The 461373-nt window shown below is 41.2% G+C and carries 411 protein-coding genes, 3 tRNA genes and 2 rRNA genes (2 of these 416 cut by a window edge); 225 read left to right on the top strand and 191 right to left on the bottom strand.

What is annotated here, in order from left to right:
- From GZH31_RS06645 to ihfA, 7 genes are all read left to right on the top strand, one after another.
- A 23S ribosomal RNA gene (locus tag GZH31_RS06645) occupies positions 1-2526 on the top strand; it begins 360 nt to the left of the window's first position.
- A 188-nt stretch (positions 2527-2714) separates the two neighbouring features.
- Positions 2715-2829: ribosomal RNA gene (rrf, locus tag GZH31_RS06650) — 5S ribosomal RNA — on the top strand.
- A 702-nt stretch (positions 2830-3531) separates the two neighbouring features.
- Positions 3532-4587 (top strand): DUF2066 domain-containing protein, encoded by a 1056-nt coding sequence (locus GZH31_RS06655; protein ID WP_036969039.1) that lies wholly within the window; start codon positions 3532-3534, stop codon positions 4585-4587.
- Positions 4572-5297, top strand: coding sequence for a DnaA regulatory inactivator Hda (gene hda, locus GZH31_RS06660; RefSeq protein WP_213019300.1), 726 nt, complete (start codon positions 4572-4574; stop codon positions 5295-5297). Before GZH31_RS06655 ends, hda begins: the two co-directional genes overlap by 16 nt.
- A 75-nt stretch (positions 5298-5372) precedes the next feature.
- Complete coding sequence (pheS, locus tag GZH31_RS06665) at positions 5373-6353, top strand: phenylalanine--tRNA ligase subunit alpha (protein ID WP_180311505.1); 981 nt, start codon at positions 5373-5375, stop codon at positions 6351-6353.
- 15 nt (positions 6354-6368) lie between these two features.
- Positions 6369-8756: a phenylalanine--tRNA ligase subunit beta gene (gene pheT / locus GZH31_RS06670; protein ID WP_180311506.1), complete on the top strand. Its 2388-nt coding sequence runs from the start codon at positions 6369-6371 to the stop codon at positions 8754-8756.
- A 2-nt stretch (positions 8757-8758) separates the two neighbouring features.
- Positions 8759-9058 carry an integration host factor subunit alpha gene (gene ihfA / locus GZH31_RS06675; RefSeq protein WP_036969033.1) on the top strand — a complete coding sequence of 100 codons (300 nt, stop codon included), beginning with the start codon at positions 8759-8761 and terminating at the stop codon, positions 9056-9058.
- Positions 9059-9089: 31 nt separating this feature from the next.
- Here the strand turns inward: ihfA and GZH31_RS06680 are convergent, their stop codons facing one another.
- Positions 9090-9896 (bottom strand): DUF2989 domain-containing protein, encoded by an 807-nt coding sequence (locus GZH31_RS06680; protein ID WP_036969031.1) that lies wholly within the window; start codon positions 9894-9896, stop codon positions 9090-9092.
- A gap of 173 nt (positions 9897-10069) precedes the next feature.
- On the opposite strand from GZH31_RS06680, the gene GZH31_RS06685 reads away from it, so the two are divergent.
- The 9 genes from GZH31_RS06685 (at position 10070) to ccoG (ending at position 22127) form a co-directional block, all read left to right on the top strand.
- A complete protein-coding gene (locus GZH31_RS06685; protein WP_036969029.1) occupies positions 10070-11512 on the top strand; it encodes a glyceraldehyde-3-phosphate dehydrogenase in 1443 nt (480 codons plus the stop codon).
- Positions 11513-11710: 198 nt separating this feature from the next.
- On the top strand, positions 11711-12838 hold the full coding sequence (locus tag GZH31_RS06690; RefSeq protein ID WP_075593672.1) for a M14-type cytosolic carboxypeptidase: 1128 nt from the start codon (positions 11711-11713) through the stop codon (positions 12836-12838).
- A gap of 260 nt (positions 12839-13098) precedes the next feature.
- A complete protein-coding gene (locus GZH31_RS06695; RefSeq protein ID WP_036969026.1) occupies positions 13099-14601 on the top strand; it encodes a sodium:alanine symporter family protein in 1503 nt (500 codons plus the stop codon).
- 163 nt (positions 14602-14764) lie between these two features.
- Positions 14765-15091 (top strand): hypothetical protein, encoded by a 327-nt coding sequence (locus GZH31_RS06700; protein WP_036969280.1) that lies wholly within the window; start codon positions 14765-14767, stop codon positions 15089-15091.
- Between the two features lies 1 nt (position 15092).
- Complete coding sequence (locus GZH31_RS06705) at positions 15093-15374, top strand: YeaC family protein (RefSeq protein WP_036969024.1); 282 nt, start codon at positions 15093-15095, stop codon at positions 15372-15374.
- Positions 15364-18045: a DUF349 domain-containing protein gene (locus tag GZH31_RS06710; RefSeq protein ID WP_075593671.1), complete on the top strand. Its 2682-nt coding sequence runs from the start codon at positions 15364-15366 to the stop codon at positions 18043-18045. The genes GZH31_RS06705 and GZH31_RS06710 overlap by 11 nt, the downstream gene beginning before the upstream one ends.
- 145 nt (positions 18046-18190) lie before the next feature.
- Positions 18191-18748, top strand: coding sequence for a DUF1439 domain-containing protein (locus GZH31_RS06715; protein WP_036969019.1), 558 nt, complete (start codon positions 18191-18193; stop codon positions 18746-18748).
- Positions 18749-19181: 433 nt separating this feature from the next.
- Complete coding sequence (locus tag GZH31_RS06720) at positions 19182-20591, top strand: sigma-54-dependent Fis family transcriptional regulator (RefSeq protein WP_036969017.1); 1410 nt, start codon at positions 19182-19184, stop codon at positions 20589-20591.
- 153 nt (positions 20592-20744) lie between these two features.
- Positions 20745-22127, top strand: coding sequence for a cytochrome c oxidase accessory protein CcoG (gene ccoG, locus GZH31_RS06725; RefSeq protein ID WP_180311507.1), 1383 nt, complete (start codon positions 20745-20747; stop codon positions 22125-22127).
- Positions 22128-22363: 236 nt separating this feature from the next.
- On the opposite strand, the gene GZH31_RS06730 is transcribed toward ccoG, so the two are convergent.
- The 3 genes from GZH31_RS06730 to GZH31_RS06740 all read right to left on the bottom strand — a co-directional run bounded on the left by GZH31_RS06730 (position 22364) and on the right by GZH31_RS06740 (position 24527).
- A complete protein-coding gene (locus GZH31_RS06730; RefSeq protein WP_036969014.1) occupies positions 22364-22780 on the bottom strand; it encodes a hypothetical protein in 417 nt (138 codons plus the stop codon).
- A 183-nt stretch (positions 22781-22963) separates the two neighbouring features.
- Positions 22964-23869, bottom strand: a complete 906-nt coding sequence (locus GZH31_RS06735) for a M14 family metallocarboxypeptidase (RefSeq protein WP_036969012.1) — start codon at positions 23867-23869, stop codon at positions 22964-22966.
- 64 nt (positions 23870-23933) lie between these two features.
- Positions 23934-24527: a hypothetical protein gene (locus GZH31_RS06740; protein WP_036969010.1), complete on the bottom strand. Its 594-nt coding sequence runs from the start codon at positions 24525-24527 to the stop codon at positions 23934-23936.
- A gap of 160 nt (positions 24528-24687) precedes the next feature.
- On the opposite strand from GZH31_RS06740, the gene GZH31_RS06745 reads away from it, so the two are divergent.
- Positions 24688-25725, top strand: a complete 1038-nt coding sequence (locus GZH31_RS06745; RefSeq protein ID WP_036969008.1) for an AI-2E family transporter — start codon at positions 24688-24690, stop codon at positions 25723-25725.
- Positions 25726-25747: 22 nt separating this feature from the next.
- Here GZH31_RS06745 and GZH31_RS06750 read toward each other — a convergent pair whose 3' ends face one another.
- From GZH31_RS06750 to GZH31_RS06770, 5 genes are all read right to left on the bottom strand, one after another.
- Positions 25748-26164 (bottom strand): hypothetical protein, encoded by a 417-nt coding sequence (locus GZH31_RS06750; RefSeq protein ID WP_118844199.1) that lies wholly within the window; start codon positions 26162-26164, stop codon positions 25748-25750.
- Positions 26151-27488 carry an ATP-binding protein gene (locus GZH31_RS06755; RefSeq protein ID WP_074988346.1) on the bottom strand — a complete coding sequence of 446 codons (1338 nt, stop codon included), beginning with the start codon at positions 27486-27488 and terminating at the stop codon, positions 26151-26153. Before GZH31_RS06755 ends, GZH31_RS06750 begins: the two co-directional genes overlap by 14 nt.
- Positions 27482-28156, bottom strand: a complete 675-nt coding sequence (locus tag GZH31_RS06760) for a response regulator transcription factor (RefSeq protein WP_036969002.1) — start codon at positions 28154-28156, stop codon at positions 27482-27484. Before GZH31_RS06760 ends, GZH31_RS06755 begins: the two co-directional genes overlap by 7 nt.
- Positions 28157-28158: 2 nt before the next feature.
- On the bottom strand, positions 28159-28410 hold the full coding sequence (locus GZH31_RS06765; protein ID WP_074988345.1) for a PepSY domain-containing protein: 252 nt from the start codon (positions 28408-28410) through the stop codon (positions 28159-28161).
- Between the two features lie 160 nt (positions 28411-28570).
- Entirely contained in the window at positions 28571-28870 is a 300-nt protein-coding gene (locus tag GZH31_RS06770) for a YciI family protein (protein WP_036968998.1), read from the bottom strand.
- 175 nt (positions 28871-29045) lie between these two features.
- Between GZH31_RS06770 and GZH31_RS06775 the strand changes: the two genes are divergently transcribed.
- Entirely contained in the window at positions 29046-30470 is a 1425-nt protein-coding gene (locus GZH31_RS06775) for a sodium-dependent transporter (RefSeq protein WP_036968996.1), read from the top strand.
- Positions 30471-30520: 50 nt separating this feature from the next.
- On the opposite strand, the gene GZH31_RS06780 is transcribed toward GZH31_RS06775, so the two are convergent.
- Both GZH31_RS06780 and GZH31_RS06785 read right to left on the bottom strand, forming a co-directional pair.
- Complete coding sequence (locus tag GZH31_RS06780; RefSeq protein WP_036968994.1) at positions 30521-31159, bottom strand: CPBP family intramembrane glutamic endopeptidase; 639 nt, start codon at positions 31157-31159, stop codon at positions 30521-30523.
- 58 nt (positions 31160-31217) lie between these two features.
- Positions 31218-31805 carry an inner membrane-spanning protein YciB gene (locus GZH31_RS06785; RefSeq protein WP_180311508.1) on the bottom strand — a complete coding sequence of 196 codons (588 nt, stop codon included), beginning with the start codon at positions 31803-31805 and terminating at the stop codon, positions 31218-31220.
- 192 nt (positions 31806-31997) lie between these two features.
- Between GZH31_RS06785 and GZH31_RS06790 the strand changes: the two genes are divergently transcribed.
- Both GZH31_RS06790 and GZH31_RS06795 read left to right on the top strand, forming a co-directional pair.
- Complete coding sequence (locus GZH31_RS06790; RefSeq protein ID WP_065979805.1) at positions 31998-32267, top strand: HU family DNA-binding protein; 270 nt, start codon at positions 31998-32000, stop codon at positions 32265-32267.
- A gap of 137 nt (positions 32268-32404) precedes the next feature.
- Positions 32405-32977 (top strand): type 1 glutamine amidotransferase domain-containing protein, encoded by a 573-nt coding sequence (locus GZH31_RS06795; protein ID WP_036968990.1) that lies wholly within the window; start codon positions 32405-32407, stop codon positions 32975-32977.
- A 215-nt stretch (positions 32978-33192) separates the two neighbouring features.
- On the opposite strand, the gene trpA is transcribed toward GZH31_RS06795, so the two are convergent.
- Genes trpA through GZH31_RS06825 form a run of 6 tightly spaced genes read right to left on the bottom strand, consistent with a single transcriptional unit; the run spans position 33193 to position 39753 of the window.
- On the bottom strand, positions 33193-34005 hold the full coding sequence (trpA, locus tag GZH31_RS06800) for a tryptophan synthase subunit alpha (RefSeq protein ID WP_036968988.1): 813 nt from the start codon (positions 34003-34005) through the stop codon (positions 33193-33195).
- Entirely contained in the window at positions 34002-35186 is a 1185-nt protein-coding gene (gene trpB, locus GZH31_RS06805; protein ID WP_036969276.1) for a tryptophan synthase subunit beta, read from the bottom strand. Before trpB ends, trpA begins: the two co-directional genes overlap by 4 nt.
- A 7-nt stretch (positions 35187-35193) precedes the next feature.
- Positions 35194-36558 (bottom strand): bifunctional indole-3-glycerol-phosphate synthase TrpC/phosphoribosylanthranilate isomerase TrpF, encoded by a 1365-nt coding sequence (trpCF, locus tag GZH31_RS06810; protein ID WP_118844200.1) that lies wholly within the window; start codon positions 36556-36558, stop codon positions 35194-35196.
- Positions 36551-37570: an anthranilate phosphoribosyltransferase gene (trpD, locus tag GZH31_RS06815; RefSeq protein ID WP_118844201.1), complete on the bottom strand. Its 1020-nt coding sequence runs from the start codon at positions 37568-37570 to the stop codon at positions 36551-36553. Before trpD ends, trpCF begins: the two co-directional genes overlap by 8 nt.
- A gap of 9 nt (positions 37571-37579) precedes the next feature.
- On the bottom strand, positions 37580-38185 hold the full coding sequence (locus tag GZH31_RS06820; RefSeq protein WP_065979808.1) for an aminodeoxychorismate/anthranilate synthase component II: 606 nt from the start codon (positions 38183-38185) through the stop codon (positions 37580-37582).
- Positions 38185-39753 carry an anthranilate synthase component 1 gene (locus GZH31_RS06825; protein WP_118844202.1) on the bottom strand — a complete coding sequence of 523 codons (1569 nt, stop codon included), beginning with the start codon at positions 39751-39753 and terminating at the stop codon, positions 38185-38187. The genes GZH31_RS06820 and GZH31_RS06825 overlap by 1 nt, the downstream gene beginning before the upstream one ends.
- Before the next feature lie 437 nt (positions 39754-40190).
- Between GZH31_RS06825 and GZH31_RS06830 the strand changes: the two genes are divergently transcribed.
- From GZH31_RS06830 to GZH31_RS06850, 5 genes are all read left to right on the top strand, one after another.
- A complete protein-coding gene (locus tag GZH31_RS06830) occupies positions 40191-41030 on the top strand; it encodes a PHP domain-containing protein (protein WP_075593665.1) in 840 nt (279 codons plus the stop codon).
- 9 nt (positions 41031-41039) lie between these two features.
- Positions 41040-41663: an L-threonylcarbamoyladenylate synthase gene (locus GZH31_RS06835; protein ID WP_036968977.1), complete on the top strand. Its 624-nt coding sequence runs from the start codon at positions 41040-41042 to the stop codon at positions 41661-41663.
- An 8-nt stretch (positions 41664-41671) separates the two neighbouring features.
- On the top strand, positions 41672-42505 hold the full coding sequence (locus GZH31_RS06840; protein ID WP_374027193.1) for a ScpA family protein: 834 nt from the start codon (positions 41672-41674) through the stop codon (positions 42503-42505).
- A gap of 183 nt (positions 42506-42688) precedes the next feature.
- Positions 42689-43243: a cytochrome b gene (locus GZH31_RS06845; RefSeq protein WP_036968975.1), complete on the top strand. Its 555-nt coding sequence runs from the start codon at positions 42689-42691 to the stop codon at positions 43241-43243.
- Between the two features lies 1 nt (position 43244).
- Entirely contained in the window at positions 43245-43823 is a 579-nt protein-coding gene (locus GZH31_RS06850; protein WP_036968973.1) for a YceI family protein, read from the top strand.
- A 21-nt stretch (positions 43824-43844) separates the two neighbouring features.
- On the opposite strand, the gene GZH31_RS06855 is transcribed toward GZH31_RS06850, so the two are convergent.
- A complete protein-coding gene (locus GZH31_RS06855) occupies positions 43845-44708 on the bottom strand; it encodes a transporter substrate-binding domain-containing protein (RefSeq protein WP_180311509.1) in 864 nt (287 codons plus the stop codon).
- Between the two features lie 629 nt (positions 44709-45337).
- Between GZH31_RS06855 and GZH31_RS06860 the strand changes: the two genes are divergently transcribed.
- The 6 genes from GZH31_RS06860 to icd all read left to right on the top strand — a co-directional run bounded on the left by GZH31_RS06860 (position 45338) and on the right by icd (position 55634).
- On the top strand, positions 45338-45910 hold the full coding sequence (locus GZH31_RS06860; RefSeq protein WP_118844204.1) for a dienelactone hydrolase family protein: 573 nt from the start codon (positions 45338-45340) through the stop codon (positions 45908-45910).
- A gap of 47 nt (positions 45911-45957) precedes the next feature.
- Positions 45958-46899 carry an acetoacetate decarboxylase gene (locus GZH31_RS06865; protein WP_143474478.1) on the top strand — a complete coding sequence of 314 codons (942 nt, stop codon included), beginning with the start codon at positions 45958-45960 and terminating at the stop codon, positions 46897-46899.
- Between the two features lie 9 nt (positions 46900-46908).
- Complete coding sequence (locus GZH31_RS06870) at positions 46909-49137, top strand: NAD(P)-binding protein (RefSeq protein WP_180311510.1); 2229 nt, start codon at positions 46909-46911, stop codon at positions 49135-49137.
- Between the two features lie 143 nt (positions 49138-49280).
- Positions 49281-51545 carry a TonB-dependent receptor gene (locus GZH31_RS06875; RefSeq protein WP_180311511.1) on the top strand — a complete coding sequence of 755 codons (2265 nt, stop codon included), beginning with the start codon at positions 49281-49283 and terminating at the stop codon, positions 51543-51545.
- A gap of 35 nt (positions 51546-51580) precedes the next feature.
- On the top strand, positions 51581-54262 hold the full coding sequence (locus GZH31_RS06880; RefSeq protein WP_180311512.1) for a 7TM diverse intracellular signaling domain-containing protein: 2682 nt from the start codon (positions 51581-51583) through the stop codon (positions 54260-54262).
- Between the two features lie 109 nt (positions 54263-54371).
- Positions 54372-55634: an NADP-dependent isocitrate dehydrogenase gene (icd, locus tag GZH31_RS06885; RefSeq protein ID WP_180311628.1), complete on the top strand. Its 1263-nt coding sequence runs from the start codon at positions 54372-54374 to the stop codon at positions 55632-55634.
- Between the two features lie 8 nt (positions 55635-55642).
- Here icd and GZH31_RS06890 read toward each other — a convergent pair whose 3' ends face one another.
- Together GZH31_RS06890 and GZH31_RS06895 are read right to left on the bottom strand one after the other, a co-directional pair.
- Positions 55643-56086, bottom strand: coding sequence for a hypothetical protein (locus GZH31_RS06890; protein ID WP_118844209.1), 444 nt, complete (start codon positions 56084-56086; stop codon positions 55643-55645).
- 110 nt (positions 56087-56196) lie between these two features.
- Positions 56197-57144, bottom strand: a complete 948-nt coding sequence (locus GZH31_RS06895) for a LysR family transcriptional regulator (RefSeq protein WP_180311513.1) — start codon at positions 57142-57144, stop codon at positions 56197-56199.
- Positions 57145-57249: 105 nt separating this feature from the next.
- On the opposite strand from GZH31_RS06895, the gene aceK reads away from it, so the two are divergent.
- The 4 genes from aceK (at position 57250) to GZH31_RS06915 (ending at position 60814) form a co-directional block, all read left to right on the top strand.
- Positions 57250-59058 carry a bifunctional isocitrate dehydrogenase kinase/phosphatase gene (aceK, locus tag GZH31_RS06900; RefSeq protein ID WP_074988324.1) on the top strand — a complete coding sequence of 603 codons (1809 nt, stop codon included), beginning with the start codon at positions 57250-57252 and terminating at the stop codon, positions 59056-59058.
- 77 nt (positions 59059-59135) lie between these two features.
- On the top strand, positions 59136-59528 hold the full coding sequence (locus GZH31_RS06905) for a hypothetical protein (protein ID WP_036968957.1): 393 nt from the start codon (positions 59136-59138) through the stop codon (positions 59526-59528).
- An 8-nt stretch (positions 59529-59536) separates the two neighbouring features.
- Positions 59537-60499: a zinc-binding dehydrogenase gene (locus GZH31_RS06910; RefSeq protein ID WP_036968955.1), complete on the top strand. Its 963-nt coding sequence runs from the start codon at positions 59537-59539 to the stop codon at positions 60497-60499.
- Positions 60500-60553: 54 nt separating this feature from the next.
- Positions 60554-60814 (top strand): DUF2999 family protein, encoded by a 261-nt coding sequence (locus tag GZH31_RS06915; protein WP_036968953.1) that lies wholly within the window; start codon positions 60554-60556, stop codon positions 60812-60814.
- A gap of 50 nt (positions 60815-60864) precedes the next feature.
- On the opposite strand, the gene GZH31_RS06920 is transcribed toward GZH31_RS06915, so the two are convergent.
- Positions 60865-61071 (bottom strand): helix-turn-helix transcriptional regulator, encoded by a 207-nt coding sequence (locus GZH31_RS06920; protein WP_036968951.1) that lies wholly within the window; start codon positions 61069-61071, stop codon positions 60865-60867.
- Positions 61071-61529, bottom strand: coding sequence for a hypothetical protein (locus GZH31_RS06925; protein ID WP_118844211.1), 459 nt, complete (start codon positions 61527-61529; stop codon positions 61071-61073). The genes GZH31_RS06920 and GZH31_RS06925 overlap by 1 nt, the downstream gene beginning before the upstream one ends.
- 184 nt (positions 61530-61713) lie before the next feature.
- Here GZH31_RS06925 and lepB point away from each other — a divergent pair, with 184 nt between their 5' ends.
- Both lepB and GZH31_RS06935 read left to right on the top strand, forming a co-directional pair.
- Positions 61714-62373 carry a signal peptidase I gene (gene lepB, locus GZH31_RS06930; RefSeq protein WP_118844212.1) on the top strand — a complete coding sequence of 220 codons (660 nt, stop codon included), beginning with the start codon at positions 61714-61716 and terminating at the stop codon, positions 62371-62373.
- Between the two features lie 110 nt (positions 62374-62483).
- Positions 62484-63299: a hypothetical protein gene (locus GZH31_RS06935; protein ID WP_257473692.1), complete on the top strand. Its 816-nt coding sequence runs from the start codon at positions 62484-62486 to the stop codon at positions 63297-63299.
- 64 nt (positions 63300-63363) lie between these two features.
- On the opposite strand, the gene metG is transcribed toward GZH31_RS06935, so the two are convergent.
- Complete coding sequence (gene metG / locus GZH31_RS06940) at positions 63364-65388, bottom strand: methionine--tRNA ligase (RefSeq protein ID WP_180311514.1); 2025 nt, start codon at positions 65386-65388, stop codon at positions 63364-63366.
- Between the two features lie 178 nt (positions 65389-65566).
- Here metG and apbC point away from each other — a divergent pair, with 178 nt between their 5' ends.
- The 5 genes from apbC (at position 65567) to GZH31_RS06965 (ending at position 76243) form a co-directional block, all read left to right on the top strand.
- Positions 65567-66646 carry an iron-sulfur cluster carrier protein ApbC gene (apbC, locus tag GZH31_RS06945; protein ID WP_180311515.1) on the top strand — a complete coding sequence of 360 codons (1080 nt, stop codon included), beginning with the start codon at positions 65567-65569 and terminating at the stop codon, positions 66644-66646.
- 311 nt (positions 66647-66957) lie between these two features.
- Positions 66958-69600, top strand: a complete 2643-nt coding sequence (locus GZH31_RS06950) for a family 16 glycosylhydrolase (RefSeq protein ID WP_180311516.1) — start codon at positions 66958-66960, stop codon at positions 69598-69600.
- Positions 69601-69726: 126 nt separating this feature from the next.
- Positions 69727-72633, top strand: coding sequence for a TonB-dependent receptor (locus tag GZH31_RS06955; protein WP_374027198.1), 2907 nt, complete (start codon positions 69727-69729; stop codon positions 72631-72633).
- A gap of 408 nt (positions 72634-73041) precedes the next feature.
- On the top strand, positions 73042-73629 hold the full coding sequence (gene dcd / locus GZH31_RS06960) for a dCTP deaminase (RefSeq protein ID WP_036968938.1): 588 nt from the start codon (positions 73042-73044) through the stop codon (positions 73627-73629).
- 187 nt (positions 73630-73816) lie between these two features.
- Complete coding sequence (locus GZH31_RS06965; protein ID WP_176714570.1) at positions 73817-76243, top strand: EAL domain-containing protein; 2427 nt, start codon at positions 73817-73819, stop codon at positions 76241-76243.
- On the opposite strand, the gene GZH31_RS06970 is transcribed toward GZH31_RS06965, so the two are convergent.
- Complete coding sequence (locus tag GZH31_RS06970) at positions 76209-76988, bottom strand: CLCA_X family protein (protein ID WP_371915637.1); 780 nt, start codon at positions 76986-76988, stop codon at positions 76209-76211. The genes GZH31_RS06965 and GZH31_RS06970 overlap by 35 nt on opposite strands.
- Positions 76985-77584 carry a tRNA-uridine aminocarboxypropyltransferase gene (locus GZH31_RS06975; RefSeq protein ID WP_065979822.1) on the bottom strand — a complete coding sequence of 200 codons (600 nt, stop codon included), beginning with the start codon at positions 77582-77584 and terminating at the stop codon, positions 76985-76987. The genes GZH31_RS06970 and GZH31_RS06975 overlap by 4 nt, the downstream gene beginning before the upstream one ends.
- A gap of 126 nt (positions 77585-77710) precedes the next feature.
- Between GZH31_RS06975 and GZH31_RS06980 the strand changes: the two genes are divergently transcribed.
- Together GZH31_RS06980 and GZH31_RS06985 are read left to right on the top strand one after the other, a co-directional pair.
- Positions 77711-78055 carry an Hpt domain-containing protein gene (locus GZH31_RS06980; RefSeq protein WP_065979823.1) on the top strand — a complete coding sequence of 115 codons (345 nt, stop codon included), beginning with the start codon at positions 77711-77713 and terminating at the stop codon, positions 78053-78055.
- Positions 78056-78148: 93 nt separating this feature from the next.
- Positions 78149-79366 (top strand): pyridoxal phosphate-dependent aminotransferase, encoded by a 1218-nt coding sequence (locus GZH31_RS06985; RefSeq protein ID WP_036968919.1) that lies wholly within the window; start codon positions 78149-78151, stop codon positions 79364-79366.
- A 281-nt stretch (positions 79367-79647) separates the two neighbouring features.
- Here GZH31_RS06985 and GZH31_RS06990 read toward each other — a convergent pair whose 3' ends face one another.
- Genes GZH31_RS06990 through GZH31_RS07005 form a run of 4 tightly spaced genes read right to left on the bottom strand, consistent with a single transcriptional unit; the run spans position 79648 to position 82548 of the window.
- Entirely contained in the window at positions 79648-80115 is a 468-nt protein-coding gene (locus GZH31_RS06990) for a glycine zipper 2TM domain-containing protein (RefSeq protein WP_180311518.1), read from the bottom strand.
- Between the two features lie 12 nt (positions 80116-80127).
- On the bottom strand, positions 80128-80739 hold the full coding sequence (gene lpoB, locus GZH31_RS06995) for a penicillin-binding protein activator LpoB (protein ID WP_036968915.1): 612 nt from the start codon (positions 80737-80739) through the stop codon (positions 80128-80130).
- Positions 80740-80749: 10 nt separating this feature from the next.
- Complete coding sequence (locus GZH31_RS07000; RefSeq protein WP_036968913.1) at positions 80750-81175, bottom strand: YcfL family protein; 426 nt, start codon at positions 81173-81175, stop codon at positions 80750-80752.
- A gap of 8 nt (positions 81176-81183) precedes the next feature.
- Positions 81184-82548: a COG3014 family protein gene (locus GZH31_RS07005; RefSeq protein ID WP_065979824.1), complete on the bottom strand. Its 1365-nt coding sequence runs from the start codon at positions 82546-82548 to the stop codon at positions 81184-81186.
- A gap of 161 nt (positions 82549-82709) precedes the next feature.
- On the opposite strand from GZH31_RS07005, the gene GZH31_RS07010 reads away from it, so the two are divergent.
- The gene (locus tag GZH31_RS07010) at positions 82710-83543 is read left to right on the top strand and encodes a DMT family transporter (protein WP_180311630.1); all 834 of its coding nucleotides are present in this window, start codon (positions 82710-82712) and stop codon (positions 83541-83543) included.
- Between the two features lies 1 nt (position 83544).
- Here the strand turns inward: GZH31_RS07010 and GZH31_RS07015 are convergent, their stop codons facing one another.
- The 7 genes from GZH31_RS07015 to GZH31_RS07045 form a co-directional block, all read right to left on the bottom strand.
- Entirely contained in the window at positions 83545-84228 is a 684-nt protein-coding gene (locus GZH31_RS07015) for a M15 family metallopeptidase (protein WP_180311519.1), read from the bottom strand.
- A complete protein-coding gene (gene dapE / locus GZH31_RS07020; protein WP_036968908.1) occupies positions 84225-85355 on the bottom strand; it encodes a succinyl-diaminopimelate desuccinylase in 1131 nt (376 codons plus the stop codon). The genes GZH31_RS07015 and dapE overlap by 4 nt, the downstream gene beginning before the upstream one ends.
- Complete coding sequence (locus GZH31_RS07025) at positions 85355-85699, bottom strand: ArsC family reductase (RefSeq protein ID WP_036968906.1); 345 nt, start codon at positions 85697-85699, stop codon at positions 85355-85357. The genes dapE and GZH31_RS07025 overlap by 1 nt, the downstream gene beginning before the upstream one ends.
- Before the next feature lie 5 nt (positions 85700-85704).
- Positions 85705-86202, bottom strand: coding sequence for a PTS glucose transporter subunit IIA (locus GZH31_RS07030; RefSeq protein ID WP_180311520.1), 498 nt, complete (start codon positions 86200-86202; stop codon positions 85705-85707).
- A 4-nt stretch (positions 86203-86206) separates the two neighbouring features.
- Positions 86207-86599, bottom strand: a complete 393-nt coding sequence (locus GZH31_RS07035; RefSeq protein ID WP_036968903.1) for an ACT domain-containing protein — start codon at positions 86597-86599, stop codon at positions 86207-86209.
- Positions 86600-86809: 210 nt separating this feature from the next.
- Positions 86810-88966 (bottom strand): phosphate acetyltransferase, encoded by a 2157-nt coding sequence (gene pta, locus GZH31_RS07040; RefSeq protein ID WP_036968900.1) that lies wholly within the window; start codon positions 88964-88966, stop codon positions 86810-86812.
- Between the two features lie 2 nt (positions 88967-88968).
- Entirely contained in the window at positions 88969-90183 is a 1215-nt protein-coding gene (locus GZH31_RS07045; RefSeq protein ID WP_118844213.1) for an acetate kinase, read from the bottom strand.
- A gap of 272 nt (positions 90184-90455) precedes the next feature.
- Between GZH31_RS07045 and yfbV the strand changes: the two genes are divergently transcribed.
- Positions 90456-90902 (top strand): terminus macrodomain insulation protein YfbV, encoded by a 447-nt coding sequence (yfbV, locus tag GZH31_RS07050; protein ID WP_036968894.1) that lies wholly within the window; start codon positions 90456-90458, stop codon positions 90900-90902.
- On the opposite strand, the gene GZH31_RS07055 is transcribed toward yfbV, so the two are convergent.
- Genes GZH31_RS07055 through xthA form a run of 3 tightly spaced genes read right to left on the bottom strand, consistent with a single transcriptional unit; the run spans position 90899 to position 93149 of the window.
- Complete coding sequence (locus GZH31_RS07055) at positions 90899-91696, bottom strand: putative RNA methyltransferase (protein WP_118844214.1); 798 nt, start codon at positions 91694-91696, stop codon at positions 90899-90901. The two genes, yfbV and GZH31_RS07055, sit on opposite strands and share 4 nt — an antisense overlap.
- Entirely contained in the window at positions 91693-92343 is a 651-nt protein-coding gene (locus GZH31_RS07060; protein ID WP_118844215.1) for an energy-coupling factor ABC transporter permease, read from the bottom strand. The genes GZH31_RS07055 and GZH31_RS07060 overlap by 4 nt, the downstream gene beginning before the upstream one ends.
- On the bottom strand, positions 92340-93149 hold the full coding sequence (gene xthA / locus GZH31_RS07065) for an exodeoxyribonuclease III (RefSeq protein ID WP_065979830.1): 810 nt from the start codon (positions 93147-93149) through the stop codon (positions 92340-92342). Before xthA ends, GZH31_RS07060 begins: the two co-directional genes overlap by 4 nt.
- Before the next feature lie 247 nt (positions 93150-93396).
- On the opposite strand from xthA, the gene GZH31_RS07070 reads away from it, so the two are divergent.
- From GZH31_RS07070 to rluB, 3 genes are all read left to right on the top strand, one after another.
- Positions 93397-93831 carry a hypothetical protein gene (locus tag GZH31_RS07070; protein ID WP_036968882.1) on the top strand — a complete coding sequence of 145 codons (435 nt, stop codon included), beginning with the start codon at positions 93397-93399 and terminating at the stop codon, positions 93829-93831.
- Positions 93832-94071: 240 nt separating this feature from the next.
- A complete protein-coding gene (gene scpB / locus GZH31_RS07075) occupies positions 94072-94662 on the top strand; it encodes an SMC-Scp complex subunit ScpB (RefSeq protein WP_180311521.1) in 591 nt (196 codons plus the stop codon).
- Positions 94659-95531 carry a 23S rRNA pseudouridine(2605) synthase RluB gene (gene rluB, locus GZH31_RS07080; protein WP_036968876.1) on the top strand — a complete coding sequence of 291 codons (873 nt, stop codon included), beginning with the start codon at positions 94659-94661 and terminating at the stop codon, positions 95529-95531. Before scpB ends, rluB begins: the two co-directional genes overlap by 4 nt.
- Before the next feature lie 35 nt (positions 95532-95566).
- Here the strand turns inward: rluB and GZH31_RS07085 are convergent, their stop codons facing one another.
- Positions 95567-96310 (bottom strand): YciK family oxidoreductase, encoded by a 744-nt coding sequence (locus GZH31_RS07085; protein ID WP_036968874.1) that lies wholly within the window; start codon positions 96308-96310, stop codon positions 95567-95569.
- A 227-nt stretch (positions 96311-96537) separates the two neighbouring features.
- Here GZH31_RS07085 and GZH31_RS07090 point away from each other — a divergent pair, with 227 nt between their 5' ends.
- Positions 96538-98970 carry a VolA/Pla-1 family phospholipase gene (locus GZH31_RS07090; RefSeq protein ID WP_065979831.1) on the top strand — a complete coding sequence of 811 codons (2433 nt, stop codon included), beginning with the start codon at positions 96538-96540 and terminating at the stop codon, positions 98968-98970.
- A gap of 99 nt (positions 98971-99069) precedes the next feature.
- Positions 99070-100086, top strand: coding sequence for a protease SohB (gene sohB / locus GZH31_RS07095; RefSeq protein WP_065979832.1), 1017 nt, complete (start codon positions 99070-99072; stop codon positions 100084-100086).
- Between the two features lie 62 nt (positions 100087-100148).
- On the opposite strand, the gene GZH31_RS07100 is transcribed toward sohB, so the two are convergent.
- Complete coding sequence (locus tag GZH31_RS07100; RefSeq protein WP_036968865.1) at positions 100149-101480, bottom strand: dicarboxylate/amino acid:cation symporter; 1332 nt, start codon at positions 101478-101480, stop codon at positions 100149-100151.
- A gap of 193 nt (positions 101481-101673) precedes the next feature.
- On the opposite strand from GZH31_RS07100, the gene GZH31_RS07105 reads away from it, so the two are divergent.
- Both GZH31_RS07105 and topA read left to right on the top strand, forming a co-directional pair.
- On the top strand, positions 101674-105438 hold the full coding sequence (locus GZH31_RS07105; protein WP_075593647.1) for a hypothetical protein: 3765 nt from the start codon (positions 101674-101676) through the stop codon (positions 105436-105438).
- Between the two features lie 308 nt (positions 105439-105746).
- On the top strand, positions 105747-108413 hold the full coding sequence (gene topA / locus GZH31_RS07110) for a type I DNA topoisomerase (protein ID WP_180311522.1): 2667 nt from the start codon (positions 105747-105749) through the stop codon (positions 108411-108413).
- Positions 108414-108507: 94 nt separating this feature from the next.
- On the opposite strand, the gene GZH31_RS07115 is transcribed toward topA, so the two are convergent.
- The gene (locus tag GZH31_RS07115) at positions 108508-108750 is read right to left on the bottom strand and encodes a hypothetical protein (RefSeq protein WP_036968859.1); all 243 of its coding nucleotides are present in this window, start codon (positions 108748-108750) and stop codon (positions 108508-108510) included.
- A 243-nt stretch (positions 108751-108993) separates the two neighbouring features.
- On the opposite strand from GZH31_RS07115, the gene GZH31_RS07120 reads away from it, so the two are divergent.
- Positions 108994-109542, top strand: coding sequence for a TIGR00645 family protein (locus tag GZH31_RS07120; RefSeq protein ID WP_036968856.1), 549 nt, complete (start codon positions 108994-108996; stop codon positions 109540-109542).
- A gap of 49 nt (positions 109543-109591) precedes the next feature.
- Here the strand turns inward: GZH31_RS07120 and GZH31_RS07125 are convergent, their stop codons facing one another.
- Positions 109592-111217, bottom strand: coding sequence for an alpha-glucosidase family protein (locus tag GZH31_RS07125; RefSeq protein ID WP_036968853.1), 1626 nt, complete (start codon positions 111215-111217; stop codon positions 109592-109594).
- A 678-nt stretch (positions 111218-111895) separates the two neighbouring features.
- Between GZH31_RS07125 and GZH31_RS07130 the strand changes: the two genes are divergently transcribed.
- From GZH31_RS07130 to GZH31_RS07155, 6 genes are all read left to right on the top strand, one after another.
- Positions 111896-114685 (top strand): TonB-dependent receptor, encoded by a 2790-nt coding sequence (locus GZH31_RS07130; RefSeq protein ID WP_075593643.1) that lies wholly within the window; start codon positions 111896-111898, stop codon positions 114683-114685.
- Between the two features lie 105 nt (positions 114686-114790).
- On the top strand, positions 114791-116287 hold the full coding sequence (locus GZH31_RS07135; protein ID WP_075593642.1) for a tryptophan halogenase family protein: 1497 nt from the start codon (positions 114791-114793) through the stop codon (positions 116285-116287).
- Between the two features lie 2 nt (positions 116288-116289).
- Positions 116290-118140 (top strand): alpha-amylase family glycosyl hydrolase, encoded by a 1851-nt coding sequence (locus tag GZH31_RS07140; RefSeq protein WP_118844216.1) that lies wholly within the window; start codon positions 116290-116292, stop codon positions 118138-118140.
- Positions 118141-118234: 94 nt separating this feature from the next.
- Positions 118235-120100, top strand: coding sequence for an alpha-amylase family glycosyl hydrolase (locus GZH31_RS07145; RefSeq protein WP_075593640.1), 1866 nt, complete (start codon positions 118235-118237; stop codon positions 120098-120100).
- On the top strand, positions 120093-121577 hold the full coding sequence (locus tag GZH31_RS07150) for an MFS transporter (RefSeq protein WP_180311523.1): 1485 nt from the start codon (positions 120093-120095) through the stop codon (positions 121575-121577). The genes GZH31_RS07145 and GZH31_RS07150 overlap by 8 nt, the downstream gene beginning before the upstream one ends.
- Before the next feature lie 12 nt (positions 121578-121589).
- On the top strand, positions 121590-123992 hold the full coding sequence (locus GZH31_RS07155; RefSeq protein ID WP_180311524.1) for a glucan 1,4-alpha-glucosidase: 2403 nt from the start codon (positions 121590-121592) through the stop codon (positions 123990-123992).
- Positions 123993-124089: 97 nt separating this feature from the next.
- Here the strand turns inward: GZH31_RS07155 and GZH31_RS07160 are convergent, their stop codons facing one another.
- Complete coding sequence (locus tag GZH31_RS07160) at positions 124090-126276, bottom strand: OsmC domain/YcaO domain-containing protein (protein ID WP_180311525.1); 2187 nt, start codon at positions 126274-126276, stop codon at positions 124090-124092.
- 205 nt (positions 126277-126481) lie between these two features.
- Complete coding sequence (locus GZH31_RS07165; RefSeq protein WP_036968830.1) at positions 126482-127501, bottom strand: LacI family DNA-binding transcriptional regulator; 1020 nt, start codon at positions 127499-127501, stop codon at positions 126482-126484.
- Positions 127502-127907: 406 nt separating this feature from the next.
- Here GZH31_RS07165 and glk point away from each other — a divergent pair, with 406 nt between their 5' ends.
- From glk to GZH31_RS07210, 9 genes are all read left to right on the top strand, one after another.
- Complete coding sequence (glk, locus tag GZH31_RS07170) at positions 127908-128906, top strand: glucokinase (RefSeq protein ID WP_065979840.1); 999 nt, start codon at positions 127908-127910, stop codon at positions 128904-128906.
- A 28-nt stretch (positions 128907-128934) separates the two neighbouring features.
- Entirely contained in the window at positions 128935-129948 is a 1014-nt protein-coding gene (locus GZH31_RS07175) for a LacI family DNA-binding transcriptional regulator (RefSeq protein ID WP_036968823.1), read from the top strand.
- Between the two features lie 430 nt (positions 129949-130378).
- Complete coding sequence (edd, locus tag GZH31_RS07180; protein ID WP_065979841.1) at positions 130379-132229, top strand: phosphogluconate dehydratase; 1851 nt, start codon at positions 130379-130381, stop codon at positions 132227-132229.
- A 34-nt stretch (positions 132230-132263) separates the two neighbouring features.
- On the top strand, positions 132264-132884 hold the full coding sequence (locus GZH31_RS07185) for a bifunctional 4-hydroxy-2-oxoglutarate aldolase/2-dehydro-3-deoxy-phosphogluconate aldolase (RefSeq protein WP_036968816.1): 621 nt from the start codon (positions 132264-132266) through the stop codon (positions 132882-132884).
- Between the two features lie 18 nt (positions 132885-132902).
- Positions 132903-133907 (top strand): type I glyceraldehyde-3-phosphate dehydrogenase, encoded by a 1005-nt coding sequence (gap, locus tag GZH31_RS07190; RefSeq protein ID WP_036968813.1) that lies wholly within the window; start codon positions 132903-132905, stop codon positions 133905-133907.
- Positions 133908-134031: 124 nt separating this feature from the next.
- Positions 134032-134376 carry a hypothetical protein gene (locus tag GZH31_RS07195; protein ID WP_036968811.1) on the top strand — a complete coding sequence of 115 codons (345 nt, stop codon included), beginning with the start codon at positions 134032-134034 and terminating at the stop codon, positions 134374-134376.
- 19 nt (positions 134377-134395) lie between these two features.
- Positions 134396-134839, top strand: coding sequence for a hypothetical protein (locus GZH31_RS07200; RefSeq protein WP_118844217.1), 444 nt, complete (start codon positions 134396-134398; stop codon positions 134837-134839).
- A gap of 38 nt (positions 134840-134877) precedes the next feature.
- A complete protein-coding gene (locus GZH31_RS07205; RefSeq protein WP_180311526.1) occupies positions 134878-135228 on the top strand; it encodes a hypothetical protein in 351 nt (116 codons plus the stop codon).
- 82 nt (positions 135229-135310) lie between these two features.
- Positions 135311-136435, top strand: a complete 1125-nt coding sequence (locus tag GZH31_RS07210; protein WP_074988280.1) for a sterol desaturase family protein — start codon at positions 135311-135313, stop codon at positions 136433-136435.
- 21 nt (positions 136436-136456) lie between these two features.
- Here the strand turns inward: GZH31_RS07210 and GZH31_RS07215 are convergent, their stop codons facing one another.
- The 3 genes from GZH31_RS07215 to GZH31_RS07225 form a co-directional block, all read right to left on the bottom strand.
- On the bottom strand, positions 136457-137743 hold the full coding sequence (locus GZH31_RS07215; RefSeq protein WP_257473694.1) for a leucine-rich repeat-containing protein kinase family protein: 1287 nt from the start codon (positions 137741-137743) through the stop codon (positions 136457-136459).
- A gap of 31 nt (positions 137744-137774) precedes the next feature.
- Positions 137775-138488, bottom strand: a complete 714-nt coding sequence (locus GZH31_RS07220) for a YebC/PmpR family DNA-binding transcriptional regulator (RefSeq protein ID WP_036968801.1) — start codon at positions 138486-138488, stop codon at positions 137775-137777.
- A gap of 74 nt (positions 138489-138562) precedes the next feature.
- Entirely contained in the window at positions 138563-140305 is a 1743-nt protein-coding gene (locus GZH31_RS07225; protein ID WP_075593684.1) for an ABC transporter ATP-binding protein/permease, read from the bottom strand.
- A gap of 207 nt (positions 140306-140512) precedes the next feature.
- Between GZH31_RS07225 and GZH31_RS07230 the strand changes: the two genes are divergently transcribed.
- The 10 genes from GZH31_RS07230 to GZH31_RS07275 all read left to right on the top strand — a co-directional run bounded on the left by GZH31_RS07230 (position 140513) and on the right by GZH31_RS07275 (position 150724).
- Complete coding sequence (locus GZH31_RS07230; RefSeq protein ID WP_036968798.1) at positions 140513-141559, top strand: NAD(P)-dependent alcohol dehydrogenase; 1047 nt, start codon at positions 140513-140515, stop codon at positions 141557-141559.
- A gap of 128 nt (positions 141560-141687) precedes the next feature.
- Complete coding sequence (locus GZH31_RS07235; RefSeq protein WP_036968795.1) at positions 141688-142125, top strand: hypothetical protein; 438 nt, start codon at positions 141688-141690, stop codon at positions 142123-142125.
- 73 nt (positions 142126-142198) lie between these two features.
- Positions 142199-144010, top strand: coding sequence for a protein translocase subunit SecD (secD, locus tag GZH31_RS07240; protein ID WP_065979847.1), 1812 nt, complete (start codon positions 142199-142201; stop codon positions 144008-144010).
- On the top strand, positions 144007-144927 hold the full coding sequence (secF, locus tag GZH31_RS07245) for a protein translocase subunit SecF (protein WP_075593635.1): 921 nt from the start codon (positions 144007-144009) through the stop codon (positions 144925-144927). The genes secD and secF overlap by 4 nt, the downstream gene beginning before the upstream one ends.
- Before the next feature lie 181 nt (positions 144928-145108).
- A complete protein-coding gene (locus GZH31_RS07250) occupies positions 145109-145585 on the top strand; it encodes a GreA/GreB family elongation factor (RefSeq protein WP_036969237.1) in 477 nt (158 codons plus the stop codon).
- A 251-nt stretch (positions 145586-145836) separates the two neighbouring features.
- A complete protein-coding gene (locus GZH31_RS07255; protein ID WP_075593634.1) occupies positions 145837-147231 on the top strand; it encodes a RimK family protein in 1395 nt (464 codons plus the stop codon).
- Complete coding sequence (locus GZH31_RS07260; RefSeq protein ID WP_075593633.1) at positions 147232-148335, top strand: GNAT family N-acetyltransferase/peptidase C39 family protein; 1104 nt, start codon at positions 147232-147234, stop codon at positions 148333-148335.
- Positions 148336-148362: 27 nt separating this feature from the next.
- Entirely contained in the window at positions 148363-148857 is a 495-nt protein-coding gene (locus GZH31_RS07265) for an MgtC/SapB family protein (RefSeq protein WP_036968779.1), read from the top strand.
- Between the two features lie 109 nt (positions 148858-148966).
- On the top strand, positions 148967-149416 hold the full coding sequence (locus GZH31_RS07270; RefSeq protein ID WP_075593632.1) for a GNAT family N-acetyltransferase: 450 nt from the start codon (positions 148967-148969) through the stop codon (positions 149414-149416).
- Between the two features lie 287 nt (positions 149417-149703).
- A protein-coding gene (locus GZH31_RS07275; protein ID WP_374027195.1) for an IS630 family transposase occupies positions 149704-150724 on the top strand; the annotation gives its coding sequence in 2 pieces (ribosomal slippage) (positions 149704-150156 and positions 150158-150724; 1020 coding nt in all).
- Between the two features lie 102 nt (positions 150725-150826).
- On the opposite strand, the gene GZH31_RS07280 is transcribed toward GZH31_RS07275, so the two are convergent.
- Complete coding sequence (locus GZH31_RS07280; RefSeq protein ID WP_036968773.1) at positions 150827-151837, bottom strand: GlxA family transcriptional regulator; 1011 nt, start codon at positions 151835-151837, stop codon at positions 150827-150829.
- A 125-nt stretch (positions 151838-151962) separates the two neighbouring features.
- Between GZH31_RS07280 and GZH31_RS07285 the strand changes: the two genes are divergently transcribed.
- Together GZH31_RS07285 and GZH31_RS07290 are read left to right on the top strand one after the other, a co-directional pair.
- Positions 151963-153861, top strand: a complete 1899-nt coding sequence (locus tag GZH31_RS07285; protein WP_036968770.1) for a beta-ketoacyl synthase — start codon at positions 151963-151965, stop codon at positions 153859-153861.
- 301 nt (positions 153862-154162) lie between these two features.
- Entirely contained in the window at positions 154163-155656 is a 1494-nt protein-coding gene (locus GZH31_RS07290; RefSeq protein ID WP_227006820.1) for a BCCT family transporter, read from the top strand.
- A gap of 182 nt (positions 155657-155838) precedes the next feature.
- On the opposite strand, the gene GZH31_RS07295 is transcribed toward GZH31_RS07290, so the two are convergent.
- The 3 genes from GZH31_RS07295 to GZH31_RS07305 all read right to left on the bottom strand — a co-directional run bounded on the left by GZH31_RS07295 (position 155839) and on the right by GZH31_RS07305 (position 159060).
- On the bottom strand, positions 155839-156390 hold the full coding sequence (locus tag GZH31_RS07295) for a sigma-70 family RNA polymerase sigma factor (RefSeq protein ID WP_074988272.1): 552 nt from the start codon (positions 156388-156390) through the stop codon (positions 155839-155841).
- 658 nt (positions 156391-157048) lie between these two features.
- Entirely contained in the window at positions 157049-157885 is an 837-nt protein-coding gene (fghA, locus tag GZH31_RS07300) for an S-formylglutathione hydrolase (protein WP_074988271.1), read from the bottom strand.
- Between the two features lie 53 nt (positions 157886-157938).
- The gene (locus GZH31_RS07305; protein WP_036968764.1) at positions 157939-159060 is read right to left on the bottom strand and encodes an S-(hydroxymethyl)glutathione dehydrogenase/class III alcohol dehydrogenase; all 1122 of its coding nucleotides are present in this window, start codon (positions 159058-159060) and stop codon (positions 157939-157941) included.
- 108 nt (positions 159061-159168) lie between these two features.
- Between GZH31_RS07305 and GZH31_RS07310 the strand changes: the two genes are divergently transcribed.
- The 6 genes from GZH31_RS07310 to GZH31_RS07335 all read left to right on the top strand — a co-directional run bounded on the left by GZH31_RS07310 (position 159169) and on the right by GZH31_RS07335 (position 164380).
- Positions 159169-160050, top strand: a complete 882-nt coding sequence (locus GZH31_RS07310) for a LysR family transcriptional regulator (protein WP_083422847.1) — start codon at positions 159169-159171, stop codon at positions 160048-160050.
- An 89-nt stretch (positions 160051-160139) separates the two neighbouring features.
- On the top strand, positions 160140-161357 hold the full coding sequence (locus GZH31_RS07315; RefSeq protein ID WP_074988269.1) for a lipoprotein-releasing ABC transporter permease subunit: 1218 nt from the start codon (positions 160140-160142) through the stop codon (positions 161355-161357).
- A complete protein-coding gene (lolD, locus tag GZH31_RS07320) occupies positions 161350-162048 on the top strand; it encodes a lipoprotein-releasing ABC transporter ATP-binding protein LolD (RefSeq protein WP_036968755.1) in 699 nt (232 codons plus the stop codon). Before GZH31_RS07315 ends, lolD begins: the two co-directional genes overlap by 8 nt.
- Complete coding sequence (locus GZH31_RS07325; RefSeq protein ID WP_074988268.1) at positions 162038-163282, top strand: lipoprotein-releasing ABC transporter permease subunit; 1245 nt, start codon at positions 162038-162040, stop codon at positions 163280-163282. Before lolD ends, GZH31_RS07325 begins: the two co-directional genes overlap by 11 nt.
- A 17-nt stretch (positions 163283-163299) precedes the next feature.
- On the top strand, positions 163300-163830 hold the full coding sequence (locus GZH31_RS07330) for a DUF924 family protein (protein ID WP_074988267.1): 531 nt from the start codon (positions 163300-163302) through the stop codon (positions 163828-163830).
- Positions 163831-163933: 103 nt separating this feature from the next.
- Entirely contained in the window at positions 163934-164380 is a 447-nt protein-coding gene (locus GZH31_RS07335) for a DUF4826 family protein (protein WP_065979860.1), read from the top strand.
- A gap of 68 nt (positions 164381-164448) precedes the next feature.
- On the opposite strand, the gene GZH31_RS07340 is transcribed toward GZH31_RS07335, so the two are convergent.
- From GZH31_RS07340 to GZH31_RS07395, 12 genes are all read right to left on the bottom strand, one after another.
- Complete coding sequence (locus GZH31_RS07340) at positions 164449-164907, bottom strand: GNAT family N-acetyltransferase (protein ID WP_036968745.1); 459 nt, start codon at positions 164905-164907, stop codon at positions 164449-164451.
- A gap of 12 nt (positions 164908-164919) precedes the next feature.
- Positions 164920-166065 (bottom strand): cupin domain-containing protein, encoded by a 1146-nt coding sequence (locus GZH31_RS07345; RefSeq protein ID WP_074988266.1) that lies wholly within the window; start codon positions 166063-166065, stop codon positions 164920-164922.
- A 269-nt stretch (positions 166066-166334) separates the two neighbouring features.
- Positions 166335-167705, bottom strand: coding sequence for an adenylosuccinate lyase (gene purB / locus GZH31_RS07350; protein ID WP_036968740.1), 1371 nt, complete (start codon positions 167703-167705; stop codon positions 166335-166337).
- A 33-nt stretch (positions 167706-167738) separates the two neighbouring features.
- Positions 167739-168341: a high frequency lysogenization protein HflD gene (gene hflD, locus GZH31_RS07355; protein ID WP_036968737.1), complete on the bottom strand. Its 603-nt coding sequence runs from the start codon at positions 168339-168341 to the stop codon at positions 167739-167741.
- Positions 168341-169441, bottom strand: a complete 1101-nt coding sequence (gene mnmA, locus GZH31_RS07360; protein ID WP_036969226.1) for a tRNA 2-thiouridine(34) synthase MnmA — start codon at positions 169439-169441, stop codon at positions 168341-168343. Before mnmA ends, hflD begins: the two co-directional genes overlap by 1 nt.
- A gap of 209 nt (positions 169442-169650) precedes the next feature.
- Entirely contained in the window at positions 169651-170085 is a 435-nt protein-coding gene (locus GZH31_RS07365) for an NUDIX hydrolase (RefSeq protein ID WP_036968734.1), read from the bottom strand.
- The gene (locus GZH31_RS07370) at positions 170078-170725 is read right to left on the bottom strand and encodes an rRNA large subunit pseudouridine synthase E (protein WP_074988265.1); all 648 of its coding nucleotides are present in this window, start codon (positions 170723-170725) and stop codon (positions 170078-170080) included. The genes GZH31_RS07365 and GZH31_RS07370 overlap by 8 nt, the downstream gene beginning before the upstream one ends.
- Entirely contained in the window at positions 170725-171054 is a 330-nt protein-coding gene (gene tusE, locus GZH31_RS07375) for a sulfurtransferase TusE (protein ID WP_036968729.1), read from the bottom strand. Before tusE ends, GZH31_RS07370 begins: the two co-directional genes overlap by 1 nt.
- A gap of 3 nt (positions 171055-171057) precedes the next feature.
- The gene (gene tusB, locus GZH31_RS07380) at positions 171058-171324 is read right to left on the bottom strand and encodes a sulfurtransferase complex subunit TusB (RefSeq protein ID WP_065979864.1); all 267 of its coding nucleotides are present in this window, start codon (positions 171322-171324) and stop codon (positions 171058-171060) included.
- Positions 171321-171677 (bottom strand): sulfurtransferase complex subunit TusC, encoded by a 357-nt coding sequence (gene tusC, locus GZH31_RS07385; protein ID WP_074988264.1) that lies wholly within the window; start codon positions 171675-171677, stop codon positions 171321-171323. Before tusC ends, tusB begins: the two co-directional genes overlap by 4 nt.
- Entirely contained in the window at positions 171674-172027 is a 354-nt protein-coding gene (gene tusD, locus GZH31_RS07390) for a sulfurtransferase complex subunit TusD (protein WP_036968721.1), read from the bottom strand. Before tusD ends, tusC begins: the two co-directional genes overlap by 4 nt.
- 55 nt (positions 172028-172082) lie before the next feature.
- Positions 172083-172748 (bottom strand): Bax inhibitor-1/YccA family protein, encoded by a 666-nt coding sequence (locus tag GZH31_RS07395; protein WP_036968718.1) that lies wholly within the window; start codon positions 172746-172748, stop codon positions 172083-172085.
- A 257-nt stretch (positions 172749-173005) separates the two neighbouring features.
- On the opposite strand from GZH31_RS07395, the gene GZH31_RS07400 reads away from it, so the two are divergent.
- The 21 genes from GZH31_RS07400 to GZH31_RS07500 all read left to right on the top strand — a co-directional run bounded on the left by GZH31_RS07400 (position 173006) and on the right by GZH31_RS07500 (position 202040).
- Positions 173006-173096: transfer RNA gene (locus GZH31_RS07400), tRNA-Ser, on the top strand.
- Positions 173097-173138: 42 nt separating this feature from the next.
- Positions 173139-173229: transfer RNA gene (locus tag GZH31_RS07405), tRNA-Ser, on the top strand.
- Between the two features lie 141 nt (positions 173230-173370).
- Positions 173371-173766 carry a hypothetical protein gene (locus GZH31_RS07410; protein WP_036968716.1) on the top strand — a complete coding sequence of 132 codons (396 nt, stop codon included), beginning with the start codon at positions 173371-173373 and terminating at the stop codon, positions 173764-173766.
- Positions 173767-173891: 125 nt separating this feature from the next.
- A complete protein-coding gene (locus tag GZH31_RS07415; protein WP_036968713.1) occupies positions 173892-174353 on the top strand; it encodes a GAF domain-containing protein in 462 nt (153 codons plus the stop codon).
- Positions 174350-174628, top strand: coding sequence for a hypothetical protein (locus tag GZH31_RS07420; protein WP_036968711.1), 279 nt, complete (start codon positions 174350-174352; stop codon positions 174626-174628). Before GZH31_RS07415 ends, GZH31_RS07420 begins: the two co-directional genes overlap by 4 nt.
- A gap of 14 nt (positions 174629-174642) precedes the next feature.
- Positions 174643-175296, top strand: a complete 654-nt coding sequence (proQ, locus tag GZH31_RS07425) for an RNA chaperone ProQ (RefSeq protein ID WP_036968708.1) — start codon at positions 174643-174645, stop codon at positions 175294-175296.
- A 27-nt stretch (positions 175297-175323) separates the two neighbouring features.
- Complete coding sequence (gene prc / locus GZH31_RS07430) at positions 175324-177348, top strand: carboxy terminal-processing peptidase (protein ID WP_036968705.1); 2025 nt, start codon at positions 175324-175326, stop codon at positions 177346-177348.
- A gap of 196 nt (positions 177349-177544) precedes the next feature.
- Positions 177545-179023 carry a Na+/H+ antiporter NhaC gene (gene nhaC / locus GZH31_RS07435; RefSeq protein WP_065979868.1) on the top strand — a complete coding sequence of 493 codons (1479 nt, stop codon included), beginning with the start codon at positions 177545-177547 and terminating at the stop codon, positions 179021-179023.
- Between the two features lie 42 nt (positions 179024-179065).
- Entirely contained in the window at positions 179066-181660 is a 2595-nt protein-coding gene (gene pepN / locus GZH31_RS07440) for an aminopeptidase N (protein WP_118844220.1), read from the top strand.
- A complete protein-coding gene (locus tag GZH31_RS07445; RefSeq protein WP_118844221.1) occupies positions 181660-181881 on the top strand; it encodes a DUF2835 family protein in 222 nt (73 codons plus the stop codon). The genes pepN and GZH31_RS07445 overlap by 1 nt, the downstream gene beginning before the upstream one ends.
- Before the next feature lie 311 nt (positions 181882-182192).
- Complete coding sequence (locus tag GZH31_RS07450) at positions 182193-184277, top strand: DUF1302 domain-containing protein (protein WP_118844222.1); 2085 nt, start codon at positions 182193-182195, stop codon at positions 184275-184277.
- A 12-nt stretch (positions 184278-184289) separates the two neighbouring features.
- Entirely contained in the window at positions 184290-185654 is a 1365-nt protein-coding gene (locus GZH31_RS07455; protein ID WP_065979990.1) for a DUF1329 domain-containing protein, read from the top strand.
- A gap of 123 nt (positions 185655-185777) precedes the next feature.
- A complete protein-coding gene (locus GZH31_RS07460) occupies positions 185778-186782 on the top strand; it encodes a YCF48-related protein (protein ID WP_118844223.1) in 1005 nt (334 codons plus the stop codon).
- A complete protein-coding gene (locus tag GZH31_RS07465) occupies positions 186782-189106 on the top strand; it encodes an RND family transporter (protein ID WP_180311527.1) in 2325 nt (774 codons plus the stop codon). The genes GZH31_RS07460 and GZH31_RS07465 overlap by 1 nt, the downstream gene beginning before the upstream one ends.
- 212 nt (positions 189107-189318) lie before the next feature.
- Positions 189319-194157 carry an NAD-glutamate dehydrogenase gene (locus tag GZH31_RS07470; protein ID WP_036968686.1) on the top strand — a complete coding sequence of 1613 codons (4839 nt, stop codon included), beginning with the start codon at positions 189319-189321 and terminating at the stop codon, positions 194155-194157.
- Positions 194158-194270: 113 nt separating this feature from the next.
- Entirely contained in the window at positions 194271-195281 is a 1011-nt protein-coding gene (gene pyrD, locus GZH31_RS07475) for a quinone-dependent dihydroorotate dehydrogenase (protein ID WP_036968683.1), read from the top strand.
- Positions 195282-195408: 127 nt separating this feature from the next.
- Positions 195409-195939, top strand: a complete 531-nt coding sequence (locus GZH31_RS07480; RefSeq protein ID WP_036968679.1) for a cell division protein ZapC domain-containing protein — start codon at positions 195409-195411, stop codon at positions 195937-195939.
- Between the two features lie 78 nt (positions 195940-196017).
- Positions 196018-198135, top strand: a complete 2118-nt coding sequence (gene rlmKL, locus GZH31_RS07485) for a bifunctional 23S rRNA (guanine(2069)-N(7))-methyltransferase RlmK/23S rRNA (guanine(2445)-N(2))-methyltransferase RlmL (RefSeq protein ID WP_180311528.1) — start codon at positions 196018-196020, stop codon at positions 198133-198135.
- Complete coding sequence (locus GZH31_RS07490) at positions 198128-198355, top strand: glutaredoxin family protein (RefSeq protein ID WP_036968675.1); 228 nt, start codon at positions 198128-198130, stop codon at positions 198353-198355. Before rlmKL ends, GZH31_RS07490 begins: the two co-directional genes overlap by 8 nt.
- Positions 198356-198375: 20 nt before the next feature.
- Positions 198376-200286, top strand: coding sequence for an ABC transporter ATP-binding protein (locus GZH31_RS07495; protein ID WP_180311529.1), 1911 nt, complete (start codon positions 198376-198378; stop codon positions 200284-200286).
- Positions 200287-200297: 11 nt separating this feature from the next.
- Complete coding sequence (locus tag GZH31_RS07500) at positions 200298-202040, top strand: DUF3466 family protein (protein ID WP_180311530.1); 1743 nt, start codon at positions 200298-200300, stop codon at positions 202038-202040.
- A 93-nt stretch (positions 202041-202133) separates the two neighbouring features.
- Here GZH31_RS07500 and GZH31_RS07505 read toward each other — a convergent pair whose 3' ends face one another.
- On the bottom strand, positions 202134-202640 hold the full coding sequence (locus GZH31_RS07505; RefSeq protein ID WP_065979876.1) for a DUF2062 domain-containing protein: 507 nt from the start codon (positions 202638-202640) through the stop codon (positions 202134-202136).
- Between the two features lie 96 nt (positions 202641-202736).
- Here GZH31_RS07505 and GZH31_RS07510 point away from each other — a divergent pair, with 96 nt between their 5' ends.
- From GZH31_RS07510 to tcdA, 7 genes are all read left to right on the top strand, one after another.
- On the top strand, positions 202737-204884 hold the full coding sequence (locus GZH31_RS07510; protein ID WP_180311531.1) for a DNA internalization-related competence protein ComEC/Rec2: 2148 nt from the start codon (positions 202737-202739) through the stop codon (positions 204882-204884).
- Positions 204885-204949: 65 nt separating this feature from the next.
- Entirely contained in the window at positions 204950-206692 is a 1743-nt protein-coding gene (gene msbA, locus GZH31_RS07515; protein WP_065979878.1) for a lipid A export permease/ATP-binding protein MsbA, read from the top strand.
- Complete coding sequence (gene lpxK / locus GZH31_RS07520; RefSeq protein WP_074988257.1) at positions 206692-207672, top strand: tetraacyldisaccharide 4'-kinase; 981 nt, start codon at positions 206692-206694, stop codon at positions 207670-207672. Before msbA ends, lpxK begins: the two co-directional genes overlap by 1 nt.
- On the top strand, positions 207662-207859 hold the full coding sequence (locus GZH31_RS07525) for a Trm112 family protein (RefSeq protein ID WP_036968654.1): 198 nt from the start codon (positions 207662-207664) through the stop codon (positions 207857-207859). Before lpxK ends, GZH31_RS07525 begins: the two co-directional genes overlap by 11 nt.
- Positions 207847-208614: a 3-deoxy-manno-octulosonate cytidylyltransferase gene (kdsB, locus tag GZH31_RS07530; protein WP_036968651.1), complete on the top strand. Its 768-nt coding sequence runs from the start codon at positions 207847-207849 to the stop codon at positions 208612-208614. Before GZH31_RS07525 ends, kdsB begins: the two co-directional genes overlap by 13 nt.
- Positions 208607-209281: a TIGR01621 family pseudouridine synthase gene (locus GZH31_RS07535; RefSeq protein WP_065979880.1), complete on the top strand. Its 675-nt coding sequence runs from the start codon at positions 208607-208609 to the stop codon at positions 209279-209281. The genes kdsB and GZH31_RS07535 overlap by 8 nt, the downstream gene beginning before the upstream one ends.
- Positions 209282-210079 carry a tRNA cyclic N6-threonylcarbamoyladenosine(37) synthase TcdA gene (gene tcdA / locus GZH31_RS07540; protein WP_036968641.1) on the top strand — a complete coding sequence of 266 codons (798 nt, stop codon included), beginning with the start codon at positions 209282-209284 and terminating at the stop codon, positions 210077-210079.
- Between the two features lie 6 nt (positions 210080-210085).
- Here the strand turns inward: tcdA and GZH31_RS07545 are convergent, their stop codons facing one another.
- From GZH31_RS07545 to GZH31_RS07555, 3 genes are all read right to left on the bottom strand, one after another.
- Positions 210086-210499, bottom strand: coding sequence for a SufE family protein (locus GZH31_RS07545; RefSeq protein WP_065979881.1), 414 nt, complete (start codon positions 210497-210499; stop codon positions 210086-210088).
- 13 nt (positions 210500-210512) lie between these two features.
- Positions 210513-211727, bottom strand: a complete 1215-nt coding sequence (locus tag GZH31_RS07550; protein ID WP_180311532.1) for an aminotransferase class V-fold PLP-dependent enzyme — start codon at positions 211725-211727, stop codon at positions 210513-210515.
- A gap of 111 nt (positions 211728-211838) precedes the next feature.
- A complete protein-coding gene (locus GZH31_RS07555; protein ID WP_036968634.1) occupies positions 211839-213125 on the bottom strand; it encodes a citrate synthase in 1287 nt (428 codons plus the stop codon).
- A 409-nt stretch (positions 213126-213534) separates the two neighbouring features.
- Here GZH31_RS07555 and sdhC point away from each other — a divergent pair, with 409 nt between their 5' ends.
- The 9 genes from sdhC (at position 213535) to argA (ending at position 224913) form a co-directional block, all read left to right on the top strand.
- Complete coding sequence (gene sdhC / locus GZH31_RS07560) at positions 213535-213912, top strand: succinate dehydrogenase, cytochrome b556 subunit (RefSeq protein ID WP_065979883.1); 378 nt, start codon at positions 213535-213537, stop codon at positions 213910-213912.
- On the top strand, positions 213903-214250 hold the full coding sequence (sdhD, locus tag GZH31_RS07565) for a succinate dehydrogenase, hydrophobic membrane anchor protein (protein ID WP_036968629.1): 348 nt from the start codon (positions 213903-213905) through the stop codon (positions 214248-214250). Before sdhC ends, sdhD begins: the two co-directional genes overlap by 10 nt.
- Positions 214251-216023, top strand: a complete 1773-nt coding sequence (sdhA, locus tag GZH31_RS07570) for a succinate dehydrogenase flavoprotein subunit (RefSeq protein ID WP_065979884.1) — start codon at positions 214251-214253, stop codon at positions 216021-216023.
- A 10-nt stretch (positions 216024-216033) separates the two neighbouring features.
- Complete coding sequence (locus tag GZH31_RS07575) at positions 216034-216750, top strand: succinate dehydrogenase iron-sulfur subunit (RefSeq protein ID WP_065979885.1); 717 nt, start codon at positions 216034-216036, stop codon at positions 216748-216750.
- Between the two features lie 85 nt (positions 216751-216835).
- Entirely contained in the window at positions 216836-219655 is a 2820-nt protein-coding gene (locus GZH31_RS07580) for a 2-oxoglutarate dehydrogenase E1 component (RefSeq protein WP_065979886.1), read from the top strand.
- 3 nt (positions 219656-219658) lie between these two features.
- Positions 219659-221173: a 2-oxoglutarate dehydrogenase complex dihydrolipoyllysine-residue succinyltransferase gene (gene odhB, locus GZH31_RS07585; RefSeq protein WP_036968619.1), complete on the top strand. Its 1515-nt coding sequence runs from the start codon at positions 219659-219661 to the stop codon at positions 221171-221173.
- Between the two features lie 177 nt (positions 221174-221350).
- On the top strand, positions 221351-222517 hold the full coding sequence (sucC, locus tag GZH31_RS07590) for an ADP-forming succinate--CoA ligase subunit beta (protein WP_036968617.1): 1167 nt from the start codon (positions 221351-221353) through the stop codon (positions 222515-222517).
- On the top strand, positions 222517-223389 hold the full coding sequence (gene sucD, locus GZH31_RS07595) for a succinate--CoA ligase subunit alpha (protein ID WP_036968616.1): 873 nt from the start codon (positions 222517-222519) through the stop codon (positions 223387-223389). Before sucC ends, sucD begins: the two co-directional genes overlap by 1 nt.
- Before the next feature lie 183 nt (positions 223390-223572).
- A complete protein-coding gene (gene argA, locus GZH31_RS07600) occupies positions 223573-224913 on the top strand; it encodes an amino-acid N-acetyltransferase (protein ID WP_036968615.1) in 1341 nt (446 codons plus the stop codon).
- A gap of 43 nt (positions 224914-224956) precedes the next feature.
- On the opposite strand, the gene GZH31_RS07605 is transcribed toward argA, so the two are convergent.
- Positions 224957-226027, bottom strand: coding sequence for a DUF3083 family protein (locus GZH31_RS07605; RefSeq protein ID WP_180311533.1), 1071 nt, complete (start codon positions 226025-226027; stop codon positions 224957-224959).
- 218 nt (positions 226028-226245) lie between these two features.
- On the opposite strand from GZH31_RS07605, the gene glnS reads away from it, so the two are divergent.
- Positions 226246-227913: a glutamine--tRNA ligase gene (gene glnS / locus GZH31_RS07610; RefSeq protein ID WP_180311534.1), complete on the top strand. Its 1668-nt coding sequence runs from the start codon at positions 226246-226248 to the stop codon at positions 227911-227913.
- An 83-nt stretch (positions 227914-227996) separates the two neighbouring features.
- Here the strand turns inward: glnS and GZH31_RS07615 are convergent, their stop codons facing one another.
- Complete coding sequence (locus GZH31_RS07615) at positions 227997-230402, bottom strand: TonB-dependent receptor (protein ID WP_180311535.1); 2406 nt, start codon at positions 230400-230402, stop codon at positions 227997-227999.
- Between the two features lie 154 nt (positions 230403-230556).
- Here GZH31_RS07615 and GZH31_RS07620 point away from each other — a divergent pair, with 154 nt between their 5' ends.
- The gene (locus GZH31_RS07620) at positions 230557-231084 is read left to right on the top strand and encodes a YaeQ family protein (RefSeq protein ID WP_065979888.1); all 528 of its coding nucleotides are present in this window, start codon (positions 230557-230559) and stop codon (positions 231082-231084) included.
- Here the strand turns inward: GZH31_RS07620 and yfaE are convergent.
- The 5 genes from yfaE to ubiG all read right to left on the bottom strand — a co-directional run bounded on the left by yfaE (position 231081) and on the right by ubiG (position 236609).
- Positions 231081-231353: a class I ribonucleotide reductase maintenance protein YfaE gene (yfaE, locus tag GZH31_RS07625; protein ID WP_036968605.1), complete on the bottom strand. Its 273-nt coding sequence runs from the start codon at positions 231351-231353 to the stop codon at positions 231081-231083. The two genes, GZH31_RS07620 and yfaE, sit on opposite strands and share 4 nt — an antisense overlap.
- Entirely contained in the window at positions 231353-232483 is a 1131-nt protein-coding gene (gene nrdB / locus GZH31_RS07630) for a class Ia ribonucleoside-diphosphate reductase subunit beta (protein WP_036968602.1), read from the bottom strand. Before nrdB ends, yfaE begins: the two co-directional genes overlap by 1 nt.
- Before the next feature lie 69 nt (positions 232484-232552).
- Positions 232553-234838, bottom strand: coding sequence for a class 1a ribonucleoside-diphosphate reductase subunit alpha (nrdA, locus tag GZH31_RS07635; protein WP_036968599.1), 2286 nt, complete (start codon positions 234836-234838; stop codon positions 232553-232555).
- 389 nt (positions 234839-235227) lie between these two features.
- Positions 235228-235899, bottom strand: a complete 672-nt coding sequence (locus tag GZH31_RS07640; RefSeq protein WP_036968596.1) for an HAD family hydrolase — start codon at positions 235897-235899, stop codon at positions 235228-235230.
- Entirely contained in the window at positions 235899-236609 is a 711-nt protein-coding gene (ubiG, locus tag GZH31_RS07645) for a bifunctional 2-polyprenyl-6-hydroxyphenol methylase/3-demethylubiquinol 3-O-methyltransferase UbiG (protein WP_036968593.1), read from the bottom strand. The genes GZH31_RS07640 and ubiG overlap by 1 nt, the downstream gene beginning before the upstream one ends.
- 176 nt (positions 236610-236785) lie before the next feature.
- Here ubiG and gyrA point away from each other — a divergent pair, with 176 nt between their 5' ends.
- From gyrA to pyrF, 9 genes are all read left to right on the top strand, one after another.
- Positions 236786-239482, top strand: coding sequence for a DNA topoisomerase (ATP-hydrolyzing) subunit A (gene gyrA / locus GZH31_RS07650; RefSeq protein WP_036968590.1), 2697 nt, complete (start codon positions 236786-236788; stop codon positions 239480-239482).
- 69 nt (positions 239483-239551) lie between these two features.
- Positions 239552-240640, top strand: coding sequence for a 3-phosphoserine/phosphohydroxythreonine transaminase (gene serC / locus GZH31_RS07655; RefSeq protein WP_036968587.1), 1089 nt, complete (start codon positions 239552-239554; stop codon positions 240638-240640).
- A 1-nt stretch (position 240641) separates the two neighbouring features.
- Positions 240642-241922, top strand: a complete 1281-nt coding sequence (aroA, locus tag GZH31_RS07660) for a 3-phosphoshikimate 1-carboxyvinyltransferase (RefSeq protein ID WP_118844233.1) — start codon at positions 240642-240644, stop codon at positions 241920-241922.
- 104 nt (positions 241923-242026) lie between these two features.
- Positions 242027-242740 carry a (d)CMP kinase gene (cmk, locus tag GZH31_RS07665; protein ID WP_118844234.1) on the top strand — a complete coding sequence of 238 codons (714 nt, stop codon included), beginning with the start codon at positions 242027-242029 and terminating at the stop codon, positions 242738-242740.
- 93 nt (positions 242741-242833) lie between these two features.
- The gene (gene rpsA, locus GZH31_RS07670) at positions 242834-244501 is read left to right on the top strand and encodes a 30S ribosomal protein S1 (protein WP_036968578.1); all 1668 of its coding nucleotides are present in this window, start codon (positions 242834-242836) and stop codon (positions 244499-244501) included.
- Positions 244502-244563: 62 nt separating this feature from the next.
- The gene (gene ihfB, locus GZH31_RS07675; RefSeq protein WP_036968575.1) at positions 244564-244851 is read left to right on the top strand and encodes an integration host factor subunit beta; all 288 of its coding nucleotides are present in this window, start codon (positions 244564-244566) and stop codon (positions 244849-244851) included.
- Between the two features lie 20 nt (positions 244852-244871).
- On the top strand, positions 244872-245153 hold the full coding sequence (locus tag GZH31_RS07680) for a lipopolysaccharide assembly protein LapA domain-containing protein (RefSeq protein WP_054551349.1): 282 nt from the start codon (positions 244872-244874) through the stop codon (positions 245151-245153).
- Between the two features lie 2 nt (positions 245154-245155).
- Complete coding sequence (gene lapB / locus GZH31_RS07685; RefSeq protein WP_065979890.1) at positions 245156-246292, top strand: lipopolysaccharide assembly protein LapB; 1137 nt, start codon at positions 245156-245158, stop codon at positions 246290-246292.
- A 33-nt stretch (positions 246293-246325) separates the two neighbouring features.
- The gene (gene pyrF, locus GZH31_RS07690; RefSeq protein ID WP_036968566.1) at positions 246326-247030 is read left to right on the top strand and encodes an orotidine-5'-phosphate decarboxylase; all 705 of its coding nucleotides are present in this window, start codon (positions 246326-246328) and stop codon (positions 247028-247030) included.
- Between the two features lie 421 nt (positions 247031-247451).
- Here the strand turns inward: pyrF and GZH31_RS07695 are convergent, their stop codons facing one another.
- Entirely contained in the window at positions 247452-247943 is a 492-nt protein-coding gene (locus GZH31_RS07695; RefSeq protein WP_118844235.1) for a VOC family protein, read from the bottom strand.
- A 125-nt stretch (positions 247944-248068) separates the two neighbouring features.
- On the opposite strand from GZH31_RS07695, the gene GZH31_RS07700 reads away from it, so the two are divergent.
- On the top strand, positions 248069-248956 hold the full coding sequence (locus tag GZH31_RS07700; RefSeq protein WP_118844236.1) for a LysR family transcriptional regulator: 888 nt from the start codon (positions 248069-248071) through the stop codon (positions 248954-248956).
- Positions 248957-249149: 193 nt separating this feature from the next.
- Here the strand turns inward: GZH31_RS07700 and GZH31_RS07705 are convergent, their stop codons facing one another.
- A complete protein-coding gene (locus GZH31_RS07705) occupies positions 249150-250055 on the bottom strand; it encodes a LysR family transcriptional regulator (protein WP_065979893.1) in 906 nt (301 codons plus the stop codon).
- A 107-nt stretch (positions 250056-250162) separates the two neighbouring features.
- Between GZH31_RS07705 and dkgB the strand changes: the two genes are divergently transcribed.
- Both dkgB and GZH31_RS07715 read left to right on the top strand, forming a co-directional pair.
- Complete coding sequence (dkgB, locus tag GZH31_RS07710) at positions 250163-250963, top strand: 2,5-didehydrogluconate reductase DkgB (RefSeq protein WP_118844237.1); 801 nt, start codon at positions 250163-250165, stop codon at positions 250961-250963.
- A 1-nt stretch (position 250964) separates the two neighbouring features.
- Entirely contained in the window at positions 250965-251549 is a 585-nt protein-coding gene (locus tag GZH31_RS07715; protein WP_065979895.1) for an NAD(P)H-dependent oxidoreductase, read from the top strand.
- Between the two features lie 339 nt (positions 251550-251888).
- On the opposite strand, the gene GZH31_RS07720 is transcribed toward GZH31_RS07715, so the two are convergent.
- Complete coding sequence (locus GZH31_RS07720; protein WP_036968547.1) at positions 251889-252719, bottom strand: S1 RNA-binding domain-containing protein; 831 nt, start codon at positions 252717-252719, stop codon at positions 251889-251891.
- A gap of 2 nt (positions 252720-252721) precedes the next feature.
- Complete coding sequence (locus tag GZH31_RS07725) at positions 252722-254047, bottom strand: DEAD/DEAH box helicase (RefSeq protein ID WP_065979896.1); 1326 nt, start codon at positions 254045-254047, stop codon at positions 252722-252724.
- A 197-nt stretch (positions 254048-254244) separates the two neighbouring features.
- Between GZH31_RS07725 and GZH31_RS07730 the strand changes: the two genes are divergently transcribed.
- The 5 genes from GZH31_RS07730 (at position 254245) to GZH31_RS07750 (ending at position 262368) form a co-directional block, all read left to right on the top strand.
- Positions 254245-255252 (top strand): rhodanese-related sulfurtransferase, encoded by a 1008-nt coding sequence (locus tag GZH31_RS07730; protein WP_118844238.1) that lies wholly within the window; start codon positions 254245-254247, stop codon positions 255250-255252.
- Positions 255253-255583: 331 nt separating this feature from the next.
- Positions 255584-256600 (top strand): efflux RND transporter periplasmic adaptor subunit, encoded by a 1017-nt coding sequence (locus GZH31_RS07735; protein WP_036968538.1) that lies wholly within the window; start codon positions 255584-255586, stop codon positions 256598-256600.
- 2 nt (positions 256601-256602) lie between these two features.
- Complete coding sequence (locus GZH31_RS07740; RefSeq protein ID WP_081759716.1) at positions 256603-259680, top strand: efflux RND transporter permease subunit; 3078 nt, start codon at positions 256603-256605, stop codon at positions 259678-259680.
- Positions 259681-259762: 82 nt separating this feature from the next.
- Positions 259763-261661 carry a DUF294 nucleotidyltransferase-like domain-containing protein gene (locus GZH31_RS07745; protein WP_118844240.1) on the top strand — a complete coding sequence of 633 codons (1899 nt, stop codon included), beginning with the start codon at positions 259763-259765 and terminating at the stop codon, positions 261659-261661.
- Positions 261661-262368 carry a 3'-5' exonuclease gene (locus GZH31_RS07750; protein WP_180311536.1) on the top strand — a complete coding sequence of 236 codons (708 nt, stop codon included), beginning with the start codon at positions 261661-261663 and terminating at the stop codon, positions 262366-262368. The genes GZH31_RS07745 and GZH31_RS07750 overlap by 1 nt, the downstream gene beginning before the upstream one ends.
- A 64-nt stretch (positions 262369-262432) precedes the next feature.
- On the opposite strand, the gene GZH31_RS07755 is transcribed toward GZH31_RS07750, so the two are convergent.
- The 5 genes from GZH31_RS07755 to GZH31_RS07775 form a co-directional block, all read right to left on the bottom strand.
- Positions 262433-264010, bottom strand: a complete 1578-nt coding sequence (locus tag GZH31_RS07755) for a BCCT family transporter (RefSeq protein WP_065979899.1) — start codon at positions 264008-264010, stop codon at positions 262433-262435.
- 329 nt (positions 264011-264339) lie between these two features.
- Complete coding sequence (gene asnB, locus GZH31_RS07760) at positions 264340-266007, bottom strand: asparagine synthase B (protein WP_036968523.1); 1668 nt, start codon at positions 266005-266007, stop codon at positions 264340-264342.
- 390 nt (positions 266008-266397) lie between these two features.
- Entirely contained in the window at positions 266398-267339 is a 942-nt protein-coding gene (locus tag GZH31_RS07765) for a biotin-dependent carboxyltransferase family protein (RefSeq protein ID WP_180311537.1), read from the bottom strand.
- A complete protein-coding gene (gene pxpB, locus GZH31_RS07770) occupies positions 267336-268001 on the bottom strand; it encodes a 5-oxoprolinase subunit PxpB (RefSeq protein WP_118844243.1) in 666 nt (221 codons plus the stop codon). Before pxpB ends, GZH31_RS07765 begins: the two co-directional genes overlap by 4 nt.
- Before the next feature lie 153 nt (positions 268002-268154).
- Complete coding sequence (locus tag GZH31_RS07775) at positions 268155-269678, bottom strand: leucyl aminopeptidase (protein ID WP_180311538.1); 1524 nt, start codon at positions 269676-269678, stop codon at positions 268155-268157.
- Positions 269679-269877: 199 nt separating this feature from the next.
- Here GZH31_RS07775 and msrA point away from each other — a divergent pair, with 199 nt between their 5' ends.
- Together msrA and GZH31_RS07785 are read left to right on the top strand one after the other, a co-directional pair.
- Complete coding sequence (gene msrA / locus GZH31_RS07780) at positions 269878-271104, top strand: peptide-methionine (S)-S-oxide reductase MsrA (protein WP_257473703.1); 1227 nt, start codon at positions 269878-269880, stop codon at positions 271102-271104.
- A 77-nt stretch (positions 271105-271181) separates the two neighbouring features.
- A complete protein-coding gene (locus GZH31_RS07785) occupies positions 271182-271952 on the top strand; it encodes an ABC transporter substrate-binding protein (protein ID WP_180311540.1) in 771 nt (256 codons plus the stop codon).
- A gap of 96 nt (positions 271953-272048) precedes the next feature.
- Here the strand turns inward: GZH31_RS07785 and GZH31_RS07790 are convergent, their stop codons facing one another.
- On the bottom strand, positions 272049-272468 hold the full coding sequence (locus GZH31_RS07790) for a hypothetical protein (protein WP_036968511.1): 420 nt from the start codon (positions 272466-272468) through the stop codon (positions 272049-272051).
- A 396-nt stretch (positions 272469-272864) separates the two neighbouring features.
- Between GZH31_RS07790 and GZH31_RS07795 the strand changes: the two genes are divergently transcribed.
- The 5 genes from GZH31_RS07795 to GZH31_RS07815 all read left to right on the top strand — a co-directional run bounded on the left by GZH31_RS07795 (position 272865) and on the right by GZH31_RS07815 (position 276234).
- A complete protein-coding gene (locus GZH31_RS07795; RefSeq protein ID WP_257473695.1) occupies positions 272865-273251 on the top strand; it encodes a hypothetical protein in 387 nt (128 codons plus the stop codon).
- A 108-nt stretch (positions 273252-273359) separates the two neighbouring features.
- Positions 273360-273656, top strand: coding sequence for a hypothetical protein (locus GZH31_RS07800; protein WP_180311541.1), 297 nt, complete (start codon positions 273360-273362; stop codon positions 273654-273656).
- Positions 273657-273718: 62 nt separating this feature from the next.
- Positions 273719-274108 (top strand): hypothetical protein, encoded by a 390-nt coding sequence (locus GZH31_RS07805; protein ID WP_180311542.1) that lies wholly within the window; start codon positions 273719-273721, stop codon positions 274106-274108.
- A 204-nt stretch (positions 274109-274312) separates the two neighbouring features.
- Positions 274313-274744, top strand: a complete 432-nt coding sequence (locus GZH31_RS07810; RefSeq protein ID WP_180311543.1) for a GNAT family N-acetyltransferase — start codon at positions 274313-274315, stop codon at positions 274742-274744.
- Positions 274745-275136: 392 nt separating this feature from the next.
- Positions 275137-276234 carry an NADH:flavin oxidoreductase/NADH oxidase gene (locus tag GZH31_RS07815; RefSeq protein WP_180311544.1) on the top strand — a complete coding sequence of 366 codons (1098 nt, stop codon included), beginning with the start codon at positions 275137-275139 and terminating at the stop codon, positions 276232-276234.
- A gap of 542 nt (positions 276235-276776) precedes the next feature.
- Here GZH31_RS07815 and GZH31_RS07820 read toward each other — a convergent pair.
- On the bottom strand, positions 276777-277196 hold the full coding sequence (locus tag GZH31_RS07820; RefSeq protein ID WP_180311545.1) for a hypothetical protein: 420 nt from the start codon (positions 277194-277196) through the stop codon (positions 276777-276779).
- An 868-nt stretch (positions 277197-278064) separates the two neighbouring features.
- Between GZH31_RS07820 and GZH31_RS07825 the strand changes: the two genes are divergently transcribed.
- From GZH31_RS07825 to GZH31_RS07840, 4 genes are all read left to right on the top strand, one after another.
- Positions 278065-278988 carry a diguanylate cyclase gene (locus tag GZH31_RS07825; RefSeq protein WP_180311546.1) on the top strand — a complete coding sequence of 308 codons (924 nt, stop codon included), beginning with the start codon at positions 278065-278067 and terminating at the stop codon, positions 278986-278988.
- 71 nt (positions 278989-279059) lie between these two features.
- Complete coding sequence (locus GZH31_RS07830; protein WP_180311547.1) at positions 279060-280328, top strand: PotD/PotF family extracellular solute-binding protein; 1269 nt, start codon at positions 279060-279062, stop codon at positions 280326-280328.
- 9 nt (positions 280329-280337) lie between these two features.
- Positions 280338-282620 carry an ATP-binding protein gene (locus GZH31_RS07835; protein WP_180311548.1) on the top strand — a complete coding sequence of 761 codons (2283 nt, stop codon included), beginning with the start codon at positions 280338-280340 and terminating at the stop codon, positions 282618-282620.
- 10 nt (positions 282621-282630) lie between these two features.
- Positions 282631-286098 carry an ATP-binding protein gene (locus GZH31_RS07840; protein WP_180311549.1) on the top strand — a complete coding sequence of 1156 codons (3468 nt, stop codon included), beginning with the start codon at positions 282631-282633 and terminating at the stop codon, positions 286096-286098.
- 64 nt (positions 286099-286162) lie between these two features.
- Here GZH31_RS07840 and GZH31_RS07845 read toward each other — a convergent pair whose 3' ends face one another.
- From GZH31_RS07845 to GZH31_RS07885, 9 genes are all read right to left on the bottom strand, one after another.
- Positions 286163-287041, bottom strand: coding sequence for a LysR family transcriptional regulator (locus tag GZH31_RS07845; RefSeq protein WP_036968484.1), 879 nt, complete (start codon positions 287039-287041; stop codon positions 286163-286165).
- 388 nt (positions 287042-287429) lie between these two features.
- A complete protein-coding gene (locus GZH31_RS07850; protein ID WP_065979908.1) occupies positions 287430-288086 on the bottom strand; it encodes a 3-oxoacid CoA-transferase subunit B in 657 nt (218 codons plus the stop codon).
- 11 nt (positions 288087-288097) lie between these two features.
- Complete coding sequence (locus GZH31_RS07855) at positions 288098-288796, bottom strand: CoA transferase subunit A (protein WP_036968475.1); 699 nt, start codon at positions 288794-288796, stop codon at positions 288098-288100.
- Positions 288797-288807: 11 nt separating this feature from the next.
- Positions 288808-289713, bottom strand: coding sequence for a hydroxymethylglutaryl-CoA lyase (locus GZH31_RS07860; RefSeq protein WP_036968472.1), 906 nt, complete (start codon positions 289711-289713; stop codon positions 288808-288810).
- On the bottom strand, positions 289710-291677 hold the full coding sequence (locus GZH31_RS07865; protein WP_180311550.1) for an acetyl/propionyl/methylcrotonyl-CoA carboxylase subunit alpha: 1968 nt from the start codon (positions 291675-291677) through the stop codon (positions 289710-289712). Before GZH31_RS07865 ends, GZH31_RS07860 begins: the two co-directional genes overlap by 4 nt.
- Positions 291678-291685: 8 nt before the next feature.
- Positions 291686-292456 carry an enoyl-CoA hydratase/isomerase family protein gene (locus GZH31_RS07870; RefSeq protein WP_036968466.1) on the bottom strand — a complete coding sequence of 257 codons (771 nt, stop codon included), beginning with the start codon at positions 292454-292456 and terminating at the stop codon, positions 291686-291688.
- Between the two features lie 10 nt (positions 292457-292466).
- Positions 292467-294074 (bottom strand): carboxyl transferase domain-containing protein, encoded by a 1608-nt coding sequence (locus tag GZH31_RS07875; RefSeq protein ID WP_036968463.1) that lies wholly within the window; start codon positions 294072-294074, stop codon positions 292467-292469.
- Positions 294075-294085: 11 nt separating this feature from the next.
- A complete protein-coding gene (locus GZH31_RS07880; RefSeq protein ID WP_036968459.1) occupies positions 294086-295261 on the bottom strand; it encodes an isovaleryl-CoA dehydrogenase in 1176 nt (391 codons plus the stop codon).
- 50 nt (positions 295262-295311) lie between these two features.
- Complete coding sequence (locus GZH31_RS07885; protein WP_036968456.1) at positions 295312-295746, bottom strand: MerR family DNA-binding transcriptional regulator; 435 nt, start codon at positions 295744-295746, stop codon at positions 295312-295314.
- A 341-nt stretch (positions 295747-296087) separates the two neighbouring features.
- Between GZH31_RS07885 and GZH31_RS07890 the strand changes: the two genes are divergently transcribed.
- The 14 genes from GZH31_RS07890 (at position 296088) to GZH31_RS07955 (ending at position 309968) form a co-directional block, all read left to right on the top strand.
- Entirely contained in the window at positions 296088-297269 is a 1182-nt protein-coding gene (locus GZH31_RS07890; RefSeq protein ID WP_036968453.1) for an acetyl-CoA C-acyltransferase, read from the top strand.
- A gap of 85 nt (positions 297270-297354) precedes the next feature.
- Positions 297355-298845 (top strand): CoA-acylating methylmalonate-semialdehyde dehydrogenase, encoded by a 1491-nt coding sequence (locus tag GZH31_RS07895; RefSeq protein WP_065979912.1) that lies wholly within the window; start codon positions 297355-297357, stop codon positions 298843-298845.
- A gap of 99 nt (positions 298846-298944) precedes the next feature.
- Positions 298945-300102, top strand: a complete 1158-nt coding sequence (locus tag GZH31_RS07900; protein WP_065979913.1) for an acyl-CoA dehydrogenase family protein — start codon at positions 298945-298947, stop codon at positions 300100-300102.
- 10 nt (positions 300103-300112) lie between these two features.
- Positions 300113-300892 (top strand): enoyl-CoA hydratase, encoded by a 780-nt coding sequence (locus GZH31_RS07905; RefSeq protein ID WP_065979914.1) that lies wholly within the window; start codon positions 300113-300115, stop codon positions 300890-300892.
- Positions 300892-302034, top strand: a complete 1143-nt coding sequence (locus GZH31_RS07910) for an enoyl-CoA hydratase/isomerase family protein (protein WP_065979915.1) — start codon at positions 300892-300894, stop codon at positions 302032-302034. Before GZH31_RS07905 ends, GZH31_RS07910 begins: the two co-directional genes overlap by 1 nt.
- Before the next feature lie 5 nt (positions 302035-302039).
- Positions 302040-302930, top strand: coding sequence for a 3-hydroxyisobutyrate dehydrogenase (mmsB, locus tag GZH31_RS07915; protein WP_075593580.1), 891 nt, complete (start codon positions 302040-302042; stop codon positions 302928-302930).
- A 9-nt stretch (positions 302931-302939) separates the two neighbouring features.
- Positions 302940-303701 carry an SDR family oxidoreductase gene (locus GZH31_RS07920; RefSeq protein ID WP_075593579.1) on the top strand — a complete coding sequence of 254 codons (762 nt, stop codon included), beginning with the start codon at positions 302940-302942 and terminating at the stop codon, positions 303699-303701.
- Between the two features lie 95 nt (positions 303702-303796).
- On the top strand, positions 303797-304285 hold the full coding sequence (locus GZH31_RS07925; RefSeq protein WP_180311551.1) for a hypothetical protein: 489 nt from the start codon (positions 303797-303799) through the stop codon (positions 304283-304285).
- 58 nt (positions 304286-304343) lie between these two features.
- Positions 304344-306164: a serine/threonine protein kinase gene (locus tag GZH31_RS07930; protein ID WP_036968435.1), complete on the top strand. Its 1821-nt coding sequence runs from the start codon at positions 304344-304346 to the stop codon at positions 306162-306164.
- 513 nt (positions 306165-306677) lie between these two features.
- Positions 306678-307223, top strand: a complete 546-nt coding sequence (locus tag GZH31_RS07935; protein WP_180311552.1) for a hypothetical protein — start codon at positions 306678-306680, stop codon at positions 307221-307223.
- A 185-nt stretch (positions 307224-307408) separates the two neighbouring features.
- Positions 307409-308005: a DUF6624 domain-containing protein gene (locus GZH31_RS07940; protein ID WP_180311553.1), complete on the top strand. Its 597-nt coding sequence runs from the start codon at positions 307409-307411 to the stop codon at positions 308003-308005.
- A 56-nt stretch (positions 308006-308061) separates the two neighbouring features.
- Positions 308062-308406 (top strand): lipoprotein, encoded by a 345-nt coding sequence (locus GZH31_RS07945; protein WP_227006818.1) that lies wholly within the window; start codon positions 308062-308064, stop codon positions 308404-308406.
- Positions 308407-308527: 121 nt separating this feature from the next.
- Positions 308528-309634, top strand: coding sequence for a serine hydrolase (locus GZH31_RS07950; RefSeq protein WP_180311554.1), 1107 nt, complete (start codon positions 308528-308530; stop codon positions 309632-309634).
- 121 nt (positions 309635-309755) lie between these two features.
- Complete coding sequence (locus tag GZH31_RS07955) at positions 309756-309968, top strand: CPXCG motif-containing cysteine-rich protein (RefSeq protein ID WP_180311555.1); 213 nt, start codon at positions 309756-309758, stop codon at positions 309966-309968.
- 82 nt (positions 309969-310050) lie between these two features.
- On the opposite strand, the gene gloA is transcribed toward GZH31_RS07955, so the two are convergent.
- The 4 genes from gloA to GZH31_RS07975 all read right to left on the bottom strand — a co-directional run bounded on the left by gloA (position 310051) and on the right by GZH31_RS07975 (position 313181).
- Positions 310051-310584 (bottom strand): lactoylglutathione lyase, encoded by a 534-nt coding sequence (gloA, locus tag GZH31_RS07960; protein WP_036968417.1) that lies wholly within the window; start codon positions 310582-310584, stop codon positions 310051-310053.
- Positions 310585-310976: 392 nt separating this feature from the next.
- The gene (locus GZH31_RS07965) at positions 310977-311393 is read right to left on the bottom strand and encodes a VF530 family DNA-binding protein (protein ID WP_036968414.1); all 417 of its coding nucleotides are present in this window, start codon (positions 311391-311393) and stop codon (positions 310977-310979) included.
- Positions 311394-311486: 93 nt separating this feature from the next.
- Positions 311487-312479 (bottom strand): MDR family oxidoreductase, encoded by a 993-nt coding sequence (locus GZH31_RS07970; protein WP_180311556.1) that lies wholly within the window; start codon positions 312477-312479, stop codon positions 311487-311489.
- 69 nt (positions 312480-312548) lie between these two features.
- Positions 312549-313181 (bottom strand): TetR/AcrR family transcriptional regulator, encoded by a 633-nt coding sequence (locus tag GZH31_RS07975; protein ID WP_180311557.1) that lies wholly within the window; start codon positions 313179-313181, stop codon positions 312549-312551.
- Positions 313182-313541: 360 nt separating this feature from the next.
- Between GZH31_RS07975 and rmf the strand changes: the two genes are divergently transcribed.
- A complete protein-coding gene (gene rmf, locus GZH31_RS07980; protein WP_036968408.1) occupies positions 313542-313712 on the top strand; it encodes a ribosome modulation factor in 171 nt (56 codons plus the stop codon).
- Between the two features lie 66 nt (positions 313713-313778).
- Here the strand turns inward: rmf and fabA are convergent, their stop codons facing one another.
- Positions 313779-314294, bottom strand: coding sequence for a bifunctional 3-hydroxydecanoyl-ACP dehydratase/trans-2-decenoyl-ACP isomerase (gene fabA, locus GZH31_RS07985; RefSeq protein WP_036968405.1), 516 nt, complete (start codon positions 314292-314294; stop codon positions 313779-313781).
- A gap of 207 nt (positions 314295-314501) precedes the next feature.
- On the opposite strand from fabA, the gene GZH31_RS07990 reads away from it, so the two are divergent.
- Genes GZH31_RS07990 through GZH31_RS08000 form a run of 3 tightly spaced genes read left to right on the top strand, consistent with a single transcriptional unit; the run spans position 314502 to position 316613 of the window.
- Entirely contained in the window at positions 314502-315359 is an 858-nt protein-coding gene (locus tag GZH31_RS07990; RefSeq protein ID WP_180311558.1) for a 6-carboxytetrahydropterin synthase, read from the top strand.
- On the top strand, positions 315352-316170 hold the full coding sequence (locus tag GZH31_RS07995; RefSeq protein WP_180311559.1) for a M23 family metallopeptidase: 819 nt from the start codon (positions 315352-315354) through the stop codon (positions 316168-316170). Before GZH31_RS07990 ends, GZH31_RS07995 begins: the two co-directional genes overlap by 8 nt.
- Before the next feature lie 5 nt (positions 316171-316175).
- Complete coding sequence (locus GZH31_RS08000) at positions 316176-316613, top strand: acyl-CoA thioesterase (RefSeq protein ID WP_036968399.1); 438 nt, start codon at positions 316176-316178, stop codon at positions 316611-316613.
- Between the two features lie 278 nt (positions 316614-316891).
- Here the strand turns inward: GZH31_RS08000 and GZH31_RS08005 are convergent, their stop codons facing one another.
- From GZH31_RS08005 to GZH31_RS08130, 26 genes are all read right to left on the bottom strand, one after another.
- Positions 316892-318214: a Na+/H+ antiporter family protein gene (locus GZH31_RS08005; protein ID WP_180311560.1), complete on the bottom strand. Its 1323-nt coding sequence runs from the start codon at positions 318212-318214 to the stop codon at positions 316892-316894.
- An 8-nt stretch (positions 318215-318222) separates the two neighbouring features.
- Positions 318223-320178: a transglutaminaseTgpA domain-containing protein gene (locus GZH31_RS08010; protein WP_180311561.1), complete on the bottom strand. Its 1956-nt coding sequence runs from the start codon at positions 320176-320178 to the stop codon at positions 318223-318225.
- A gap of 2 nt (positions 320179-320180) precedes the next feature.
- On the bottom strand, positions 320181-320993 hold the full coding sequence (locus GZH31_RS08015) for a DUF58 domain-containing protein (protein WP_180311562.1): 813 nt from the start codon (positions 320991-320993) through the stop codon (positions 320181-320183).
- A gap of 150 nt (positions 320994-321143) precedes the next feature.
- Positions 321144-322037 (bottom strand): MoxR family ATPase, encoded by an 894-nt coding sequence (locus tag GZH31_RS08020; protein ID WP_180311563.1) that lies wholly within the window; start codon positions 322035-322037, stop codon positions 321144-321146.
- Positions 322038-322059: 22 nt separating this feature from the next.
- Positions 322060-322440, bottom strand: coding sequence for a response regulator (locus GZH31_RS08025; RefSeq protein ID WP_036968390.1), 381 nt, complete (start codon positions 322438-322440; stop codon positions 322060-322062).
- Positions 322441-322970: 530 nt separating this feature from the next.
- Entirely contained in the window at positions 322971-324113 is a 1143-nt protein-coding gene (locus GZH31_RS08030; RefSeq protein WP_180311564.1) for a phage minor head protein, read from the bottom strand.
- 1 nt (position 324114) lies between these two features.
- Positions 324115-324657, bottom strand: coding sequence for a hypothetical protein (locus tag GZH31_RS08035; RefSeq protein ID WP_180311565.1), 543 nt, complete (start codon positions 324655-324657; stop codon positions 324115-324117).
- On the bottom strand, positions 324658-325098 hold the full coding sequence (locus GZH31_RS08040; RefSeq protein ID WP_180311566.1) for a hypothetical protein: 441 nt from the start codon (positions 325096-325098) through the stop codon (positions 324658-324660). It lies immediately after the preceding gene.
- 10 nt (positions 325099-325108) lie between these two features.
- Complete coding sequence (locus tag GZH31_RS08045) at positions 325109-325723, bottom strand: DUF3164 family protein (protein WP_138617678.1); 615 nt, start codon at positions 325721-325723, stop codon at positions 325109-325111.
- Positions 325716-327221, bottom strand: a complete 1506-nt coding sequence (locus GZH31_RS08050) for a DUF935 family protein (protein WP_180311567.1) — start codon at positions 327219-327221, stop codon at positions 325716-325718. The genes GZH31_RS08045 and GZH31_RS08050 overlap by 8 nt, the downstream gene beginning before the upstream one ends.
- Positions 327214-328953, bottom strand: coding sequence for a hypothetical protein (locus tag GZH31_RS08055; RefSeq protein ID WP_180311568.1), 1740 nt, complete (start codon positions 328951-328953; stop codon positions 327214-327216). The genes GZH31_RS08050 and GZH31_RS08055 overlap by 8 nt, the downstream gene beginning before the upstream one ends.
- On the bottom strand, positions 328953-329459 hold the full coding sequence (locus GZH31_RS08060) for a DUF1804 family protein (protein WP_063530259.1): 507 nt from the start codon (positions 329457-329459) through the stop codon (positions 328953-328955). Before GZH31_RS08060 ends, GZH31_RS08055 begins: the two co-directional genes overlap by 1 nt.
- Complete coding sequence (locus GZH31_RS08065; RefSeq protein ID WP_180311569.1) at positions 329459-329797, bottom strand: hypothetical protein; 339 nt, start codon at positions 329795-329797, stop codon at positions 329459-329461. The genes GZH31_RS08060 and GZH31_RS08065 overlap by 1 nt, the downstream gene beginning before the upstream one ends.
- Before the next feature lie 9 nt (positions 329798-329806).
- Entirely contained in the window at positions 329807-330250 is a 444-nt protein-coding gene (locus GZH31_RS08070) for a hypothetical protein (RefSeq protein ID WP_180311570.1), read from the bottom strand.
- A 397-nt stretch (positions 330251-330647) separates the two neighbouring features.
- A complete protein-coding gene (locus tag GZH31_RS08075; protein ID WP_180311571.1) occupies positions 330648-330866 on the bottom strand; it encodes a hypothetical protein in 219 nt (72 codons plus the stop codon).
- Positions 330863-331057, bottom strand: coding sequence for a hypothetical protein (locus GZH31_RS08080; protein WP_180311572.1), 195 nt, complete (start codon positions 331055-331057; stop codon positions 330863-330865). Before GZH31_RS08080 ends, GZH31_RS08075 begins: the two co-directional genes overlap by 4 nt.
- Entirely contained in the window at positions 331044-331295 is a 252-nt protein-coding gene (locus tag GZH31_RS08085) for a hypothetical protein (protein ID WP_180311573.1), read from the bottom strand. The genes GZH31_RS08080 and GZH31_RS08085 overlap by 14 nt, the downstream gene beginning before the upstream one ends.
- Positions 331296-331304: 9 nt before the next feature.
- Positions 331305-331712, bottom strand: coding sequence for a Mor transcription activator family protein (locus GZH31_RS08090; protein ID WP_063705226.1), 408 nt, complete (start codon positions 331710-331712; stop codon positions 331305-331307).
- Complete coding sequence (locus GZH31_RS08095) at positions 331709-331906, bottom strand: hypothetical protein (protein ID WP_180311574.1); 198 nt, start codon at positions 331904-331906, stop codon at positions 331709-331711. Before GZH31_RS08095 ends, GZH31_RS08090 begins: the two co-directional genes overlap by 4 nt.
- Positions 331907-332305 carry a phage protein GemA/Gp16 family protein gene (locus GZH31_RS08100; protein WP_180311575.1) on the bottom strand — a complete coding sequence of 133 codons (399 nt, stop codon included), beginning with the start codon at positions 332303-332305 and terminating at the stop codon, positions 331907-331909.
- Entirely contained in the window at positions 332302-332661 is a 360-nt protein-coding gene (locus GZH31_RS08105) for a hypothetical protein (protein WP_063705220.1), read from the bottom strand. The genes GZH31_RS08100 and GZH31_RS08105 overlap by 4 nt, the downstream gene beginning before the upstream one ends.
- 36 nt (positions 332662-332697) lie before the next feature.
- Positions 332698-333957, bottom strand: coding sequence for an AAA family ATPase (locus GZH31_RS08110; protein ID WP_180311576.1), 1260 nt, complete (start codon positions 333955-333957; stop codon positions 332698-332700).
- 4 nt (positions 333958-333961) lie between these two features.
- Complete coding sequence (locus GZH31_RS08115) at positions 333962-335617, bottom strand: Mu transposase C-terminal domain-containing protein (RefSeq protein WP_180311577.1); 1656 nt, start codon at positions 335615-335617, stop codon at positions 333962-333964.
- A complete protein-coding gene (locus GZH31_RS08120; protein ID WP_180311578.1) occupies positions 335617-336546 on the bottom strand; it encodes a hypothetical protein in 930 nt (309 codons plus the stop codon). The genes GZH31_RS08115 and GZH31_RS08120 overlap by 1 nt, the downstream gene beginning before the upstream one ends.
- A gap of 21 nt (positions 336547-336567) precedes the next feature.
- Positions 336568-336996, bottom strand: a complete 429-nt coding sequence (locus GZH31_RS08125) for a hypothetical protein (protein ID WP_180311579.1) — start codon at positions 336994-336996, stop codon at positions 336568-336570.
- A gap of 41 nt (positions 336997-337037) precedes the next feature.
- A complete protein-coding gene (locus tag GZH31_RS08130) occupies positions 337038-337349 on the bottom strand; it encodes a helix-turn-helix transcriptional regulator (RefSeq protein WP_063705210.1) in 312 nt (103 codons plus the stop codon).
- A gap of 145 nt (positions 337350-337494) precedes the next feature.
- On the opposite strand from GZH31_RS08130, the gene GZH31_RS08135 reads away from it, so the two are divergent.
- Genes GZH31_RS08135 through GZH31_RS08145 form a run of 3 tightly spaced genes read left to right on the top strand, consistent with a single transcriptional unit; the run spans position 337495 to position 341195 of the window.
- The gene (locus tag GZH31_RS08135; protein WP_063705208.1) at positions 337495-337977 is read left to right on the top strand and encodes a hypothetical protein; all 483 of its coding nucleotides are present in this window, start codon (positions 337495-337497) and stop codon (positions 337975-337977) included.
- Between the two features lie 17 nt (positions 337978-337994).
- On the top strand, positions 337995-338483 hold the full coding sequence (locus GZH31_RS08140; RefSeq protein ID WP_180311580.1) for a hypothetical protein: 489 nt from the start codon (positions 337995-337997) through the stop codon (positions 338481-338483).
- A 42-nt stretch (positions 338484-338525) separates the two neighbouring features.
- Positions 338526-341195, top strand: coding sequence for an ATP-binding protein (locus tag GZH31_RS08145; protein WP_180311581.1), 2670 nt, complete (start codon positions 338526-338528; stop codon positions 341193-341195).
- An 11-nt stretch (positions 341196-341206) separates the two neighbouring features.
- Here GZH31_RS08145 and GZH31_RS08150 read toward each other — a convergent pair whose 3' ends face one another.
- Complete coding sequence (locus GZH31_RS08150) at positions 341207-341974, bottom strand: hypothetical protein (protein WP_180311582.1); 768 nt, start codon at positions 341972-341974, stop codon at positions 341207-341209.
- 154 nt (positions 341975-342128) lie between these two features.
- Here GZH31_RS08150 and GZH31_RS08155 point away from each other — a divergent pair, with 154 nt between their 5' ends.
- The 21 genes from GZH31_RS08155 (at position 342129) to GZH31_RS08255 (ending at position 366580) form a co-directional block, all read left to right on the top strand.
- Positions 342129-342590 (top strand): hypothetical protein, encoded by a 462-nt coding sequence (locus GZH31_RS08155; RefSeq protein ID WP_180311583.1) that lies wholly within the window; start codon positions 342129-342131, stop codon positions 342588-342590.
- A 629-nt stretch (positions 342591-343219) separates the two neighbouring features.
- Positions 343220-344356 carry a hypothetical protein gene (locus GZH31_RS08160; protein WP_180311584.1) on the top strand — a complete coding sequence of 379 codons (1137 nt, stop codon included), beginning with the start codon at positions 343220-343222 and terminating at the stop codon, positions 344354-344356.
- Between the two features lie 4 nt (positions 344357-344360).
- Positions 344361-344756: a hypothetical protein gene (locus tag GZH31_RS08165; protein WP_180311585.1), complete on the top strand. Its 396-nt coding sequence runs from the start codon at positions 344361-344363 to the stop codon at positions 344754-344756.
- A gap of 40 nt (positions 344757-344796) precedes the next feature.
- The gene (locus GZH31_RS08170) at positions 344797-345735 is read left to right on the top strand and encodes a capsid protein (protein WP_180311586.1); all 939 of its coding nucleotides are present in this window, start codon (positions 344797-344799) and stop codon (positions 345733-345735) included.
- Positions 345736-345810: 75 nt separating this feature from the next.
- On the top strand, positions 345811-346278 hold the full coding sequence (locus GZH31_RS08175) for a phage protein Gp36 family protein (protein ID WP_063530167.1): 468 nt from the start codon (positions 345811-345813) through the stop codon (positions 346276-346278).
- 2 nt (positions 346279-346280) lie between these two features.
- Positions 346281-346703 carry a phage virion morphogenesis protein gene (locus GZH31_RS08180; protein ID WP_180311587.1) on the top strand — a complete coding sequence of 141 codons (423 nt, stop codon included), beginning with the start codon at positions 346281-346283 and terminating at the stop codon, positions 346701-346703.
- A gap of 22 nt (positions 346704-346725) precedes the next feature.
- Complete coding sequence (locus GZH31_RS08185; protein WP_180311588.1) at positions 346726-347169, top strand: hypothetical protein; 444 nt, start codon at positions 346726-346728, stop codon at positions 347167-347169.
- The gene (locus tag GZH31_RS08190; protein WP_180311589.1) at positions 347166-347369 is read left to right on the top strand and encodes a hypothetical protein; all 204 of its coding nucleotides are present in this window, start codon (positions 347166-347168) and stop codon (positions 347367-347369) included. The genes GZH31_RS08185 and GZH31_RS08190 overlap by 4 nt, the downstream gene beginning before the upstream one ends.
- Positions 347366-348262 carry a hypothetical protein gene (locus GZH31_RS08195; RefSeq protein ID WP_180311590.1) on the top strand — a complete coding sequence of 299 codons (897 nt, stop codon included), beginning with the start codon at positions 347366-347368 and terminating at the stop codon, positions 348260-348262. The genes GZH31_RS08190 and GZH31_RS08195 overlap by 4 nt, the downstream gene beginning before the upstream one ends.
- 4 nt (positions 348263-348266) lie before the next feature.
- Positions 348267-348449, top strand: a complete 183-nt coding sequence (locus tag GZH31_RS08200; RefSeq protein WP_180311591.1) for a hypothetical protein — start codon at positions 348267-348269, stop codon at positions 348447-348449.
- Positions 348450-348457: 8 nt separating this feature from the next.
- Positions 348458-348784: a hypothetical protein gene (locus tag GZH31_RS08205; RefSeq protein WP_180311592.1), complete on the top strand. Its 327-nt coding sequence runs from the start codon at positions 348458-348460 to the stop codon at positions 348782-348784.
- Between the two features lie 20 nt (positions 348785-348804).
- Complete coding sequence (locus GZH31_RS08210; RefSeq protein WP_180311593.1) at positions 348805-349155, top strand: hypothetical protein; 351 nt, start codon at positions 348805-348807, stop codon at positions 349153-349155.
- Positions 349115-352513, top strand: a complete 3399-nt coding sequence (locus tag GZH31_RS08215; protein ID WP_257473697.1) for a tape measure protein — start codon at positions 349115-349117, stop codon at positions 352511-352513. The genes GZH31_RS08210 and GZH31_RS08215 overlap by 41 nt, the downstream gene beginning before the upstream one ends.
- 54 nt (positions 352514-352567) lie before the next feature.
- A complete protein-coding gene (locus GZH31_RS08220) occupies positions 352568-353500 on the top strand; it encodes a hypothetical protein (RefSeq protein WP_180311594.1) in 933 nt (310 codons plus the stop codon).
- Positions 353501-353584: 84 nt separating this feature from the next.
- The gene (locus tag GZH31_RS08225; RefSeq protein ID WP_257473698.1) at positions 353585-354193 is read left to right on the top strand and encodes a hypothetical protein; all 609 of its coding nucleotides are present in this window, start codon (positions 353585-353587) and stop codon (positions 354191-354193) included.
- Positions 354193-354783 (top strand): hypothetical protein, encoded by a 591-nt coding sequence (locus GZH31_RS08230; RefSeq protein WP_063705176.1) that lies wholly within the window; start codon positions 354193-354195, stop codon positions 354781-354783. The genes GZH31_RS08225 and GZH31_RS08230 overlap by 1 nt, the downstream gene beginning before the upstream one ends.
- Positions 354767-355177, top strand: a complete 411-nt coding sequence (locus tag GZH31_RS08235) for a hypothetical protein (protein WP_180311595.1) — start codon at positions 354767-354769, stop codon at positions 355175-355177. The genes GZH31_RS08230 and GZH31_RS08235 overlap by 17 nt, the downstream gene beginning before the upstream one ends.
- The gene (locus GZH31_RS08240; RefSeq protein WP_180311596.1) at positions 355170-362354 is read left to right on the top strand and encodes a hypothetical protein; all 7185 of its coding nucleotides are present in this window, start codon (positions 355170-355172) and stop codon (positions 362352-362354) included. Before GZH31_RS08235 ends, GZH31_RS08240 begins: the two co-directional genes overlap by 8 nt.
- Before the next feature lie 16 nt (positions 362355-362370).
- Positions 362371-365343, top strand: a complete 2973-nt coding sequence (locus tag GZH31_RS08245) for a hypothetical protein (protein ID WP_180311597.1) — start codon at positions 362371-362373, stop codon at positions 365341-365343.
- Entirely contained in the window at positions 365333-365986 is a 654-nt protein-coding gene (locus GZH31_RS08250; protein WP_180311598.1) for a hypothetical protein, read from the top strand. Before GZH31_RS08245 ends, GZH31_RS08250 begins: the two co-directional genes overlap by 11 nt.
- A gap of 417 nt (positions 365987-366403) precedes the next feature.
- Positions 366404-366580, top strand: coding sequence for a hypothetical protein (locus tag GZH31_RS08255; RefSeq protein WP_180311599.1), 177 nt, complete (start codon positions 366404-366406; stop codon positions 366578-366580).
- Between the two features lie 11 nt (positions 366581-366591).
- Here the strand turns inward: GZH31_RS08255 and GZH31_RS08260 are convergent, their stop codons facing one another.
- From GZH31_RS08260 to GZH31_RS08275, 4 genes are all read right to left on the bottom strand, one after another.
- Positions 366592-367527, bottom strand: a complete 936-nt coding sequence (locus GZH31_RS08260; protein ID WP_180311600.1) for a hypothetical protein — start codon at positions 367525-367527, stop codon at positions 366592-366594.
- A gap of 45 nt (positions 367528-367572) precedes the next feature.
- On the bottom strand, positions 367573-367728 hold the full coding sequence (locus tag GZH31_RS08265) for a hypothetical protein (RefSeq protein ID WP_180311601.1): 156 nt from the start codon (positions 367726-367728) through the stop codon (positions 367573-367575).
- Positions 367725-367886 (bottom strand): hypothetical protein, encoded by a 162-nt coding sequence (locus tag GZH31_RS08270; RefSeq protein ID WP_180310834.1) that lies wholly within the window; start codon positions 367884-367886, stop codon positions 367725-367727. Before GZH31_RS08270 ends, GZH31_RS08265 begins: the two co-directional genes overlap by 4 nt.
- A gap of 64 nt (positions 367887-367950) precedes the next feature.
- Complete coding sequence (locus GZH31_RS08275; RefSeq protein WP_180311602.1) at positions 367951-369522, bottom strand: ABC-F family ATP-binding cassette domain-containing protein; 1572 nt, start codon at positions 369520-369522, stop codon at positions 367951-367953.
- Between the two features lie 245 nt (positions 369523-369767).
- Here GZH31_RS08275 and GZH31_RS08280 point away from each other — a divergent pair, with 245 nt between their 5' ends.
- Positions 369768-370487 carry a metallophosphoesterase gene (locus GZH31_RS08280; protein WP_230235618.1) on the top strand — a complete coding sequence of 240 codons (720 nt, stop codon included), beginning with the start codon at positions 369768-369770 and terminating at the stop codon, positions 370485-370487.
- Here GZH31_RS08280 and GZH31_RS08285 read toward each other — a convergent pair.
- From GZH31_RS08285 to GZH31_RS08300, 4 genes are all read right to left on the bottom strand, one after another.
- A complete protein-coding gene (locus GZH31_RS08285; protein WP_036968379.1) occupies positions 370476-370847 on the bottom strand; it encodes a hypothetical protein in 372 nt (123 codons plus the stop codon). The two genes, GZH31_RS08280 and GZH31_RS08285, sit on opposite strands and share 12 nt — an antisense overlap.
- A gap of 168 nt (positions 370848-371015) precedes the next feature.
- A complete protein-coding gene (locus tag GZH31_RS08290) occupies positions 371016-371588 on the bottom strand; it encodes a tRNA-(ms[2]io[6]A)-hydroxylase (protein WP_074988208.1) in 573 nt (190 codons plus the stop codon).
- A gap of 49 nt (positions 371589-371637) precedes the next feature.
- Positions 371638-372276, bottom strand: a complete 639-nt coding sequence (locus tag GZH31_RS08295) for a sulfotransferase (protein WP_180311603.1) — start codon at positions 372274-372276, stop codon at positions 371638-371640.
- A gap of 112 nt (positions 372277-372388) precedes the next feature.
- Positions 372389-372763: an MAPEG family protein gene (locus GZH31_RS08300; protein WP_036968374.1), complete on the bottom strand. Its 375-nt coding sequence runs from the start codon at positions 372761-372763 to the stop codon at positions 372389-372391.
- Between the two features lie 131 nt (positions 372764-372894).
- Between GZH31_RS08300 and GZH31_RS08305 the strand changes: the two genes are divergently transcribed.
- The gene (locus GZH31_RS08305; protein ID WP_180311604.1) at positions 372895-374244 is read left to right on the top strand and encodes a DUF2254 domain-containing protein; all 1350 of its coding nucleotides are present in this window, start codon (positions 372895-372897) and stop codon (positions 374242-374244) included.
- Between the two features lie 4 nt (positions 374245-374248).
- Here GZH31_RS08305 and GZH31_RS08310 read toward each other — a convergent pair whose 3' ends face one another.
- The 5 genes from GZH31_RS08310 to ggt form a co-directional block, all read right to left on the bottom strand.
- Positions 374249-374965, bottom strand: a complete 717-nt coding sequence (locus GZH31_RS08310) for an SIMPL domain-containing protein (protein WP_036968370.1) — start codon at positions 374963-374965, stop codon at positions 374249-374251.
- Between the two features lie 251 nt (positions 374966-375216).
- Positions 375217-375711, bottom strand: a complete 495-nt coding sequence (locus GZH31_RS08315) for a nuclear transport factor 2 family protein (protein ID WP_180311605.1) — start codon at positions 375709-375711, stop codon at positions 375217-375219.
- Between the two features lie 149 nt (positions 375712-375860).
- Positions 375861-376004: a hypothetical protein gene (locus GZH31_RS08320; protein ID WP_180311606.1), complete on the bottom strand. Its 144-nt coding sequence runs from the start codon at positions 376002-376004 to the stop codon at positions 375861-375863.
- A gap of 945 nt (positions 376005-376949) precedes the next feature.
- Positions 376950-378644, bottom strand: coding sequence for an NAD-dependent malic enzyme (locus GZH31_RS08325; protein WP_036968366.1), 1695 nt, complete (start codon positions 378642-378644; stop codon positions 376950-376952).
- A gap of 175 nt (positions 378645-378819) precedes the next feature.
- The gene (gene ggt / locus GZH31_RS08330; protein WP_180311607.1) at positions 378820-380577 is read right to left on the bottom strand and encodes a gamma-glutamyltransferase; all 1758 of its coding nucleotides are present in this window, start codon (positions 380575-380577) and stop codon (positions 378820-378822) included.
- Positions 380578-380631: 54 nt separating this feature from the next.
- On the opposite strand from ggt, the gene rrtA reads away from it, so the two are divergent.
- Together rrtA and GZH31_RS08340 are read left to right on the top strand one after the other, a co-directional pair.
- Entirely contained in the window at positions 380632-381246 is a 615-nt protein-coding gene (rrtA, locus tag GZH31_RS08335) for a rhombosortase (RefSeq protein ID WP_374027194.1), read from the top strand.
- A gap of 78 nt (positions 381247-381324) precedes the next feature.
- Positions 381325-381918 (top strand): hypothetical protein, encoded by a 594-nt coding sequence (locus GZH31_RS08340; protein WP_118844321.1) that lies wholly within the window; start codon positions 381325-381327, stop codon positions 381916-381918.
- Between the two features lie 72 nt (positions 381919-381990).
- Here GZH31_RS08340 and GZH31_RS08345 read toward each other — a convergent pair whose 3' ends face one another.
- The 7 genes from GZH31_RS08345 to GZH31_RS08375 form a co-directional block, all read right to left on the bottom strand.
- Positions 381991-384483 (bottom strand): prolyl oligopeptidase family serine peptidase, encoded by a 2493-nt coding sequence (locus tag GZH31_RS08345; protein WP_180311608.1) that lies wholly within the window; start codon positions 384481-384483, stop codon positions 381991-381993.
- Between the two features lie 105 nt (positions 384484-384588).
- A complete protein-coding gene (locus tag GZH31_RS08350; RefSeq protein WP_180311609.1) occupies positions 384589-385752 on the bottom strand; it encodes an endonuclease/exonuclease/phosphatase family protein in 1164 nt (387 codons plus the stop codon).
- Positions 385749-386681 carry a YeiH family protein gene (locus tag GZH31_RS08355; RefSeq protein WP_036968358.1) on the bottom strand — a complete coding sequence of 311 codons (933 nt, stop codon included), beginning with the start codon at positions 386679-386681 and terminating at the stop codon, positions 385749-385751. The genes GZH31_RS08350 and GZH31_RS08355 overlap by 4 nt, the downstream gene beginning before the upstream one ends.
- A complete protein-coding gene (locus GZH31_RS08360) occupies positions 386678-386908 on the bottom strand; it encodes a DUF2798 domain-containing protein (protein ID WP_036968356.1) in 231 nt (76 codons plus the stop codon). Before GZH31_RS08360 ends, GZH31_RS08355 begins: the two co-directional genes overlap by 4 nt.
- A gap of 137 nt (positions 386909-387045) precedes the next feature.
- Positions 387046-388194: a 5-(carboxyamino)imidazole ribonucleotide synthase gene (locus tag GZH31_RS08365; protein ID WP_036968354.1), complete on the bottom strand. Its 1149-nt coding sequence runs from the start codon at positions 388192-388194 to the stop codon at positions 387046-387048.
- A 1-nt stretch (position 388195) separates the two neighbouring features.
- Positions 388196-388678, bottom strand: coding sequence for a 5-(carboxyamino)imidazole ribonucleotide mutase (purE, locus tag GZH31_RS08370; RefSeq protein ID WP_065979940.1), 483 nt, complete (start codon positions 388676-388678; stop codon positions 388196-388198).
- 195 nt (positions 388679-388873) lie between these two features.
- Positions 388874-390460, bottom strand: coding sequence for an ABC-F family ATPase (locus tag GZH31_RS08375; protein ID WP_074988205.1), 1587 nt, complete (start codon positions 390458-390460; stop codon positions 388874-388876).
- 205 nt (positions 390461-390665) lie between these two features.
- Between GZH31_RS08375 and GZH31_RS08380 the strand changes: the two genes are divergently transcribed.
- Both GZH31_RS08380 and GZH31_RS08385 read left to right on the top strand, forming a co-directional pair.
- Positions 390666-391187, top strand: coding sequence for a TetR/AcrR family transcriptional regulator (locus GZH31_RS08380; RefSeq protein WP_075593555.1), 522 nt, complete (start codon positions 390666-390668; stop codon positions 391185-391187).
- 171 nt (positions 391188-391358) lie between these two features.
- Entirely contained in the window at positions 391359-392567 is a 1209-nt protein-coding gene (locus GZH31_RS08385; protein WP_180310835.1) for a porin, read from the top strand.
- Between the two features lie 545 nt (positions 392568-393112).
- Here the strand turns inward: GZH31_RS08385 and GZH31_RS08390 are convergent.
- From GZH31_RS08390 to GZH31_RS08405, 4 genes are all read right to left on the bottom strand, one after another.
- Positions 393113-393424, bottom strand: a complete 312-nt coding sequence (locus GZH31_RS08390) for an antibiotic biosynthesis monooxygenase (protein WP_065979943.1) — start codon at positions 393422-393424, stop codon at positions 393113-393115.
- Between the two features lie 5 nt (positions 393425-393429).
- The gene (locus GZH31_RS08395; protein ID WP_180310836.1) at positions 393430-393840 is read right to left on the bottom strand and encodes a GFA family protein; all 411 of its coding nucleotides are present in this window, start codon (positions 393838-393840) and stop codon (positions 393430-393432) included.
- Between the two features lie 17 nt (positions 393841-393857).
- A complete protein-coding gene (locus tag GZH31_RS08400) occupies positions 393858-394289 on the bottom strand; it encodes a DUF3859 domain-containing protein (RefSeq protein ID WP_036968338.1) in 432 nt (143 codons plus the stop codon).
- 84 nt (positions 394290-394373) lie between these two features.
- On the bottom strand, positions 394374-394853 hold the full coding sequence (locus GZH31_RS08405) for a GNAT family N-acetyltransferase (protein WP_180310837.1): 480 nt from the start codon (positions 394851-394853) through the stop codon (positions 394374-394376).
- 80 nt (positions 394854-394933) lie between these two features.
- On the opposite strand from GZH31_RS08405, the gene GZH31_RS08410 reads away from it, so the two are divergent.
- The gene (locus tag GZH31_RS08410; protein WP_036968335.1) at positions 394934-395140 is read left to right on the top strand and encodes a hypothetical protein; all 207 of its coding nucleotides are present in this window, start codon (positions 394934-394936) and stop codon (positions 395138-395140) included.
- 66 nt (positions 395141-395206) lie between these two features.
- Here GZH31_RS08410 and htpX read toward each other — a convergent pair whose 3' ends face one another.
- The 5 genes from htpX to bioB form a co-directional block, all read right to left on the bottom strand.
- Positions 395207-396067 carry a protease HtpX gene (gene htpX / locus GZH31_RS08415; RefSeq protein WP_036968332.1) on the bottom strand — a complete coding sequence of 287 codons (861 nt, stop codon included), beginning with the start codon at positions 396065-396067 and terminating at the stop codon, positions 395207-395209.
- A gap of 175 nt (positions 396068-396242) precedes the next feature.
- Positions 396243-396926, bottom strand: a complete 684-nt coding sequence (gene bioD, locus GZH31_RS08420; RefSeq protein WP_180310838.1) for a dethiobiotin synthase — start codon at positions 396924-396926, stop codon at positions 396243-396245.
- Positions 396923-397717: a methyltransferase domain-containing protein gene (locus tag GZH31_RS08425; RefSeq protein WP_075593551.1), complete on the bottom strand. Its 795-nt coding sequence runs from the start codon at positions 397715-397717 to the stop codon at positions 396923-396925. Before GZH31_RS08425 ends, bioD begins: the two co-directional genes overlap by 4 nt.
- Complete coding sequence (locus GZH31_RS08430; RefSeq protein ID WP_180310839.1) at positions 397714-398847, bottom strand: 8-amino-7-oxononanoate synthase; 1134 nt, start codon at positions 398845-398847, stop codon at positions 397714-397716. The genes GZH31_RS08425 and GZH31_RS08430 overlap by 4 nt, the downstream gene beginning before the upstream one ends.
- A gap of 7 nt (positions 398848-398854) precedes the next feature.
- Complete coding sequence (bioB, locus tag GZH31_RS08435) at positions 398855-399895, bottom strand: biotin synthase BioB (protein ID WP_036968319.1); 1041 nt, start codon at positions 399893-399895, stop codon at positions 398855-398857.
- A 97-nt stretch (positions 399896-399992) separates the two neighbouring features.
- Here bioB and bioA point away from each other — a divergent pair, with 97 nt between their 5' ends.
- On the top strand, positions 399993-401285 hold the full coding sequence (gene bioA, locus GZH31_RS08440; RefSeq protein ID WP_180310840.1) for an adenosylmethionine--8-amino-7-oxononanoate transaminase: 1293 nt from the start codon (positions 399993-399995) through the stop codon (positions 401283-401285).
- A 29-nt stretch (positions 401286-401314) separates the two neighbouring features.
- On the opposite strand, the gene GZH31_RS08445 is transcribed toward bioA, so the two are convergent.
- Positions 401315-401749, bottom strand: a complete 435-nt coding sequence (locus GZH31_RS08445; protein ID WP_036968312.1) for an ATP-binding protein — start codon at positions 401747-401749, stop codon at positions 401315-401317.
- A gap of 272 nt (positions 401750-402021) precedes the next feature.
- Here GZH31_RS08445 and asnS point away from each other — a divergent pair, with 272 nt between their 5' ends.
- Positions 402022-403419, top strand: a complete 1398-nt coding sequence (gene asnS / locus GZH31_RS08450; protein WP_180310841.1) for an asparagine--tRNA ligase — start codon at positions 402022-402024, stop codon at positions 403417-403419.
- A gap of 159 nt (positions 403420-403578) precedes the next feature.
- Complete coding sequence (locus GZH31_RS08455) at positions 403579-404508, top strand: PstS family phosphate ABC transporter substrate-binding protein (protein WP_180310842.1); 930 nt, start codon at positions 403579-403581, stop codon at positions 404506-404508.
- A gap of 317 nt (positions 404509-404825) precedes the next feature.
- Here GZH31_RS08455 and GZH31_RS08460 read toward each other — a convergent pair whose 3' ends face one another.
- Both GZH31_RS08460 and GZH31_RS08465 read right to left on the bottom strand, forming a co-directional pair.
- On the bottom strand, positions 404826-405752 hold the full coding sequence (locus tag GZH31_RS08460) for an electron transfer flavoprotein subunit alpha/FixB family protein (protein ID WP_180310843.1): 927 nt from the start codon (positions 405750-405752) through the stop codon (positions 404826-404828).
- Entirely contained in the window at positions 405753-406502 is a 750-nt protein-coding gene (locus GZH31_RS08465) for an electron transfer flavoprotein subunit beta/FixA family protein (RefSeq protein WP_036968304.1), read from the bottom strand.
- A gap of 194 nt (positions 406503-406696) precedes the next feature.
- On the opposite strand from GZH31_RS08465, the gene GZH31_RS08470 reads away from it, so the two are divergent.
- From GZH31_RS08470 to GZH31_RS08495, 6 genes are all read left to right on the top strand, one after another.
- Positions 406697-408343, top strand: coding sequence for an electron transfer flavoprotein-ubiquinone oxidoreductase (locus GZH31_RS08470; RefSeq protein ID WP_180310844.1), 1647 nt, complete (start codon positions 406697-406699; stop codon positions 408341-408343).
- A gap of 367 nt (positions 408344-408710) precedes the next feature.
- Positions 408711-409175: an acyl-CoA thioesterase gene (locus tag GZH31_RS08475; protein WP_036968300.1), complete on the top strand. Its 465-nt coding sequence runs from the start codon at positions 408711-408713 to the stop codon at positions 409173-409175.
- Between the two features lie 207 nt (positions 409176-409382).
- Positions 409383-409955: an outer membrane beta-barrel protein gene (locus GZH31_RS08480; protein WP_036968298.1), complete on the top strand. Its 573-nt coding sequence runs from the start codon at positions 409383-409385 to the stop codon at positions 409953-409955.
- A gap of 98 nt (positions 409956-410053) precedes the next feature.
- A complete protein-coding gene (gene tsaA, locus GZH31_RS08485) occupies positions 410054-410758 on the top strand; it encodes a tRNA (N6-threonylcarbamoyladenosine(37)-N6)-methyltransferase TrmO (protein ID WP_036968295.1) in 705 nt (234 codons plus the stop codon).
- Between the two features lie 113 nt (positions 410759-410871).
- Positions 410872-412596, top strand: coding sequence for a proline--tRNA ligase (locus tag GZH31_RS08490; RefSeq protein ID WP_180310845.1), 1725 nt, complete (start codon positions 410872-410874; stop codon positions 412594-412596).
- Positions 412597-412740: 144 nt separating this feature from the next.
- On the top strand, positions 412741-413574 hold the full coding sequence (locus GZH31_RS08495; RefSeq protein ID WP_180310846.1) for a UDP-2,3-diacylglucosamine diphosphatase: 834 nt from the start codon (positions 412741-412743) through the stop codon (positions 413572-413574).
- Positions 413575-413579: 5 nt separating this feature from the next.
- Here GZH31_RS08495 and GZH31_RS08500 read toward each other — a convergent pair whose 3' ends face one another.
- The 4 genes from GZH31_RS08500 to GZH31_RS08515 all read right to left on the bottom strand — a co-directional run bounded on the left by GZH31_RS08500 (position 413580) and on the right by GZH31_RS08515 (position 419589).
- Positions 413580-416618, bottom strand: a complete 3039-nt coding sequence (locus GZH31_RS08500; RefSeq protein ID WP_180310847.1) for an ATP-binding protein — start codon at positions 416616-416618, stop codon at positions 413580-413582.
- A gap of 172 nt (positions 416619-416790) precedes the next feature.
- Complete coding sequence (locus tag GZH31_RS08505; RefSeq protein ID WP_065979954.1) at positions 416791-417999, bottom strand: ABC transporter permease; 1209 nt, start codon at positions 417997-417999, stop codon at positions 416791-416793.
- Positions 417992-418780, bottom strand: a complete 789-nt coding sequence (locus GZH31_RS08510) for an ABC transporter ATP-binding protein (RefSeq protein WP_180310848.1) — start codon at positions 418778-418780, stop codon at positions 417992-417994. The genes GZH31_RS08505 and GZH31_RS08510 overlap by 8 nt, the downstream gene beginning before the upstream one ends.
- On the bottom strand, positions 418777-419589 hold the full coding sequence (locus GZH31_RS08515; protein WP_036968279.1) for a DUF3025 domain-containing protein: 813 nt from the start codon (positions 419587-419589) through the stop codon (positions 418777-418779). The genes GZH31_RS08510 and GZH31_RS08515 overlap by 4 nt, the downstream gene beginning before the upstream one ends.
- 111 nt (positions 419590-419700) lie before the next feature.
- On the opposite strand from GZH31_RS08515, the gene GZH31_RS08520 reads away from it, so the two are divergent.
- The gene (locus GZH31_RS08520; RefSeq protein ID WP_065979956.1) at positions 419701-421326 is read left to right on the top strand and encodes a M28 family metallopeptidase; all 1626 of its coding nucleotides are present in this window, start codon (positions 419701-419703) and stop codon (positions 421324-421326) included.
- Positions 421327-421397: 71 nt separating this feature from the next.
- Positions 421398-422570 carry a putative manganese transporter gene (locus GZH31_RS08525; RefSeq protein WP_180310849.1) on the top strand — a complete coding sequence of 391 codons (1173 nt, stop codon included), beginning with the start codon at positions 421398-421400 and terminating at the stop codon, positions 422568-422570.
- A gap of 54 nt (positions 422571-422624) precedes the next feature.
- Here GZH31_RS08525 and GZH31_RS08530 read toward each other — a convergent pair whose 3' ends face one another.
- From GZH31_RS08530 to seqA, 7 genes are all read right to left on the bottom strand, one after another.
- Positions 422625-422963 (bottom strand): DUF805 domain-containing protein, encoded by a 339-nt coding sequence (locus GZH31_RS08530; RefSeq protein WP_065979958.1) that lies wholly within the window; start codon positions 422961-422963, stop codon positions 422625-422627.
- A 94-nt stretch (positions 422964-423057) separates the two neighbouring features.
- Positions 423058-424629: a dihydrolipoyllysine-residue acetyltransferase gene (locus GZH31_RS08535; protein ID WP_180310850.1), complete on the bottom strand. Its 1572-nt coding sequence runs from the start codon at positions 424627-424629 to the stop codon at positions 423058-423060.
- 8 nt (positions 424630-424637) lie between these two features.
- Positions 424638-425615, bottom strand: coding sequence for an alpha-ketoacid dehydrogenase subunit beta (locus GZH31_RS08540; protein ID WP_036968262.1), 978 nt, complete (start codon positions 425613-425615; stop codon positions 424638-424640).
- On the bottom strand, positions 425615-426829 hold the full coding sequence (locus GZH31_RS08545) for a thiamine pyrophosphate-dependent dehydrogenase E1 component subunit alpha (protein WP_036968259.1): 1215 nt from the start codon (positions 426827-426829) through the stop codon (positions 425615-425617). The genes GZH31_RS08540 and GZH31_RS08545 overlap by 1 nt, the downstream gene beginning before the upstream one ends.
- Before the next feature lie 269 nt (positions 426830-427098).
- Positions 427099-428154, bottom strand: coding sequence for a succinylglutamate desuccinylase (gene astE, locus GZH31_RS08550; RefSeq protein ID WP_180310851.1), 1056 nt, complete (start codon positions 428152-428154; stop codon positions 427099-427101).
- Positions 428155-428235: 81 nt separating this feature from the next.
- On the bottom strand, positions 428236-429873 hold the full coding sequence (gene pgm, locus GZH31_RS08555) for a phosphoglucomutase (alpha-D-glucose-1,6-bisphosphate-dependent) (RefSeq protein WP_075593545.1): 1638 nt from the start codon (positions 429871-429873) through the stop codon (positions 428236-428238).
- Positions 429874-429889: 16 nt separating this feature from the next.
- Positions 429890-430486: a replication initiation negative regulator SeqA gene (gene seqA / locus GZH31_RS08560; protein WP_036968250.1), complete on the bottom strand. Its 597-nt coding sequence runs from the start codon at positions 430484-430486 to the stop codon at positions 429890-429892.
- A gap of 131 nt (positions 430487-430617) precedes the next feature.
- Between seqA and GZH31_RS08565 the strand changes: the two genes are divergently transcribed.
- The 5 genes from GZH31_RS08565 to fur all read left to right on the top strand — a co-directional run bounded on the left by GZH31_RS08565 (position 430618) and on the right by fur (position 433160).
- Entirely contained in the window at positions 430618-431385 is a 768-nt protein-coding gene (locus tag GZH31_RS08565) for an alpha/beta fold hydrolase (protein ID WP_036968246.1), read from the top strand.
- Positions 431386-431481: 96 nt separating this feature from the next.
- On the top strand, positions 431482-431703 hold the full coding sequence (locus GZH31_RS08570) for a DUF2788 domain-containing protein (protein ID WP_036968243.1): 222 nt from the start codon (positions 431482-431484) through the stop codon (positions 431701-431703).
- Between the two features lie 2 nt (positions 431704-431705).
- Positions 431706-431984 (top strand): LexA regulated protein, encoded by a 279-nt coding sequence (ybfE, locus tag GZH31_RS08575; RefSeq protein ID WP_004586673.1) that lies wholly within the window; start codon positions 431706-431708, stop codon positions 431982-431984.
- A 14-nt stretch (positions 431985-431998) separates the two neighbouring features.
- Positions 431999-432526 (top strand): flavodoxin FldA, encoded by a 528-nt coding sequence (gene fldA / locus GZH31_RS08580; RefSeq protein WP_036968238.1) that lies wholly within the window; start codon positions 431999-432001, stop codon positions 432524-432526.
- Between the two features lie 190 nt (positions 432527-432716).
- Positions 432717-433160 carry a ferric iron uptake transcriptional regulator gene (gene fur / locus GZH31_RS08585; RefSeq protein WP_036968236.1) on the top strand — a complete coding sequence of 148 codons (444 nt, stop codon included), beginning with the start codon at positions 432717-432719 and terminating at the stop codon, positions 433158-433160.
- A gap of 62 nt (positions 433161-433222) precedes the next feature.
- Here fur and GZH31_RS08590 read toward each other — a convergent pair whose 3' ends face one another.
- From GZH31_RS08590 to GZH31_RS08620, 7 genes are all read right to left on the bottom strand, one after another.
- Positions 433223-433840, bottom strand: a complete 618-nt coding sequence (locus GZH31_RS08590; protein ID WP_180310852.1) for an FKBP-type peptidyl-prolyl cis-trans isomerase — start codon at positions 433838-433840, stop codon at positions 433223-433225.
- 71 nt (positions 433841-433911) lie between these two features.
- A complete protein-coding gene (locus tag GZH31_RS08595) occupies positions 433912-434313 on the bottom strand; it encodes a hypothetical protein (protein WP_051501762.1) in 402 nt (133 codons plus the stop codon).
- Positions 434314-434366: 53 nt separating this feature from the next.
- Positions 434367-434457, bottom strand: a tRNA-Ser gene (locus GZH31_RS08600).
- Positions 434458-434530: 73 nt separating this feature from the next.
- Positions 434531-434908, bottom strand: a complete 378-nt coding sequence (locus GZH31_RS08605; protein WP_036968230.1) for a hypothetical protein — start codon at positions 434906-434908, stop codon at positions 434531-434533.
- Between the two features lie 200 nt (positions 434909-435108).
- A complete protein-coding gene (locus GZH31_RS08610; RefSeq protein WP_074989591.1) occupies positions 435109-435657 on the bottom strand; it encodes an NAD(P)H nitroreductase in 549 nt (182 codons plus the stop codon).
- A 61-nt stretch (positions 435658-435718) separates the two neighbouring features.
- Complete coding sequence (locus tag GZH31_RS08615) at positions 435719-436420, bottom strand: DoxX family protein (protein ID WP_180310853.1); 702 nt, start codon at positions 436418-436420, stop codon at positions 435719-435721.
- Positions 436421-436482: 62 nt separating this feature from the next.
- Positions 436483-438444, bottom strand: coding sequence for an FAD-dependent oxidoreductase (locus tag GZH31_RS08620; RefSeq protein ID WP_036968222.1), 1962 nt, complete (start codon positions 438442-438444; stop codon positions 436483-436485).
- 198 nt (positions 438445-438642) lie between these two features.
- Here GZH31_RS08620 and sppA point away from each other — a divergent pair, with 198 nt between their 5' ends.
- Both sppA and ansA read left to right on the top strand, forming a co-directional pair.
- On the top strand, positions 438643-440508 hold the full coding sequence (sppA, locus tag GZH31_RS08625; protein ID WP_180310854.1) for a signal peptide peptidase SppA: 1866 nt from the start codon (positions 438643-438645) through the stop codon (positions 440506-440508).
- Between the two features lie 58 nt (positions 440509-440566).
- Positions 440567-441577 (top strand): asparaginase, encoded by a 1011-nt coding sequence (gene ansA, locus GZH31_RS08630; RefSeq protein WP_036968216.1) that lies wholly within the window; start codon positions 440567-440569, stop codon positions 441575-441577.
- Positions 441578-441647: 70 nt separating this feature from the next.
- Here ansA and gndA read toward each other — a convergent pair whose 3' ends face one another.
- Positions 441648-443021, bottom strand: a complete 1374-nt coding sequence (gndA, locus tag GZH31_RS08635) for an NADP-dependent phosphogluconate dehydrogenase (RefSeq protein ID WP_065979966.1) — start codon at positions 443019-443021, stop codon at positions 441648-441650.
- 422 nt (positions 443022-443443) lie between these two features.
- On the opposite strand from gndA, the gene pyk reads away from it, so the two are divergent.
- Positions 443444-444877 carry a pyruvate kinase gene (gene pyk, locus GZH31_RS08640; protein WP_036968210.1) on the top strand — a complete coding sequence of 478 codons (1434 nt, stop codon included), beginning with the start codon at positions 443444-443446 and terminating at the stop codon, positions 444875-444877.
- A 63-nt stretch (positions 444878-444940) separates the two neighbouring features.
- Here the strand turns inward: pyk and GZH31_RS08645 are convergent, their stop codons facing one another.
- From GZH31_RS08645 to thrS, 10 genes are all read right to left on the bottom strand, one after another.
- The gene (locus tag GZH31_RS08645) at positions 444941-445765 is read right to left on the bottom strand and encodes a LytTR family DNA-binding domain-containing protein (RefSeq protein WP_036968204.1); all 825 of its coding nucleotides are present in this window, start codon (positions 445763-445765) and stop codon (positions 444941-444943) included.
- Positions 445762-446835 (bottom strand): sensor histidine kinase, encoded by a 1074-nt coding sequence (locus GZH31_RS08650; protein WP_036968201.1) that lies wholly within the window; start codon positions 446833-446835, stop codon positions 445762-445764. Before GZH31_RS08650 ends, GZH31_RS08645 begins: the two co-directional genes overlap by 4 nt.
- A gap of 155 nt (positions 446836-446990) precedes the next feature.
- Positions 446991-448547, bottom strand: a complete 1557-nt coding sequence (locus tag GZH31_RS08655; RefSeq protein WP_180310855.1) for a SulP family inorganic anion transporter — start codon at positions 448545-448547, stop codon at positions 446991-446993.
- Positions 448548-448711: 164 nt separating this feature from the next.
- Complete coding sequence (locus GZH31_RS08660; RefSeq protein ID WP_036968198.1) at positions 448712-449170, bottom strand: Lrp/AsnC family transcriptional regulator; 459 nt, start codon at positions 449168-449170, stop codon at positions 448712-448714.
- Positions 449171-449267: 97 nt separating this feature from the next.
- Positions 449268-449909 (bottom strand): MBL fold metallo-hydrolase, encoded by a 642-nt coding sequence (locus GZH31_RS08665; RefSeq protein WP_036968195.1) that lies wholly within the window; start codon positions 449907-449909, stop codon positions 449268-449270.
- A 5-nt stretch (positions 449910-449914) separates the two neighbouring features.
- Positions 449915-451705, bottom strand: a complete 1791-nt coding sequence (locus GZH31_RS08670; protein ID WP_118844334.1) for a M14 family metallopeptidase — start codon at positions 451703-451705, stop codon at positions 449915-449917.
- Positions 451706-451904: 199 nt separating this feature from the next.
- Positions 451905-452264 carry a 50S ribosomal protein L20 gene (rplT, locus tag GZH31_RS08675; RefSeq protein ID WP_036968189.1) on the bottom strand — a complete coding sequence of 120 codons (360 nt, stop codon included), beginning with the start codon at positions 452262-452264 and terminating at the stop codon, positions 451905-451907.
- Between the two features lie 15 nt (positions 452265-452279).
- Complete coding sequence (gene rpmI, locus GZH31_RS08680) at positions 452280-452480, bottom strand: 50S ribosomal protein L35 (RefSeq protein ID WP_004587840.1); 201 nt, start codon at positions 452478-452480, stop codon at positions 452280-452282.
- A gap of 206 nt (positions 452481-452686) precedes the next feature.
- Complete coding sequence (gene infC, locus GZH31_RS08685; protein WP_074989585.1) at positions 452687-453250, bottom strand: translation initiation factor IF-3; 564 nt, start codon at positions 453248-453250, stop codon at positions 452687-452689.
- A gap of 57 nt (positions 453251-453307) precedes the next feature.
- The gene (thrS, locus tag GZH31_RS08690; protein WP_036968184.1) at positions 453308-455218 is read right to left on the bottom strand and encodes a threonine--tRNA ligase; all 1911 of its coding nucleotides are present in this window, start codon (positions 455216-455218) and stop codon (positions 453308-453310) included.
- Positions 455219-455475: 257 nt separating this feature from the next.
- Here thrS and GZH31_RS08695 point away from each other — a divergent pair, with 257 nt between their 5' ends.
- From GZH31_RS08695 to GZH31_RS08705, 3 genes are all read left to right on the top strand, one after another.
- Positions 455476-456486 carry an endonuclease/exonuclease/phosphatase family protein gene (locus GZH31_RS08695; protein WP_118844335.1) on the top strand — a complete coding sequence of 337 codons (1011 nt, stop codon included), beginning with the start codon at positions 455476-455478 and terminating at the stop codon, positions 456484-456486.
- A gap of 64 nt (positions 456487-456550) precedes the next feature.
- Positions 456551-456997 carry a DUF3010 family protein gene (locus GZH31_RS08700; RefSeq protein ID WP_036968178.1) on the top strand — a complete coding sequence of 149 codons (447 nt, stop codon included), beginning with the start codon at positions 456551-456553 and terminating at the stop codon, positions 456995-456997.
- A gap of 236 nt (positions 456998-457233) precedes the next feature.
- Complete coding sequence (locus GZH31_RS08705; protein ID WP_118844336.1) at positions 457234-458949, top strand: AMP-binding protein; 1716 nt, start codon at positions 457234-457236, stop codon at positions 458947-458949.
- Positions 458950-459046: 97 nt separating this feature from the next.
- On the opposite strand, the gene GZH31_RS08710 is transcribed toward GZH31_RS08705, so the two are convergent.
- The 3 genes from GZH31_RS08710 to GZH31_RS08720 form a co-directional block, all read right to left on the bottom strand.
- Entirely contained in the window at positions 459047-459400 is a 354-nt protein-coding gene (locus GZH31_RS08710; protein WP_118844337.1) for a DUF1428 domain-containing protein, read from the bottom strand.
- Positions 459401-459506: 106 nt separating this feature from the next.
- Positions 459507-460859, bottom strand: a complete 1353-nt coding sequence (gene gdhA / locus GZH31_RS08715; protein WP_180310856.1) for an NADP-specific glutamate dehydrogenase — start codon at positions 460857-460859, stop codon at positions 459507-459509.
- Positions 460860-460956: 97 nt separating this feature from the next.
- A protein-coding gene (locus GZH31_RS08720; RefSeq protein WP_180310857.1) for a M28 family metallopeptidase crosses the window boundary here: on the bottom strand, positions 460957-461373 show its final stretch. Its footprint extends 978 nt past the window's final position; only the last 417 of its 1395 coding nucleotides appear in the window; its start codon lies beyond the right edge, outside the window; it ends in the stop codon at positions 460957-460959.

The following is a 461373-nucleotide window of genomic DNA, read 5'->3' on the forward strand; positions in this document are numbered from 1 at the left end:
AGGTCGGAGCACGTGAAACTTTGACTGAATATAGGTGGACCATCATCTAAGGCTAAATACTCCCAACTGACCGATAGTGAACCAGTACCGTGAGGGAAAGGCGAAAAGAACCCCTGTGAGGGGAGTGAAATAGAACCTGAAACCGTGTACGTACAAGCAGTAGGAGCCCACTTGTTGGGTGACTGCGTACCTTTTGTATAATGGGTCAGCGACTTATATTTTGTAGCGAGGTTAACCGATTAGGGTAGCCGTAGGGAAACCGAGTCTTAACTGGGCGTTGAGTTGCAAGGTATAGACCCGAAACCCGGTGATCTAGCCATGGGCAGGTTGAAGGTTGAGTAACATCAACTGGAGGACCGAACCCACTAACGTTGAAAAGTTAGGGGATGACCTGTGGCTAGGAGTGAAAGGCTAATCAAACCGGGAGATAGCTGGTTCTCCCCGAAATCTATTTAGGTAGAGCCTCGGACGAATACTTACGGGGGTAGAGCACTGTTAAGGCTAGGGGGTCATCCCGACTTACCAACCCTTTGCAAACTCCGAATACCGTAAAGTACTATCCGGGAGACACACGGCGGGTGCTAACGTCCGTCGTGAAGAGGGAAACAACCCAGACCGCCAGCTAAGGTCCCAAAGTCATAGTTAAGTGGGAAACGATGTGGAAAGGCCCAGACAGCCAGGAGGTTGGCTTAGAAGCAGCCACCCTTTAAAGAAAGCGTAATAGCTCACTGGTCGAGTCGGTCTGCGCGGAAGATGTAACGGGGCTAAACTATGCACCGAAGCTGCGGATTCAAAATTTATTTTGAGTGGTAGGGGAGCGTTCTGTAAGCCGTTGAAGGTGACCCGGGAGGGTTGCTGGAGGTATCAGAAGTGCGAATGCTGACATGAGTAACGATAATGCGGGTGAAAAACCCGCACGCCGGAAGACCAAGGGTTCCTATCCCATGTTAATCAGGGTAGGGTAAGTCGACCCCTAAGGCGAGGCCGAAAGGCGTAGTCGATGGGAAACGGGTTAATATTCCCGTACTTGGTATAATTGCGATGGGGGGACGGAGCAGGCTAAGCAAGCATGGCGTTGGTTGTCCATGTGAAAGTGAGTAGGTTGAGAGTTTAGGAAAATCCGGACTCTTAAGACTGAGACACGAGACGAGCCACTAAGGTGGTGAAGTTGTTGATGCCATACTTCCAGGAAAAGCCTCTAAGCTTCAGATTATACCGAATCGTACCCCAAACCGACACAGGTGGTCAGGTAGAGAATACTAAGGCGCTTGAGAGAACTCGGGTGAAGGAACTAGGCAAAATCGTACCGTAACTTCGGGAGAAGGTACGCTCCGATTGGTGATGAGACTTGCTCTTTAAGCTGATTGGAGCCGCAGTGACCAGGTGGCTGGGACTGTTTATTAAAAACACAGCACTGTGCAAAATCGCAAGATGACGTATACGGTGTGACACCTGCCCGGTGCCGGAAGGTTAATTGATGGGGTTAGTTTTCGGACGAAGCTCTTGATCGAAGCCCCGGTAAACGGCGGCCGTAACTATAACGGTCCTAAGGTAGCGAAATTCCTTGTCGGGTAAGTTCCGACCTGCACGAATGGTGTAACCATGGCCACGCTGTCTCCACCCGAGACTCAGTGAAATTGAAATCGCAGTGAAGATGCTGTGTACCCGCGGCTAGACGGAAAGACCCCGTGAACCTTTACTACAGCTTGGCACTGAACATTGAACCTACATGTGTAGGATAGGTGGGAGGCTTTGAAGCAGAGACGCTAGTCTTTGTGGAGCCGTCCTTGAAATACCACCCTTGTAGTTTTGATGTTCTAACGTTGGCCCCTGATCGGGGTTACGGACAGTGCCTGGTGGGTAGTTTGACTGGGGCGGTCTCCTCCCAAAGAGTAACGGAGGAGTACGAAGGTTGGCTAAGTACGGTCGGACATCGTACGGTTAGTGTAATGGTAGAAGCCAGCTTAACTGCGAGACAGACACGTCGAGCAGGTACGAAAGTAGGTCATAGTGATCCGGTGGTTCTGAATGGAAGGGCCATCGCTCAACGGATAAAAGGTACTCCGGGGATAACAGGCTGATACCGCCCAAGAGTTCATATCGACGGCGGTGTTTGGCACCTCGATGTCGGCTCATCACATCCTGGGGCTGAAGTCGGTCCCAAGGGTATGGCTGTTCGCCATTTAAAGTGGTACGCGAGCTGGGTTTAGAACGTCGTGAGACAGTTCGGTCCCTATCTGCCGTGGGCGTTTGAGAATTGAGAGGGGTTGCTCCTAGTACGAGAGGACCGGAGTGAACGAACCGCTGGTGTTCGGGTTGTCATGCCAATGGCATTGCCCGGTAGCTACGTTCGGAACTGATAAGCGCTGAAAGCATCTAAGCGCGAAGCAGGCCTCGAGATGAGTTCTCACTAGACTTTTAAAGTCTCTGAAGGGCCGTTGAAGACTACAACGTTGATAGGCAGGATGTGGAAGTGGTGTGAGCCATTAAGCTAACCTGTACTAATTACCCGTGAGGCTTAACCATACAACGCCAAACGCGTTTTATGACAGCGTAACAGACAGAAGTTAGTATACTAAAGTAGATTTTACGATTATCAGATTTCCAGATTTTATGTAGGGTGAACCTCAGCGCTTAATGCGAAATCAGTTCACCTTGCGCAAAGGACTCGTAAGCGCGATGCGCTTTGTCGAGAATCCTTTCCACGCATTTTGCTTGGTGACAATAGCGTTTTGGACCCACCTGACTCCATGCCGAACTCAGTAGTGAAACGAAACAGCGCCGATGATAGTGTGGCATTTGCCATGTGAAAGTAGGACATCGCCAGGCTCCTAATTAAAGAAACCCGTTGCAGCAATGCAGCGGGTTTTTTGCGTTCAGGGCTAAATCGTCCAGCACTATGCCGAGATTGCATACAGAGATAAAAGGCGCATAAGCGCAAGGTGAAGAGACGTAGGAGGCACTTTAGTGCCGAAAGTGTCTGATATGCCCTTCATACAACACCCCTGACATTCACGGCTAAAGCCGTTCCCACGCTTTGTAATCAGATGTTTAATAACGATTCCCATGTTGTTTAATCATGATGACAAAAATGAAGGGGTTTATTGAATCACTCACTTTACGCTAAACTAATACCATTCCGCTTAAATATCTGATCTAATATAGGCTATATAAAATCACCGGTTAATAACATTGAACCAAAACATAGCTGAACAGCTTTTAGCGCTTTCGCGAAAAGAACCAAACGCACGAAAACGCATACGATTACTCGCAGTGTCATTATTTTATGGGAGTCCATAAATCTCCTACGGTGTTTAATCACGATGTATCGATCAAAGGGGAAGAGTGGGCTGAAATCTTTAAAGCTGTCTACTTCGCCTAGCGCTGATTCGTCCTTTATTAATGAGTCTTCTAACAGCGTTGTGCACGATGAATCACCTTATGATCAGCGACCGTTCAGTAAATTAACTTTGCTTTGTTTATGGCTTTGATTTAGGATCAAATGAGTTTAAAAGCAAGAACTAATAGCCAGTGTCTAGATTACTTATTTGTTTATTATTATTTTTTTCGAGTGCGTCAGTATTTGCAGTTGAAGTAACCAACTTATACCAAGATACCCTTAAAGTGGCTGATAAATCACGCGATGCTCGCCTAGCAGCAAGCCGTGAAGCGCTTCTGAATGTATTGGTTAAAGTGAGTGGCGACACGAGTGCGGATCAAAATCCAACCGCGAAAGAGCGCACGAAAGACATTTCAGATTACATGCTTAAATTCGAATACGACGAAAAAGCAGATGGCACTTTAAATCTCGTCGTAAAATTTGAAGCGAATAAAATCAATGCGTTAATTAAAGATTTAAATCTCCCACTTTGGGGGACTCGTCGTCCATTGGTGGCAATTTGGCTTGCAATTGAAGATAACTGGCGTCGCGAACTTGTGACACAAGAAAGTTACCCTCAGCTTGAACAGCTTATATATGATAAAGCAGGTCGCCGCGGTTTACCCGTTGTTGTGCCATTGCTTGATTTAGAAGATCGAGCCATTGTCGGTATACCAGAAGTATGGGGGAACTTTTCAGACCCTGTAGAGCGAGCTTCAAGTCGTTACAGTGCTGAAAGAAGTATTACTGCGCGCATGTATAAACAGCAGGATTCTGAAACGTGGGTGCTTGATTGGCGGTTTACCAATGATGAATTGTTTGAATCGAATCGCTTGGTGGGTGATAAGCAACAAATTGTGGCTGATATGGTAGATAGCCTAGCAGGCGGCTTAGCGCTTGAGTACGCCATTGATCCTACCATGATTGGGCAACTCGCAACCGCAACCTTTCATTTAAAAGGAATTACGAACTTTGTTGATATTGAGTTTGCAAAACGTCGCTTAGAAAGTTTAAGTGTTGTTACACAAGCACAAATTGCTGTTCGTACTCCTGACTCCGTACAATTTGTTGTGAACCACACTGGCAGTATGAATGATTTTAGAAAAGCACTAGAACTTGATAGTGCTTTTAAAGCCTACCAAAACCCAAGAGATTTTTATCAAGTCGTCAACAACGATGAACTAGAGTATCAATGGCAGGGGCTTTAACACTCGTGCAAGAACCTATGCAAATGGCATTGCCAGTAACGTTGCCTGATGATGAAACATTTACATCGTATTTTGGTGGTGAAAATTCGCTTGAAGTCAGCCACTTGAAAGATGCTTTTACTAAGTTAAATAGCAAGTTTCAATACACATATTTGTGCGGTTTAGGTGACTCAGGCAAGTCACACTTACTTTATGCAACCTGTATACACGCGCAAGAACTGGGTCTATCAACGATGTTGTTATCGATGCGAGAGGTCATTGATTTTGGTCCAGTTGTGCTCGAAGGATTAGAAACGCTCGATGTTCTATGTATTGATGACTTGCACCTTATTGCAGGGAATGATGCGTGGGAAAAAGGCCTTTTTAACTTTTTTAATCGCTTTAACGAGCCGAGCAAGTTTTTAGTGGTAACGGCTGATTTGCTACCAGACATGTTGCATATTAATTTGCCCGACTTGGAGTCGCGTTTAAAGTGGGGCACAACGTTGCAAATTCGTTCTATGAGCGATGATGATAAAGCAGAAGCGCTAGTACGTCGTGCTCATATGCGTGGCCTTGAATTAACCGATGAGTGTGCCCGCTTTTTATTAACCCGATTAAGTCGTGATATGCGAGCATTATTGGATGTATTGGACAAACTTGACCATGCATCGATGGCTGCACAAAGAAAATTAACTATTCCTTTCATAAAATCAACGTTAAAGCTTTAGTAGGGCTAGAATCTAGTCCTTGCTTTCAGTTATCATTAGCTATTACAAAATCCTCTGTGAAAAACCAGGTACTCAATGAACTTAGAAAATATTTTAGCGCAAGCACTTGAGGCTGTAGCCAGTGCGAGTGAAATCGCGCAATTAGAAGATATCAGGGTTAATTACCTTGGTAAAAAGGGTGAAATCACCAACTTACTTAAAACGCTTGGCAAGATTGCCCCTGAAGAGCGTAAAGAAGCGGGTCAAGTGATTAACCAAGCAAAACAAGAAGTACAAACAGCAATCAATGAAAAGCGTGAGTTACTAGCAAGTAAGGCTCTTGAAGAAAAGCTAGCCGCAGAAACGATCGACGTAACATTACCCGGTCGTGTCATGCCAACAGGTGGCTTACACCCAGTAACTCGTACAATTGAGCGAATTGAGAGCTTTTTCGGCGAATTAGGTTTTGCGGTTAAATCAGGCCCTGAAGTTGAAGACGATTTTCATAACTTCGACGCATTAAATATTCCTGAGCATCATCCAGCGCGTGCGGATCACGATACTTTCTATTTTAATCCTAAGCTTGTGCTACGTACGCAAACAAGTGGTGTGCAAATTCGTACTATGGAAACGGAACAGCCGCCATTGCGTATTATCTCTCCTGGTCGTGTATACCGTAACGATTATGACCAAACGCACACGCCGATGTTCCACCAAGTGGAAGGCTTGATGGTTGATACAGATGTTAGTTTCACAGAGTTAAAAGGTATTCTTCACGATTTTCTACGTAACTTCTTTGAAGAAGATATGGAAATTCGTTTCCGTCCATCTTACTTCCCATTTACTGAGCCATCAGCAGAGGTTGACGTAATGGGTAAAAACGGTAAATGGTTAGAAGTACTAGGTTGTGGCATTGTACACCCTAACGTTCTTAAATCAGTAGGTATCGATCCTGAAAAATACACCGGCTTTGCATTCGGTATGGGTGTAGAGCGCTTAACAATGTTACGTTATGGCGTAAATGACTTACGTGCATTTTTCGAAAACGATTTAAAATTCCTAAACCAGTTCCGTTAAGAGTGAAGAAATAAAATGAAATTTAGTGAAAAGTGGTTAAGAGAGTGGGTTAACCCAGCAATCGACACGCAGGCTCTTTCGGAACAGTTATCAATGGCTGGTCTTGAAGTGGATGGCGTGGAGCCCGCAGCGGCAGAATTTACCGGTGTTGTCGTTGGTGAAGTTGTTGAATGTGGTCAGCACCCAGATGCAGACAAACTACGTGTGACTAAAGTAAATGTTGGCGGTGATGAGCTTCTTGATATCGTGTGTGGTGCACCAAACTGCCGTCAAGGACTAAAAGTAGCTGTCGCCACGGTTGGTGCAGTTTTACCTGGCGACTTTAAAATTAAAAAAGCCAAGCTTCGTGGTCAACCCTCACATGGTATGCTGTGCGCATTCGTTGAATTAGGGATCAGCGAAGAAGGCGACGGCATCATGGAATTGCCAGCTGATGCACCAATCGGTAAAGATTTACGCGAGTATTTAAACCTAGATGACAACATCATTGATGTTGACCTCACACCAAACCGTGGTGACTGTTTAGGCATAAAAGGTCTTGCCCGTGAAGTGGGTGTTCTAAACAGTATTGATGTTAATACACTTGATATTGCGCCAGTTGCTGCAACGATCGACGACAAAGTTTCAATTGAACTTGTTAACGATGATGCCTGTCCTCGTTATTTAGGTCGTGTAATCAAGGGAATTAACTTAGATGCACAGACACCACTTTGGATGGTAGAAAAGCTGCGCCGCAGTGGTATTCGTTCAATCGACCCAGTGGTTGATGTAACAAACTACGTGTTATTAGAGCTTGGCCACCCAATGCACGCATTTGACTTAAATGCGATTGAAGGCGGCATTAAAGTTCGCAGCGCTCATGCGGGCGAAGAGTTAGTCCTTCTTGATGGCAACACAGCTAAACTGAATGAGTCTACGCTTGTTATTGCGGATCACAACAAAGCGCTTGCTATTGCAGGTATTTTTGGTGGCGAAAAGTCAGGTGTGACAGAATCAACCTCTGATATTTTATTAGAAAGTGCGTTTTTCAACCCAGTTGCTATTGCGGGCCAAGCACGTAGTTACGGTCTTCACACAGATGCATCACATCGCTATGAGCGCGGTGTTGACTTTGCCTTGCAAAAAGATGCAATGGAGCGTGCAACAGCACTGTTACTTGATATTGTAGGTGGCGAAGCAGGTCCAGTCGTTGAAGCGGTTGCAAATGATAAATTGCCAAAAGTAACTGAAGTGCGTTTACGCCGTGAGCGTTTAGACCGTGTCATTGGTTATCACATTGATGATGCAAAAGTTACTGATATCCTAACGCGTTTAGGCTTAGACGTGAAAATTGTCGATGGTGTATGGAGCGCTGATGTACCTAGTTACCGCTTTGATATCCGTATCGAAGAAGACTTAATTGAAGAAGTGGCGCGTGTGTTTGGTTATAACAGCATTCCAAATGTAGCGCCGACAGCTAAGCTAAAAATGACTAACCACAATGAATCACATGTTGCGGTTACTAAATTCCGTAATACTTTAGTGACACGTGGTTATCAAGAAGCGATAACATACAGCTTCGTAGACCCTAAAGCACAAGCAATTCTGCATCCGCAAAGTGATTCATTGATATTACCTCACCCAATTTCAGTTGAAATGTCAGCGATGCGTGTAAGCTTAATGCCTGGCTTGTTGGCATCATTGGTGTATAACCAAAATCGTCAGCAACCGCGTGTTCGTTTGTTTGAACATGGCTTAAAATTCTTACGTGACGAACAGGCCGAAAACGGGGTAAACCAAGTTGCGGTAATCGGTGGTGTGATTTCGGGTCTTGCTCACGGTGAACATTGGGTTCAAGAAAAGCGTCCTGTTGATTTTTATGACTTAAAGGGCGATGTTGAGGCACTTTTAGCTATTAGCAACGATATGTCACGTTTTGAGATAAAAGCAGAACAGTCAGATGGCTTACACCCTGGTCAATCTGCCGTTATTTATGCTGATGGTAAAAAGGTTGGTTTCTTTGGTGCGGTTCATCCACAAGTACAAAAGTCGCTAGATATCAATAACACAGCATTCGTGTTTGAAATTGAAATGTCGGCTCTTGAAAAAAGAAAATTACCTGAAGCAGTTGCAGTGTCGAAATTCCCGTCAAACCGCCGTGATATCGCGATTTTAGTGGAAGATCACGTGAAATCGGGTGATATTTTTAAGGTCATAGAAAAAGTTGGCGGAAATCAATTGGTTGACCTAAACTTATTCGATGTGTATAAGGGCAAAGGTATTGAGCCAAATTATAAGAGTTTGGCGATTGCTCTAACACTGCAAGCGGTTGATAGAACGCTCGAAGAGAAAGATATCAATCAAGTAGTTGATAATGTGGTGGCCGCATTGGCCGAACAATTTAACGCATCGTTGAGGGACTAGATATGGCGCTTACTAAAGCCGACATAGCTGAACACCTATTTGAAAAACTCGGGATCAATAAAAAAGATGCCAAAGATTTAGTTGAAGCGTTTTTTGAAGAAATCCGCTCAGCGCTAGAAAAAGGCGAGCAGGTTAAGCTCTCTGGATTTGGTAACTTTGATCTTCGAGATAAAAAAGAACGTCCAGGCCGTAATCCGAAAACAGGCGAAGACATCCCTATTTCGGCACGCCGAGTTGTGACCTTTAGACCAGGTCAGAAGCTTAAAACTCGTGTGGAAGTTGGTACAAGCAAATCAAAATAAGAAAAGGCAGCATTCGCTGCCTTTTTTATTTTTAAAAGCCTCGGGGCGAGACAAATTCGCCAGCTTGAATGCTGTCGTAAGTTTTTTGTGCGAGCTCATTGAGGCTGTCGAGACTTTTACCAGAAACGGTGAGCTTGTGCTCAATCGGCAAGATATCAACATTTTCAAACCCTGATAATTGTGCAACACGTGCAAATGTGTAAGCGTGCTTATATTTTTCGTGTTTGTAAAATAAGCTTACAAGTGTTGGATAAATTTCTGGGTTAGGTGTTTGACCCGCCTTATTTAGCTCTAATGTTTTGTAGAGCAGATCAATGGTTTTTTCATCGTCAAACTTGACATAGTAACTGGCTAAGAAAAATTGTATTTCTGCATTTTCTGTTACGCGTTTATCTTGTTTGTTCTCTAAAGCAAGTAATTTTGATAACGCTGATTGGTCGTTATTGCGTGACCAATGGTAATAGAGTAGCCCTGGATGATTGGTATCTTTAGTGTCTTGGAAGATACGTGTCATTTCTTTAATACTGGTTAAATGACCTTCCACACGAGATGTGGTTTTTTCTTTTAACTTAATATGCTCAATTTTTGCTGCCAAAGACACACATTGATTATATTTTTCAAAGTCTTTCAATAATTGATATTTGTTTTCGTCAGTGGGTGACTTATATTCAACATAACGTTGAATTATCACATCGGCACGTTGTTCTTTGCAGTGGCTATCTTTGTTTAGATCACTACAAAAACCCGGTGTTTCATCGCACACTTTAGCCAGTGTAAGCGGATCTTCACACCCTGTTAATGCCAATAAACCAAGCAAAACGCTTGCTCTTAGTAACATTCCTTAACCTCGAGTTAATAAATACGACTTTATTCTAGCGCAATGAATTGTTCTGTAACAGTGGAGAATCATTTGAGTTTAAATTAGAATACCCCTGCCTGAGATGTGTTGCTCTCAAATCACAGCATATTTTTAAGGCTATCCGTTCAAAATTGTTTAATTAGGTAAAAAAAATGACCTCATCTCACGAGTTAGAATACACAAACAGCTGGCAAGAACGCCAAGATTACGCAGAAAGCATGCAACCAATTATTGGTCGCCTATACCGTAACCGCGGTATCGAAATTGCTGTTTATGGCCGCCCGCTTGTTAATGCTAGCCCTATCGATATCATCAAAGCCCACAAAACTGTTGCTCAGTTTGAAGGCACTAAATTACGTTTGCGCGAGAGCTTCCCATTTTTAGAAGCCATCAGCAAAATGGATTTAAACTCAGCACGCATCGATATTGGTAAATTAGCATACGGTTATTTATATAACGATGCCGCTAAAGGCCGTTCTGTTGAAGAGTATTTAACTGAAGAGCTTGCTGAAATTGCGAATGCAGAGCGTAAAGAGCCACGTGACGTTGTTTTATATGGTTTTGGCCGAATTGGTCGTTTGTTAGCTCGTTTATTAATTGAAAAATCAGGTCCTTATGCAGACTTACGCTTACGCGCGATAGTTGTACGTGGCGGTAAAGACGGTGACCTTGAAAAGCGTGCAAGTTTATTGCGTCGTGACTCAATCCATGGTCCTTTCAATGGTTCTATTACGATTGATAAAGAGCGCAATGCAATTAAAGCGAACGGTAGCTACATCCAAGTTATCTATGCTAACTCACCTAACGAAATTGATTACACTGCATACGGTATCGACAACGCGCTTATCGTTGATAATACTGGTATCTGGAAAGACGAAGCAGGTCTTGGACTTCACCTAGAATCAAAAGGCGCTTCAAAAGTACTTTTAACTGCGCCTGCGAAAGGTAATATTAAAAATATCGTTTACGGTGTAAATAACAAAGATATCAAACCTGAAGATAAAATTGTCTGTGCAGCAAGCTGTACAACAAATGCAATCACACCAACGCTTAAAGCATTAAACGATAAGTTTGGTATTAAGAATGGCCACGTTGAAACGGTTCACTCTTATACAAATGACCAAAACTTAATCGACAACTACCACAGTGCTGAGCGTCGTGGTCGTGCTGCGGCACTTAACATGGTTATCACTTCGACAGGTGCAGCTAAAGCTGTATCAAAAGCATTACCTGAACTTGAAGGTAAACTGACGGGTAACGCTATCCGTGTACCTACACCTAACGTATCAATGGCTATCTTAAACCTTAACCTTGAAAAAGGCACAACCGTTGAAGAGTTAAATGCTTTCTTACGTGATACTGCGCTGCATTCAGATTTACGTGACCAAATCGATTACACTGCATCAACAGAAATCGTATCTACAGACTTAGTGGGCAGCCGCTATGCAGGTGTTGTAGATTCACAAGCGACGATTGTTGATGACAACCGTGTTGTACTTTACGTTTGGTACGATAACGAGTTTGGTTATAGCTGCCAAGTAGTACGTTGTATGCGTGATATGGCTGAAGTAACGTTCCCAAGCTTACCTCGCTAATACCTAACGTGATAAATTTAAAAGCCAGCATATTGCTGGCTTTTTTAGTCGTGAAAGTTTTTGCAAATTTTCTGCATGTGGTAGGCTGTATTTAGTCTGCTACATATTACTAACAAAACGTCCTAATCGGTGCGTTGACTTAATTCTTATCGAATGACTACGCCGTTAAGAATTATTTTTAAGCAATAGGTTTATAGAATGAAAATTACCAGCAATTTTGACAGTGGTAACATCAAGGTTATTGAAGCCGTTGACCCGCTGAATATTCAATTAGAAATCAATAAAGATAATCAGTCTGATTTTTTCCAGTGGTTTCACTTTCGTCTAGAAACAACCCCATTTCAAAACCACAAGTTACATATCAACAACTTAGAAAATTCAGCCTACCCAGATGGTTGGGAAGGTTACCATGCTGTTGCGTCTTACGACCGTCAAACGTGGTTCCGTGTCCCTTCAGAGTACGCAAATGGCACACTATCATTTGAAATGGAACCAGAGTGTGGCTGCGTGTATTTCGCGTATTTTGCGCCATACAGCTATGACCGTCATTTAGATTTATTAGCATGGGCACAAAGCCAGCACGCTTGTGAGCTTGAAACACTCGGCGAAACGTTAGATGGTCGTGACATGAGTGTGCTACGTGTTGGTATTCCAAGCAGTGATAAGAAAACAATTTGGATTACTGCACGCCAACACCCAGGCGAAACGATGGCTGAGTGGTACGTTGAAGGTTTACTACATAAATTACTTGATGATGAAGACCCACATGCCGCTGCACTTTTATCAAAAGCGGTGTTCTACATTGTGCCAAACATGAACCCAGATGGCAGCGTTCGTGGTCATCTGCGTACCAATGCTAAAGGCGTGAACTTAAATCGTGAATGGCAAACGCCAAGCCTGGAAAATAGCCCTGAAGTATTCTTAGTGCTAAATAAAATGCGTGAAACAGGCCTTGATATGCACCTAGATATTCATGGTGACGAAGCTATTCCATATAACTTTGTTGCGGGCAGCGAAGGCATTCCGGGATACGATGACCGCTTAAAAGAGCTTGAAGACAGCTTCAAAGCAGCGCTATTAACAGTGACACCTGAATTTCAAGATGAGCACGGTTATCCGAAAGATGAACCAGGCCAAGCGAACTTAACGGTTGGTTCTTCTGCAGTTGCTCATGAGTTTAATGCTTTGGCGTACACTGTTGAAATGCCATTTAAAGATAATAACGATTTACCAGATCCTGACTATGGCTGGTCAGATCGTCGCTCGTATCAATTTGGTCAAGATACACTAGCGGCCATTGTTAACGTTGTCGATAAATTACGATAACGAGTCTAATCCAAGGACGGGCATCAGCGAATACTGATGCCCGTCCTTGTTTCTGCTACATATCACGTAATTAGATTTGTTATATTGAAAATTAACTGTTAACAAGGTTGGTTGATTTAAGTTAATATTCAATACGTTTAGCTGAGAAGTAAATTAATCTTAGTATTTATTTCTCGCATCTATATGTATGTCGCGCATTCTCACAAGCTAACGCCGAGTATCGTAACTAACAATAAAAAATATAATCATAGAGGATATCCATGGAAGCTTTTGTAAGCGCCGTTAATGACGTAGTCTGGAGTAGTGCACTCATCTATTTATGTCTTGGCGCAGGTCTGTTTTATTCCGTTTTAACCCGTTTTGCTCAAGTTAGACATTTCAAAGAAATGTGTAAGTTGCTACTAAGCTCAAACAGTTCTAATACCGGTATTTCATCATTTCAAGCTTTGGCAGTTTCGTTATCAGGCCGTGTTGGTGTTGGTAACATCGCAGGTGTAGCTGCAGCAATTGGTTTTGGTGGCCCCGGTGCTATTTTTTGGATGTGGGTCGTGGCATTTTTAGGAGCCAGTACCGCGTATGCAGAATCAACACTAGGTCAAATTTATAAATCAGAAGAAGATGGCCAGTATCGCGGTGGCCCTGCTTATTACTTTGATCGTTGCTTACAACAAAAGTGGTTAGCAGTGCTATTTGCTGTGTCGGCAATTATCGCATGCGGTGTATTTTTACCAGGTGTACAAGCGAATGCGGTAGGTAACGCATTTACCCAAGTGTTTGGCGAAGGTACATTAGTGAGCACAAGTTTTGGTGATGTTGGTAGCTTTAAACTGGTTGCACTTGCGATCATTTTGATTGTGTTAGCGTTCATTATTTTTGGTGGCATTAAACGTATTGCCAACTTTACTCAAATCGTTGTGCCATTTATGGCTCTTGGTTACATTGTTCTTGCTTTAATCGTGGTATTTATAAACCTTGATAAAGTACCGGGTATTTTTTCACTTATTATTACTGATGCATTTACGGCTCAAGCGGGCTTTGGTGCAGCGATAGGTTGGGGTGTAAAACGCGGTATATACTCAAATGAAGCGGGTCAGGGTACGGGGCCGCATGCTGCTTCAGCCGCTGAGGTTGATCACCCAGCACAACAAGGATTAGTGCAAGCTTTTTCAGTCTATGTTGATACTATCTTTGTATGTACAGCAACGGCATTAATGATTTTAATTACTCAACAATATAATATCGTAGGTGAATTACCTGAAGGGCAATTCATTGTTCAAAACGTTGATGCAGCAACTGAAATTGGCTCAGCAGCCTTTACGCAAATGGCATTATTTAGTGTGTTTGGTGGTTTTGGCCAGGCGTTTGTTGGTATTGCGTTGTTTTTCTTTGCATTTACGACAATTCTTGCTTATTACTATATCGCAGAGACAAACGTTGCTTACTTAAATCGTTATTTCAAGGGGAGCATTCCACTTGTTCTTGTAAAGCTCGTTATTATGTTTATGGTGGCATACGGTATGGTTAATAGCTCTGGGTATATCTGGGCTATTGGTGATATCGGTGTTGGCTTAATGGCGTGGATTAATATTGTGGGCATTTTAGCTATCTTTTTCGTGGCTAAGCCTGCGCTTAATTGTTTACGCGATTATGAAGAGCAAAAGAAAGCCGGTGGCGAAATTACATTCGACCCTATTAAGTTAGGGATTAAAAATGCCACATTCTGGGAAAAACGCCTTGAACAAAAGGCAAAAGATAAATCATAAGTTGCTAAAGCAATAAACTTAAAGTGTGGGTTAGAGCGTCTTAGTTATTACTATTTTCGAATCTTCACGATTGAATGCAATTCGAAAAAGACATCGACTCATAAAACAAGTACAATAAAGGGCGCCTAAAGGCGCCTTTTTTATGCGTAGTATGGAGAAAGATATGGCGATTATTAGTTGCCCGCAATGTGCAAAATCAATATCTGACAAACATAAACAATGTCCTCATTGTGAGTGCCAAGTCACTGAGCTGAGCAATGAGCAGTTGCAGCAAATGCAAAAAGAAACGCGCATTCGTAAACAGCAAAAGTTTATGAATCATTCTTTCCTCGCACTGATTTTATTTTTAGGGGGCTTTTTCTGTTATTACTTTATTCACCCTGAAGCAGAATCTTTAGAGTGGTATGCCTATTCGGCAGCCATGGCAGTAGGCTTTGTATGGTATATTGTAAGCCGTATCTATTTAGTTGTTTTAAAAAAGAAAAAGTAACATGAATATTGATCACATCGTTAAGAATATCACCCCAGAAGTATTTGAACGTCTTCAGTATGGCGCATCAACAGGCAAATGGCCTGATGGCACGGTATTGACTGAAGAGCAAAAACAACAAACCGTTCAACTCGTGATGCTTTATCAAGCTAAAGTTTCGCAGACCAATGAGCAGTTTACCATTGGTGCCAATGGTGAAATGGTGCAAAAGAGCAAAGCTCAATTGCAAAAAGAATTCGCATCTGAAAATGAAATAGCTAGGTTTAGTGAAAATGATCTTTAAACACCTATTTACACCGAAATGGAAACACCCTAAGAGCCAAGTTCGTTTGGCTGCTGTTGAACGCCTTGACTCAGAACGTGATGTCAACATTTTGAATAGCATCGCGCTTGAAGACAGTTCAGCAGAAATCCGTAAAAAAGCATTGAATAAAGTAAATGATATTGTTTTATGGTGGCAAGTATATAAACAAGATCAGGCATTAAAAGAGATTGCCGAACAGCATATAAATCAAGCGGTGTTAAACACCGACAGTCAGCTTGATGAGAGCATAAAAAACGAATTCATTGAACGTTTTGCACCCGTTAAAACACTTGAAAAACTCGCGTTTGCAGAAAAAGAAATTCAAGTGCGTGTTAAGTTACTAAAACGCTTAGCTAACCCAAACCTAGTTGATAAAGCTTTCAAAGAAGGAAGCGAAGAGTTACAGCTCAAATTAGTTGAACTTGTAATTCAACACCAACTGTCTAAAACACTTTTGAAACATGCTAAAGGTGAAGCGCATACGCAACTTGCTGCCCATTTAGAAAATGAGCGTTTAGCCGCTGAAATGCCGGCTAAAGTTGAAGCTGATACCCGAATTGTACTTGCTAAACTTAATGCACTGCGTGAAAAAAGTGATTTCAACCTAGTATCTCAGCAACATGCTGATTTACTACAGCAATGGCAGGCCATCGAGTTAAAGTGGCTAACGGATGAACAAGTCAACTTATTAGATAAAAAATACTCAGCCATTATCGCAAAGTTAGATACACATCTTGCGATACTTAGCAAAGAGCATGAGGCGCAGCAGCAAAAGCTTGCAGAGCAACAGCGTCAAGTGTTGGCACTGGCTACTTTAGAAGCGCTAGGCGAAGAAATTGAAAATGCATTACAGCTCGGTCTAGAGACCCCAGAACAAATACAGCAAGATTGGCTTGAAGCGAAAGTAAGTCAAGCAAAAGAGGCACTTGCTGAGACTGAGCTTGCTGACAATCAAAATGTACGTGATGTGAAACAGCATTTAGCGAATTTGTTTAAACAAGTGGAGCAGTTACCACAGTTAGTTGCTGCGATTGCTGACTATAAAGCGGCATTCGATGCTTTATCTGCGGTTACGACAAGCGACGATGAAACACAGTTTGATACGCTAAATAAAGAGTTTGAGCAGAAAAGCAAATTCGCGCGAAAAAAACTCTCGCATATCCCGTCTCGCCTACAAGGGCGCTTTAAAGCTAACTTAACGGAATGTGTGAAAGCGTGGCAACATGCTATGTTGCCATTAACGAGTAAGTTTGACAAAAACCAACAAGCCGCGAAGCGCAAAGCACGTGATGTTAAACGTTTGATTGATCAAGGTCGTTTTAATGTTGCCTTTGGTGTTTTTAAAGGATTTGAAGAGTTATATGAGACATTAACCGAGTCTTATAAGCAGCCATTAAATACATTAAAAGCAGATCTTGAGGCACAGCTAGCAGAAGCGAAAGACTGGCAAAAATATGCATCGGCGCCGAAGCGCGACGCTATTTTACAAGAGGTCAGTGAGCTTGTTGCAACGCCATGTACCGATCCTAAACAGCGTGCTGAGCAAGTTAAACAATTACGCCGTCGTTGGAATGAATTAGGTCGCTTAGATACTGATGCTGAAAAACAGCAGGGTGAACTTTTTGATCAACACATTGAAGTTTTGTTCACGCCTTGTCGTGAGTATTTTGCAGAGCAAGAGCAGTTGCGCGAGCACGCAAAAACACAGCGTTTAGATATTATTGCACAAATGCAGCAATTAGCTGAGCTTGATGCACAGACCGATGATTTTGACTGGAAACAGTTTGAAAGTAAGTATAACCGCATCAGTAAATCATGGCGTTCTGCGGGTAATGTAGACCCTAAAACGTATCGTGAATTACACAGCGAGTTCAAAACGGTTCAGTCGCAAGTGAATGCGAAGTTAGCTGCATTTCACAAAGCCAATGCGGAACAGAAAAGTGCCCTCGTTGAGCAGGCAACACTACTTTCTCAATCTGACGACCTTGCAACCGCATGTCAGCAATTAAAGGCATTGCAACAAACATGGCAAACAATTGGTTTTGCTGGCATGAAAGCAGAAAACACGTTATGGCAGCAATTTAGACGTGTCAACGATGAGACATTTGCAAAGCGTAGCGCAGAGTTTGAAATACAAAAGCAAGCTCAACAGCAGAATGATGAAGTCGCTGCAGTGGAATTAACCGAGCTTGAGTCTGCGTTAGGCAGTGTGGTTCACTTAGCACAACTTAAAGACTTAGCGGCTAAATTATCGGCATTAGACTACTCTAAATCACTTAGTGGTCGAGTTGCGCAATTAGAAAGTGCCATTGCGGCGAAAACAGAGGTGCTTGGTAAACAAGCTGAACAATCAAAGCTAGCTGCTTTGTTTAGTGCCCTAGAAGAGGGCAGTACTATACCGGCTCAATTTCAGGCTTCGTTAACAACAGCATTAACTGCGCAGCAGTTGTTGACACGTATTGAAATTTTAGCAGGGGTTGAATCAGCCGATAGCCAATTACGTATGACAGAGCAAGTTGCAATGCTTGATGATAAGCATCGTGGCGAACAGGCTGATGTTTACTACTATCTAAAACAACTTTTAGCGGTCAGTGAAGGTTCAGTTTCACCTGACACACTAGCTAGGCTTAAAGTTATATTCGCAATTTAACGATTAATAGCAATCGATTAAGGTATTTAGTTTTCTCTCAAGATAAGTGGGGTGTCATATCCTACTTATCTTGATTATTGAAAGATTAAATAAGTTAACATGGTTGATTTAAGCCGCTTTTAAAGCGGCTTTTTTGAGGAAAAAAATGAGAATTTTAATATTACTTACGTGTTTATTTTTAGGGGCGTGTAAGAGCACAGATCAAGGTGTCTCTGTTTATTCATTTACAAATTCAGAAATAGAAACTGCACTTGCAAATCAGTTACCAAAACTCAGTGAACAAATTAAGTTGATGGGTTTGCCAGTTGATTTTTCAGTAAATGACTTAAGTGTTAACGTTGGTCCAGATAAACGCGACGTAGTCGTTTTAGGCGCAGACTCAAGTGCAGTGATTAAAGCGTTTGCACTTAAATACCCAGTAAGATTAAAACTAAAAATCGAAGGCAGTCCTTTCTATGACAGTGAGAAAAAAGCGGTGTTTCTTCGTAATGTGAAATTAATAGACACCACGGTCGATACTGCTGGGTTTAAAGGTAATTTAAACTTACTAGATGAGCAAGCGATGCAAGTTATAAATAGCTTTTTAGCCGTTAATCCAGTTTATAAACTAAATATGAATGACCCTAAAGTGGCACTACTAAGTAAGTTACCTTTGGATATGAAAGTATCACAGGGTGAAATTCTCTTAGTACCTACTCTCTAGAAAGGGTATTAGCAAGCAGTGTAAAAAGCGGCAAAATGCCGCTTTTTTAATGTATTGAGTGCGTCAATTTAAAAATAGTTAAGTCGTTTTTCTAAAAACGTCAGTGTAATTTTGTAAACGTCAAACTTAGTCGCCAACTGACTATCACCAATCCGTAAAAATAGATAATCATTTTGAGTGATAAAACCTGTGCCACCTGCGACAAAAATGTCTGATTTACGACTGCATGGATGCAGGAGGTAGAGCAATGCAGGAGCAATTGCCGAAAACAACTAAATAGCGACATTTTTACCTTATTATTGACGCGGTTTTATTGCCTAAACATAGACCACTTAATTAAGCCAATTGGTATAACAGTCCTTTATTACTTTACTTGTTTGCTAATCAAAAGCTTGTCATAATGCTCGTGATATTTCGCGAGTGGAACCTATGTATGATTAAGGAATTTTTAAACGACCCAACATTATTACTCAATGCGGTAGGTGAAGGGATTTATGGCTTTGACTTATCGGGCAATGCGGTGTTTGTTAACCCTGCCGCAGAGCGCATGACGGGGTGGCATGCCGATGAGTTATTAGGTAAAAAAATTCACCAATATCATCATCATACTAGAAAAGATGGCTCGCCTTATCCTGCCGACGAATGTCAGATATATTGCACCATGTTTGATGGCAAGCACCGGCATGTAACCGATGAGGTGTTTTGGCGCAAAGATGGAAGCCATTTTGCAGTAGAATACACCTCAACACCTGTCTATAAGAATGGTGAGCTGATAGGGGCTGTCGCGATTTTTCGCGACGTTTCAAAACAACAGCAAACCGAACTCGCTTTGCGTGATGCATTGGCGCAAGTACAGCACTTATCTGAACAATTACAAGAAGAGAATGCTTATCTTATTTCTGAGTTAAATGAAGATTGGCAAGATTCGGGTCTTGTTGGAAAAAGTCACTCATTTCAAACGATGCTTGAACAAATTACCCTTGTCAGCCAAACAAACAGCACAGTGCTTATTTTGGGGGAGAATGGCACAGGTAAAGAACTTGTCGCACGTAACTTACATCGTTTGAGTACGAGAGCTGAGCAACCTTTTATCAAAGTAAATTGTGCAGCATTCTCAGCAAATTTGATCGAATCTGAATTATTTGGTCATGAAAAAGGGGCGTTTACAGGCGCGAATGAACGCAGGAAAGGTCGCTTTGAGTTAGCTGATAACGGAACGCTTTTTTTAGATGAAATAGCAGAGCTACCGCTTGAATTACAGAGTAAACTTTTGAGAGTATTACAAGAACATGAGTTTGAGCGCGTAGGGGGAACACACACTTTAACTGTGAATATTCGTGTTATTGCAGCCACAAATCGAAACTTATGGCAGATGGTAGAGCAGGGAAGTTTCCGTATGGATCTCTATTACCGATTAAATGTATTTCCTATTCGCGTACCAGCATTGCGTGAGCGAAAAGAAGATATCCCCTTGCTTGCTGCTAATATTATTAACCAGCTTAATAAGCGTCTTGGCAAACACTTTAAAGGTCTTACAAAAACAACCTTGGCACAGCTTGCTAACTACGAGTGGCCTGGCAACATTCGTGAATTACAAAACATACTTGAGCGTGAAGCAATTCTATCAAAACAAAATGTTCTGCAATTATCATCTGCGTTGAGTGATAAAGACCCTGCTTCTGGTGTGGTACTTTCACTTGATGCCGCGCAAAAACAGCATATTTGTACTGTACTCAAGCAGTGTCATGGCAAAATTTCTGGTGAGGATGGTGCTGCGACATTACTTGAGTTGCCAGAAAGTACTCTGCGATCAAAAATGAAAAAGCTAGGTATTAAATACTAAGGCGCGAAATATCACGCAAGCTCGCGGTATTTCACGAAATTAAGGCGTTCCATATATTTTATATCGTTATTTTTCAATGTGTTATGTGTGTTTTGTTGTTGGCCTGATTGTTGCTCTTACTTGTTAGAACCGAGACTAACAGTAAGTAGCAAAATGAAATTAGAAATCAAAGAGCAAGACCTAATCATCAAGCCCTATAATCAAGAGGGTCCCATTTATATTCGTGAGCAAAAAGGCCGTTTTCAACGTATTCGTCGATACCTTGGATGGGTTTTAATGCTTATATTTATAGCGATTCCATGGATACCTTATAAAGGTCACCAAGCAGTGCTATTAGACGTTGCGAGTCAAAAGTTTAGCTTGTTTGGCCTAACGCTATTACCCCAAGACTTTATGATTTTAGCTATGTTATTTATGACTGGTGCATTTGCCTTGTTTTTCGTTACGAATTGGTTAGGGCGAGTATGGTGTGGCTACACCTGTCCGCAAACAATCTGGATGTTAATGTTTACATGGGTTGAGCAAAAAATAGAAGGATCGAGAAACCAACGTATAAAAATGGATAAGGCACCTTGGTCGGCAACAAAAGTACAAAAAAAAGTGATTAAACATGCTGCGTGGTTACTTATTTCATTAATCACATCGATGTCTTTTATGGCGTACTTTATTCCTGCAAAGTCGTTATACATGAGTTTATTTACGCTTGAAATGTCAGGTATTGTAAGCTTCTGGGTGTTTTTATTTGCATTTTGTACGTATGGCAATGCGGGTTTTTTACGTGAAAAAATGTGTACTGTTGCCTGTCCTTACTCTCGTTTTCAATCAGTGATGTTTGATAAAGACACGTTAGTGGTAACTTATGACCAACAAAGGGGAGAAACACGTGGTGCACGTAAACGTAAGGCCGACCCTAAAGCACTTGGGCTAGGTGACTGTGTTGACTGTAATCTATGTGTTGAAGTTTGCCCTGCTGGCATCGATATTCGTAATGGCTTGCAATACGAGTGCATAAACTGTGGGTTATGTATTGATGCTTGTGATAGTACAATGGAAAAATTTGACTATCCAAAAGGGTTAATAAAATATGCTTCTGAAAAGCAAATGGATGGTGAAACAACAAATCCATTTAGGTTGAAGCTACTTGGTTATGGTGGTCTAACAGCTTTGTTTATTTTAGCTATGGTTGTATGGACAGCAATGCGTACGCCAATCGAAGCATCAGTGATAAGGGATAGAAACGCTTTATATCGGGTTAACTTTGAAGGGCTAGTTGAGAACCCTTACACGTTGTCGATTATCAATAAAACACAGCAGCCGTTAAATTATACGATTGGCATTTCAGGAATTGATGGGGCAGTGTTGCAAGTACCAGAGTCAATTTTAATTGAAGCCGGTAAAATGAAGCGAGTGCCAGTGACTGTTGTTGCAGATGGCTATGGGTTAAAATCAAAAGTGACATCAATTCGTTTTCATATACAAGCACTGGAAGATGCGAGTATTGGCATAACGAAAGAAAGTAAATTCTACAGAGATTAAACAGTGGCTACCTATACCATTGTGCTTAATTAAGAGGTCTATTTTGAGGCAATAAAACCGCGTTGATAACAAGGCAAAAATTTAGTTATTTAGTTGTTTTCGGCAATTGCTCCTGCATTGCTCTACCTCCTGCATCCATGCAGTCGTAAATCAGACACTTTTAACGCAGGTAGCGACTGGTTTAATCACTCAAAAAGATTAAGTATTTTTGCACATTGGTATTAAATGGCTTGTTTTTAACAAGCCATTTCTGCTAACTCTAGTTGTTTTAGAACATAGGCCTTTGCACTGTCTAAATCATCATATAAACAGTCTAGAATTTGAATCGGTGATTGTGCTTGCGCAATTACACGCTTCATTTGGTTTAGCACAATGGATGAGCTAAATATAAACGCGGTGGCTTTACAATTGGTATCTTTCAACTCTTTTAATAAGCTGACAAAACCGTGCTCAGCATCTGGGGTAGTTGCATATAAATTTGTTGAATGACTAATGTATGCCCACGGTTTTCCAGCTAAATCGCAAATATGTTTTTTTAATCCAGCCGCGAAGTCGTTGACCAAACGTGCATTAATATTACCAGAAAATTGCCCAATAATAATGGGGCCATCAGTGATTATAGCGACACTGCCATAGTGATTCTTAAAATTCAATTTGCTTCCCTATCTAATTAAAAGAGCGCGAATTTTATACAATCTGCAGTGCGTGTCTAGCGATTTTTTGAACAATAGCGAAAAAGCATAACTTTTTCGCTATTGTTTATTTTAATTAATAATTTACCTGTATTACGTTCGTATGTGTATAATTTATATGCAACATAATTGATTTATAACTAACTAATTATTAACAACGTAATCAAGTGCTCCGGTAATAGAAGCGACTTGAGCATTGATGCAAATTGTATCGTTAGCGTGTGGGCTGTCAGGGTATACCTCTGTGGTAGTAACATATTTTGCATTGGTTAAACCCATGCATAAACCCAATTTTTTCGCCTCGTAATTTATGACGCCAAATTGAGTTTGTACAACACCAATGAGCTGGTTGTTTTCATCGCTTGGAGCAATATGTGTTACCTTTTCAACGGCTTTAATGATTGCGGTTTGAAAGGCATCCTGCGGTCGTTCACTGTCTGCAACAAGGTAAAAACCATCAGGAATGTTCCAATTATCGTGGGTTTTTGCATCTCGGGCTGCCAGCGCTGGACGAAACTCACTGTTATCGGTATCGGTTGTTTCATGCAAATCAACATGCACTAACGGTGCGATATCATGCTTTGCTAAAAAAGACATAATAGCTGCTGATTCTTCTGCGGGGCTATTTTTATAAAATGAACGATTAGGATCTGTTGCGTTCGGATTCCAGCGGTTGATTGTTTCATAACCCCATGGGCTAATACACGGCGCAACCAAGATATTAAAATGTTCAAGGTAGTCAGCTGCTTTTGTTTTAGCAAAGGCTAGTGCACCATGAACGCCACTTGTCTCATAGCCATGAACACCTCCGGTTATCAGCACACACGGTTTATCTGCTTGCCAATGCTTACTTTTTAGAATGTAAAGAGGGTAGTTTTCGGTGTCATAACTTAGTGCACCATACTGCTCAATATCGAAGTGAGCTGATAAGGCGTCTAATTGTGAAACAACATCATCTTGGTAGCTTCGCTTGACAGATTGTAACTCAAGCCATGCTTTTTTATCTGCGTCGTTCCATGGCTTACCAGGGGTTCCGATAGGATAATTCATAAAATACCTTTTTGGATTTAGGTGCAAAAAAGCCAAGCTTAACGAAGCTCAGCATAGCCTGCAACTAGATAAGGTCAGTGGTAATATTTTCCTCTTCATACAGTTTTGCATGATGATGCTTATGAATATCAAACAAGTATTGACGCATAGCGTCTTCACCTTCGCAAATTTTTTCTATTTTAGCTGCAACGCCATTACTTGTGACACGCACAGGTTTTGCACTAATGACGACATGCTCATTATTCGGCAGATTAAAAGCGAGTAAAATTTCTTTATCGAGCGTTTCCTCAGCATTTTTGGGTTGCAACAATACGCCCGTGCTAGACAGTGAAATAATCAGGTATTGTTCTGTTTGCAATTCTAGGTTGGGGGTACGCCAGCTGCGTTCAATTCCTTTTGTATCGATCACTTCGGGGGCACTTAACGTGGGGGTAACTTGCCCTTTGTCGTCAACAATAAACTCAAGTGGAAACCACAATTGATAAATACCCACTTCAGCAAGTAAGGTTAGCTTGGCATTGTTTAACAGACCATTCAGCTTGTCGGGTAAATTAAAGTTAACAGATATTTTAGTGTCGGTTGTTAAATCTTTTACACCGTGTTCTGCCTCAAATAGGCTGTTGAAAAAAGAGAGCTCTTGTTCTGATAAATGTGACATTTATAACTCCTTTTAAGCGCCTTCAACGCATGGTAACTCAATATTATAATTTGTACAAATTTCGTACATATGCTAAGCACTTATTATGCCAAGTGCGTTGTGATTTATTTTGTTGCTCATTTCACTTACACTGGGGGAAATAGTTTACAAGGATTTTATTTTGTCGAGTTTGACGGGTGTTAATAAGAGTTTAGTGATATTTGCTGCATTAGTTATTGTTCTAGCAGGAATTAAAGCTGCAAGTGTGATTGTTATTCCATTTGTCTTGGCGGCATTTATTGCCATTATATGTAATCCCTTAATTCGTTTTTTTGCCCGATATGGCATCCCCAAAGCGATAGCAGTGATATTTGTAATGATGATAATTGTTGGTGTGGGGATCAGTCTTGCCGGGTTGGTTGGGCAATCGATGACAGATTTCTCGAAAAATCTCCCAGAATATAAAGCGCAATTAAAAGAAGAATTTGTGTGGGTAGTCAATGTTGCCGCGCGTTACAACATTTTGATAGACAAAGAACAAATAATATCACTGTTTGATCCAGGTAAAATAATCGATGTTGCCACTAACATGCTAACGGGGCTGGGTGGTGTAATGGCAAATCTATTTTTGATTATTCTAACCGTAGTATTCATGCTGTTTGAAGGCCCTATGTTGGGCAAAAAGATACATTTGGCATTAGATGACCCCGAAATGAAAATGAAGCAAATTGACCGTTTCTTAGACTCAATTAACTCCTATTTAGCCATAAAAACGATGGTGAGCCTAGGCACGGGTCTGCTGGCTGGTTTTATGCTTTGGGCGCTTAATGTTGATTATTTTGTGCTGTGGGGTGTTGTTGCTTTCATGTTTAACTACATTCCTAATATAGGGTCGATTATTGCCGCGATACCTGCAGTATTATTGGCGCTGATAACCCAGGGCCCGCTGGTGGCCAGTTTTATTGCCGGTGGTTATCTTGTTATTAACACTGTAATGGGAAATATTGTTGAACCAAAATTTATGGGTAAAGGCCTTGGTTTATCAACGCTGGTGGTTTTTTTATCGTTAATATTTTGGGGATGGCTCATGGGTACTGTAGGTATGTTGTTGTCGGTACCGCTTACGATGATCGTTAAAATTGCGCTAGAGACAAGTCAAGAAGGGCGCTGGCTTGCTACTTTGCTTGGTAATGGTGAAGAGTTAAAACTAGAAGATTAATAAAGGCGCTTAAGCGCCTTTTTTAATTTAATGGTCGTTGTAAAACTTTAATATGATTTTCTAAAATCTCAATCTCACAGTGTTTATAGGTAATTGCCGCTGTTGTTGCATTTGGCATTTTTTGTAAGTAGCGCCAACGACAGCTGTCTTCTAAATAACGTTCTTGGTTTTTTAAACTACGCTGAAAAATAGGCAAAAGTTGACTATTACCTGTCTCTTCTTTAATTTTTTCGATATCCATTGTAAGTTTGTTGACCCACATTTTATGGTCACGTTGTAAATCTTCAATGGTTTGATCTAAGCATTGAATATAATGCCTAGTTTCATCAGGATGATTGCCTTTAAGCACACAGATTTGATCTGCGATTGCATGCGAGCTGAGGGCGAGTAAGCTTATTAGGGCTGATGAACTGATTAAAGAAGCTCTATTTTTTATCATGATAATTAAACTCTAAGATAAACTCTGCACCACCTAGTTTTTCAGCATCGCTGATTGTTAGTGTGCCATTGTAGGAGTTTACTAAATCGGAAACGATGGCCATACCCACCCCATGACCGCTTTCGTAAGTGTCTAGACGTGTGCCACGTGTTAATAACGATTCACGCTTATCGTGTGGGACACCCGGGCCGTCATCACAGATACTCACTGTTAACGTTTTATTTTGTATAACCTTTATATCGACCTGAGAACGGCAGGCTTTACATGCATTATCAATTAAATTCCCAAGTAGCTCCATTAAATCAGTTTTATCCCCTAAGAAGTAATCTTTTTCGCTCACCTCTGAAGTAAAAATAATATCTTTATCACGATACACTTTAGTCATTGCACTTAGGATAGAATCAATAACAGGTTTGATGTGGGTTTGCTTTTTCCACGTGTCAGATGCTCCCGTTGCAGCGCGTTTTAATTGATGTTCGATCATCACATTTATGCGGTCTAGCTGTTCTTGTGCATCTGCGTCATTGGCTAAAGGGCTCGACTTTAATACAGCCAGCGGTGTTTTTAGGGCATGCGCCAAGTCGCTGAGTGAAGCACGGTAACGTTCTTTTTGTCGCTGCTGTGATTCAAGCAAAAGGTTTAAATCGGCTTTGATTGTTTGTAGCTCAACAGGGTAAAGCCCTCTTATTTGTTGATTATCACCCGATTCAATCGCTTTAATTTCTTTATCTAACCGTTGTAAAGGTCGCGCACTCCAAACAAAGCCGATTGCCATCAATGCCGCAATGGCTACCCCCATTACATACATCCAATTGACGAGTGTTTGTTTAAAACCATCCATTAAACGCAATAGGGCGTCGTTGCGTTTGAGCAAAATGAAGCGAGCATGTTCTGATTGATCGATGTTTTCTAATATAACGGTGAGCGTTAATTGCCAGTACACAACATTATTGTACTCTACACGGCGAAAATCAGCGGAGCCTGCAGGCGCTTCAAAGTTATCGGGAATAAAATTAATATTTGTGGCTGACTCAGAATACCAGACGGGTAAATCACCTCGGTAAATCATTGCATAGGTATCTGAATTTAATCGGTTTAATTCTGGCGTTAAAATTGTGCTTGGCATCACAATACCACGCTCGGTGAAATCAACTTCAGAGATCAATGAGTAAAGGTGAGCTTCAAGGGTTTTTTCGGTCGCTTCGACTAAGGAGGCATAATAAGCTTTACCAATTGAGAAAAATAAAATGGGTAAAGCGACCAATAAAACAAAGACAAGGATAAATCCTTGCCTTACTTTAAGCGGAATTTGCGATGCTACCACTGACTTTTAAGCCTGTAACCACGGCCGCGTAATGTTTCAACAGGGTTCAATGTACCCTCAGGGTCAAGCTTTTTACGCAAACGTAAAACAAAAACTTCGATAACGTTTGAGTCAAGGTCAAAGTCTTGGTCGTATATATGCTCAGTTAACTCAGATTTTGAGATCACTTTTTGCGGATTAACCATCAAGTACTCTAACACTTTGTATTCGTATGCCGTTAAGCTTAATTCTCTGTCATTAACCCAGACTTGTTGTGAGCGGGTATGGATTTTTATCGGGCCCGCTGTCATTTCTGGGTTTGCTTTACCTGCACTGCGGCGGATAAGTGCATTACAACGGGCAATTAACTCTTCAACATGAAATGGTTTTGTTAAATAGTCATCTGCGCCAGCATCTAAGCCTTCTACTTTATCTTGCCAACGGTCACGTGCTGTTAAAATCAAAATAGGGATTGTAATACCCTGAGCACGTGCTTTGTTGATTAGCTCAATACCATCAATTTTTGGTAAGCCAAGATCGACCACAGCCATATCAAGCGGGTACTCTGTAATATGAAATAAACCAGCTTCACCGTCGTGACAAAGGTCTACACTATAACGCTCTTTTTCTAGAGCATTACGAAGGTTGTCTGCTAAATGTAAATCATCTTCAATTACTAAAATTCGCATTCTTAATCCTTTTTCACTTCGCCAGTTTTTTTGTTCACGTGGACATCAACCACATGGCCGTTCGTTTTTAAAATTCTCACGGTATATATTTTTTCTTGCTCTGTGATCTTGAGGGTTCGGCCATCTTCAGCTTTTTTAGCTATAACAACAGCTTGCTTTTTAGTCACCTCAGCAGGTTGCTTGTTATTTGCAGCAGCTTGATAGCTTGAAAGTGCAAATAGTAGGCTAAAACTGAAGGCTAACAATATGCGCATGATGGGGAACTCCTAAACCAGACCCTTTTAGTTTAATTAACCAATTAACTAAAACTCAAGTAAAAACGTTAAATTAAGTGATTCAACGAGCAAATTTTAGTTAATAAGCAGTGAACAAACACTGAATTGTTGCTTCAGTTAAGTTCAGGCCTAAAAGGGCTTAACCAAATACTTTTTTAAACGGCTTAACCACAGAATTATCATAAACGCCCGCAGCGATATAAGGATCGTTGGCTGCCCATTCGCGAGCCGCTTCTAATGATTCAAACTCTGCAACGACTAAAGAGCCAGTAAATCCAGCTTCGCCAGGATCTTCATTGTCAGTTGCTGGCAATGGGCCCGCAGTGAATAATCGGTTTTGATCGGCTAACTCTTGCAGGCGAGCTAAGTGAGCAGGACGTGCAGACTTACGTGCCTCTAAACTATTTTCAACATCTGTTGAATAAATCATATACAACATGGTGTGTTCCCAAAGTAATTTTTGAAAATAGTAGCATATTCTTGTCAATAGACGAGAAGTTATTCGCGTAATAATCTTTACAGCTGGGCATATAGCTTTAACTTATAAAGCTTGAAATACGCGGTGTAACACTGGTAGAGTCGCGGGATTGAAAAAATAATAATAAGGTTTTTAAATGAGCGAAAAACGCGAGCATTTTAGCTCCCGCCTCGGTTTTATTTTAGCGGCAGCGGGTTCTGCTGTAGGAATTGGTAACTTAGTGGGTTTTCCAGTTTCGGCAACTAAAAATGGCGGTGGCGCTTTCCTTTTAGTTTATGCACTGTTTGTCATTTTTATTTGTTTACCGGTAATGATGGCCGAAATGGCAATGGGTCGCAAGGCGCAAAAAGATCCCCTTGGTTCGTACAAGCTTTTAGCGGGTAATGATCCTAAATGGAACTTTGCAGGCTTTTTAGCAGTATTAACGCCATTTATGATTGCTGTTTTTTATATGGTAATCACAGTGTGGATTTTTGGTTATTTATCGCAAACCGCATTGGGTAATTTAGATGCACTCGCTCAGCCAGATAATTTTGGCACGTTTATAAACAGTTATACTGTGTTTGGTTACATGGCTGTTGTCGCCATTATTGTCAATTTAATTCTGGTGGGTGGTGTTAAAGAAGGTATTGAAAAAGCCGCGAAGTTTATGATGCCAGCGCTTTTTGTACTTTTAACGGCCTTAGTTGTTTATGTATTAACCCTTGATAATGCTATGGCGGGTGTTAAATATTACATCGTTCCAGATTTTAGTAAAATGGATGCTAGCGTATTAAATGGGGCATTGGCTCAAGCGTTTTTCTCTTTATCGTTAGGTATGGGTATCTTAATGACCTATGCGTCGTATATTTCTAAGAAAGATGACATTGTTGGCAGTGCAAAGATGGTCGCGGTCACGGATTCATTAGTGGCATTTATTGCTGGTCTTATGGTGTTACCTGCTATTTTTAGTTTTAATCCAAATACAGATCCAAGCACGTTATCAGATTCATCAGTATCAATGATTTTTGTGTACTTACCCAAAATTCTGTTAGCTCTTCAAGCTGACATCGGATACTTTGGTGCGTCGGTCGTTGCTTTTGTATTTTTCTTATTGGTGTTTTTTGCCGCAATTACGTCATTAGTTTCAATTGTTGAAGTACCAACAGCAACGCTAAGCGATCGTAAAGGTATTAGCCGTAAAAAAGCGTTAGCTATTTTAACGCTTTCAACAGGTGTTTTAACGGTTTTATGCACCATGTCGTTTGGTATGGTGGAGTCGTTAACGTCGTTTGTAAATTATGGTGGCGCAGATAAAAGCTTATTCGATATTGTTTATGACGTGTTCTACGATACTATTTTGCCGCTGAATGGTTTAATGGTGTGCTTGTTCGTTATGTATCGCTGGAAAAAAGCAAATCTATCTGAAGAGTTAAGCCAAGGTTGTGAAGGTTATATAGGCAGCTTTACAGAAAAGTATGTGAACTTCTCTTTATCAACATTTATTCCGGCTATTTTACTGCTTATATTTGTAAATACTGTCGCAACGAAGTTCTTTGCATTTAGTATTTTCGGATTTTAAAAAACCGTTCGTTATTGAGCCGCGCACCTTGCGCGGCTTTTTTATATTCGCTAAATAGCCCCTGCATCTAAAACATCACCCAGTCCCAAAGTAAACATCCAAAGCCCCCATAAGCTGTGCTCGATAACACAAACAAAAGTGGAGCGGCTTTTCGCATATGTATAGGAGAACAACAGGCCGCCCATAAAGGCAAGCAGTACCGCAAGTACATTGGCATAGACAATATGAGCGAGGGCAAAGACTGAAGCACTCACAAAAATCCGCACTGTTTTGCTTGGCATAATGCGTTTATAACGGTGAAAAAAATACGTCCTAAAAATCAGCTCTTGTGGCATCACAGATAAAATAGGATAAAGCAGCAACAATAACAGCCAGTCGTTGAATGAGTTTCGGGGTAATGAAAACCAATTTTCTTGATTTATGATGCCGTAAAACATACCTGAAAAGAGTGCACCTAAAAAGAAAAAGCTAAATAGTCTGCGCTTAACGGCACTAAATTGACCAAGACTGGTTAAACGAAAGCGCTTAAAGTGGGGGTCTGATAACAGTAACATCCCACACACACTCATTAAAATGATTAGGGCGGGTATCAGCCAATTCGCAAGGTGTGCGCGTAACAAGAAGCCTAAAAGCGGAAGCGAAACAAATATGAGGGTAAATTCAAACCAGCGGTATTGATTGGCGTTCAATGTCGTCTCAGCGCGTTTTTTGTTTACGTTACCAAGCTAAGACGACAGTTTTATGACATTACAGCTCTTTCGTATCGGTGTTTTCGTCATCTTCAGGTAAGTATTTGAACAGCAAGATAATGGTCGCAAGTACGCAAACAAAGGTGATACCCATTAAACCAAATACTTTAAAGTTAACCCAAAAATCGAGTGAAAAATTATAAGCAATATAAATATTAAGTGCTGAGATACCCGCTGTAACAGCCACCCAGAATAAATTTAGTTTATTCCACAAGGAGTCGGGAACAATGACTTCTTGTTTACTTTCTGAGGCATTTTCTAAAATTGAACTCAATGCTTTTTTTACGAGGTTTTTACCAAGTACATAACGGCTAAATAATAAGGTGAAACTTAAAATTGCGTATACAATTGTGGCTTTCCATTGTACAAATTGCTCATCATGGAAAACTAACGTTAATGTTCCTAGCACGACGGCAATAGCAAAAAAGACCCAGTGGCGAGTCGGTACTTTACCTTCCTTAAAATAACAATACGCAACTTGTATCAAGGTAGTTAGCATAAGTACTGCTGTTGCCCAGTAAATATCAACGAGTTTGAAAACCGCAAAAAACAGAATCAGCGGAATATATTCAATAATTGCATGCATAGATTTTGAAATGCTCTCATTTAAAAAGATAATGGGTTGTATCAATATATTGGCTAAGATACAAGGTTGACTTAGCTTTCCTTAACGCTTAGCCTGCCGAGCCAATTTGACCTAAACCCGTGTTTAGGTTGTTTTACCTTATCTTTTTCCGCTTAACCTTAGATGATTAAGCGGCGTATTTTGGAGCAGTTTATGAATAAAGCCGCCTTAGTGTCGCAAATGGCAGCCCACAGTGAATTAACTAAAAAAGACACCCAAGCAGCGCTGAATAGTATGTTAAATGCCATTGAAAAATCACTCTCAGAAGGTGACCAAGTACAAATTAACGGGTTTGGTACCTTTGCTTTAAGTTATTACCCAGCACGTAAAGGCCGCAATCCACAAACGGGTGAAGAAATTGAAATTGAAGGCGCAAATAAACCTGTTTTTAAGCCTGCTAAAGCCTTAAAGGATATCCTTTAAGTAGGATTTGCAAAGGCACTGTAGTATTTACAGAGCTTGTCGCAACTCATTGAATTTAATTTCAATAATATCAATGCATTAAGCTTGGCATGTTGTCTGCTTTTACTGGTGTAGTTTCACAGTAATAAGGAGGTAACATGTCAGATTTAAACAGCCAACTTAATGGTAAAAAGATTGCAATTCTAGCCACCAATGGCTTTGAACAAAGCGAACTACTGTCACCACGAAGCGCTTTATTAGAAGCTGGGGCGCTAGTCGAAGTGGTATCTCTTGAACGTGGGGATATTACAGGCTGGAATGAAAATCAATGGGGGGAGCGTGTCACTGTAGACCGTGTTGTGAGTGAAGCTGATTCAACGGAGTATGACGCGTTATTACTGCCAGGTGGATTATTTAATCCAGATACGTTACGACAAGATAGCGATGCAAAAGCATTTGTGGATGGCTTCTTCAGTGCCGGTAAGAACAAACCGATTGCGGCGATATGCCACGGCCCATGGTTATTAGCCGAGATTAACAAATTACGTGATCGGAAAGTGACCTCTTATCCGAGCATTAAAACCGACTTAATTAATGCTGGTGCCAATTGGGTTGACCAAGAAGTGTGTGTCGACGAAGGGATTGTAACAAGCCGCAGTCCTGCTGACTTAGAGGCGTTCAATCGTAAGTTTATTGAGGAAATAAAAGAAGGCGTTCATCGTCATCATTAGTCATAAGAAGCAAAAAAGGGCCACAGGGCCCTTTTTTAATATTGGTTGCGCGTTATACCATTCCGCAAAAATACTTAATCATTTTGAGTGATTAAACCAGTCGCTACCTACGTTAAAAATTTCTGATTTAGAACAACTAAATAACTAAATTTTTGCCTTGTTATCAACGCGGTTTTATTGCCTCAAAATAGACCACTTAATTAAGCGGAATGGTATTACTTCGTTGCCGCTTTCATACTGGCAACAAACGCCTTTAAACCACTTAGCATTGCTGCTTGGTCGTCAAGGTTTGCTTCGATGATTTTTACAACCGCAGAGCCTGAAATTGCACCAGCAGCACCCGATTCAAGCGCCGATTTCACATCATCAGGTGTTGATACACCAAAGCCGAGCAAAGCAGGGGCTGCATGGTACTCTTTTAACTTTTTAACCAATGAATCAGCAGGCATTTGTGCTTTGGTTTCAGTGCCCGTAACCCCCGCGCGTGAAAGCAAGTAGGTATAACCACGGCCATAAGATGCACACTGACGTAAGGTGTCGTCATCGGCATTCGGGGTTGCGATAAAAATTGGGTCAATGCCATTTTTCATTGCCGTTTGACGAAACAGCTTTGATTCGTGCAGCGGCACGTCAGCCACTAAAATTGAATCAACACCGGCGTCTTTTGCATCGTGATAGAACTTTTCGATGCCCCGTTTAAACACAAGGTTTGAATACAGTAATAAACCGATGGGAATGTCGGCATTGTATTCACGTACTTGTTTAATAATATCAAAACAGTCTTGGGTATTTATGTTCTCATCAAGTGCGCGAATGTTCGCTGCTTGAATAACTGGGCCATCGGCAATTGGATCTGAAAACGGGATACCTAGCTCAAGCGCATCTGCGCCGCCATCTATCAAACTTTTGATGATTTCTACACTGAGCTCTTTATTAGGATCGCCAATGGTGACAAAGGGCACAAACGCACCTTGGTTTGTCTCGTTTAATGTGGCGAACATGTGTCCGTAACGATTAGTTTGGCTCATAGCGCGCCTCCTTCTGATAAAACACTGTGAACGTGAGCCAAATCTTTATCGCCTCGGCCACTTAAATTAACCACTAAAATTGTGTCTTCGGTTTGTTGCTCGGCATATTTCAGTGCATAAGCCAGTGCATGACTCGATTCTAGCGCAGGGATGATCCCTTCATTTTTAGCAAGGAGCTGAAATGCTTCAAGTGCTTCGGTATCGGTAATACCGACGTACTGAGCTCGGCCTGTTTCATGTAAATGAGCGTGTTGAGGACCCACCGCAGGGTAATCAAGGCCAGCAGAAACAGAGTAAGACTCTTCAATTTGGCCATCATTATCTTGCATAATGTACGTATAGGTGCCGTGTAAAATACCTTTCGTGCCTTTACATAAAGTAGCACCGTGCTGGTGGGTATCTAAGCCTTTACCCGCAGGCTCTACACCAATGAGTTTTACACTTGGCTCATCGATAAAATCAGTGAACATACCAATGGCATTTGAGCCACCCCCTACACAGGCTAATACGGCATCAGGCAAACGGCCTTCTGCTTTTAATACTTGCTGTTTTGCCTCTTCGCCGATCATTTTTTGGAACTCGCGAACCATGGTCGGGAATGGATGCGGACCTGCTGCTGTACCTAGCAAATAATGGGCATCTTTGTAGTTTGCAGACCAATCACGAAGTGCTTCGTTTACTGCGTCTTTTAACGTACCAGAACCGGCTGTTACAGGTATAACTTCTGCGCCCATTAACTTCATACGAAACACGTTAGGCTGCTGACGCTCAACATCTTTTGCACCCATATAAACGCGGCATTTTAAACCAAGTAGGGCACACGCAAGTGCTGTTGCAACACCGTGCTGACCAGCCCCTGTTTCTGCAATCACTTCTTTTTTACCCATGCGTTTTGTTAATAACGCTTGGCCCAGTACTTGGTTGGTTTTGTGTGCACCACCGTGAAGGAGATCTTCACGCTTTAAATACAATTTAACCTTGGGGTTTTTTATTAAGTTTCGGGTTAACGTTAATGGCGTTGGACGACCTGCGTACTCATTCAATAATTTTTCAAATTCTGCCTGAAAAGCAGGATCGTTTTGTGATTTATTAAACTCTGCTTCTAATTGCTTAAGTGCTGGTACAAGCAGTTGTGGTACGAACATACCACCAAATTCACCGAAATAAGCTGGATTTTGCATTCTAACCTCAATAATTTCTGATATGCGAAAACGCATTGTGTAATTTTGTTGGGCATTTTTTACCTGCTGACGCTTCTACGCCAGAATTTAGGTCAAGCCCCTTGGCACCGCGATAAAGCGCTGCATGAATATTCTCTGGATTTAAGCCGCCCGCTAACATAAATGGCACTGTGGCTGTGTCTAATATTGACCAATCAAAGGCTTCGCCAGTGCCACCTTTTTGGGTTTTGCTGTATGTGTCGTATAAGTGGCGGTCAACCCCTTCAAGCGGTTTTGGTAACGTGCCATTTACCGCTTGCGCTTTCCAAATCTCACAGCCAAGTGGCAACTGCTTTCTGAGACTTTGAATATACTCGCTATTCTCATCGCCATGTAATTGGACGGCGGCTAATTTTAGGCTTTGTGCGTAGTCAACGACTTGTTCAAGTGGTGCGTTAACAAACACGCCAACATAGGCAAGCGGGGCACTTTGTGTCACTTGTTTTGCGCAGTCAATATCAACATAACGAGGCGATTTAGGGTAAAAAATTAACCCTCCATACACCGCACCACTTTGATAAGCAGCCTCAGCATCTTGTGAACGGGTTAAACCGCACACTTTATTTTCACCTAAAATCACCTTGCGGCAAGCTGCGTCTAAATCGCGTTCAGCCATGAGTGAACTGCCAATTAAAAAACCGTCACATAAAGGAGCAAGGCGTTTTACATCGTTGTGTGTGTATATACCAGACTCTGAAATAACTACTTTGTCGTTTGGTATTAAGGTGCGTAAGCGTTCAGTGGTTGCCAAGTCCGTACTTAAATCACGCAGGTCTCTGTTGTTGATGCCAATCAAACGAGCATTCAGTGCAAGTGCACGGCTCACTTCTTCTTCGTTGCTAACCTCAGTCAGCACCGACATATTTAAAGTATCTGCGACGTTATGCAGTGCTAAGTATTGCTCATCATTGAGTACTGACAGCATTAATAAAATGGCATCACCGCCTGATAACCGTGCCAAATACACTTGGTACTCATCGATGAAAAAGTCTTTACAAATAATCGGCTGCTCAACCTGACTGCGCACATACTCAAGGTAGTGATAGCTTCCTTGAAAATATTTCTCGTCGGTTAATACGCTTATACAGGTTGCGTATTTTTTATAGACCGCTGTAATTTCATCTAAGTTAAACGGTTCACGGATAAGCCCTTTAGAAGGCGATGCTTTTTTACATTCTAAAATAAATTGTGTGCCTTTTGCTGCCAGCGCACCTTCAAAATCACGGGTGGTTGGCACAACATCCGCAATGAATGATGTAAGTGGACGCTGTGCTTTTCTGGTTTCAAGTTCGATACGTTTGTCGGCAACAATTTTGTCTAATACGTTAGCCATGACTTACCTCAATAATTGCGTTCAATGTGTTCATCGCGCTGCCAGATGCTAACAACTCGGTTACGTGTTTCGCGGCTGTTTTTAAGTCGCTTGCTTTGCCTGTTAGGTAAAGTAGCGCTGCAACGTTGGCAATAATGGCTGCGTTGTGAGCGTCTTCCCCTTGGCCTTGTAAAATCGCTAAACTGGCTTTCGCATTATATTCTGGGCCTTGACCTGCTAATTGTTCAAGTGAATAGTTTGCAAGACCAAAATCGTTTGCTGTCAGCGTGTACTCGGTTAGTTTGCCATCATTGAGCTCAACGACCTTGGTTTCGCCGTGTAGCGCAATTTCGTCGGTACCGGCTCCATGCACTACCATAGCGCGACGCGTGCCGAGGGTTTTTAGGGTTTCGGCCATCGGTAAGCAAAGAGATGCATCGTAGACACCAAGCAATTGCACGTGGGGGGCGGCTGGGTTGGCAAGCGGACCTAAAATATTAAAAATAGTGCGACTTTTCAGGGCAGTACGTACCCCCATCGCATGACGCACACCGCTGTGATAATGCGGGGCAAATAAAAATGCAAAGCCAGTGTTTTCTAAGCATGTGGCAGCTTGCTCTGGGCTCATATCAATATTGATGCCCAAGGCTTTTAGTAAATCAGCTGACCCCGAGTTACTCGATACGCTACGGTTGCCATGTTTTACCATATTGATACCCGCGGCTGCGGCAACAATGGCAGCCGTGGTACTTATATTAATCGTATTTGAGCCATCGCCACCGGTACCGCAGCTATCGGCTAACAGTGTTTTACTGGTGGTAAATGGCACTGCGTTGGCGCGCATAGATGCTGCAGCGCCAGCGATTTCGTCGCTCGTTTCACCTTTAAATTTTAACGCGATAAGTGCAGCAGTTAGCTCTATATCATTTAATTGGCCATTCATTATTGCATCGAATAAGGCACTTGATTGCTCAAACGATAAGTGTTGATTGGCCAATAATTGGTTTAACGGGGATAGGGTTGTTGCTTCCATGTTATTCCTCTACTGCACGCGTGCGGTTAAAAACTCAATACTTTGCTGTAATAGCAAGGCGCCGTTTGGCGTTAAAATCGATTCTGGATGAAACTGGTAACCAAGTGCATTATCTTGCGGGTGATAAATTGCCATTGGAATATTTTCATACGAGGCAATGACATCGACTGCGTCTGGCACTTTAGTTGCCATGAGTGAGTGATAACGCGCTACTGGCATTTTTTCACCCATCCCTGCAAATACAGGGTGATCAGACAACGCAATAATCGACGATTTACCATGAACGGTTTCACCTGCATGGCCAATCACGCCACCATAACTTTGTGTTAATGCTTGTTGGCCTAAACAAATACCTAGCATTGGGAAACGTCCCTTACAAAGCTCAATTAATGCCATTAAGCAGCCCGCATCTGAGGGGGCTCCCGGCCCAGGTGATAACACGAGTAATACTGGCACAGTTTCTTGGCACATTTTGTTATAAATGCTTTGTGCACTGATATTGTTACGGTATACCACTAACTCGCACCCTAACATAGAAAGTTCATCGACTAAGTTATAACTAAATGAATCAAAGTTATCTAAAAAGTAGATTTTATAGGCTGATGGTGTGTTCATTATTGTGCCTCATAAGTCGATTGAATTGCGGTAATCACTGCTTGTGCTTTAGCGCGCGTTTCATTGGCTTCTGACTGCGGGTCTGAATCAAACACCACGCCAGCACCTGCCTGTACATAAGCCATGCCGTTTTTCACAAAGGCTGAGCGAATAACAATACAGCTGTCCATCGCACCATCACCGGTTAAATAACCAACTGCACCACCGTAGCTACCACGGCGCTTTTGTTCTGTTTGACGTACAAGTTCAGCGGCTCGTACTTTGGGAGCACCGACTAAGGTGCCCATATTCATACATGCTTGATACGCATGCAGGGCATCAAGTTCAGGTTTTAATGTACCGACCACGCGTGAAACTAAATGCATCACTTGTGAGTAGCGGTCTACTTTTAATAGCTCTTTGGCATGGCGTGTACCCGGCACGCTTATACGGGCGACATCGTTACGGGCTAAATCAACCAGCATTAAATGTTCAGCGCGCTCTTTTTGGTCGTTACGTAGTTCAAGTTCAATGCGGCTGTCTAAATCTGGGTTTATTTGTCCATTGGCAAATTTACCGCGTGGGCGAGTACCTGCAATTGGATACACTTCAACTTGCTTGCTATCAACACAATATTTAAGTGCTGACTCAGGCGATGCACCAAATAACACAAACTCTTCGTCGCGCATGTAAAACATGTAAGGACTGGGGTTTTGTTGCTTAAGTTGGCTGTAGGCATGAAGTGAATCTGGGCAGGTAAGAGAAAAAGTACGTGATGGTACGACTTGGAAGATATCGCCATCGACAATGTTCTTTTTTAATTTGATGACATGCTCGCAGTATTGCTCATCGCTGACATCAACCGAGACAGAGCTTGCACCGCTTTGCTTTTGTCCTTGGTATTGCGCTGCGTTGTCACATACGCTGTTCAAGCGTTCTAGCTGCTGACCGACTTCGAAGCAATTGGCATGCACTTCTGGGCCGTTAAACACATTACCAATCAACTCGGTGGTTTTGGCTTGATGGTCAATTATCACAAGTGTTTCGGCTAAATAGAAAACATAGTCTGGGCAGCTGTTTTCACCTTCAGGTACGTCAGACAGCGTTTCAAAATTTGCGACCATGTCGTAGGCAAACACCCCGCCAAGAAAGACTGAAAAAGGGTTGTCTGTGGTGCTTTTTATACTGTTTATACAGCTACGAAGAGCGCTAAAAGCATTGTCGGCAATCAGTTTGCTGGCTTCGTCAATATCGCTCGCTACTTCGTTGTAGGTCAATGTGAGAGTGTCTTCAATAAGCACTGCATCGCAGTTTTGCACATGGCTTTGTAAATAAGGTAGTAATTGTTTGCCGTTATTTGACTGTGCTGTCAGTGTGACGTGTTTACCATGGCAAACAATACGTAGCGCTGAGTCAACCAAAATTAGGCTTTTGACACTGTCTTTAGAGTCAATTTCTGCAGACTCTAACAGCAGTGAATTGGGTTTATCGAGTAAACTGTATAACGCAAGTGGGCTACTAATGTAGTCACGCACTTGAGTGATACTGGTCACCTCACCCGGTGTCGTTGTTATATGACTAAAAATCAAACCTTATTCTCCCTCATTCCCAAAAATAAAAACCCCGCAAAGCGATGCTTAAGCGGGGTTCGTATAATAATGTCTATAAATTAGATAGACCCTTACCGTCCCGCTAAGCCAGGCGCCACCACCAATGATGTGTAAGAGTTGCTATGTTATTCATTTATAAAACCTTAAAATTTAGATATAAAAAAACCCGCTACATGAGCGGGTTTTGAAATCGTATAGACACGACAATTCGTCACCCGCTAGTTACGAGTGCCACCACCAAATTGTGATTTGAATTGTTTTGTTCATTGTTATTTCTTTTTCAACGTGTCTTAAAGTGCATACAGTAAAGCGTACCTGAGCCGATACTGTCAAGCATTAATTTACAACAATTAGTATAAAATCTTTGTTATACTCCTATCAATGATTCAAGAACTTACGTTAAGCAGTCTTTTCCTTTGATAAAATACGATTTACATAGCCACACCACATATTCTGATGGTCAGCTATCAGTCGAGCAACTATTACACCGCGCGGTTGAAAAAAATATAGATGTGTTCGCAATTACCGATCACGACACATTGGCGGCGATAGCCCCTGCACGTGACATCATTGCGAATGACGATTTACCGCTTAAATTAATTGCCGGTGTTGAAGTGTCAACTAAGTGGGAAAGCTTTGAAATTCATATTGTTGGTTTAAATATCGACGATGAGAATGAAGCCTTGATTTCGCTATTAAGCTCGCAACAGGCGAAGCGTGAAGAGCGTGCCATCGAAATAGGTCATCGCCTCGCAAAAAATGGTTTTGAAGGTATTTATGACGAAGCGAAAGCATTTGCCGACAATGCCCAAATTACCCGCGGGCACTTTGCTCGCGCACTCATTGAGCGCGGCGTAGCCAAAAACTTTCCCGGTGTCTTTAAAAAATACCTAGGCCGTGGCAAAACAGGCTATGTACCAAGTTGCTGGTGCGATATGCAAACGGCGATAGCGGCTATTCATCAAGCGGGTGGGGTGGCTGTGCTGGCGCATCCTGGTCGTTATCAAATGTCGAATAAGTGGTTGCGTAAGTTGATAGTCGAGTTTAAAAACGCGGGGGGCGATGCAATGGAAGTTGCACAACCCCAGCAAGCACCAAGTGAACGCCAGTTTTTAGGTGAGCTTTCTAGAGAATATGATTTACTCGCCTCACAGGGGTCAGACTTTCATTTTCCTACAAGCTGGTTGGAGCTGGGAAAAAATTTATACTTACCCAAAGATTGCCAAGGTGTTTGGCAAGCGTGGGAAGGGCAATAGGAGCGTGTAATGAGTCAGTTTTTTCATATCCATCCAGATAATCCACAACCTAGATTAATTAGTCAAGCTGTTGATATTATTAAACAAGGTGGAGTTATCGTGTACCCAACTGATTCGGGTTATGCGATTGGTTGCAGTATTGGTAATAAACAAGCAAAAGAGCGCATAGAACGTATTCGAGGCATTGAAAAACACCATAATTTTACCTTGGTATGTCGCGATTTATCTGAGCTCTCAACATATGCACGTGTAGACAATCAGCTGTTTAGGCTGATTAAAAATAACACACCAGGACCGTACACCTTTATTTTTAAAGGAACCAAGGAAGTTCCTAAACGTTTACTAAACGAAAAGAAAAAAACCATTGGTATTCGCGTTATTGAACACCCGATTACATGTGCCTTATTGGCTGAATTAGGGGAGCCGTTGATGTCGTGTTCCTTAATTTTACCGGGTGAGCAATTCACCGAAGCTGATCCCGATGAAATTCGTGATCGCATCGAAAAGCAAGTTGATTTAATTATTCATGGTGGTTATCTTCCTGAACAGGCCACTACAGTGATTGATTTATCAGATGATGATATCGAAATTTTACGTGTTGGTTGTGGCGATACTAAACCGTTTGAAATATAGAGACATCATTGACAAGCCCAGAGCGTAATGCCCCAAACGACATACAAGAGCCAGTGCAGCAAAAGCTGCCACTGGCTTTTTTGCATGGCAAAGCGGTGGTCGACAAGCCTGAAGATTTATACATTCCACCCGATGCACTCGAGGTTATTTTAGAGACCTTTGAAGGTCCGCTCGACTTACTCTTGTATTTAATTAAAAAGCATAAATTAGATGTACTAGAGCTGTCGATTTTTAGTATTACGGAACAATACGTTCGCTATGTTGAAATGATGAGTGAGTTTCAACTCGAGCTTGCGGGTGAATACCTAGTGATGGCAGCCTTGTTAGCACAAATTAAATCACGATTGCTGTTACCAAAACATGAGGAACTGGAAGAAGACGACGATCCGCGTGCAGAGCTAGTCAGACGCTTACAAGAATACGAGCAATTTAAAAAAGCAGCAGAAAACCTTGACGAGATCCCTCGAGAAGGTCGTGATATTTTTGTAGCAGAGGCATTAGCCCCCGAGTTTAGCGAGCGTGAAGCGCTATTACCAGACGTCGAAATGAAAGACTTGTTACTTGCATTAAGCGATGTAATGGCACGCGCTAAAACATTTGAACATCACCATATCACCGCAGAAGCGCTGTCTACTCGTGAGCGCATGAGCTTAATTTTAGACAAGCTATCCGAAGCCCAGTCACAATTACCATTCCATACGCTGTTTACCGTTGAAGAAGGCCGAAGCGGTGTCGTTGTAAGCTTTATCGCTATGCTAGAGCTGGTAAAAGAAAACCTCATTAGCTGCTTTCAAGTTGATGCCAATAGCCAGATTTACGTAGGGCTGGTGGAAGAAAGTTAAAGTTTAAAGCTGTCAGAGTTTAGACACCCGTTTTACTGAGAGAAGCTTTTAATCCACTAACCACTGACTATTCTAATGTTACTTGTGCGTATACGCACAGAAGCTGTTTGTTTTACGCTATTTTCATTGTATTACAGCTGAGCTAAGCTGTGTTTAGTTTCATGGTTCTCATGGGAAATGAGTATGTTAAAGAATTCAAAGTCAAGTTACGGCTGGGTAGCTATCTTACTTCACTGGTTAATGGCACTTGGAGTATTTGGTCTGTTTGGCTTAGGTGTCTATATGGTTGAGTTAACCTATTACGATACGTGGTACAAAGGCTCTCTTGATTTACACAAAAGCGTTGGCATTACCTTAGCTGCTTTATTATTGTTTCGATTTGGCTGGCGTTTATTAGGCACGCAACCAGACCCTGTTGCAGGAAGCTCTAAAGCGGTAAACATGGCTGCGCACTCTGTACATAAATTAATTTATTTAGCCCTTATTGTCATTGTTACATCTGGCTACTTAATTTCGACGGCTGATGGCCGTGCGATCGACGTATTTAACTTATTTGCTGTTCCGGCTTTACCCGAGTCGGTGGCTAATCAAGAAGATATTGCAGGTAAAATTCACTTTTATGCCGCGTATGGGCTTATAGGTGTTGTTGTTTTACATGCTTTAGGGGCACTAAAACATCATTTTATCGATAAAGATAAAACCTTAATTAGAATGATCAAACCATTGAAGGATGATTAATATGAAAAAATTATTATTAAGCACAGCACTAAGCGCTGCACTTTTATCTACAGCGAATGCAAATGCCGCAGACTATGTGATTGATACAGACGGTGCTCACGCATTTGTTACATTTAAAATCAAACATTTAGGCTATAGCTGGTTACACGGTCGTTTTAATACGTTTTCAGGTGATTTTAGTTACGATGACAAAGCACCGGATGCATCAAAGATCAATGTCACTATTGACACAAAAAGTATCGATTCGAACCATGCTGAACGTGATAAGCACTTACGTGGTAAAGACTTCTTAAATGTAGATAAATACCCTACAGCGACGTTTAAAAGCACATCAATCAAGTTTGATGAAGAAGGCGATGAAGCCGATGTCACTGGTGAGTTTACACTTAACGGTGTAACAAAAACGATTACTTTTGAAATTGATAAAATTGGCGAAGGTAAAGATCCATGGGGTGGTTACCGTGTTGGCTTTGAAGGTGAAACAAGCTTAAAACTGGCTGATTATGGTATTGATTACAACTTAGGCCCAGCATCAACTCATGTTGATATTGGCCTGTTTATCGAAGGTATTCGTAAGTAACGACTACACGAAACGTGCCGCTTAATGAGCGGCACTTTCATTTCTATCTCTTAACCTTTTTTCTAAGATTGGTTTTAAGTTATCTGGCAACCATCGTACTAAGATATCTTCAAAATTTTGTGTATGCCCTATTTCCTCCAGCGCTTTATCTAACAAGGTAATCATTGCATGGCCTTGTTCATTGTTTGTGCAGCCAATATAACCAACACTTAATTTAGGCGCTTCAGAGAGTGTTAGTTGGGTTAATTCATTCTCGAATCCCATCGAGTGCGCCAAATAATAATGCTCACTTGGGTATCCTAATAAAATATCAATGCGCTTTTTGTGTAGCATATAAGTTAAGCTTGCAAGGGTATCGCGGCCTGGTCTTGAGATAATATTTGCATCATGGCTTGAGTTAATTACGTTATCTATATTACTGCCAAATGAGCGGCTCATTGATACACCTAATGCAAGGTGTTTGTCGTTAAGTAATGACTTTAGTGATATCGGCTTAGAGGGATCTAAATTAAGTTTTTCAATTAGCTCTTTACGAATCGCAATGGAGGGTGACAAACCTACAGTGGACGTGTGTGTTGTAAATGCAATGTGTTGTTTGCGATGTTCGCTTTGATATAGAGACAACATGCAGTAATTATTGTGTGGATTTGATAGCTCATGAATGGCACGACTAGCAGGCAATAAAGTGCGTGTGAAAGTGTAATCGGGTAGAGCATTTTTAAGCAGTTTAATGACACTTTCGTCACGTCCCATGCCTTCGTAACGGTCATTCATTATGTAGTAGGGGGCAAAATCAACTACGATCCATTCAATCGTTTTAGATTGATTAGTTGCATTTGCAAAAGGGCACAAAAAAAATAGTAAAAAAAACCATGCCAAACGCATTTTCACTACCTATTCGTAGGTTAAAAATATAAGTGTAGCAGGAATTTAGATAAGCGTACGAAAGTTAAAAACTAAAACGCCAGCGTGGTATGCTGGCGCTTTTTCGGTTTGGGTTTAGTTGGCCTTTAACCATTTTACAAATTGGCGTGCATCGCTCGCCTTTTGGAAGATGGCATTCTTTAGGCCTTGCGTGTCGCTAAAAATTACACGCTGTTTGTTAACCGAAATTGATTGCACTGGATGTGCTATTTGGATCAAAGATCCATTGTATTTGTATGACATAATAAAACTCACTCTTTCTTTTTGTCAGTGTTCTGTAGAGCTTTGTAAGGGAACTTATAATACAGACTGACATTTGTTGTCTTGCCTACAGTGTTGACTATATTTGTGACAGTTTGGTGATAATTTTAAAATTCATCAAAATGTCATTGAGTCACACAGGTGCAAATATTTATACGAATATGCGGGAATTACTGGATCAAGGTAAGGGGTTAACCGCGAGGTTTATAAAAACCAGACGAGTAGACTACTGCAATAAATATTTAAACGCAAGTATTATTTTTCTGGATGTTTATTTGAAACACGCGTATTCTTTACGGGCACAATAATAACAACACAGAAGTACATAAATGAACTACCTTTTGGTGTCAGATATATTCGGAAATACAGCACATTTATCACAGCTTGCGCAGCAGCTTAGTGGCAAAGTCAGTTTGTGTGAACCTTATTTAGGAGAAATACAAACACCGGTTTCTGAGCATGTTCAATATCAACACTTTTTGAATCAGTGTGGTCACGACACCTATCTTGAGCGAGTCTACATTAAAATGGCCGCTGTTAAGCGACCAACTACGATCATTGCCTTTAGTGCGGGAGCATCAGCAGTTTGGCGAGCGCAAGCAGAATTACAAAACCCCTACATAAAGAAAATTATTGCATTTTACCCATCACAAGTTAGAAATCACCTTGATTTATCGGCGACAGTGCCTTGTCAGTTTATTTTTGCGCACAGTGAAGCACATTTTGATATTGCACCAGTGGTGGCTACACTCAGAGATAAACCGAATGTCAGCTGTGAAGTATCACAGTATGCCCATGGTTTTATGAACCCGTTATCTGATAATTTTGATCATGCTGGTTACCAAGCGTATATAGAGCAACTTTTCACCAAAAAATGCAATGAACAACTTGTAACGAACTAGTAAAACTAGTCTATAGTCATGAGTAAACAACAATTTAGTTAATGACTATGACTAACCCATATAAATACTGCCACTTTTTATCAAACCCCGTTGCTAAGCCGCCATGCCGCATGATTAACGCGGCAATGTATGGTTTTTTCGTGTCTGCTTGTGAGCAAAAAATGCAGCAATATGTCGATGCGACACTCAATACAGTTGCAAATGATTCTGTGTCATTCAATGTGTTAGGCAGTGTGTGTTTACTCACGTTTACTGATATTGAAAAAATATCGTCTCTGACCCCTCCGTTTTCTGAACAGGGCTGGATGCAAGAAACCGACATTATTATTTGGTTACCTGTTTCTAAAGTGGTTAATGGTGATATTGCCCACCTGTATTGGTATCCCGCCTTCATTAGTGTGAATAATATTTATGCGCTAATAAATGGGCGTGAGGTATGGGGTTACAACAAATATTTATGTGACTATGACATGCCCACACCGGCGAACAAAACATCACGTTTTTCAATTTCATTGCCGTGTTTTGATGTGTTCTCGGCTAATTCAAAGCTTGCAATGCATGAACTATTATCAATTGAACAAGACAATATCAACACATCAGAAAACTTATTAGATAACCTTGCTCTTTTTTCGAAGCGAGTGGCTGATTTTTTTGATGATGAAGTTAAAGGCGTGGATTTTTCATTAATTAAGCAACTGTTTGAGGGGTTTATTCACCCGCAAATGGATCAAATATTGTTTAAGCAATTCCCAGATGGAGAGGGTACAAGTGCCGTTTATCGCTCTGTTGTGCATTCTCCATCAGTGATAAAAAAAATTCACCAACTTAAGTTGTTAACTAATAATTTTACCCTTGATGTGAAGTCAGTAGCGAGTTTTCCGTTGCACGATATGTTTGGTATTCAATTAGGAAGCCAAGCGGTACATTTGCCTTTTTACATCAATATGGACTTTGATCAACTTGGCGCAAGCCAGGTTTTACCTGCGTAAAGGATGACCATGAGCAAAGAAAAAATCACAATCGTAGGGGGTGGCGTTGCTGCAATGACTGCCGCGGTGTATTTAACCGAGCAAGAAGATTGGCAGCAACATCGCGAAATAACCGTTTATCAACAAGGGTGGCGCTTAGGAGGTAAAGGCGCAAGTGGTCGCAATCAGCACTTTGGTCAACGTATTGAAGAGCATGGCTTGCATGTGTGGTTTGGTGCTTATGTAAATAGCTTTCGCACTTTGCAAGGGGTCTACAATAATTTGGACAGGCCAGCGAGTTCCCCGCTTGCAACTTGGCAACAGGCGTTTAAGCCGCATAGTTTTATTGCATTACAAGAGTTTATCGATAACGAGTGGCAAACATGGCCGATAGATTTCCCAACCGTTGCGGGTAATCCAGCAGATGGAAGCTTGGATATTACAGTGTGGGATTTTGTTACGATGACACTGGCTTGGCTGAAAAAATGGACCGAAGTCATTGAAGATGTCTGTGAGCAACACGCAAAAACCACATTAGTTACTAAAAAGCCACGAGATCAGTTTTTACTAAAGCACCTCTATCAGCAAATAAAAGCGAATATTGATACTCAGGTTACCTCGGCAAAACAGTTTATTGATGACATTGAATCGGATGCGGCCGAGATTATCTCCACTCCTCGCTCTTTACTTACGCACTTACAACAGTTTACCGCACAGCAAACAACCCACACAGACAAGCAAGCTGATCGTTTAGTGATTTGGTATATCGTTCGCAAATTAAAGCGTTGGTTTAAAGAGCAAGTAATAGAGTTACTGGATGATAATGCACAACTGCGCAGGCTCTATATTTGTGCCGATCTGGCTATTGCGATGCTGACAGGTCTGATAAAAGATAAAGTTTATCGCGATGGTTTTGGGGTAATTAATTGCTATGATTTTCGCCAATGGCTCGAAAAAAATGGTGCAAATAGTGCCTATAGCGTTAATTCTGCCCCTGTACGAGGTTTTTATGACTTGGTGTTTGCATACCCCAATGGCGACTTTAACAAGCCTAATGTTGAGGCCGGTGTTGCAGCACTTGCCATGCTAAGAATTGGCCTTTGTTATAAAGGGGGAGTGATGTGGAAAATGCAAGCAGGCATGGGAGATGTCATTTTTGCTCCTATTTATGAACTACTCAAAAAACGCGGTGTAAAATTTAAATTTTTCCACCAGCTTACACAATTAACGCCGGGTCAAGATTCTCATGGGCAAGCTGTGGTATCGCATATTGAACTGCGTCAGCAGGTCAGCTTAAATTCGGGTGAATATGCGCCGCTTATCAATGTAAAGCAGCTGCCTTGTTGGCCAAGTGAGCCGCTCTTAGACCAAATAAACCCGCTACAAGCGCATTTGTTGCAAGAATATCAGGTTAATTTAGAGTCGTTCTGGAGTGACTGGCCAGAAGTATATGAAGCGCATTTTAAGCAGCCACTTCCAAGTCTTACGTTAGTGCATGGAGTTGATTTTGATACCCTAATATTGGGGGTATCTGTTGCTTCGCTTGAGCATGTGGCGGCAGATTTGCTTAGCGACGATAATGCCCTTGCTTTACAAGCAAGTAAAGTGAAGAGTGTTGCGACACAAGCTTGCCAAGTTTGGTTGAATAAAACTGATCAACAACTCGGCTTTACCGATACCAATTCGGCTCAAGAAGGGCCTATATTAAGTGGTTTTGTTGAACCCTTCGATACATGGGCTGCAATGAGCAATCTCGTTGACAAAGAGGCGTGGCCAGACAGTGATCCGCCCGTTAATATTGCCTATTTTTGTAGCGCTTTTACGTGTGAGCATTATCCACCGGCTACGGCATATCATTTTCCTGAGCAAATGAAAGCTGAGGTGAAACATAATATGCAGTATTTATTCAGCGTTGATATGCAAGCATTGTGGCCGCACGCTTATACCAATAATAAGTTTGACTGGCAGGTGTTTTATCAAGATCCGCACAGTATTTTGCCTGTTTTAGAGCAACAGTATTGGCGGGTAAATATTGATCCCAGTGAGCGTTATGTACTCTCTGTTACAGGGTCAAGCAAATTTAGATTAGCGACTGATGGCAGCCACTATAAAAACTTACGCCTTACTGGCGATTGGATAAAAACAGGCGTTAATGCTGGCTGTGTTGAAGCGGCGGTGATGGCTGGCATGCAAACGTCACGCTCACTCTGCGGCTTTCCAAGTCAAATTAGCGGCGAACACGCTTTTGAAAAAGGGTAATGTTTAGTCAACAGCGACTTTAATGTGGCATAAAAGCCGTTAACCCTCTGCTTTTTATGCGACTTTACAGCGTTGTTTGGTCTATACTTACTGGAAATTACAATAATTTAACATACGTCCCTCTTTTTAAGGTCTAAAAACGAATGAAACGTCCTTATCAATTCAATCCTAAACTCACTATGCTCGCGATTAGCTGCTTAGCGGCATGTGTCATGGGTAATGCCTCAGCGCAAAATACAGAGGCTGAAAAGGACATGGAAGTTATTAGTGTCTATGCACAGAAGCGTCCGCAATCAATTCAAGACGTCAGTGTTGCGGTAAGCCAAGTGAATGGCGAACTTTTAAAAACGCAGCATTTTAAAGATTCAACCGAAATAGGGTTATTTGCACCGAACGTGAAAATAACGCAAAACGCGGCCGAGGGCACACCTCCCGCCGTCAGTATTCGGGGAATTGGCTTACTTGATTACAATACTGCGAATACATCGCCTGTAGCTATGTACCTTGATGGCGTGGCGGTTGGTTCGGCAAATAACCAAATTATTAACCTGTATGACGTAGAGCATGTTGATATTTTGCGTGGCCCGCAAGGCACGTTATTTGGTCGAAACTCAACCGGTGGGGCAATTTTAATCCGCACAAATAGGCCTGAGTTTGAGCAAGCAGGGTCGTTAACACTGGGTATTGCCAACAATAACGCCAGTAGCTTTGAGGGGATGTGGAACCAACCGCTGGGCGATGAAACGGCGATGCGGTTAGCATTCAATTATCAAGATTATGACTATTCGACACAAAATAATTTTTCTGCATCACCGACCGCGGGCATGGAGCAAAAAAATGCACGGCTGTCACTGTTAAGTCAATGGGATAACGTAGAGCTTTACCTGCAAGCACATATTGAAGATTGGGATGGCATTTCGCAGCCAGTGGGGAGTATCGGTATTATAGCAAACCCATTAACGGGTGAATTATGTTCGCCAGCCGATGCGGGTTCAACACGGTGCTTTGATAGCTTTGGGTTTAACGATGGGAGTGACGACTTTTTTACTGTGAGTGTTAATAATGACTCACCGCATAAATCAGACGGCTATGGCTTTATCGGCGAATTAAATTGGCAGTCGAGTGATAACACAACGGTGACCTCCGTAAGTAGTTTTAATAATTTAGAGCGAAGCCATGCATTTAATTGCGATGGCTCACCTGCTAGGTTGTGCGAAGGAGTGTTAGGTTTAGACACCCATTTATTCAGTCAAGAGTTTAGGGTCCTTAATGAATTTACTCATTACACGCTGACCAGTGGGGTGTATTTTGCTGATGAAACGATTAAGCAAGATAACATCAATGATATTTTACGCGACTTTCGTGGTATTTTGCCTGCAGATTTAACGGCCACATTTTATTACGATAATCATATCGATACACAAAACGTAGCGCTATTTAGCCAAATTGAAGTGCCATTAGCCACGCGTTGGTTGCTCACTGCGGGTCTACGTTACGATTATGAATCACTTGAATACAGCTCTACATCAACCTTAAATGTGGTAGTCAACCCCAATGATTTAGCAGGGGTTTTAGTGCCATTTTACACGGTTTCTGATAAGCAATCCGATAATGGCATTACCGGTCAGTTTGCTCTCAATTATACGTATTCTGACACAGCGAACCTGTATTATCGTTTTGCTAATGGCAGCAAAAGTGGCGGGTATAATGGCGGCTTTTTATCATCTGAAGAACAAGCAATCTTAGCTGATTACGGCAAGGAGCGTTTAAATGCCCATGAGGTTGGCCTGAAAACGTATTGGCCGGAACAACGATTACGAATGAGCTGGGCTGCGTTTTATTATGATTATAATGACCAGCAAGTGTTTATGAATCAAGCCTCTGAAACACCGCAAATGCCGCCTGTTCAATTACTTGAAAATGTAGCCGACTCTATAATTTATGGTCTCGAAAGTGAAATAAATTATCAGCCCACCCAACAACTCGCTATGCAGTTATCAGTGGGCTATATTCCTCATGCAGAGTACGAAGAGTATGTCGATCCATTGGGTAATAGTATCACCGATAATCAATTACCTTTTACTTCAAAATGGAATGTATCGGCAGCGCTGCAGTATGATACGCGGTTAATGAATAACCCGTTTTCAGCCAATGTGATGGTTGACTATCAGTCAGCATTTTACTTTGATCAAAATATGAACCCGTACGCCCGTCAAGAAAGCTACAGCCTTGTTAATGCACACTTTAAATATGATGTAGATAACTGGTCGTTTATATTATGGGGAAAAAATCTATTTGATACAGAGTACAGTCAGTTAAAATTCGATTTGAGTTCATTTCTGGGTATGTTAGAAGACTTTAAAGGAGAAGGGCGACGTTATGGCTTTGATGTGGCTTTTCAATTTTGATGATTTATGACTTTTGTTTATTAGGGGCGCTGTGAATGCGGTTAAAGCTATTCTTAGGCAGTTTGCTTTTTCTATTTTATTCAACGTATTCAGTGTGCGCCGAACAAGCGTTTATATATACAGACGCATCTTTTGAGCAGAACCTACATGATGTCGGGCAAATATTAGCTGCGAGAGACAATCGATTTCCTCAATCTGCGGCTGATATTAAACGCTGGCGTGCCACAAAAAGGCCACAATCACGTATCAGTTCGATTGGGGGCGGTTACTGGTTGATTGTCGATATAGAAAATCAAAGTGATATCGAAGACCTTGTCCTGTACCCCTACAATACCTTGGTTTCAAAAATAGAAAGTCGGATTTATGACCTAACCGATGTTTCTCAACCTGTACGAAGTTTTGTGACAGGTGGCGTCGAAAAAAACCAATTTGCATTTCACTATGGAAACCGCCTAAACCTTGAAAAAGGCAAGCGCTATACGTTGATCACACATTTTGAAAGCGATTATTTTTATACTCCTGCAAAGTTAGTGTTAACGCCGTATCAAGATTATTTCGAAATTATCACGCTTGAAAATGTAATCATCATGCTGTGTTTTGGGGTCGGTATAGCGCTTGGTTTGTATAACCTGTTAATTTATTTAGTGTCTAAAGACGTCACGCATTTATATTATGCTTTATTCACCGCTTCGTGGGTGTTCGCATGGAGTCATTTCTTTCATATTTCGGATCAATTGTTTGGGTATTACAACCCGCACTTACATTGGCTAGGTTTTGCACTCACGCCACTGACCAACATTTTATTTTACAATAATCTCCTTAAGTTAAAGGAAACGTTTCCGAAATTATCGCAGCTGTCTCTGACTGTCGGGGTTATCGCAACATTGGGGATCCCATTTTGTGTTGTGTGGCCTAGCTTTGGTTTTTATTGGTCAACATTAGTAACGGGTGTCGCTTTGTGTTTAGGCTTGTATATCGGTGTACGTTGTATGTTGATTGGCTTCAAACCTGCACGTTATTTTGTACTGGCCTATGTTGCCATGATGGTGCCTAACATGGTGGGTAATCTTACAAACTTAGGATTATTGCCTGCCACGTCGATGAATTTATATTTATTAGGACTGATTGGCACCGCGATGGATGCCATGCTACTAGCGTTTGCTGTCGCTGATAAATTTAGGTTGTTGCATGAGGATAATGTTGAGCTTAATAAAAATCTCGAGCAAAAAGTACAGTTAAGAACACTTGAACTTGAAGAATTAGCCGATGAATTACGAGACGCAAATGAAGCTAAAAGTCGCTTCTTAGCCAATATTAGCCACGAAATACGCACACCCATGACGTCGATTATTGGCTATGCTGATGGCATTATGCTTGGTGATATTAAGCCTCATGAACGAAATCATGGCATCGGTGTCATTTTACAAAATAGTCGCCATGTACTCGGCCTTATTAATGATATTTTGGATATGTCGAAAATAGAGGCGAATAAGCTTGAAATTGATCTAATTGAAACCGATTTATTTGCCACGATAGCGAATATTGAATCACTTATTGGTAAGCAAATACGTGATAAAGGCTTAAAATTTAGCGTTGATTATCAATTCCCTCTGCCTGATTACATCGTGACCGATCCTAGCCGATTAAGGCAAATATTATTAAACTTGACGACCAATGCACTAAAATTTACTCAGGTTGGGCGAATAACGCTTACGGTGAGTTGTGAGAATAATATCTTAGCGATCAGTGTGAAAGACACCGGTATTGGCATGACAGATTCTGAACAAAAGTCGTTATTCAGTGCCTTTTACCAAGCGGATTCGAGTATTTCTCGTCAGTATGGTGGCACAGGTTTGGGTCTTAATATTTCTAAAAGTTTAGCGCTAAAACTGGATGGTGATATCAGTGTAAAAAGTTACGTTGGCTCAGGTAGTGAGTTTACTTTAACAATCGCTGTGTACACAACAGACAATACGCGTTGGCTCAATGATATGAGTGAAGTTAGATTAGTCGAAACCTCTCCGTTTAGTAAACTTGATGCGCCAGAAAATTTAAAAGGTCGGGTGTTACTCGCTGAAGATCACCCTGACAACAGACGTTTATTTGCACGTATTTTAGAGCGTATGGGGCTAACAGTCACAACGGTTGAAAACGGTAAAGATGCCGTGCAGCAAACGCTTGAGAACACATTTGACCTAATATTACTTGATATTCAAATGCCAATTATGGATGGTCAAGAAGCACTGAAAATGATGCATGCGACGGGGATCTCGGTGCCCATTATTGCTTTAACCGCGAACACGATGAAGCATGAGGTAGAGCGTTACATGAACCAAGGTTTCACCGATTTAATTGCAAAGCCCATAGACCGTAATGCATTTAGTCATAAAATTGCCAGTTACCTAGACTGCGATGAGTTGGCTGATATAAAGCTACCTGAACACGAATTCCAACTGCTTAAGGATGACTATATCAAAGGACTTAAAAATCAATATGCCGATATGCGTACGCAATATAAAAAAATGGATATCGAAGGCTTAAGTCGAAATGTGCACATGTTAAAGGGCGCAGCCAACATGTTTGAGTGTGAGACGCTTTATATCAAAGCACTTGCTGTTGATAGTGCATTAAAAAATGACACCGTAACGCTAGACACGCAGTTGTTTGCCTCGCTATTCAAGGCCATGGAAGACGAAATAGACAAAGTGTGTCATTAATGATTTGAATAATGGGTATTTCCATACATACGCAGACAGTGCAGACAAATCTTGGTATTAATAGATACTCACAAAGCATATTCAACCGACTAGTTGCTAAAACGTTATGATGCAGTATCAACATATTTCAGTGCCAGAGCAGGGTGAACAAATCACCATCGATAAAAATGGCCAGTGGTGTATTCCTGACAATCCAGTAATCGCTTACATTGAAGGGGATGGTGTTGGGCAAGATATTAGCCCCGTTATGCGAAGTATCGTTGATTCTGCTATTGAGGCGGCTTATCAAGGAGAGCGTCGGATTCACTGGATGGAAGTGTTTAACGGTGAAAAAGCGGCCGCACTCTACGACGGAGATTGGTTTCCACAAGAAACACTCCATGCCGTAAGGCAGTTTAAAATTGCCATAAAGGGCCCTCTAACCACTCCTTTGGGTGGGGGCTTTCGTTCTTTGAACGTCGCACTTCGCCATGAAATGGATTTATTCGTTAATATGCGGCCTATCCGCAGTTATCCGCATTTACCCTCACCATTAAAAGAGCCTGAAAAAACCCACATAACCGTTATTCGCGACAGTTCAGAAGATGTTTACTCGGGTATTGAATGGCAAGCTGGCAGTATTGACAACGAGCGAATGCTCGACTTTTTATGTCAAGAAATGGGGGTGACACGATTACGTTTTGATACCCAGTGTGGGCTTGGCATTAAAAATAGTTCAAAAGAAGCGGCCGAGCGTTTGATGCGATATGCACTCAATTATGCACTAAAACAACAAAGTAAATCTTTAACTGTGGTGCATAAAGGGAATGTATTAAAGTTTACAGAAGGGGCGTTTAAACGCTGGGCCTTTGCGGTTGCAGAGCAAGAGTTTAATGCAGTTGCCCATGAGAATGGCCGTTGGTTGCTAATAAAGCGTGACAATCAGGACGATTTAGTCATTAAAGAAGTGATTGCCGATAATATGCTTCAGCAAGCGTTGCTTACACCAGAACAATTTGATGTAGTCGTAACCACCAATCAAAATGGTGATTATTTGGCCGATATGTTGACTGCACAAGTCGGTGGCGTTGGTATAATGCCAGCAGCAAATTTAAATAATGAGGTCGCTTTTTTTGAGCCAACACATGGCACTTTTAACCGGATAGCGGGTGAAAACACGGCGAACCCAAGCAGTAGTATTTTAAGTGCGGTAATGATGCTGCGTTTTATGGGGTGGCAGGAGGCTGCACAAAAAATTGAGTCAGCTCTGGAAGAAACATTATTGGCAAAAGAACTTACCTTTGATTTGGCTGAGTATGTCACCGGTGCGACGATGCTTAATTGCAGTGATTTTGCAACAAGCATCATCGCTCGAATAAGTAACTCAAAGTAATGCGCATATTATGCAGCGTGTGCGTTATTGATGGCGTAGACGCATGGTTTACCTGTCAGTGCCGCGGCACGTTGGTAAATGTGCTTTGCACCAGGCTCGTCGCTTGTAATACCTGTTAGCGTATCCATAAGAGCAACTACTAAAATAGCCGGTACTTGGCAGCAATACTCATCAAGTACCGCCGGCGTCGTTTGAGCATCTACATGACAATGTGGATGAGTGCGTACAGAGCTGTAGGCAGTTAACAGTGTTTCGGTTGGTAAAACATCATCTGCTTGGTGTTTCGTTTTACGACACTGACACCCAAATTCATCAACAAGTGTTGCAAGAATCTGGTATATCTCGTCACACGCAATTTCGCTTTTTTTACAAAGTTGCTGTTCAATAAAAGTGTGTAATTGACCATTAATGTAAAGGCCGTCTTGTTGAGTGAATTGTGCTGAAGTTTCCATATCAAGTTCTCTTTGTTTATGTGCTTAACTTCACTCTAGCCTGTCACTCATTATTAATGAAATTGTTGTTTTCAATAACTGATATTGATTTTATCAATATTGTTAATTTGTTACCTGTCGGCCACTGTATTTGCAAAAGCTAATAGTTCTCGACGCAGCCATTGGTGCGGGTTTGCATGGTGTAATAATGGACTCCACAGCATTTTTACTTCAATGGGAACAATTTGAAATGGCACTGGACTTATGACTAAATCGGTGTGTTTTGCGAGCAACATCGCTTGACGTCGGGGCAGCGTGGCTATTAATTTAGGCGATTGGCAGAGCAAGCTTGCGACCATGTAATGGCGAGTGAATACACGAATATTACGCGTTTGTTCGAGCTGCCATAATGCTTCATCTACCCAGCCTAATTTTTGACTTCCGGATTTATTAGTCACCGCTGCTTCAACCCCCCAGCCAGCCCTATTTACCCAAATATGCTCTTGTGCAAGGTAGTTCTCAAGCGTTTGCTGTTGTAGATAAGGATTGTCAGGGTGACTTAAGCAGCAATAGTTATCGCGCCAGACACTGGCTTGGTGAAATGAACGGGGTAAACCATTAAAGCGGTTTATAGCTAAATCGATTGTGCCTTTTTCCATATCTTGTAGGTTGACGTCGCTTGGACTCAAAATATCAAAATTAAGGCCGGGGCTTTTCGCCAGTTGTTGGGTGATAAAAGGGGCTATTAAGGTTGATTCTAGATAATCATTTGCCATGATCCGAAACGTTATATTTGCAGTGCTTGGGTCAAACAGTTCACTTGGTTGCGTGATTTTTTCGGCCATTTTTAGCAGTGCTTCAATTTCAGGCTTGAGACTCAGCGCTTTGGCTGTGGGTGTCATTGTGCCAGCGGCTCGAACGAGCAAGGGATCGTCAAATAAATCACGTAACCGTTTTAATGCATTGCTCATCGCAGGCTGCGTTAAGGCAAGTTTATTGGCTGCTTTTGATACATTTTGCTCATCTATCAGTACATTTAAATACACCAATAGATTTAGGTCGACATGCCTAATATTCATCTGATCAATCTTATTTATTATCTTTATTAATTACCTAAATTAAAGCGTGCTTGCTATTGTGTGTAAACACGGCAACTAAAATAATCAGCATAAGTGATATCAATAATGCCTCAACACGATGCAATTTTTCGTAAAAAAACAGAGTCGGAACAACTAAAGAATATTATTGCCACGAAACTAGCCCGCGCTGTGTATGCAGGGTTTGAGGCCATGTTTGCAGAGTTTTTGAATATCACTTTAGGGGCACAAAGTCGGTTTGAACAACGTCAATGGCATCAAGTGCAAACAGCAATGAAGTTACGGTTACAGGTTTACGAAGGCCAAGTAAAAAAAGTAAGTGAAGCTGTAAAGATCATAGCTTACAGCGAAGTTAACGATCCTGCTCTGTGGTTATTAGCAAAACAAATTTATGCAGAAATGGTGAAAAATCACGAAAACCAGCCCATTGCACATACGTTTTTCAACTCGACATTTGGGGCTATTTGGGACTCACGTAAAATCCGTAATGTTCATTTGTTTGTTTTAAAGGCACGGTATCGCTTAGGGCCTCGTCCGTTTGATTCTCTGGTAAGTCGGATCTCGTTACAAAGTGGTTTTGAAAATGCGATAAAAACCCTTGTGAGTCGTCATGTTTTTCGCTCTGATTATGCACATTTCACTGATGATATTGCCATGTTGCAGCGTACTTTAATTGCAGGAGCAAAAAAACAGTGCCCACAGGTTTATGAGCTGCTAGCACTGAATGATGGGTATATCGAATACGCTAATTCATTATTTTTCAGAAATAAAGCGTGTTACATCATTGGGCGATGCATTGCTAAAAACGGTGATAATATGCCGTTTGCCATAGCCTTACTAAATAGTGAAAAAGGGCTGCACATTGATGCCGTCATGATGGGCGCCGATCAACTTAGTCTGCTATTTGGGTTTGCGCGAACCTACTTTATGGTCGACACCGACCAACCTGCGCGTTACGTTGATTACCTCAGCGTGCTGATGCCCCATAAGCAACGTTTTGAGTTATTTAACGCGATAGGATTTATCAAGCATGCCAAAACCGAGTTTTATCGCTATAAAGTTGATACCACTAAAAATAGTCCTCCTGATGATAAATACATTATTGCCCCAGGTACGCCTGGCATGGTGATGTTGGTATTTACGACACCTGGCTCTGATTATGTGTATAAAGTGATTAAAGATAAATTTAGCGCACCAAAAACCGCCACTAAACAACATGTCATGGCGAAATACGACTTTGTAAAGCAAGCCGATCGCGTGGGGCGCTTGGTTGATACCCATGAATTTCGTTATTTAGCGTTTGATTTAAGTCGATTTAGTGAAGAATTACTCACTACGATGCAGCGCCAAATTGGCGACAGTTTAATTATATCGGGTAATGCGCTTATTTTGCGTCATGTGTATGTTGAACGGAAAATGACACCGCTTAATTTATATATTAATCAGTGTGATGAACGAAAACTTGAACTTGTTATGATTGATTATGGTAAAGCAATCAAAGAGCTGGCAGGTGCAAATATCTTTCCAGGCGATATGTTGATGAAGAACTTTGGTGTGACCCGCTGGGGAAGAGTGGTGTTTTATGATTACGATGAAATTTGCCCGATGACGGCGTGTCAATTTCGAGAGTTACCAAAAAGTGCTGACTCGTTAGAAGAGTTAAGCAGCGAGAGTTACTTTGATATTGCTGAAAACGATGTGTTTCCGAGCCAATTCAAGGTATTTTTCAGTGCAAATAAAACGGCTTTTTCATTTTTTAATGCTGTGCATCACGACATTTTCAGTGTTGCTATGTGGCAGCGACTGCAAGCGGCTATTAATGAGGGACAATTATTGGATGTGTATCCGTATAAACAATCGTGGCGGTTTAGTGAAATGAGAGCAAAACAGGGGTGAAAAAATCTCAACCACGTAGTCCTTCATCGGGATCCGGTATTGGCGTATGCTAATACGAACAATCAAGGGAGTACACTATGCTAAAAATATTCGGCATTTCAAGTTTGTTGCTAGCCTCATTCGCGAATGCGAACCCGCTGGTGGGGAGTTGGCAGTTTGTTGAAGGAAAGTATGCGACAAAAGAAGGGTATGTTACGGCAAAAGCACCCGAATTAACCTCGGTAAAGCTAATTACCGATACTCATTTTAGTTATATTACGCAGAAAAATGGCAATTTTCATTATGCGGGTGGCGGCAAATATGTTTTGCAAGACCAGCAATTTATCGAGACTTTTTCTTATGGTAATGTGCCTTCATTACAAGGTAAAACCATGGCATTTGATTACAAAGTAGACGGTGATTTATGGCATCATACTTTATATGAAAATGGTAAATTGGTGGAAGCTGAAATCTGGCAGCGAATTAAATAGAAGGTGTTATGCGTTATATTAAGCATGAAAATTCACAGTTAACGTTTGCAGAAATTGAAAAGCCGAATATTAAACACGATGAGGTACTGATTAAGGTCGCCGCAATAGGCGTTAATCGTGCTGACTGTTTACAAAGGCAAGATAAATACCCACCTCCTAAAGGCGACAGTGAGATTTTAGGTCTAGAGTGTGCTGGCACAGTCGTCGCACAAGGGGAAAACGTTGAGGTTGATTGGCTTAATAAACCCGTTTTTACTTTGTGTGCCGGAGGCGCATACAGTGAGTATGTTGCGGTAGATGCAGCACAGGTGATGCCGCTTGCTGACTCAATGAGTATGGCTGAAGGGGCTGCGGTGAGTGAAGTTTATCTCACTGCATTTTCGGCGTTATTTCAATTTGGCAAGCTTGAAGCTGGGCAAACTGCACTTATACACGCTGGTGCAAGTGGTGTGGGTGGTGCCGCTATTCAAATGGCAAAAGCTATTGGGGCTCAGGTAGTCATTACTGCGGGGAGCGATGAAAAATGCGCGCATGCAAAAAAGTTGGGTGCCGATCACTGTATAAATTATAAAACCACCGACTTTGTGGAGTATATGAAGACACATCAGTTACAAGCAAATACAATTGTCGACCCCGTTGCAGGGCATTATTTAAATAAAAATGCTGCTGTTGCTGCAATGGATTGCCAAATTGTGATGTTGGCATTTTTAGATGCGCGCTTTGCTGAGGTTGATTTCGCACGTTTGCTGAGTAAACGTATTTCATTTCATGCTTCTACACTTAGAAACCGCTCTATTGCTTTTAAACGTGAACTAAAAGCACAGTTTATAGCTCGCTTTTATGGCGAACTCGCTGCGGGTAAATTTGACTTTAATATATATAAAACCCTGCATTGGCAGGATGCAACTGAGGCTCACCGCATTTTAGATAATAATGAAAATTCGGGTAAAGTGGTGCTACTGGTTGAATAACGAAAAACTGCCCACATTATTGAGCTTATTAGCAGTAAATTAATCAAGGTTAGTATGAACCCAATTATCGCAATGCTGAAAGAGCATAACGTGAGTGACGAAAAAGTACGTGAGCTTTTTCAAGCATTTATGGAAAACCCAATGATGGCTATGGGCTTAGTTCAGCAACTCGGGATCCCGCCCGAAAAACTTCAACAACTGATGGCGTTGGTTATGACACAACCGCATTTAATAAAAGAAGCGGCTGAGTCAGTAGGTATCAGTAATGACGAAGTTGAACAAGCGAAAGCACAGTTTAAAAATCAACAGTCTTAAATAGAATAAAAAAGGTTAGCTGCATGCTAACCTTTTTTATTGCAAGCGTGCTATTGATAAGAAAAAACGTCATCGAGTTTCTTATCAAACAATTGAGCAATCTTAAAAGCCACTTCAAGTGAAGGGGAATATTTGCCTTTTTCAATGGCGACAATTGTTTGCCTTGAAACACCGACGGCTTCGGCCAGAGCTTGCTGCGTCATTTCATTGTGATGAAATCGTAATTCTCGAATAGTATTACTGAGCTGTTTTTTCATTAGCTGTCTCTTCGATAGTAATACACCTTACTGGCTGTCGTGATAATTTCACTGATCAAAAAGCCTATAATGAGGTAGTGCATTATATTATATAAATCTGAAACTTCAGGTAATAACATGCGACCAGATACACGCTCTATCTGAGTGGCTAAAAATACACACATTAAAATAATTGCTGAAGTTAACCAATGGCCAAGCTTAGCGCTTTTAAGTTCAATGAGTTTATCGCGCTCATCATCACCTAAATCTGCTTCTTTGTGCTTAATGCCTGCAAGCACTGATTGCATAATAATTTCGAGTATCACCGCAGTAATTACGACCTTATATAAGTAAGAAACCATTGTATCTTGGCTTAGGTTTCCATTTGTTTGTAATGAGTTAATACCAGTAAGGTAATAAATTAACAAACCAATAGTCACTCCCAACGTGCCCCAAATTGTCAGTTCTTTGTAGCTCATCTTTTATCATCCAGTGTAAAAAATATTTGACTTGGTGTTAAGTAAACTACTCATTGCTGGTTGTGTCAAATATTTTTAACACCATGTATGATATTTTTATCTTTGAAGTATTTCGTTACATTTAGCTAAGAACTAATTTGAACGGCAAAGACTCTTAATGAAACTAACAACACAAGGAACGAATATGAATTGGCTTGCTAACGTATGGAAAAATAACCGTTCATTGATTGTATTCATCTGCTTAATGAGTGTATTTAGGAGTGCTGTTGCCGATTGGTATGAAGTACCCACAGGGTCTATGAAACCGACAATTGTTGAGGGAGACCGTATTTTAACCAATAAAATGGCCTATGATTTACGGTTACCATTTAGTCATATATCACTGGCGCGCCTTGATGAGCCAAAAGCGGGCGATATCATTGTATTTGATTCAACTGCTGCTAATAACCGCTTAGTCAAACGTGTGATTGCAGTGCCGGGTGATACGGTTACTTTAGTTGATAATAAATTGATTATTAATGGTCAAGTACTTGATTACTCGCTAGTGGATGATGAAGCAGGACAGCAAACGTATTTAGAAAATCTTGCGGGTATTAAACATGCAATTCAGGTGTCGAAGACCCCCTCTGTGATGCAGCATTTTGCGCCAGTGGTTATCCCTGCAGATATGTATTTAGCGATGGGAGATAACCGTGATAACAGTGCAGACTCGCGTGTAATCGGTTTAGTGCCGCGTAGTGAGCTGTTAGGAAAAGCAGAAAGGGTGCTGGTGTCGCTTGATTATGATCATCATTACTTACCCCGCAAAGAGCGGTTTCTTAAAGATTTATATTTAGCACCCTGAAGATGAAATAGTTAAGTGTGAGTAAGCGTCAGATAATAATTGGCTATTTATCGTTTTGTGTCTCAATATTGACTACATGAAAAATAATACGTCTAAATAAGGAATAATCAGTGACGGACAGCAAACGATTTAAGCCTTTTATTGTTTACTTTTTATTGATGAGTTTTGTTGGGTTAGTTGCATGTGGTTCGAGTTCAAAGACTGAAAACCCAATCGCAACCGAGCCTGACAGCTCACTTCCTAATAATAGCACCGACATTGTTGATAATAGCGCAAGTGCTGATTATAACATTATCATTTATGGCAATAGTCATAGCGCAAAACTTGCGACCTTGCTTGAGCAGTTAATTTCGAGTGAGTTAAGTAATAGTCAGGTTGCGACCCTCACGGTGAGTGGCCGTTTTTTGGATGAAATAGTGAATTCACCCGGGAATATCGAAAAGCTAAAACAAAACAAGTGGAGTCATGCGATTTTTCAAGGGCAAAAGTATTCTCAATCGGGATCTGTAAATTATTCTACGGCAGAAACCGAGCGTCTAATTGCGAATGCAAAAGTGCTGGGAATCACGCCAATTCTATTCCCTGAACACCCACAAAGGGGGGATAGCAAAGAAGGTGAAGCGGTTTATAAGTTACATTTATCCATTAGTGATAAAGAAACGAGCTGTGTTGCGCCCATCGGTTTAGTGTGGGACAAAGCGATAGCAAGATTACCAGAAGTGAATTTATACCATAGTGACGGTAATCATGCCTCGGATGCTGGGCATTTGCTAACTGCGATGACCTTTTATGAAATTATTACCGGAGAGCTTGCCGATACGCTTTCTTACAGCGCCTCTTTCCCTATTACTGAGCAACAGCACCAAGTATTTGGCCAAATTATTACCCAAGTATTAACCGAACACCCCGCATGCCCAAAAACATAAATGCCGAATATAAAAAAAACCGTTGTGTTTGCACACAACGGTTTTTTTACAATAAGGTTTTACCTTACATGACACGCATGCCTGGCTCTGAACCCTCATCAGGGTTAAGAATATAGATTTCTTTGCCGCCAGGGCCTGCTGCTAACACCATGCCTTCAGACATACCAAAACGCATCTTACGTGGTTTAAGGTTCGCTACCATAACGGTCAGCTTGCCTTCGATGTCTTCAGGCGCATACGCAGATTTAATACCGGCGAATACCTGGCGAGTTTCGCCACCTAAATCTAACGTCAATTTTAATAACTTATCAGCACCTTCAACGTGTTCTGCTTTTGCAATTTTCGCTACACGTAAATCAACTTTAGCAAAATCATCAAATTCGATTTCAGGGCTGATTGGCTCTTTCGCTAATGGGCTATTAGGATCAATCTTGTCTTTTTCAGCGACGAGGCTTTCTTTTGATTCTTCAATCATTTTATTTACTTTATCCATTTCAACGCGTTGCATTAACGGTTTAAATTTATTAATAGCATGACCCACAAGCGCTGTTTGCACACCTTGCCATGTTAATGCGTCATTTAAAAAGGCTTCAACATTGGCAGCCATTCCTGGTAAAACAGGCTTTAAGTAGGTGATAAGCACACGGAACATATTGAGACCAAGTGAGCACACGTCATGCGCTTCTTGTTGTTTTGCTTCGTCTTTAATTAACACCCAAGGAGCTTTAGCATCAATAAATTGGTTGGCTTTGTCTGCAAGCGCCATAATTTCACGAATAGCACGGCTATAGTCACGATTCTCGTAATGATTAGCAATGCTGTCTGATGCCGCTTGGAATTCACTTAGTAACGCTTCATCCATCACTGTGTCGCTTAGTTTCCCGTCAAATTTCTTGGTGATGAAACTAGCACAACGGCTTGCAATATTGACCACTTTACCAACCAGATCTGAATTTACACGCAGGGCAAAATCTTCAAGGTTTAAATCTAAATCAGTAATACCGTTGTTAAGTTTTGCCGCGTAATAGTAGCGTAGATATTCAGGGTCTAAATTATCTAGATAAGTACGAGCCTTTACAAAAGTGCCTTTAGATTTAGACATTTTTGCGCCATTTACGGTGACAAAGCCGTGAGCGAATACATTAGTTGGTTTTCTGAAGTTTGCCCCTTCTAACATGGCAGGCCAGAATAAACTGTGGAAGTAAATGATGTCTTTACCGATAAAGTGGTAAAGTTCGGCTTCTGAGTCTTCACGCCAGAACGCATCAAAGTCGATGCCTTTCTTGTCACATAGGTTCTTAAAGCTGGCCATGTAACCGATGGGTGCATCTAACCATACGTAGAAGTATTTACCTGGAGCACCTGGGATTTCAAAGCCAAAGTAAGGTGCATCACGACTGATATCCCACTGCTGCAGGCCATCTGCAAACCATTCGTCTAACTTGTTAGCCATTTCTTGTTGGATAGTGCCAGAGTGTAACCACTCTTTTAGCATGTCTTCAAAGGCTGGCAAGTCAAAGAAGTAGTGCTCAGAGTCTTTTAACACAGGCTCCGCACCCGACATGACAGAACGTGGATTGATAAGTTCAGTTGGGCTGTATGTTGCACCGCATGCGTCACAGCTATCACCGTTTTGATCTTCAGACTTACACATTGGGCAAGTACCTGTTACAAAACGGTCAGGTAAGAAAATGCCTTTTTCTGGATCAAAAAGCTGAGAAATAGTGTGCTTCTTAATGTGGCCCGCATCATTTAAGCGGTTATAAATAAGCTCGCTTAACTGCTTGTTTTCTTCGCTGTGAGTGCTGTGATAGTTATCAAATTCTATGTTGAAATCAGCAAAGTCGCGTTGGCGTTCTACACTGACATTTTTAACCATTTCCTCTGGCGTGATCCCTTGTTTCTGCGCATTAAGCATAATGGGGGTGCCGTGAGCATCATCTGCGCACACGTAATAGGTCTCATGACCTTGTTGCTTTTGAAAACGCGCCCAAATATCAGTTTGGATGTATTCTAATAAATGACCTAAGTGAGTCGGGCCATTGGCATAAGGTAATGCGCTAGTAATCAGGATCTTTCGCTGTGCCATAATCATTCCGAATTGAGGATAGTTCGTTGCAAAAATGCATGAATATCATTATTTAATTCATTGCGAGTTGCCTATATACAAAACAACGCAATGATATTATCTAATTGTCTGGTTTTAATGCCTTGAATGTTACATAATTCCGAAGCACTTTTCATCAAAGAAACGCTATTTTATTGCTATGTTTGGACTGTCAAAATTATTCTCTGGTAAATCGGCTGAAAAAGAACCGCTACTTGATGCGTTAGCTGCTTATAGAAGCAGCGCATTTGCGATTGGGATTGAAGCCCAATGGGTAAAAGAAATAACAATAAATACCGACAAAAGCTTTAAGGTTAAGCTGGAATTACCCTTTGCTGGCAAGGGAGAATTAGCACAAATCGGAGAGTTTGTTAGCAATAAGCTCTCAGTATCGGTGAGCATCGACGCCGAGGTGTCATTACCCAACCAATGCTGCTTTAAGCAGATTAAGCAGATTGTACTTGTTGCATCTGGCAAAGGGGGAGTGGGTAAGTCGACAACGGCTGTGAATCTTGCCTCAGCACTTGAGCAAGAGGGAGCTAAAGTGGGGATTTTAGATGCTGACATTTATGGCCCATCGATCCCTTTACTTTTAGGTCTGCAGGGTGCTGAGCCTAAAACACTGGATAATAAAAACTTATTACCATTTGAAGCACATAATTTGAAAGCGCAATCAATTGGTTTCTTAGTGCCGAGTGATGATGCAACAGTGTGGCGAGGCCCCATGGCATCGGGGGCGCTTAATCAACTTATGAATGAGACCGATTGGGGTGAACTTGATTACCTCATCGTTGATATGCCGCCCGGCACCGGTGATATTCAACTAACCATGAGTCAAAAAGTACCTGCTAGTGGCGCTGTAATTATTACAACACCGCAAGATTTAGCCCTAGCTGATGCACAAAAGGGGATTGCTATGTTTAATAAGGTCAATATTCCAGTATTGGGTCTTATTGAGAACATGAGTTACTTTTTATGTGGTCATTGCGGCGAACCCAATCATGTATTTGGCAAAGATGGCGCTGTAAAATTAGCTCACCGCCATGGTGTGCCTGTATTAGCCAACATCCCTCTTGCGATTGAAATACGTGAAAGCTCGGAGCAAGGGCAGGTAATTTCTCGAGATAATGCAGCATCAATCAGCGCTACCTACAAAAATGCTGCACGTATCCTAGCCAGCAGCTTGCATTACCAGCAAACACAAAATAGTTCGGTAGAAATACTGATAACAGAAGATTAAACACAGAAAAAAAATGTTAATTTCTTGTTTTTTATTACTCATTGTGACAATGAGGTATTTGTGTTTTTGTGCTTAATCAGTGCATTTACTGCCCTTTAGAGTGTTTTTTGTCTACTTAAAAGACACAAATGTTCGATTTTTGTTAATATTTTATTGACCTTTTCACAACCCTGACATACGCTTTTGTAAGCGCTTACATTGTTTGGCTTTTTATTTGCCCTTAAATGTAAGCGCTTACAATTGGCTGATTAAAAAAATACTTATACCGATCAGCTGAGTACTAACAAACACTCATGTTAGGGTTCAATGTAATGAACAGAATTAAAACACACATAACACAACTTGCGATGGCGCTTTCTGTAGCGACATTAGCTGGCTGCGGTGGCTCTGCCACAGAAACAAAAATCGACACTATCAACCCAAGTGAACCCACTTCTGATTGGGTGATGATATGGGAGGATGACTTTAATGGCGATTCAATTGACGATGGTAAATGGAACTTCGAAGTTGATTGTGCCGGTGGGGGTAATAACGAAAAACAATGTTACACCGACAGCAAAGATAATGCTTTTGTTGAAAATGGCATTCTAAATATTGTTGCACTGCCCGCAGAGGAAGGTGCGACTAAACCGTATACCTCAGCACGTCTAAATACTCGCTATAAAGCTGATTTTAAATACGGACGCTTTGAAATGCGCGCTAAACTGCCAAGTGGTCAAGGTGCATGGCCTGCCTTTTGGATGATGCCCACAGACGAAGTATACGGCGGTTGGCCCCGCTCTGGTGAAATTGACATTGTTGAAGCCGTGAACCTTAAAGTGCCTACCGATGATGGTCTAGAATCAAACATCTACGGAACATTGCATTATGGTAAAGAGTGGCCAAATAACGATCAAAGCGGCAAAGCGTATACCTTTGATCAGGCGTCAAACCCTGCAGATGATTTCCATACCTATGCAATAGAATGGCAAGAGGGAGAAATTCGCTGGTATATTGATGACTACCTCTACGCGACTCAGCGAAAGTCTGAACTGCTTTATAACGCCAGCGGCGAAGCGCTAGCGCTAAAGCATAAAGGATGGTATTCAGAATATTTCGACCAAACAACGGGTGAACTAACGACATTTTGGGATGCTTCACCCTATGATCAAGAGTTTTACTTGATATTAAACTTTGCAGTTGGTGGTGATTGGCCAGAAAACGTTAATGCGACGGGCATAGATACGAGTGCATTCGAAAATGGTCAAGCGTTCGAAATTGATTATGTACGAGTTTATGAGTGTGCTCAAAATCCAGACACGGGTAAAGGCTGTGAAACTGTCCGCCCAGGGTATGACAGCGTAGAAGATGCACTGGTAGAAGGTGCTGCACCAGCCCCAACGCCGCCAAGCGATGGCACGGTTACGCCGCTTACCATTTTTGATGGTAGCTTCAATCCAAATTGGCCTGCATGGGATTGCTGTGGTGGTTCTACACCCGCCCTTGTTGAAGATGTAGAGCGTGGCGAAGTAGTTGAGTTTAATATTGGTGCGCAGCCAACAGTGAATGGATTTATTAGTCGTGAAGCCTTTATCACTGACGAAAATGGTGTTGCTTCACCTTATGATGCAAGTGCTATGTTGGAGGATGGTTACGTACGATTTGATATGCAAATCATGTCATTACCTGCCACGCCAGATGCTCCTTGGCTTTTTAAAATAGAAAGTGACGAGGGCAGTTCTGCAGTCGAAATGAACCTTAACATGAGTACTGAAGGTGCTGAACCTGTCGTCGGTGTATGGCAAACCTTCACCTTTCCACTGCAAGCACTTGCAGATGCAGGATTAAATGTGTCACTTATTGATGTCATCATGATCTTCCCTGCATGGGGTCAAGGTGAGGGTGCAGTTTATCGTGTTGATAATGTTGAAATTACAAACGGCGCATCGACCTCTTTACCTTCATTAACGTTATTCACAGATGAAACGAACATTGACTGGCCGTTGTGGGATTGTTGTGGTGGCTCAACGCCAATTGAAGTCATGGATGATGAGGCTCACGGGGTAACAGCAGAGTTTTCTATCGGTGCTCAACCGACAGTTATGGGCTTTATTAACCGGACATCATCAGGTGGTAGTGGTTCACAATTTGATGCGACAGCGCTTGTGGACGAGGGGATGTTGCAGTTCGAAATGAAAGTGATATCTCTGTCGAGCACACCAGAGGCAGCGTGGTTGCTAAAAGTTGAATCAGACAACGGTACAACCGCTGTGGAGGTTAATCTGAACACCAGTGTTGAGGGGGTTGACCCTGTTGCGGGTGAATGGCAAACCTATACTTTCCCTATTAGTACGTTGCTGCAAGCAGGCTTAGATGTCAGCGCTATTGATGTGATCATGATTTTCCCTGCTTGGGGTCAAGGTGAAGGGGCTGTATATCGTGTAGATAATGCACGTATTTATGCACCAGAACCACAGTCTGATCTCACATTATTTGCTGATAATGTCGCTGAGCAATGGAGTATTTGGGATTGCTGCGCAGGCCGTACACCAACAGTTGAAACGGATGATGAAGCGCATGGTGCTGTGGCTGAGTTTAAAATAGGTGCAACAGCTACTGTTATGGGCTTTTTAGCTGCTGATGGCGTGAGTTTTGATGCTTCTCATATGGTTTCTGAAGGGGTTGTTCGTTTTGAAATGAAACTGGTTTCAAATGCCAGCAATCAAGATGCGCAGTGGTTGTTCAAAATCGAATCGAATGATGCAGGTCAAGCTGTTGAGCTTGCGCTAAGTGCTAGCCAAGAAGGCGTCGAGCCTGTGGTCGGGGAATGGCAAACTTACACCTATACATTGTCTGACTTGCTCAGTGCAGGTCTTGATATTAGTGCAATAGACGTTGTCATGGTATTTCCCTCGTGGGGCATGGGAGAAGGTGCGGTCTATCGTATCGATAATGCCGTGATTACAAACCCATAATTTCATCTGACAACAGGCTAGGGTGCACACAAAACAGCACCCATTTTACATGACAATTTTTTGCAAAAGCAGGTAATCATGAAAAGCACAAAATTAATTAAAACACCTCTTGCAGCATCAATCGCAATGATCCTGACAACAGGGTTTGGCAATCTCTCAATGGCGTATGCTCAAGATGAGCAACAGCAAGTAGATAAAGAAATCGAAGTCATCGAAATTAAAGGTATTCGTGGCAGTATGATCCGTGCCATGGACATGAAACGAGACGCAACGGGAGTGATTGATGCCATCTCAGCAGAAGAAATGGGTAAATTTCCCGACACCAATTTGGCCGAGTCATTACAACGTATAACGGGTGTCTCTGTCAGCCGCTCGAATGGCGAGGGGAGTGAAATCACAGTACGGGGGTTTGGCCCTGAGTTTAATCTTATCATGTTAAACGGACGTCAAATGCCGGGGACGGGTTATACCCGCTCTTACGCACTTGAAAATATTGCCGCAGATGGTGTCAGTGCGCTCGAAGTGGCTAAGTCAGGTCAAGCTGATGTGCCAAGTGGGGGCTTGGGGGCGACGGTCAATATTATCACGACTCGCCCATTGAATAGCCCTGGTGAAAAATTTAGTTCCTCAATTAAGGCTATTCACGATTCGTCAAACGAGGCAGGTGATGATGTAACTCCTGAGTTTTCTGCCATGTACAGTAATACCTACGCTGAAGATTCTGTTGGTTTTGCGGTATCGTTTTCTCATCAAGAGCGTGATTTTCAACAGCAAAATGCCAATATTCAGGGTTGGCAAGCCAATGTCGATTTACCGACGCTAGATGAGGGGGCATTTATCGACCCGCGTGCAGTCGACAGCGAAGGTAAACGTGTTGGTAATCATTTCTTCCCGAAAGATATGAACTACAGCATTGCGGATGCAGAACGTGAACGTACAAATGGTCAAGTGACTTTGCAGTATGCGCCCATTGATAACTTTGTTGCTACGCTTGATTACACAGCAAGCCGAGCAATCACAGGCGTTAATACCGTTGGTTGGGGTATCTGGAACGAGTTCGGTGGTAACATCAATCGCTATGAGCTGGATGAAAACGGTACTGCTTTATTCGCTGATATTAGTGGTAACGATGGCTCATTCACAGCAAATCGAGAAACCACTGAAGTTAAAGCACGCTCAATTGGTTTAAACCTAGAGTGGCAAATTAACAATGAATGGGAAGTAGAGTTCGACTACCACGACTCTAAAAATGAAATAGACAACGGTGCTGATGACGGATTAGGTTCATCGGGGCAAATCATCCTCGGTTCAGATCAATTGCGTAGTAAGGTTTACGATTACCGTACAGGTGAGATCCCGCATGCTTACGTTAATTGGAACAACGGGACTACGGTACTAGACCCAAGCGAGATTGACTCAAATTTCAGCCAGTTTATTTACTCTCCGGGTGAGTCGAACGTTGAGCAAGCGCAGTTGCATACACATTGGTTTAATGAGCGTTTTGAAATCCCATTGGTAAAAGTGAAATTTGGTGCTGCACATACAAAACAAACCATGGGTGGGTTCACTGCATGGAGTGGTTTGCGAGGGGGTCCTGGCTTTAACCCATCATTCACAGAAATCTTTCCTGATGGCATGTTCACCTACAAGGAAACGGGTGACATGTTAGATCAATTTCAGGGGGGAGGCAGTGATTTACAACCGAACTATTACTATACCTACAGTTTTGAAGAGGCTTTAGCCCGGCAACTCGCTTACTTAAACGAAGATCTTTTAGGTGATAACTACTATTCAATCGATCCCTTTTTCGATGGCATTGACAGTGAAAGTTATGTTGAAGAGAAAACGCAAAGCGTCTACGTGAATACGTTGTGGGAATTTGATGTCGCTAATCACTTTGTACAAATTAATGCTGGGCTTCGCTATGAAGAAACGGATGTCACCAGCACGGTACGCCAACGTGTTGAACAACAAGTGAATTGGGTGAGTGAATCAGAGTGGATCATGCAATATGAAGCTGGCGGCACCGATAACTTTTACCAAGAACAAGGCAATTATGATATTTGGTTACCTAATATTGATGTAAAAGTAGAGTTAACCGATGAACTCGTTGGCCGTGTTTCGTGGGGTAAAACGATGGCTCGAGCTCCTTTGGGCGATTTAGCGGGTGGACGCAGCCTGACCGGCAGTCCAAAACCGGGTGCTCGCACGGGTGGGCAAGGTAACACGAACCTGTTGCCATTTGAGTCTACAAACTTGGATGTGTCTATTGAATATTACTACGGCGAAGGCAGCTATGCGTCTGTTGGTTACTTTAAAAAAGACGTGGATAACTTTATTCAACGTCAAATCACTGAAACGACAATCGATGGCCTTTACGATATTTTAGACGGGCCGCGTTATCAAGAAGCCATTGCAGCTATTGAAGCGCGTAATGAGCAAGTCACAAGCAAAGCCATTTTTAACGAAATGATTGCCCTTGGCTATGGTAATGCTGATGGTGAAATAGAACCAAGTAGTTCAGACCCGTTAATAGTGTGGAATATTACCCAGCCGCAAAACACGGACAGTAAGTCAGTTGATGGTGTAGAGGTTGCGATACAGCACTTGTTTGGTGAAAGCGGCTTTGGCTTAGGTGTGAACGCGACATTTGTTGATGGTGATGTTGAATTTGACGTAGACAGCCTAACACAACAGTCGCCACTACCAGGTTTGAGTAATTCTGCAAACTTCCAAGCTTTCTATGACAAAGACGGTTTGTCGGTAAAAGTGACCTACGCATGGCGTGACGCTTACTTGATTGGTGTTGGCCAATCACAAGGCTCAGCGGATGCACCACCACAGTTTGGTGACACATTCGGGCAGTGGGACTTAAGCGTAAACTACGATATAAACGAAAACATGACGGTGTTCTTTGAGGGAATTAACCTCAATAATGAAACCGAGCGCGGTTATGGCCGTTACGAAGAGCAGTTTTTGTTTGCTCGTCAATACGGCGCTCGTTACGCAATTGGTGCACGCTACAGGTTTTAAACAACACGTTATCTCCCAAGACATGAAAGCCGCTCTCTGAGCGGCTTATTTACTATTTTGCGCACTAACATCGCGAGAGTACGAACTCGTTAACGTATTTGAAGGTTCATATTTTCTCAGCTTATGTCGCGTCTTGTTATACATTCATTGTATTAAAAAAATCATTTCACCCCATACTAAACGTAAAAGTTATTCTTAACGGTTTAAATGAGTATAAAAAATTAATTCATGAAGAAATGTCTGTAAGACTAACTTGATAAGTGAGTTTTGTGTCACAATAATCCCAGCATACTGTGAGCTTTAACGCTTATTGATTGCATTAAATGCATGAACTAACGTGAAGCAAGATAATTTTTACAGCGCAACATGTTGATAATAACTGTTTGGCTGTTTTAGGTAGAATAATAAATGAGATTATCAGATACCCATATTCAGCAATATATTAACGAGGGTCGTATCGTTATAGAGCCTTCACCGAGTAAAGACATGATTTCTGGGGTGACGGTAGACTTACGTTTAGGCAATAAGTTTCGAGTGTTTCAAGATCATACCGCAGCTTACGTTGATTTAAGCGGTCCGAAAGATCAACTTAATAAAGCGATGGAATCAATTATGAGCGACGAAATCGTGTTAGCGGAAGAAGAAGCCTTTTTTCTTCACCCAGGCGAATTAGCCTTGGCGATTACGCATGAAAAAGTTACGTTACCCGCTGATATTGTGGGTTGGTTAGATGGCCGCTCCTCACTCGCTCGCCTTGGTTTAATGGTGCACGTAACGGCACACCGAATTGACCCAGGTTGGTCAGGTAATATTGTGCTTGAGTTTTATAACTCGGGTAAATTGCCTTTGGCATTAAGACCCATGATGAAAATAGGGGCGATGAGTTTTGAGACCATGACCAGCCCAGCCGAAAATCCTTACAACACCCGTAAAGATGCGAAATATAAAGATCAAAACTCGGCGGTAGCGAGTCGTATTAGCGACGATAATAAGTAAGCTTTTCTTATGTGGCCTACGGGCCACAGTACTTTAATTGCAAATCGTTCCCAAAAGTTGGCAATTTACGCTGTTCCCCCCCATACTTTTAGCTGGTGTTTAATGGCACGGAGCTAAAATGCTTTCAATCAGCAGGTGCATCCTTACGTTTTATAAACAGCTGGTAACTGCTACTTGTTGTCTTTTTTTGTATACCTTTACAGCGACTTTAAATGCGGCTGAACTCCCTGTTTGGCTGATAAACACTGATGACCCAGTTTTTATTGTTAGCCAATCACTGCAGCAGAAATTAGACGATAAGCATAAAGTAAATATGCTTGAACCCAAAACACTTCGCTTAAAAGCACACAGTTCGTATTGGCTTGTCATCGACTTAAATAAGTTACCAAGTAATCAAGACTACGTTGTGTATATTGCTGAACCCAACTTAACGTGGAAAAAGTTTTATCTTCTTGATGATTTATTACAAATTCAAAATAAAGATAGATTGGCATCATTAGTCAGCTTATCGAGTGTGCGACCACACTGGTTAGTCGATCACAATCGTCAAAATCGCTGGGCACTTCTTAATTTCCAACATGAGCATGCGATATCAATTGAAGTCGGGGTTGTTTCAGCTAAAACGTTTGAAGTTAATTTACACCAAACAATTTTGGGGTATGGCGCTATCCTGGGTGTCTTGGTTTTATGCATGTTTGTATGTGGGGTGTATTACTTCATATCGAAACGCTTTAAGTATCTGACATTAAATGCTTACTTCGTTTTAGTGACCATTGGATTTATGATAGATAATGGTTTAACGAGCTTTTTTGTTAGCGGGTTAGAGTGGAGCGCTAAGTGGCTTATAAACCAGTATGCATTGTGTTTTGGTGCTTATTTTTTGTATCACTTTGCTGCAATAAACAGACTTAAAAGTCACTATAAATCGGTGTGGATCGCTTTATTAGGTGTGTCAATAATTACTGCAATAATGGCTTCGTTATTGCCGCAACTCAATCTGCAATCGTCGTACATTTTTAGTTGTATTGTCTTTTTAATGCTCGCAGGTATTGCGATTACTATTTTGTACAAAGGAAAAGGTGAGCGTACGCGTTTAAGATTATTAATGGTGCTTACATTGTCTGTTCAAGCGTTTAGTTGGTTGGTGTGGAATGGCTTTGGTGTTGGTAATCACACCATGCAAAATGTCATTCTATTATTCACATCGTTAGCTATTAGTTCATTGTTGTTACTTAAAGATAGACACAGAATTTCATCATTTAATTATTCAATGACACATGATGCGGATACAAAATTACCCAATAAACAATTGCTACTGAGTGAAATAATGAAAAAAGTAGCGCACAAACAACATTTTTCTGTGATGTTGTTCAGGCCCCATGTCTTGGTAAATGCCAGAGCAACATTTGGCTATGAGCATGCTAATAACTGCATTGTGACTACGCTGGATGTACTTACCCAACAGCTTGAATCGATTAATGCTTTAAGGCTGGAAACCCATGTTGATCAAGGTGTCTGGATAGCACGCGTTGATGACAGTATTTTTGCTTGTGTTGTAATGGGGGAGTTGGAACTGAGTCATATAGAGCAATTTGCTTGTTTGATTCATGGAGTGTTTGAAGAGGGCATCACGCATAACAATGTAAAATTAGTTGATAGTGTTGATATTGGTGTTGCCCATTATCCTTTACATGGTAATACCGCCAGACAAATTCTACAGTGCGCGATTCAAGCTATGAGTGAAAAGCGCCTGCAAGGTGAGCGCTGGCGTATGTTTGATTTAGAAAGTGCGAGACTCTCAGAGCAAAGGCTGCTCATTGCCGCATCATTAAAATTAGCGATTGAAGAAGACCAATTAAACTTACATTTTCAGCCACAGATATGTTTAGAAACGGGTGATATTGTGGGTTGCGAAGCGCTACTTCGTTGGCATCACCCTGCACTTGGAGCAATCGGCCCTGATACCTTTATTCCGATTGCTGAGTCCTCAGGGGTCATTAATCAACTTACCGAGTGGGTCGTTGCGAAAGGCATAGAATGGCAAGCAAGGTTTTGTGAGTTAATACCTGAGCATGTCATTTCTATTAATATCTCGGCAAAAGATTTGCTCAATAAAGATTTACCTGTGCTGTTTATTACTAAGTTAAATGAGCTAGGTGTAAGTGCTGATTCTGTGATGCTTGAGTTAACAGAATCAGCGACCCTGGAAGAAAGTAAAAATATAAAAATAACACTGGACGATTATCGCTTAATTGGTGTGAAACTCGCCATTGATGATTTTGGTACAGGTTACTCTTCACTCGCTTATTTAAGTCAACTGGGCTTTGATGAGGTGAAAATTGATAAGCAGTTTGTTCTTAATCTCGCTTTTTCGTTAAATGATCAAAGTATCTGTAAAGCAACCTGTGATATTGCTAAAACGCTCGGTGCCAAAGTGGTGGCCGAGGGCATTGAAGACCCGCAGAGCTTGGCCATTTTACAACGTTATGGCTGCCAAATAGGGCAGGGATATTACTTTTCCAAACCGCTTGAGGCTGACGATTATTTACTGTGGATCAAGAACTTTAAGTCGGTTGATGTTAGCCACGATGTAAAAGCACACCTAGTTGATTAAAATACCGTAATAATGCGTCTGAGCAGCGTGATGTATGCTCTATGCTTGGGTAAATTAAACCACCGTCATTTAAGCCACTCACTAAAAAACTATTTTTAATCGCAGGATGGACAGCAATGCATTGCTCAAAACACCGTGCCGCAAGTTCTTCTGGCATGCTCATATAAATATGCTGTCGTTGTTTATCAAAGGCTATCGATTGTGTGACGAACTCGTTTGGGTTATTACCTTGAGTATCTAAAAAAACCTGATGAAAAAACTGATTGAGGAAATGATTTAACGGGTGTGTTAAATCAGGTGTTTGGGTTAACCACAATGATGAGCAAAACTGCATGGGTTGTCTGTGTGGGAACATATGCTGGCAAATATGGTGATCAAAGGCATGAAACCACTCATGTGCGAGGGCTCCTCCTCCGGCATTTTTTGCCAGAGCAAGTGTTTGGCTTTGCGCATTATAATGTGCTTGCACTCCTTTTTGACCGCCATGACCGAAAGCAAAATTCAGTTTGCCACGAAGGCCCATTGCCACAGGTGGTAATGACAGTATTTGTGCGAGATCTGCCAGCGCGTCATAAATTAAATTTGCAGCTAATAATCGTTCTTGCTTGGTAACCCAATGACCCACAACGAGGGTACGAAATCCGAACGTGTCGCGAATATCGTCAAAATCAACTTGGTCATCAAAACGGTAATCGGGACCTTGGCGGCTAAACCCCGCACTTAAACGTTTAGACACTCGCATTATAAGTAACGTGCCTTGACTGCTTGAGGCATGTGCTGAGTTTGTTTTTCAACAAGCGCCGTGAGTAAGTGATAAAGCGGGTCAACATTACACTGTTCGATTAAATTAAGGCTCTGTGCAACGGCTTCTAATGTCGACAAGCTATCGGCGCGAGGTGCTTTTCTGATCACGTATTTGTTTTTTGGTAAAGTGGCGAAGCTGACAGCCTTGAAGTGCTGCAAACTTGGGGTCAGCATCAGCATTTTGTAGGCTTTTTTCCATGTGCCATCAAGCACCACTAAATGAGTAAGCTGTTGTTTAAAGTCTAATGTTGCATCAGTGCACTTATCAAGCATGATTGCATTATCGGCGGGATACAACAGTGCCGTGCTCTGTGTTGGTAGTGAGGCGAGCTCAGGAAAGTCTTGCTCAGACTCACCACTCAAAATAATACAGTTCGCTAAACCTAATTTAAGCAGGTGCGCTGTGTTTTTAGTTACTTTTTCTTCGCTAGGATGACGTAATATAATGATTTTTAGTTTATTATTAATTATGCTTATCGCATTACATAAGCAGGTTCTGACTGAAAAGCCACAACCCGAACACAGTTCTCTAGCCATATTAAACTTCTAGCATACAATTAAAGTATTGCTATTATACATGAGCTCTGGTCATAGGGTTGCTTTTTTACAATGAACAGCTAGAGTTGCGATTTAAATGATGACGTTTTTGATCAAGGGATAAACATGACGACGATCACAATAGATGAAGGTGCACTTGAAGGTATGGAATCGCTTTTGGGTGATCAATTTGCCGACACCTTAACCTTTTGCTGCAGTGAGTTTCAGCGCTTGAGTGGTGAAGTTTTAGCGAATTTGGATTCAGAAAATGAAGTTGCTGCGCGTCATGCACATAGTTTAAAGTCAAATGCTGCGCAATTCGGTGCATCGAGCTTATCTGATGTTGCTCGCGAAATTGAACAGGCGTTAAACGAGGGGCATGTGGATACAGCAATAGAAAAGTCACAAAACCTTGACGCGCAAGTTGCAGGTTCAGTTGAAAAACTACAGGCCTGGTTTGCTGGTCGCTAATAACTTGAATTTATTTCAGTTATAACCTCAAAAATCCACTAGCGTGGTTAGCCTCTGCTAGGTTAGTCTTAAGGTCTAATAGTAGAGGTAACCATGTCACAAATAAAAAAGAGTCACAAACTTAACGGTGTCTGTTATGACATTCGTGGGCCTGTGCTTGCACAAGCTCGAAAAATGGAAGATGAAGGTCAAAAAGTTCTCAAGCTTAATATTGGCAACCCTGCGGCCTTTGGTTTTGATATGCCTGAAGATATGCACCGCGATATCATCCGTAACTTGTATTCAGCCCAAGGCTACTGTGACTCTAAAGGCCTTTACTCTGCCCGTGTGGCTGTTTATCAACACTATCAGCAACGTGGATTATTCAACCTAGATGTCGACCATATTTATATCGGTAATGGGGTGAGCGAGCTTATTCAAATGACGACTCAAGCATTGCTTGATAACGATGATGAAGTACTGATCCCAGCACCCGATTACCCACTATGGACCGCGTCTGTTAAATTAGCGGGTGGTAACCCTGTTCATTATTTATGTGATGAAGAACAAGATTGGTTTCCAGATATTGCTGATATAAAAAGTAAAATTACCTCAAAGACAAAAGCGCTGGTACTGATTAACCCGAACAATCCAACGGGGGCTGTCTACAGTGATGACTTATTAATGGAGCTCATTAATATTGCGCGAGAGCATAAGCTGCTGTTATTAAGTGATGAGATATACGAGAAAATTTTATATGACGGCGCCACACATACCTCAATAGGGGCGTTGTGTGATGATGTGCCTATTATTACCTTTAACGGCCTTGCAAAAACATACCGAGCAGCGGGCTTGCGTATGGGCTGGATGGTATTAAGTGGCCGTACAAGTGTAATGGAAGACTTAGTGCGTGGTTTAGATATGTTGGCGTCTATGCGCCTGTGTGCCAATGTACCTGCACAATATGCGATTCAGCAAGCATTGGGTGGTGTACAGTCAATCGATAATCTAATTAACCCCGGTGGGCGCTTGTGTGTGCAACGTGATATTGCATGGCAAGGACTAAATGCGATAGACGGCATTAGTTGTAAAAAACCAAAAGGCGCACTGTATGCCTTTGCAAAAGTAGACACCGACAAGTTTAAGATTAAAAACGATGAACGCATGATCTTAGATTTGCTGAAAGCCGAAAAAATACTGCTCGTGCACGGCAGGGCATTCAACTGGCCTGAGCCTGACCACTTTAGATTGGTGTTTTTACCGAACAAAGATGATTTAACTGAAGCAATGGGTAAGATGCAACGATTCTTTGCAGATTACAAACAGAGCTAAAATCAGCGCTCATAACAGCGAGCTAAGGCTCTAATGCCGTTCACTTTAGGTGAGCGGCATTTCTTTTTATGGAGTAACGATTGCTCGCTGTTACTTTTACCAGTTCGCAATAATACTTAATCATTTTGAGGGATTAAACCTGTCGCTACCCGCGTTAAAAATCTCTAACTTACGACTGCTTGGATGCAGGAAACACCTAAATAACAACATTTTTGCCTTATTATCAACGCGGTTTTATTGCCTCAAAATAGATTACTTAATTAAGCAAATTAGCATTACTATTAAAAAGCCTTATCTACGCGAACGGTGTTATCACTTAAATAAACAAGACGAACTTTGTCACCTTGATTAAATATCATCCGACTATCCTTGTCTTGAACGACCATGTATTGCTCGCCATTTTCTACTTGAATCATTAACTCAACAAGTTGATATTCAATATAACGGCTTGATTGCTGACGGTTGTGTGCAATCGACCCGCCAATCATTGAACCAAGAATAGTTGCCACAGTTCGACCACTTCCGCCGCCAAATTGATTCCCTACAACACCGCCTAATAGTGCGCCGCCAAAGGTTTTCCAGCCATTTGTTTGATCTTTAACCAGTTCTTGCTCGGTTATATTACGAACTGACTGCACTGAACCAAACAAAACTTGCTGCACGGGAACCGCTTTATTACGCTGATAATCAGCGTAACTCGGCGCACTGAGCAATAAACATAGGCTAAATAAACTAATAAGGTACTTCATATAACCTCCTGGCTACCAGCCAAAAGTAGATTTTTCGCGTGTTTTACGGATTTCAGTTTCATCAGCCCACTCAATCAGGCCGCTTTTTAAATCCATTAAACGCATTGTGAATTTATAATAGACATCGGCTTTATCTGCATTAGATTTTACAATGCTCGACAGGTTACCGTATAACATATATTGCGCTCCCACTTGCTGACCAAATGCGATTGCAGTATTGGGATTGACGAGCGGGTCGACATTTTGGAAATTAAGCTGTTCGCGCACCGCTTCGACACGCGTCATATCAACAAAACGGAATTTACCGCTGCGTAATAATTGTGTCGAAATTGAGTCAGTGATTGATTCTGTATCAATATGCTCGCTGGTTTTATTTTTTATCCGCTCAACAAACACGATAGGACGCGAATTTGCTGTTAATGTCCCCACAACAGGTGATGCCAATAACGAATCTGTCATTTGGCTTGCGACCTTTTGCAAATCAGTTGAACCAAAGTTGATATCGGTTGTTTCAACAGCCTGAGCATCACCATAACTGACAACTGCTTTGTTGGCACAGCCAGATAACAGTAACGACGTTGCAATTGCGATAGCGGTGGCTGATTTCACTGAATATAATTTCATTGTGGCTTCCTTAATCTTCGAATTCTTGTGCTTCTGTTGAGACTTCACGAACAGCAAGCGAAAAGGTGACTGCATCAGATGTTGGGGCTAAGCCCGGTAGTTGTGTTTTTGCAAAACCAAACAAGGTAATTGCTTGCCATGGTGAGTGATTGCCTTTTATGACAAACCCATCGGCGTCATACCAAGTAAATTGATATTGTAAATATTGAGACTTTTTATACTGACTTGCTAATGTCACAACCACATCGGTTAAGCCATTGGTTTGGCGAGTTTTTACATCAGAAATCGCAAGCTTGTTACCAAGTTCAGGGTTATTAACAATAAGTTGTTGATTATATTGTTGTGATGCTTGCTCGACACCGATACCAGAGGTGGTTGGGCGAGAGGAGCAAGCCGCAACGAGTAATAGGGTTAGTAATGGCACTAAATATTTCATTATTGCTCCTAGAGTTGGACTACATGTGAGTCAAAGTAGTTATTAATAAAGGTTAGGTAGACAAAGGTTAACCCCTGCTTACTAACCGCAAAGTCAATTTTTCCGTGCCCTGACACCCACAGAGAGTGATTACCAGGGGTCATTGCTGTTTGTGCGATACTTAACTGATTTGGTAAAGTTAACCAACTGCGAGTATCTGCTTGCTCAGAGGCAAGGTTATATATATTCGCTAAAATATTGCCGACATCACCACCACTTCTGGCAAGTTCTGCACGCATTTTTTCTTTTGCCACTAGCCTCAAAACTTGTCGTGAAACTCTGCCCGCGCTTTGATCTTTCAATGTTTTCGCTGCAAGTGACTCAAGCCGAACTATCGGCGTGAGTGTTAAACTTTCACCCGAGACCGTGATATTTTTTTGTGAGCTCACATAAGGCACGTCGCTGTATACGGGCATGGCGATACTGTAAAAACGCGCATCGCCACGCGAAGTATAAATGGGTAACCGTAAATTATATTCTTGCTTAGCAGGGATCAGGCCTTGCTCGGCAATAATAATAACCTGACCTTGATTGGCGTTGACCTCATTGAGCTTACCAAAACGCTGACTAAAAGTTTCAAAGTCTTGATCAAAACCTTGTTTTTTAGCGAGTCGTAATACATTTTGTTGTAAATATGTATTATCGGTGTTTATCTCTAGGGCTTTTTTATAATCGATATAGGCATCATCAAATTGTTTATTCGCCTCATAAAGCATACCCGATAAATAAAACGTAAAAGCATTTTGAAAACCGTTCTTCACATCACCAATTAGCGTGGTCATGTCGGGGTAGCCAGCGGCGGCTTCTTCAGTGCGTTTATCGAGCTCAGCTTGATTATCTTTCAGTGCATCTTCTTGTACTTTGTTTGCACGCCTTATTTCTACTAAAGCCGATTCTAATTGGTTTTCAAATACATAACTAAGCGCTTTATAGCTATGCAACATAGTCATTTCGTACGCGGGTGGTTCATAACTAATGACTGAGTCATTGGTTAATAATGCGTTACTTTGCTCAAGACCTGCGCTTATTTGTAGTTTTGCAGCTTGGCGCTTTTTTTCCATGTTCATATAAACAGCTTCAAATGTGCTGTTAGCCTCAGAGTGCTGATCTGATAAAAACGCTAACCGCGCAGTTTCCAGCTGATTTAACAAATAGTTACTGTGCATTGAACTGTTACTAGGTAATAGTTGGTTGGCTGTGTCGATATCATTTTGGCTGACAGCTTGGCGCACTGGCCTTAACTGTGTTGCATAATCTTGGAATAGATCAGTAATACCTATGGTACTGCAACCAGATAACAGTAAAACAGCTCCAATAAATAAATGTCGATGCACTGAATACTCCTATAAGACAATGTAATCAGAGTAGCATACGCGACTTAACCGTCTATGATAAATTATGTAAAAAATCGTAAGTGATTTACGTTTAGAACGGTCTTGTATTTTATTATCAAAAGGATATCTGTATTTTGCTAACCACTGTGTTCTATACCTTGATGGCTTTGTGCGCTTTTGCCGCCAATTCTTTATTGTGCAGAATGGCTTTACAAAGTGGTGATATTGACCCTTTGAGCTTCACTGCCATTCGTTTAGTCAGTGGTGCATTAACCTTATTTTTGTTAATGAAATGGCAGGTTAAATCAGTTAAATCGATGACCGTTGTGGACAGAGGTAATAACCTAAGTGCATTGAGTTTGTTTGTGTATGCGCTGTGCTTTTCAATTGCTTACGTTAATTTAAACACGGGAACGGGGGCGCTGATATTATTCTCAGCAGTGCAATTGACGATGATAGGGCACAGTATTATTAGCAAAGAGCCATTGCGTAAATTGCAGTGGGGCGCACTCATTGTTGCTTTTGCCGGCTTTGTGTATCTAATGTTACCCTCTGCAACGGTTCCATCCTTATTACCCGCGGTGTTAATGGCTGTCAGTGGTGTTGCTTGGGGAATATACAGTATTCGAGGAAAAACATGCGAAGCGCCTCTTCAAGCAACCGCGTATAACTTTCTTAGGAGCTTAATGCTCGTTCCCATACTCATTTTGTTAGTGGCGATGCAATGGCACGCTGTATCACCTACCGGCATTTGGCTTGCTATAGGCTCGGGTTCACTGGCATCAGGGGTTGGGTATAGTATTTGGTACTTAGTGTTACCTAAACTCAAAAGCAGTCAAGCAGGCGTTGTTCAACTTATTGTGCCTGTACTAGCAACGTTTGCTGGTGTGGTATTTTTAAATGAGCTATTAACCATGAGGTTAGTGATAGCCAGCGCCTTAATTCTTGGCGCTGTTATGGTGTTTTTATTAGCAAAAAGGCCAGTGAGAACGTAACTTATTGTGGGCTATTTACATTTAATACGTAGCGTTCATATAAACTGTTTAACTCGGATAAAATGGCTTTTTTGCCACATAAGTCACTCTCAGTTATGCGCTGTTGTAATGTGTCGATAGAAAGGTACTGCATCATGTTTGCTGACTGCGCTATATGGCTGATATGCCATGGTTCAGGTGCAACGCCACCCATGTACTCTCGGTATGGACGAAAAAAGCCATATTTCTCGAGATTATCATCAAGCCACGCTGTTAATCTAGCAAATGGCCCAGAAGTTGAATACTCTTCGGGGCTTAATTGCAGTTGATAACTATCACTGATGGCTGCAGTGTCAAAAATATCTAAATCGGTACCAAAATGATGTCGACTCGCGCCGGGTAAGGCTGAATAAAGCATAATTGCGTGGCATTTTTCAGCATCGCTCAATGCCGATAGGTCAACGGTTTCTTGTTCAAGGGTATAAACAGGGCGAAGGCCCTTAAATTTAGCATTCCAAATTGCACTTTGGCGCGTAAAATCACGAAAACTTGAGGCAATTCTAAGCTCAATTCCAGCCCTTTTAGCGCCTTGTTGTAATGCTAAAAAGTCGGTAACAATATCTGCATGTAAACGGTGGTTCTGCAGCTCAACTAAATGTGAGCTACTTGACCCTGTAACGCATTGCAGTAAATCGGGCTGACTCATGTTAACAATTGCTCGAGAATGGTTTCGTATATTTTTGCAAGTTGAATGAGGTCGTCACAGCTCACGCATTCATTCACTTTATGAATTGTGTCGTTGCGAGGACCAAGTTCAATGACTTTAGCACCTGTCTGTGCGATAAAACGTCCATCAGACGTACCGCCTGTGGTTTCAAGTGCAGTATCGCGACCCGTAACGTGTTTAATGGCGTTTACCGTTGCGTCGACGAGCGGACCGTGGTCGGTTAAGAAAGGTAAGCCATTAACAATCCAGCTTAATTCGTAGTTTAAGCCATGCTTTTCAACAATTTTAACAACGCGTTGTTGTAGTTCCTCATAGGTTACTTCGGTGCTAAATCTAAAATTAAATTGAATGTCTAACTCACCAGGGATGACATTGCCTGCACCGGTGCCACCATTAATGTTTGATACTTGGAAACTGGTCGCTGGAAAAAACGCATTGCCTTCATCCCATTGAGTTTGGCTCAGTTCTGCAAGAACTGGGGCAGCTAAATGGATGGGGTTTTCAGCAAGGTGAGGGTAGGCAACGTGTCCTTGCACTCCTTTGACAGTTAAAAACCCTGTGAGAGAGCCTCGGCGGCCATTTTTTACAACATCTGCGAGCACATCACGCGAAGACGGTTCGCCGACCAAGCACATATCAATCTTTTCACCACGTGCTTCGAGTGTATCAATCACTCGGGTTGTACCATTGATAAATGGGCCTTCCTCGTCAGAGGTGATTAAAAATGATATGGAGCCTTTATGGTCAGGGTGTTTAGCAACAAAGCGCTCAGTTGCGATAACCATTGCTGCTAAAGAGCCTTTCATATCTGCAGCACCACGGCCATGAAGCATACCGTCTTTAATAAGGGCTGAAAAAGGTGGGAATTGCCAATTTTTTTCTGGGCCTGTCGGGACAACATCGGTATGTCCGGCAAAACAAAAGTGGGGAGATTCAGTCCCTTTTCTTGCCCACGTATTAAGCGTGTCGGTAAAAAATAGCGACTCAATATTAAACCCTAGCTTTTCTAAGCGTTCGTTCATAAGCGCTTGGCAGCCTGCATCGTCAGGGGTGACCGATTCTCGTTGGATGAGTGCTTGGGCTAATTCAATAACGGGATCAGTCATTAGGCAAAAATCTCGTCGTATTGAGCAGCTTTAAATCCTAAATGATACTGACCGTTATGAATCAGTACTGGACGTTTTATCATTGCTGGTTGCGCGACAAGGAGTGCTAAAGCGCTTTCTTTATCTAAATTTTGTTTTTGCTCATCAGTGAGTTGACGGTAGGTTGTGCCACGCTTATTGACGAGTTCTTGCCAGTCTATATGTTGTGCAAATTCGGTGATAAGGTCGATACTAATGCCGTCTTTTCGATAGTCATGAAAAGTAAAGTCATAATTTTTATCAGATAAATATTTCTTGGCTTTTTTAATTGTATCGCAATTGCTGATACCATACATGATCGTCATAAATTCTACTTTTTAGTTACTGTTAGTAATGTATCTACCCCAGCGGTGACCTGAGATAACGAAAAATAAAGCGGTCCAAGGTTTGCAGCATTCAACACACACAGTGTGCCTATCATTGGGCGCGTTAATTCACGTAAATCGAAATACGCTAAGCGTTCGCCTTGGGAAATTTTATTGCCGTTTAATTTAGCAATGTTGGTGTGATTAATGTGATCATCTTCAGATGAAAAATATAAATTTATTAAAATTTTCAGGCCATTGTTTGCTTGTAATAGGTATTCTTTACCCGCATTTTTAACTTGTAATAAGGTGCCATCGAACGGTGCAATAATGTTATGGCTTGTGAGCTCAACAGAAATCCCCGGACCCAATGTCGAAAACCGAAAAAAGGGCTCAGGGTGTTCTGTTATTGGTTTTACCCGACCGCTAAAAGGGCTTTTAATGGCCATTATTTGGCTTTTTCTTAGCGTATGCTCTGGCAAGTATTTTACGTCGTTACTCATGGGGTTACTTTTGCTCACCGAGTACATGGTAGCCGTCTTTTTTTAGCGCAGTTATGGCTTTTGGCATACTTTGTTTTTTTACCAATACATAATCAGTGTCATACGTTGATAACGCAAAAATTGAAATAGAGGCTTTTGCTAATACCCCAGAAATATTTGCCATTATCCCCGTTAGTGAAAAGCCCAATGGACCAATCACTTCAAGTGCTAGCCAATCAGTCTCTTGATCAAGGCTTTGAAGTTCAAAACTACTCGGACAAACAATCGATAATTCGTCAGCAGTTTTAGCAATAAAAAAAATGGCTTGTTGAAGTAAGGCAGGATCAATTGTGTCATTGACATCAAGGCTATGAATCGTAAGTTCTGTGCTATGAAGCTGTAGCGTTTGTTTTGACATCTGTAATCCTATCTAGGTCGCCTTTAAATTTATAGTATATATAAATACGAGTAAGTTAAAGCGCAATAAATTTAGTTGCCGTGTTTTTAGTCAAAGAGGGGCTGGAAGGTTGTCCACAGAATCTGTGGATAAATATGGGAATAGCTCAGTATAAAGAAGGTAACAGGCTAATTTATAAGTGAATTATAAACTAGCCTAATTTTTGAGGGGTTATTTTAGTAAGCTTTCTGCCTGTTTTGCTTGAATCGCCGTAAGGGCAATTGTGTAGACAATATCGTCAACTAATGCACCGCGACTTAAGTCATTCACAGGTTTACGCATACCTTGCAACATAGGCCCAATACTGATGAGTTCTGCACTTCGTTGTACGGCTTTGTAGGTTGTATTACCGGTATTAAGATCTGGGAACACAAAGACAGTTGCTTTACCCGCAACAGGGCTGTCAGGCGCTTTCTTAATTGCGACATTTTCCATAATTGCGGCATCGTATTGAAGAGGACCGTCAATGATGAGATCAGGGCGTTTTTGCTGCGCTAACTTGGTGGCTTCACGCACTTTTTCAACATCAGCTCCTGAACCTGATGTGCCAGTACTGTAACTGATCATCGCAACACGGGGTTCAATGCCAAATGCAGCGGCAGAGTCAGCTGATTGAATCGCAATATCGGCGAGTTGTTCAGCCGTTGGGTCAGGGTTAATAGCACAGTCACCATAGACTAGCACTTGATCAGGTAACAACATGAAAAACACCGATGATACTAATGACGAGCCTGGTGCTGTTTTAATAAGTTGTAATGGCGGGCGAATCGTATTAGCAGTGGTATTAACGGCCCCTGATACTAATCCATCTACTTTGCCTTGTTCGAGCATCATCGTACCAAGTACAACGTTATCAAGCAGTTGTTCTTGTGCAACGACTTCTGTTAGGCCCTTGCTTTTACGAATTTCTACCATTGGTGCAACATACTCGTTGATCACATCTTTAGGTTCAACAATGGTTACATGGTCGTTAAGCTCAACACCTTGCTGTTGTGCAATACGTAAAATCTCTTCTTTATCACCAAGGAGAATGGTTTTGGCAATCCCGCGTTGGCCACAAATTGCGGCAGCTTTAATTGTACGTGGCTCATTACCTTCGGGTAACACAACCGTTTTGTTCGCTTGGCGTGCTTTGTCTGTTAATAAGAAACGGAACGCTGGCGGTGACATTTTTCGGGTGCGACCGACGCTTTTCGCAAGACTGTCTAGCCAGTCAGAGTCGATGTGGCTGGCGTTATGGTGCTTCACTTTATCGATACGTTGGTCATCATCACACGGCACTTCCATATTAAAGTTGTGCAGCAGCAATGAAGTGCGCCAAGTGTCTTCTTTTGTGGCAATAATAGGCAAACCAGTGTCCATTGCTTGCTCACATAACTGCATAATACGGTCTTCAGGTTTAAAACCACCGGTGAGTAATATAGCGCCAATTTTTGTACCATTCATTGCTGATAAGCACGCAGCAACGAGTACGTCGGAGCGGTCACCGGGCGTAACCAAAAGGACGCCTGGGGTAAAATGGTTTAAAATATTTGAGACCGTGCGAGCACAAAAAGTAACGTGACGTAAACGTCGGTGTGCCATATCACCTTCATTAATGACTTCCGCTTTTAAGTATTCACATAAATCTTTAACGCGAGGTGCAACAAGATCAAAATCCCACGGAATTGAACCAAGTAATTTAAATGGGTGTTTTCTAAAGATAGGCAATGAAGCTAAACGGTTTAATTCGTTTTCAAGTTGCTCAGGTTCATGCGCTTCAACAAGGTCAGCACGTGCGCGGCCTTCTTCATCAAGTGGGGCATTCACTTTATTAAAAATACAGCCTAATACGCGAGGGTGATTGACTCCGCCGTAGTTACCAGAAGCAATTTCTAAGCGGTCTTCAATTTGGTCATTACTGTCGTTGCTTGGGGTTAGCACAAAGACAATATCAGCCCCAAGAGTTTGCGCTATCTCACGGTTTACTCGCCCAGCATAAGGCTGGCGTCGCGTTGGCACCATGCCTTCGATGATGGCAATTTCGTCTTCTTTTATGGTGTTTTCAAAGCGTTCAACAATTTCTTCAAGTAGATCATCTCCCTTACCATCCCCAATCATTTGCTCAGCATAGGCTAAATCAAAAGGCTTAGGTGGAGTGATGGGGGAGCCATGAGTCACAATTTGTGTTGACTTCTCGGGGCCTGTATCACCTGAACGAGGCTGTGCAATCGGTTTAAAAAAGTTTACTTTTAACGCTTTTTGTTCAAGTGCGCGTACTAAACCAACCGAAACGGATGTTAAACCAACCCCTGTTGAAATAGGGATCAACATTATTCTGCGAGCCATAATTAACACTCCTTCGCAATGCGTGCTGCGTCGTTTGCTATTACCCATTCTTCATTGGTTGGAATAACAAAGGCTTTTGTAAAGGCATCACCTTGTGTGATTAAGCCTGCGTGACCAAAGCGTGCGGCTAAATTTGCTTGATCATCACAAACAAGGCCTAAAAAGCCTAATTGTGTGATCACTTTTTTGCGAATGATGTCTGAGTTTTCACCAATACCCCCGGTAAAAATCAGCGCGTCTAGGCGCTGCAAAGGCACCATAAATGCGGCTATTTGTTTTGCTAATCGGTAGCAGAAAATATCAAGCGCAAGATTAGCCTGCTGATGACCAGCAACAGCCGCTTCTTCAATTGTGCGACAATCGTTAGATAACTCACTGATACCTAATAGACCACTTTGTTTGTTTAGTAGATCATCAATTTCTTGTACAGAATAGTTAAGTTGCTGGGTTAAAAACGTAAATAAACCCGGGTCAATGCTACCGCTTCGCGTGCCCATCACAAGGCCTTCAAGGGGGGTTAGGCCCATACTGGTATCAACACTGTTGCCATCTTTAATGGCGCACACAGAACAGCCATTACCCAAATGAGCACTGATCACATTGGTTTGTTCGCGTTCTTTGCCAAGTAATTTTGCCGCTTCACCCGCTACATAGAAATGGCTGGTACCATGAAAGCCGTATCGTCTCACGCCATGCTCTTTGTATAACGAGTAAGGTAGGGCATACAAGTAAGCAATATTTGGCATTGTTTGATGGAAAGCGGTATCAAATACTGCAATTTGTGGCAGCGTTGAAAATGCCTGCTGCGCAGTGCGAATACCAAGTAAATTTGCAGGGTTATGCAAGGGGGCTAAGGCTGCCGTTTTTTCAATCGCAGATAATACATCGTTGTCGATTAGCACTGACTCGGTGAAATGTTCTCCACCGTGAACAACACGATGCCCGACAGCTATTAGGTTGTCTGCTAAACCTAAACTATTCACCAGATTAACTAACTCAGCGATTGCCGCGTCATGTGCTTGACCATTTGCTAGTTCAATAACTTGCTTGTTGCCCTTGTATTTGTACTTAATTGAAGGTGTTTCTGAGCCTAATCGTTCAGCAAGACCAGAAATTATTTCGTCGGAGGTGGTGGCGTCTAAAATGGCGAACTTTAGACTTGAACTACCACAGTTTAATACTAAAACATGGCGTGGTGAGCAAGGTTGCAAAGGCATAGCTGAGTCCTAAAAATACAATATCAGAGTGAGTACGGCTTGATAATTAGTGTTCTGTGCCAGTATAGTAAAAACATATTTTGTTGCTACACTTAACAGAGTTAGGTCGTAATTATACTAAAGTCTTGTTGACTTGTGCCGATAATATTTTATCTCATTTAGTTGTTAAACGTTAGCCTGATTAACAAAAAACTAGGACAGGTTTTGCAGGGATTGTGTCCGGGAGTGTGTTACACTCACATGTGAAACAGTATGAAAACCTAGGAGTGATGATGCAAAAAAGTGTCATGTCACAAGTGCAAACAGGTCGCCAATACGCCAAAAAGTGGCCTATGCGACAAGAGCTTGCTCCCTTGTTTGCTGAATTTAAAGTGATAAAAGCCACTGAGCTTGCCATTACAGTAATGCCTATACTGGCAATGCTGACTGTGTTTATGCAAGTAAACTACTTAGGCAGTGAATTTTTCCCACAAGCAATTACAATTGCATTATTTTTTCTGTCATTACCATTGCAAGGTTTGTTGTGGTTAGGTAAACGCGCAGAAACTCGGTTAGAGCCTGCAATGTTTAACTGGTACACAGAGCTTCATAGTAAAATGAAAGCGCATGGTTACCAGTCGCAATTAACGACTGAAAAACCACGCTATTCTGATTTGGCTCAACTGCTAAAAGATATGTTCGAAAAAATGGACAAAGCCTTCACAAAAGAACACTTTTAGTCACGAATAAACTGGCTCACATAAAATGATAATGTCACTGTTTGCGGGCCTTTTTGTTCTATTTCTTGCCAATGTTCAGGGCGAAATTTCCACGCAAATGGCGTCATCATTATCAAATGCTTAATGTCTTCAACACTTAATACGGTTTGTTGCTCAAGTAGCTCTGTCGATTTTGTGCTAAAACCATTGGGCGCTTCTATCTGGGTATGTGGTTTAACATCTGCGTAAATAAACGACTTTAACTCTTTAAGGTGCCATGGGCCGGGGCTTGCCACAATCAATGTGCTTTGGGGTTTTGCTAGGCGCGCGAGTTCGTCTGCAAAAAGCGGGGCAAAGACACTTACCAGTACATCAGCTTCACTATCTGCAAAGGGCGATTGGCTAATTGATGCGACACTAAAATGGGCATTTTCATAGCGTTTTGCGGCATATTTCACTGCCGGTTTCGAAATATCGACCCCATACACTGTTGCATTCGATGAGTTCGCTATCGCTTGGGTGTAAAACCCTTCGCCACAGCCAAGATCTATTACTGACACAGGTTTTAATTTAGAGACTAAGCGAGCAATAGCGTGCTGTAAAAAGCCATAATGGCCAGCAGATAAAAAGGCGCGGCGCGCTTGTACCATGTCGAGGTTATCACCCGGTTGCTTCGACTTTTTATTTTGTACGGGTAATAAATTTACGTAGCCTTCTTTGGCAATATCAAAGCTGTGATTATTCACGCAGCGATATGTTTTATCAGTTAAAGTCAGTGCGTGTTTGCAAAGCGGGCAGTGGTAGTGAAGACTCATGAGTCTAAGTAGTCCTTATCATAAAAGGTTTTAACCCAATGTGGGCGATAGGTGATCAATAAGGTAATAGCCATGCCATTGAGCATCGCTTCAGGAAACCAAATTATGGCACATAAAATTAGGTAGTTTTGCGAAATTTCAATCAAGCTATATTCACCCATAACGTAATAGAGCATGCCACTGGTGAGTATTTTAATACAGGCGATGAGTGCAGCAGTTAAAAAGGCACAGAAAAAGATATAGATAAAAAAGTGTTTTGGTAAGTAGGTATAGCAAAGCACAAAACACAGGTAGCTGAGCGAAATGGGTATAAAGGCAGTGAAAAGTAAGTGAATCGGCAGAAGGCTTATGGGCAACTGAGCCACTAAAATCAACAAGGCACTTGCCAGTACACTTGCAAAAATTGCCAACCGCCAGCCTAAAATAAGGGTAACGGCACTGACCCCTAGTATATGCAATTCGAGGCCAGGTAAAATACCGGCTTTTATACGCCACAGCACAGCAAGCACAAGTGCACAGGCAAGCACACCTACTTGTCTGATTGGCGTTGCCAATAGCTGTGCAAAGCTGTTTTTATCAAAGCTAAGCCAAAGTATGAAAGCCACACAGCTCCACAAAGGGAGCTGCCATTGCAATTGCTCTATCATGCGTCAAAAGAAGACCAGATTGGGGCGTGATCTGATGGCTTTTCGATTCCACGTAATTCGTAATCGATACCAGATTCGACACAACGCTCAGCAAGAGTTGGAGTTGCTAAAATAACGTCGATACGCAGTCCTCGGTTGTCATCAAACCCTTTCGAGCGGTAATCAAACCACGAATACTGCTCTGTTTTTTCAGGATATAGCTCGCGGAACGTGTCTTTAAAACCCCAATTTAATAATGTGGCTAGCCATTCACGCTCTTCAGGTTGAAATGAGCATTTACCCGTTTTTAACCAACGTTTACGATTTGGCTCACCGATACCAATATCGAGGTCAGTCGGTGAAATATTAATATCTCCCATCACGATTACATCTTGATCTGGCGTGTGGTTATCATTTAAATGCGTCATTAAATCTTTATAGAACTGACGTTTATAAGGAAATTTTGTTTCATGAGCAATGTTGTCTCCTTGCGGAAAGTAACCATTCATTACCGTTAAGTCACGGCCATTTTCTTGCGCCACAGTTACGCTGATCATACGGCGCTGAGATTCGTCTGTATCAGTCGCAAAACCTTTAACAATAGACTTTGGCTCTTGCTTACACAGCATAGCTACACCGTAATGCGCTTTTTGACCATGAAAATAAACGTGATAACCCATTTTTTGCACGTCTTCGAGAGGGAAGGCTTCATCGTGAACTTTAATTTCTTGTAAGCCAATGATATCAGGCTGATGTTTATCGATAACGGCTTGCAATTGATGTAGACGAGCACGCAGCCCGTTAATGTTGAATGAAATTACCTTCATCGTGCACCTATAAGTTATTTTTGTTTAGAACGAGTAGGTTAATTCTACCATCAAACTAACGGCTATTCATGAGCAAATTTTGAAAAACACTATGAATAAATGTTGCACAATTGATTGACTTCTTAAAGGTATTGTTAACTCATTATTAATTATTAAATTAAATAAATAATTCAGTTGATCTGCTTATCTTTGTTTATATAATGCGCGAACACACCCGTTCAAATTATGTACTACTTAAAGGTAAACCATGAAAAAACAATTAGTGATGCTTTCAATTGCGTCTATCTCATTTGGCACATTAGCAAGCAACCCGAGCTACTTTTCTGCAGACAACAGTATCGAATCTAAGTTATGTAGTTTAAGTGCAAATGAAGGGTTTACCGCTGCTCGTAAAGAAGCAGCAAAACATGGCATCGCAATGTCACGTTTTTCACCAAGTATTTTATGCAATGGAACTGACATTCGTGAGCTCGCTAAAAAAGCACCCTCACAGCATGTTCCAAAAAAAGCGCAGGTTGAAGTTTTTGCAAAAAACCAGCAAAAAGAAACTCAGCTTTGTATTACAGCACTTAAGCAAGGCTTAACTCCTGTGCGTGAGAAAATAGGTAACTTAAATTCATTAAAATGTAATGGCGAAGCGGTGACAGACTTTGTAAAACGCTACCAAAACGCAGCAATTTAATGAAAATAACTGTTTATAAAACAGGTGAGTGTTGCTGAATGACGCAATAACTTACTCTGAATGATAAAAGCGCTCTTTGTAGCGCTTTTTTAATGACTAAAACTGTCAAAAAGGTCTCTGTTTTATCCACGCTGCAAAAGCATGGCGTAAATTACGCTGGTTTTTAGTAATAAATTTTCCAACCTTCAGTGACTTCTGTCATAATAGAGCGTTAGTGAAATAAAATGACCTTTAGGTGCAATGGCTACAAAACGTATCAGTAATGAACAGCTTGTCGAAATCATAGAAGCCGCGATTTTTGTTGCTGGAAAACCGCTGTCTAAACGTCATTTAAAAGAAACGGTTTTGGCTGAGTTAAGCGTATCAATGCCCAGAATTAATAATGCAATTGAACAGATTCAAACGCATTATCAAACTCGCGGCATAAAACTTGTTGCTGTTGGCAGTGGGTATCGCTTTCAGGCCTGTGCAAGCCTTGCGCCTTGGCTTGCGAATTTATGGCAAGAACGTGCGCCTAAATATTCAAGAGCGCTGTTAGAAACATTATCTCTGATTGCCTATCGACAACCAATCACCCGTGGCGAAATTGAACAAGTACGAGGTGTAACGGTGGGCTCAGGAATTATTAAAACGTTATTAGAAAGAGAGTGGATAAGAGTTGTTGGGCACAAAGAAGTGCCAGGGCGCCCGGCGCTTTATGCAACGACGGCCACTTTCTTAGACTATTTTTCATTAGCTGGTTTAGATGAGTTACCGCCTTTGCCTGATACTCAGGAAAGTAAAATCAACCAGCTATTGAGTGATCCTTCTGTGAGAGAACTATCTGAATGAGTACAGTAGAAACTGAAAAGTTACAAAAAGTGTTGGCGAGAGCGGGTGTGGGTTCGCGCCGCGAAATGGAAAAATACATTGATGCAAATCGCGTGAGTGTAAATGGTAAGGTTGCCCGTTTAGGTGATCGTGTTGAACCAACTGATGTAATTCGTGTCGACGGTCATGTAGTAAAAATTGAAGATAAGGCAGAGCGTATTTGTCGTGTATTAATGTATAACAAGCCAGAAGGTGAGTTATGTACACGTAAAGACCCAGAAGGCCGACGCACAGTATTCGATCGTCTCCCTCGTGTTGATGGTGATCGCTGGATTGCGGTCGGGCGCCTAGATATTAATACGGCTGGCTTAATGTTATTTACTAATGACGGTGAACTGGCTAACCGCTTGATGCACCCAAGTTATGAAGTAGAGCGTGAGTACTCGGCGCGTGTATTTGGTGAAGTTACTAACGAAACGTTACGAAATTTGACTAAAGGGGTTGAGCTTGAAGATGGCCCTGCGAAATTTTTAAATATAAAGCCGATGGGTGGAGAAGGCATTAACCGTTGGTTTAATGTGACATTAACTGAAGGCCGTAACCGCGAAGTGCGTCGTTTGTGGCAGTCACAAGATGTTGAAGTGTCTCGTTTGATCCGTATTCGCTATGGTAAGTTAGAACTTGATAAACGTTTACCGCAAGGTGGATGGGCAGAGCTTGACCTAGATACAGTGAATTATTTGCGTAAAACCGTACAGCTGGGCCGTGAGACACAAACTAAGCTATCTGCAATCCCAGATAAGCGTAAAGAGAAGCGCGCTAAGATTAATCAAATTCGTAAAGCGGTTAAAAAGCATAATCACCGCGTTAAACAAACTAAGCGCCGTTAATGAACAGTAAAGCGCGGGTTTAATACCCGCGTTTTTTATTTTTGCTGTGCATCAAGTGATTGACCATTCACTTCTTTAGAATCATCACTCATCAGATATAAATAGGTTGGCATTAAATCTTCTGCAGTAGCCAATTTATCTCTGTCTTCACCAGGGTAGGCAGACGCGCGCATGGCTGTCCGTGTTGCACCAGGGTTAATACAGTTAATACGGATATTAGTTTTACCCACTTCAGATGCCCATGTTTGCATCATCCCTTCAACTGCAAATTTTGAAATAGCGTATGCTCCCCAAAACTCACGCCCTTTACGGCCAACGCCTGACGATGTGAATATCACAGAAGCACTCGGCGATTTACGAAGTACTGGGAACATATATTTAGTGATCATAGCCTGCGCTGTCACATTAACTTTCATGATATTTTCGAAAGTTGAAACGCAAAAGTGCTCAAGCGGCCCGAGCGACCCTAAAATTCCAGCGTTATTGAGTAGTCCATCTAATTTACCAAATTGTTGTTCTATAGTTGCAGCTAGATCACGGTAGTTTTGCTTAGTTGCGCCTTTTAAGTCCATTGGCACAATTGCAGGTTGTGGACCACCCGCATTGATAATTTCATCGTAAACAGCTTCAAGTTTACTGGTTGTTTTTCCAAGTAAAATAACAGTGGCACCCTGCTTTGCATAGGTTAATGCGGCAACGCGACCAATACCATCACCGGCACCTGTTATTAGAATTACTTTGTCTTTTAGCGCATTCTCAGCAGCTTTATATGTGTGCATAAAAGTACCATTGATTACATTTTTTTCTATTTTACCATAGCAAAAAGCCAAGTTATCGAATTTATTGCAAATTAAGGTGGCGAAAATTGAAACTTTACGTTAACTTTAACTGGTCTAATGTCTTATTAATAACCTAATTACATTAAATTAACTTAACTAAAGGCAGTCTAGCGACTACTTTTATACTTGAACACACAATAACAATAAGATTTGCGCGGAGCGAAATTATGAAAAAATTGCTACTTTCACTAGCCATTGCATCAGTCATTACCGGCTGTGGTGGAGGAGAAACATTAGAAGATGTAAAAAATGACAGCCCTCCTATCATCCCTAGCGCGACAGTTAAGTTTGACCCTGCCAACGGTGTTATCTCTGTGCCAAATGACTTATTAATGAGTGGCACACTAGACGGTACACTGAATATCCCTGGCGAATTAGATGACAACAATGTCAGTGTTCCTCGTGCCGCGTATGCTAATCCTCAACTTGCATTGGGTGCACTCGATGGTTGGTCAACACAGACTCCGTTTAAAATCGACCTCGCATTCCCTCCAGGTGTTTCGCTTGATGCCGCTTCGGCGGGGGGGCCTGGTGCTGTACGTATTTTTGAAGTTGTGATGGGTGCAAGTCAAACTGATGAGACCTGTTCACAAGTACCTGCAGGTATTGCATGTAAGCTGGTATCAGAACTCACTTTTGGTGTTGATTTTATTACGCAAGGTTCGAGTGATTCTGTCGCTGTTATTCCGCTAAAACCATTTAAAGCGGGTAGTACATATATAAATGTATTAACGACGTCGTTGTTGGACTCTGAAGGTCGTTCAATTGAGCCTTCGTCTACGTATGCGCTTGTTAGTGAAGAAGCACCGCTTATTACTGATTCTCAAAAGTCACTTCAAGCAGTTATTAACAGCTATGAAAATGCTGTCACTTCAGGTGGCCAAATCAGTAAAGATGACATTATTTACTCTGCGGCAATGACAATGCAATCAGCAGGTCAAGTATTAGGCACTGTTAAACAACTGCTAGCTGCCAGCCTAACCCAAGACGCTTTACCGCGTCCTACAGTGCAAATCCCAGAGCGACCTGTTATGACAGTTGAGCAAGTATTTGCATCACGGGGTATTACTGGTTTATCGCCAGCTTTTGCAGGGGTGCAATATCAAAAAGGCAGCGTGATGCTACCCATGTACCTAGGTACACCGACGGGGACTGATGTCAGTGATTTGTCGGCAACCTATTGGCAAGGGTTGTGTGACAGTGGTGTGGCAGTACTTGGTTATGCGTCTTCTGCGGGAGCATCATTTCCAACGGATCCAATTAGCGAGAATGATGGTCTTTGTATGGCGCTAAGTGGTGGTAAATTGCGTGATTTAGGGCTTGACCAAACGAAACATCTAACTAAGTACAATACCATCCCAAAAACACAGAGCATGGCTAATGTACCGGTGCAAATTACGAAGCCAATTTTGCCTGTAATTAATGCTGTCCGAGTGCAATTAGGAGAAGATGAGCTTGTAATGCCAGAGGGTGGTTGGCCAATTGTTATTTTACAACATGGTATTACGTCTAAAAAAGAAGACATGTTAGCCATTACGGCTCAGTTATCAGTTCAAGGTTTTGCGACTGTAGCAATTGATCACCCAAGACATGGTGAGCGCGGTGTTGATGTTAATGGCGATGGCACCGATGATTTTAATGCATCGACTGGGTCGGTGTTAAGCTACATGAACTTGCAGTCATTATTAGTTGCACGTGATAGCTTACGTCAATCGGTAGCTGATTTATTAGGTTTACGTATGGGCTTGAACTTCACAGGCCAAGCTGATCTTAATGCACAAGATGTCTCTTTCCTTGGCCATTCACTGGGCTCTGTAGTGGCGCCTGCATTTATCGCGGTTGCTAATTCACCGTTGGATGAACAAGTTGATCCACTGTTTAATGTAAAAAGCGTTGCACTGGCCAGTGGTGGCGGTGGTCTTGCTAGTTTCTTAATCGAATCAGCTAGGTTTGGCCCATTTGTACAAGGTTCTGTGTTACTTGCTGCTGGTATTGAAGAGTCGGCTGAGTTTAGTGCGTATTCACAAAATGAAGCACTTTCAAATTGTGGTTCTTTAGCCGCTGATCAAACGGCTTTTGTAGCATGTGCATATAAAGAGTATGTAGGTTCATTAACTATGGCTGGTGAAACCGAAAAACTTGCTAATATTCAAGGCGTAGTAACGCAATTTGCGTTTGCAGCACAAACCGCACTAGACAGTGGCGATCCCTCTAACTATGCATCTGCAGTTGCAGCGCTTGGTACACCAGTATACATGAGTGTTGTTGTGGGTGATGGTGCAGATAATAAAGCAGACCAAGTTATTCCACCGATGGTTGCAAGCAACCCAATTGCAGGGAGTCTGCCTCTTGCAAAGCTTATGGGGTTAACGACAGTGGCTGAAACACAAGCGCCTACCGCAGATCCTATGAGTTATGTTGTTAAGTTTACTAAAGGACATCACAGCTCTGTGCTAACACCTGTGCCTACTGAAGACTCAGGTGCAACAGCGCAAGAGAGTGCAGCAGCGACCACTGAAATGCAGCTGCAAATTGGGACTTTCTTAGCAGCTCGCGGTCAATTTCTACAGGTTACGAATACGGATGTTGTCACAGAATAAGTGAAATCCGCCAATTAAGTAAAAAGCCACATAATGTGGCTTTTTTTTGCCTTAAAGCATGATAAATTGTGGCGAATTAACAATTAATGGAGAGAGTGTTTGGAATTTTTATATGAATATGGCTTGTTTTTTGCCAAAACCCTTACTTTTGTGGTTGCTGTTGCTGCCATCGTTGCGATTATTGTGGGTGCTGCTGTTAAGCCAAAGGCTAAGAAAGGCGAGATAAGCATTGATGATTTAAGTGAGCAATTGGCTGATCTTAAGCAAAACTTTATTGAAAATACGCTCTCTAAAAAAGAGCTTAAGGCCTACTTTAAACAACAAAAAGCTGAGGCCAAAGAGCAGCAAGATAAAGACCCTAAGCCAAGATTATATGTGATTGATTTTAATGGAAGTATAGATGCCCATGAAGTTGAAAGTTTACGTGAAGAAATCACTGCAATTCTTACCATTGCTGACAAAGAAAAAGACAAAGTATTGGTACGCTTAGAAAGCGGTGGTGGAGTGGTTCATGGCTATGGGCTTGCTGCATCTCAACTGCAACGCTTACGCAATGCTGGTATTCATTTAACCGTTGCAATTGATAAGGTTGCAGCCAGTGGTGGCTATATGATGGCGTGCGTTGCCAACGAAATTGTTGCTGCGCCATTTGCAATTGTCGGTTCTATAGGGGTTATTGCACAAATACCCAACTTCAATAAAATTTTGAAGAAGAATGATGTGGATTTTGAGCAAATCACTGCTGGTGAATACAAACGCACCTTGACACTCTTTGGTGAAAATACAGAGAAGGGCCGTGAGAAGTTTAAAGAGGAAATAGAACAAACACATGGTTTATTTAAAACCTTCGTGAGTGAACAACGTCCTTCACTTGATATCGATTCGGTTGCCACAGGTGAACATTGGTTTGCAACTCAGGCCTTTGATAGAGGCTTAGTGGACAAAATTGAAACCAGTGATGATATCTTGCTAAACCAAGCGGATGAACGCCAAATCTATAAAGTAAAGTACAAAGTTAAAAAGAACTTAACGGATAAACTCGCGGTGGGTCTGAGCTCAAGTATCAGCCAAGCAGGGGTAAATTTAATGTCACGTTTTAAAGGAATGAATCCTTAAATTTATTCGCTTTCATGCAAATAAAAAACCCGCTTCAGGAGCGGGTTTTTTATTGACCAAATTTATTTAATTGATTTGTGATAATCTTCTAGGTCTTTGGCTGCGTCAGGGTCGTTAAAGACTTTCTCATCGAACTGTCCTTCCGATTTTGCTACCACACATGTCACCATACAGTCACCAGTTACATTGACAGCTGTTCGCGTCATATCAAGTAAACGGTCAACACCGATAATGATAGCGATACCTTCTACAGGCAAGCCTACTTGATTTAACACCATCGCTAGCATAATCAGACCAACACCGGGTACACCTGCAGTACCAACTGAGGCTAAAGTCGCAGTTAAAATAACCATTAAGTAATCTGATATAGTTAAATCAACAGAAAATACTTGCGCAATAAATACGGTCGCAACACCTTGCATGATAGCAGTGCCATCCATATTAATAGTCGCGCCTAATGGGACCGTGAATGAAGCTACTGAGTTCTGAGCTCCTAATTTTTTAGTGGCAGTTTCCAGAGTGATTGGCATCGTTGCACTTGAACTTGATGTACTAAATGCAAACAGACACGCATTTTTCATTTTCTTTAGGAACGTTATTGGGTTTAGTCCTGTTAACACTTTTAAAAGAATACTGTAGTTCACTAAACCGTGGATAAATAATGCTAGCATCACAATACTAAAATACAGTGCCAAGCTTTTAATCAGTTTAAAGTCGATGGTTGTAAATAGTTTCGCCATTAAAAAGAACACGCCATAAGGTGCAATGTTCATTAGCAGTGTTACAAGCTTTAAAATAACAGTGTTAAGGTCTTCAAATACACTAGCAACTCGCTTACCTGCTTTACCACTTAAAGCCATTGCCACACCAAAAAGAAGGGCAAAAACAATAACTTGTAGCATATTGCCATTTGCCATTGCATCAATTGGATTGGTTGGGAACATCCCAATAATAACTTGCGCAAGAGTCGGGGCTTCTTTCGCACTGTAGGTTGCATCTGACGGTAAATTTATACCCTCGCCAGGATTAAATAACAGTGCAAGTGTGATCGCAACAGTAATCGCGATCGCTGTTGTAACCAAGTAAAGTAGAATTGATTTACCCCCTAAACGGCCCAGTGTTTTTGGATCGCTTAAACTACACGTACCGCACACCAAGGAAACGAATACGAGGGGCACGACGAGCATTTTTAAACTGGCAATGAATATTTGACCACCAATGTGGAAAATACCATCAACGAAAAATGCTTTAATTGGCAAAGAGAATAACCCTAGTGGAATAAGGAAATCGTCTTCACCCGCTAAAATTGCTTGGAAGATAAAACCAACGATCACACCCAAGACCATACCAATCATGATACGAGATGTGAGACTCAATGAACGGACTTTTGACATACACCTAATCTATATTTTTATAAATTTTGCCATAGCCTACCAGCATGAAGATTTTTATACAGAAAAATTCGATAAATATTAGAATTAATTCGATGCAATTCAGATAAAATAATTATGATATTCGTCCAGATTTTAGGTTAATATCAGGTAAACAATAATGTAAATATGAAAATAGCTAACTAGGGAGAGGTCAATGCCTTTATTGCGATGGCTAAGTGTTATAGTTTTCAGCTCACTTTTAGTCGCCTGTGGCGGTGGTGGATCACTTGAGAAAGAAGGGGGTTCATTAGACGGTGGGAATACTACTGATAACCCAACTTATACAATAACAGTGCAAGGGTATAGCGCTGATGGTACTGAATCGAATAATGTAACAGCCGATCAGCCCTTAATGATTCGCGCCTCTTTAACGAGTAGCAATTCAGATGTAACAGGTAAAAAAATAACATTTTCATTAGCGGATAACTTGGGGACTTTAGATCAACCCTCAGCGCTGACTAACAGTGAAGGTAATGCTGAAGTTAAATTAAACGCAGGCACCCAAGCTGGCGCAGATGAAATTATTGCCAGTTTTACCTCAAGCTCAGGTACTGTTTTCTCTGGTAGTTTTAGCTTTTCAACAGCGGGCGACAATGCGCAAACTGGCGATCAAACTTTCACGGTTACATTAAATGGTTTTGTTAAAGGAACTCAAACTAGCAATAATGAAGTAACCGCTGGTGCACCATTAGACCTAGTTGCTACTTTAAAACGTGATGATGAAGTTATCTCGGGTCAAAGAGTTACATTCTCACTTGCCGATGATATTGGATCGCTAACCCCTTCATCAGGTACAGCATTAACAAATAACGATGGTAACGCACTCATGACGCTTACAGCGGGTGATGTTGCCGGTGCGGGTATTGTGACAGCCTCTTATACTGTCAGTGGCGAAACCTATTTTGATACATTTGCATTTACATCAGACGGTTCTGAGTCAGATGATTCAAGTGTGAGTGGCACAGTGACATTGGGCGTCTCTATTGTTGATGCCTCAGGCCTCCCATTCAGTGTAGAAAACCCAGTAAGTAAAGATAATAAAGGAACAGTAACAGCCACTCTATTAGACGATGAGACGCCTTTAGCAGGTCAACTGATTTCTTTTTCTACCAACTATACAGGTAAAATTACGCCTGTTTTAGGGACGGCACTTACAGACGCCAACGGCGAAGCATTTGTTACTTTAAGTAGCGGTAATTCAAAAGGGGCGGGTCAAGTTGTAGCTACATACACTGATGAAAGTGGTAACACAATTACTAAAATCGCCGGTTTTATTTCGAGTGGTGATGATGCCCCAATCGAAAATGCAGAAGCCGCACTTGATATTAAGCTTTTAAAAGGTTGTGCGGCAGACTGGGATGCTAATCGCTATACGACTTCATTAGAAACAACGTATTTATCATCGGGCTGTGTTGTTGTTAATCAGTTTTCATCTGATCAACTCATTGACGTTCTGGTTAAAGTTACCGATACCAGCTCAGGTGATGGAATCGAAGGAATTATCGCAGAGTTATCTACTGACCTAGGTCGTTTATTACCTGAGTCTGGCAAAGCATTAACGGATCCTTTTGGTTTCGCGGTTTTAAAACTACAACCAGGTGCAAACAGTGGTGCAGGTGAAGTGTCGGTGACAGCCAAGTCAGTGACTCTTTCAAAAGCATTTGAAATTGCCACCGCAGAGCTTAATGTTGAAATCACCAATGGCCTATACAACAAACTTGATGCGTCAGGTAACCCAATCGACGGTGAATATGTTCCATTGGCTGCTGGTGCAACTACGGTGATCACCGTTTCGATTTTTGATAGCAACGGAAACCCAATTGTTACACCGCTCGATGTTGAGTTTACGTCTGGTTGCGTAGAGTCGGGATTGGCTGTAATGGACTCAAAAGCAACCAGTATTAGCGGGGTTGCAACGGCTACATACAGAACCAATGGATGTAATACTTCGCAAGGTGATACTGTGACAGCCACAGTGCTCACCGGTGGCACGCCCAAAGTAGTTAATGTAAACGTTCCTGTTTCTGCTGCAGAAGTCAGTTCAATAGAATTCATTGAAGCCACTGAAAATGTTTTAGCGTTAAAAGGAACTGGTGGCGTATCTCGTAAGGAAATCAGTCAATTAACATTTAAGCTAACGGATGAAATCGGTAATGCTGCAAAACAAAAACGAATGGATTTTCGTTTAAGCTCAACCAACGGTGGCATTTCACTATCTGAGGTAACAGATGCAGGTGGCTATTCACATGCAAGTGTTTCTACCGATTCTGAAGGGCTTGCTCGCATTCAAGTAAATGCTGGCTTTGTGCCACAAGCGGTACGTGTACAGGCGTGTTATATACCTGAAGAGCTCATACCTGCTGATCAGAATAATAATGTCACGTGTTGGCAGGAGTTGTATTTAGAATGCCAAAAAGCAGAAGCGGAACGTAATGGTAATGTATCGTGTCCTGTAGGTGAATTATCATTAGTGTCACTTGATGAGCAAGTGGTGAGTGTATCAGATTTAGTCTCTATTAGTTCAGGCTTACCCGATGGTAATAGTTTCACAGCCGGCCCTACTATAATTAACATAGAAGCACTTAATTATATTGGTGATACCACGGATATCTCTGTTTATTTAGCTGATCACTTTAATAACCCTGTACCAGATGGTACGGCTGTGTATTTAACAACAGAAGGTGGGGCGGTTGGCACTCTTGATGGTGCTGAATTTAACCCTCAACTTGAGTGTAATACAGTTGATGGTCAATGTGTTGCGCAGTGGCGTTCACAGAATCCAAAGCCATTTACCGAGGATAAGTGGGGCAATAAAATCAACAGTATCAACCCGAAAACAGGTGTTATCAATTGTGACCTTTATTTTGGTTCCGCAGCCCCTTGTATGGCTGGAATTAGAAACGCTGCGTTTTTTGACGATGGTGTACCATTAGGCGCACGTTCGACGGTGTTGGTGACAGCAAAGGGTCAAGAATCATATATTGATATTAATGGGAATGGCCGCTTTGATACTAATGAATATTACAGTGGCTATGACTTACCAGAAGCTTTTATCGACCATAATGAAAATGGTTTCTATGACGGTTTAGCAGCTATTTACGACCCAGTGAGTGGCACTGTGACGAAGTCAACTGAATTTTGCCAAGAAGGTGATGCAACTGATCCCTGTAGCCCAACAAATACCAATGCAGGACAATTTGAGGAAAATTGGGATATTGACTTAAATGGAATGCATACACTTGCTGATGGTAAATACAATGGTTTAGTGTGTACTGAAAGCGCGACTACCCCAACCGTGGGAGCAACGTTTGAAAGTTTATGTACCAAAGAAGTCATTGATATTCGGGATACTTTTGAAATTGTTATGTCAGGCAGTGAAGCATACACTCGTTTTGTCGTTACAAAAGCTGAGTTACGTAATCGATTTGCTTCGGCTCTCAATGAAAAAACTGCAGCAGACCCAACAGTTTTTACTGACAATGCAATGCAATTAGGGGTTGATATAGCGCAGTGTAATACGATTTATCGTCAAGCTGGTGACTCATCAACTGCCGTTATTTTGGACTTAGAACCTACAGATAACACTGATTACTGTGATTTAGGTTCAATAAATATAACCACAGCGATGGTTGGCAACCAATTGGCTGCTTTAAGTTTCGAGCTTTATTTTTCAGATGTTTACAATAACCCATTACCAGCGAGTACGGCGGTTTCAGTGAGCACTGATAATGGTGATTACAGTGGAACATCTGGCTTTGAGCTGCCTAATACTAGTCAAACGTCAGCCATGTCTTTTGGTTTAACAATTAGTAGAGAGGCTGAAGCAAATAAAAAAGCAGAGGGGAACCTAGTTGTTCAATTTACCACAGGTAAAGGCTTAGTTACCTCAGCTCCAATCGCAATCAGTGATGATGGTTAACAAGTATTTAATTGTTTAAATTTAAAAAAATGCCAACCAGAAGGTTGGCATTTTTGTTGCTGTTCTATATATTCCCCATAAAAATACAGCAAATTATCATTTTGGCTAATTTAGCAGCAAAAATTGTTCAATTATTCAGTCAATGGTTAAAAGTTTCGATTAAAAGCTTGTAACAATTGGTGTTTGTAGATATACCTATAAATATTCGTGCTCCGATGTTAATAAATCATACTAATTTGTTTGATGTGATAGATATACATTTATAAGGGCAAAAAACTTTTAAAATTCTTGGTCAGAAATAGGCAGCTATGGGCAAATCACTTGTAATTGTAGAGTCTCCAGCAAAGGCTAAAACAATTAATAAATACTTAGGTAACGATTTTATCGTCAAGTCCAGTGTTGGGCATGTACGTGATCTACCGACTTCAGGTTCAGGCAAAACGAAAACAGCAGCAACGAAAACCCCTGCTGAGGTTCGAAAAATGTCACCAGAAGAAAAAGCTGCGTATAAAAAACAACGAGATTACAAAAATCTTGTTGCGCGTATGGGAATTGACCCTGAGAAAGGCTGGGAACCCCATTATGAAGTTTTGCCTGGCAAAGAGAAAGTCGTTCAAGAATTAAAGAAGCTTGCAGAAAATGCCGATAAAATCTATCTCGCAACCGATTTGGATAGAGAAGGGGAAGCGATTGCATGGCACCTCGAACAGATTATCGGTGGTGAGCCAGAGAAATATAAGCGTGTTGTTTTTAACGAGATTACCAAAAATGCGATTCAGCAAGCTTTTGAAACACCCGGTGAATTAAACACCGATATGGTGTATGCGCAACAAGCACGCCGTTTCCTTGACCGAGTAGTGGGTTTTATGGTCTCGCCGTTGTTGTGGGCCAAAGTTGCACGCGGTCTCTCTGCAGGCCGTGTTCAGTCTGTTGCTGTTCGTTTGCTGGTAGAACGTGAACGTGAAATAAAAGCATTTATTCCTGAAGAGTTTTGGGATGTGCATGCCGATGTTAAAAATAGTGAGTCTGCCTTACGCCTTGAAGTTACAAAACACGCTGATAAGTCATTTAAGCCTGTTAACGAGCAGCAAGCAATGTCTGCGGTTCGTGACCTTGAGAAAGCTCAGTATGAAGTTGTAAGCGTTGAAGAAAAGCCAAGTAAAAGCAAACCGAGTGCTCCTTTTATTACATCGACTATGCAACAGGCCGCGAGCACTCGCTTAGGCTATGGTGTTAAAAAGACCATGATGCTTGCTCAGCGTTTGTATGAAGCAGGTCATATTACCTATATGCGTACTGATTCAACCAACTTGTCAAAAGATGCGGTTGAAATGTGCCGTGACTATGTTGCTGAGCAGTTTGGTGATAAGTACCTACCAAAAGCACCTATTAGCTACAGCTCTAAAGGCAATGCACAAGAAGCGCACGAAGCGATTCGTCCTTCAAGTGTTTCTGTATTGTCGGGTCATTTAGACGGTGTTGAAGCCGATGCGAAAAAATTATATGAGTTAATTTGGCGTCAATTCGTCGCGTGTCAAATGGTGCCAGCAGAATATGATTTAACAACCTTAACGGTTGGCGCGGGTGATTACCAATTAAAAGCAAAAGGCCGTGTCCTTCGTTTTGATGGTTGGACAAGAGTACAGCCTGCTGTGCGTAAGAAAAATGAAGAAGATCAGTCACTCCCCGCTGTAAAGCAAGGTGAAATTCTGAGCTTAGTTGAGCTTGACCCGAAACAACATTTTACAAAACCACCTGCTCGTTTTAGTGAAGCAAGCTTGGTTAAAGAGCTTGAGAAACGAGGTATTGGGCGTCCATCAACGTATGCCTCAATTATTTCAACCATTCAGGACCGTGGTTATGTGCGAGTTGAAAACCGTCGTTTCTTTGCTGAGAAAATGGGAGAGATCGTTACTGACCGCTTAGTTGAAAACTTTGAAGATTTAATGAACTTCGATTTCACAGCAAAAATGGAAGGTCGCCTAGATGATATCGCTGAAGGCGAGCGCATCTGGACGCAAGTACTCGATAAGTTTTATGCAGACTTTTCAAAACAGCTTGAAATCGCTTCAGGAGATGAAGAACAAGGTGGTATGCGTCAGAACCAAATGGTTGAAACAGATATTGATTGTCCAACCTGTGGCCGTAAAATGGGGATTCGTACTGCATCGACTGGTGTTTTCTTAGGGTGTACAGGATACAACTTACCACCCAAAGAGCGCTGTACTACGACAATGAATCTTGTTTCTGGTGATGAAGCCATTGCTGCCGATGTTGAAGACGTCGAGACAGAAACGTTGATGCAAATGAAGCGTTGCCCTATCTGTGAAACAGCTATGGATTCATACCTAATTGATGAAACCCGTAAGCTGCATGTCTGCGGTAATAACCCAGCCTGTAAAGGTTATGTGGTTGAGCAAGGCACGTTTAAAATTAAAGGGTATGACGGCCCAATAATCGAATGCGATAAATGCGGTGCTGATATGCAACTAAAATCTGGCCGATTCGGTAAATATTTTGGTTGTAGTAACGATGATTGTAAAAATACCCGTAAACTACTTAAAAATGGTGAAGCTGCGCCACCAAAAGAAGATCCTGTCCATTTACCTGAATTAGAGTGTGAAAAGTCAGAAGCGTATTTTGTGCTGCGTGACGGCGCGTCGGGTATTTTCTTAGCGGCGAATACATTCCCGAAATCACGGGAAACGCGAGCTCCTAAAGTTGAAGAATTAAAACGTTTTAGAGACCGTATTTCTGAGAAGTTTTATTACCTAGCAGATGCTCCTACGCATGATCCAGATGGTAACCCATCAATTGTTCGTTATAGCCGTAAAAATAAAGAACAGTATGTGATGACAGAGGTAGACGGCAAAGCAACAGGCTGGACAGCTCATTATCAAGGTGGAAAATGGGTCGAAGAAAGTAAGAAGAAGGCCCCCGCTAAAAAGAAAGCTGCAACAAAGGCTAAAAAGTAGCCTGTCTGTTAAAGCAATAGAATAGCTGAACATAAAAAACCGGAGCGCACATCATTGTGTCAACTCCGGTTTTTTATTAGCTATCAACGATAAATTAGATTTGTACGTCTTTTACTTTCTTAAAGCCTTCAGCTTCAAGTTCATCGTTAACACATTTTAATACGTATGGTTTTAATTCTTCATTGCTGATATCGTCGTCCTTTGCCCAGTTTAAACACATTTCAGTGAATTCTTTGATCATTTCTGGTGACGCTTCAGGTGCTTCGTTAGCGATTGCGTATGACGCTGACACGCTTAATACAGGTGCCAAAATTAGTGCTAGCAATGCTTTGTTCATTTAATTATTCCTAATCAACATAATTAATAGTTACTGCCATCGAAAAGCGCAGTAATGGAACGCAAACTGTTATCCACTTTGCTTGAGTGAATTTATAAACTAAATATCTAAAAAAGATAACGAAATATTTTTATCGTTAAGATAAGCAAAAAATAATCATTTTTTTGTCTGTAGAAACTAGTCATTGGCATTGTAAACCACGTATTATCCACATAATTTTAAAAATAAAATGAGCGTGTAGTTATGTCAGAGTCAGTGTCGCAAACAAAACCTAAAAAAGTTCCATCAACACTAGAGCGAGTCGTAGAAACTTTTATTTTCCGCTCTCGTTGGTTGCTAGCCCCGTTTTTTATCGGTTTGTTAGTTGCGGTTGTGATTCTACTATTAAAGTTTTTTAAATACTTATACAGCATGGCCTTAAATACATTCACAGCGAGCAATCAGGAACTCTTGGTTGGTATTTTGACACTGGTTGATACCGCTTTATTAGCGGGATTATTATTAATCATTATTTTTAGTGGCTATGAAAATTTTGTTTCTAAACTCAATATAGATAACCATGAAGACAGACCCGTTTGGATGGGTAAAGTGGGCTTCTCTGGCCTAAAAATGAAATTAATAAGCGCTATTGTGGCTATATCGGCAGTAGAGCTTTTAAAGGTGTTTATAAGTTCGGCAAATCATTCAACGGATGAATTACTGTGGAAGGTTTTAATACATGTTACTTTTGTTGTTTCGGGCGTGCTATTCGCGCTGACAGATTATATTAATAGTAAAACAACAAATCATTAAGAAAAAAGGCCCTGCATAATGCAGGGCCTTCTCACAATACAACTGATGATTAACTCAGAGTTGCATAAAAACAACCAAACCCGGGCAGAGTAACTGTATTATCTGTTAATTCAGCAGTGTGATGTGATAGTTCATTGTGCTGCTGCGTTATTACATCAGTAGTTGTAAATTCAGCGCGTTGTGCACTTAGATTGAACACACATAGCATCTTAGTGCTGTTGAGGCTGCGATAAAATGCAAGTACTGGCTCATCAGTATTAATGAACTCGATGCTTCCTTCTAGCAGTACATCTTTCGCTTTACGCCAAGCCATAAACTCACGGTATGCATTTAGAATGGAGTTGTTGTCATCATCTTGTGCGCTTACAGCAACTGCTTTGTGCTGCTCACCCACAGGTAACCACGGCTTTGTTGTAGAAAACCCCGCTTGCTCTATATCACTTGCATCCCATGGCATAGGGGTGCGGCAACCATCTCGACCTTTAAAATTAGGCCAAAAAGTTATCCCGTATGGGTCTTGTAGGTCTTCAAATGCAACCTCTGCTTCGCCTAATCCAAGCTCTTCGCCTTGATACATGCATACACTACCGCGAAGTGATGCAAGAAGTGCTGTTAACATTTTGCATTGGTCAGGGTTGATGTTATCCCCTTTGCTCCAGCGACTCGCAACACGCTCAACATCGTGGTTGCTAAACGCCCAACATGGCCAGCCTTCTGTCATTCGTTCTTCAAGTGTACTTACTGTGTTACGAATATACTCAGCGCTGTAATCGTTTGTTAGTAATTCAAAGCTATATCCCATATGAAGCTTATCGCCACCCGATGTATATTCAGCCATTGTTGCTAGTGAGTCTTCAGATGAAATTTCACCAAGGGCTACTGTGCCAGGGTATTTATTTAATAACGCACGGATATCCTGCATAAAGCTTAAGTTTTCAGGTTGTGTATTATTGTAATAGTGGTACTGGAATGCATATGGATTGTCTTCGCTAAAACCTCGACCTTGACGTTTTTCAGGTGGCTTAGCGGGGTTGTCGCGTAATAATGCATCATGGTAGCAGAAGTTAATGGCATCTAAACGAAAGCCATCTACGCCTTTTTTCAGCCAAAACTCAACGTTATCAAGGACGGCTTTACGCACTTCAGGGTTATGGAAGTTTAGATCTGGCTGTTCAGCAAAAAAGTTATGTAAATAATATTGCCCTCTACGTGGCTCCCATTGCCATGCAGGACCACCAAAAATAGACAGCCAGTTATTTGGTTGAGTACCGTCAGGTTTTGCGTCAGCCCACACGTACCAATCAGCTTTATCATTATTTTTATCTTCACGGCTATCGAGAAACCACTGGTGTTGATCTGAAGTGTGGCTCAATACCTGATCGATGATGATTTTAATATTGCGCTCATGCGCTTGGGCAATTAATTCATCAAAATCGTCTAGGTTACCGAAAATAGGATCGATATCGCGGTAATCACTAATGTCGTATCCGAAGTCCTTCATGGGTGATTTAAAAAAAGGTGAAACCCAAATAGCATCCACACCCAAGCTTTTAATGTAATCAATGCGATCAATGATACCTTTGATATCACCAATGCCGTCGCCATTGGTGTCTTGGAAACTGCGCGGATAAACCTGATAAATAACCGCACCTTTATACCACTGCTTTTGAGCCATGTTTTTCTCCATCGTGACACTCAGTGTATGTAAACCCTAGGGCAACGCTTATTAATATGTTGCCAGAATGTCAAAAGCATACGTGAAGGGTGGGATGCTGTAAAAACTCTGCATACGTATGCACGGTAATTTCATCTGCCTGCGTTGTAAAACTAAGGGATTGAGTCCACTTTTACAGCGATTATTTTTAAGAGTAAATTATTTACCAATTTTTGCCGTTTAGAGTGATACCAAACAACGCGCCTACGTGGTGCATAATTTAATTGGCTTTCACCATAAAGGTGCAAAATGTTTTTGGTAAGACCAATTAACACTTTGCGTTCGTTTACCTTTTTTAAATGACATTCAACTTTTATATAAACTAGGTAGAGGCGTGCTCCATACGTATTTGTGCCAAATACAATACGACGTTGGATAAAAAATGTTTCATTCACATTTGACGTCTCTGTTTTATAAATAAACGATTAATAAACAATGCATTACAACATCCGCGTGTAAATTTGTTGTTAATTTTTGTTTGCATCGTCTAGTCTGAATACGTATGCATAAATTTGTTAAGAAAATAATCTGAGCGTTAATATTCGTGTTGACAACAAAATCAGTCAGCGATTAACAGCTATTGCTATCATGAATAACTGCAAGGCGTTGACATTACAATTTGGGTAATGGGAAAACATCATGTCTATGTTCAAACCAAGTATATTAACTCTGGCTTTAACAGCCGCAGGTTTAAATAGCTTTGTAGCGTATGCTGCAGAAGAAGACCAAAAAACAAAAAACGATAACGTTGAAGTTATCGAAGTAAAAGGTTTTCGTGGCAGTGTTGTAGAATCTATTAACACGAAACGCTTCACTCCTGAAGTTGTTGAGTCAATCTCAGCAGAAGATATCGGTAAATTACCTGATTCATCAATTGCAGAATCAATCGCACGCCTTCCTGGCCTTACAGCACAACGTCTAGATGGTCGTGCTAGTCGCGTAAGTGTGCGTGGTTTCAGTGAAAACGAAAGTGCAACAACATTTAACGGTCGTGAGCAAGTATCAATTGGCGATAACCGCGGTGTTGAGTTTGACCTTTACCCATCAGAAATAATGAGCGGCGTAACGGTATACAAAACACCAAGCGCAGGTATCGAAGCGGAAGGTATTGCTGGTGTAATCGACATGCAAACTGTTAAGCCTTTAAGTAAAGGCGAGCAAGTTATCATGTTTAATGGCCAATATGAGCAAACAGGTTTTGATAAATTAAACCCAGACGGTGACGATAAAGGTTTCCGTGGTACGGTTTCATACATTGATCAGTTTGCTGATGACACCATCGGTGTTGCATTTGCTTACAACACAATGAGCTCACCTAACCAAGAGAAACGCTGGAATTCATGGGGTTATCCAGAATTTACGGGTGAAGATGGTAACACTTATTCTATTTTAGGTGGGGCAAAGCCTTTCGTACGTTCATCAACGCTTGAGCGTGATTCAGCAATGCTCGTTATTGAAGCAGCACCGAATGACCGCCTTAATATGACATTTGATGCTCTTTACGTAGATTTTTCTGACGAGAAAATCCTTCGTGGTATTGAAGTACCATTCGCTTGGGGTCAAGGAACAATCGATCCTAGCTCTGCAGTTGTAGATGCAGATTCTGGTTTTATCACAAGTGCAGTAACAGAAGGCCAGCGTGTTGTTGTTCGTAACGACTATGAAGAGCGTAATGCAGAACTAACCCAGTTTGGTTTCAATACTAAATACGATATTAATGACGAATGGTCAGTTGAGTTTGATGCGAGTCGTTCAGAAGTTGAGCGTCAAATTTGGAGTATCGAGAGTTATTCAGGTACAGGCCGCGGTGATGCAAATGGTGTTGCTGATACGATTGGTTATGTTTTTGACGGTGGCAATACCGGAGCGCAGTTCTCACATAATCTTGATTACAGTGATTATGATCTAATTCAATTAGGTGGTCCTTTATCATGGGGTGCAAGCGCTGCATTGAATGACAAGTATGGTTTGACAGATACGCCATATCAGAATACAGCCCAAGATGGTTTTATCAATGCACCAGAAATCAACGATGAATTAAGCACACTAAAACTTGCTGCAAGCAAGGTGTTAGATAACGCGTATATCAGCCGTGTTTCATTTGGTATGTCTTACCGTGACCGTGAGAAGAGTAAAGTGTCTGAAGGTTACTTCATGACATTAAAAGACTTCTCTTTAGACAATCCAGGTATGTTATCAATTCCTGAACAGTATCGTTTAGGAAGTGCAAGCCTTGATTTTATCGGTATGGGTAACATGGTTGCTTACGATACGAACGGCTTAGTAAATGATGGTTATTATAACCTTTTACAAGAAAGTTTAACGGATCAAAAACACAAAACACAATCGTGGACAGTGCAAGAAGAAGTAACCGCCATTTTTGCGCAAGCTGACATTAATGCTGAACTTGGCTCTATTCCTGTAACAGGTAATATTGGTGCTCGTTATGTAAGAACCGAGCAATCTTCGCAAGGTTTTGCTGCAAACACGGTGGATGGACTCGTTGTTGTTACGCCAACAGACATCAGTCATGACTACAGTCATTTCTTACCAAGCTTAAACTTATCGTTTGCAATTGATGAAGAGCAAACAATACGCTTTGGTGCTGCGAAAACGATTTCTCGTGCGCGTTTAGATGAAATGAATGCATCAGTGAACGCATCTTACAGTCAACAGCCAGATGAAAATGGCAACTTTTGGAATGTGTCAGGTGGTAATCCTAAACTTGAGCCAAAAGAGGCAACAGGTTTTGATTTAAGTTACGAAAACTACTTCCATGAAGAAGGGTACTTTGCAGCAGCATTTTTCTACAAAGATATCACTCAGTGGATTTTTGATGGTACATATGAAATCGACATGAGTGGTGTGGCGGACCCATCTACAGGTGAAATCCCAGCTTCATCTACAGGTACAGGTTCTGGTAAAGTTAATGGTGGGTCAGGTGATCTTTGGGGTTATGAGCTTTCATTAACACTACCGTTCACTATGTTTAGTGATTCACTGGATGGTTTTGGTTTAATCGCAAGCCATACTGGTGTTGAGCAGGATATTACAGACCAAAATGGTAATGATTATGAGTTACCTGGATTATCGGACCAAATCGATAGCTTGACCGTGTACTTTGAACGTAATGGTTTCCAAGCGCGTACTAGCATGCGTAAACGTAGCGACTTTAAGGGCGATGTTTATGGTTTAGGCTTTGCAACAACGCAAGTTGATATCAAAGGCGAAACAATTTGGGATGCGCAAATCGGCTATGATTTTGCAGAAGCTGGTATCCAAGGTCTCGAAAACTTGAGTGTTACTTTCCAAGTGCAAAACATCACAGAAGAGCCGTTCACGTCTCTACAAGGTGATAACGCACTGCAAGTACGTGATTACCAAGACTACGGTCGTACATTCCTGTTAGGTTTCAGCTACAAGCTGTAATTAGCTTAAACAGCGATAGAAAATTGCCCTTGTGATTTGTTTTACAAGGGCTTTTTTATATCAGTGGGCTACACTCAATGAATTGAAATTGGTGTTAGGTGTACTATGGAAGCAAAAAAAATAACAAAAGTTGTGATTGCCGGTGGTGGAACTGCTGGGTGGATCACCGCCGCACTACTCAACAAAGTGCTTGGAAAATCACTTGATATTACTCTCGTTGAATCTGCCGAAATTGGCACTGTTGGCGTTGGTGAGGCAAGTATTCCTCCTATTTTGCATTTAAATGGGGCTCTTGGTATTTCAGAGAAAGAATTTATCAAGGCGACTGGTGCAACCATTAAACTGGGGATAGAGTTTGAAAACTGGCGTAGCCAAGGGCACAGTTATATGCACGCTTTTGGCGAAATAGGTAAGGACTTCCCGTTTTGCGCATTTTATCACTTTTGGTTGAAAGCAAACCAAACACAAAACGCCCCTGATTTTTGGGATTTCTCTCTCAACTACCAAGCTGCAAAAGCGCATAAATTTGCCCATCTCAAAAACATTCCTAATACTCAATTAGCGGGCTTACATTACGCGTATCATTTTGATGCGACACGCTATGGTGAATTTTTAAAAGAATTAGCCCAATCGCGGGGAGTTAATCGCATTGAAGGAAAAATAGAAACGATAAGTCAATGCGATCAAACAGGGTCTATCAATGCGTTAAAGCTAGAAGATGGTAGCCTGATTGAAGGGGACTTATTTATTGATTGCACCGGCCTGCGAGCATTACTTATAGAGCAAACGCTGAATACGGGGTTTGAAGATTGGTCGCACTGGTTACCGTGTGATAGCGCTGTAGCTGTCCAAAGTGAGTCTGCAAGCAACGCCATTCCCTATACCCGCTCTATCGCTAGAGAGTCAGGTTGGCAATGGCAAATTCCACTCCAACATCGTGTTGGTAATGGCTTGGTGTATTCAAGTCGATATCTATCAGATGAAAATGCAAAACAGCAGCTGCTAAACAACTTGCCAGCTAAGCCCTTAACTGAGCCACGAATTATTAAATTTAAAACGGGTCGACGCTTAAAGCAGTGGCATAAAAATGTAGTATCGATTGGCTTATCGAGTGGTTTTTTAGAGCCCTTAGAGTCAACCAGTATTCATTTAATTCAAAGTGCAGCTATCCGGTTGATTAAGTTTTTTCCACATCAAGGTATTACGCAAAACTTAGTGGATGAATTTAACAAACAAAGTAAAACAGAATTTGAGCGAATTCGTGACTTTATTATTCTCCACTACAAACTTACAGAGCGAGACGACAGTCCATTTTGGCGTCTTTGTAAGGGCATGGATATTCCAAGCAGCCTTGCTAAGAAAATAGCGCTATTTAAAACCAGCGGTAAGCTAGTGCGTGAAGACGATGAGTTATTTGCCGAAGTCGCGTGGCAACAAGTGTTGATAGGGCAAGGCCTGATTGCTGAAGATTATCATCCTTTAACAAATGCCTTAACAGATAATCAGCTTAATGAGCTATTTAGCAATTTAAAAACCTTGATTAATAGCACGGTTGAGCAGCTGCCCAGCCACAGTGAATTTTTAGAAAAAATACAAAATTAATTATGAAAAAGACACATACAATTTTTGCAGTAAGCACCGTATTAACGTTTTTAAATTCGACAGCGAGTTATGCAATCACTGCCTCACCAGAAAGCTGGTGGGTGGGCATGCAGAACGAATCGTTACAAGTTATGCTTCACGAGGGCAACATTGCGAAACAAACTTGGCAGATGTTGCCTTACAAAGGCGTTGAGTTTAAAGGGGTTACAACAACGAATAATGCTAACTACGCATTTCTGAATTTAAGCATCAGCGATAATGCAAAAGCAGGTGAACTTAGCTTTAAAGCGTCGGATGGAACGGTCTTTAAATATCGGTTAAATACCCGTAATAAAAACAGTGCAAAGCGCCCAGGATTTACAAATAAAGACACACTGTACTTAATAAATCCTGACCGATTTGTTAACGGTGATCCAACGAACGATAGTATTGCTTCAATGCAAGAGGCAGCAAACCCTGAGTTTAAGGGCGGGCGCCATGGCGGTGATATTCAAGGTGTGATTAATAGTCTTGAATACCTAGAAAATTTAGGCGTCACTCAACTTTGGCTAACACCTGTACTTGAAAATAATATGCCAAGTTACTCTTATCATGGGTATGCAATCACAGATTTTTACAAGGTCGACCCGCGTATGGGCAGTAATGAGCTCTATAAAACGCTATCAGTGAAAGCAAAAGAGCATGGTATCGGTTTAGTGATGGACATGGTTCTTAATCACTTTGGTTCATCGCACCAGTGGATGTCTGATATGCCAACAGCTGATTGGGTTAACTTTGATGGTCAGTTTGAAAAAGGTAAAAATGCCACAACGCATGCCCGTCAAACAATTCAAGACCCACATGCGAGCCAATACGATAAGCGCCAATTTAATGATGGTTGGTTTGTTGAGTCGATGCCTGATTTAAATCAGCGTCAACCGTTATTGTCGACTTACCTTATTCAAAATGCCATTTGGTGGATTGAATACGCTAACTTGAGCGGCATTCGCGTCGACACGTATTCATACTCAGATAAAGCGTTCTTAGCAGATTGGACTAAAGCGATTATGACCGAATACCCCAATTTTAATATTGTGGGTGAAGAGTGGACAAGTAATCCTGCAATTGCATCGTACTGGCAACGCGGAAAAATAAATCAAGATGGTTATACCTCAGACTTACCCAGTGTCATGGATTTTTCATTGCAAGAGGCGCTTATTAAAGCACTGAATGAACAAGAAAGTTGGAACACGGGCTGGGTCAGGGTATACCAATCACTTGCGAATGATTTTTTATATGCAGATACCGATAATATTTTAGTGTTTGCCGACAATCACGATATGAGCCGTGTCTATACAGAGCTGGGTCAAAATCTAGCTAAAACAAAATTGGCAATGACATTACTGTTGACTACACGCGGAATTCCACAAATTTATTACGGCACAGAGGTGCTATTAGATAATACCCCAAGTAACGACCATGGCGATATTCGAATTGATTTCCCGGGTGGTTTTAGAGCACATACAGTCAATGCCTTTACCGGTGAAGGACTCTCTAAAGACCAAAAAGACATGTTAAGCACAATGCAAACATTGCTGAAGCTGCGCAAAGAAAAGCCCGCGCTTAGTGAAGGGAGTTTAATGCATTTTTCACCTAAGCAAGGTGTTTACAGCTATGTGCGCGAGCACAATGGTGAAAAAGTTGTGGTGTTATTGAATAAAAACCAACATGACCTTGAGTGGGATGTCAGTTATATGCAAGAAGTACTTAAAAACACTCAAACGGGGGTCGACTTAATGAGCAACGAATCTGTTACTTTAACTGTGCCTATTCGCTTAAAAGCCATGCAAGCACGCTTAATTGAACTTGAATAATTGTGAGTTTTAGGGTGAATACGTATGCATTTACTGTCCGTGAGTAGCCCTTAACATTAGTATTAACTGATATTTACAGAATAATGAAGTAGTGATGACAACATATAAATTAACTGCATTAGTCGTGGCTTCAATTTTAGGTTTAGCAGCCTGTGGTAATGAAGCAACAACACAACAGCACACACAAAAACAGCAAACACATGCAACAGTCTCGAAGCCCGTCGTGTATCAGGTGTTTACCCGCTTATTTGGTAATACAAACACCACAAATAAACCATGGGGGACGCTTGAAGAAAACGGAGTGGGTAAATTTGCTGATTTTGATGACGCAGCATTAAAGGGAATAAAAGAGCTTGGTACTACCCACATTTGGTACACTGGCGTACCACGTCATGCGTTAGTGACTGACTATACACACTACGGCTTATCGCAAGATGATCCTGACGTTGTAAAAGGCCGAGCAGGTTCACCTTATGCTGTTAAAGACTATTATGATGTAAACCCTGACTTAGCGATAAACCCTGAACGTCGGCTAGAAGAGTTTGTAGAGCTTATCGAACGTACGCATCAGCATGGCATGAAAGTCATCATCGATATTGTGCCTAATCATGTGGCGCGTAATTATGACTCAGTAGCAAAACCAAAAGGAATTAAAGACTTTGGTGCTGAAGACGATACAACACAAGCTTACGTACGTGATAACAACTTTTACTATGTCACAGGTCAATCATTCCAAGTACCTACAAGTGAAGATTACCAAGTTTTAGGTGGGCAGCCACACCCACTTGCTGATAATCACTTTGATGAAACGCCCGCTAAATGGACAGGTAATGGAGCTCGCGAAGCAAAACCAGATATTAATGATTGGTACGAAACAGTAAAAATTAACTACGGTGTTAAGCCTGACGGCAGTTATGATTTTCCAACGTTGCCAGCTGATTATGCGAGTAAAGACTACCGCGCTCACTATGCATTCTGGCAAGACAAAGACTTACCAAACAGCTGGTATAAATTCCGTGATATCGCGCTTTACTGGTTAGATAAAGGCGTGGATGGTTTTCGCTATGATATGGCCGAAATGGTGCCAGTGGAGTTTTGGAGTTTTTTAAATTCATCTATCAAAATGCAAAAAGCGGATGCGTTTATTTTAGCTGAAGTATACAACCCAAGCCTTTATCGTCCTTATATTCAGCAAGGCAAGATGGACTACCTTTACGACAAAGTTGGTTTTTACGATACCGTTAAAGCTGTTATGCAAGGTAAGCAACCTGCCACTAGTATTTTTGATATCCAAAGCGAAGTGGCCGATATTGAAGAGCACATGCTGCACTTTTTAGAAAACCATGATGAGCAACGTATTGCTAGTCCTGATTTTGCGGGTAGCAGCGAAAAAGGGAAGCCAGCTATGGTGGTATCAACACTGATGACTCGCTCGCCGACATTACTGTATTTTGGCCAAGCAGTGGGTGAAGATGGCTCTGAAGACGCTGGATTTGGCGACCCAACCCGTACCAGTATTTTTGATTACGTGGGTGTGCCAGCGCATCAAGCATGGATGAATGATGGAAAGTTTGATGGTGGGGCATTAACGAAAGAACAAGCAGAACTGCGGGCCTATTACACAAAACTAATGTCACTTAATACGTTACCTGCCATTGTGGGCGGTGACATGCAAGCAGTTGAGCTAACTGGTTCAGAGCAAGTAATAGCCTTTACCCGCAAGCTAGGTCAGCAATTGGTGTTGGTAGTGAGTAACTTCTCACAAGCGTCTCAAACTGTGTCATTTACACTTAATGCAACGCAACTCCCCACGCTTAATCACACGTCACTTACCCTTACCGATAACTTAGAAAGTCATGCCGACATTGTTATTTCTGACCTAACAAAACAGGCGCCCATTCAATTAAAACTGAACGGCTTAAGCAGCGCAGTATATACCCTAAAGGCTGATTATGAATAATAACAAACCAACGCTAAGCTTCTGGCAAATATGGAACATGTGTTTTGGGTTCCTCGGTATCCAATTTGGTTTTGCATTACAAAATGGTAATGTGAGCCGCATTTTTCAAACCCTTGGCGCGAATGTTGATGACATCCCTATTTTGTGGGTTGCCGCACCGCTAACAGGCTTAATTGTTCAACCTATTATTGGCTACTGGAGCGACAAAACATGGAATAAACTAGGCCGTCGTCGTCCATTCTTTTTCTACGGTGCAATTTTAACAACGTTATCGTTATTTATTATGCCAAATTCGCCCAGCCTGTGGATTGCTGCGGGGATGCTATGGATTATGGATGCCTCTATTAATGTCACTATGGAGCCTTTCCGTGCGCTGGTAAGCGACAACCTACCTAAGAAGCAACGTGCAACTGGTTATGCCATGCAAAGCTTTTTTATAGGGATTGGTGCGGTTGTTGCCTCTGCTTTACCGTGGATGATGACAAACTGGTTTGATATTGCTAACACTGCACCTGCGGGTCAAATTCCTGATTCGGTAAAGTTTTCATTTTACTTTGGTGCAGTTGTACTTCTTGTTGCCGTTTTTTGGACCATATTTACCACCAAAGAATATTCACCAGAACAGCTTGAAAGCTTTAATGAACAAGAACACAGCGACGCACAGAACGCCACTCACAGTAATGTAAATTTTAATAAAGGTGCGGTTATTTTTACTCTGCTTGGTATCGTGGTGCTGGGCATTGTTACGGGGTTATCACTTGAAAAAGAGCTTTATTTATTAGCGGGTGGTTTAATTAGTTTTGGTGTTATTCAATTCATTGCGGGAGCGTTAAAAGCTAAAAATGCAACCTCTGGTGGCTTTTATCAAGTAGTAAATGATGTATTCACAATGCCTGAGGCAATGAAGCAACTGGCTTTAGTGCAATTTTTTAGCTGGTTTTCACTGTTTGCTATGTGGATTTATACAACCTCAGCGGTAACCAGTTTTCATTACGGCAGTAGTGACACAGGCTCACTGGCTTATAACAACGGAGCCGATTGGGTTGGGGTTTTGTTTGCAGCGTACAACGGGTTTGCAGCCATTGCAGCATTATGTATCCCGGTCATCGTTAAGAAGTGTGGTTTAAAACTGGCGCATGCAATCAATCTAGTGCTGGGGGCCTTGGGACTTGCCAGCTTTATCTTTATTAAAGACCCCAGTCTACTTATTTGGCCCATGATAGGAGTAGGCTTTGCATGGGCATCTATTTTATCACTGCCGTATGCCATGTTAAGCACCTCTGTACCCACTAAAAAAATGGGGGTATACATGGGGATTTTCAACTTTTTTATCGTTATCCCACAGTTACTTGCGGCGAGTGTTTTAGGCTTGATTTTACGCCACTTCTTCGATAACCAACCCATTTATGCGTTAGTGCTAGGTGCTGTGTCGCTCGTACTGGCAGCGTTCGCTGTACTTCGCGTTAAGCAACAATAATAAGGACACACAATGAAAAAAATTAATCTTATTACGGCAAGTTTTATTGCTTTAGGTTTAACGGCTTGTAGCTCTGAGCAATCTGTATCAACAACAGCGTTAACGCAGATTTCAGCCCCGGGCGCGCCCGGTGTTGAGCCATTTTGGGCTTATTCAGGTAAAACAGGTATTGGCACATCCTATGAGCAATATAAAGCGGGTCATTATGATGATTCAGCTGCGACTGGTAAAGTGTCAAAAGTGTGGTTTTCAATTGCCAAAGGCATGATCACTGAAACCATGTTTGGTCTTATTCACCAAGCACAAATTAAAGATATGCAATTTGTTGTGGTAGGCAAAGATTTTACTGTGACAGAAAATGATGATCTTGATGTCAGCATTGATTATCTATACAAAGATGAAGCAGGTCGGCCACTTTCACTTGCCTATAAAGTGGTAAGCAAAGATAAGCAAGGTCGTTTCTCTTTAGAAAAGCATATTTTCACTGATCCAAACGGTCAAACCCTGTTTGTACGCAGCGTATTTAATACCGATTTAGAAGGCGTTAAAGCCTATGTGAATGTGAACCCTTATATTGATAATAACGGCCTAGACGATTTTGCTAAAGTAACTGATAAAGGCTTAGTCGCATGGCAAGACGATAATTTCTTATCACTGCAAGCTAGTCAGCCATTCAAACAGGCAACGGTTGGTTTTACTGGCATAAGTGACGGTTTAAAAGAACTTAAAATGTCGCAATCACTTGGCACAACGTACCAAAATACCGGTGAGCAATCGGGTAACGTTAGTTTACTTGCTGAACTGGGTGATATTTCAACTAATACAACATTCGATTTAGCACTAAGTTTTGGTCAATCAGAAGCTGCGAGCCTAAAAGAAGGTCAAGCAAGCTTAAGTCAAGGTTACCAAAAGTTACTAGATGCCTATAACGGTAAAGGTGATGCAATTGGTTGGCAAGATTACTTAGCAAGCCTTGAGCCCCTTAGCACATTAACTAGTAGTACCGCTGATAATGGCAAATTACTTTATACCAGTGCCATGGTATTAAAGGCGCAAGAAGATAAAACGCATGCGGGGGCACTAATTGCGTCGTTATCAAACCCATGGGGTGAAACGGTCTCAGCTAAAACAGGTTCTACAGGCTATAAAGCAGTCTGGGTACGTGACTTTTATCAGGTGGCTATGGCGTTTATGGCCATGGGCGATACTAAAACAGCTAAGACAGCCTTTGAATATTTAGAAAAAGTACAAGTTACCGCTCGTACTCCTGGTAACGGGGGAGACACTGGTTGGTTTTTACAAAAAACACACGTTGATGGTGAACTTGAATGGGTTGGTGTGCAACTTGACCAAACGGCTATGCCAATTATGCTTGCATGGAAACTTCATCAAGCCGACGTACTTAGCGACCAAGAGTTAACACAGTGGTATGGCAAAATGCTCAAACCAGCGGCTGACTTTTTGGTAGATGGTGGCCTTGCAAAGATTCTGTGGAATGATACACAAATCACCCCACCCGCAACGCAGCAAGAGCGCTGGGAAGAACAAAACGGTTACTCTCCTTCTACGACTGCTGCTGTTGTAGCGGGCCTAGTTACTGCTGCTGATATTGCCAGAAAAGCAGGTGATACTAAAAACGCAGTGCGTTACTTAGAAACCGCTAAGCAATACAATAGTGAAATCGAAAGCACCATGTTTACCACGCAAGGTAACCTAAAATCAGACAATGCCGATGGAGAATATTTCATTCGCATTGGCCAAGATAAAGATCCAAACTCATCGACCACGCTTAATGCGAATAATGGTCGTGATGGCTTCGACAAAAAGCAAATTCTGGACGGAGGATTTTTAGAGCTGGTTCGCTACGGTGTTCGTGATGCGCTTGCACCAAGCATTGTAAAAACGCTTCCAGAATATGATGACGAAAGCTTAATTGATAACCTACAAGTGCGCTATACCTTTAACTTTGCTGATGGCTCAGGGTCATTCCCAGGCTACCGTCGTTATGGTAATGATGGTTACGGCGAAGACGAAGTTACGGGCAATAACTACGCAGAAGGGGGGAATAATACCCCAGGTCAGCGTGGGCGAGTATGGCCGTTTTTCACGGGTGAACGCGGTCACTATGAAATTGCCGCAGCAAATGCCAGCAATAGCTTAAATGCGATGAAACAAAACACGATCAAAAACACGTATGTAAAAGGCATGGAAGCATTTGCTAATGAAGGCATGATGCTACCTGAGCAAGTGTGGGATGGTGTTGGTAACAATAAAGCTGGCTATGTGTTAGGCGAGGGGACGAACTCAGCGACACCACTTGCGTGGACGCATGCAGAGTACATTAAATTACTTCGCTCTTTAAGCGATAAACATGTGTGGGATCATTACCCTGTTGTCGAAGATGCTTTGAAGTAAATTGAGCATTTAAATATTAAAATTAAACCGCTGAGCTTTAACCCTCAGCGGTTTTTTTATTTATCAGTTCAGCAAAATGATTGTGTCTGATTGTGCCTTATAAACCTGCTTTTTTTGCTCGCGCTGCGTGCAACTTTTTGTAGCTGTCGATTAAACGCTGATGTCTGTCTAAGCCTTCAAGTTTCATACTTGTTTCGGTTAAACCATAAAACATAACATCCCCATTAATCGAGCCAACCACGGCGTCCATGGTTTCTTGACCAAACATACGCGTAAAGTTGTGAATGTAATCTTCAATTTCTAGGTCATCGCTAAGCGCAACTTCCAGTGTTGCATGCATCGCTTGATAAAATAGACCTCGTTCAACAAGGGTATTGTCGTTGTATTGTAAAAAGGCTTCAACTAGCTCCATAGCGGCTTCTAAATCACCCAATGCTAGGTAAATTAATAACTTAAGCTCAAGAATTGTTAATTGACCCCATACCGTATTTTCGTCAAATTCGATACCGATTAGCGTAATGATATCGATATAGTTATCTAACTCACTTTCTTCTAATCGCTCAACTAAATCAGCCAGTTGATCTTCAGTTAGACGGTGCAGATTTAAAATATCTTCACGGAAATTTAGGGCTTTATTAGTGTTATCCCAAATCAAATCTTCGACTGGGTAAACTTCAGAATAATCAGGGACTAATATACGACACGCAGTACCAAGATCTGAGAACTCTGCAATGTAGGCTTCTTTACCTAAGCGTTCTAAAATACCGAATAAGCTCGCGGTTTCTTCTTCGTTTGTGCCTGAGAAATCCCACTCCATAAACTCAAAATCATGCTTCGCACTAAAGAAGCGCCATGAAATAACCCCTGTTGAGTCAATAAAGTGCTCAACAAAATTTTCTGGCTCCGACACGGCCATACTATTAAAGGTCGGTTTAGGAACATCGTTTAAGCCCTCAAAGCTTCTACCTTGTAACAGCTCTGTAAGGCTGCGCTCTAATGCGACTTCAAAACTTGGGTGCGCGCCAAACGAGGCAAATACACCGCCTGTTTTTGGGTTCATTAGCGTGACACACATAACCGGAAATTGACCACCCAGTGATGCGTCTTTAACAACAACAGGAAAGCCTTGTTCTTCAAGGCCTTTAATGCCAGCAACAATGCTTGGGTATTTATTTAAGACTGCGTCAGGTACATCTGGAAGAGCAATTTCTTGCTCAATTATTTGGCGTTTAACGGCCCGTTCAAAAATCTCTGACAAACACTGTACTTTTGCTTCTGCAAAGTTATTACCCGCGCTCATACCATTGCTTAAGAATAAATTTTCAATCAAGTTTGATGGAAAATAAACAGTTTCACCATCTGAATGGCGCACATAAGGAATAGAGCAAATTCCGCGCGCTGTATTACCTGAATTAGTATCAATTAGGTGAGAGCCACATAATTCGCCATCGGGGTTATAAATGTCGCGCGTGTAGTCGTCTAATATACCTTCAGGCAGGGAGTCATCGTCGGTTAGGCTGAACCATTTTTCATTTGGGTAATGAACAAATGCACTGTTTGCTATTTCTTCACCTAAAAATTGATCATTATAGAAGAAGTTACAATTTAAACGTTCTATAAACTCACCAAGCGCAGAGCACAGTGCGCTTTCTTTGGTTGCGCCTTTACCATTGGTAAAACACATAGGCGATGCGGCGTCACGAATATGCAACGACCATACATTTGGCACAATATTGCGCCAAGATGAAATTTCTATTTTCATCCCTAAGTCTTCGAGTATCGCGGTCATATTCGCGATGGTTTCTTCAAGCGGTAAGTCTTTGCCTAAAATAAAGGTATTATGATCTTCATCAGGTTTTGCCATTAACATTGCTTGCGCATCGGCTTCAATGTTTTCTACGGTATCAATTTTAAATTCAGGGCCTGTCTGAATAACACGTTTTACTGTACAACGCTCTACTGAGCGCAAAATACCCGTGCGATCTTTTTCGGATAGGTGCTCTGGTAATTCGACTTGAATTTGAAATATTTGATTGTAACGATCCTCAGGATCAACAATATTATTTTGTGCAACACGAATACCATCCGTCGAGATATCACGAGAGTTACAATACACTTTAATAAAATAAGCGGCGCACAGTGCAGAAGACGCTAAGAAATAGTCAAAAGGACTTGGTGCTGAACCATCGCCTTTATAGCGTATAGGTTGATCTGCGATGACAGAGAAGTCATCAAACTTGGCTTCAAGTCTGAGGTTGTCGAGAAAATTAACTTTAATTTCCATTAAAAAATTCCACCTTAGTGCGCTTAGCTACTACAAACTTTAAAAGCTTGCTAATAGCGTTTTCATCATAATAGGTGTAATTATCTGCTTTTTCGCGGTAATAGTCTTGGGTAAATCGAAAAAAAAGCCATTTTAATGGTGGTTGAATTGTCAGTGAATGAAAATGGCTAGAGATTGACTCGCTTAAGAGCCCTTATCTAGCGATTTAAATACTTGAACCTCGAATGATTAAACGCGGCGGGAGTAGGGTGTTCTCAACCGGTTCACCTCGAATTAGTTTTAAAAGGTTATCAACTAACATTTGCCCTGCGAGTGTGGTGTCTTGCTGTACTGTTGTTAGCGGTGGATTAACAAAACTCGCAACAGCAATATTATCAAACCCTACAACATGAACATCGTCGGGCACGTTGATTTTTGCTTCTTTTAAAGCCCGAATAGCACCAATAGCAATTAAGTCACTCGCAGCAAACAGCGAGTTAAAGCGAATATTATTAGCAATCAGTGAACGAGTGGCATGGTAACCTGACTCTTCTGTAGAAATTGCATTGGCCATTTTTCGTTCGCTAAGAGTAATCCCTTTTGCCAAAAAGGCATCTTTAAAACCGTGGTAGCGAGCAAAAAATTCAGGGCTATGGTCTGATGCATCACCTATAAAAGCACAATCGGTGCGACCGGTTGCCAGTAAATGCTGCGCCGCCATTTTTCCGCCACCATAATTATCACAGCTAACCGTTAAGTCAGGGCGGTTATCTACACTGGCTCCCCAACAAACAAACTTGGTGTTTTGCTCAATTAAGGTTCTAAACTTGGGTTGATAGTCTAAGTAGTCGCCATAGCCAAGTAATATAAGGCCATCAGCGCGGTGACTATCTTCATAGTCGGCTTGCCAATCAGAGCTACTTGACTGAAAGGAAACCAATAAATCGTAGCCTTCTTTTGCGCAAGCACGCGTAATACTGCCAAGCATGGCCAAAAAGAAAGGATTTATTTGTGACTCATCCGATGTAGGATCTTCAAAGAGTAACAGCGCGAGGGTACTGCTTTGTTGCGTGCGCAAGTTACTGGCATTTTTATCTACTTTATAATTAAGCTGTTTTGCGACCTCGTGAACTCGTCGACGTGTTTCTTCGTTGACCAGCGGACTATTTCTGAGTGCGCGAGACACGGTTGACTGAGACACACCTGCATAGTGTGCAATGTCAAATGATGTAGCCTTACCTTTCATATGGTTACCAAGTTACAGTGTCAGTGAGTGCCATTTTCGGCTATTTATTATTTTTTTCAAGCAATTTGTGATGAGTCACACAGCAAAGCGAAATACGTTAATAAGCAAGCATTTATTTTACTTTTTATCCATACCTACACTGTCATTTTAGTGAATAAATACGTATGCATGGGTAAATAATGAAAATTTTTATTGATTCAAAGCTGACACCGGTGTCATAATGTCACTGTTTTATCATTTTGTTGTCAAAACGTATTTGGCTGCCCATTTATTTGGGCAGCATTTTTTTAATACTAAAGATAGCTGCTTTGAGAGGATAGCTCAAAGTATTATCAAATACAGTGGCTAGGCCATTGAAAAATATAAGAATAAGCGGCAAAAAGCTTAGACAAATAGAGAAAACAACATGAACACACAGCCTAACACAGAATTTGATCCCATTCTCGTTGCCGATATTGGTGGCACCAATGCGCGTTTTGCCTTAATCACAGACTTTAACGAACAAACAAATCAATTCGTTATCGAGCAAAATCTTAAATTTCCAAGCGCAGATTTTGGTTCACTTGAAAGCGCCATATCACATTATTTTAATCATATTTCGTATGCAAAACCGTCGCGAGCATGTTTAGCCGTTGCGGGTCCAATTAAAGCTGGACAAGTACACCTTACTAACTTAGGTTGGCACTTTAGTGTTGCCGACCTTAAAAATGAATTTGCTTTTACGCAATTAGAGGTCATTAATGACTTTGCTGCTTTTGCCTATGCTGCACCTTATTTAGATGATTCAAAAAATGTCGCAGTGAAAGCTGGACAAGCTGATGACAATGCAAATATTGCTGTCATGGGACCCGGTACAGGTTTTGGTGCTGCTTGTTTAGTGAGAACGTCGCAGGGCAGTGCTGTATTAAGCTGTGAAGCAGGGCACATTACGCTTGCGGCAGTGACCGAACTTGACCGTGAGTTAATTAAAGAGCTTAAAAAGCAATTAAACCATGTATCTGTAGAAACTGTTTTCTCAGGTCCAGGCATTGCCCATTTATATCGCGCAATGGCCGCTGTTAAAGGTGTTGAAGCTAAAAACCTTGATGCGGCGCAAATAAGCGAGCTGGCAAGCACAGGCCAGTGCGAAGTATGCGAAGCCACACTTAACCAGTTCTGTGATTGGATTGGCAGTGTTGCGGGTGATCTTTCACTTACATTTGGCGCCTTAGGGGGTGTATTTATTGGTGGTGGGATTTTACCTCGTATGCAACAACGGTTATTATCTAGTCGATTTGTTGAGCGTTTTGCTGATAAAGGTATTATGTCGCAATATACGTCGCAAATCCCTGTTACGCTTGTAACACAAGACAACATTCCACTGGTTGGTGCTGCTGCGTGTTTACATGTAAATAGTAACGCGTAACCAAGGAGTGTCGTTGGATGAGTATCGGATGAAAAAAGTAACCATTAATAGTGTCGCCAGCTACGCCGGTGTTTCTAAAAAAACAGTGTCTCGTGTGCTCAATAATGAGCCAAACGTGAGTGATGCTACACGCGAAAAAGTACTAAAAGTATTTAAAGAGCTTGATTACACACCAAACCCTATCGCACGAGGGTTAGCGCAGAACCGTAGTTTTATTATTGGTTGCTTATACGATAATCCAAGTAAGAGTTATATCACGCGGGTACAAACAGGTGCGTTAGCTGCGTGTCATGAACACAATTATAATTTGTTGATTCACCCGTGTGAATTACGTGGTGAAGAGCTGATCAGTAATATAGAACAGTTACTTCAAACATCACGACTTGACGGGATTGTTCTAACGCCTCCATTTTCAGATTTTGCTGAACTTGTTACATTTTTAAAATCGAAAAAAATTCCGTATGCCCGTGTTGCATCAGCCGTGCTAGAGGATGATTCTATTTCTGTACGCAGTAATGATGAGCAAGGTGCTTTTGAAATAACAGAACATTTAATTAAGCTCGGCCACAAAGAAATTGCGTTTATTAAAGGTCACCCGGATCACAGTGCGACAGAGCAGCGCTTTAAAGGTTATCGTCGCGCACTTGCTACTAATGGCATTGAGTTTAACGAGCGTTTAGTCGAAGAGGGTAACTTTAGTTACCATTCAGGTGTTGATAGTGCGCGCACTATTTTAGATTTAAGCCCACGTCCGACTGCTGTTTTTGCATCAAATGATTACATGGCTGCTGCGGTCCTTAAATTAGCAACACAAATGCAGCTAAAAGTACCCGATGATATCTCGATAGCAGGGTTTGATAATGCCCCCATTGCGCGTCATATTTGGCCTGGTTTAACCACCATTGCTCAACCAGTCGAAGAAATGACACACCAAGCAGTAACACAATTAATTAGCCATATTAGTGAGCCACAGGAGTCACCATATCAAGTGACTTTGGAAGCAAAATTGATTACTCGTGAGTCAACGGCAGCAATTAAATAAATTTCATCTTGTTTTTCACAGTAGCCCGAAATTGAGTGACGCTTTTTCGGGCTTTTTTATTTGATCTATAAACCGTTCATATAAAACATCTAATATATTGTTTATTAATAAGTTAACTCTTATTAGTGTCATCATTCAATAAATCTCTTTCTCATGATTTTGCATGAATTCTATTCATACTAAGCTAAAATAGTACTGTTCATTATTTGGTCATTTTAAAAAATTAAACTAAATTTAACAGATAGGGTTGACACCGGTGTCACAGTCATGAGTTAATACAGTGACACCGGTGTCAGGTTGGTTGTGAGAGACAGCCTGTCAGCGTACCTTTGAACGGGTAAATCAAAGATGCTCAGTGCAATTATTTTCGTGGAGTCTTTAATTGTCACTGAGCCTTTATCCTCTAACTATAGAGATGAGTCGAATTTATATGTTGCATCCTCGTATTCAAGAAGTCACCGAACGCGTTATCGAACGCAGTAAAGAGACCCGCCAAGCTTATTTAGAGCGAATCGCGCACGCAAAAAAACAAACAAGAGTCCGTGCCGGTTTAGGTTGTGGTAATATCGCCCATGTTATGGCTGCCTGTAGCAGTGATGACAAAGCTCGTTTAAAAGCAGATGAGCAACCTAATTTAGCGATTATCAATTCTTATAACGACATGCTTTCAGCGCATGTGCCTTACAAAGATTATCCTGAAATCATCAAAAACCTTGCTACCAAGTATGATGCAACCGCTCAAGTTGCCGGTGGCGTACCAGCCATGTGTGACGGTGTTACGCAAGGTCGTGATGGTATGGAATTGTCATTGTTTTCACGCGATGTGATTGCAATGTCTACTGCGGTTTCTTTATCACATGATGTGTTCGACGGTGTTTTCTGTTTAGGTGTGTGTGACAAGATTGTCCCAGGGCTATTAATTGGTGCGTTATCTTTTGGTCACTTACCTACGTATTTCTTGCCAGCAGGGCCAATGCAGTCTGGCATCCCTAACAAAGAAAAAGCCCGTGTTCGTCAAAAGTTTGCTCAAGGTTTGGTTAGTCGTGAAGAGCTTTTAGAAGCTGAAAGCGCGTCATACCATAGTGCAGGTACTTGCACATTCTACGGCACGGCAAACTCTAACCAAATGTTAATGGAAATTATGGGTCTTCACCTTCCAGGTAGCTCATTCATTAACCCTTACACAGAGCTTCGTGATGGTTTAACAGGCCATGCTGTTGAAACAATGTTGAAACAGTTAATTGAAACGAAAGATGCAAACTGTCTAGCCGACGTCGTCAGTGAAAAAACGATCATTAATGGTCTTGTAGGCTTGCTTTCTACAGGTGGCTCTACAAACCACGCGATTCACTTAGTGGCTATTGCTAAAGCGGCAGGTGTGATCCTGACGTGGAAAGACATGTCTGACTTGTCAGAGGTTGTGCCTCTGCTTACACGTATCTACCCGAACGGTTCAGCCGATGTGAACCATTTCCAAGCCGCTGGCGGCATGGGCTTCTTAATGAAGCAGCTATTAAGCAAAGGTTACTTACATAACGATGTAAAAACCATAGTAGGTGATGGCTTAGAGGCCTATACAACTGAGCCAATGCTAGATAAAGATACTTCAGTGATCATGACGGATAGCTCAGGGCCAAGCAAAGTGAAATGGGTTGCATGTCCAGAAAAATCACACGACGAAGAAGTATTACGCCCAATTGATAATCCATTTAGCAAACAAGGTGGCTTACAACTATTAACGGGTAATCTGGGTAAAGCGGTTATTAAAGTATCAGCGGTTGCAGAGTCGCACCAAGTTGTATCTGCACCAGCTAAAGTATTCAGCTCGCAAGGTGAGCTACAAGAAGCGTACAGCCGTGGTGAACTTAACACCGACTTTATTGCTGTTTTAAAAGAGCAAGGGCCAAAAGCAAAAGGGATGCCTGAGCTTCATAAGCTCACACCTGTGATGGCAACGCTACAAGACCAAGGTTACAAAGTGGCTATCGTAACAGACGGCCGTATGTCTGGTGCGTCAGGTAAAGTGCCTGCAGCCATTCACTTAGCACCAGAAGCGGTTGAAGGTGGTGTGATTGCTAAGATTCACGAAGGTGATTTGATAACGCTTGATGCACCAGCGGGTGTATTAAAGGTGCATGTAAGTGATGAAGAATTAGCAAAACGTGAATTACAACTTAGCCAACCGAGCCAAACATACGGTACAGGCCGAGAGTTATTCGCAGGTTTCAGAAATATAGTAAGTAGTGCAGACCTTGGCGCAAGCGCCTTCGGTTTAGAATAATAATACGCCGTTACTGGGCTATGAGGAACATACAATGAGCATTGAGAAAATTTTATCATCGGCACCTGTGGTACCGGTTGTTGTAATCGAAAAACTTGAAGATGCAGCACCGCTAGCACGCGCGCTTTATAACGGCGGCTTAAAAGCATTAGAAATCACCTTGCGCACACCGATTGCGGCAGAGGCAGTAAAGCTAATGAAAGAAGCCGTACCAGAAGCATACGTAGGCACAGGTACTGTGGTTGATAAAGCGACATTTAATGCATCTGTTGAAGCCGGTGCTGACTTTATGGTGAGCCCAGGTGTAAACGACGAATTATTAGCACTGGCTAAAGAGTCTGACATTCCATTTTTACCCGGTGCCGCAACCCCCAGTGAAGTGATGAAGTTAGTAAGCCATGGCTTTAAGTTCTTAAAGTTCTTCCCTGCAGAAGCAGCGGGCGGCACCGCGATGCTCAAATCAATTGGCGGTCCTTTACCGCAAGTGACTTTTTGCCCTACAGGTGGCATTAGCCTTGAAACCGCACCTAACTACCTTGCATTAAGTAATGTTATTTGTGTGGGTGGTACGTGGATGTTAGATAAACAACTTATTGAAAACAAAGACTGGCAAGCCATTGAAGCGCTTGCTCGCCAAGCAAGTGAAGTAAAATAATTAACGGGAGATATTAGAATGATTAATGTTGCAATTAATGGCTATGGACGTATCGGTCGTAACGTATTACGTGCCCTTTATGAGTCAGCTCAAAACAACGAAATCAAAATCGTTGCCATCAACGATTTAGCACCAGCAAATGTTAACGCGCATTTAACGCAATTTGACTCAGTACACGGTCAATTTTCTCAAAAAGTAACACTTGCTGAAAACACCATGTTAATTGGTAACGACGAAATTACCCTAACACAAGAGCGTGATCCTGCCAACTTACCGTGGAAAGCACTAAACGTAGATATCGTTTTAGAATGTACTGGCTTATTCACATCGCGCGAAGCTGCTGCAAAGCACATTGAAGCGGGCGCTAAAAAAGTGATCGTATCTGCACCCGGTACTGATATGGATGCGACGGTTGTTCATGGTGTGAACAGCGACGTATTAAACGCTGACAGCAACATCATCTCAAACGCATCGTGTACAACAAACTGTCTAGCGCCAATTGCAAAAGCAATCAACGACACAGTGGGTATTGAGCAAGGTAGCATGACAACCATTCATGCTTATACAAATGATCAAAATCTATCTGACGTTTATCACCCAGACTTATACCGTGCGCGCAGTGCGACACAGTCAATGATCCCAACGAAAACAGGGGCTGCTAAAGCCGTTGGTTTAGTACTTCCTGAACTTGCGGGTAAACTTGACGGTATGGCAGTGCGTGTACCGACAATTAACGTGTCTTTAGTGGACTTAACATTTGTTGCTAAGCGTGAAACAACAGCCGCTGAAATCAACGAAGTAGTTAAAGCCGCATCAGAAGGTGCAATGCAAGGTATTCTTGAGTACAACGAATTACCGCTTGTTTCTATCGACTTTAACCACAATCCAGCGTCTTCAATATTCGATTCTACGCAAACTAAAGTAGATGGTAAGCTTGTTAAAGTGATGGCTTGGTACGACAATGAGTGGGGTTTCTCAAACCGCATGCTAGACCAAGTTAAAGCGCTAGGTAAGTTCTTATAAAAGAACCGTAAAAGTTTAAGCTTTATCCAACAAAGCCACGTTTATCGTGGCTTTTTTGATTTTTGCTAGAAAAAACATTTTATTCGCAGTATCGTGTTGTTTACCGATATTTCAGGGAAAAATAATGAATAAAGTATTGCCAATACTATGTTTACTCATAGCATCCTGTGGCTCAACCACAACTAATAACTATCCTGACTTTACTCTCCCCAAAGACGTTTTGTTACAAGCAAAAGACGACTTTAGACGTTCTGATGATAAAATTTTATTCTTGTTGATGGTCAATCAAACGGGTGATGTAGTTAAGGTAAGGGTATTGGATAATAAATTACAAAATAAGCAATTTTTGAATATGTTCAAGAAGAATATGTACAACCTTAAATACCCAAAAGCAGATAAAAGTGATCCTGAATTCAGGGAGTTTGTTTTACCATTCGGTGTAAAAACTGAAGTCGAATTCTATGGTTAAATACATCGAGGGACGAACAATGAAAAATATCCTGCTACCGCTTCTACTTAGTGCACTTGCAATGCTTCCTAGTTATACATTCGCTTCTCAAGAGGCGCAGCAACTCGCTGTTTGCCTAACTGATTCACTCAACGGTAAGGAACGTAAGAACCTTGCCAAGTGGATTTATCTGGGTATGTCGACTCACAGTATTATCAAACCTTTCTCAAACGTGACAGAACAAGATATCGATGATACCAATCGCTATGTTGGCGCATTAGTTACGCGCTTATTAACCGAAGACTGCCCAAAGCAAGCAAAAGCCGCTATTGATGTCGGTGGGCAAGGGGCAATGGAAAATGCATTTCGTCTTGTTGGTGAAGTTGCAATGCAAGAATTAATGACAGAGCCCAGTGTTGGCAATGCTTTGGGCGCATTTGATAAATACCTTGATCAAGAAAAGTTTGATAAAGCATTTCAATAGACTTCTATTGGGAAGTCGATACCTAAATAGGGAAGTTCATGTATCAAAAATTTAAATCGTTATTAGGCAACAGTGTTTATAAATCAATCGCGCTTGTTCTCGTTATACTTCTGGCTGGCCCAGAGTTAATGGCAATCGTTGAGATTTTAGGCCCAACCACATTTGTGCTTATACATTTAGTTGGTATTAAGCTTTATTTTTATAAATTTAAACAGCTTTTTTTACGCTTTGAGTCGCATAGTGCCTTGTTTTTGCCAACATTTAAGCAGCTTAAAACAATGCCAACGTTGCTGTATCACATACTACCAGAGCGCACTTTCGTCGCGAGTTTTTTACTTAGTGTTGCAGTGGGCTGCGCTCAAATAACATATTCCGCTTTCGTGTTTTAATGTCGCGTTGGCTAATTCAATTACCCATTTTTACGCATAATTGTCTATGTTATGCTGCGACAAATTATTAAATGGATTTTAGATGATGTCTCGTATTTGTAAGCGACTCTTCCGTGCTGAGCAGTTTCACATCGGCGAGGGTAATATTAGTGGCTATATTGCCTGTTTTTTAGCGATGTTATCGTGTTTAGGTGTATTGGCTTTTCACTTCCCTGAATACCTTACCACCCCAGAATTACGACAAAGTTACAGTGTCGAATTTTTACGTCAGTTAATGTTTGTGGCACTGATTATTTCAGGCAGTTTAGGACTGTTGAACTTTGTCCGTAATACCAATAAACGACTGGGGGCAACTGCTTGGGTATTAATAACGGTGGCGATTGCGTTTGGTGGTCCTAACGTTGAAGTGGGCGACTTTAGGGATAACACGCCGTATTTAGGGCTTGATTGGTTTATTCTTGATTTACTTGGCTCTACGCTTATTTTTATCCTTATTGAAAAATTATTACCGCATCGCAAAGAGCAAAAGATTTTACGTTCTGAGTGGCAAGGGGATTTAAATCATTTCTTTATTAATCATTTAATTATTGGCTTTGTACTGCTTGCAACGAACCAGTTTGTTCACCATGCATTTGGGTGGGCAGTGTCTGAGACTGTACAAGGCTTTATTGTGCAAATGCCGTTTGTTCTACAACTGTTTTTGATTATTTTAGTGGCTGATTTAATGCAGTATTTTGTTCATAAAGCTTATCATGAAGTGCCATTGCTTTGGCGTTTTCATGCTGTGCATCACAGTGCAAAAGAAATGGATTGGTTAGCGGGATCTCGTCAGCATATTTTAGAAATTTTAGTGACTCGCAGCTTAGTGCTTACGCCTATTTTCGTGCTTGGTTTTCCTTCTGATGTCATTAGTCTTTACGTGATCATTGTTGGTTTTCAGGCGGTATTTAATCACGCCAATGTGAGGGTTAAATTTGGGTGGTTGAGATATATCATTGTGACACCACAATTTCACCATTGGCATCATTCATCAGATAAAGCCGCTATTGATAGAAATTATGCCGCGCACTTCTCGTTTTTAGATTACGTACTTGGCACGGCGGTAAAAGGCCAAGCCGAGTGGCCTGATAAATACGGTGTGGTGGGTGATTACATGCCAGAAGGTATGCTCAAACAGCAGTTGTTTCCGTTTAAAAAGCAAAAATAAAGCCTCAACGAGGCCTTATTTTTATAACCGGTTTAATACTTCGCTAAAGCTGGGTCGCTCTATAGCTTCTACGCGTAAGCAATCTGTAGCGATGGCGGCAAGTTGTTCGGTAATGGCGTTCTCGTTGCTGACGACTGTGAGTAAGTCTTCAATAAAATAACCAAGCGCACGTATTTCTATGCCGTGCATGCATTGCTGCTGATACGGCACTAACTTTGACAAGTCGGTTGCTGCGCCAAAGTCGCCAAAAAGTAAGTCAGCGTTGTCGTTTATCATGCTGTTATGCGCATAGATGTCACCATGGCTGACATGGTTTTTGTGCAAATGCGCCAGTGTGCTGCTCATTTGTTTCACAACCTTTAGCACAAACTCAGGGCTATATTGGCAGCCATTTTCAAAGGTATCGCGAGTACAAGTGTCAAATGACGGAGGTAAACCGAGATTCCTGAAGCCTTCACCAATCAGCTCCATGACTAAACCTAATTGTGATGGCTCATTTATATAGCCAAGTGCTTTGATTAGGTTAGGGTGCTCGTTTGCTTGTAAGCAACAATTTAACTCATCTAGCGGGTAGCCATCGCTGGTTATATTGCCTTTAAATAACTTAAGGGCAATAGGGCGCTGCTGCCATTGTGCTAAATGAATAAACCCCGAGGCACCTTGGCCAATTTGCTGTTTTACATCTAGTTCATCTAAGCCAATTTCAGAAAATTGCTCAGACTCTAGAGAATCTGAACGATTAAAATCATTGCCCGAAAATGCAAGCCACGCAAGTTTGGGCAGTTCAAGCAACCAATTATCAATGTGAGAAAGCCTATTGGCACTTAAGCGAACCAATTCAAGCTCGTGGCAAGCACTCATTGACTCTGGTAGGGCAGTTAACTGATTGCCGGCTAACGCTAATTTTTTTAGTTTACTGTACTCACCAAATGATTCAGGCAACGCTTTGATTTGGTTATCGGTTAAAATTAGCCATTCGATATTGCGTGGTAAGCTGTGCTCGGCAAACTCGCAAATTTGATTCCCTTTAAACGCCACCATGATTAAATTTGGGCATTGCTTTAGTACTTTCGGAATGTGCTTAAACTGATTAAATGATAAAAACAAACGCTTTAAGTTTTTTAGCGTGTGGAAATCATCAGGTAGGTCGCTTAATTGATTATTCGATAAATCGAGAATTTCTAATGTGTTGGCGAGGGTGTAAATTTCTTTTGGAAAATCAGTCAGTGCTTCTACGAGTTGCAGGCGAGTACAGCCTTGTAAAGCGCCTGATTTTAACTCTTCGAGGGTATTCAAAATTAAGTCCATGTGTTCAGGCCAACATAGTTGGCCTTGTTAATTAAAACTGTGCGTTGTGGTAAACGTTTTGTACGTCGTCGCACTCTTCTAGCATTGATAAAAAACGTTCCATTACTTCAACGTCTTCGCCTTCAATTGGTGCTTCAACTTGTGGTACGAAAGCAATGAGATCTTCATCGAAGTCGCTAATGCCCATTTCTTCAAGTGCAGTGCGCGTATTGTTGTATTCTGTGTGCGGTGCAAATACAGTGATTTTACCGTTTTCAAGTTCAACATCCGTCACATCGACATCGGCCATCATCAATGCTTCTAATACGGCTTCATCATCGTCGCCATCGAATACAAAAATAGCGAGGTGGTCAAACATATGCGATACCGAGTTTTGTGCGCCAATTTTGGCGTTTGCTTTGGTAAAGCACACACGTACGTCGGCAAAAGTACGTTTGTTATTGTCTGTTAAACAGTCAACTATGATCATGCAGTTGCCTGGGCCATACCCTTCATAGCGGGTCGCAACATAATCTTCGCCGCCACCCCCTTTGGCTTTATCGATTGCACGCTCGATTACATGCGTAGGAACTTGGTCTTTCTTTGCGCGCTCGATTAAACGGCGCAGCGCTAAGTTGCCATCAGGGTCTACACCGCCATTCTTAGCGCAGATATAAATTTCTTTACCGTACTTAGAATAAACTTTGGTTTTAGCACCCGCAGTTTTAGCCATTGAATCTTTTTTATTTTGGTAAGCTCTTCCCATCTGCGTGTTGCCTTTTTGTTTTAGTGAAAATTAAAGCGGCTATTCTAATCATTTAGCGCGCTAGTTAACAGTTTTTATTCTTCACTCTGTTGTAATTGCCACATTCGGGCATACTCGCCATTCGCTGCGAGGAGCTGCTGATGTTGACCCTGCTCAACCACTTTACCATTTTGCATTACAATGATTTTATCGGCATCTGTAATGGTTGATAAGCGGTGCGCAATAACAAGACTGGTGTGTTTTTTAGCCACTTCACGCATGGCGCTCAGAATAGCTTGTTCTGAATGTGAATCGAGAGCCGAGGTTGCTTCATCAAACACTAAAATCGGTGAGCCTTTCAAAATTGCGCGAGCAATAGCTATGCGTTGTTTTTCGCCCCCCGATACTTTTAAACCACGCTCACCAACGAGTGTTTGATCGCCCTTATCAAGACTTGCAATAAAACTATCAAGGTGCGCAAGTGAGATCGCGTGATCAATCTCAGCCTCGCTTGCTTGGGGGTTACCGTAAGCTATGTTATCGCGAATTGTGGTGTTAAATAACACGGTGTCTTGCGGCACAATAGCAATTGCTTGTCGTAAACTTTCTAGAGTAACCGTATTAATTGCTTGGTCATCAATATAAATGTTTCCTGCATCGACATCATAAAACCGATAAAGCAGGCGGCTTAAGGTACTTTTACCAGCTCCACTGGCACCCACAATGGCGACTTTACTGCCAGCTGCTACCTCAAAGCTTAATTGCTTTAAGATAGGGCGTTGCTTGTCGTAACTAAATGACACATTGTCGAAGCGAATAGCTGCGTTGTGTAATTTCAGCGGTGTGGCATGTGTATCATCGCTTATTGCTGCTTTTCTATTTAAAAGCCCGAGCATGTTTTCGAGGTCGGTGAGTGCACGGCGGATTTCTCGGTACACAAAGCCTAAAAAGTTGAGCGGTAAAAATAACTGAATCATGTAGGCATTAATCATGACCAGCTCACCAATACTCAACTTTTTATTGACAACATCGCTGGCGCCCAGCCACATTAGTGCCGTTATGGCCGCAGCAATAATAAGTGCTTGTCCTGAATTAAGCGCAAGCAACGACATGCGGTTTTTAAGTCGCGCTTGTTCCCATTTAGCGAGAAAACTGTCGTAGGTGTTTGCTTCAAACTGTTCATTATTAAAATATTTTACTGTTTCGTAATTAAGTAAACTGTCGATTGCACGGGTATTCGAATTATTATCAGCAGCATTTGCTTCACGAATAAATCGGTTGCGCCACTGAGTGACAACAACAGTAAAGACAATATAAGTTGCAACGGCCACGAGGGTCACTAAAGCAAACCACGCAGAGAATAGGGTGGCAAAAATAATCGCCACAGTCATAATTTCAAATAAAGTGGGCACAATATTAAACATTAAAAAGCGCATTAAAAAGCTAAGTCCATTGGTGCCTCGCTCAATGTCGCGACTAATACCGCCGGTTTGTCTGTCTAAATGAAAAGCCAATTCGAGGTTATGTAAATGTTTAAACACTTTTAGACCGATATGACGCATTGCGTGTTCTGTTACGCGTCCAAAAAGGGCATCACGTATTTCGCCAAAAAACACACTCGCAAAACGAAGTAAACCATAGGCCACTAATAGGGCAACAGGCACACTTAAAATAGGGTGAATATTGGCATCAACGGCGTCGATAATTTCTTTTAGAGCCCAAGGCATCAATAATGTCGCGCCTTTAGCAGCAATCAGTGCTAATACTGCTAAAGTAACTCTTCCTTTAAACGTCATTAAATAGGGCCACAGTGTTTTAATGCTTTGTGACAAATTCATAGCATCAGGGGATTTTGTAACCTGTTCTCGACGGCTCATTCCACGCATGGGGGTCTCTTAGAATTAATTTAATAAAAATAGGCAAACATATCGGTATTTTAGGAAAGTGAAAATGCAGCTTTACCTCTATACTGGTGACAGTATACATGAGAGCATTAACATGTAGTTAAATACAAACGTAAACACGAAGAAAGTAAAGGAGTAATCATGAAAACCATTGGTTATGCAGCACATGCCTCAGAAAAACCTTTAGAGCCGTATCATTTTGAACGTCGTGCACTTCGTGACGAAGATGTCTCGATTGAAATCCTTTATTGTGGTGTGTGTCATTCAGATTTACACACTGCAGAAAATGATTGGGGATGGACTCAGTACCCCGTTGTGCCAGGTCATGAAATTGTAGGCCGTGTTCTTGAAGTAGGCAGCGGCGTTACTAAGTACAAAGTAGGCGATCATGTTGCGGTAGGTTGCATGGTTGATAGTTGCCTGAGTTGTGACCAATGTCATCAGGGTGAAGAGCAGTTTTGCCGTGAAGGCATGGTTGGCACTTATTCTGGTCAAGACCGAATTAGCGGTGAATTAACCCAAGGCGGCTATTCAAAACACATCGTGGTGCGTGAAGAGTTTGTATTACGTGTACCAAAAGGTTTAGATTTAGCTAAATGCGCACCTATTTTATGTGCAGGTATCACAACCTATTCACCACTTCGTACTTGGAATGTGGGTCCGGGCAGTCGTGTGGCTGTAATCGGCTTAGGTGGTTTAGGCCACATGGCAATTAAAATTGCAGCGGCAATGGGCGCACATGTGACGGCTATTAGCCGTAGCGATAAGAAAAAACAGCAGGTGCTATCGTATGGCGCAAAAGAGTTATTAGTCTCAAGCGACGAAGCGGCGATGCAAGCACATGCTAATCAATTTGATCTCATTATAAATACCATACCTGTAAAGCATGACTTTACACCTTACATGCCATTACTTGATATTGATGGTACGCAAGTCTTGGTTGGTCAAGTGGGTGAGCTTGCTGAGTCAAACTCAGTTCCAATGTTATTGGGGCGCCGTCGTGTTGCCGGTTCATTGATTGGAGGGATAGCGCAAACACAAGAGATCTTAGATTTCTGTGCCTTACATAATATTCTTCCGGAAGTTGAAATGATCAAAATGGACGAAATTAATGATGCCTTCGATAAATTAAAACAAGGTGATATGGCCTCACGTTTTGTCATTGATATGTCATCATTAGACGTGTGATAACAACGCAGTAAGTTGACACTAAAACGCGAGCCTCTTTAGGCTCGCTTTTATGTGTTTAATGACTTGTTTTTTATTTTTTAACCCTCATTATAGAGGGGTTATCCGCTTAATTTATTGGTTTCTCTTTGTTACGGTTTTTTTCAGTCATTATATTGCTATTTACTGTGCTTTTTAGTGCACAGAGCTTAGCTGCGCCTTCGACTGATTCGCCACTGGTTGCCACTAAATTTTATCAGCTTGAGTTAACTAAACCCCCTATCATTGCCCATAAACAGGTTATTGTTCATCCAAAGCCTTTAGAAAAGTCGGGTTTTGATACTTTATTACCCCGACTTACAGCCAGTAATTCATCCTTATTTCTTTACCATAGTCAGGTAGATCCTGATTATGAGTTATTGATTGAGTTTTTCGCTGAAAACTGGGGTAAAGCACATTTCTTAGCACCTCCTAAAAGAGCACAGACTGTTCCTTGGTTTGCTATTACGAGTGCGCGAAAATCACGTATTAGTGGCTGGAAAGACGCTAATCTTATTTATAAAGCCCGCGCTACATACCACAGCTAAACGACTTCCTTCGTCATTTTTTTATTTTAGGAATTAATTTTACCGGCTTAATAGAGTCGGAAGGAAGTCTTGTATGTCAAAGAAACAAAAGCCGACGTTTTGGCGTCGACTAAAAATGAGCTATGCCGCTATGATAGCTGCCTGTATTTTATTAGCTATCAGTGCGTTACCTAATTTATACCCAAATAAATCGTGGTTACACATCGAGCAACCTGAACAGGTTGTATCACTGCAAATGGTGACTAATTCGCTAAATCAACAGGGTTTTAAGGTAGACAAAGCGAATGATTCAGCTAATCAGTTGGCTATTTTATTAAATGAGCCAACACAAAGTGCCAATGCGCTGAGCTTTATTAAAACAGCGTACCCCACCTTAAATAGCAAAATTGTTGAGCATGCCACAAGCCCTCAATGGTTACAGCAGTTAGGCTTATCGCCAATAAAGCTCGGGCTAGATTTAAACGGTGGCGTGCTATTCGTGCTTGATGTTGATTTAGATAAAGCGATGCAAGAGCACCTAAGTAGTGTCTATCAACAAACTAAGTTAGTACTTCGCAAAGAGAAAGTACGCGGCATTCGTGCCAGTGAAGTGAAAGGCGGCATTGAACTGCACGTTTTACCCAGTGCTGAAAATAACCTGGCTGGCTTAGTCGCCACGTTACAAGCGCAATTTAAAGGCCTCGTGCAAACTAAATCAACCAGTAATAATTTAACCACGGCGTTTTTGCATTTTGATGAGCAAAGCCGCAGTGAGTTTGATAAACAAGTGATGGCGCAGAGCTTAACAACATTACGAGGACGTATTGAAGAGCTCGGTATTACTGAAGCGGTAACACAGAGACAAGGCAAGCAGCGTATCCGCATAGAGTTACCCGGTGTGCAAGACCCCGCAGAGGCAAAGCGGATCATTGGTGCGACAGCAACCCTTGATTTTTATCAGGTTGTTGAAGTAGGTGGCAAAGCCTTTAATGTACAAGGTGGCGGAGTTGTTAACCTTAACCCTGTCGCTATTTTTTCGGGGGACCATATTAATAACGCTAATGTGGGCAAAGATGAGTGGGGGAAACCGCTTGTTCAGTTGAGTTTAGATTCGCAAGGTGGCGATGCAATGTCTGCTTTTTCAAAACGCAACATTGGTAAACCCATGGCCACTGTTTACTCAGAGTATTCGCGAAACGCCAACGGCGAAGTGATTAAAAAAAGTGAAGTGATTAATATCGCCAATATTGCTCAACATTTAAGTTCACGTTTTAGTATCACCAATATGAAAAGCCCACAAGCGGCCTACGATTTAGCATTGTTATTGCGTGCAGGTTCGCTCACAGCACCCGTTACAATAGTTCAAGAGCAAACGATAGGGCCAAGCTTAGGTGCTGAGAATATTGAGCATGGCCTTGCTGCATTAATGCTGGGTATAGGCATTACTCTTGCTTTTATGGCGCTGTGGTATCGCCGCTTAGGGCTTATTGCCAATATTGCTTTATTACTTAATTTAACGGCACTAGTGGGGTTAATGTCATTATTACCGGGCGTTGTACTCACGCTACCTGGCATTGCGGGCTTAGTGTTGACCATAGGTATGGCCGTTGATACTAATGTGATTATTTTCGAGCGTATTAAAGAAGAAAAACGCAAAGGTAGACCCACCTATCAAGCCATTGAGCAGGGTTATAATCAAGCATTTTCCACCATTTTTGACGCAAACGTAACAACCATGATTACGGCGATTATTTTGTATGCAGTCGGGTATGGCCCCGTCAAAGGATTTGCCATTACGTTAGCACTTGGCTTACTCACCAGTGTGTTCACCGGTGTGTATATTTCAAAAGCACTTAGCCAAACACTGTATATTAAATTAACGAATTTAGCGGGGGCAAAAGCATGAGCTGGTCTACATTAACAGCAGCAAGTAAAGCGCGCGTTTTAGGATTACTTCTAAGCTGTGCGCTAGTGATAAGTAGCCTTGGGGTGTTATCGGCTAAAGGGTTAAACTTTGGACTTGATTTTACAGGGGGCTATATCACAGATATTAGCACCGAATCGGTTACCTCGATTGCAGACTTAACAGCAAAGTTAAGCCCTGAGGTCGTCGATAAACTAATAATAAGCAAAGCAGGCGATCATCACTTTGTTTTAAGACAAGCCCCAGACCTTAATACAACGGCTAATTGGCAGGCAGAGCTTAGCCAGCAAGGCATTGACTTTAAAGTGCTTTCAACTTCATTTTTAGGGTCTCAAGTGGGTGATGAGTTATTTGAGCAAGGTTGTTTAGCACTTTTTGCCGCACTTATCGCAATTATGGTGTATTTAGCCGTGCGTTTTGAATGGCGACTGGCTGTGGGCTCAGTGGTCGCACTATTACATGACTTAATTTTGGTGCTAGGTTTGTTTTCGTTATTAGGGCTTGAGTTTAATTTAACCGTGCTGGCGAGTTTATTAGCAATTATTGGTTACTCATTAAATGACTCAATCATTGTTGGCGACAGAGTCAGGGAGCTTTTACGTATTCAATCAGGTAGTCAGCGCATTGATACTCATGTGGTGATCAACGATGCAATACGCTCTACACTCACTCGCACATTAATTACCTCAGGTACAACACTTGCGACCATCGCATGTATATGGCTGTTAGCCGGTGCTGCATTAACCGGGTTCGCGATTGCCTTATTTGTCGGCATTGTGGTGGGAACATTTTCATCAATTTGTATTGCTGCCACGTTACCGCAGTTATTGGGTCTGAGTAGCGATAATTACACGCAAACTTTAGATGATAAAACCCAAGCTTACATTGATATGCCTTAACCACACTTGCGCAGGGTTAATCATGATTAACCCTGCGCTTTTTTAAACTTAGCACGCGCAATATAAAGCACCAATCAGATAAGCTAATGAGCTATTGCTAACATATTCAAACCATATCAGTTCAGTTACAAAAATCGTAAAACAGGGTAGAATGCGCATTTTACGTTTTAGCTGCTTTGATATGAATAAAACACACGTTATAGAACACCTTCGTTTCGCCTTAGAATCGCAATTACACCGTGCTAAAGAAGCGGCAAAAGCGGCTCATGATGCTGCCACCCATGAAGAAAGTGTGGCCGAAACTCAATACGACACCCTAGGATTAGAGGCGGCCTATTTAGCTCAAGGTCAAGCTGAACGAGTGAATGAATGTTACCGTGATATTCAAGCGTTTAATACGGTATTCAAAGAAACAGAATTTCCGAAAGTTCGCGAAGGGGCATTGGTCTCTCTTATTGATGATCAAGACCAGCAAAAATGGTTCTTTATTGGTCCAAGTTCTGGTGGCTTATCAGTGACAGTTAAAGAGCACACGATTTATGTTGTGACTCGCGAAGCACCTTTAGGTAAAAAATTGCTTGGTAAAAAAGTGGATGACGAAGTCGAACTTGTCATAGGCGACAAAAAGCAGTTTTATACCATTGATAAGTTAATTTAAACACACTGATTTTTAATTAGTAAATTTCATCTTTAAGTGAAAAATATCTCGTTGGTAACTCCTCGCAAAACACTCTATAAATCACATCAAGCTTAGCGCTTATACCCACACGCTTAATCAATCTAAATGATTTTGCATTATTGCGGGTTGGTATCATAAGCACCCATCTAGTTGAGTGAATTTTAGCCTCATGCATTCACTTAATTGGTTGGGTGTTTTTTCATTATTAAAGACTTATTATAGGAAAAGTCGTGTTTAAAACCTTGATTGTGGTTGATAACAACGAGCAGCGTATTGCTCAAAACTTTGAAAATGTGATCACTTTTGATACTTACCTACGTGATTACCCAAAACATAACGAACCCAAAACACGTATTTTAAATCTGTGCGATACAGGACAGTATTTAAGTAAGGGTTACTATTGTTCTTTACTTGCAGAAGCAAGACAGCACCAAGTATTACCCAGCGTAAAAACCATTAATGCATTACGTTCAGATGAGCACAGCTCTCGCCACATGCAATTACAAGGTCGCACCGTATTTTTTGGGCAAACACATTGCGAAGACGATATTAAAGCAACTAAAGCATTGTTTTCACAATACCCTGCGCCAATACTGGTGTGTGACGAGCAAGGTGTAGTGAAACAAGGTGCTATTGCGGCGCTTGATGACGACGCGTTTGCCGAATTTGTAAAACAGTTAAGCAGCTTCACAGAATCTGTCTGGCGTATTCACGATAAAAAACGCCGTTACCGCTGGGATATGGCGATTTTGGTTGATCACCAAGAAAAAGTACCACCCAGTGATAAAGACGCCATTGCAAAATTTATTAAAGCGGCAGCTAAGCATGGCATTTATGCACAAGCACTGACTTTTGATGAAATTACCAGTATTGCGCAATACGACGCACTATTTATTCGTCAAACAACGGCGATTGACCACCCAACTTATCGATTAGCAAGTAAAGCACAAAGCTTAGGGCTTGTGGTAATTGATGACGCAGAGTCAATTTTACGCTGCTGTAATAAAGTGTACTTACACGATGCCTTTAATTATCAAAAAGTGCCAAGCTTAAAAACACATGTGGTAGCTGATACATCAACAGACACCATTGAAAACTTAGAAACAAACTTTACGTACCCATTAGTACTAAAGATGCCAGAGGGGTCATTCTCTAAAGGGGTGTTTAAAGTTCAGAACCGTGAAGAGCTGATTGCAAAACTCTCGGAGCTTTTTGAGTTCAGTGCGCTAGTGCTAGCACAAGAGTATATGTACACAGAGTATGACTGGCGTGTAGGGGTGTTAAATGGTCGCGCGATTTATGCGTGTCGTTATTTAATGGCGCGTAATCATTGGCAAATTTACAACCATGATGCAAAACGCTTTTTTTCAGGTGGATTTGAAACTCTCCCGACTTTTGAGTTACCGAAAGTGGTATTAGATGCGGCATTAAAAGCCTGTAAAACAGTGGGTAAAGGTTTGTATGGCGTTGATGTAAAAGAACATCAAGGGCGCGCGTACGTACTTGAAGTAAACGATAACCCAAGCATTGATCACAAAGTAGAAGATGCCTACCTTGGCGATGAGCTTTATATGATCATTATGGACGAATTTAAGCAACGCCTTGAAGCACGAGGCCGAGGTTAAATGAAGACATCACATTGCCAAATCCGGTTTGCGAAAGTATCGGATTTGGCGGCACTTGTTGCCATTGAAGAGCAAAGCTTTAGTCAAGATAGATTAAGCAGTCGCAGCTTAAAGCGCTGGCTTTCAGCAAACCATGGTTTGTTAATGGTTGCTGAAGTTAACAGTGAATTGGTCGGTTATGGCCTTGTGTGGTGTCATAAGGGCACGCGGTTAGCGCGGTTGTACTCATTGGCCGTCCTTGCGAGCCAACAAGGTAAAGGGGTGGCTTCGCAGCTGCTAATTGCTCTTGAAAACGAGACTGTAAAACGAGGTCGTAGTTTTATGCGACTAGAGGTTGCAGTCAATAATCAGGCCGCAATTCGTTTATACGAAAAGCATGGCTATCATGTGTTTGGTCATTACAGTGATTATTATGATGATCACAGTGATGCGCTACGAATGCAAAAAACGATTCGTCGTAATACTGCCTTTAATGCTGATAAACACACACCGTGGTATCAACAAACCACTGAATTTACCTGTGGTCCCGCGGCATTACTAATGGCTATGTCGTCGCTTAATAATACGCCAATGAGCCAATTAAAAGAACTTGATATTTGGCGTGAGGCAACCACCATTTTTATGACCTCGGGTCACGGTGGCTGCCATCCGCTGGGTTTAGCACTTGCAGCGATGAAACGTGGATTTAAGGCTGATGTTGTTTTAAATACCCGTGAATCATTGTTTATTGATGGTGTAAGAAGTGAAAAGAAAAAAGCAATTTTACACACAGTGCATAACCAATTTGTTGCTGAAGCTATCGTTGCGAAAATGCCTGTACGCTATCAAGAACTAACCCTTAACGATATTGAAACATGGCTGGCGGCGGGTAAAGCGGTGGTTTTACTCATTAGTACATATCGCTTTGATGGTAAAAAATCACCACATTGGGTGTGCGTAACGCATGTGGATGAGCATTGCTTATATGTTCATGACCCATTTTGTGAAGACAAAAAGCAACTCGCCATTGATTGCCAACATGTGCCAATAGCAAAAGCCGATTTTAGTAAAATGGCTAGCTTTGGATCATTGCGGTTAAGCACCGCGATGGCGTTTTCTTTATAATTATTAATTCAAATATTTGGAAGTACAGTGACACTGAATAGTCTATTTGATATTGCCCCTTACTCTTGGTCTGCAATTGGTAGTGCCGCATTTTGTGGTGCGATCATTGGTATGGAGCGCCAATTGCGCGGAAAGCCAGTGGGTATTCGCACCTCGGCGCTTATTGTTCTAGGGACCTATTTATTCTTAGCCACCGCATTTATGTTACATGGTGATGTAATTGACCACTCCCGTGTAGTTGGGCAAATAATTACAGGTATTGGCTTTTTAGGTGCCGGCGTCATGCTGGCAAAAGATGGCGCAGTGGTCGGTGTTACTTCAGCTGCAACCATTTGGGTATTAGCGTCTATCGGTGTCGTAATTGCCACTGATAACCTTATGGCCGCAATTAAGCTTTCGGTATTGGTTGTGGTTATTTTATACGGTGTTGATGTACTGGAAGCGAAGTTTAAAAGTTTAGGCCGGGGTGTTCACGCACAAGTAAAACGCTATTCAAAATTGTATTATCGGAAAGAAAAATAGTTTTAGAAATTAGAAATCAAACATTAGATATTTGATCTGACCCCGATAAAGTAGGATCCTTTTTGGAGTCAGATCAATTTGAATTTAGATTTTGAGTAGGAAAAATGTAATGACAACTTGTTACTCAATAAAATCAGCTACTTTACAAGATTTATTACTTGTAGATAGCCAAATTCCTGAGTTTGATGGCAGAAATACGCTAAGTAAATTACACGCAAAGTTGGCTGGTCGTGAGCATCTTGTTTTAGTAGCGTATATTGATAATGAGCCTGTCGCGTATAAGCTCGGTTATGGGTTAGATAATAATACCTTTTATAGTTGGCTTGGTGCCGTGTTGCCAAAGTGCCGAGGGATGGGAATTGCTCAAGCTTTATTAGCAGCACAAGAAATGTGGGTGAAAGAGCATAATTACGATGCAATTAATGTGAAATCAATGAATCGTTTTCCTGCGATGCTAAGTCTGTTGATAAAAAATGGCTATACCATAGCGGGTTATGAAGACAGGGGTAACCCGCACAAGAGCAAAATTATATTCAGCAAAGAGCTTGCTTCCAATTAAGTTAGTTTGTCTCAATAATTAAAAATGCGTCGCCTACACTACCTATTCCCATTTTCATTAATATTAAATCCTTTCGAGTGATTAAACTGGTCGTTACCTACGTTAAAAATGTCTGATTTACGACTGCGTGGATGCAGGTGGTAGAGCAATGCAGGAGCAATTGCCGAGAATAACTAAATAACTAAATTTTTGCCTTGTTATCAAACGAAGTTTTATACCATTCCGCTTAAATATCTGATCTAATATAGGCTATATAAAATCACCGGTTAATAACATTGAACCAAAACATAGCTGAACAGCTTTTAGCGCTTTCACGAAAAGAACCAAATGCACGAAAACGCATACGATTACTCGCAGTGTCATTATTTTATGAGGGGAATAGCAGAACTGATATTGCAAAACGTCTTAACATAGCACGAAGTAGTGTTAATAAATGGGTTTCTAGTTACCTAGAACAGGGGCTGTATGGCTTAGACAATAAGCCTATACAAGGGCGTCCATCTAGATTACAACAGTCACAACTTGAGCAACTGTCTGAATTTATAAAACGCACGAACACAGAACTTCAAGGTGGCCGGCTTACCGGTGAAGACATTGTGCATTACATTAGCACTGAATTTGGTGTTCATTATCACTTAAATCATACTTATAAAATACTCAAGCAGCTTGGCTTTAGTTGGATCACAAGCCGTTCGAAACACCCTAAACACTCATTAAAAAGCCAAGAAGCTTTTAAAAAACTTCCAACTGGAAACGATCCTTCACACACCCGGACACCTTCCACTTGACCGTATCGACGTATGGTTTCAGGACGAAGCACGATTTGGCCAGCAAAATCCGACTACGCGCATTTGGGCTGAAACAGGCACTCGGCCACGGATAGTAAAACAACAGCAGTTTGACTATGGATATTTATTTGGTGCGGTATGTCCTGCCACAGGCCAAACAGAAGCGCTAGTAAGCCCATTCGTCAATAAAGAAGCAATGACGCAGCACCTGAGTCAGATATCACAAGCTACACCAGTTGGCAGACATGCTGTCGTGATAATAGATGGCGCAGGCTGGCACACATACGATACAGCCGCAGAATTTAACAACCTCACGCTAATAAAGCTCCCTCCTTATTCACCAGAGTTAAACCCAATAGAGCAAGTATGGAGCTGGATACGACAACACTGTTTATCCAATAGAGTGTTTTCGGGTTATGACGAAATTGTTGATGAAGTTTCAAAAGCATGGAATCACTTTATTTCAATACCGGAGCGAGTGATGAAGATGTGTAATCGGGAATGGATAAAGTTGATTTAACCTTTATGCGGAATGGTATTATTCGCTCAAAAATTATTCACTTAATTAAGCAAAATGGTATGAGTTGGCTTTTGAAGCGTTGTTTTATGGTATCGAATAGCGTTAACCAAATAGCTTACGTCTTACCACTGTTCTATATTCACTGGGTGTTTGCGACAGTACTTTCTTAAATACACGGGTTAAATGTCCTTGGTCATTATAGCCAACTTCAAGTGCCACCTCTTGGATTGATAAATTAGAAGAGGCGAGTAATTCTTTCGCGCTTTGTACACGTAACTGCTGCCAATATTCAATCGGAGTTTGGCTGGTGGCTTGGCGAAAACGTCGGGTAAACGTTCGATAGCTTAAACTAAATTGGGCTGCAATTTCCTGTAAGGTGAGCTCAGATGTTAGATTGTTTTTAAGCCAAAACTGGATCTGTGCAATTAATTCGTCTGGGTGTTTATCAACAGCACCTTCTAAATAACGCTGATCTTCGTAAGGTTTTCGAATTTCATGGGAGAAGTTACGCTCTACATGTTGTGCGGCTTCTCGGCCATAATACTGGCTAATTATATGCACAATGACATCGGCTAAGGCATTCAAACTGGCAACGGTATACATACGCTCAGACTGGGTAATAAAGAAGTCAGGCTTTAACTGTACATTAGGGTAATCTCGTTTAAATTGTTCAGCATAATGCCAATGCGTTGTGGCTGGGTGACCGTTTAATAAACCTGCTTCTGCTACTAAGCAATTACCTGTGCCTACGCCCACTATATGGCTCCCTTGCAGCCACGAATCAGCGAGCCAATTAACAAGGCGAGGATGTTTACTCACCACAGGTCGAGGGTTACGCCAAATACCTGGAACAATAATTAAATCGCTATATGGCGCTGTGTCGGGGTCGCTGTCGGGCATAATGGCAAGCCCCGTTCTGTTTGCAATCGGTTTTACTGTGCTGGCAACTAAATTGATATTAAGCGGGGTAAATTCATCGTACCGGTGATGACTTTTCGCAAAAGCTTCACCCGCCCTAAGCATTTCTATAGGTAGAGTAAGACTTGTAATGAGTAGGTGAGGGTACACTAAAATACTAATTTCGATGGCGTTTGCATGTTTACCGTGTGTCACTTTTATTGCTCCGACCAGTTGGTTTTGGCCTATTATGCATGTTATTTGGCTATTAAAGCACAAGGCTACCTAGTTAATCCATTTAAACTTAAGTAATTCTCGTAACACGTTTCTCAAGGTTATTTATGACAGCATTACCCGTTATTGTTGGTATGGGTGGTATTAATGCCGCTGGCCGCACTTCTTTTCATCAAGGTTATCGTCGTATCGTGTTAGACAGCTTAGATGCAACAGCCCGTCAGGAGACATTTTTAGGCTTAGCGACGTTAATGAATTTAGTAACACTGACCGACGGCGTTTTAAAAGATGCTGAAGGCAACGTTATTAACGAAGCTGATATTGAAGCACAATTCGGCGAACAAGTATTAGCAGGTACGCTAATCCGTAAAATTGAAAAAAATCACTTTGACGTTGATGCAACTCCGTGGCAACAAAAAATGACGCTGACAGCGTCTGACGAGCAGCAAATTGTGTTTGAAACTCGTCGTCGTGATTTACCAACGCCAGTACCTGCAAGTTGGCAGGTTGAAGATCTCAGCGATAAAAAAGTAAAAGTAACCATTAGTGCCGACCTTGCTATTAAGCACGACAGCACCCGTGACAACCCGATTAAAGCCGCGGGTCAATTACCTACAGGTTTTGATCCAGCGACCATGTATAACAGTCGTTACCAACCACGAGGCCTACAAGCGACCATTTTTGCGGCAACCGATGCCATTCGCTCTACAGGGCTTGCATGGCAGCATGTTATGAATAGTGTTGAGCCTGATCAAATTGGTACATATTCGGCCTCGGTAGCAGGGCAAGTGGATGACGAAGGGTTTGGTGGCTTAATTCGTGCGAGACAACAGGGCGACCGCGTAAGCACCAAACAATTAGCACTTGGCTTAAATACCATGTCGACTGATTTCATTAATGCGTATGTGACCGGTAATGTTGGAACAACGTTCACCACATCGGGCGCATGTGCCACCTTTTTATACAACCTACGCGCTGCTGTTAACGATATTCAAGCTGGTCGCACCCGCGTTGCGATTGTTGCATCTGTTGAATGCGCCATTACGCCTGAAATTGTCGAAGGCTTTGGTAATATGAGCGCACTTGCTAACGAAGAAGGCCTAAAACGTCTTGATAATACCGATGTGGTAGATCATCGACGTACCAGTCGTCCATTTGGTGAAAACTGCGGTTTTACTATTGGTGAAGGCGCACAGGTGGCAATTTTAATGGATGATGCGCTTGCACTCGAACTCGGTGCTGATATTCAAGGCTCTGTTGCCGATGTATTTGTAAATGCCGACGGTATTAAAAAGTCAATTACAGCACCGGGCCCAGGTAACTATATTACAATGGCTAAATCGGTCGCGCTTGCCAGCAGTATTGTTGGTCAAGAAGCCGTACAAAAACGCAGCTTTATTTTAGCGCATGGTTCTAGCACACCTCAAAATCGTGTAACAGAGTCTCTTATTTATCATAAAGTAGCTGAAACATTTGCGATTGATAGTTGGAAAGTGGCTGCGCCAAAAGCGTATGTTGGCCACACAATTGCACCGGCAAGTGGTGATCAACTTGCCATGGCGTTAGGCGTGTTTAGTCATAATATTATGCCGGGTATTACCACTATTGATAAAGTGGCCGATGATGTTTACAGCCAGCATTTAGATATTCGCACAGCGCACTATCAATGTGATGCAATGGATATCGCTTTTATAAACTCAAAAGGGTTTGGTGGTAATAATGCAACCGCCACAGTGCTGTCGCCAAACGTGACAATGCAAATGCTGACAAAGCGTCATGGCGATGCAAAAATGGCTCAGTACCAAGACCGCAATACCCATGTTGCACAAGCACAAAATGAATATAAGCAACAAGCCGACTTAGGCCATTATGAGCTTATTTATCGTTTTGGTGATGGTTTAATTGATGAAAACGACATTGTTATTAATGAAGAATCGATGACTATCCCAGGTTTTGACAAAGCGATAGCGTTCAACAAATCGAATCCTTATAAGGATATGTATTAAGATCAAGACATGTTTAAGCACATTCTTGACAGCAAGGCGCTTTTAAAGCGCCTTTTTTCGTTTTCCCCAAAAAATACACCTTATTTTTAGCTCCTAAATCGTGTAAGAAAATTTAGTTTAAAAGAGCGTATTTAACTCTATAACTCTACTTATAAATACATTTTAAGGGACATGTAGCCGCGTTGTAGTGATTCAGTATTGGTATAATTTACGCGTTAAAGGTAATAATTCACACTTTTGCCTGTTTGTATCAACGCCGTGCTGACAGTATTCTTAATGCGCTCACTTTTTAGGCTTAATCTTGAAACACTCTATCTCTTCACTTGAAAAAACGGCACTGGCTATTTGCTTGACTGTTGCACTGATCGCTGTTGTTTTACCTAATTTAATGACAGAACAAGTTCAGCCGATGATTTCTAAAGCATTGGCACACATAGGCAGCGGCTTCTTTTTGTTAATTAACTTTTTATTATTTGCAGTAATAATACTTGCGTTTAGTCCATTGGGAACTCGTAAAATAGGGGGTGAGAATGCACGCATTGAATATTCAAATTTTGGGTGGTTTGCCATGCTTTTTGCTGCGGGAATGGGCTCTGGATTGGTTTTTTGGGGAGTCGCTGAGCCTGCGCTGCATTCATTGAGCCCACCCTTAAAGCAAAGTTTATACCCCGATAGATTAGCAAGTAGTCTTGCATTAACGCTGGTCAATTGGGGCGCACATGCGTGGGCATTATATGCGGTGTTTGCCATCGTGTTAGGTGGTTTAACTCAATACAGCGGTAAATCCGGTGACATGTGCGCGCCTGTAATGAGTGCAATTGGCAATAAGGTAGATAAACAGGGGCAACTTACTCTCTGTTTTGTGGTTAAGTTGATTGCCGTATTTGCCATTTTTTTTGGTGTGGTTGGTACCATTGCTAATTCTACATTACTGATCAGCAAAGGAGTTGAGCTTGAGTTAAACATAACTTCGCCGGCTTTAATTGGCTCTCTAATAGTGGGGGTGCTCTTCATTATCTATACCGTATCGGCAAAGTTTGGTATTAGGCGCGGTGTGCAATCGTTAAGTATATTTAATGTAATTTTGGCGTTTACTCTATTAATTTGGCTTTTGTGTGTCGTGCCTATAGCGCCAATTATACAGATAGCCTTAGATGGTACAGGTTATTACATACAACTGCTTGTAACGGGTACTTGGCAGTTTGATAGCCAGTTAAATAACTCAGATTGGGCGAATCGATGGACCTACAATTACTACTTTTGGTGGTTAGCATGGGGGCCCTTCGTGGGTGTTTTTTTAGCGAGAATTAGCCAAGGACGAGCTGTTTGGCAGTTTGTTTTAGCTGTTGTCTGCATTCCCACGGTTGTAACAATTATTTGGTTTTCTGCATTTTCTGGTGCAGCAATTGAATGGGATAAACTGAATCAATCGGGTATTTTATTGGCTATAAAAGATGATTATAGCCAAGGGCTGTTTGTTTTTTTTCATCAATTAGGTTGGCAAGGTACGGTATTTATTTGGGCTAGTTTGCTGCTGTTACTTGTGTTTGTTGCGACATCAGCAGACTCTGCAATTTTAGTCATTAAGCAGCTAGTGGAGCGTGAAAACTCGCAGGGGATTACTTTATATGCTTGGTGCTTAGCTTTGTTTCTATGTAGTTATGTATTGTTGCTTCAACACGATGAGCTACTAAATAGAAGTGTAGCGATTCTTGGGGCACTGCCTTTTTTGATAATTTTTATTTTACAGCTTGTTGGGTTTTTAAAAGAATTTGTTCGTGACTTGTGTAAGTAAGCTATTCAACATTTTTTACAGTCGTCATTGATTGTTAGTTATTTGTAAGAGGTGGTTAAAGAAGAGTCGCAGTGAGTGTGCCGCAAAATTTTGTCACGGTGAAAGCGTGTGAGGAAATCCCGTCTTGCTGGCTGACTCTTTAAAGTAAATAGTGAGTGCCGGCTTCTAAGTGATCTAATAGGCTAGCTATCTACGCTGCAACCGCATTGATTCTTACACTCTGCATCCATGCCCTGTGCTGCGAAGGTAAAGTTACAGCACGCTTGTAATTTAGTTTTAAGTTGTTCGCGACCGCGTTTGATGCGTGATTTAACCGCTGGCAGGCTCAATTTATATTTGTCGGCAATTTGTTGTTGTTTGAGTTGCTGCAACTCGCTGTCGATAAGTATGTTGCTAACATGGGCGGGTAAATCTTGAATTAACGTGTTAATACAGCGGTTGAGTTGCTGCTCACTGTAAGCCGCTGCCCAGTCTACCTCAGGCGCATGCAGTTGCTCTAGTTCGTCGCTACTACTATTGGGACGTTTACTGCGGTAGTAATCAATTATGGCGTGACGGCAGATTTGATAAAGCCAGGGCTGTAGCTTGTCGGCGGCACTAAGGCTGTCGATATTGTTAAGCACTTTAATAAAGACATCTTGCAGTATGTCTTCAGCCATCGCTTGGTCGTTCACTTTGCTGGCGATAAATCCCAGCAGTTGCTGGTGGAATTGCTTCCAGATATTTTCAATCATAATTAGGCTTCGTCCATACTAAGGCATCAGCACCTAAGTGCTGTTGCCTTGATATTTATGACAGCTTAACAGCAGCTGTTTTTTGTATTTGGGTTACAGCTCTTACAATGGCAGGGCTGTAAGGTTTGGCACTCATTGTTAGAACAGTTGCAGTTACAATTACAGCTACTGTCACAGTCATTGTTACAGTTACTTTCATTGTTACAGACACAGGGCTCGTCGCAGTTACTGCTAGTATCGGGGTTACTGGTGTTGTTAGTTGTACTCATTATCTTGCTTCCTTATTTTGTGATTAAACATTCACTTCACTACTAGAGACGCAAGCGAGAGAAAAAGGATGCACGTATTTATCGCAGGGCGCTCACATTAGATTTTGCTTGCGCTTTAAATTAGGTGATTTCGTGAGGGGGTGAGGTGAAAATAGCTTTATTTACAATGGTTTGTTGTTGAATAAGTCTTAAAAATATAACTGCCATGTTGCAATAAAATCGACTTATAATTTTTGAGGATATACTGTAAAAGTTGTGGGTGAATATTATCAGCTACTTTATTCTCAGGTAAGTAAGATAGTAACAAAAAGCAAGGCTCCAACCGTTAGCGCCCATCTGTTTGCTTTGTTGAAAGCGTGTGAGGAAGTTATGTCCTCACACTAAGTACACTACAGGTGACGGTGATGAAACTCTAAATGTTCATCAATAAAGCTACTAATAAAATAGTAACTGTGATCATAGCCAGCATGCATATTTATTTCAGCGGGGTAATCTTTTTCATTGACGACCAAAAACAAGTTTTCTGTTTTTAGTTGTTCAACTAAAAAGTTGTCAGCTTCGCCTTGATCAATACGCAGCGGTAAATAATCTTCTGGGCTTGCTTGTTTCATGAGCTCGCAGCTATCGTAATTGCGCCACGCCGCTTTGTCAGTCCCTAAGTAATGACTAAATGCCTTTTCACCCCATGGGCAATTAATAGGGTTGACGATAGGGCTAAATGCGCTTGCGCTGACAAACTGTTTTGGATTTTTAAGCGCAATCATTAGGGCGCCGTGCCCTCCCATTGAGTGACCTGCAATCGCTTTTTTATCAGTAACAGGGAAGTGCGCTTCAATTAACGCTGGCAACTCAGTCACAACATAATCATACATATTGTAATGTACATTGTAGGGGGCTTGTGTTGCGTTAACATAAAAGCCTGCACCTTGACCAAAATCGTAGCTTTCGTCGTCAGGTACGGTGTCGCCACGCGGGCTTGTATCAGGTGCGACAATAGCAATACCCAGTTCGGCGGCTTTTTTAAAGGCACCAGCTTTTTGCATAAAGTTTTCATCAGTACAAGTAAGACCTGACAACCAATACATCACAGGTACTTTATTGGTTTCACTTGCACCCGGTGGTAAAAATATAGCAAAACGCATTGTGCAGTGTGTACTGCTCGCTTGATGCGTGTATTGCTTATGCCAACCACCGCTGACTTTTGTTGAGCTTATATTTTCGAGCATATCAGCATCCTTGAAAATGAAAGCGCCTTTTAAATCAAGGCGCTTATTAATGATTAGTAATGAATAACAGAGCGGATACTCTTACCTTCGTGCATTAAGTCAAAGGCTTCATTAATATCTTCAAGTTTCATTGTGTGTGTGATGAAGTCATTAAGTGCAAACTCACCTTTCATATATCGTTCTACGATTTCAGGTAATTCAGAACGGCCTTTTACTCCACCAAATGCGCTACCACGCCATACGCGGCCTGTTACAAGTTGGAATGGGCGTGTTGAAATTTCTTGGCCTGCGCCTGCAACACCAATAATAACTGATTCACCCCAGCCTTTATGACAACACTCAAGTGCAGAGCGCATTACGTTTACGTTACCAATACACTCAAATGAGAAATCGACACCGCCGTCGGTCATTTCAACAATCACTTCTTGAATTGGTTTATCGAAATCATTTGGGTTGATTAAATCTGTGGCGCCAAGCTTAGTAGCCAGTTCAAATTTGCTGGTATTAATATCAATACCGATAATACGACTAGCGCCTGCCATTTTTGCACCGATAATGGCAGATAAACCAATGCCGCCAAGACCAAATATAGCAACCGTGTCACCTTGTTGTACTTTAGCAGTTTTAGTAACTGCACCCATACCTGTTGTTACGCCACAACCAAGTAGGCAAATTTCTTCAAGCGGGGCTTCTTTACTTACTTTTGCGAGTGAAATTTCAGGAAGTACAGTGTATTCAGAAAACGTTGAGCAACCCATATAATGATAAATCGGTTGACCGTCTTTATAAAAACGAGTGGTGCCATCTGGCATTAAACCTTTACCTTGTGTTTCACGAACAGCTGAACACAGGTTTGTTTTACCCGATTTACACATTTTACACTCGCCACATTCAGCGGTGTAAAGAGGAATGACGTGGTCGCCGACTTCAACGTGAGTTACACCTTCACCTACAGCCTCTACAATACCGCCGCCTTCATGGCCGAGAATAGCAGGGAAAATACCTTCAGGATCTTCACCAGATAAAGTGAATGCGTCTGTGTGACAAACACCGGTTGCTACAATTTTTACAAGCACTTCGCCTTTTTTAGGCATCATCACATCGACTTCTTCAATCGATAGAGGTTGGTTTGGTCCCCAAGCAATTGCTGCTTTTGATTTAATAAAATCAGTCATAACGTTCCCTTATTTGTAGGTAGTAGATAATTAACATAGACTATTTTATTTATTTCTCAATGGATGATAATCTTCGATTTATTAAAACACTTTTACAGTATGGTAATAATGAATCGTTGGCATGGAATTGATGAGTTTTTAGCCGTCGCTGAAACAGGCAGCTTTACTAAAGCAAGTCGATTATTAGGGATGTCAGTGGCGCATGTCAGTCGCTATGTGAGCCAATTAGAAGAGCGTTTAAATACGCAATTGCTTACTCGGACAACACGCAAGGTGGTACTTACCCAAGAAGGTGAAGTGTTTGCTCATCAAACTAAACAATTGCAAAATGCGATGGACGACGCCACGGCACTTTTGGCTGAACAGCAACTGACGCCAAAAGGGACAATTAAATTAACTGCACCAGTGATGTATGGCGAAAGCTACATTATGCCTGCTGTCCATACATTTATGCAGAAACATCCTGATATTGAAGTCATTAGCTATTTGAGCAATGAACAAGTCAATTTATTAGATGAGGGATTTGATCTGGCGATTCGGTTAGGGCATTTAAAGGATTCATCATTAAAAGCCAGACGGATAAGTCAGCGACGTTTAGTGATTTGTTGTAGCCCAGACTATATCAATAACTATGGTCAGCCTCATAGTGTGAGTGAACTTCATCAGCACCACTGTTTAATTGGAAATAACAGTTACTGGCGTGTGAAAGATCAACTTCAAGATAAACATATTAAAGTGGCGGGTCGATTACAGTGTAATAGTGGCTGGGCTTTGGTTGATGCTGCTATTAAAGGTTTAGGCATTGTGCAGCTACCAGATTATTACGTGGATAAATATTTGCAGTCAGGTCAATTAGTCGCGGTGCTTTCCAATGTTGCCCCCGCACCTGAAGGCGTTTGGGGGGTATATCCGCCAAGGCAATTTATTGCAACGAATGTAAAAGCATTATTAGACCACTTAATAGAGACTGTTCAAGTATCAGATTTATAATTATTTTTTACAAATTCGATAATCCCATCATGGCTAAATATATGCTAACATGAGCGCATATTTAGCCCTTATAAAACCTATAATTACTTATGTTTCAACCTGTTAGCCTTTTTATAGGGCTGAGATATAGCCGCTCCTCAAAGGGCAACGCCTTTATCTCTTTTATTTCGTTTTTTTCTATTGCGGGCATTGCTATCGGTTTAATGGCTCTTTTTACCGTAAGCTCTGTAATGAATGGTTTTGAAAATAACCTCAAGACTAATATGTTAGGCTTGATCCCGCATATTGAAGTGGACGCTAAGTCACAGTCTAAAGAAGCCATGTCGCGTATTAAGTCACAGCTGTCGGAGTCTCCTGCTGTAAAACAAGTCAATTTGTATCGTCATGGAGAGGCTATTTTACAAACTAATCAAGACCTTCATGGTGTGCTCTTACAAGGCTTATATGACGATGGGAGCTCGTTATATAACATTAAAGAAAAAATAGTGGCAGGTAATTGGTCACTAGTCATGGATGAAAATTATCACATAGCAATAAGCCGTTATTTAAGTCGTAAACTGGGTATTTCGTTGGGTGATAAAGTACGAGTGATCATGCCAAATGCAAGCACCTATACTCCGCTTGGTCGAGTACCTAGCCAGCGTTTATTTACGGTTGCAGCGCTGTACGAAACACAATCTGAAATCGATATGTCACTTGCATTTACTAGCGGCTATTCATTGCAGCGTGTTTTAAAGCTCTCACAATCAGTTGCCCCGAATTTGAGTGTTTCTTTGCATGAACCATTTGCCGTTGAGCAGGTGCTTAAAAGTCATGCGTCTATATTTAAAGACGTTGAACACACAGACTGGCGCGATAGCCAAGGCACCTTATTCGCTGCGGTGGCCATGGAAAAGCGCATCATGTCTATGTTACTAGGATTAATAGTATTAGTTGCGGTGTTTAATATCGTCTCGGCTTTGACCATGATGGTGAGTGAAAAGCAAAGTGAGGTCGCTATTTTACAAACCTTAGGGCTAACACCAGCACAAGTACAAAATGTATTTATGATCCAAGGTCTGTATAACGGTTTAATTGGCACCAGCATTGGTGCATTACTGGGTGTGTTGTTTAGTCAGTACATTAATGAATTATTGAATATGTTTGGCATCAATTTACTCGCAGGCATGCGTTTACCTGTTAAATTTGATGTAGCCAGTTTAAGCCTAATTGCCGCCGGTAGTATTGCAATGAGCTTTTTAGCAACGTTGTATCCTGCCCGTAAAGCTGCAAAAGTGAACCCAGCAGAGGTATTACGTTATGAGTGAGTTAGTAATCAAGTGTCAGCAGCTTAATAAAGTGTATCAAGATGGCGAAAACCAAGTTGCAGTATTAAAAGGGGTCAACTTGAGCTTAGAGCAAGGTGAAATGCTCGCTGTTGTTGGCAGCTCGGGTTCAGGAAAAAGCACGTTACTACATATTTTAGGTACGCTTGATGGTGCCACAGACGGTAAAGTTGAAATTAAAGGTAAACAAGTCGGTAAACTAAATCGTAAGCAACAAGCTAATTTCCGTAATGAGAATTTAGGGTTTATTTATCAATTTCATCATTTATTAATGGAGTTTACGGCAGTTGAAAACGTTGCAATGCCGTTACTCATAAAGGGATTAAGTGCCAAGGACGCGACTGAAAAAGCACGGGTTATGCTTGATAAAGTAGGGTTGTCGCATCGTAGTGAACATAAACCATCGGCTTTGTCTGGTGGTGAGCGTCAGCGTGTCGCAATTGCGCGTGCATTGGTGACAGAGCCCGCTTTAGTGCTTGCCGATGAGCCTACCGGCAACTTAGATAAGCAAAATGCGATTAAAATATACGACCTCATTAAAGAGTTAAACAGCAGCTTAAAAACCAGCTTTGTGGTGGTAACACACGATTTAGAACTTGCTGATAAGCTTGGCAAGATTGCTTATCTTGACGATGGAAAATTAGCGATTAAAGAGTCTCAGCATGTTGCTTAGTGCGTTTATTTCGAAGCGTTTTAGAGCGCACTCAGGACACAAAGATGGGCAAAACGGTTTTGTTAGCTTTATAGCTAAAGCATCGACAATTGGTATTTTATTGGGCGTGGCGGTTTTAATCGTTGCCCTTTCGGTTATTAATGGTTTTGAGCAACAGCTTGTTCATCGTTTACTGTCTGTCGTGCCTCAGGTTGAATATGTTGCGCCGAATAAACCGATTAATAATTGGCAGTCAAAAGTAAGCCTACTTAACTCGCAATCTGGTGTAGTGGGAGCGGCGCCTTTTATTAGCGTGAATGGCATGGCGCAATTTAAAAGTGATTTAAAAGCTGTTGAGGTACGTGGAGTTGCTAGCGAATTTGAAAACCAAGTATCAGCGATTAATCAATTTACTCAAGGCCGACTGGTTAGCCAGCTGCAACAAGAAGATATTCTCTTAGGTCAGCAAGTTGTTAATAAACTAGGGCTGAAAATAGGGGATCCTGTTACTTTGTTAATCCCGCAAATTAACCAGCAAAGTAACACCTTGCTTGCGCCAAAACGGGTTAGTTTAAACTTGGCTGGCATTATTAACATGGGTGGACCTATTGATGAAACGGCTGCTTTTATTCGTTTAGATAAAGCACAATCAGTATTGGGTTTTAGTGAAGATCAGGTTACAGGTTTACGTTTAAAAGTGGATGATGTTTTTAATGCTCATCAAATCGCGATGCGTGTTGGCCAAGTTATCCCTGATTATGTGTATGTCTCGAGTTGGTTTAGAACGCAGGGCAGCTTGTATCAAGACATTCAAATGGTGCGCACCATTGTTTATATTGTGGTGTTTTTAATCATTGCTGTGGCGAGCTTTAATATCGTGTCATCTTTGGTGATGGAGGTACGCGAAAAACAAGCAAATATTGCCATTCTAAAAACCATGGGCGCACAAGACAGTACTATTTTAGCAACGTTTGTGATGCAGGGATTTACACAGGCGCTAATAGGGGTTGTACTTGGCACTATTATCGGTGTGATGGTGGCGTTAAATATCAGCGAATTATTTACTTGGCTGAGTAACCTTTTGGGCGACAACCCTTTACAAGGTGTTTATTTTATTGAGTTTTTACCCAGTAAATTAGTCTGGCAAGATATTGTGATCACCGTTATTGTGACCTTTGTGTTAGCGATACTGGCCACTTTATATCCTGCATGGCAAGCCACCCGTGTAGACCCAGCAAAAGTGCTAGGCAATTAAATGTAGGAGACGAGTGCATGGATAAGCAATCAGTTATTGATTTTTGGTTTAATGATTTAGGGCCTTCGGCTTGGTATCAGCAGTCCGATGAATTAGATAGGTTAATTACTGATAAATACGCACCGTTACTTTTGCAGGTAATAGCAGGAGAGTGCGCTAATTGGCGAGTCGATGCGATAGGCTCTTTAGCAGAAATCATTGTTTTAGATCAGTTCTCTCGTAATATTTATCGCAATTCACCGCGTGCTTTTAGCCAAGATGCCCAAGCGCTAACTCTTGCTCAGCGTGCAATCGAATTAGGCTTTGACAAGGCACTACCGACTGAACAAGCAGCCTTTATTTATATGCCTTTTATGCACAGTGAATCAAAAGCGATTCATCAGCAGGCCTTACAATTATTTAGGGGCCTGCCTAATTATGAATTTGAACTAAAACACAAGTTGATCATTGATAGATTTGGTCGTTATCCCCACCGAAATGCCATTTTAGGGCGAGAATCAACGCAAGAAGAGCTGCAATTTTTAACGGAACCGGGCTCTTCCTTTTAACTTGGGTGAATAATATCCAAATGCACTTCGTTTACCCCTAAACACTTGCACAGCTCAATATTAAGCCTTAAAGTGTCTGAAATGTTGTAAAAGAGTAACCATCATGGAACAAAAACAAGCGAGACCATTAACACCTGAAGAACAAGCAGAAGCACAAAAGCAAAGTGTTATTTGGCAAAGAGAATGTTTCCAAAATGCACAAAAGCACTTAGCTGAAAAAGGTGTTATACCGCAAACTGTTGTTGAAAAAGAAAGCCGTTTTATTGCACCGCTAGTCGCAATTTGGAAGTTCAAAGCGCAAAATGGTAAAAGTTATTGGGTGATTACGGGTCGATTGCCTACCGATCATGCTGAAGCGGGCGCGGCTGCAAACCCACGCGAAGTCTTACGTTATTTCTCAATGCAGTGGCAATTAAAAGCAGATCAGTTGATGGAATCTGGTGCAACAGATAAAACGAAAGTTGATTTTGCTAACCTACTGATTAATCGCGCTCATGGTTTGTATGAGTTATTCGAAAAAGATGAAATGTGGCAGAATGAGCCCGCGTAATCGCATTTTAATTATAAAAAAAAGCTGAATAATTTTATTCAGCTTTTTTATGAAAATGACAAAAGTCACTAATGAACCATCGTGAATGGTCGCGTATCAAACTGTTTTATAGGGCAAAGCATTCGCTGTCTAGGAATACCCGCTTCCATAAATACTAAGCCATCAGCAGCAAAACCATTTCGTTTAAATCGTTCAACTTCATTTAAAATACAATTAATACTGACGCAATCACAGCCTTGCTTTTCAGCCATATTAACTAAGTAGGTTAGCAGTGATTTATAGACCGAACGGTTGCGATGCTCTGGTAAGACGGCAATGCGCCCAATCAAGCCATCATTACACAAACGCCCAGTGGCAACTGGGCATTTTCCATCGTCTGTAACGAGCACGTGATGGGCTGTTTTATCTAAATGATCAAATTCAACGTGTTTTGGTATATGAAGCTCATATACAAATACACGTTCTCTGATCCGTTGTAAGAGTTCCTTGTCGATACTCCATTCAACTTCGTCAATATGATACCCCATAAGCACACGCTCCTAACAAAACCAAATACCCTCATTTAAAAGTGTAGTAAATGTTTTTAAAAAGTCGTGGTTATTTTTTGAACTATTTATATCGTCTGCTGTCAGCCAGCTTTGGTCTGTAAGCCTTTTGATATCGGCAAGTGCACTCATTTCATGCAGGTAGTTTATACCGTTAACACTTAAAAGAACTTTATCATCAATAATTTGATAAATAGCGCGTGTACCACCTAAACGTTCAAAAACCAGCGTTTCATCAGTGAGCAGCTCACGTACTTGATCAACCGTGTAGGGCTCTTCTAAAGGCGCTAAGTCCATATCGTGTTTTGGTTGACTTAAACTGTTACCAAGCCAGGTTTTAAACACTGTATTATCATCGATGGCTGCGATCATGAGCTGTTTAATTTGCTCGGCTTCTAGGTTGTTTAGCTCACCTTTAGAATCGCGCAGTGTCAGCTTGCTATCGCCATAGCGTGTATTGCCAAGTTCAGTATCAATTAGGTGATCGGCAAATTGTGAGAGTAAGTCTCGTTGATTAGGTGCTCTAAAACCCACTGAGTAGTTAAGAGCATTTTCAACTGCATAGCCTTCATGTGGGCAACCTGGAGGAATATACAAAATATCGCCAGGCTCTAATACACAATCAATTACAGCAGGGAATTGTTCTACTTGAAGTAGACTTTTATTTTGAGCGAATTGTTTTAAGTTTGCATCAGGTAAACCAACACGCCAATGACGTTTGCCAAGACCTTGAATGATAAATACATCATATTGGTCTAGATGCGGACCCACGCCACCCCCTGGTGTTGAGTAACTTATCATCAGATCATCAATTCGCCAGTTTGGAATAAAACGAAATGGTTCAAGTAATTGAGCTGCATCTGCATGCCAATGATCAACGGCTTGTACTAGCAATGTGGCATTCTTTTCTGTTAGTAAGCTAAAGTCTTCGAATGGGCCGTGGTATGCCTGCCAGTCATCAGCATGATTGGTGATGATACGTGACTCAATGCTGTCTTCCATTGCAAGTCCAGCTAACTCCTCTGGCTCAATTGGATCTTGAAAATCACTAAAACCTTGTTTAATAAGTAGCGGTTTTTTCTGCCAATACTCGCTTAGGAATTGCTGCGGAGTAAGCGAATTAATAGTTAGTTGATACATATAGGTACCTAATACCAAGCTGTTGAGTTATACCAATGTGCAAAAATACTTAATCATCTTGAGTGATTAAACCAGTCGCTACCAGCGTTAAAATTTCTGATTTAGAACAACTAAATAACTAAATTTTTGCCTGTTATCAACGCGGTTTTATTGCCTCAAAATAAACCACTTAAGTAAGCAAGATGGTATTAATTGAGCAAGTTGGCATGATTAAAAGTAATAAAAAAGCGAAAGGAAGGCCTTTCGCTTTTTAAAGTCACATACGCAATTTATGCTAAGTTATCAATGAACTCAACAGCACGGCCAATATAGTTTGCCGGTGTCAATTTTTTCATTTCAACTTTTGCTTCTTCTGGTAAATCAAGACCATCAATGAAATCAGCCATGATTTCTTTGTTAACACGTTTACCACGTGTTAAGTCTTTAAGCTTTTCGTACGGCTTTTCGATACCGTATTTACGCATGACTGTTTGAATAGGCTCAGCAAGTAATTCCCAGTTTTGATCAAGTTCTTCTAAAAGGCGCGGTTCGTTAACTTCAAGTTTGCTAACACCTTTTAACGTTGCTTGATAAGCAATTAGGGTATAGCCCATGCCCACACCCAGGTTACGTAAAACGGTTGAATCAGTTAGGTCACGTTGCCAGCGAGATACAGGCAGTTTTTGCGCAAGGTGAGCAAAGATTGCATTTGCAATACCTAAGTTACCTTCAGAATTTTCAAAATCGATCGGGTTTACTTTATGTGGCATTGTTGATGAACCAATTTCACCCGCAATCGTTTTTTGTTTAAAGTGATTAAGAGCAATGTAACCCCAAACGTCACGGTCAAAATCAAGTAGCACAGTATTGAAACGTGCAATTGCATCAAAAAGCTCTGCAATATAATCGTGTGGCTCGATTTGTGTTGTGAATGGGTTAAATGTTAAACCAAGACTCGTAACGAATTGTTCAGCATGGTTGTGCCAATCGTAATCTGGGTATGCACTTAGGTGGGCATTGTAGTTACCTACTGCACCGTTGATTTTACCTAGCATTTCAACTTGAGCAATTTGGTCACGTTGACGCTTTAAGCGCATGTAGACGTTTGCAAACTCTTTACCCATTGTTGAAGGTGTTGCAGGCTGACCGTGTGTACGAGTCATCATAGCAACAGATTTATATTCAACTGCTTTTTCTTTTAAAGCATTTAGGAGTTGATCACAGTAAGGAAGTAACACTTTGTCACGCGCTTCAGTTAACATTAAGCCGTGAGATAGGTTGTTAATGTCTTCTGATGTACATGCGAAATGAATAAACTCATTCACTGCGTTAAGCTCTGCGTTGTCAGCTACTTTTTCTTTCAGTAGATATTCAACGGCTTTAACGTCGTGGTTAGTTGTGCGCTCGATTTCTTTAACGCGTGCTGCGTCAGCTTCGCTAAAGTTATCAACAATGGCATTAAGTAAAGCATTAGCCTCGTCGCTAAATGCCGGTACTTCTGTGATTGCGCTTGCTGCAGACAAGGCTTGTAACCAACGAACCTCAACAGTTACACGGTATTTGATTAAACCAAATTCGCTGAAAATGCTGCGTAGTTCCGTGGTCTTGCTGCCATAGCGACCATCTACCGGAGAGATAGCGGTTAACGCTGAAAGCTCCATAATGACTCCTAAATTGTCTAGTTTGAACGATAATTAAATATACTGTTTAGCAATAGCGAGAATTTTTCTTTTCGCAAAGAAAAAGTGACGGCGTTTACCGCCCATTTGTCGCCATAACACGGCACTACGAATTCCGGCTAAAAGGAGAGCGCGGATTTTGTTTTGCGTGAGTTGCTGCTTTAATAACTCTGGCTTGCCGTACACTTGAATACGATGCCCAAGGGGGCTTAGCACCGATGAGTAAATATCGGCAAGCGCTGCGACCACGGTATCATCTGTGATTGCAAAATGGTCGAGGCGTCGTTTTACATCATCGATACGTCGACCTAATTCATTTAAACTGTTTTGTTTTGCACTTAATGCACGTTCTAACTGCATTAAGCCACCTACATACTTTACGATTTCAACGTCTTTGTCGGCGCCTGCTGAAAGCTGGGCAGTCAACACGCGATAACCCTCACGTAAATTATGTTTTCCCTGGTATACATCTTCAGGGGTATTCGGTGACGTTTCTACAATACAGTTGAGTAATTTTTCTAATTCGTGATCGCTACCACTGCCATATTGCGCTACTTTTTGAACCTGTTTAGCAACTTGACACATGGCGGCTAATGCCATGACTTGGTGCTCTGTCATTATTTGATCACCGAATCGATAATACCGCCACCGAGGCATACTTCGTCAGCATAAAAAACGGCTGATTGGCCTGGTGTCACTGCTTTTTGTGGCTCATCGAATAATACGCGTGCCATACCATCTTTACCAACCAGCAATGTACAGCTGATGTCTTCTTGGCGATAGCGTGTTTTCACTGTACAACGCGTCGTGCCTTTTGGCCCAACACGGTCAACCCAGTGAAGTTGGTTAGCATTTAAGCCATTACTGTATAAGCGAGGGTGATCTTTACCTTGACCAACCACTAAAACATTGCGTGTAATGTCTTTGTCTACAACATACCAAGGCTCGCCTGAACCTTCTTTCATACCGCCAATTAACAGGCCTTTTCGTTGGCCAAGGGTATGGTACATAAGACCTTCGTGCTCACCGACTTCGTTACCATCAGTGTCTTCAATTTTGCCCGGTTGTGCCGGTAAGAATTTTTGTAAAAAGTCTTTAAATTTACGCTCACCAATAAAGCAAATACCGGTGCTATCTTTTTTATCGTGCGTTATTAAATCTTGTTCTTCGGCAATGCGACGAACGTCTGGCTTGGCAATATCACCAACAGGGAAAAGTGTTTGTGCAATATGCTCATGACTTAGTGTGTATAAAAAGTAGCTTTGATCTTTGTTGTCATCAAGGCCACGGCACATAACATATTTGTCGTCTCGCTTTTCACGGCGCACATAATGACCCGTGGCGATATAATCGGCACCTAGCGCTTCAGCTGCAAATTCTAGAAAGGCTTTGAATTTAATTTCTTTGTTACACATGATGTCTGGATTAGGTGTGCGACCTGCTTTGTACTCTGCTAAAAAGTACTCAAACACGTTATCCCAGTATTCTGCTGCAAAGTTAACAGTATGTAGTTCAATACCTAGTTTATCGCACACGGCTTGTGCGTCTTTAAGATCTTCTGCAGCAGCGCAATATTCATCATTATCGTCTTCTTCCCAGTTTTTCATGAACAGGCCTTCTACTTGATAGCCTTGTTGCTTTAATAAATACGCTGATACAGAAGAATCAACACCGCCGGACATACCAACGATGACTTTAATGTGACTATTTTCGCTCATAATATTCGCTGTCATTTTTTAACTGCTGTGGAAAGGCCGATATTATATACCCAAACCACTTCAAGATGCGAGTTTCAGTTAGGATTAAACGTAATTTAGGAGCGCTATTGATTGCAAATAGTGGTTATTTGCTTGTTACTGTAATAAATCGCTTTTATTTAACAGTGTTAATCAAAACAATCGTCATTATTGGTAAATAACACGCGTCGTTATTGGTAAATCAGGCTCAGTGGATAGGCATGTCCTGCGAGATGATCTTCAATACACTTTAAAACCAGAGGGCTTCTGAGTGGCAGCTCTTTTATGGCGTCTAAGCTGAACCAGTGAGCGCTTATAATATCGCTATCAATAGGTGAAGGGGGGAGCTGCTCAGCGCAACTAAACGCAAAACTAAATCGCATGTAGTGTACACCATTTGTGGCATGCAGATTATAAATACCCACAAGATGTGAAGGGGAGAGCGTTAAACCCGTTTCTTCGTATAGTTCACGACTTGCTGCTTCGCTCACGGTCTCGTGTGCTTCTAAATGCCCTGCAGGTTGATTGTAACAAATTTCGCCTGTGTGTTTATCACGCTCTTTTACCAGTAAAAACTTGTTTTGACAGGTAACGATAGCGGCAACAGTGACATGAGGTTTATGCATCTGGGTTATCCACTACTTTATATTCGCCACTTGCTAATCCTGCAAGGGTATATTTGCCAATGCTGTAACGGATAAGTCTTAAGGTCGGGAAACCAACATGGGCTGTCATGCGCCTTACTTGACGATTTCGTCCTTCAGTTATTGAGATTTCAAGCCAACTAGTCGGAATGTTTTTACGCTCTCTTACCGGTGGTGTTCGAGGCCACAAGGTCGGTTCATCAATGCGTTTAACTTTGGCTGGTTTGGTCATGCCATCTTTAAGCTCTATACCTTTATTGAGCGCATAAATGGCTTCGTCGGTAACATCGCCTTCGACTTGCACCCAGTAAGTTTTAGCGGTCTTTTTATGTGGCTCAGTCAATGTGTGCTGTAATTTTCCACAATTGGTGAGTAGCAATAGGCCCTCGCTGTCTCTGTCGAGGCGACCTGCAGCATAAACGTCTTTGATGTTTATAAAATCAGCCAGAGTTTTACGATTTTGATCATCCGTAAACTGGCACAATACATCAAATGGCTTATTGAACAGCACAACTTTGCGTTGCTCTGGGCTTAAGGGTTCTTTTACTTCACGTTTTACTGTGGGTCTTGAATAACGTCGTCCATTACTGCGACGCGGTTTACTCGTAGGTTTGTGTGCCATTAAATACACCTTGCTGGCTTTGGTAAACCTGCAATTTTTGTAGCTTGCTTCGCAGGGCCTTTTGGAAACAGCTTATATAGATACATGCTGTTGCCTTTTTCTTCGCCGAGTTTTTGTGCCATTGCTTTTACTAGCATACGAATAGCTGGACTGGTGTTGTATTCTAAATAAAAGTCACGAACAAAATGCACGACTTCCCAATGCTGTGCAGTCAGGGTTATGTTTTCTTGCTCAGCAATTATAGGAGCCAGTGCTTCACTCCAATCTGCGCTGTTGAGTAAATAACCTTGTTTATCAGTGTCTATTTGTTTGTTATTAAATTCGAGCATGGTTTACCACGTGATAGTGTTTTGGCTAGTTAAAGTCAGTTCAACAAACTGGTTGTAGTCAATATCGACATCATATTCGCTAAGCGTAATGGCACGCGCAGTGGCATCTTCTTTTAATAAATGCAAAGCAGCAGAAAATTGTCTGTACTGTTTAATGTTGTAGCAAGCATCACCGACAAGCAGCACAGTGTCATCACTGCTGATTAAATTTTCAAGTGCATTGGTGCAGTAGTGCGACAAAGGTTTTGAAAAGATATGCAAGGTACTCATAGAGTCACCACCTGGTGCTGCTGACTTATTAAGAGGCGCTGCTGCTCAAAATTAGCGACTTTTACATCAATAATTAAATTATCTTTGGTTAAATTAAAATCCATCAGTGATTTTTCGCAAACGTAAATGTTTTCAACATCATATAACTCAAGCGTTTTAATGGTTTTAAAATAGTTTTTAATTCCCAATACTTCAGGTTTTTGGTGTTTTTTGAGTGCCAGTACAGCATCGCCACTGAGTAACCAACTAATATTTTGCTCAATGGCAGCAAATATCAGTGTGGTGTCGAGTGATTCACGCATATGCTGATCGTCAAACGGGCCATGTTGGCTAATTACTAAAATGTTCTTCATTTAAATTGCACCCATTTATCAGCATCCGCAGCGAGCATAGCAAACTCGGCCAGACCTGCGACGGTGAATACCCCTGTATTTTCGATGTCTAAACCACGCTTTTCTGCCGCGGTAACACACAGTAAAAGTGGGATACTTTTAGCGTTGAGTTCTTGCCATAAACGACTAACAGGTAACTCGTCACTGGCGAGTTCTAAATGTTGACTGGCGTGATACACACCTGCTTGATACAAAAAAACAGCTGAAATTGTGTGCCCTGCATCAAGGCAAGCCTGTGTAAATTTAATCAGCCGTTGCGTACAGTCATGATCGGTCGGTGCGGTGTGAAGTGAAAGTACAAATTGTGCCAAAACGCATCCAATAAAAAAGCCCCTAGAAAGGGGCTATTTTAACAGAACTATTTAATTAGTCATCACTTGCGCCAAGTAGATGTAGAAGCGAAGTGAATAGGTTATACACGTTTAAGTACAGTGCAACGGTGGCACGAATGTAGTTTGTTTCACCGCCGTTAATAATGCGGCTTGTGTCGAACAAGATTAAACCCGACATAATTAACACAACTGCTGCATTTATCACCATAAACGTGATTGAGCTGCCGATGAATAAATTGACTAAGCTTGCAATGATAACAACGATTAAGCCTACGGTTAAAAAGCCGCCCATAAATGAGAAATCTTTTTTGGTCGTTAGCGCATACGCCGATAAACCAAAGAAAATAAGTGCGGTTGAACCCAGTGCTTGCATAATAAGCATTGGACCATTTGGCATTGCTGCGTAGTAGTTAAGGATCGGACCTAAGCCTGCTCCCATCAACCCTGTAAAAACAAATACCCATGCAACACCCGATGCGCTGTCTGCCTTTTTATGCACCACAAAAAGCACACCAAACGCAACTAAGCTAAATACTATACCCATAAAGTAAGGTAGGTTCATTGCCATTGAAATACCTGCAGTAATGGCACTGAAAGCCAGCGTCATAGCAAGTAAAAAATACGTGTTTTTTAGTACTTTATTTGTTTCAATGGTCGACATAACCGGTCTAGCGGTATTGTACGATTGATTAAACGCCATTGTTAGAGCTCCTTAAATGAACTGATATGTTCGTTAGTTCCAATAGTTAAACTGAACTAAGCCTATCAAGAGTTATATATTTGGGCAAACCTTTGTAGATCAATAGACACGATAAATAATAAAAAAGTTCAGATTGTTCACAATTTGGCTCGCATTGTGTTTTTGCTGAACGATTTAGTTGTTTTTTAATCACTTAAACAGTTTTTTGAAAAAAAAGCTTCACAAACTAAGCTGCCTTATCTATTATGCACGCCGTCGGAGAGATGGCAGAGTGGTCGAATGCACCGGTCTTGAAAACCGGCAGGGGTTTGTAGCCCCTCTAGGGTTCAAATCCCTATCTCTCCACCATTATTTTTACTACTGGCGAAAGCGAGTAGTTTTTCCGCACTCGGAGAGATGGCAGAGTGGTCGAATGCACCGGTCTTGAAAACCGGCAGGGGTTTGTAGCCCCTCTAGGGTTCAAATCCCTATCTCTCCACCATTATAAAAGCCGCTGAATCTAATTCAGCGGCTTTTTTGTTTCTGCTGTTTTTAAATTACGACTATGGTCGATATTTCGTATTCTACCGAGTTAGTCCATGCTTAATACTTCTCGTATTATCTTTGTGAAATTAGGGAATTTATGAAACATCGTTTAGCAAAGAGTGTAGGACTTTCATTATTATCACCCGTCATTATTGGCTGTGTACTCGGTGTGTATTACGCATTGACGCTAGAAGGAAATGGCTGGCGTATCTTTTTCAATTTATTTATGAACGCGATTGCAAATGCACATATTGTTGGCCTTACAATGGCAGCATTTGTTGTGCCTGGTTATCTGCTTATGTACAAGTACGCAAAAGTAAACTATTCAGGCGTTCTTACTTTGGGTTTACTCGGGGGTGCTATTTTTAGTTACTTGCTAAGTGCGACATCAGGTATGGCGTTTATTGTAAATGCAATTATGTCTGCATTGGCCGCAGGATTATTTTTATTTGGCTTGCGACAGGGTCTACCATCTCAAACATCTCATCAATAGCAGAATATTTAATCAAGCTGACTGAAATTAAGGGCAAAATGTTTTTTTTTGCCCTTAAAAGGTTTCATTTATCGCCTACAAAGAGTACCTTTAGCTACTGTATGTTTAATAAGAAGTAGTTTGGTATGCAAAAGCAAGATTTTTACCAGTCATTAGTTAAACAAACTGAATCGCTGATCGCTGGTGAACCCAATGTCATAGCTAATATGGCGAATATTAGTGCGTTGTTATTTACCTCATTAGAGGATATAAATTGGGCGGGCTTTTATTTACTGGATTCGCCAGAAGAATTAGTGCTAGGGCCGTTTCAAGGTAATCCTGCGTGTATCCGTATTCCAGTTGGAAAAGGGGTATGTGGGACTGCGGCACAAACACAAGAAACACAATTAGTTGAAGATGTTCACGCTTTTGCAGGTCATATTGCTTGTGATGCAGCATCAAACTCTGAAATTGTTGTACCAATCTTCAAAGATGGTCACGTGTTTGCCGTGCTTGATATCGATAGTCCGAGCATCGGTCGATTCGATACTGATGATCAAGCTGGTTTAGAAGCATTGGTAAAATGCTTTGAGGCAAATCTGAAATGAAAGATCTGCTAAATGTGCAAGATTACCTTTTTGCCATTCACGATGTTGGTGATTGGGAAGGGGAAGAAGAAGTTGCAGCTGAAAGGCTCAACGACTTGATTCATATGGCTTGGGATCGTCTTCCAGATGACTTAGACTGTGAATCAATTGATGAAATTATAAATGGTATTTGGGAACACCTTCGCGGTGATTTAGCGCTTATTGAAGCGGACTTCGAAGAGTTAACCGACTGGGTAACACACTATGTCGATTCATCGCTCGATGAAAAGATGTAATAAAAGGTTCTAACATGGAAACCACAAACAAGCTAAAAGATATTAATGAAGTATTGGATTTCTTATACCAAGAATTTCCACAATGTTTTAAACAAAAAGACGGCATTCAGCCGCTTAAAGTGGGTATCTTTAAAGATATCGCTGAGCGCATTGAAGGCTCTGAGAAAGTAAGTAAAACTCAGGTTCGTCAAGCGTTAAGAAAGTACACCTCAAACTGGCGCTATTTAGAAGCCGTGACAAAGTCTGAGTTCCGTATTGACCTTGATGGTAATCAAGATGAAAAAGTGGAACAAGAGCACATTGAGCACGCTCAAAAAGCGTTAGAAGAAAGCCGCGCAAAAATGGCTAAACGCAAAAAAGCCCAGCGTCCACCACGTAAAGATGCAGACACAAAATCTTACAAAAAGAATGCGGGTTCGCATGCCAAAACAGGCGATAAAGGCGCTAGAGTTAACACTAAACCAGCTAAAGCTGCTCCTGCAAAACGTTCAGGAAAAGTTGAACCATTACCTGCCTCAGAGGTCAAGGTTAATAGCAAGGTTAAAGTTAAACTTGGCCAAGCACTTGTAAACGCAGTTATTACTGAAGTGAATAAAGATGAAGTTCACGTTGAGTTAGTAACAGGAATGCAAGTTAAGACCAAAGCAGACAGCCTGTATATCATTTAATAGCTGTAAAAAATAAAGGAGTTGTGTATGAGTAAAAAGTTTACGCTCATTCCGTTAGTCGCTGCCCTGTTTTCAGGTTCATTATTGGCTTCTACAGATAATTTAACTGCAGAAGATTTACCAGTACTCAAGCAAGAAAGCCAACATAGTACAGCAAGCAAACGGGTGACAAACTTATTTACTCGTGCACACTACAAACCCATTCGCTTTAACGATGAATTATCTGAACAGATATTTGATCGTTATATCGAATCCCTCGATTTTAATAAAAGTGTGTTTTTAGCGTCTGATATTGCTTCTTTCGAACAATATAAAGACCAGTTCGATAATGCGCTCTCTTCAGGGAAACTTGGGTTTGCCTTTGATATTTTTAATCTGAGCTTAAAGCGTCGTTTTGAGCGTTATGATTATTCTTTATCGTTACTTGAAAATGAAATGAAGTTCGATAAAGCAGATGAATATATGTTTGACCGCGAAGACGCTAAGTGGGCAACGACTCAAGCTGAGCTTGATGAATTGTGGCGTCAGCGCGTTAAATACGATGCGTTGCGTTTAAAAATGACCGGTAAAGATTGGCAAGGCATAAAAGAGGTCTTAACCAAGCGTTACCACAATGCGCAAAAACGCTTAGTGCAGACAAACAGTGAAGATGCATTTCAAATTGTAATGAATTCGTTTGCACGTAGTATTGAAGCACACACATCTTACTTATCACCCCGTCGTGCTGAACAGTTCAAAATGGACATGGACCTTGAACTTGAAGGTATTGGCGCAGTATTAAGTTATGATGAAGATTATACCGTGATCCGAAGCCTAGTTCCGGGTGGTCCCGCTGACAAATCTGAACAAATTAAAGCCGATGACCGCATTATAGGTGTTGCTCAAGAGGGCGAAGACTTTGTTGATGTTATTGGCTGGCGTCTTGATGACGTGGTTGACTTAATCAAAGGCCCTAAAGGTACTAAAGTTCGCTTACAGTATCTAAAAGGGGCGGATGCTCATGGTACTCCGAAAGTTGTTGAGATAACCCGTGATAAAATTCGTTTAGAAGACCGTGCTGCTAAATCAGAAGTATTTGAAGCGAAATACTCAGATTTAACAAGTAAAATCGGTGTGATAGAAATCCCAGGTTTCTACAATAATTTATCGCAAGACGTAAAAGTTGAAATTGCGAAATTAAAAGAAGCGAAAGTAGATGGCATCATAATCGATTTACGCCAAAACGGCGGCGGTTCATTGTATGAAGCGACGCAATTGTCAGGCCTGTTTATTGATCAAGGTCCAGTCGTACAAATTCATACGTTAAACAACCGTATCGAAGAGCAAAAAGACCGCGATGGTGTCACTTTTTATGATGGCCCATTAACCGTTTTAGTTGACCGTTACAGTGCATCAGCCTCTGAAATATTTGCAGCAGCGATGCAAGACTATGGCCGTGCTATTGTGATTGGTGAGCAAACGTTTGGTAAAGGTACAGTACAACAGCACAAACCGCTGGGCCGTGCGTATGATTTATATGATCACCCACTTGGCAGCGTACAATACACAATTGCAAAATTTTATCGTATTAATGGCGGAAGCACGCAGCATAAAGGGGTGATTCCCGATGTGTCATTCCCCTCAGCGATTGACCCAGCAGACTGGGGCGAAAGTCAGCAAGACAATGCATTACCTTGGGACAGCATCATTCGCGCTAAATATAATTCAGTTGACGATTTGAAGCCTGCGATTGCTTATGTCAATAAATTACATGATGCGCGTATTGCCAATGAGCCTGAATTTGGTTATGTGTTCGATGATATTAAACGTTATCAAGAAGAGAAAGATCGAAAAACAATTTCACTTGTTGAAGCAACACGTATCAAAGAGAAAGACGAAGGCGAAGAGCGTGCGCTTGAGCGTGCTAATGAACGATTAGTTCGATTAGGTCACAAACCAGTGGAAAGCCTAGATGATTTACCTGATACGCTTGATGATCTCGACCCTTTCTTAGAAGAAGCCGCGTTAATTACGCAAGACTATATTAAGTATGGTCGGCTCGCGAAAAAATAAATACCTATAATTGGTTAATTAAAAGGCGCTTAGGCGCCTTTTTTACTGCCCAAAACGGGGCATCTTGTTATAATTGATTAATCTGGCTGTCTAAAATGTTCGTGGTCTAATTAATAAACATTAATCCAAGGCGTTCTTTAGACAATCAAACAATAATAATTAAACACGCCACATAAGACGTGTAGGAGACTATCTTTTGAATTCAATTGAAGAGAAGCCGATCAAACAGGCCAGTTTTTTAGATGCCTTGATCCCCATTACTGTTCTCGTGTGCCTATTGGGTGCAGCTGTTTATTTATTCGGTGATAACTCATCATCGGGGCCAAATCAAATAGCCTTACTCTTTGCTACTTTTACTGCTGCCTTAATCGGTCTAAAAAACGGCTATACCTGGAAAAAGCTCGAACAAGCGATGATTGAAGGGATCACCTTATCATTAGGTGCCATTATTATACTGTTAATGGTAGGCGCATTGATTGGCACATGGCTGCTATCTGGAACAGTACCCACCTTAATTTACTATGGTTTACAAATTATCAATCCAAGTTGGTTCTATGCGGCTAGTTGTTTAATTTGTGGCATTGTTGCGATGAGTATTGGTAGCTCATGGACGACAGCTGCTACCATCGGTGTGGCATTATTAGGTGTTGCAACGGGGTTAGGACTTGAGCAGGTAGTGACTGCCGGTGCTGTTATTTCAGGCGCGTACTTTGGTGATAAGTTAAGCCCACTGTCGGAAACAACAAACTTAGCCCCTGCGGTTGCCGGAGCCGATCTGTTTGAGCATATTCATCATATGCTTTGGACCACGGTGCCTAGCTTTATTATTGCCTTAATTATTTTTATTTTTATGGGCTTTAATGCAGGTGGTTCAGCAGAAGCAGGCCGAATTGATGAAATCATTAACCTGTTAGAAAGCAACTTTAATATCGGGCTTGAAATGCTCGTGCCATTAGTCGTGTTGCTTATTCTTGCAATAAGAAAAATGCCGGCATTTCCAGCTATTTCAATTGGTGCAGTACTGGGTGCTATTTGGGCTATGTTGTTTCAATCAGATTTAATTAATAGTCAAATCGATACGTCACAAGGGCAGTTAATTGGCTATTTCAAGCTAGTATGGACAACATTTTTTGATGGCTTTAGCATCGATACGGGCGACGAAAAAATGGATTCATTGCTCAGTGGCGGCGGTATGGCCGGAATGTTAAACACAACTTGGCTAATTATGACCGCATTGATGTTTGGCGCCATTATGGAGAAAACTGGCTTGCTAGATATGTTTGTAAAAAGCATATTGAAAATAGCGAAAAGCACCGGCTCACTTATAACAGCGACAATTGCGACTTGTATCGGTACCAATGCAGTGGCGGCAGATCAATACATTGCTATTGTTGTACCAGGACGTATGTTTAAAGATGAATATGAAAAACGCGGTTTAAAACCGGTGAATTTATCACGTACTTTAGAAGACGGTGGCACCATTACAAGCCCGCTGATCCCATGGAATACGTGTGGTGCATACATGCAAAGCGTTTTATTAATTAACCCATTTGATTATGCACTTTACGCTTTCTTTAATTTAATTAATCCAGTACTCGCTGTTGTTTACGCATATTTAGGTATTAAAATTTTACGTATCGAACCAAAGCACGTTAAACAAACCAGCGCTGAATAATTCATGTTAGGCCCTGTTAAACAGGGCCATTTGGAGTCAATGATGTCTGCAACGAGTAAACCTCAAGCTCAATATTTAAAAGATTACCAAGCCCCTCATTTTTCAATACAACATATCGATTTACGCTTTGAATTAGCGCCCTTAAAAACCGTCGTACACTCAACAATGACGATTAACCGTGTGGACGAAACGGGGGCTGATTTAGTGCTTGATGGTGTTGATTTAACACTTATCTCACTGCATGTAGATGAGCAAGAGTACAGTGACTATACGCTTGAGGATGAGGCACTCATCATCCACAATTTACCTGCTAATTTTATTTTAAAAATTGTCAACCATATCGATCCTCAAACAAACACTTCCCTCGAAGGCCTGTATTTATCAGGGGGCGCGTATTGCACGCAATGTGAAGCTGAAGGTTTTAGAAAAATCACTTATTACTTGGACCGCCCAGATGTATTGGCAAGTTTTGATGTTACGATCATTGCTGAGCAAAAATACACGCATTTATTGTCTAACGGTAATCAGATTGATGCAGGCACACTCGATGATGGTCGCCACTTTGTCAAATGGCAGGATCCATTTAAAAAACCAAGTTACTTGTTTGCATTAGTTGCAGGTGATTTTGATGTGTTACGTGACCAGTACACAACGAAATCAGGCCGTAATGTTGAGTTGGCCTTATTTGTTGATAAAGGTAATTTACCAAAAACCCCGCATGCAATGACATCGTTAAAAAAATCAATGCAGTGGGATGAAGAACGTTTCAATCTTGAATACGACTTAGATATATACATGATTGTTGCCGTCGATTTCTTCAATATGGGGGCGATGGAAAATAAAGGATTAAACATCTTCAACTCTAAATGTGTGTTAGCGAATCAAGAAACCGCCACCGATAAAGATTACCACACGATTGAGTCTATTGTTGGGCATGAATATTTTCATAACTGGACGGGCAATCGCGTTACTTGTCGAGACTGGTTTCAGTTGTCTTTGAAAGAAGGTTTAACCGTATTTAGAGACCAAGAGTTTAGTAGTGATTTGGGATCTCGTGCCCTAAACCGTATTGATGCTGTAAAAGTAATGCGAACTCATCAGTTTAGCGAAGATGCAGGGCCTATGGCGCACCCAATTCGCCCAGAAAAAGTTATTGAAATGAATAACTTTTACACTGTGACAGTGTATGACAAGGGCGCAGAAGTTATTCGTATGATGCACACGATATTAGGCGAAGAAAAGTTTCAGCAAGGTATGGCGCTTTACTTCCAACGGCACGATGGTCAAGCCGTTACCTGTGATGACTTTGTTGCAGCCATGAGTGATGCTTCTGAAATTGACTTGCAGCAGTTTAAGCGTTGGTACAATCAAGCGGGTACTCCAAGATTAAAAGTAGATCAATATTTTGATCATGCTAATCAAACCTTTACACTGACCATTGAGCAATTTGCGCCAGATAATCAACCTAATAATGCGTTGTTACATATTCCGTTTGCGATTGAACTACTTGACCCTGCTGGTCAATCAGTGCCGTTAACGATTAATAATCAGATGCAAGATTCTGTGCTTAATATAACTGAAAAACAACACACCTTTGTGTTTGAAAATGTTATAGAGCCGCCTGTTGCAGTGCTTCTGGAAGATTTTTCTGCTCCTTGTATTGTTGACCAAACTAGCAGCACCGCTGATTTGCTCCATATTATGCGTTTTGCACGAAGTGATTTTTCGCGATGGGATGCACAGCAACGATTATTTACCAACGAAATTAAAGCCGCACTATCATCGGGTAATGCATGTTTATCACCCGACATCATTTCTGCTCTTAACGTATTAATTACAGAACGAGCAGGGGATTTGGCACTGATTGCAGAGCTATTAAAATTACCAAGCTATGACACGATTGCGGCTGAATATGCAGTGATCCCCGTTGATGACATTGTTTCAGTAATGAATGCATTTGAACTACACATTGCGACTGACTTATCGGACTCATTGATTGCGTGTTATAAGGCATTACACGATGATGGCACAACATCTGCCGAGGCTGTTGCCGTTAGGGCACTTAAACAGGTCTGTTTGCACTATTTAGCAAAAACTGAACAGCAAGACGTGAATGACTTTATTGACGAAGCCGTGGCCAGCTCTAACATGACAAATGTGTTAGCTGCGCTAAGTGCGGTTGTAAAAGCGAATCACCCTCGCTGTGATGATTTGCTCAATGAATTTGATGCTAAATGGCGACATGATGTACTTGTAATGGACAAATGGTTTGCATTGCAGGCAATGAAAGAGTCAGCAACCTGCATTGAAGACATTAAGCAGTTGTATGATCACCCAAGTTTTGATTTTGGTAATCCAAACCGTGTCAGAGCATTGGTCGGCAGCTTTAGTCATTTTAATACTACACAATTTCATCGTGCAGACGGCAAAGGGTATCAATTATTGGGTGATTTGCTTATTAAGCTCAATGATATTAACCCGCAAAATGCATCACGTATGTTAACACCATTTATGGCATGGAAACGTTATGATCACGACCGTTCGCAGGCAATCAAAGCACAATTGCAACGTTTGGCATCATTAGAGAGCCTAAGTGATGATTTATTTGAAAAAGTTGAGAAAGCGTTAGTAGGTTAATGACTGAATACTTTTTTTCTTTGTATTTAAGTTATGCAGAATGCCTTGATTACTATCATGGTAAATATACTTCAATACAGGTAACAGAAGATGGTGGCAAAACAATTCGTTTTGCTGCCAAGCATTTACGTCCTTTTATTTCATCATTAGGGATAAGAGGGCGTTTTAGACTCACGCTGGGCGCTGATAATCAGTTTTTAAAGCTTGAAAAAGTGAATTAAAACGCCAAATAGCCTTAAAGCTGTCATACGACAAAGTGTGCTAATTTACCCAAAAATTAGCCACATTTTTCTCCCTCCTATAAAATAATCTTATTATATTTTTGTTAATTCAATTTGTTCTATTGTTAATTTACGTGTATAAATTATCTGGTATGACGTCTTACCAATACGTAAACGTCACATTTTTAAATAAATATTAACCGATTGAACGCGTTCTATATTGTATTTTTACTATTTCGCTTCTATCGTTAGAAAGATTCTAAAAACAACAATTTGATCACAAAACAACCCGTTACAGGGGGATGAACACAATGATAAAAAGATCGCTTTTTGTTAAAAACAAAATAGCTTTGGGATTCGCGGCGGCGACTCTGGGACTCTCAAGCACAGCTTTGCACGCGGCCACTTTTCAATTAGGTGATTTTGACGTACGTTTTGACTCTAGCTTTTCATATGGGCAGAGTATTCGAGTCGAAGACCGTGACTTTGCAATTATAGGTAAAAGTAATAACCCATCATTTGATTGGTCGGGCTATCATCCTGCTTTAAATCCTATTTACTCTTCTTCTGATGTATGGAAGCAGCCAGGCGCTTATTCAAATAATGGCGATGCTGGTAACCTTAACTTCGACAGTGGTGATTCTTTTTCAAAGCTGTTAAAAGGCAACCACGAGTTATCGATTAGTAAAGATAATTACGGTCTTTTTACCCGTTTCATGTACTTTTATGATTTCGCGTTGATGGATGGTGACTTTGCGTATAGTAACCCAACATCAGGTAAGAAAGTTGACCCCTGTGATGATGACGACACCAAAGAGCAAGTATGTGCCGATTTACGCTTACTTGACGCGTACGTCTGGGCGAACTTTGACCTTAACGAAGGTCGAAACCCGCTGTCTATTCGCTTAGGTCAGCAGGTCGTTAACTGGGGTGAAAGTACCTTAATTTCTCACGGTATCAACGTAAACCCGGTTGATATTGACCGTTTGAAAGCGCCAGGTGCGGAGTTAAAAGAAGCATTCATACCCGTTGGTATGCTATGGGCTTCATTAGGTATTACCGATAATATTACCCTTGAAGGTTTTTATCAGTATGAATGGCACGAAACGCGCCTTCCTGCTGCAGGTACTTATTTTTCAACGAATGATTTCGCGTCTGAAAATGGCTACCAACAAAATATCCAGCTTGGTTTTACATCAAACCCTGATATCGATTTAGCTTTCTTAACAGACAGCTTAAATAGTTTAGATGATATTGTGCGCTCGCAAGGTATCGATCCTACATCGCCGCAAGGGCGAGCAATGATGGCACAAATGTACCTGGCATTCCCGACCAAAGTTGCTTTAAAAGGCAAGGGGGATGCGGGTAAAAATGAGCCTGATGATGGTGGACAATACGGTTTACGTTTAGGTATGTACTTACCTGAACTAAACGATACAGAAGTCGCCCTTTACCACATTAACTATCACAGCCGCCGACCTGTTATTTCTGGTCAAGTATCTAACTTTACATCGCCAGCATTGACTGCTGATATTGGTATGTTATTAACTTCTGAAATAACAGAAGATAATGTTACAAGTCTTCAAGCATTCACTAAAGGGCAATTAGAGTACCCTGAAGATATTAAGCTATACGGTTTAAGCTTTAATACAACCGTGGGTGAGACCGCGCTTGCAGGCGAATTTGCCTTCCGTCAAGATGAGCCACTGCAAATAGATGATGTTGAATTATTATACGCTGGTATGCCTGAGCAATTAGCTGTTGCGGGTATTCGTCCTGATTTTGCAGGTATTTCGCAAATGAGCTTAGGCGATGCGACCAGTGTCGTTGGTCCTGGTGAAGTTGCACAAGGCTATATTCTTCGTAATACAGCTCAGCTTCAGTTTACTGCTACCCATTTATTTGGCCCGTCTCTTGGTGCTGATAGTTGGGCTGTTGTGGGTGAAATTGGCGGTGTTCGTATTAATGATATGCCGGAATACGATGAGTTACGCTTGAATGTTGCGGGTACGGGTCGAAGCGGTATCATGCAAGGCCCATTAGGTGATGATTATTCGACACTCCACCTCGGTATTTCAAACGGCCCTGAGACAAACCCATTCCCAACTGCGTCTGCATGGGGTTATCGCTTAATCGCAAAAGGTGATTACTTTAATGTCTTTAACGGGGTGAATTTCTCACCACGTTTCGTGTTTTCACACGACGTGAATGGTATTACACCTGATCCGATGTTCCTGTTTGTTGAAGATCGTAAGTCACTGGGCGTGACGATGAACTTTAACTATCAAAATGCGTGGTCATTCGACTTTAGCTACAACTCATTCTGGGGTGGTGGTGCGACGAATACTTTCTCTGACCGCGATTATGTTTCTTTCAATATTAAATATTCAATTTAAGGGTAAATTATGATTATTAGAAAACCTACCCTCATTGCTGCAGCGTTTTGTAGCGTTTTTGCAAGCAGCAGTGTGCTTGCAAAAATTACCGCTGATGAAGCGGCACGTTTAGGTACAGATTTAACACCCATTGGTGCAGAAAAATCGGCAAACAAAGATGGATCTATCCCTGAATGGACAGGCGGTATTACAACGCCTCCTGCAGATTACAAACCGGGTATGCATCACCCTGATCCGTTTGCAGATGACAAGGTATTATTCACCATCGATAAGTCGAACGTCGATAAATACAAAGATCTCTTGAGTCCTGGTCAAATTGAGTTATTCAATACATACCCTGACACATTTAAAATGAACATTTATCCAACCCGTCGCAGTGCTTCGTATCCTCAGTTTGTATACGATGCTACTAAAAAATACGCGACTACGGCTGAGTTAGTTGAAGGCGGTAATGGTATTAAGAACACGGCAGTAGGCGTGCCATTCCCAATTCCTAAAGACGGCTTAGAAGCAATTTGGAATCACCTATTACGTTTTCGTGGTTTAGCCGTAGAGCGTTATGCTGGACAAGCAGCACCGACGGCATCAGGCTCGTATAATTATGTAGGTTTTGATGAACAGTTGTTAGTTGAATACTCAAATCCAAAATCGACACCTGAACAACTTCAAGAATCAAATATTCTGTTTAAGTTTAAGCAAAAGGTAACAGAACCTGCTCGTCTTGCTGGTACCGCATTGCTTGTTCATGAAACAATGGACCAAATCTTAACGCCCCGTCAAGCATGGACCTACAACTCAGGTCAACGTCGTGTTCGTCGTGCGCCAAACGTAGCCTATGATGCACCGGGTACTGCAGCAGATAGCTTACGTACAACCGATGATTTTGATATGTTTAATGGTTCACCAAATCGCTATAACTGGACATTAAAAGGGAAGCAAGAGCTTTATATTCCGTACAATAGTTATAAGCTTCATAGCGACAAGTTAACCTACGATGATATTTTACAAGCGGGTCATATTAACCCTGAGCATGTGCGCTATGAAAAGCACAGAGTATGGGTTGTAGAAGCGAACCTTAAAGAAGGCACGCGTCATATTTATAAAAAGCGTGTGTTTTATATTGACGAGGATAGCTGGCAAGTTCATGTAGCCGATATTTATGATAATCGCGATCAAATGTATCGTGTTGCAATGTCGCATGGCTTGAACTACTACGAAGTACCTACGCATTGGAGTACGCTAGATGTATACCACGACTTAAATTCACGTCGTTATTTAGCGATTGGTTTAGATAACCAAGAAAAAATGTATGACTTCTCAAAAACATTAAACGACAATGAGTTTACCTCTAGCGCATTACGCCGCGAAGGTCGTTAATCTACACACTAGGCACCTGAAAACAGGTGCCTCTTGCAATGTAGGCAAGCCAACGTATGAAAGGTGTAATCACGATTATGTTGTTGGCTTGCTTTTTTATTCTATCGAAGGCGATTTATCTTTATGAAGTATTTGCTTTATGCTTGTCTTGCTTATAGTGCTTCATGTTTTGCTCAAGACATGCCACAGCCTCAGCAGGCAATTTCTGCTGTTAACGCAGACAAAACCCTTCTCACTGATATTGAGATATCAGGCAATCAACTGATCGCAGTTGGTAAACATGGTGTTGTCATTACCAGCTCAGATGCACAGCAATGGCAACAGGCGAGTGTACCTACACAAGTGTTATTAACGGCAGTTAACTTTTATGACACGGATTTAGGATGGGCCTGTGGCCATGATGCAACCATTATTAATACGACGGATGCTGGTAAAACATGGCAATTGCAACAGGCATTGCCCCATATGGATAAGCCGTGCTTAGACATTTTATTTACCTCAGCGCAGCATGGCTACGCAGTGGGTGCTTATGGGATGTTTTTTGAAACGAATGATGGCGGAAAAAACTGGAATAAACGGTTTTTAGACAGCTTATTATTTGAGGATGACCGTGATTATTTAAACGATCTTAAAAACAATGATCCTGAAGGATACGAAGCTGAAACAGCATCAATCCTGCCACATTTTAACCGTATTGTTAACGTTGCAGACCGTTTAATGCTCGTGGGTGAAATGGGTTTAATGGCGCAAAGCCTAGACAATGGTCAAACATGGCAGCGTTTAGAAGAAATATATATGGGTTCTTTCTTTACGTTTGCGTCAACTGCACACAGCGGTGGCGAAGATCTTGTTGCAGGTCTACGGGGAAATATTTTTACACGCCAAGCGCAATCTCAAGAGTGGCTACAAGTTGACTCTGATAATCACGCTACCGTTAATAGCGCAATTAATTACAAAAATGAATGGCTATTATTCGCAAACAGTGGGGTTATTTTTCATATCAAAGATGGTGAGCTAACAGAAGAGCAGATGGCTGATGGTAAATCATTACTCGATGGCGTTGTATTTCAGAATAAACTGGTTATGGCTTCTGAAGATGGCATTAAAGTGAAGGAGTTGAATCAGTAATGCGTGGCTTTTTAGATTTTTTAGAAAAGGCGGTGTTTCGTCATCGTCTATTTGCGATTATTTCGTTTGCAGTAATCACTTGTTTTTTATTGTTTAAAGCAACACAAATTCAACTCGATGCGTCGTTTAATAAGAATATTCCACTAAACCACGAATACATGAAAGTGTACACCAAACATGAAAAGCAGTTTGGTGGTGCAAACAGCATTTTAATTTCAGTGTGCGATGCTGAGGGCGATATATTTAATGAGGAGTTTTTTACGCAGTTAAAAGCTGTTCATGACCAACTTTACTTTATTCCAGGGGTAAATCGTCCGCTAGTAAACTCAATTTTTGCTCCCAGTGCACGTTTTGTAGAAGTGGTTGAAGACGGCTTTGCCGGCGGCCCAATTATTCCAGCCAACTTTACTGCTGATAAACAAGGTTTAGCAGTTGTAAAAGAGAATATTGAAAAAGCAAAAGTTGTGGGGCGCATGATTGCGAGTGATTATTCATGTGCGATGGTGACAGCACAGCTACTTGAATTTGATCCCCAAACGCAAGAAAAACTCGATACCCTCGCATTTGCTGAAAAATTAGAAACACAAGTACGCGAACCGCTCAGTACAGACAAAGTCAGTATTCATATTATTGGCTTTGCGAAAATGGCGGGTGATGTTGCAGAAGGTGCGAAAGGGGTGGTGCTGTTTTTCGCTATTGCTATCGCATTTACATTTATCATGGTGTGGTTATTCTGCCACAGTTTAAAACTAACAATTTTGCCGATTGCTTGTTCAATTATAGCGGTCATCTGGCAGCTTGGTTTACTGTCAAGTCTTGGCTTTGGACTTGATCCAATGTCAATCTTAGTGCCGTTTTTAGTGTTTGCTATTGGTGTGAGCCATGGCGTGCAAATGATCAACGACATTGGTAAAAAAGTGTGCACCGGCAGCAATACACGCGTGTGTTGTCAGGCAAGTTTTAGAGCCTTGTTAATTCCCGGTGGTATAGCGCTGTTATCTGATACGATTGGTTTCCTAACATTATTAACCATTGATATCGGTATTATCCGAGAGTTAGCGATTACAGCGAGTTTGGGTGTGGCGGTGATTATATTCACTAACTTGATCCTTCTGCCTGTTTGGGCGTCTTACATGAACTTTGAAGGCTCGGTGCGTATCCAATCTGGTAACCACACAGACACACCAAACATGCTGGATACCTTGCGTGAAATTTTGGTTAAGACAACTGAACGTAAGACCGCAGCAGTCATCATTGTTTTAACGGCACTCCTCTTTGCAGTCGGTTACTGGCAGGCAGATAAAATGCGTATAGGTGACTTGCACGCCGGTGCACCTTCACTGCATCAAGATGCGCGATATAATCAAGACACCTTCTTGATTTCAGATAAGTACACGATTTCATCAGACATTTTAAAAGTGATTGTTGAAGCATATCCTGCAGCGTGTACAGAGCATGATGTAATGGAGCGAATCGGTCGTTTCCAATGGCAAATGGAAAATGTAGCTGGCGTACAATCAGCAGTGAGTTTAAGTAGCGTTGCTCAGTCTGTTAATGCTGGTTTTAATGAAGGTAATTTAAAATGGCAAAGTTTACCGCGTAATACCGCAAGCTTAGTGCAATCGACATCGCGTGTTGAGACCAGCTCTGGTTTGTTAGATGGTAACTGTTCAGTGATGACTGTAATCATTTTCTTAAATGACCACAAAGCAGAGACAATTGATCATGTTGTCGCAAAGGTAAAAGAGTTTGCAGCTCAAGAGCAAACCGATAAAGTGCAATTTAAGCTAGCTTCAGGCCCTGTTGGGGTAATGGCTGCAACAAATGAATCTGTGTCGGCTGCACAATTACCGATGATGCTCTATGTTTATGGCGCAGTTATTTTACTTTGCTTAGTGAGTTTTAGGAGCGTAAAAGCCACAGTAGCCGTGGTACTGCCGTTGTATATCGTATCAACACTTGCGCAAGCATTAATGGTGCAATTAGAAATAGGCTTAACGGTATCAACCTTACCTGTTATCGCATTAGGGGTGGGGATTGGCGTTGATTACGGAATTTACATTCTGTCATCGATGATGTCACAGTTAAAACGTGGCGTCGCATTAGAAGTCGCTTACCGTAACGCCCTTGTTGAACGAGGCAGTGCAGTACTCTTCACAGGTATCACCTTAGCGATAGGGGTGAGCACGTGGATTTTCTCTGATCTGAAGTTCCAGGTGGATATGGGTATTCTGCTTACCTTTATGTTCTTAGTGAATATGTTAGGTGCAGTGCTGCTTTTACCCGCGATTGGTAGCTTCCTCTGGACTGACCAGAAAAAATAATGTAAATAATTGTGCTCCGATATGGCCAGGAATGGCCATATATATCTATATTTTGTGAATAGATGACCAAATAGCTGAAAAGCTTAAAATGATTTCATCGAAAAGGCTGTTTATTAGCTGTAAAAGAGTTAGAATTTACCTGACTCCACGCTAATAAATGGCTGTACAAATATTCTACTAATCAATAAGTAGTATAGATTAAGGAACATACAATGACACGAAATGAAGGGCAAGCCTCGGTTATCTTAGATAATGTCTGTAAGCTGATCCAGAAAAAAGTTCACGCTGATAATGTGTTACTCGTTGAGAAATTCGCCAAAGCCTTGTACAGCAATATGTCTAAAGAGGATTTGGCACATCGCAACGATAGTGACTTATATGGCGCTGCACTAAGCCTATGGAACTCGCTAGAAAAAAATAATTCTGATGACGCGGTTGTCCGTGTCTTCAATCCTGAAGTAGCAAAAGATGGCTGGCAGTCATCGCACACAATTGTAGAAATTATCGCTAAAGATATGCCTTTCTTAGTTGATTCTGTGCGCATGGCCATGACCCGCGAAAACATCGCTTCTCACTTGCTACTTCACTCTCCGCTTAAAATTCAACGTGATAAAAACGCAAAAATCACGGGTATTTCTAGCTTAAAAGCAGAGCAAGAATCAACGTCTACAAAAACGGTATTCTTTATCGAAATTGATCGTCAAACAGACGCAAAAGTGATTGAATCGTTTAAGAAAGAGCTTGAATCTGTGCTTGTTGATGTTTCTGTTGCTGTAGAAGATTGGCAGCCAATTCGTGAAAAACTAATTGCTGTAACGAAAGACTTACCGAAGCGTCACCATAATAATAAAGAAAGTGAAGTTTCTGAAACGGTTGAGTTTTTAGACTGGTTAGCGAAAGATAATTTCACTCTAATGGGATACCGTGAATACGAGCTTTCGCCAGTTCAAGGCGACTATCAGTTAAAAGGTAAAAAAGGCACTAGCTTAGGTTTGATGAAAAACTCAGACGAAGAGCACAGCCGTCTTTTATCTGAGTTACCTGAAGTGGCGCGTCAAGAAGCGCGTAGCAATAACTTACTCATCTTAACAAAGACGAACTCAGTGTCTCGCGTTCATCGTCCTGCATACATCGATTATGTAGGCATTAAACGTTTCGATGACAAAGGTAACGTAGTTGGTGAAGACCGTTTCATCGGTTTATTCTCATCAAGTTTTTATAACAACAGCGCCGCTGATGTGCCTGTACTAAAAAGTAAAATCAACCGCATTATGGAAATGTGTGATTTTGCAAAAGGTACGCATGCATACAAAGCCGTGTTAAATATTTTAGAAACGTACCCGCGTGATGAGCTTGTACAAGCACGTGAAACCGAGCTGCTAGAAGTTGCAATGGGCGTGTTACAAGTACAAGAGCGTGATATGTGTCGCATTTTTGTTCGTAAAGACGCATACGGTCGTTTCTTCTCGTGTATGGTTTATGTACCACGCGAGCGTTACAACACCGCACTTCGCCGTGAAACACAAAGTATTTTAGCGAATGCATTTAATTCTGACGAAAAAGTCGAATTTACTACTTTCTTCTCTGAGTCGACATTAGCCCGTACACACTACACGGTGCGTGTGACTGACAATAATATTGAATATAACGTGAAAGACATCGAAAATAACCTAATTGAAGCGGCCCGTACTTGGGAAGATAGATTACAATCTGCATTACTTGAAAGTGCAGGTGAAGCACGCGGTAAAGAATTAAACCGTAAATATGCGCAAGCTTTTGCAAGTGCGTATAAAGATCAAGTTCTTCCAAGCGCTGCAGTTGTTGATATTGAAAAGCTTGAGCTTCTTAGCGACGAAAACAAATTAGAAATGTTGTTCTATCGTCCGCAAGAAGAAGCGAATACCAATGTTGTACGCTTAAGCTTGTTCCATAAGGATGAGCCTATTCATTTATCTGACGTCATGCCAATGTTAGAAAACTTTGGACTTCGCGTTGTAGGTGAAACGCCTTACTCAGTAAAAACAACTGATGGTAACGTTAATTGGATCATGGACTTCACCATGCTAATTGACAACAAGGGGATCGCTGACTTTGATAAAGTGTCAGCTCGATTCCGTGCTGCATTAACAAATGTCTGGAACAATCGTTTAGAAAACGACGGCTTCAACCGTTTAGTATTAATGGGTGGCTTAACAGGCCGTGAAGCATCAATTTTACGTGCTTACGCGAAATATATGCGTCAAATTGGTGTAACGTTCTCGCAAACTTACATTGAAAGTACTTTTGCTAATTACCCGCATATTGCATCGCAAATCGTTAATTTATTTACTAAGAAGTTCTCTGTTAAGAACCCTGGTAGCGAAAAGACGCTAGAGAAACTGATTAGTCAAATTTACCTTGAGCTTGAAAACGTTGCTAACCTAGATGATGACCGTATCATTCGTTTATACGTTGATATGATTAACGCGACACTGAGAACTAACTTCTTCCAAAAAGAAGCTGATGGCCAATTTAAGTCATATGTATCGTTCAAAGTACAGCCTTCTATGATCCCTGAAATGCCACTACCGCTTCCAGCGTTCGAGATTTTCGTTTACTCGCCGCGTGTTGAAGGTGTGCATTTACGCGGTGGCAAAGTTGCGCGTGGTGGTCTGCGTTGGTCAGACCGTCGTGAAGATTTCCGTACTGAAGTATTGGGTCTTGTTAAAGCACAACAAGTTAAGAATACAGTTATTGTGCCAGTAGGCTCGAAAGGTGGTTTCGTTTGTAAGCAACTTCCAACAGACCGTGAAGCATTCTTTAAAGAAGGCCAAGAGTGCTACAAAATCTTTATCCGTGGTTTATTAGACATTACAGATAACATTGAGCGTGGCGAGATTGTTCCGCCTGTTGATGTTGTCCGTCATGATGAAGACGACCCATATCTTGTTGTTGCTGCCGATAAAGGTACTGCTACATTCTCTGATATCGCAAATGGCATTGCTAACGAGTATAACTTCTGGCTAGGTGATGCTTTCGCATCAGGTGGTTCAGTGGGTTATGACCATAAGAAAATGGGTATCACTGCAAAAGGTGCGTGGGAATCTGTTAAACGTCATTTCCGCGAAATGGATATCGACTGTCAAACAACTGATTTCACTGTGGTGGCCATAGGTGACATGGCGGGTGACGTATTTGGTAATGGTATGTTGCTTTCTAAGCACATTCGACTGCAAGTGGCGTTTAACCACATGCACATCTTTGTTGATCCTAACCCTGATGCAGCGACGTCATATCCAGAACGTGAGCGTTTATTCAATCTACCACGTTCTTCGTGGGAAGATTACAATAAAGATCTTATTTCACAAGGGGGTGGCGTTTTCTCTCGTGCCGCTAAATCAATTAGCTTAAGCCCTGAAATGAAGAAAATGCTTGGCACCAAGAAAGCGAGCATGACACCTAATGAGTTAATCAAAGCTGCCTTAATGATGGAGTTTGATTTACTGTGGAATGGTGGTATCGGTACTTACATTAAGAACTCTAAAGAAACAGATGCAGATGTGGGCGACCGCGCGAATGATGCATTACGTATTAATGGTGCTGAACTTGGTGCGAAAATCTTAGGTGAGGGTGGTAACTTAGGTGCGACGCAACTGGGTCGTATCGAATTTGCTGCCAAAGGTGGCCGTGTAAATACTGACTTTATTGATAACGTGGGCGGTGTTGCCTGTTCGGATAACGAAGTTAACATCAAAATCTTATTAAATGGTTTAGTGGCTGAAGGTGACTTAACACGTAAACAACGTGATGAGTTACTGTATTCAATGACCGATGAAGTGTCACAACTAGTCATTAAAGATTGTTACCGTCAAACGCATACACTGTCTATTACTCAGTCTAAAGGTACGTCAACACTTAAAGAAAAAGTACGCTTTATTCATGCACTTGAAAAAGATGGCAAGTTAAATCGTGCGATTGAGTTCATCCCAACAGATGAAGAATTAGCTGAGCGCGCAGCCGCAGGTAAAGACTTAACTCGTCCTGAGCTGTCTGTGCTTGTTTCATACGCGAAAATGGTTCTTAAAGAGTCTCTTGTTGTTGAAGAGATCACAGAAAACCCTTATTACCGTCAGTTGTTAGTTAATTCATTCCCAGTGCCACTTCGCGAGAAGTTTAACGACGCAATGGATAATCACCCACTTCGTAAAGAGATTATCGCAACTAAACTTGCCAATAATATCGTAAACGATATGGGCCTTAACTTCATGGTTCGTATGAATGAAGAAACCGGTGCAAACGAAGCTGAAATAGCACTGTGTTATTCAATCGCTAAAGAAGTGTTCCAGATGACAGATACGTGGTCATCAATTGTGGCGCTTGATAATAAGATACCAGCGGCAGTTCAGACAGAAATGCTGTATCAATTACGCCGTACTGTTCGTCGTGCAACACGTTGGTTCCTACGTCACCGTAATAAAGCACAAACGATTGAACAAGCAATTGAGTTCTTCTCACCCACATTCGCCGATTTAAGCGAGAACTTAAACAGCTACATGGTGGAGAAAGAAAGCGAACGCTTAGTTAAAGCAGCAGATAAATTGATTGATAACAATGTGCCAAAAGCACTGGCTACGCGCATTGTCTCACTTTCAAGCTTATTCTCTGTAATGGACTTAGCTGAAATTGCTAATAACTCAAATTGCAGTATCGACATGGTGTCTAACACTTACTTCAAGCTGGGTGCGCGTATGGGATTACATTGGTTCTTAGACCAAATTACCAATCAACCTGTTGCAAACCATTGGCAAGCACTTGCTCGTGCATCATACCGAGAAGAGCTTGACTGGCAACAACGCACATTGTCAGCGGTTGTGTTAAATAGCTTTGTTGGTGACAACAAAGATGTAGACGCACAAATTGACGAGTGGATGGATAATCAAGAGTTGTTATTACAACGTTGGAAACAGATGTTATCTGAGTTTAAGACATCGCAAAGCCATGATTTTGCGAAGTTCTCAGTGGCACTTCGTGAACTAATGTTGCTAAGCCACAACTGTGACACTTCCAAATAAATGAAAAGTCGTTAAAATACATACCCCAGCTCGCTGGGGTATTTTTTTGCCCTTAATTTGCAATGTAGCGTTTTAATAAAGCTACACTGTTTATTTTACCTAAGGAACAAACCATGTTTTATGATCTAGCTCGCCGTTTTATGTTTACCCGTGATGCGGAATGGGCTCATGAATTTGCACTTAATAATTTACGTCGATTTGCGCATACTCCACTGAGTGCAGCATGGTCACAAACAGTCCCTAATAAACCTGTTAATTTTCTTGGCTTAGAATTCAAAAATCCGGTGGGTCTTGCAGCTGGGCTAGATAAAAATGCCGAGTGTATTGATGCTTTTTCACAAATGGGATTTGGTTTTGTTGAAGTCGGTACAGTGACACCTCGTCCACAAGCCGGTAATGACAAACCACGTATTTTCCGCTTACCTCAATCAAATGCGATCATTAATCGTATGGGCTTTAATAATAAAGGAGTCGATAACCTTGTTAATAATGTTAAAGCTGCAAAGTATGATGGCATTCTAGGTATCAATATTGGCAAAAATAAAGACACACCTAACGAGCAGGGTAAAGACGACTATATCCACTGTATGCGCAAAGTATTCGAACATGCATCGTACATTACGGTCAATATCTCTTCGCCAAATACGCCAGGATTGCGTGATTTACAGTACGGTGAAGCGCTGGATGATTTATTACAAAGCCTGAAAAATGAACAGTTGGATTTGGCTGCAAAACATAATAAGCACGTGCCAATGCTTGTCAAAATAGCGCCTGATCTTGATGCAGTACAGATTTCACAAGTCAGTGACTCATTGATCAATAATAAGATCGATGGTGTTATTGCGACAAACACCACACTTGAACGTGCAGCAGTTCAAGGACAACAGTATGCAGATGAAGCTGGGGGCTTATCGGGGCAACCTGTACGTGCTCGCTCAACCCACGTCGTTAGTGAGATAAAGCGTCTAACTGAGGGTAAGTTACCTATTATTGGTGTTGGTGGAATTGATGATGCAGAATCAGCAAAAGAGAAGTTTGCTGCCGGTGCAGACCTCGTTCAAGTTTATACGGGTTTCATTTATAAAGGCCCAGAATTGGTAAAAACGATCCTAAAAGGCTTATAAGGATCAGTTATCTAAGCAATTGATCATTAATAAAATGTTCTAAAAAATCATTTTATTAATGGTCTGCTTTAGTTATACTTATGTGCTAAGTATGCAGGAATTTTTATTTTTAGTAGAGGGAGGAGTCATGTTACAAGCATCAAAGCAATGGAAATGGCTTGCTTGTTCTAAAAATAATCGTCTTTTGGTTGACCTTGACCAAAATATGCAGCTGTGCACGCCTTACAAACTTCGTCAGCTCACTGATGCTGTCTTGTGTGAACCAAATTTTAGCCTCGAAGACGCTGATTTTTACCAACAAGTCTATCAATATCTTGAGACATTCTCGCTCTGGAGCCCTGCGCAACTTTGCCAAATTGCTTTGAACGCGACTGCGGTTAAATTTCATTTAAAACCAGTGCTTGCTAAAAGTTGGTTTTTTCATGAGTACCATGGCAGTGAACCAAGTGTTGAAGCGGTTGTTAAACTTTGCTCACACGCCCAAGAAGGTGAGTTTTTAATTGTTGATCATTGCAGCGATGCGTCTGTGTGTATTAACTTAAGTGAGCACTTTCAGTTAGATGAAAATCTATCGTTGCAGCAATTTGAAGCTATCAAAGTGCTAAACAATCGTATCTTTCCTGTTTATATCCAACAAAAACAGTTTAAATCTGCTTAATATCCCTTTAAATGATGGCGTTTTTGTTCGCTAAGCTATGCTATAATCCTGCGCAATTAGCATTTAAGGGTTTTTACTTTGCAATTTATCGCACTTACTTCTATCGGAATCGAAAATTTACTTGTTGAAGAGTTAACAGAGCTTGGCGCAAAAGTCTCAAAGCAAACTGTTGGTTCTGTCCGTTTTGAAGCTGACAGCTTATTAGCACAAAAAATTTGTTTATCGAGTCGGTTTGCGACGCGAATTCTAATGTTGATAGAAGAGAAAGAAGGCGTTAAAGACAAAGACAGCCTGTATAATTTTGCACGATTGCAGCCATGGCAAGAATGGTTTGGGCCAAAACAGACATTCGCTGTTGATTTTACGGGTACGAATGATTACTTAAAAAACACGCAGTTTTCTGGTTTAGTAATAAAAGATGCAATTGTTGATTATTTTGCTGACTTGTTCGAACAGCGTCCAAATGTTGATAAATACAATGCTAATGTGCGTGTTGTTGCACGATTAAACCGTCATGGTGTGGCGTTGTATATTGATTATTCTGGTCCTCGTTTGTCTGAACGTGGATATCGTCAAGATCAAGGCAAAGCCCCCATAAAAGAACACTTAGCAGCTGCACTTGTAAAACGCAGTGGCTGGCTTGAAAATGTTCAACAACCATTATTCGATCCATGTTGTGGCTCTGGTACTATTTTGATTGAAGCGGCTAGTATGGCACGAAACGAAGCACCTGGTTTATTCCGCGAAGGCTTTGCATTTGAGCGCTTACCTAGTTTTCGAATTCAAAAGTATAAAGAATTAAAAGCAGAATTAATGGCACAAATTACAGAGCCTAAATTGTGGTTAATTGGTCATGATATTGATGCCTCTGTTATTGCAAAAGCACAAGAAAATGCTGAGCGAGCAGACCTTGCAAGCGTGATCAAGTTCAAGCAAAGTGATGCTACAAAACTGACTAGTGTTGCTAAGTTGCCCGGTGTTGTGATTTCGAACTTACCTTATGGCGAGCGACTCGGCTCAATGGCTGAGCTGGTTAACTTGCATCGTAGTTTAGGCGTGGGCTTTAAAAAGCACTTTAATCATTGGAAGTTAGCTTTATTAGGCACAGATGAAAGCTTATTTAAATTATTGAAGTTAGTAAAACTCAAACGCTATAAGTTTAAAAATGGCCCATTAGATGTCGTGCTTAATCTCTATCAACTGGACGATAAACAAGTTGAATTAAGTAAAGAAGATAAACCTGCACTTAACTATGAAGGCTCAACAGCATTTGCTAATCGTTTAAAGAAAAACAAACAGAACCTAAAAAATTGGCTAAAACAAAACGAAGTAAGTTGCTATCGTGTTTACGATGCAGATATTCCTGAATACAACGTCGCTGTTGATGTATATGATAACGCCGCGGTTATTTTCGAATACGCCGCCCCGAAAGAAATTGATGACAGTACAGCGCAAAAACGTTTGCAAGATGTCATAAGTTTAACCGCTGAGCAATTAGATATAGCCACTGAAAATATTGCAGTAAAAGTTCGCAAAAAACAAAAAGGCGAAGAGCAATACACCAAAGTTTCAAAACAAAATCGCACCCAAGTGGTTGAAGAATTTGGCGCTAAGTTTAAAGTGAATTTGTTTGATTATTTAGATACGGGTTTATTCCTTGACCACCGCTTGGCTCGTCGCTACATTCAGCAAAATGCAAAAGATAAACGCTTTTTAAATTTATTCGCTTATACCGGTAGTGCATCTGTTCATGCTGCATTGGGTGGCGCAAAAGCGATTACCACGATTGATATGTCGAAAACCTATTTAAAATGGGCACAAGAAAACTTTGACCTGAATGGTATTAGTAATACTCGTTATCGTTTTGAACAAGCCGATTGTTTAAAGTGGTTAGAGTATGCGCAGGGCCAATATGATCTTATCTTTTTAGATCCGCCAACGTTTTCGAATTCAAAACGCATGAAAGATGCTTTTGATGTTCAACGCGACCATATTAAATTATTGACTTGGGTAAAGAAAATTCTAAGTCCAAATGGCACATTAATTTTCTCTAATAACAAACGCGGTTTCACAATTGATGAAGTGGGTCTGATGGGCTTAGGGTTAAAAGCAGAAAATATTTCAGCGAATACCTTATCTCCAGACTTTAAGCGTAATAAGCAAATTCATAATAGCTGGCTAATTACTCATGGCTAAGTTTACTTTGTATCACACAGATGGTTGTCATTTGTGTGAATTGGCCGATGAATTATTAGTGGCTGCCAAGGTAAATTTTGTAGCGCACGATATTATGGACGATGAACAGTTAATCAGTGCGTATCAAACGAGTATTCCAGTTGTTAAAAAAGAAAATGGTGAAACACTATATTGGCCATTTGATGAATTACAGTTAGCAAAATTTATTGCTGATAATTAAGAATAAGAGTAGTAGTCACGATGGATTTAATCAGAATTGCCAAAGCACAGCTTGCTTACGGTACACATCCTTTACTTGATGATGCTGATGCGGTTATTGAGTCAGGTGAACGAGTGTGTATTGTAGGGCGCAATGGTGCCGGTAAATCAACGTTATTAAAAGTGTTAGATGGGCAAGTTACCCTAGATGATGGTGAGATAAACCAGCTAGGTGGTATCCGCATTTCTCGTTTAGAGCAAGATCCACCAAAAGGTGCTCAAGGTACTGTATTTGACTACGTAGCCCAGGGCATGCCAGATATAGCTCAGCTATTAATTGATTATCATCAGGTCAGTAATCAAATGCAAACCGACTGCAATGACAAGTTGCTGAATAAACTTGAACGTTTATCAAATCAACTTGAAACAGTGGATGGATGGCGGTTTGATACGCGTATTCAACTGGTTTTGTCACGTTTAGAGCTCGCACCTGAAGCTAAATTAGAGTCATTATCTGGCGGGTGGCTTCGTAAAGTTGCCTTAGCGCGAGCCTTAGTAAGCGAACCCGATTTGTTATTGCTTGACGAGCCAACCAACCACTTGGATATGAACAGTGTTATTTGGCTTGAGCAATTTTTAAAAGAGTTTAAAGGTGGCATTGTTTTCATTTCACATGACCGTGCCTTTATACGTGCTGTTGCAACGCGGATTCTTGATTTAGACCGCGGTAAACTTGTCTCTTATCCTGGGGATTATGCCACCTACTTAGAGCAAAAAGCACATGATTTAAAAGTAGAAGAAGCGCAGAATGCCCTTTTTGATAAACGTTTAGCAGAAGAAGAAACGTGGATCCGTCAAGGGATCAAAGCCCGAAGAACACGTAATGAAGGACGTGTGCGTGCGTTAAAAGCGCTTCGTAAAGAACGTCAACAACGTGTTGAGCAAGTGGGTAAAACAGATTTCAATATAGAAACGTCAGAGCGCTCTGGTAAGTTAGTCTTTGAAGCGAAGCATATTGCCCACGCTTTTAAAGATAAAGTGATTGCTAAAGACTTCTCTACTCTTGTTATGCGTGGTGATCGTATTGGTCTTGTCGGTCCTAACGGTATCGGTAAAACAACATTATTAAAAATTCTATTTGGTGATTTACAACCTGATGCAGGTACCGTTAAGCAAGGTGTAAACCTTGAATTTGCTTATTTTGACCAATATCGCGAGAAATTGGATGAAGAAGCCACAGTGCAAGATAACGTAGCAGAAGGTAAACAAGAAGTGATGATGGGCGGTCGTTCACGTCATGTGTTGGGTTATTTGCAAGATTTCTTATTTCCGCCAGCTCGTGCACGCACGCCTGTTAAAGCACTGTCAGGTGGGGAGAAAAACCGTTTATTACTCGCGAAGTTATTTTTAAAGCCTTCAAATATTTTGGTTCTGGATGAACCGACCAATGATTTAGATATTGAAACACTCGAGCTATTGGAAGATATTATTAACCAATACCAAGGAACTGTTTTGATTGTAAGTCACGACCGTGAGTTCATTGATAATACATGTAACTCCGTGTGGGCCTTCGAGGGTGATGGTAAAATAAGTGATATTGTGGGTGGTTACAGCGATTATGAAGCCTACACCGCATATTTAGCCGAACAGCAAAAACAACAGCAACAACAAGTGAAACCAGAAAAGTCTGCTGGTGTGAGCAATGATAAAACACAAAAGAAGAGCAATAAACTCTCTTACAAATTAAAACTTGAATTAGAAGAATTACCCAGTAAAGTGGAACAACTTGAAAAAGCGCTCGATGCTCAGCAACTTGTGGTTAGTGATCCGGACTTTTTTAAGCAAGATGCAGCAATTACAACAGAAGCATTGAACCATTTAGCCCAGTTAGAGTCTGAGCTTGAAGCCGCATTTGAGCGCTGGGAAGAACTCGAAGATTTAAAGAATCAGTAGTAAGGATTAAAATGAAATATAAACTACTCGCTGCCAGTATTTTAGCCACCTTAAGTACCTCAGCGATGAGCGCGACCTATAAGCTAACAGAGCTTGGTGGCTTAGATGGCGCAAAACTGAATTATGTAACAGACGTTAGCGAAAATGGTCATGTTATTGGTTTAAGTAATGGTGTTTACAGATTACCAATTGATATTTCTTATATTGATTTTGATGACAATGCTATTAAGTCTGCTTACGAAAGCGAAAAAGACAGATTTGAACTAATTGATAAAGAAATTACGTTTACACTTGATGACATTGAAAATAACGATGCCGTAAATACCAATGCCGATGCGCATACGTTTATGATCCGTTTTTTAGCGAGTGATAGCCGTTCTGTGGATTCCGAGTATCAGAAATTAGCGAGTGCAATTGCCACTGTCTATAGCGCTGAGGGGTCAACTGAACAAGTTATTTTTGATGAACAATCATTGGATTATGATGGTTTAACACGCTCTACATCTAACTACTTAAGTGCGGTTGCTGAAGACGGTGTTATGGCGGGTTGGGGCAGTGCTCCTTACGAGAAAACATCTTTTACACAAGCTGATGAAGACGAAGCGGAGACACATTTCTTACGTGATTTTATTAGACGGGGAGTGGTGATTTCAGCTGATGGTGTAAAAGTGCCTCTTACGCCTGAGTTTGATGAATTTGGCGGTTTTAGTGCTGCTTATGATATTGTTAAAACAGAGCTTGGTTACGAAGTTGTTGGTACCGTGTCGACAGACATTGCAGAAGATCGCCAAGAAAATATCGACGACAGGTGTGATGGTGAAGACGAGCCTGTTTCAGATTGTGTTGAGAGTATTGAACGAAATAACAATAATGGAATATACAATAAACGTGCCGTTAAATGGACATTAGATAATAATTTCAACATCACGAATACTGAAATTTTGGGTATAGGTTTAACCCCCAAAGACGATGAAAAGTTCGCTTTTAAAAGTGGCGCTTATGCGATTAACAAAAATGGGTTAATTGCGGGTATGTCTGAAGTGCGATACAAAGACACAGATCGACGCACCACGATGCCGGTTATATTCGAAAACGGAGAAGTCAAAGAATTTATCAATCAGGACGATGATTGGCAATTAGGCCAAGTGCTGTCGATGAATGACAATGACATTATTGTTGGTTATGCTTCAAAGCGTATTGAGGGTAGAACAACAACTAAGTTTTATTATTATGACAAGCAAAATGACACTGTTGTATTCCCAAGCGACTACTTTGCAAGTTCAAACTCAATTGCTAATGACATAAACGATAATGGTATTATTGTCGGTGAAGGTGAAACCGATATTTTTAATTCGTCTACACGTCGCCGTGAAGGTTTTATGTACACCATTGGTGAAGATAAAATTGTTAACTTAAATGACTTATTACCGTGCTATGAAGCGGATGGTGAAACACGTTTTGGTTATAAAATAGCTGAAGCGAAAGCAATCAACAACAATAACGAAATTTTCGGTGTTGCGACTAAAACGGTTGAGAAAACAGATTCGTTTGGTAATGTAGTGCGTGATGTCGATGGCAACATCGAACACGAGAGTGTTACGGTAGCTGTAAAACTAACACCTATTAGTGGCAGTGTAGAGGAATGCCCGGCTGAAGAAGTTGAGCAATATGAACGCCAATCTGCAAGCTTTCCGTGGTTTGCGTTTTTACTGTTGCCATTTGCTGCAGTGCGCCGCGTGTTCAGTAAGAAATAATTAACTACGCGATAATTAACAGAAAAAACCCAGCTTTAAGCTGGGTTTTTTGTCTATACTGAAAGGTATGTTTTTTAGTATTTTGTTGTTGCTTTATTTATGACGGTGTAGCCACGCTTTTCGCACTGAGCGCTTCCAAAGCATATCAATGGCAAAATAGCCTACAAGTGATGCCGCTGAAGCACAAATTAATGAGCCGACTAAAAAAGCGGGTCCAATCGTAGTGAGGCTATCTATAAACCATTGCCAACTTGGCTCAAAGTGGAAATGTTGAGTGGGTTGAGCAAGGGCTATAGTCCCAACAATGTATGAACAATAAAAGATAGGGGGCATTGTCAACGGGTTAGTGATCCACACTGTTGCAACAGAAATAGGCAAGTTAACACGTAATGGAATTGCCAAGGCGGCAGCTAAAACCATTTGAAAAGGAACAGGGATGAAAGCAAAAAACAAACCTACCGCAAAAGCACCCCGAGCGGAGCGTCTATTTAAGTGCCATAAGTTGGCGTCATGTAATAAACGACCAAAAATTCTTAAATATTTATGATCTCTTACCTTGTTATGATCGGGTAAAAACCGTTGGATCGTTTTTTTAGCCATCTAAAGCAACCATTTACATCTATTTGGTTATGCAGTGGCTTTGTGTTGGGGTGTTTTATAACCGTTTACACACTGAACACTGCGGCGTTCTATATAATGAGTTTTGCTGTCATTTTAGCGAGTCTCTATTTTAAGCCTTTTTTGTCGGTATTGTCAGGGTTTATTTGTGGTATTTTTATCGTAATCTTTCATTATCTTATTTTTTACTCAGCCAGTTTATGCCAAATAGAAATAGACAAACCCATTGACGCTCATTTACAGATTATTTCAATTCACTCTGTTGCATCGCCTTATTATGCCAAAGTACGCTTGATTAATGTTCAAGGCTGCTCGCTGCCTCGGTTTATAGCCCCTTTAGCGATGCTAAGTATTACGACTGAAAAGCAACTAGATGTGGGAAGCTTGTTAACAAGCCAAATTAAATTAAAAGCATTTCGAACTGTTAAAAACTTTGACAGCTTTAATCGTGAGCGCTTTGCGTTCACAGAGCGAATTATTTATAAGGGCAGAACAGTTGGCAAAACACATCATTTAAGCAGTACAAGTAGCGCTGCGATCAGGTCACACTATCAATCTTATATCAGTGATATTACCGCGGGTACGAAACTACAATGGATGTACTATGCCTTATTAACAGGGGACAGAAGTAAAATTTCGTCAGTCGATAAAACTCATTTGCGCGAACTGGGGCTCAGTCATTTACTTGCGATATCGGGACTACATATTGGTCTGATATTTACGCTCGGTTTTTATACCTGCAAATGGGTGTTTATGTGTACTCAGATTGCTATTAAACAAAGCATGCAACTTAGTAAACTTTTTGTGGTGTTTGGGTTCTGTTGTGCATTTTTGTATGTTTACTTAAGCGATTTTGTTGTATCTGCAACCCGAGCGTTGGTGATGTTGGGTTGTTACTTAATAATTTACCTTTTAGCTAAAAATCCTCTGCAGTGGCGAAGTATCTTATTTGCTTTATCAGTGGTGTTGGTCATGAATCCATTTTCACTACTCAATCCTGGTTTTTATTTTAGTTTTACTGCTGTTGCCATTATTTTTTTAGTGATTAACCAGCCTCTAACTATAAAAAACGGTTTAATAAAGCACAGTGTTCAGCTGTTTATGATCCAAGGAGCGCTTTTTGTGGGGCTTTTACCTTTGTCGTTATATTTTTTCGACGGAGTCAGTGTCATTGGGCTTTTAGTTAATTTGATAGCTGTGCCATTGATTAGTTTAGTGGTTATGCCGCTCTTAGTAATGTATTCGCTGTTGTCTATGATTGTTGATACAAGTTACGTTTTTAAGCTGTTCGATGCTGTATTTTACAGCTCCTTTGAGTTTATTATTTCAACGCCTCATGATTGGCGTTGGATTGATGTGAGGATTAATGGTTTTAAATCATTGTTGTACTTGTATTGTACCTTGTTAATTGGGCTGTTTAGCCCATTTAAACGCTTTAGTATAATCCCGAGCTTTATTTTTATTATTGACTGGTTGCTGACACCAAAACCTTTATTTCAATTAGATTTATTTGACGTAGGGCATGGTCTAATGGCGATGATAAGCACCAATAATAAAGCCATTGTGTATGATTTAGGTCCGCAATACTTTGCGCGTTATGATTATGTAAATTCAGTACTCGTTGCAAATATTCGACAACAAAACTTAGAAGTTGTGGCGACTATTATAAGTCATCAAGATAATGATCACGCGGGAGGACTGACGAGTTGGAAACAAGCAGGTTACACTGCTACGTTTGAAAAGTTTCATCCCAGTGGAATCAAACTGCCATGTTTGTCTCAGCATTTTAAATTTGAAAACCTCAATATCACTTCGCTTACAGCCGACTCGAATCATGATAATAATAATGACCGCTCCTGTATTTTAAAAATAAGCAATCCCCAGCATAGCGTGTTATTGACTGGCGATATTTCTAAATTCATTGAACAGCAGTTAGTGAGTCAGGAAGTTGATTTAAATGCGACCATTCTTATCAGTCCCCATCATGGTAGCAATACATCTTCAAGTGGCCTATTTATCGATGCTGTAAATCCTGAGATTGTACTTCATTCATCTGCCTACCAAGGACAATGGTCGTTTCCTCATTCTGATGTCGTTAAGCGATACAATGACCGTGACATACCACAATACACCACAGCTGAGTATGGACACATAAGAATAAAATTTTACCCGCAGTCATACCGTTTAGAATTCGCCCGTGAGCAGGAAAGTTACTGGTTTGAATAAGATTGGCGTTTTGTTTTTACTGTCATAAGGCTACAATAGTCGAAGTCTATGAATAAGAGAGTGTTATGGATCAAACTACAACCCAAATCTATAAGCGATTAGTGAGTTATGTCGGTGATTACAAATTAATCGCGTTTTTTGCAATCGTGGGCATGATTGGTTATTCAGCAATGGACGCCTTGTTTATCAACTTAATGAAACCTTTCATTGATGAAGGGTTAAATGCCCGTAATTCGAAGGTGTTAACATATGCTCCATTTGTCGTTGTTGCACTGGTATTGGGACGTGGGATGTTCAACTACATGTCATCGTATTGTTTGAGTTATGTTGGCTCACAAGTCGTGCGTACATTACGCCAACAGTTATTTGAACATATTTTACATTTACCCGTTTCTTTTCATGATAAAAATTCGAATGGTGACTTAATATCAAAGATCACATTTGATACAGAACAAGTACAGCAAGCGATTACCAAAGCATTATTAATTGTGGTGAGAGAGGGCGCCTTTGTTGTTTTTTTATTGTTTAATATGTTTTATACCAGCTGGAAATTATCACTTATTTTCTTAGTGATTATTCCTCTCGTTGCAGTGATTGTTGCGTTTGTATCTAAACGTTTTCGAATGATTTCAAAAAAAATTCAATCAGCAATGGGTCAAGTTACCCGTACTTCAGAGCAAATGTTGTCAGGCCATAAAGTGATCCATGGTTTTGGTGGACAACAACAAGAAATCGCTCAGTTTTCTGCAATTAACAACCACAACCGCCAGCAACGCATTAAAATGGATGCGACGAAAGCTTTAAGCGTGTCGATTATACAAATATTAGCAGCCAGTGCGATGGCGGTTATTTTATGGGTTGTATCGATGCCGTCGATGATTGACACGATAAGCTCAGGTGATTTTGTGTTATTAATTTCATCTATGATGATGTTGTTAAGACCCTTAAAGCAACTCTCTAATGTGAACAGCGACCTTCAGCGAGGTATTTCGGCTGCACAAAGTATATTTTTAGTGCTTGATGAAGAAATCGAAAAAGACACAGGTACATATACAGTAGATAAGGTAACAGGCCGCATTGAAATTAAAAACGTGACATTCTGTTACCCTACTAAAGAAGAGCCTGTTCTTAAAAACTTAACACTCAGCATTGATGCCGGTGAAAGTATTGCATTGGTCGGGCGCTCAGGCTCGGGTAAATCTACAATCTCTAATTTATTACCTCGTTATTATGAATTAGAAGGTGAAAGCGAAATATTACTCGACGGTGTGTCACTTGCCGATTACAAGCTAACGGATCTTCGTAAACAGTTTGCATTGGTCTCTCAGCAAGTCGTGTTGTTTAGCGACACGATAGCGAACAATATTTGTTATGGGTTAGACAGAAGTTTGACTGAAGATGAATTAATTGCTGTTGCCAAGCAGGCCCATGTTTGGGAGTTTGTAAAAGACTTACCTGAGGGTTTAAATACCCTGGTCGGAGAAAATGGTGTGATGTTATCGGGTGGTCAACGTCAGCGTATTGCCATTGCGCGAGCCATCTTAAAAGATGCACCTATTTTGATTCTTGATGAAGCAACTTCAGCGCTTGATACCGAGTCAGAGAAACTGATCCAACAGGCACTTGATACTTTAATGAAAGAGAAGACATCAATCGTGATTGCGCATCGTTTATCAACGATTGAAAACAGTGATTGTATTTATGTTATCGATAATGGCCAAGTAATCGAAAAGGGCACTCATAACGAGCTGCTAGAAAAAAACGGTACTTACTCTGCGCTTTGTAAGATGCAATTTGGTGAACAATAGTGAGTATGATTGAACAAAGCTGGTACAAACAGCCCCGCTTTTTAACGGTGCTGCTTTTACCTTTGAGCTGTATCTTTTGGCTAATTTCAACCTTACGAGTTAGCCTTTATAAGCTCAAAATACTCAAGGCGTTTAAGGCCAATGTTCCTATCATTGTTGTTGGCAATATTAGTGTAGGTGGTAATGGTAAAACCCCCTTTGTTATTTGGCTCGCTGAGTACTTACAACAGCAGGGTTTAAAGGTCGCGGTAATCAGCCGTGGATATGGCGGTAAGTCTTCGAGTTATCCGCTGTTAGTCACACAAAAAACAACCCCAAGTGAAGCGGGTGATGAACCTGTACTTATTCAACGTCGGCTAGGATGCGTGGTGATGGTAGGACCCAATCGCCAAGCGAGTATTGAAAAGCTGCAACAAGAACACGCTATTGATATCATCATTTCAGATGATGGTATGCAGCATTATAAAATGGCGCGTGATATTGAGTGTTGTATTGTCGACAGTGAACGCCAGTTTGGCAATGGATTTTTGATGCCTGCAGGCCCGCTAAGAGAAACTAAAGCGCGTTTAAAGTCAGTTGATGTTGTGGTAGAGAATGGTGGGGCGACAAACTACCGCTATGACTTAGTACCCAGCCAATTTAGATCGGTTGCATCCTTTGAACGCGTATCAGATACGCTAAATACCGGGCACGCTATCAGTGCAATTGGTAATCCTTTACGCTTTGAGTTAAGCCTTAAGCAACAAGGCATAGACCTGCTTTCGACACACCATTTTCGAGACCATTATAACTATCAACCGACTGATTTTTCGGACTTTGAAAATGATGCCGTGTTCATGACTGAAAAAGACGCAGTAAAGTGCTTTAGTTTTGCTAAACCTAATTGGTATTATCTACCTGTTGATGCAAGGCCGACTGCCGCTGTTATTGAAAAATTACATTCATTATTAAAACAAAAAGGGATCCTTCATGGCCTTTGATACAAAATTACTTGAAATAATTGCTTGCCCAGTATGTAAAGGTAAGTTGCGCTTAGATAAAGAAAATCAAGAGCTTATAAGTACTGCTGCAAAATTAGCTTACCCAATAAAAGATGATATCCCTGTGCTTCTTGAAAACGAAGCGCGTGAATTAAGCCAAGAAGAGGTTGATAAGTGGAATTCGTAGTTGTCATTCCTGCACGCTATGCTTCTAGCCGCTTACCGGGTAAACCCTTAGCTGACATATGTGGTAAACCCATGATCCAGCATGTTTACAACAAAGCGGCTGCATCAGGTGCAAGTGCTGTGTATGTTGCCACCGATCATCAAGCGGTGTTTGATGTTGTAAAGGGCTTTACAGATAACGTATTAATGACACGTGAAGACCATCAATCGGGCACAGAACGACTTGCCGAAGTGGTTGAAAAGCTAAACCTTGCCAGTGACACGATTGTCGTCAATGTACAAGGTGATGAGCCATTATTGGCCAGTGAAAACGTCAGTCAGGTGGCAAAGTTACTGGCTGAATCTGATGCACCGATGGCAACGCTCAGTGCTAAAATAACTGACTCTGATGATATATTTAACCCGAATTGTGTCAAAGTTGTCAGTGATACTGAGCAAAACGCACTGTATTTTTCGCGGGCGCCTATTCCTTATCATCGCGATGCAATGATGAACGACGATAACAGCACGCTAAATCTGGCTGATTATGCGCGTCATATTGGTATCTATGCGTATCGTGCTGGCTTCATTCAGCAATATATCGCATTGCCTGAATCGCGTTTAGAACAACTTGAGTCACTTGAACAGTTACGTGTTTTATACCACGGCTACAGCATTAAAATTGCAGGAGCTGTGTGTGAACCTCAAGCTGGTGTTGATACACCCGACGATCTCACACGTGTAATAGCCGCTTTGAGCAACGAGTGCAATGACTGATGTTCACGCTGTTCATCTTCATGCTAGTGAAGATGACTTTTTTGTTTTTTACAAACCTGCAGGCGTCAGCTTTCACAGTGAAGACTGTGCAGGGTTTGTTGTACTTGCAGAGCAACGAGTGAATGAAAAGCTGTTTCCTGTTCACCGGCTAGACAAAGTAACGTCTGGGTTAATTATTTTAGCCAGAAACAAGCAGGCAGCAGCAGAATTTACATCGCTTTTCACTGCGCACCAAGTGAATAAATTTTACCTTGCTGTGAGTGATGAAAAACCTAAAAAAAAGCAAGGCTGGATCAAAGGCGATATGCAAAAAAGTCGCCGAGGTGCGTTTAAGTTGCTAAAAAGCCAAGAAAACCCAGCTATCACGCGCTTTTATTCAAAAAGTATTCGCCCCGGCCTGCGCGCATACTTATTAAAACCTTTTTCTGGCAAGACGCATCAATTAAGAGTGGCAATGAAAAGCATTGGTGCGCCTATATTGGGTGACGTTACTTATGCTGGTACGCCAGATGAACGTACTAATTTGCATGCATATGCCCTGCAATTTATGTATCAAGGTCAACTAAAAGAATATCGCTGTGCGCATACGACAGGCGCATATCTCAATGAAGTTTTTAACGCAGACGAATTCAAAGAGTGGCTGACTCCTTGGACGTTGGATTGGTAAATGAAAGAAACAACACAAGACATTCGCTTTGGTGGTATCAAGCGCTTATATGGCCATCAACAATTTGATTGGTTACAGCAAGCACATTTTTGTGTCATAGGTATTGGTGGCGTTGGAAGCTGGGCTGCTGAAGCATTAGCACGCACCGGGGTAGGTCAATTGACGTTGATTGACTTAGATGATATTTGCGCAACGAATGTTAATCGTCAAATACATGCTTTAACTGGCACGATAGGTGACGCTAAAGTAGACGCGATGAAAGCGCGTTGTGAATTAATTAATCCAGATATTAAAGTCAACGTCATTGATGACTTTATTACCCTAGATAATATTCGTGAGCACATTCAGGGCTTTGATTATGTAATTGATTGTATTGATGCAGTAAAAGAAAAAGCGGCACTGATAGCCCATTGTAAGCGAGTCAAGTTACCTGTTATTACAACCGGTGGTGCTGGGGGGCAAACGGATCCTAGCCAAATTAGTTTTGGTGATGTTGCTAAAACAACCCATGACCCATTGCTTGCAAAAGTCCGTTATATTCTCAGAAAACAGTACAACTTTAGTAGCAACCCTAAGCGAAAATTTAATGTTGATTGTGTTTATTCAACCGAACAATTAGTGTATCCAACGTCCGACGGTGAAGTGTGCCAAGCAAAACAAGGCGCAGATGGCTCGATGAACATGGATTGTAATAACGGTTTTGGTTCAGCAACCATGGTAACGGGTAGCTTTGGCTTTTTTGTAGCTGCCAAAGCAATTAGAAAATACCTAGATAAAAAACAGCGAAGTTTAAAATAACGCTTTTTAGCGCTTTTCCTGAGCCATGGTTTGAATTTTATCAACCATGGCTTTTATGCCGTTGCCGCGTGATGGGCTTAAATGGCTAATTAGACCAAGTCGTTCAAATTCGTTATAGGCATTAATTTGAGTTGCTTGCTCGGGTGTTAGACCATTGTATAAGGCCAAAATTAAGGCCAGTAACCCTTTAACAATACGTGTATCAGAATCACCCGCAAGCACTAGGCTGTTTTCGGAGTGGTCAAAATCAATATAAAGCCATACCTTACTTTCACAGCCTTTTACAAGCGCATCATCAACTTTTAAAACATCGGGCATGATCGGTAGCTTTTTACCTAACAGCATAATTTGACGATATTTTTGTTGCCAGCCATTTGCATTCTCGATGTCTTGAGTCACGGTGTGAAAAGGTGAATTCATAATATATCCAACATTAATCTAATAGTTCTATACAGTGCTTGAGTGCTTTAATAAAAGCATTAACATCGTCAAGCGAATTATACAGTGCGAAGCTCGCTCTTACAGTGCCAGGAATGCCTAATCTGCTCATAATTGGTTGGGTACAGTGATGGCCACTACGAACAGCTATGCCGTAACCATCCAGTAGCGTTGCTAAATCAAATGGATGCTCATCACGATAATTAAAACTGATATTGCCAATGTTATTTTCTTTATGCGAATAAATAGTAATCCCCGCAATGGTTGATAATTGTTTTATCGCATAATTGAAAATTGTATGCTCATGTTGACGCATTCCATTGAAATCAAGTGCTGTTAAATAATTGATTGCTTCGGCAAAGGCGATTACGCCTGCAATGTGTGGCGTACCCGCTTCAAATTTGCCTGGCGCATCACGAAATGTACTGTGTGTTAAGCTTACAGTCTCAATCATTTCGCCACCTGTTTGATAGACATCAAGCGTATTTAAGCGTGAGTAACGACCATAAAGCCCCCCCAATCCTGTTGGGCCCAGCATTTTATGTGCAGAGAAAACATAAAAATCACAATCGAGTTTATTTAAATCGGGTCTTAAATGCATCGCCGCCTGTGCGCCATCAATAACAGAAGTCGCATTAACTTCTTTGCACGCAGTGATAATTGGCTCTAAGTCAGTGATATTTCCTAATGTATTCGAAGCATGGGTTACAGCAACAACGCTCGGTTTATGCTCGCGAATAAATGCAGCACATTCATTACTATCCAAGACTAAATCAGCTGTAATGGGCAAAATAATGAGCTCTGCATTTACTTTTTTTGCAAGTTCTTGCCACGGAACGATATTAGCGTGATGCTCAATCGCTGAAATCGCTATTTTATCGCCTGATTTTAGGTGTGAAGTTAGGCCGTTTGCAATTAAGTTTAGTGATTCGGTTGCCCCTTTAGTCCAAACAATTTCGGTACGCTGTACATTGAAATACTCTGCGATTGCTGTTCGTGTATCTTCATAGCGACGTGTCGCATGCTCACTGAGAAAATGGCGACCGCGATGAACATTGGCATTTTCAGCACTGTAATAGCTTTCTAAGGCTTTGATAACTGATAGAGGCTTTTGCGAGGTAGCTGCTGAGTCTAAATACACTAATGGGTATTCATTTACTGTCTGTGTGAGTAAAGGAAAGTCGGCGCGTATAGTTTCGAAATCAAACATGGATAAGCCTAAACAACAAGAATGCGACGATTTTAATTACTTTGCACAAATAGACAAGTGGTGGGCAATAAAAAAGGCCGCTTAGCGGCCTTTTTTAAACACGAAATCGTATTAACGCTTGTCTGTTGGTACGTAATCGCGTGATGTTTCACCAGTGTATAACTGACGTGGGCGGCTGATCTTGTGGCCAGGTTGAGATAGCATCTCATCCCAGTGAGAGATCCAACCAACAGTACGAGACATAGCAAAGATTACTGTGAACATGCTAGTCGGGATACCGATTGCTTTTAAGATGATACCTGAGTAGAAATCTACGTTAGGGTATAGTTTCTTCTCTACGAAGTACGGGTCTTCAAGCGCGATTTGTTCAAGTTTCATTGCGATATCAAGCAATGGATCTTGAATGTTTAGCTCTGCTAATACTTCATGACATGTTTGACGCATTACCGTCGCACGTGGGTCGAAGTTTTTGTAAACACGGTGACCAAAGCCCATAAGACGGAATGGGTCTGACTTGTCTTTCGCTTTAGCAACGTATTCGTCGATACGGTCTACAGAACCGATTTCTTCTAACATGTTAAGACATGCTTCGTTAGCACCGCCGTGTGCAGGGCCCCACAGTGATGCGATACCAGCAGCGATACATGCGTAAGGGTTTGCACCAGATGAACCCGCTAAACGAACCGTAGACGTTGACGCATTTTGCTCGTGGTCAGCGTGAAGCATGAAGATTTTGTCCATTGCTTTAGCTAAAACTGGGCTCACTTTGTATTCTTCAGCAGGTACTGAGAACATCATGTGTAAGAAGTTTTCAGCAAAGCTTAAATCGTTGCGTGGGTAAACAAACGGTTGACCAACGTTATATTTGTAAGCCATTGCTGCGATTGTCGGTAACTTAGCTACTAACTTAATCGCGCTCGTTTTACGCTGTGTTGCATCAGTGATGTCTAAATCTTCATGGTAGAAAGAAGAAAGTGCACCTACTACACCACATAGCATTGCCATCGGGTGAGCATCAAAGCGGAAACCTTGGAAGAAGTTTGCAATTTTGGTATCAAGCATTGTGTTGTGCGTGATTTCTTGTGCAAACGCATCGTATTGTTCTTTAGTCGGTAACTCACCATTAAGTAACAAATAGCAAAGCTCGATGTAGTTTGATTCATCAGCTAATTGTTCAATTGGGTAACCACGGTGTAAAAGAACACCTTTACCGCCATCGATGTAAGTGATTGAAGATTCACATGAACCCGTTGACATGAAACCTGGGTCGTAAGTGAAATAACCATGAGAACCTAACGTACGTACGTCGATTACGTCTTGGCCAGCAGTGCCTTGGTAAATTGGAAGTTCGATTGGATCAAGACCATCAATATGGACCGTGGCTTTCTTATCCGCCATCTATTTATCTCCTATTAAGATAACAACTCTGATTGTTATGTTCTGAATCTGTTTAAGCACATTCTTTTCATTTTAACGTGAAAGAGGGGTGTAAAGTCAATTTTTATAAATAGTATGCATAAAAGGATAATAAATATTCTGTCAGGATTAAATATTATACCATTGGCTAATTCGCAAACGTCTCTTACTAAACAAGAATTGTAAAAAGACCATTGGCTATATATACTATCCAAGGTTTTATACCGTATTGTCTGTAGGTAAACTTTATTTTTACATTTGAGTTTTGCACCAGTGTGAACTTTTTGTGTATTAACACGGTTTACTTAGATAGTTCCATCGAAATTCATTTTGATGGGTTTTAGAAAAACAAGTAGATGAGCCCCTAAGTGGGCAAGATGGGCAAGTAACTGTGAAAAAGCAAAGACCTGTAAATCTAGATCTAACAACTATATCTATGCCGGCTACGGCTAAAGCATCAATTCTTCACCGCGTCACCGGTGTTGCATTATTTTTTGCTTTAACGTTTGTCATTTGGGCGTGGTCTGAGTCTCTTTCTTCTCCTGAAGGTTTTGAATTCGTCAAGGGTCTGTTCAGCGGATTCATTGCCAAATTCATAGCGTGGGGTACCATTTCTGTATTGGCGTATCACCTAATTGGTGGTATCCGTCATATCATTATGGATATGGGTCACTGGGAAGAACTTGAATCAGGTAACTTCAGCGCTAAAGTTGCAATGGCTTTAGGCGTTGTTGCTGCAATTCTAGCAGGAGTGTGGATATGGTTTTAAATCAAGCAACTCTTAAACGTGATGGTGTACAAGATTACGTATCACTTCGTACAACCGCTTTAATTATCAGCGCTTACGCGATTTTTATTGTTGGCTATTTTTTATGTACACCCGAAGTCACTTTTGAAGCCTGGCAAGGCCTATTTTCAAACCTAGCAATGAAAGGGTTTACACTAATTACCCTTGTTTGCATCATGGTTCACACCCGTATTGGCCTTTGGCAAGTATTAACTGACTATGTTAAATGCGCTAAATTACGTGCTGTTTTAGGCTTTGTATTAAACCTTATGGCCGTTGCTTACGTAGCAATAGGTCTAATCGTTTTATGGGGTGTTTAAGTGAATTATTCTGTTCGTGAATTTGACGCTGTAGTGATTGGTGCCGGTGGTGCAGGTATGCGCGCAGCACTTGCAATCACTGAGTCAGGCAAAACCTGTGCACTTATCTCAAAAGTTTTCCCTACACGTTCTCACACTGTGTCTGCACAGGGTGGTATTACGGTAGCTCTGGGTAACTCACATGAAGATAACTGGGAATGGCACATGTACGATACGGTTAAAGGTTCCGATTTCATCGGTGACCAAGACGCTATCGAATATATGTGTAAAACAGGCCCAGAAGCTATTACTGAATTAGAAAACATGGGCTTACCATTTTCTCGTTTTGAAAATGGCCGTGTTTATCAACGTCCTTTCGGCGGTCAGTCGAAAAACTTTGGTGGTGAACAAGCTGCACGTACTGCAGCCGCAGCTGACCGTACTGGTCACGCATTATTGCATTGTCTTTACCAACAAAACGTTAAAAACAAAACAAATGTATTCTCTGAGTGGTATGCATTAGACCTTGTTAAAAACAGCGACGGTCACGTTGTTGGTTGTACAGCAATCGACATCGAGTCAGGTGAAGTTGTTTATTTCAAATCTAAAGCGGTTGTTTTAGCAACAGGTGGCGCAGGTCGTATCTTTGCATCAACAACTAACGCGCACATCAATACTGGTGACGGCGTTGGTATGGCAACACGCGCGGGTGTTGCAATGCAAGATATGGAAATGTGGCAGTTCCACCCAACCGGTATTGCTGGTGCGGGTGTACTTGTGACGGAAGGTTGTCGTGGTGAAGGTGGTTACCTTCTAAACAAAGACGGCGAACGTTTCATGGAGCGTTATGCACCTAATGCGAAAGACTTAGCATCGCGTGACGTTGTTGCTCGTTCAATGATGACAGAAATTCGTGAAGGCCGTGGTTGCGATGGTCCTTATGGTCCACATATCAAGCTTAAGCTTGACCACTTAGGTGAAGAAACTCTAAACCTTCGTCTTCCAGGTGTTTGTGACCTTGCGAAAACATTCGCACACGTTGACCCTGCTAAAGAGCCAATTCCAGTTATCCCAACATGTCACTATATGATGGGTGGTGTTCCAACTAACGTAAATGGTCAAGCATTACAAATTGATGCAAATGGCCAAGAAAAAGTTGTTGAAGGCTTATTCGCTGTTGGTGAAATTGCGTGTGTATCTGTACACGGCGCTAACCGTCTTGGCGGTAACTCACTACTTGACTTAGTTGTATTCGGCCGTGCTGCTGGTAACTTCTTAGGCAAATACCTAAACGGTGTTGAAGCAGGTAAAGATGCGTCTGATTCAGACCTTGAAGCATCGCTTGCACGCTTTAATCGTTGGGAAAGCTCTAAAGTTGGCCAAGGTGAAGACCCTGTTCAAATCAAGAAAGATCTACAAATGTGTATGCAACTTAACTTCTCGGTATTCCGTGAAGGTGAAGCAATGGCAACAGGTCTTAAAGAGCTTAAAGAAATCCGTGAACGTCTTCAGTATGCGCGTCTTGATGACAAATCAACTGAATTCAACACAGCACGTATTGAATGTTTAGAGCTTGATAACTTGATGGAAACAGCTTACTCAACTGCAGTAGCTGCAAACTTCCGTACAGAAAGCCGTGGTGCTCACTCTCGTTTCGACTACCCAGATCGTGATGACGAAAACTGGCTATGTCACTCAATTTTCAATCCTGTAACGGATGAAATGAGCAAACGTGAAGTAAACTACGCGCCGAAACTGCGTGAAGCTTTCCCACCTAAAGCACGTACATACTAGGAGCGAGACGATGGCACAAGTACAATTTTCCGTTTATCGTTACAATCCAGATATTGATAACGCACCACGTATGCAAGACTTCTCGCTAGAAACGCAAGAAGGTCAAGATATGATGGTGTTGGATGCGCTTATGAAATTAAAAGAGCAAGATCCAACGTTATCATTCCGTCGTTCATGCCGTGAAGGTGTGTGTGGTTCAGACGGTATCAACATGAATGGTAAAAATGGTTTGGCATGTATCACGCCTTTATCAACGCTACTTAAAGGTGGCAAAGGTAAAATCGTAATTCGTCCATTACCTGGTTTACCTGTGGTACGTGACCTTGTTATTGACATGAGTCAGTTCTACACTCAATACGAAAAAGTAAAACCTTATCTTATCAACGACACGCCAGCGGCGGGTGAGCGTCTTCAGTCAATCGAAGAACGCGATAAGCTTGATGGTTTATATGAGTGTATTTTATGTGCATGTTGTTCAACATCGTGTCCTTCGTTCTGGTGGAATCCAGACAAGTTCATCGGTCCAGCAGGCCTTCTTCACGCATATCGTTTCTTGGCTGATAGCCGCGATACAGCGACAGAAGAGCGTCTTGCTGACCTTGACGATGCGTTCAGCGTGTTCCGTTGTCACAGTATCATGAACTGTGTTAGCGTGTGTCCAAAAGGTCTTAATCCGACCAAAGCAATTGGACAAATCAAGTCAATGCTTTTAAATCGTTCGGTTTAAAATATTGAATATGTAAGGTGGTTAATTTATTAACCACCTTGTTTTTACAACAATTAATTTCTGCGCTAAAGAAAAGGGCTTATAAATGCACGAAGGTGTGATGAAGGCATGGCTAGAATCTTCTCACTTAAACGGCGGTAACGTTGCTTACGTAGAAGAGCTTTATGAAGCGTACTTAGATGATGCGACTTCTGTGCCAGAAGAATGGCGAGAAGTGTTCGAACAATTACCAAAAGTTGATGGTGTGGATGTTGACGTAAAACATTCTGAAGTTCGTGCACAATTTGCGGAGCTTGCTAAAAACAAGCATAGAGAAGTGGTGGTAGCAGAGGGTGGCTCTGGTGATCCTAAACAGGTCAAAGTGCTACAACTTATAAATGCTTTCCGTTTCCGTGGTCACCAAAATGCCAACCTAGATCCATTAGGTATCTGGCAACGCGAACGTGTTCGCGATCTTGAATTAGAGTACCACGATTTATCTGAAGCTGATTTTGACCGTGAATTCAATGTGGGTTCGTTTGCAGTCGGTCGCGAAACCATGCCTTTAGGTGAGTTATATCAAGCACTTAAAACCACGTACTGTGGTTCTGTTGGTGCTGAGTATATGCATATCACATCGACTGAAGAAAAGCGTTGGTTACAACAGCGTTTGGAATCAGTGCAATCACGCCCAACTTTTTCTAAAGAAGAAAAGCTGCGCATCCTTAAAGGGTTAACAGCAGCGGATGGTCTTGAAAAATATTTAGGGGCTAAGTTCCCTGGTGCAAAACGTTTCTCACTTGAAGGTGGTGATGCGTTAGTACCAATGCTTAAAGAACTGATTCATCGTGCAGGTGAAAGCGGACAAAAAGAAGCTGTTATTGGTATGGCTCACCGCGGTCGTCTGAACGTACTAGTGAACGTTTTAGGTAAAAACCCATCAGATTTATTTGATGAGTTCGCTGGTAAACATAAAGATACATTAAGCTCAGGTGACGTTAAATATCACATGGGTTATTCATCTGACTTTGCGACTAAGGGTGGCAATGTGCACATGGCACTTGCATTTAACCCGTCTCACCTAGAAATCGTAAACCCGGTAGTGATGGGTTCGGTTCGTGCGCGTCTTGACCGCTTAGGTGATAAGTCAGGTATTAAAGCACTGCCTATTACAATTCATGGTGACTCTGCGATTGCAGGTCAAGGTGTTGTACAAGAAACATTTAACCTATCACAAACTAATGCATTTAGTTGTGGTGGTAGTATCCGTATTGTTGTTAACAACCAAGTTGGTTTTACAACGTCTAAACAGGCTGATGTGCGTTCTACACCATACTGTACAGATATTGCGAAGATGGTTCAGGCACCTATTTTCCACGTTAACTCTGATGATCCAGAAGCCGTTGCATTCGTAACACAAATTGCGCTTGATTTCAGAAATCAGTTTAAACGTGATGTTGTTATTGATTTGGTCTGTTATCGCCGTCATGGTCATAACGAAGCGGACGAGCCTAATGCGACTCAACCACTTATGTACCAAAAAATCAAAAAACACCCTGTTCCTCGTTTAATCTATGCTGATCAGCTTGTGGCTGAAGGTTCATTCACTGAAGACGAAATTAAAGTACTCGCAGATGATTACCGTAATGGCTTAGACCGTGGCTCGTGCGTTGTTGAAGAAATTCAACCTGAAACATCTCATTCATCTGATTGGGCTAAGTTCGTTGGTCACGATTGGGATGTAGAATACGACGCTAAAGTGTCGGTAGAGAAACTTAAAGAACTTGGCGAGAAAGTCGCAAGTTACCCAGAAGGTCATAAAGCACAGTCTCGTGTTAAGAAAATCTACGACGACCGTAAACTAATGGCATCAGGTGAAAAAGCACTTGATTGGGGTATGGCAGAAACACTGGCTTATGCCACACTTGTTGATGCAGGTACTGATATCCGTTTAACGGGTCAAGACTCAGGCCGTGGTACATTCTTCCATCGTCATGCTGTTGTTCATAATCAACAAGATGCGTCAACTTACTTACCGTTGCAAAATATCAGCGAAAAGCAAGGTGCATTTGAAGTATACGATTCAGTGTTATCTGAAGAAGCGGTGCTTGCGTTTGAATATGGTTATGCGACTGCAGAACCTACATCATTAGTCATGTGGGAAGCCCAATTTGGTGACTTTGCGAACGGCGCTCAAGTTGTATTTGACCAGTTCTTAAGTTCAGGCGAGCAAAAGTGGGGCCGTTTATGTGGTCTAACGTGTTTGTTACCGCATGGCTATGAAGGTCAAGGTCCTGAGCATAGTTCAGCCCGTTTAGAGCGTTTCTTACAACTGTGTGCTGATCACAACATGCAAGTGTGTGTGCCATCAACACCTGCGCAAGTTTACGCAATGCTACGTCGTCAATCAGTTCGTCCACTGCGTCGTCCTTTGATTGTTATGACACCGAAGTCATTATTACGTCACCCATTAGCAACATCAACACTGGAAGAGTTATCTGAAGGTGTGTTCTATAATATGATTGACGAGATTGATGACATCCCAGCAGAGAAAGTTGAACGCGTTGTTTTCTGTAGCGGTAAAGTTTACTACGAACTACTTCAAGAGCGTCGTAAGCAAGAGCTTAATAATGTTGCAATTGTTCGTGTTGAACAACTTTATCCATTCCCACACGATGAGATGGATGCAATCATGCAGCGTTATCAACACGTTAAAGACTTCGTTTGGTGTCAAGAAGAGCCACAAAACCAAGGTGCTTGGTATTGTTCTCAACACCACTTTGTCGATGCAATTCCACAAGGCGCTAAATTAAAATATGCTGGCCGTAAAGCATCAGCATCGCCAGCATGTGGTTACATGTCAGTGCATACTAAAGAACAACAAGCGCTCGTTGCAGATGCGCTTACTATTGAAAATAAAGGATAAGCAATGAGCACAGAAATTAAAGTTCCTGTACTTCCTGAGTCGGTTGCTGATGCTACCGTAGCAACATGGCACGTAAGTGTTGGCGACAAAGTAAGCCGTGACCAAAACTTAGTTGATATTGAAACAGATAAAGTTGTTTTAGAAGTAGTTGCACCAAACGACGGTGTCATTACTGAAATTTCACAAGAAGAAGGTGCAACCGTACTTGGTGAACAAGTAATTGGTTTACTTGGTGATGCAGATGCTGCACCAGCAAGTGACGATTCTGCTAAAGAATCAGCACCAGCAAAATCAGAAGACGCGCCAGCGGCGCAATCAGCACCAGCATCAGAAGGTAAAGAAGTGGACATTAAAGTACCTGTACTTCCAGAATCAGTCGCAGACGCGACAATAGCTACTTGGCATGTTCAACCAGGTGAAGCGGTAACGCGCGACCAAAACCTAGTTGACATCGAAACTGATAAAGTTGTTCTTGAAGTTGTTGCTCAAGAAGACGGTATCATGGGCGAGCACATCCACGCAGAAGGCGAAACAGTGCTTGGCGAACAAGTGATTGGTACTGTTAAAGCGGGTGCAGCACCTGCTAAAGCAGAATCGAAAAAAGAAGAAGCGGCACCAGCAAGCGATTCAAGCGATAGCTCAGACGTATTAACACCGTCAGTGCGTCGTCTAATCGCTGAAAAGGGCCTTGATGCATCAAAAATCAAGGGCACGGGTAAAAATGGTCGCGTAACGAAAGAAGACGTTGATACATTCTTAAAAGCGCCTGCGGCTGCACCTAAAGCAGAAGCGGCAGCACCTGCTGCACCTATGGGTGACCGTACTCAAAAACGTGTTCCAATGACGCGTTTACGTAAGACTATTGCAAATCGCCTTCTTGAAGCGAAAAACTCAACTGCAATGTTAACAACATTCAACGAAGTAAACATGAAACCTATCATGGACCTTCGTAAGCAGTATCAAGAAGTATTCGAAAAACGTCATGGTATTCGTTTAGGTTTCATGTCTTTCTATGTGAAAGCAGTAACAGAAGCGCTTAAACGTTTCCCTGAAGTGAATGCATCAATCGATGGTGATGATATTGTTTATCACAACTACTTCGATATCAGCATCGCGGTATCAACACCACGTGGTCTAGTTACACCAGTACTTAAAGATTGTGACAAGTTATCAGTTGCAGAAATTGAAAAAGGTATCCGTGAATTAGCGCTTAAAGGTCGTGACGGCAAATTAACACTTGATGATATGACAGGTGGTAACTTCACTATCACTAATGGTGGTGTATTCGGTTCGTTACTTTCTACACCGATTATCAACTTACCTCAGTCATCAATCTTAGGTATGCACAAAATCCAAGATCGTCCAATGGCTGTAAATGGTAAAGTTGAAATCTTACCAATGATGTATTTAGCGTTATCGTACGATCACCGTCAAATTGATGGTAAAGAATCTGTTGGTTTCTTAGTGACAATTAAAGAGTTACTTGAAGATCCAACACGTTTATTACTAGATGTTTAATCTAGTTGTATAAAATGTAAGCTGTGGACTGCGTTCACAGCTTTTTTTTTTGCGCCTTTGGTCTAACTGGGGTTTTCATGTTGAGCCTTGGGATTTATACTAGGTGCGCAATTTGGGATAGCTGTTTATTTGCATAAATATTCAGCTCTTTTAGTATAAAAAATTGGATAAAGCATCATGAATTTGCATGAGTATCAGGCAAAACAACTTTTTGCCGAATATGGTTTACCAGTTTCTCACGGTTACGCTTGCGATACACCTGAAGAAGCTGCAGCAGCTGCTGAGAAAATTGGCGGTGATATGTGGGTTGTTAAAACACAGGTTCACGCAGGTGGCCGTGGTAAAGCTGGCGGTGTTAAGCTAGTTAAAACAATCGACGAAGTTAAAGAGTTCGCTGCGAACTGGTTAGGTAAAAACTTAGTTACTTACCAAACAGACGAAAATGGTCAGCCAGTAGCTAAGATCCTTGTTGAGAGCTGCACTGACATCGCTAACGAATTATACCTAGGCGCTGTAGTAGATCGTGCTTCTCGTAAAGTTGTTTTCATGGCATCTACTGAAGGTGGTGTTGAAATCGAGACTGTTGCTGAAGAAACGCCAGAGCTAATCCACAAAGCTGAAATCGATCCACTTGTAGGTCCTCAAGCGTATCAAGCTCGTGAATTAGGCTTCAAACTAGGTTTAAACCCAACGCAAATGAAACAGTTTGTTAAGATCTTCATGGGTCTTGCGAACATGTTCAACGATTTCGATTTCGCATTATTAGAAATCAACCCGCTTGTTATCACAGACGAAGGCAACCTTCACTGTCTAGATGGCAAAATCGGTGTAGATGGTAACGCGCTTTACCGTCAACCTAAAATCCGTGAAATGCACGATCCATCTCAAGAAGATGCACGTGAAGCTCACGCTGCAAGCTTCGAGCTTAACTACGTTGCACTAGACGGTAACGTGGGTTGTATGGTTAACGGTGCAGGCCTAGCAATGGGTACGATGGACATCGTAAACCTACACGGTGGCAAGCCAGCTAACTTCCTAGATGTTGGTGGCGGCGCGACGAAAGAGCGTGTATCTGAAGCATTCAAGATCATCCTTTCAGACGACAACGTAAAAGCTGTTTTAGTTAACATCTTCGGTGGTATCGTTCGTTGTGACATGATCGCAGAAGGTATCATTGGTGCAGTTAAAGAAGTAGGCGTAAACGTACCAGTAGTAGTACGTTTAGAAGGTACTAACGCTGAACTAGGTCGTGAAGTACTTGCTAATTCTGACCTTAACATCATCGCTGCTGAATCACTAACAGACGCAGCTGAAAAAGTTGTTGCTGCTGCGGAGGGCAAATAATGTCTGTATTAATCAATAAAGATACAAAAGTTATCTGTCAAGGTTTCACTGGTGGCCAAGGTACTTTCCACTCTGAGCAAGCGCTTGAGTATGGTACACAAATGGTTGGTGGTGTTAGCCCAGGTAAAGGCGGTCAAACGCACCTTGGTCTTCCAGTATTCAACACAGTACGTGACGCTGTAGAAGCAACTGGCGCAACTGCATCAGTAATCTACGTACCAGCACCTTTCTGTAAAGATGCAATCTTAGAAGCTATCGATGCTGGCATCGAGCTTATCGTTTGTATCACTGAAGGTATCCCAACACTAGACATGGTTGACGTTAAAGTTAAGCTTGAGCAAACTGGTGTTCGCATGATCGGTCCTAACTGCCCAGGTGTTATCACTCCGGGTGAAACTAAGATCGGTATCATGCCTGGTCACATCCACAAGCCTGGTAAAGTAGGTATCGTATCACGTTCTGGTACACTTACTTACGAAGCGGTTAAGCAAACTACTGATGCTGGTTTCGGCCAATCAACATGTGTTGGTATCGGTGGCGACCCAATCCCTGGCACTAACTTCATCGACGTTTTAGAAATGTTCGAAAAAGACGAGCAAACTGAAGCAATCGTTATGATCGGTGAAATCGGTGGTACAGCAGAAGAAGAAGCTGCTGAATACATCAAGCACAACGTAACTAAGCCTGTTGTTTCTTACATTGCGGGTGTAACTGCGCCTCCAGGTAAGCGTATGGGTCACGCGGGTGCAATCATCGCAGGCGGTAAAGGTACTGCTGATGAGAAATTTGCTGCATTAGAAGCTGCTGGCGTTAAAACAGTACGTTCACTAGCTGACATCGGTGCTGCACTTAAAGAGAAAACAGGCTGGTAATCGGTCTTTAATCTCTTAAAAAGAGGCTCGCTTATGCGGGCCTTTTTTATTGCTAAATTCACTGTCAATTTTTATTCATAAATAAAGAATAAAAATTCTTTATTTATGAATAAAAATTCCTTACACTAATTCCTCTGTTTCCGTTTTAATAAAAAACGCTTGAATTTAAAAGGTAATTAGCACGTGCGTACTACAGAATTAGTAGACGGATTTCGTCAGTCGACTCCTTATGTAAATGCCCATAGAGGCAAGACTTTCGTTGTAATGCTGGGTGGTGAGGCGATAGACCAGCCAGGCTGTCGAAGTATTATTAATGATGTTGCTCTATTAACAAGCTTAGGTATTAAGATTGTTTTGGTGTTTGGCGCACGGCCACAATTTAATGCCGCTTTGAATGAGGTTGGCATAACTAGTCATTTTCATAACGAGATCCGTGTTACCGATAACACCACTTTTGAAGTGATTAAAAAAGTGGCCGGAGCAATGCAATTTGACATCACCGCACGTTTATCCACGTCATTAAGTAGCACCCCCATGTCGGGCTCATTTTTAAATGTAGTGAGTGGTAATTTTGTTATAGCGCAGCCTTTAGGCGTTGATGAAGGGGTTGATTACCACCACTCGGGGCGTGTTAGGCGAATTGATGTTGAGGGAATACGCCACCAACTCAATAACAATAGTATTGTGCTCCTAGGTCCGATTGCTGCCTCAGTGACGGGTGAGAGCTTTAATTTAACCGCAGAAGAAATTGCGACTCAAGTTGCTTTAAAGCTCAGAGCAGACAAAATGCTAGGGTTTAGCCAAGATGCAGGTATTTTAGATGAAAATGGCGAAGCGATAGCTGAATTAATGCCAAACGAAGCCGAGCGAGTGTTAGAGCACTATCGCACTCATACACCTTCATGTTTGAGCGCCCCTGTCTTTTTGCAAGCTGCTATTGATGCATGTCGGGGCGGGGTGCATCGGTGTCACCTTGTCAGCTACAAAGAAGATGGTGCCTTATTGCAAGAGCTCTTTTCTTTGGATGGTATCGGGACCCAGATTGCGCCGCAAAGTTCTGAACAACTTCGTAGTGCAACGATCAGTGATATAACCGGTATCTTAAACTTAATTAGACCACTTGAAGAGCAGGGCTATTTAGTGCGTCGCTCAAGAGAGCAATTAGAGATAGAAATTGAGCAATTCACAGTGATTGAGCGTGATGGACTTATTATCGCGTGCGCTGCCCTTTACCCATTTGATGAAGAGCAGGTTGGTGAATTTGCAAGTCTTGCTGTTCACCCTCAATATCGTGATGCAGACCGTGGCAGTAATTTATTACGTTTTATAATTAATAAAGCCAAACGTTGTGGTTATCATGGGTTATTTGCGTTAACAACGCGCAGTATTCATTGGTTTATTGAACAAGGTTTTGAATTGGTGACGGTCGATGAACTGCCCGCAAAGAAAAAGTCGCTGTATAACTACCAGCGACGCTCAAAGGTATTACGCTTAGACTTATCTAAATTACCAAAAAATCGTTAAGGTAAAAGGGGTGACACATCGCTGTCACCCACGTAAAACCTGTTTAATATTGATAGTTAATATGCTGATAAAAGCGCACGCGTAAGTCTTGGCGTGTTGGATTAAACGCAAGTTCGTCTGTCACCTCATTAATGGCACTTTGTACTTGGTTCATAAATCGGCCGTAACCGATATCGTGCTTATCTTTTTCTGCTGCTGCAATAACAAAGTGCAGCACATCGACCAACGTATCCGCATTCCAAAATTGTTGTATTTGTACTTGCTCGCTGGTGCAGTCGAAAGTCAGTTTTTGTAACTCGCTATTGCTCTGTGCATTGTCAATATTACTATTACGCACAATCGGGCGTGTGCCATTTGCGATAAAGGCAGCTAAGTTAAGTTGACGCTTATCACAGGCACGTTTAAACGCATCAAAAATATAGTGATAAAACTGACTGTAGTTTTCTTCATTTAGCATATGCTGAAATTGTGTCTTAATTGCGCGTGTGACAGGAATTGAAAAGCCTGCATAGGTCATTTCGCTGTAATCGCTTGGCAAATGGCATTGGCGCGATTGATAACGCGGATATAAACTTCGCAACTTATAGCCATAGCTTTCTTTGTGGCCTTTGGCTTTGGCAAATAAGTCATAGGTTAAGTGTTGATGATCTCTAATCTTAAGCGGGGGTTGGTTGCTTAAAAGCTTGTCTTGTAATGTATTGATTACCCGTTGCACTTTATGGTGGAACTGTGCCGCATTTGCACGAATATCGTCACCGGTTGCTAAGAATAATAAGCGAATTTTTTTGCATTTTTCTTCGCCATTAGCAAATACATTGTGTGCTTCGTGGTATTGTGGATTATAGAAAAATAATATTTGTTTTGTTGTTTCTAAACTGTACGCCTCGTCATGGTAGCGTACGACAGGTAGTTTATCATTCGCAATGAGATGTACGTTATGAAGTTCATACTCATCGCACAGCGCAAATAATTCCCTTGCAAGACGCTTGTAACCGCAGCTAATGTTCGTAAACTGGGCAAAAAACTCATCATTGGGTTTAAATTCAACTAACACATACTGGTTTGCACGTGCAGAGCTAGGAATATAGACTCGGTGTTGATTGAGTGAAGCCATCTCTTTTCCTTATTAAATAGTGAAACTATCGGCACTATATCGTCAGTCAATGATCATTTTATTGCGTTAGAACAACTTTTTTACCGATTTGACCGTAGGGTTTTAACAATCGCATTATTATCTTCGATAAACACACATCAACTACTGTATGTTAGCGCTTCTTTTTGTAATAATGCAGTAGTTTTGTCACCATGCAATATTCAGAGGATTATGCTCCTATGGCGGAAATTGAGAATCGCCCAAGTAACTTTATAAGAACGCGTATCGACGAAGATCTCGCAAGCGGTAAACACGCGACTACGCATACACGTTTTCCACCAGAACCAAATGGTTTTTTACACATTGGTCATGCAAAGTCTATATGCTTAAATTTTGGTATTGCCCAGGATTACAATGGCCTTTGCAACTTACGTTTTGATGATACAAACCCAGAAAAAGAAGATATCAACTACGTAAACTCTATTAAAGAAGATGTGCAGTGGCTCGGTTTTCAATGGGATGGTGAAATTAAATATTCATCAAACTACTTTGATGCACTTTATGGCTATGCCGTTGAACTTATCGAAAAAGGGCTTGCGTATGTGTGTTTCTTGTCAGCAGACCAAGCACGTGAGTACCGTGGTACGCTAAAAGAGCCAGGAAAAAATAGCCCTTATCGTGATACACCTGTTGAAGAGAACTTAGCCTTATTCGAAAAAATGCGTAACGGTGAGTTTAAAGAAGGCGAGTGTGTACTGCGTGCTAAAATTGATATGGCAAGCTCGTTTATTGTATTACGCGATCCTATTTTGTACCGTGTACGTTTTGCTCACCATCACCAAACAGGTGATAAGTGGTGCATTTACCCAATGTATGACTTTACACATTGTATTTCGGATGCGCTTGAAGGTATTACACATTCTTTATGTACGCTTGAATTCCAAGATAACCGACGTCTCTATGACTGGGTGCTTGATAACATCAGCCTAGAATGCCATCCACAGCAAATCGAGTTTTCACGTTTAAATCTTGAATACACCATTATGTCTAAGCGTAAATTAAATGACTTAGTGGTTAATGGCCATGTTGAAGGCTGGGATGACCCACGTATGCCAACGATTGCTGGTTTACGTCGTCGTGGTTATACACCAGCTTCAGTACGTGAGTTCTGTTCACGCATTGGTATTACTAAGCAAGAAAACATGGTTGAAATGGGCATGTTGGAAGCGTGTATTCGTGAAGATTTAAATGAACATGCACCACGTGCTATGGCTGTACTTGACCCTGTTAAAGTGGTTCTAGAGAACTATGATGCAGATAAAGTAGAAACGTTATCAGTCGCTAATCACCCGAACATAGAAGAAATGGGACGCCGTGATGTGCCATTTACTCGCGAGCTTTATATTGAACGCGAAGATTTCCGTGAAGAAGCAAACAATAAGTTTAAGCGTTTAGTGCTGGGTAAAGAAGTGCGTTTACGCGGAGCTTATGTGATAAAAGCTGAACGCATTGAAAAAGACGCTAATGGTGAAATCACCACGATCTTCTGTTCTTACGATGATGAAACGCTGGGTAAAAACCCAAGTGATGGTCGCAAGGTGAAAGGGGTAATCCATTGGGTATCTGCTAGCGAGTCTATTACTGCAGAAATACGTTTATACGATCGTCTATTCAACGTACCTAACCCAGCAGCTGCTGAAGACTTTAATGCAACGCTTAATCCAGAGTCGCTTGTGGTGTTATCAAATGCGAAGTTAGAACCTTCACTTGCAAATGCACAAGCAGAGCAGGGCTTCCAGTTTGAACGTACAGGGTATTTCTGTCGCGATAATAAAGCACAGACACTTGTGTTCAACCAAACGGTGGGTCTTCGTGATTCATGGGCTAAAATCGAACAAAAAGGTTAAACAGCGCGTTTAACTTTTTTAAAAGATAATAAAAAACCCTTTCACTTATTAAAGTGAAAGGGTTTTTTTATATTCGTTACTTTTTAGAAGTAACCGCGGATACCTAGGCTGAAGTTTCTGCCCGGTAGTGGCGCTTTTTCTTTAATAAACGAGCTGTGAACAAAGCCAAGTTCGTCTGTTATGTTATCAACGTTGATATAAAGTTGTGTATCTACTGGGCCTAAGTCAAGTTGATAATTCGCTGACGCATCAAACAAAGTATACCCTTCAGTTTTTGCCTCGTAGGCTGTGATGTCTGACTGCTCAAAGTAATGTGTACCTGTTAGGCTAAACTGCCAATCAGAGACGGTATACTGTAACTCTGAACCCAATTTATTCGCTGGGATTCGTGGTAAGTAGTTATTGTCATCTTTTAATTTAGCTGTCGTCGAGTCACCAAATACTTTCACTAAGGTGCTAGGTGAAACTTGATAGTGCACATCAAATTCTAACCCATACAATTTGGCATCTTTACTGGTAAATTGGTAAACCGCCATGGCATCATCGTGTACTTCTTCTGCCATTTCTAAGCCATGTTCTTCATCAAAGAAATAGCCCGTATTTTGTTGGTAATAGAAGTTTTCAATGTCGTTATAGAAAAAGTTGATTGTATAACCAAAGTCACCAATGAAACGACGGAAACTTAAATCAAAGTTTGTTGCAGTCTCTTGTTTGATGTCTTCAGGTTCAAAGTGAATTTCACCTTCTTCAATATGATAACCTAAGCCTAATTCATAAGTACCTGTTGCAATGTGAACACCATTCGAGAGTAGTTCTGCACTTAATGGTGCACGTTCAGAGTGAGACACGCTAAGCGCAACGCTTTGGCCTTCTTGATATTGCCAAATAGCACCCGCAGATAAGCTTAAGTTAGTGAAATCGGCACTGTAGTTAATTGTTTCAGCTTCTTCCTCTTCATCATGCGCTTCTTCTGCATGATCATGATGATGTTCAGCCATTGTGACAGCAGAATCGATTTGGTAATCTTCGATGCGCGCACCTAGTTCAACAGTGACATCACCAAATTGTTTTTCCTCAAGTAAAAATAGCGCGTTTGATTTTGTTACACTGGCCGGTGTGAACGCTTCTTCGCCATCGGCATCATAGTCAGATTCTGTATAGTGGTAACCAGCCATACCGTGCCAAAGACCAAGTTTATGCTCGACTGTCGCACGTGCTTCAGTTGTTTTGTTACTGAACACCGTTCCAACTTCACCGTCTTCAATTTCAGCATGTTTATAATCTGTATAACCTACGCGCAACGAGATGTTTTCAATCCAATTATTATGAAGAGCGTAACTCATGTAGCCTTGCCAACGATCTTGCTCTAACTGAGCAAATACAGATTCTTCATGGGCTTCTTCGCCATGTCCAGCTTCTTCATGTTCAGCTTCTTCTTCATGATCGTGGCCATGATGTTCATGGGCAGGAATACCATAATCTGTTTCAATACGGCCATATGACACGCCTAACGTTAAATGTTCACCAACGTAGCTAGTTCCAAAGTTAACGGTTTGGCTGTCTATAAAGGTATTTTCTACGCTGTTAGCAGTCTCGTGCTCAGCGTGTTCTTCACCTTCGTGTTCTTCATGCTCTTCTGGAAGTTCAAACGTGGGAGTTTTGTAGTCGTCACCCGTGCGTTTTGTGCCATCAAAATGGAAGTTGAAACCGTTGTTACCTGTTTCTAACTTAGCTGCATAGGTATTCGTATTTGATACTGTGTCGTGTGTGTATTGAGCCGCACCTGTCAATGTCTCGATATTATCGGTAGGAATACGGTTATCAACAACGTTTACAACACCCCCAATTGCGCCTGAACCATAAAGTAGGGTAGCTGGGCCACGAAGCACTTCAATTTGCTCTGCTGCTAAACTGTCATTTGAAGTGGCATGATCGGGTCCGATACGAGATGCATCACTACTGTCTAAACCATTTTGTGTAATTTTAACACGCGGGCCATCTAAACCACGAATTATAGGGCTTGATGAAACGGGACCAAAATAACTGGCATTAACACCCGGTAAGCCTTTTAAAGTTTCACCTAGAGTCGGTTTCGCTTTATTTTTTAAATTGTCACCTGATAACACATTAACCGGTGAGATCATCTCTAAGCTGTTTTTGTGTAAGGCTGACGCATACACAACAACGGTTTCTACGGATGTAGGCGTCAAAGTAACAACAACAGATTGATCATCCCCATTAATATCAACACGCTTATCAATGAAATTATCTTTGCTTACATGAAGTTGACCTTTGCTGTCGACATCAATTTTAAATTCACCTTGCGCGTCAGTCATTACAGCCTGTGATTTACCATGTACATGGACTTGTGCATTAACAACGGGTTGTTGATTTTTATCTACTACTTGGCCTGTGATAACAGCAGCAATGCTTGATTGAGAAAACAGTGCAGCGGCAACAGCACTAGAAATAATTGAAAATTGCTTCATTGTTACTACTTTTTACGTTGGTTGTTGAATGTTGTGATATAATATAACACCACCATTTTTCAATGGCAATAACGTTATACTATAACTTATAAACTGTCGCGATTTAAATTTCATACACTATACTTAGATTATTTAATCGGTATGGCCCGTGGTTATGTCTGATAAAAATAGAGTATTTAAGGCGCAGTTCACCATCGCAGATTTACGTGAGCATTGTAATCATCAGGAAACCTTCACCACCGCCTGTGACAGAGGGGAAAGTTATCAGCATTTTGTGCTCAAATTGCTGAGCTATTGTTTGTTTTCGCATAATAAGCAGGCAACTATCAATGCTCGGCTAAAAAACAATCAACCCGATGTGTCAATAAAAGCGCTCGATGAGCATTATGAGACGTGGCTGTCTGTTGATCAGCCCGATATATCCATGTTAACTAAAATCGCTAAGCGAGTTGATGAACTGTGGGTTGTCACCACGCTTGAAAGTGACTGGTTAAATGAGTATCAACGTCAGCTTGCGTTGATCAGCAACAGTCACCTTATCGCTTTCGATAGCCAGTTTATTGAACAACTCGTTACTCATCTAAGTAAAAATTTGCAGTGGGATATTACTATTGATCAGCAAACGATTAGCGTGGCAGATAAACACCATTTTTACCAAACACGTGATCTTGTATGGCATTAAAGTTCAATAGTAATTTTACCGTTAGGTTTACTGCAACACAGTAATACTTCACCTGGACGCACAAAGGCAAGGGGCTCTTGATTATAACGTACGTCGCCTTCTACAAGCTGAGCACGACAAGCACCGCAATATCCTTCGCGGCATTGATAGGGTACATCTATTTTATGTTGTTCAAGGCATTCAAGGAGAGATGAACAGCCAGAGTCAAAATCTATACTCTGGCTGTCTGTTCCTGCAAGGATAACCTGTGCAGTGTGTTTAGTGCTCATTACAGATCGAAATCACCAAAGTCTGATGCATCAACTTGAGAATCGATTTGACCAACAAGGTAAGAACTTATCTCGGCTTCTTGCGGTGCAACTTGCACGTTATCAGAGACTAACCACGAATTGATCCATGGAATCGGGTTGCTCTTACTTTCAAACTGAGCAGGTAAGCCTACCGCAGTCATACGTGCATTTGTAATGTATTCAACGTATTGGCATAAAATATCTTTATTTAAGCCAATCATTGAGCCATCTTTAAACAGGTATTCAGCCCAGTCTTTTTCTTGCTCTGCGGCATCAACAAACATTTTAATTGCTTCATCTTTACATTGCGCTGCAACAATCGCCATTTCAGGATCGTCTTTACCGTCTTGCATAATGTTTAAGATGTGTTGTGTGCCTGATAAATGAAGAGCTTCATCACGCGCAATTAATTTAATGATTTTTGCATTGCCTTCCATTAGCTCGCGTTCAGCAAACGCGAATGAACATGCAAAGCTGACATAAAAACGAATTGCTTCCAGAATATTAACCGACATCATCGCAAGGTAAAGCAACTTTTTAAGGTCGAACAAGCTCACTTTAACTTCTTCACCATTAATCACATGTTTACCTTCACCGTAAAGGTTGTAAATCGAAATCATGTTGATTAATTCATCGTAATACTTAGTCACCGCATCGGCACGTTCACTGATTTTTTCGTTACTCACGATATCATCAAAAATAAGCTCAGGTGACTGCGTTACGTTACGAATAATGTGCGTGTAAGAACGGCTGTGAATTGTTTCACTAAATGCCCATGTTTCAATCCACGTTTCAAGTTCAGGAATTGACACAATTGGCAGTAAGGCAACGTTAGGCGAACGACCTTGCACACTATCAAGTAATGTTTGGTATTTTAAGTTACTTAAAAAAATGTGTTTTTCATGGTCAGGTAAAGCTTGAAAATCAAGACGGTCTTTACTTACGTCAACTTCTTCAGGACGCCAGAAGAAAGATAATTGCTTTTCAATTAGCTTCTCGAAGATAGGGTACTTTTGTTGGTCGTAACGTGACACGTTTACCGTCTGGCCGAAAAACATCGGTTCTAGTAATTGGTTATTATGGTTTCGGCTAAAAGTTGTATATGACATAGTGAATACTCAAAAAACAGTCAGGACAAAGCGGGCTAAGGAGCCCGCTTGTGTATGTTATTAATTTAATTAGATTTTACAAGCACCGCCTGCACAACCATCATCTTCCACCTCAGGTGTAAGCTCATCTTGAGCATCTGAAGCGCCATCACGGGTGTTATGATAATACAACGTTTTAACACCCAGTTTATATGCTGAAAGGAGGTCTTTTAAAAGCACCTTCATAGGTACTTTACCGCCTTCGTACTTAGATGGATCATAATTTGTATTCGCAGAGATCGTTTGGTCAACGAACTTCTGCATAATGCCCACTAATTGCAGATAACCATCGTTTGATGGGATATCCCAAAGTAGCTCATAATTGTCTTTTAGGCGCTCATACTCTGGTACTACTTGTTTCAAGATACCATCTTTACTTGCTTTAACACTGATGTGTCCACGCGGTGGCTCAATACCATTTGTTGCATTAGAGATTTGTGATGAAGTCTCTGATGGCATTAATGCCGACAATGTTGAGTTACGCATACCATGTTCTTTAATGTTTGCGCGCAGTGTATCCCAATCTAAGTGAAGAGGTTCATCACAGATTTGGTCAAGGTCGCGCTTGTACGTATCTGTTGGCATAATACCTTGCGAGTACGTTGTTTCATTAAATTTAGGGCAAGCACCACGTTCTTTAGCAAGCTCATTTGATGCTTTCATTAAATAATATTGAATTGCTTCAAATGTTTGGTGCGTTAATGCATTTGCACTACCGTCAGAATAACGTTTACCGTTTTTAGCAAGGTAGTATGCGTAGTTGATGACACCAATACCTAACGTGCGACGACCCATGGTTGCGTTTTTCGCTGCAGGGACAGGGTAGTCTTGGAAATCAAGTAAGTTATCAAGCGCACGTACTGCAAGTTCAGCAAGCTCTTCTAACTCATCAAGTGACTCAATTGCACCTAAGTTGAATGCAGAAAGTGTACACAGTGCGATTTCGCCTTCTTCGTCCATTACGTTACTAAGTGGCTTAGTCGGTAATGCAATTTCTAAACATAAGTTAGACTGACGGATCGGTGCTACCGTTGAGATAAACGGGCTATGAGTATTACAGTGGTCAACGTTTTGTAAGTAAATACGACCTGTACTAGCACGCTCTTGTGCGAACATTGAGAACAGCTCAATCGCTTTAATACGTTTTTTACGAATCGACTCATCTTGCTCGTATTTTACGTATAGCTCATCAAATTTAGCTTGGTCTTCGAAGAATGCATCGTAAAGACCCGGTACGTCTGATGGGCTGAATAAAGTAATGTAGTCGTCTTTAATTAAACGGCTGTACATTAATTTGTTGAACTGTACACCGTAATCTAGATGACGAACACGGTTGTCATCAACACCACGGTTATTTTTAAGGACTAATAAGTTTTCAACTTCTAAATGCCACAGCGGGTAGAATAGGGTTGCTGCACCACCACGGACACCGCCTTGAGAACAGCTCTTAACCGCCGTTTGGAAGTGTTTATAAAATGGAATACACCCAGTATGGTATGCTTCACCGTTACGGATTGGGCTACCTAAAGCACGAATACGGCCCGCATTAATACCAATACCTGCACGTTGTGATACGTATTTTACAATTGCAGATGATGTCGCATTAATTGAATCAAGGCTATCACCACACTCAATCAGTACACATGAACTAAATTGACGCGTAGGTGTACGCACACCAGCCATAATAGGAGTCGGCAATGAAATTTTGAATGTCGAAACCGCGTCATAAAAGCGCTTGATGTAATCAAGGCGTGTTTCTCGAGGGTAGTCAGAGAACAAGCTCGCTGCCACTAAGATATATAAAAACTGCGCGCTTTCGTAAATTTCACCCGTTACACGGTTTTGTACTAGGTATTTCCCTTCAAGCTGCTTTACAGCGGCATAGCTGAAGTTTAGATCACGGTTATGATCAATATACGCATCTAACTCGTCAATTTCTTGCTCAGTGTAATCAACGAGTAAGTGTTGATCATAACGTTTGTCTTCAACCAGTTTTGTAATGTGGTCGTATAAACGCGGCGGCTCAAATTGACCATACGCTTTCTTACGTAAATGGAATACAGCTAAACGAGCAGCAAGGTATTGATAATCAGGGGTATCTTTAGAGATCTGATCGGCTGCTGCTTTAATGATAGTTTCGTGAATGTCGTCAGTACGAATGCCATCGTAAAATTGAATATGTGATTTCAATTCAACTTGTGACACAGACACATTATTTAGACCTTCGGCGGCCCAAGCGATGACGCGATGGATCTTATCTAGATCAAGTGACTCTTTACGGCCGTCACGTTTGCTTACAGATAGCTGTTGGTTCATAGTTTTGCCTGTATTCCTTGGGAAATTATATTTTTAGTGACAAAGGTATTCTTAATTATAATTATTATTAGCACCAGCATGAGTCAATTGAATAACATTTAGCCACAATATCTGGTGTTCTTTAAAACGCAGATCACAAGATAGTGTGGTCTGCGATCATTTGCAAGGGATAGAAATGCCCCATTTTGTGGATAACTATTGGATAAACGAATTGTGTTAGTGAGCATTAACCTTTGATCATTCATTGATGATGAAATTTGTAAAAATCAACTCAAGATCTACAAAAATTATCGTTTTTAAAAATAATTTCTGACTGTTTTTTTTATCAACAAAGTTTGCTTAAAACTCAACCCAATCACAATATATGGTGTTTTAACTTAAAACTAACACTATATATGGATAAATCCATCAGTTGGAGTTTGCCAGTTAAAATCTGCGCCCCAGCTCAGTGCGGTATCCACACTTGGTATATAACCCCAAAGTGCAGTTGCACTGTACATATTGGCAGCTTTTGCTGCTTGTATGTCGCGTTCGGCATCACCTATGTATAAGCAACGCGTTGGATCAACATCGAGCATGTTTGCAGTATGAATAAGTGGCTCTGGCGATGGTTTAGCAACTGCTAAGGTATCACCACTCACGACAGCCATGGCATTAGCAAGGCTAGGGATAGCTTGCACCAATGGCTCGGTTAAAAAGCCGGGCTTATTGGTCATGATCCCCCATTTAATGCTGTTTTGCTCAAGTGAGGCGAGAAGTTGCTCAATGCCATTAAAGCACTTGCTATGAATCGCAATGTCTTCTGCATAATAGTCGAGCAGTTGCTGCCTTAATGCTAATTGTTCAACATCGGGCCATTTATCACCAAAGCCGACCTCTAATAATGCATTGGCCCCATTTGACGCTGCTGGGCGATAAATGCTTTTATCAACAGGCGCGATATTCGCATCTGCTAATACGCGATTTAATGCGCCGCCAAGGTCATCCGCAGTATCGAGTAATGTGCCATCTAAATCAAAAATAAAGGCATCAAAAGCGATATCAGGATTACAACCAGCCATTAGGCAAGTTTCTCAAAATGAAGAATGTAATTAACACTCACATCATCATTTAAACTGTATTGCTTAGAAAACGGATTATAGCTGAGGCCTGTGCTTGCTCTTACTTTTAAGCCTGCATCTTCTGCCCATGCAATTAATTGGGCGGGTTTTATAAACTTTTTGTGGTCGTGCGTGCCTTCGGGCACCATTTTTAATAACTTTTCAGCACCCACAATGGCGTATAAATACGCTTTAGGTGTTTTATTTAATGTCGAAAAGAATACATCGGCGCCAGGTTTTGCAAGCTCAGCGACCGCATGAATGATAGAAGCAGGGTCTGGCACGTGCTCTAACATTTCCATACAGGTGATTACATCAAAGCGAGCAGGGTGCTCTTTAGCAAACTCTTCAGCCGGTACTTTCATATAATCAACAGGGACACCGGTTTCTAAACTGTGTAACTTAGCAACGGTTAATGGCTCTTGACCCATATCGATGCCTGTTACTTTAGCTCCCATGCGTGCCATGCTTTCACTTAAAATGCCGCCACCACAGCCAACATCTAAGGTTTCTTTATCAAATAAGCCGCCAACTTTGTCGGCAACAAAATCCAAGCGAAGAGGATTTATTTCATGAAGAGGTTTGAACTCTCCGTCGCGGTCCCACCAACGTTCAGCGATGGCTTCAAACTTTGCAATTTCTGCATTATCTACATTTTGATGTTCGGTCATAAAAAACTTCCTCGTCAATCTGAGGCCATTATATAGGGGTAAATTAATAAATCGCAAAGATTTAGCGCCTGTAAATCTAAATTAATTGTGGTAGCATGGTCATGAAATAATAACTAAAGCTCTAAAGGCGGCGCTTTGCCTCTTTATGAGTCAATACTGAAGGAATGTGAAATCAAATGACTGATCTCGCCAATGAAATTCTGCCAGTCAATATTGAAGATGAATTAAAAAACTCCTACCTTGATTACGCAATGAGCGTAATTGTAGGACGTGCATTGCCAGACGTACGTGATGGTCTAAAACCTGTTCACCGTCGTGTTTTATTCGCAATGAACGAACTCAATAATGATTGGAATAAGCCTTACAAAAAATCAGCACGTGTTGTTGGTGATGTAATCGGTAAGTACCACCCACATGGCGACAGCGCGGTATATGACACCATCGTGCGTATGGCGCAGCCTTTCTCATTACGCTATATGCTTGTTGATGGCCAAGGTAACTTTGGTTCAGTTGACGGTGACTCTGCGGCAGCAATGCGTTATACGGAAGTCCGTATGGCAAAAATGTCACATGAGCTATTAGCCGACCTCGAAAAAGAAACGGTTGATTACGTACCTAACTATGATGGTACGGAGCAAATTCCTGACGTATTACCGACGAAAGTACCTAACTTATTAGTGAATGGTTCATCGGGTATTGCGGTTGGTATGGCGACGAACATTCCGCCACATAACTTAACTGAAGTTATTAATGGGTGTTTGGCACTGATCCAAAACCCAGATATGACAATTGCTGATCTGATTGAATATATCCCAGGTCCAGATTTCCCTACAGCCGCGATCATTAATGGTAAGAAAGGCATAGAGCAAGCTTACCTAACGGGTCGTGGTAAAGTGTACATCCGCGCACGCGCAGAAATTGAAGTAGACGAAAAAACGGGTCGTGAAACGATCATCGTCCACGAAATTCCGTACCAAGTTAACAAAGCACGCTTGATTGAAAAAATCGCTGAACTTGTTAAAGACAAAAAAATTGAAGGCATTAGCGCACTCCGTGATGAATCAGATAAAGACGGTATGCGTATCGTTATCGAGATTAAACGTGGTGATGTAGGCGAAGTTATTCTGAATAACCTTTATGCACAAACACAGTTACAAACCGTGTTTGGTATGAATATGGTTGCACTTGATAACAACCAGCCTAAGTGTTTCAACTTAAAAGAAATGCTTGAAGCATTTATCATTCACCGCCGCGAAGTAGTCACCCGTCGTACGGTATTTGATTTACGCAAAGCCCGTGACCGTGCCCATACGCTTGAAGGCTTAGCGATTGCCCTTGCGAATATCGACCCAATCATTGAGTTAATTCGTAAATCACCAACGCCTGCTGAAGCAAAAGCAGCCTTAACAGCAAGGTCTTGGGAACTAGGCACTGTTAAAGCCATGCTTGAAAAAGCCGGTGAAGAAAATGTAGCGCGTCCTGATTGGCTAGCACCAGAGCTAGGTATTCGTGATGGTGAGTACTATTTATCTGAGCAACAAGCACAAGCGATCCTTGACCTACGTTTACACAAACTAACGGGTCTTGAGCATGAGAAGATCTTAGACGAGTACCAAACACTACTCGATCTTATTGCTGAACTACTTTATATCCTTTCAACCCCAGATCGCCTTATGGAAGTTATTCGCGACGAACTAGTTGAAATTAAAGAACAATATGGCGACGAGCGCCGTACAGAAATCAGTGCAGCAGCTCACGATATCAGCCTTGAAGACTTAATTAATGAAGAAGACGTTGTCGTAACGCTTTCTCATGAAGGGTATGTGAAGTATCAGCCATTATCAGACTACGAAGCACAGCGCCGTGGTGGTAAAGGTAAATCAGCAACGAAGATGAAAGATGAAGATTTCATTGAACGTCTCCTTGTTGCAAATACACACGATACGATTCTGTGTTTCTCGACTGCTGGTCGTTTATACTGGCTGAAAGTATACCAATTACCACTTGCCAGCCGTGCAGCGCGTGGTAAGCCAATTGTGAACTTACTGCCACTTGAAGCTGACGAACGTATTACTGCAATTCTACCTGTACGTGAGTACGAAGAAGATAAATACATCTTCATGGCTACAGCATTTGGTACAGTTAAGAAAACACCATTAACAGCTTATAGCCGTCAACGCGCAAGCGGTATCATTGCGGTCAACCTAAATGAAGGCGATAGCCTAATTGGTGTTGATATCACTGATGGTACAAACGAAATCATGCTATTCACAGACGCAGGCAAGGTAGTACGCTTTAAAGAAGCGGAAGAATCGACTGTCGTTGATGAAAATGGCAATCCGGTACTTGATGAAGAGGGTAACCCTGAAATCCGCTTCAAAGGTGTACGCCCAATGGGTCGTACTGCAACCGGTGTGCGTGGTATTAAGATGGCAGACGACCAACGCGTTGTGTCGTTAATTGTGCCTAAGACAGACGGTGCAATCCTCACCGTGACTGAAAATGGTTATGGTAAGCGTACAGCACTTGCCGATTACCCATCGAAGAGCCGTGCAACACAAGGTGTTGTATCAATCAAAGTAAGCGAGCGTAATGGCGCAGTGGTTGGTGCAGTACAAGTTGATGAAAACGACGAAATCATGATTATCTCTAATCGTGGTACGCTTGTACGTACTCGTGTTAATGAGGTTTCTACGGTTGGTCGTAATACGCAGGGCGTTATTTTGATACGAACTATTGACGAAGAGCAAGTAGTTGGTTTACAACGTATCGAAGAAATCGAAGTTGATGAGCTTGAAGCCATCGAAGGCGAGGGCGTTGAAGTAGTCGATACACATACTGAAGAAACGGTTGATAACCCACCTTCAGAGTAAAATTGATTTAAAAAGCGGCTTCGGCCGCTTTTTTTATCCGCACTATAATTACTGGAATGAGGCAAAGTAATGACTAAATATAATTTTTGTGCAGGACCGGCAATGTTACCGCCGGCAGTAATGCAAAAAGCACAAAAAGAATTTATAGATTGGCAAGGTTTAGGCGTATCTGTGATGGAAATCAGCCATCGTAGTAGCGACTTTTTAGAGCTTACAGCAAAATGTGAAGCAAGCTTACGTCGTCTAATGAATATCAGTGACGAATTTGAAGTTTTATTTATGCATGGCGGTGGCCGAGGCCAATTTAGTGCTGTACCACTAAATTTGCATTTAGCAGATAAGCCCGCGGTGTATTGTGAAAACGGTGTGTGGTCAAAAGGCGCGACACAAGAAGCCGAAAAGTTCACCGCAGTGACAAGTATTAATGTTCGTAATGACGAGCAGCAAAATGGCCAGTTTTCAATTAAACCAGCGACAAGCTGGGAATTACCAGCTGATGCGTCATACATTCACTATTGCCCAAATGAAACGGTTGATGGTATTGAGATTTTTGACGTGCCTTCACACCCATCTGCGCCAATAGTCGCCGATATGTCATCAACAATTTTGTCACGCGAAATTGACGTAAACCAGTTCGATGTCATTTATGCAGGCGCACAAAAGAACATCGGCCCATCGGGTTTAGCAATTGTTATTATTCGTAAAACGTTGCTTGAGCGCGAAGGTCTCGAAAAACCAGGTATTCTTGATTACGCATTAGAAGCAAAGCAAGGCAGCATGTACAACACGCCACCGACATTTGCATGGTACTTAGCAGCAGAAGTGTTTGAATGGTTAGAAGCAAACGGTGGCGTAAAAGCCATGGAAGAGCAAAATATTGCCAAAGCAGAATTGCTGTATAACTTTATCGACAATTCAGATTTTTATAATAATAAAGTTGCTAAGCATTGCCGATCGCGTATGAACGTACCATTTTGGTTAAACGATGAATCGCTTAATGACCAGTTTATTAAAGAATCGAAAGAAGCGGGTTTACTGGCGCTTGAAGGCCACCGCATTGTAGGTGGTATGCGCGCAAGTATTTATAACGCAATGCCACTTGCTGGTGTACAAGCCTTGGTTGATTTTATGGATAAATTCGCCAAGGAGAATAGCTAATATGGAACAGCTTCGTCTTGAACCTATCTCAAAGGTAAATGGCAGTGTCACGCTGCCGGGCTCAAAGAGCTTATCAAATCGTATTTTACTTTTGGCGGCGCTTGCACAGGGCACCACGGTCGTTGATAATTTGCTAGACAGTGATGATATTCGTCATATGTTAGGCGCACTTAAGCTATTGGGTGTGAATGTTACCTTAAATGACGATAAAACCGTTGCGACCGTTGAAGGTGTAGCAGGTAAATTCTTAACACCTAGCGAGCCGTTATTTCTCGGCAATGCTGGCACAGCTTATCGGCCTTTAACAGCGGTTCTTGCCGCTGTAGAGGGCGAGTATGAGCTTGTCGGTGAGCCACGTATGGAAGAGCGTCCTATTGGGCATTTAGTGGATGCTCTGCATGCGCTGGGTGGTGATGTTGAATATTTAAAACATAAAGATTATCCACCACTGGCCATTAAAGGCGGTAAAATTAATGGCGGCCAAGTTGAAATTGACGGCAGTATATCTAGTCAGTTTTTAACGGCCTTATTAATGGCAGCGCCATTATTTAATGGTGATACAGAAATCCGTATTAAAGGTACGTTAGTATCAAAACCTTATATTGATATTACCTTAGATGTTATGCAGCGTTTTGGTGTGTTAGTTAAACACGACAACTACGAAGTATTTTATGTAAAAGGGTGCCAACAATACCAAGCACTAGAGCGCATTATGGTCGAAGGTGATGCATCGAGCGCATCATACTTTGTTGCAGCTGCCGCAATAGCGGGTGGTGAAATAGAAATTAACGGTGTTGGTGCTGCGTCTGTTCAAGGTGACATTGGCTTTGCTAAAGTGATGGAACAAGTGGGCGCTAAGATTGATTGGTACGATGAAAAGCTGGTTGTGCGTAAAGGTGAACTTAACGCGGTTGATATCGACGCAAACGCTATTCCTGATGCGGCCATGACACTGGCCACTGTTGCGTTATTCGCAAAAGGTACAACTGCAATCCGCAATATCTATAACTGGCGTGTAAAAGAAACAGACCGCTTGTACGCCATGGCGACAGAACTTCGTAAAGTGGGCGCTGAGGTAGTCGAAGGTGAAGATTTCATCGAAATTACACCGCCAAAAACATTTAATGATGTAGCGATAGATACATACAATGATCACCGTATTGCCATGTGCTTTGCGATGGTGGCCGTTGGCGGTAAGCCAATAACCATTAATGATCCTAAGTGTACATATAAAACTTTTCCAACGTTTTTCAAGGTACTAGAGTCTGTCTCAAGTCAATAAAACAGAAGAAAATATAAAAAGTTACATTCAAAGTGCGGATCTATTACGAGAACTGACGTATAATGTTGCGGTTTTATTTTGGTGTGCATTGCAGGAGGTTATAAATGCAGGCGTTATTAATGCCCGTAATCACCATTGATGGCCCAAGTGGTTCAGGTAAAGGAACTGTTTGTCGCTTGTTAGCCGAGAAATTAGGTTGGGATGTATTAGACAGCGGGGCGATTTATCGTGTGCTGTCACTTGCTGCACTTCATCATCAAATTGAATTAGACAATGAAGATGCATTAGTGCCGCTGGCTGCAAACTTAGATGTACAGTTTTTGGTAGATAGCCAAACACACACGTCTAAAATTGTACTAGAAGGCGAAGACGTCACAACAACAATTCGCAACGAAGAAGTCGGTGCTGCAGCCTCAAAAGTCGCTGCTTTACCACGCGTAAGAGAAGCATTATTGCGTCGTCAACGCGCGTTTCGTTCTGAAAGCGGATTAATTGCAGATGGTCGCGATATGGGCACGGTTGTGTTTCCAGACGCGCCATTAAAAATATATTTAACAGCGACTGCTGAGGAGCGTGCGCGTCGTCGCTTTGCTGAGTTGAACGATCGTGGACTAGATGTTACACTAAGTGGTCTACTTGAGGACATAAAAGCACGCGATCACCGTGATATGACACGTGAAGTTGCGCCGCTTGTGCCTGCAAAAGATGCCATTGAAATCGATACTAGCGAGTTCAATGCAATGCAAGTGTTTGATAAAGTTATTACTTTAGTCGACGAAGCCGTACTTGCGGGTAAGCTCCCTAAAGCTAAAAAGTAAATTTTTTAATGTGCCGGCAGGATGCCAGCGCTATTTTAACAACCCCATGCAGCATGGTTGCTAATTGGTTATTTAATTATTTAGAGACGTATAATGTCAGAAAATTTTGCGCAGTTATTTGAAGAAAGCCTAAAGGGTTTTGAAGCAGAGCAAGGCTCTATCGTTAAAGGTACAGTTATCTCAATCGAGAACAACATCGTACTTGTTGATGCTGGTCTTAAATCTGAGAGTGCAATCCCTGCTGAGCAATTCAAAAATGCTGCTGGTGAACTAGAAGTTGCTGTTGGCGACGAAGTAGATGTTGCGTTAGATGCAATCGAAGACGGTTTCGGTGAAACTATCCTTTCTCGTGAGAAAGCGAAGCGTCACGAAGCGTGGATCCGCTTAGAAAAAGCATGTGAAGAGCAAGAAACTGTTACTGGTGTTATCAACGGTAAAGTTAAAGGCGGTTTCACTGTTGAAGTTGATTCAATCCGTGCTTTCCTACCTGGTTCACTTGTTGATGTTCGTCCAGTACGTGACACAACTCACCTTGAAGGTAAAGAGCTTGAGTTCAAAGTAATCAAGCTTGACCAAAAACGTAACAACGTTGTTGTTTCTCGCCGTGCAGTTATCGAATCAGAAAACTCACAAGAGCGTGAAGAACTTCTTGCTAACCTTGTTGAAGGTCAAGAAGTTAAAGGTATCGTTAAGAACCTTACTGACTACGGTGCGTTCGTTGACCTTGGTGGTGTTGACGGTCTACTACACATCACAGACATGGCGTGGAAGCGTGTTAAGCACCCTTCAGAAATCGTTAATGTTGGCGACGAAATCGCAGTTAAAGTTCTTAAATTCGACAAAGATAAAACTCGTGTATCTCTAGGTCTTAAACAACTTGGCGAAGATCCATGGGCAGCTATCGCTGGTCGTTACCCAGAAGGTTCTAAGCTTTCTGGTCGTGTTACTAACCTTACAGATTACGGCTGTTTCGTTGAAATCGAAGAAGGCGTTGAAGGTCTAGTACACGTTTCTGAAATGGATTGGACTAACAAGAACATCCACCCTTCAAAAGTTGTTTCACTAGGTGACACTGTTGAAGTTATGGTTCTTGAAATCGACGAAGAGCGTCGTCGTATTTCTCTTGGTCTTAAGCAATGTATTGCTAACCCATGGCAAGAATTTGCTCGTCTACAAAACAAAGGCGACCAAGTTACTGGTAAGATCAAATCAATCACTGACTTCGGTATCTTCATCGGTCTTGAAGGCGGTATTGACGGTCTTGTTCACCTTTCAGACATTTCTTGGAACACGCCAGGCGAAGAAGCTGTACGTGAATTCAAGAAAGGCGACGAAATCACTGCTATCGTATTGCAAGTTGACCCAGAGCGTGAGCGTATCTCTCTAGGCGTTAAGCAAATCGAAGCTGACCCTTTCAATAACTACCTGGACGCAAACAAAAAAGGTGCTATTGTTAAAGGTAAAGTGACTGAAGTTGATGCGAAAGGCGCAACTGTTGAGCTAATCGAAGGCGTTGAAGGTTACATCCGTGTAGCTGATATCGCTCAAGAGCGCGTTGAAGATGCTACTACTGTAGTTTCTGCAGGCGACGAAATCGAAGCGAAATACGTTGGTGTTGATCGTAAGAACCGCACTTTAAGCTTATCTGTTAAAGCTCTTTTCGAAGCAGAAGAGAAAGAAGTACTAGAGAAGCTTAAGAAAGAAGAGCCAGCGTTTGAAAACGCAATGGCTGCAGCATTCAAAAATGCTCAAAAAGACTAATCTATAGTCTTTAATTGGAAGGGCAGTTTTGCCCTTCCTTTATCTCTTTTTAAGGAAACGTTATGACTAAGTCAGAATTGATAGAACAACTAGCTGAACAACACGCACACATTCCAGTGAAAGATGTTGAAAATGCCGTTAAAGAAATTCTTGAACAAATGGCCGGTTCATTATCTAGCTCAGATCGTATCGAGATCCGTGGCTTTGGAAGTTTCTCATTGCATTATCGTTCTCCGCGCACAGGTCGTAATCCAAAGACTGGCGAAACAGTTGAGCTAGACGGTAAGCACGTACCACATTTTAAACCAGGTAAAGAATTACGTGACCGCGTAAATGCGAGTATTGCCTAGTTTTATACAGGAGTAGTTACTTGTTTAGGGTATTAAAAATTGTATTAATAGCGCTGTGCTTATTTATTGCATTTGTACTTGGTTCACAAAATCCACAACTTGTGCAAATCAATTATTTAATTGCCAGTAATACGTTGCCCTTAGCTGTTGTAATAAGTATCTGCTTTATTTTAGGTGTCGCCATTGGTTGTTTTATAAGCTTTACACTGTTTTCGCAGTTAAAGTGGCAAAATTATCGCTTAAAGAAAAAGTTAGCGCCTGAAAAAAACAATAAAAAGCTTGTTGCTAATAAAGACACCTAATCATGATTGAGCTTCTGTTTTTACTTTTACCCGTTGCAGCCGGTTACGGCTGGATAATGGGTAAAAACAGTGCTAAAAACCAAGCTCATCAGCTTAATCGCCAAATCACCTCTGAATATTCTAAAGGCCTAAAGTTTCTCTTAGACAGAGAAGAAGACCAAGGCTTAGAACACTTAATTAATCTTCTTGAAGTTGCAGCAGACTCCGTTGAACACTATTCAACATTGGCGACCATGTTTCGCCGTCGTGGCGAGTTAGACCGTGCAATTAAAATTCATGAGCTGTTATTAAAACACCCCAGTTTAGATGAACAACAAGCAGCCTCCAGCCGTTTAGAGCTTGCCGAAGATTATATTATGGCAGGGCTGTTAGATGGTGCGGAAGAGCATTTAGTCTGGCTTGTGAAAGCCGGATACAAAGAAGCCTTAGAGCCTATTATTAACCTATATTCGCAAACGCGAGAGTGGGATAAAGGCATTAACATGTACGAGGCGCACAGTGAGCTATTTACAAAACCGCAGCATGTTAAAGCCATTGCTAATTTTTATTGTGAAGCCGCTTTACAAGACAACGATACACAAATTATGCGCAAGGCGATTAGCTTAAACCACAAAGCTATTCGCCCTTTGTATGAGCTCGGCCACAGCGCTTTTACCAAAGAAGATTATGTGAAAGCAATTTACTACTGGCGAGAGCTAATTAGCCAGTTTACCTTTTTTGCCCCTGTGTTTATTGAAGAGCTGGCGATGAGTTATGACAAACTTAACTTAACGCATCAATTTCATGATTTACTGAATGAACTGCTCGAAAAAGGGGGAGTATTAATAAAAATAAAGCATTGCCAAGCACTCCTTGAACAAGGGCATATTGAGCAAGCCATTAAATTTTTAACTGACAGTTTAAAGCGCCATCCCACGATCCGTGGTTTCAGCTTTTTATTACAACTGCTCGCGAAACAAAATAACGATATTAAAGATGTATTAGATCAAATTGATAAATTGGTTACCTCTTATATCGCAACCAAACCTGATTTTCAGTGCCAGCATTGTGGCTTTACCAGTCATACCATCTATTGGGTGTGTCCATCTTGTAAACACTGGGAAACAATTGTTCCAAGCCGTGGCATAGACGGTTTTTAATTCATATTAGTCCATTAGTTTTTTAGGAAAGTTATGTCTGTCGAAGATTCAAAAAAAGTATTAATTGCCCTTGATTATGACGATCAACAAACAGCGCTTACGTTTGTAAAGCAATTATCGCCTGAAACGTGTCGCCTTAAAGTAGGCAAAGAAATGTTCACGTATTTTGGCCCTAGCTTTGTAAAAGAACTAATAGATCTTGGGTTTGATGTTTTCTTAGACCTGAAATTTCATGATATTCCAAACACCGTTGCAAAAGCTGTTACAGCAGCTGCAAAAATGGGTGTATGGATGGTTAACGTGCATGCTTCTGGCGGCGTTGAAATGATGACCAAAGCAAAGCAAGCATTAGAGCAGTTTGGTGATGACGCACCATTATTGATTGCAGTAACAGTATTAACCAGCATGGATGCCGCCGAACTTACTCGCTTAGGTGTAGATAAAACACCTGAAGAGCAGGTTATCTACCTAGCAAAACTAGCTAAAGAATCAGGCCTTGATGGAGTAGTGTGCTCAGCGCAAGAAGCGAAAAAGTTAAAAGCAGAGCTAGGCGCAGACTTTAAACTGGTTACCCCAGGTATTCGCCCTGCAGGTAGCGATGCTGGTGACCAAAAACGCATTATGACACCAAAGCAAGCTGTTGAAGATGGCAGCGATTATTTAGTCGTTGGCCGCCCAATCACCCAATCTGCAGACCCAGTGGCAACACTAAAAGAAATTAATGACTCGCTAAAATAACCTGCGTTATTTAATCTGAATAAAGAGCAAAGTTTTTACTTTGCTCTTTTTGTTTAAGGGCTTAATTATCAGGGGGATATTTGCTTACAGTTTGTGCAAAGTAAATACATGACTAATAAAAACCGTGCATTTATTGATTTTATGAAACAAAAGTTGCTTAATAATTAGCCTAATTCATGAATAGTGATTTTACTCATCTATTGACTCACTTCATTTCAAAATTATTCAGTCTTGCTCTTAAACTCCAAAGTCTCCGATGATATAAGCCTTTAATTACTATTGCGTGCTGTATACACGTTGTGACCATGCAGAATTAACAAGTAGTGTACGTCTACTTTAAACAACACATGAACAACAAAAATGAACAAACACCTCTGCAGAAACAACAAACAAAGAGTAGAAAATTTTCTACTCCTTTATGTTATTCGTAGTCTGAAGCATAAGTATCTTCGTAAGAGTGAGAGTAAAACTCAAATAGGTTGCCAAATGGGTCTTCTAGGTAAACCATTTGCGCTTGCTTTAGTTCATCTTCAGGATGATAACGGTGGATATCCATGCGAACTCTGCCACCATACTCTTCAACACGTTTAATTGCTGTTTCAAACTGCTCCTTTGGTAACTGTAAACAGAAATGGAAGATACCAAGGCGCGAGAAATCAACGTTGTGGCGCTCTTCGCGGTCAACCATTTCAAACAGCTCAACACCGATACCATCAGTAGTTACTAAGTGAGCAATATTAAAACTTTTGAAGCCTTCACCGAATACCGCAATACACATGCGACCGATTGCTGATTTTCGCTCTTCTATAACTCTGATGTTATTCATTACAATTCTAAGGCCTAGCGCTTTAGTGTAGAACTCAACCGCTTTGTCCATATCGCCAACCATAATACCAACATGATTCATTTTCATAATTTTCTCCTAGATATTGCTGAAATATAAAATCTAATTAATGAGTAAATTATATGAACGCTTATTGATAAAATGAAATTATCGATTATTATGAAAATGATAATTTAAAGTTATGAAAGGGTAGTATGCTAAATCCTGTTTGGTTAGAAACGTTTATAACGCTTGTTGATGTTGGGCACTTTACACAAACCGCCGAAAAACTTTATATGACTCAACCGGGAGTTAGCCAGCACATCAACAAACTCGAAGAGGCGTGTGGATGTAAGTTAATTAAAAGAGAGAAGAAGTCATTTTCAATTACTGAGCAAGGTCGGTTGGTTTACAACCATGCGAAAGCGTTAATAAGGAATGAAAAGTTTCTCTTTGAGCAACTAAGCTTTGATGACCCTTTATCAGGAGAATGCACCTTAGCTTGCTCTGGTTCAGTGGCGTTACTACTTTACCCAAGGTTATTACCACTTCAAAATCAACATCCCAACATTCACATTAATATTAAAGCAGCCCCTAATCATCAAATTTTGGCTGATATCAAAAACGGACATATTGACCAAGGAATTGTGACCAATATACCCAATGAAAGTTTCTTTGATTTTGAAGAGCTTGGCAAAGAAGAGCTGTGTTTGATTTTGCCCCAAAAAGCTAATGTTAATAATAGCTGGGAGCGATTATTTTCAGAGTTAGGGCTAATCAATCATCCAGATGCCGAACATTATTTGTCTTTGTATTTTAAGCAATCATTAGAACAAGAATTAACACAACTAGATGTTAGCAAAATTCCTGTTGTCGGTTCAATTAACCAAATTAGCCAAATCTTAGAACCAATCGCTCAAGGCATTGGCTTTACCGTATTACCCAAAAGTGCCGTTGACAGTTTTTATCTCCCTAAACGTTTAAAGGTTTTCAAACCTAAACAACCAGTAATAGAAAGTTTATATTTGGTCTGTAAAAAAAACAGAGTATTACCTGCTCGTTATGATACTTTTAATTCAATTATTCGGCAGACATGGGCTTAGGTTCGCTATTCACTCAAAGCCAACCTATAGAGCATTTACTCAGTGGTTTTTGGACAAAAACGTTTCAGCCAGAATAGTTGAAACGAAGATGGACATTTTCGTGTCAGTGACATCACTAAATTAGTAACGTACGGATTACTAAAAGTATGGAAAATCACTCAATCTAATGTGTAGCTCTGGTGATAAGGAAGAGCTACATGAACTCATTATTATCAATTTTAAGGTTACTTTTGATAAACTCGATAAATGATGAAATTCGCAGAGATGTTGCTGAGTTTTTATAGTAAATGGCATGAATAGGTTGCTCTATTCTGAGAGAAGAATCCTTGAACAGCTCTACCAAACTGCCATTTTTCCTATCTCTATATGTCATAAAATCAGATAAGCATGCGATGCCTGCTCCACTTAACGCTAAATGTCGAATTACCTCACCATTATCTGCTTGCAAGTTACTCGTTGCTTTAAAAACCTTATCGTTTTCATTCATGAGTGGCCAATTTTTCAAAATCTCAGGCTTACTAAATCCCAATAGCCTATGGCTGGATAGTTCATCAATACAACTTGGCGCACCAAATTTCTCTAGATACTCAGGGCTAGCAACAATGCGTATTCTGCTGCTACCAATAAATACAGCTCTCAATGTTGAATCTTTAAGTTGACCAATACGGATAGCAATATCCGTTTGTTTTCCGACTAAATCAATATTCTCTTCACTTGTATTCAGTTCGATTTCAACGTCAGGGTACAGCGTTTGGTAATGGGTAATACAAGGTGCAAGTCCGTGAATTGCGAAGGGAGTTGCTGCATTAATTCGTAAAAGACCTGAAGGCTTATCTTTTTGGACTCTTAATTGATCCTCTGCGAAATCAACTTCTTCGAGTATTTTTCGAACTCTTTTTAGGTAAATTCTTCCTTCTGACGTAACACTTAACCTACGAGTAGTACGACTCAATAACGTAGTTTCTAGTTTTGTTTCCAGTCTTGAGATAGTTCTGCTCACTGCAGCTGGTGTAATAGAAAGAATTTCTGACGCCCCTCGTACCGTTCCTGTATCTACAACAGCGACTAGTGCCTTCATCTCATCCAAAGTCGATTTCATTCGTTACCTTTTGTAAATTAAAAATTGATTAATATTAACTTTAATGAATTAGTCCTGCCAAGTAAAGTTAGTACTCACAGCAACAACATAAAAACTTTGGAGACGTTATGACAGTACCTTCATTTGGTGTAGGCACTTTTCGCTTAGAGGGCGAGGTGGTAAAAAGTTCAGTATTAAACGCATTAGAAGTTGGCTATCGCGCGATTGATACTGCTCAAATCTATGGTAATGAAGCGAGCATTGGAGAAGCATTAGTGGATTCTGGCATACCTAGAGAAGAGTTGTACATCACAACCAAAATCTGGGTAGACAATATGTCTAAGGCTGAACTCATCCCAAGCCTCAAGGAAAGTCTAGAGAAACTGAAAATGGACTATGTGGATCTAACACTAATTCACTGGCCTGGTGAGAGTGAAAATATCGAAGAGTATATGCAGGCTCTGCTAGAGGCAAAATCCCTTGGGCTAACTAAAGAAATTGGGGTGTCAAATTTCAATATTGAGTTGTTACACAAAGCCTTCGATGCAGTAGGCAAAGAAAATATTGCTACAAACCAAATTGAGCTAAGTCCATACTTGCAAAACCAGAAATTAGTCTCATATATGCGAGAAAACGGTATACAAGTAACCTCTTACATGACATTAGCCTATGGTGAAGTTTTAAAGGAATCTTTGATTATTGATATTGCAGGTAAGTACAAAGCAACACCAGCGCAAGTAGTGTTGGCGTGGGCATTAGCCAAGGAATTTGCCGTGATCCCATCGTCAACCAAACGCGAAAATCTCATCAGCAACCTGCAAGCAAAGCAACTCGGATTGACGATTGAAGACATTGATTTGATCGATGGTCTTGAACGCAATGGGCGTCAAGTGAGCCCTGATGGTCTTGCTCCAGAATGGGATGATTAAAATGAGTAATGTATTAATTATCAACGGCGGTAAAAAGTTTGCTCACTCTGAAGGAACACTTAATCGTAGGTTGGTAGAACTAGCACATGGATGTTTAATCGAGTTAAACCATGATGTCAAAGTTACTGAAGTCGATAGTGGCTACGATATAGAAACTGAAATTGAAAAATGGTTATGGGCAGATGTCGTAATCCACCAAAATCCTGCATGGTGGATGGGAGCCCCTTGGATTGTGAAAAAGTATATTGATGACGTGTTTACCCTTGGTCATGGTCGTTTGTATCAAAGCGATGGGAGAACAAGAAGTGATAGCGACAAAAAATATGGTTCTGGTGGGTTGCTTCAAGGCAAAAAGTATATGCTTTCGGTTACATGGAATGCCCCACAAGATTCGTTTACTGATCCTTCTCAGTTTTTTGAAGGGGTAGGTGTTGACGGTGTGTACTTGCCATTTCATAAAGCTCATCAGTTTTTGGGCATGTCTCCTTTGGGCACCTTTATGTGTAATGATGTCATTAAAAACCCTCAGGTAGAAAACGACTTTGATAGGTATAAAGCACACTTGAAAGAAGTGTTTTCAAGTTAATCTAGAACAATACAGTCACCTCTTGGCTGCACCTGATTGTACAGGATTACAATCTATCCATCCTCTTATATACAGAGAGGATGGGGGTTAGGCATGAGATAATTTGTACACATTACTCGATGTATTGGTGATAGTAAAAGTAGGTCAAACTTCAAACCATACTCTGAGGTAAAGCGCAGTCGAAACACATAAAGGGGCATTATAGTGTTAGAAAATTTACCGCGCCTATTTGTTACAGCTATCAAAACCAATAAAAAAAGAGTAAAGCTTTCACTTTACTCTTTTTCATATATATCAATAATCTTGTTAGCTCGTAGCTCGTAGCTCGTAGCTCGTAGCTTATTTCAACCTAATTGACGTGGCTTCAATATCAATCAAACCTTGTTTAAACAAACCGCCGATGGCTTTTTTGTAGTTTGCTTTACTGGTCGAAAAGGTTTTTCTAATTGCTTCTGGGTCAGATTTGTCACCTAGGTGTAAAATACCGCCTTCGGCTTTTAATTTATCTAGAATTTTTTCGCTAAGGTCGTTTACTTTACCCATGCCTGGTTTTTCGAGTAGTACGTCAATCTTTCCATCTTCACGTACTTTTTGAATGTAACCAGTTAAGCGTTGGCCAACGAATAACTTTTTGAATACTGTGTTGTAATACACCACACCAATGTGTGCTTCGTTAACCAGTACTTTGTAACCTAGGTCTGTTTTGCCCGCAACAATTAACTCAACTTCTTCCATTGGTGCATAGTTAGGCTCATCTTTTGATAAAAACTTATTAAAGTTACTTGATGCACAAATACGCTGACTGGCGTTATCTAGGTATAAGCGTACTAAATACGAAAAGCCTTCTTTCATTTTTGGCTTTTGTTCGTTGTATGGTGCAAGCACATCTTTCTCTAAACCCCAGTCCATAAATGCACCGGTGTTGTTAATTGCTTTGACGCGCAATAGGGCGTATTCGCCAACTTGAGCAAGTGGCTTTTTAGTGGTACCAGTCGGGTGGCCAGCATGATCAAGGTAAATGAATACTTGAACACTGTCGCCAGCTTCAATTTCGTATTCAATTTCTTTGCTAGGTAAAAACACTTCACCTAAATCGCGGCCATCTAAATAGGCGCCTTCGTTTGATATTTCGTTAACGAATAATGTTTGGGTAGTTCCAAGAATGCTCATTATTATTCCTGTTCTGGTTTTTTCTTACGACGCATAGGTGAAAAACCATCCACATCAATAGGGGGTTTAACTGGCGCTTTTGGTTTTTTAGGAGCGGCTTTACGTTTAGGTTTCACTGGTTTTGCAGATATTTTTTCTTCTGCTTTTTTCCAAACAGTATCCGCTTTTTTCTCGCGTAGGCCTTTAAATTTACCTACTAAGCCCTCGACGGTGAAAAAGCTAAGTTCATCATTTAAGAATGCTTTAATTGCTTTATAGCTAGGCCAGTCTTTTGGACCGACAAGCGATATTGCAGTGCCTTTAAAACCGGCGCGTCCTGTACGGCCAATACGGTGAACGTATTCTTCGGCATGTTTAGGTAAATCAAAGTTAATGACGTGAGTAACACTTAATAAATCAAGACCACGTGATGCGACGTCGGTGGTAATTAATATTTTAAAATTCTCACGACTGAAAGCGTCCATGATCTCCAAACGTTTTGTTTGCGTTAAATCGCCAGCAAGCGCTTGCGCTTTAAAGCCTTTATCATTTAGCCATTGGCTTAAACGTTGGGTGTCGGCGCGGGTTGCAGTAAAGATAATGCACTGACCAACATCGTCTTGTTTTACAAAGTGCTCAAGTAGGGCTTCTTTGTGATCAAGGTGATCCGCTAAATAAAGCTTTTGCGTTATGTCGCTGTGCTGCTCGTTAGAGGCACTTAATAAAATTTGTTTTGGTGAACGTAATAAGTTACGTGATAGAGCATCTACCTGTGCATGATCTAGCGTCGCCGAAAACAATAAAGTTTGACGTAAACGATGATCGGCAAGTTCGTTGATCATTTTAACTTGCTCGGTAAAGCCTAAATCTAAAATACGGTCTGCTTCATCGAAAATGAGTAATTCAAGGCCCGAAAGCTGCAATGAGCGTTGCCCTAAATGGTCAGCAAGACGACCCGGTGTGCCCACAACAAAATGAGGGTCTTTACGAAGCGCCTTAATTTGGTCGTTAAAGTTTTCACCACCTAAAATTTTCACCGCGCTTATATTTGTGCCAGCAATTAGTAGCCTAAGTTGGCTATACACTTGAGTAGCCAGCTCGCGAGTAGGGGCCACTATTAAAACGCGAGGATCTCGTTTACTGAGTGCTTTTTGTTTCATTACGCGCTGTACAGCGGGTAATAAGAACGCCAGCGTTTTGCCCGACCCTGTTTTTGACTGTGCAAAAATGTCATGGCCCGCGATAGCTGTTGGTACCGCGTGAGCTTGAATATCGGTGGGCTGGGTGATGCCTTGATGCGCAAGTTGTTTTTCGAGGCGTGTATCAATCCCAAGTTCAGTAAAATGCAATGCTTAATCTCCGATGAGCAAAATTAGTAAATCGTGTTTATTATAACGTACTTGCCATAGTTGGAGACAGTAAAAACACAGCTATTTCGTTAGAGTTTTTGCAATTAGTGTTAATTCGCGTAAAATACGCGCCCTCAATGCGCCGGATTTGCGATTCGGTTAACGCCAATTATGGCATTTAAAGCAAAAGGTAACCTATGACTGCTGTACATAAAGACAATGTAACCAGCGAACACTTCGTTGTGTGCGCACTCTACAAATTTGTAGCCCTTCCAGATTTTGAAGCAATTCGCCAACCATTACTCAATGTGATGGAAGAAAATGAAGTACGCGGTACCTTGTTATTAGCGGCTGAAGGTATTAACGGTACGGTGTCTGCAAAGCGAGAAGGTATCGACAATCTACTTGCATGGTTAGATACACAACCAAACCTAGACAACATTGTGACTAAAGAGTCATACGACGATGAATGTCCGTTTTACCGCACTAAGGTTAAACTGAAAAAAGAAATCGTAACCATGGGTGTTGAAGGTATCGACCCGCGTGAAGTAGTGGGTACATACGTAAAACCAGCTGACTGGAATGCATTAATTTCAGACCCTGAAGTGATCTTAATCGATACGCGTAACGATTACGAAATCGAAATTGGTACTTTCCAAAACGCGGTCGATCCACGAACTAAAACGTTCCGTGAATTCCCTGCGTGGGCTAAAGAAAACCTTGACCCTGAAAAGCACAAAAAAGTGGCTATGTTCTGTACGGGTGGTATCCGTTGTGAAAAATCAACGGCGTATATGAAAGAACAAGGTTTCGACGAAGTTTTCCATTTAGAAGGCGGTATTCTTAAGTACTTAGAAGAAGTACCAAAAGAAGAAACCATGTGGGAAGGTGAATGTTTTGTATTTGATAACCGTGTAGCGGTTAATCACGACTTACAAAAAGGTTCATACGACCAATGTCATGCGTGCCGTATGCCTATCACAGAAGACGAAAAGTTAAAGCCAGAATACATGGAAGGTGTATCGTGCCATCACTGTCACGACAGCCTAACAGAAGAGCAGCGTGCTCGTTTTGCTGAGCGTCAAAAGCAAATCGAATTAGCACAAGCTCGTGGCGAAGGCCACATTGGCAACGAAGCTCAAGAAGTACTTCGTAAACGTAAAGAAGCTAAAAAAGCGCAAAAAGAAGCACAGCGCCAACAATAAGTTTCCACTTCTAATGCATAATATACAAGCCTCAGCATAGTCTGGGGCTTTTTTATGACCTAAAAATTATTTGCCACTCATACAGCTAATTAATGCCAGTAAGTGGCTAAATATCACCGTGATAACACACCCCATTTAACGACTAAATAGGTGCACTGTTTTACATCGCTTTCGATAGGATTTATTACCTTGAAGCAGAGCACTTGAATATAAGCACAGGTATTATTAATTTCGCCTCATCATTTTGTTTATTAAACGAAGTCTTGTTTTTATTGATCACAAAGCTGTTACACTTCGTAACAATTAAAACGATTCTTATTTAGGTGAACTTTTGACAATTGGCAAATTATATTCATGGACCTTAATCGCCTGTATTTCCTGCATATCTGTTGCACAGGCGGCCAATGTGGTTGTTGAACCCGTTACAACTGAAAAAGCAAAACAGCAAATTAAAGCCGTTGGAAACGCAGAGGCGATTCATTCAGTTACGTTGTACCCCGCAGTGGGTGACAGAGTGACCGCGGTGTATTTTAAACCGGGCGATAATGTGTCAAAAGGTGATTTATTACTCGAACTAGACTCACGCAGACAACAAGCCGCCCTTAAAGAAGCTGAAATTACCTTAAAAGATGCCGAGCGCACCATGAAAAGGCTTGAAGAGAGTCATGCCCGAGGTGCTGTTCCGCAAAGCGATTTAGATGATGCTAAAACCCTTTATGAACTAGCAAAAGTAAAGTTAATGCACGCTAAAACTGAACGTGAAGATCGTGAGATCCGGGCGCCTTTCAGCGGCGTAATGGGCCTTACCGATGTAGAAGTTGGGGACAGGATCACCGCACAAACTGCAATAGCGACCATCGATGACATTTCTCAGCTGTATATTAATTTTAATGCGCCTGAGGCCGCAATTTCTGTGCTTAAGCAGAAGTCTGAGGTAGAGGTTATTCCATGGTTAGGTGATAAAGTGTATACCGCAACAGTGGCTGAGTTAGACTCACGTATCAATGCACAAACACGCACGATAAGAACCAAAGCAAAACTAGATAACAATGAAAAGCAGTTTATGCCAGGCATGAGCTTTCGCGTGCACATTAATATTCGAGGCGATGAATATGCTGTAGTCCCAGAAGCAGCCATGATGTGGGGTGCCGCAGGTCCGTATGTATGGAAAAGTGTCGATAAAAAAGCAACCCGTGTTGATGTAAAAATTGAGCAGCGTTTAGCAGGGCGATTGCTCGTATCAGGGGGGTTAAATAAAGGCGACTTGTTAGTGACAGAGGGGGTACAACGATTACGCCCTAACCAAGAGCTGACATTTGCTAACGACGTTAAGCTTGCCAAGGAGTAATGATGAAGCAACAACCAATGATGGAAGACTTGCCGTCAATGGCAATTCGCCGACCTGTTTTAATAGTGGTGTTGAACTTATTGATCATTATTGCGGGTATTGCTGCGATTGCTGGCGTAGAAGTACGAGAGCTTCCAGATGTAGACAGGCCACGCATTACGGTGTCAGCGTCGTTTCCGGGTGGTTCACCTGAAACAGTTGATACCGAAGTAACAAGTAAACTTGAAGGTGCAGTCGCACGTGTAAGTGGGGTAAAGTCGATTCGCGCGCAAAGTGAAGAAAACAACGCACGTATCGTGGTCGAATTTCGCCCGGGTGTTAACTTAGATGATGCTGCAAACGAAACGCGTGAATCGGTTGCACGGGTACAACGCGAACTTCCCGAAGAAGTTGAACGGGTATCAATTATTAAGGCCGACAACGACGCTGAAGCGGTTGTGTCACTAACTGTTTCGAGTGATACATTATCTCTTGAAGCACTGACCGAACGCGTTGATGTAGACTTAGCCCCGCAATTTTTAACCATTCCCGGTGTGGCTGATGTACGTTTAAATGGTGACCGTGAACGAGTTTTAAGGGTTAGAATCGATCCCCTTAAATTAAGCAGCTTTAATCTCACTGTGCCCGACATTGCTAATGTATTACGCCAAGCGCCGTTTGATGTTCCGGCAGGGAGTTTAAAGTCGAGCGATCAACAAGTCATCGTCCGTGCTGATGCCACTTCAATTTCAGCAGAACAAGTCGCAGATATTATTGTTCGTGATGACACGCGTATCGGCGATGTCGCCGCTGTGTATTTTGGCCCTGCAGATCCTCGTTCGTTCGTAAGATTAAATGGCACACCTGTTATTGGCATGGAGATTATTCGTCAAGCCCAGTCGAACACCATTGAAATTTCAGATGAAGTATTAACACTGATTGAAAAAATGCGTGTGCGATTCCCCGAAATGGAATTTACGCTCACCTCCGACGACGCACAGTTTATTCGCAGCTCAGTAGACGAAGTAATCAACTCGTTGTTACTCACCGTGTTGCTAGTTGTTATAACGCTGTGGGTGTTTATTGGCTCTTGGCGCGCAACACTGGTGCCTGCTTTTGCGATTCCCGTTGCTTTAATTGGATCGCTCGCGCTGATATGGGCGTTGGGTTTCTCAATCAACATATTAACGTTACTGGCTTTAGTATTAGCGACAGGTTTAATTGTTGATGATGCGATTGTGGTGAGTGAAAATATTCAACGTCAACGCGGCCTAGGACTTGGGCGGCGAGCCGCTGCGGTAATTGGTACTCGCGAAGTATTTTTTGCGGTGGTGGCCACCACGGCTGTATTGGCCGCAGTATTTGTACCTATTGCGTTTTTACCATCAACAGCGGGGCGGTTGTTTCGTGAATTTGGTGGAGTGCTCGCGGGCGCAGTGATTATCTCTAGTTTTGTCGCATTGTCTTTAGTCCCTGCATTAACCTCTAAACTTAAATTAAAGCAAGGGGGATTTCATCCATTTGCAAAACTTGGGCATGGCTTAGCGGCTGTTTATAAACGCACGATTCATGGTGTATTAGACCATGCATGGATTACATTTTTTGTGTGCTTAATTGTCGCTGCGGGCTCAGGTGCACTGTATATGAACCTTGATAACGAATTATTGCCCACAGAAGACAGAGGCAAAATTCGAATTTTTGCGCGTGGCCCCGACGGGGTCGGCCTTAACTTTATGGATAGGCAAGCCGTGCAAATGGAAGATATATTACTGCCTTTTGTAGAAAGTGGCGAAATTGAGTCAATATATACCGTTGTTGGGCAATGGGATCCCAATATTGTATTCATTACCGTGCCTTTAAAGCATTGGGATGAGCGTCACTTTAGTCAGCAAGAAATCATTAATAAAATACGTGGACCGCTGGGTAATATTCCTGGTGCAGCTGGTTACCCTGGTGGTTCAAACAGTCTAAATTTGCGTGGTCAAGGGGGTGGCATTGAGCTGGCGCTGCTTGGCCAAGATTATTTAGAAATATTTAAAGCAGCGCAGGCATTCTCAGCTGAAATAGAAAACGCAATTCCAGAGGTTGCGCCAGTGAGAATTTCGTACCAACCGTCGCAGCCACAGTTACGGGTTAATATAGACAGACGCCGTGCAGAGGAGCTTGGTGTGTCTTTAAGTGATATTTCAATCACGTTAAGAGCGGCGATAAATGGTGATGATATTGCTGATTTAAACATTGGTGATCAATCAATTCCTATTATGTTGCAGGCACAAAATCAAACCATTACTAATCCAAATGATCTGGCCAACTTATACGTTGGGGCGCGAGATGGTCAGCTTGTGCCGCTCAGCAGTGTTGCAACGATTACTGAAGAAGGCGTGGCAGCTGAGCTTGAGCGCCACGCACAGCGTCGTGCAATTGAGCTAAGTATGGAACTACCCGAAAATGTCACTATCGCTGAATTGGTCACCAAAATTCGTGACATCTCCGAGACTAACTTACCGAATGGTATTAGCCTTGCCTTTAAAGGCGAAGCACTTACATTTGAAGAAACCGCTAATGAAGTACTGTTAACCTACGTATTGGCTTTTTTAATTGTTTTACTCGTGCTCGCGGCACAATTTGAAAGCGTAAACAGTGCGATTGTGGTTATGATCACGGTGCCTTTTGGTATCACGTCGGCTATTTTGGCTTTGTATTTAACGGGTACGTCATTAAATATTTACTCGCAGATAGGCTTAGTTATGTTGATTGGCTTAATTGCTAAGAATGCGATACTGCTGGTGGAGTTTGCTGACCAATTACGTGACCAAGGTCGCTCAGTGAGGGTCGCTGTTGAAGAAGCTGCGTTAGTTCGTTTACGCCCGATTGCTATGACGTTGGTATCTACCTTACTGGGTGCGTTGCCGCTTATTTTGTCGACAGGAGCTGGTGCCGAAGCGCGTAATGCCATTGGATGGGTGGTGTTTGGTGGTTTAGCCTTAGCGGTATTATTCACGCTTTATTTAACCCCCGTTATTTACCTTGGTTTAGCACGTTTTACCAAACCTCGTGGTGATGAGTCTAAACACCTTGCCGATGAGTTAGAAAACGCTTAATCGACCTTAATTGGCTATTTTTCTTTGAAAAAATAGCCAATTACCTCCACAATCAATAAAAACACCCAATCTAGGTATGCGTATGCAAGCCGAACACATCGATATTGCACAATTTTTAAGTGATCATGCTCCATTTGATGACTTACCAGAAGAGGCAATAAATAAATTAGCGTCGCAAATTGAAATTGCTTATTTTCGTGCTGGCACCGAGATATTAAATTACGGTGACGACATAGCCGATTTATATGTTATTCGTACCGGTGCCGTGGAAATGTATCGCCGTGATGGTGAATTATATAACCGCTTAACGGTGGGGGGCATATTTGGCCAAATGGGTTTGCTAATGAATCGTAAAGTACGTTTTCCGGCAAAAGCACTCGAAGACACACTTGTTTATTGCATTAATGTGGAGTTGTTTAACCAGTATTGCGACGAATACGAGCCATTTGCAGATTTCTTTGAGGCTGATGGTAATGTACGTTTGCACCAAGCTATCGTCGAGCAAGCCGATAGCAATGATTTAACTACCGCAAAAGTAAAGTCATTACTGCACAGAGATGTGGTCACGGTCGCAAAAGATGCAACAGTTCAGTTTGTTGCGCAGTTGATGACACAAGAGTCGGTGTCGTCAGTATTGGTTACTGATGCTGATAAACCCATTAGCGATGACCCTGATGATGACGATGGCCAAGTTGTTGGCATCATAACTGACCGCGATTTACGTTCCAGTGTTATTGCACAAGGATTAAGTTACGAAGCTCATGCTCAGCAAATAATGCAGACTGATCTTGTATTACTCGATAGCAACGCCTACGTGTTTGAAGCCGTACTAGCGATGCTCAGAGATAATATTCATCACTTACCCGTTGTTATTAAGAAAAAACCCATTGGGGTTATTTCGTTATCAGATATTTTGCGCTATGAATCGCAAAGTAGTTTATTACTGGTGCGTGGCATTCTTGCTCAGCAATCTGTTGAAGACTTAGCTTATTATGCGCGCCAGTTGCCTAATGTATTTGTGCGAATGGTTAATGAAGATGCGAATTCTCATATGATTGGCACTGCCATGGCGGTGATAGGGCGAACATTTAAACAGCGTCTACTCGATTTAGCCGAAGAAAAGTTTGGTCCGCCTCCTGTGCCTTATTGCTTCATTGCACTGGGGTCAATGGCAAGGGATGAGCAATTAATCGTTACAGATCAAGACAACGCCATTATTCTAGACAATAGTTTTGATGAATCTCTACATGATGAATATTTTCAAAAACTTGCTGACTTTGTCTGTGATGGCTTGGCTGAGTGTGGTTATAAGTACTGCGATGGTGAAATTATGGCGTCATTTAAAAAATGGCGTTTAACGCGGGAGCAGTGGCAAGAACAATTTGCTAGTTGGATAGCAGAGCCAAAACCACAAGCATTATTGCACAGTTCAATATTTTTTGATCTTGATGGTGTTTACGGCAAAACCAAATGGGCAGAGGAACTAAAACGGTTTATTGCTAAAGAAGGGCGCAGCAATAAGCGTTTCTTAGCGAATATGGCAGCTAACGCACGTAATAGAACGCCTCCACTGGGCTTTTTTAAAGACTTTGTATTAGAGCATAATGGTCAACATAAACGCTCAATGAACTTAAAACGTCGTGGCACAGCCCCTTTGTCTGATGTAATCCGTGTGCATGCTTTAGCGATAGGCAGCCGTAAGCAAAACTCATTTGAACGACTTGAAGATATAATTGATGCCAAGTTATTACCAGAAGGAAAAGCGCAAGACTTACGAGATGCCCTTGAATATATCGCCATGATCCGTATTCGTCATCAGGCTTGGCAAATAGAAAAGCTAGATGAAGCGCCCGACAACGATTTAGAGCCACATTTGCTATCGCCTTTTGAACAGCGAAATTTAAAAGAAGCGTTTGCGATTTTAGATAAAGCACAGAACTTCTTAAAATTCCGTTATTCAGCTAATTCAGGTGTGAAGTAATGACCACTAATAGCGCAAAACAAAACTGGCCTGCGCGTTATAAAGCGCTATCAGCGACGAGTCGTCATCCTTGTATACAACATTTTTATCAAAGTGCGGTAAACGACCTTAATTTACCGATTAGTGAAGTACCCCTCGTAGCGTTAGATTTTGAGACGACCGGTCTAAATTTTGATAAAGACGATATTGTTAGTGTCGGACTGGTGCCGTTCACATCAAAACGAATTTATTGCAAAGACAGTGCACATTGGCTTGTTCAACCAAGGCAAAAGCTCGATGAAGAGTCAATAGTCATTCATGGCATTACACACTCCGAATTAACTGGCGCGCCTGACTTCTCGTCGATAATTGAGCCGTTATTAGCCGCATTAGCTGGTAAAGTGATTGTTGTGCATTTTGCGCCTATTGAACGCCACTTCCTGTATCAAGCGTTAAACGCACGATTAGGTGAAGGTTTAGAGTTTGCAGTAATAGACACCCTAGAACTTGAAAGAAGAGCGCTCAAAGCGAAACAGGGATTAATAGGGCGTTTATTTAACAGTAAATTAGACTCGGTAAGATTAGCTGACTCACGAACTCGTTATTCGTTACCTCCATATCAAAATCATAACGCCTTAACGGATGCAATCGCAACCGCTGAGCTTTTGCAGGCACAATTAGTGTATCATTATCGACCAGACACGCCATTACGAGAGTTACTAATTTAACTAAAGTAATAATTCCCATAATAAAAAAACGCCGCAATTGCGGCGTTTTTTAATACCATATTATCTAGCGAGTTCTTGGCTCTGTTCTAAGCCCAAGCACTAAACTCACACACATAAGTAACAGCACGAATGTAAAAGGTAGACCGGTTGATACTGCACCAGCTTGTAACGCCTCTATGGCTTGTGTTCCACCAATCCATACTAATGCAGCCGCAATTGCGCCTTCAATGGTCGCCCAAAAGATACGTTGCGGTACAGGTGCATCAACCTTACCGCCTGCGGTAATCGAATCGATAACTAATGAGCCAGAATCAGAAGACGTGATAAAGAACACTAACACCAGCACAATAGCAATGAACGACAGCACTTGAGACATAGGTAATGCTTCAAACATTTGGAACATAGCCAGTGGTACATCGGTTAGGCCTTTTTCACCTAGTACACCGACTTTATCAACAACTTGTTCAATTGCGATACCACCATAAATTGACATCCAGAAGATAGTAACAACAGTAGGGACAAGTAATACGGCAATTAAGAACTCGCGAATTGTACGTCCTTCAGATACGCGCGCAATGAACATACCTACAAACGGTGACCATGAAATCCACCAAGCCCAGTAGAACACAGTCCAGCCGTGCATCCATGTTTCGTCTTCACGGCCATGTGGGTTACTCAGTGGAATAATGTTTTCGACATAACCCATCACCGTATTCGGGATATTACCAAAGGCTGCAGCAAAACCAACAATAGCAACAAATACAAGCAGTACAAAGGCAATCACCATATTGATATTACTTAGCAGTTTAACACCACCATCAATACCACGTATGACCGAAATCACCGCAAGCAAGGTAACACCAGTAATAACGCCAATTTGCAAACCGATGCCTGCATCAGTCCCAAATACATGATTAATACCCGCAGAGGCCTGCTGAGCGCCTAAACCAAGGGAAGTGGCAAGACCAAATAAGGTCGCAAGCACAGCCAGAATATCAATAAGGTGGCCAGGCCATCCCCATGCTTTATCGCCTAAGATAGGGTAGAAAATTGAGCGAATAGATAAAGGTAAACCTTTGTTATAACAAAAGAACGCTAGTGATAGTGAAACGACTGCATAAATAGCCCACGGGTGAAGGCCCCAGTGAAACATGGTTGCACCCATAGCCATTTTTGCGGCTTCAGGGGTATTTGCTTCAACACCGAGTGGTGTTTCATACCAACCAGTGTAGTAAGCAACCGGTTCAGCAACGCCCCAAAACATTAACCCAATCCCCATACCGGCCGCAAATAACATGGCAAGCCATGAAATACGCGAGTGAGTAGGGCGAGCTTCATTTCCGCCTAAACGAATATTACCGTAAGGTGAAATGATTAATGCAAAGCAAAACAATACGAATAAGTTTGCTGACCACATAAAAAAACCATCAAAATTATTAATAATGTCGTTTTTGATACCGTTAAGGGTTGCTTTTGCAATTTCGGGGTCTGAAATAAGTGTTGCAATTAAAAAGATTGCAATTAAACCTGCACTAATGCCAAAAACAGGGTTGTGAACATCGAACCCCCATTTTTGTACATTGTCTTGGCCGACAGTGTAATCCGTATTGTCGATGCTGTACTTGTCATGATGTTCGCTCATGAATACCTCTTGTTGTAATTTTATCTAGCAGAAAGCTAAATGGCCGGTTGGAACACGTTTGCCCAAAGAATATTTTTACGCAATAAACGTGAAAATAGTTTGAAGACAAATCAATTTAGTACCAAATAGTAGTCTTTAGTGTAGGAGTTAGAGGGAAAATGTAAATGCTTTAGGCGCTAAATAGCCGAATAAAATCAATTTTCTCAGTTTTTTGATGGGTTTTTAAACAAACTTAAGAAGAAAGTAAAAAAGTTTAATGACAGTATTGTTTCAGAACGAACAGATTAATACTAAAGAAGCTGCAAGCTTATGACTTGCAGCTCTCGCTACTATTTTTTATAAGCGTCGTTGTGAACGCCAGCAGCACGACCCGAAGGATCCGCATTATTTTGGAATGATTCATCCCAAGCAAGTGCTTCAGGTGTTGAACATGCAACAGATTTCCCATGAGGAACACACTTTGCTGATGTATCTCCAGGGAAATGATCTTCAAAAATACTGCGATAAAAATACGCTTCTTTTGAATCAGGTGTATTTATAGGGTATTTATATTTTGCGTTGGCAAGTTCTTGATCGCTAACTTGCACGCTCACATATTCTTTAAGGGTATCTATCCAGTTATAACCTACACCATCAGAAAACTGCTCTTTTTGGCGCCATAATACGTCATCAGGTAAGTAACCATCGAATGCTTCGCGAATGATGTGTTTTTCAATTTTACCGTCTTTGCACATTTTGGCTTCTGGGTTAATGCGCATTGCAATATCGACAAACTCTTTATCTAAGAATGGTACGCGAGCTTCAACACCCCATGCCGCCATTGATTTATTCGCACGCAAGCAATCAAACATATTAAGTTTAGAGACTTTACGATTTAGCTCTTCATGAAACTCTTGTGCGTTAGGGGCTTTGTGGAAATACAAGTAGCCACCAAATAATTCATCAGCTCCCTCGCCAGAAAGCACCATTTTAATGCCCATTGCCTTAATTTGACGTGCCATTAAGTACATGGGGGTTGATGCACGGATGGTTGTTACGTCATACGTTTCAATGTGGTAAATGACTTCACGCAGTGCATCAATACCTTCTTGAATGGTAAAGTGAATAGGGTGGTGAATAGTGCCAATCATATCGGCTACTTTTTGTGCTGCCGCTAAATCTGGCGAGCCCTCAAGCCCAACCGAAAAAGAGTGAAGTTTAGGCCACCACGCGTCTGACTCGTCGTTGTCTTCAATACGTTTTGCTGCAAAGCGTTGCGTAATTGCAGAGATAACAGACGAATCTAACCCACCAGAAAGTAATACACCATAGGGCACATCGCACATTAATTGACGTTTAACGGCTGCTTCTAAACCGTTTTTAACATCACTCACTTTTGCATCATTGTTTTTTACCGCGTCATAGCTTTGCCAATCACGTGAATAATAACGACGTAGCTGACCGTCTTTGCTCCATAAAAAATGCCCCGGTGGAAACTCTTCAATATGTTTACAAATTGGCGATAGTGCTTTTAATTCTGACGCAACATAAAAGTTGCCATGTTCGTCATGACCTGTGTAAAGCGGAATAATACCAATGTGGTCTCTACCGATTAGGTAGGCATCTTGCTCTTCATCGTATAAACAAAAAGCAAAAATACCATTTAAATCATCTAAAAACTCAGGCCCCTTTTGTTTGTACAGGGCTAATATAACCTCACAATCAGATTGAGTTTGAAAGGTAAAATCGGTTTCTAAATTTGCCGCTAGTTCTTTATGGTTATAGATTTCACCATTGACAGCGAGAATATGTGTACGCTCTGGATTATAAAGCGGCTGTGCACCACTTGACACACCAACAATGGCAAGTCGTTCATGAACTAAAATTGCTTTCTCTGATGAATACACGCCAGACCAATCGGGTCCGCGGTGCCTTAATAGTTTTGACATCTCAATTGCTTGGCTTCGCAATTGGGCAGGATCAGATTTAATATCTAATACCCCAAAAATTGAACACATAGTGACTCCTCATTCCAATTATGTGCGCAGTTAACAATAATTTTAAAACTGCGAATCTTTGTTTTAACAGAAATAATTACCTAAGTCACACAGGTTTTTTAATTATTTAAGAATAATCTATGCACCGAAAACACAGGCTTTGCACCAGATTGATCCAAAAGCTTTGTATGAACAATGGTGAACGAATTATTTTTAGTAAAAATGAAGAAATTTGATGAAATAAGCGACGTAAAAATTATTTTTGCTGCACCAATTTGGCGCAGCAAAAACAATTTATATCACTGTAAACATTGTCTCGAAAAGTAAATACACTCTTGTATAGACAACTTGGTTTAGGGGTTAGTCATTTATTAAACGCCAAACGAGTTTAAACACAGGGCATTTAGACTGTTAACTTTGGGCATTTTTATACTTTAAAGCAATTGCAAGTTGATTTAGATGAGCAACGAGCTTTTGCTGGGCTAAATGAGCTTGCTCAAGACTAACAAACTCAAAGTGTAAGAAGTCACCGGGTTTAAGCTGAGCAAAATGACGCAAGTCAGCCTCAATAACAGTACCAATTATTGGATACCCACCCGTTGTTTGCGCGTCATTCAGTAAAACAATGGGTTCACCATTAGGTGGTAATTGAATACTTCCAGGCATAACTGCCATTGAGGGCAGCGACAATGAATGCGCTAATTTACACTCATCGCTTAATAATCGTGCGCCCATTCTGTTACTGCTAGGCGAAATATGCCATGAATGCTCTGTAAACTTATCACATGTATTATCAGGTAATATTGAGGCATGCGGACCGGCAAGAATACGAATATGTGTACTCTTTGGCGGTAACATGGCACCTAATCCGATTTTAGTTGCATACTTAGGTGTTATATCGAAACGATCACCCGCCTTTAAAGCATGACCATGCAAGCCACCAAAGCCTGCTGCAATATCGGTTGAGTAAGAGTCTAAAATAGCCGTTGGTAAATGCCAGTCACCACCAATAGCTAAATAGTTTCGAAACCCATGTCGGGCTGCGTTTAGCTTAAGTATATCGCCCTTTTTTATATAAAAACTCCAGCCCGGTTGAACAGCATTGCCATTCACAGTCGCTTTCATGTCGGTGCCATGTAAGGCGATGTAATAGTCGTTATCAAACTGTATTTCGGCAAGTCCAAGCGTGATCTCAATCACGGGATGGTTATCGGGGTTGCCAACAAGACGATTAGTGATGATTTGTGCATAAGGGTCAACACACCCTGATTGACCAATGCCTAAATGGCGAGAACCTACGCGGCCTTGATCTTGTATAGACATTTGCATACCGGGCTTGAGTATGGTGATCATTTTAGCACCTCCTGAATAACAAACTCTAACGTATCGCCCGGTGCAATTGCACACGGTGTCTGTGCATTTATATCAAACAGTTTGAAATCTGTATGACCTATTATTTGCCAACCACCTGGAGAGTCTTCGGGGTAGACGCCAGTTTGCTCACCGCCTATAGCAACCGCGCCTTTAGGGACATGAATGCGTGGTTTTTCGTGGCGCGGCGTGTATAACTGGGGGTTTAAGCCTGCTAGGTATGCAAATCCGGGTTGAAAGCCCAAAAACAAAACATGATACGTTGCACTGCTGTGCATTTGAGCCACGTCGTCTACGGTTAAATTATGGTATTTAGCAACCGCTGAAATATCGGGGCCATAATCGCCACCATACACCGTCGCGAGCTTATGATGTGTAGAGGTAAAATCATTGCTTTTAATCTCATGCCAGTGACTAAGTAATGAAGATTGCCACTTAGCAAGTAAAGATGACTCTTTTAAGTAAAGGGTGAGGTTATTATTAGCAGGCACCACATCAATAAAGTCTCCTGAATTTCGACAAAGTTGCGCGAGTGCCCAAATCTTTTTTTGTGTTTCAAGCACATCTTGCCCTGACTGATAGACATCGAAAAAAATGCAATGCGTAGTCAGTGCTGTGATCTGTGGTCGTTGAGTAGAAGCCATTGTATGTCACACTTTTTATTATTTGTTGATGATAATTAGCATATAGGCCCAGTAGTGAAGATGTAAATGAGTCTTTCGCGTTAATTAAAAACTCAACACTGCCAAGCCGTTATAAAATAATGACAACAGCTTGGCAGAGAGTAAAGGAAAAGGCTACTTATTGTTGTTTAGTAACCAGTTAGATAGTAAGCGTACACCGTAGCCAGTACCGCCTTCAGCGAGTTCATCTTTTGCTTTATTGTTAAGTGCGTTACCCGCGATATCGATGTGTACCCAACGTGTGTCACCCGCAAAGTTTTGTAAAAAACTTGCCGCTGTTGTTGCACCAGGACCGTGAGAACCAATATTTTTTAAGTCTGCAATGTCAGATTTTAACGCATCGTCGTAGCCCAGCGGTAAGCGCCAAAGATTTTCGTTTACTTGCTTACCAGCCAGTGTTAATTGCTCAATTAATTGATCGTCTTTTGAGAATACGGCGGCGTATTCGTTGCCAACAGCCCCAATTTTTGAGCCAGTGAGCGTTGCAACATCAATCATAATAGAGGGTTTGAACTTATCGCGTGCATACCACATAGCGTCACTTAATACTAAGCGTCCTTCTGCGTCTGTGTTTACAATCTCAACGCTTAAACCTTCAGCTGTGCGAACAACATCACCCGGTGCAACAGCAAATTGTGAAACCATGTTTGCTGCCATCCCCATGACCGCAACAACATTGGTGTCGGCTTTAGCTAACGCCATTGCTTTTACAGTGCCTAGTACGGCTGCAGCACCCGCCATATCTGATTTCATACGTGCAATTGAAGCGCCAGTTTTAAGGCTATAACCGCCAGAATCAAAGGTAATACCTTTACCTACTAACGCGATAGGTGTGTTTTTATTACCTTGATAATGGGCAACAACAAGGCGTGAACCTTCTTCACTACCACGGCCAACCGCTTCGAGCGCACCCATACCCAGCTTTTTAATTTGTTTAGGTTCTAGAACCGTGATTTTAACACCTAACTTTTTAAGCTCTTTTGCGGCTTTAGCAAAGTCAGCTGGAGTCATCTCTGTCGCTACTTCACTGGTTAAGTCGCGTGCTAAAAATACACCTTGTTCAATATGTTGTAGTAAAGTGTGGTTTTTGACCGCTTGGTCTATATTTTCGACATCGACAGTGTAATTAACTACATGGGTGTCTTTTTCTTTTTTGTATTCTTCAAAACGGTGGTCACGTAGGTTAGCACCATGAGCAAACTCGGCCGCATATTTGGCGTTTGTGTCTGTTTCTTTCAACACCGAAAAATCAAGACTAACCGAAGCTTGTTTCGCACTGTGAAGCTTAGCGTGAACATTACCTCCTAGCTTTGCCATTTTTGCAGCATTGAGTTCTGCTTGCTCACCAAGCCCAACAAGTAAAATACGTTGATGTTCACTGTTGTTTGGAGCAATGACTTCTAATGTTTTTCCGTACTTGGCTTTAAAGTCTGCAAAGTTAACCACTTTATCTAAGTGGGCTTGCGTTTCAGTGCTTAGGTAATTGAAATCAGAAACACCTGTTTTTGAATCAAAAAACAGCACTAATGTGTTGTCAGTTGGTTTAATAGATTGTGCGAAAGTGAACTCTGCTGCATTCACTTGCGTAGCAAGTGTTATACCCAATGCGAGAGCGGTTAGGCTATGTGCAATTCTCATTATTATATCCCAATGTAAAAAGGTGCTTTTTATCTTAAATATACAAAAGAGTTAAATTGTTAGCGGTGAATCACAGCTTAGACGCGTTTAAGGTGAAATGATTTATTAAACTCGCCGGTCTTTTAAATATACAGGCTTTAATGAGGAAATTAGTATGACAATTAAGTCAATGTTACTGATATTACTGACCAGTAGTGCCATGATGACTGCAAGTAAAGTGTATTCACAAGACACTATGCAAAAAGCTACGCAGCATATTGAAACTATTGTACTTGGCTCTGGCTGCTTTTGGGGGGCTGAAAAACGCTACGAAGCACTGGATGGGGTAATTGATGCTGTATCAGGCTATGCAGATGGTGAGGGATTTAAAGCAACGTATAAAAATATTACCCGTCAGTCACGTCGTTTCGACGACAATAACTATGCTGAAGTGGTAAAAGTCACTTATAACAGCAATGAAATAACCACTGAAAGCCTCCTTAAGCACTATTTTGAGAATCACGATCCTACGCAGCTTAATCGACAAGGTAATGATGTTGGTACACAGTATCGTTCTACAATTCTTACCAGCAACGAACAGCAGCAACAAACAGCCATTGAATTAAAACAGGCGTACCAAGTAAAGTTAACGGCCGCAGGCTACGGAACAATTGTCACAAAAATTAAGCCGCTCAAGAAATTTTACGCAGCAGAAAATTATCATCAAGATTATTTAAAGAAAAACCCGAATGGGTATTGTCCTGATCATTCAACAGGCGTGGTATTTGATTCAACCAACAAACCCAACGTTGATAATAGTGCCTTACTGACAAATAAACAGATTGTGGTTATTGATGCGAAAGGGTATTGCCCATACTGTGAAAAGTTCAAAAAAGAAGTTGCCAATAACTACCAAGGTACTATTCCCATGACCTTTCGTTATGCCGATGAGCTCGATGGGCTGACAATTAAGACCCCAACTTGGGCAACGCCAACTTTACTGTTTATAGAAAATGGTGAAGAAGTGTATGGCCGTCAAGGGTATGTAAGTAAAGATGAATTTTACAAAGCGCTCGGTGCGTTTAAGTTGGGTGACAGTGAGGCGTTTAGGGTTGCATTTCATGCTCGTACCGACAGTCCATATTGTAAGCAATATGATATTTTTAAAAATACGCCAGAGGGGGTTTTTATAGATAAACTCAGTGGTGCCCCATTATTTAATACCCGAGATCGCTTTAATTCGGGTACAGGTTGGTTATCGTTTACCCAAGCCGTTAAAGGCAGCGTCACCATGCACGAAGATAACAGTTATGGAATGCATCGTATTGAATTAAAATCGAAAAGTTCAGGGATCCACTTAGGCCATTTATTCCCAGGTGAAGGCCCACAAGGTAAAGATAGGTATTGTATTAATGCTACGGTGCTTGAATTTGTTCCAGCAGAGTAAAATGTCGATACGCTATTAGTTCAAAGTCATTTTTTAGCCTAAGCTTGTATGTATGCCCAAAAAGTGACGTTTGAAATGTGAAAATAAATCTAATAAGTGGTTTGAGTGCTGTTGTAGTAAGCTTATTTTCGTTGCAGTTATTATGCGCAGAAAGAGCCTCGTATGTAGTAGGCGTAGAGAACATTGAATATCTACCTTATTACGAAGGGAGCGATAACAATAACTCACGGTTCACTGGATACAGCGCACAGTTATTAAAATTATTCGGTCGTAAATACGACTATAATATAGTGTTTTACCCAACGCCTCTAAACCGCCTTTATAAAGATTTTATTACGCAAAGTTACCTTGATTTTAAATACCCAGATAACCCGCAATGGCAAAAAAGTTTTAAAGATATCTACACAAAAACCAAGCAAATAGTCTATTCAAAGCCTGTTCTTACAACTGTAACCGGTATTGCGAGTCTTAATCCTGATACACAATTATCTGATTGCACCCGGTTTGGTAAAGTGCGTGGTTTCACCTCACAACGTTTTAAAGCATATTTTGAAAAAGAGGGAATTGCCGTTATCGAAACTGCGGATACAACGGAGCTTATTTCTTTGCTTTTATTGAACCGAATAAATTGTATTTATATCTCGCGGGATGTTCTTAACTATAAATTACGGAAAAAGTTAAATGTAACGACCGATGTCTACTTCCATGAATTGCTCGGTGTAGATGTACAAGACTTTCATGTATCGACGATTAATCATCCAGAGGTGATTACTCAGTTTAACCAATTTTTAGCTACGTATAGTGAAGAAATTCAAGAACTGGAAGAGAAATTTAGTATCGGCCAATAGGGGGTTTATTGGTTTATCATGTAAATCAGGCGCGAAAAAAAGCCCGGTCAGAACACACAAGAACCGGGCTTTCGACAACAATTTGGTGGGGTAACTTTACAACGCTAAGTTTTGCTTTGCGCGAGTTAAGTTATGATTTACAAGTTCGTTTTTAGAAATTTGAACTGCTTCATAAAAATCAGAAAGAGCTGCAGTATCGTTTTCTGACATGATGCGTGCAACACCACGATTACTTAATGCAAACGAAGTTAATTCGCGACGTTTGTATCCAGGTACTTTACTTGTACTAAGAAGTGAAATTGCCTCGGTACACAGGCTTTCAGCTTCTGAAAAATTCTTTTCTTTTACACTCAATGCACAACGGTTGAAAGCATTTTCGTATGTGCTGTTTACGTCGTTTGAAGAGTGAGCTTGCTCGATAACCATCAGTTTATAATCAGCTTGGTTGGCTACTGCCATCGCTGAGCAAGTTAATAAAGAGCTAAGTGCAATAGTGGTTACAAGTGTTTTAAACATGATAGATTTCCTTTGGTTAAGTTGGTGTTTCTTGCCAACGAGTGAACTTTAAAATATTCCTATAAGCTAAACAAACGATTAAATTAAACCTGATAGATGAAGAAATTTAATCTATAGAGTAATTACTCAAAACTCAGAGTTGGCTGAAAAGTAGGGGAATGTGCTTTTTTAATCATTTCTTTGAGTAATACCTGGATACTGTTTTTATATACAGTTTTGTGTAGGCGCTTACATAATCAATAACACGACCTAATGATTCGCTTTTATTAAGTTTAGGTAATGGTTACTGCCAACTTTTAATATATGTGGCAATCAGTTAATAACTTTGTTACTAATAAACTTTGATAGAAGCGCGGCTTATGTGGTAAGAAAACGTGCTATTCGCTCGCTATAAACATGTTAAATTGCCAAGGAGTTGGTTTGTTGTTTCGAGAACAAAAGTTTTATATAGCTAGCTTCATTATATGTGGTGCTTTCGCAATTATTGTGAAGCTAACGAGATCTGACATATTTGGTATCAATAGTTTTTTAGATACCTTTTTAGGATCTTCCCCAAGTTTTTTCTATTTATTCGGAATCTTGTCTCTCATTCCAATAGTTAAGCCAAAGATTGACATTAAAACATTTAAAAAGTCAGTTTTAATGTTTACTGCTGGTGCATTAACATATGAAATTGAACAATACTGGACTTCAATGTTTTTTGACCTTGGTGATATTATTGCAACATTACTTGCTGCACTACTAATGTTCTCTTTACATAAAAATAAGCGTAAGGCTGTGTAATAAGCATTTAAAATGTAACAAAAACAGTTGGTTAGGTTCCGCTTCGCTTCACATTTTAATCAACAATTTTCGTCTGCTTAAATGGGCGTTATAAGCCTAAGGGAAACAATGGTATTTATCATCCTGTTTGGAGTCGTAGCGATTACCTTTATTGTGTTTAACATGCAGATGGCAGCATACAAAGAAGCCGCGCATAAATACACAAATGAGCGTAAAAATAAGCTGGTTGAATACTTAGGTTACCAAGATGAGTATTGGGGCATGTTATTTGGTAACCCTAAAAAATTTTCCTTGTACCATAAAGGGTTAGACTGCCATATTAAAAAGGTGCGCATTTCATTGTTTGTAGCATTAGCGTCTTTTTTTAGCTTATTCATATATCTAATTGTTGCATACGGCTTATAACAAGTTACCCAAAAGCACGCAAAACGCTTGGTTTGAGCTCCTTCGTAAGGCATTGATGGAAAATGGAAGTATTCAAATATATTTTTATAGTTCTAGTCATATATCTAATTATTACTTTAAGCATTAGGTTATATTGGTATTTTAAAGACGGGTACTTTCAAATAAGCTGGATAGCTGAATGGTTCATTGCTGCTATAAGTTGCGTTGGTATTTTCGCTGTTGCCTATAATGTCCCTATATTAAATCAAGGCTTTTGGTGGTTTGTACTTTTTCTCATTTTACTATCAACCGTGTTACGTTTACGAAGTGAAACTACAAGTCAGCAATTACACCAACTTAGTAAACGCCAGCTATTATTTGTCTACAGTTTAATGGTTTTGTTTACTGCTCCTATTGCGATTGGGCTTTATATTAATGCTGCAAACTTAAGTAATATTTGGGTTGGCAGCTAACAAAAAGTTATGCCGCCCTCGGGCTTGCTGGGATACAAACAGCTGTTAATTATGTTGCAAGTGGCACAGAACCGTCCTTTGGCTCTAACTCATTATATGTCTTATTACAAGCCATGCTTACATCATTAGACTACTCAATGATTTGCGGATAGAATTAACGCTCGCGGCTACACATGAATTTCAGTCAACTATAGAGAAAACACAATGATTGTAGAAATTGTGCTTCCTGAAAATTACGCAGAAATGCTGAATGTTTGGGAAAACTCAGTCCGAGTAACTCATGACTTCATAACAGAAGAAGATATTGAGTTTTTTAAACCAATTATCATTGAGCAGGCTTTTCCTGCTGTCACTTTAAGATGTGTTAAAAGTAATGATGGCTCTATTCTAGGCTTCGTGGGTATCCATGATTCTAAGGTTGAAATGCTTTTCATCTTAAACGAGGCCAGAGGGCAAGGAATTGGCAAGGTGCTGCTTCAATACGCAATAGAGCAGTTAGGCGCAACTAAAGTCGATGTAAACGAACAAAACCCACAGGCAGTAGGTTTCTACGAGCATATGGGCTTCAAAGTCGTTTCGCGCTCGCCACTTGATGATATGGAAAAACCTTTTCCAATTCTACACATGACACTTTAAAGCTCGGTTTGTCGTAACTAAGTTTGCTAGAAGAAACGCCCAAAGCTAATAGCTTTGGGCGTTTGCGTATACGCGAGCGTTGTTCTAACTTGACTAACCCTTGCCCCATTTTGAGCTAGTAAACTATGGGAATCCAGTCTACTGTCTCAAAGGGGATTCATAATCAACAATGACCGCCCTTGAAAAAGTAGAATGTGATGACCACTTTAACCTTATGATAAATAGACACTGTAATCACATTTCATATTCATGCTATCCAGAAATAAAAACTGAAAAGCAAATATCAAAAATAAGTACCAGCAGGAGGATATAGCCTTCCATATTTTTCTCATAAAAGTTGGGGTTAAGGCCATCCTATGACTTTCTGCTGAAAACAACATTGAGAGGTTAAAATGAGCCAATTATTTAGTGCCGCAAAAATCGGAGAGCTCAATCTTACAAACCACATAGTTATCGCACCAATGTGTCAATACTCCGCAGAATCTGGACAGGCTAGTTCTTGGCACCGCATGCACTATGGTTCGCTGGCAACATCTGGCGCAGGATTGCTAATATTGGAGGCCACAGCTGTTGAACCGATTGGCCGTATTTCAGCGGGAGATTTAGGGCTTTGGGATGATGCGACAGAAACCGCATTAGACAGTGTTTTGTCTGATGTTCGCGCTTGGTCCCCCATTCGTATAGGTATTCAGCTTGGCCATGCTGGGCGAAAGGCTTCTTGCCATGTGCCATGGCAAGGAGGTCATAAATTGACGATGGATGAAGGTGGCTGGCAAACTGTTGCTCCTTCCGCGTTAGGCTTCAATGAGCAAGACGAAACGCCAGATTCACTCGACTTAGCGGGTCTTGCGCGTATCAAACAAGCGTTTGTTGACAGCGCACTTCGTGCAGTACGTTTAGGAATTGATTTAATAGAAATTCATGCGGCACATGGGTACCTACTTCACCAATTTCTTTCTCCATTAAGCAACCGAAGGCAGGATCAATACGGTGGTTCGCAGGAAAATCGCTTACGCTTTCCACTTGAAGTATTTGAAGCTGTACGCAAAGCTATACCTTCTTCAATTCCGGTTGGAGTTCGTCTTTCGGCAACTGACTGGGTTGATGGCGGCTGGGATGTTGAGCAATCAATTGTGTTTAGTAAGCAACTGGAACAGCTGGGTTGTGACTATCTGCATGTTTCCAGTGGAGGGCTTTCGCCGCTACAATCCATCGATGTAAAACCAGGTTATCAGCTTCCGTTTGCTAGTGCTATTCGTCAACAGGTTAAAATACCGATAATTGGTGTAGGCTTAATCACCGAGCCACAGCAAGCTGAAGAAGTACTGAAACAAGGTGAAGCCGATTTGATTGCGTTAGGTCGCTCAGTGCTTTTTAACCCGCATTGGCCGTGGCAAGCTGCTGTCGCACTAGGCGCTCAGGTTGAGGCGCCTCCTCAGTATTTGCGTTCTGAACCACATGGCTCGAAAGGTACGCTTGTTTTACCTTAATTATTCCACTGTTCAGCATGCAGAGCAGTGAATCTATCAGGGAGTACACCTTTAATTAAGCTATACAAAAAGATAATTCTTCATACACCGTGTACTCCTACATGTAAGCTGACAGTGTGCTAGGTCTCGCAGCTGTCTCTAGTAACATTGAGCATACCTCTCCCACAGAGTTTGGGAGGGGCTTCTAAAGCTTCGCTGATTTAGCTAAGCTTAGTACGCCCCAAATTGCGGCGTTCACTATATAAATATCATTTTTAATCTCACATAGTAGAGCAAAAGTCCTAACTCAAAAATGTCCAACAATGACCTACGTTCGTGTCTGTTTTAATTCTAAAACGGCGAAAAGGTTGATTTCTGCTTTAACGGTTTGCAGCTCGTAACAGATTGTCTTACTTAAGCACTAATAATTTTCCCGGATAGTCTGATGGATTACGTTAAGACTTATTAAAATTTAAGTTTTCAAATTTAAGTGCTTAAATTTAGATACTCCAAAACGACAAAACCCAGCCTAAGCTGGGTTTCATGAAATAATGCGGATGAACTTATAATGCTAAGTTCTGTTTGGCACGAGTTAAGTTGTGCTCTACCAAATCGTTACTTGAAATCTGCACGGCTTCATAGAAATCAGATAATGCAGCTGTGTCGTTTTCAGACATAATACGTGCAACGCCACGGTTACTTAAAGCAAATGATGTTAATTCACGACGTTTATGACCGGGGACTTTACTTGTCGTTAGCAAGTTAATTGCTTTAGAGCAGAGTGCTTCGGCTGCCGCAAAGTCTTTTTCTTTAACGCTCAATGCGCACTGATTAAATGCTAATTCGTATTGATTGCTTTGTTCTGCAAGTGTTGTAGATTGGTCAATCACCATTAATTTGTAGTCACCCTGATCAGCCACTGCCATCGCTGAGCAAGTTAATAAAGAGCTAAGTGCAACGCGTTTCATAAGTGTACTAAACATAATTTTTTCCTCTGTTAGAGTCGGCATTTATTACCGACAATTCAACTTTAGTTGAGAGAGGAAAATCGAACAAACGATAAAAAAACACCCAATAGGTGAATAAATTTAACCTATAGACTTTAGTCGAATAAAAGGCTTAAAAACTGAGGCTCTCATGCTAAGAATAGTGTTGCTGCAAGGCTTAAGCTGTATCAGGAGGGGGCAGTATCAAAAAAATTATACTCTTCGTTTTTATGTTTAATAATTAAATACGTTTAAAAAAGTAGCATTTTCCTCATTTATCTTTTAAAGGTTATTGATACAAAGATAAATGGATTTAATCACTATAGCACGGGTTGTTATTAGTACACTGTGTGGCGGAACTATATTGTTTAAATATATTGTTTAATCTGCTCTTTAAGCTGGTACTCTGGGCTAAAAAGATGCCAAAAGGGGCATATTTATTTATGGCCATATTCCCACTTCTTTCGCTATTTCCTATTCCCCCCCCTGTATTTGAAAATGTGGCTAAAGCAAAGCACGAACAACGTAAAAAACAAAAACGAGATGATAAACCCACTTCATGACAGGATTAGCTATCTATTCATTGTAATGACCTTATGCTTAAGTGCATGGCGCATGCAATAAATAGCCATCATTCTTTTATACTACAAATAATGAAAAATAGTTAAGCATTAAATAGGGCTTTGACTATAATTACTGTTAAAACTTATTGAACTAACAGTTAGTTGCAGAATTAATAACATACTAAAGTGACCTTCTCATGAATAGTATGTTTTCAAAAGTTACAAGGTAAGTTAGTAAGCGATTATGCCTTAAAGAGCTGCTGCAAAGCGAAACTAAACAATAATAAAGATGAAGAATTTATATGCCTTTAACTCTAACACCATTGTCAGAATGTAAAATACTCGTAGTTGATGATGATGAAATGATCAGACTTACACTTGAAACAATATTAGAAGAGCACTTTACTGTTTTACCATTTAGCGCTGGAAATAGTGTCTTAGAATACTGTAAAGAAAACACTGCTGATTTAATTTTGTTAGATGTGAATTTGCCTGATATCAATGGGTTAAATGTATGTAGGCAAATAAAAGACGATCCTGCCTTTGAAAATGTACCTATTGTCTTTATTACATCGACCTACGATACCGATTCACAAAATGCATGCTGGGAAGCCGGAGCAACAGATTTCATTGGAAAACCTATCACGGCTTCAACATTAATACACCGCACGAAGAATCATATTGAGAATAAACTTCGCCTCGAAAAGCTGGTTGAATTGACATACAAAGACTCTCTAACAGGTTTGTTTAATCGCCATTACCTAGACTTAGAAGTCTCTAATGTTTTTAAGCAAGCTATACGTGACAAAAGAGCTTTTAGCCTACTGATGTTAGATATCGATCATTTCAAGCGTTATAACGACCATTATGGCCATCCACAAGGCGACGTATGTATTAAAAAGATTGCTGAGGTATTAAATCGTTCAGTTAAACGCCCGCAAGACACGGTTGTACGATATGGAGGAGAAGAGTTCCTTGTGCTCTTGCCTTACACAGATTTTGATGGAGTAAAGCAAGTCTGCGAGCGAATTAATCATGAACTAGCGAGCGAAAATATTCGTCACGAAGAATCTTCTTTAAATAGGGTGTCAGTCAGTATTGGGGGTGTTGTGTATTCTCACCAAGAGATGAAACAGTTTGATGAACTTGTTTCATTAGCTGACGAAGCATTATATGAAGCAAAAAATGCGGGTAGAAATTGCTTTAAATTACATGCAATTGATTGATGAAATAATGAGATTTTAACGTTAAAAATTTCATCTATACTCATAGTTGCTTATTTACTAGGTGAATATGTATGGCTAACTTAAAAGACCGTCGATGTTTTCTAAAAAAAATGGGTGTGGGAGTCGCTGCTTCAACACTGGCATTTAAAGCACCGTATGTTTTTGCAAAAAACACTGTCACTTTGAGAGTGATGGGCACACATGTCACCTTGCAAGAAGAGTTACGTCAACGAGCAATGCGTGAGCTTGGCATTAATATCGAATTTACTCCAATGGGCAGTGCTGCTGTTTTACAAAAGGCGGCAGCGGATCCAAGTTCTTTTGATTTGTTCGAACAGTGGTCTGATTCAATTAATATTTTGTGGCAAGCTGGGGCTATCCAACCATTAGATATTGATAGGCTTATTTATTGGAACGAAATTAACCCACTAACTAAAACCGGGCGTGTAATACCTGAAGCAAAAATAGGGGCGGGGGATTCACCCAATAAGCTTTTGTATGTTCAGCCTGATGGTCGTCTCGGTACGACGCCTAGCAAAAAAATCAGTTATATGCCGTATGTTCACAATGTTGATTCCTTTGGCTATAACACGCAATTTATTGAGCAAGGTATTCCCTATGAAACCGAATCGTGGGCATGGTTGCTCGACGAGAAAAATAAAGGGAAAGTAGGCTTAGTTAATGCGCCCACCATAGGTATTTTTGACGCCGCACTTGCTGTTCAGGCCCAAGGGCTGATGAGTTTCAATGACTTAGGAAATATGAGTATTACAGAAATTGATCAGCTGTTTAAAATTTTGCTCGAGAAAAAAAGGCAGGGTCACTTCGCTGGATTTTGGACATCGGTTCCACAGTCGATTGATTTTATGAAAACTAACCGTGTGACTATTCAAAGTATGTTTTCACCGGGAGTAAGTGCATGCAGAGGACAAGGTATCCCTGTTGTGTATGCTTCACCCAAAGAAGGTTATCGTGCTTGGCATGGGGTTATGTGTTTATCGGCCAATACGCAAGGGCATGTAAAAGATGCAGCGTACGATTACATGAACTGGTGGTTGTCAGGCTATCCCGGTGCATTTATAGCGCGTCAGGGCTATTACATTTCTAACCCAGAACGAAGTCAGCCTCTTATGTCTATACCAGAGTGGAATTACTGGTATCAAGGTAAAGAAGCGGTGACAGACTTAACGGGCACTGATGGAAAAATCTCTGTTCAAGCTGGGCAAGTAAGGGATGGAGGCGGCTACATTAAGCGCTTTTCTAATATCGCGGTTTGGAATACCGTCATGCCAAATTATGATTACAGTTTAGATAAGTGGTTTGAACTGCTTAATTCTTAAGGAACTGCCTTGTCGAATATTTTCTCACGCTCTGTTGCTGCAAAAATGTTATTAGCGTTGATGCTAATTTTACTTGCTATGAGCGCCAGTTACTACGTTATGAATAAACGCCTAAATACAATAGAGGTTGCTTTTAACGATATAAGCCGAATCAGTAATTACGCTGTAAGTATTCTTAGGATCAATAAAGACATAGTCGAAATGCAACGCGATATCTCTGTGTATGGCGGGAGTGGAAGCAGTGCTGTGTTTGAAAAAATCGTCGAAAATTTTCAAAGTATCAAAACACGTCTAAGCGATGTTGAGCTTAAAAATGAAGAGAATGAGAGTCAAATTTACCTCAACGCCATGTCTGAACTAGTAAAGAGGTACGGCGAGAATTTACAGGTCTTGACCAAGCGCTACGAAATAAGAGCAACATTGACAGAAAAAGAATTACCCCGAATTTACGCTGATGCAACGACACACCTTGATAACTTAATGCGAAAAGTAACCACTGTTGAAGAAAAGTTATTTATTTCTGAGTATCTCAATCTGTGGCATTCGTTGCATCGAGATGCGTATTTGTTTTTAACCAAAAAAGATTATGCAAAAAGAGCGTCAGTTAACGATGCTTTACGAATGATTTCGACGAAATTAAATGCCTCTGTGCATATTCAAAAAAGTGAATACCGCTCTGAAATTAACCAACTTTCAAAAATGGCAGATACTTATAGTCAGGCATTTGCGAGGAGTATTCAAGCAAATCGCAATTATTTAAGTTTAGTCAATGTTGTAATGGCCGGTGACGCAATTGAATTTAGTACTTTAGCAAATGAACTAAGAGAGCAATCATTAACAAGGTTAAGCCGTATCAAGGAAGAAGCAGAAAAAACAGTTTCTAAAACAGAACGTATTTTAAAGCTACTCGCGTGGGGAGTGTTAATTTACATTATTGCCTTGTCTGCTTTTTTCCATTTGCAGATCTCTAAGTCTATTAAACGCCTTACGGTGAGCTTTAAACACTTTCTTAATGGCGATTTATCAGCACCAATTTATGACTTACATAGAAAAGATGAAATAGGTGTACTTGCAAAAGCGGCAGATAGCTTCAGAATTTTAAGTAAAGATTTATCAGATGCCAAACAAACCGCCGAACATACCACTAAAGTTAAGTCAGAATTTTTGGCGAATATGAGCCACGAAATACGAACGCCTATGAACGGTATTTTGGGTATGGCACGTCAATTGAGTCGTACACCATTAAATGCAGAACAAGAAAAAATGTTGGCCATCATACACTCTTCAGGTGCGAGCTTATTAGTAATTATCAATGATATTTTAGATTTAAGTAAAATCGAAGCCTCAAAAATTGAACTGGAAGAACAGCCAATAGCATTAAACTTATTACTCGATGAGCTAACACATTTATTTAAAGCGCAAGCTAATAATAAACAAGTCGAACTGTTTATTTCAGTGTTGCCTGAGGACCCCAATTTTATATTTTTGGGAGATGAAACACGCCTTAAACAAGTGCTTATTAATTTAATTGGCAATGCAATTAAATTTACAGAAAGAGGCAGTGTATCGTTAAATGTGAGTATTCATCAGCTATCGAATGATGAATTTAGCATTACATTCCACGTTTCAGATACCGGAATTGGCATAGCGAAGGAACAGCTTAATAGCTTGTTTGAGGCCTTTTCACAAGCAGATGCCTCAATTACACGACGGTTTGGTGGTACAGGACTCGGTTTAGTCATTTCTAGTAAGCTATTAAAATTAATGGGGACTTCATTGCACGTTGAAAGTGAGTATGGTGTTGGCTCAGACTTTCATTTTGATCTCAATGTTATCCGAACGAATGAGTCTGTTTATAGTGAACAACAGCGCATGCAAGAACCCCATGAGCAAGCAATTGATTTCTCTTGGCTGAATGTGCTGATTGTCGAAGATAACGAAATCAATCAAATCGTTATTGAAGCGATGTTGAGTGAGTTTAATATCAGCTCTATCAATATTGCCGATAATGGCGAGCAAGCTATTCTTCAGTGTGAAACACGGGCGTTTGATCTCATTCTTATGGATATGCAAATGCCTGTCTTAGATGGGCCGCAAGCGACATTAAGGATCAGAGAGATGCCTTCCTATAAAAACACTCCCATCATTGCTTTAACTGCCAATGTATTAAGTGCCGACAAACAACGCTGTATTGATGCCGGGATGAATGACTTTATTGCAAAACCAATTAATTATGAGTGCGTTAAAGCTATTTTGTTGAAATGGTGCACAAAAGCAGCTGATGAACGGTAAGGGGAGCTGAGTGAATATTTTACTAAAAGAAAATAAAAAAGCAGCCTCATTGAACCCATACTTTGCTTTAGTGTCGATAGTATTTGTTGTTTTTATAGCAATCGCCGTTAGCTTTTTTGAAGGGCAAGTAAAAGAAGATGTTTTAGACTCGATAGACCAAGAGTTCGTCGAGACGAATCAAAGGCTAAAAGAAATTGTAACAACGACACTGTCAGAATATAAATCAGATTTACGGTTTTTGTATTCAACCCCGCCAATTTCAGGCTTACCAAGAGCCCATTTTAACAATGGAATAGACCCATACGATGGCACTAGTTATCAGCAATGGAAAGAGCGATTAGAAACTATTTTTATTGGTTATATGGAAAATAACCTCGCCGTTGAACAGGTGCGTGTTATTGCAGTGACTGCTGAAGGTAACGAACTTATTCGTGTTCAGCGTGTTGGCGCATCTGTAGAAGCCTCTGCGGATTATTCATTACAATCTAAAAGTGGCGAGCCTTATTTCTTGCCTAGTACGTTGCTTGAACCAAAGCAAGTGTATATGTCACCACTGTCTTTAAATCGTGAGTTTGGTGAAATTGAATTTCCTTTTAAACCGATGATTCGGTTTTCGATACCAATATACAGTGAGAACGGTAAGCGTTTTGCTTTTTTAATTATGAATGTTAATGCCAGTACATTACTTAATAACCTTAAAGAAACAGTGTTTGATACCTCACAACTTATTATTAGTGGCTCTGATGGAGATTTTATTATTCATCCACTTGAAAGCTATCAATTTTCTAGAGATTTAAATCCCAGTGTAAATTGGCAGGCTGTTTACACAGAAAACATAAAGTACAACGGTATCTATTTAATAAAGTCAAAAGCGAATACAGAAGAACAGTTCTATGTACGTTCAGAAAAGTTGTATACCAGATCAAGTAATAAATATGGTTTTGTTAATTTTAACCTACTTGCACCTAAAGAATATGTGGATAATTTGATCAATGAAAAACGCTTGATCACCTACAGTCTGTTATTTGCAGTGATTGTTTTCACATCAATTCTTTTAATTACATTTTATCGTAATGCGATTAGAAGCCAATTACTCGCAGAAACCAGACAAGAAGCATCAGCAATTGTCGATGGTTCTATCGATGCAATTATTGCCCTTAACTTAAAAGGGTATCTGACCAGTTTAAACCATACTGCAGAGCGATTATTGCTCATTTCAAGTAAAGCGGCAGTAGGGAAATCGAGTAAGGAAATTGAATTTCTATCTAATTTACCAATCGATGAATATGTAAAAAAAATACAGAGTTCTAGAGCTCAAATAAAGGACGAGTGTTCATTCGTGCAAGGTGAATATATCGCGCATTACGCTATTTCAGTGAGTCCTGTTTTTTCTGAGCACAGTAACCTAAGTGGTTTGGCTTTAATAATTAGAGACATTAGTAAAGAAAAACAGGCTGAAATTAAAGTTAAACGTCTTAACTCTGAGCTTGAAGCCAAAGTGCGTAAACGTACACACGCACTTGCAGAAGCAAAAGACGAAGCAATTAAACACAGCGAGGTTAAAAGTGCATTTATATCGAATGTGAGCCATGAACTGCGAACATCATTAAATGGTGTCATTGGCACGCTAAATATTTTGAAACGAGAAGCGCTAACAGATAAGTCACGCAAGCTTGTTGATATGATGGAGTTGAGCGCATCAAGCTTAAACTTATTAATTAACGATATTCTTGATTTGTCGAAAATAGAGGCAGGAAAACTCGACTTAAATATTCAGTTGATAAACCCGCTGCTACTGATTGAAAGTTTGGTGAGCTCGTGTGTTGTCAGAGCCTTCGATAAAGGGGTTGATGTGTACTTAGACACCACAGAACTTTCATGCGATAAGCTAGAAGTAGACCCCCTTAGACTAACTCAAATTATTAATAACCTGATTAGTAATGCCATTAAGTTTACTGAAAAAGGGTTTATTAAAATTAAAGTGAGTTCGGAGCATGTTGCTAATAATGAATATAAATTAAGGGTTAGTGTACAAGATACAGGAATTGGCATTGATCCTCTTTCGCAAAAACGACTGTTTGGTGCATTCCAACAAGCGAGTAGTGCAATTACCGAGAAATTTGGAGGGACGGGATTAGGAATATCGATCTGTAAGCAGTTATGTCATGCAATGGGTGGAGAAATTTACTTAGATTCAACTTTAAATCAAGGCAGTACATTTAGCTTTTATATTAAGGCACGCGCAAGTGAAAGAAACTTAAAGCAAGAACAGAGATGTTTTTCCTCTAAACATGTTTTAGTGTGTAGTCAAAATGCACATATTATAGAAATAATTGAAAAATTGGTTGTTTTATATGGCGGGCACGTAAGCGTTTCATCGCTTAGTGAATTAGACCTACACGATGATGAGAACATTGATTTTGCCATCATAGACGACGAAGAAATCAATAATAATACGAGCTTAGATCACCTGCATGAAACACATAGCAGCACTCACGTTGTCTTATTGCATCAGTCTGATACTTCAATACCAAAAAGCAAAGCGGGCAAAGTGAGTAAAATAAGTAAACCCCTTACACAAACAGCCCTATTACGCGTTGCAGGGGTTGAGCTGCGTGATAACGAAACACACACGTTATTACATGACAACAGTGATGGTGAGTTCGCAATTTCAAATGAACGTTTATCACAAATTAAAGGCAGTAAGGTACTTATTGTCGATGACAATAAAATTAACTTAGAAGTAGCGAAAGGGGCACTTGACGAGCTACCCATTGAAATACTCACGGCCAACAATGGCCAAGAAGCCATTGAACATTTATTGCAGAGCGAAGCAAGCGGAGCGCCTGTAAACTGTATACTACTCGATTGTCAGATGCCAACTTTAAATGGCTATCAAGTGTCTGAAAAAATACGTTCAGGTGAGGCTGGTGGCGCTTTTATTAATGTGCCTGTGATTGCCATGACTGCGAGTGCGATGATGGGCGAAAAAGAAAAATGTTTATCAGTCGGTATGAATGATTATCTTAGCAAACCAATTAAAGCCGATGATGTGCTATCAAAAGTTGTGAAATGGATTTTATCTGATCATGAACAGCAAACAGAAGAACACGTTAGCACAGTAGATGAAGCGCAGTCATTATGGAATCGTCAAGAAGCGCTTGTACGGTTACTTAATAAAGAGGCTTTACTAAAAAGAATATGCCAAATATTTATGATCAACGCGCCGAAAAAACTCACTGATTTAAAAGATCAGTTTGCAGTGCAAAATCATGCAGAAGTACATCAAACTGCGCATGCTTTAAAAGGGATGTGTGGTGAGGTGAGTGCCGATAAGCTCAGAAAATTATGTGAAGAAATTGAGTTAAAAGCACGCGAGCAAAACCTCGAAATCAAAGACACACTTCAAAAACTAGAGCGCCTGTTGCCACAATTAATGGCTGAGATAAAAGGGTGGTTAGAATCGCTAGAAAGATGAAATTACTCACGACAGAGCCCGTGTGAATGATGCCTGTGTTATACACAGGCATCCAGATAAGTGATTATTTTAAATGCTTAAACGTATCAATCATCCACTTTATAAATAACTCTAGCTGTGCGTTAGTTTCACTCGGTTCGTGCTGGACTAAATAGTATTTATCTTTGGTTTTTAATGGCATATCAGTAAAATTAAATAGCCATTGCTCTTCAAACCAGGTTTGACTAATAGGCAAAGGAATAAGTGCAATTCCCATCCCTTGCTGTGCAGCACGCGCAACCCCGAACATACTATCAACCTGAATAATTTGTTTTGGTGCGAAGTCTTCAATACCTGCATGTTCAGCCCATTGGTGCCATGCCCAAGGACGTGCTTTATGCAGTATTAGGGGCACTTCATTAAGGGCTTGAAAAGGGTTTTCGTGCCATGCTTGCCAGTTTTCTTTATTACATGCCGGTGTATACGACAACGAAAATAATTCGTGTACAACCCCTTCGTGTGGCTTAGATGACGATAATACAATTGATAAGTCACTTTGCTTGGTCAGTTCTTTGCGCGTTTTTAAGGTGTTTAGCTGTAAGTTAGTGTTTGGATGATCGGCGGTCCACTCACTCAACTTTGGCATTAATAATTCACTGGCAAAAAACTCAGGCAGAGTAATGCTTATAGTGATATTTTCTTGTAACTGACTAAATTCATTAATGGTTTTTTCGAGAGCTTTAATCAGAGGTGACACTGAATCATAAAAGTTCTTACCCGCAGCGGTTAAACGAATAGAGCGAGTTTGACGTTCGAATAGCTCAATCCCCAATTGCTCTTCTAATTGCTTGATCTGATGGCTTACGGCTGATGGCGTAAGATAAAGTTGGTTTGCTGCATCTTTAAAGCTCAGTGTGCGAGCAGCGAAACAAAATGAGCGTAGGCCACGAATAGGTGTTTGCATAGTTAATTTCAGTAATTCTCAATAGCGCGTTTTATGAAGTTAAGAGCTAAGCAATTATTATCCCAATATTTAAAAACTAACAGACTAAAGGGTGAATATAGCTAACTTTTGCGATAACGCCTAAAAATTAAGCGTTAATTGCTTGTTTAATCTAGTTTTTCGCCTCAAAAAGCAAAAAAGGCGAGTGTAGCAGTTTTTATTTATTGGTAACAAGTAAAGTGCTCCTTACGTGTTACTCACAAGTTTAGGGCATTTTATACTAATTGTGTGACAAATTGGTGCAGTGAGGGGGATATAAAAGATAAAAAAAATCCCTCTTGCGAGGGATTTTGGGTAACTCAGCGCCATTGGCACTGGGAATGAGGTCGGTACATTGGGATGTCAGTGGTTAGAAAACCATTTCAGGGACATCACCTTCAATAAGCAATTTTCCTGCCGTTTTGCTTATGATTTCATCTACTGACACGCCTGGTGCGCGCTCTAGTAGATGAAAAGCGCCGTCTTTGACTTCGAGTACGGCTAAATCAGTTACGATTTTCTTTACACAGTTAACCCCAGTTAACGGTAAAGTGCAACTTTCTAATAACTTAGAGTCGCCATGCTTACTTGCATGCGTCATCGTAACAATAATATTCTTCGCGCCAGCAACAAGGTCCATCGCGCCACCCATGCCTTTAATCAGCTTTTTTGGGATCATCCACGATGCGATGTTTCCGTTCTGGTCAACTTCAAATGCACCTAATACTGTTAAGTCTACATGACCACCCCGTATCATGGCAAAACTATCTGCACTATTAAATATTGCTGCACCTGTTGCTGCTGTCACGGTTTCTTTACCCGCGTTGATCATATCTGCATCAACTTGGTCTTTAGATGGGTACGCACCCATTCCTAACAGACCATTTTCAGATTGCAGCATGACTTCTATGCCATCGGGTACATAGTTAGCGACAAGGGTAGGGATACCAATCCCTAAATTAACGTAATAACCGTCTTGTAGCTCTTGTGCAACGCGCATAGCTACTTGTTCACGTGATAATGCCATTTTAATGCTCCTTAATCGCGAGTCGTTACACGTTCGATGCGTTTTTCAAAGTTACCCTTGATCACACGATTAACATAAATGCCTGGGGTGTGAATTTGGCTCGGCTCCAGTTCACCCGGCTCTACGATTTCTTCAACCTCAGCAACGGTAATCTTACCTGCGGTTGCAGCCATTGGATTAAAGTTCATGGCTGTGTGACGAAACACGAGGTTGCCATAGCGATCGGCTTTCCATGCTTTAACAATCGCAAACTCACCTGTAATTGATTCTTCTAGAATGTATGGGCGGCCATCAAATTCTTTAACTTCTTTGCCTTGTGCAACAGGGGTGCCGTAACCAGTTGCAGTGTAAAATGCAGGAATACCCGCACCACCAGCACGCATTTTCTCAGCAAGTGTACCTTGTGGCGTAAGTACTACGTCAATTTCGCCATTAAGTAACTGTTGTTCAAATAAGGCATTTTCACCAACATAAGAGGCAATGATTTTTTTAATTTGCTTGTCGTGTAGCAAAATACCTAAACCAAAGTCGTCAACGCCACAGTTGTTAGACACAACCGTTAAGTTTTTTGTTTGTTTACGCTTTATTTCGCCGATAAGTCCTTCAGGAATACCACACAAGCCAAAGCCACCAGCGATAATGGTATCGCCATCTTTTAAACCTTCCATCGCAGCTTCGTAACTCGAAACCACTTTATCAAAACCGGCCATGAGCCTACTCCTTAATTATTCTGCGTGTTCTTTAGAGCAAGTGAAACCTTGCTGACAGGTTGTTTATTTAATGCGCTACAAATAGCCCAACCAGCTTTCGCCAGTCTTTCTAAATCAATTCCATGCTCTATGCCAAGCCCTTGCAGTAAGTAAACTACATCTTCAGTGGCAACATTTCCTGACGCTCCTTTGGCATAAGGGCAGCCACCAAGGCCTGCAACGGCACTGTCAACGGTTGAAATACCTCGCATTAGCGCGGTGTAAATATTTGTAAGCGCTTGACCGTAGGTGTCGTGAAAATGTACAGCGAGTTTTGACTTATCAATATGTTGCAGTAATAAATCTAATAACTCGTCCACTTTTTTTGCTGTTCCTACACCAATTGTGTCACCAAGGCTAATCTCGTAACAACCTAAGTCTAATAAACGCTGCGACACCTTTAATACATCAGCGTAGTCAACGTCACCTTGGTAAGGGCAACCCATTACACAACTTACATAGCCACGAACACGAATATTATTTTCTTTCGCAAAGTCCATGACCTCTTTAAAGCGGTCAATACTTTCATCAATCGAGCAGTTAATGTTCTTTTGACAAAATGCTTCGCTGGCTGCGGTAAATATAGCAAACTCTTTAATGCCCACTTGATGAGCGGCTTCTGCACCACGTAAGTTAGGGGTTAGCGCACTTAAATTAACATTAGGTAAGTTTAATGCGTTGATCACATCACGTGAGTCAGCCATTTGCGGCACCCATTTAGGTGATACAAATGCACCCGCTTCAATATCGTTAAGACCCGCGTTGGCTAGGGCGTTAATTAGTTCGATTTTATCTTGGCTGGTGACGGCTGCTTCATTTTGCAGTCCATCACGGGCACCCACTTCAACAATACGTACACACGCAGGGAACTGTGTCATACCGCCTCCTGTTCCTCGACTATGGCGAGCATATCGCCATGGCTCACTAATTCACCTTCACCAAAACAGTAGCTGGTTAATACACCATCATGTGGAGCATTAAGCGTGTATTCCATTTTCATTGCTTCGATAATTACAACCGCATCGCCTTTAACAACTTCGCTACCCACAGCAACAAGGTGTTTAACGACTGTGCCGTTTAATGGGGCCGCAAGAGGAAGTGCATCACTTTCATGTTCACTAATGTAGTGTTTATCGATGAGTTCAATCACTGTTTGCTGAGCGTTATACATTACAGTGATATGCGTGTCTGTTTGGATAACATGCGCGACAACTTTTTCACCATTAATGACTAAGCGAGCAAGGCCATTTTCAACAGTGCCTGAACTTGTATAGTCAACTGAGTTGAGGTTGATTTTAAAACCATCGGCACACTTTTCAGCTTGCACCGCAACATCAGTAAATGGGATTTTTGTTAGCGCAGCGCTGTTTAGCATAAAGCCAGTTAATTGCTGCCATGGACTCGCACTATTGCCTTTTAGTGTACTCATGTAAGCAAATGCAGCGATTACTGTCGCGAGTGTATGTTGTTGCTCGTCTTTAGCGACTAATTGCGCACCTTGGTCTTCAATAAAGTGCGTATCAGGCGCACCAGCTTGAAACGTTGGGTGGTTAGCAAGGTTGTGCAAAAAGTTAACGTTACAACTAAATCCAGCTAAATGAAATTGTTGCAGTGCTTTTGATAAACGACCAAGCGCAGCCTCACGGTTGTCATCGTGAACAATAAGCTTGGCAATCATTGGGTCGTAAAACGGGCTAATTTCATCGCCAGCGGCAATGCCTGTGTCTATGCGTACAAACTCTGATTCAGTCGGGGTGAATAGGGCATCAATACGGCCAGAACACGGGATAAAGTCATTGCTTGGGTCTTCTGCATAAATACGTGCTTCAAAGCTATGACCTTGCAGCTGAATATCCGCTTGTGACAGCGGCAGTTTTCCACCTGCAGCCACATTAATTTGCCAGCTTACTAAGTCAACGCCAGTGACCATTTCGGTTACCGGGTGCTCTACTTGTAAACGAGTGTTCATTTCCATGAAGAAGAACTCATCGCCACACAGTAAAAACTCAACAGTACCTGCACCACGATAGTTAATTGCTTGTGCACAGCGTACAGCGGCTTCACCCATTTCTTTTCGTAGCGAATCAGATAAACCCGGTGCCGGTGCTTCTTCAATTACTTTTTGATGGCGACGTTGTAAAGAACAGTCACGATCGCCTAAATAAACACAGTTGCCATGATTGTCTGCAAATACTTGTACTTCAACATGACGGGGTTTAGTAACGTAACGCTCTAGAAGCACTAAATCATTACCAAAGCCGGCTTTAGCTTCACGCTTTGCCCCTTCAAGCGCACTGATAAAATCTTTTGCATGCTCTACTACACGCATTCCTTTACCGCCACCGCCAAAGGCTGCTTTGATAAGGACAGGGTAGCCAATTTTTTCTGCTTCGGCTTTTAAAAACTCAGTGTCTTGGTTATCGCCATAATAGCCCGGCACTAAAGGGACATTGGCTTCGTGCATAATTTCTTTTGCACGCGTTTTGGAACCCATTGCTTCAATACTTGATGCTGGAGGACCAATAAATGCAATGTCGTTTTGCTCACAGGCTAGGGCAAATTCACTGTTTTCAGATAAAAAACCGTAGCCGGGGTGAATGCAATCAACGGAGGTTTGTTTTGCAACGTCGATAATTTTATCTGCGACTAGGTATGAGTCTTTGCTTGGTGCAGGACCAATGTGATAAGCCTCATCGGCCAGCTTTACATGTTGCGCGTGTTTATCTGCATCTGAATATACAGCAACCGTAGTTAGGCCCATTTGTTTTGCTGTGCGCATAACTCGGCAGGCAATTTCACCACGGTTTGCAACGAGAATTTTTTTCAACGTTTTTGTTGTCATAATGGATCCTATTTCTGCCAATTTGGGCTGCGTTTTTCAAAAAATGCGCTAAGACCTTCTTGTCCTTCGTCTGATACACGAATACGCGCAATACGCTCTGCTGTTAAATCGATTAGTGTTTCATCAATGGCTTTACCCGCAACATCATTGATTAGCTGTTTGGCTGCTTTCACTGCAATAGGCCCATTATTAACAAGGCTTTGCAAGTGCTTGTCTAATGCTGTTTGTAAGTCACCGGTCACTTGATGAATTAAACCTAATTGTTTCGCTGTGTGTGCATCAAAGATTTCTGCGGTTAAAAAGTAACGGCGTGCAGCACGCTCACCAATTGCTTTGATCACATACGGACTAATCACAGCTGGAATTAAACCTAACTTCACTTCGCTTAAACAAAATTGTGCATCGTCTTGGCAAATAGCAATATCACAACAGGCTATTAGGCCTAAAGCACCACCAAATGCAGCCCCTTGTACGGCACATAGCGTTGGATGAGGGCTTGTTGCAAGCACATGCATTAATTTGGCGAGTTGCTTTGAATCTGCGAAGTTTTCTGCAAAGTCATTGCCAGCCATCGATTTCATCCAATTTAAATCAGCGCCTGCAGAAAAATGCTTACCTTGTGTTTTTAATACCAAAGCACGTACATCACAGCTATTGGCGTGCTCAATGCACTGAATGAGTTCGCTAATCACGTCCTCATTAAATGCATTGTGTTTTTCTGGGCGGTTTAAAACGAGGACAGCCACATTTGATTTTGTTATTTGTAGTGTTACTGACATACGGCCTCCATTACATTCTAAATACGCCAAACTGAGAATCACGCTCTGGGGCGTTTTTAGCAGCACTTAAAGCAAGACCTAACACATTTCGTGTATCGGCAGGGTCGATAATGCCATCATCCCACAGTCGTGCACTGGCATAATAAGGATGACCTTGTTTTTCGTATTGCTCGATAATTGGCTTTTTAAATTCGCTAATTTGCGCATCAGTCATGCTTTCGCCTTTGCGTGCTAAACCGTCTTGCTTCACTTGAGCAAGTACGCCAGCTGCTTGCTCGCCACCCATAACCGAAATACGGGCATTAGGCCACATCCACATCATTGTTGGTTCAAACGCTCGGCCACACATACCGTAGTTACCCGCACCATAAGAGCCACCAATTAACACGGTGAATTTGGGTACATCAGCACACGATACCGCGGTAACCATTTTGGCACCGTGTTTTGCGATACCTTCTGCCTCGTACTTTTTACCCACCATAAAGCCGGTGATATTTTGTAAGAAGACTAAAGGGATATTTCGCTGCGCGCACAACTGAATAAAGTGCGCACCTTTTTGAGCTGATTCACTAAATAAAATGCCATTGTTAGCAACGATACCAACAGGGTGACCAAAAATTTTCGCAAAGCCCGTTACCAAGGTTTCACCAAAGTAGCGTTTAAACTCATCAAATGATGAGTCATCAACCACTCGTGCAATGACTTCACGTACATCAAATGGCTTTTTAAGATCAGTACCAACAATGCCGTAAATCTCATTAATGTCGTAACGTGGAGGTTTTACGTCTTCAAGTAATGGTGCAGTAGGGCGCTGATAATTAATGCGCTCAATACATTGACGTGCAATAGACAGTGCATGTGCATCGTTTTCAGCATAGTGATCGGCCACACCCGATGTTTTACAGTGCACATCGGCACCGCCTAGCTCTTCAGCGCTAACTTCTTCACCTGTTGCGGCTTTTACAAGCGGTGGACCCGCTAAGAAAATAGTGCCTTGTTCTTTTACGATAATGCTTTCATCTGCCATTGCAGGCACATACGCGCCGCCAGCAGTACATAAGCCCATTACCACCGCAATTTGCGGAATGCCTTTACCCGACATACGTGCTTGATTATAGAAAATGCGACCAAAATGCAGTTTATCTGGGAATACATCGTCTTGTTCCGGCAGGTTTGCACCGCCCGAATCAACTAAATAAATACACGGTAAATGGCAACGCTCTGCAATGTCTTGTGCGCGCAGATGCTTTTTCACTGTTAGTGGGAAATATGTCCCTCCTTTAACAGTGGCATCGTTGGCGATGATCATACATTCAACGCCTTTAACACGACCAATACCCGCAACAACGCCTGCACATGGAATCGCTTGCTCGTAAACACCAAACGCCGCAAATTGAGAAATCTCTAAGAACGGCGAACCTTCATCTAATAATGTTTCGATACGATCGCGTACAAATAACTTACCACGGCCAACATGGCGTTCGATTAAAGCAGGGCCACCGCCTAAGCGGATATCGGCCACTTTTTCACGTAAGTCGTTTACAAGGGCAGCCATGTTATCGTGATTTTGCAGAAATTGCGGATCGTGTGGATTAACACTCGATTTTAAAATCGTCATAACTTTAATCCTTATCGGCTTTCAGTGAATAATTCGCGACCAATCAGCATACGGCGGATTTCAGAAGTACCCGCACCAATTTCATAAAGTTTAGCGTCACGTAATAAACGGCCTGTCGCGTACTCGTTGATATAACCGTTACCGCCTAAGATCTGAATTGCATCTAATGCCATCTTAGTTGCTAGCTCTGCTGCATATAAAATGGCACCAGCCGCATCTTTACGTGTTGTTTCACCGCGATCGCATGCGCGAGCTACCGTGTAAACATATGAACGCGCTGCATTCATTTGCGTGTACATGTCGGCAATTTTGCCTTGAATTAATTGGAATTGACCAATTGGGCTATCGAACTGTTTACGTTCATGAATGTAGGGTACAACAATGTCCATACAGGCTTGCATGATACCAAGTGGACCCGCGGCTAATACAACACGCTCGTAATCAAGGCCACTCATTAAGACTTTTACGCCTTCGTTTAAGTTACCTAAAATGTTTTCTTCTGGTACTTCACAGTTTTCAAATACAAGTTCACAAGTATTCGAACCGCGCATACCCAGTTTGTCTAGTTTTTGTGCGGTAGAAAATCCTGGTGTGTTGCGCTCAACGATGAAAGCAGTGATCCCTTTAGGGCCTGCATTTAAATCGGTTTTGGCATAAATAACGAACGTATCAGCATCGGGACCATTGGTGATCCACATTTTGTTACCGTTAAGAACAAATACGTTGCCTTTTTTCTCGGCCTTTAATTTCATTGATACTACGTCAGAACCTGCATTGGGTTCACTCATAGCAAGCGCACCAATGTGTTCACCGCTGATAAGCTTTGGTAAGTATTTTTCTTTTTGCGCTTGTGTTCCATTACGGTTTATTTGGTTTACACATAAGTTTGAATGAGCACCATAACTTAGGCCAATTGACGCACTTGCACGGCTAATCTCTTCCATGGCAATAACATGTTCTAAATAGCCTAAACCCGCACCGCCAAATTCTTCAGCTACCGTCATTCCTAATAAACCCATTTCGCCAAGTTGTGGCCAAAGTTGATTTGGGAACGTGTTGTCTAAATCTGTTTGTTCAGCAAGAGGTGCAATCTCTTGGCTTGCGAAGCTATTAACGTGATCACGGATCATGTCTGCGGTTTCGCCAAGTCCGAAGTTCATTTCTTTATAAAGTGAAATAGTGCTCATAATATGTGTTCCTGTGAGAGTCTGTTGACGCGTATAAAAAGGGTGTCAGGTTATTCGTCTAGGTTATTGAGGGTTTCACGACAGCGACGTTCAGCGGTGACTAATTCCATAAGAACAACTTTAATGTCGTCCATTTGTTGGCTTAAATCCGCTTTCTTTTCTGCAATAAGGTCAAGCATAGTCACTAACTGTTTAGCGCTTGATTTATCTGCGTCGTAAAGTTCAAACAAACGGCCGGTTTCGGCAAGTGTAAAGCCTAAGCGTTTACCTCGTAGGATCAGTTTTAGCCTTACTTTGTCACGTTTCGAGTAAATACGGGTTTGACCGTTTCTCTCAGGTGAGATCAAGCCTTGGTCTTCATAGAAGCGAATAGAGCGCGTTGTAATATCAAATTCTTTTGCTAGTTCGCTGATACTAAACGTTTGCTCATTGCTGGCAGGCTCGACTGCTGCACTTTCAAAGTTTGTTTGATTGTCTTGTTTCATGATTTATTTACCTCATTCGAATAACACCAATATAAGTGAAGTTTACGTAAAGGTAAAGTGTCATTGTGAAGTTATACTTTAGACTTATAAGGTTAGCGCTCAAAATTTATTGCAGCGCCTTATTTATATGGCTTTGTGAGGAAATGTTTGATTTTTAATACAGCAAAATACAGATAAGTTTACAGTTTTACCGGCCGCAAAAAAGTTGATTTTAGATTTACGTTGGCGTAAACGTAAATATTATGTATGCTGAATTAAATCGAAATTAAACTATAACAAATTAACTGTTTGGTTACACATGATTTGAACACATGATGATAACCACTAACATGGAGCCAATTATGACTACTGAAGCCGTTGTTATTGTTGCCGCAAAACGCACACCTATGGGTGGGTTTATGGGCGCACTTAGTGGCGCACACGCAACTGATTTAGGGGCGACTGCCATTAAAAGCAGTTTAGAGCACGCGGGATTATCTGCGGATAAAATCGACGAAGTGATTATGGGCTGTGTATTACCGGCAGGTTTAGGTCAAGCACCAGCACGTCAAGCAATGTTAAAAGCGGGCCTAAATCAAGGCACCGGTGCAACGACGATCAATAAAGTATGTGGCTCAGGTTTAAAAGCGGCGATGTTCGCGCATGATCTAATTAAGTCTGGCTCTATTAATGTTGCTGTTGCTGGTGGTATGGAAAGCATGAGTAATGCGCCTTACATGCTACCTAATGCACGTGGTGGTATGCGTATGGGTCACGGTGAAGTGAAAGACCACATGATGTGTGATGGCCTCGAAGATGCCTATGACAACAAAGCAATGGGCTGTTTCGCACAAGACACCGCTGATCAATACTCAATTGGCCGTGAACAAATGGATAACTTTGCATTAAGCTCGTTAACCAAAGCCAATGCCGCCATTGAATCAGGTGCGTTTGAGAGCGAAGTTGCTGCACACACTATTTCAACACGTAAAGGCGATGTAACGGTTTCTATTGATGAGCAACCAGGTAATGCTCGCCCAGATAAGATCCCAGGCTTACGTCCTGCATTCAAAAAAGATGGCACTATTACGGCGGCTAACTCGTCGTCAATTTCTGATGGTGCTGCTGCTCTTGTATTAATGCGTGAGTCTGACGCACACGCACAAGGTTTAACACCGCTTTGTCGCATTGTTGCTCACAGCACACATTCACAAGCCCCTAGCGAGTTTACATTAGCACCTGTTGGTGCAATGAAGTCTTTACTAGATAAAGCAGGTTGGTCTGTAGAAGATGTTGACCTTTGGGAAATCAATGAAGCATTTGCCATGGTAACTATGCTTGCAATCAACGAGCTTAAACTCGACGAAAGCAAAGTGAATGTTAACGGCGGTGCATGTGCATTGGGTCACCCAATTGGTGCCAGCGGCGCACGTATTTTAGTCACCCTAATTCATGCATTAAAGAATCGTGGTCTTAGCAAAGGCGTTGCCTCACTGTGTATTGGTGGTGGTGAAGCGGTTGCGATGGCTGTCGAAGCTATTTAAGCATTTTTTAGTCTCTCACAGCCGCAACGTATTTTAAAAACTATCATGTTGCGGCCTCTTAATACCCACTGGGGAGGAGTGCCTCATGCACCAAGTACCTTTATTTATCAACGGCGAATTTACCCAATCAAGTTCAACGCAGCTTATTGATGTTATTAATCCTGCAAACCAAGAAGTTTTAGCACAAGTGCCTTGCGCAACAGATGCCGAAATGGATGCCGCAATTGCTTCGGCTAAAGAAACGTTTAAAACGTGGAAAGAAGTGCCTATTTCTGAACGTGCGCGCATTATGATGAAATATGCCGCGCTATTAAAAGAAAATCACGATGAGCTAGCAACGATTATTTGTCATGAACTGGGCAAAACATTCGAAGATGCGAAAGGTGATGTATGGCGTGGTATCGAAGTTGTTGAACAAGCCGCAAATGCGCCTTCGTTGATGATGGGCGAAACCATGGAAAACGTGGCGCGTAAAATCGATACATACTCGTATATGCAACCGCTTGGTGTGTGTGCTGGTATTACGCCGTTTAACTTTCCAGCGATGATCCCACTGTGGATGTTCCCACTGGCTATTGTGTGTGGTAACACGTTTATTCTTAAGCCATCAGAGCAAGACCCACTTACACCAATGCGTTTAGCCGAGCTGTTTGTTGAAGCGGGTGCCCCTAAAGGTGTTTTACAAGTTGTTCATGGTACTAAACCACAAGTAGACCGCTTACTAGAAGACCCTGCTGTACGTGCAATTTCATTTGTGGGTTCGTGTGGAGTCGGTGAGTATATTTACTCAAAAGGCACTGCGAATCTTAAACGCGTTCAAGCTTGTGTTGGCGCCAAAAACCACATGGTTATCATGCCTGATGCGAGTAAATCACATGTTGTAAACAACCTAGTAGGTGCTTCGGTTGGTGCTGCGGGTCAGCGTTGTATGGGTATTTCGGTTGCTGTTTTTGTTGGTCAAGCGAAAGACTGGGTTGATGAAATTAAAGCGGGTTTTGAAAACGTGCGCCCAGGTGTGTGGGATGATGCGAATGCAGCATATGGTCCGCAAACATCAAAAGCGGCAAAAGACCGTATTTTATCGCTTATTGCTGGCGGTAAAGCACAAGGTGCAACCTGTTTAATTGATGGCTCAGACTTTACTGTTGAAGGGTATGAGCAAGGTAACTGGGTTGGTCCAACGTTATTCACTGATGTTACAACCGAGATGGATTTATACAAAGAAGAAATCTTTGGTCCAGTACTGGCGTGTATGTTTGTTGATACGCTTGAAGAAGCAATCGCGCTAATTAATAACTCACCATACGGTAATGGTACGTCATTATTTACCTCAAGCGGTGCAGCCGCGCGTAAATTCCAACACGAAATCGAAGTAGGCCAAGTAGGCATTAACGTGCCAATTCCGGTGCCACTGCCGTTTTTCTCATTCACTGGTTGGAAAGGCTCTTTCTATGGTGATCAACACACGTATGGCAAACAAGGTATTCGTTTTTACACTGAAACGAAAACCATTACGTCTCGTTGGTTTGAGGACGATATTGCCTCGGGTCCAAACATGAGTATTAACCTTAAATAAGCGCCGGTAAGCGCGCTTTATAAGGAATGAGCGAGGCTGTCCTCGCTCTTTAAACACCGATTTATACAAAGAATAAGACAACAATTTAAGAGGTCTACTATGGACTTTAATTTAACCGAAGATCAGCAAGCCTTTGCTGAAACAGCCCGTCAGTTTGCAGAGTCTGAACTGGCACCTTACGCCGCTCAATGGGATCAAGAACACATTTTTCCAAAAGACACCATTAAGGCAGCGGGTCAGCTTGGTTTTTGTGGTTTATACACGCCAGAAGAAGCGGGTGGTTTAGGGTTATCTCGCCTTGATTCAAGCATTATTTTTGAACAGCTTGCGATGGGTTGTACAGCAACCACCGCCATGCTAACGATTCATAATATGGCAACCTGGATGGTAGCAAGCTTCGGTACCGATGCAGTAAAAGAAAAATACTGCGAACAACTTGTCATGGGTGAATTACTTGCCTCGTATTGCTTAACCGAGCCGGGTTCAGGTTCTGATGCTGCATCACTTAAAACAAAAGCCGTTAAAGAAGGCGACGAGTATGTGATTTCAGGCTCTAAGATGTTTATCTCTGGAGCGGGTGAAACTGACTTATTAGTGGTTATGGCACGCACCGGTGGTGAAGGTGCTGCAGGTATTTCGGCATTTGTGGTTCCTGCAGATGCAGCCGGCGTTGAGTATGGTAAAGCCGAAGAAAAAATGGGCTGGAATGCACAACCAACACGCTTAATTAGCTTTGAAGACGTGCGTATTCCTGCTGCAAACTTACTGGGTCAAGAAGGCGAAGGTTTTAAATTTGCGATGCAGGGCCTAGATGGCGGTCGTATTAATATTGCAACGTGTTCGTTAGGTACGGCGCAAGCTGCACTTAATACAGCGCGCGAGTATTTAAAAGAGCGTGAGCAATTTGGCAAGCCTTTAGCCGCTTTCCAAGCGTTGCAATTTAAAATTGCTGACATGAACACGGAGCTTGTAGCTGCGCGTCAAATGGTACGTTTAGCGGCGTTTAAACTGGATACGGGCGACAGCGAAAAAACCACTTACTGTGCAATGGCAAAACGCTTTGCCACTGATGTTGGCTTTAAAGTATGTGATGATGCACTGCAAATTCACGGTGGCTATGGCTATATCAAAGAATACCCGCTAGAGCGTCATTTTAGAGATGTGCGAGTACATCAAATACTTGAAGGTACAAATGAAATTATGCGTGTGATTATTGCGCGCCGTATTTTAGCTGAATCAGCTAACGACATTCTATAAGGAGCGTACTATGTCTAATCCATCTATCGATCTTGTTATTGAAGGCAACGTAGCGGTGTTAACAATGAATAACCCGCCTGCGAATACCTGGACACACGATACACTTACCGCCTTAAAAGACACGGTGACAGAGTTAAATGCCAATAAAAACGTGTATGCATTGGTTATCACAGGTCAAGGCGAGAAGTTTTTTAGTGCCGGTGCCGATTTAAATGTGTTTGCAAGTGGCGATAAAGGCGTTGCGGCAACCATGTCTAAAGTATTTGGTGATGCATTTGAAGCATTAACAAACTTCCGTGGTGTTTCAATTGCTGCAATAAATGGCTATGCCATGGGCGGCGGTCTTGAAGTTGCCCTTGCGTGCGATATTCGTATTGCAGAGCAACAAGCACAAATGGCGCTACCTGAAGCAAAAGTAGGCTTACTGCCTTGTGCTGGCGGGACGCAAAATCTTGCGTGGTTAGTGGGCGAAGGTTGGGCAAAACGCATGATCTTATGTGGTGAGCGTTTAAAAGCCGACAAAGCACTTGAAATTGGACTTGTTGAAGAAGTTGTTGCACAAGGCGAAAGTTTAAATGCAGCAATGGCGCTGGCTAATCAAGTAGCTGAACAGAGCCCTGTTGCTGTTACTGCGTGTAAAGAACTCATTCAAAAAGGCCGTACTCAGCCTATGGCTCATGCATTACCACTTGAGCGTGAACTGTTTGTTCAACTTTTCGACAGCAAAGACCAACGCGAAGGTGTGAACGCATTCTTAGAAAAGCGTAAAGCAAACTGGGTAAACGGCTAATGAGTAATTTAACACTACTAAATCATCAAGATGCGCCAGTGGTGTTCGAAACTGCAGAGGCCGCCAGCGGCCTCATTGCAATTGCAACACTTAACGCGCCAAAGTCGTTAAATGCATTAAATTACGACATGATCCAGTTACTTGAGCCACAGCTTAGAAAGTGGGCTGACGATGACTCAGTAGCGATGGTTATTTTAAAAGGTGCAGGTGAAAAAGCGTTTTGTGCCGGTGGCGATGTGGTTAGTTTACACAAAGCGATGAGCACAGGTGAGCCTGCCAGCTACATTGAAGATTTCTTCACGTTAGAGTACAAGCTTGATTACCTAATACACTGCTACGAAAAACCCATTATGTTATGGGGTAACGGTATTGTGATGGGCGGGGGCCTTGGCTTAATGGCGGGGGCAAGTCATCGAGTCGTAACTGACACTTCTCGAATCGCGATGCCTGAACTTACTATTGGCTTGTACCCAGATGTTGGCGGCAGTTACTTTTTACATAAAATGCCAGATCAAGTGGGCCTATTTTTAGGTTTAACGGCGGCCTCTATTAATGCCGAAGATGCATTATTTGTAAACTTAGCCGATCATTATGCAACGGCCGATAAATTTGATGCCATTTTTTCTGCTATCACTGCTGAAAAATGGGGTAAAACAGCCTCATTAAACCATGAAAAGCTAACTCAAATTTTAGTCTCTATCGATAACATTTCAGGTCGAGTACCAAAGGGGAATGTGAAAGCTAACCTAGCAGTTATTCAAAAGCTTGCTGAGTTTGAAACTCTAGAAGACAAAATTGACTATATCCAAGCAATCGACACAGAAGATAAATGGCTGTCACGTGCTCAAAAATCGTTGGCACATGGTTGCCCGCTGAGTTGTGCATTGGTAGAGCGCCAACTTGCTGCATCGAAAGGCAAAACACTTGCTGAGTGTTTTAAAATGGAGCTTGGTATGTCGGTACGATGCGGTGAAGTTGGTGAATTTCAAGAGGGTGTGCGTGCTTTATTAATTGATAAAGATGGCGCACCTAATTGGCAATTTAAGTCACTATCAGACATTGAACCTGATTTACTAGAAAGCTTTTTTACATCACGCTGGGATGAGCAATCTCACCCACTCAATGTGTTAACCAAGGGGTAATACAGATGGCTAAATTAACAATAGGTTTTATTGGTTTAGGCAATATGGGTGGCCCAATGGCGGCTAACCTAGTTAATGCCGGCCACACAGTACGCGTATTTGATTTAAATAAAGCGGCGGTCAGCGAGCTTGAAGCAAAAGGCGCAATGGCCGCAAGCGATGCAGCTGAATGTGCTATTGGTGCCGATATTTTTATTAGTATGCTACCAGCAAGCAAGCATGTTAAGTCGCTTTATCTTGGTGAAACGGGCTTAATTAATTTACTAGATAGTAAAACACTGGTTATTGATTGCTCAACCATTGATGCTGAATCAGCTCGTCAAGTAGGCAGCGAATTGGCACAAAAAGGCATTGATTTTGTTGATGCGCCGGTATCAGGTGGTGTTGCAGGTGCAACCGCGGGTACGCTGACCTTTATTGTCGGTGGTGAGCAGCGTCACTTTGAAAAAGCCAAGCTTGCATTGGTTGATATGGGCAAAAATATTTTCCATGCGGGTGATATTGGTGCAGGCCAAGTGGCTAAAATATGTAACAACATGCTGCTTAGTATTTTGATGGCAGGGACAAGTGAAGCTCTGCAAATGGGCATTAATAATGGCTTAGACCCCAAAGTATTGAGTGACATTATGACCGCCAGCTCAGGCCGTAACTGGACCTTAGAGCTTTATAACCCGTGCCCAGGTGTGATGGAAACCGCACCGGCTAGTAATGATTATAAACCGGGCTTTATGGTTGATTTAATGGCAAAAGATTTAGGTCTTGCTATGGAAGCAGCCCAGCAAAGTAATTCATCAACCCCAATGGGGTCAATGGCTAAAAATTTATACACCATGCTGCAACACCAAGGTGCAGGCAGTGATGATTTTAGTGCCATTTTTAAATTATTCTCGAAGTAGGAGTGTGTTGTGGAAATTAAAAACAACAACATCGTTATTACTGGTGGTGCGCAAGGTTTAGGCTTTGCCATGGCCGAAAAGTTTGCATCGCTTGGCGCAAATATTTCGCTGATTGATATGCAACAAGACATCCTCGATACCGCGGTATCTGCCTTGGCTAAATACGGCACAAAAGTACAAGCCTATGTTGCAAATGTGACTGATGAAGATGCAGTCGTTACAACATTCAACACGATTAATAATGACTTTGGTCATATTGGTGTGCTTATCAACAATGCGGGTATTTTACGTGATGGTATGTTTATCAAAGCGAAAGAAGGCAAAGTGGTTGATAAGATGTCGCTTGCCCAATTTCAGTCTGTTATTGATGTAAACCTGACGGGCGTGTTTTTAGCCGGACGTGAAGCAGCAAGCCACATGATTGAGTCTGGTAAAGGTGGCGTTATCGTTAATATGTCAAGCGTTGCACGAGCAGGTAATATTGGCCAAACAAACTATGCTGCTTCTAAAGCGGGTGTTGTTGCCATGACAACGGGCTGGGCAAAAGAGCTAGGCCGCTTTGGAATTCGTGTGGGTGCAATTGCACCGGGTGTTATTCGCACTGCAATGACCGATGCAATGAAGCCAGAGGCAAAGCAGCGCATGATGGCTGTAACCCCTGTGGGTCGCTTTGGTGAAGCAGAAGAAATTGCACAAACGGCACAGTACATTGTTGAAAACGATTTCTTTACAGGCCGTGTTGTTGAAATAGACGGCGGTATTCGACTTTAATTTCAATTACCCATTGAATACCAAAACGGTAAGCTTAGCTTGCCGTTTTTTTGTTTTTAGATTAGGGTGAGTTTTTGATTAATAAGGAAATTACAATGACAACAGAGAACGTTAAAGCTTCACTGATGAAGGGAATAACAGCACAATTTACGTTAGGCAAGCATGTCATTGAATATTGGGGGTCAGCCTATACCGGTAAAGAGACCTTAAAAGTCGATGGTGAATTAATAAAAGAAGCCCGTAGTTTTAAAACTTCCTCTTGCCATGAATTTGATATTGATGGTAAAGCCTGCAAGCTAGATGTAATCGTAAAGCCCTTTAGAAAATCTACCGCAGTTATTTCATTAATGTGTGATGGCGTTTTAGAACAAAGCTATCAGCTAAAGTACGGTACAATACGAAAAGTTGCATGGTATTTTAAAGCGATTCAACTTATGGGGTTTTTTGCTCTAGGCTGGATGTTTATGAGAGACGTAATAAGTGTGATGGAGTTAATTATTCTTGCAGGCATCATTTTAACTGTTTCAGAACTGTTTTTTAAACAACATGGTTGGACCATTGAAAAGCAAAATCCTTGTAATTAACTTACCAACATTCAATAATTAAACGGCTAATAATGCCGTTTTTATTTTGAGAGATGCAGTGAATCCCAAACAAATCCGCAATTTTTATATCAACGAAGAACAGTCTGTATACTTACTGTCTCACCATGATGCAAAAAAGCACCGTCGATGGCTCAACATATGTATTAAGCAATTAACCTTGCTTGGTTACACGCAGGTTGAGCTAATTGGTTCAGGGGCATTTGGCTTTGTTTTTGCGGGGATTGATGATGAAGGCGTGCCGTGGGTATTTAAGTTTTCGCGGATAACACTGGCACAAAGCGTTCGCGACCGCCTAGAAGACGAAGCTTACATGCTTTCTCAAGTAAATAACCCCTTGGTGCCGAAGTTTTACGCCTTTGAAAGAATAAAAAAGCAAGGCATCTTAATGATGGAACGCGCCCTTGGCGAAGATTTAGAAAAAATATCCATCAAGCAAGGGCGTTTTAGTGCAGCAAAAATTATGTCGCTAGCGCTTAAGCTCAGGAATGTACTGGTTGATTTGCGTGAGCACAAAAATGGCATTAGCCCACAACCCATTGTGCATGGTGATATTAAGCCTTCTAATATCGTGTATGACGAACAAAGTAATAAATTATCTTTGGTTGATTGGGGCAGTTCTGTGTATGCCCAAATCGACAGTGAAGGGAATCCGGTTGCCAGCAATTTTATGGATTTAATGTCGGCAGATATAAGCACCACCAACGCACGTATGGGCGATGTGTACTTTATTGGTGATGAGCAGATGTCGGGCGGTCAATCATCGCCACGATTTGACGAGCAAGGCGTTGCATCAACCTTGTATGCATTAGCATCTGCGCAATCATGCCGCTTTGGCGCAAAAGTTATTCCTGCCACCAGTCTTAACTTACCCATTGAGCTTGCACGGGTAATTGATGGCATGCTTTCAAAAGATAAAGCAACGCGAGATGGTGCGGGCGATTACTTTATGCGTAATATGCCAACCATGGCTAAAGCATATTTACCAGAGCTGCCGCGTGAGGTGATACGCCCCTATATTCCCTACTGGTTTAGCGACATAGACGAGCACCCTGATACCGTAGTATACAGCTCGCGTAAACAGTTTTTGCGCCAAGCTGATCATAATCAACAACTGCTCGATGTAAATGATGCACAGCTTGATAGATACTATAAAGAGTTCTTATTTGATACCGGCGATACCGAAAAAGCATTTTTGGCTGCAATCAGTCGATTAGCTAAATACCCGGTAGTAGGGGGCTTAAGTTTTCACTGGAAAGAAAACTCTGTGTTTGTTGAGTCATCCTTAATTTTGCATGATGAAAGCTTAGGCACTGCTTTTACAGACGCTATAAATAATACCGTGATGCTTGCTCAAGGTATTGAACAAAAAGGCCTGTTTAAGTGTTGCTTATTCGATGCGCGTAAAACTATTCAATTAGAACGTGACGGCACAGGGGCCTTTAAGTTTGAACATTTACCAGAACTTGATTACGAAGTGATGGATGTACAGGCCTCTGATGTAACGCGACCACACTCGTACTTTGAAGACGGCAAAGACCCTGATGAGCAACTACAACTGCCTAAAAAAGTGATTAAATGCGTATTTGAGCTAAACCAAATACATCACACAGGCTGTATCATTTTTGAAGCTTTGCCAGATAGAATGAAAATTCACCATTACTACCGCTTACTTGACGCCAGTAAAGAACCTGAATTTAAGCGCTTACTTAGTAAGTTGATGCAATATGCTGTTAGCATTACCGATGTAGGCGTTGCTGGTTTTATGAAACTCCCGTATAAAAACACCCGTGAATTTGACTTATGTGCCAAACAACCCGATGAATTCTACCCACGGGATCCAAAAAGAGTCGCTCTTTAATGCGCTGGGCTTAACATAGTCAAACAAAGCCAAAATACAGAGCTCACTTTTTTACCTGCCACGTTATAAAGACGTCGCGTAAGTTGTTTTACCGCTCACTTAGCCATTACTAATACCAATATCAATCCGAAGTAATAGAAAATCATTTTGGTATCAACGCTGTTTTATTGCCTCAAGAGTACTTAATTTAGCGAATTGGTACAATTTTCTTACATGCAATGCACTAATTTAAAGGGAGCAAAATTGGCTTAAGACTTAGTTTTAATTGATGGGTTTTAGGTGCAGGCACGGTAATCTACATGATACTGTGTTTATATACAGTTGTGAGTGCTTGTGCCCAATAATATTAAGTACACTGTTTTGAAATGGATTTACGAAGTCTAAATATGCTTTTTAATTATGTGTTTACAAAGATGTTTATGTGTAGAAAGATGGGTGTATAAAAAACAAGCCATAAAATGCGTTATGAAGCAGTAAAGTGGTTGGGTATTAAAGGGCATGTAAGGAGTAATTATGACATTTGAAGATGCACAAAAAGATATGAATACTTCTTACTGTGGTGGCGGAACCGGCGTTTTAGCATCTGGGGTTATCTGGTGTTTAGCGGGGATAGTTGCACTTCAATACTCATATCAATCAAGCATGCTCGCGCTTTTTTTTGGTGGCATGTTTATACATCCTATCGCTATATTTTTATCAAAAGCACTGAAGCGTTCAGGAAAACATAATGCTAAAAATCCGCTCGGAAAACTTGCTTTAGAAAGTACGATAATTTTATTTGTTGGGTTGTTTATTGCCTTTGCTGTAGCAACGTTAAAGCCTGAATGGTTTTATCCAATTATGCTAATGATAATTGGTGTACGTTATTTAATTTTCAATACTTTATATGGCACAAAAGTGTATTGGATTTTAGGGGCTCTGCTTATGATATCTGGCGCGCTGTGCATATTTTTCGCAAGTCATTTTGTAATTGGTGCGTTTACAGGGGCTGCATTAGAAATCGTGTTTGCGGTCGTTATTTTAAATCAATCAAAAAAATTGCATCTAAAAACAACATAACACGCCTTGCTAGTGTGAATTTTAACTGGCAGTTATACAGATTGGAGAAACATGGAAGAACTTTGCCTAGAAATAGCGTTTACAATAGCGGTCGCTCTGAACCCTTATTACAACGCTGTTTATAGTTAAATCGGTTGTCGTTCATGCCACAGCGATAAAACTCATTTTACAAGGAAGAGAAAATTATGCGTTATTTAATACTTATCTTATTTATTCCATTTTTTACTTTAGCTGAAAGCAATACACAACTAAAAAAGGAATTAATGCAAATGGAAATTCAAGATCAAAGTATCCGCAATAAAATAGGAAAAGTTGGCTGGCAAAATCCCCCCAAAGAACTCATAAACCAGCTAAAGAAAATAGATGAAGCTAATACAACTAAGCTAAAAGCTATTATCAAAGAACATTCATGGCTTACAAAAGAATTAGTCGGTGATGAAGGAGTGAGTGCTGCTTTTTTAATAATTCAGCATTCATCAGATATTGAATTTAAAGCAAAAATGCTTCCGTATTTAGAGACATCATATTTAAATAATGAAGGTATAACGGGACAGCAACTTGCCCTACTAACTGATAGGGTCCTTATTGCTCAGGGCAACAAGCAACTCTATGGCACTCAGGCTGACTTAATAGAGGGTCAAATTGTATTTAGTCCTATTGAAGACAAGGCCAATGTTGATAAACGTCGAGCAAAAATGAAAATGCCACCACTCGATTTTTATAAAAAGTTAATGGAAGAAATGTACGGTATAAAAGATCACCCTGAAATAGATCTTAATTAATACAACGATAAAAGCAAAATTAAGCTCTTTTAAGACAGGTTTTCGGTGGGATCTTAATGGTAGAAATGAAAAAGTTTATTTTACTAGTTTTAGCTGTGCTTACTTTGACTTCTTGTAGCAAGCCTTTGCCAGCGGATAAGTTATCTTACGTAGGTGAGTGGGAAAGCAAAGAAATGTACTTGCTTATCCATCAAGACGGTACGGTGGTATATGAGAGGGTCCAAGATGGTGGGTCAACATCTATAAACGCGCCGTTAAAAGAGTTTATAGGAGACGACTTTGTAGTAGGTGTGGCTTTTTTAACCTCTAATTTCGATGTGACAGAAGCACCACATTTGGTTGGTGACGAATGGGTAATGGTTGTTGATGGCGTGAGATTAACAAAAAACCAAGGTTATTAGATATTGCTGTAAATATTTATAGGAACTTACTTAAATAATTAATATTAGGTTGTTTTTATTATAAGAGATTCTTACTTTAGAAGCGTGTATTTGCGTTATTTAGTGTTTCAAAAGGGATGTTATGAATAAATTATTATTTTTTATTGTTTTTTTCGTTATTAGTAATGCTCAAGCAGCTGACGCGACTTATTTCTCAGAACTAAAAGCCGAGCTTGATCAGGCTGTACCAAAGATTTTAGATAAGCATAAAGCCCCTGGTGTTGCCGTTGCCTTTGTTCAAGGCGAAGAGGTTACCGGATTTCTTTCTTATGGCTTTGCAGATATTGAAAGTCAAAAAGCCATTACAGAAAATACCATGTTTAATGTAGGCTCAATATCAAAAGTAGTGACTTCGTGGGGGGTTATGCAGTTGGTGGATCAAGGTAAGGTTGAACTTGATAAACCAATAGATAATTATTTAAAACGCTGGAAGATATCTAAGTCTGAGTTTGGAACTGAAAATGTAACGTTAAGAAATGTTCTGTCGCATACATCGGGCTTGTCTCTCGGTCCTTATTCTGGCTGGGGCTCACCGACAGATGTTCCTTCGATTGTAGATTCATTAAATGGCAAGAATAATGGTGCAGGCGATGTAAAATTAATACATACACCAAATACAAAATGGTCATACTCAGGTGGTGGGTACTCTATTGTTCAGTTACTCATAGAAGATGTATCGGGTTTAAGTTTTGAAGACTATATGCAGAAAAATGTACTTAAGCCGCTCGGAATGAATAACTCAACATTTAATGTAACACGTGCTGTTATGAGTAAATCAGCAACACCGTATGATGAAAATGCAAAGAAAACATCCATGATCTACTTTGCTGAGCAAGCCGCTGCGGGTTTACAAACAACTGCTATTGATTTAGCACGATTTAATTTAGCCGTGCTTAAAAATAAGGAAAATAAATACAATGGCTCTCGTCTTATATCACAAGCTTTAATTAAAGAAATGATTACACCTGTAGCAAATACAGGGGGTCGCTGGAGTATGAGTTATGTTGTCGATTCAGAAAATAAAAGTTTAGGGTTCGCTGGATTTAACCAAGGGTGGATAGCGTTAACACGGTCGATTACAGACCAAAATAGAGGCTACGTAATACTTACCAATAGCAGCATAGGAAGCGTTAGTAATGATATTGATAGTCTTATTTTATCTAAACTGCGCAAGCCTAAAAGTGAGTAGTTTATAGCAACTAAGCTTACTTAATAGGTATTTTTGATACTTAATAAGGTGGTTATGTTGAAAAGCATAGAGAGAATAACAATCTATTTAGTATAGAGCTCAATAATAGGGAGTCGTACTGATGAATCAATTAACTGAAAAAACGATTGCGTGTCCGTATTGTGGTGAATACATTGATGTATTATTAGACCCCGCTGATGTTGATCAGCAATACATAGAAGATTGCCAAGTTTGTTGTAAGCCTATTAATTTTTTGGTTTTTGAAAGCGCTGATGAAACGCTTTCAGTGACAGTGTCCAGTGATGATGCTGGTTATGGGTTTGCGTCTTATTAGATTACGGATTGTTAGCTATTTTTATGCTTAACGCCACATTAAACAAAAACCTGCATATTGCAGGTTTTTGAATGTTAAAGTTTTATGGCTTCTGAGCTTCTATGATCTCAGTGATCCCCTCAGCGGAGAGTATTTCTATCCAATATCCATCTGGGTCTTTAATAAAGGCTAAGCCTTTCATTGAGCCATCATCAGGCTTTTTCACAAACTCAACATCATATTTAGCAAAGCGTTCACAGGCTGCGTATACGTCAGGCACGCTAATACCTATATGACCAAACCCTTTGGGTTCGTTATTACCATTATGGTAACCCTCAAAGCTGTCGTCGTTTTCAGTGCCCCAATTATGTGTAAGCTCTATAAGCGCTGGGCGGCGAAATACCCACTGTGCTTTTTCTTTATCAGTCCCTTTTGGTATAGCTTGCTCATAGCCTAAAAAGTACAGTGTAAATTCCATTGCTGGAAAATCGTACTTGCCTAATAGTTTCATTCCTAAAACGTTTTGGTAAAACTCTAATGAAGGCTTAGGATCTTTTATACGCAGCATTGTTTGTTGCATTACATAATCTTGTGTCGCATTTGCGATTTGTTCTGGCGATTCATTGTAGTCAGACATACATGTCCTTTGAAAAGTGAGAGGTGAAAAAACATAAATGTAGTGTAGTAATCATAATCAACCTTCATTGAAATTTAAACCATGATACGTAAAGGCTATCTAATAAAGTGAACTATTTTCTTTAAAATAGGTGTATCTGTTTATGTCACTTAATACACGGGCCGATGCTATTAAAGACTGAGCAGATATTTATAAACCAAGGAAGAAATAACGATGTGGGTTTTACGAAAACGTCTAACAAATTGACTTAAATTGATTGGAACTTTGATTAGTACTTTTTTAACAGATACTTTTTAACAACTACTTTTGATTAGTCGTGAAAAAAGCAGAGAAACAACCTAAATAAGCCGCTCTTAAAAACGGCTCATTTAAACTTAAAACATGAAGCTAGATTAATTACCCCAAGGGTTACTTGCGCTTGAACGCTGTTTACGCGCACGGGCTTTTTGTTTCGCTTCTTTTTTCTCATGAATGCGTTTTGCATCAGTAAAACTAAGCTCACACGGCTCACCGGGTTTTTGATCTGCTGGGATCACGCGATCGCGTGGTGGTAGCTCGTAGTTAACGTCATCAGGGCGCGGTAAGTTTTTTAGGCGGTATAGATAAAAGTTCTCGACCTTTTCTTGCGCCCATTGAGTTTTTCGCAAAAACTTAACGGCAGATTTTACATCAGGGTTATTTTTAAAGCAGTTTAAACGCAGGTAGGCATGGAGTAATTCCCAGCCATACTGGTCAACAAGTTCAGTGACAACCTGCTCAATGCCCACACCCTGTAGAGGGTTATTGCTGAAAATTTCTTTATTACTCATTTGACTGTCCGGTATTTCTCAAAACTAGGGTAAGTATAATTGCCTTTACCCTAGTTTTATACCTAACGAAGCAAGAAACTGTATTTTGAGTGGTTATTCTTTACAGTTAACCACAACACGGCCACGTATTTCGCCTTTTAATAACGCATCAGCATGGCTAATGGCGTCTGATAATGGAATTTCTCGCGAAATTGTATCTAGATACTCAGGCTCAACTAACTCGCTCAGACGTTGCCATGCTTCGATACGGTCAGCTTTAGGGCGCATAACACTGTCTATACCTATTAAGCTGATACCCCGAAGAATGAATGGCGCAACGGTTGCTGGGAAATCCATGCCTTGTGCTAAACCACAGGCTGTAACAACACCACCATAGTTAATTGATGCACAGACATTTGCCAGTGTATGACTACCTACCGAATCAATGGCTGCCGCAAATTGCTCTTTGGCAAGTGGTTTACCGGCAGTGGAGAACTCATCGCGTGATAAAACATGTTTTGCTCCGAGTTTTTGTAAGTGTTCGGCCTCGTTCATACGACCCGTTGTTGCTACAACGTCAAAACCGAGCTTATTGAGTAAGTAGATGGCAAAACTTCCCACTCCGCCATTTGCTCCAGTCACTAATACTTCGCCGCTTTGTGGGCTAATACCGTGCTTTTCTAGCGCAATAATACTCAGCATTGCGGTGTAGCCTGCGGTGCCAATTTGCATTGCTTGTTTAGGGGTTAAATTAGCGGGGAGGGGAATAAGCCAATCGCTCTTCATTGAGGCTTTTTCGCTAAGACCGCCTAAATACTTTTCGCCAACACCAAAGCCATTTAATAATACGGTGTCGCCCGGTTTAAATTCGTCAGAATCGGACTCGCTAACCGTGCCTGCAAGGTCAATACCTGGGATCATAGGAAATTGTCTTACCACTGGTCCTGCACCCGTTATCGCCAGAGCATCTTTATAATTGAGGGTGCTGTAGTCAACATCAATATTAACATTATGCTGGTGGATGCTCTCAACAGGAAAATCTGTGTAATTGGCGTGATAGCCTTGATCATCTTTATTTATAACTATCGATTTGGCTGATGTTGTCATGGTTGACTCCTTTTAGACCGATCGTCTTTTAATGGTTAAATTAAAACCGTTAATTGATTTATAACGGCTTTATAAGATTAAACGTAAAAATTGTGCTGTATAAAGGGTAAGGGGTTCGCTTGATTTATCAAGCTTTGAGCGCATAACGGCACCTTCCCAGCCAATCCAAAAAAATTCAGCAAGCATTTTGCAGTCTGTTGATTTTGCGATTTGTTTTTGTTCTTTCGCTTCAATTAAACACTGCTCAACTAATTGCTGCCAATGCGTATACGCTTGTTTAATGCGGGCTATCATTGCGTCATCAAGGTGGCTGAGCTCTTGGTTAAGATTGCCAATAAGGCACCCTCGTTTAAACGCATATTTTGCCATGCCTTGTTTGGCATCGTTAGCAAATAAAACAACGCGTTCAAGTGGACTAATGGCGCTATTAGTGAGATGGCGTTTAAGCTTTGCTTGAAAGTAACTGTCGTAAGCATCAATTAAGGCTAAACCAAAATCATTTTTACTTTTAAAGTAATGATAAAAAGAGCCTTTAGGCACTTGCGCCGACTTTAAAATTAAATCGATACCTGTGGCGCTAAAGCCTTTTTCAGTTAATACAGCTAACCCTGTATTAATTAGCAGTGCGCGGGTATCTGCATTTGTGCGCTCAATTTTTGGGGGCCTGCCACGACGGCTTGGCTGTATTATTTTTGTTTCCATAGCTCAATATTAGACCGATCGGTTTTTAACATGCAAGCAATTTGTTGTTTAAATTGTAATCATAATAAAAATGTCATAATTACAAATTAATGGGGAACTTTACTGAAATAGCCTGTGTCACAAATAATGGCTATGCAATTTATAGCTCGTTTTTACTGTATTTATAGGTGGTTTGAAATATAGAGGTATGACCACTTAAAGGTTTTAAATGTTAATTCAGTTGATCATCAGCACGTTACTCATTGTCAATTTATTTAATTGCTTTTGTCATTTGAATTTAACAGTTTTATTAACTATTCATTAAATGTAGATGTCAATTTCGCTACATATCTATAAATATAAAAGGTGAGGATATTACCTATGAAGAGACAGAAAAGAGATCGTTTAGAAAGAGCTCATTCTCAAGGTTATAAAGCAGGCTTGGCAGGCCGTTCCAAAGAACAATGCCCTTATCAACAAATTGATCCTAAATCAGAATGGTTAGGTGGATGGCGAGAAGCAATAGAAAACCGAAATATGTTCAAAACTTAAAATAGGCATCTTATTTACGCAAAAAAGCCCCAAAAGGGGCTTTTTTGTTTCTGCATTATGGGGTTATTAGAATGCAGTTGTATCTTGGAAAAGACCTACTTTAAGATCTTTTGCTTCATAGATTACACGACCGTCTACTTCTACAGTACCGTCAGCCATACCCATGAACAATTTACGCTTGATAACACGCTTCATATCTAAACGGTAAGTTACTTTTTTAGCCGTTGGTAAGATTTGACCAGTAAATTTAACTTCACCTACACCCAGTGCACGACCAAGACCAGGGCCACCTGACCAGCCAAGGAAAAAGCCAACTAATTGCCACATTGCATCTAAACCAAGACAACCCGGCATTACTGGATCACCTTTAAAGTGGCAGTCGAAAAACCAAAGATCAGGGTTGATATCAAGTTCAGCAACGATTTGACCTTTACCGTGTTCACCACCATCGGCAGTGATAGAAACGATGCGATCCATCATTAACATGTTATCGCTTGGAAGACGACAATTGCCTTCGCCAAACATTTCACCTTGACCACAAAGGACCAATTCTTCTTTTGTATAGCTGTTTTTAGGTTCCATAACTCTTTTTCATCGCTTAGAAATTGCCCCGTACTTTAGCGTACACTTGTACGCTAAACAACTCGGAGCAGTTAATTTTTTGCTATTTTTCGTTTGTTTTATGACCATTTAATTAAACTGTTGCTGTTAAAGGGAGATAAAACCGCGCATTGTGTATTAAAAATCATTATAATTGCTGTGATTCTTTAACCAGTCTAAAGGAAATTTATGATCCTTTTTGTAAACTCACTGACAGTGATTGATTTTTCTTACTTGTGTAATAAACGCGGCGCAGTTGGCGAGAGCTGGATTGTTGATTTAACCCTGCATGGCCAACTTAATGATGAGTCTATGGTGCTTGATTTTGGTTTAGTTAAAAAACAAATCAAAGGCATTATTGATGAATGTATTGATCACAAACTTGCCGTGCCTGCGAAACTAAACGGTTCACTCACTCAACACGATGAGCACAACGTATTAGATTGTCATTTTGGTGACAACCATCACTTAGCGATGAGCGCACCAAACCAAGCCTTTTGTTTAATTGATGCCGACGTGATTGATGAGCACTCAGTGACCGCGTTTTTAATTAAAACGATAATGCCGCAATTGCCTAGCAACATCGAAAAAATTGAAATTAATTTATACCCTGAGCGCAGCCAAAGTTTTTACTACCACTACAGCCATGGTCTTAAAAAGCATGATGGCAATTGTCAGCGCATTATTCATGGTCACCGTTCGCAAATTGGTATTAGCCTTGATGGCATGGCTATGCCGCGTTTGCAAAAAGAGTGGGCCGATAAATGGGAAGATATTTATTTAGCGACAGCTGAAGACGAAGTCAGCAAAGCAGAGTTAAAACATGTTACAGCAGAAGATAACGATGTGTGCTTTGCGTATACATCGCAGCAAGGCTACTTTGAAATGGCCATTGCTAAATCGCGTTGCGACATTTTACCGTGCGATACCACGGTTGAATGCATAGCTGACTATCTTAGCACGCAAGTTAAAAACGAATACCCAGAGTCTGAGGTGAAAATCACTGCGTACGAAGGGGTCGGCAAAGGATCAATTAGCTATGCGTAAAGGATTACTGCTAACCGCGTTGGCAAGTTTGTTGTCTATACATGTAAATGCGGTTGAACTAAAAGGACATTTAACTCAAGGTGGTTTAGTCACAGGCCAACTTGAAAACGTTAAAAGTGTGAGTTTTAACGGTGAAAACTTAAAATTGTCGCCTCAAGGTGAATTTGTATTTGGTTTTGGCCGTGACGCAGACACAGAGCACACATTAACGTGGGTTGATAATGACGGTGTCGAGCATGAGCAAGCCATTGTTATTACAAAGCGCGAATACAAGATTGACAAAATTACAGGCGTGGCAAAAAAGTATGTTTCGCCGCCCAAAGAGGTATCAGAGCGAATTTCTCGTGAAGCGGTTGCTGTACGAAAAGCGCGAGAAGTTAATTCTGACCTCCGTTATTTTTTAGATCCGGTTTATAAGCCAGCACAAGGCCGTATTTCGGGTGTGTATGGCAGCCAGCGTTACTTTAACGGTGAGCCACGTAGACCACACTTTGGTTTAGACATCGCAAATAAAACTGGCAGCCCTGTGTATGCGCCTGTCAGTGGTACCGTCGTTTTTGCTGAGCCTGATTTATATTACTCTGGTGGCACGCTGATTCTTGATCATGGCCATGGTGTGACTTCGACTTATATTCATTTAAGCAAATTAGATGTAAAAGTAGGGGATACCATTACCCGAGGCGATAAAATCGCTGAGATAGGTGCAACGGGCCGAGTAACAGGACCCCATTTAGACTGGCGTTTTAATTGGAAAAATGAACGCCTTGACCCTGCGCTAATGATGCAAGACACATTAGCTAATGAAAAGTAGAGACTATGACACAACAAATCGATCGTGACGCTATTATTGCCCAGCGTATTGCTGACTCAACAACGTCGGTAACAAAAACAGTATTTCCTGGCCGCACTAACCATCACAACACCTTATTTGGTGGTGACGCGTTAGCGTGGATGGATGAAGTTGCTTTTATTGCTGCAACTCGTTTTTGTCGTAAACCTTTAGTAACGATTTCGTCTGACCGTGTTGACTTTAAAGAAGCGATTCCTGCCGGTACATTTGCAGAACTTATCTCTAAAGTAGTCTATGTTGGTAATACCAGCCTAAAAGTAGACGTAGAGATATTTTTAGAGAGGATGCATAAAGACGATAAGCATCTTGCTATCTCGGGTAGCTTTACGTTTGTAGCGGTTGATGATAACCACAGACCAACACCGGTTGTGTGTGATAAAATGATCTACGGTTTCGACAGCTAACACACTCAAAGATAGCTAAAATAAATAAGTACCTGCGGGTACTTATTTAATTAACCAGAAAGAACACATCATACTATATATTGTAATATGTATTACTCAGCACTTATGAATCCTTTACCTTCAATTAAACAGGGGATAGCAGAAGATGTAATTTAAGAGAAAAGCAAAAAAGTGTTTAAAATTGCCCGTAGCAATATAATAAAAAGCCCCACATATGCAGGGCTAACGTCTTTTTAACTGGCTGAATAACTTTTGAAGTTGCAGTACAGTGTTTTAATTTAAAGTACCATTGCTGCTATCCAACCCGATATCAGTAGCGGAATATTAAAGTGAATAAATGTGGGTACCACTGAATCCCAAATATGATCATGTTGGCCGTCGGCGTTCAATCCAGAGGTTGGTCCTAAGGTAGAATCAGAAGCAGGGGAGCCCGCATCACCTAATGCCCCAGCAGTACCAACAAGTGCAGCCGTTGCCATAACAGAAAAGTTAAGTTCTAAGCACAGAGGTACAAAAAGGGTCGCTATAATTGGCACCGTAGAAAAAGAACTACCAATGCCCATGGTGATCAATAGGCCAACTAATAAAATGAGTGCAGCGGCAAGCGGTTTGTTTCCTTCTATCATACCAACAGCAGAGCTTACTAATGAGGTAACGTCGCCAGTTGCTTTCATAACGGAAGCAAAGCCTTGTGCCGAAATCATAATAAAGCCAATCATTGCCATCATGGCTACACCTTTACTAAAAACGTCGCTATTCTGCTCCCACTTAACAATACCAAACAGACTAAATATCATAACTCCAACAAGGCCACCTAGAATCATAGAGCCACTCACATTTTGAGCAAGCAACGAGCAAAGTACGGCAGCAATACCAACAGCCAATACCTTTTTTGGTTGTTCGATAACAACGTCTTGCTGTTTTTCTGTTAGGGCGTGAGCCTCATAATGACGTCGCTTTTTGTAGCTAACAAATACCGCGATAATTAACCCAACTAACATGCCAAGCGCAGGAATTATCATAGCGATAGGGACTTGTGTATTCACAAGTTCTAAACCGTTTTCAGTGAGGTTTTTATGTAAAATTGAATATAAATAGATTCCACCAAACCCATACGGAAGAACCATATAAGAGGTTGCAAGACCAAAAGTTAAAATACAGGCAATGGCACGTCTATCTAATCGCAGCGTGTTAAATACAATAAGTAACGGGGGAATTAATATAGGAATAAACGCGATGTGTACCGGGACTAAGTTCTGCGACGAAATTGCACACAATAATATGATGCTTAAAATTAAGTAGCTTAGGGTTGTTTCGCCTTTGTGGCTGTTATCATTCACTTGCTTGAGCAATTTGGCTGCTAAAATACGTGTTAACCCTGACTTAGAAATAGCCACAGCAAATGCACCTAGCATTGCGTAACTTAGTGCTATTTCAGCGCCGCCCGATAACCCTTCGTTAAATGCATTAAGCGTATCTGACAAGCCAAGCCCAGCCGTTAAACCGGCAACAATGGCACTTAGTGTCATCGCGACAATGACATTAATACGGCAAAGTGTTAGTACCAGCATTAATATAACGCCAACAATTACTGCATTCATATTGTTCTCTATTTTGCTGTTTTGAGCGAGTTTAACAGAACTCGAGCAGTGGTTTTACGTTTTTGAGTAAATGCGAGCTGTTGATAGCGCACTTCGATGATTATCTGTTCAAATTTAGCCAATACGCTGGATAAATGGGGCTTTTGTTTTTTTATATTTGCAATGTTTTGCAAAGGAGTAAGAGTGACATCGGTTTCAATACCCTGTTTATTCGCCCAACGGTAAAGCTGTTCTATTTCGTTAATAAGTGGCTCATTAGAGAGAGGCGTGCGCTTTGAATAGAAAAAGTAACCTAGAAAAATAAAGGCTAGCGTAACCAAAACTACAAGTGGCGTTATCCAGTTCGCTTTATTTCCAAATAATGATTTTAAAAAGTTTTGTTGTGATTGCTGATCAAATGTCAGCACCCAATTCGTCCATTTATAATCTAACTCTTCAAGGTGATTTCTAAGCCAATTTATTGCTTTAAAGTGACTCCAGCGTTTTAGGCCAAATCCTAAATTTTCATTAAAGCTTTCATTTAATTCGCTTAATTGTGATAACGAGCCATTTAACCGCTCTGGAGCAACAACCGCGGTTGCATCAAACACATGCCACGCATTATTAAAATGTACTTCTACCCAGGCATGGGCATCATATTGATAAACGTTGAGTGTTGAACCTTGCTTTTGTTCGCCGCCTAAATAACCTGAAACTACACGCGCAGGAATTTTGGCAACCCTGAACATAAAGGCTGCTGTACTTGCGTAATGTCCACAAAAGCCACGTTTATTATCAAATACAAACTGGTCAATTGTATTCTCGCCAGTCATTGCTGTTGGTGTGAGTGTGTAGCTAAATGCTTGTTCATTAAAATAGCGCAATAAAGCATTAAAATAGGCTTCTTCGTTGGTATTTTTTTCAGCGAGAGATAATGACAGTGTGCGCGTTTTAGGGTTCACGTTGCCAGGAAGTCGCGTATAGAGTCTTTTTTCAAAGTCAGACAGAACAACATTATTTAATGAGCCGCTTTTAACGGTGTATTTTATATTCTTATTTAAATTGCCTTTGCGTTTTAGCAAACCATTATAGGTGGAGACTACAGCCGTATTATCACTTGTTGCATACCCCAAACCATATAACCAATTAGCCGATGAAGGCTCTGCAATAACTTGATATTGAACGTAGTTTTGAGGGGCAACTGGCTTGCGAGTAAGGTTAAACTGTTGAGATCTTAAAATGTCCGATATTGACCATTCGTTACCATTAAACTCATCATGAATAAGGCTTCGCCAATAATAGGGGGGCTGCAGAGCTGTATTATTAGGCTCTTCAACTCTAAAAACTAGCTCGTCTGATTCTGCCAATTTGGCAATAGAAAACGGGTTTACCTGTTCAGACAAACCTGTTTTAGCAAGCTTTGGTCCCGGTAATTGCCAAAAAGCAGGAAGTCTTGGTAAAAATAAAATTAGAAATGCAGCAATAGGTAAAGCGAACAAAATGGTCTTAACACTCTGTTTATTTGCCGTTTTAAAGCTATTAGGGCTGTCTAAATAGCCAAGGACTGCAAAATTAACGATATATAAGCTGCTTACCAGCAATGTTTCGAGTAAACCTTGATGAAAGAGATACAGGGTCGATAAGTTAAAAAACACGAGTAAACACACGGTTTGATATTGCTTGGTTGTTCGCGCTTGCAATAGTTTAAATGTACTTGCAAGTAGCATCATTGAAACAAATAACTTAACTGTGTCAGACACACCGACAACAACAAATAAAGCGATTAGACAAGCCGCAGCTAAAATATTAGCCACCTTACCATTGAGCTTTTTATAGAACTTTCCAATAAATAAATTAAGGCAGCTTAAAGAAATTAAAATGGCGAGAAAAAGAGCAGGGACCTCAGTAAACAAAAATCCACTCATAATGATGAATATGAATGAAAGTGCCGAATTTATTAAGCCTGCATTATGCATCTTCAGCATATTTAAAACTCCGCCAGCGCTTGAAGGCACGATTTTTGATGTTTTAAACCGCAACCCGAAGCAACCTCACTATTTGGCAACGTTAAAGAAAATGTAACGTGCTGTTCAGTGAGCTTATTGACTAAATAACATAGTTGACTGAGCCTAGTTTCAGTATTGCCGTTTAAGTTATTAAAGTTAAGTGCCATTTTGGCAGACGAATGACTCGTAAACTCCTTGCTGAGTAACTGCTGAGTTTTTGCGTAGTGTTTCCAAGATACTTTATTAAGTGCTGTACCTGGGATAAAAGGAGACAGTTGGTGAAAATCATCCGATCCCGGCTTTTGTTGACTTTCATGCTCTTCGCTATCGCCTAATTCCAGTGTGTCAAAAACTAAACTAGGGTCATCGATTGGCTCTGGGTATATATAAATTGCATCACTGGGCTGAATATAACTCCATACCGACACAAGCCCAAAAGGAAAAGAGCTATAAATTTGGACTTTTTCGAAGCGATAACGCCCACGTTTGTCTAAGTTTAACGAAATATGCGTATTTACTACTTCGTTATTACCTACATCAATGAGCTGTGATTTTGTATTTTTATATCCAAGCGCAACACCTTGACACGCGCTCTTAGCTTTTATAGAAAAATGAGCGCTTGGTTGATTGGGTGCATAGCATGGCATTACGTGATTAAACTTTACAATGAGACCACGTAGATTTTTATAACCCGTTAAAATGGCGAATACTAATAAAACAACCATAAGGTACGCCATCGCTAAAATAAGGTTGTTTTGATAATTAATACCCATCACAAAATTTAACAGTGCCACAAATAAAAATTTAGCCCCTAAGCGCGATGGCAAAACGTAAATTGTATTATGACGAAGTGTAATCTCGTTTGTTTTATGCTTGTTTTTTAATAACTTATTTATAAAAAAGTGCGTAAAACGAGTTACAAAAGTAGGGCGCTTAAGCATCTTTTACAAACTAACAGGAACATGTTTTAGTGCATAAGCACTGTCATCTTTATTCAACCCAAGACGATGGTCGGTCACACTTGCAAACACCGCTTGAACGTCTTCAGGTAAAACAAAATTACGTCCTTCAATGTAGGCCCATGCTTTAGCTGCACGAGAAAGCGCAATAGATGCTCTTGGCGATAAAGGATTAACAAAGTGCTTGTCTTGGCGAGTAAATGCAACTAACTCTAAAATATAATCAACAACGGCATTGCTGAGTGTGACCTGAGTAATTTCTGTTTGAATAATAGAGAGTTGCTCAGTTGTTATACGCACGGGTAAATCGTCGTAGTTACGATTATTTAAACCCAAAATTAAGTTTTTTTCAGCCTGTTTATCAGGAAACCCTAAACTAATTCGCATAAAAAAGCGGTCTAACTGTGACTCAGGTAAAGGATATGTACCAGACTGATTTACTGGGTTTTGTGTAGCAATCACAAAAAAAGGCGATGGCAGGGCGTGTTTAACAGAGTCGACCGTGACTTGCTTTTCTTCCATTGCTTCTAACAGAGCGCTTTGTGTTTTAGGACCCGCGCGATTTATTTCATCTGCAAGCACAACTTGGCTAAAAACAGGCCCTTGATGAAATGAAAAAGTGTGTGCTTTGGCATCAAATATATTTGTTCCTAATATATCTGACGGAAGTAAGTCACTGGTAAATTGAATGCGTTGATACGATAAACCTAAAACCGCCGCAAGTGCATGCGATAAAGTGGTTTTACCCATACCTGGTAAGTCTTCAATTAACAAATGACCTTGGCTGAATAAACAGGCTAATGCCAACTTAATTTGTTGTTGTTTACCAAATATTACTGTCGATAGGTCATCTATAACGCGTTCAATAGTCGAATTCATAAACTTCTTAATTTGTTATGGTTTACATCAATTCTAGACGTTTCATAACAGTATCGACTTTTTTTGCGTTAAATGGTTTAGCAATAAAACCTTTCGCGCCAAGTTCCCACGTGTTTTGTACATTTTCGAGACTGTTGTGGCCAGAGCACATAACAACATGTGTGTGTGGGTAGTTGTCGTTTAAGTATTCTAAAATCTCTGTGCCGTCTGTGTTGGGGAGCTCTATATCGAGAAAGATGACGTTAGGCGATTTTTCTTCAATAACTGTTTTAGCTGATTCAAAATCTCGGCTTTCTAAAATATCTTCAAAGCCAAGGCCTGTTAATATCTGATTGAGATAGTCTCTGATATCTTGCATATCATCAATTATCAAAATGGGTTCTAACGGTTTCACAAATTCCATATTGTTTACATCTTATCGTTACATCTTAGTTTGATAGTTTTAATATATGCCATGCAATACCTAAGCTCAAGAAACAGTCGATAATTAAATGGATTATATAGCAAAACAACCACCTAATGTCCGATACCGTCTAGTATTGGACTTAGTATCACTGAAGACAGCGCTCAGATAGATACAAACCATTACTTCCTATAATTTATATTATGTTAAATTCTGTATTTTCCGTCATATTGTCGGTGTTTCCCTTCTGTAAGGGGTTGTTCATTTCTAGAATTATGGAGGTATGGAGATTTTCGCCCTCGTGTTTTGGAAACGCCCGTAAATACTGACCTTTGCCAATCCCAAGCCGAAAATTCATGATTTTTGAATTACGCTTGTTTTTAGACTCTAACCGTTCAAACTGACTCATTACCCGATCATTCCTGCTCATTTTACGTTTAGAATTAGATCATTCCTGATCGTTTAACTTTTCTTTAAACACACTTTAAACGCCTTTTAAACGCTCTTTAAATATTCTCAGCGAGCAATCTTTAAATCTTTTCTGCTGCTACAACTGTATTAAAGTTTGGTCCCAGTTCGATTGTGATCATAAAGCCCTGGTACGTCATTCTAATTTTGTTATCTATATAAGTGTATGCATTTGGTTTTTGTATTGCGCTCATTAACTGGTGTACTTGTTCAACTGACAGTTGGCCGATTAAGAGCTTTTCAATTTGCGAGCTGCTAATCGTAACAGCGCTACTATATATAGGTGCATTTTTACGTGACAACTCGTTTAAGAAAAATGCAGGCAAGTGCCCTAACGTAAATTCTTGGCCATCGACTACCGGCTTTTTAAGTGCAATCTGAGCTGCTTTTAAATTTACCTGCTTTTTATAATATTGCTGTGACTTCAAAACAGCTTCATTAAATTGCGGTACCGCTAGTTGTTGAAGTTCTTTCGATAACTTCACTACTGACTTACCAGCTGCTATGTCAGAACCTAACCACGCTTTACCTGGATTATAGTCCCAACCTAGATCTATGCCAGGTAACTTATCTAGTTCTTCACCTGTTGATGCATCGACGACCTTGAATGACTGCATAAACTTATTAACAGACTCTGGTTTTGTGATCGATAAGCCCATACGTGCAATATCACGTTTGTTCAGTGAAACCACCTTACAACGGCAGTTATAGCCATTTGGCGGATAATGCGTGTCCCAAAACGGATGGTCTACAGGCAGTAATATATAGTTCCATTTATTGTGATCAGGCCTAACTCGGCTATCACCAGCAGTGAGATAAAGTAAATAAGGTCTACGTTCTTTTAATCGGTTCTGTTGTTCCCAGCGCCCTGCTGCTCGCGCTGTATTTTTGTTGTTCTGGTAAATTACTTGAGTGCGCCAGCCACGCTTGCCTTTATAAGACCAACCATGATCATCAACAATTTTATCAAAGCGTTTTCTAAAGTCCGATATAGTCTCGCCATCACTAATTGCTTTATCTACTGCTGTATATAGCTCATTCAGGATTTCGATTTCTGTTGCACCTGCAACGGTGAATGCTTTGGCATGAATTAAGCCCTGTAAGTCTTTATATGACTCACTTGTCAGCTTAATTTTGTCTTGAAAGTGTGAAATGGCTTCCTTGAATTTAACAAGGTCGCCATATTGTGGAGCTGATAGAGCCATTTTAATGCTCTTTTAATGACTGTTGAATGTCTTGAATCTCATTTCGACGCGAGTTATCACGGCTATTACCAAAGAAAAAATTCAATATTGACGCGATAACAGTGCCTAAAACAAAGCCTAAAATAGTATCTGCAAAGCGTGTAGAGCTCTCAGGAATAGGCATAAACGTAATAAAACCTATATAAAGAGCCGTCGTAATTGACCAAAACCACGCATAATAATAGATGAATCGTTTAGAAAACTTATCATCTTGGTTTAGTGCTTGGATCTGCATATTGCGGGCACTCTGGGTGTTTTTAAACGCAAGTTCGTCAAGTTCTTTCTCTCGATTGAGCAATGTGGTCCTTAACTCATGCGCAAATTTTTCAGAGTCTTTAATACGGTTTAACGCTTCTTCTGGTGAACCTGAACCCGTTAAGGTTTGGGCCATATCAACGACTTTTGAAGCAACTGCTTCACCATTTGTGCCCCCTATCCAGTTACCTATTTTTTTATCTAGGCCAGTTAGCTTAGCAAGGCCAAGTGCAATTGTAATTGGTTCCATTTAAGCCTCCATTGACTCGTAAGGTACGCCACCAATAAGCATTAATTCGATACCTTTGATCCGTTTGAATTGGCGAACTAATGATTTAGCTGTCGTAAAATAACAATCAAGAAATTCCTTTTTCTCATTTAAGTTGGGGTAGCGTTTTTTAGCTTCGCGTTTCCCAAAGATTTTAATAATCTGTTTGATATCTGCCTGTTTATAAATTGAGATATAGCGCTTTCGCCATACTTGTTCTAAACAGTCAGGACGCGTTTCTTCTTTTGTGTGCCATTCACCTTTTATATAGCCATCAATATAAACAGCTAATACAGTGGTAGACTCTGATTTTCTAACACGCTGTATCGATATTTCATGATCGCCCAATTTAAATAAAGCACTACCAAAAATCCCTGAAAGTTCACTTTCAACCTTGTCCCATTGCTCTTTAGAAATAGACATAAGCGCCCCGCTACAGCTTTGCTATATCAAGTGAAATAGCTTGTTCAATGCCTTTCTCGTCCTGCTTGTAAAAGCGGATAAAACGGCATGAATCGATAACACCTACAGACTCTGCAATGATATTCATCGCCTTTTGCCATTTACCGCTTTCATCAGTGATTTCAAGCTTGCGTAACGCAAGGATACGTTGCGGGTTTAATGATCCTTGCTTATCGGTATTAAAGGTTTTACTGACAATGGCTCGTATGTTTTGATTGCCGCCTTCGGTCCATTCATCTAGGCACTCATCAATCAGCTGTTTAGCAAGGGATAGCTCTGGGCCAAGCTCGATACGTTCTTGTGTTTGAATGTTCACGCGCAAAGTGTTATCGAATGAACGTAACTGCGTATTGCCTTTCTTACCACCTAAACTAACACCATGTTCTTGCGCTAAAAGCTCTATAAAGTCGTCAGCTTCAGCCATCAATGAACGTTTGAACTCAGCTAATTTTTCCTGCATTTCGAGTGCTTTCGCACAGGCTTTTTGTACAAACTCATCTTTGATCAAATCCGTCTGTTTAACGTTAGCAATTGCAACTAAATTGCCTTTACCGTCTTTTAAGTAACCTTCAGGAATATTATTCATCGTCTATCTCCACAGTTTTAGAATTAGCCTCGCTCATACCCGCCATAAACTCATACTGCAGAGCTTGCTCAGCCACTTGTGCTAAAGCAGACTCAGAGATAGTTGGGAATTGTGAGGTTATTTTTTGCTTAAGTTCGTCCAGGTCTTTTGATGCCTGGGCAAAATGCCAAATCTTTTCAATGGTGTCGTTTGAAGCGTAATCGAACACATCAAACTCATCGCTAATTTCAGTACTAGCAGAATCAGACTTCGCAAATTCAGTGCTTTTAGTAGCTGAGGCTATGCCTTGGCCGTCATCAGGTACTTCTAGAATGTCTTCACCTGGTTTAGGTTTTGGAATGCCTAATTCTTTGTACACGTAGTCAGTGCTTACAGGTACCAATCGAGCAGACTCGCGAACGCGGCTTACCGTATCGGTATTAATTTCGCGCTTATCTTTAAAGATGAATTGCGGCGGCTCGCCACCCTCAAAATTGACAGTGTGAAGGGTATTGATGATCTGATTGCGATAAGAAGCAACAAGCGCTCTATCTGCGCGTTGATTATCGCCAGCGCGTTTTGCATGCGTTTCACTTGCAGCACGTGCGCCGCCGTTCTTTTGCTCTGTGGCCAATGTTTGGCTGGTGAGCGCCTTACTCATTTCAGCATTACAGAAATTAATTAAACGCTCAGGAATTGGTTCACCGGATAACTTACTTTCAAGTACTTCAATACTGGTATCATCAGGTATTGCGGCTATTCCGTCTTGTACTAACTTAGCAAGTCCATTTAAAAGGCTGTCTATATCAGCATCCTTTGCACCAATAGGGTATTTCCCTACAGGGAACGGCACACCAAAGCGTTCACAGAATTGAACAAAGAACTTAAAGCCACCGTGCTTAAACATCCACGGCCAAAAGCAGCTGCTTAGCAGTGCAATACCATACGGGTTTGTTGCACTAGGCATATGACGAACGCACGACCAACGACGCGGATCTACTTCTTCGCCTTGCGGGTTTTCTCTTGTTTTAACAAGCAGCTCGTGATCACTATTAAATGCAAAGCGGCTATTACGCCATGTTTCAACGTATTCAGGCTGCCACGTACCATCACGTTTAATAAACTTGCCCAAATGCGTCACACTGAAACCATGTAAAATAGCACTGTAGTTGTGCCAATCCATATCGGCCCACTCTGTATGCTTGCACGGTTTACGCTTAAAAAACTGTTTTGCTAACTCGTAGCTTTTCATACTGGCCGCATCGGTTCCGCCAGGAACTAACTCAGTATTAAAGCTATATAAACCGCTACGTAATGAGCGCAATTCACCAATAATGTGCGCGTCACGGGCTATTTCTTCATAAATAGCTGTGTTTTTACCTGCTTTACGTAAAATCGGGTCAGGGTTTGGGAGCTCTGTGATCAACGATGAAAAGCCAGGGTCCAATTGGTTTTGGTCAAACATACGAACAAGGGCACCATAAGCCCGTGAATTAATGCGTGGCTTAGACTTAAACATGATAGCCCCCTATTTGTTTGGTTACTTTGCGGCTTCGGACTCTAGGCATCCCGCCTGCGCCAGTGCTTGATATCATCCATAAAATGGCTAAGGCACAACTCAAGTCGTAGTGATGTGTTGTTTGTTTTTCTGGCCAGTTTTCGAGTTCGTCGAGCAATAAACGGCAGCGTGAATGAAAGGCTATTTGTGCAGGTGTATTGGTCACATAGGTTTCGAGTGAGCCGATACGCTCTTCAGCTGGTAATGTGGCCGTAACACCACGTAAAGGGAGTGCAATGCCCTGCTCTAATCCTTTGGTGATAAACTGGCTTCGCATAAAGTCAAAGGCGTTGTTATTCTCAAAGCCCCACACTAAGCAGTTATATTCTTTTTGAGCGCGTATTATGTCGTTAAGTAAACGGCTGGTACCGCGCACTTTTCGGCTTTCGTATTCAACGTGCAGCTTTTGTAGGTCTTTTGAATAAAAGCCAACAAGTATCGCGCTTGGGTCGGACTTTTCTGTTTTACCCATACTTGGATCACATGCACCGTATGGTACCCAATCGTGTAAACGGTCAACCCAAAAATCAAACTGATAAAAAATCGCTTCTTCATCGCTTTTAGCAATACCTTGCATCTCGCGGTTAAACTCGCGCTTGTTCGCAGCCCACATACACATTAAATCGTAGAGTGTACGTACACTTGGCCAACTGGTTTTAGCGCCCTTAAGCATTGCGCGTTTGTTCTTGATCCAAAACTTAAACGAAGGCTTATCTTCTGTTGCAACAGCAATACCTTTAGCCGCTTCGCGCTTTTCAAAGCGTTTATCATCATGAACCATGAGGTCGCGACATTGCTCCCATAAGTCCATGCGCTCAGGCATTTGTTTAATTGCTTTAAAGCGGTGAACAATGTGCCCAGGAGCTTCTTCTGCACGGCTTATAGGGTCATCGTTATTAAGAACGGTGTTCACACCTAAGAATTTTACGGTACCATCGGGTGGGCCTAAGAACTGCACTGAAGCTTCAAGGAATCGCCAGCGGTTTTCACGCTCTGTGGGTGATTTGGCTTCAGCATCGGTAATGATATCGTCAGAAAGTAACAGCTTAGGTCGGCTTGCACCGTGGAACGCACCACGTACAGCCTGCTCAGCACCACGGCTCTCAAATCGCACACCTTGGGCCGTTACAAACTCGCCTAACTTCCATACTGGCGATTTTTCGCATATTTCAGGAAAGTCTAAGGCTAAGTTGTTATTGTTCAACAACTCGGTTTTAACGACTTCAAGGGTCTTGGTTGGCATTTTGGTTTCAGCACCAAACAAGATCACAAAATCAATAAACAGTGGTGGCTTTTCTAACCCAAGTTCTTGGCGTACTTCTGCGTCTTGCAGCAGCGCCAATACTGAAACATACACAGGGGCGATTTTTACGCTGAGTGTACTTTTACCTTCGCCACGTGGAGCAACAAACCAGTTTTTCCAGCCGTTTTTAAGTTTTAATGCTTCTGGTAGCCAACTATTAAAATAAGCCTGGAACTCAGATGGTTTCTGTCCATCATCTAGCCACATATGGTGCGGGAAATAGGTATATACAAAAAACTCAAAATCACCGCTTAAAACACGTTTACGACGTTCTAAAATCGCTTCAGGACTTGGATCAATATGACGTTCTTTAGCTTCAATATCACGGCGTAATGCACTGGTTACTTGCTCTATCTCTGCTAAAAACTCACGTGTGTTTAAATCGGCCATTAGTCGCTTAACTCCTTATCGAGCTGAGGACCAAATGCAGTAAGAATTTCGACTAATTGCGGTGCATAGTCAGGGTGATGTTTTGAAACAAATTTAGCTAAAATCTTGATAACTTCAGCAGCGACAGTGCGTTTTTCTAGGCGCTTATTGCCGCCAGATACTTTCATTACTTTGCTCATCATATCAGTGAGTGAGCTAAGTACTTTAGTGCGCTGCTCTAATGGGAGTGCTAAACCCTCTTCAGATTTTAAAAGCTCAAAGGTTTCGTTTACTTGAATGGTAAACTCTTCGATAAAGTCGGTTGTAAACTCACCTGCTGCACCCTCACTACGACGGCTTGCAGCACGAGCAAGATCCCAATCATCGCCCTGGTCTTTCGCTTCCATCTTCCAGCGTCGGGCTGTGCCATCTGCAACACTATGCTTTACTGCTGCGACGCTTAATGCCAGCAGTTCGTTTACATAGCTGTGTCGTAAAGCGTTTTTCTTTTCTGCTGGGTGTGCCATTAGTTAAACATCCCACTTTTAACAGCGTAAGCAATTAAAGAAACAGCTAAACCAGCAGTGCCGCCCATTGCAGCCACTTTTACACGTTGGTTTGTGAGCTTTTCTTCTACTTTTGATAATCGTTCTGCATGGGTCTTAAGCGCATCAGCTTGGCGCTGTTCGCTTTCTTTAATATCGACCTTTAAGCCGTCTGTTATCTGTTTTTGACGGGCTTCACTCTTTTCTATGCTGTGGTGAATATCAGCCTTAAGACTTCTAAGATCATCCAAAATGGCTGATTGGCTTCCTTGAATTTCACCTATTGCTTGAAATAGCTGGTTCTCTTGTTCTGGTGTCATAGGGTGTCCTTACGGGTAAAAAACTTTAATGCCGATCCACGTAGGTGTGCGAACGTCGAAATGGAACCAACCCACATCGCCCTCGATGGCTGTGATGTAAGGAAATTCTTCAGGGTGAGCTAATACGTAATCACGTACCTGCTGAGCGGTGTAGTTTTCAAAAGTACAATCAAAGCCTTTACCTAGTTTGTGTTGGCTGCGCTTTGCGCCAATTGGGCAGTCTAACGGTCTATAGCCGCGTAAGTGGTTAGCGCCACCCCAATACCAGTTATTTACAGTGCAAGGGCCAAACTTATCACGCAGCTTTTGCAGCATGCGTAAGGCTCTTTCATCAAAGAGATTGATAAGAAAAAGGGGAACGTCTTTAAATAAATTAAAGATTTCTTCAGGCACTATTTCCTGAAATAAGAAACTAGGTGCAGTTGGGACTTTAACTCTTATTTTGGCCGCCATGTTGAGTCCTCAGATTAGTTAATCGTTGTTTAATTAGGACGTAACAGGCAGGCAAACGAGTTTTCCGCGTTGGCTTTTGGTTAGCTGGGTTTAATAGCTCTTTTACGCGTGTGCGTAGTGCTGGCAAATCTTTTAACGGGCAACGGCGTGATATAGCGATTTGCTCGTTTTTAGACTTGGCCGACACAATAAGCTGAGCTAATAACTCAATAAATGGCGCATGCACTGTTTTTGTCATGCGATAAGTAAATCAATTTAGAGGGGGGCATTCCGCTGTAAAGTTGTTTTCAGCGTTGTATTTTGCGGGTGTCTTATTAGGTTAAAATGAAAAGGCTTGCCATTACAATAGGGGCAAGCCAATTAATTTAAATTAGGTTTAAACATGGTTTAAATACAATTAGAGTTGTTTGATACTGGCGTCCCAGTCACTGTAATCCGTATCGATAAAATCACTAGGTGAGCGGGTTACTTTAAGTTGTACTTGAATCTCTTCTTTACCACTTACTAATACCCCTAATGAAACCTCATTGTCTGCATAGTCACCTGCGAACATATCGCTTAAAAGCTCTTCAATGTTATCAACCGCTTTTTCTGCTATTTCTCTTGCTCCACTCATTTCTTACCCTTAATTTCTCTAAACGCTTCGTGATATTCGGCCATTAACCCTGTTGTTGTTAGGCCAAATAACTTGCGTTGGTTTATGTAGCGGTTTAATAGGTTTAAACCAAATTCAAGTTGCCACTGCTTTGGCTTTTTTCCTCCACTGAGTTGCAAAGCAGTGAGCAACACAAAGTTATTGTTTTGCATGACCAAGCGAAGGCGGTACTTGAGCGCGTACTTCGTTCTGTGTCGCTATCTTGAAAAAACCAGCACCACAATGCCAACAGGTAGACAATGTGTCCCATATAACACCTTTTGGTGGTTGTAAGGTTCTAAGCTCCTTACTGCAGCACTGGCATTTAAATGTTATAACAGGGGTACCACGAGCCGATGCCTCGCTAAAATACTGCTCAGCTTCATTTTTCAAATCAGAAATAGATTCCATGATGATCCCCTATAAACTTAAATTTAACTGTGTTTCGCCTACACGTTCTTGTTGATACGTGCTGTAAATACTGCTTACTTGCTGGCGCGTGATCTTAAAACGTTTTACCAGCTGCTGAATGCTGCAGGTTTTATTATCAAGCGCGTAGCAAATCTCTTGGTTGCGAATTTGCTGAAGTACTTTATGCAGCATTGGCATCTGGTAATGCTTGTTTTCGTATTCATCAACCAGGGCTTGTACTAACTCAATACCAAAAATCTTAACGGCCTCATGGTTAGCTGTTGGCTTACGCGGTATATAAAACATTTGGCCCTGGTGTTCAGTAAGTAGCGCGATTGTTTTATCGACACCTAGAATTTCAACAAGCTTGCGCAAGCCATAAGGCAATGCGCGTAAATCTAACTCAGGTTTGTTCATGACTGTTCATCCCATAAGTATTCAAGGCCGTATTCTCGATCGATTGCGCGCTGTTGATGGTACGCTTCAACATCACGGCGAATACGGCACTTACGTTTGTCTTCAGCTTTAACTGGGCGCTTACTATCCATCTCGCTATAAGGCTGTTTACGCGGGTTGATAGTGAAGTTCTGATAGTCTCGGTAATTAGCCATTTAAGCCCCCTGCTTTGCTTTGTGGCGTGCTAACCATTGTTTAAGTACTTCAATGATGTGTGGCCATTGCTGGGCGCTTTGATACAGCTTTTTACCTTGTAAGTGGTTTTCACAAAACGATTCACACGCGCTTTTAGAGTCAACGTTAACTGCACCGGCTCTGTGTAATTGCCCCCACAGGCTATAAATCATTTTAAGCTGTGGTGGTAATTGCTTTTTGCCTGCGTTTGGGTTCATTGCGCGGTAACGAGCAAGCAGCTGCTGTTGTTCGAGCTTTGTTAAACCAGTGCATGTGTTAGTGCGTTGGTTAGAAATATACGCAACATTAAGTTGGTGGGTATCTTGATCGATACCCGCATCCTTTTGCGCAATTTTGATTTGTTGGATCAAATTACTCACGCGCTTTCCTCCAACATTTGAATTTCAAAGTGAGGTGATGCCTCTAACGAGATAATCTTAATTCCCCAGTCTTTCATGCCTTCAGTAAAAATAAGCGGGAACTCGCGGCAAATTGTGTTAAAGCGGCGCGCGGTATGCGCTGGGCCATTCACCTCATGAACATGGTGAATGCTAAAAAGCTTATCTGCAGCCAGTGTGGCAAAGGCCGCTTTAATGTTGCCGTTGCATTTGTCGATTAGCTCACCTTGTGGGTCTTTCTTAGCTAAAAGAGCAAGCATTACTGCATTAGTCACTAAAGAGCTAAACGCAAGCTCAGCTGAATAACGCGGTGTGTTTAATTTGATTGAAAATGCCATGATTTAATCCTTCTTTAAATGGTGTTTAACTAACGTTTAAACTGCTGGTTTGTTTAGTACTGAACTGAAAATGCCATTGATAAGTAACTTATCGATCGCAACATCTGGTTTTTTGGCGGCATGGTTTAAAACATGCGGTAATAGGTTTTCAACTAACTCTCGGGCATTGCCTTCAACACGCTTGTGAAGCCATTGCCACCAAGCTGCATCGTCACTTGCAAGCTTTATTGTTCCTTCGGTTAGCTCAATGAACAGGGTTTGAATATCTTCAACCGTTACTTGCCCGATTGGTTTTGGCCAAAAGCACACACGGCTTGCAATGAGTTCGTAGCGCTCTTGTGTTTGAAGTTTGTCGACTAATTGAATATTGCCTACCAGCGTTACACCAACAATGGCTTGGTCACTGATCGTACGTAACGGGTCAAGCGCATTAGGTTTGCACTTATCGGCTTCGTCTAAGATGATCAGACGGTCTGTATCACGCAGCGCCATAATAATCTTTTGCATGTTTTTGTAGGCGCTTGGGCAACGTGACAAGCCTAATGCCAGGATTAATTGATCAAGCACTTGTGTACTGCTGGTTTGTTCACTGCCGGCTATTAAAATGGCTTCTTTGTTATTGCGGCAATACTCGCTAATACCTTTTGTTTTACCTAAACCAGCTTGGCCAGCAAACACACTAAAGCGGCGGCGTTGCCTTGCTTGGTCGCAAGCCATCGCAATAAGCTTAGATGTACTAGTAGGAATAAACGGCACTTTGCCGTAAACAATACTGACCTGCTTACGTTCTTCAGGTTCTGCTACTTGTTTATCAGCTGATTGCTTTGGTTGCTCAAGTTCTGCAGGTTGTAAAATGCCCCAAATGTTGTGCAAATGTTTGCTTGGGTTTGCGTTATATTTGCCGTTAATCAGTTGGCTAATAGTTGCAGCACTTTTACCCATGCTGGCTGCAATACTCGCACTGGTAATGTTTTGGTCGCGGATTTCGGGCGATTGCAAGCGTAAACAAATGCGTGTGCATAAATCACGGTCAGCCTTTGAGTACGACTTGTTAAAGCCATTACGTTTCTGAATTTCATTGATGCTGGCATCGTTAAAAAGCTCTTGCCACAGTTCATCTATAATCTTTTGCGGGTTGATGGTGCATGTAAAAGCCAGTGTTTCTTTAATTGACTGCAGTGCATAACCACAGGTTAATTTTTCAGGTGTTAAACCTAACGTCGACATTTCTTGGTTGATCAGCTCAACACGAAGTGTTTGCTCGTCTGAATAGGTAAAAGGGGTTTTATATGTCATTGGTTTATTCCTTTTCATCACTTGTAACTGGGCTCAAAAGCTCTTCTAAACTAATCGGTTGCTCTTGCTTGATTGGTGCAGCGCTATAGTCAAAAATGTTCACTGGAACTTGTTTTTCTTCTATTGCTTTAATTGGCTCTGCATATTGCTCAACTGCAGCAAAATCAATAATTCGACCCGTTGTTTCTTGAGCACGGACTTCTTGAATTTTCTTTTGTAATCGGTTTTCACGGCCTGCTAAACGTTTGCCAACTGCTTCTTCAACGCGTGATGTTGGTATCGCATGCGACTTAGCTTTAAGGTTGGCGTACATTAAGAACTCACCGTTTAACTTATAAAGCTTGGTGTAGGTGTCGTCTTGCATGTCGTATGCAGCTATAAGCTGCTGGCCATTAAACTGATGTAGGAAGTCACCTGAATAATCGCGCTTATGTAAGCGGAAGCGACCGCGACGAATGTTTACTAATTCACGTGGTAGTACTACAAAATCAGATTCAAGTGGTGGTACACGTTCTAAGCCTTCGTCCCACACTTGCTGGCGTGTTTTACCCTTGATTTCTGGGTGTTCGCTGTTGTGGTAATCATTTAAAAAGGCTTTAAACTCAGCAATCCATTCATCTACAGTGGGTAGTTCACGTTTGCCTTGCTTTGCTTCTTTAAGCACTAATCGTTTATGGCGATCATCGTGATGGCGGCCACAGTAAGTACTAAAACGTTTACCAACGCGGTCTTCCATGTGTAAGAAAAAGCGTTCTATCCACTTAGCTCGTGCATTGCCTGGTATTGCAAAAATTACGTCGATTTCAAACTGCGCATAAAAGCCAGTTGTTTCATCGTTCATTAATTTGTTTTTGTAACCAGAGCCGTTATCTAAATAAAACATGGCGGGTACGTGGTTTAAGTCACGCATAGAACGGCTGATTGCTGTTAATGTATCTACTGCGTTCTCAGCAAAGCCCAGTTCCCAGCCAACAATGCAGCGGCTACCCACATCTTGAAACGCAGTAAGCTCTGCGCGGTATGGTTTACCTGTTTTAGGGTGTGCTAAGTAAACATCAAGCGTATGGCCATCACCGTTATATAAAACACCAGGCTTAATGTTTTCTGTTGAACGCAATAAATGATCTTTATGCTTTTCACGGTACAACTTAGCACCCATACGATACGGGCTTTGTGGGCCTAGTTCATGCGGTAAGCCATTAATAAAACGGCGTACTTGATGGTGCTCTGCTTTATAACCTTCTTTGTTTAGTTGATCGGCCACTTGCGCAAAGCTAGGGCTATTTGGGCTGTGGTAAAGCTCTAAACAACGTGCAAGCCAGCTGTATTGTGTTTGTGCTTTGCCTTTGTGGTTGGGTAATAGTCCTGGTAAACCTTGCTCTTTATATGCATTAAACCAGTTATACACAGTAGCGCGCGCTGGTAACTTCCCAAGTGCCTGTACGGCGTTTTGTACTAATGTAGGGGCAATGCCTTGGCGTACTTGCTCGGTTAGCGTATTAAACGCATCCGACAAGCCACTGTGCTGTTGTTTTAATAAATACACCACAATAGCAGCACGCGTTTGTGCGGTATTACGGGCTTTATTACTAGCACTATTCCACGGTGAGTCGACCTGTTGCACGGGTAAATTTTTAAATTTGATCACGGCTGGGTGCATTATTTGTCTCCTTTGCGGGTGTGGTAACGGTCGCTATATTGCGCCATCATGAACTCTCGGTTGGCTTGGGCGTCTTGCCATTCGTCTTCGCTAAAGGCGGGCAATGTTTCGGGGCCTGCAAAATGCTCGTCGCCAAATTCTGCCACCACACTCTTAAGCACCTTGGTAATGCGAAGGTTTACGCCTAGCCATAAGTGGTAAACAGTTTGTGCAGCTCCGATACGTGCATCTAGGTCAAGGTCGCGCTGCTGAATTAGCGCTTCAATTTCGCTTATGTTTTGCTCTAGTGATTCATTAACAATGCTTGAGTGGGCAAATGCCTCTTTGCGCACTTGGGCGCACAAGGTTGGTATGCCATACATTTGCTTTGGCGCTTTATGTAAGCGCTCATTTTCAAGTGCGTTAATAAGCGTGGCATTTTGTTCTTCAATGTCTGTTTGTTTTTCTTTGAGTTTTTTAATCTCTTTTCTAAACTCACGTACAGATAACTCGTTAAGCGTTTCTAGGTCGTCTTCGTCTAGCGCTTCAACGGTTTCAACAGGTAAACGCGCCATTTCAATCAGCTTGCTTTTGTTCATGTTTAAAACGGCGGACGTCCGCCGTTTTGACTCCGGCAGAGATAGAAACATTTTGGCAACAGTCATTGACTCTCTAACTGTTCTTGGGGCTAATGAATAGTCACGCAACTTGTTTTCAAATTCGCCATGCTGTGAATTTACTTTAAGTGACATGTAAACTAAGCCCCGCTTTGCGGTATCAATTAGTGCTTGCTCTTCCATACGAACAACCAATTGCCAAGCTTCTTCAATTGATTGAGGCATTACAAAATTAATCTGGCCAGCCATAGTTTCAATTTTGGATGTTAACTGTTGTTGTTCTTCAGCACTGAAAACCTGAATTTCAGACGGTTCTTGGTCTTTGATAGTCATAGTTTTACCTAGAAATTTGGGTTATTGATTACTGCTAGAGGGCAATAAAGTTTTTTGAATTTCGCGTTGCTGTTCAGAAAATTTTTCAATCTCCATTTGAAGTTCAGCATGCTTTTCTAAAAGTTGTGATCGCTGGTCTACGGCTTTGAATAATAGAGGTTCAAGTAATACGTTTAGAGGTTCTATGCTTTTGATGGCCCATAACAATGCTGGTAACTGATGCGCTGGTAGATACTTTTCAGTACCTGGAGCAAGGTATTTATTCAAAAGAGTTTCATTAATTACAACATCATCAACTTTTAAAGCTTGATTCATGCGGTTAACTATCCCTTGCCTTGTGAGACCACATGTTCTGGCAGCTGCGTTCACAGCATATAGAAACTGATGGTATACATCACAATTAGGTGCATCATCTTGGTTGAATATCGGCGTTAAATCAGTAATTTTCATGGTAATTTTTCCCTGTAGATTTATTGGATTAATTCAACCAATTAGTTGTAAGTTGGTGCAGGAATCGGTTTTTTATTTCTAATTGCATTAATAACTTGCTGTTTTCTTGATGCGCGGTCTTTTCTACCTCTAGGCTGGTGCCCTACGTAAGTGTCGCCAAAGACTTCTTCAAGAGTTAGCTCTAAAGCTGAACAAATAGCCTCTGCTACAGGCTGAGATTTGTTTAATCGCTTTGCAATTGAGTAAACGTGAGAGCGAGAAACTTTTAATGCCTCTGCAATATCGGTGAGAAGAATATCTTTTTCATGCAATTTATTGCGTATATCTTCAAATACTAAACCGTTAGATTTCATGCTAAGTTATCCTATGTAAAGTTAGTTGCATACATCTGTAATGTTTTGTTCGTTTTTTAATTTGTATCATTACATATGTATTGTCAAGTGACCCATAACATTATTTTTGTATTTTTTAACATTACATTTGTATTGACAAGTAATTATGACTACTGATACTTTAAAAAAAGTTGATATAGAGCTAGCTGCACAAAAGCTAAAAAAAGAATTTGGTGTTGGTAGTGAAAGAGCACTTTCACTTGCTATGGGGTTGTCTCAGTCTGCATTTTTAAATGCAATGAATAGGGGCACATTACCATATGAGGGAATTGTTAAAGCCTGTGTTGATAGAGGCATTTCACTTGATCACATATTTGGATTAAAGCACACGAGCAGTAAATCTAATCTTCAACTGAATGAACCAAAACCTGAAAGTTCTTACCATCTTGTCAAAGAAGAAGTTATTCATATTGATAATTTGGTGGAATCAATAATGGATGAGGTTGTTACAAAAAATGATCTTCCAGTTGAAAGGTTACTTGCAGTACGCAAGTCGCTAAGGCCAATACTTGTTGATGCAGCTCTTGAGTATGAATGTGATCGAGCTATTGTTACAGCTATTGCGAGGAGTAGTCTCAAACTGGTTTAATTTCTTTAGGATGTGAAATGAAAACCTATTTAAAAACTTTTGCTATTGTAGCCTTAATGGCACTAACCCTCCCTACTTCTGCGCTCGAACCTTTAAGTGATCGAGCGCAAGTAAAACATATTAATTCAACGTTACTTATGCCTGATGGTAGTGATATGACGGTTGATATGAGCTTTGATTGCGGCTCTGACTTCTCTGAAACTGGTTTGATCATAACTACCGAACAAGGAGCTAAGTTCTTGGCACATGCCTACTCAGAACTTTATGGCCAAGCAGCTGGAGAAAAAGTGAAACAAGCCTGGCTTACAAAAGCTAATCCAGATGACCCAAGAAAACCCACCATGCTGTTAATTAATGCTTTTGGAGCATTGGAATGGCCCAATGAATCTACTAAAGTTGTTGAATTGCAAGAGTTTAGTAGTACTAAAACGGTTAGCGCTAATACTGGGCCTGCAATCTTACAGTTATGCGGTACTCGGAGTCATAACCCAAGCGAATTACAATAATAAAATATATGGAGGCTAGGGCTTAAAGCCCTAGTTTTACGCATGGAACACACGCTTTTGAAATCAGTTTTTTACCTTACTTTGTTATTTATAGCCTATTTTAGCCCTGCAACTGAGCTAGCAGGATACAGCTTTGGTATCACTCAAGATAAAAGTGGTTTTATTTATCAAGCCAGCCAAAAAGGAGGTTTTAGACTTGATGGCGAAAACTATGTTCCGTTATCTGATCTTTTTGAAGTCCCTAATAATTGGCTCGAAGACGTAAGGTACCTTGAAAAAAACAATGAACTACTTTTGGCCTATGGTGACTTAGGTCTTTACAGAATAGACCTAAACAACAATCAAACTAGTCTACTTACGAATTCTGGGTGTTGGAGAATTGGGATTATTGAAAATGTTATTTATTGCTTACGTGGCCATAAATTAAATAGCTATGAATACGAAGGTAAAAAGTTAGAACCTTTGAAGCTATTACCAGATGATCTAAAAGTTCATTCTATAGCCGATGGGTACATTGATACTGATGTAGGTTTATTCATGGTTGATGGTAATACAGCAAAATTGATAGACAAAACACCTGCAATGTATACAAAAATTAGTAACAATGAATATGGGCTTGTAGCATGGAGAGACCAGGCATTGTATTACTATGACTCTTTCGGTAAGAGTAAATCTATACCATGGCCAACGATGCCAAAATCAATTTACGCTTTAGGTAACACGGTGTTCATTGAAAAAAATGGAGCTGTAGTACATCTTAACTTAATGGATTTTTCAGTAATAAATGAAAAAGTAAATGTGGTTAACTCCCCTATTCGTAGAATTTTCAAAGATGATGCTGAAAATATGTGGTTTATTTCGAGTAATAATGTACAAATAAAACCAGCCGCAATCACTCAAATCAGCTTGCCAATTTCTTCTGATTACAATATTAAAGTTCTCTCTGAAGGTGGTTTCTTTGTAGGAACCGAACAAGGTGTATATAAAAAAGTTGGTGATAAGTTTACTTTGATAGGTGACCCAAAGGAATATGGATACGTCATCACTGACTTAGAAGTCATTGATGAGACTTTGTATATTGCAAGTAATAAAGGGCTTACAAAGTACAATTTTAAAAACAATACTTCAGAAAAACTTTATGATAGATATGTAATTGGTTTAAGCAAAAAATCAAAATTATTATTTGTGTCTTCAAGTTTTGAAGGTGTTTTTACGTATGATGGAGAACACTTTCTTGATCTATATGATGTTAATTCACTTCTTCATAACAATGAGATCTTAGATGTTAAGTTTATAGAAGATAATACTTATATTTTGTCTGCAGAAGGTTTTTACTCAAAAGATAAGCTTAACAGAATTGGTTATCATGGTAGTGAAATTGGTATTGTTGTCGATGCTGTTAAATATCAAAACGCTATCTTCTTTGGAACTTTTGGCAACGGACTGTTCAAATATCAAGATTCAAAATTAACAAGAATTGATAGCCCCCAAAGTATTATTGATTTAATCGTTCACCAAAATGATTTGTTCATAGGCACCATAGATGGTGTGTATAGGTACAACGATTATATGTACTCATTAATGCCAGGTACATCAGGTTTAAATGTTACACCTAACTCAATGTTGTTAGAAAATAGTAATGAACTTACTTTTGGTACCCAATTTGGTCTTACTACTATTAAGCTTGCTAACAAACCCACACAACTTGAACCATCGATAAAAACAATTCGAGTTGGTAATACATACCTTAGTGACCAGCTAGAGCGCTATGATGCCAGTAAGCAAGTAAGTTTATATATTTCAAATGGAAGTTTTGTAGGCAAAAGTGAATATGCATATTCAATTAACAATGATTGGATTAATGTTGAAAGTGGCGTGATTAACTTTCATAACATTAGACCAGGAACATACGAAGTAAATTACAAGAGTAGAATCAATGGCGGACAATGGGTTAAAGGTAAGCCAATTACATTGACGTTCTTTGGAAAGTGGTATGAATCAGCAGCTGTTACAGTCTTAATTTTTCTTACACCTGCATTAATCATTAGCTTAATTATTTTAGTTGTCGTCTTATTACTCAAAGCCAACTATGGTGTACATAAAAAGCTATATAACATGCTAGGTTCTTGCGAACTTAATAAGATCCTAACAACTCTGATACGCGCAAAAAGTGCGTGTAGTAGTCCAGATTTAAATAAACTTGCCGATGGATTAGTTGAGCTCGATAAAGCAATTGATGAGCTTGTACCTTTAGCTCACGGTAATGCAGCATTAGGTAAAAGAACTATTCAACAAGGGTTGGATGCTTTGAAGGCAGCGCTTCAATTCGAGCAAATTAATCTTAATTTCGAATATACAATATCGATAAGTAACAATAAGAAATTAGAAAGTGATCTTGAACGTGATATATATGCTTTAGTTTATCATTCAATTAGAAACTCTGTTGACCATGGCAAGGCAAATCAAGTGGAAGTATTCGTAGAGCAAGTTAGAAACCAAGTTCATGTGTCAATCTTAGATAATGGTATAGGGTGTAGTCTCTATGCTCGTACTTTTAAATATGGCCTAGGTTTATATGTGATGAGAGACATTGCTAAAAAATATAAAGCCAAATTAAATTTCAAAAGTAGTAGTTCAGGTACTAGCATCTGTATAGGATTTCCATTAAGTGTCACTTCAAAGCTATTTAGAAATGAAAAAGCCCCTAGTTAGGGGCTTTTTAACTAAAGGAAACGACCATTTTTAAAACTAGCAGTACACGCATAGTCATTCAAAATAGTCCCTTTTGTGATCAAGACTAGATCACCTTCAAACTCTATTACGTCACCTATGTTGTAATTGGCTAAACCAGATTTCTCTTTTAAAAGTATATCAGCGCGGAATTCAAATTTATCATGATATTTGCTATTGAATGATACAGGTAAAAGATAGGCAGTAACGCCAACGCTTGATTCATCTATATTTACTAATTTAGCTTTCCATGGGGTTTTTTTACTTGAAATAACTTTTGCTAATACGTCGTTTTGATAATTTGTTTTTTTATAACAACCGCTAATTACTTGAGCTTGCTGGTTTTCTGCTTTAGTTAGATCAGTTGAAGACTTAAGTTTAAATACTGATGTGTTAGCCACTCGGTTATGAACAGGGGAAGTGAACTTGTAAACATCGTCATGTTTACGCATTACTTCATTAAACTTTTCAAGCCCAATGAATTGTTTCCCATCAAAGACCATAGTTCCAGTTTGTCCTATAACTTTGTAGCAGTAATAACCTTGATCACCTTTTGGTGAGATATTGTCAGATATGTCCATGTTACTGGCATAGCATTTGAAACTATCGAGGATAATGGGAGAATTTAGTGAGAGTAAAACATCTGCATAAGAAGGTTCTGCAGGGTATGTTAAAGATGCACTTGCTCTATAAGCATCTTCAGTTGTCTTACAACCACTGAGAGCTGCCACAACTGAGAGGGTTAAAAGTAGCCTTTTCATGTGTTTCCTTTTTTGTTTTTAATCCTGTTGATTACATTATCGACAGCATTTTTATATGTAAAGGTTTTTCCCTCAGCACTTGTTACCACCTATCGATATCTTAGACGCTCAATAACTCTATTTGTTTTGAACCCTATTAATTGAGCGGAGAAAGATGATGACTAACTTAACCTGGACAAAAACAAAGCCCACACTACCAGGGCACTACTGGTTTAGAATTTTTCTCCCTGAGCAGAACGTCTATTTGCAGAAGCCGCATGTAAGAGAAGTTGTTATATTGGACGATGCGCTTTTTATCACAGATCCTAAAACTATTTCTGTTGCTGAGCTTGACGGTAAATTTGAATTTGCAGGACCAATAGCCTCGCCAGAAGAAACTTTAATTCAATCGGTTGAACTAAAGAGTACTTTACATGGAATGACGGTTGATGAGTCGCTTGTTATTAGCATGCGTGTTGTAGAGTTGCTTAAGAAGGAATGCAAGCAAATGGGCATACAATACAGTAACCGCCCATTGCTTATTGCTGCCTATGCTGCAGGTGGTGGCTTCCTAAGCCAGCACGACCTAATTGCCTGCGACCTTGCTTTCGACATGGGAAAAAATAGCATCAAATAAATCAAGCGGTTTATTCATCTTCACTTTTTTATGTTGGGTTAAGCCCTCTTAGTTTTTTGACTAAGGGGGCTTATTTTTTTAGCACAGTTTTAAAAAAGGGGAGAAACGCCTGTAAGCGATTTTAAGGCGTGTGTTTTTGTGATTGGCTGTAATGGCTCGTGTTTAAGTCGTTTAAACGCTCTCAGTTAAATTTAAACACGGTTTAAACTTGGTTTAATGAATATTTAAAGGTGTATTTAAGTTGGTATACCAATTTTACAAGATTTAACTCTTTCGCCCTCGCCTTGGCTCTTTTTTATGAGCGCATTTATTTGAACAATAAAAATATCCATTTAACTTAATGGGTGTATAGAGTGGTGAATTACAAAACGTACATAACAAATATGCTTGAGCATGGCTGTCATACTCACAGTCAGAGCATTGACCATCTAGATATGTTTGCTCGTCTTTCGTTAGAGCTGTTTGACAACTTGAACAGTGGGCCATAAAAATTCCTTGCGACTTTTTTGATACCCGCTTAGCCTATATTAGTTACCCCATACCCTTAGCTGTAAAGTCTTTTCCAGCAGCCTCCCTTTTCTTTGATTCATAAACTAGGTGCCAGTTAATTCATTTTTGGCACTTACATCATGGCAAAGAAAGCAAGCACAAATACACAGTTCGATTGGTTTGAAGTTTTTAAAGCTGGTACCCAAACAGACAGCAAAGGCAATACCCAAACTTTTAGTAACGCTGATTTAAATAGCGTTGTTACTAACTTTACACCTAAAACCGCACCGCTTGTTATCGGCCACCCTAAAATGGATTCACCAGCATGGGGTTGGGCCAGTGAACTAAAAGCCGAAGACGGCGTACTTTACGCTAAAGCAGATGAAGTAAGTAGTGAGTTTGCTCAAGCCGTTGAAGATAAGCGCTACCCTAACCGCTCAGTTAAATTAGAAAAAGTCGAAAACGGCTACAAACTTGCCCACATTGGTTACTTAGGTGGCAAGCCTCCTGCTGTTGACGGTTTAGCCTGGCAATTTAACCAGGATGAGAATGCTGACACCCTTACCTTTGAATTTGCTGCAGGTGATATGGACAGTATATCGCTACGCACATCAAACACCCTCACACGCCTTATGGGCAATTTACGCAACTTCATAACTGACCGTTTTGGTAGTGAAGCGGCAGATAAAGTTGTGCCCGAATACGAATCAGAGTGGTTAAAAGAAGAAACCATTATTGCTGAGCATGAGCGAGCCAAAGGTAATGCCGAATTTAGTAAAGGTGGCGATGATGACGCCACGCCCCCGACCAATGAGGATAATGCGATGGACGAAGAAGAAAAGAAGGCACTTCAAGACCAACTTGATGCAGCCAATGCCAAGAACAAGCAACTTGAATACACCCAGCGTGTAACTGCTGCCAAAACGTTTATCACTGATGAAGTTAACAGTGGTGATGCACCACGCTTAACTAACACAGATGGCGTTGCTGAATTTATGGCAAGCCTAGACGATGGCGACACAACCTTTGAGTTCGCTGCAGCGGATGGCGAGAGCCAAACACTTAAACCCGCAGAATGGTTTAAAGGCTTTTTAAAAGGCTTACCAGAGCAAACTGGCTTAACCAGCGAGTTTAGTAAAGATGATACAAACGACGAAGACGGCAACGACACAGCTGAAGTGCTTGCTGCTAAAGCGCTTGAGTATCAAAAGTCACAATCTGACAAAGGCATTACGATTAGTATCTCGTCTGCGTTAGACCACATTAAGAAGGCATAAAATCATGGCGCAACCAGGATTTATTAGAAACTTTAGTTCAGAGGGTGAAATTCCCCCTAATCGCCTCTGCATTGTATCTGCAGCAGCTGACTTTCAAGTTGCGTTAGCAACCGGTGCTGATGCCATGTTTGCAGGTGTAACAGAGCAAGGAACCGATGACCACCTACGTGTTGATGTTGTAATGACGCAAAGCGCACCGGTTGAATTTGGTGAAGAGCTTGTAGCCGGTACTCCTGTGATTGCAGACGCAGAAGGCAAAGCCATTGCATTTGACGTAGCAAACTTTGTCGGTGAAGCCGAGCTATATGTTGCTGGCTGGGTCATGGAAGACGGGGCAGCAGGCACGATTGGTGATGTGTTTCTGAACCCGCATCTTGTAGCAAATATTCCAAGCGCTTAAGCGCTTGGGCAATTAAAACTAACTATTTAAGGATTTTGCCATGAGTAATGGTATGCCATTTACACCCGATACTGAGCAAACGGCTATTGCCATTGCTTATCGAAATCGAGCGCTCGTAGCTGATTTATTAGCGCCATATTCACCCGTTAATTTACGTACATACAAATGGACTGAATTTAAAAAAGGTGAAAAATTTACGCTGACCGATTCTAAAATTGGCCGTAAATCGAGTCCGAACCAAGTTGAATTTGGTGTTGAACAAAAAACAGGCTCAGTTACTGACTATGGTCTGTCTGACATTATTCCAAATGATGATGTTACCAATGCACCAGCTAACTATAATCCGCGCACCCACGCGGCTGAGAGCTTAACAGATCTTGTGCTTCTTCAGCGTGAAGTTCGTGTTGCTGAGCTGTATAACAAAGCGGCTAACTTTGGTTATAACCACTCTCTTGCTGGTGCTGAATTTAAGTTTTTAGATGACCCTGAACTGGATATCTTGCCATTCTTCCTTGAAATGCTTGATGAGCCGTTAATGCGACCTAACGCGATGACCTTGTCACAAAAGGTTGCTACTAAGTTACGTACACACCCTAAATTGCTTAAAGCATTTAATGGTACGAGTGGCGACCAGGGCTTAGTGCCATGGAGTTACATTAAAGAAACACTCGAACTTGAGCATGTGACAGTTGGCCAAGCACGCTTGAATACAGCTAAAAAAGGTCAAGCAGTAAACCTTCAAAGTGCATGGAAAGACAGCTTGTCGTTTACCTATCACGACCCGCTTGCGTCGTTCCAAAATAATCGTATGACATTCGCATTGACTGCTCGTTATGGTGCACGAACGTCAGGCAATCGTGATGTATCTGCAGGGTTAAATGGTGGCGTTGAAATCATGGTTGGTGAAGCAGTTCAAGAGCAAATTATTGCAAAAGACTGCGGCATCTTACTGACAAATGTACTAACACCTGCAGTTTAACTTTAACGCGTTGTTCCGTGATAAAGCCCCCAGTTCCGACTAGCTCGGGGGCTTTTTTTACTAACTGAGGCATGAATGTTTACGACAACTCAAACAGTAATCGACAAAATTGGCATTAATGTGCTGTTGCAATTTGTATCTGCAAAATTTGCAGAGCCAGGTGCATACCCTACCCGTGATGATGTAGAAACGGCGTTACTGGGTGAACCTGAAACAGAGTTGCAACAGCAGATTGCTGCTTGGTACAGCGAAGCACAAAAAGACGTTAACGCCACTATTACGGGCTTTGTAGCACGTTTTAAGTTAACACAAGACGATATTAACACGTCGGTGTTGCCAGGCATTGCGATTGACTTAATGCACTGTGAATTGGCAACCAATATCGCCGACGAACACCTTAAAGAACTGAATAAAAAGGCCATGGCCCTATTAGACAAGGTTAGTAAAGGTGTGATCCAAATTAAGGAAGATGCGCCTGCAGGCTCAAGAACTGGGATGCGAACAAAAGCTGCAGGCTCTCAATTTGACTGGGACAGGTACTAACGATGGCTGGGGTATTTATCGATATATCGGGTAATGCACTGCCCCGCCTGAGCCAAATTGCAACAACCAGTGAAAGAGCTACCGATGTATTGGACGATATCGGCGCATTTTTAGACATGGACGTCACCACCCGCTTTTTACGTGAAATGACACCTGAAGGGCGTAAGTGGGAACAGTCACAAGCTGCAAAAGACCGTGGCGGTTTAACACTAACCGATACACGCAGCTTAGCTGGCTCTGTTACACACAACGTAAGCTACAACACGTTAGTACATGGCCTGGGTGAAAAGTATGCCGCCATACACCACTTTGGTGGTGAAACAGGACGCAATAAAAACGTGAAGCTGACTGCTCGGCCAATACTTGGCATAGCAGCAATACAAGAAGCAGAAATTAACGACATCGTTGAAGACTGGTTAATTTAAAGTGAGTTTAAAGAGGGTTTAAATGTCATTTAACTTTGATTTAAACAAGGTCGAAACCGTCCTTAAACAATCTGCAATTAGAGCAACGCTTGGGTTTTCAAGTGACTTTAACGAAGTGAGGAAACGTGCGTTGCATAGTTCGCACCTATTTGTTTTGCCCCTTGCTGAAGATAACCAGAACACAAACCAAGTACCAGGGCTTGATGAATACCAGGTGCATGAAACATTTGCAGTGATGATTGTTATTCCTTGCATAACGGGCAACGCAACGAGCAATGCCGAAATTAAAGAGTTAAGAGGCCAAGTGAAAGAAGCCATAGCCGGTTGCCAGTTTGAAGGATGGGACCCGATTAAGCTAGATAAAGGCCGCACTGTTGAGCTTAACAAAGAAACAAACAACTTAATTTATCAGTGCCAGTTCAGTGTAACTGGTATTCATACCGTAACTGTGAAGGTGATGCCATGAGCAAACAAACCGAATCGCAATCGACAAAACCAGCACCAGAAAAAGGCGTTGTTATTACAGAGCCTAAAGTGTCTCGTGCTATGGCCATTGCGAACAATGTAAACAAGGTACTTTCGAGTAACAAGGCTTCTCGTACAGAGCTTGCAGGTGCATTTAACTTGAAAGATGGCGAGTTAATTAAAGTGGAGGTTAAATCATGAGCTGGCGCTTTAAAGATAAGTTAATTTTAGCAGATGCCCTGGGCACCACACTCACAGGCATGCATGCAATTTACGCAAGTGAAGTTGAACTTGCCATCGAGAACGAAAGCGAAAAAGACGAGCTTGAAACAAGCTACAGCGGTGCAAGCCTAGAAACGTTTTACGGTGAGCACATAAGCCTTAACTTTAAAACCCCCTTAGCCATGAGTGGCGTTGCAGGTAATGAGCCTGCCTTTGCGCCCCTATTACTTGCCTGTGGCATGGTGCAAGTCGCTGATGCTACAAGTGTGACGTTTACCAAAGGTGCCGCTGTTGCAGTTAAATGCCTGGTTCGCTTTGGTAAGAACACGCATGAAATAAGCGAAATGAAAGGTAATGTGAGCTTACAACTTGAAAAAGGTAAGCCAATGCTGAATTGGCAGTTTAAAGGCTTATTTAGTGCGCCTATTGCAAGTGCAGCTGCGCCTGTAGTGGATTGGGCGAGATGGGTTCGCCCTGAAGTACTTGGTGTAAGTAATAGCTCTGATTTTAAGTTAAATGATGTGAAGCGAACCCTACACAAGCTGACTGTGGACTTAGGTAATAATGTGATATTTGACCGTGCCATTAACCAAGAAGGAATTATGATCACAGGTCATGAAAGCAGTGCCAACTTTACGCTTACAGCTGAAGAACTGGCCAGCTTCAACCCCTTCGATGATGTTGGCAAAGTACAGATGTTTGAATTTACACACGGTACAGCTGCAGGTAAAAAAGTCACCATTATTGGCCGTTATCAAATGCCACCACCTAAATACACAAGCCTTGACTCTGAATTAACCGGCTATGAATTTGATGGAAAGCTAGTACCCAGTGGTGCGGGTTACGATGAATTAACCATCGTATTTGAGTAATACCATGCGTTTTCAAGCCGTCAACGTCACAAATATCGACACAGGAATTGTTGAATTTTACACGGTCATTGCAAAGCCAAAGGGAAAAGCGCCAAGTTACTGCAAAGATAGCAGTGGCATTCTTAAATTTAGTAGTCATAAAGCCGCAAAGGATGAAGCTAGACGACTGACTAATGCATATAAGTGAACTTAAAAATGAAATTAAAACTTTTAGAAGAATTGAAAAACACATCAGCTGAAGCGCCGTTAAATTTTACCTTTGCGGGGGTGCAGTTCAAATTCACAGCGAAAATTAAAATTGTTGATGAACAAACGCTTGAAGAACTTACTAGCAAACAAGGCGCGAATGATAAGGAAATTGTTCGTGACTTACTTATTGGCTGGGATGAGTTTGTTGATGAAGGTAAGCAAGTACCCTTTGCAACTGACACACTTGAAGAAATGCTAGCGTATCCAGGCATAACTGCACGGTTAAGTGTTGAGTGCATTAACGCGCAATACCGTGTACAGGAAAAAAACTAAACGATGTTGCTAGGTGGTTTGTGGGCGACCTAGCAGCACAAAGCCAAACATTAGATGACGACGAAGCCCACTTTGGTGCACCTGTTAAAGCTGCGCCTAAAAACGACAAAGACGACACATTATTTGTATTGCCGGCTAATCACGTTGCTGTAATCGCTATAACCACTGCATCGAGTCAATGGCAATTGGATAATAACGGGGTTGAGTTTGCCCTTGATTATGCCAGGGCTGATATTGCATGGCGCTATGCAAACATAACACTTACCCAACCCGACTTTGACAAAGTACAAACCCTTGAGCGCACCATAATTGGATTGATAAGGCGACCTGATGAGCAACAACTTGAATTTGGCGTTACGCTTAAGTTATGACGGTAAAGCTGTTACTGCTGGTGCGCGTCAGAACGTTAACGATATCAATCGCATTAAAGAAACGGCAAAAGAGCAATCAAAGGTTGCTAAAGACGAGTCTGCAAAGCAAGTTGATAGTTTCAGTAAAACAACTTCTGCTTTAAACAGAGTCCCCATAGCAATACATGAACAAATACCTGCATATCAACGCGTTGGTGTAAGCCAAGCTGCAGCAATGAAGCAACAGAGTAACGCTGTTCGTAATTACACTAATGAGTTAAATGTTCTTCCTAAAGCAATAGATAAACAAGCAGTTGCAAATGAAAAATCAGTAGTATCTCAAAAAACAACTTCGGCAAAGAATAATGCAAGTGTAAGACAGAGCGTAACCGAATTAAATCGTGTTCCTGAGTCAATTCAGAGACAAGTTACAGCTCAAAATAAAGCTGCGTTATCGTATGCTAAAACAGCTAGACAACAACAGGTATTAACACGAAAAACGGTTACTGACTTAAATCGTGTGCCTGCTGCAATTCAACGCCAAGTTGCGGCCAATCAACAATTAGGCGTAAGCCAGGCTACTGTGATGCGCCAACAAGGTGCTATGAATCGCCAGCTTGGTTTAATGAATACTGCGTATGGCCAATTAGGTGCCACGCTTACCACTCTTGTGAGTATTGGTACTGCAACCATGTTTGTTCGTGATACCGGTGCTGCACAAATGCTTGATACGCGATTAAAAGGGTTAACAAGTTCAACCCGTGAATATGAAAGAGTCCAAGCGTATTTATTTGAAACAGCTGACAGATTAAACACCGGTTACACCACCCTAGCCGATTCATACAGTAAAATATTAACGCTTCAAGATGCGGGTGTAGTTACCCAAGAGCAAGGTATAGCAATACTTGAAGGCATGGCCAATGCGGCTGCAAAAACAGGCGCAAGCAATGTACAGCTTGGGCAAAGCCTGTTTGGTATGACACAAGGTATGACGGCTGGTGTGTTACGTGCTGAAGAGTTAAACCAAGTCACTGAGCCTATGCCTGGCTTATTACAAAAACTCGATAAAGCAGCAGGTAAAGCCGCTGGCGGTTTTAGACAAATGGTGAACGATGGCCAAGTAACTAGCCAGATGTTTAAAAACTATTTGATCAAAGCGCTAGAGGATTATGCGGGTGCAGCTGAAGCGACCGAAGGCAAGATAAACGCAAGCTTTGCTGAAATGGGTAATGAATACCAGCGCTTAATTCGTAAATATGAAGAGCCAGTAAACTTTGCTGTTACCAGTGTTGTGGGCAGTATAACTGACACAATGGCTTATTTGCGCGAGAACGAAGAGGTTGTAGACGACTTAGTATTTGCTACAGGCGCATTAGCAACGGTTCTAGCTGGGCGTTTAGTGTCAAGCCTGGCTGCAAGTGCGCAAGGATATATTGCAAATGTAGCCGCAAAGAACCAGGCAATACTTGCTGATGCTGCTCTAGCTAAACAAGCCAAAATTAATGCGATTGCTGAGCGCGAACGTGCCTTGTATGAAAATGCAGCGGCAAAACGTCAGTTAGTTTCTGCATCAACTGCAGGGACACGTGCAGCGGCCATTACACGCTTAGCAGCAACGAACAATAGAGCCGCCGCCTCTGAAGCGAACCTTACTGCAGCGACTAATGCCTATACTGTAGCGGCGACTAGAGCAACGATTGCATCACGAGGGTTAAATGTTGCCATGGGATTTTTAGGTGGCCCTGTCGGTGTGATCATGACCGCTGGCCTTGCCCTTGCCTACTTTGCAAGTCAAAGCGACACATCAAGCGTAGCCGCTAAAAAGCTTGAAACAAACCTTTATGATTTATCTACTGCTTTTGACACACTTGCCAATAAAAAAGCCACTACACAAATACGTAACAATCAAAATGAAATCAGTAAATACAGTAAAAATATTGAAGATGCCTATAGCAAAATTGCTGATTTAAAAGCGCAACAAGACCAAGCACCTACTGGGCGTGCTGCCTCTGCTTATAGCCGACAAATTAGAAGTTTAGAGTCGTACATTGATAAGCAAACAGAGTTACGCGCTAAGTTAATGGACACGGCCACAGAGATTGCTAACTTTGAAAAGAACTTAAGCGAGATTAAGTGGACCACACCTAAGTCTGATCAACCTGAATCTGCATCTGAATTACCAGAGAATATTAAACGGTTACAAGAGCGCTTAGCAGGTGAGGAAGCAAGGCTACAGATCAGTTACAACAAACAGCGCCAAATGGTGATCACTGCCCGTGAAAACGATGTTGCTAATAAAGCAAAATACGATGCCATTCTTAAACAGTTAGATACAAAGTACTCTGACGATGTACAAGCGTTAGTCGAAAAGCGTGAAGCAGAAAAAACTCGTATTCAAAACCAAGCGGAAGAAAAGCGAAAAAATGACTTACGCAAAGATCTAGATAATCGTATAGCGATTATTAAAGGGTTTGCAGATAGAGAGCAACTAGCTGCCTATAATAATGAGCTACGTGTGGAGCAAGCAAGGCAACAAGCACGCGTTGACGCAAAACGCCGCGCTACTTTAGGTTTGGCTGCTAACGATGACAGTGGCGAGCTGAAATACAACGCTGATAATCAAATTCGTGATCTTGAACGTCAAACTGAATTAAATGCAGCTGCCGGCTATTATTCTCAGCGTGAAGCTGATGAGGCTGCCCACCAAGAGCGTTTATTTCAAATTAAGAACCGCTATGCCGGTGCCCTACAAAGTAACATTGTTGCCTTTGCTAATTTTGAAAAACAAACTGAAGCAGACAAAGCACAGGCCATTGTTGGCTTAGGCGCTGCTACTTTCAAAAGCATGGCTGGCCAAAGCAAAAAGGCATTTAAAGCTTACAAAGCCTTTGCTATTGCGCAAGCTGTTATAAATACCTATCAAAGTGCCACGGGTGCATTTACATCACTTGCATCCATTCCTATTGTTGGCCCTGTACTGGGTGGTATCGCCGCAGCTGCTGCAATTATGCAAGGTATGCAGCAAGTCAGACAAATTAAAGCACAACAACCAGCAGGTATTGCACACGGTGGTTTAGATTACGTACCAAATGAATCAACCTATGTATTACAACGCGGTGAGCGTGTATTAAGCCCTAAACAAAACACTGAAATTAGCCAAATGGCACGCCGCTATAACGCAGGAACTGCTGCAGCTAATGATTCAGTTAGTCGTGGTATTACGTTAAGCATTACAAACCAAATTAACGTACAAGGCTCAGCAAATGAACAAAGTGCTCAGCTTATTGGCCAAGACATTGCGCGTGAAGTGGTGGGTGTTGTTGTAGCGAACATTCAAAGTAATGGTGCAATTATTCGCTCTATACGCGGAGCTGCTTAGTTGTTAAGTGATTGAGATTCGTGTAAAAAGGAATTTTTATACGAGGGAAGGTTTGTGAATTATAAAAAATTGAAAATTTGTTTTTCTAAGAGCTACAGGTCATTTAAAAAGAAAATAAAAAAATTCCCAAGTGAGCATGGCCTTCACTCTGTCATATTTGCAGTCATTGCAAGCAGTGTTTTTATTTATGAGTTTTTTGATCACTTCCAATTTAACCTTAGAACACCTATAAAAAATTGGGTTGATACAGCTACTTATTTCAACAATATTCTATCACCAATTTTATTTTTCGCCTCAATATTGCTCTTGTATCGAACATGGAAAGATACTAAACAAGCTCTTGACTTTCAGAGAACTGAGCTAAAAATTCAAAGAGAAAATTTTGAAAAACAAATAAAAAATCAAGAAGTAAAAGATAAATTAGAAATATTTTCTAGAAGAGTAAGAGAGCTCTCAGATAAATTTACAAACAAGAAGGTCAAAGATCTTTTGGCTGATCTCGAGTTCTCACGTAGAATGTCAGAACTAACAGTAAACTCAATAGATAACGATATTATTTCTGTTTTTAGAGTAAACGAATCTTCTAGTACATCAATACAAGAAGCTGTTAAGGAATACGATAAGAATAAATTTTCTGCTCTGTTCACTCGTAGTTACTGCTACGTTTCATCAATTACTTTAGAATCAGTATTTTCAGAATTCTTCTATGAAATCGGTGATGATAAAGATTTTTATGATATGTTGAAGTTATCGAAAGAAATGCCTGATTACTTTGTTAAATATATAATCGCTTACGCTTTGATTAGTAGTGAAAAAACTATTGTAGAAATAAGGGCTTTTAATTCATTATTACGACAAATTAACCAACTTGAAAAAGAAATCAAGACTCTATTCATAGATGAGTTATTATTAAACTTTAAATATGAACTTGCACAAGCCTTAATTAAAATAAATAAAGATATACCTGATGATGTATTAGAATCATAAAAGCATGTAAACCCCTTTCCAGCCGAAAGCTTATCTCCTAAATTTTATACTCGTTACCAGTGTTTTACTTTAAGCCTGGTAACGATGACAGTCCCACTCCCCTTACCCAAACGGCCTAAACGCTCTAACTTTAAGTTAGTGCCGAATAGCCAAGTTCATTTGAACAAAGCCAATAACGCCACTGAGGTATATGACCTAGAGGGTGCTTATTGGGAGTTTGAAATTGAATTAGCCAATGTGCCTGAGCGTGAAGCGTTGGCGCTTGATGCGTTTATTGCAAGCCTGCGTGGCCAAGTGGGTACCTTTACCCTATTTGATTATCGTCGAGAGCAACTAGATAAAGACTTTACTGGGTATGTGCGTGGTGAAAACCAAGACGGTAATACGCTGGTTATTGATGGTTTACCGCTAAACCAAACCTTATTGGTTGCTGGCGAACGTATGCAAGTGGGCGTTGGCCAAAATACAGAACTAAAGATTTTAACCGGTGATTTGTTCAGTGATTCACTTGGCCGTGCCACTGTAGTGTTTGAATCGCCCCTACGTAAAATCCCTGCTGATAACACCTTAATTACCTTTAAACAGCCGCGTGGTTTGTTTCGCCTTGCGGATAACAACCAGGGCATCGATAGCGCTGAATATAAAAAAGGCATTGTCACCAGCTGGAAGATTAAAGGACGGGAGGCGTTTTAATGGAGTCGTTAAACGCTGGGTTACTTGCTGATTTAGCCACTAGTGGCCGTGCCCGTTACTTTGTTCGCCTGGCATTTAAAAGTGGTGATGTTTTACTGCATACGGGTGTGGGTGAACGTCGCTTTAAAAACTTAACCTGGCATGGCTTAGGCATGCTAGGCACCGTGAGTGAAATCCCTGCTAATGACAAGAACGACAGCGCCCGTATTCGCTTAACCCTTCACACGCAAGACACTGCCGTACTGGCTGAAGTCGCTGAAAACGACCCTATTGGCCACACCTGCGAAATCTACCTTGTTACCGTAGATGAACACTACCGCGTAAGCCAAAGTCAGTTGCTTGAAAGTGGTTACATTGTGGCGTGCGATGTAGAGCGCGGTGCAGTATCACAAGTGCAATTAAGTGTGGCAGGTGAAAGTGAGCGCTGGAAAGAATCACGCTTACACCAGCGCTGGAATGATGCCACACAACGCGCCCTCTTCCCTGATGATGCTTTTTTCAGTGAGCAAGCGTCTGCCAATAAACAAAACCTACCTGACACACAACCTGGTAACTACATAGGAAATAAACGCCGTGAACGCCACCGTTAAACTAGCCGCCTTTATAAACCAACGTAATTGCATGCCGTTTAAGTGGGGCAAAAATGATTGCTGCCTACTCGTGGCTGATTGGGTTCGCTTTGCGACAGGCCAAGACGTTGCTGCAGATTTTCGGGGTAAATACCGCTCTGAGAATGGCGCATTTAAACAACTCTTTAAACGTGGTTTAAACGATGTTCAAAGCGTGTTTAAAGACCGTTTAAACCCTGAAATTCCTGTTGCGTACGCACGGCGTGGTGATTGTGCGCTCGTTGAATTTAACGGTGAACTTGTTGGCGGGATTGTCACGGTTAATGCCGTTGTATGTGTAGGCGAAAATGGACTTGTCACTAAGCCTATGAGCTATGTGAAAGCGGTTTACCCATTGGAGCCGCGTAATGTCTAAAGTTGTCGATACCGTTGTAGATACAGGCGGCGACTTATTCGGCATTGGTCGCAGTCTCTTTGATAAAACGGTGGGCGCGCTATGGGACTCGCTCACCCCTGATGTGCCTGAAGAAGACTTAGCCACGCTTGCTAAGGGCTTACAAAAAGGCATAGACCAACCGCGTCGCATTACCTTTGGCCGTGACCGCGTAGGTGGTGTTATTGCTCACCAAGCTGAAGTTGAACGCGATAAAAAGAAATTTGTTCAAATGGTGGTGCTAATAAATGGTGCCCCTATTGATGCTCTCGAAGAAATCTACATTGCTGATAAGCCGCTTACTGAATACCCAAGCGAGAGCTGGGACTATGAATTAAGCGATGGCCGCCATACAACGGCGAACAGTAAAGCCGTTGCTAAAATGGCAGGTTGGACAGCAGCACACATTGGGTATGGCCAAGCGCATATCTTTGTTGAGTTTGAAAATAACCGTGAAGTCTTTCCAGATGGTATTAGCGATACTGAGTTTTTAATTCGCGGTGCCCGGGTGTGGGACCCTCGCGACACAAATCAAAACCCTGATGATGAAACCACGTGGCTTTGGTCACAAAACGCGGTGTTATGTGCCCTGCACTATGTACGTTTTTATGGCGCGCATGAAGTCCCTTTTGAGCGCTTACCCCTTGAGTGGTGGATTGCTGCCATTAACGTGTGTGATGAAGAGGCCGAGTTTACTGATAAAGACGGCAATATCACCACTGAGCCACGTTATACAACAAACGGCAGTTTTACCTTTACTACGAAACCCCTTGATGTATTGAACCAACTTGAATCCTGTTTTGCGGGTAAGATTTTTAGACAAATGGGCCAATGGTATGTGCGTGTGGGTGCCTGGTATGGCAACCCGACATACACCATTAATGCAGATGATGTTCACGGGAACATTAAGATTAAATGGCATGCGGATTTACGCGACCGCGCCAATGTGGTTCGCGCTACATTTACCGACCCCGAGCAAAACTACGAGCGCACAGACGCGCCACCGGTAATATCTTCGGCATACCAGACGCATGATAACCAGATATTAGAAAAGTCGATAACTTTACCCTTTGTTAGAAGCAGTACCACAGCACAGCGCTTGGCCACTATACACCTTGAACAAACACGCTTAGGTGAAATTGAATTACCCCTTAAACACAAAGGCTTGGCCGCTGCAGTCGGTAGAACCGTTTACCTAAACTTACCTGGTGAATCGATTACCAATAAAATCTACCGTGTGACAGAGCGCCGTTTTCGTTTAGATGGCGGCGTAACGCTAATGTGTATCGAAGATGGCCCAGGCTTATGGGGTGATAACTTAATACCAGGCGCACAAGGTTTAACCCCAAATAGTGATTATTTAGTGGGCCGTCCGAAGCCTATTTTTGATGTACGGGTGACGATTAATGGCGATGGAAACGGCATTGTAAAGTGGAACCACCCTACACCACTAGCTGTGCATGAATACGATATTGAGTTTATGCACGCTTCATCCAGTGAGCCCGTATTCAAAACAACAGTAACGTACACACAAGTCACCATCCCTAAGCTTGCCCTTGGTGAATACACCGCACGTATTAGCGCTAGAAATATTTTTGGCCAACGCTCTGATACGGTCGGTGTGCAGTTTAGCGTGCTTTCCCCATCGATACCGGTTGTGCATGTACTGGCTGATTACAATCAAATTACCCTGACAGCCGAGCTTGCTGCTGCAGGCATTGGTACACAGTTTGAATGGGAGTTCTTAGGGACAACCGCACAGCCGCAATCGGGTGAACGTGTTTTAGCACAGATTTATAACCGCATTGGTTTGAAGAGCGAAACGGAATACAACTTTAGAGTACGCAGTGTGAACCACTTAGGTTCATCCGCGTGGGTGGATGTATCGGCCACCACGACGACTGTCGACTTAACCGAGTTTATTAATGAGCTTCCCCTTACGCGTTTAAGCCAGGAAGCACAAAGTTTAATTAACGATATTAATCAGCAAGTCGACCGTTTACGCCCTGAGACTGAGAATAACTTACCTTCGCTCATTGCTAAGAATATTGATGCGATTACGGGCCTTGCTGAAAAAGTAGAGGTCATTGATGCAGAGAACCCGAACAACTTACAAAGCCAGCTTGCACAATCAAACAGTAAAATAAATGAGTTAGAACGTGTTACCGAAGTACTGGATGCATCAAAGAACAACAGCCTCCCTGCACTGATTAAAATCAATCAAATTGCTATTGAAAGCCAGCGCCTACAGCAACAGGATTTAGGCTTAAGTGTTTTAAATGTGACAGCAGCCTATACCAATTGGCGCAATGAGTATGAGCGCAGAGCCTTTAACAATGAGCGATTAATCGATGCAGCTGTGTATGTTGATCCAGATACCGGCACCATCGTTAACCGTGCATTTGCCTACACAGATGAAAGCTTTAACAGTGCGCAGCTTCTTATTGAAGGCGCTGAAAGTAAAATCACACTCAACGCGAAGCAACTAGCACAATCACAAAACCGTATTACACAAGCTGAAGCAACGTTAAAGCTTCAAGCGGGTCAAATTACACAGCGTGCGACGTATGCCGAAGTCGAAGGCCAAATAGCCGGTGCCCTTGCGGCATTACAACCAGCCTACAGCTGGCAATTTAATACGGGCGTTGAAGGCTTTACGGGTGCGGATAGCCACCATGCCCAAGGTTATATTGTTGCCACCAACCCTGTCTCTACACCGGTAATTAGCTACGATGCCACTGAAAACCCGATGTTTAGGTTACGTGTGCGAAAGCATACTGGCTCAATATGGAAAGGCAATATCACGTTTAATGGCGGCGCTACCCCACTTCATTTACCAGAGCCAACAACGGATGAATGGGAAACGTTGACCCTTGATGCAACCGGCACAAATGGGTATGTAGGCACAATTACCAGCCTCGCGTTTGATTTAGGCTCCTGTGACATTGATTTTATTGAAGTAGGAAAACGTGGCGCGAATGACTTAGCCCTTGCTGATATTACCGCGCGCACGACAACACTTGAAAATGATATCAATGCCCGCACCGGTATCATGGCGCAGTACGCAACAACAGCCTGGGTTAATGCGCTTGGGTTTCAAACACAAAGTAATGTACAAACCTTAATTGACTCGTTTAATACCCAATACAATATTAGTGCAGTCTTACAGGCGTTTTCAGACAACAACACCATTTTAAAAGCGAACGCTGCACAATCATGGATTGATGGCGCAAACGCCACTATACGCGACCAAGTTACCAGTATTCTAAATAATGACGATGGCGTAAATCAGCGCATAGCAAATGCTGAGCAAAGTTTAGATGCTATTAAAGGCGAAATTAGCCAAAGCGTAACGCAAATAAGCGGCCTTGAACTGGATGTAAAAGAGCAAGGTTTAGCAGATATCATTCAAGCGTATAACCAGTTACAGCAAGACAACGATTTAGCCGAGCAAGGCTACAGTCTAGCCGTGGCCAATGAAAAACTTACGGCTGTTACGAATGACGTTGGCTCATTAGCGACGCAGCAATTAGAGTTAGCTGGTGCTTTTGCTCAAAACCAAGCCTATTTAACAAGCTTAAATCAAGCCTTTGCCAATGAACGTTCAGCACGAAGCAGCACCGAACGTGAATTAAGAGCTGAAATTACCCGAGAAGGCGAACGCTCAGTTGCCCAAGCAAATGAACGGCTTGAGGCGACTGTGGGCTATTGTATCGATGCAGATGGAAACCGCGTTGATGAAGTTGATGCCCTAGCCTGTATTGCCGCTGGCCATGAATGGGTAGCAGGTCCATTAGTTGAGCTAATTAACAATTACACAGCAGTATTTGTTGGTGCGCAAGGCTTCCAAACCGCGTCTAACGTACAGCAATTCATTAGTACATTTGACGGTGAGCATGGCATTACCGCAACAATCCAGCAAATTAACGATGACGGTGTTATTGAAGCTGCTAAAGAAGCCCAGCAATGGATCAACGCAGCGGATGGAACAATTACTAATTTAATTACTCAGTTCGTAAATAGACCGAACGGTATAAATGATTCAATCGCGTTGGCTGAAGAACAAATTCGCGCTAATGCGGATGACCTATCGACTGAAGTAACAGCACGTGAGCAATTAAGTGCGCGTATGGGCGAAGCTGAAGCTGACTTAATATCGTTAGATGAAGCCATTATCACTGAACAGCAAGCCCGTGCCAGTATGGGATCGCAACTTCGCATCGAGTTTCAAAACCAAGATTTAGCGATGCTTGCTACGGCCAATGAGTTTACCCGTGCGGTAACAGGCTATTGTGTTGATGCACAGGGCAACCGAGTTGATGAAGACGATGCTGTTGCGTGTGAGGCGGCTGGCCATACGTGGGTTGATGGTCCAGCCGTGCAACGAGCCGTTGAAATTAGTGCTGCGTGGGTTACTCTGCAAGGTTTCCAAACTCAAAGTAACGTACAGCAATCACTTAATACGTTTGATGCTACGTATAAAGTCAGCGCGACCCTGCAGCAGTTTGCTGATAATGACACACTTCAAAAAGCCAACAATGCCCAACAGTTTATTAATGGTGCAGAGGCTTACATTGCGCAGCGCATTACGGCGTATAACGCACAAGAAGACGGTGTAGACGCCAAGTTTTCAGACGTACAAGAGCGCTTAGATGCCGCTGAAGGCACAATATCAACGAGTATTGTACAGATCCAAGGTTTGAGCCTGGCGCAACAAGCAACCGACTTAAACGCGGTGATAGCTGCGTATAATGCCTTAATTCGTGATAACGAACTTGCAGAGCTCGACGTTAAAGCGGCCTTTGCAAACGAAAAACTACAAGCCCAAACAACAGAAGTTGAAAGCCTGGCACAGCAGCAGCTTGAGCTTGCAGCACTATTCAATGACAGCCAAGCAATTATTACGAGCTTAAATCAAGCGGTATCTAACCAATATCAATCGAGTGTAATACGCGACCAACGTTATCAAGCAACGTTTGATAGTGTTAGCGCACGTTTTAGTGATGTTACAACGGCCATAGCGACGATTGATGAAGCTAACACAGTTCGTGATGAAGAGTTTGAATCGTTTGTTGCTGACACAATCGCGCAATTTGATGAAGTTACCGAAACCTTTGCAAGTCAAGAGCAAGCTTATACCGAGTTACAACAAACGCTAATAGCAAAAATCGACGAAGATACCGAAGCGGCAAAAAACGAAGCTGTATCAACATCACAAGAGTACACCCGTACTGCCGTTGGTTATTGTGTCAATGCTGAGGGCCAAATCACCAGCGAAAATGATGCGGTGCAATGTGTAGCGGATGGTGGTTCCTGGGTTAACGGGCCGCTTGCTGAGTTTATTGCCAACATGCAAATCAGTGATGGTGACAGCAGCGCCAGCATTAAACAGCTACGCCAATTGTTTACAACCGTAGACGGTAAACTGGTTGCGCGTGGTGGTTGGACGCTCGATAACAATGGTCGCGTTGTGGGAATAGCCGGTTATAACGATGGCGAAGTGGGCAACCTAGATTTAGTGGGTGATGTGATCCGCCAAGGCGTTATGGTTAACGGTACCTTTGTACCAACCTCCTACATTGATAACTCAGATCCAGCTAAGCCCGTACATATCTTCAAAGGCCGTTTAGTACTGGGTGATGGCCACACTGTTAGCAACCTTGACGATATCAAAGCGCAAGACGGTATAGATGGGTCCGATGGTCAAGATGGCCTAAACGGCAAAGACGGTATTACCCCTTCATTCTCAACGAATCCTGATGGCTCTTACACAATTAGTAATGGTACCGAGCAAATAACAATACGAGATGGTGAAGATGCTCCCATACCGACTGTCACTAATAACGGGGATGGCACCTACACAGTGACAGATGGTGAAGGTAATAGTGTCATTCTTAAAGATGGTCAAGACGGTTACACCCCCGTTAAAGGCACCGATTACTTTGATGGGAATGATGGCAGCTTTGTTAGTTACGTATTTAAAGCGTCAACCTCTAAACCCTCGACACCATCGGGCGGGTCATTTGACGGGACCACAGAATCATTTCCGACCGGTTGGAGTGATACCCCCATCTATGTAAGCGGTCAGATCACATGGGTATCTAAAACGCGGTATCGCATCGTAAACAATACGTGGACTAACACGGGATGGTCTTCACCTGTTGAATACATCATTAAAGGTGCTGATGGCCAAGATGGTTTAAATGGGCAGAATGGACTAGACGGCGCTGATGGTACTCGTGGTTCTGTTACTTTAAGTGTGGCCACTAACTATGGTGAATGGTATGACTCCACAGCAAATGCGGCGGTACCAGGAAGTCCCGTCGTAAATGATATTGTCACTATTTACAAATCAACAAATCCAGCGGTTCAGGCCACACGAAGATTCAATGGTACAAATTGGGTAAGTTATGCCCTGCAAGTGCATGGCGATGCACTCATTGATGGCACAGTTGATGGGCGTGTTTTCAGAGCGAATACCCGCATTGAATCACCGCGTATTGATTTAGTAGGCACTAACTTCATGAAAATAGAGTTAGCAAGTGGCTTTGGACCTGAAAACTTGTGGTACTGGTATGGCCCTAAGTTTATGAAGGACGGCTTGCCAGATTTAAGTATGTGTACCCGCGCAAACGCGACAGAGTGGAAGGATACTAACGGCCACCTTTTTACAAAAGGAACATTTATAGCAGGTTCGTTAGAAAGTAGCGTTACGACTTCGCATTTAGTTAATAACCCAAGCCGCGAGCTTGAGATTACATCAAATGGCAACACAATAAGTTTCGCGGTAAGTTACAGTCATCGCAGAACACATTACGGACCAACTAATGGCGACCCTACGTCTGTCAACTGTCCATCAACACAACAATTTCAGCCAACAAGTGGAACGCTCTATTTAGAACGTTGGAACGGTAGTGGTTGGACGGTAATTCAATCTCAATCATTTTCAGGTAGTTACAGCTGTACTGATGGCTACTTTGAAGCTGAACAGGGCACTCCAAACGTGCCCTACATTGCATCATCATCTTCAAATAAATCATTTACAACAACACACCGACCAGGCTCTGGCTATCAAAAATACCGAGTTAGAGCGCAAGTTAATAATTTTTATGCTGTTTCGGGCGTAGGACAATACCTGTCACTCGCTGCGAGCGAATAATTTAGAGGACTAAATAATGCCAGCTTTTACAGCGTCACAAGCAAAAGTAGATAACGGCTCTAAAGTCGTACAAATCAACAGCGGAGAGAGTGTTTCTAATGTCCGAGGAGGTGACTTTTTAGTTATTGCCAACGCCATTGTTGAAATTAACCGCGCGTATATTGGTGCGGATAATAAAGGCTATTTTGAGCTAGTTAAAACGTGGCCAAATAGTAATCAGTTAAACCAACCATGTATAGTTATACCTACAACAGCCGAGTTTAAAACCGTTATTGCGGCATTAAATGAAGCCAACACGCTTGTAAATAACAATTATAAAGCGATGCAAGATTGGCAAACTAAAACAGGCACCGTAACGTTTAGCAACAAAGACGGTACAACGACAACCGTTAAAACTCTCAAGCAGATTGAAGCAGATAATGCCGCACAACTGGATGCGTATCACCCCTACCCGTGGGCCATGCGTAAAGTTGAATTTGAAGCTATTCGTGCAGCTAACAATGAAAAGTTTGCAGCCAGTGGGTTTGTGCATTTTGGCAAGCATTATGATAACGGAAGTTCAGAATTAAAGGTTGCGGAAGGACTTTATACACGTATAGATACAGCAAATAATTTACGGTTAGGGCGTGTTTCATCAACTTCCCAAGGATTAAGCAAGACCAACCACCCTTTTATTAATGTAAGTGGAGTTGTTACAAAAATTGAATATCTGAGTAGAGAGGACTCGATTTTTAACCAAGTAAAACTCCCTCCCGCAGAAGATGGCACGAGAACTTACGAAAGCGCAACAGGTGTATCAGTCACACACGCTACCTCAGCAATCGCGTTTGCCAGCGAAACTGCCACTAATAAAGTGGTGACTGACCGAGTTGATATGTGGGGCTTTGAAGGGTTCTTGCGTGAAATTAATGATGCTGACCCGTTTGTATATAAATATGGGTTAATTCAAAGCCAAGCACCCAATATTAATGGTGTGGGGACTGTTCTTGATAATGTCCGACCAATCACTTACTTTGCATGGTATGAAGGAGATACAACTAGCCGTGGCAAAGGTGTTAATTGGCAAACGGCTACAGAATCACAACGTATTACTATAGCTAGCGACCCTAAAAATAATATCCAATTTGATGATAAGACAGGTAAGTTTTACCAGTGGTGTATCCGAGGTCGCAGTTTTGCAGGATTAGGTAATGGGGATTGGGGGTTTATAGAGGGGATTCTAAATACCTCTAGATTGACTTTTTCAGGCTCTACACTAAAAGCCTATGTAAATCCACAAGGTGCCTTAAATACAGATGTTTCATACTTAGACGTTGATAAACCTACAGATGAAAGAGGACAATATGTAGGGTTTGGCGCTACAAATTCTATTCTGTTTTCTGACAAAATTGACACAGGTCTGTTTGGTATTGCTAAGTACTCAGGTTCTGATTCATCAAACACTAAGATTGCAGTAAACGGAGAGTGCTATTTCTTAGTTTGCGGCACCGTAAGTAGGCTGAACCAAGGGGCATATCATCCAAGTTTCAATCCTCTAGGTTCTAGCACATTCTGGGATGCAGGGGGGAGTATTTCAAGTAATCTACCATTCACAGATTCAAGAATAACTAAACCAACAAGTACATCGGATTGTTTTAACTTTCAGGTTGGTAGTGTTGCCAATAGAGGCAGTATTGCTACAGGAGTATCTGGGAGACCTGACGGTCGCTACTATGATTCAATTTGCTCAAGTGGGCAAGGTGGTGTTTGTAGGGATATGCGGTATAGAGCTTCAGGACTAACCGATGTTGATTTTGCAGAAGCGGATTTAAGTATTAAAGATGGTACTTATCGTGGTACTGAAAAACCGCCATTCAGTGTGCCATTAGTTGTAGGTCCTAACTCAATTACAACATATATTTCTCTTGGAGAAACTAAGCCTGATTGGTGGGATGATAAGATATTAGGGACTGGGAGTATTACCGACTTAGGCACCTCTAAGATGTATATATATAATCAAGCTACAGGGGAAAAACTTTTTGTATGGTTATCAGGATATACAACTACAAGTAACATAGGGTGGTATCTAAGGGCGGTTAAAGTTGAATTTGCTAGTAGCACAGCAGCAAATGCTAACCATGGTTTAGTTGGGGGCGAGTATCTTATTTTACAAACAACATCTGATAAGTCCCTTTCAAAGTTAAGTGTTTCTGGTGACTACACATATACTGATGTAATAGGTGATCCCGCTAATATCTTCATGTGTGATGATCTGAGAGATGGGTGGATTGGTCGTTGGATATCTATTATTCCAGACGGAACGAGCAAAAAATTCCCCCTTACTAGACCTTTAGTAGAACAACTCCCTTTACAATCCACAATAGATGTTGGTGTTACGTGGACGAATCACAGTGCTTGGGCTTCCTTAGCCTCTTTTGATTCTATTAAAGATGAATGGTCACACGCTTTCCCTTCAAATGCTGTGTATCTTATTAACTACACAACTAAGGCATCACCTTGTAAACCTAGTAGTAATCACAAGCCACTAGGAGGCCTTAAAGGATTAGGAGAAGTCTATGTTACGGCCTTTGCTGACGGTGATGGTGGTCATGCTAACAGTGGTTTCTTTTGTCAGGGACTTATAGGGAAAAGGACAACAACAAAAACAACAGGAGCTTACCCATCAACAAGTATGTTAACAAGCGTTAGTATTGGATCAGGAGATTCTTTAAAATTACCGCTTCCTACACATACCAGCATCTCTCTAGGGTCAGCGAGTGCCCAAGCTATTGGGGTTAAGGCATTAAATTACAACCTAGCTGAAAATCAACAAGGTTTTATCAATTATGCCTACACCGAACTTGTCTATAGTGGCTCAGATTGGGGTGATGATGGCAAAGTTCATATCGCAGATAACCAAACCACAATGCCCGACGAAAATAGTAACACTGTTTTAGTTGGTACAGCTCGTTGTGTAGAACCTTTAGGATGGATTAAAAATGACAAATAAATTAGACGCTATTTTAGATTTTATCGTTCTCGATGACGAGCAAAACCCTGTTCTTAACGAGCAGGGTTTGCCAACGTTGCTACAAGGGCCCGTAGGCGCGAAGAATATCCCTGAACTTATAGCTAAAGGTAAAATTGGAAATTTAGCACTATTCGCTGAGCTTGAGAGTAAAACTGAACAATGGCAATGGGCTAGCGCCTATTACAATTACTTAGTTGAACTAAACGAAGTTGAACAATACAACGCTAACTTACCCGCGCCGGTTGCAAAGGAGGATGGCAGCATAACGGAAGCCGAGCCTAAGCCTTTACCTTCGGCACCAGAGCGGCCCGCGATAAGAACGGTCGATGAAGTACTTGAACCGTACAAGGTCACTATTTTTAAACTTGAGCGCCAAAACCAAATTGATAATGCGATTGTTGAAATATCAACAGGCAAAAAGTTTGATGCAGACGAGCTGAGTATTACGCGACTAGCCAATGCCCTGATTAAACACTGGCAATTAGATGAAAGCGGGATTATTCCATGGTCAACAGCGGATGTGGCCACAGGTGTAATGGTTGATTGTACGAAAGCCGAAATTATAGAAGCACATCAACTAGCGACTGATAACTTTGCTCAAACATGGGCTTTAAACAGCTAAGCCCTTCTTTAAGTTTAAAGGTAGTTTAAATCAATTTTAAACTGCCTTTAAATCACTAACCTTACTCTGAATTAATTAAAACTAGCCTTATTTAACATAATTAAGCAATTCTAAAATCTTACGTCTTTTTTTCTAAAAACAATCGGCGGCTTACATTTTGTACAAAGATGCTCTTTTACATTGTGAGTTAAAAGCAATTTGTATTTGTCATTTTTACCACGTTTAATTTAAACGATCTGATTTACACTCACTCTCATTTAAGTGGCAATCTGTCATTACATTGTTCGTCTGTTTAAATACACATTGCTTTACTAGCGTTACGGTTTGCACGGTCTGGTTATTTATTAATTTTTAGAGATGGTTATTTTTAGATACCACGCGGTGAATTTCAGGTAACTTCTAATTTCATCAACAAGATTGAGCTTTTACAACGCTGAGTTCGTTATAACGAACTGCGTTGATGCCCTGCAAGCTCATGACTTAGTTGAAGACATTGAAACACTGAAAATCATTGGTAATGACTTAATCAAAATGAGTGATCAGCTTGCTCTAAAAGATATTGTTTTGAAGTATGGAGATAAAAAAACAGCATAAATATAACCCGCTTAATGCGGGTTATATTCTGGTAATTTATATGTCTTCAATGTTCTTTCAATTGTTCGATATGAAACTTTATCTATATCAGAGATTGGAAATTCATATATGCTGTTGTTGTATTCATCCATACAAATTAATACTTCCTTTGTTTTTATTAATAAGTAACATACTTCTTTTTCGGTTTTAAAATTATTACTGACTTGATGAAGCTCAATTCTTACACCTCCCCCATAACCTGCTTTTCTTAGAATTGAAGCGTATATTTCAGCGTTAAAAAGAGCCCAAAGGCTTGAAATGTAAAATATTGAAGAGAGCAATACAAATAATACCCAAACGTGCTTTTTATTACGTTCAGTTAGTTCCATTGAAATAAATATAAGTAAGTAACATATTAAAAAGAATATATAACCTTCTTTACTAATCTTGCTTTCATCAAACGACGTATAATAAATTATCACACTAGCTATAACGACAAGTATGTTCGAAGTTACTATGTGAAATAAAAATAGCTTTTTTGAAAAGTTTTTTGAACTGTACGTACGGTTTTTCATGCTTCCATATACACGCTGAGCAAAACTTTTTAAATCACTGGTTTCATCTGAGAAATGAGCTATTAATTGATAAAATATAGTTACAGGTATCATTGATACATTGTAAAAAATAACGTACAGGAGTTTTGTTATATATTTTACAAATATAAATATTAACAATACACAAATAGCACCAAAAAGGCTTGCAGTTGTTATTGCTGTTTGGAGGTAAGGAACCCCTTCTAGAGGTGGTCTGAATCCATAATTTATTGCATAACTGTATGTAGCATACTCGCTGAAAAAACCTATAAAACCTGGTCCTGCGATACTCCCCAAAAAAGAACCAATTAAAATTTTCATAGGTAAAGAAAGATCTAGGTATTTATTCCATAAACTTTTAATACTACTGTCCATAAGATTTTTATCTTGATTTTCATTTTTATAACAACTATTAACAGATTACTTCAAAGCAGCTTCCAGTGCACTTACTAATTCATCATCAAGCTTGTTTTCTGACTTACTTGCCAAATGCTTAGCTGTAGCTAAACACACTCGTTTTATAAATGCTTCGGTTAGCAATTTAACGACTAAATATTTACCTAATGTCGCTATCATAATTTATCCTGTAGTTTCGTAATATCTTCACCGTGTTTTTCAATTACACGCTTAATCCATGTAATGTCTGTTTTCACTGCGGCAACGGTGGCGAACGCACCACCTATTTGCACAATCACAATGAAAAGCAAGTTTATTGAGTTTGCATCCACTGTCATGCCCTACCCCTTAGCCGCTATCGTTATGGTTTCAGCGTTTATAATGCAAGGTTATCCATCTGTTTTATAATGCAATTTTCTTATGACAACCAATTCCCTCTATAAAGTACTGGTCATGGCTGACTATGATAAACCCGCCATTAAATGCGTGTAATGCATCGGCTAAAAGCTGTTTTGATTCAAGGTCTAGGTGATTATCGGGCTCGTCGAGTAACAAAAAAACATGCTTTTCAATATGGCTTACGATACACATTGCGAGTTTCATTTTTTCGCCACCACTTAACTGTGCGGCTTGTTTATAAACGTCGTCTTTTCTGAAGTTTAAACTAGCAAGCAGTGTTCGGGCTGTATTGTGGGTTAATTCGCGGCAATAGAACATTAGGTTATCAAGCAGGGTTAAGTCATTATTTATTAATGAAAAATGTTGGTCTAAATAATAGAGTGGTTGATTAACATGTATCTGCCCTGCTCTAACTGGCAATATAGCCATCATCGTTTTTAAAAGTGTTGATTTGCCGGTGCCATTGGCGCCCGATAAATGTATTTTTTCATCATTATAAAGCGATAAATTTAAGGGGGTGTTCGTTCCATACTGCAATACAATGCTCTCGAGTGTTACTGCTTTTTGGCGTTTGAATTCTGTTTGATTTAAAAAGAACTGTTGGGGTTTTATTTGCTCAAGTTGAGATATAAGCACTTGTTTATTTTTAGTGATTTGCGCCTCTCTTTTTGCTGCGTTTTTACTTTGCGATGATTGATTTGCTGAGGCTCTGTCTTTTTTAGCATCTTGAAGCACTTTGGGCTGGCTGCCTGATTTTTGAAGCTTTGTGCCTTTATTCGCGCGTTTTTCTGCTTTTTGTTTATTAACTTGCTGTTGAGCTTCAAGCTTACTTTGTTGTTTTGTCGCTGCATTAAGCTTGTTTTCTAATGCTGTAACATGTAGCTGTTTTTGGCGGGTGTAATCTGTAAAGTTGCCACCATAAACAACTAACCCCAGTGAAGATAGTTCCCATATTTCATCAACAATTTCTAGTAACTCTCGGTCATGGCTGATCAGTAGTATTTGCCCTGGATATGATTCAATTTGATTTTTTAACCATGCTTTACCGTGATTATCTAAGTGATTTGAAGGCTCATCGAGAATCAAAATATCGTGGTTTAAGGTAAACAAAGCCCATAATTTTAATTGACTGAGTTGCCCGCCACTTAAGGTATTCGCACGCGCAGTGGCAGTTATGTTTTTAAGGCCTAATTTATTTAATACAGAATTAAAGCGTTGTTCTAAATCCCAATAACCATCCACAAATGCTAAGTCGTGCTCTGTGAATTGGCCTTCATTAATGGCCCATAGGGCGTTGAAGTAATGATCAAGCCCTATTGATTCAGCAACTGTGAGGGTATTTAACCGTTTAATGTCGTCGACTTGTTTATATATACCCATTACGCCGCTGCTGTTTACTGTTCCTGACGTTGGCGAGCGCTCTTTACAAAGTAACGATGCTAAAATTGATTTACCACTGCCATTGCGACCAACAAGTGCGGTTGTTTTTGCTGTTAATGACAGTGTTATATTGTTAAACAGACGTTTGCCATTGGCATGCTGAAAGCAAAGGTTAAAAGCGTGAAGTTGTGGCATAGTGCCTCCTGTAATACAGGGGCAGAAAGCGTTGGTAACGCAAAGATAATTTACGCGTGTAAAGTGATAGTGAGCAACGCCTACTAACCCTGTTGGTCCAAAGAAAAAATGAAATTGGATAACAGGTTTAGTTGTTCATGTTGGCGCGTGCTCCTAAATAATGAGACTAGATAATATCCAGCCCTTGCCAAAAAGGCAACGAGTTATGTTAGGCTAATACTCATAGAACGTGAAAGGAATGCATTTTGAATTTAGTTAATTGCCAAGCCATTCTCAATAATACTGTGCAAGTAAAACTGACACTTGATGCTAAAAAACGTGTTTTTGTTATTGGTGATTTAGATGCCGACCTACCCAAGTTTGAACGTGCGTTAGCATCGGTAAATTTTAATGCAGCGAACGATGTATTATTTGCGCTTGGCGATGTTATTGATAGAGGTGCACACAGCGTTGCTCTATTACAGAGGTTTAAAGAGCTGGGTGTTTATATGACTCTGGGTAATCATGAACATATGATGCTTGAATCAGTTCTTGCCCAAGATAGTGGTTATCACGCGTTATGGGTTGAAAATGGCGGGCGTTGGCATTACGAATTAAGCGAGGCTGAATGTGTGGATGTTTGCCTGCAACTCCTTAATTGCCCTCTTTCTTACCTTATTGAATATGCAGGCATGACGATTGGTTTGTCGCACACGGTGCCACAAAATTGGCATTGGCAAAATATCCCTCGCAATCATTCTCAAGCCGTTACCGGCTTACTTTGGGATAGAGCTATTACAAAACAAGGTAAGGTTTTGCACAACCAAGGCGTCGACTTTTCTATTCATGGCCATAACTCGACCCCTCGGCCCTATTGGATTGGGAACACCTATCACATCGATACAAATTATTTAGGCGGTGAGCCAACACTTGTCGAGCTGAGCTCTTTAATAAGCGACTTTAAACAAGCCCAGTCAATGGATTGAAGCAAGTTCAGAGGGAATGTTTTCTTCGAGATACTGCTTGTACTTATACCTTGCGTGCCAAAGCTGTTCATCAGATTCTTGCAGGTAAATAAGTGGACCGGTATTTTTCTTTGCTAAACTGGTTAGTTTAGAATATTCACGGGTATCGATTTTGCCATCGCTAAAGTAACTATTTGAAATTGTTAGAAACTCATCGTCTTTATACACTTCACTGTGCCAAATAAGAGAACGATACATACTGGCGGTTATTTCGGTTGGCTTATCGTTGCTTTGAAATATTTTCACTTCAGAGTAAATTGAGTTACCCGTAATTACGATACCAATTAACGATAGCGTTGTGAGAGTCATCATCCATTTCATGCTTTTATCCTCACTATTGATTACTTTAACTATAGGAGGAAAGCGAGATGTTTGATGTTTATTTAATCAATCACAGTTCGAAAAAGTATTTTCAAAATGCTTAATTACTGTTTTGTAAGTACCTATTTTGTGCATAGGACTCACTGAGCCCTATGCGCGTGATACCATTTAGTGAAGTGCGGCTGTAAACGGAATGCTTTTACAGATTTTGGCTTCAGCTATAAGAATTTCTTCTAGTCGTGTATCTACTTCATGCTTGTCGAAATACTCGTAGGCAAGTTCGACAAATAAGTTTTTATGCTTTTCTTCAGATTTTGCGATGGCCACATAAAACTCTTTTTCTTTGCCAGCAGGTAGCGCTTCGGCAACTAATGAAAAGCGTTCATGCCCTCTTGCTTCAATAACACCCGCAACGAGTAGACGATCCATTAAAAACTCGTCGCGGCCATTTCTGAATAAGCCACGAATTTGCTTAATGTAAGGGTCTTTTTGATCGTTACCCAATGAAATATCGCGTTCCATTAATAGCTTGAGAACTTGCTTAAAATGAATCATTTCTTCAAGCGCTAAGTCGGTCATAGCTTTAACAAGTTTACGACGATCTGGGTAATGCGACAGCATTGACATAGCCATACCCGATGCTTTCTTTTCAGCGGCAGCATGGTCTTGCAAAAAGGTGTTGAAGTCCGCTAAGACACCTTCTGTCCATTCAAAGGGAGTGTGATATTTTAATTCAAACATGATAAGGAACAACTTAACTTATAATGGCGGCGATTTTAACGCATTTTGGTTATAAAATCTTGTGATTGTAACCAAGGGATTTATCTATTTTTCCATTGCGGGTTGAGGCTATTTTGTCGGGGTGTTTTATGTCATTCCAAGCCGTTACTTTACCGGCCATATTCAGTTGTTTAAAAACAATTGGTTGCTCGGTTTGTAAAAATGCTTTGAGTGCGTCAGGGCTATGTTCGTCTGCAACATCAAGTGTTAATAGTTGCTGTTTTTTATCACTAAAATAGTTTTGCACTTGCTGTTGATGCCGCTTGTAACATGCAATAAGGTACTCATCTGATTCTATATCTGCCAGTGTGTAGTGGCCAAACACCTCTAAATAACAGCGTTTTAAATGACTATTAAAGCCGCCATCTTCGCGCATTAAATTAGTATGCATGCGCGCAAGCAGTTGTCTTATTGAGGGGATCCATTTTGATAAATCACGCTGCAAATTAATAAAAATACTGTTTGGGTAATGCTTATCAAGTAACGGAAACTCACTAAAGACGGGAGTGTCAGCTATAACCTCTGCACTTTCAATTGCCGCTTGTGTATACGCTGTGTGGGCCGTTTTATAGCCTAATTGTAAAAAGCTATGGCAAATACTGGTAGTGCCTGTGCGCGGCAGACCTATTATAAAAATTTTATTCTTCATCTTAATTCGTATTAATTATGTTGGCATGAGAACTGGGGTTGCTTAATGAGTAGCGTTTTAACCCAGTCATTTTAGTGTCATTGCTAACGTTAGCAATGACACCCGCTTTTACCTACATAACTTGTGTAACTAATAACATGAAAGCACTGATAACCAGTGTTAAAAAGGTAAGTATCATACCAAAAGCACGTAATTTCATTACGTTATCAGCAAGCCCGTAGCTGTGACAGAATCGACCTAGTAGCAACATGCTTCCTAAAATATAACAATAATGACTTGATAGACCTTGGTACTCAACCAAGAACAATAAGATCAAAGTAAATGGCACATACTCTATAAAGTTTCCATGCGCACGAATTGCTGCTTGCAAAGATGCATCACCGCCATCGCCAAGTGAAATTTGCTTGGCTTTACGAATTTTAATAACACGAAAACTTAACTGAATGTATAAAATCGCCAATATGGCGGCAAAGGTTGAAACGATCACTGTATTTCCAATTCTTATTTAAAGTTAGACGCTTAGCACTATTTGTTGCTAGGCTATAAAATAGGTATTTAAGTTAGCACACTATTATGACTCGATAATGATTAATGTCTAACTGTTCTTAAAGGATATGCATGTTTACGCCAAGAAAAATTGCAGACAATTACCGCGAGATGATCAGCAGTATTGGGTTTTACCCATCGATGCTATCCGTTTTATTTCTTTTGTTTGCTTTACTCACAACTGCAATTGAATACGCAGCTATCACAATGGAAGTTAAGCAATTTTTTGCTGTGCTATTAGTCGATAGTGAAGAAAACGCACGAACCATATTGAGTACCCTTGCCGGCAGTATCATTTCGCTAACCGTGTTTAGCTTTTCAATGGTAATGGTGGTACTTAATAGTGCCAGTGCGAGCCTGTCACCGCGAGTTTTACCCGGTTTGATCACTCGTAAATCGCATCAACTTGTTTTGGGTTTTTACTTAGGCAGTATCATTTACACCATCATTATGTTGATAAACATACGCGCGATGGAAAACGGTGAAATGGGGATCCCCTCTTTGGGTATTTTCTTTTCTTTGCTGTTTGGCTTAGTGTCGTTGGGGTTTTTTGTTTACTTTATTCATTCAATCTCAAAGGCTATCCAAGTTGATAATGTACTTAACGATTTATTTAAAAATACCAAAAATGAGCTCACCTGCATTGTCGCAATGCAAAAAGATACCGATGTTAATGAGTTTCCTAATTTTGATGAATGGCACAACATTAAGAGTGAAACAGAAGGTTATTTTAAAGGGGCTCACAGTGATAAATTATGTGCGCTGTGTAAAGAGCACGATATAAAGATTTATATTGCGGTTAAACAAGGTTTTTTCACTGTTAAAGGCTACCCATTCTTAAAGTGTGATAAAGATTTATCAGACATGCCTGAACTTGTTGATGCCCTGCTCAACTGTTTTATTTTTTATATTGAAGAGTACATAAGTGACCATTATCGCTATGGTATGACGCAAATTTCTGAAATTGCCGTAAAAGCAATGAGCCCAGGTATTAATGATCCGGGCACTGCGGTTAAGGCCATTGATATGTTAAGCATTTTACTGATAGAACGCCTTAAAATAAGCGATGTGAATTATTCGCTAAAGCATTCAACGAATAATCAACCTTATTTATACCTGCACGAGACATCGTTTGATGAATTACTGCATGATAACTTCACACCCATTCGGAATTATGCAAAAAGTGACGCTTATGTGATGGTCAATGTACTTGAAGCATTTAAAAATATTTTGTTTAGATCGGCTGATAGCAGTAAAGCGACAGAAAGCTTATTTGTTTATTTAGAGGCCATTGTTGAAGACATTAATAAGCATATAACGAATGAATACGACCGTCAGCAAGTAACCAATATGCTCAAGGCTATTGCGCGTATTTCAGAACACAAAGGAAAGGCGTTGGTGGCAAAGTTTACCACCAACTAACTGTTTAATTTTCGATATAATAAACCGCATAGCTACTTGCGGTGATGGTTATTTCACCCCCATTGTATGCATCGGGTACATAGTTACTCGGTGCTGCATCAGCCATAACCATTTTTTCAGCTCTCATGTAGGGTTGCACTCCCGTGTCTAGTGGGCTGTTTGAAGCCGTATAAAGGCCTTTTAACTCAACACCATAATCATTGGCAAACTCTTTTGCTGCGGCACGGGCATCTTTAATTGCCAGTTTTTGTGCCTGCTTTTGTAGCTCTTCATACCGGCTCGATACAAACTGTGTTTGATTTATTTCATTAATACCTGAGTTTACGAGTTGTTGAAGTAAAACAGGGTACTGTTTTGTATCAGTGAGCGTGAGTGATAAATTACGAGTTACACGGTATCCAACGAAGTTTTGTTTGCCTGTTTCACGGTTATATTCCGTTTCGCGTTGAATAGAAATATTAGACGCATAAATGCCCTTTTCTTCTACCCCTTTTGACTTTGCAAGCTTTATAGCTTTTGCCATTGTATTGTCGGCTTTATTTTTAGCGGCGATTAAGTCTTTATCAATTTCTACAATTGCGACCGTTAGTTTTACGTTGTCGGGGATTGTGGTGATAGACGCATTACCTTGAATATAAATATGCGGAGCGTCTGGCGTTGCCAAGGCAAAAACATTAAAACTCATAAATGCGGCAATAGATGAAAAAACAAATTTATTCATAACCTTGTTCCTTTTGTATAAACGTGAACTATTAAATACCTTATAAGGTTAATTAGCAATGAACAAGCTTAAACTAGAAGCTTAAACTAGAAGCTTAAACTAGAAGCTTAAACTAGAAGCTTAAACTAGAAGCTTAAACTAGAAGCTTAAACTAGAAGCTTAAACTAGAAGCTTAAACTAGAAGCTTAACGCTCGAAACAACACGGCTTTGAACAACATTATTTTATGCGCTTTTTATTTACACATCAGGATTAAAACATTGTATTAATGTTTTTAGATTTCTTTGGAACAGACTGCCCAACCCCCCAATGCTCAACAATTTTACCTTCTTCCATCCGAAATATTTGGATTGCTGCACCGCCAAGTGATTCAGGTGTATGTTTTACATGAAGGTGAAGCCAAACAAGATCACCGTCAGAAGCAGTTCGCTTAATGGACATTGACAGTTTAGGGTACTTTTTATAACGGCTCTCAAATAAACTCAACAGCGCATCACGGCCATCAGGTATGTTTGGTGAATGCTCAATAAAATGTTCGCTGTAACATTCATTACGCAAAATATCTATTCGATGCTTAGGCTCAAGATCTGGTCTATTTTCGAGGATTTCCATGCAATACAGCGCCTTCTTTAAGTTAGATTCCTCTAAAGCAGTTTCTGCGCTATCTTTTGCATTTAATTCACACCCTGCAAGGAGTATGGAAATTGCAAACAACACAACTCTAATCGCTATTTTCCCTGTACTCATATATTTCTCCTATACACGCTGTTGTCAGAATGTTCATGTATTTCTTGCCCTTAATATGGGCAAAAAATGTGGCCAAAATGGAGCTGAGAGAAACAGAGCACTCTGTTAGCCGCAGCGCTTTAAATTCGTGCAAGCTTTAGAGTTTATATTCACGTCGCACTTTGTTGGAAAAAATGCCAGACAAGGTCCCACTTAAGATCTTTGTCTTTCGCCGAAGCCGAAATTGGTTTATCTACTGCACCTGCACTGAATGCTAATATCGCTATCAGTCCAATGACTGCAGTTTGGATCATTTCCTTCTTCATTTTACTCTCGTAAGTTAAAAAATCGGTTAGTTGCTTAATGCATGGCTCTGCGGCAAAAAAGCGCCCAGTGTTTTGGGTTGGCAGCAGCCACTTGATAGGATTCTTGTTAGGTATCATTTAAAAATAAATTACAGTCTGGCTAATTTATAATTCAGTAAATTGACCATAAAATTAAAGACTTAAAAATACTTTATGTATTACTGTTACCCGTAAAATAACTATGTATGTCACCTAATCGTGATGTAGCAAACTAGAAACCATGCACACGTTGTTATTTGGCTACGGATGCATGTTGTAGATAAGTAAGATGAAAGTTCGAATTAAACATGGGGTTACCCAAACGACGTTACTTTAATAAGAACGAGCAATAATTAACCACCTTACATCGATACCTGAAGAAAAGACATTAATTCCAATCAATCTTTTTGTAATAAACAAAACAGGTCAGATCTTTACTCGATAAATTTAAAAAACTAATAATATAGTAAATAGAATATGGGTCATTCTAATAAAAATATTAGGTTTTGTGAGGCCGATTGTTTAGTTGGTACGGCTTACTAACTTATACATTTCACAATGGAAGAATTGTTCTACAAGAGCGCACTTTATCCCTTTGAATCCTTGATTACTCTCTTAACGAAGCTGTTTAGCAGAAAATAAAAGCCAATGAAATTGCGTTACTTAATAGCAATTCATCTAGTATCGACTCATCTTAGCTCGACAATTGTGTTACTGGTATTGGTGTTACTGGTGTGAGTGTTGAGTGCATGTATTTTTATGCAAAAAAAGGGGACCTACTATTTTAGGTCCCCTTTGTCATTTAGCCAAAGCGCGAAGGCTTTGTTTCTATTAATATTTTAAGTTTAAATACTTAAGTTTAAATGCTTTAGTTTAAATGCTTTAGTTTAAATGCTTTAGTTTAAATGCTTTAGTTTAAATACTACGTCGCTTGTAATTGCGGTATTCAGGTAACCAATAATTCTTTTCGATAGCAGCCCACAGCGCGTCGTCTGTTAGTTCCAGTGCCACACCTTCTTCCATCGCTTTTTTAGCAACGGCAAACGCAATACGTTTACTCAATGCTTGTATTTCAGTTAGTGCTGGCAATAAGCTACCTTGACCTGTGTTTGCACGTGGTGAAGACTCTGCTAACGTTTCACTTGATACAATAAGCATTGCATCTGTGATACGGGTTGCTTTTGCAGCAATTACACCTAAACCAATACCAGGGAAAATGTAACTGTTATTACATTGTGGGATTGGGAATAACTGGCCGTTGTATTCAACCGGTTCAAATGGGCTTCCTGAGGCGACAATGGCTTGTCCGTCGGTCCATTCTATAACATCTGCTGGCAGTGCTTCTACCTGCTTAGACGGGTTGCTAAGTGGGAAAATAATTGGCTGCGCACACGAGGCATGCATTGCACGAATAACTTGCTCAGTGAATAAGCCAGGTTGACCCGATACACCAATAAGGATATCTGGTTGAGCGCAGTGCATTACATCAAGAAGCGAGGCAAATTCGCCACTGTAAGTCCAGTCTTTTAAGTTTTCTTTTGATTGCGATAAAGCATCTTGGAAATCACGAAGACCTTCCATTCCTTCTGTTAGTAGACCAAAGCGATCGACCATGTATATTTGTGAACGCGCTTGCTCGTCAGAAATGCCTTCAGCAACCATCGTACTGATGATTTGCTCTGCAATACCGCACCCTGCTGAACCTGCGCCAACAAACACAACTTTTTGTTCTGATAACTTAGCACCTTTAACACGACACGCCGCAAGTAATGAACCAACTGTAACAGCTGCAGTACCTTGAATGTCGTCGTTAAAACTACAAATTTCGTCACGGTAACGTTTAAGCAGTGGCATTGCATTCGGTTGTGCGAAATCTTCAAATTGAAGTAGCACACTTGGCCAGCGACGTTTTACTGCTTTAATGAATAGCTCAAGGAACTCGTCGTATTCTTCTTGCGAAATACGTTTATGGCGAGCACCCATGTACATAGGATCGTTAAGTAGTTTTTCGTTGTTGGTACCCACATCAAGCATAACAGGTAATGTGTATGCTGGGCTTATACCACCACATGCGGTGTAAAGCGACAGCTTACCAATTGGAATACCCATGCCCCCAATACCTTGGTCACCAAGGCCTAGAATACGCTCACCATCAGTTACAACGATAACCTTTACTTTGCCTTTCGTCGCATTGCGCAAGATATCGTCGATTTGGAAACGATCTTCGTACGAAATGAATAAGCCACGTGCACTGCGATAAATATCAGAGAACTTTTCGCAAGCGTCTCCCACTGTCGGGGTATAAATAATCGGCATCATTTCTTCAAGATGGTCACGCACTAAACGGTAGTAAAGTGTTTCGTTGTTATCTTGAATAGCACGTAAGTAAATATGTTTGTTTAAGTTGTCGCTAAAACTTGAATATTGTTGGTAACAACGCTCAACTTGCTCTTCAATTGTTTCATAACGCGGTGGCAGTAAACCGGCTAGGTTGAAACTTTCCCTTTCTTTTTGTGAAAATGCACTGCCTTTATTTAATAGTGGCGTTTCGATCAGACCTGGGCCTGAATAAGGAATATAAAGATAATTCGGATCGGTATTTGTAGTCATATTTCCAAGCTTTGATGGCGTCATAATTATGATCTGACATTATTACTGTTGAAGGTTAAATTGCAATGACAATCCACCTTGTCAGACCATTGAAGAAAATGAATTTTATGCTCTAAAAGGCATAAGGCTAAGTATACATGAAAACTCAGCAGCTTTAAGGCTGCTGAGCCTATTTTTAGTGGCTTTTATCACTTAAAGCGATGCCCTCACGGCGTGGATCTGCAGCACCATAAAGTTTACCGTCTTTTAGTTCAACAGCATGTAAACCAGAGTTTAAATCTAAGATGCGAACTTGGTGGCCTCGGTTAACAAAATCGGCTTCGTGGTTGGCAAGTTCGGTGCCTTTTTCAAGACTGGTGTAATTATTACGATTTGTGATACGTGGCAAATTAATTGCTTCTTGTGCATCTAAATCCCAATCAAGAACAGCCACAACAACCTGCGCTACATAATCAATAATTCGGCTTCCACCCGGTGAACCCACGACTAATCGTAAGCTACCGTCTTTGTTAAATACCATTACTGGCGACATAGAACTACGCGGACGTTTACCTGCCTCAACACGGTTAGCGAGTGGTTTACCATCTTTCGTTGGCGATAAAGCAAAGTCAGTAAGCTGGTTGTTTAAAATATACCCGTTCACCATAACGGTTGAACCAAAAGCCATTTCAATTGAACTGGTCATTGACACGGCATTGCCTTCGCTGTCTACAATTGATACATGCGACGTTGACGGTAATTCATAAGCGTCATCCTGCGCATAGGCCAATGAGTTAGGAGGCGTTCCAGCCTCTGCGTGGGCATCTTTTTCGGTAATCAACTTAGCACGGCTTGCTAGGTAATTTTTATCTAATAAACCGTCCGTTGGAATAGCCATAAAATCTGGATCGCCCATGTATACATTACGGTCTGCAAACGCTAAACGTGATGCCTGGGTAAAGTAATGCAATGCTTGTACTGAGTTAGGTGCAAGCTTGGCCATGTCTTTGTGTTCTAGCAACGCTAAAATTTGTAATACCGCAACACCCCCACTACTCGGAGGGGCCATTGAGCATACTTCGTATTGACGATAATCAACACACACAGGGGCGCGCTCTTTACTCTGGTAGTTAGCAAGGTCTGCTTCTGTTAACGTGCCTGGTGCAACCACTGAGTTTTGTACTGCATGCACTAATTGTTTGGCATTCTCACCTTTATAAAAGGCATCAATACCCTGCGATGCTATGTCTTTATAAAGAGCCGCTAATTCAGGGTTCTTTTTTACAGACCCGACAGCCAGTGGCTTACCATCAGGGAAAAAGTAATCACGAATGACGGGTAACGTTGTAACGCCAGGGTTTAGCTCTTTTGCCAGCAACTTATGCAAACGAGGGGATACAACAAACCCCTGCTCTGCCAGCTCAATTGCCGGTTGAAACAGCGTGTGCCATGGCAATTTACCATAATGTTTATGCGCGCTTGCAAAGGCATGTAAAATCCCAGGTACACCTACTGAGCGACCACCCACAACTGCTTCAATCCATTTTACTGCTTTACCATGTTTGTCTAAAAAAAGAGTTTCATCAGCATGGCTTGGCGCTGTTTCACGACCATCGAAAGTGGTTAGGCTTTTGTTTTTGTTGTCGAAATACATCAAAAACGACCCACCACCTATGCCCGATGATTGCGGCTCAACCAGTGTAAGTATCAGTTGAGTTGCAATGGCAGCGTCTACCGCTGAGCCGCCCAGTTCTAACATTTTTTGACCGGCTTTTACTGCATACGGATTTGCAGCAGCAACCATGTATTTAGTGCCTTCAACGACCTGCTTATGCGCAAAGCCTGTTGCGGCTTCAGGCTCACGCGTTTCAACCTTAGTTGGAGCTGCAAAAATTGACGTTGTATAAATTAATGACGAAGAGAGCACAATAAGTGCTTTTGTTTTGAATAACATAAATAAACTTAATCCCGGTGTTTAATTGGCATCTTAAAATTAAACGTGCACAATATGCAAAATTTAAGATACAACAAAAATAACATGATCAACCTTCCTCTGAAACCACAATATGTACTGCCGCCACTGTGTTTAATGCTGATTAGTACCCTTTTTGCTGCGTTTAACTTAAATGATTATTTAGAATTTAACCGTAATTTAGTTGCAGATGGTGAATTTTGGCGTATTTTCACGAGTCAATTTGTACATGCAAACTGGCCGCATTTAGCCTTAAATTGCGCCGGAATTTTATTAATATGGGCATTGCATGCAGAACATACCTCCCCTGCTCGGTATGCTTTTAATACCGCTGTTTTGGCTTTATGGTGTGGTTTAGGCGTATGGTTATTTTGCCCTGATATAAAAATATACACTGGACTGAGTGCACTCTTGCACGGTGTTATTATTTGGGGCGCTGTCAAAGATGTGCAAGCAGGTATGCTAAGTGGCTGGTTGTTATTTATAGGCACCTGGGCAAAAGTAGTGTGGGAGCAAGTTGCAGGCCCTAGTGAATCAGTAAGCCAATTGATTGCGTCAAATGTTGCCATTGATGCTCACTTTATCGGTGCAGTTGGCGGCACTGTGCTGGCTTTGCCTGTACTGATTAAAGTTATTAAACATCGCGAGTAACTTCATAACTTTGCTCGCTTTTTTTAGCTGTGTTCTTTTTTAACACGAAAAATTGTTAATACGAAAAAGGAATTTTAAATGATAAAGAATAATGGCTATTTTTATCTTGGTCTCATCGCACTTTGCCTTTACGGCCCTTTACTGCTTAGCTTTCTAAGCTCATTTATTAATTTACAGTTTATATCGCCAAGGTATATGAGGGATGTCTCTCAGGTAAAAAATATTATTGTATTTGCCTCAGCTATTTTGGGCTTCACCTTATTACTCATGAAATACCAGGAAGTAAGTGCGCTTTTTAAAAATAGAATAATCGCAAACATCACACTTATATTGAGTTTTTTGTATGCTTGCTTGATGATTACTGGGGCAGGCTTAGTTATGTTTCTGGATGCGACCTTCGGCTCACATAAAGACTACATTTATCAAGAACACACACTTAATGACCGTACTTTCTATGTCTATACAGCGGACCCCGGTGCTTTTGGCAAAGCGCATCATTATGTGTATTTAAAGTGCCCTGCATCCTTTAATCGCTATGAATTAGAGTTTATAGCCAAGCTATCGTGGATAAAGAACTTTAAGATGAGCTTAGTGAGCGATGATTTAATTTTTAAAGGCGAATCAGAGCAGTATACAAAAGTGCTCAATGTAAGCACATTTCACTGCAAATAGACCCATTGAAATAATCATAATGTAAATAAAAACAGCCACTTAAAGTGGCTGTTTTTAAATTACTTAATAGTATTAAAGCGTTTCTTTAAATAGCTTATAAATACGACGGTATTCATCTAACCAGCTTGATGGCTGTACAAAACCATGGGGTTCAACTGGGAAGATGGCTGTTTCAAAGTTTTCTTTTTCAAGCTCAATTAAACGTTGTACTAAACGCACTGAATCTTGGAAGAATACGTTATCATCAACCATAGGCGCATTAATTAATAAATGACTTTTCAGGCCTTCAGCAAAGTAAATTGGTGAACTCTTTTCGTAGGCGATCGGGTCAACATCTGGATGATTTAAGATGTTAGACGTATAAGGTCCGTTGTAATGAGCCCAATCGGTCACTGGACGAAGTGCAGCACCCGCTTTAAATAAATCAGGTTGGGTAAATAGTGCCATAAACGTCATGAAGCCACCGTAAGAACCGCCATACGTGCCAACAGCTTGTGTATCAACATTCGCGTTTTCAGCCATCCAGCTTACGCCATCGGCTAAATCTTGAATCTCTGGTGTGCCCATTTGACGATAAATTGCAGTACGCCAATCACGGCCATACCCTTTCGACGCACGATAATCCATATCCATGACTACATAGCCTTCAGATGCTAATAGTGAATGGAACATAAACTCGCGGAAGTAACCAGACCACCCCATGTGGGAGTTTTGTAAGTAACCTGCACCGTGGTTGAAGATAACTGCTTTACGATTTTTACCGGTTTCGCCTTCTTTATAGTCAGCGGGGTAATACACTTTTGCGTAAATAGGTTGATCAGTGTGGCTTGAAGGCACAGCAACAATTTTAGGCGCAATTAACTTCTTAGCCAAAAACTCGTCAGACACCGTATGCGTTAACTGAGTTACTTGTGTATTTGCTTTTGCATCAGCAACATATAGCTCTGGTGGCGACATAATTTTTGAGTGAGTTAGCAGTAATTTGCTTTCATCTGGACTTAACTGGTAATCAGTCATACCGTCTAGGTTAGTCACTTGCTCAGACTCACCGTTAGCAGGATTTACACGGTAAATTTCGTATAGACCTGGGTGCTCAACATTTGCTTTGTAGTAAATCGCTGAGTTATCCGCGGTTAATGTTAGGTTTGAAACAACAAACTGACCTTTAGTAAGTTGTGTTGCTTTACCATTTAGCGGCTTTTTATAGATATGGCTGTAACCAGACTCTTCTGATAAGTAGTAAAGCGTATCTGAGTTATTTAACCAACCAAAGTCATTGTATGCATAGTTAACCCACGCATCATCGTGTAAGCGGTGTTGAGAAACAAGTGTGTTATTCTTTGTATCAACAGTTGCTAACCAACGGTCTTTGTTGTCCCATGCTTCAAGCATAAGCGCAACCTTTGAGCCATCGGTGTTCCATTGGATTGCACTTTGATCCCAACCCCAGTCCATCATTAGATTAATTGCACGTGGTGCTTTTTCAGACTTGTAAGTTTTGCCATCACGGGCGTAGTTTTCTTTTTTTACCGCGGCAAGCACATCTTCATCAAAGCCTGGTAATGTGTCGAACGCCAGTGTTGTTTGCTCACCCGATTTAAGGTCAATGTAAATAACATCTGAGCTGATTGGTTTTTCATCTGCAACACGGCGACGTACTTTTTCTGCTTTAACTCGCGCATCATCAGCGATGTAATTAGGCATAATATCGCCTTCATCGCGCCATGGACGGCTTTCGGTGGTTACTGCAACTAATGCTTGGCCATTTGGTGAAAGCTGCACATCGGCTAAACGCTTACCTTTACCTAAATAAAACTGTGAATTTGCAATGCTGTCGTTTTGCTCTTTGATTTGTTCTTCACGCGCTTCACGATCTTTTTTATTTTTGTGCGTAAGTGCAATGTAATCAATTAATTTATGCTGTTCTTTTGCAATATACGTGTCAGGCTCTTGAACACCTTTTGGTGCATCGTCTAAGTGCAGATTTACAAGCTCTACTTGACGACCTGTCGCTAAATCAACTTTATAAAATGCATTACCTTGGCGGTAAGCAAGATTGCCGTCGGTTAAAAACTGCGGTTTTGATTGCTGTGCACTGTCGTGTGTGATCTGCGTTATTTGACCTGAGCTCAAGTTTTTAACAAAAATATTGCCTTCAAATGCATAGGCCTGTTGCTTTTTATCTGTTGAATAAACAGCATTTTTTGCACCAACAGTGTGTAGTTTATTTAACGCAACTTGAGATGCAGACTGGCTATTAACCGCTTGAACATATAAGTCACGTAATTCGTTACCTTGTTGCTTTTGAGCATAAACGATGCTTTTAGAGTCACCATTCCAAAAAGCGCGCTCAGGCTGACGACCAAGCCAATCAGGGTGAGCCATAGCTTGCTCTAATGTAATTTCAGATGAACCAGTGTCTACGGGTGTAGCAACCATTGGAGCAACTTGAGTAGGACTTACTTCTGTTGCAGTTGAGGCGGTTGTTTGACAACCAGCTAGCATGAAGCTAGATGCGACTGCGAGAGCCACTAACGTTTTGTTAGCAGTGGTTTTGAATTTCATAGTGCTTCTTACAGGTAATTATAATTCGCCTTATTTAAGCAGAAGCACTGATGAAATAGCAATTTTAATAGGATAAACAGCCAAACTTTTCCGTTTAATAACAGCTTATTTTAACGAAATATCGAGCCACACCATGCGATGATCAGAAGACGCATTACGATCTTTAATTAAACGGTACAATTCGCTGTCTTTGGTTGGCCAAAATACCCCCCCATTTTTAATTTCAATACCGTAATTTGATGGCAGTACATAATCAGCACGTGCTTGCCAATACGCGGTGTAATTTTTAGCGTAACTGTCTTTATAAGACTCTTTTGCACCTTTACTCGATGGTGTAAACGACGCATTAACATGTGGATTTTTTAATATTTGATCCGTTGTCGTTGGGCGTGCTTTATCCCCTTCTGGTGCAGCATTTAAATCACCAACAATTACAAACCGACTATTCGGTTTTAAGCCACCTTGTTGGCCTTTATCATCATAGAGGTAGTTTTCGTTGTTAATGTAATCAGCAATCAGTCTAACTTCATCATGGTTGCGCTTGCCGTTACGGTCTTCATCACCATCAAATACAGGTGGCGTAGGATGCGAAGCTAATAAATGGAATGTCTTTCCTTTTACTTTTATGGGTAAATCCCAAAACGATTTTGAGCTTAAATGAATAGCTTGCCACGCTTCTTTTGAATACCAATCTTTACCTGTTTTGGGGTCTATAGGCATTTGCGCGTTTGGCATATCTTTGTATTTGAATGTTTGCAGTGTACGGGCTTTTTCTAAATCAATAGGATAACGCGAGAGTACAGCCATCGCATAATGCCCCTCAAAGAAGCCAAAACCGTGCGCATCACCTTTGTAATGCCCCTTTACACCATCTTTATCTAGGTCAAAATTAGTGGGTAAACCTGTATTAACCGGCGCAATGAAAGCATACGGGTAATCTATAGCAACCTGCTTATTTTGTGAGACTTGTAGATAATTTTTACGAAAAACATTAATGCCTTTATCTGCATCGATGTAATCAAATTCATTGAGTAAAATAACATCAGGTCTGACGCGTTGAATAATTTCTGCGATATTACGAATTTGCTGGTGGTTACTTGCAAGCGCTTTACTGAGCGCGTCTTTATCGATTGTTTCGCCTTTGCTTGCATAGTTTGTTGCGTCCATACTGACGTTAAAAGTCGCAACGCGTAAGTCGGCAGCAACAAGGTTAGTTGCAAATAAACCAGTTGCAAGTGCAATTGAAGACGTTAATAAGGCGTTTTTCATGAAATAAATCCATCTACTATTAAAAGTAAAATAATACTACTGACGATGATCCATAAGATCATTGCCATGATAAAAGGTTTAATACCAGCTTGCTTAAGCACTGTAACAGATAAGCCACTGCCAATTAAAAATAGCGTCATAACTAATATTTGTTTCGCGCCAATATTCAATGCATGCCAAAGAGGTTGATACTCTGGTAAGCTTGAATTTATCAGTGCTGCTGCTAAAAATCCAATTATAAACAAAGGGATACTTGCTTTTTCATCGGATTTCCAAAAAACTCCCGCAATACTTGTATAAGGAATAATCCACATTGCTCGGGTTAACTTTATGGTGGTTGCAATCGCTAATGCTGATGCGCCATAAGCAGCTGATGCACCAACAACGCTACTGGTATCGTGTATTGCAAGTGCGGCCCATACACCAAATTGCTGTTCTGTTAGACCAAGATAGTGACCAATCATTGGAAATAGCACCAGACCTAGCGCGTTTAATAAAAAAACAACCGCGAGTGAAATGGCGACTTCATGATCTTTTGCTTTTATTACGGGGGCCATAGCTGCTATCGCACTCCCACCACAAATTGCCGTACCAAACGATATCAATACCCCAGTATTTTTATTCAGTTTAAATAACTGAGATAAAATTTCACCAAGTCCAATTATGGCTGTAATGCTAACAATGGTGAGTACGATAGAGCTGCGCCCTACTTCAATAACTTGATTAAAATCAACAGCAAACCCTAAACCTATGACAGCAATTTTGAGCATTATCTTACTCAATTTTTGAGAGAGAGCTGCAAAGGGGTTACCCAAAATAATAGCAAATAAAGCCCCTACAATGAGCGATGTAGCAGAACCTACAAAAGGAATAGCCGAGATTAAGAATAACGCAATAAAAAGAAGTTGTTTGGGACGTTCAGCAATCACAACGGGGCTCTTATCAGTCTGTTTGTTAATTTATGCACCAAAGGCGCGATTAAAATCACAGTAGGAAATGCAACACAAAAAGCAAAAGCCCATGCTTTTAACCAAAGAATCACAATATTATCGACAAAACCAACGTTAAAAATGCTGATCACCAATGACATAAAACCAGACATAAATAACGCCATAAAAAACGCAAATACGACTGTTTGTAATCGTGGATGGAACATAGCACGCTAATATTAGTATAAAAATAGGAGTCTATCGGAAGAATTTATAGACGCAAGCTCTTTGAGACAAGAGACGTAAATACATGTAATGGCATTAAAAAGCCGAGAAGACCTCGGCTTTTAGCAATTTAAACTGATTAGTTTAAAATCAACTGTGTACTGGTGTTTGCGACACCTGGGTAATCTTCTTCTGGTAGAATTTCGGCAAGGGCCGCTAAACGCTCACCCAGTTGATGAAGATTATCGGCAGAGACATTAATGTGCCCCATTTTGCGACCCGGCTTTGCTGTTTTGCCATACCAGTGACTCGTAACGTCGTGTGTAGCCAGCACTGATTGAGGGATAGATGGTTGGCCTAACACGTTAATCATCGCTGTTGGGCGAAGTAACTCCGTGCTACCCAGAGGTAAACCCGCCACTGCGCGCATATGGTTTTCAAATTGCGAACAGTGAGTGCCCTGCTGCGTCCAGTGACCCGAGTTATGCACACGTGGCGCAATTTCATTAACGAGCAATGTACCTTGCACATCAAAGAATTCAATCGCTAACACACCTACATAATCAAGCTCTTGCGCTAATTTATTAAACGCGCGCTCAGCTTGCTCTTGAATGGCCGCTTTTTCTTTGCCAGCAACAGATAGCGTTAATACACCGTTGGTATGCTGATTTTCGGTTAATGGGTAAATAACCGTGTTCCCTGCTTTGTCGCGTGCACCAATGATTGATACTTCACGGTCAAATGGGATCATCTTTTCAGCAATGATTGAATGTGGCGCAGAGTCAGTACCTGAAGCAATGAAGTCTGCCATTTCAGACCAGATTTGTTCAATTTCGTCATCTGATTTTAAACGCCACTGGCCTTTTCCGTCGTAACCAGCTTGGCAAGTTTTAATTACCAGCGGTTTACCTAAACGTTCAACTGCGGCAATTAAATGTGCTTTTTCGGTGATTAATTGATAAGGCGCACACTCTACGTGTGTTTTATCGAGTAACGCTTTTTCTAATGCACGGTCGCCGCCAGTTTTTATGGCTGCTTTGCCCGGGTAAAACTTATTGCTTTGACAACACAGTGTTAAGACATCATCGGGAATGTGCTCAAACTCTGCGGTAATAGCATCTGCATTATCGATTGCTTGTTGTAATGTGCTGCTGTGAACTTCACCTGTTAAAGGGTGAATAATTTTTTCACTGCCTACATCGTAAGCAACCACGTTTAAATCAAGCGGTGCGCCTGCTAAACTCATCATACGAGCTAGCTGACCTGCACCTAAAATCAAAATATTCATATTACTCTGCAGGATTTGGGTTAGCTAAAATAGTCTCTGTTTGTTCTTTGCGGAATGCTTCTACTTTTGCGAAGATTTCAGGCTGTTGGCAACCTAAAATTTGTGCAGCGAGTAGACCCGCGTTTGCCGCACCAGCTTCACCAATAGCAAGCGTACCGACAGCAACACCTTTAGGCATTTGGCAGATAGATAATAATGAATCAACACCGTTTAGCGTTTTAGATTTAACAGGCACACCTAATACAGGTAGCGAGGTAAACGCCGCAGCCATACCAGGTAAGTGCGCAGCACCACCGGCACCCGCTATAATAATTTTTATACCACGCTCAGCAGCTGAGCTTGCATAATCGGCAAGTAATTGAGGAGTACGGTGTGCAGAAACAACTTTGGTTTCGTATTCAATGCCGAATTTTTCAAGCATTAACGCCGCATGTTCCATCGTTGGCCAATCTGATTTGGAACCCATAATAATGCCAACAGTCATATTTACACCTCAATCAATTTATTTTATAAAAAAGCGATTAATACCAACTGATAATTTAATCATGCAAATTGGTATAAAAGCGGACTTTTGTCCTTATTTTGTGGCGTGTATTATATACCTAAGTCACATAAAGATGCGACTCTAGAAGCACAAAAAAGCCATGACTTGCATGGCTTTTAAGCAGTAACTTAACGATTACGCTTCTTTACTTGCTAGGTACTCAGTATATGTTCCCTTAAAGTCGATAATTTTACCGTCTTTAATCTCCCAAATACGATTTGCAAGTGATGATACAAACTGTCTATCGTGTGAAACGAACAATAATGTACCTTCGTACGCTTCAAGGGCTAAGTTTAGCGCTTCGATAGATTCCATATCCATGTGGTTGGTTGGCTCATCCATTAACAAAATGTTTGGTTTATGCATCATAATCTTACCAAACAACATACGGCCTTGCTCACCACCTGAAATGACTTTTACCGATTTTTTGATGTCGTTTTGTGAAAACAGCATACGACCAAGGAAACTACGAACAACTTGCTCATCATCTCCTGCTTGTTGCCATTGTTCCATCCATTCAAACAAGTTCATGTCTTTTTCGAACTCATCTGCATGGTCTTGTGCATAATAACCAATGTTCGCGTTATCAGACCATTTATACTCACCTTGCTTTGGTGCTAAACGCCCAGCAAGAGTATTTAAAAGTGTTGTTTTACCAACACCGTTTTCACCGATAATCGCAATGCGCTCGCCCACTTCCACTAAGCCCTCAAGGCCGCTGAAAAGCATCTCGTCAAAGCCTTGTGCAAGGTTAGTTAACTCAAGTGCATTACGGAATAATTGCTTTTCTTGTTCAAAGCGAATAAACGGGCTCTGACGTGATGACGCTTTTACTTCTTCAAGCTGAATTTTATCAATTTGTTTAGCGCGTGATGTAGCTTGCTTTGCTTTAGAAGCATTTGCAGAGAAACGCGATACAAATTGTTGAAGTTCAGCAATTTGGCTTTTCTTCTTGGCGTTTTCGCTTAGTAAACGTTCGCGAGCCTGTGTTGCAGCAAACATATATTCATCGTAATTACCTGGGTAAATACGTAATTCACCGTAATCGATATCAGCCATGTGTGTACACACTGAGTTTAAGAAATGACGGTCGTGCGAAATGATAATCATGGTGCAGTCGCGTTGGTTTAACACGTCTTCTAACCATTTAATAGTGTAAATATCCAAGTTATTGGTAGGCTCATCCAGTAACATGATATCTGGGTCAGAGAACAGTACTTGCGCAAGTAACACACGCAGTTTAAAGCCAGGGGCAATTTCAGACATTGGACCGTAATGCTGTTCAGTGCCAATACCTACGCCAATAAGTAACTCACCTGCTTTAGCTTCAGCAGAGTAACCGTCCATTTCAGCAAATTCGGTCTCAAGATCGGCTACTTTCATACCGTCTTCTTCGCTCATTTCGGGTAAGCTATAAATACGATCACGCTCTTTTTTTACTTCCCACAGCTCTTTATGACCCATGATAACCGTGTCGATAACAGAAAACTCTTCGTAAGCAAACTGGTCTTGGTTTAGTTTTGCGATACGTTCGTTTGGATCTGTGCTGACATTTCCTGCTGATGGCTCAAGCTCACCACTGAGGATTTTCATGAACGTTGATTTACCACAGCCATTTGCACCGATTAGACCATAGCGGTTGCCATCGCCAAATTTAGCTGAGATATTTTCGAATAAAGGTTTAGCACCAAATTGCATGGTGATATTAGCTGTACTAATGATAGCGGTACCCTCCAGCGGGTAAAAGTAAAAATAAAACTGCGTGCAATTTTAAACTAAAGCCGCTTTGCACGCCATGAAAGTTTCTTTAAATACGCGCAGTGATTTTACAATTTCAAATGGGCAGTCTACCTTTAATGAGCATGCTCACTTTTATTTATGAGCGCGCTCATTAAAAAATTTAGCAATATAAATCAATGGGCTAAACATGACAAAGCACGATCAAACGCACTCACGGATACTGAACGAAGCGTGGAGTCTCTTTACTGAAAGTGGCTTTAACGACACGTCAACCAGGCAAATATCTACAGCAAGCGGTATTGCTGTAGGCACTTTGTTTAATCATTTTTCTGATAAGGTGGCAATTTTAGAGGCGTGTTTAGACATGCGTTTTAAAGATGTGTTAGAGCGTGCAAAAGAGACCGATATACATCGCCCTCCCCGACTTAAGCTTAATCACTATGCACAATATTTTTATCAATTTTATTGTTTGCACCATTGTTTTTATAAAGTGCTTTTTAGCCAACGATTGTTTTCGCAAACATTTCAACAGCAGCATATGGATCTAATGCATTCATTAGTTTTTGCTGACCAACCACAATTTAACAAAGTAAAAGCCGCAATCTTGCTTGATTGTTATTTTATGACTTTATTGTATGGATTAGGTGCAGACACACCCAATACTAAATTAATGCTAAGAACACTTAGTCAAAAAGTGTCTATTTTTTAGTCTGACTAACACGTTGATTATTCAATGAAGTGAACTGAAAATGAATAAATATTCCACAAAGGCTGTACCTTTCATGATATTTTTTCACTTTTTACCTTATTTTAGCTTTGATAGTCTTCATCTTTTAGTTAATTTATACCTCTTAGGGACAATAATAAAACAAGGTACTCTATGAAAAGAACACTCGCTGCCACACTGATTGCTGGTTTATTTACAAGTTACACTGTAGATGCAATCGAAATATACAAAGATGAAACGAACAGTGTCACAGTAGGCGGCTTTATCGATGCGCGTATTATTAACACGCAAGGTCAGACAGAAGTTGTTAATGGTGCGTCACGCATTAATTTTGATTTTAAGCGCCAATTAGAAAATGGATGGCATGCATTTGCATTACTAGAATGGGGCGTAAACCCGGTAGGCAGTAGTGACATTATTTATAATAATCGCTTTGAATCAATTCAGGATGAGTTTTTATATAATCGATTAGGTTATGTCGGTATTAAGCACGATGACTATGGTCAAATTACGCTGGGTAAACAATGGGGTGCTTGGTATGACGTTGTTTATAACACTAATTTTAGTTTAGTGTGGGATGGTAACGCAGCTGGCGTGTATACGTATAATAAAGACGATGGTGCAGTAAACGGCACCGGTCGAGGTGATAAAGTACTGCAATACCGTAATACATGGGGTAAGTTTCATGTTGCACTGCAAGCCCAGTTAAAATCTGATGATTTTTATACATGTGATATTGCCGATATATCACGAAGTTCATGTGAAGTGCTTTGGAACCAAGGCAATAACGCTGCGCAAAAAGTAGAGTTTAATTCAACCTATGGTGCTGCCCTCACCTATTTTGCTACTGATAATTTAAAATTAACAGCGGGTGTAAACCGTGGACAATTTGATGTTTTATACGCGGGTGGGCGCAATCAATCGGTCACTGATCTAATTTATGGTGCGGGCATTACCTATGGTGACTTTTATAAACCGGGCTGGTATGCATCGGCCAACATAAACAAAAACGAAAACCACGACACCGATAACATTGGCCGCTTAATAAAAGACGCTGTCGGGTTAGAATCAATTTTAAGTTATCGATTCGACAATAATTTACGTACTTTTGTTGCCTATAACGTGTTTGATGCCGGTGACGATTACGTGATCCAGCCAAACTTTAATGCAGATCCTGAGGATGTGTTCAAACGTCAGTTTGCAGTATTAGGCGCACACTATTTCATGGGCAAAGACACGATTTTGTATATCGAAGCGCGTAAAGACTTTAGTGACTTTTCAAGCAATGATGCAGAGCAAGAAGCTCAAATGTCGCAAACCGAAGATGATGGTATTGCCATCGGCTTCAATTACACATTGTAATTAAGTTTTAATTTAGAGCCCACAATCGTGGGCTTTATTTTTTAGATAAATAACTCTCTTCTCTCTGCCAACGTACCCTGTACGATACTGCAATAACGATAATTACATTCAAATCAATAAAAGCTGATTGAGTATTAAATACATACACATAAAAGATGTTATCGATAATACCATTGTGAAAACTCTTATTTTTTCCTTACTCCTCTATTTTGCGAACTTTTACATACCTAGCGTATTGTCGATGTCATGGGGAGAAATTAAGTCACTGTTTTGATATTACGTATGCAGTTTGCTGGTAACTGGGTGCAAAATGCAACTGGGGTTTATGCACAAAATTAAGACATGTTATTGGTAATAAAGAAGCGACAAAAATGCAAAAGATAAACAAAATTAACTCAGCTCTGCAAAGTTAATTCGACTAAATTAGATGTTACATAGGGCTTGAACCATCGTTCTTGCGATTAACTATTATACTTTCCCACTCAATTGCTGAGAGTGTGATTAATAAACATAGAGTATGATGTGTTCTTATTGTTACTGCTATTCTACAGCGAGTATTCACGTTCTACTTTTGCGATACGTGTTGTAAATGCGTTATACCATTTATCGCGACCAAGTTGTTGAGCGTTGAGGTGCTCAACATGTTGTTTCCACGACTTAATAGCATCTAGGCTTTGCCAGTAAGAAACGGTAATCCCTACACCATCACGCACTGATTCCATGCCTAAAAAACCAGGTTGTTGCTCGGCAAGCTCAACCATACGGTTAGCCATTTCTTCATAGCCTGCGGTGTTCTCAGATAAGGTGTTCGTAAATATAACTGCGTAATACGGGGGTTTGGGCGTCGTGGCTATCATAATGGTTACTTACGTCTGCTTGGTTCAAAACCATCATAGCATGGAATATCACTGTCGAAGGTATCCCAATTGGCTTTCGAACTGACAAAGTTATGACTAATCGGACGCTCTGTAATATCGCTGTCCAATAGACCTAAGCGTATACGCAAACGACTCATATCCTCTTTATTTTCACTGTAAATAGGCGAGCCACAACAGCGACAAAAATAACGTATTCTACCGGCTTTAAATTCAAACGCACTCAGATACTGCTTACCTTGTGTAATTGCAAACCCATCACGGCGAATAAACCCATTCGTCGCATAAGCGGTACCCGAATTTTTACGGCATAGTGAGCAATGGCAATGAATAATTGAATCTATGCCACCAGCAATTGTTACCGTTACTTTGCTACACAAACAGCTTCCTTGGTACATATTCCCTCTTGTGGTTTTTAATAGCCGCGATGCTTCCAAAAATCGTTGGCTGAGCCTTCGCTTGGTTTCAGTAAGTTAAACGATTTATCAGCAATTATATGGCCATTTAGCTCAATAGTCATGCGCCAAATACCCACTTTATTATCAACAGGCGCCCAGATAGTATCGCCTAAGTAAAACTGCCAGTCGTTTGTTTTTACATACTCTTCACCTTCAAATGGCGGCATTATTTCACCGTCATCATCGGGAATATTTGGATGATACACACAGAACTTAATTTTTTGGCCTTTTGCTTTTTTAATATTAACAATAAAGCCAAATTCGATATCTAACTCGGCTGGCACATCCGTGGTAAATTCAGTGATTTGTGGTAGGTCTTTTTCTTTTGCATCCCAATGACTGTAGATGCCATAACTTTCAATAGTCGAAACAGGTTTAGCTTTGGCCATACCGACTTAATGTCCTCTCATTAAACAGGCGCTCATTTTATAGTAGCCATTTTGCCATAACAAGCTTGTACTATAATAACATCTTTAAGTGATGTGTTTTGTCCATAACTCATTGTTAAGTTCAAAACCACATTTTGCAAGCAGCTTTATGCAAGCTGTATTCTCGGGTTGAACGATTGCATGCACTTTATCGACAGGGGTTGTTATAAACGCATTTAGTTTTTGAAAAAACTCTAACAGCACTTTTTGCATTATCCCCTTACCAAAGTAGTGAGATGCGAGTTCAAAGCCTAACACACCCTGCCCATCTATTATGTTAAATAGCCCAATACTGCCAATTACTAAGCCATTGCTTCGTAAAACAATCACTAAACGTATACCTTGCTGGTTATAAAAACCTTCGATATCACCTTGAATAAAATCGTATACGTCACCTTTTGTTAAATCACTTTTATAGTCATTAAATGACTGCACTTGAGGATCTTTTAAAATCTCCCATATTGCTTGGCAATCTTTATGGCGTATGGGCCTTAAATCGTAGGCATAGTTGTCATCACAAGACACGTCTATTTCTTCTTTTTACTTTATGAGCAGGCATTATTGTCTTACTATAAGCGCAATTACAAGCAATTAGGTTTAGTACGATGAGTGAAGAATTTAAAGTAATTCAACCAACCACCACTGTTTATTGCAAAGAACGAGGCGAAGGCTGGACCTTAACAGGCATCACGAGTATTGATGAGCACACATCGGTCATGTTTGACGGTGTGAGATACACACTGCCAGCCAGAGAAATCGTTGAAGTATTACTACCACAGCAACTCGAAAGAGAAAAAAGTCAAAGTGAATAAAAACAAAAAGCCAGTAATAAGCTGGCTTTTTAATGTGTTAATTAGCAACTCACGTTATCAGTTTATTTAACGTAAGGCGTTAATACGCTCATCAAGTGGCGGGTGAGATGAGAATAACTCAGCGACACCTTTACCGCTTGCAATACCAAATGCCATCATTGAACCTTCTAGTTGCGATGGGTGGTTTTGCTTTAAACGCTCAAGTGCGCTGCGCATTTTATCTGCGCCAACAAGTTTTGCAGCGCCTGCATCCGCCGAAAACTCACGTTTACGGCTATAGTAGGCCACAATCACACTCGCTAATACACCAAATAACATTTGGAAAATCATATCAAACAAGAAGTAAGTCCAGCTACTGCCACCTTCTTCTTCATCGCTATTGATAAAGTTATCAACAATACCAGCCAATACTTTTGCCATAAAGATAACAAAGGTATTCACCACGCCTTGAATAAGCGTAAGCGTGACCATGTCACCATTAGCAATATGCGATACTTCATGCGCCAAAACAGCTTCCGCTTGGTCTTGATTCATGTTGTGTAATAAACCTGTACTCACAGCAACTAACGAGTTGTTTTTACTAGGCCCGGTTGCAAATGCGTTCATTTCAGGGCTGTCGTAAATGGCCACTTCAGGCATTGCAATGCCTGCTTTTTTAGCCTGTGCAGCCACAGTTGAAACAAGCCATTGTTCAGTTTCTGAACGAGGCTGTTCAATAACATGAGCGCCCGTTGACTTTTTAGCCATCCATTTCGACATAAATAACGAAATAAATGAGCCACCAAAACCAAATACGGTCGAAATGACTAGAATGCCGCCTAAACTGCGATGACTAATACCCAGTACACTCATCACAATAGACAACACAATACCTAACACTAGCATGACCGCTAAGTTAGTCAGTAGAAACAAGAATACACGCTTCATAAAAACCTCAGAATAAACATACCAATTGTATTAACTAACGGCATGATTAAAAACCGTTAGTTAATAAAATTAACTGAGCTTGTTACTACCTTTAGTTTAGTTTTAAAGCAATTGGTTACAAGGAACTAATTGCAACCAATTGTGACAGAGTATGTCAAAAGTAACAACTCAATTATTATGGGTGAATGGATAAAATTTCAAGTAAGGTTTTATAAATATTTAATTTAGGTTTTTTTTCTGTGTAGGGGGTAATACCTAATAGCGGAAACGGTAAAGTGTTTTTAAGGGTCTGTAAATTAGCCTCTTGTTCTTGCATGGTGGGGTCAACATGATTTGCTATCCACCCTACACAGTTTACGCCCGACGCTTTAAAATGAGCGGCAGTCAATAAAGCATGATTTAAACAACCCAGTTTCATGCCTACAACCAAAATAACATTGAGGTTTTGCTGTTTAACCCAATCAGATAACAAGTCAGTTTCGTTAATGGGTAAGCACCAACCACCGGCCCCTTCTGTCAGAATATAATCAGTATTGAGTGCTTTCACATTCTCATACGCGCTATCTAGTTTCTCAAAGGTGAGCCTATCGCCAACTTTCGCTGCGGCAATGTGCGGAGCAATTGGTGGCTCATAAGTAAACGGATTCACAATTGTGTACTTAGCACCAACAGACGAGCTTTCCATTAAGGTTAGCGCATCTTCATTTACCAATTCACCAAAAGCCATCTCAGCCCCTGCTGCAATGGGTTTGTAACCAACCGCTCGTTGTTTATGTTGTGCTAGCAGCTTTAATAATAAACTGGTGACATGGGTTTTACCGGCATCGGTGTCCGTGCCAGTGATAAAAAATTCTTTCATTGTTTTTCTAATTCTAAAAGTACGACGTGATAACTCACTCTAGCATGCCCATCAACCAGAGGATATGCCTTGCACACGTTATTCAATGCTTGCTTTGTTAAAAGACCCTGACGCTTTTTATTACTGTGTAATGACGTAGCGCCAATGGCCTTAATTGAACGTATTGCCTCAAGCGGGCTTTTATAAGCGTCGGTATAACAGGTATCTACTGCAAAATTCACCTTAAATCCAGCAGCCTTCGCATACTGTGTGACATTGTCGGATGAGTGAAATTGATTAATACGAGATTGGTCATCTAAACAGGCAAAAGCCTGTTTAATTTCGTGTAATGAGCCTGCAATAACACAACTTAAATACACCCGACCATTATCTTTAAGCACGGCAAACAGCTGTTTAAAAAGCAAGGGTAAATCTGCCGACCATTGCACGGCAAAATTACTGAATACGCAATCAACACTGTTTTTTTGCAGTGGCAAATTATCCATATCGGCACACAGCTTTAAATATTCACGGCTTTTATCGGTGTTTAACATGGCGTGGCTTAAGTCCATCGCCACTACCGTTGCAAAATATTGTTGCAATAGGGCTGTATTAACCAGCGGTCCTGCACCTAAATCGAGGCAAACGCCCTGTTGGTTTTTATTCGCAAGCAGTTTGATTAAATGCGCTGCTGCTTGCTTTTGAACGTTAGCATGGCTGTTGTAATGCGCAGCCGCTTTCGAAAACTGACTCGCTGTGGACAGCTTGTGATCTTTAACGCCGTTAGCAGTACTGTGTGCTAATTGGCTCATAAGCACTCCACTAACGTATCTACCAACGTGTTTATATCATCGAGCTGATGGGCACTGCTAAGCGTGACTCTTAATCGCGATGTATTAAAAGGTACGGTTGGTGGACGAATGGCTGTTAACCAAATTCCACGCTGTTTTAGCTTATTCGCCACATCAACCGTTTGTGCGGCATCGCCAAGTACCAAAGGTTGTATTGCTGTATCTGAATCCATAAGCGCTAAGTTTTTCGCTTTTGCTAATGTTTTAAAATACGCAATATTCTTAAAAAGCTGCATACGTTTATTATCAGCAGCCAGTATTTTTTCTAGTTGTACACGCGTACTACTTGCCATAACAGGCGACATGGCTGTTGAATAGATATAATCACGGTTAAATTGCAGCATGTAATCAATAACCGATTTACTCGCCAGCAAGCATGCACCACTGCTAGCGAGGGCTTTACCAAATGTAATGATCAATAAATCGGGTTTGTGCACTTCACAGCTACCAAGCCCGTGCTTACCTAACACACCAAACCCGTGGGCGTCATCAATCAGTAGCCAGGCATTATAGTTATGTGCAAGTTCGCACAGCTGTGCAACAGGTGCTTTATCACCATCCATCGAAAACACGCCTTCACTCACAATGAGTTTATGTTTAGCTTTCGATTTTTGTAAGCGTGACTCTAAGTGCTTTAAATCATTATGATTAAACCGCACCATCGCCGCTTGAGAATGGAGACCGCCATCAATCAAACTAGCATGATTGAGTTTATCTTGAAAAATTGCAGCAGATTGCGCCACAGCTTTATCGTGAAACAAGGCTTTTAACACACTGCTATTTGCACTAAAGCCACTGTTGAAAAGCATGGCACTTTCATAACCCAGTAACTCACATAGGCGCTGCTCAAGAGCCTGTTGCGGTTTATTATAGCCATTTACTAATGCTGAACTGTGACTGCCTAGTGGCAGCTCACTCACTGTAACGAGTTCATCAGCGAAGCCTAAATAATCATTGCTGGCAAAATTTAAGTACTGTTTTCCTGCAATACGAATAAAGCGTCCGTTTGACTCTTCGACCAGTTGGCGCTGCCTAAGTAAAGCATCTTCTTTACGCGCTTGAAGATGCTGTGCAATAAATTCAAAAGGCATAACGTGTTTAAGCTTCGTAAAATAGTTCTGATGTTGCTTTGTCAGCCACTTTTGAAGAAAGTGACGCCGCGACGGCTTCATCTGAATAATCTTCACGTTTTTCAGGGTTCATACCCAGCTTTTTAATCAGCATCATATCGGCATCCGCTTCTGGGTTTTCTGTTGTGAGTAGCTTATCACCATAGAAAATAGAATTAGCGCCCGCAAAGAAACACATCGATTGCATTTGCTCGTTCATCGCAGTACGCCCTGCCGATAAACGTACATAACTTTTTGGCATCATAATACGTGCCACAGCGATGGTGCGAATAAATTCAAAATGATCGAGGTCATCGACATCTTCCAGTGGCGTGCCTTTTACTTTTACCAGCATATTGATAGGCACACTCTCTGGTTGCTGATCTAAGTTTGCAAGTTGCATCAATAAACCATAACGGTCTGCGGCTTGTTCACCCATGCCAACAATACCGCCAGAGCATACTTTCATGCCAGCATCGCGTACGTTGTCTATTGTATTTAAACGGTCTTGATAAGTACGGGTGGTAATAATCTGTTGGTAATATTCTGGTGAGGTGTCTAGGTTATGATTGTAATAATCAAGTCCTGCTTCTTTTAAGGCGTGCGCTTTTTGATTATCGAGCATGCCTAAAGTCATACATGTCTCAAGGCCTAATTCTTTAACTTCTTGCACCATTTTTTCGATGTAAGGCATGTCGCGATCTTTAGGATCTGACCACGCAGCGCCCATACAAAAACGCGTAGCCCCTTTTTCTTTTGCGGCACGCGCTTGCTCAACAACTTTTTCTACTTCCATAAGGCGCTCACGCTCAAGATCTGTTTTATAATGTCCTGATTGTGGGCAGTATTTACAGTCTTCTGGGCATGCACCCGTTTTAATAGAAAGTAGCGTTGAAATTTGAACTTCATTAGGATTGAAATTTTCGCGGTGAACACTGGCCGCTTTAAACAGTAAATCGTTAAATGGCATATCAAATAATGCTTTTACTTGTTGGTGGGTCCAATCGTGACGGACAATTGCGTGCTCCATAATCTTCTCTTTTTAAATTTATTAGGACGGTCTGATTGGCTTAGTCTACGTCTTGACGTAACATTGTCAACGAATCCAAGTAGAGTAAAGTTTACATATGCACAATAAACAAACAATTGATTTAGATTTTGATCGTGAACATATTTGGCACCCTTATACGTCCATGACCACCCCGCTTCCCGTTTACCCTGTAAGCCATGCAAAAGCGAACCGCATTTTTTTAGAAACAGGCGAAGCACTCATTGACGGTATGGCATCGTGGTGGAGTGCGATTCACGGTTATTGTCATCCTGTACTAAACGAAGCCATTACCAAACAGTTAGGTAAAATGAGCCATGTTATGTTTGGTGGTTTAACCCATAAACCTGCGGTTGAACTTGCCAAAAAGCTCGTTGAGATCACACCATCAACATTAGATAAAGTGTTTTTAGCAGACAGCGGCTCTGTAAGTGTCGAAGTAGCTATCAAAATGGCATTGCAGTATTGGTTAAGCCAAGGTATTAAAACCAAACAAAAATTAATGACCCCGCTTAAGGGATATCATGGTGATACCTTCGCAGCAATGAGCGTATGCGATCCGGTTAACTCTATGCACAGTATGTACTCTGGGTTTCTCCCTGAGCATGTGTTTGTACCGGCCCCCGTCTCCCGCTTTAATGAAACCTTTGATATACATGAAGCAGAAACACTCGAGGTTTACTTTAAAGAGCATCATCAAGACGTCGCCGCTTTTATAATTGAACCTATAGTACAAAACGCAGGGGGGATGAACTTTTACCACCCTGAGTATCTTCGCCATATAAGAGCACTTTGCGATAAGTACAATGTACTGCTTATATGTGATGAAATTGCCACTGGGTTTGGCCGTACTGGCAAACTTTTTGCCGTTGAACATGCCGACATTGAGCCCGATATCATGTGTATTGGTAAAGCACTCACCGGAGGGATGATGACGTTATCAGCCACATTAACGACATCAAAGGTGGCCGTTGGCATAAGTGAAGGCGAAGCCGGTGTACTTATGCATGGCCCCACATTCATGGGGAATCCGCTGGCCTGTGAGACAGCCTGTGCAAGTATTGATTTATTACTAGAGCAGCCTTGGCAAGAGCAAATTGTGCATATTAATGAGGTGCTTACTGAGCAGCTAAGCAAATGTAAGCAACATGCCAATGTGGTGGATGTACGGACACTTGGTGCAATTGGTGTGGTAGAGCTAAACCGCCGTGTTGATGTGGCTAAAATACAACAGTTTTTTGTAGAAAAAGGGGTTTGGATCCGCCCATTTGGAAAACTTATTTACTTAATGCCACCGTACATTAGCAGCGAAACTTGCTTAGAAAAATTGTGTGGCGCAATTGATGACGCCATTAGCCAAAATATGTTCTAGACATAAAAAAAGGAAGCGTATGCTTCCTTTTACCATTCAAACATATAAGCCATTTTGCTTATCATTCTTAGCGGCACTTTGTGCTCACAGCGTTTAGCATATAAATGCTGAAGTGACTTGTCTTTGATTTCACCTACAATCACTTCTTTAACCTGATAACCTAACGCCGTAGCAGCTTGTGCATAGGCAATAAATTCCCATTTTTTTATATTGGTGTTATCTACAATCACCAAGGGGATTTCTTCAGCTAAGGCATTAATAAATCGCGCTAAGTTTAAATTATGATATTCAGGGAGCTTAAATTTATCGAATTGATAGACACCTTCGCTGTTATAAAAATAATCATCGGTTGCGCACACAACATAATCACTTTCATTACCAGCCACCAATTCATCGGCAAGGCTTTGCGCATAATATGATTTACCTGAGCCGGGTAAGCCGCGAAGAATAAAAACTTGTTTCATAGCACCTGTAATACAAATAAGTTAAAAACAATAAGAAACGATTTCTTGTTTAGGATTGATAATAATGCCACAAAATAACCAATTAGCGCAGCGAGAATTTAAATAATCGTCATTTTAACGCAAAATATTGATGCTATTTTATCCAATTGAAGAAAAACTGCTAAAGAGTGTGCCGGAATAGTTTTTTTATTTGATTTACGAAGGTAAGATAGTCGATTCAAGTGCAATGCACAGCATTATAATATTAGGCAACTTATATCATTGGAGTGAAGATGAGCCACTTAGCGATTTCAGAGCTATTAAAAGGCAAGGTTGCGGTAGACAGCCAAGTAACAGTAAAAGGCTGGATCCGTACACGCCGCGATTCAAAAGCAGGAATTTCATTTTTAGCCGTTCATGACGGTTCGTGTTTTGATCCTATTCAAGCGGTAGTACCTAATTCACTTAATAATTATGATGAAGTTACACGTTTAACGGCGGGTTGTTCTGTTTCTGTAACAGGTGTGCTTGTGCAATCTGCTGGCCAAGGTCAGTCGTTTGAAATTCAAGCAAACACGGTTGAAGTATTAGGCTGGGTAGAAAACCCAGACACCTACCCTATGTCAGCTAAACGTCATAGTATTGAATACCTTCGCGAGCATGCGCACCTACGCCCACGCACTAACATTATAGGTGCAGTAACACGTGTTCGTAACTGTTTAGCACAAGCTATTCACCGTTTTTATCATGAGCAAGGTTTTTACTGGATCAGTACGCCTATCATTACAGCAAGTGACTGTGAAGGTGCCGGTGAAATGTTCCGTGTATCAACACTTGATATGCAAAATCTACCACGCACAGATAAAGGCGATATCGATTACAGTGAAGACTTCTTTGGTAAAGAAGCATTCTTAACTGTATCTGGTCAGTTGAACGGTGAGACGTATGCGTCTGCTATGTCTAAAATCTATACCTTTGGCCCGACTTTCCGTGCTGAGAACTCAAACACATCGCGTCACTTAGCCGAATTTTGGATGGTAGAACCTGAAGTTGCGTTTGCTGATTTAGAAGACATCGCAAAACTTGCTGAAAATATGCTTAAGTATGTCTTTAATGCCGTATTAACTGAGCGCCGTGACGACATGGAGTTTTTCGCACAACGTGTTGAGAAAACGGCCATTTCACGTTTAGAAGAGTTTGTAACCAAAGACTTTGCACAAGTTGACTACACTGACGCTATCGAAATTTTAAAAGCCTGTGGTAAACAGTTTGAATTCCCTGTTGAATGGGGTGTAGATTTACAATCAGAGCACGAGCGTTACTTAGCAGAAGAACATTTTAATGCGCCTGTTGTTATTAAAAACTACCCACGCGATATTAAAGCCTTCTACATGCGTCAAAACGAAGATGGCAAAACAGTAGCAGCAATGGATGTTGTTGCGCCTGGTATCGGCGAAATCATTGGTGGTTCACAGCGTGAAGAACGTTTAGACGTACTTGACCAACGCTTAGAAGAAATGGGCTTAGATAAAGAAGACTACAGCTGGTATCGTGACCTACGTAAATACGGCACAGTACCACATTCTGGTTTTGGCCTAGGCTTTGAGCGTTTAGTCGCTTATGTAACGGGTATGGGTAACGTACGTGACGTTATTGCATTCCCACGTACTAAAGGCAGCGCGACTTACTAAGCAAGCTTAAATGTTAGTGTTAAAAACCAGCCATTGGCTGGTTTTTTTATACCTGTAAATACGCAGCCTTCTCAATTAAATCACCAGCATTATAATTACAAAAGCCAATCTATACTCTATAGTCAACGTTAGTGATTTATAAAGGAGCTATTATCAGACATGCTCATACACTCTCTTAAGATATTAACCCTCACCGCTATTTTTACCTTATCGCCCCGCTTGGTTGCCCTTGAAGAACCCATTAATGCGAAACCGATTTTAATCGCAGGATCAACGACCGTTACAGAGCTGCTTGTAGAAATTAAGGACGAGTTACACAATGGCTTTGGCAACTCAATACAAATTAGACCCATGGGCAGTGATAAAGGCATAAAAGCCATTGCCGACAATGTGATTGATATTGGCAGCAGTTCACGATACCTGACAAAGATTGAACAAGAGAAGTGGCATTATTTAAAGCAAATTGTGATTGCACAAGATGCGCTTGCTTTTTTCATCAATAGTTCATTGAATATCGACAACCTGACCAGTAATGAGCTTAGAAGCATCTACCAAGGTAAAATAAACACGTGGTCTAGCCTGTCATCAAAAACACCAAAATTAAGTAACAAAAATGATGAGATCCTACTTTTTAGTAAAGGGACTCATCACGGCAGTTTTGATGTGTTTTTAGAGTTTCTCGAACTTGATTACATTAAAGACCCCGATACAAACTACATAAGACTAAAAAATGCAGGCAACAGAGGCTTGTTTTCTAACCAGCGAGTGAGCCTATATGACCATTTCAACCAAGCGCTGGGCATTGTTCAACGGATTCCAAACGCGATTGCCTACGACTCTTACGGTGCGATAAGTAAACTCGAAGACGATAGACGCATTAATAAAGTAACACTGTTATCAATTAATAACGTTAAACCTTCCAAAGAAACGATAGAAAATGGTGATTATGAATTTGTAAGACCGTTAATTCTGATAGTTAATACCCAATCGCCCCGCTCTAAGCTGATTGGCGAAAAACTAGTAATGCTATTAAAGTCTCCACAAGTGCAAGCCAAAATGAGCAACCAAGGGTATTTAGCAGTGAATTAATAGAGGTGTAACCAATAGAAGACCTCTTATGTCTAAAAAACAACTTGAAGGCGCATAAACTTGTAGGCGAATAAAACAGTCTATTGAGCTCAGTAAAAGTTCGTCTAAACCGTACTAAGGAACAGTTAAAGCCGGTAAAGCTAATCAGAGAAAATAAAGCCCCAAAGCAAGTTTATGTAACATGCCGATTTTCGATAAAGAAAAGTCGCGCGTTAGTTTCATGAATAACGCCTTGCTCGTATTCAGATAGAAACGAGTATAAAAAAAGCTGCGCACCTAGAAGGTGAACAGCTTTTAACAACCAGAATCGTTATGTATTACAGTGCGTTTTCAAGCGCGGGTAATACATCAAATAAGTCAGCAACTAAACCATAATCAGCCACTTGGAAAATAGGTGCGTCAGGGTCTTTATTTATTGCAACAATGACTTTTGAGTCTTTCATACCCGCCAAATGCTGAATGGCCCCACTGATACCTACTGCAATGTATAAATCAGGGGCAACAATTTTACCCGTTTGACCTACTTGCATATCATTTGGCACAAAGCCCGCGTCAACTGCAGCACGAGACGCGCCAATTGCCGCACCTAGTTTGTCAGCGATACCGTTTAATAACGCAAAATTTTCACCATTTTGCATACCTCGGCCACCCGAAATAACCACCGGTGCTGCCGTGAGCTCAGGACGCTCTGATTCAGTTTGTTCTTGTGATACAAACTCGCTTAAGCCCGCAGACCCTTTACTATCAATCGCTGAGACAGAAACAGGGGCTTGTTCAGCGGCCACATCAAAGCTGCTTGCACGTACAGTGATTACTTTTTTAGTATCGAGTGATTTAACGGTTGCAATTGCATTACCTGCATAAATTGGACGCTTGAACGTGTCAGCATCAATCACATCAATAATTTCTGAGATTTGCGCAACATCTAATAAGGCCGCAACACGTGGCATAAAGTTTTTGCCCGTTGTCGTAGCACTTGCCACAATGTGTGAATAATTGTCACTAAGAGATAAAACAAGATCAGCCACATTCTCAGCTAATTGGTGAGCGTAAGCGGTATCGTCAGCGACTAGTACATTGCTAACACCGGCGATCGACGCTGCCTTTTCGCTCATAGCCGCTAGATTTTCACCAGCTAATAATAAATCAACGTCAAAACCTAATTTAACAGCAGCGGTCATTGTTTTATGTGTTTCAGGCTTTAGAACACCGTTGTCGTGTTCAGCTATCACTAATGTTTTCATTTAGATCACCTTCGCTTCTGTTTTTAACTTTTCAACCAACGTCGCCACATCTTCAACGATAATACCGGCTGAACGTTTTTCAGGTTCATTAACTTCAACAAGCTGAATGCGCGGAGCAAGGTCAACACCTAAGCTATCTGCAGCAATGACCTCTAACGGTTTGCGCTTTGCTTTCATAATATTTGGCAACGATGCATAACGCGGCTCGTTTAGGCGTAAATCTGTCGTTACAATGGCAGGTAATTTAAGCGCGACAGTTTGTAAACCACCATCTACTTCACGCGTAACATTCACAGTACCTGATTGCACATCAACTTTAGAGGCAAAAGTACCTTGGCCACGTCCTGTTAAAGCAGCGAGCATTTGACCTGTTTGATTATTGTCTGAATCAATCGATTGTTTGCCTAAAATAACCAGCTCGGGTGACTCTTGCTCAACAATCTTACTTAATAGCTTCGCTACGTGTAGCGACTCTAGTTTTTCTTCAGTTTCGATATGAATCGCTTTATCTGCACCCAGTGCTAATGCTGTACGTAATTGCTCTTGAGATGATTTATTACCAATAGTTACAGCCACAACTTCTGTTGCCGTGCCTGCTTCTTTCAAACGAATAGCTTCTTCAATTGCAATTTCACAAAACGGGTTCATCGCCATTTTTACATTAGCTAAATCAACATCCGATTTATCTGCTTTAACGCGTGCTTTGACGTTATAGTCAATTACTCTTTTAATTGGAACGAGGATTTTCATCGTGACTCCATCAATTGTGTGTTCTTAAAGCTGACGTCTACGTCAACTTATTTATTTTATGATTTCAGACTACTTCCTGTTGACGTAAACGTCAACCTAAAATAACCTTAAAGTATTCACAGCCTGTAACGTTTCATTTGCAAGTATGAAATACGGTTCTTTTAATGCAGGTCCGTCACTGATAAGAGGTTTATATGGTCGAACGCGAAACCATGGAATTTGATGTTGTTATCGTAGGCGCAGGCCCAGCGGGTTTATCAACAGCTATTCGATTGGCACAACAAGCACAAGAAAAACAACAAGAATTAATGATCTGTGTGGTAGAGAAAGGCTCTGAGGTGGGCGCGCATATTTTATCGGGTGCAGTATTCGAGACACGCGCACTTGATGAGCTACTCCCAGATTGGCAATCATTAGGAGCGCCTGTTTCAACAAAAGTGACTCAGGATGACATTTATTGGTTTAATAACAGTGAAAAAGCCACCAGCATCCCCCACTTTGCGAGCCCCAAAACGTTCCACAATGATGGCAACTATATTGTTTCGATGGGCAATGTATGTCGATTTTTAGCTGAACAAGCAGAAAATCTAGGGGTAGAAATTTTCCCCGGATTTAGTGCGCACTCTTTAATTATCGAAGACGACACCGTGAAAGGGATTATTACCGGCGATATGGGTCTTGATAAAGACGGTAATGAAAAAGACGGCTATATGCCGGGCATGGAATTAAGAGCAAAATACACAGTATTTGCTGAAGGTTGCCGTGGTCATTTAGGCAAAGAGCTTATTAATCATTTTGCGCTTGATAAAGATGCATCACCCCAGCACTACGGCTTAGGCTTTAAAGAAATTTGGCACGTTGACGAAAGCAAACATAAACAAGGTACTGTGGTTCATGGTACTGGTTGGCCACTAACGGGTGATACAAGCGGTGGTGCGTTTATGTATCACAGCGAGAACAACCAAGTTGTGGTTGGTTTAATTGTCGACCTTAATTACTCAAACCCGCACCTGAGTCCGTTTGATGAATTTCAACGCATGAAACATCACCCAATCTTTAAAGACGTATTAGAAGGCGGTGAACGTATTGCGTATGGCGCTCGTGCGATAGCAAAAGGCGGCCTGCACTCTTTACCAAAAATGCATTTTCCTGGTGGCTTAATTGTCGGGTGTGATGCCGGCACACTGAATTTTGCTAAAATTAAAGGTAATCACACGGCTATGAAATCAGGCATGGTCGCTGCCGATGTGATTGTTGAGGCGCTTGCTCAAGGCAAAGAAAATAGCGATTTAGCTGAATATGCAACCGCATTTGAGCAAAGCTGGGCCTATAAAGAGCTGTATCAATCACGCAACTTTGGCCCTGTTATGCACAAGTTAGGTAAATTTTTGGGTGGCGCATACAACACACTTGACCAAAATATCTTTGCAGGGAAACTTCCCTTCAAGTTTGAAGACAATACACCTGACTATGCAACACTTGATGATGCAAGCAGAGCCGAAAAGATTAGTTATCCCAAACCCGATGGCAAACTGAGCTTTGATAAATTATCGTCGGTGTTTTTATCAAATACGAACCATGAAGAATCTCAGCCTTGTCACTTAAAGCTCAAAGACAACAGCATTCCAATTAACGTAAATTTAGTGAAGTTTGACGAACCAGCACAACGTTATTGTCCTGCAGGGGTTTATGAAGTTCAAGAAATCGAAGGCCAAAAAGAGTTTGTGATCAATTCACAAAACTGCGTGCATTGTAAAACCTGCGATATTAAGGATCCAAGTCAAAACATTTGCTGGGTCACGCCTGAAGGTGCGGGTGGACCAAACTACCCTAATATGTAACGCACGTTACTCATTTAATTACTATTTATCCTAAATTGCAGGGGCTTCGGCCCCTTTTTTAGTCTATGCTTAAGATCTGTTTACCTTTGCAGATTAAGATTTGTTCAAACTTGGGACGCTTAAATCACGGCGCGTGGTTAGTAAGCTAGTGAGCTAAGTAAAAACCGAGCAACAAAGAGTAAAGCGCCCCTAAGCATAACTCAAAGGGGAGCGCCTGTTTGGTTTTGATGCTGCGTTATCGGCTATTCATGGGGATAACCACACGCTATAGCCGCTGCCTTGACTGAATCGCACACAGACTGCTGCAAATTTAACCTTGAAAGGTAAGCAACCCCTTAGTCGTGTTTAAATTTATAGTGAGTGATATATGCCGTCATCAAGTGTAACTTTTCGTTTTTTAGCTGAGCCTACTGATGTGAACTTTGGAGGTAAAGTACACGGAGGTGTTGTAATGAAATGGATAGACCAAGCAGGCTATGCCTGTGCAGCGGGTTGGAGCGGTCACTACTGTGTCACCGTGTCTGTTGCTGGCGTTAAATTCCAGCGCCCAATTCTTGTCGGACAAATTGTTGAAGTTAAAGCCAGTATTGCGCATACCGGTAAAACAAGTATGCAAATTTTTATTCAAGTGCGTTGCGGCGACCCTAAAACACAAAACTTAGTCGAAACAAATCACTGTGTTATTAGTTTCATAGCAATGGATGAAGCGGGTTACCCTATCGCGGTACCGACCTACACAGCTGAAACTGATGAAGAAAAGAAAATCGAAAACTACGCAATTAAAATGAAAGAGATTGCCATTGAAACAGAAACATTACTGCAAAAAGCGTAGTTAAGTAACTTCTACATAGCTGATTGAAATTGTTGCGCATATGAAACTGAACAGCTGATCACTGATTAATCATACTGCGCAAAAAAAGCCTAAAACAGTGTTAAAACCAATACTTTAAGCGTATAAAATATGTTGGCATATTCAGTGCAGTAGTTCCTACGAGCGATATGAATACATCGTTTATTTATTTTTTAAAGGAGCTATTAAATGATTAAAGTAATTTCAATTTCTGCACTTTCTTTAGCACTACTTGGTTTTAATAATGCTGCCCATGCAGATACTTCCGAAATGGATTCTCCTCGTATTTATACTGGTATTGGTTATGGTCAATACTCTTTCCAATTTGAAGACAGTGAAAACGACACCGATTTCGATGATGATTCACAAATGCTTAAAGGCTACATAGGGACACAGTTCAATAAGTACTTAAGCCTAGAGCTTGCCTATCAAAACTTTGATGAAGCAAGTGACATTGATTCAAAAGTAGAGCTTGATGGTATTTCCCTCGCAGCGAGGCTTGCTGCCCCCATTACTGAGAGCTTTTCAGTGTATGCGAAAGGCGGGTGGCTTGAATGGGATGCCGAAGTGGAACAAGATTTAGGTGATCTTGGCAGCATTAGTGCAGATACAGATGGCGGCGATGTATTTTATGGCGCAGGTATTGAGTATGCTTTTACTACCAATATGCAAGTACGTTTTGAGTATGAGCGTTATGAGCTTGAAGATGATATTGACCCTGATATGGATGTCGCATCGGTCTCTTTTCAGTACATGTTTTAATTTAGACCACTTAGTTTAAATGTTTAAAGGCAGCCCAGACTGCCTTTTTTTGTGTTTGCATGTAAAATGATGGCAGTTTTTCCTAATTACAACGCATTATGAGCGAATATCAATTAACGGCTGTCGGGCATATCCATTCTCCTTATAAACAAAAGTTTGCCATACCACGGCAACCACGTTTAGTACCCGAAGCAAAAGCAAAACTCGTTTTTACAGCTGATTTCAATCGTGAAGAATTTGTGCGTGGCCTCGATGAGTTTAGTCATATTTGGCTGCTATTTAGATTTCATGAAACAGCAGACAAAGGCTATTCAGCTATGGTACGCCCTCCTCGCTTAGGGGGTAACGAGCGTAAAGGTGTATTTGCAACGCGTGCCACGTTTAGACCCAACGCAATCGGTATGAGTGCCGTAAAACTTGAAGGCATTGAATACAAAAATGGCCAGTTGAGCTTATTGTTATCGGGTATTGATTTACTTGATGGCACGCCTATTTTAGACATCAAACCCTATTTACCTTACTCAGATGCAATGCATGAGGCCAGTGCTGGCTTTGCCGACACCCGCCCAGAAACAGATATGAGTGTAGAATTTAGCGAAGAATCGCTTGCTTTTATCGCTAAACAAACCGATTATCCCGAATTAAAAGCCTTTATCAGCAATGTGTTAAAGCAAGACCCACGCCCTGCTTACAAAAAGCAACGTGAATCAACACAAAGCTACGGCATGACATTATATGATTTTAATATTCGTTGGTTTGTTACTGGCGACCATAATACTGTAACCAGCATCGAAAAATGCTAGTTTTTAACACTTAGCGCTTTAGTGTCACCGCTTCCGCTGGTAAACTGAGCGCCTTGTTACTACTCAAATGATTTGAGTAAACGATAATAATTTTAACACTACTTGGAATAGAGATGCGTACCAGTCAATATATACTCGCAACACTTAAAGAAACTCCGTCTGATGCTGAGATTGTTTCTCATCAATTAATGCTACGAGCTGGCATGATCCGCCGCGTTGCGTCGGGTTTATACACGTGGTTGCCCTCTGGTTTACGCGTACTGAAAAAAGTAGAAAACATTGTACGTGAAGAAATGGATAAAGCCGGCGCAATCGAAATGCTAATGCCGATTATCCAGCCAGCTGACTTATGGGAAGAATCGGGCCGTTGGGAGCAATTTGGTCCTGAATTACTGCGTATTAATGACCGCCACAATCGCCCATTCGCACTTGGTCCGACGCACGAAGAAGTTATCACTGATTTCGTTCGTAAAGAAGTAAGCTCATATAAACAACTTCCACTGACTCTTTATCAAGTACAAACAAAAGTACGTGATGAAGTGCGTCCTCGTTTTGGTGTGATGCGTGCACGCGAATTCACCATGAAAGATGCGTATTCTTTCCATTTAAGTGACGAGTGTTTAGAAAAAACATACCAAGTAATGCACACAGCATACTGCAATATCTTTGAGCGTCTGGGTCTTGATTACCGTCCAGTTATTGCTGATACCGGCTCTATTGGTGGTAGCGTGTCGCATGAGTTTCATGTACTGGCTGAATCTGGTGAAGATGCCATTGCATTCAGTGATGCAAGTGATTACGCAGCAAATATCGAAAAAGCTGAAGCGCTTGCACCAACAGATGCACGTCCAGCAGCGACAAAAGAGCTTAAGGTATTCCCTACGCCAGATGCAAAAACAATTGCTGAGCTAAAAGAGCATTACGGGGTTAAACCTCATCGTGGCGTTAAAACACTGATTGTGTATGGCGCACCTGATGAAAACGAACAACGTGGTTTAGTGGCTCTTATCGTACGTGGTGATCATGAATTAAATGAACTAAAAGCAGAGAAACACCCGCTTGTTGATTCACCTCTTGAAATGGCTAAAGAAGAAGACATCGTTGCGGCCATTGGCGCGAAACCAGGCTCACTAGGCCCTGTTGGTCTAAACATGCCTATTATTGTAGACCGCACTGCCAATGTAATGGCTGACTTTGTTGCCGGTGCAAACAAAGATGGCGAGCACTTTAGCGGCATTAATTGGGACCGCGATGTTGAAAACTATGAAGTTGCCGATATTCGTAATATTGTTGAAGGCGATCCTAGCCCATGTGGCCAAGGTACGTTACAAATTAAGCGCGGTATTGAGGTTGGTCATATCTTCCAACTGGGTACTAAATACTCTGAAGCAATGAAAGCAGGTGTATTAAGCGAGTCAGGTAAAAATCAGATCATGACAATGGGTTGTTATGGTATTGGTGTATCGCGTATCGTTGCGGCAGCCATTGAACAAAATAATGATGAATACGGTATTAAATGGCCACAACCTATTGCACCGTTTGATTTAGCCATCGTTCCTATGAACATGCATAAATCTCATCGTATTCCTGATATTGCAAACAACTTATATGACGGTCTAAAAGCGCAAGGTATCGATGTGTTATTTGATGACCGTAAAGAGCGTCCAGGTGTTATGTTCAACGACATGGAATTACTCGGTGTGCCTTACACACTGGTCATTGGTGAACGAAACCTAGATGAGAATAAAGTTGAGCTTAAAAACCGTCGTACGGGTGAAAAGCTCATGCTTGATTTAGACACTGCAATCGCTGAAATTGCGGCATTAGTAAAAGGCTAAACCTTTTACGCTATCTCAGTTAAAAAAACCGCTTCGGCGGTTTTTTTGATCATGAGCACTTTGTCATAGATGTTTCGCTAAACCGTCTTTTTAATGTCACCTTCTATCCCTAGCATTTAGCTTATTACACCATGAGTAAATGCCATGAATAACACGACTAGCAGTAATAAAACTCACTATCCTGCCGTTTGGATTTCCGACGTTCACTTAGGTTACAAAGACTGCCAAGCTCAGTATTTATTAAACTTTTTAAATTCTATCGAATGTGATGTACTTTACCTTGTTGGCGATATAGTTGATTTATGGTCAATGAAACGGCAGTTTTTCTGGCACCCAAGTCACTATGATGTACTTGCGCTTATTCAAAAAAAAGCCAAAGACGGTACGCGTGTTATTTACATACCAGGAAACCATGATGAAACTTTTCGTCATTACGCCAACGAGTCATTATTTGGTATAGAAGTTCATAAAAAATATATACACACCACGAAGGCGAATAAACGTTTTTTACTTTTGCACGGTGATGACTTTGATTCAGCAACCCGTTACAACAAGCTAATTAGCATAGCGGGTGATGCTGGATATGATTTTTTACTCTTTTTAAACCGCTGGACAAACCGAATTAGACGTTTATTTGGAGGGAATTACTGGTCACTTGCTTCGTGGGTCAAAGCACGCGTACACAAAGCGCGTGCAGCAATTGAAGCCTTTGAAAATGCAGCAATTCATGAAGCAAAAAAACAAGGCGTTGATGGCATTATATGTGGTCATATTCATCACCCTGCGGTGAAAATTGTCGATCATATTGTGTATTGCAATGACGGAGATTGGATAGAAAACTGCACAGCGCTTGTTGAAAACAGTTGCGGGAAAATCGAGCTACTACATTGGAGCGAAACACAAAAAGTCATTCACTCTGCAGATATCAGCAAACTAAACCCAACCCCCGCCTTCGACAAAAGCCAAGATGCGGCATAAGCTGTTTAACCTTTGAGCCACATCGACAATTTATTGCGTAATGTGGCTTGCTTAATGGGTTTTGTAATGTAATCGTTCATGCCAACACTTAAACACTTTTCTCTGTCGCCAGCCATGGCACTGGCTGTCATAGCAATGATGATCACATCTTGATAAGCATCGCCTGCTTTACCTTGTCTGATTTCCTTTGTGCAGTCATAACCATTTAAGTTGGGCATTTGACAGTCCATTAAAATCAAATCGAATATTGTCTTACTATTTTTCAAAAGTTCTAATGCTTCAAAGCCATCATTGGCTGATTCAATAGTTACATTGCTGTCGCGAAGGATGGCTTTACTCACTTCAATATTAATTAAATTATCATCAACGATAAGAATATGTTTATCGCTCAAATCAATTCTAACTTGCTCTTTATCTGTGCTTTTAACATGCTCAACAAACTGCTGACTATTATTCAATAATAGCGCTAATCGATAGCTTAATTCATCAGGCGTAATGGGTTTTGCAATCACCATTACATTAGCTGGTAAGTCATATTTTTTGGCAAGTGATGACATAACCCCTAAGATGAGTGCATGTTTTTGCAGATGATTTCTCGCCCAATTCAACACTAGCTCGAATAAGGGATGTTTGTGCTCAACAATCACTAAATCAAGTAACTTAAGTTCTGCCTCTGTCACGTTATTTAACCTAAGTAGCTGTTTGGGTGCAGGCTCTGATAGCATAGTAAGTTGTTTTTCAAGGTTGGTTGCCAATTTATCGTACTGCACCGCGATACCCATCCGTTTTTCAGGTAATGCTGCAATAACACTGTGTTGTATGGATATGTCTGAAGGTGCGACACAAACACTTGCGATAAAACAGCTGCCCTTCCCTTTTTCGCTTTCTACTATGATATCACCGCCCATAAGTTGCGATAACTTGCGACTGATTGACAAACCAAGGCCGCTTCCACCGTAATGACGCGTTGTACTCGAGTCTTCTTGGGTAAACACCTCAAAAAGCTTATCTTGATTCTCTTTTGAAATTCCAATCCCAGTATCACACACCGAAAAATTCAACATTAGCTTATTTTTCTCAACAGACAGCTGTGTAACTGTTAGGCTAACATGCCCTTGGTGGGTAAATTTAAAGGCGTTACTTAACAGGTTATTTAAGATTTGTTTTAGTCGATGACTGTCACCCATAACCGTTCTTCGTGTAATGCCACTGCAATCAAAAAGTACTTCAATGCCTTTTTTCTGTCCTTGCACTGCCATCGATGTCACTAAATCACTGCACACAGATACCAGATCAAATTCGTGACAGTCTAAATCGAGTTTGCCTGCCTCGATTTTCGAAAAATCAAGAATATCGTTTATCAGCGTCATTAAAGAATTAGCGCTACTATTCGCGTAATGTAAATATTTTTTTTGCTGTGGGGTAAGCAGTTCTTCTTCAAGCATTTCTAGCATACCGAGTACACCATTCATCGGGGTCCGAATTTCATGGGAAATATTGGCAACAAACTGACTTTTAGCTTTACTTGCCGCTAATGCTTTTTCGGTTGCTTCTTCAAGCTCGGCTGTGCGCATCTTTACTTTTTCTTCCAGTGAACCATTGAGCTTTTCAAGCTGATGTTGAGCACATTTCAGCGAATCAATATTGCGTAATATTGCCGCTATTTGAAATTCTTGATTAGCCGCATCAAAAATAGGAGCCATGGTAATCGAAAAGTAGTGGGTATTTTCATCGGCAATATGTACCGCTTCGAATGAGCACCGTTTTCCTTCTTTAAGTGCCTGAGCAATGCCCTGAAAATCTTCGTCATTGTAGTTAAATAATTCATCAAATTGGGTGTGTTGCTCTTCAATTCCAAAAAACTCTTTCGCTGTTTTATTCGCATTATCGATAACACCGTTTGCTTTTATCATAATAATGGCATCGGATGAGCTTTCGATTATTTTGCTATTCTTCTCCTTAAGAAAGCTTAGCTCGAGTTTACGATTAATATCTCGCTGGTAAATAATGAACAAGATAACGACTGCTACAATGATTAAACAGAGCATGGCTATAAATCTGTAGCGCTTTTGCTTTATTTCATACAGTAAGTTTTCAGTATCAATTGCCACTGCTATCGTTAACGGCTCCATTTGAATACCATTTTGAAACGCTATCTCCTCTTTCAAAAAAAGCCTGTCAGGTAAGTTCACCACGTCAAAGAGATCAACGTGCGCCATATCATGATTACTATTAAATTCTTCGTACCAAAAATGCGCATCGCCTTTTTCAAAACTAAAACGGTATGCTTCATTTGGATGATAGATAAATTGTTGTTTTGCATTTAAAAGAAAAACATTAAATTTTCGCGGGGTTCCTTCTATTAAGCCTTGAATTAAATCGTCTGCATAATAGTTAATGATTAACACCGCGAAAGGGTCACCATTGGCATCTTTAATCAGCTTAGAGACTCGGTACGTGCTTACATAAGGAACTTGAAGTGCACCGTTTTCACGATTGTAATTAATAGGTGACACATAAATATGGCCATTAGTTAATTGACGGGTGATTTGCATGTAATCACGCTGACCTTTGTGCTGTAAATTTTGCTCAGCAATACGGCTGACTTTGCCGTTTATGTTGTCTACACGTACAACCTCTTTGCCGTTATCAGCGACATATATGTAGCGTGCTTGCGCTAAATCTTTGTCGGTTGCCATAAACCCGCTAAATATTTTAGCTAAGCGGTCTTTCCAGGCTGAAATGGGCGTGCCTAACACAGGGTCGATATTATTTTCATTTGTGGCCCGCATAATCGCCATGATCGGCGGGGTTGCATCAAGGAAGTTTAAAGCTGAAATATTCTCTCTTAACGTCGTAGTAAAGGTCGACTTTTTTGCTGAAAGCTCTCGCTGCATTTGCTCATAAGTTCGTTTGTAGACATCTTCACGCGTATCAATTTCATATTTTACGGTTGCTAAGCACGCCATTATGACAAGGACAATAAATGCAAATATAGGTAACTTGTGTAGCACTATTAAACGCGATAATTTTTCAGAATCCATTGAACAAAAAGCCTTATTTACCACCTTGTAAATAGTATAGGAGAATTTCATGATAAAGATGGGGGAAAGATAAAAAATTATAATTAATTATGACTACCTACAGCAGCGTTCGCTAGAAACGAAAAAAGCACCAAAACGGTGCTTTTAATCGTATAAATAACTGACTTATTGACTATCTAAATAGCACATCTTCTTTATTAAACCACTTAACGCAGAAAGCCAATAACGCCCCCGCCACAATAACGGTGGCTAAGAAAATGAGCCCAACGAGGGTGTAATCAACAGTGCCTTTAATAATCTCTTTAATCGCTAAGGCAACATTCGTTACCGGAATAAACGCCGTTTTGCTGGTGAGCTCTACGTTAGGCATTAGCGCAATCATAATCGGGAAAATAACCCCAATACTCAGCGGTGCCATGTAGTTTTGTGCTTCTTTAAAGGTACGTGCGTAAATAGAAATCGCGAGCGCAAGCGATGAAAAAATGGCCGCAATTGGAACGAGTAATATAAAAATCAATCCCAAATCAAACACAGTTAATGAGCTAAATGCTGTTTTAACAACGGCTAAATCAACAAATGCGATAGCAACAGACACCCAAATTCCCATACTGAGTACCGTAATCGTCGTTGTTGCGATAGATGAAGCGAGTAATGTAATAAATTTACCAAGAACCAGCTGCGTACGTGTGATTGGCGTAAGTAAAAGAGTTTCCAGCGTACCGCGCTCTTTTTCTCCCGCACCTAAATCAATCGCTGGGTAGGTTGCGCCCATTAAAACCAGTGGGATCAATAAATAAGGAATAAACCCGCCAATTTTTTCACCCAGATTTTCACGTTTATCAGCCGTATCCACTTTCACGACTTTTATAGGCTCGATAATCGCAGCCTGTTGCTGCTCTGATACACCAAAACTTAACAGCTTGGTAGTACGCAGTTTATCGCCATACTCTTTGGCAAGTTCTTTTACACGGTCAAACAAAAAGTTAATCGCTTTTGCATCGTTATACACGACTTGCCATTCACTCTGTTTGGCATTATCTAACGTTTGTTTGGCATCTGAGGGTAAGTATATCCCCATGTCAATCGTGCCAGCTTTAACTGCATTTGTTAAATCTTCAACTGAATTGAACGTTTCTTCGCCTTTATACTGTGAAAAGCTTTTATGATAAAAAACTTTGTCTGTAAACTCTTGTGCGTATTGACCATTAATAATGGCGTAGGTATGCACTTCTTGCTCAGCCTCTAACGCAGCCTGCGAGCTAATAAAGGCCATAATTGCAAATAACAATGGAAAAATAGCAACAGGTAGCGCAACCACAAATATGAGTGTTTTACGGTCGCGTAATAGCTCTTTTAATTCCTTTTTAAATACTTCAAACATCACGACTCTCCGTTAAAATATTCATAAACGCTTGGTTCAGCACGTGACTTTGTCCTGTTTGTTTAAATTCATCTAACGTGCCATCAAAGCAGCTAAGCCCTTGATTAATAACTGCGACACGGTCACATAACAAGGCGACTTCATCTAAATGATGCGTTGAAAAAATAACCGGTGTGCCCTGCTCTTTCAGGCCTTTAATAAAGTTAATAACGGTTTGTGTGGTCATAATATCAAGGCCAGTGGTTGGCTCGTCAAGTATGACGACGTCTGGCTGGTGGATCACTGCACGCGCTATATTGGCTTTTTGTTTCATACCTGTAGAAAGGTTTTCGGCGCGTTTATCAATAAAACTGTGCATATCAAGTAAAGTAAACAATTCGTCACAACGTGATGCAATCAGTTTCTTATGCATACCATGCAGGCGTGCAAAGTATTCTATATTTTCTTTGACGGTTAATCGCCCATACAACCCAGTGCTGCCTGATAAAAAGCCAATTGATTTTCGTCCAATCAATGGCTTTTTAACAATATCGTGACCAGAGATAGTAATGCTGCCCTCATCTGGTTTCAATGCGGTAGAAATCATTCTAAGTGTCGTTGTTTTACCCGCACCATTTGGACCAAGTAAACCCAATACTTCACCTTTATCGCAGTGAAAACTGACATCTCTTACAGAGTGAAAAAATTGCTTATCTTCACGGGGATCGATTTTATCCGTGTTGTTTTTTTTATGATCTTTCGTCAGCTTAAATTTCTTTTTAAGCCCTGCTACTTCAATCATGTTCGTTTCCTTCGTTTCGGTCTAAAGTAATCTGTATTACTGTAAAATTCTGGATTTTCATTGTCGGTCCACCACCCTGGCACACCTAACAAAGGGAGTGGCGATAAGTTTTTATTATCACGCAAACAATCATCAAACTTAATCATCTCATAAAGGCGTTGATCTAGATATGCATATTGACTGCTTAAATCTTTACAAAATATGTCATCAGGAACAACGATAAACAACGCCTTGCCTGTCAAACCTATATAAGGTTGAGTGAGCATTTCATAATTTGCATGACCAAACATATAAGGACGAATAGTGCGCCCCCATTCTTCGCGCTTATCAACAAATGCATGTTCCCATTGATGATCACGCAATTGTTGTTGCCATTGCGTGTGTGTAATTGCAAGCACAACACCACATTCATCAAACAATGTTAGGGCGTTTCGGTGTTTACTTCGCTCTTTTAGACCATGTAGTTTAATTTCTTCAATATGTTGATGGTTTATCAGTGACTTTGTTTTTGGAAACAAACACCAAATAAACCCACCAAAGAGATCGTGCCAATTCTGTTGCCGCGTCGGCACGTGGCCCGTTTCGAATATAATTTGTTCATAGTAACGGCTTTCATCAGCAAACTGCTCGTCTTCAACAAAGCGAATAGCTTGGCCTTGCGACGTTGTGGCATTTAAAAATTGTGAAAACCATTGGCAACTCGGCCAATCAGTCAATTCATGAATTTTGAATAAATCGGCTAAGTCGGCAAATGCGCCGGTGGTTAAATACTGTGTTGACCACTGCTCTGGCGGTGTAAATCGTTTCATGGGCTATTACATTTAACTTCTTGAAGCTTTACGCTAGTTTACCGTAAAAACTGGTTCTCATTAATAGAACCTCATATACTATTGCCATCTTAAAACAAAAAAAGAGCTATTATGAAACGCTATTTTCCAATGACAGTACTCGCAAGCGCTATTCTTGCAGGCTGTGCTTCAACAAGTATTACTTCTGATGATGTAGAAAAAGCCTATCAAAGCATTAATTCAGCACAATTAGCTGAGCATATTAAAGTGCTTGCTTCAGATGAGTTTGGTGGTCGTGCACCTTCATCAAAAGGTGAAGAATTAACCCTTGCTTACCTAACAGAGCAATTCAAAGCGCTTGGTTACCAACCAGGTAATGGTGATAGCTTCTTACAAGAAGTGCCTCTGGTATCCCTTGAAGCCGACCCTAACATGGTCCTTACTATCGGTGGTAAAGATTATGAGTATAAAAAAGACATGGTCATGGGCAGTAGCCGTATCAGCGCACAACAAAGCATCAAAGATTCTGAACTCGTGTTTGTTGGTTACGGTGTTAACGCCCCTGAATATAACTGGAACGACTACGAAGGCTTAGACGTTGAAGGTAAAACAGTGGTTATGCTGGTCAACGACCCTGGTTTTGCTACAAAAGATCCGGCGCTATTTACCGGCGATGCGATGACCTATTATGGTCGTTGGACGTATAAATATGAAGAAGCGAGCCGCCAAGGTGCCGCAGGTGCAATTATTATTCACGAAACCGCACCGGCCTCTTATCCTTGGTCTGTGGTTGAAAACTCATGGAGTGGCGAACAGTTTGGTTTTCAAAAAGAAAACAACAATATGGACCGTGTTGCGGTTGAAGGTTGGGTAACGACAGATGTCGCTAAAGAGCTTTTCACAAAAGCAGGCTTAGACTTCGATACCATGAAAGCCAACGCAGCAAAAGGTGCATACCATGTTGATATGGGCGATTTAACCGCGAGCGTAACTGTAAATAATACGATTAAAAAGTCAATTTCATATAACTTCATTGCGACTTTGCCTGGTAGCGAAAAACCAGACGAGCATGTTATATACTCAGCTCACTGGGATCACTTAGGCACTGATAAAACCCGTAAAGGTGATCAGATTTATAACGGTGCACACGATAATGCGACAGGCACTGCGGGTTTAATTGAGGTTGCTGAAGCATTTACAAGTTTACCGAAGCACCCTAGCCGCTCAATGACCTTTTTAGCTGTTACCGCTGAAGAGCAAGGCTTACTTGGCTCTAAGTATTACGCTGCTAACCCCGTTATTCCTGCTAAAAATACTGTTGCCAACATTAATATGGATAGCTTGAACTTGCTCGGTAAAGTAAAAGATATCAGTGTTGTTGGTATTGGTAAGTCAGAAATGGACACGTTATTAGAAACGGCAGCTAAGGCACAAGATAGAACTGTTTCGGGCGATCCTAAACCTTCATCAGGTGGCTACTACCGCTCAGATCATTTTGCATTTGCAAACATGGGCGTGCCTGCAATGTATGCAGGCGGTGGAAGTGTTGCTTTTGATGAAGAAACGGCCTCTTACCGCAAGCGCATGAGTTTAGTGCTTCGTGGTTGTTATCATCAACCTTGCGATCGTTACCGTGATGAATGGGATCTTTCGGGCGCAGTTCAAGACCTTCAGTTATTCTATCAAGTTGGTTTTGATATCTCTGAGCGTGAAGAATGGCCTAAATGGAATGAGAGCTCAGAATTCCAACGCAAATAGATGCAAATGATATTGATTTTCATTTAAAGTAATAATACAGTGTAATCTGATTAATTTTTAGGTTGCACTGTATGATTTTATTAACACAATCGAGATTCTTTTCTCAAAAAGCGAGGTGTTATATTACGGACAATAAGCGCTTATTCTTGCCCCTTTTAATTCTTATTGCCCTTGTTGTACCAGCAACTCGCGGGTTTACCTTACAAGCATTAAGCGATGCTTTTTTTCAGGTTTCTGTTTTCGTAGCCGCAACCCTATTAATCTATTACTATTTAATTGATCGCCTTCCCCAACTGCAATTAAGCTATTTACGCGCAAGATCTGGTTTTTTAGAGGTGAGCTTTGCCTCTATATTGGGCGCATTACCCGGTTGTGGCGGAGCAATCATTGTTGTCACTCAATTTACTAAACGACAAGCAAGCTTTGGTTCTGTGGTTGCGGTATTAACAGCCACAATGGGTGATGCTGCATTTTTACTACTCGCAACCCGCCCACTTGATGGCCTTATTATGATGCTTTTAGGCGTGTGTGTGGGCATCATCAGCGGACAAATCGTTAACCTTTTTCATAGTCGGCACCGCTTTCAGCCTTCACAGCCAAGCGACTATATTGAAGAGCCACAATGTCAGCCAAAAGCAATCCAATTTAGCCGACCTATTTGGAAGTTTTCACTGATCCCAAGTGTGATCATCGCTTTTTTAATTGCTATGAATGTTGAGCAAACACTTTTTAGCCAACCTATTATCGATATCATCAGTGTGTTTGGATCGATAATGGCCTTGTTTGTGGTTGTTATCTGGGCGTTGTCGTCAAAAGGTCAAAATTACAAACAAATTACCAGCGAAGAAGCGCCCTGCACCCCACCTTCAAAGTTAACGAAAGTCTTGATGGATACACACTTCGTGACTGCCTGGGTTGTCGCTTCGTTTATGGTATTTGAGATTTTTGTTAATGTGGTGGGTGTTGACCTGACTGGTTGGTTTTCTGACTATGCCTATTTAGCCCCCTTGATAGCTGTTGCCATAGGACTGCTTCCGGGTTGCGGACCACAAATTGTCGTTATGACTCTTTATATTCAAGGCATTATTCCGTTTAGCGCGATGGCTGCAAACGCAATCTCTAATGATGGTGATGCCCTGTTCCCTGCAATAGCGCTGGCTCCACGAGCCGCAGTGGTCGCCACTGTTTATTCGTCAATCCCAGCCTTGATTGTTGGTTACGGTTTATATTTTTACGGTCTTTAGTGTAGAGATTAAACGCACAATGCCCTATGAAAACAGGGCATTGTGTGACGAGTGCTATTTAGGACATGGGCCGTACTGATTGTGTTCTTTTTCTGAGTCTAAAACACAGAACACAATAACGATAAGCACACCAACAACAGGTAATAAATACAAGAGTTGCCACCAACCTGACCGGCCAGTATCATGAAGACGTCTGGTGGTTGCACTTAATGATGGTATAAAAAGCGCTAATGCATAAATACTGCTAATAATCTCTTCGCCTAGTAAGCTATCAATTAAGCCGCAAAGCATCGCAAATAGCAGGTAAAAGAGGATAAACATCCAATATGACTGACGACGTATGCGCCCGGTAAAGTCGGCATATCTATTCAACGCTTCTTTAAAGTGCTCCATTTAATTCCTTGTAAAATATCGTTATTTATACACATTCACTTAAACATCATACATAAAAAAACCAGCCGAAGCTGGTTTTTTAATAACGAATAAATTAGCTCATTGCCATCATCATTTTTGCGGGATCTTCTAAGTAAGATTTCCACAAATTATTGAATCGAGCAATAGTACCGCCATCGATAACACGGTGGTCACCAGACCAGCTCACTTGCATAATAGCTGCCGATACCACATGACCATTTTCATCAAAGCGCGGTAGATGCTGTAATTTACCTAATGCGACAATTGCCACCTCAGGCTTATTGATGATCGGGGTTGCAATTGTGCCTCCAATCGCACCAATATTAGAAATACTGATTGTTCCACCCTTTAAGTCATCAGGTGATACACGACCATCACGAGCGGCTTCTGTTAAACGAGTAACTTCATTTGCAACATCAACAATGCTCTTCGACTGGCATGATTTAATATTAGGCACTAATAAACCAATCTTCGAATCTACTGCCATACCAATATTATGATCATCAAAGTACGTCAACTCCGTACACTCATCGTTTACTTGCGAGTTAAGCACTGGGAACTGCTTAATTGCAAGCGACAACGCTTTGATAAAAAATGGCATCATAGTGAGCTTAACGCCCTGCTGTTTATACTGCTCTTTTAAATCAGTACGCAGTGCAATAAGTTTTGTTAAATCGATTTCGTCACAGAATGTAAAATGAGGAATTGTCGATACTGACGCAACCATTTGCTTAGCCATCGCTGCTTTAATGCCTTTAATTGGCTCAACACGGCTTCCGCCTGTCGCTACCACAGGTGTTGATTGTGATGTTGCTGACGAAACAGTTTCAGTGCGTGCTTGGCTTTGACCCTCATTTAAGAAGTCTTCAATATCCTGCTTATAAATACGGCCATTTTTACCCGAACCTGGCACTTGCGTTAAATCAACATCTAGCTCACGGGCTTTACGACGCACTGCCGGTGATGCAACTGCTTTTTTGTTAAGCTGTTTATTTGCAGCAGGCGTTGCTGGTTTTTCTGAAGGTTTATTGGCCGCGTTAGTTTGTGCTTTAACAACCGCTGAGCTGACATCAGGCTCGGCAGTATGACCTTCGATACTCATTTGGAATAACGGGCTGTGTACCGCAGCAATATCGCCTTTTTGATAGTAAAGCTTTTCGACTTTACCCGTGTATTTAGCCGGAATTTGAACCAAAGCTTTGTCTGTCATCACATCACAAACGGCATGATCTTCTACTATTTCATCACCTTCGCTGACTAACCACTCAACGATTTCGCATTCAACAATACCTTCACCAATGTCTGGCAAGATAAAGTCTTCTAAATACGAGCCTGAGGTTGCAGTTTGCGGTGTTGGCTGTGCAGCGGTATCGTCTGCTGCTTCAACTGTTTGGCTTGGCGTTTCACCATCAACATCCATTGCAAATAAAGGAGCATGCACTTTTGCAATATCGCCTTTTGCGTAATATAACTTGCTGATCACACCATCGTGCACTGCTGGAATTTGTACAAGTGCTTTGTCGGTCATTACGTCACAAATAGGCTGATCCTCTTTTACCGTATCACCCTCTGCAACTAACCACTCAACGATTTCACACTCTACGATGCCTTCGCCGATATCTGGTAAGATAAAATCTTTAGACATACTGACTCCTAAAACTCAACTGATTGCTTAATCGCAGCAAGCACTTTGTGCGCATCTGGCACATATTCTTTTTCAAGGGCGAGTGGGTACGGCGTATCTAAACCACACACACGCGCAATTGGCGACTCTAAGTGTAAGAAACACTCTTGTTGAATAGTCGCAACAATCTCGGCCCCAAAACCATTGGTAATTGGCGCTTCGTGGCTAACAATTAGGCGTCCTGTTTTAGTAACAGATTTAGCAATTGTTTCAACGTCCCAAGGTAAAATTGTACGTAAGTCAATAACTTCACAACTTATACCCTGTTCAGCTGCTTTTTTCGCTGCGTCTTCAATGATTTCCATCTGCGCACCCCAAGCAAGTAAGGTAACGTCAGTACCTTCTTGAACAACTTCGGCTTTACCAAGCTCAATGCTGTAATCTTCTTCAGGCACTTCACCGGTTGATGCACGGTATAAACGCTTAGGCTCAAAGAAAAGAACCGGGTTGTTGTCCTTGATTGATGCACGTAATAAACCTTTAGCTTGATAAGGGTTACGTGGCACAACCAATTTTAAACCTGGGGTATGTGCAAAATAAGCTTCAGGCGATTGTGAATGATATAAACCACCTGCAATCCCGCCACCATACGGCGTGCGAATTGTTAAATTACCCACGTTAAATTCATTACCACTGCGGTAACGGAATTTAGCTGATTCATTCACAATTTGGTCAAATGCAGGGAAAATATAATCAGCAAATTGAATTTCTGCTAATGCAGGCGCACCGAATGCAGCAAGGCCATTGGCAAAACCTAAAATACCTTGCTCAGTCAAAGGTGTATTGAATACACGATGCTTACCGTATTTCTCTTGTAAGCCTGAGGTTGCACGGAATACACCACCAAAATAGCCAACATCTTCACCAAAAATACAGGCATTTGGGTGCTCTGCCATGGTAATATCAAGGGCAGAATTAATTGCATGAAGCATGTTCATTTTAGCCATTACTTTAATCTCCCTGCAGTCGTTGGATAAGCATCAGGATGCTGCAAAATGTGTTGTTTTAATTCTTCGTATTGTTTTTGCAGTGATGGAATTGGCGTATCGTATACATCAGAGATAAGTTCTTCTAACGCTGGTTTCGCCACTTTTTCTGCACGTTTAAGTGCCGCTAAAATTTCTTCACGAATGGTTTCTTTATCTTTCGCATCTTGGGCTTCATCTAACCACCCCTGCTTAAGTAACCACTTGCGAAAACGCTCAATTGGGCAACCTTGATGTTTGGCTTCTTCGTCTTTACTGCGGTAACCACTTGGATCATCACTCGTAGAGTGTGCACCTAGTCGATAAGCAATCGACTCAATCAGTACCGGCTCACCATGGGTTGTAACGATTTCACGTGCTTTCTTAGTCGCAGCATAGACAGCAAGTGCATCTGCACCGTCAACTCGAATAGTTTTAATGCCATAACCAACACCGCGTGATGCAATACCGTCACCTTTAAATTGCTCATCTGCAGGCGTTGAAATCGCATAGCCATTGTTACGTGCAAAAAAGATAACAGGCGCTTTATGAACCGCAGCCATATTCAAACCAGCATGGAAATCACCTTCTGAGGCAGCACCTTCACCAAAATAACAAATAGTGATGTTATCAATCGTGCTGTTTAAATCACCCGTTTCTGCATCAATGTGACGTACTTTTTGACCGTATGCGTAACCCGTAGCCTGCGGGATTTGTGTCCCTAGCGGCGACGATATAGTCATATAGTTAAGTTCGCGAGAGCCATAGTGTATTGGCATTTGGCGACCTTTACCTAAGTCTTTCTCATTCGAGAACATCTGATTCATAAATTGGTCTAGGCTAAAACCACGATAACGTAATGCCGCTTGTTCGCGGTACTGCGCCATAATCATGTCATTTTGATCAAGCGCTGCAGCCGAGGCAGTCACCGCCGCTTCTTCGCCTAAACATTGCATATAAAAACTAACACGACCTTGACGCTGTGCCGCTTGCATACGCTCATCAAGCGCACGAATAAATCGCATTGTCTCATAAAGACGAATTGCGGTGTCTTTGTCGATATCAGGTGCTGTTGCACCTTCATAGATGTCGCCTTCCTCATTAAGAATGCTTAATGTAGGGATTTTTAATGCGTGACCATCAATAAATGACAGTTCATGATTAATATTCAGCGATACGTTATTTGGATTACTCATAACCTACCTTCTTTCGTTGTCAGATACATACGCTACTGCCCTTATTTGAATTTTTATCAGCAAAAGCTGTAAGGATAAAGTTTGCGTAATTTTCAATCTATTTAAATTAAACTGCCGACACTTTACGTTAACGTAAGTTGTTATTCAACTAATCATAGACGAATAGTCGATAAATCGCTAAACATGCATGGAAAGTTAACTATACAACAATAAATTTTATTTAATATCATATAGTTAACTGTATTTTGGTGGGTGTAAATGCAACTATTTTAAATAAAGTTGCTATCAACTTGCATTGGAATAACCGTCAATAATGCACGCTGACCTAAGGCTACATCAGCATTTGGGAAGATTATAGCTTCACCCTCAACCTCAGCCACATACCTGGTCTGACCATCAGTTGCTAATAATTCACCTTTCGCAAAGCCCGTAAAATTTTCTACGTCATCTGCGAATGGAAAACTAAAGTCTTCGCACGTTCGGTTTATTGTTCTATAAACTGAAAAAAGCTCAAAATCAGATGCATTAAAACAACCATATTCAACACTTTCTTGACTAATTAATGCAATTAAAGTTTCTTTGGTTTTCGCAAAGCGTGACATATCATTCTCACCAAACGCTTTAACTTGACCGAGCTCAACGGTAAATGAGTCAGCGCCATGGACAAATGACGAGTAGTAGCTAAAGGTTGTCGCTGCCGACTTCATCATTAATACGGTGTTTACGCCACAGCTTAATAAAAACTGCAATTGTGATTTTTTCCACGGTTTGCCATGTAAGTACGGATACACAGCAAATTTTTCATTTTTTGAACCACGAATAGCAGTATGCAAATCATAATGACAACGCGCGCTACCTTCGCTGCCACGACTGAAAAAGTCACTGACAACATCTTCTAATTGTTTTGCGCGCACACGCTCAGGGTTTGAAGCAATGCCCTCTTGGGTATGATGACCATTGAATAAACGATTTAAGTTTTCTTCAACAAATCGCTTACCGATATTTATTGATTTTGGGTTACCAAAAATAAACAGCACGCGTTGTTTTAAGGTCATCTCTTCTTTAATTATTGCACTAATTAACTGATCGCAAATTTCAATCGGCGCTGTTTCATTACCGTGTATCGCACTTGATAACACAATATCTTTATTGCTTGCTGTTGCAGGCTGAAACTCGATAATCCCTGTGTCATGGACAGTCACATTTGTCCCATTCGTTAACGTGAATGATGAATAAGGTAATGAAAATTCGTTTTCACGAGTTAAGCTTAGAAAATCACCCGACGCTTTAAGCGCATCCAGGTAAGTAGCTGATGAGTAGCTCATGGTCTGATCCTAATATTACGTGAGAGTAGAATACAAAAACGGCTGATTAAATCAGCCGTTATAATAAAAAAGAAAGATAAATTAGCGGATAACAGAATCAACTAATTTTTTGGCTTCTTTTTCTAGTAATGCGAGGTGTTCTTCACCTTTGAATGATTCAAGGTAAATTTTATAAATATCTTCCGTACCTGAAGGCCGCGCAGCAAACCAACCATTTTCAGTTACGACTTTTAAACCACCTATCGCCGCGTTGTTACCCGGTGCATGGGTCAGCTTTTGAATGATTTCATCACCTGCAAGTGTATTGGCTTTCACATCGTCAGCTGATAACGCTTTTAGGCGCGATTTTTGTTCAGCATTCGCAGGCGCATCGATACGCTTATAAATCGGCGCACCAAACTCTTGTTCAAGCTCTTTGTAAAGCGCTGAAGGTGTTTTGCCTGTTACCGCTAAGATCTCAGCGGCTAGTAAGCCAAGAATGAAACCGTCTTTGTCTGTATTCCACACGGTACCATCAAAGCGCAAGAATGAGGCACCTGCACTTTCTTCGCCACCAAAGGCTAAAGCGCCACTACTTAACCCTTCAACAAACCATTTAAAGCCAACCGGCACTTCTTTTACTTTACGGTTGTTGCGCGCAACGACCTTATCAATCATGCCGCTTGAAACAAGCGTTTTGCCAATTGCCACATCTGCAGACCAATCGCGGTGATTTAATAAATAATCAATCGCAACAGCAAGGAAATGGTTCGGATTCATTAAACCATCCGGTGTCACAATACCGTGACGGTCGTAATCTGGGTCATTACCAATACTGATATCGTAATCGTCTTTCAGGGCAATTAAATTCGCCATGGCGTAAGGTGACGAGCAATCCATACGAATTTTACCGTCTTTATCAAGCGGCATAAATGCAAAACGTGGATCGATTGACTTATTTACGACCGTTAGGTCTAAATTGTATTTTTCGGCAATCACTGGCCAAAAGTTAATACCTGACCCCCCTAGTGGGTCGATACCAATTTTAATTTTAGCGTCACTGATGGCTTTCAAGTTAATGATATTCTCTAAATCATTAACGTACGGCGTGATCAAGTCTTGATATTTAATAAAGCCTGAGCGAGACGCTTTTGCAAAAGGAAATAACTCCACCTCAACAAGGTCTTCTAATAAGAGTTGATTTGCTCTGTCTTCAATCCATTTGGTAACGTCTGTATCTGCTGGGCCACCATTTGGCGGGTTATACTTAAAACCGCCATCTTCGGGTGGATTATGAGAAGGTGTAACAACAATCCCGTCAGCTAACTCATTTTGGTTCACTTTATTATGTGACACTACCGCGTGGCTAATTACCGGCGTTGGTGTGTATTCATCATTCTCTTGCGTAATCACTTGTACTTCATTAGCAACAAGGACTTCGATTGCAGAGTTAAATGCCGCTTCACTTAATGCGTGTGTATCTTTACCTAAGAAAAGTGGTCCAAAAATATCGTTTTCTTTACGAAAATCACAAATAGCCTGGGTGATCGCTAAAATATGCGACTCATTAAACTTTACATCGTACGAGCAACCACGATGGCCAGACGTACCAAAGGCAACGCAATGCTCTGGATTTTGTTCTAGGTCTGGTTCATTTAAATAGTAGGCTGAAACCAGCTTTGGTACATTGACTAAGCTTTCTTGAGGTGCAGTTTTACCTGCATCTGGATGAATCGCCATAATATTTCCTTATTGATTATAAGTAATCACGAATCTTTTCTGCTTCATCAGCCGTGTAACCAAGGCACAAGGCGACTTCATGAAGCATCATTTTTTTACGCGTAGTATTAGAGTTTGTCATCACCCAGTATTCTGTATCAGTGATGTTTTTCGGGTTCATACTGCTGCCACTTTCAAGTAACGCTTCTTTACTTGTGGCAAAATAAACGCGGTCACGTCCTTTAATTTCAAGCACGTTAACAAAATCGTCTTTATGTGTTCTGTACAAAGCAGCCAAAATAAATAAGAAACGGCCGACAACGCCTTTTTGCATCGCTAGCTCTTCTTTATTAAGCACATTGAATACATTACCTTTAGCGTATGTCGTTGCTGTGACAGCTGGTTGGCTTTTTGATTCAGGCGCTGCTGATTCTGTGTGTTGTTCCGTGTCTTCTTCTGATTCAACAACGCTGATTTCTTGTTCAGTGTTTGTCGTCGTTGAATGACTGGTCGTTAAAGTGCCATCAGAAAGGTTTAATAAACGACGCAAAATGGTTGATGCACTTTCACCAATACTTTGCGTATTACTCGCGATGTATTGATATAACTCGTCGTCTATGTCGATTTTTTTCATGTTATTCCTGTCTTTACGGGTCACATTTTAAAAGTTCGCAATGATTATACCTAAGCTCGCAGCAATTCTCTATGTTTTGCAATTTGTTATTTCACTAGGCAAAATAGCGCCACTTAAAATAGGAGCTAAAAATGCTATTAAATTACCAGCAAAGCGGCCAAGGTTCGCATGTTGTTTTGATCCACGGATTATTTGGTTCGCTAGAAAACTTAAATGTCATCGCGAAAGCACTGTCAGAAAATTACACAGTGACCAATATCGATTTACGTAATCATGGTAAATCATTCCACAGTGATAGCATGAACTATACGGTAATGGCTGCCGATGTTTTAGAGTTACTGAACCATTTAAATATCAATAAAGCACATATTGTTGGCCATTCAATGGGCGGTAAAGTGGCTATGCAATTAGCACTTAGCTACCCAGAACGCGTTGAAAAACTAGTGGTTATGGATATTTCGCCAGTGGCTAACAAACCTCGCCATAGCGCTATTTTCAAAGGTTTGAACGATGTTGCTAATTCTGCCGTTACAGATAGAAAAGCAGCCGACGAAATACTTGCCAAACAGATTCCCGAGCTTGGCGTACGCCAATTCTTATTAAAAAGTTTTGCCAAAAATGAACAAGGCCAGTATCAGTGGCGGTTTAACTTAGCTGTTTTAGACCAACAATATGAAAATATTTTAGCACAACTTGATGAAAATGATTCTTGTTTATGTGATACTTTATTCATTAAAGGGAATGATTCAGACTATATTTTAGCTGAACATCGCCCTGTTATTATGGCGTTATTTCCAAATTCAAAGGCAAAAATAATTCATGGTGCGGGTCATTGGCTTCATGCTCAAAAACCGCTTGCTGTAAATAAAGCAATCAGTGATTTTTTAGCCTCGAATTAACGTCGATAAAATTCACTGTTTTTGATCGTACGCACTAAATTAATACGATTTTGTGTGGTATAGTACGCGCCGTTTAATTTGAAGGTTTATACGTTGATGGTCAGTCAGTTAATTAACGAATTTGATACCTTAGGGTTGTATTTTGGCTTAGCCGGCATTTTCTTTTTTATTGGTATGGCAATTCAAGACGTACTAAAGAAAGGTGACGTGCCCCGATTTGGCCGATACATCGTTTGGTTAGTGCTATTTTTAGGCTGCTCTGGTTTTATAGCAAAAGGACTTATTCAAGTCTTCTGGCAAGGCGCAGGTGTAGGCTAGGCATGGCAAAGTCAGAAACAGATAGAACAACACCCGATTTATTTGAATACGAAAAGCGTCCTGGTAGACCAAAAACAAATCCCCTACCACGTGACATGCAGTTGAAAGTCAACAAACGTAATCAAATAAAACGAGACAAAGCACGTGGTTTAAAGCGTGTAGAATTTAAGGTTTCATCACAGTTATATCAAGCACTAAGCGATATGGCCGATGCGCAGAATATTAGCCGTAGCGCGTTGATTGAAACAATTTTACAAGAAAGATTGGCTATTGATAGATAGAAGGTTTTAAATCCATGTCAAGCGTAGGTATTTTTTTCGGAAGCGATACAGGCAATACTGAACACGTAGCAAAAATGATTCAGAAAGAATTAGGTAAAAAGCTCGTTGCTGTTCACGATATTGCAAAAAGTTCTAAAGAAGAGATTGCTGAATTCGATTTATTGTTATTCGGTATCCCCACTTGGTACTATGGCGAAGCGCAATGTGACTGGGATGATTTTTTCCCTGAGTTAGAAGAAGTAGACTTCGATGGTAAACTTGTTGCTATTTTTGGTTGCGGTGACCAAGAAGACTATGCTGAGTATTTCTTAGATGCGATGGGCATGATCAACGATATCGTTACTGAACGTGGTGCTATAGTTGTGGGTCACTGGCCTACTGAAGGTTACGACTTCGAAGCCTCAAAAGCGGTCATTGATGATAATCACTTTGTAGGCCTAGGCATTGATGAAGACCGTCAGCCAGAACTTACTGAAAAGCGTGTTAAAGAGTGGTGTGCTCAAGTTTATGAAGAAATGTGTTTAGCAGAACTTGCTGATTAATAACAAGTACTACTCGCATTTACTAGCTGATGTAAAGATGCACAACCAGTTCATTTTTGTCTAAAAAATCGGCAATTAAACGAATTGTTCTTTGCACTTAGTAACTAGGCACGTTATTCTAATATTTGCTAATGTGTCGTGTGCATCTTTATGATGCCTAGTATAAATAAATAAAATTGAGACAGATTTAATGACTGATCACAACTTGGAATTAAAAAAAGCAGGGTTAAAAGTAACACTGCCGCGTATTAAAATTTTAGAGATTCTACAATCTCCAGACAACCAACACATCAGCGCTGAAGATGTCTATAAAATTCTGTTAGACATTGGCGAAGAGATTGGTCTTGCAACTGTCTATCGTGTTTTAAACCAATTCGACGATGCAGGTATTGTATCTCGTCATCATTTTGAAGGTGGCAAGTCAGTTTTTGAATTATCGGGTAGTACTCACCACGATCACTTAGTGTGTTTAAAATGTGGTAAAGTTGTTGAGTTCGAAGATGATACGATTGAACGTCGCCAAGAAGAAATCGCAAAAGAGAACGGTATTAAACTAACAAACCACTCTCTTTACCTTTATGGTGAATGCGAAGACACTGCTAAGTGCAAAGAGTTCGCTGAATCAAATAGTTAAAATTTGATTTAGACATAAAAAAACCTGCATTAAGCAGGTTTTTTTATGTCTGTAGAAATTAATTAGATAATTTCTAGTAACTCAACATCAAAGATTAATGTTGAGAAAGGTGTGATTGCAGCACCTGCGCCACGCTCACCATAGGCAAGTTCGTGTGGTACGTATAAACGCCATTTTGAACCAGTACCCATCATTTGTACCGCTTCAGTCCAACCTTTGATAACACCGCTTACTGGGAATTCAGCAGGTTGACCACGCTCATAAGAGCTGTCAAAAACAGTACCGTTAATTAATGTACCGTGGTAATGAGCACGAATTGTAGACTCAGCAGTTGGCTTTTCACCCTCACCCGCTGTTAATACTTCGTACTGTAAGCCTGATTCAGTTACCGTAATTTCTGGACGTTTTGCATTTTCTTCTAAGAACGCAACACCTTCAGCAGCAAGTACTTTAGCTTCTTCTTCACGACGAGCTTGGATTTCTGCATTGATTTTTTCGAAAGCAGCTTGAATTGCAGGGATCTCAACTTGGAAATCACTTCCTGCGTATGCGTCTTTCATACCTTCAAAAACTGAGTTTAGGTTTAAACCTTCAAAAGGGTTAGCTTTAAGTTGCTCACCCATTTGTAAACCAATACCGTAGCTTGCTTTTTCAGCGTCTGTTGTAAAAATATCTGACATGTTTAAATTCACGTTTATTAGTTAAAAGATGCATTTATACTAACATAAAAAAACAACGAATAATGCTTAGTTTACTGCGTTTGCTCAGTGTTTAAACTAATTCGCTGCTTTATTTTTTCAATGACAAAGGTTGACGTTGGTAAACTTAAGATCATTGCGACAATAAAATAAACATCCATCAATCCTGCTTTACCGAGTATAACAAGTGGCACAATTAACAAGCCAACTGATGCGATATACAGTGCAGCTATAACAGGCCAATGCTTATCATATTTTCCAATTAAGTGACCAACCAGCACATTAAAACCGATGCCATAAGCAATCGATGTGAGTAAACCATGCTCTGGCTTTGCATCATGTGCCATAGCAACTAGAACATTCACGCCGCTATGATAAAAATAAGAAAAAACACTCCAAAGCAGAATATGTTTTATAAGGTGTTTAAAAGTAGACGAAGACTCGCTTGTTGACATGACTTATCTCCAGATAGCAAAAAACCGCCCTGTAGGCGGTTTTTTAAAAATAATGGTGGAGAGATAGGGATTTGAACCCTAGAGGGGCTACAAACCCCTGCCGGTTTTCAAGACCGGTGCATTCGACCACTCTGCCATCTCTCCGTACGGCGCGAATAATAGTGCTTACAGCTTTCATTGTAAAGACTTAACTGTAAAAAAGCCTAAAAAATTTAAATCAATAATATTGCTTTGGTCTGCGGGCAATCCATGAACAAATTAAACAGACGAATAAACTGATTAGTGCAAAGCCGAGTGTTTGAACAATAATGTCTATTTTATTCATATTGTGATTTGGCACAATCACGAGTAAAAAGGCCGGTAGACTGCTAAACGTTAAAACATAACAACAGACTTTAAACGCACGCCCAAAATCAAAACGTTTTGTACTGTGCATCCACCAGGTAAGTAGAAACAAAACACCGACCGCTGATAAACCTAAAAACTGAGGTGCTTTTGTCGAGAGTGCAACAAACAAAGTGATCACTGCACCAACAATGCCCCAAAGAGACCAAGCGAACCAATTTTCTTTTTCACGTAAAAATAAGTTTCCCATTTTTCTCGTCTTCTTTATCGTTATTTTTCTAAGACTATCCATACGTTAACAAAAAACAACCGATTAAAAAACATACTGAAGAAGAATAATTAAGTTTTTGCATCCAAGCGCTTCTTACAGCAAAGCCACAACTTGAAAAAAAGTAACATAAGCAAGCTTAATCAGGTATGACTCTTGTGATGCTAAAAAGTTCCCTTAACTTACAGTTTCTCAAAAAAAGTGTCTGGTTTATGACGAATGGGCTTTTTAATATCTACCTCAGGTGTGCCTATATACAAGTAGCCGACAATTTCATCCTCTGCTTTGCAACCAAGCGCGTGTTTAACAGCTGGACTTTGCGCAAAGTAGCCTGTGCGCCAAATGCCACCTAATCCCTGAGCGAATGCAGCTTGTTGCATTGCTAACACAGCGCACCCAGCACTTTGCACCTGCTCTATGCGCGGTACTTTTGGGTTTTCTTTTACATCGGCAATTGCGATTATCACCATAGGTGCTCTGAGGGGGAGCTCTTTTGCCCGTTCAATTACGCGGTCATCTTGCTGCTCTTCGATAGCGGCTTGGTGATAGATCTCACCTAATTTATGGCGTGCTTCGCCTTCCACCACGATAAAACGCCACGGCGCAATACAACCATGATCGGGGACTTTAATCGCAGCGCGCTGAATAATTGAAAGCTGTTCTTCTGTTGGACCCGGTGAAATTAAACGTGGATCTGACTGTCGTGTTTGTAAAAGCGTTAAAGCGTCCATTATTATTCCGTAAATTCTTAAATACGATGCCCGTTAATACAGGCAATAAAATGTAAGCTTATCATTTAACTTCATTATCAATAAAGCGATTACAGTACTTTCTGCTAAACCAGTAATCGAGACTGACATAGCGTCCCCCGCCTGTAAAAAATAGGCTTAACAGCATCGCAAAATAAATAACAGAAAACTCCATTCCGTTATTTAAAATCACAGGGCGCCCTGTTTCATATAAATAATCAGTAAAACCGTGGGTTTCTAATAAGTCGCGCATTTTTGTTAAGCGCTCAGCTGCCGCAGAGGAGTTGTCTAAGCTTGCTTGTGCACCTGGTATTTGTAGCCAGCTTAATACTCTTGCAGGACTGGTACTGGCATCTGTAGGCGTGACAGCAAACCAGCCATTATCACCGTGTACGCTAGTCGCAGCCACACACATCGTGATCATTAATGGAATAGCTGTAAGACGTGTAAACAGCCCCAAAAATAGCAGTATACCGCCAAGAAACTCTGCCCATGCGGCCAAAAATGCCAGTAGTGCAGGCATCGGTAAACCTAAGCCCCATTCTTTGTTACCAAACCATGTAACGATGTCATCAGATGCGAGAAAATATTGGTAAAAATGCGAAACATCTCCGCTCAACGCTAACTTGTTAAATCCAGCGATTATCATCACCGGCGCTAAGATTAAGCGAAAAATTAAAGCGGGTATCCCCTCTAAACACTGCAGACGTTTGAAGATTGTTTGGTAGGTATGTGTAATGTGCATAGCGGTCTCATGACTAAAATAGATTAATCAATAAGACCGCTAACAATGTGGTTATCTTTCAGTTAGATTTTGCGTGCGACTTGCAATGCTTCAAAAATAGCGCGTTTTGCATCAATGGCCGCGGCCAGTTTTGCACCACCTATCACATGCACTTTTGCGTTTTCAGCCTCCGCTGCAAATGGTTCACTGTTAGACACCTGACCAATACAGGCAATCACTGTATCAACATCAAGTATCTGTTCTTCACCCTTTACGGTAATCTTTAACCCTTGGTTATCAAAACTGATGTACTGGCAGTCAGCAATTTGTTTAACACCATGCTGTTTTGCTACTTGGCGGTGGATCCAACCCGTCGTTTTACCCAGCTCACTGCCAAAGCGACCTGAGCTTCGTTTTAGCATATAAATTTGGCGATTATCTTTGTGAGGTTGTGGCTCACACTCTATTCCCCATTGAGTTTTAAACTCTTCAATGGTTTGATCTTTATGCTCACTTAAAAAGGCCACCATATCGAAACCGATACCTCCAGCGCCTAATATCGCAATTTTTTCACCCAGTTCAACCTCACCTCTAATCACTTCATCGTAGGCAAAAACACGCTTACCATCAGCACATTCAATTTTAGCTTCACGAGGTCTAACACCGGTCGCAAAGACAACATCATCGTATTGATTTAGCATGTTATCTGAAAACTCAGTGCCCAATTTTAATTCAACATTTAAACGCTTAAGTTCATTAGTGAAATAATTTAGCGTGTGATTAAAATCTTCTTTTCCGGGTATTTGCATGGCTAAATTAAACTGGCCGCCCATTTGCTCTTTACGCTCAATGAGCGTTACTTTGTGCCCTTTTTGCGCTAAATAGCAACTCGCAGCAAGGCCAGCTGGTCCTGCACCTACCACTAACACTAAACGTGATGACGCGGCTTTTTCTAGGCTATATTCAAGCTCAAATGCAGCTTGAGGGTTCACTAAACAGGTCGCACGTTTATTTTTAAATACGTGGTCTAAACAACCCTGATTACAACCAATACAAATATTTATCTGCTCAGTTTTATTATTTACGTATTTATTAAAAAACTCAGGATCAGCTAAAAGTGGTCTTGCCATCGAAATAAGGTCTGACTCTCCTGCCGCTAAAATACTATTAGCAATCTGTGGGGTGTTAATACGGTTTACCGCAACCACAGGAACTGAGACCGTGTCTTTTAAACGTTTTGACGCCTCTTTAAATGCGCCAGGAGGAACCATACTGGCAATCGTTGGAACGCGAGCCTCATGCCAACCTATACCTGTATTAAAGATATCAACGCCGGCTTCTTCAAGCGCCAAAGCTTGTTGCTTTACTTCATCAGGAGTAGAACCGTCAGGAACTAAATCCATCACTGATAAACGAAAAATAATAATAAATTTTTCACTGACTTTTGCGCGTACTGCTTTCACTATTTCAACAGCTAGGCGCATTCGGTTTTCTAAGCTACCACCATAAGCATCATTTCGCTTATTAGTATGATTCGCCATAAACTCATTAATTAAGTAGCCTTCTGAGCCCATGATCTCAACACCATCGTAGCCCGCCTTTTCGGCTAAGCGCGCTGAGCTTGCAAAATCTTTTATGGTTTTTTTAATGGCACCAAGCGACATCGCCTTTGGTTTGTATGGGTTTATTGGCGCTTTAATCGCACTAGGAGCATGATTAAATGGATGGTAGGCATAACGCCCTGCATGCAAAAGCTGTAAACAAATTTTCCCACCATGCTGGTGTACTGCTTCAGTGTAAGCACGGTGTTTAACAACGTCATAATATGAGCTAAACGTTGATGCAAAAGGAGTAAGTTTACCGCGTAAATTCGGACTATACCCGCCGGTAATAATTAAGCCTGTGCCTCCTTTAGCACGTGCTTCATAAAATGCGCGTAACCGTTTACGATTATGCCAGCCCTCTTCAAGACCGGTGTGCATTGAGCCCATAACCAAACGATTACGAAGTTCGGTATGCGGTAATTGTAATTTTTGTTCTAACATTGTCTGCCCCGTTAACTGGTCGAACCTCTATGATGTTTAGATTCTGCGGTAATAACCCAGAATAATCAACTTTTAGCGAGTAATTAACTGTCGCAATTTCTCGTTTTAAACACTCTGTTACTATTTAACAGTTAAATTTCAGATTATTCTAAGCTAAGATGGGATTACTACTAAGCTGTACTGAATTAAGGAATTATTTTGCTAGCAAAGATATTTAAAGGCATATGGACTGGGATAAACTTTTCCCGCCGTTTGGTTCTAAACCTATTATTTTTAATACTAGTAATACTCTTTATTGTCGCTATTACTAGCGAAGAAGACAAAGTTAAAGTCGCGGATGGAACCGTACTGCGCCTAAACTTAAATGGCCCTATCGTTGAAGAGAAAACCTATGTTGACCCTGTAGAAGCAGCCATTAATGATGCGACTATGGGCAAAGAAGCACCTTCAGAGATTTTGCTTGATGATATTATTGAAGTTATCAACCAAGCTGCAAAAGATGACCGTATCTCTGTTATGTTGCTAGATCTTCAAAAAATGCCAAGCGCGCATATCAATAAGCTTAAACAAATAACAAAAGCGATTGATGAGTTCAAAAACGCTGGTAAACAAGTTATTGCTACAGGCTATTACTACACTCAAGCACAGTACTATATTGCAGCGCATGCCAATGAAGTGTCTATGCACCCTTATGGTGGTGTAAGCATTGAAGGTTACGGCATGTTCCCGCTTTACTTTAAAGACGCCCTTGAAAAGCTAAAAGTAACACAGCATATTTTCCGTGTAGGTACGTACAAGTCAGCAGTTGAACCATTTATTCGTAATGATATGTCAGATGCAGCAAAAGAAGCCAACCAAGTATGGTTAACTGCACTTTGGAACGAATATAAGTCAGATGTTGCCGCTTCTCGCCCATTTGATGAAAGTAACTTTGACGAAGATATGGATGTTTACCTTGCAAAAATGCAAGCAGTGGATGGAAATTCAGGTGACTATGCCTTAAACAATCAATGGGTTGATTCACTAAAAACATCTCAACAAATTCGCCAGCAACTTATTGACCTAGTCGGTACAGAAGAAACCGGTAAAACATTTAAGCAAGTGAGCTTCCGTGAATATTTATCGCTGGTTAAACCTCCTATCGAATTTGATAACCCTATTACCGAAAAAGTAGCGGTAGTTGTTGCAAAAGGCACGATTGTTGATGGTGAACGTAAAGCCGGTGAAATTGGCGGTGATTCTACCGCAGCCCTACTTCGCAAAGCGCGCTTAGATGATAAAGTAAAAGCTGTGGTTCTGCGTATTGACTCAGGTGGTGGTAGCATGTTTGCCTCTGAGGTTATTCGTGCTGAAGTTCTGGCACTTAAAGCCGCAGGAAAACCGGTTATTGCGTCAATGAGTTCTGTTGCGGCCTCGGGGGGGTATTGGATTGCCTCTGCTGCAAATGAGATTTGGGCAGCGCCAAGTACGATTACAGGTTCAATCGGTGTTTTTGGTACTTTCATGACATTTGAAAACACCATGGCTGAGTTAGGTATCTATTCAGATGGTGTTGCAACCACTGATTTAGCAGGCTTCTCTATTGCTCGCCCACTGGATGAAAAAATGGCCGACATCATTCAACTCAGTGTAGAAAATGCCTACAAACGCTTCTTAAACGTTGTAGCCGAAGCGCGAAATATGACTCCTGAGCAAGTTGATAAAATTGCCCAAGGGCGTGTGTGGATTGCCACTCAGGCGAAAGAGCTTGGCTTAGTTGATAAACTAGGTGACAAACAAGATGCGATTGAAGCTGCAGCAGAACTTGCAAAATTAAAGCATTACGATGTTAAAACCATCAAACAATCTTTAACACCCCAAGAGCAAATGCTACAGGATATTTTTGGTACCGCTGCTGTACAAGCATTCTTAGCTAAGTCGCAGTCTTCTGACTCTGTGCTTGCAACACAAGCTAACTTACAAAGCCTTGTTAAGCAGTTGAGTAGTGAAATTGATAATTTAAAAGATTACAACGACCCACAAGGTGTCTATGCACGCTGTTTAGTGTGTAATGTAATTCAATAAGTTACTAACTAACGCGATTTTAGGTATACTAAGCCCAGTTAATTTACTGGGCTTTTTTATGAAACGTAAACGTATATATATCGCCTATACAGGCGGCACAATCGGGATGAAAAAATCGAGCCGGGGCTATGTTCCTGCTGAAGGCTTTTTAACCGAAACAGTGGTCAACAATGCTGAGTTTAATCGTGATGAAATGCCTTTATTTGATATTCACGAATACTGCCCTTTGATTGATTCATCCGATATGTCACCGGCACATTGGCAACTTATTGCTGACGATATCAAAAGTAAATACCAAGACTATGATGGCTTTGTCGTATTACATGGCACTGACACAATGGCCTACACGGCATCGGCTTTATCGTTTATGTTTGAAAATTTGACCAAACCCGTGATTGTCACAGGCTCACAAATTCCTTTGTCACAGCTTCGCTCTGATGGTCAAGTTAATTTACTAAACGCTATGTACTTAGCAGCGAATTACCCTATTGCTGAAGTCAGCCTGTTTTTCAATAACCAACTGTTCCGTGGTAATAGAGCAACAAAAGCACACGCAGATGGTTTTGACGCGTTTGCTTCACCTAACCTTGAACCGTTAGCGTTATCAGGTATCAATATACAATTAATCAAGGGGCAATTGAGCCCGTATGTCGATAACGAACTGCAAGTATCTAACATTACTCCACAACCAATTGGCGTGCTGTATTTATATCCGGGGATCAGTCCTGAGGTTGTAAAAAGCTTGGTTAACGATAACATTAAAGCGCTTGTATTATTAAGCTTTGGCGTTGGCAATGCACCACAAGACCCTGCCTTTCTAGACATCCTCAATGAGGCTAGTAAGCGTGGCATGGTGATTGTTAATCTTACCCAGTGTTTAAAAGGACATGTCAACATGGGCGGGTATGCCACCGGTAATGCATTACTCAACTGTGGTGTTATCAGTGGCTATGACATGACTTTAGAAGCCTGTTTAACAAAGTTACATTACTTATTTAGCCAAAAGCTTGAAGTTGAAACAGTGCGCCATCTTATGCAAGACAACCTACGTGGTGAGTTGAGTCGATAAAATTAACGTTTTAGATATTAAAAAGGCACCGTACGGTGCCTTTTTTCATGATGGTGAGTAATTCAACTCATTAACGGACTTTTTCGTCAATATCGACTAAATCAGTTAAATGGCAAACTTCTCCACTGTGTGTTTTGATACCGTGCTCACCGAAGTAATCACGCTGTGCCTGAACCAAATGTCCATTGCTTGGTGTTGTAAGTGTTGCAATATACGTTTGTGTTGCAGTTAACACAGGGAATGCAAGACCAGAAGCAACTGCCGCCCCTGTCACTTTACGAAGTGCAGCTGATTCACGCTGCATAGAATCAATAAACTCTACGCCTTCAGCAACATTATCTAAGTAATCGGCACGAATAATACAACCCGCTCGCCACGTTTGTAACGTTTTAGCAAGATCAACTTTCCATTGGTGCGCACGTGATGCACCTTTGATAAGCGCAAGACCTTGACGGTAAGCCAGTAAACTTGCCAACGTAAACGCGTCTTTTAATTCTTCTAGGTCTAACTCAACAGTGTTAGTTGCTTTGGCTGCATAGGTCATTTCTTTTGCAGCATGCGTATCACATGTATTTGTTAAATGGCGAGCTTGTACCGCAGCAACCAGTGAAGGCACTGCAATGCCTAACTCAAGCGCATTTTGTGCTGTCCATAATCCAGTGCCTTTGGCCCCAACTTTATTGTCAATTAAGTCAACTAAAGGCTCACCTTCAGTTGTTTGAAGGCTAAGAATATGACTAGAGATTGATAGTAGGTAGCTATTTAATGTTCCTTCAGACCAATCATTAAAAATGTCGGCAACTTCTTTTGGCGTGCGATTAGTGCCCAAACGAAGCAGTTGATACATTTCTGCAATAAGCTGCATCAACGCATATTCGATACCGTTGTGCACCATTTTTACAAAGTGACCGCTTGCAGATTGCCCTACACGCGCAAAACACGACTCACCCTTGTAACTTGCTGCAACTTTTTCAAACCACGGCTCAACACGCTCCCAGCCGCCTTCTGATCCACTGGCCATCATTGCAGGACCATGGCGTGCGCCTTCGGCACCCCCTGAGATCCCCATTGTGGCGAATTCAAATTTATTTTGGAACTTAAGTTTACGGCTAATACCGTCTTTATAGTTACTATTGCCGCAATCGACGATGATGTCATCACACTCGACGCCTGCTTCCGCAAGCTCAGTACATACTTTATCAACCAATTCACCAGCAGGAACTAAAAGTAAAATTGAACGAGGCGGCTCTAAACGTCTAACCATATCATTTAAATCAGACACAATATGTAAACGGTCTGCCAATCCGAGTGCTTTCGCACAGCTTAGTAACTCAGCACCCGCATCAGGGTTCTTATCGTACGCTACTAATGTCAGCCCTTTTTCAATCAGGTTGAGGGCAAGATTTTTACCCATAACGCCTAACCCTACTAATGCAACTTGCATTTAGTGTCCTCCTCGGTAACAACTATTGGTTAGTTAATCAAAATAAATACGCGCGCATTATACCCAAGCAGCCCAAAAATGCGAGCATCCAAGCCAACTTGGTAAAAATCAGTGTGTTTAAAAGCGACGTTGTTCAAATTATATCAAAATAACGCAGGCATCGGACCAGATTTTTATAATACCCATTTAAAAGTTAAGTGTATTGACGCTACCTGACACCGGTGTCATAATATCGTCATTCAATTTTTGTATTATGATTCAATAATACATGGATTCAGATACTCATAGTTAAAAAACACATTTTTTACCTATGAGTTCTACACCGTGCCGTTGTATAAGCCCATTAGCAAGGCTTTTAGCACGACTTTTTAATAGTAAACCATCAATTCGCTTAACATCGATTAAGCGCACAGGAGAATTTGATGCTAAGACGCACAAAAATTGTTGCGACACTTGGACCGGCAACCGATCGCGATAACAACCTAGAAAAAATTATTCGTGCAGGTGCAAATGTTGTTCGTTTGAACTTCTCACATGGCGTTGCTCAAGATCACAAAGACCGTGCTCAAGCTGTACGCGATATAGCAAAGCGTTTAGGCAAGCACGTTGCAATACTTGCTGATTTACAAGGTCCTAAGATTCGCGTTTCTACATTTAAAGATGGAAAAGTAAACTTAGAAGTAGGTGCTAAATTTACGCTAGACGCAAAAATGGAAAAAGGCCAAGGCGACGTAAACGCTGTGGGTATTGACTACAAAGAATTACCAAACGATGTAAAATCAGGTGATTTGCTACTGTTAAATGATGGCTTAATTCAACTTACTGTCGACTCTGTTGAAGGTGAATTAGTGCATACCACAGTCACTGTGGGTGGCGTGCTTTCGAACAATAAAGGCATCAACCGTTTAGGCGGTGGTCTAACGGCCCCGGCTTTCACCGAGAAAGACAAAGAAGATTTAATCACAGCAACCGAAATTGGTGTTGACTATATTGCAGTTTCTTTCCCACGCAGTGGTGATGACATGCGCTATGTACGTTCACTAGCCGAAGCGGCAGGTTCGAACGCGCAGTTACTCGCTAAAATTGAGCGTGCAGAAGCGGTTGAAACCGTTGAAGCAATTGATGATATCGTCCTAGCTTCTGATGCTGTAATGGTGGCGCGTGGTGATTTAGGTGTTGAAATTGGTGATGCTGCCCTTGTGGGTAAGCAAAAGCTTATTATTAGACGCGCTCGCTCATTAAACCGTACAGTAGTAACGGCAACGCAAATGATGGAATCAATGATCGATAACCCAATGCCAACACGTGCAGAAGTTATGGACGTTGCCAACGCAGTGCTTGATGGGACTGACGCGGTTATGTTATCAGCAGAAACAGCGGCAGGTGACTACCCAGAAGAGACAGTCGCAACCATGGCGCGTGTATGTTTAGGTGCCGAGTCACAAAAAGAAACGCACGTCTCTAAACACCGTTTAGATAGCCGTTTTTCTTCTAACGCTGAATCTATTGCACTTTCAGCCATGTATGCTGCTAACCACCTTGACTCAGTGAAAGCGATTATCACACTGACTGAATCTGGTAGCACGGCTAAACTTATGTCGCGTATCAGCTCTGGTTTACCTATTTATTCGCTGTCTCGTCATGCAAGTACATTAGGTCAAACAGCACTTTATCGTGGCGTTTACCCTGTATACTTTGACTCAACTAAATGTGAAAAAGACAACATGGTTCGTGATGCGTTAAACACGCTTGTTGAGCAAGGCTCTTTAGCCACAGGTGACACTGTAATATTAACTCACGGTGACGCTATGGAAACCATTGGTGCAACTAACACGATGAAAATTGTGACTGTATAAAAACCAATATAACGAAAAAAGGCGCAAAATTAATTTTGCGCCTTTTTTGTTTAAAATAGCGTATCAGCTTGCCAGTGCTGCTTTTACTTTATCACGATAACTGCGGCTTACTTTTAACTCTTGGCCATTATCGAGCACTAATAAGTACTCACCGCTGACTTGAGTAACAAGTTTGCTGATTTGTTTTGTATTAACAATCGCACTGCGATGTACTCGCACAAATAACTGGGGATCAAGCTCTTGTTCAAGCTCTTTCATTGTTTTGCGTAAGATATGTGTTTGCCCGTCTTGGCAATGTAAACACATGTAATCACCAGCAGCGTCAACCCATTGAATAGTAACAACAGGCACACGGACTATTTCACCCTGCTCTTTTACAGCCAGTGACTCCGGATAACGACGGTCGGCTAAGCTATCACCTGTGGCCAGTTTTTTTAAAATCTCTTCGCAATTATTGCCTGTTATACCCGCGACAAAACTCGCTAGTTTTTTCTTATGGGCGTTATCTTGTTGCGTCTTTAAATAGGTATGCACTTTCTCTACCGCCTGTTTTAGTCTGTTGTCATCGACTGGTTTAAGAATATAATCCAATGCATGAATCTCGAATGCTTTTACAGCAAACTGATCAAACGCCGTTACAAATACAATTGCAGGTAAAGGGTTCACACTTTCGCTTAACGCACGTGCTACTTCAAAACCATTCATATTTGGCATTTGAATATCTAAAAAAACTAATTGGATGTTACCACTAAGGCATTCATCTATTGCCTCTTGACCATTGCTACATAAACGAATGACTTCTATGTCGTCAAACTCAGAGAGTCGAACCGCTAAGCCTTTCCTAGCTAATGGTTCATCATCAACGATCAAAGTTCTAATTTTGCTCATTTCTTAACAGCCTTTTCAAACGGAACACGCAGATTAACTTTTAATCCACTTGGCGAATTGTCAGAGAGTACAAACGAATAGTTGTTCTCATAAAGTGTTTTTAATCGGTCCTTTGTATTTGCTATGCCAACGCCTTGAGAATTAACCAGTTGACCATCTATTAACTCAGTACCAGGACCATTATCGCCTACTTCCAATAATAGTTCATTTGCAAAAACTTGTGCTTTAATATCAATCACTCCCCCCTCATTAAGCTGCGCTATCGCATACTTGATTGAGTTTTCAATAATGGGCTGGAGGATCAAACTCGGTACTAATGCCTCTTTCGCTTGCTCGCTAACATCAACATTGACCTGAAGACGCTCATCAAAACGTACTTTTTCAATCTCTAAATACAGCATGAGTGCGTGTATTTCTTGCTCTAGAGGCACCTTTTTAATGGGATCAGTATTGAGTGTGTAGCGTAAGAAGTCACTTAATTTAGAGACCATTAAATTCGCATCTTTATTCTCTTTCACCAAAATTAAGGTTGATATTGCATTCAGTGTATTAAATAAAAAGTGCGGATTAAGTTGGTAGCGCAGCATTTTTAACTGTGCTTCGTGCGCCATTGTTGTTGCTTTTAGGGCTTTTTGACGCTCACTTTGCAGTAGTTGGTAATACTTTATACCAAAATACAAACCACTCCAGCACAGAATAATATAGACAGAGTCTAATCCTTGCTGAAAATAATAAAACCATTCATTCGGCCGGTAACCGTGTCGATAAATTTCCCATAAGTTGAATTTTTGAACGACCGCCCATAACGTGCCCGTGATATAGGATGCCCCAAACACAACCAGCATAAGAACCCATGGCGATGCATTCCAAACTTTACGATACATATAACGCAGCGGTACTGTCATTAAACACCCAGCATAGGCGTTTAATACAATAACAAATACGTAAATATCACGCATTTCAAATACTTTTGAGCCGATATAATTCACCAACGCGTAGCCTATCCAGCCTGCTATTTGCAAAACCCAGAAGAAGCGTTGTCGATTATCAACTAATGATTGCCAATTCAAAATATCAAGTTACCTTTCGTCGTTATTTTTATTATACCGATAGTCACTCATGCAAAGCACTGCCACCTATCTTAATTTTTAATAGCCTTACCGCATTCTACAGGCATTAAAAAAGCGAAGACTTTGACGGCCTTCGCTTTTTAATCGGCAATTTATTACGCCAATTTATCAGAGGCTACTTTGTATTTAGGATCCTCAATCACGTTAACCTCGACAAGATCGCGTGCTTTATGAAGCAACTGAATACAATCTGGGCTTAAATGACGTAAATGTAATTTTTTACCCGCTTTAGCATACTTATCGGCTAAACTATCAATGGCTTCAATCGCACTGTGATCTGCCACTCGGCTATGTTTAAACTCAATAATGACGTCTTGGGGATCACTTTTTACATCGAATAATTCGGCAAAGTTTTTCACCGAGCCAAAAAACAGTGGGCCATGCAATTCATAGACTTTTGAGCCCTCTTGGTCGATATAGTTGCTTGTATAAATGTGTTTAGCATGCTGCCAAGCAAATACCAGTGCAGACACAATCACACCTACGCACACAGCAATTGCAAGGTCAGTGGCAACAGTCACACCAGACACTAATACAATCACAAATGCATCAGACTTTGGCACGCGCTTCATCATTTTAAAGCTTGCCCATTCAAATGTGCCCAGTACCACCATGAACATTACACCAACCAGTGCCGCCAGTGGGATCATTTCGATTAAGCCTGCTGCAAAAATAATGAATACCAATAGGAGTAAGGCCGCGCTAATACCTGATAAACGTGAGCGACCACCCGAGTTAATGTTAATCATTGATTGGCCAATCATTGCACACCCGCCCATTGCACCAAAGAAACCACAGGTTACATTAGCAGCACCTTGACCAATACACTCTTTATTACTGTGGCCACGCGTTTCTGTAATTTCATCTATAAGCGTGAGTGTTAACAATGATTCAATTAAGCCAATTGCCGCTAGAATTAATGCATACGGAAAAATTATTTTTAACGTTTCAAGGGTAAATGGCACCATTGGAATATGGAATTGCGGCAGACCGCCTGCGATAGTTGCTTGCTCGTTACCCGTCATCCCTTTTAAGAAATCAAGCACAGTGCGTGCTTCAAGGTCAAATCCAATCACAATGCCCGTCACTGTCACAATAGCAACTAATGATGAAGGTACCGCGGTAGTTAGCTTAGGTAAAAAGTGAATAATCGCCATTGTTAACGCGACTAAACCAAGCATTATGTAGAGCGCTTGACCTTCCATCCACTGTTGGCCGCCCATACCATCTGGCACTTTAAATTGACCTAGTTGGGCTAAGAAAATAACGATAGCAAGACCATTCACAAAGCCTAACATGACGGGGTGAGGTACCATGCGAATAAACTTACCAAGCTTAAATATACCTGCGAGGATCTGTAATATCCCCATCAATAAAACCGTCGCAAATAGATATTCAACGCCATGGTCTAATACTAAACTTACCATTACGACGGCTAATGCGCCGGTTGCACCTGATATCATTCCAGGGCGACCACCAAAAATAGCCGTAATCAAACCAACAATAAATGCGGCATATAGGCCTACTAAAGGCTCTACATTAGCAACGAAAGCAAAAGCAACGGCTTCTGGCACCAATGCCAGTGCGACTGTCAGGCCTGATAATATATCGTTTTTAGCAGAGCTTGGCGCTTTGCTGAGTAAGTTAAACATTAAGATCCTCTTTCAAGTGTATGCATTTTGGCAAGGCGCAGAATTCTAGCAAAAACTGCCTACGTTAACAATCAGCAACAACCGTAAACACGCAGACAACAAAACGGTTAGCACGCAAAAGCACTAACCGTTTGTCAATAAAAAGCTAAATGAAGAAGGTATAATTAAAGAGGTAAAGATGTACTTCGCTTCACACAAGTCATCGTCACATTTGAGTGTACTTCTTGCACAAACTCAAGATTTAGAAGGTTATCGCGAACAAACTGCTCATACCCTTCAATTCCTTTAGAAATAATGCGCAGCATAAAGTCCATAGTACCCGCCATGCTATAGCACTCGGTCACTTCGTCGTAGCTCATGATTAAACGTTCAAATTCAGCTAAGTTTGTTCTGCCATGATTTGATAAGCGAACATGTGCATAAACCAACATATCAAAGCCAAGCTTTTTCTCATCAAGTAAAGCAACTTTACCTTTGATATAACCATCTTGTTCAAGTTTAGCGATACGACGCCAACAAGGAGATTGAGATAAACCAACTTTATCGGCAATTTCTGCCGTTGATAAGCTAGCATCCTGCTGTAATAATGCCAAAATTTGGCGATCTACTTGGTTTAGAGACATTTTATTTCTTTTTCTTTAAAAATACTGAGTAAATTATATAACTGATTTGAATGTCAGTCTGCCTATTTTCTATTATTTATGCGAAAAAAATGCAATTTTAGCCAAAGCGTCCACTAATAAATGGATTCGTTTTTCGCTCATGCCCTACGGTAGTGTTTGGACCATGACCAGGTAAAATGGCAACTTCATCTGCAAACGATAAAATTTCTGATTTAATTGATGCAAGCAGCTGCGCACTATCGCCTTTTGGAAAGTCTGTGCGCCCTACTGAACCTTGAAAAATAACATCTCCGACGATGACCTGCTGTGTCTCATCATCATAAAAGACCACGTGCCCTGGCGTATGGCCTGGACAATGGCGCACCGATAACTGGCTATTACCCACGCTAATCACATCGCCATGGTTTAACCACTGTGTTGGATAAAAAGGTGAAATGGGTGCAAATCCGAACATTTGAGCTTGCATTGGTAGTGAATCAAACCAAAACTTATCGTCAATGTGTGGACCAATAATGTCAACATTAAACTTATCGGCAAGCTGTTTAGCCGCACCAACATGATCTAAATGACCATGCGTTAGATAAATTGCAATTAATTCACAACCAAGTGAGGCAAGCTGAGCGCATAATTTTTCAGCATCACCGCCAGGGTCAACTAATGCTGCTTTATTCGTCTGCTGGCAAATAATTATGCGGCAGTTTTGTGCAAACCCCGTCACAGGGACTGTAATGACTTTCATCGTTTTTATCCTTGTTCAGGTGTCTCAAACGTCATTAAAATTGGGTATTTTAAATACGCTTGATCATAAAATGGGGTACGCTCATAAAGCCAATTCAGACGCGCTTCTGGATCATTCGCAAATTGTTTATCTTCACGAATTTTCTGATCAAACTCTAATGCAAGGGCCGGTTTTTCTTTTAGCATCTGACGAGCATATGGCATAAGCGCGTAATTTTCCATGTACTCAGTACGTTGAAAAATGGTGTTAAACTCACCCCATGAAAAAAATGAATCAGGGGCTTCAGGGTGCAGCAAATGTGTTGCCAATTCTGAGTAGGGTTGCGCCGTTGAGACTTTATACCAGCCCTGTACATCTACTTGCACAGGGGCATAGTCAAATTTGGCATCTACACGAAAACGCCCTTCAAAGGGAGCTTTAGCAAATGTATAGTCGACTACGCTTGCCTGTGTCATCACTGCCGTTGGCGTGTTATCAACCTGAGTAACGTCGATACCGTGTAACTTAAGTTTTTTGATTATATTGCTATACGCAGGTGGAATGTAAAACGCACGAGGAACATGAACCGTTTTCTTAACGTCTTTTTGCCAAAAAATCGGCAATGACTCATAGTTTTTAGCTTCACCGAGGTATTTAACTTCAGCTTGCCCTGTAAGCGCGCTTTCACTGCGTGAATAGGCAATGCCTTTAAATGCGATTGTGTCGGGTTGCTTTGCGTAACTACGCTCAACAACGAGTTGTCTCGGTTTAAAATCGAGCTCTTTTTTTACAGCGGCATTTAATGCTTTATCGTTAGCTGCAAGCGCATCAATAGCGCCGTCGATAAACACATAAGTGCCTAACACACGCTGCTTGTAAGGTTTTAAAGAGTGATTTTCAACTAAAATACTAGGCAATGAACGTAAGTCACCCCACCCATTCGAATAACGAGGTGTCGCAACCCATCCTGCTAAGCCTTTTTTGAAATCGCGCTTGTCCATAACAAACACCAATGGCCCAGGTATGTGCCCTGCTTTTTCTAATTTGGCATCAATGACAGGTTTAAACAGGGTGTCTAGCGCTTCTGACACACTTGGTGACTCACTTGAGAACACAGGATTGTACCCATACGTGACATCGTATTGGTAATCAGCGCCATCTGTTACATGTACATCAATATAAAGGTCGGGTTTGAATTGATTTATAACCTGCATAACCCCTTGTATTTCGGGGGTATCAAGCTTGGTATAATCACGATTTAAGTTTAAATTTAGACCGTTAGTTCTAAATCCCATTTCTGCTGGGCCGCGTTGATTTATACGGTTAAATTGGCTGCTACGTTCGTGACCATCTACATTCAGAATTGGAATGAACAGTATGTTTACTTTACTTAAAATATCACGACGCTTTCCGGTCGCAATATCACGTAATAGCATAAACATGGCATCTTTACCGTCAATTTCCCCGCTGTGAATACCCGCTTGAACAAAGATAGTTGGTTTGGTATCTGCAACAAGTTGTGTTGGCTCAAACAACCCTTGCTCATTAGCAACAAGCATTTTTATTGCGCGGCCACTGCTACTTGTGGCAATCGTTTTTACTTTAAATTGAGTAGGATTAGCCGCAACGAGTCGATCTACAAAAGCCATTGTGTCTGCATAATTTGGCGATAAGGTGCCATCACTTAATTCAAAATCAGTCGTTAATGGCCCTTTTTCTTGCATTAATGACACACTGTTACCTTGCCACGGTAACAAAGGAGGTAGGTGGCTGTCTAAAGTCACTACAGTAGATAAAAACACTAAACTGGCAAACATATCACTCTCAAGTGCGGTACTTATTCTATTAACGGGAATTATAACAACTAATTAGAATAGATTGCGTAAACTGCGGTGATTCAACAAAAAAATGGAGCAAATGACAGGACGTGATTATTTAAAGATTCACGGTTCAAGGAGTTCTAAGATCAAAAAAAGGAGCACTAGGCTCCTTTTTAAACTGTATCAAAAGCGAAAATTAAGCCGCTAGGCCTTCTTTAGCTTTTGCAACAAGCGCTGCGAATGCAACTTGGTCGTAAACAGCGATATCTGCAAGGATCTTACGATCGATTTCTACAGATGTCTTTTTAAGACCATTGATAAAACGGCTGTATGAAAGACCGTTTTGACGAGCTGCTGCATTGATACGTGCAATCCAAAGTTGACGGAAAGTACGTTTCTTAGCACGACGGTCACGGTAAGCGTATTGACCCGCTTTAGTAACTGCCTGGAAAGCTACGCGGTAAACACGTGAACGTGCTCCGTAGTAACCTTTAGCTTGTTTTAAAACTTTTTTGTGACGTGCACGTGCGATAACACCGCGTTTAACTCTTGCCATTTCTGAAGACTCCTATTAAGCGAATGGTAACATACGTGAAACTAGACCATGGTCATTCTTATGAACCATCATCTTAGGACGTAAGTGTAATTTACGCTTAGAAGTTTTCTTAGTCAGAATGTGACGAAGATGCGCTTGTTTACGCTTGAAACCGCCAGAAGCAGTTTTCTTGAAACGCTTAGCTGCGCCTCTGTGTGATTTTAGCTTGTAAGCCATTGCAATAACTCCAAATGTATTGCTCAACAATATGGCAAGCAGGCGAGAGATATAAATAGCTCTTCTTTCAAGGCCTAACTTACCGCCATTATCCGGTGAAAGCCCAGTACTAATGCACTGCAACTTTACTTAAACCGGTTATTTCAGGTGAACAGCAAGCTGTTACTTGATGACCTGAGATAAATTCGGTGCGTATTATCGCTTGTTTATTGCTTTTTAGCAATAGGTGCCATCATCATAACCATTTGGCGACCTTCAACACGATTTGGGAAAGATTCAACTTGTGAAACATCTTCCAAATCAGCTTTAACACGATTTAATAATTCAATACCAATTTCTTGGTGAGCCATTTCACGACCACGGAAACGAATAGTAATTTTAGCTTTATCACCCGCTTCTAAGAACTTACGCAAATTGCGAAGCTTAACCTGGTAATCACCTTCATCCGTGCCTGGACGGAATTTGATTTCTTTCACCTGGATTTGCTTTTGCTTTTTCTTTTGTTCTTTTAGTTCTTTGCTTTTCTCAAAGATGAACTTACCGTAGTCCATAACCTTACAAACAGGTGGCTCAGCATTAGGACTGATTTCTACAAGATCTACACCCGCATCATCAGCCATAGCTTGCGCCTCTTTTAATGACACGATGCCAGCTTGCTCGCCGTCAATGTCAATTAAACGAACTTCTTTAGCTGTAATATCTTCGTTGATACGATTTTTTTGAGCTGTTTGTTGCCCTTTCTTGCCGCCTCTAATGGTACGATCCTCCAAGAATATAAAATAAAAAGCGTGTAGTTGGCTGTTTGTTATGCCCTACACGCTCATGATTTATTGTCGATTTTTTATTTCGTCGCTAATTTTTGCAATGAAATCATCAACATTAAATTTGCCTAGGTCTTCACCTGTGCGAGTGCGTACTGCCACTTCTTGTTGTTCAACTTCTTTGTCGCCTACAACAAGTAAGTAAGGAATACGTTTTAACGTATGTTCACGGATTTTAAAGCCAATCTTCTCATTTCTCAAGTCAGCAGCGGCTCTAATTCCAAGTTTATTTAATTTTTGTACAATTTCTTGCACATAGTCAGCTTGTTTATCCGTGATATTCATGATCACCACTTGCTTAGGTGCAAGCCATGTCGGGAACAATCCGGCGTATTCTTCGGTTAAAATACCAATGAAACGCTCAATCGAACCTAATATAGCACGGTGTATCATAACAGGTGTACGACGTTCGTTATTTTCTGCAACGTATGTCGCACCTAAACGACCTGGTAATGCAAAATCTAATTGCACTGTACCACATTGCCATGCACGGTCTAAACAATCATATAATGTAAATTCAATTTTCGGACCGTAAAACGCCCCTTCACCCGGTAAGTAATCAAACTCAATGTCGTTTACTTTTAGAGCTTCTGCTAATGCAAGCTCTGCTTTGTCCCACATTTCGTCTTCACCGATACGTTTTTCTGGGCGAGTAGACAGTTTTACAACGATCTTTTCAAAACCGAACGTTTCATACGTGTCGTAAACCATTTTGATACACGCTGATACTTCATCCATAATTTGGTCTTCAGTACAGAATATATGTGCATCATCTTGTGTAAAACCACGAACACGCATTAAGCCATGTAATGCACCTGATGGCTCATTACGATGACAACAACCAAACTCAGCCATACGCAATGGTAAGTCACGGTATGATTTTAGACCTTGGTTGAAAATTTGCACATGACCAGGACAGTTCATTGGTTTAATAGCATATTCACGCTTTTCAGATTCTGTGGTGAACATGGCATCTGCGTATTTATCCCAGTGCCCTGATTTTTCCCACAAAACTCGGTCCATCATTAATGGGCCTTTCACTTCTTCGTAATCGTACTCACGTAGTTTTTCACGAACGAAGTCTTCAAGCTCACGGTAAATGCTCCAGCCGTCATTATGCCAAAACACCATACCCGGCGCTTCTTCTTGCCAATGCCATAAATCAAGTGCTTTACCAATGCGACGGTGGTCACGTTTTTCAGCTTCTTCTAAACGTTTTAGATACGCTTTAAGTTGCTTTTTATCTGCCCATGCTGTGCCGTAAATACGTTGCAGCATTTTGTTTTCAGAATCACCGCGCCAATAAGCACCCGCCACTTTCATTATTTTAAAATGTTGGCAGAATTTCATATTTGGTACGTGTGGGCCACGACACATGTCAATGTATTCTTCGTGGTGGTATAAACCTGGGCGGTCATCTTTTGCGATATTCTCGTCTAAGATTTCCATTTTGTATGTTTCACCACGTGCTTCGAATGTATCACGCGCTTCTTGCCAGCTTACGGTCTTTTTAACCACATCGTAGTTTGTTTTTGCAAGTTCAAGCATACGCTTTTCGATGGCGTCTAAATCGTCTTGACTTAATGAGTGATCCATATCGATATCGTAGTAAAAACCATTGTCGATCGTTGGACCAATTGCCATTTTCGCGTCAGGGAAAAGTTGCTTAACTGCATGACCAATTAGGTGCGCACAAGAGTGACGGATGATTTCTAAACCGTCGTCATCCTTGGCAGTAATAATTTCTAAGCGCGCATCGTCGGTAATTAAGTCACATGCATCAACACGATTACCATTTACACGACCGGCTATGGTTGCTTTCGCTAAACCTGGGCCAATATCGCTGGCAACATCATATGTACTTACTGGGTTTTCAAAACTACGCTGACTGCCGTCAGGAAGGGTAATAACTGGCATTATAAATCCTTATACAGTGGTGATGCCTACAATGCATCACATGTAATTTTTTAAATAAATTTTGAGTAACTCTGCAACGCTTTTACGAATAAGCATTGCCATTTGGTGCCTAAAAGACGTGTATTTACTGAGTCTTCGCAAATACAAGCGCCCATTGTCGCCGCTAGAGTCCTCAAATACAAGTATTTAGGTGAGTAAATTGACAATTACTTAAGTCATTTCATACTTAACAGGTCAGTACTTTAACGGTGATCACGATGCCACACACGCATACGCTCAAGTTTGCTAGTTTGAATTTACTTAACTACACTGCTCCCCCTTATTCGTTTTACCAACAGCATGAACGCTATAACAACACGCAGTGGCAGCAAAAGCAGCAGTTTGTGCGTGATTTTCTGTTTGATTCGAAAGCCGATGTGGTCGCGTTTCAAGAGGTTTTTAGTGCTCACGCATTAGAAATACAGTGTAAAGAAGCCGGTTATGATTATTTTGAAACCGTTGACTCCCCTTCGCACGATGCGCTGTACCCTCAAGTGCTGTTTAATCCTATTGTTGCTATCGCCAGTAAATACCCTTTCACTTGTGTCGAACCTTTGACTCCCTGCCCAGAATTGCTTGAATACCTCAACAACCAAAGTGATTTTAAGTTTAATCGCACGCCTATAAAGTGTTTCTTGGACTTTCCTGAATTTGGTGAGGTGTGCTGTTATGTTGTGCATTTTAAATCACAACGTGTGCAATCTATGGCGCACATACTCAACATACATAACCTTGAAGATCCCTTATTGCAGTTGCTGCACCAAACAGTTGGCGCAATGCAATCGCAAATATCACGCTCATTAGAGGCGTCTATTGTTTATTACGATGCGTTAAAAACACAGCGTGAAAAACAATGTGCCACCTTGGTGATGGGCGATTTTAACGACGTGCTGACAAGCCCAACATTATCATTTATGACACAAGGCTTTCACCCGACTCGTTGCGAGCCCTGTATAGCAAATAATGAACCCGTCGTCGGCTTAACAGACGCCTACCTATTTTGCGCTGCTAGTGAGAACAACACAAAGCCGTTTAGCCACTATTATCACGGCAAGGGAAACGTGCTCGATTATATTTTGGTCTCTGCGCATTTTAATCCACAATGCGCACTATCAAAGGTCTCAAAGCTGGAATACGAAAGCTATGATGCGCATTTAAACCCCCACCAAGCAGTAGAAGATATTACAGTAAGTGACCATAGTTCGATTGCAATTAAAATTCATTTTTAAAGCAACTGTTTTTCAGGACGTTACTTGCTATAATTGCGCAAATTAAGTTATTTAGAGATTAACTATGAGAACATGCGGTGTAGAAATTACAGGTAGCGATGTACTACTGTGTATTTTAACGAAAGATAACGACGTGTTTGATATCCGTGATGTAAGACAAACTCGCTTTACGTTAGGCGATGGTAATGACACAGAAGTTATGCGCAAATTTCAGTTTGATTTTAGAAAACTGATGCAAGATTACCAAATTGATTCTGTTGCAATTAAAGAGCGTCAACCTAAAGGTAAATTTGCAGGCAGTGCTAAAGGTTTCAAAATGGAAACAGCCATTCAACTTATTGAAGAGTTAGATGTGCAAATTTTCAGCGCAACAACAATTAAAGAGCAGCTTAAACGCAATCCACTGCCTATCGAATTTGAAGACACTGGACTGAAAAAGTTTCAAGAAAACGCGTTTATCAGTGCCTATGTGTACTTAATGCGAAAAACCTATAAACAAGATCAAGCGTAATTTATCTTGTTTAAAAAGAACGTGCTACGGCACGTTTTTTTATGCCTGCCAAAAACCATTCTTTTCTCTTAATTTAGCTGCAATCACTGTACATTAGTCTTATAAGACTTTTATTTGTCGACAATCTATGCTTAGTTAAAACTGTAAGCTGACACTAAATGAACACGCAGTGTATTCATTTTTGTTATTTTCGCATCAAGTCCATGACAACATTTTAATAGGACACGGAGAAAACAATGCAAGCAAAGAACATACATAATAACAGTCTCCCATTAACACAAAGCTATTTTAAAGGTCGCACTGACATTCCTCTCATAGAGCAAACCATTGGTCAGTACCTAGATAACATTGTCGACAATTACCCAGAACACCCCGCGATTGTTGTTAATCATCAAAATATCCGCCTTACGTATAAAGAATACCAGCAACAGATTAACCAACTTGCGATGGGCTTGCTGTCAATTGGCGTTAAACCCGGCGATCGTGTGGGTATTTGGTCACCCAATAACATTGAATGGTGTTTAACACAATTTGCCACGGCGAAAATAGGTGCCATTATGGTGTGTATTAACCCTGCCTACCGCCCAAGCGAGCTAAAATACGCATTAAACAGTGTCGAATGCTCAACACTCATCACCGCTGATGAGTTTAAATCGAGTAATTATATCGACATGCTAAATGAACTTGCACCTGAACTAAAAAATGCAAATGCAGGCAATTTAGATCTTAAAGCACTTCCCCATTTGAAAAATATCATTCGCATTGGCGAACGTCCTACAGCGGGAATGTATTGTTTTAGCGACATAATGCAACGTGCGACTGATGCACATAAACTTGAGCTTGATGCGATTAGTGCAACATTAAAAGCAGATCAAGATATCAATATTCAATTTACCTCGGGTACGACAGGAAACCCTAAAGGCGCAACGTTATCGCATAAAAACATTCTCAATAATGGTTTCTTAATGGCACAAGCCATGAAACTAACCCATCTTGATAAATTATGTATTCCAGTTCCGTTATATCATTGTTTTGGCATGGTACTGGGCAATTTAGTGTGTATTAGTAAAGGGGCTACTGCCGTTTTTCCGGGTGATTCCTTTGATCCGAAAACAACGTTAGATATTGTTGAAAAAGAACGCTGTACAGCACTTCATGGCGTACCCACTATGTTTATTGCCGAACTTGAACTAAAAAACTTTGCTGATTATGACTTATCAAGCCTGCGTACAGGTGTTATGGCTGGCTCCACATGCCCAGAGGAAGTCATGCGCAAAGTACAAACATTAATGCACATGAAAGAGGTGGTTATTGGTTATGGACAAACTGAATGCAGCCCGATTAACAATGTAACCGAAACCGATTCACCACTGGAAAAACAAGTGACAACAGTAGGACGAGCACTTGCCCATACCGAGGTGAAAATTATTGATGAACTTGGCGATATCCAAAAAATTGGTGTGCCCGGTGAAGTATGTAGCCGAGGTGCGGGTATTATGCGTTGTTACTGGAACGATGAAGAAAAAACCAATGCCACTATCGATGAACACGGCTGGTTACATTCTGGCGATTTAGGTGTGATGGACGAACACGGTTTTGTAGCGATTGTTGGTCGTATTAAAGATATGATCATTCGCGGCGGCGAAAACATTTACCCTCGTGAAATAGAGGAAGTACTATACACCTACCCAGGTATTCAGGATGCAGCGATTTTTGGCATCAGTGATGAAAAATATGGTGAAGAAGTATGTGCGTGGATCCAACCAAAAGAAGATGCCGTACTTGACGAAGATACCATTCGTGAGTTTTTAAAAGACAAGCTGGCTTATTTTAAAGTGCCAAAGCACATTCGCTTTGTCGACGAATACCCGATGACAGTTACAGGCAAATTGCAAAAATTCAAAATGCGTGAACAGATGCAAGAACTACTCAACGAAAAGGCATTTTCGTAGTTTAGAAACAGTAAAGCTCAGCAAGGCTGAGCTTTACATAAATAGGCAATCAGACAGAAAAACTCAATGGGCTTAAACACGCCCACATACACGCTTCTTATTTGTCTAATACAATATCGAAACCACCATAAATCATACGTTTACCATCAAATGGCATGGGGTTGTTTTCAGGGCTCATACGTGAATCCTCCATTAGTTTCTGCCAGCCGCTATCGCGAACAGCTTTTGAAGGCCAGATGACCCATGAAAACACCACCGTTTCATTCTCATCCGCTTTTACAGCCATGGGAAATGAAGTGACTTCACCATCGGGTACATCACTCCCCCAGGTTTCGACCACCTTTAACGCACCGTATTCTTTGAATATTTCGGCTGCAAATTCAGCATGTGCAAGGTATTTTTCTTTGTTTACTGTGGGTACAGCAGCTACAAAACCGTCGGCATAAGACATAAGTTAACTCCTTTAATAAGCATGTTAAACATAGTCTAGTAGCAAAAAAGTGGCTAGCTATTTTCATTAGCAGCGCATTCTTAACATTAATTAGCTGTTCTGCGAGTTAAACAACGCCTTGCTTAAGCATCGCCTGAGCAACCCGTTCAAACCCCGCAATGTTTGCACCGAGCGACAGGTCGTCTTCACTTGAATAACGCTTTGCCGTTGCTGATACTCTATCAAAAATGTTTTTCATTACTTGTTGCAGTTTTTCGTCAACCTGCTGTGGCCGCCATGTTTGCAAGCTTGCATTTTGCGCCATTTCAAATTGACTCGTTGCAACCCCACCAGCATTAGCAGCCTTGCTTGGACCTAAATATACATCGTGTTCTTGAAATATAGCGTGTGCCTCAGCGGTCGTTGGCATGTTTGCACCTTCACAGACAATTTTACAGCCATTATCGACAAGCGCTTGGGCATCTTTTTTAGTTATTTCATTTTGTGTGGCGCACGGTAATGCGATATCGCCGTTAAAGTGCCAAACTTGGTGACCATCTTTTGGATACTGACTCACAGGGATATACTCTGCTTGTGGGTGCTCGTTCAAGTAATCACGCAGCGCAGCGCCCTGCTCTTTTTTTAAGTGTTTTATTAATTCAACATCAAGGCCATCTTCACAATATAAGGTGCCTTTTGAGTCACTGCAGGTCAAAATAGTCGCATCGAATTGTGACAGTTTTTCCATTAAATACAGGGCAACATTTCCAGCCCCTGACACCAAGCAACGTTTACCTTTTAGTGAATCATTTTTAGCATCAAGCATGGCACTAAGAAAATAGGCGATACCATAACCCGTTGCTTCGACTCTTAATGAAGAGCCCCCTAACAGAGTGGGCTTACCTGTAAGTACCCCATTATATTGGTTTGTAATCCGCTTGTACTGACCAAATAGATAGCCAATTTCTCGCTCCCCAACACCAATATCACCTGCAGGCACATCGGTTTGTGCGCCAATATGTCGGTACAACTCTGTCATAAAAGAGTGACAAAAACGCATAATTTCATGATCACTCTTTCCTTTTGGATCAAAGTCAGCCCCTCCTTTTGCACCGCCTAAAGGAAGCCCTGTTAACGCATTTTTTAAAACTTGCTCAAAGCCTAAAAATTTGATCACGCTTAAATTAACACTCGGATGAAACCGTAATCCCCCTTTGTAAGGACCAAGAGAAGAGCTAAATTCGATTCTAAATCCCCGATTAACTTGCACATTTCCTTTATCGTCTAACCAAGGCACGCGAAACATTATCTGTCTTTCAGGCTCAACTAAACGCTCAACAATCGCATTATGTTGATACACGTCATTTTCTTTAAGAATTGGGGTTAATGAGGTAAGCACTTCTTCAACGGCTTGATGGAATTCCTGTTCGTGTGGGTTAGAATCCTTTACAGTTTGCAGCATATTTTCTAGATATTGCATGTCAGCTCCTTTTTCAAGCTATTGAAATGTCTCACTAGTTTTAAACTCACTGATGAGACAAATCGATCACTTTATAATAAAGACGTGTTATTAGGTTTTAAGGCTCATTATTCTCCCATTCGAATGCACCCACATCTCCCGGAAAAACAACTGGTGATTCAATACCGTCTTTATTTACTGCTGCAACACCAAAATAGTAGTTATCAATCACCACATTTTTTAACGTCGCTGTTGTCACTTTGCCAACATCACGACTAAATTGCCACTGGGGTTCACTGGTATAACGCCAGTAAATTTTATAGCCTGTAATTGTAGGATCATCACTGTGGTGCCACGATAAGGTGGTGCTTGGTTTAACGGCCCCTGAAATACTGACTCCCGTTGGTGGTGCTGGCGCCCATGCCATTGACGCAAGACTCACTGCATTTAATGACGTTAACTTTGCAGCATATGCAAAATCAACATGATCAATTGTATCACCATATGTAATGCCATCTTCGGTGCGCAAGTCTTG

It is taken from the genome of Pseudoalteromonas sp. JSTW, from assembly GCF_013423925.1.
Lineage (GTDB): Bacteria > Pseudomonadota > Gammaproteobacteria > Enterobacterales > Alteromonadaceae > Pseudoalteromonas > Pseudoalteromonas lipolytica.

Excerpts from the sequence above, each read along its gene's own strand:
- hda (WP_213019300.1), top strand. The coding sequence starts at position 4,572 with ATGGCAGGGGCTTTAACACTCGTGCAAGAACCTATGCAAATGGCATTG.
- pheS (WP_180311505.1), top strand. The coding sequence starts at position 5,373 with ATGAACTTAGAAAATATTTTAGCGCAAGCACTTGAGGCTGTAGCCAGT.
- pheT (WP_180311506.1), top strand. The coding sequence starts at position 6,369 with ATGAAATTTAGTGAAAAGTGGTTAAGAGAGTGGGTTAACCCAGCAATC.
- ihfA (WP_036969033.1), top strand. The coding sequence starts at position 8,759 with ATGGCGCTTACTAAAGCCGACATAGCTGAACACCTATTTGAAAAACTC.
- GZH31_RS06680 (WP_036969031.1), bottom strand. The coding sequence starts at position 9,896 with ATGTTACTAAGAGCAAGCGTTTTGCTTGGTTTATTGGCATTAACAGGG.
- GZH31_RS06685 (WP_036969029.1), top strand. The coding sequence starts at position 10,070 with ATGACCTCATCTCACGAGTTAGAATACACAAACAGCTGGCAAGAACGC.
- GZH31_RS06690 (WP_075593672.1), top strand. The coding sequence starts at position 11,711 with ATGAAAATTACCAGCAATTTTGACAGTGGTAACATCAAGGTTATTGAA.
- GZH31_RS06695 (WP_036969026.1), top strand. The coding sequence starts at position 13,099 with ATGGAAGCTTTTGTAAGCGCCGTTAATGACGTAGTCTGGAGTAGTGCA.
- GZH31_RS06700 (WP_036969280.1), top strand. The coding sequence starts at position 14,765 with ATGGCGATTATTAGTTGCCCGCAATGTGCAAAATCAATATCTGACAAA.
- GZH31_RS06705 (WP_036969024.1), top strand. The coding sequence starts at position 15,093 with ATGAATATTGATCACATCGTTAAGAATATCACCCCAGAAGTATTTGAA.
- GZH31_RS06710 (WP_075593671.1), top strand. The coding sequence starts at position 15,364 with ATGATCTTTAAACACCTATTTACACCGAAATGGAAACACCCTAAGAGC.
- GZH31_RS06715 (WP_036969019.1), top strand. The coding sequence starts at position 18,191 with ATGAGAATTTTAATATTACTTACGTGTTTATTTTTAGGGGCGTGTAAG.
- GZH31_RS06720 (WP_036969017.1), top strand. The coding sequence starts at position 19,182 with ATGATTAAGGAATTTTTAAACGACCCAACATTATTACTCAATGCGGTA.
- ccoG (WP_180311507.1), top strand. The coding sequence starts at position 20,745 with ATGAAATTAGAAATCAAAGAGCAAGACCTAATCATCAAGCCCTATAAT.
- GZH31_RS06735 (WP_036969012.1), bottom strand. The coding sequence starts at position 23,869 with ATGAATTATCCTATCGGAACCCCTGGTAAGCCATGGAACGACGCAGAT.
- GZH31_RS06740 (WP_036969010.1), bottom strand. The coding sequence starts at position 24,527 with ATGTCACATTTATCAGAACAAGAGCTCTCTTTTTTCAACAGCCTATTT.
- GZH31_RS06750 (WP_118844199.1), bottom strand. The coding sequence starts at position 26,164 with ATGATAAAAAATAGAGCTTCTTTAATCAGTTCATCAGCCCTAATAAGC.
- GZH31_RS06760 (WP_036969002.1), bottom strand. The coding sequence starts at position 28,156 with ATGCGAATTTTAGTAATTGAAGATGATTTACATTTAGCAGACAACCTT.
- GZH31_RS06765 (WP_074988345.1), bottom strand. The coding sequence starts at position 28,410 with ATGCGCATATTGTTAGCCTTCAGTTTTAGCCTACTATTTGCACTTTCA.
- GZH31_RS06770 (WP_036968998.1), bottom strand. The coding sequence starts at position 28,870 with ATGTTGTATATGATTTATTCAACAGATGTTGAAAATAGTTTAGAGGCA.
- GZH31_RS06775 (WP_036968996.1), top strand. The coding sequence starts at position 29,046 with ATGAGCGAAAAACGCGAGCATTTTAGCTCCCGCCTCGGTTTTATTTTA.
- GZH31_RS06785 (WP_180311508.1), bottom strand. The coding sequence starts at position 31,805 with ATGCATGCAATTATTGAATATATTCCGCTGATTCTGTTTTTTGCGGTT.
- GZH31_RS06790 (WP_065979805.1), top strand. The coding sequence starts at position 31,998 with ATGAATAAAGCCGCCTTAGTGTCGCAAATGGCAGCCCACAGTGAATTA.
- GZH31_RS06795 (WP_036968990.1), top strand. The coding sequence starts at position 32,405 with ATGTCAGATTTAAACAGCCAACTTAATGGTAAAAAGATTGCAATTCTA.
- trpA (WP_036968988.1), bottom strand. The coding sequence starts at position 34,005 with ATGAGCCAAACTAATCGTTACGGACACATGTTCGCCACATTAAACGAG.
- trpB (WP_036969276.1), bottom strand. The coding sequence starts at position 35,186 with ATGCAAAATCCAGCTTATTTCGGTGAATTTGGTGGTATGTTCGTACCA.
- trpCF (WP_118844200.1), bottom strand. The coding sequence starts at position 36,558 with ATGGCTAACGTATTAGACAAAATTGTTGCCGACAAACGTATCGAACTT.
- trpD (WP_118844201.1), bottom strand. The coding sequence starts at position 37,570 with ATGGAAGCAACAACCCTATCCCCGTTAAACCAATTATTGGCCAATCAA.
- GZH31_RS06820 (WP_065979808.1), bottom strand. The coding sequence starts at position 38,185 with ATGAACACACCATCAGCCTATAAAATCTACTTTTTAGATAACTTTGAT.
- GZH31_RS06835 (WP_036968977.1), top strand. The coding sequence starts at position 41,040 with ATGAGTCAGTTTTTTCATATCCATCCAGATAATCCACAACCTAGATTA.
- GZH31_RS06845 (WP_036968975.1), top strand. The coding sequence starts at position 42,689 with ATGTTAAAGAATTCAAAGTCAAGTTACGGCTGGGTAGCTATCTTACTT.
- GZH31_RS06850 (WP_036968973.1), top strand. The coding sequence starts at position 43,245 with ATGAAAAAATTATTATTAAGCACAGCACTAAGCGCTGCACTTTTATCT.
- GZH31_RS06855 (WP_180311509.1), bottom strand. The coding sequence starts at position 44,708 with ATGCGTTTGGCATGGTTTTTTTTACTATTTTTTTTGTGCCCTTTTGCA.
- GZH31_RS06860 (WP_118844204.1), top strand. The coding sequence starts at position 45,338 with ATGAACTACCTTTTGGTGTCAGATATATTCGGAAATACAGCACATTTA.
- GZH31_RS06865 (WP_143474478.1), top strand. The coding sequence starts at position 45,958 with ATGACTAACCCATATAAATACTGCCACTTTTTATCAAACCCCGTTGCT.
- GZH31_RS06870 (WP_180311510.1), top strand. The coding sequence starts at position 46,909 with ATGAGCAAAGAAAAAATCACAATCGTAGGGGGTGGCGTTGCTGCAATG.
- GZH31_RS06875 (WP_180311511.1), top strand. The coding sequence starts at position 49,281 with ATGAAACGTCCTTATCAATTCAATCCTAAACTCACTATGCTCGCGATT.
- GZH31_RS06880 (WP_180311512.1), top strand. The coding sequence starts at position 51,581 with ATGCGGTTAAAGCTATTCTTAGGCAGTTTGCTTTTTCTATTTTATTCA.
- icd (WP_180311628.1), top strand. The coding sequence starts at position 54,372 with ATGCAGTATCAACATATTTCAGTGCCAGAGCAGGGTGAACAAATCACC.
- GZH31_RS06890 (WP_118844209.1), bottom strand. The coding sequence starts at position 56,086 with ATGGAAACTTCAGCACAATTCACTCAACAAGACGGCCTTTACATTAAT.
- GZH31_RS06895 (WP_180311513.1), bottom strand. The coding sequence starts at position 57,144 with ATGAATATTAGGCATGTCGACCTAAATCTATTGGTGTATTTAAATGTA.
- aceK (WP_074988324.1), top strand. The coding sequence starts at position 57,250 with ATGCCTCAACACGATGCAATTTTTCGTAAAAAAACAGAGTCGGAACAA.
- GZH31_RS06905 (WP_036968957.1), top strand. The coding sequence starts at position 59,136 with ATGCTAAAAATATTCGGCATTTCAAGTTTGTTGCTAGCCTCATTCGCG.
- GZH31_RS06910 (WP_036968955.1), top strand. The coding sequence starts at position 59,537 with ATGCGTTATATTAAGCATGAAAATTCACAGTTAACGTTTGCAGAAATT.
- GZH31_RS06915 (WP_036968953.1), top strand. The coding sequence starts at position 60,554 with ATGAACCCAATTATCGCAATGCTGAAAGAGCATAACGTGAGTGACGAA.
- GZH31_RS06920 (WP_036968951.1), bottom strand. The coding sequence starts at position 61,071 with ATGAAAAAACAGCTCAGTAATACTATTCGAGAATTACGATTTCATCAC.
- GZH31_RS06925 (WP_118844211.1), bottom strand. The coding sequence starts at position 61,529 with ATGAGCTACAAAGAACTGACAATTTGGGGCACGTTGGGAGTGACTATT.
- lepB (WP_118844212.1), top strand. The coding sequence starts at position 61,714 with ATGAATTGGCTTGCTAACGTATGGAAAAATAACCGTTCATTGATTGTA.
- metG (WP_180311514.1), bottom strand. The coding sequence starts at position 65,388 with ATGGCACAGCGAAAGATCCTGATTACTAGCGCATTACCTTATGCCAAT.
- apbC (WP_180311515.1), top strand. The coding sequence starts at position 65,567 with ATGTTTGGACTGTCAAAATTATTCTCTGGTAAATCGGCTGAAAAAGAA.
- GZH31_RS06950 (WP_180311516.1), top strand. The coding sequence starts at position 66,958 with ATGAACAGAATTAAAACACACATAACACAACTTGCGATGGCGCTTTCT.
- GZH31_RS06955 (WP_374027198.1), top strand. The coding sequence starts at position 69,727 with ATGATCCTGACAACAGGGTTTGGCAATCTCTCAATGGCGTATGCTCAA.
- dcd (WP_036968938.1), top strand. The coding sequence starts at position 73,042 with ATGAGATTATCAGATACCCATATTCAGCAATATATTAACGAGGGTCGT.
- GZH31_RS06975 (WP_065979822.1), bottom strand. The coding sequence starts at position 77,584 with ATGGCTAGAGAACTGTGTTCGGGTTGTGGCTTTTCAGTCAGAACCTGC.
- GZH31_RS06980 (WP_065979823.1), top strand. The coding sequence starts at position 77,711 with ATGACGACGATCACAATAGATGAAGGTGCACTTGAAGGTATGGAATCG.
- GZH31_RS06985 (WP_036968919.1), top strand. The coding sequence starts at position 78,149 with ATGTCACAAATAAAAAAGAGTCACAAACTTAACGGTGTCTGTTATGAC.
- GZH31_RS06990 (WP_180311518.1), bottom strand. The coding sequence starts at position 80,115 with ATGAAGTACCTTATTAGTTTATTTAGCCTATGTTTATTGCTCAGTGCG.
- lpoB (WP_036968915.1), bottom strand. The coding sequence starts at position 80,739 with ATGAAATTATATTCAGTGAAATCAGCCACCGCTATCGCAATTGCAACG.
- GZH31_RS07000 (WP_036968913.1), bottom strand. The coding sequence starts at position 81,175 with ATGAAATATTTAGTGCCATTACTAACCCTATTACTCGTTGCGGCTTGC.
- GZH31_RS07010 (WP_180311630.1), top strand. The coding sequence starts at position 82,710 with ATGGCTTTGTGCGCTTTTGCCGCCAATTCTTTATTGTGCAGAATGGCT.
- GZH31_RS07015 (WP_180311519.1), bottom strand. The coding sequence starts at position 84,228 with ATGAGTCAGCCCGATTTACTGCAATGCGTTACAGGGTCAAGTAGCTCA.
- dapE (WP_036968908.1), bottom strand. The coding sequence starts at position 85,355 with ATGACTGATCCCGTTATTGAATTAGCCCAAGCACTCATCCAACGAGAA.
- GZH31_RS07025 (WP_036968906.1), bottom strand. The coding sequence starts at position 85,699 with ATGACGATCATGTATGGTATCAGCAATTGCGATACAATTAAAAAAGCC.
- GZH31_RS07030 (WP_180311520.1), bottom strand. The coding sequence starts at position 86,202 with ATGAGTAACGACGTAAAATACTTGCCAGAGCATACGCTAAGAAAAAGC.
- GZH31_RS07035 (WP_036968903.1), bottom strand. The coding sequence starts at position 86,599 with ATGTCAAAACAAACGCTACAGCTTCATAGCACAGAACTTACGATTCAT.
- pta (WP_036968900.1), bottom strand. The coding sequence starts at position 88,966 with ATGGCTCGCAGAATAATGTTGATCCCTATTTCAACAGGGGTTGGTTTA.
- GZH31_RS07045 (WP_118844213.1), bottom strand. The coding sequence starts at position 90,183 with ATGCCTTTGCAACCTTGCTCACCACGCCATGTTTTAGTATTAAACTGT.
- yfbV (WP_036968894.1), top strand. The coding sequence starts at position 90,456 with ATGCAAAAAAGTGTCATGTCACAAGTGCAAACAGGTCGCCAATACGCC.
- GZH31_RS07055 (WP_118844214.1), bottom strand. The coding sequence starts at position 91,696 with ATGAGTCTTCACTACCACTGCCCGCTTTGCAAACACGCACTGACTTTA.
- GZH31_RS07060 (WP_118844215.1), bottom strand. The coding sequence starts at position 92,343 with ATGATAGAGCAATTGCAATGGCAGCTCCCTTTGTGGAGCTGTGTGGCT.
- xthA (WP_065979830.1), bottom strand. The coding sequence starts at position 93,149 with ATGAAGGTAATTTCATTCAACATTAACGGGCTGCGTGCTCGTCTACAT.
- GZH31_RS07070 (WP_036968882.1), top strand. The coding sequence starts at position 93,397 with ATGAAAAAACAATTAGTGATGCTTTCAATTGCGTCTATCTCATTTGGC.
- scpB (WP_180311521.1), top strand. The coding sequence starts at position 94,072 with ATGGCTACAAAACGTATCAGTAATGAACAGCTTGTCGAAATCATAGAA.
- rluB (WP_036968876.1), top strand. The coding sequence starts at position 94,659 with ATGAGTACAGTAGAAACTGAAAAGTTACAAAAAGTGTTGGCGAGAGCG.
- GZH31_RS07085 (WP_036968874.1), bottom strand. The coding sequence starts at position 96,310 with ATGCACACATATAAAGCTGCTGAGAATGCGCTAAAAGACAAAGTAATT.
- GZH31_RS07090 (WP_065979831.1), top strand. The coding sequence starts at position 96,538 with ATGAAAAAATTGCTACTTTCACTAGCCATTGCATCAGTCATTACCGGC.
- GZH31_RS07100 (WP_036968865.1), bottom strand. The coding sequence starts at position 101,480 with ATGTCAAAAGTCCGTTCATTGAGTCTCACATCTCGTATCATGATTGGT.
- GZH31_RS07105 (WP_075593647.1), top strand. The coding sequence starts at position 101,674 with ATGCCTTTATTGCGATGGCTAAGTGTTATAGTTTTCAGCTCACTTTTA.
- topA (WP_180311522.1), top strand. The coding sequence starts at position 105,747 with ATGGGCAAATCACTTGTAATTGTAGAGTCTCCAGCAAAGGCTAAAACA.
- GZH31_RS07115 (WP_036968859.1), bottom strand. The coding sequence starts at position 108,750 with ATGAACAAAGCATTGCTAGCACTAATTTTGGCACCTGTATTAAGCGTG.
- GZH31_RS07120 (WP_036968856.1), top strand. The coding sequence starts at position 108,994 with ATGTCAGAGTCAGTGTCGCAAACAAAACCTAAAAAAGTTCCATCAACA.
- GZH31_RS07125 (WP_036968853.1), bottom strand. The coding sequence starts at position 111,217 with ATGGCTCAAAAGCAGTGGTATAAAGGTGCGGTTATTTATCAGGTTTAT.
- GZH31_RS07130 (WP_075593643.1), top strand. The coding sequence starts at position 111,896 with ATGTCTATGTTCAAACCAAGTATATTAACTCTGGCTTTAACAGCCGCA.
- GZH31_RS07135 (WP_075593642.1), top strand. The coding sequence starts at position 114,791 with ATGGAAGCAAAAAAAATAACAAAAGTTGTGATTGCCGGTGGTGGAACT.
- GZH31_RS07140 (WP_118844216.1), top strand. The coding sequence starts at position 116,290 with ATGAAAAAGACACATACAATTTTTGCAGTAAGCACCGTATTAACGTTT.
- GZH31_RS07145 (WP_075593640.1), top strand. The coding sequence starts at position 118,235 with ATGACAACATATAAATTAACTGCATTAGTCGTGGCTTCAATTTTAGGT.
- GZH31_RS07150 (WP_180311523.1), top strand. The coding sequence starts at position 120,093 with ATGAATAATAACAAACCAACGCTAAGCTTCTGGCAAATATGGAACATG.
- GZH31_RS07155 (WP_180311524.1), top strand. The coding sequence starts at position 121,590 with ATGAAAAAAATTAATCTTATTACGGCAAGTTTTATTGCTTTAGGTTTA.
- GZH31_RS07160 (WP_180311525.1), bottom strand. The coding sequence starts at position 126,276 with ATGGAAATTAAAGTTAATTTTCTCGACAACCTCAGACTTGAAGCCAAG.
- GZH31_RS07165 (WP_036968830.1), bottom strand. The coding sequence starts at position 127,501 with ATGAAAGGTAAGGCTACATCATTTGACATTGCACACTATGCAGGTGTG.
- glk (WP_065979840.1), top strand. The coding sequence starts at position 127,908 with ATGAACACACAGCCTAACACAGAATTTGATCCCATTCTCGTTGCCGAT.
- GZH31_RS07175 (WP_036968823.1), top strand. The coding sequence starts at position 128,935 with ATGAAAAAAGTAACCATTAATAGTGTCGCCAGCTACGCCGGTGTTTCT.
- edd (WP_065979841.1), top strand. The coding sequence starts at position 130,379 with ATGTTGCATCCTCGTATTCAAGAAGTCACCGAACGCGTTATCGAACGC.
- GZH31_RS07185 (WP_036968816.1), top strand. The coding sequence starts at position 132,264 with ATGAGCATTGAGAAAATTTTATCATCGGCACCTGTGGTACCGGTTGTT.
- gap (WP_036968813.1), top strand. The coding sequence starts at position 132,903 with ATGATTAATGTTGCAATTAATGGCTATGGACGTATCGGTCGTAACGTA.
- GZH31_RS07195 (WP_036968811.1), top strand. The coding sequence starts at position 134,032 with ATGAATAAAGTATTGCCAATACTATGTTTACTCATAGCATCCTGTGGC.
- GZH31_RS07200 (WP_118844217.1), top strand. The coding sequence starts at position 134,396 with ATGAAAAATATCCTGCTACCGCTTCTACTTAGTGCACTTGCAATGCTT.
- GZH31_RS07205 (WP_180311526.1), top strand. The coding sequence starts at position 134,878 with ATGTATCAAAAATTTAAATCGTTATTAGGCAACAGTGTTTATAAATCA.
- GZH31_RS07210 (WP_074988280.1), top strand. The coding sequence starts at position 135,311 with ATGATGTCTCGTATTTGTAAGCGACTCTTCCGTGCTGAGCAGTTTCAC.
- GZH31_RS07215 (WP_257473694.1), bottom strand. The coding sequence starts at position 137,743 with ATGGACTTAATTTTGAATACCCTCGAAGAGTTAAAATCAGGCGCTTTA.
- GZH31_RS07220 (WP_036968801.1), bottom strand. The coding sequence starts at position 138,488 with ATGGGAAGAGCTTACCAAAATAAAAAAGATTCAATGGCTAAAACTGCG.
- GZH31_RS07225 (WP_075593684.1), bottom strand. The coding sequence starts at position 140,305 with ATGAATTTGTCACAAAGCATTAAAACACTGTGGCCCTATTTAATGACG.
- GZH31_RS07230 (WP_036968798.1), top strand. The coding sequence starts at position 140,513 with ATGAAAACCATTGGTTATGCAGCACATGCCTCAGAAAAACCTTTAGAG.
- secD (WP_065979847.1), top strand. The coding sequence starts at position 142,199 with ATGTCAAAGAAACAAAAGCCGACGTTTTGGCGTCGACTAAAAATGAGC.
- secF (WP_075593635.1), top strand. The coding sequence starts at position 144,007 with ATGAGCTGGTCTACATTAACAGCAGCAAGTAAAGCGCGCGTTTTAGGA.
- GZH31_RS07250 (WP_036969237.1), top strand. The coding sequence starts at position 145,109 with ATGAATAAAACACACGTTATAGAACACCTTCGTTTCGCCTTAGAATCG.
- GZH31_RS07260 (WP_075593633.1), top strand. The coding sequence starts at position 147,232 with ATGAAGACATCACATTGCCAAATCCGGTTTGCGAAAGTATCGGATTTG.
- GZH31_RS07270 (WP_075593632.1), top strand. The coding sequence starts at position 148,967 with ATGACAACTTGTTACTCAATAAAATCAGCTACTTTACAAGATTTATTA.
- GZH31_RS07285 (WP_036968770.1), top strand. The coding sequence starts at position 151,963 with ATGACAGCATTACCCGTTATTGTTGGTATGGGTGGTATTAATGCCGCT.
- GZH31_RS07295 (WP_074988272.1), bottom strand. The coding sequence starts at position 156,390 with ATGATTGAAAATATCTGGAAGCAATTCCACCAGCAACTGCTGGGATTT.
- fghA (WP_074988271.1), bottom strand. The coding sequence starts at position 157,885 with ATGCTCGAAAATATAAGCTCAACAAAAGTCAGCGGTGGTTGGCATAAG.
- GZH31_RS07305 (WP_036968764.1), bottom strand. The coding sequence starts at position 159,060 with ATGACTGATTTTATTAAATCAAAAGCAGCAATTGCTTGGGGACCAAAC.
- GZH31_RS07310 (WP_083422847.1), top strand. The coding sequence starts at position 159,169 with ATGAATCGTTGGCATGGAATTGATGAGTTTTTAGCCGTCGCTGAAACA.
- GZH31_RS07315 (WP_074988269.1), top strand. The coding sequence starts at position 160,140 with ATGTTTCAACCTGTTAGCCTTTTTATAGGGCTGAGATATAGCCGCTCC.
- lolD (WP_036968755.1), top strand. The coding sequence starts at position 161,350 with ATGAGTGAGTTAGTAATCAAGTGTCAGCAGCTTAATAAAGTGTATCAA.
- GZH31_RS07325 (WP_074988268.1), top strand. The coding sequence starts at position 162,038 with ATGTTGCTTAGTGCGTTTATTTCGAAGCGTTTTAGAGCGCACTCAGGA.
- GZH31_RS07330 (WP_074988267.1), top strand. The coding sequence starts at position 163,300 with ATGGATAAGCAATCAGTTATTGATTTTTGGTTTAATGATTTAGGGCCT.
- GZH31_RS07335 (WP_065979860.1), top strand. The coding sequence starts at position 163,934 with ATGGAACAAAAACAAGCGAGACCATTAACACCTGAAGAACAAGCAGAA.
- GZH31_RS07340 (WP_036968745.1), bottom strand. The coding sequence starts at position 164,907 with ATGGGGTATCATATTGACGAAGTTGAATGGAGTATCGACAAGGAACTC.
- GZH31_RS07345 (WP_074988266.1), bottom strand. The coding sequence starts at position 166,065 with ATGTATCAACTAACTATTAATTCGCTTACTCCGCAGCAATTCCTAAGC.
- purB (WP_036968740.1), bottom strand. The coding sequence starts at position 167,705 with ATGGAGCTTTCAGCGTTAACCGCTATCTCTCCGGTAGATGGTCGCTAT.
- hflD (WP_036968737.1), bottom strand. The coding sequence starts at position 168,341 with ATGACAGAGCACCAAGTCATGGCATTAGCCGCCATGTGTCAAGTTGCT.
- mnmA (WP_036969226.1), bottom strand. The coding sequence starts at position 169,441 with ATGAGCGAAAATAGTCACATTAAAGTCATCGTTGGTATGTCCGGCGGT.
- GZH31_RS07365 (WP_036968734.1), bottom strand. The coding sequence starts at position 170,085 with ATGCATAAACCTCATGTCACTGTTGCCGCTATCGTTACCTGTCAAAAC.
- GZH31_RS07370 (WP_074988265.1), bottom strand. The coding sequence starts at position 170,725 with ATGGCACACAAACCTACGAGTAAACCGCGTCGCAGTAATGGACGACGT.
- tusE (WP_036968729.1), bottom strand. The coding sequence starts at position 171,054 with ATGCTCGAATTTAATAACAAACAAATAGACACTGATAAACAAGGTTAT.
- tusB (WP_065979864.1), bottom strand. The coding sequence starts at position 171,324 with ATGAGTACCTTGCATATCTTTTCAAAACCTTTGTCGCACTACTGCACC.
- tusC (WP_074988264.1), bottom strand. The coding sequence starts at position 171,677 with ATGAAGAACATTTTAGTAATTAGCCAACATGGCCCGTTTGACGATCAG.
- GZH31_RS07395 (WP_036968718.1), bottom strand. The coding sequence starts at position 172,748 with ATGGCGTTTAATCAATCGTACAATACCGCTAGACCGGTTATGTCGACC.
- GZH31_RS07410 (WP_036968716.1), top strand. The coding sequence starts at position 173,371 with ATGAAACATCGTTTAGCAAAGAGTGTAGGACTTTCATTATTATCACCC.
- GZH31_RS07415 (WP_036968713.1), top strand. The coding sequence starts at position 173,892 with ATGCAAAAGCAAGATTTTTACCAGTCATTAGTTAAACAAACTGAATCG.
- GZH31_RS07420 (WP_036968711.1), top strand. The coding sequence starts at position 174,350 with ATGAAAGATCTGCTAAATGTGCAAGATTACCTTTTTGCCATTCACGAT.
- proQ (WP_036968708.1), top strand. The coding sequence starts at position 174,643 with ATGGAAACCACAAACAAGCTAAAAGATATTAATGAAGTATTGGATTTC.
- prc (WP_036968705.1), top strand. The coding sequence starts at position 175,324 with ATGAGTAAAAAGTTTACGCTCATTCCGTTAGTCGCTGCCCTGTTTTCA.
- pepN (WP_118844220.1), top strand. The coding sequence starts at position 179,066 with ATGTCTGCAACGAGTAAACCTCAAGCTCAATATTTAAAAGATTACCAA.
- GZH31_RS07445 (WP_118844221.1), top strand. The coding sequence starts at position 181,660 with ATGACTGAATACTTTTTTTCTTTGTATTTAAGTTATGCAGAATGCCTT.
- GZH31_RS07450 (WP_118844222.1), top strand. The coding sequence starts at position 182,193 with ATGATAAAAAGATCGCTTTTTGTTAAAAACAAAATAGCTTTGGGATTC.
- GZH31_RS07460 (WP_118844223.1), top strand. The coding sequence starts at position 185,778 with ATGAAGTATTTGCTTTATGCTTGTCTTGCTTATAGTGCTTCATGTTTT.
- GZH31_RS07465 (WP_180311527.1), top strand. The coding sequence starts at position 186,782 with ATGCGTGGCTTTTTAGATTTTTTAGAAAAGGCGGTGTTTCGTCATCGT.
- GZH31_RS07470 (WP_036968686.1), top strand. The coding sequence starts at position 189,319 with ATGACACGAAATGAAGGGCAAGCCTCGGTTATCTTAGATAATGTCTGT.
- pyrD (WP_036968683.1), top strand. The coding sequence starts at position 194,271 with ATGTTTTATGATCTAGCTCGCCGTTTTATGTTTACCCGTGATGCGGAA.
- GZH31_RS07480 (WP_036968679.1), top strand. The coding sequence starts at position 195,409 with ATGTTACAAGCATCAAAGCAATGGAAATGGCTTGCTTGTTCTAAAAAT.
- GZH31_RS07490 (WP_036968675.1), top strand. The coding sequence starts at position 198,128 with ATGGCTAAGTTTACTTTGTATCACACAGATGGTTGTCATTTGTGTGAA.
- GZH31_RS07495 (WP_180311529.1), top strand. The coding sequence starts at position 198,376 with ATGGATTTAATCAGAATTGCCAAAGCACAGCTTGCTTACGGTACACAT.
- GZH31_RS07500 (WP_180311530.1), top strand. The coding sequence starts at position 200,298 with ATGAAATATAAACTACTCGCTGCCAGTATTTTAGCCACCTTAAGTACC.
- GZH31_RS07505 (WP_065979876.1), bottom strand. The coding sequence starts at position 202,640 with ATGGCTAAAAAAACGATCCAACGGTTTTTACCCGATCATAACAAGGTA.
- GZH31_RS07510 (WP_180311531.1), top strand. The coding sequence starts at position 202,737 with ATGAGTTTTGCTGTCATTTTAGCGAGTCTCTATTTTAAGCCTTTTTTG.
- msbA (WP_065979878.1), top strand. The coding sequence starts at position 204,950 with ATGGATCAAACTACAACCCAAATCTATAAGCGATTAGTGAGTTATGTC.
- GZH31_RS07525 (WP_036968654.1), top strand. The coding sequence starts at position 207,662 with ATGGCCTTTGATACAAAATTACTTGAAATAATTGCTTGCCCAGTATGT.
- GZH31_RS07535 (WP_065979880.1), top strand. The coding sequence starts at position 208,607 with ATGACTGATGTTCACGCTGTTCATCTTCATGCTAGTGAAGATGACTTT.
- tcdA (WP_036968641.1), top strand. The coding sequence starts at position 209,282 with ATGAAAGAAACAACACAAGACATTCGCTTTGGTGGTATCAAGCGCTTA.
- GZH31_RS07545 (WP_065979881.1), bottom strand. The coding sequence starts at position 210,499 with ATGAATTCACCTTTTCACACCGTGACTCAAGACATCGAGAATGCAAAT.
- GZH31_RS07550 (WP_180311532.1), bottom strand. The coding sequence starts at position 211,727 with ATGTTTGATTTCGAAACTATACGCGCCGACTTTCCTTTACTCACACAG.
- GZH31_RS07555 (WP_036968634.1), bottom strand. The coding sequence starts at position 213,125 with ATGGCGGATAAGAAAGCCACGGTCCATATTGATGGTCTTGATCCAATC.
- sdhD (WP_036968629.1), top strand. The coding sequence starts at position 213,903 with ATGGTTTTAAATCAAGCAACTCTTAAACGTGATGGTGTACAAGATTAC.
- GZH31_RS07575 (WP_065979885.1), top strand. The coding sequence starts at position 216,034 with ATGGCACAAGTACAATTTTCCGTTTATCGTTACAATCCAGATATTGAT.
- GZH31_RS07580 (WP_065979886.1), top strand. The coding sequence starts at position 216,836 with ATGCACGAAGGTGTGATGAAGGCATGGCTAGAATCTTCTCACTTAAAC.
- odhB (WP_036968619.1), top strand. The coding sequence starts at position 219,659 with ATGAGCACAGAAATTAAAGTTCCTGTACTTCCTGAGTCGGTTGCTGAT.
- sucC (WP_036968617.1), top strand. The coding sequence starts at position 221,351 with ATGAATTTGCATGAGTATCAGGCAAAACAACTTTTTGCCGAATATGGT.
- sucD (WP_036968616.1), top strand. The coding sequence starts at position 222,517 with ATGTCTGTATTAATCAATAAAGATACAAAAGTTATCTGTCAAGGTTTC.
- GZH31_RS07605 (WP_180311533.1), bottom strand. The coding sequence starts at position 226,027 with ATGGCTTCACTCAATCAACACCGAGTCTATATTCCTAGCTCTGCACGT.
- glnS (WP_180311534.1), top strand. The coding sequence starts at position 226,246 with ATGGCGGAAATTGAGAATCGCCCAAGTAACTTTATAAGAACGCGTATC.
- GZH31_RS07615 (WP_180311535.1), bottom strand. The coding sequence starts at position 230,402 with ATGAAGCAATTTTCAATTATTTCTAGTGCTGTTGCCGCTGCACTGTTT.
- GZH31_RS07620 (WP_065979888.1), top strand. The coding sequence starts at position 230,557 with ATGTCTGATAAAAATAGAGTATTTAAGGCGCAGTTCACCATCGCAGAT.
- yfaE (WP_036968605.1), bottom strand. The coding sequence starts at position 231,353 with ATGAGCACTAAACACACTGCACAGGTTATCCTTGCAGGAACAGACAGC.
- nrdB (WP_036968602.1), bottom strand. The coding sequence starts at position 232,483 with ATGTCATATACAACTTTTAGCCGAAACCATAATAACCAATTACTAGAA.
- nrdA (WP_036968599.1), bottom strand. The coding sequence starts at position 234,838 with ATGAACCAACAGCTATCTGTAAGCAAACGTGACGGCCGTAAAGAGTCA.
- GZH31_RS07640 (WP_036968596.1), bottom strand. The coding sequence starts at position 235,899 with ATGGCTGGTTGTAATCCTGATATCGCTTTTGATGCCTTTATTTTTGAT.
- ubiG (WP_036968593.1), bottom strand. The coding sequence starts at position 236,609 with ATGACCGAACATCAAAATGTAGATAATGCAGAAATTGCAAAGTTTGAA.
- gyrA (WP_036968590.1), top strand. The coding sequence starts at position 236,786 with ATGACTGATCTCGCCAATGAAATTCTGCCAGTCAATATTGAAGATGAA.
- serC (WP_036968587.1), top strand. The coding sequence starts at position 239,552 with ATGACTAAATATAATTTTTGTGCAGGACCGGCAATGTTACCGCCGGCA.
- aroA (WP_118844233.1), top strand. The coding sequence starts at position 240,642 with ATGGAACAGCTTCGTCTTGAACCTATCTCAAAGGTAAATGGCAGTGTC.
- cmk (WP_118844234.1), top strand. The coding sequence starts at position 242,027 with ATGCAGGCGTTATTAATGCCCGTAATCACCATTGATGGCCCAAGTGGT.
- rpsA (WP_036968578.1), top strand. The coding sequence starts at position 242,834 with ATGTCAGAAAATTTTGCGCAGTTATTTGAAGAAAGCCTAAAGGGTTTT.
- ihfB (WP_036968575.1), top strand. The coding sequence starts at position 244,564 with ATGACTAAGTCAGAATTGATAGAACAACTAGCTGAACAACACGCACAC.
- lapB (WP_065979890.1), top strand. The coding sequence starts at position 245,156 with ATGATTGAGCTTCTGTTTTTACTTTTACCCGTTGCAGCCGGTTACGGC.
- pyrF (WP_036968566.1), top strand. The coding sequence starts at position 246,326 with ATGTCTGTCGAAGATTCAAAAAAAGTATTAATTGCCCTTGATTATGAC.
- GZH31_RS07695 (WP_118844235.1), bottom strand. The coding sequence starts at position 247,943 with ATGAAAATGAATCATGTTGGTATTATGGTTGGCGATATGGACAAAGCG.
- GZH31_RS07700 (WP_118844236.1), top strand. The coding sequence starts at position 248,069 with ATGCTAAATCCTGTTTGGTTAGAAACGTTTATAACGCTTGTTGATGTT.
- GZH31_RS07705 (WP_065979893.1), bottom strand. The coding sequence starts at position 250,055 with ATGAAATCGACTTTGGATGAGATGAAGGCACTAGTCGCTGTTGTAGAT.
- dkgB (WP_118844237.1), top strand. The coding sequence starts at position 250,163 with ATGACAGTACCTTCATTTGGTGTAGGCACTTTTCGCTTAGAGGGCGAG.
- GZH31_RS07715 (WP_065979895.1), top strand. The coding sequence starts at position 250,965 with ATGAGTAATGTATTAATTATCAACGGCGGTAAAAAGTTTGCTCACTCT.
- GZH31_RS07720 (WP_036968547.1), bottom strand. The coding sequence starts at position 252,719 with ATGAGCATTCTTGGAACTACCCAAACATTATTCGTTAACGAAATATCA.
- GZH31_RS07730 (WP_118844238.1), top strand. The coding sequence starts at position 254,245 with ATGACTGCTGTACATAAAGACAATGTAACCAGCGAACACTTCGTTGTG.
- GZH31_RS07740 (WP_081759716.1), top strand. The coding sequence starts at position 256,603 with ATGAAGCAACAACCAATGATGGAAGACTTGCCGTCAATGGCAATTCGC.
- GZH31_RS07745 (WP_118844240.1), top strand. The coding sequence starts at position 259,763 with ATGCAAGCCGAACACATCGATATTGCACAATTTTTAAGTGATCATGCT.
- GZH31_RS07750 (WP_180311536.1), top strand. The coding sequence starts at position 261,661 with ATGACCACTAATAGCGCAAAACAAAACTGGCCTGCGCGTTATAAAGCG.
- GZH31_RS07755 (WP_065979899.1), bottom strand. The coding sequence starts at position 264,010 with ATGAGCGAACATCATGACAAGTACAGCATCGACAATACGGATTACACT.
- asnB (WP_036968523.1), bottom strand. The coding sequence starts at position 266,007 with ATGTGTTCAATTTTTGGGGTATTAGATATTAAATCTGATCCTGCCCAA.
- GZH31_RS07765 (WP_180311537.1), bottom strand. The coding sequence starts at position 267,339 with ATGATCACCATACTCAAGCCCGGTATGCAAATGTCTATACAAGATCAA.
- pxpB (WP_118844243.1), bottom strand. The coding sequence starts at position 268,001 with ATGGCTTCTACTCAACGACCACAGATCACAGCACTGACTACGCATTGC.
- GZH31_RS07775 (WP_180311538.1), bottom strand. The coding sequence starts at position 269,678 with ATGAGAATTGCACATAGCCTAACCGCTCTCGCATTGGGTATAACACTT.
- msrA (WP_257473703.1), top strand. The coding sequence starts at position 269,878 with ATGATGACTGCAAGTAAAGTGTATTCACAAGACACTATGCAAAAAGCT.
- GZH31_RS07790 (WP_036968511.1), bottom strand. The coding sequence starts at position 272,468 with ATGTTTAAAACACTTGTAACCACTATTGCACTTAGCTCTTTATTAACT.
- GZH31_RS07795 (WP_257473695.1), top strand. The coding sequence starts at position 272,865 with ATGTTAAATTGCCAAGGAGTTGGTTTGTTGTTTCGAGAACAAAAGTTT.
- GZH31_RS07800 (WP_180311541.1), top strand. The coding sequence starts at position 273,360 with ATGGTATTTATCATCCTGTTTGGAGTCGTAGCGATTACCTTTATTGTG.
- GZH31_RS07805 (WP_180311542.1), top strand. The coding sequence starts at position 273,719 with ATGGAAGTATTCAAATATATTTTTATAGTTCTAGTCATATATCTAATT.
- GZH31_RS07810 (WP_180311543.1), top strand. The coding sequence starts at position 274,313 with ATGATTGTAGAAATTGTGCTTCCTGAAAATTACGCAGAAATGCTGAAT.
- GZH31_RS07815 (WP_180311544.1), top strand. The coding sequence starts at position 275,137 with ATGAGCCAATTATTTAGTGCCGCAAAAATCGGAGAGCTCAATCTTACA.
- GZH31_RS07820 (WP_180311545.1), bottom strand. The coding sequence starts at position 277,196 with ATGTTTAGTACACTTATGAAACGCGTTGCACTTAGCTCTTTATTAACT.
- GZH31_RS07825 (WP_180311546.1), top strand. The coding sequence starts at position 278,065 with ATGCCTTTAACTCTAACACCATTGTCAGAATGTAAAATACTCGTAGTT.
- GZH31_RS07830 (WP_180311547.1), top strand. The coding sequence starts at position 279,060 with ATGGCTAACTTAAAAGACCGTCGATGTTTTCTAAAAAAAATGGGTGTG.
- GZH31_RS07845 (WP_036968484.1), bottom strand. The coding sequence starts at position 287,041 with ATGCAAACACCTATTCGTGGCCTACGCTCATTTTGTTTCGCTGCTCGC.
- GZH31_RS07850 (WP_065979908.1), bottom strand. The coding sequence starts at position 288,086 with ATGGCATTATCACGTGAACAAGTAGCTATGCGCGTTGCACAAGAGCTA.
- GZH31_RS07855 (WP_036968475.1), bottom strand. The coding sequence starts at position 288,796 with ATGGCCGGTTTTGATAAAGTGGTTTCGAGTTACGAAGCTGCGATGGAA.
- GZH31_RS07860 (WP_036968472.1), bottom strand. The coding sequence starts at position 289,713 with ATGACACAGTTCCCTGCGTGTGTACGTATTGTTGAAGTGGGTGCCCGT.
- GZH31_RS07865 (WP_180311550.1), bottom strand. The coding sequence starts at position 291,677 with ATGACAACAAAAACGTTGAAAAAAATTCTCGTTGCAAACCGTGGTGAA.
- GZH31_RS07870 (WP_036968466.1), bottom strand. The coding sequence starts at position 292,456 with ATGTCAGTAACACTACAAATAACAAAATCAAATGTGGCTGTCCTCGTT.
- GZH31_RS07875 (WP_036968463.1), bottom strand. The coding sequence starts at position 294,074 with ATGACGATTTTAAAATCGAGTGTTAATCCACACGATCCGCAATTTCTG.
- GZH31_RS07880 (WP_036968459.1), bottom strand. The coding sequence starts at position 295,261 with ATGAGCACTATTTCACTTTATAAAGAAATGAACTTCGGACTTGGCGAA.
- GZH31_RS07885 (WP_036968456.1), bottom strand. The coding sequence starts at position 295,746 with ATGAAACAAGACAATCAAACAAACTTTGAAAGTGCAGCAGTCGAGCCT.
- GZH31_RS07890 (WP_036968453.1), top strand. The coding sequence starts at position 296,088 with ATGACTACTGAAGCCGTTGTTATTGTTGCCGCAAAACGCACACCTATG.
- GZH31_RS07895 (WP_065979912.1), top strand. The coding sequence starts at position 297,355 with ATGCACCAAGTACCTTTATTTATCAACGGCGAATTTACCCAATCAAGT.
- GZH31_RS07900 (WP_065979913.1), top strand. The coding sequence starts at position 298,945 with ATGGACTTTAATTTAACCGAAGATCAGCAAGCCTTTGCTGAAACAGCC.
- GZH31_RS07905 (WP_065979914.1), top strand. The coding sequence starts at position 300,113 with ATGTCTAATCCATCTATCGATCTTGTTATTGAAGGCAACGTAGCGGTG.
- GZH31_RS07910 (WP_065979915.1), top strand. The coding sequence starts at position 300,892 with ATGAGTAATTTAACACTACTAAATCATCAAGATGCGCCAGTGGTGTTC.
- mmsB (WP_075593580.1), top strand. The coding sequence starts at position 302,040 with ATGGCTAAATTAACAATAGGTTTTATTGGTTTAGGCAATATGGGTGGC.
- GZH31_RS07925 (WP_180311551.1), top strand. The coding sequence starts at position 303,797 with ATGACAACAGAGAACGTTAAAGCTTCACTGATGAAGGGAATAACAGCA.
- GZH31_RS07935 (WP_180311552.1), top strand. The coding sequence starts at position 306,678 with ATGACATTTGAAGATGCACAAAAAGATATGAATACTTCTTACTGTGGT.
- GZH31_RS07940 (WP_180311553.1), top strand. The coding sequence starts at position 307,409 with ATGCGTTATTTAATACTTATCTTATTTATTCCATTTTTTACTTTAGCT.
- GZH31_RS07945 (WP_227006818.1), top strand. The coding sequence starts at position 308,062 with ATGGTAGAAATGAAAAAGTTTATTTTACTAGTTTTAGCTGTGCTTACT.
- GZH31_RS07950 (WP_180311554.1), top strand. The coding sequence starts at position 308,528 with ATGAATAAATTATTATTTTTTATTGTTTTTTTCGTTATTAGTAATGCT.
- GZH31_RS07955 (WP_180311555.1), top strand. The coding sequence starts at position 309,756 with ATGAATCAATTAACTGAAAAAACGATTGCGTGTCCGTATTGTGGTGAA.
- gloA (WP_036968417.1), bottom strand. The coding sequence starts at position 310,584 with ATGTCTGACTACAATGAATCGCCAGAACAAATCGCAAATGCGACACAA.
- GZH31_RS07965 (WP_036968414.1), bottom strand. The coding sequence starts at position 311,393 with ATGAGTAATAAAGAAATTTTCAGCAATAACCCTCTACAGGGTGTGGGC.
- GZH31_RS07970 (WP_180311556.1), bottom strand. The coding sequence starts at position 312,479 with ATGACAACATCAGCCAAATCGATAGTTATAAATAAAGATGATCAAGGC.
- GZH31_RS07975 (WP_180311557.1), bottom strand. The coding sequence starts at position 313,181 with ATGGAAACAAAAATAATACAGCCAAGCCGTCGTGGCAGGCCCCCAAAA.
- rmf (WP_036968408.1), top strand. The coding sequence starts at position 313,542 with ATGAAGAGACAGAAAAGAGATCGTTTAGAAAGAGCTCATTCTCAAGGT.
- fabA (WP_036968405.1), bottom strand. The coding sequence starts at position 314,294 with ATGGAACCTAAAAACAGCTATACAAAAGAAGAATTGGTCCTTTGTGGT.
- GZH31_RS07990 (WP_180311558.1), top strand. The coding sequence starts at position 314,502 with ATGATCCTTTTTGTAAACTCACTGACAGTGATTGATTTTTCTTACTTG.
- GZH31_RS07995 (WP_180311559.1), top strand. The coding sequence starts at position 315,352 with ATGCGTAAAGGATTACTGCTAACCGCGTTGGCAAGTTTGTTGTCTATA.
- GZH31_RS08000 (WP_036968399.1), top strand. The coding sequence starts at position 316,176 with ATGACACAACAAATCGATCGTGACGCTATTATTGCCCAGCGTATTGCT.
- GZH31_RS08005 (WP_180311560.1), bottom strand. The coding sequence starts at position 318,214 with ATGAATGCAGTAATTGTTGGCGTTATATTAATGCTGGTACTAACACTT.
- GZH31_RS08010 (WP_180311561.1), bottom strand. The coding sequence starts at position 320,178 with ATGCTGAAGATGCATAATGCAGGCTTAATAAATTCGGCACTTTCATTC.
- GZH31_RS08020 (WP_180311563.1), bottom strand. The coding sequence starts at position 322,037 with ATGAATTCGACTATTGAACGCGTTATAGATGACCTATCGACAGTAATA.
- GZH31_RS08025 (WP_036968390.1), bottom strand. The coding sequence starts at position 322,440 with ATGGAATTTGTGAAACCGTTAGAACCCATTTTGATAATTGATGATATG.
- GZH31_RS08030 (WP_180311564.1), bottom strand. The coding sequence starts at position 324,113 with ATGGCTCTATCAGCTCCACAATATGGCGACCTTGTTAAATTCAAGGAA.
- GZH31_RS08035 (WP_180311565.1), bottom strand. The coding sequence starts at position 324,657 with ATGGAACCAATTACAATTGCACTTGGCCTTGCTAAGCTAACTGGCCTA.
- GZH31_RS08040 (WP_180311566.1), bottom strand. The coding sequence starts at position 325,098 with ATGTCTATTTCTAAAGAGCAATGGGACAAGGTTGAAAGTGAACTTTCA.
- GZH31_RS08045 (WP_138617678.1), bottom strand. The coding sequence starts at position 325,723 with ATGAATAATATTCCTGAAGGTTACTTAAAAGACGGTAAAGGCAATTTA.
- GZH31_RS08050 (WP_180311567.1), bottom strand. The coding sequence starts at position 327,221 with ATGTTTAAGTCTAAGCCACGCATTAATTCACGGGCTTATGGTGCCCTT.
- GZH31_RS08055 (WP_180311568.1), bottom strand. The coding sequence starts at position 328,953 with ATGGCCGATTTAAACACACGTGAGTTTTTAGCAGAGATAGAGCAAGTA.
- GZH31_RS08060 (WP_063530259.1), bottom strand. The coding sequence starts at position 329,459 with ATGGCACACCCAGCAGAAAAGAAAAACGCTTTACGACACAGCTATGTA.
- GZH31_RS08065 (WP_180311569.1), bottom strand. The coding sequence starts at position 329,797 with ATGACACCAGAACAAGAGAACCAGCTATTTCAAGCAATAGGTGAAATT.
- GZH31_RS08070 (WP_180311570.1), bottom strand. The coding sequence starts at position 330,250 with ATGGCGGCCAAAATAAGAGTTAAAGTCCCAACTGCACCTAGTTTCTTA.
- GZH31_RS08075 (WP_180311571.1), bottom strand. The coding sequence starts at position 330,866 with ATGAGTGGAGCAAGAGAAATAGCAGAAAAAGCGGTTGATAACATTGAA.
- GZH31_RS08080 (WP_180311572.1), bottom strand. The coding sequence starts at position 331,057 with ATGCAAAACAATAACTTTGTGTTGCTCACTGCTTTGCAACTCAGTGGA.
- GZH31_RS08085 (WP_180311573.1), bottom strand. The coding sequence starts at position 331,295 with ATGGAATCTATTTCTGATTTGAAAAATGAAGCTGAGCAGTATTTTAGC.
- GZH31_RS08090 (WP_063705226.1), bottom strand. The coding sequence starts at position 331,712 with ATGAACAAACCTGAGTTAGATTTACGCGCATTGCCTTATGGCTTGCGC.
- GZH31_RS08095 (WP_180311574.1), bottom strand. The coding sequence starts at position 331,906 with ATGGCTAATTACCGAGACTATCAGAACTTCACTATCAACCCGCGTAAA.
- GZH31_RS08105 (WP_063705220.1), bottom strand. The coding sequence starts at position 332,661 with ATGGCATTTTCAATCAAATTAAACACACCGCGTTATTCAGCTGAGCTT.
- GZH31_RS08110 (WP_180311576.1), bottom strand. The coding sequence starts at position 333,957 with ATGACATATAAAACCCCTTTTACCTATTCAGACGAGCAAACACTTCGT.
- GZH31_RS08115 (WP_180311577.1), bottom strand. The coding sequence starts at position 335,617 with ATGCACCCAGCCGTGATCAAATTTAAAAATTTACCCGTGCAACAGGTC.
- GZH31_RS08120 (WP_180311578.1), bottom strand. The coding sequence starts at position 336,546 with ATGACTATCAAAGACCAAGAACCGTCTGAAATTCAGGTTTTCAGTGCT.
- GZH31_RS08125 (WP_180311579.1), bottom strand. The coding sequence starts at position 336,996 with ATGAAAATTACTGATTTAACGCCGATATTCAACCAAGATGATGCACCT.
- GZH31_RS08130 (WP_063705210.1), bottom strand. The coding sequence starts at position 337,349 with ATGAAATCTAACGGTTTAGTATTTGAAGATATACGCAATAAATTGCAT.
- GZH31_RS08135 (WP_063705208.1), top strand. The coding sequence starts at position 337,495 with ATGACTACTGATACTTTAAAAAAAGTTGATATAGAGCTAGCTGCACAA.
- GZH31_RS08140 (WP_180311580.1), top strand. The coding sequence starts at position 337,995 with ATGAAAACCTATTTAAAAACTTTTGCTATTGTAGCCTTAATGGCACTA.
- GZH31_RS08145 (WP_180311581.1), top strand. The coding sequence starts at position 338,526 with ATGGAACACACGCTTTTGAAATCAGTTTTTTACCTTACTTTGTTATTT.
- GZH31_RS08150 (WP_180311582.1), bottom strand. The coding sequence starts at position 341,974 with ATGAAAAGGCTACTTTTAACCCTCTCAGTTGTGGCAGCTCTCAGTGGT.
- GZH31_RS08155 (WP_180311583.1), top strand. The coding sequence starts at position 342,129 with ATGATGACTAACTTAACCTGGACAAAAACAAAGCCCACACTACCAGGG.
- GZH31_RS08160 (WP_180311584.1), top strand. The coding sequence starts at position 343,220 with ATGGCAAAGAAAGCAAGCACAAATACACAGTTCGATTGGTTTGAAGTT.
- GZH31_RS08165 (WP_180311585.1), top strand. The coding sequence starts at position 344,361 with ATGGCGCAACCAGGATTTATTAGAAACTTTAGTTCAGAGGGTGAAATT.
- GZH31_RS08170 (WP_180311586.1), top strand. The coding sequence starts at position 344,797 with ATGAGTAATGGTATGCCATTTACACCCGATACTGAGCAAACGGCTATT.
- GZH31_RS08175 (WP_063530167.1), top strand. The coding sequence starts at position 345,811 with ATGTTTACGACAACTCAAACAGTAATCGACAAAATTGGCATTAATGTG.
- GZH31_RS08180 (WP_180311587.1), top strand. The coding sequence starts at position 346,281 with ATGGCTGGGGTATTTATCGATATATCGGGTAATGCACTGCCCCGCCTG.
- GZH31_RS08185 (WP_180311588.1), top strand. The coding sequence starts at position 346,726 with ATGTCATTTAACTTTGATTTAAACAAGGTCGAAACCGTCCTTAAACAA.
- GZH31_RS08190 (WP_180311589.1), top strand. The coding sequence starts at position 347,166 with ATGAGCAAACAAACCGAATCGCAATCGACAAAACCAGCACCAGAAAAA.
- GZH31_RS08195 (WP_180311590.1), top strand. The coding sequence starts at position 347,366 with ATGAGCTGGCGCTTTAAAGATAAGTTAATTTTAGCAGATGCCCTGGGC.
- GZH31_RS08200 (WP_180311591.1), top strand. The coding sequence starts at position 348,267 with ATGCGTTTTCAAGCCGTCAACGTCACAAATATCGACACAGGAATTGTT.
- GZH31_RS08205 (WP_180311592.1), top strand. The coding sequence starts at position 348,458 with ATGAAATTAAAACTTTTAGAAGAATTGAAAAACACATCAGCTGAAGCG.
- GZH31_RS08215 (WP_257473697.1), top strand. The coding sequence starts at position 349,115 with ATGAGCAACAACTTGAATTTGGCGTTACGCTTAAGTTATGACGGTAAA.
- GZH31_RS08225 (WP_257473698.1), top strand. The coding sequence starts at position 353,585 with ATGACAGTCCCACTCCCCTTACCCAAACGGCCTAAACGCTCTAACTTT.
- GZH31_RS08230 (WP_063705176.1), top strand. The coding sequence starts at position 354,193 with ATGGAGTCGTTAAACGCTGGGTTACTTGCTGATTTAGCCACTAGTGGC.
- GZH31_RS08240 (WP_180311596.1), top strand. The coding sequence starts at position 355,170 with ATGTCTAAAGTTGTCGATACCGTTGTAGATACAGGCGGCGACTTATTC.
- GZH31_RS08245 (WP_180311597.1), top strand. The coding sequence starts at position 362,371 with ATGCCAGCTTTTACAGCGTCACAAGCAAAAGTAGATAACGGCTCTAAA.
- GZH31_RS08250 (WP_180311598.1), top strand. The coding sequence starts at position 365,333 with ATGACAAATAAATTAGACGCTATTTTAGATTTTATCGTTCTCGATGAC.
- GZH31_RS08260 (WP_180311600.1), bottom strand. The coding sequence starts at position 367,527 with ATGGACAGTAGTATTAAAAGTTTATGGAATAAATACCTAGATCTTTCT.
- GZH31_RS08265 (WP_180311601.1), bottom strand. The coding sequence starts at position 367,728 with ATGATAGCGACATTAGGTAAATATTTAGTCGTTAAATTGCTAACCGAA.
- GZH31_RS08270 (WP_180310834.1), bottom strand. The coding sequence starts at position 367,886 with ATGACAGTGGATGCAAACTCAATAAACTTGCTTTTCATTGTGATTGTG.
- GZH31_RS08275 (WP_180311602.1), bottom strand. The coding sequence starts at position 369,522 with ATGCCACAACTTCACGCTTTTAACCTTTGCTTTCAGCATGCCAATGGC.
- GZH31_RS08285 (WP_036968379.1), bottom strand. The coding sequence starts at position 370,847 with ATGAAATGGATGATGACTCTCACAACGCTATCGTTAATTGGTATCGTA.
- GZH31_RS08290 (WP_074988208.1), bottom strand. The coding sequence starts at position 371,588 with ATGTTTGAATTAAAATATCACACTCCCTTTGAATGGACAGAAGGTGTC.
- GZH31_RS08295 (WP_180311603.1), bottom strand. The coding sequence starts at position 372,276 with ATGAAGAATAAAATTTTTATAATAGGTCTGCCGCGCACAGGCACTACC.
- GZH31_RS08305 (WP_180311604.1), top strand. The coding sequence starts at position 372,895 with ATGTTTACGCCAAGAAAAATTGCAGACAATTACCGCGAGATGATCAGC.
- GZH31_RS08310 (WP_036968370.1), bottom strand. The coding sequence starts at position 374,965 with ATGAATAAATTTGTTTTTTCATCTATTGCCGCATTTATGAGTTTTAAT.
- GZH31_RS08315 (WP_180311605.1), bottom strand. The coding sequence starts at position 375,711 with ATGAGTACAGGGAAAATAGCGATTAGAGTTGTGTTGTTTGCAATTTCC.
- GZH31_RS08320 (WP_180311606.1), bottom strand. The coding sequence starts at position 376,004 with ATGATCCAAACTGCAGTCATTGGACTGATAGCGATATTAGCATTCAGT.
- GZH31_RS08325 (WP_036968366.1), bottom strand. The coding sequence starts at position 378,644 with ATGACTACAAATACCGATCCGAATTATCTTTATATTCCTTATTCAGGC.
- ggt (WP_180311607.1), bottom strand. The coding sequence starts at position 380,577 with ATGTTATTCAAAACAAAAGCACTTATTGTGCTCTCTTCGTCATTAATT.
- rrtA (WP_374027194.1), top strand. The coding sequence starts at position 380,632 with ATGCAAAATTTAAGATACAACAAAAATAACATGATCAACCTTCCTCTG.
- GZH31_RS08340 (WP_118844321.1), top strand. The coding sequence starts at position 381,325 with ATGATAAAGAATAATGGCTATTTTTATCTTGGTCTCATCGCACTTTGC.
- GZH31_RS08345 (WP_180311608.1), bottom strand. The coding sequence starts at position 384,483 with ATGAAATTCAAAACCACTGCTAACAAAACGTTAGTGGCTCTCGCAGTC.
- GZH31_RS08350 (WP_180311609.1), bottom strand. The coding sequence starts at position 385,752 with ATGAAAAACGCCTTATTAACGTCTTCAATTGCACTTGCAACTGGTTTA.
- GZH31_RS08360 (WP_036968356.1), bottom strand. The coding sequence starts at position 386,908 with ATGTTCCATCCACGATTACAAACAGTCGTATTTGCGTTTTTTATGGCG.
- GZH31_RS08365 (WP_036968354.1), bottom strand. The coding sequence starts at position 388,194 with ATGAATATTTTGATTTTAGGTGCAGGTCAGCTAGCTCGTATGATGAGT.
- purE (WP_065979940.1), bottom strand. The coding sequence starts at position 388,678 with ATGACTGTTGGCATTATTATGGGTTCCAAATCAGATTGGCCAACGATG.
- GZH31_RS08380 (WP_075593555.1), top strand. The coding sequence starts at position 390,666 with ATGACAAAGCACGATCAAACGCACTCACGGATACTGAACGAAGCGTGG.
- GZH31_RS08385 (WP_180310835.1), top strand. The coding sequence starts at position 391,359 with ATGAAAAGAACACTCGCTGCCACACTGATTGCTGGTTTATTTACAAGT.
- GZH31_RS08390 (WP_065979943.1), bottom strand. The coding sequence starts at position 393,424 with ATGATAGCCACGACGCCCAAACCCCCGTATTACGCAGTTATATTTACG.
- GZH31_RS08395 (WP_180310836.1), bottom strand. The coding sequence starts at position 393,840 with ATGTACCAAGGAAGCTGTTTGTGTAGCAAAGTAACGGTAACAATTGCT.
- GZH31_RS08400 (WP_036968338.1), bottom strand. The coding sequence starts at position 394,289 with ATGGCCAAAGCTAAACCTGTTTCGACTATTGAAAGTTATGGCATCTAC.
- GZH31_RS08410 (WP_036968335.1), top strand. The coding sequence starts at position 394,934 with ATGAGTGAAGAATTTAAAGTAATTCAACCAACCACCACTGTTTATTGC.
- htpX (WP_036968332.1), bottom strand. The coding sequence starts at position 396,067 with ATGAAGCGTGTATTCTTGTTTCTACTGACTAACTTAGCGGTCATGCTA.
- bioD (WP_180310838.1), bottom strand. The coding sequence starts at position 396,926 with ATGAAAGAATTTTTTATCACTGGCACGGACACCGATGCCGGTAAAACC.
- GZH31_RS08425 (WP_075593551.1), bottom strand. The coding sequence starts at position 397,717 with ATGAGCCAATTAGCACACAGTACTGCTAACGGCGTTAAAGATCACAAG.
- GZH31_RS08430 (WP_180310839.1), bottom strand. The coding sequence starts at position 398,847 with ATGCCTTTTGAATTTATTGCACAGCATCTTCAAGCGCGTAAAGAAGAT.
- bioB (WP_036968319.1), bottom strand. The coding sequence starts at position 399,895 with ATGGAGCACGCAATTGTCCGTCACGATTGGACCCACCAACAAGTAAAA.
- bioA (WP_180310840.1), top strand. The coding sequence starts at position 399,993 with ATGCACAATAAACAAACAATTGATTTAGATTTTGATCGTGAACATATT.
- GZH31_RS08445 (WP_036968312.1), bottom strand. The coding sequence starts at position 401,749 with ATGAAACAAGTTTTTATTCTTCGCGGCTTACCCGGCTCAGGTAAATCA.
- asnS (WP_180310841.1), top strand. The coding sequence starts at position 402,022 with ATGAGCCACTTAGCGATTTCAGAGCTATTAAAAGGCAAGGTTGCGGTA.
- GZH31_RS08455 (WP_180310842.1), top strand. The coding sequence starts at position 403,579 with ATGCTCATACACTCTCTTAAGATATTAACCCTCACCGCTATTTTTACC.
- GZH31_RS08460 (WP_180310843.1), bottom strand. The coding sequence starts at position 405,752 with ATGAAAACATTAGTGATAGCTGAACACGACAACGGTGTTCTAAAGCCT.
- GZH31_RS08465 (WP_036968304.1), bottom strand. The coding sequence starts at position 406,502 with ATGAAAATCCTCGTTCCAATTAAAAGAGTAATTGACTATAACGTCAAA.
- GZH31_RS08470 (WP_180310844.1), top strand. The coding sequence starts at position 406,697 with ATGGTCGAACGCGAAACCATGGAATTTGATGTTGTTATCGTAGGCGCA.
- GZH31_RS08475 (WP_036968300.1), top strand. The coding sequence starts at position 408,711 with ATGCCGTCATCAAGTGTAACTTTTCGTTTTTTAGCTGAGCCTACTGAT.
- GZH31_RS08480 (WP_036968298.1), top strand. The coding sequence starts at position 409,383 with ATGATTAAAGTAATTTCAATTTCTGCACTTTCTTTAGCACTACTTGGT.
- tsaA (WP_036968295.1), top strand. The coding sequence starts at position 410,054 with ATGAGCGAATATCAATTAACGGCTGTCGGGCATATCCATTCTCCTTAT.
- GZH31_RS08490 (WP_180310845.1), top strand. The coding sequence starts at position 410,872 with ATGCGTACCAGTCAATATATACTCGCAACACTTAAAGAAACTCCGTCT.
- GZH31_RS08495 (WP_180310846.1), top strand. The coding sequence starts at position 412,741 with ATGAATAACACGACTAGCAGTAATAAAACTCACTATCCTGCCGTTTGG.
- GZH31_RS08500 (WP_180310847.1), bottom strand. The coding sequence starts at position 416,618 with ATGGATTCTGAAAAATTATCGCGTTTAATAGTGCTACACAAGTTACCT.
- GZH31_RS08505 (WP_065979954.1), bottom strand. The coding sequence starts at position 417,999 with ATGTTTGAAGTATTTAAAAAGGAATTAAAAGAGCTATTACGCGACCGT.
- GZH31_RS08510 (WP_180310848.1), bottom strand. The coding sequence starts at position 418,780 with ATGATTGAAGTAGCAGGGCTTAAAAAGAAATTTAAGCTGACGAAAGAT.
- GZH31_RS08515 (WP_036968279.1), bottom strand. The coding sequence starts at position 419,589 with ATGAAACGATTTACACCGCCAGAGCAGTGGTCAACACAGTATTTAACC.
- GZH31_RS08520 (WP_065979956.1), top strand. The coding sequence starts at position 419,701 with ATGAAACGCTATTTTCCAATGACAGTACTCGCAAGCGCTATTCTTGCA.
- GZH31_RS08525 (WP_180310849.1), top strand. The coding sequence starts at position 421,398 with ATGATTTTATTAACACAATCGAGATTCTTTTCTCAAAAAGCGAGGTGT.
- GZH31_RS08530 (WP_065979958.1), bottom strand. The coding sequence starts at position 422,963 with ATGGAGCACTTTAAAGAAGCGTTGAATAGATATGCCGACTTTACCGGG.
- GZH31_RS08535 (WP_180310850.1), bottom strand. The coding sequence starts at position 424,629 with ATGTCTAAAGATTTTATCTTACCAGATATCGGCGAAGGCATCGTAGAG.
- GZH31_RS08540 (WP_036968262.1), bottom strand. The coding sequence starts at position 425,615 with ATGGCTAAAATGAACATGCTTCATGCAATTAATTCTGCCCTTGATATT.
- GZH31_RS08545 (WP_036968259.1), bottom strand. The coding sequence starts at position 426,829 with ATGAGTAATCCAAATAACGTATCGCTGAATATTAATCATGAACTGTCA.
- astE (WP_180310851.1), bottom strand. The coding sequence starts at position 428,154 with ATGAGCTACTCATCAGCTACTTACCTGGATGCGCTTAAAGCGTCGGGT.
- pgm (WP_075593545.1), bottom strand. The coding sequence starts at position 429,873 with ATGGCGATTCATCCAGATGCAGGTAAAACTGCACCTCAAGAAAGCTTA.
- seqA (WP_036968250.1), bottom strand. The coding sequence starts at position 430,486 with ATGAAAAAAATCGACATAGACGACGAGTTATATCAATACATCGCGAGT.
- GZH31_RS08565 (WP_036968246.1), top strand. The coding sequence starts at position 430,618 with ATGCTATTAAATTACCAGCAAAGCGGCCAAGGTTCGCATGTTGTTTTG.
- GZH31_RS08570 (WP_036968243.1), top strand. The coding sequence starts at position 431,482 with ATGGTCAGTCAGTTAATTAACGAATTTGATACCTTAGGGTTGTATTTT.
- ybfE (WP_004586673.1), top strand. The coding sequence starts at position 431,706 with ATGGCAAAGTCAGAAACAGATAGAACAACACCCGATTTATTTGAATAC.
- fldA (WP_036968238.1), top strand. The coding sequence starts at position 431,999 with ATGTCAAGCGTAGGTATTTTTTTCGGAAGCGATACAGGCAATACTGAA.
- fur (WP_036968236.1), top strand. The coding sequence starts at position 432,717 with ATGACTGATCACAACTTGGAATTAAAAAAAGCAGGGTTAAAAGTAACA.
- GZH31_RS08590 (WP_180310852.1), bottom strand. The coding sequence starts at position 433,840 with ATGTCAGATATTTTTACAACAGACGCTGAAAAAGCAAGCTACGGTATT.
- GZH31_RS08595 (WP_051501762.1), bottom strand. The coding sequence starts at position 434,313 with ATGTCAACAAGCGAGTCTTCGTCTACTTTTAAACACCTTATAAAACAT.
- GZH31_RS08605 (WP_036968230.1), bottom strand. The coding sequence starts at position 434,908 with ATGGGAAACTTATTTTTACGTGAAAAAGAAAATTGGTTCGCTTGGTCT.
- GZH31_RS08610 (WP_074989591.1), bottom strand. The coding sequence starts at position 435,657 with ATGGACGCTTTAACGCTTTTACAAACACGACAGTCAGATCCACGTTTA.
- GZH31_RS08615 (WP_180310853.1), bottom strand. The coding sequence starts at position 436,420 with ATGCACATTACACATACCTACCAAACAATCTTCAAACGTCTGCAGTGT.
- GZH31_RS08620 (WP_036968222.1), bottom strand. The coding sequence starts at position 438,444 with ATGTTAGAACAAAAATTACAATTACCGCATACCGAACTTCGTAATCGT.
- ansA (WP_036968216.1), top strand. The coding sequence starts at position 440,567 with ATGAAACGTAAACGTATATATATCGCCTATACAGGCGGCACAATCGGG.
- gndA (WP_065979966.1), bottom strand. The coding sequence starts at position 443,021 with ATGCAAGTTGCATTAGTAGGGTTAGGCGTTATGGGTAAAAATCTTGCC.
- pyk (WP_036968210.1), top strand. The coding sequence starts at position 443,444 with ATGCTAAGACGCACAAAAATTGTTGCGACACTTGGACCGGCAACCGAT.
- GZH31_RS08645 (WP_036968204.1), bottom strand. The coding sequence starts at position 445,765 with ATGAGCAAAATTAGAACTTTGATCGTTGATGATGAACCATTAGCTAGG.
- GZH31_RS08655 (WP_180310855.1), bottom strand. The coding sequence starts at position 448,547 with ATGTTTAACTTACTCAGCAAAGCGCCAAGCTCTGCTAAAAACGATATA.
- GZH31_RS08660 (WP_036968198.1), bottom strand. The coding sequence starts at position 449,170 with ATGTCTCTAAACCAAGTAGATCGCCAAATTTTGGCATTATTACAGCAG.
- GZH31_RS08665 (WP_036968195.1), bottom strand. The coding sequence starts at position 449,909 with ATGAAAGTCATTACAGTCCCTGTGACGGGGTTTGCACAAAACTGCCGC.
- GZH31_RS08670 (WP_118844334.1), bottom strand. The coding sequence starts at position 451,705 with ATGTTTGCCAGTTTAGTGTTTTTATCTACTGTAGTGACTTTAGACAGC.
- rplT (WP_036968189.1), bottom strand. The coding sequence starts at position 452,264 with ATGGCAAGAGTTAAACGCGGTGTTATCGCACGTGCACGTCACAAAAAA.
- rpmI (WP_004587840.1), bottom strand. The coding sequence starts at position 452,480 with ATGGCTTACAAGCTAAAATCACACAGAGGCGCAGCTAAGCGTTTCAAG.
- thrS (WP_036968184.1), bottom strand. The coding sequence starts at position 455,218 with ATGCCAGTTATTACCCTTCCTGACGGCAGTCAGCGTAGTTTTGAAAAC.
- GZH31_RS08695 (WP_118844335.1), top strand. The coding sequence starts at position 455,476 with ATGCCACACACGCATACGCTCAAGTTTGCTAGTTTGAATTTACTTAAC.
- GZH31_RS08700 (WP_036968178.1), top strand. The coding sequence starts at position 456,551 with ATGAGAACATGCGGTGTAGAAATTACAGGTAGCGATGTACTACTGTGT.
- GZH31_RS08705 (WP_118844336.1), top strand. The coding sequence starts at position 457,234 with ATGCAAGCAAAGAACATACATAATAACAGTCTCCCATTAACACAAAGC.
- GZH31_RS08710 (WP_118844337.1), bottom strand. The coding sequence starts at position 459,400 with ATGTCTTATGCCGACGGTTTTGTAGCTGCTGTACCCACAGTAAACAAA.
- gdhA (WP_180310856.1), bottom strand. The coding sequence starts at position 460,859 with ATGCAATATCTAGAAAATATGCTGCAAACTGTAAAGGATTCTAACCCA.